Consider the following 450,673-nt stretch of genomic DNA (forward strand, 5'->3'; position numbering starts at 1 on the left):
CAGATGTCGAAGGACTCGGTGACGCCGTGCCTTCGGCGTCCGGATTCCCGTTCTGGTTCAGCACGAAGAACAGCACCACGCCTGCGACGACCAGGGCCGCGACGACGAGACCGATGATGAGCCACATGCGTCGGCTGTTGCGCGGCTTGGGCTCGATCGGCGCCCAGCGGAGCTCTGGCTGCTGCTCGTCCGTCATCGTCATGCCTCCAGCGGTGCCATGGGCTGCCAGGAGCGGTCGCGGCTGAGCTTGCCGGCCTCTCGAAGCCCTCGGAAGAGGTTGCTCGTGCCGCGCACCGTGCGCTCGACGAAGAACAGCCGGATGATCTCCTTCGCGAAGGTCATGGCGGTGCCGAGGCCGAACAGAACGGGGTTGTAGTTGCGGTGCACGCGGTAGTAGTTCTTGATGTATGCGCGGTTGCGCATGATGTAGAAGCGGTAGGCGTTGCTCGACGCGTTCATGTGGCGGATGCCCATGTCCCACTGCTTGATCTCACGCGTGCGGCGCAGCACGAACTCGTTCACGATCACCGCCGTGGTGAGGCGCGACGCCAGCCACCCGTACATCTGATCGTCCCAGTAGATGAAGAACCTCGGATCGGGCAGCCCGATCTGCTGCACGATCGAGCGGTGGATGAACATGCCCTCGAAGCATCCGCTGTTCATCTCCTTGAAACCGGACTCGTCGAATCCGGACGGGGCGAACGGGATCGGGATGCCCATGCGCTCAGCGATGCGGTACTGCCAGTAGAACTCGCTGCCGTCGTAGTCGTAGCGGCGGCCCTGGATGCTCTTGAATCGCGGAGCCCACTTGCCCATGCGGGCGAGACCGTCGGGCATGACCTCGACGTCGTCGTCCATCATCCAGATCCACTCCGAGCCCAGCTCGTATGCGGTGCGCATGCCTTCGCTGAAGCCGCCCGATCCGCCCGTGTTGGTCTCGAGGCGGCGGTAGACGAGTTCGGTGCCGAGGCGAGGGCGGAAAGAGTCGACGACCTCGGTGGTGTCATCGGAGGAGGCGTTGTCGATGATCACGACGTGGCCCGGCTTCGGGTCCATCACGGTGATGCTCTCGAGAAGGCCGGTGAGAAGGTGCGAGCGGTTGAACGTGACGATGACGATCGTCGCGGATGCCGGGTCGAAGGGGACGTTGGTCACGAGTGGGATCTCCGGAAGCGTTCGGCCCGCAGGACGCCGCGAGCAGCTACCAGCCTACCGGGCGCACCCATGGAATCCGCCGGGCGCGCTCAGCCCTCGGTGCGCAGGGTCGGGATCACTCCGGTCTGCGCGGCGTCGATGTTCTCGCGCCACGACCGCGACTGTCCGGCGCGCAGCGCACACAGCACGAGCAGGAACCAGCCGGCGCCCACGATCGTGAAGCTTTCGAACATCGACTCGACGGCAAGGGTGACGAGCATGAGCGGCGTCCACGCGTAGACGACCGAGCGCCGCACGCTCGCGACGAGCCATGAGCGCACGGTGGCGATGCCGCCCAGCAACAGGAACAGCACGAATCCTGCCGTTCCGAGCTGGAGCAGCACGTCGAAGTACGAGTTCAGAGCGCTCTGGTGGTGGTCGTCGAGGGAGAAGTTGATGTAGTTGAACGGGTATTCGCCGGCCGGCCAGCCGCCGAACCAGCCCCAGCCCTGGATCGGCTTCACCGCGACGAAATCCAGGATCGTGTTCCACAGGGTCGCCCGGATCGAGAAGTCGGATCCGGCATCCATCAGGGCGATGATCGGATGCCGCAGAGCGAACGCCGCCGCCAGGGCCATCGCCACGAGGGCGCCGAGCACCCACTGCACGGCGTCCCGGCGCTCGGCCGGAGCGTGCCTGACGATCGTGAGCGCCACCGTCACGACTCCGACCGCGAACGCGAGCACGAGAACCGTGGGAGAGGCCGAGAGGATGGCGAGCATCGTCGCGAGCGCGATCGACGGAACCGCGATCCTCGCCTCGAGAGACTGCGACCGCCATTCGATCGCGAAGGTGATCAGCGCGATCACCGCGACGAAGCCGAGCATGTTGCGGCTGCCGAAGATGCCCTGGATGGGACCACCGAGGGCGAGATTGCCCTGTACCCCGAGGAAAGTGAACGGCACGTCGAACAGCACGCCGGACAGGATCTCGATCCCGAGCGACACCAGCAGCAGCACACGCAGAGTGTCGCCCAGGGCTCGCACGGTCTGCAGGGTGTCGCGGATGTGCCCGACCGTGATCGCGAGGAACGCGTAGCCCAGCAGTGCCATCCATGCGAACAGCGTGTCGGACTTGTCGGTCGTCCAGACCAGGCTCACCAGCGCCCATGCGAGGAAGACCAGCAGCGACGTCGGGGCGACTCGCAGCAGCGAGAGCTCCTCCCGACGTACCCAGAGGATCGCTGCGCCGAGGACGCACAGCAGCGAGATCACGGTCGCAAGCGTGACCGGCGACGACATCCGCTCGATCGACAGCGAGGAGAACACCGCCGCCAGCACCGCGATCGTGAAGGCTCTGGCCATCTCCGCCGAGCCGAGCAGGCCGCTGATCGGGTGGCCAGCCGTCACGGCACCCGCCGACGGCGTTCGCCGCGTTCGATCACTCGCTCGCGCTCGCCGACCCCGAGAAGCGGGGTGGTCTTGAGCTTGAACGACAGCAGGATGAGCAGCATCCAGCCCCACAGCATGATCGGAGTCGACTCGGTGAGACCCTGCACGAGCAGGACGACGGTGAACAGGCTGGGCAGCAGCGTGAGCGGCGAGTAGGAACGATGGGAGGTGAGGTCCCACCGCGGCCGGTCGACCGCGAAGAACCACGATCTCCAGAGCAGGCTCAGGAACGCGATCGCGATCAGGATCGCGCCGAGCACGCCGAGCTGCATGAGGACGTCGAGCCACATGTTGTGCGCGTGGAAAACGGGGATCCCGTGATCTTTGATCCACTTCGCGAACGCCGGGTCGGATGGCAGCCAGGGACTCGAGAAGCCGTTGCCGAAGAGTGGATGGTGGTGCCACCGCTCGATGACGGATGCCCAGATCTTGTTCGACCGTCCGGTGAGATCTGCGCTGCGGCCGATCAGGCCCAGCAGCGGCTCGCGGAGGAACCAGGCCGCTGTGCCGACAACGAGGGCACCGCCGATCGCGACCGTGTAGATCCGGGTTCGGGCACCGGGAGTCGCCGCGCGGCGCATCAGGAGCGCGACGACAAGCACGACGACGGCGGCGGCAGCGCACACGTATGCCGTCGCCGAGGCGGCGCGGAAGAGGAAGAACACGGCGAGCAGCGTCCACAGCGCGAGCGTCGTGCGCCAGCGGACGCGAGCGGCGTACAGCACGCCGAAGGTGATGATCGCGAAGAGGCTGATGAAACCGAGGAGGTTGGCGTTGCCCACGATGCCCTGCAGGCGCCCGCCGTCGAAGAGGTTGTCACGCACCCAATACCACTGTGGGTCGATCTTTCCGGGCGGCAGCTCGAGGAAGTTCGGCAGCAGGGCGTGTTGGAGCACAAGAGACACCCACAGCTCGAGCGCCAGCGACAGCCCGAGGATCCACTTGAACGCGGAAGCCAGCGCTCGCACGATCTCGCGCCACGTGAGCACCTGGGCGATGAACAGCGCGTTCACGGTCACGGCGCCGAGCAGGAACCACGTGATGAGCGTCGCCTCGCGCCACTGCGACCAGGCGACCGACACGAGCGCCAGCGCGGTGTAACCCACGGCCGACCACGGTAGCCGACGCCATGCGAAGGGCTGAGGATGTTTTCTCGCGAGCATCGGGACGCCGATGCCGAGAGTCGCCAGCAGGAACGCGCCGAGGACGATTCCCGCTCCGTACGGGCCGACCAGGTTGTACACGGCGGCGTGCGCGAACGTCACGATCAGCACGAGGATGATGTAACCGCGCAACAGCAGGTGCCCCGTCGACTCGCGCTCTGGCGCGGTGGGCGGGGCGGCTACCGGGTGCTTGGTGTATTGCGCCATCGCGTTCAGGCTACCGCGCTGTGCTGTGCTCGTGCCGAGTCGTCCTGGTCGGTGCGACCGTTGGACCGTCGTGTAGTGCGACGGGGCCACGTGCCCGTGGGGTTCAGTCGTTGGCGGTGCGTTCGGCTTCTTTGGCGGCGACGATCTTGCGCAGGCCGGAGCTGGAGAAGCGGTGGTCGCGGCTGTTGAAGTACAGCTCGATGCCTGCTTCTTCGCAGTAGGTGCGGCCGGTGAAGTCGCGGTCTTCGTACTCGTCGCCGACGATGCGCACGTCGAGCTTGAAGGAGCGGAGGATGTCTTCCAGGTCCTGCTCGGTGGAGTAGGGGACGATCTCGTCGACGTACTCGCAGCCGCGCAGCTGGATGTACCGCTCCACGACGGTCTGGGTCGGAGCGTTCTTCTCGGGACGGTCGAGTGTGGGGTCCATCTGCAGACCGCAGATGAGGTAGTCGCACTGGCGTTTGGCCTCGGCGAGCATCATGATGTGCCCGGCGTGCAACAGGTCGAAGGTCGAGAAGGTGATCCCGACCCGCGGACCCGGGTTGTAGTCCTGGTGCTCCTTCTCCGACATGTATCTCCCCTGGATTCTCGTGGCGGGCGGACGACCTGAGAACTCTAACCCAGCGTGAGCCGCGTCTTCGGCCGGCCGGTGCAGCGAGGACCGGCCCGCCGAGCCCGAACCTGTGCCCCTACGCTGGGGGCATGCTGCTGAGCCTGTCGAACGTGCCCCGCGACTACGCGTGGGGATCGCACACTCTTCTCGCGGAACTCGAAGGGCGGGCGCCGTCGGCGGCACCCGAAGCCGAGGTCTGGTTCGGAGACCACCCGGGGGATCCCGCCGACGTCGCCGGCGACGGCACGCTCGATGCCGTGACGGGCGGAACCCTGCCTTATCTGCTCAAGCTGCTGGCGGCGGCATCCCCGTTGTCGATCCAGGTGCACCCGACAGTCGAACAGGCGCGGGCCGGGTGGGAGCGGGAGACCGGTCTGTCCCTGGATGACCCTGCACGCAACTACCGCGACGCGAACCACAAGCCCGAACTCATCGTCGCCCTCAGCGAGCGGTTCGAGTCGCTGAGCGGCCTGCGGCCCGTCGCTGAGACTCTGCGGCTGCTGGAGATCGTCGGCTCGTCCGCCGACCCGTTGCGGGCACGCCTCTCGGGAGACGGCGACGTGCTGCGGGACGCGATCGGGTGGCTGCTGTCGGGCGAGGCACAGGGCGACGTCGATGCGATCGCCGCCGCAGTGGGCCAGGCGTCCGAGACCGAATCGGGGGAGTGGGCGGATGCTCTCAGGGCCGTGGCCGGAATCGCCGACGCGTACCCGGGAGACCCCGGCGTCGTCGTCGCTCTGCTGATGAACCATGTCGTGCTGTCGCGCGGCGAAGGCGTCTTCCTGAAGGCTGGGCTCCTGCACGCGTACATCTCGGGGCTGGGTGTGGAGATCATGGCCGCCAGCGACAACGTGCTGCGCGGCGGGCTCACCCCCAAGCGCATCGACGTCCCCGAACTGCTGTCGATCCTCGACACGACGCCCGGCGCCGTGCCCGTGCTGAGGCCGTCGACGGGCGGGGCGATCACGGAGTACCCCGTCGAGGTGCCCGACTTCGCCCTGCGCCGCGTGACGCTGGCGGGAGAGCCGCTCACCATGCCTGTGCGCGGGCCCGCCATGGTTCTGGCGACCGCGGGCGATACCGCGGTGAGCGGAGCGGATGCCGTCTCGCGCGCTGTTCCGGTCGGTCACGCGGTCCTCGCGACCGAGGACGAGTCGTCCCTCACCCTCTCCGGCACGGGTGAGGTGTTCATCGCCACACCCGGATCGCTGCCGGAGGAGCGAGAGCGAGCGCGACACGCCGACGAGGCGTCATGAACCTTCAAGACAATATTGAGGGTTTACTATCCGCGACTTGACCGATGGGAATCACACGGGTGTAATTAGTTGAGCACGGCCCGCCGGGGGGCGGAGATAAGGGTTGGAGGATCGAGATGACGGGTTACCGTTCCGATGTACCTGAGAACTGGTTCGTCGATCCGATCAACCTCGGAGTTCCAGGGGTTCGCAAGGTCGAGGGAGACGACGACACCGCTCTCGCCTGGCAGAGCGAAGCGCTCTGCGCGCAGACCGATCCCGAGGCGTTCTTCCCTGAGAAGGGCGGCTCGACCCGCGATGCCAAGCGCATCTGCACCTCGTGCGATGTTCGAGGAGAATGCCTGGAGTACGCGCTTCAGAACGATGAGCGCTTCGGCATCTGGGGCGGCCTCTCCGAGCGCGAGCGTCGCAAGCTCAAGCGCCGCGCCAGCTGAGCCGACGCTCTCTCACAGCTTCGCGGGCGCGCCGCACGCGCTGCATTCGCCGTCGGGATCGCGAGCATAGGCTGACCACGTCATGCCAGCCCGAGTTCACGCCATCATCGTCGCGCGCCCCGGATCGTCGGCCCGTGCTCAACTGCTCCGCACCCTGGACGCGCTGCGCGCCCAGACGACTCCGCCCGCCGCGATCACGCTCGTGATGTGCGGCGATGCGGCAGGGATCCGTGAGAGCGAGACCGTCGCCGGGCTCGTGGAGGGCGTCATCGAAGCCCGCGGCGGCACGTCCTTCGCCGACGCGGTCGAACTCGCCCGCCCACGAATCCTCGAAGGCACGGCCGTCTGGCTGCTCGCGCAGGACACTGCGCCGCACCCGCGGGCGCTCGAGAGGCTCGTGGGAAGCCTCGAACGCTCGCCTTCCGCGGCGATCATCGCCCCGAAGCTCGTGCAGGTCGACGACGACCGCGAGGTCGTGTCGCTCGGCGTCAGCATGACGGCGCTCGGACGCTCGGTGGAGCTCGCGGCGGGCGAACTCGATCAGGGGCAGCACGACGGACGCGATGAGGCGCTCGGCGCCGACGTCCGCGGACTCCTGATCCGCGGCGAGGTCCGAGGCGAACTGCGCCCCGACCGTGCGCTCGCCGGCGCCGACGAGGGCCTCGACCTCGGCATCCGCGCCCGCCTGGGCGGCGGTCGTGTCGTGCTGACGCCGTCGGCGCGCATCTCGGTCTCACCCGACGGGCCGGCCGCGCTCCCCGCCGGTCGTTCCCGCCGCGCCTTCGTCACGCGCCTCGCGCAGCTGCACCGCCGACTTGCCTACGCTCCGGCGTTCGCGTTGCCCCTGCACTGGCTCGCTCTGCTTCCCCTCGCGCTCTGGCGATCCATCACGCATCTGATCGGCAAGCGACCGGAAGCCGTGCTGCCGGAGTGGGGTGCAGCGCTCACCGCCATGTGCAGGTTCGGAGCCGTGGCGCGATCGCGGCGCAGCATCCGATCCTTCCGCACATCGAGCTGGTCCAGCATCACTCCGCTGCGCGTCACCCGAGGAGAGCTGCACCGGCGACTCGACGACGGCCACGGCAGCGAGGGCGGCGCCGTCAGCGAACTGCATTTCTTCTCCGGCGGCGGCGCATGGGCCGTGCTCGCAGCCTTCGTCGTCAGTGTCGCGGCGTTCACCGAGATGCTGGCGTGGCCGGTTCTCGGCGGCGGGGCTCTGCTTCCGCTGCGCAAGACGGTCGCGGCACTCTGGAGCGATGCGGCCTGGGGCCTGCGGGGCGTCGGCGTCGATCTCGTCGGCCCCGCCGATCCGTTCGCCTCGGTGCTGGCGGTGCTCGGGTCGCTGTGGCCCGCGGGGCCGTCGTTCTCGCTCGTGCTGCTGTGGATCCTCGCCCTGCCGCTCGCGGTGCTCGGCGGCTGGTTCGCCGCCACGCGCGTCACCGACAGGGCCGGACTGCGGATCTTCGCCGGAGTCGCCTGGGCGTGCGCCCCGACGTTCCTCACCGCGCTCGTCGACGGACGACCGGCTGCGGTGCTGCTGCACCTCCTCCTGCCGTGGCTGTTCCACACCGCCGTCGTCGCGCACCGCTCGTGGGGCGCCGCCGGCGCCGCATCCATCGTCTTCGCCGCCGTCGCGGCCTGCTCTCCCTCGCTCGTTCCCGCGCTCCTGGTGCTCTGGGCGATCGCGCTGGCGATCACGCTGGGAGGCGCGCGCTTCCGCGGAGCCGTCAGGCTGCTGTGGCTGCCGTTCCCCGCCGCAGCCCTCTTCGCGCCGTTGATCGTCTGGCAGCAGTCGCATGGCAGCCTGATCGCTCTGCTCGGCGACCCCGGGATGATCTGGGCCGGCCCGCAGGCGACGGCGGATGCCGCCGGCCGGCTCGCGCTCGCGATGGGATTCCCGACGAACGAGCTCGGTGGCTGGGCGGGTGTGCTCCCCGCCCCGTTCGGAGTCTGGGCAGGCATCCTCCTCGCCCCCCTCGCTCTGCTGGCCCTGATGTCGGCGATCGCGCCCCGCTGGCGCGCGGGCATCACCTTGCTCGTGGTGGCGGTTCTCGGTTTCGGAACGGCCTTCGCCGCCGTGGGCGTGGCGGTCTCGTTCGCGCAGGGGACTCCCGTCGCGATCTGGCCGGGCGCAGGTCTGAGTCTGGCGTGGATCGGCGTCACCGGCGCAGCGCTCGTCACGCTCGACACGATGCTCACGGTGCCGCGCCTTCGACTCCTCAGTGTGACCGTCGCGGGCATCGCCATCGTCGTCAGCGCTGCACCCGCGCTGCTGTCGTTCCATCTCGCGAGCGAGGAGCGGGTGCTGACGAACGGTCCCGAATCCACTCTGCCGGCGTACGTCGCCGCGCAGGCCGCAGCGGAGCAGCCGGTCGGAACCCTCGTGCTGACGCCGCAGAACGATGGCGGCCTGGCTGCCGAGGTGGTGTGGGGCGCCAGCGAGACGCTGGGAGCACAGACGACGATGATGTCGACCGCGACGGGGATCCAGGGCAGCGACATCACCGCGCTCTCGGTCGATCTCCTCTCGGCGCGCGACTTCGATGCGGCTGGCCGGCTCGGCGAGAACGGGATCAGCTACGTCCTCCTCGCCACGACGCCGAAAGCCGACGATCGCGCGGTCGCTCTGAACTCGGCGGCCGTGGCGGCCCTCAACCAGCGCGACGGCTTCGTGCACGCAGGTGCGACGGCGAGGGGAGAGCTGTGGAGTCTCCAGGAGGATGCTGCTGACCGCACCGCCTTGACCGCCGGGCAGCACGCCACAGCGCGTGCCGTGATCACTGTGCAGCTCGTGCTGTTCATCGCCGCACTGCTCCTGTCCATCCCGACGCGGGCATCACGCCGCGCTGCACGTGCGCAGTCGCGCATCGTCGGACGGGCGCCGGAAGAGCCCCTGGTCCTTCCGCGGCACCCCGAGGATGCGCAGTCGGATGCGGTCGCCGAACCCCGAGAGCAGGACGAGGACGTTCCGTCTCGTGCTGCCCAGGAGACGGATGACGAAGACGGGGGAGCGCCCCTGCCGTCCGAACGACAGACGCCCGGCGATGCGCTTCGGGCAGGGGACGAAGACAGGCCGCCGCAGGACATTCGCGCGGCGGACGGGCAGGACGAGTCCGTCGATCAGGACACGACCGAAGAGCCCGAGCAGGAGGAGAAGCGATGAGCGGCAACCGCGCGATCCGGGTTGCGGCGACGAGTGCTCGCCTGCTCACGGGAGCCGTCGTCGCGGCGGCCTGCGCGGTGGGGATGGTGGTCGCGATCACCGCGCCCTGGCCCACGCTCGCGCGCGAACCCGCTCAGGCCGTGGTGACTCCGCAGCCCGGTGACACGGTCCTGGTGTGCAACGGCGACTTCCGCGCGCTCGGCCGCGACTCATCGAACCCTCTGCAGATGGAATCCGCGGCATCCGCCCGCTTCATCGCCGACGGCTCCGCCGGCTCGCCCGACGTGACGCCCCTCTCGCCGAGCGACCTGCCGGGCAGCGGCGAACTGCGCCGGCTGTCGTCCGAGGTCGAGGGCGACGCGGCTCCCCTGATCGGGGCCGCCGAGTCGACCACGCTCGACGCCGAGGACCTCGCCGGCTTCGCCGCCGCGCCCTGCCGAGCCGCGACCAGCGAATCCTGGCTCGTGGGCGGCACCGTCGCGATCGGCTCGGAGGACCTGATCGTCCTCACCAACCCGGGCTCCGTGCCTTCCACCGTCACCCTCTCGGTCTACGGAACCGTGCGGGGAACGAGCACGTCGATCGTCCCCGCGGGCGGACAGCTGGCGATTCCGCTGTCGTCGATCGCGAGCGGTTCGGAGGCCCCCGTAGTGAAGGTGTCGACCGATGGTGCTCCGGTCCGCGCGGTGCTGCAGTCCTCCCTCACCCAGACTCTCGACCCCATCGGCATCGACCTGCAGGACTCCGTCGCGGCGCCGCAGCAGCATCCCGTGATCCCCGGAGTGCAGCTCTTCCCCGATGAGAGCGACGACTCCGCCGCCGCGATCCTGCGGCTGCTCTCACCCGGCGCCGACACCACCGCCCATGTCACGGTTCGCGAAGTCGGCCAGTCGCGCGTCGCGAGCTCCTTCGACGTCGAGCTGGCGGCGGACGCCCCGACGCAGGTCGGACTGTCCGAACTCGAACCGGGGCTGTACACGGTCTCCGTGGATGCGGAGTCGGGTGTGCTGGCGGGGGTGCGCGTACAGGACGGCGTCGCGCCGGGGAACGATTTCGCCTGGGTGCTGCCCGCACCGGAGATCGCCGACGAGGTGCTCGTCGCGGTGCCGGCCGGGCCGGCCGCCACGCTGTATCTCGCGAATGACGGTGAATCCGACGTGACGGTCGCGCTCGAGCCGACCGCGGGAGGCGAGGCGCAGCAGATCACCGTTCCGGCAGGATCGTCGGCGTCGGCCCAGATCGATGCCAGAGCGGTCTATGCGCTCGACCCCTCCGGGCCGGTGCATGCGGCTGTCGCCATGACCGCGAAAGGCGCCCTGGCCGCGTGGCCGGTGTGGCCGGGGGCTGCCGCGCAGCAGAGCATCGTGGTCTATCCCTGACGCGCCCGTCGAGCCGCGTCGCGGGCGGGGCGGTCAGTGATCGTGGCCCAGATCCCAGGGTTCGCGGCCGACGTATTCCGCTGCGGCACGAAAGACCGCGCCCTCGATCGCCATCCGCCGATGTGCGGCGTCGTCGTGGCCAGGGGGCAGCAGTCGCTCGATGGGCAGGCGGAACAGCACGATGCGCCTGTTGTCACGGTCGAGGTGCCACCGCGGCACGTCTTCGCCTGCCTCGTGCATCGGCATGGCGCCGATCTCGAAGCGCACGTCCTGCAGTTCGGCCCAGCTGCCGCGCAGGAACTCGACGGCCGTGCCTACGATCAGGTCGAACCGGTCGATGCGACCGTCGAGCGGCGCGAGGGGAGGACGCACGACCTCGCTGCGACCCAGTCGGCCGTGACGGCCGTGACGGTCACCGCGACGCGGAGCTGCGGCAGCACGATCGGCACGACGACGAGGCATGTTCAGAAGTCTAAGGCGTGGTGCGGCGCGGCATCCGCTCTGCACCCTGCACTCGGTCGTAGCCTGGCGGAGATGGACGGAAGACTCTGCTCGAAGGTCGGCTGCGCGCGCGAAGCCGTGGCGACGCTCACCTATGACTACGGCGACCAGATGGCGGCGCTGGGTCCGCTCGGACTCGAGGCGCACCCGAACGCGCACGATCTCTGCTCTCCGCACGCCGAACGTCTCTCGGTCCCGGCCGGCTGGCTCGTGGTCCGCCACGAAGCGCTGCGCGCCTGAGGAATCTCTATACCCGAAAACTATTTTCTGGATATGCTGATTCCGGATGCACCACGGTGGCGCGTCCGGAAAGGCTGTCGTGATCGTCTGGCGTCGCTGGATCTTCCCCCTGCTTCTCGTGGTCGTCCTCGCCGCCAGCGCCGCTGCGCTGGTGAAGATCGCGTTCTTCCCCGACCGCACCGTCGCCCAGATCGCCCCGGAGGCGTCGATCACGGATCCGGTGGTGGCCGTCGAACGGGGATCGGTCGTCAACGCGCTTTCGCTCAGCGGGAACGTCGCACGCGATGAGGACTACACCGTCCGCAGCGAGGTCACGGGCGCGGTGACCGCCCTCCACGTGAGCGAGGGCGCGACCGTCGCGGCCGGACAGAAGCTGTTCACCGTCAAGCAGGACGACCCCAAGAAAGACGTCGACGTCCTCGCTCCCGAGGCGGGAGAGATCTCCGAGATCGCGCTCGTGAAGGGGCAGACGACGAGCGTCGGAACCGAGATCTACAAGATCACCCCCGCGCGCTACCACGTTCTCGCGACCGTCGAGCCGGTGCAGCTCTATCGGCTCGTGAACGCACCGACCGACGCCTCCGTCACGATCACCGGAGGGCCGGCGCCCTTCACCTGCACGGGCGTGCGGGTCGACGTGGGGGCAGAAGGCACGGCGAGCGTGCGGTGCGCGATTCCCGTCGATCAGGTGGTCTTCGCCGGTCTACCCGCCGCTCTCGACCTCGCGCTCGGACAGGTCGACGATGCACTGGTGATCCCGGTGACGGCTGTCCAGGGCGGTTCGGGAACGGGGAACGTCTGGGTCGACGCCGGTGACGGGTCCGACCCCGAAGAGCGCGCCGTCACGCTCGGCGTCAACGACGGCACGATCGTCGAGATCGTCTCGGGTCTGGAGGAAGGGGAGTCGATCAGGCAGTTCGTGCCCGGATTCGTCGCCCCCGTGCAGGAGAACTGCTACGAGGTCGCACCCGGAGTCGAGCAGTGCGACAGCGGGATGAGCTGGTGAGCCTCGTCAGACTCGACGGCGTCACCAAGAGCGTGACGCTCCCCGACGACTCGACGCTCGAGATCCTGCGCGGCATCAGCCTCGAGGTCAGCGCTGGCGATCACGTCTCGATCGTCGGCCGGTCGGGGTCGGGCAAGTCGACGCTGCTGAACATCCTGGGGATGCTCGACGCGCCGACGACGGGCACCGTCGCCTTCGAGGATGCTGAGGTCGGGCGCATGAGGTCCGGCAGACTCGATCGGCTGCGGGGGGAGAACGTCGGCTTCGTGTTCCAGCAGTTCAACCTGCTGCCGGGGCGGACGGCGCTCGACAACGTGATGATGCCGCTCGGGCACGCGAAGGGACGCCTGTTCTGGAACCGGCGTCGGATCGCAGCCGACATGCTGGAGCGCGTGGGCCTCGGCCATCGCATCGAGCAGATCGCCGACCGGCTGTCGGGCGGCGAACAGCAGCGGGTCGCGATCGCCAGGGCGCTGGTGCGCAGGCCGGTGCTGATCCTCGCCGACGAGCCGACCGGCGCGCTCGACATCGACACCGGGGCCTCCGTGATGGGACTCCTCGACGAAGTGGCCACCGAGACCGATGCCGCGCTGGTCACGATCACCCACGATCTCCATGTCGCCGCACGCGCTCGAAGGCACTACCGACTCGATGCGGGGCGTCTCGAGACCGCGGACCTCAGCCGGGCCTTCGAGGCGTCCACGCTCGCGGCTTCCGTGCCGTCGTCCGGTGCGGTCGTGCCCGCCGAGGCGGTCGCATCATGACCGGCATCCTGGGAGCTCTCGCCGACGCCTGGGCGGAGATCCGGGTCCACAAGCTGCGGGTGCTGCTCAGCCTGATCGGCATCGCGGTGTCGGTCGCGGCCCTCACCGCCGTCTTCGCCTTCTCGGAGTATCAGCGCCAGTATCAGACGGAGCAGTCGGACCGATCGGGAGGGCGGGCGGCGACCCTGGTGGTCAGCCAGATGAACGACGACGGCACGTCGGCCGACATGGACGCGTTCGAGGAGCGGGTGGCGGCTGCGGCGGCCCGGTTCGAGTTCAGCCACACGGCGAGGGTCGTGCAGGGGCTCACGGTGCCCGTGGCCCTGTCGGACGGCATCGTCGACGCCTATGCGCGGCTGTACGACCCGGTGTATCCGCAGATCCACCGGGAGGAGCTGCTCGACGGACGCTGGTTCACGGACTCGGACGTCGAGGCGCTCGCACCGCCCGCGATCATCACGGAGGCTCTGTGGGATCGCCTCGGTCGCGTGCCGCTGGCGCAGCACCCGACCCTCGCGCTCTCGGGGCCGGCCGGGGGAACGTACCAGGTGGTCGGCGTCGTGCCCCGCGAGAGTTACATGGACGAGTCGCTCCGGGTCGATCTGCTCTTCGATGCATATCGGTCGCGTGTCGACGCCTTGCCCGAGGGTGCACAGGTGCAGTTCGAGGTGTGGGTCCCGCAGGGCAGCGTCGACGAGATCGCACCGGTGCTCGCGATGGATCTTCGGGCAGGGTTGCCCGAAGGACAGACGATCATGGTGAACCGTTCCGACTGGGCCGCGCAGCCGGGGAATGTGAACGCGATGGCCACCTTCGAGATGGTGGTCGGCGGGATCGGCGGCATCATCCTCGCGCTCGGTGCGCTGAGCCTGATCAACATCCAGCTCGTGGCGATGCGGCAGCGCGTGCGCGAGATCGGCGTGCGGAGGGCGTTCGGGGCGAGCTCTGGGCGGGTGTTCGTGTCGGTGCTGCTCGAGAGCCTCGTCGCCACGACCGTCGCGGGTGTCATCGGGATCGCGATCGTCGTCGCGATCCTGCGATCGGAGTGGGTCGTCACCTCGATGTTCTACGGGATCCAGGACATACCGCCGTTCCCGATGCGAGCCGCGATGATCGGTCTGATCGCCTCGGTCGTGGTCGGAGCAGTGGCCGGTTTCATCCCCGCTCTCGTCGCTCTGAGGGTGAAGGTCATCGACGCGATCCGATTCTGAGGTGATGCGAGAATAGGTGGATGCCTGAGCTCGAGTACCGCGTCGCCGATCTGTCCCTCGCCGAAGCCGGCCGTCACCAGCTGCGCCTCGCAGAGAACGAGATGCCCGGTCTCATGTCTCTGCGTGCGGAGTTCGGCGCTGCGCAGCCTCTGAAGGGCGCCCGCATCGCAGGCTCCCTGCACATGACCGTGCAGACCGCGGTGCTCATCGAGACGCTGACCGCACTCGGGGCGCAGGTGCGCTGGGCGAGCTGCAACATCTTCTCCACGCAGGACGAAGCGGCCGCGGCCGTCGTCGTGGGGCCGGAGGGCAGCCTCGACGCGCCAGCAGGCGTGCCCGTCTTCGCCTGGAAGGGCGAGAGCCTCGAGGAGTACTGGGCGTGCACCGAGCGGATCTTCGACTGGTCGTCAGAAGGCTTCGACGGCCCGAACCTGATCCTCGACGACGGGGGAGACGCCACCCTGCTCGTGCACAAGGGCGTCGAGTTCGAGAAGTCCGGAGTCGTGCCGGCGGCGACGGATGCCGATTCGCACGAGTACACGATCATCCTCGACCTGCTGCGTCGCTCGCTGGCGTCCTCCGCCGATCGTTGGTCGAAGCTCGCTGCCGGCCTCATCGGCGTCACGGAGGAGACCACGACGGGCGTGCACCGGCTCTACGAGCTCGCAGCATCCGGCGAGCTGCTCTTCCCCGCGATCAACGTGAACGACTCAGTCACCAAGAGCAAGTTCGACAACAAGTACGGCATCCGTCACTCGCTGCCCGATGGGCTCAACCGTGCCACGGATGTGCTCATGGGCGGCAAAGTCGCGTTCGTGTGCGGCTACGGCGACGTCGGCAAGGGCGCCGCGGAGGCGCTGCGCGGTCAGGGCGCGAGAGTCATCGTCAGCGAGGTCGATCCGATCTGCGCGCTGCAGGCCGCGATGGACGGCTTCCAGGTCGCACGTCTGATCGATGTGGCCGGCGAGGTCGACATCGTGGTGACCGGAACCGGCAACCGCGATGTGGTCACCACCGAGCACCTGCTCGCGCTCAAGCACCTCGCGATCGTCGCGAACGTCGGCCACTTCGACAACGAGATCGACATGGCGGGACTCGAAACCCTCGAGGGCGCCGAGAAGATCGAGATCAAGCCGCAGGTGCACGAGTGGCGTCTGCCCACCGGTCGCAGCGTGCTCGTTCTCAGCGAGGGACGACTGATGAACCTCGGCAACGCCACAGGGCATCCCTCGTTCGTCATGAGCGCGTCGTTCACCAACCAGGTGCTCGCGCAGCTCGAGCTGTTCACGAACATCGAGGCGTATCCGACCGGCGTCTACGTCCTGCCGAAGGCGCTCGACGAGAAGGTCGCGCGTCTGCACCTCGACGCCCTCGGTGTGCAGCTCACCGAGCTGACGCCCGATCAGGCCTCGTACATCGGCGTGCCAGTCGAAGGCCCGTACAAGCTCGATCACTACCGGTACTGACTCGGGTCCTCTCCAGCGGAGGGGACCCGCTCAGAGGGTGACCCGGCGGCCGGTGAGTTTCTCTGTGCGGGCGTTCGCGAACTCCAGTGCGCGGCGCTCGCGTTCGCGACGAAGCACCGTGATGCCCACCAGCACCATCTCGGGCGGTGCGGCGGGGACCGGTGACACGAAAGGCGCTGCGTCCGCCAGCAGGTTCTGCGCGACCCGTGAACGCGCGGCCGGAAGCATGTTCGGCGCGGTCTGCAGGAACTGCGAGATGCGGCGGGCGAGCCTGTCCGGCATCCGCGCCACATCCGCGATCTGCGCCCAACCGGCCAGCGCAGGGGGAAGCACCGGTACGACCGGGACGAGACGCGGCGTCCGCACCCGCTGACTGTACGTGCCGGCGACAAGGTCGCCCAGTCGCTGCGAACGTGCGGTGAAGGCGCCCACGAGCACGGCCAGGCCGCCGAAGGTCATGTATATCTCGAGCACGCCGAGGATGCCGCGGATGAAGGCGTGCCGGAATCCGATGGCGCCGCCGTCGAGTCGCACGATCCGCCCGCCCACGGCGAGCTTGCCGACGCTGCGGCCCTTGGTGACGACCTCCACGGTCACGGGCAGGATCAGAAAGCAGAACACGGTCGCGACGACGTTCGCGATCCGGTCGGTGGCCTCGTCGAGCAGACCCGCATCGAGCAGCCACAGCCGAAGGAAGATCCAGAGGATCAGCGCGGCGAATCCGATCACCATGTCGATCAGAGCACCGGCCGCTCGGAGCAGGAACCCGATCGGCTGCACGTCGAGGACGACAGCCTCGCCGGAGAGCACCTCGTCGGACGTATCGATCGGCACGGACATGAGTACAGTAAATCAGGTGGATGCCGATGCGCTGACAGATGCACGCCGCGCCGAGTGGGAGCGGCTCGACCAGCTCAGTCGCGCCTCGCTGGACGGTTCGGGTGTCGACGAGCTGATCGTGCGGTATCGCGCCGCATCCGCGGATCTCGCCGATCTGAAGACGTCGGTCGGCGAGTCGCCGCAGGGCGCATACCTCTCGACGATCCTCGTGCGAGCACGATTGCGTCTCACCGGCGCGAGCGACAACGTCCTGACGCTGATGGGGCGGTTCTTCGCCCGTCAGCTGCCCGCCGCTCTCTATCGGCTGCGATGGACGACCCTCGCGATCGCGATCGCATTCGTCGCGATGGCCGTGGGCTTCGCGGCGTGGATCTCGAGCGACCCTGCGCTGCTCGCGCAACTGGGCACCCCTGACTTCCTCAAGCAGATGGCGGAGGAAGACATCACGGGGTACTACACCGAGAATCCGGCCGCCGTGTTCGCAGGGATGGTCTGGACGAACAACGCGTGGATCGCGATGCAGTGCGTGCTCTTCGGCATCACGGGTTTCTGGCCGATCTACCAGATCGTCATCAACGCCCAGAACGTCGGGTACATCGGCGCGATCATGGCCGCCCACGACCGTGCCGACATCCTCGTGCTCTACCTCCTGCCGCACGGCATGCTCGAACTCACCTGCATCTTCGTCGCGGCCGCGGGCGGTCTGCACCTGTTCTGGGCGTGGGTGGCTCCGGGGAACCGCTCACGCGGTGAGGCTCTCGGCTCGGAAGGGCGCTCGCTCGCGACGGTCTCGATCGGCCTGGTCTTCGCGCTGTTCCTCGCAGGCCTCATCGAAGGCTTCGTGACGGGCTGGTCGCTGCCGTGGCCGGTGAAGATCGGAATCGGAGCGGCGGCGCTCGCCGTGTTCCTGATCTACATGCTCGTGATCGGCGGGCGTGCCTATCGACAGGGCGAGACCGGCGACCTGGTCGAGTACGAGGCGGGCACGCCGAGGCTCGTCGCGGGCTGATGCCCGCTGGGTGGCCGGTGCCCGGGGCTCAGAGCCGACCGGCCGCTTTCAGCTCGAGGTATCTGTCGGCGATGCGCGGCGGCAGCGTCTCGGGATCGGCGGCCAGCGCCTCACCGCCTGCGCGTCGGATGGCGTCCGCGACGTTCTCCGCATCGCGCATGGTGCGCTCGGCGGCAGCCGCCAGATAGACCTCCTCGCGCGATCCGCGTTGCTGTGCGAGATCGGCGATGCCGTCGTCCGTCACGGACCCGACGAGGATCGTCGTCGACCGCGAGGCATCGGGGAAGGCGCCGAGGAAGCCTCGGGCGGACTCCGCGGCATCCTGCGCCGTGAGCACGACGATGAGCGAGGGGCGGGTGGTGAGCGTGCGCACCGCGGTGAATGCGCCCGACCAGTCGGTGTCGACCAGCCGCGCGTGCACGGGCGCCATGGCGTCGGTCAGAGCAGGGAGGAGGGCGGTGCCCTCCACGCCGGTGACGCGAGCGCGCACGGCCCGGTCGTACATGAGCAGATGCACGTGGTCGCCGGCGCGTGCGGCGAGGGCCGCGAGCAGCAGCGTCGCCTCGAGAGCGGCATCGACCCTCGTGCCGTCGCCGACGCGTGCAGCGGCGGTGCGGCCCGTGTCGATGATGATCACGACGTGACGGTCGCGCTCAGGCCGCCACGTGCGGAGCATGGTCGTACCGGCGCGCGCCGTGGCTCGCCAGTCGATCGAGCGCACGTCGTCGCCGCGGACGTACTCGCGCAGAGAATCGAACTCGGTACCCTGACCGCGCACCTGGATGCTGGTGTTGCCGTCGAGCTCGCGCAGTCGCGCGAGACGCGACGGGAGGTGCTTCCGCGAGGAGAACGCAGGCAGCACGCGGATCGCTTCCCGCACGCGGTGCCTCGCCTGGCGCCCCGCGAGGCCCAGGGGACCGCGCGAGCGGACCATCACGAACTCGCTCACGAGCTCGCCCCGGCGGCGGGGGAGCAGGGGGATGTCGATGCGACGTCGCTCGCCGGCGGGGATGCTGAGGCGCTGCCGCTCGGATGGCGCACCGGCCGTCGGCTGCCACGCATCGCGGATCACGGCATGGAGGGTGCGCGTGCCGATGTTGTGCAGGGCGACGCTCACCGGCACGGGCTCTCCGATGCGGCTGCGAGCGGGCACACGGCGCGTCACGACCACTCTGGCAGGGCTCGCGGCGAGCAGCACGTCGAGCAGCACGAGCACGGCGCACAGGAGCACCCAGATCCCGAGCGCGGCGTAGCCCGAGAAGCCTGCCAGTCCCGCGAGGACCAGCGGGACGACGCCGACGCCGAGTGCGATCGCGAGACGACCGGTGACGAACACCTTAGATCGGGACCCTGGTCTGCTGCACGACGGATGTCAGCACCGCATCGGCCGAGACGCCCTCCATCTGCGCGTCCGGGCGCAGCTGGAGACGATGCCGCCACACCGGGACCAGCATGGTCTGGATGTGGTCGGGGGTCACCGCCGTCGACGCGTTCAGCCACGCCCACGCCTTCGCAGCCGCGAGAAGGCCGGTCGATGCGCGCGGGCTCGCGCCGAGCTCGACCGAGGGGGACTGCCTGGTGGCTCTGGCGAGATCGACGACGTAGCCGAGCACGTCGTCCGTGACGTCGACGCGCGCCGCAGCATCCTGCGCGGCGCGGATCTCGTCGGCGGTGACCGCCGCCTCCACGCCCGTGAGTTCGCGAGGGGAGAACCCGGACGCGTGCTTGCGCAGCACCGCCACCTCGGAGTCGCGCTCGGGCATCCCGACGACCAGCTTCATCAGGAAGCGGTCGAGCTGCGCTTCGGGCAGGGAATAGGTGCCCTCGTGCTCGATCGGGTTCTGCGTGGCCGCGACGAGGAAGGGAGCCGGAAGCGCCCGGCTCACGCCGTCGGCCGAGACCTGGCGCTCCTCCATCGCCTCGAGCAGAGCCGCCTGCGTCTTCGGAGGGGTGCGATTGATCTCGTCGGCGAGCAGGATGTTGGTGAACACGGGGCCCGCGCGGAAGTCGAACTTTCCGGTGCGGGCGTCGTAGACGAGCGAACCCGTCACATCGCCCGGCATCAGGTCGGGGGTGAACTGCACGCGCTTGGTGTCGAGGCCGAGGGCGCGGGCGAAGGAGCGGACGACCAGCGTCTTCGCGACACCGGGCACGCCCTCCAGGAGCACGTGACCTCTCGCGAGCAGCGACACCAGAAGCCCGGTGACGGTGCCGGCCTGGCCGACCACGGCCTTGTCGACCTCGGCGCGCACGCGGTGCATCGCCTGCCGAAGCTCGGCGTCGTTGAAGTTCTCAGCGGTCACGTGGGTCCTCCGTGTGGGTGTCTGGCATGGTGCGCGAGGCGTCGATCGACGTCTCCAGCTCGGTCAGCTGACGAGCGAACAGGATGAGCGATGGATCATCGGCCGGCAGCGGGCCGGCCAACAGGGTCTGCAGGGTTCCCCGGGGGATGCGCAGCCGATCCGATGCGGCATCCGCGATCTCGTCCGGCGTCGCGGTCACGGCGAGGCCGAGCCGACGTGCGAGCCGGCGTCTGCTGCCGTCTCGCAGCGCCTCCGCGGCGTGTGCGGAGTCTGCGGCCTTCGCGGTGAGCCGGGCACGTCCGTGCATGGTCTCGGAGGCGCGCACGGTGACGGGCAGAGTCTCGGCGACGAGCGGTCCGAAGCGGCGGCCGCGCCATAGCGCGGCGGCGACCCCGGCGAGGAGCAGGAGGAGGATCGCCGGCGTCAACCAGTCGGGGGTCATCGATCCCAGAGTCTCGGGCGACTCCGCTTCGATATCCGTGTCGTCGTACGACGGCACGTACCAGGCGACCTTGTCGGTCTGACCAAGCAGTGCGAGTCCGAGGGCCGCGTTGCCGTTCTCGGCGAGGTAGGCGTTGCTGAAGAGGCGCGCTCCGTCGACGACGGAGCGGCGGACGCCGTCTTCGTCATCGACCAGCACCGCGGCGGCGTCCGAGTCGCCGAAGCAGCCCTCGACGCCGTCGGTAGGAGAGAACAGCCGATCGGGGCGGATCGAACCGGTCTTCGCGAACTCGGGAACGTCGCACCGCGCGGTCACGGCCTCGGAGGAGCCGGGGGCGCTGTCGCCCATGTCGAGCAGTGCGAGCAGGTGGGTCCCGGCCGAGAGGAACACGACGCGGTCGGCCGGTTCGATCAGCTCGTTCACGCCGTCGTCGCTCAGCGAGACAGGATTCGCCATCACCAGGGTGGTGTCGTCGTCGATCGCCGCGCGAGCCTCGGTCCGCGAACGGTACACGTTCACCTCGACGCCCTGATCACGCAGGATCTCGGCCAGTGCCATGGCGCCGGTGTCGCCCGCGCCCTCGGGATCGAGTGCGTCGCGCCAGGCGGGCGCCGACACCGCGACGCGGAGCATGAGGACGGCGCCGCCGATCACGAGCGCCGCGACGACCAGCCAGCCGACGAGCGTGCGGATGCGCTTCGCACGCGGCGGGCGCTCGGCTGTCGATGCCGAGGGCGGTGCGTCATGGGTGAGGGTCATGCCGGCACCGCCTCGGGGCGCAGTGCGCTCAGTCGATCATCCGCGGCGGCGAGCTGCGCATAGCTCTGCGGAGAGGCCGGATGCCGGAGATAGCGGACGTCGTCGAACGACACCGCGGCGGCACGGACGGAGGCGGTCTCCGCGGGGAAGACCATGCCGACCTCGCGCGCGATCCCCTGGGCGGTGGCGCCGGGGGTCGGATCGATCAGATCCCGCTCCAGCAGCCCCCGTGCGAGGGCGCGGAATCGCAGGATCGTCGCCTCGTCCCAGTCTTCCGCCTTCGCGGCGCGATCCGCATCTGCGCGCAACTGGGCGGCGGAGCGGTCGTCCTCGGCGCCGAGGAGGCCACCGTGCAGCCGGCGCACGGCGCTCGGCCGGCGAGGCCTTCCCCAGATGATCAGCACCGTCACCAGCGCGGCGAAGATCAGCACGCTCACGATGATCAGAGCGGACGGTCCGACGTTGGCGGTGTTGTCGGAGTTGAACAGGTCGGCGATGAAACGGGCGATGTCGCGGGCCAGCAGGTCGAACCAGGTCGGCTTCGCCTCGGCGTAGCGCTGATTCGAGAGCTCCTCCTCGGCCCAGCGGCGCGCGTCATCGCCGTCGGGGACGAACACGTCGTCGAAACGCAGGATCATGCCCGGGGATCGCCTGTGCTCGGCGGAGCCCAGCTCGAGTCAGGCTGCTGAGGGGGAACAGGTGGCGGCTCGAAGGGGGCGGGAGCGGGCGGCTGAGGGGCGTAGTGCTGGGACGCGTAGGGGGCCGGGGCCTGCGGCGGGTACGGCAGAGGCGCTGCGGGCGGAACCTGCTGGGGCGCGTAAGGCTGCGCGACCGGGAGCTGGCCCGGCTGAGCGCCGTACCCGTAGCCCTGCGACGCTTCGAAGGCCGACTGCGCCATCACCCAGTCGGGCACCTGCGCTGGCGGGGGAGCGCTGGTCACGGCGCGGCTCTCGTCGACGGCGAAGGGATCGCCGATCTGCTCCTCGGGCCAGCCCAGGTCACGGTGCTCGAGATAGGCGACGAGCGTCTGATCAAGCCCTTCGTAGCGCATCCGCGAATCGAGGTAGACGAGGGTGCCTGCGGTGCTCTGGACCACGAGCGTGATCGTCTGGATCACGAGAAGCAGGATCTGCGGGATCAGCAGAACGAGGAAGAACCCGAGGAGAGCCGACGGCTCCGGATCCCCGGTCGGTGTGAGGATGCCGCCGAGCATCCCGCTGAGCAGCGAGACGGGGAAGCCCACGACCTGCATCGCGGTGCCCATGATGGCGCCGATGATGAAGGTCACCCCGAACGCGACCCAGAAACGTCCGCGCGTGAGCCGCCACGACCGCACGAAGGCGTCCTTGAACCGGGCGCGCTCGAGCACGAGCGCAGAGGGCACGAGCAGCAGCTTGGTGCCGAGCCAGACGGTCAGAGGGATGCTGGCGACCGCTACGAGCACGATCACGATGACCACGCCCGCGATCATCCCGCCCTCATCGGCTCCGCTGGACGCCATGCCCATCACGATCGCGAACACGATCACGATGACCGCGAAGACCGCGAGAACCGACAGCGAAGAGAACGCGGCGAGCCGCCAGAAGGCGGGGGCCATGCGGCGCCACAGGCCGCCGAGCGAGGACTTCACGCCGATCGCGGCGAAACCCACCTCGGCGGCGACCAGTCCCTGCATGATCGAGGTGAATGCGACGGACGCGAGACCGACGGCGATGCCCGCGACGATGTTCATCGCCACGGTCCCCGCGAGGATCGCCCCGTAATCAGGCGAGGAGATCGGTACCGTCTGCAGACGCGAGAAGGTCGTGAACAGCACGAACCCCATGACCGCTGCGCTGAGCAGCACGGCCACGAGCTGCAGGACCACACCGAACCCGAACAGCACCTTCGGGTTGTGGCGCAGGGCGGCGAACGACTTGCCCAGCAGCATTCCGAAGGTCATCGGATGCAGCGGGATGATCCCCCTCTTCGGCGCCGGGGTCCAGGTCTGACCACTCACAGCACTCCCTCCGTCGTGCGCTCCCATCGTGTCATAACACGTCCAAGATGCGCAGACACGGGATGGCTGGTACTCGGTGCCATAAGGTAACTCTTATGACCTCACGCATTCTTGTGGTCGACGACGACACCGCGCTCGCTGAGATGATCGGCATCGTGCTGCGCACCGAGGGCTTCGAGCCGGTGTTCTGCGCCGACGGTGCGCGGGCCGTCGAGGAATGGCGCACGCAGCGACCAGACCTCGTGCTGCTCGACCTCATGCTGCCCGGTATGGACGGCATCGAGATCTGCACCCGCATCCGGGCCGAGTCCGGTGTGCCGGTGATCATGCTCACCGCGCGCAGCGACACCGCGGACATCGTCCGCGGTCTCGAAGTCGGCGCCGACGACTACATCGTCAAGCCCTTCAACCCGAAGGAGCTCGTCGCCCGCATCCGCACCCGTCTCCGTCCCACCCCGCAGACCGCGAGCGAGCAGCTCCGCGTCGGCGACCTCACCGTCGATGTCGACGCGCACGAGGTCCGTCGCGGCACCGCACCCATCGCTCTGACACCGCTGGAGTTCCAGCTGCTGGTCGCCCTGGCCTCGAAGCCTCAGCAGGTGTTCTCGCGCGAGATGCTGCTCGAGCAGGTCTGGGGCTATCACTACAAGGCCGACACGCGTCTCGTGAACGTGCACGTGCAGCGACTGCGCGCCAAGGTCGAGCTCGATCCGGACAATCCGAAGATCGTGATGACGGTGCGTGGCGTCGGCTACCGCGCCGGGAGCGTGGGCTAGGCGCAGGATGGTCGCGACGACGGCGACGACCACCGCGGCGGTCGCTGCCCTCAGCGACTGGCGTGGCTGGCCTACCGCGCTCGCCCAGCTGTGGCGGCGTTCGCTGCGATTCCGCACGCTCAGCGTCACACTGCTGCTGACGGCGTTCGCGATCTTCGTGACGTGCGTGACGATGGCTCTCGTCATTCAGAACGACCTGTTCGAGTCGCGCCGCAACGAAGCGCTCGAAGACGCCCTGCGCGCGGTCGATTCGGCTCAGGCGATCCTCGACTCCGCGGAGATCGGCGACGACCCTGCCGCACTGTCCGAGCTGTGGGACAGCATTCAGAGGGACCTCGCGCGAAACTCCACCGCGGTCGGGATCACGGGCAGCCGCATCGAGATCGAGCCCGATGCCGACGTGGCGACCGTGCGTCTGAACGGCTTCACGGCCGGTCTCAGCATGAACCTCGTCTCGCCGGCCCTGAGCAACCGCGTCGTCGAGTCCCCCGACTTCCAGTTCTACCAGTCGGTCGCCCTCGACGTCTCCGGTCAGACCGTCCCGGGCATCATCGTCGGACAGCAGCTGAACGTGCCCCAGGCCGGCCCCTTCGAGGTGTACTTCTCCTACGACCTCGCCGACGCCGACCAGACGCTGTCCTTCGTGCAGCGCACGCTGTGGATCGCCGGAATCGGACTGGTCGCCATCGTCGCGGCGATCTCCTACGTGGTCCTGAGAACGGTCTCGACCCCGATCATCGAAGCGGCCGAGACCAGTGCGCGACTCGCCTCGGGTGATCTCGAGGTGCGCATCGAAGTGCACGGCGAAGACGAGCTGGCGACCCTCGGCCGTTCCTTCAACGCGATGGCCGACAGCATCCAATCGCAGATCAAAGAGCTGGGCGAGCTGTCGCTCGTGCAGCAGCGCTTCGTGTCCGACGTCTCGCATGAGCTGCGCACGCCGCTCACGACGATCCGGCTGGCCGCCGACATGCTCAACGATCAGCGCGAAGACTTCGACCCCATCATGGCCCGGACCGCCGAGCTGCTGCACACGCAGGTGCAGCGTTTCGAGACGCTCCTGTCCGATCTGCTCGAGATCAGCCGCTACGACGCGGGCTCCGTGCAGCTCGAACTCGAGGCGACAAGCCTCGCGCACCTCGCGGAGGACATGATCGATCAGATGCGACCGCTTGCGGAAGGGCACGGCACCGAGCTGAGGCTCGTGGCCCCCGGCGGGTACTCGCCTGTCGACATGGACCCTCGGCGGGTCAGGCGCGTGCTGCGCAATCTCATCGGCAACGCGATCGAGCACGGCGAGGGTCGTCCGGTCGTGGTCACGGTCGACAGCAACCAGAACGCGGTGGCGGTCGGGGTGAGGGACACAGGTCTCGGAATGGAACCGGCGGATGCTGAGCGCGTATTCGACCGATTCTGGCGCGCTGATCCGTCGCGCCAGCGCACGATCGGCGGCACCGGTCTCGGCCTCTCGATAGCCCTCGGCGATGCGACCCTGCACGGCGGTACGCTCGCGGTGTGGTCGGAGCTCGCCGTGGGGACGAACTTCGTGCTCACCCTGCCTCGGCACGACGGACGTCTGGACGGGCCGTCTCCGATTCCGCTGGAGCCGCAGGACGAAGAGCGCGATTTCGACGACGCCACGCAGCCGATAGAGCTGGCCGACATCCCGTCGCACCTGTTCGACGAGGGGAGTCTCTGATGCGCGCCGGTGTCTCTCGGGCTGTGGGAGCACTCGTCGCCGTCGTCGTGCTCTTCGCACTGGCCGCGTGCAGCGGCCTGCCGACCAGCGGCGACGTGAAGTCGGGGCTCGCGCTCGGGGAGTCGCCCGACGAGCCCGACATCCTCTTCCTCGCCTCCGGTCCGCGTGACGGAGCGGGCCCGCGGGACATCGTCGACGGATTCATCGAAGCGGGGATCACGCCGGCCGACAACTGGCTCGTGGCGCAGAGCTTCCTCACCCCCGATTTCCGGACCGAGTGGAGCCCCAGCGCCGGAGTCCTGATCGATGCGAGCGCGGATGCGCGCCTGCTCACTTCGGACGCACCCGCCGACGACGACGGTGAGAACGGCGACACGGCCCACATTCAGGTCAAGATCGATCAGCTGGCGATCGTCGACCAGACGGGTGCGTACTCCGAGACGGCGGGGATGACGACACTCGAGTTCGTGGTCGTGAAGACGGCAGGGCAATGGCGCATCTCGAAGGCGCCCGACGGCGTCGTGATCGATCGCTCGCGGTTCCAGCGCGTCTACGACGACTATCCGCTGCAGTACTTCGATCAGTCATGGAGCCGCCTGGTGCCCGATGTGCGCTGGCTGCCACGGCGCGCCACGGTCGCGACCACGATCACGCAGTCGCTGATCGAGGGGGCTCCGAGTCCGTGGCTGCTGCCCGCCGTGCAGACGGCCTTCCCTGCGGATGTGACGCTCGCGCGCGACGCGGTGCCGATCGATCCCGACCAGGTCGCCGACGTCGCGCTGAGCAGGGCAGCCCAGAGCCTCGATCCGACGACGCTCGCCCGCATGCGCACGCAGCTGCAGGCCACTCTGGAGGCCGCGGGCGTGCACGTCAGCCAGGTGCGCTTCAGCGTCGACGGACGCAGTCTCGACGCCGGCGTCGTGAAGGTCGTGGACGATCCGGCGGATGCCGGAACCGTGGTGCTCAAGGACGGCGCATTCGGAGCGGTCGTCGGCACCGAGATCACGCCGATCGACGGCATCAGCGACGAGATCCTCGGCATCTCGCAGCCGATCGCTGCGGTCGACATCGCCGCCGACGAGACGCGGGCGGCCGTGCAGCTGGCCGACGGGCGCGTGTTCATCGCGGCCGACGGACAGGTAGACCTGCTCGATGACAGGGCGGGCCTCGTCAAGCCCTCGATCGATCCGTACGGCTACGTCTGGAGCGTCCCCTCGACCACGCCGTCGCAGGTGATGGCATGGCGCGGAAAGGACACGTCGAGCACGATCGCCGACGCGTGGCCGACCGCCGCGGGCGTGTCCGGCATCCGCGTGTCGGCAGACGGGGCGCGGATCGCTGCCATCGAGACCATCGGAGGGGAGCGCTGGATCTCGGTGTCGGCGGTCATCCGGGACGAGACAGGCATGCCCACCGCGCTCGGAGAGCCGAAGCCGCTGACCCAGCTCACGGGCAGCGCGTCCGTTGTGGTGTGGCTGGGACCCGACCGTCTGGGTGTGCTGGTGGAGCAGGACGGACCGAAGATGCTCACCCAGATCGTTGGAGGCACGGGGACGATCGAGACGGCGCCCGCCGCGGCCGTCTCCCTGGCCGGGGCGCGCAGCTCGTCTTCGGTGCGGGTGTTCACGGCGACAGGGTCGCTGTTCTCGCGGAGTGGATCGGCATGGCGCGAGTCCATGACGGGCGTGTCGCTCCTGGCGACGAGAGCGGGTCACTGAGCACTCCTCCTGCACATTCCGCGCGGAGGCGTCGGCTCTGCACAGGAGCCCTCGATCGCGCGCGGTGGGACGGGCGCCCTGCACGCGTCGAGGGGATGATCGGCGGATGCCGACATCCACGCGCTGGCAGGCTCTCCTCTCCGAGCTCGGCGCCTTCGTGCTCGCTGCGACATGTGCGGGCTGCGACGAGCCCGGCGCGCTCCTGTGCGACGCCTGCCGCAGCGAGGTGCGACCCGAGGCGATCGATCTGCGCACACCTCGTGGCCTGCCCGTGCGCGCCGCCCTGCGATTCGACGGCGTGGTCGCACGCTGCATCCGCCGTCTGAAGGGCGAGGGCGACACCATGCTCGCCCGGCCGCTCGGGGCGGCGCTCGGCGCCGTGCTGCTGCCGGAGCTGGGCGACGGCATCCATTCCGTGCCCGTTCCGACCTCCTCGGCAGCTTTCCGGCGGCGCGGATACCGTGTGCCGGATCTGCTGATCTCCCGTGCCGGTGCTGAACCGTGGAGTCTCCTGCGCCACCGGGGCCGTCATGCCGACCAGCGAGGGCTGACGGTGCGGGAGCGCGCCAGGAACGTGCAGGAGAGCATGTATACGCGGCGAGAGGGGCGGGGAGCGAAAGTGGTGCTGGTCGACGATGTCGTCACGACCGGAGCCACGTTCGACGAGGCTGCGCGGGCGCTCACCGCGGCGGGCTTCGACGTCGTCTGCGCGGTGGCGCTCGCCGCGACCGAGCGTCACAGGGAGCGCACTGCGAATCCACCGACGACACGGAGGAAATGAGTGGTGACAACCGCGTGCGAGCGGACTACGGTTGGGCAGAACAAGGCGACCACGGTCCGCCCTTGGCCGGGAGGACCGGGACAAGGAGGCAGCAATGGAAACAAGCATCGTTGGCGTCGGGGTGGGTATCACCGACCGCTTCCGAACCGTTGTCGAAGAGAAGATCGCCAGGATCCAGACGTTCGCGTCACGCGCGCTGCGGCTGGATGTGAAGGTCACCCACCGTGTGTATCGGAACGGGCACGTACCTGACGAGACGGTCGAGCTGACGCTCGTCGGCAAGGGCCCCGTGGTCCGCGCCGAAGCCACCGACGGCGACAAGTTCGTCGCCCTCGATCTCGCCGTCGACAAGATGTCCGAGCAGTTGCGTCGGGCGAAGGAGAAGCGAGTGGACGGCCGCCAGCATCCGCGCGGCGCGCACTTCGAGAAGGGCAGTGGAGCCCTGGAGGGAATCGACGTGCAGCCGGCGTCGGTCGAGGTCCTGCACGCCGTCGCGACCGGCAGCATCCCGGTGCAGAACGACGAGGAAGAGGCATACTCGCCGGTCGTGATCCGCACCAAGAGCTTCGACGCGGAATGGATGACCGTCGAGGAGGCCGTGGACCGCATGGAACTCGTCGGACACGACTTCTTCCTGTTCGTCGACGTGCGAACCGATCATCCGAGCGTCGTCTACCGCCGCAAGGGCTGGGACTACGGTGTGATCGCGCTGAGCACCCAGGCGCCACCGTCTGAGGCTCTCGCCTCCTGACCGCTCGACGGAAACGGCTCGGCATCCCGCGGGATGCCGAGCCGTTTCCGTCTACCCTGACTCGCGGCCGTTGCCGAGACGGGGCTGCGCAGGCGGGGTCAGTCGAACATGCCGTCCAGGAGGCTGCCGATCACGAGCCCCCCGAGGATGCCCGAGGCGATGTCGTTGCCGCCGCCGCCGCGCCGACCGCCGCCCCAGCCTCCTCCTCCGCCCCAGCCGTCATCCTGCGGGCGCGAGGAGTCGATGTCGCGCTGGGCCAGCTGCAGCGCCTCCGAGGCGAGGTGGGCGACACGGCGGGCGGCCGCGAGCGCCTCCTCGCGCGTCTCCTCCGCGGGGAGCAGGTCTGCGAGGTCGACTCGCAGTCGCTCGGCCTCAGCCAGACGGGTGCGCGCGTCGGCGCCGATCCATCCGCGGTGGCCCGCGATCAGGCCGCGGGCGACGCCGAGCTGGCGATCCGCGTCGTCTATCGCGTGCTGCACCTGGGGGATGCTGGGCAGCGGATTCTCCGCACGGTACCGTGCGGTGGCGATCGCCTCGTCGAGGGCGGTGTTCGCAGCACGCAGCTGGGAGAGCTCGGCGAACGGGTCTCCGGGGGAGCCGGCGGGGGAGAGGGCCTCAAGCGCCTCCTGAAGCGCTGTCACGGCGGCCGCGACCGCGGGCGTCTGCGGGGCGGTGCGCGCGGCGATCAGGTCTCCGCGCGAATCGGCGACCACCTCGGCGAGCGTCGACTCGGCGCGCAGCGCCTCGATCTCGAAGTCCTCGACCGCGTCGAGGAGGGCGGATGCGCGACGGGTGGCCTCGGTCGCTGTCTCGAGAGCGAGATTGGCCTCCTCGTTCTGCTTGGCGGCACGCCGTCGTTCGGACACGTCGGCGCCGTGCGTGGCGAAGGCGATGAGCTGCTCGGCCTCGGCTGCGGACGCCGCGATCTGGCTCATGGCAGACGGCGCGTAGCGCGCGGACAGCCGGGCGACGGCGTCGCCGGTCTGCGGGATGCGTGCGCTCAACGCCGCGGCATCCGCCCGGACCTGCGCGATCACCTCGGGAGCTCGACGGACCTTCGCGACGGATTCGGCGAGAACGGAGGTCTTCTCGTCGAGCAGGTCCTGGGCCCAGTCGCACAGCTGCGCGATGCGGGCGTTGCGGGTGCGCAGCTCTTCCGGAGTGTCGGGGATCTCGTCGTGGTTGAGCTGGTGCAGCTGGAAGGCCTCGCGCATGTGGGTGCGCACGGCCGCCAGCGCCAGACGCAGATCGGCGGTGAGCGATGCGCCGAGTTCGGCCTCGGCGAAGTCGAGTTCATCGGACGTCGACCGGATGCGCTCGTCGGTCTGAACCAGAGCCTGCTCGGCACGCCGAGCCAGATCGGCGTCGTGAGCTGCCAGCTCTTCCTGCTCGCGCTTACGTCTACCCCAAATTCCAGCCATGAATCGATCCTAGACAGCGGAGCGGATGAGCAGGCTGTGCATCCTTCGGGAGCGGGGCCGGTTCGCTCAGAGCGTCAGGTGATCACGGTGCGGCGAGTCAGCTCGGGCCGCCGCGGAGTCACCAGCCAGCTGACCACGGCGATCGCAAGCGGAAGGGCGACGGCGAGCGCCACGAGCACGGTCCACGGGATGTCGGAGGCGAGCAGCATCCCGCCCGACTGCATCGCGATCCCCAGCGGGGGAAGGATGCCGGCCACGGCACCCGTGAGCGTACCGAAGCCGGCGATGATCAGGCCCTGCCAGAAGCCGATGCGTCGTCGCAGTCCGTCCGAGCCCCCGACCGCCGACACCGTCGCGTCGTCGGGGCGGCGTTCGAACCTCGCGAGGCTGAGGGCGACCGCGCTCGCGCCGAGCACCAGGGTGGCGACGGCCGCGATGATGGGCGCCATCCACAGGGTGTCGTCCGGCGGCCCGTCCTCCCATCCGGCCGTGAGAGTCCACGACGACGTGCTCAACGTCTCGGCTTGCGCTCCGAGGCGATCGCGCATGTCCAGCGGCACGGCGGTGTCGAACCCGGCGATGACGAGCCGCGGAGCCGTCGTGATCCCGAGTCGGTCCGCCGTCTGGGGCGAGATCGCGACGAGCACGGGCTGAAGCGGGAGATCGAGCGAAATCGCCGGCAGTCGCTCCGTCCACAGCGGCGGCTCCCACGCCGGCATGGCAGGAGACTCGCGCCAGATGTTGCTGGGCAGCGCGCCGTCGACGGCCTGGGCCCACGTCCACGCAGAGATCTCGAGGGTCTGCCCGGTGACGAAGCGCGGATCCGCGGAGATCGCTGCGCCGTCGCGATACGCCGCGAGCTGCGCCGACGTCAATCGCACACCCAGCGCGGTCTCGATCTCGTCGGCGTCGATCACCGAGATGGGGTCGCTCGGGTCCTGGCTGCCGGTCATGAACGACCGATCGCTGTCGATCAGGTACTCATCGGGCAGCAGCGCAAGGGCCCTGACGGATGCCGACGGCATGTCGTCGGCATCCGCCGACCACGGTTCCGGCTGACGTTCGACGACGGCGATCCTGCGGGAGCCCGAGGCAGCGGCGAGATCGAGCGCCGCCGCGCCGGCCTCGTCGATCTCGTGCTCGGAAAGGGGGGTGTACTCGCCGCCGGTCCCGGTCGGCACGTACGTGATCGCCATGCTTCCGACGGGAGCCTGGTAATACCAGTTGCGCGCCGACTGGCCGTTCTGCATGGCCACGCCGCTCAGCGCGAAGACGCCGATGAACACCGTCGCCCCGATCGCACCGAAGGCGGGAACCGAACGCGAGGCGTTGGCCGCGGCGTCGCGGGATGCGAGGCGCGCGCTGAGACCGATGCGCGAGAACAGGCGCGCGGTGGTCCAGAGCAGCCAGCGGCCGGAGAGCACGACGCCGAGCTGCACGACGATGGGGCCGATGATCACGCCGTAGGGCGGTGCTGTGCGCAGCGGCGAATCCCACGCGATCGACGGGTCGATGACGGTCAGCGCCACTGCGGCGGCGATCGTGACCGCGAGGCCGACGACGACGAGCACCGAGCCCCAGATCGGATGCGACGGCCGCGCGCGCTGCGGGCGACGAGCGCCCCGCAACGCGCTGAGGACGTCGGAGCGGGCGACGGTGTGCGCGGGGACGGCGGCGGATGCGGTGCCGACGAGGACCGCCAGGGCGACGATGGCGAGGACCATCTCCCAGGGCAGGTGGAGTCCGGGGAACTGCGCTGTGGATCCGTTGTCGACGACGGCCAGGACGGCGGCGCCGGCGCCGATGCCGACGACGGCGCCCACCGCGCCGGCGGCGATTCCGAGGGTGGTCCCCTGAAGCAGCACGATCCGGCGCAGATCGCTCGCCGAGGCGCCGACACTGGCGGCGACGGCGAGAGCGCGCTGCTGGCGTCGCGCCGAAACGGCGAATGCGGCGCCGGCGAGCATCACGACGACGTAGGCGGAGAAGAGACTCGCGGCCCCCAGCATCATGAAGATCGACCAGCGCGACGACCAGTAGTCCACGCGCGCCCCCTCGGCGTCGGTGCCGGACATGTCGGGCGGATCCAATGCCACGGCACGGGAGAACGCGACGACTCCGTGCTCGTTGAGTTCCTCGACCTCCTCCCATGAGAGTTCATGCTCCGGCAGATACCACTTCGGCTCACCGCGCACCTCGACCGAGGCCGGGAGGAACAGCGCGGGGACATCGGAGGGGAGCACTGCGGCGGACATCGTGCCTGTCACGGTCAAGGAGCGTGCAGGATCGGCCAGCTCGACGGTGTCGCCGATGAGCAGACCGAGCCTGCTCAGCGCGGCAGGAGTCGCCATCATCTCGTCCGGGCCCGTCGGCGACCGTCCGTCGATGACATCGAAGCGTCCGGCGAAGCGTGGGTCCCATGTGTGCCCGGTCCACGCCTGGATGCTCGTGACCCCGTCAGGGGTCGCGACGCGCACGTTCGCCTCGACGACCTCGATGGACTCGACGTCGTCGGGCAGCAGGGTCGTCGGATCCTCGACGCGTTCGCCTTCCGGGCCCTCCCTCATCGTGGCGGGATAGCCGAAGAACTCCGGCTGCGTCGGCGCCTGCCACAAGCCGTTGCCGGGCAGCCCGCGCACTCCGATCCACGCCTGCGTCCGCCCAAGCTCCGTGGCCACCTGTTCGGCGGGCGTGGCGATCGTGCTCGCTGCGACGACCGTGTACGCCGTCATCGTCGCGATCGGCAGCATCATGAGCGCGCCGATCAAGAGGCTCGACGGCAGGGTGCGCCGCACCTGTCGTCTGGCCAGCCTTGCGGCGACCCGCCAACGCGCGGCCCACGCGCCTCTCGCCGGTGCTGCGTCTCGCGACGCCCCCGGCGTCTCGAGGCGCGACGTCATCCCGCGGGCTCCGTGAGCAGGATCTCCGCGTCATCACGGCGGGTCTGGTCGACGATGCGGCCGTCGCGGAGGAAGACGATGCGGTCGGCGAAGGCGGCATGGCGGGCCTCGTGCGTGACGAGGATGCCGGCTGCTCCCGCATCCACTCGTGCCCGCAGCATCCGCAGCACCGATTCGCCCGTCACGGAATCGAGCGCCCCGGTCGGCTCGTCCGCGAGGATCAGGCGGCGGCTGCCGACGACGGCTCGAGCGATGGCCACGCGCTGCTGCTGTCCGCCGGAGAGATCGTCGGGAAAGGCGTCGAGTCGGTCGCCCATGCCGACCGACTCCAGCGCATCACGGCCGGCACGGCGGGCCACACGACCACGGAAGCCGTCGAGTTCGAGGGGCAGCGTCACGTTCTCGATCGCCGTCAGCGTCGGGATGAGATTGAAATCCTGGAACACGAAGCCGAGCGACCGGCGGCGCAACTGCGCCAGCTGAGCAGGAGACTGCTCACTGAGGTACGCACCCTCTATGATCACCTCGCCGGTCGTCGGCTTCGCGAGTCCACCGGAGATCGACAGCAGTGTCGACTTGCCGGATCCTGAGGCCCCCATCACGGCGACGAGCTCGCCGCGGCAGACCTCGAGATCGACGCCGGACAACGCCGAGACCGCGGTCGCTCCCTGGCCGTACTGCTGCGTCACCCCCACCAGGCGCAGCACCGTGTCGGTCATCAGCCCCGCTCTGTCCCGGTGAGAGCGGCTTCAGCCTTGGCGGGCCGCCCCCGTTTGGGTCGGTCTGCCGTGAGCTCCAGCCCCATGGCGTGCCGCGGATGCAGGGAGAGCCGCTGTTCGGTGTGATCGAGCCAGCGCACCTCCGCCTCGGCCGCGAAGATCATCGAGTCGATCACGAGGGCCCATGCGAGCTCCTCAGGGCCCTCGGGATCGCTGCCCGCGTACTTCGCCCGCTGGAGGGTCTGCAACTGGGTCAGCGACGCCTTGCGCTGCGTCTGGATCACGGCCGCCACATCGACACCCGGGAGCGTCGCGGCCACGGCGAGCTTGATCGCCAGTTCATCGCGGGTCGCCTGTGTGCGTACGACCGGCGAGGAGAGCCAATCCGAGACCTCGGCGGTGCCGGCATCCGTGATCTCCCAATAGACGTGACCCTGCTCGTCCGCCTCACCGCGTGCGACGAGCCCGTCGCGCTCCAGGCGCTCCAGGGTGTTGTAGATCTGTCCGACGTTGAGGGGCCAGGTCGAGCCGGTGCGCCGGTCGAACTCGTGACGCAGCTGGTACCCGTAGCACGGGCCCTGATCGAGGATGGCGAGCAAGCTCTGACGGACGGACATGACGACCTCCTGAAGTCATTTCTCAGTATATAGATACGCGGAATCCTTCTCACCATCTGTATGCAGGCGATCTGCAGGTCACGGCCCGGTAACATGAGCAAGGTATGCCCGTAGTCGGCCCATGGCGGCCCGGGCGGTTCACCCATCCGACAGGGAGATGACATCTGTGGCCAATCCTCTTGAGAAGCTGCTGCGTGCCGGTGAAGGGCGCGTCATCCGGCGCCTGAACCAGGTCGTCAAGGCGGTGAACGCCCTGGAGGAGGACATCTCCAAGCTCACCGACGAGGAGCTGCGCAACGAGACCACCGAGCTGCGTGCGCGCTACGAGGCGGGCGAGACTCTCGACCAGCTCATGCCCGAGGCCTTCGCCGCGGTGCGCGAGGCGGCCAAGCGCACGCTGGGCATGCGCGCCTACGACGTGCAGATCATGGGCGGCGCGGCGCTCCACCTCGGCAACATCGCCGAGATGAAGACCGGTGAGGGCAAGACGCTCGTCGCGACCCTCCCGGCCTACCTCAACGCGATCGCGGGCGAGGGCGTGCACGTCATCACCGTCAACGACTTCCTGGCCTCCTACCAGGCCGAGCTCATGGGTCGCGTGTACCGCGCCCTCGGTATGACGACCGGCATCATCGTCTCGGGGCAGACCCCTGCGGTGCGGCGCGAGCAGTACGCCGCGGACATCACCTACGGCACGAACAACGAGTTCGGGTTCGACTACCTGCGTGACAACATGGCGTGGCGCAAGGAAGACCTCGTGCAGCGCGACCACTTCTTCGCGATCGTCGACGAGGTCGACTCGATCCTCATCGACGAGGCCCGCACGCCGCTGATCATCTCCGGTCCGTCGTCCGGGGAGGCGAACCGCTGGTTCGCCGAGTTCGCGAAGATCGCTCGCACCCTCGTCGAGGGCGAGGACTACGAGGTCGACGAGAAGAAGCGCACGGTCGGCGTTCTCGAGCCCGGAATCGAGAAGGTCGAGGACTATCTCGGCATCGACAACCTCTACGAGTCCGCGAACACTCCGCTGATCTCCTTCCTGAACAACTCGATCAAGGCGCTCGCCCTGTTCAAGAAGGACACCGACTACGTCGTGATGAACGACGAGGTCATGATCGTCGACGAGCACACGGGCCGCATCCTGGTGGGACGCCGCTACAACGAGGGCATCCACCAGGCGATCGAGGCGAAGGAGGGTGTGCCGGTCAAGGCCGAGAACCAGACCCTCGCGACGGTCACGCTGCAGAACTACTTCCGTCTCTATGACAAGCTCGCGGGAATGACCGGTACGGCCGAGACCGAAGCCGCCGAGTTCATGTCGACCTACAAGCTCGGCGTGATCCCGATCCCCACGAACCGGCCGATGATCCGCAAGGACCAGTCCGACCTCGTGTACAAGAACGAGACGGCGAAGTTCGCGCAGGTCGTCGAGGACATCGCCGAGCGTCACGCCTCCGGCCAGCCCGTGCTCGTGGGCACGGTGAGCGTCGAGAAGAGCGAGTACCTTTCGCGCCTGCTCGCCAAGAAGGGCGTCAAGCACGAGGTGCTCAACGCGAAGAACCACGCTCGCGAGGCTGAGATCGTCGCCCGTGCCGGTCGTCTGGGCGCCGTCACGGTCGCGACGAACATGGCAGGCCGTGGAACCGACATCATGCTCGGCGGCAACGCCGAGTTCCTCGCCGTGCAGGAGCTCAAGTCGAAGGGGCTCGACCCGGTCGAGACGCCGGAGGAGTACGAGGTCGCCTGGGACGAGACCTACGAGGCCACGAAGGCCGTGGTCGCCGAGGAGGCCGAGAAGGTCATCGAGGCTGGCGGTCTCTACGTGCTCGGCACCGAGCGCCACGAGTCGCGCCGCATCGACAATCAGCTGCGTGGACGCTCGGGTCGCCAGGGGGACCCGGGTGAGAGCCGCTTCTACCTCAGCCTCACGGACGACCTCATGCGGCTGTTCCAGTCGGGTGCGGCCGAGGCCATCCTGAATCGCACGAACTTCCCCGACGACGTGCCGATCGAGTCGGGGCTCGTCTCCCGCGCGATCCGCAGCGCGCAGTCGCAGGTCGAGGCGCGCAACGCCGAGATGCGCAAGAACGTGCTGAAGTACGACGACGTCCTCAACCGTCAGCGCGAGGCCATCTACGCCGACCGCCGTCACATCCTCCAGGGCGACGACATCGCCGACCGCGTGCAGCACTTCATCGAAGATGCGATCACGGGTGTCGTGAACGACCACACCGGTGAGGGCCACAACGAGAGCTGGGACTTCGATGCTCTCTGGACCGAGCTCAAGACCCTCTACCCGGTGAGCGTGACGATCGACGAGGTCGTGGCTGAGGCGCAGGGTCGTAAGGGCGGCATCACGGCTGAAGGGCTCACACGCGAGCTGCTCTCCGACGCGAAGATCGCGTACGAGAAGCGTGAGGAATCGCTCGGGGAGGCGGCGACGCGCGAGCTGGAGCGACGCGTCGTGCTGCAGGTCCTCGATCGCCGCTGGCGCGACCACCTCTACGAGATGGACTACCTCAAGGACGGCATCGGACTGCGTGCGATGGCTCAGCGCGACCCGCTGATCGAGTACCAGCGCGAGGGCTACTCGATGTTCCAGTCGATGATGGGGCAGATCAAGGAGGAGTCGGTCGGCTACCTCTACAACCTCGAGGTCGAGGTCCGCCGTGCCGGCGAGACCGAGGCGACAGAGGTCGAGGCCAAGGGCCTGGCCGATGGCGCCGGAGATCAGCGCCTGCAGTACTCGGCGCCGGGCGACAACGGCGAGGTCGAGGTGCGCAACGATCGAGGCCAGGTGCAGCAGGCGGCGACCGATCGGCTCCGCCAGGCAGCTGCGGCCCGCCAGGCCGACGCGCAGCCCGAGGCCGAGGCTCCGCGTGGAGCCTTCGGCCAGAAGACGGATGCCGCAGCTCCGGCCGCGGCAAACCGCGAGCAGCGACGCGCCCAGGGCAAGAAGAAGAAGTAGTCGCACAGACGCAGTCGAGGGCCGGTCCGTGAGGATCGGCCCTTCTGCATCCGCCCCGGCCAGGCGCCTGGGCCAGGTCGTGGACGGCAATGGAAGAATGACGGGATGAGCACTGCAGAAGAGCCCCTCCTCGAGTCGACCCGGGTGGCCGACTGGCTGCGTGACGCCATCCTCGACGGGGTCCGCGCGCCGGGCAGCAGGCTGATCGAAAGGGATCTGGCCGCGGAGTTCGGCGTCAGCCGCGTGCCTGTGCGGGACGCCCTCAAGATCCTCGAGGGAGAAGGGCTCATCGTCCTCCGCCCCCGGACATGGGCGATCGTCCGCGAGTTCACGGCATCCGACATGGCCGATCTCGATGAGGTGCGGTCCGTGCTGGAGCCTCTCGCCTTCCGCCTCGCGGCCGAGCGCCATGATCGTGACGGACTCGCTCGGCTGCGCCGCGTCCTCGAGAAGGAGAAGAGCAGCGCAAGAGCCGAGGATCCGATCACCTCACGGCGTGCCGCCGCGGACTTCCATGAGGCCGTCACAGAGCTGGCCGATAATCGTCTCCTGCAGGATCTGATGAGGAGCATGCGCAGCAAGCTGCGCTGGGGGCTTTCCCAGCACGACGATCTGATCCACGTGACCGACGAGCACGAGGCGCTGTACGAGGCCATCACGATGCGCGACGGCGACCGGGCGGAGACGCTGGCCATCGCTCACATCGACAGCGGCCGACGCGAGCGCGAGGCCCACGAACTCGCGCTGCGCGGGGCGTCCGACGCGGGCGTGAAGAGCGAGGGTGCATCTCGGCGCTAGGCTTGGGCGATGACCCCATCGCGCCACTTCGATCAGTCGTCGAAGCTCAAGAACGTCCTGTACGAGATCCGCGGAAACGCCCTCGTCGAGGCGGCGCGGTTGGAAGCGGAGGGGCACCGGATCCTCAAGCTCAACACCGGAAACCCGGCGATCTTCGGTTTCGAGGCTCCCCACCAGATAGTCCGCGACATGCTCGCGTCTCTGCCCACCGCACACGGCTACAGCGACAGCAAGGGGATCATCTCCGCGCGTCGCGCAGTGGTCAGCCGCTATGAGGAGATCGAGGACTTCCCGCGGTTCGACCCGGACGACGTCTACCTCGGCAACGGTGTGTCCGAGCTGATCACGATGACCATGCAGGCCCTGCTCGACGAGGGCGACGAGGTACTGATCCCCGCGCCCGACTACCCGCTGTGGACGGCCATGACCAGCCTGGCCGGCGGTACCCCGGTGCACTACGTGTGCGACGAGGATGACGAGTGGCAGCCCTCCCTCGACGACATCCGATCGAAGATCACGCCGCGTACCAAGGCGATGGTGATCATCAATCCGAACAACCCGACGGGAGCGGTGTACTCGAGGGAGGTCCTCGAAGGCATGGTGCAGATCGCGCGCGAGCACGAGCTGCTGCTGCTCTCGGATGAGATCTACGACCGCATCCTCTTCGACGATGCCGTGCACATCCCCACGGCGACGCTTGCGCCCGACCTCCTGTGCCTGACGTTCAACGGCCTCTCCAAGACCTACCGGGTCGCCGGCTACCGTTCGGGCTGGATGGTGCTGACCGGTCCGAAGTCCCACGCGAAGGGCTTCATCGAGGGCATCACCCTGCTCGCCTCGACCCGACTGTGCCCGAACGTCCCTGCGCAGCATGCGGTGCAAGCCGCCCTGTCCGGCGTGCAGTCCATCGATGCGCTGATCGCGCCCACCGGACGTCTGCACGAGCAGCGTGACGTGGCGTGGGAGGGGCTCGAGGCGATTCCCGGCGTGTCCTGCGTCAAGCCGCAGGGGGCCCTCTACGCGTTCCCGAGACTCGACCCGAACGTGCACGAGATCCGCGATGACGCCAAGTTCATCTACGACCTCCTGGTCTCCGAGCACATCCTGCTCGTGCAGGGCACCGGCTTCAACTGGCCGACGCCCGATCACTTCCGGGTCGTCACGCTCCCTGAACCGCGCGTGCTGGCCGAAGCCGTCGAGCGGCTCGGGAACTTCCTCTCGAGCTATCGGCAGTAGCGCTCGCCGTCGGTGAGAGCCGGGCGGCCAGACGACGGACGCCGGCCACCAAGGGCGACCGGGGGACGACGTCTGCGATCGGCCGCGCGTGCAGCAGCGCGGCATCAGCCGCACGCTGATCGAAGGGGACGAAGACGACGTCGGCGATGCCGCCGAAGCGCTCGAGCGTGCGGCGGATCTGGCCGCGGGCATCGAGTCCGAGCGGGCCGGCGCGCAGCTGGTTCACGACCACCACGACGGGAGTCGGCCCGGTGAGACGTCGAAGCTCGGCGTGATCTCGCAGGAACCGGCTGATCCCGAGAGGATCCGCCGAGGCGACGGCGACGATCGTGTCGGCCTCGGCGAGAGCGGCGGCGGTCGCAGCGTGGCGACGAGGGCCCGTGAGGTCGTACGTGGCCTCGTCGTCGGCGTCGAAGGCGGCGGAGACGTCGACGACCGTCTCCTCGGCCCATCCGCGGCACGCCTGCAACGCGGCCGAGAGACGGGATGCCGACAGTTCGGGCCAGCGGCTCGGACGGTTGATGCCGCCGAGCACGTCGATCGAACCGCCGCTGGTGTCGACGGCCGTCGCCAGCCGGGTGAGTTCGTCGGGATCGAGGGCGCCGAGCTCGGCCCGACGGCACGCCGCCGCGATGCCCGGGTCGTCGTCGCTGAGCCCCAGTAGAAGAGCGATCGACGGTGCGACGGTGTCGGCGTCTACGAGCGCGGTGCGTCGGCCGGTGCGCGCCAACTCGACGGCGAGCTGGATCGACAGCGTCGAGCGTCCAGGGGCGCCAGGCGGCCCCCATACCGCCGTGATGCGGTGCGGAGGAGGGGACCCAGGCTGGTTCGTGCGCGGAGCGTCCGCGAGGAGTGCAGCGGCGACCTCCCAACCACGGGCGGACTCGGGCAGGGGTTCGCTCAGACCGTAGCGGGCGATCAGTCGGGGGTCGCCGTCGCCGAGCGGGACGATGCGCACACCGGCTCGATCGCATGCGTCGACGAGAGCCGGGGTGAGGACCGCCCTGCTCGCCGTGACAACGACCACGTCGATCCCCGAGCGAAGCGGGAGGACGGCGCCTTCCGGCACCACCGCCACGACCTCGACGTCCTCGAGGTCGAGCTCGGCCGCGAGGGCCGCCGATCTCGGCTCGGGGAGGGCGAGCAGGACGCGCATCATGGCGTCGATCCCACGGGCACGACGGACAGAACGGAGCCGCCGGTGATCGCGGCGAGCACGTCGGCGACGTCTGCGCGGTCGATCACGACCTCGACCGTCGTCGCATCGCTGTCGAGCATCCCCTCCGCCTCGACGACGGAGCTGATGATCACATCTCCGACGAGGATGCGCGGGGCGTCGTAGCTGCGGCCGTCTTCCCGCGGCGGAGCCTGCCACAGTTCGACCATCGTCCCGGCGGCGACCCCGGCCGGTATGCCCGTGCTGCTCTCGACGACGATCGTCGTGGTTCGGCTGGACTCGGCTTCACCCAAAGCGGTCGTCGGCACGAGTTCTCCTTCTGTCAGCGTTCTGGAGGCGACCATTCCGGGTTCGAGATCCTGCGGGGCGAGGTAGCCGGTCGTGAGCTGGCCGAGCCCGACCTCGACCACTTGGAAGTCGGCCGACACCAGTGCCTCGCCCTGCACGATCGTGCGGCTGGCCTGCAGCACGGGCGTGGTGCGACCGGCTGACGACACGATCAGCCAGACGCCGGCGATGGAGAGGGCCACGAGGACGATCCCGATCACGAACCGGATGTCGGCCCAGAACGCCGGACGCCGGCGCGAGAGGAATGTCATGGCCTCATGGTCACAGAAATCGCGCGTCCGGCTCGAAAGTTATCCACAGGTGGTGGTGCGCGGCCGCGCGCCGGCCCGGGCGGGGGAGAATGGTGGCATGCCTGGTTCCTCGTCCGCCCCGCGCTTCCTTGCGCCCGCCCAGGTCGCTGAGCTCCTCAGCATCGAGGTCGACGAGGTGATCGCGCTGGTCTACGAGGGCCGTCTCAGAGGCTCCCAGCTGGGTTCGCCTGCACGGTGGCGGATCGAGGAATCCAGCCTCGCCGAGTATCTCGCCGAGCAGTCGGAGGAGGCGAGGCGGATGGCGCTGTGGCGGCAGGCCAACGAGGCGAGCTTCCCCGAGGTGTGGGGGCCATCCGCGCCTCAGGGCATGTGATCTCCGGCCGTCTGCACGGCGACGACCGCGTCGAATGGGATGATCAGGAAACCTGAGACGGCGCTTGCGAGCCGCGCACTTCCCGGTTCGTGCTGGGCCAGATCGAGATGGTCGGCGCCGGCGCGGTCGATCGTGCCGTGCAGCTCCTCGCCGTCCGCCGTGCTGACTCGCACAGTGGCTCTGCGACGCGCGAGATCGCGCAGCACGAATCCGAGTGTCATCCGCTCCCGAAGATCAGCCGACTGCTCGCCCTGCTCCTCGAGGCTCGTGAGCAGCATTCCGTGGTCGACGGCGATGCCGCGAACAGCGTGCAAGGGGATGATCCTGATCGACGTCGCCACTCGGGGCCCGTCGGACACGACATCGGACGCGGCGACCCAATCCGCGCCGAGCGCGACGAGACGCACGGGAAGCCGATGGACGCCCGCGAGCGTGAGCACGGCCGGAGCCCCTGCGGAGCACAGCATCCGCAGCCTGCTCCGGAGGTCCAGACGCGAGATCCGCAGGCGCTCGGACTCGGCGTCGAGCGCCGCCCGCTCGGCCTCCCACTCGGAGGCGAGCTGGCCCTCGAGATCCTCGAAAAGTCGGTCCCATCGCATTCGATAGAGCGTAGGCGACCTCGCAGATGCATGTACGAGTTATCCACAATGATCGCCGTTGCGGCTCACAGCGGCCTCGGTGCGTGCTGTACTGGCGGCAATCTTCCCCGACGGAGAGCACAGACGATGACGCTTCACGAGTATTTCGCACCGCAGCCGACGCCCCGCGCAGACCTGCCGGATCCCGTTCCGCTGCTGCGCAGTCTCACCCAGGGTGTTCTCGAAGTGCTCGCCGGGGTCAGAGAAGTCGATCAGCTCGCCCGCTGGTTCAACGAAGACGCCTTCCGGAGCCTGGTGACCAGGGCGAATCTGTCGGCGAGGGCGCGCAGTGCGAGGGGGGTTTCGCCTGCGCGCCCGACTTTCGAGATCCGGTCGATCCGCACCTCCGACCCCGCCGACGGCGTGGTCGAAGCCGTCGTGATCGTGGCAGGGCCCGGTCGGACACGCGCGGTGGCGATCCGCCTGGAGGGCCTCGATCGGCGCTGGCGCGCCGCATCTCTCGCGGTGCTCTGAACCGCCGGAGCCGAGACGCACCCCCAGTAGGCTTGGGGGGTGTCAACACTCAGTGATCTCGCCCAGGCCCAGGGCCGCCTGACCGACAGTGATGTCGAATGGCTTCATCGACTCGCCGGCGACGGTCAGCTCCTCGCAGACCTCGCGTCCGCGGACATCGTGGTCTGGATCCAGACCGACGACGGCTCGTTCATCGCGGTGGCGCACGCGCGTCCGAGCGGCGCGGCCACCCTGTTCTACCGCGACATCGTGGGGGAGCGGGTGCGGCCGCAGTGGCGCACGCAGGTGCAGGGCGCGTTCGAGTCGGGGGAGATCGTCGATTCGTCTTCTCCCGACTGGTTCGAGGAGACTCCGACCAGAGTGCGTGCCGTTCCGATCGTCAACGAGCGCAGGGGATCGGACGAGCCTGCGTCGGTCATCGGCGTGGTGACCAGGCACACGAACCTCGGCGAGGCGAGGACGCCCTCGCGTCAGCAGATCACCTTCGACGAGTGCGCGAACGACCTGTTCCGCATGATCGCTGAGGGGAGCTTCCCCGATCTCGCCGCACCCACGTCACCGCGCCGCGGAGCGCCGCGCGCGTCAGACGGTCTCATCCGCATCGATGTCGACGGCATCACGACCTTCGCGAGTCCGAACGCCCTGTCGGCCTTCAATCGCATGGGCTTCGACGATGAGCTCGAGGGGCAGTCCCTCGCCGAGGTGACGACACGTCTGGTGCCACCCTCCCGTCAGGTCGACGAGTCGCTTCCCGTGGTCGTCACCGGACGCGCTCCGTGGCGCACCGACATCGAGGCGCGGGGAGTCACGGTGTCGCTGCGCGCCATCCCGCTGAAGGACCACGGCACCCGCATCGGTGCGATTCTGCTCTGCCGCGATGTGTCGGAGCTGCGTCACCAGGAGCAGGAGCTCATCACCAAGGATGCGACTATCCGCGAGATCCACCACCGGGTGAAGAACAACCTGCAGACCGTCGCATCGCTGCTGCGCATCCAGGCGCGTCGCACGCATTCCGAGGAGGCGCGCGACGCCCTCACCCAGGCGATGCGTCGTGTGGACGCGATCGCGGTCGTGCACGACACGCTCGCCCAGGGGCTCGCGCAGAAAGTCGACTTCGACGAGGTCTTCCACCGGGTCCTCAAGCTCGTCGCCGAGGTCGCGTCGGCGCCGAACACGCGTGCGCGCACGCAGTCGACGGGCCGCTTCGGGGTCCTGCCGAGTGAGTACGCGACGCCGTTGGCTCTCGCGCTGACCGAGGTCGTCACGAACGCCGTCGAGCACGGACTGGCCGGAAAGGAAGGCGTCGTCACGATCGACGCCAGCCGAACGGAGGAGAATCTGCACGTCACGGTGATCGACACCGGCAGCGGCCTGCCCGAGGGGCGTATCGGCCAGGGACTCGGCACTCAGATCATCCGCACCCTCATCCAGGGCGAGCTCGGCGGCACGATCGAGTGGAAGGGCAGCGAGGGAGAGGGAACCGAAGTCGTCATCGACATCCCGCTGCGCTGGCTGAAGAAGTGAGCCGAGGCAGGTGCCGGTCGACGGACAGCCGACCGGCACCGTGACTCGAATCTGATCGACAAGAAAACGGCCCGGGATCCAGAGGATCTCGGGCCGTTTCGTCGTGCAGGTCAGGACGCGCGGCGGGCGCGTGCGGCGCGGCGCTTCAGGGCGCGGCGCTCGTCTTCGGAGAGGCCTCCCCAGACGCCCGAGTCCTGGCTGGTCTCGAGGGCGTACTGCAGGCAGATCTCGGTCACCGTGCAGGTGGCGCAGACGGACTTCGCCTTCTCGATCTGGTCGACGGCCGGGCCGGTGTTCCCCACGGGGAAGAAAAGCTCGGGGTCGACAGTCAGGCAGGCGGCTTTGTCGCGCCAGTCCATGGGGGCTCCTCGGTGTGGATTTCATGAGATGTCGCTGAGCGACGTCTCGGATTGGGGCGGCAGATCGGGGTTCAGCTACCCTGTTCAGATGCGGGCGGATGCCCGCTGTTTGTGATGCGAGCAGAAAGCCCGCCCCACGCCGCTGTGGGAGCACATGACTTTGTCTATTCTGTTACATGAATGTTTCGAAATCAAGACTTTTCCTCCTTCTCATTCGATTCCCAGGAGACATCGTGCGTGCACCAGGACTCGCTCTCGCGGCGGCAGCCGTGCTGGCCGTCGAAGGGGCGGCGCTGATCGTGTTCGCGCTGATCGAGCTGTTCGGAGTCGGAGCGGGCGACGCATCGTCGTTGCCCACCGCCCTCGCCCTCATCGTGCTGACCCTGATCGGCGCGGTCGCGCTGCTCGCATTCGCATTCGGCGCGCGAGCCGGACGATCGTGGGCGCGGTCGGGGGGGATCGTGTTCCAGGTGCTGGCCGTCGCGATCGCGTTCGCGGCGCTGACCGTGCAACCCGTCGTGTGGCCGTTCGTGCTCGGCGTGGGGCTGCCGGGCGTCGCGGGATTCCTGCTCCTGATCGCGAGCGCGAGAGCTGAAGGCGGACGCGCCCCCGAGGCCTGAGCCGCCGGCGGGCGTCAGGAGTCGATGCCGAGGAGCTTGCGCAGGCGTGCGACGTGCCCTGTTGCCTTGACGTTGTAGAGCGCGAGCTCGATGATTCCCTGCTCGTCGAGCACGAAGGTCGAGCGGATGACGCCTTCGATGATCTTGCCGTAGTTCATCTTCTCGCCCCATACGCCGTAGGCCGTGTGCACGGAATGGTCGGGGTCGCTCAGGAGCGTGAAGGTGAGACCGTCGCGGTCGCGGAACTCGGCGAGCTTCGCCGGCTCGTCGCGGGAGATCCCGATCACGCGGTAGCCCGCGCCCTGCAGCGACGAGATGCTGTCGCGGAAGTCGCACGCCTGCGTGGTGCAGCCGGGTGTCATCGCCGCCGGGTAGAAGTAGAGCACCGTCTTCTCGCCGCGGAGGTCCGCCAGGCGGACGGTGCCGCCGTCCTGGTCGAGCAGGGCGAAGTCAGGGGCAGCGGTTCCGGGTTCCAGTCGCACAGTCACCTGCACAGCCTACCGGCCGGGTGTCTGCTCGGCCTTGTCCGCGAAGGTCTGCAGCAGCCGCTGAAGGGAGTCGAGACGGGCGCGTCCCGTGTCGCCGAGCTCGCCGCGCTCCGCGGCCTCGATGAGTGCGCAATCGGGGGCGTCGGCGAGGTGGGTGCAGCCGCGCGGGCAGTCTTCGGCGATGAGGGCGAGCTCAGTGAAAGCCGCGAGGATGTTCTGCGGTTCGACGTGCCCGAGTCCGAAGGAGCGCACACCGGGCGTGTCGATGACCCAGCCGCTGCCCGCAGGGGTGCGATACCGGAGTGACACGGTCGACGAGGAGGTGTGCCGCCCGCGCCCCGTCACCTGGTTGACTTGGCCGGTCGCGCGCCCCGCGCTCGGCACGAGCGCGTTCACGAGGGTGGACTTGCCGACGCCGGAGTGTCCTACGAAGACGGTCGAGTGCCCGATCAGCGCGGCGCCGATCTCGTCGAGCGGCATGTCGCCCGTGGCGCTCGTGAACACGCGGAGGGCGTCGAGCCCGTCGAAGTGCTTCAGGAAGTCGGACGGGTCGGCGAGGTCGGTCTTGGTCACGACGAGGAGAGGGCGTATGCCTGCATCGAGCGCCGCGACCAGGTAGCGGTCGACCAGTCGGGCTCGAGGCTCCGGGTCGGCCGCGGCGACCACGACGAGCATCTGGTCGGCGTTGGCCACGATGACGCGCTCGACCTGATCGGTGTCGTCCGCGCTGCGCCGCAGCAGGGACGTGCGCTCCACGATGCCCACCATGCGGGCGAGCGTGCCTTCGTCGCCCGAGGTGTCTCCGACTACGCGGGCACGATCGCCGGTGACGATCGGCGTGCGACGCAGCTCACGCGCGCGGGTGGCGGTGATCGTGCGCTCCTCGGGGGTGTCCTCGCCCATCAGCACCGAATAGCGCCCGCGGTCGACGCCGAGCACGCGGCCGATCCGGGCGTCCTCGTGGGCCGGACGCCGTTTCGTGCGCGGCCGATTCGCCTTCGGATTGGGGCGGGAGCGGATGCTCGACTCGTCGTACTCGTCGTACTCGTCGAAGTCGTCGTCGAGTTCGTCGTCGTCGTTGAGCCAGCTCACGCGGAGTCGCCTCGCAGCATCCGCTCCCAGAGCAGGGTGAACTCCGGGAGGGTCTTCGCGGTGGTGCCGATGTCGTCGATCTCGACTCCCGCCACCCGGAGGCCGATCAGTGCACCCGTGGTGGCCATGCGGTGATCGTGATACGCAGCCCACGTGCCGCCGTGCAGCTCCCGCGGGATGATGCGCAGGCCGTCCGGCAGCTCTTCGGCTTCGCCGCCGAGGGCTCGCACGTTCTCGATCAGCGCCGCGATCCGGTCGGTCTCGTGCAGTCGGATGTGCCCGATGCCGCGGATGGTCGTCGGGGCGTCGGCGAACACCGCAAGGCCCACGAGCGTCGGTGTGAGTTCGCTGGCGGCCGACAGATCGAGGTCGACGCCGTGGATCCCGCTGCCGGCGCGTACGGTGAGCGTGCCGCTGTGACGGCCCACGTGGGCGCCCATGGCCTGCAGGATCTCCGGCAGCAGATGCCCAGGCTGCGTCGAATGCACGGGCCAGCCCGTCACCGACACGGCGCCGCCGGTGACGAGGGCGGCGGCGAGGAACGGTGCGGCGTTGGAGAGGTCGGGCTCGATCGCGATCTCCTTGGCGCGGGGAACCCCGGCCTCGACGAGCCATTCGCCGGTCGCAGGCCGTTCGATGCGGATGCCGCGGCGGCTCAAGGCCTCGATCGTCATGTCGATGTGCGGGAGGCTCGGCAGGTGCTCACCCGTGTGGACCAGGTGCAGACCGACGTCGAAACGGGGGGCGGCGAGAAGCAGCCCTGAGACGAACTGGCTGGAGGCGGAGGCGTCGATCTCGACGCGCCCGCCGCGGATGCGCCCGTGACCGCGGATCGTGAACGGCAGCGCCCAGGTGCCCTCGTCGTCGATGTCGACGCCGAGGTCGCGCAGAGCGCTGATCAGGCCGCCCATCGGGCGATGCAGCGCAGTCTCGTGCGCCGTGAGGTGAACATCGTTCTGTGCGAGCCCCGCGAGAGGTGCGATGAAGCGCATGACCGTACCCGCCTGTCCGCAGTCGATCGTCGTGCCGCCTCCGAGCTTCGCGGGGGTGACGACGAGGTCGGGGCCGAACTCGCTTCCGGCATCCACCTCTTCGATGCCGACGCCGAGAGCGCGCAGCGCGTCGACCATGCGACGCGAGTCGTCCGAGTGCAGCGGCGAGATCAGCCGGCCGGGGCCGTCGGCGATCGCGGCGATGATCAGCTCGCGATTCGTCAGCGACTTCGAGCCGGGGATCGTGACCGTGGCGCGCACGGCGCCCTCGGCGGCGGGCGCGGCGTAGACGCCCTGGACGAGGGGAGGGGAATACCTGTTGGCGCTCATCGGTTCCCACTTTAGTGAACGCGGATGCAGGCCCGACGGATCGGGACCGGCATTCGCCGAGAAGGAGAGAGCATGCTCGCAACGCTTGAGCGCGAGTCGGTCGACCTCAGCGTCCTAGACTGGCCGGTGATGGATGACACCGCAACCGCAGACACGGTCAGCGACCCTCGGCGCGAGTTCGAGGAACAGGCGATCCCGTACATGGATCAGCTGTACGCCGCTGCCATGCGCATGACGCGCAATCCGGCCGACGCCGCCGACCTCGTACAGGAGACCTTCGTGAAGGCATACGGCTCATGGGCCACCTTCACGCAGGGCACCAATCTCAAGGCGTGGCTGTACCGGATCCTCACCAACACGTACATCAACATCTACCGCAAGAAGCAGCGCGAGCCGTTCCAGGGCACGATCGACGAACTCGAGGACTGGCAGCTCGGCGGCGCCGAATCGACGACGGCTTCGCACAGCCGGTCAGCGGAGGCGGAGGCGATCGACCGGATGCCGGCATCCGTCGTGAAGGACGCTCTCCAGGCCGTGCCGGAGGATTTCCGGCTGGCTGTGTACCTCGCGGACGTCGAGGGATTCGCCTATCAGGAGATCGCCGACATCATGAAGACCCCCATCGGCACCGTGATGAGCCGTCTGCACCGTGGCAGGCGGATGCTGCGGGAGCTGCTGGCCGACTATGCCGTGGAGCGGGGCATCGCCGCGGCTGACACGAGGAGCAGGAAATGAGCGACTGCGGCTGCAACAAGGCGCGTCAGGATCTGGAGGAGTACCTCCGCAACGAAGTGTGCAAGACCGAGCACACCGAGATCCGCGAGCATCTCGAGAGCTGCCCGTCCTGCCGGGACGAGGCTCTCGTCGCGACCACCCTCACCGAGGTCGTCGCGCGCGCCTGCAAGGAGACGGCTCCTGAGGAGCTCCGCGACCAGGTCTTCGCGCGACTGCGCGAGGTGCAGGCCGCCCAGCACTGATTCGGCGTCGCACACCGTCAGTAGGGTGGAGGCATGACCTCCCTCGATGCGCGCGCTGTTCCCGTCGATGCCGTCTCCGCCGAGACTTTGGCCGCAGCCGGATTGGACTATCGACTCGCCGATCTGAGCGATGAAGCGACCGCGCAGAGCTACCAGCGCGCGGTCTCGCGGGGATTCCTCGGTGATGAGCCCGACGCGCAGGCCCTGGCGTTCGGGCAGGCGCCGTTCCAGGCCAGGCGCAACGCGGCCGTGTACGACCCGGCTTCGCCCGCGGCCGACTTCCCCGTCGCGACCGTGAACTCCTGGGTGACTCCGCTCACGGTGCCCGGCGGCGCCGCCGTCGACATGTGGGCGATCAGCGTGGTGACGGTCGCGGCGACCCACCGCCGCCGCGGGATCGCGCGCGCCCTGCTCGAAGGCGAACTGCGTGCGGCCGCCTCGGCGGGAGTGCCCGTGGCCGGCCTCACGGTCTCCGAGGCCACGATCTACGGGCGGTACGGATTCGGGGCCGCGGTTCCCACGGTGCGACTCGACATCGACGCACGTCGGGCCGGCTGGGCGGGGCCGACGCCTTCCGGGAGGATCGAGTACCGCGAACGAGAGCAGCTCGCCGATGATCTGGCTGCGGTTCATGAACGCGCACGGCTGCGCCGCCCGGGGCAGATCCCGGGGTGGCGGACGCGCTGGGAGGGGTTCGCGGGACTGTCTCCCTCCGACACCGAGCGCGACAGGGTGCGCGGCGTGCGGTACCTCGACGACGAGGGCGCGCTGCGTGGCGTGCTCGTGTACACGCTCGCCGAGAAGGGCGGTTCCTTCCGCTTCGGTCTGCATGTGCGGATGCTCGTCGCCGAGACGCCGGATGCCACCGCGGCGCTGTGGCGCTTCGCGCTCCAGCACGACCTGGTCGACGACGTGACCGCCGATCTGCGTCCGACGGACGACCCGCTTCCGTGGCTCGTCGCCGACCCGCGCGGTGTCGTGCAGACCGTGCACGACCACGGCTGGTTGCGCATCCTGGACCTGCCGACTGCTCTCGCCGCGCGACACTGGTCTGCTCCGCTCGACACGGTGCTGCGTGTGGAGGATCCGCTCGGCTTCACGGCGGGGGACTGGCGTCTGCGCATCGACCAGTCGGGCGCCGCCGTCGTCGAGTCCGCCGCGGATGATGCCGTCGACGCCCGGCTCGGCGTGGCCGCGCTGTCGGCTCTCTACGCGGGCGGAGTCTCGGCTTCCGCACTCCACGGTGCAGGCCTGATCGACGCCGACCCCGGAGTCGTAGAGCGCCTCGACCGGGCGTTGGCGTCTTTCCCCGCCCCGTCGCTAGACATCTGGTACTGAGCGGCTCCTGCGTCGCACCGGGCGGCGTCAGCCCCGCGCGGTGGTTAGAAATAATCTTTACAAAATAATCGGAAAGGTCTTTACCGGAAAGAACCTTTACTATAACCTCGCTTCGAGACGGACTTCATCCGCTCTGCTCGACAACAGTCAACGAAGCCCTTGAGACGAGGTTCCCATGCTCGACAACCGCTGGAGGAAGACCCTTCCTCTCGTCGCCGGCGCCGCCGCGCTCGCGCTCGCGCTCGGCGGATGCGCCCCCGCCGGCGACAGCCCGTCCGAAGATCGACCCCTGCGCATCTGGTCGGGGTCGATGACCCCCATCGCGAACAACTTCAACCCGTTCGCGGTCGACACGGCCACGCACATGACGTACGGCGCGATCTACGAGCCGCTGTTCTTCTTCAACCAACTGTCCGCAGACGACCCCGTCGGCCTCATCGGGGACTCCTACGAGTTCAACGCCGACGGCACAGTGCTCACCATCAAGATCAAGCCCGACCTGAAATGGAGCGACGACAAAGACCTCACCGCCGAGGACGTCGCGTTCAGCCTCGGGTACGCGTCCAACCTCGACCCCGACATGGTGTCGGCCGACGCGACAGACGCGACGACCGTCGTGGTCACGTACAAGACCCCGAAGTTCACGTCCACGTCGATGATCCTCGGCTCCACATGGATCATCCCCGAGCACATCTGGGCCGACATCACCGACGTCCTCGCAGAGACCAACCCGAACCCGATCGGCTCGGGCCCGTACAAGCTCAAGGCATTCACGGAGGCGGCGTACACGCTCGAGGCGAACCCGCTGTTCCGCGAGGGCGAACCCGATGTCAAAGAGGTGCAGGACGTTGGCATCGACTCGAATCAGTCGTCCGAGGATCTGTTGAAGACGGGCAAGCTCGACTGGGTGGGGCAGTTCGTCGCGAATCCTGACGGGATCACCTCGAACGGGCACATCAGCACGATGAATCAGCAGCAGGACCCGACGGTGATCACGACGTGCGCCGACGTCTCCCTCGGCTGCGAGGGCGCGCAGACCGACCTCGCAGTGCGGCAGGCGCTGAACGTCGCGATCGACCGCGGCGCCATCACCGACAAGGCGTTCGCGGGCCTCTCCGGAGTCGCCTCGCCGAGCTTCGCCCTGCTGCCTCGCGACGAGAAGTGGCTCGGCGATGCCGAGCTCGCCGAGAGTCCGCAGGAGGCGGATGCCGCTGCTGCGGCAGAGATCCTCGAGGCTGCGGGCTACACGAAGGACGATGATGGGTTCTACGGCAAGGGCGGGACGCCGATCGAACTCGATCTCTTCTCGCCGGACGGGTGGACGGACTACAACGACGCAGCCAAGCTGATCAGCGCTCAGGCGGCGAAAGCGGGCATCCGTGTCAACGCGCGCACGGTCTCCGAAGCCGAGTACTGGAGCCAGGTCGCGAACGGCCAGTTCCAGCTCGCGCTGTACGGTCTGACGCAGTCGCTCGTGGCCGATCCCTACTCGAACTACGACCAGTACTTCGCCACACCCGCCACCGCCGAGGTCGGACAGACCCCCGAGAAGGGCCAGAACTACGCCCGATACACGAACCCGGTCGTCGATGCCGCGGTCGTCCAGGCCGGCAGCACCCTCGACGAGGCCACGAAGAAGACCGCCTACACGACGATCCAGACGGAGATCGCGCGCGACCTTCCGTACATCCCGGTGGTGCTGAACGCCTCGCAGTCGTTCTTCAACACCTCGGACTTCACCGGGTGGCCGACCACCGACGACATGTACGCGGCGCCGCTGCCGTATCTGTCCACGGCATCCGCCGTCGTCCTGACGCACCTGCGTCCGGCGAAGAAGTAGGGAATTCCCGTGGATCGATCCCTGGAGAGGAGGATGGCATGAAGTTCTGGATCCGCCGCATCGTGTTCTATCTCGTGACGCTCTGGGCAGCCATCTCCCTCAACTTCCTCCTGCCCCGCATCCTGCCGGGTGACCCCGTCGCGATCATGTTGGGAAAGCTCCGCCGCGGCGGACGTCAGCTGTCGCAGGAGACGGTCGACGCCGTCACCGCACTGCTCGGAGGCGACAAGGGATCGAGTCTGTGGGAGCAGTACCTCGCCTACTGGGGTCGGATGCTGCACGGTGATCTCGGCGTCTCCTCGACCCGATACCCGACCCCGGTGGGCGAGCTCATCGGCCAGGCGCTGCCCTGGACGGTGACGCTCGTGGGAGCGGCCACCATCATCTCGTTCGTCCTCGGCATCATCGGCGGGGCGTGGGTGGGCTGGTTCCGCGGCACCTGGGTCGACCAGTTCGTGCCGGTCACCACCTTCCTGCAGTCCGTTCCGTACTTCTGGCTGGCGCTCGTTCTGGTGGCCGTGTTCTCGGTGCAGCTCGGGATGCTGCCGATCATCGGCGCCTACGACGTGTTCGAGTATCCGTCGGGGCCGGAATGGAGTCTGCCGTTCTTCGGAAGCGTGTTCGTGCACGCTCTGCTGCCCGCCGCAACGATCGTCATCTCTTCGGTCGGCGGCTGGCTCCTGGGGATGCGCAACATGATGGTGCAGACCATGGCCGAGGACTATGTGCTCACGGCCGAGGCGAAAGGGCTGAGGCCGTCCCGCATCCGCAGCGCCTATGCGGCACGCAACGCGTCGATTCCGAGCCTGGCAGGATTCGGAATCGCGCTGGGCTTCGTCGTGGCCGGTTCCATCGTCACCGAGCAGGTCTTCAGCTATCCGGGCATCGGCAAGCTGATGATCCAGGCGGTGCAGGGACTCGACTACGCCCTGATGCAGGGTGTGTTCCTGGTGATCACGCTCACGGTGCTGGCCGCCAACTTCCTCATCGACCTCCTGTACGGCTTCATCGACCCGAGAGTGCGACGCAATGGCTGATCTCCTCACGGCGCCTGCCGACACCACGCAAGCGTTGGCGGTGTCACGAGCCCGGCGGACCCTTCCCCCTCTGTCGGGCAAGCTGATCACCGGCATCGTCATGATCGCGGCGATCGTGGTGTTCGGTCTCGTGGGCCCGCTGCTCACGCTCGATCCGCGGGACGCGGGCTTCGACCCGCTGCTGCCGCCGAGCCTCGCGCACCCTTTGGGCACGACGAAGCTCGGCTACGACGTGCTCGCCCAGGTCGCTGTCGGCACGCAGGGGTCGTTGTTCGTCGGCGCGGTCGCCGGTGTCGTCGCGCTGCTGCTGGCCCTGATCTTCGGTGTGCTCGCCGGGTACTTCGGAGGAGCTCTCGACGAGATCCTGATGCTGCTGACGAACATCATGCTCGTGATCCCCGGTCTGCCGCTCGTCATGGTCATCGCGGCCTACGTGCAGCACACCGAAGGGCTCGGAGCGCTGGCTCGCAGTTCGCTGCTCGTCGCGCTCGTGCTCGGGATCACCGGATGGGCAGGGTCGGCGGTCGTGCTTCGGGGCACGGCCCGCTCGTTGCGGACACGCGACTACGTCGCCGCCTCCGTGGTCGCTGGGGAGCGGCCGATGCGGGTGATCTTCGTCGAGATCCTGCCCAATCTCGTGCCGCTGCTGGCGGCCCAGCTCATCTTCGGCGTCATCTTCGCGGTGCTGGGGGAGGCCGGTCTTTCCTATCTCGGTCTGGGGCCGACGGGATCGATCACGCTGGGGACCGTGCTCAACGATGCGCAGACGGGCCAGGCCGTCGGCAGCGGCGCGTGGTGGTGGTTCGTGCCGCCGGGCGCGATCATCGCTCTGATCGGCACGGGGTTGTCTCTCATCAACTTCGCGATCGACGAGATCGTGAATCCGAAGCTCCGGCTGGCGCCCGCCGCGGCCCGCCGCCAGCGCCGTGCCCGTCGCTCCGGGCGAGGCATCGGCGGAGAGGAGGCCATCGCATGAGCGTTCCCGAGGCCGTTCTGACGGCGCGGAATGTATCGATCGAATACGAGGTGGATCCGCCTGTGCAGGCCGTGCGAGACGTCTCGCTGACGTTGAATCGCGGTGAGATCCTCGGACTCGCAGGAGAGTCCGGGTGCGGGAAGACGACGCTCGCCTATGGCATGAACCGCCTTCTCAAGGCGCCGGCGCTCATGACGAGCGGGTCGATCACCTTCCACGACCGCTCAGGGACCGACATCGACGTCGTGGGTCTCGACGGAGAGGGTCTGCGGGCGTTCCGGTGGGACAAGATCTCGATGGTGTTCCAGGGGGCGATGAACTCGTTGAACCCCGTGATCGACGTGCGGGCGCAGATCTTCGACATCTTCGACACGCATCGTCGGGGGATGTCGCGGCGGGACAAGCAGGCGAGAGCGGAGGAGCTGCTCACGCTCGTCGGGGTCGACCCTGCTCGATTGTCGTCGTTTCCCCATGAACTCTCCGGTGGCATGCGGCAGCGCATGATGATCGCGATGGCGTTGGCGTTGGATCCGCAGGTGATGATCATGGACGAGCCGACGACCGCGCTGGATGTCGTGGTGCAGCGTGGAATCATCCGAGAGATCATGCGGCTGCGGGAGCGGCTGGGATTCGCGGTGATCTTCATCACGCACGATCTGCCGATGCTGATCGAGATCAGCGACCGGATCGCGGTGATGCTGCAGGGGCAGATCGTCGAGGAGGGCACGGCGGAGGAGATCTACCGGTCTCCGCAGCACGAGTACACGAAGCGGTTGCTCTCGAGCTTCCCGTCCCTGACAGGTGCGCGGGGCGACTTCGTGCGTACGGGTGCGAGCCAGGAGGGCGTTCGATGAGCATGAAGACGGCAGCAGGGACATCACCGGCCTTGGAGGCGCGGAACCTCGTCAAGGACTTCCATCTGCGCTCCGGCTTCCGCACCACAGCGCTGCACGCGGTCAAGGACGTGTCGTTCACTGTGGCGTCGGGGAAGACGGTCGCGCTGGTGGGGGAGTCGGGCTCGGGGAAGTCGACGATCGCGCGGATGCTGATGAAGCTGGAGACGCCGACATCGGGGCAGATCCTGCTGGACGGGAAGGCGACGGGCAGACGAGGGCGAGAGCTGGCCGCGTATCGATCCGAGGTGCAGATGGTGTTCCAGGATCCGTTCGCGTCCCTCAACCCGTTCCACACGATCGTTCACCATCTGGAGCGTCCGATCCGCATCCACCATCCGCGGCTGACGGGAGCTCAGGTCCGCGAGCGGGCTCTCGAACTCCTCGAGCGGGTGCGCCTCTCCCCGGCCGAGTCGTTCGCGGATCGACGACCGCACGAGCTGTCGGGCGGGCAGCGGCAGAGGGTGGCGATCGCGAGGGCGCTCGCCCCGGGGGCGCGATTCATCGTGGCCGACGAGCCCGTGTCGATGCTGGACGTGTCGATCCGGCTCGGAGTGCTGAATCTGCTCGCCGATCTTCAGCGGGAAGAGAACCTCGGCGTCCTGTACATCACCCATGATCTTGCGACCGCCCGCCACTTCAGCGACGAGATCATGGTGCTCTACAAAGGCGACGTCGTCGAGCGGGGCCCCGCGGACGAGGTCATCCTGAACCCTCAGCACGACTACACGAGGACCCTTCTCGCCGCTGCACCCGAACCCGAGAATCTCGGACGTCTGCGCGACGAGGTCCGCGCCGAACTCGGCGGCCTCTGACACCGCACTGATTCGAATCGTGCCGACGCCCCGCCTTCCTCCCGAGGGCGCGCCGCTCGAGCGACTCGCAGTACACCCACCAGCAGCGAAAGGAGCAACCATGTCGCAGATCGACCCCGGGACATCGTCGTGGCTGCGCCTGCGCAACGACCGCGAGGCGCTGCGGCTGTTCCTCGAGCACGGCGCTCTCACCCGCAGCCGCCTCGGCGAGCTGTCGGGGATGTCGAAGCCGACCGCGACCCAGATGATCGCACGGCTCGAGCGCGCCGAACTGCTCCACCCCGTCGGCGAGGTCGCCGGCAGCCGCGGTCCCAGCGCGGTGAGCTGGGGCGTTCGCGACGACCAGGTCACCGGAGTCGCCGTGAACATGCTCGACGACGGCATCCAAGCGGTCCTCGTCGATGCGCTCGGTGCCGAGCATCCGACCGTGGAAGTGCCCACGCACGGCGAGCATCGTTCGCCCGAACGAGACGTCGGACGCGCGATCCAGGCCGCCTGCACCGCGTCGCGCGTGGACCGTCGCACCGTCGAGACGGTCGTCGTCGGACTCCAGGCCGCCGTCAGCGGCGACGCCGACACGCTCTCGCTCACGGACTCGCTGCCCGGCTGGCCCTCTTCCGGTTCCCGAGCTCGGATCGAGACCGGACTCGGCGTCTCTGCGATGCTCGAGAACGACGTCAATCTCGCGACGATGGCTGAGCGTTCGTTCGGCGTCGCCCAGGAGGCCGGCAGCTTCGCACTCCTGTGGATCGGCGTGGGTCTCGGTATCGGCATCGATCTCGACGGCGTCATCCACCGCGGAGCCCATGGCGGAGCGGGCGAGATCGGCTATCTGACCGTCTCGGCAGGCCCTGGTGAACCGGGGGCGGTGACGACGTCCCTGCTCGGCTCCGCGTTCGTGTCGGAGCTGGCGGGTGCTCCCCGGTATCCGGCGGGGTTGGCCGCGCTCGCCGACGACGACGGCGCACTGCGAACGATCGCCGAGCGGATCTCCGTGACGATCGAGCCCGTGCTCGCGGTGCTCGACCCCCAGCTGGTCGTGCTGGGCGGTCCCACCTCGCTGGCAGGCGGCGGGCGTCTGGCGGAACTCGTCGCGGCGCGCACGCGCAGCGACGAGCGCCCGATGCCGGAGGTCCGCCTCAGCAGCACCGGCGACAGCGCCGTGCTCGCCGGCGCGCGCAGTCGCGTCGTCGAGCAGATCCGCACCCGCCTCGAAGACCGAATCCCCACGCAGTGACCACCGGTCACGAACACAGAGAGCACAAGGAGAGCAGATGAAACTCGCCATCGTCGGCGGTGGATCGACCTACACCCCGGAGCTGATCGACGGCTTCATCCGGCTTCAGAAGGAGCTTCCGATCGAAGAGCTCGTCCTCGTCGACACCGATCAGACGAGGCTCGATCTGGTCGGCGGCATGGCACGACGCATGTTCGCCCGTGGCGGCCACCCCGGTCGCCTGACGACGACGAGCGATCTCGTCGCCGGTGTCTCCGATGCGGATGCGGTGCTCGTCCAGCTGCGCGTCGGCGGTCAGGACGCCCGCGAGCAGGATGAGAGCTGGCCGCACGACGTCGACTGCATCGGCCAGGAGACGACGGGCCCCGGCGGGCTCGCGAAGGCGCTGCGCACGGTTCCGGTGGTGCTGCGCATCGCCGACGTCGTGCGAGCGCATGCCAAGCCGGACGCCTGGATCGTCGACTTCACGAATCCGGTCGGCATCGTCACCCGCGCGCTCCTCCAGGCAGGTCACCGTGCCGTCGGGCTGTGCAACGTCGCCATCGGGTTCCAGCGCCGGTTCGCGGCGGAGGCGGGTGTCGAGGCCGATCGCGTGACGCTCGCCCACGTGGGCCTGAACCACCTCACCTGGGAGCGTGGTGTCTTCGTCGACGGCGTCGACACGCTGCCCCGTGCTCTCGAGACGCGCCTCGGCGAACTCGCCGACGAGGTCGAGCTGGCTCCTGCGCTCCTGGCGCAGCTCGGCGTGATCCCCTCGTACTACCTGCGCTACTACTATGCGCACGACGAGGTGCTGCACGATCAGAAGCACGCGGCCACGCGGGCGCAGGAGGTGCGGGCGATCGAGCACGAGCTGCTTGCGATCTATGCGGATGCCGCCGTCGACACCAAGCCCGAGATCCTCGAGAGGCGCGGCGGTGCGTTCTACTCCGAAGCGGCGATCGAGCTTCTCATCGCGATCCGCGGAGGGACGGATCTGCCGCGCGTGGTGAACCTGCGCAACGACGGTGTGCTGCCCTTCCTGCCAGACGATCACGTGATCGAAGTACCCGCCCGACACGTCGGCGGCCGTTTCGTGGCCGAGCCGGTCGCGGCTCTGCCCGACGACATCACCGGGCTCATCAGCGCGGTCGCCGGGTACGAGCGCCTCGCCCTCGACGCCGCGCTCCACGGCGGGCGCGACCGGGTGCTGCGCGCCATGCGCGCCCATCCGCTCGTGCTGCAGCACGAGCGGGCCGAGAAGCTCACCGATCTGCTGCTCACGGCGAACTCCCGATTCCTGGAGTGGGCGTGACCTGCGAATCCGATCTGATCCTCGCAGTCGACGGCGGCGGCTCCAAGACCGACGTCGTACTGCTTGACACCGACGGCGCCGTGCTCGCGTGGGAGCGCGGGCACGGTTCGAGCCCGCAACTCGAGGGACTCGACGAGTCGGTGCGCATCATCGACGCGCTCGTCGACCTCGTGCTCGACGGTCGCGACACTCGGCGCCTGGCGCATGTCGGGCTCTACCTCTCCGGCCTCGACCTGCCCGATGAGATCGACGCGTTCCGTAGTGCGATCGAGCATCTGCCCTGGGCTCGAGGGCCGCACGTCGCCGAGAACGACCTGCACGCCTTGCTCAGGGCGGGCACCGACGCGGCGGACGCGGTCGCCGTCATCTGCGGCACCGGCATGAACGCGATCGGCGTCCGCAGCGACGGCGCCGTCGTGCGGTTCCCCGCCCTCGGCCCGCTCTCCGGCGACTGGGGCGGAGGGAGCGAACTGGGCGACGCCGTCGTCTGGCATTCCGCACGGGCGGAAGACGGCCGAGGCCCGTCGACGAGTCTGCACGCGATGCTTCTCGACGCGGTCGGTGCTCCCAGCGTCAGCGCGCTCATCGAAGATGTGCACCTGGGACGGCGCGACGACGGTTTCGCGCGGCTCGCCCCGCTCATCTTCGACGCGGCGCTGGCAGGCGATGCGGTGGCACGCGGTGTCGTGCAGCGACAGGGCGACGAGGTCGTCTCGTACGTCGCGGCCTGCATCGCACGTCTGGGATTGCAGGACCAGGACGTGCCCGTCGTGTTCGGCGGCGGGGTCGCACGGGGCAGGGATCCGCTGCTGCTCGAGAGCATCGCAATCGGACTCGCAGAGCGGGCGCCGCGTGCGAACCTGGAGATCGTCGACGCTCCGCCCGTGCTCGGTGCTGCTCTGCTCGCACTCGGCGACGGGGGAGCGGATGCGGCCGCGCTCGCGCGCGCGGCGGCTTCTCTGAGCACGGATGAGCGGTTCTCTCAGCGGCTGACGGCATCCGTGCGCTGACCTGGAGCGCAAGAAAGGGCGCCTCGACCTTCCCGGTCGAGGCGCCCTTTCGTGTACGTGCGGGTCAGCCGAGGGTGAGCGCTTCGCGCAGCAGTGCCGCCTGCTGTGCAGCGTGCACCTTCGAAGAGCCGGTGGCGGGCGAGGCCGACGCGGGCCGCGAGACGGGGCGGAAGGTGCGGTCGCCGGGAACATCGGCGAATGCGAGGGCGAGGAACGGCCAGGCCCCCTGATTCTCGGGCTCCTCCTGAACCCACACCAGCTCGGCGTTCGGGTACGAGTCGGTGATGGCCTTCAGCTCGTCGATCGGCGTCGGATACAGCTGCTCCAGGCGCACCAGCGCGATCTCGGGGTTCGGGTTCTTCTCGAGTTCCGCGCGCAGATCCCAGTGCACCTTGCCGGAGTGCACGAGCACGCGCTTGACGGCGGAGCGGTCGAGACCGCGGTCGTCGTCGAGCACCGGCTCGAATCGACCGCGGGTGAACGCCTCCACCGGGCTCGTCGCACCGCGCAGGCGCAGCATGGCCTTGGGCGTGAACACGATCAGCGGCTTGCGGGGCCGGGCGTAGGCCTGACGACGCAGCAGGTGGAAGTGCGATGCCGGAGTGGACGGACGTGCGACGATCATGTTCTCCTGCGCGCACAGCTGCAGGAAGCGCTCGATGCGGGCCGACGAGTGGTCGGGTCCCTGGCCCTCGTATCCGTGGGGAAGCAGCAGCGTCACGCTGGACTGCTGGCCCCACTTCTGCTCGGCCGCCGAGATGTACTCGTCGATGACCGACTGGGCGCCGTTGACGAAGTCGCCGAACTGCGCCTCCCACAGCACCAGCGCCTCAGGCGCCTCCACCGAGTACCCGTACTCGAAGCCGAGCGCGGCGTACTCGCTGAGCAGCGAGTCGTAGACGAAGAAGCGGCCCTGCGAATCCGACAGGTTCGACAGCGGCAGCCACTCCTGACCGTTCGCACGGTCGTGCAGCGTCGCGTGGCGCTGCACGAAGGTGCCGCGGCGCGAGTCCTGACCGGCGAGACGCACGGTGGTGCCTTCGACGAGCAGCGAGCCGAAGGCGAGGAGCTCGCCGAAACCCCAGTCGATCCCGCCGTTGCGGCTCATGTCGAGACGCTTGTCGAGCAGCTGCTGGATCTTCGGGTGCACAGTGAAGCCCCCGGGCTTGTTCACGAACGCGTCGCCGATGAGCTGGATCACCTCGTTCGGAACGCCGGTGATCTCGGGGGCGCCCACCTGCTCGTCGACCGGCAGCAGATCGGGAGCGATCGGAGTCGCACCCGTCTCGGCCGCGTGCGTCTCGGCGAATGCGATCTCGAGGCGGTTCTGGAAGTCGGCCTTGGCCTGGTCGTACTCCTCCTCGGTGATGTCGCCGCGGCCGACGAGCGACTCGGTGTAGAGCTTGCGCACCGAGCGCTTCGCCTGGATCAGGTCGGTCATCAGCGGCTGGGTCATCGAGGGGTCGTCGCCCTCGTTGTGACCGCGGCGGCGATAGCACACCAGGTCGATCACGACGTCTCGATGGAAGCGCTCGCGGTATTCGAACGCCAGCTGAGCGACATGGATGACGGCTTCGGGGTCGTCGCCGTTCACGTGGAAGACGGGGGCCTGGATCGTCTTGGCGACGTCGGTGGAGTACACCGAGGTGCGACCGTCGTTCGGCGTGGTGGTGAAGCCGACCTGGTTGTTCACGACCACGTGGATCGTGCCGCCCGTGCGGTAGCCGCGCAACTGCGACATCTGCAGAGTCTCGACGACGACGCCTTGGCCCGCGAAGGCCGCATCGCCGTGGACGAGGATGGGCAACCAGGTGAACGTGCCGATCGGCTTGCGGTCCTGCTTGGCACGCACGATGCCCTCGAGGACGCCGTCGACGGTCTCGAGGTGCGAGGGGTTCGCTGCGAGGTAGACGGGCAGTTCGGCGCCGTCCTCGGCGACGAAGGTGCCCTCGGTGCCGAGGTGGTACTTCACGTCACCGGAACCGCGCTGGTTGCCCGGAGTCTGGTGACCCTCGAACTCCTGGAACACCTGGCCGTAGGTCTTGCCGGCGATGTTGGTGAGGACGTTCAGGCGTCCGCGGTGGGCCATGCCGATCGCGGCGCCCTCGAGGCCCGCGTTCGCGGCGCCCTGGAGGATCTCGTCGAGCAGCGGGACGAGGGATTCTCCGCCCTCGAGCGAGAAGCGCTTCTGCCCGACGAACTTCGTCTGCAGGAAGGTCTCGAACGCCTCGGCCTCGTTGAGCTTGCGGAGGACCCTCAGCTGCTCGTCGTGGCCGGGCTTCTGGTACTTGACCTCGACCTTCTCCTGGAACCACCGGCGCTGCTCGGGGTCCTGGATGTGCATGTACTCGATGCCGAGGGTGCGGCAGTAGGAGTCGCGCAGCACGCCGAGGATGTCGCGGAGCTTCGCGATGCGCTTGCCGCCGAAGCCTCCGGTGACGAACTCGCGATCGAGATCCCAGAAAGTGAGGCCGTGATTCTCGATCTCGAGGTCGGGGTGCGAGCGCTGCACGTACTCGAGCGGGTCGATGTCGGCCATCAGGTGCCCGCGCACGCGGAACGAGTTGATGAGCTCCTGCACCCGGGACTGCTTGTCGACGCGCTCGGCGAGGTCGACCGCGATGTCCGGGTTCCAGTGGATCGGAGCGTAGGGGATGCGCAGAGCGGCGAAGATGTCCTCGTAGAAGCCGCGCTGTCCGATGAGCAGCTCGTGCACCTTCTTCAGGAACTCGCCCGATCCGGCACCCTGGATCACGCGGTGGTCGTAGGTGCTGGTGAGCGTGATCGTCTTGCCGATCGCGAGCTCGTTCAGCGTCTTCTCGCTCGCGCCCTGGAACTCGGCCGGGTACTCGAGCGCGCCGGCGCCGATGATGCAGCCCTGACCCTTCATCAGACGGGGAACGGAGTGCACCGTGCCGATGCCGCCTGGATTGGTGAGCGACACCGTCGTGCCCTGGAAGTCCGCCGCGGTCAGCTTGTTGCCGCGGGCACGGGTGACGAGGTCCTCGTAGGCGATGAGGTACTCGTTGAACGTCATGGTGTCGGCGCGCTTGATGCTGGGAACCATGAGGGCGCGGGTTCCGTCGGGCTTCGGCAGATCGATCGCGATGCCGAGGTTGACGTGCGCCGGGGCGACGACCGACGGCTTGCCGTCTACTTCGGCGTAGAACACATTCTGGCTGCGGAACTCGTCGAGAGTGCGGATCAGCGCCCAGCCGATGAGGTGCGTGAAGCTGATCTTGCCGCCACGGGTCCGGGCCATGTGGTTGTTGATGACGATGCGGTTGTCGATCATCAGCTTCGCGGGCACCGTGCGAACGCTGGTCGCGGTCGGAACGGTGAGCGACTCGTCCATGTTCGCCGCGAGGGTCTTGGGCAGGCCGCGCAGCGGGGTGACCTTGTCCTCGTCGACGGGGGCGGCGACGGAGCTGGCTTCCTTCACCGCCGGCTTGGGAGCCTGGGCGGGGATCGGAGCGGATGCGGCCGGCTTGGCGGTCGTGCGGGCGACGGGCTGGGCGCCGATGACCGGGATCGGGGCGGTCACGGGGTGAGCGGTCTCGGTGGGAGCGGCCTGACGAGCGGAGGATCCGGCCGTGTCGGCCTCGTACTTCTCCAGAACCGGCCACCACTCCTTGTCGACGGAGTCGCGGTTCGTCTTGAACTGCTCGTAGAGCTCTTCCACGAGCCAGGAATTGGCTCCGAACCCCCCGTCGCCCCCGCCGCCGGTCACCTGGTTCGACACGCTCGATCGCCCTCTTTCATCGCTGAATCTCACATGTGCTCGCGCAGGCGCAGGATGCGCTCGGGTCTGCACACTCTCGACCATCAAGCCTAACGTGTTTCCATCGCCGATTCGTCGCGACGGCGCGCCACGCGGCGGCATATCTCGCTACCGTGGAGACATGGAGTTCGCAGGCAAGCAGCCCACCGTCGATCTGACCTATTCGGACGTCTTCCTGGTGCCACGCCGATCGGGTGTCACGAGCCGCCTGCAGGTCGATCTGACCCCGCACGACGGCACGCCGGCGACGCTGCCGCTGGTGGCCTCCAACATGAACTCCGTCACCGGTCCTCGGATCGCCGCCGTGCTGGCCCGTCGCGGTGGGCTCGGCGTGCTGCCTCAGGACATGCCTCTGCAGGATCTCGACGCGGCGATCCGTGACGTGAAGTCGCAACCCGTGCTGTGGGACACGCCCATCGTTCTGCCTCCTTCGGCGTCCGTGGCGGATGCTCTCCGGCTGCTTCCGGCGACGGCAGGGCACGGCATCGTGGTGGCGACGGGCGACGCCCCGTACGACGTCGCGGCGATCCTCGGCATCCTTCCGGCCACCAGGCTCGCCACTGCGCTGCTCGATGCGCAGCTCGGCGACCTCGTGCACGCGGGCACCCCGGCGCTGGACGCGGACGACATCGGTTCGGAGCGCCACGCCTTCGACGTGATCACCGAGGCGGGCGTCGAGATGGTCTCGGTCGTTCACCACGGCCATCTCGTCGGAACGCTCAGCGCACGCAGCGCCCTGCGCTCCACGCTGTACGGTCCGGCTCTCGACGCCGACGGCCGCCTCGCCGTCGCGGCGGCGATCGGCATCAACGGCGACGTCGCGTCGAAGGCTAAGGCCCTCGCAGGTGCCGGCGTCGACGTGCTCGTCCTCGACACGGCCCACGGCCATCAGGAAGGGATGCTGCGTGCGCTGTCCGAGGTGTCCGCTCTGGGCCTGGGGCTTCCGATCGTCGCCGGCAACATCGTCACGGCCGAGGGCGTGCGCGACCTGGTCGAGGCGGGGGCATCGATCCTGAAGGTCGGCGTGGGCCCGGGGGCCATGTGCACGACCCGCATGATGACGGCGGTCGGCCGCCCGCAGTTCTCGGCGGTCCTCGAGACCGCAGAGGCTGCTCGCGAACTCGGCGCCCACGTCTGGGCCGACGGAGGAGTGCGCTATCCGCGGGACGTGGCCCTGGCGCTCGCCGCGGGAGCGGCATCCGTCATGATCGGGTCGTGGTTCGCCGGCACCATCGAGGCCCCGGGCGAACTGCAGCGCGACACCGACGGCCGCCTCTACAAGGAATCGTGGGGGATGGCCTCGACGAAGGCGGTGCAGGCGCGCTTCGGCCGCCTCGACGCGTACGAGCGCGCCCGCAAGGAGCTGTTCGCCGAAGGCATCTCCTCGTCGAAGATCTACCTCGACCCGTTGCGCCCCGGGGTGGAGGACCTGCTCGACATGATCACCTCAGGCGTCCGCTCGTCCTTCACCTACGCCGGCGCCTCGTCGGTGCCCGAGTTCCATGAGCGCGCGCACGTGGGTCTCCAGTCCGCGGCCGGATACGAAGAGGGCAAGGCCCTGCCGGTGAGCTGGTAGGAGCCCCGGCATCCGCCCCTCACACAGCCGGATTCGGTACAATCGTGACCACCATGGACGACCCTCCCAGTTGCAGTAGATCGCCCCATCGCCCGCCTCTCGATAGCGAGAGGAGACTCTGATGGATTACATCCTTCTGGGCGTGGGGCTTCTGCTCACGATCGGGACCGGCCTGTTCGTCGCGAGCGAGTTCGCTCTGGTCAATCTCGATCGTGCCGATCTCGAAGCTCGCCGAGCACGCGGCGAAACGAGGCTGTCGCTCACGATCGGCGCACTCCGGCACACATCCACGCACCTCTCGGCTGCACAGCTCGGCATCACGCTGACGACTCTCCTCACCGGTTACACGATGGAGCCGGCACTGTCGAATCTCCTGCGGCCGACTCTCACGGCCTGGAACATCCCCGAAGCGGCCATCGCTCCCATAGCGACCATCGTCGCGATGGTCGTCGCGACAGCGCTGTCGATGATCCTGGGCGAACTCGTCCCGAAGAACTTTGCGCTGGCGCTGCCGCTCGCGACGGCGAAGCTCGTCATCCCGTTCCAGGTCGCGTTCACGACCGTGTTCAAGCCGGCTGTGATCGTGCTGAACGGCAGCGCCAACGGCGTCTTGCGCGGGATGGGCATCGAGCCCAAGGAAGAGCTCTCGGGTGCGCGCACCGCTGAGGAGCTCTCCTCTCTCGTGCGTCGTTCGGCGAGCGCCGGTGTGCTCGAGGAGGACACCGCCACCCTGCTCGATCGCACTCTGACCTTCGCCCGTCTCACAGCCGCCGACGTGATGACTCCTCGCCCGAGCATGCATGCGATCGCTGCGGGGGATTCCGCGGACGACGTCATCCAGCTCGCCCGCCGCACGGGGCACAGCCGCTTCCCGGTGTACGACGACGACCTCGACGACATCACCGGCGTCGTGCACCTGAAGGCGGCGATCTCCGTGCCGCGTGACCGCCGGGCCGAGGTGCCGGTCGGCGCCCTGGCCACCGAGCCGCTGCGCGTGCCCGAGACGGTGCACGTCGACGGACTCATCTCCGAACTGCGCGCCCGCGGCTATCAGCTCGCCGTGGTGGTCGACGAGTACGGCGGCACGGCGGGACTGGTCACACTCGAAGACCTCGTCGAAGAGATCGTCGGCGAGGTCTCGGACGAGCACGATCGCACCAGGGCCGGAGTGATCGTGGGCCGAGACGGCGTCACGTTCCCCGGCGAGCTGCGCCCGGACGAGCTGCGCAGCCGCGCCGGCGTCGACGTGCCCGAGGGCGACGTGTACGACACCGTCGCCGGCTACGTCATGAGCGTGCTCGAGCGCGTTCCTGTCGTGGGCGACGAGGTCCCCCTCGATTCCGGGCTCCTGCAGGTCGTGCGGATGGACGGCCGTCGTATCGACCGCATCCGCTACGTCCCGAGCGCGGACACCGAGGGGGTGGAGCGATGAGCGACTGGGCAGGAATCGTCTGGCTCGTCGTGCTGCTGCTCGGCAACGCCTTCTTCGTCGGCGCAGAGTTCGCCGTCATCTCCGCGCGCCGCTCGCAGATCGAGCCCCGTGCCGAGATGGGCTCACGTCCGGCCAAGACCGCGCTCTTCGCGATGGAGCATGCGACGCTCATGCTCGCGACCTCGCAGCTGGGCATCACGATCTGCTCGCTGCTGATCCTGAATGTGTCGGAGCCTGCGATCCACCACCTGCTTGCGGCGCCCATGCACGCCTTCGGATGGGCGGATGCCGCGGTCGACGCGGTGTCCTTCGCGATCACGCTTCTCATCGTGTCGTTCCTGCACGTCGTGTTCGGCGAGATGGTGCCCAAGAACCTCGCCTTCTCGGTTCCCGATCGCGCCGTGCTGCTGCTCGCCCCGCCGCTGGTGTGGGTGTCGAAGGTCTTCATGCCCGTCATCTGGGTGCTGAACGCCTCGGCGAACGGCGTGCTGCGTCTCTTCCGCGTCGAACCGAAGAACGAGGCAGCGTCGACGTTCACGCTCGAGGAGGTGGCCACGATCGTCGATCAGTCCCGCCGCGAGGGCATTCTCGCCGACACGGCGGGTGCGGTGGCTGCGGCCGTGGAGTTCACGGACAAGAAGGCCCGCGACATCGCAGTGCCGCTGAGTCAGCTCGTGACGCTTCCGCCGTCGACGACGCCGGATGACATCGAGAAGGCCGTCGCGCGCTACGGGTTCTCGCGATACGTGATCGTCGACGAGACGAGCGCGCCGATCGGCTACGTGCACCTCAAGGACATCCTGCGCGCCTCGGACGGTCCGAACGCCGCCGCGAAGCTCGCCGAACCCGTGCCGGCCAAGCGCATCCACCACATGGTGCCGGTGCAGGAGGACACGGATCTCGAGGACGCGCTCGCCCTCATGCGCCGTGCAGGTCGCCACCTCGCGAAGGTGCGCGACGCTCACGGCGAGACCATCGCGGTGCTCTTCCTCGAGGACATCCTGGAAGAGCTGGTCGGCGAGGTCCGCGACGCGACCCGTCGGGTGCGCGGTCACTGACCGCGCACCCGAACCGGGTCAGCGCCAGCGTGCGCGCTCGTACTGGGGCGGCCAGGCCACCTCGGCGTCGAGCTCGTGCGCGGCACGGAGCGCGAAGTGCGGATCACGCAGCCATTCACGACCGGCGAAGATCGCATCGGCCCGGCCCTCGACGAGCACCTGCTCGGCCTGGGCCGCCGCCGTGATCAGCCCCACGGCCGTGGTCGGGATCCGGCCGCCCTGGCGGACGGTCTCGGAGAGCTCGACCTGGTAACCGGGGAACACGCTGATCTGCTGGTGGGCGACGAGCCCGCCGCTGGAGACGTCGATGAGATCGGCGCCGTGCTCCTCGGCCCAGGTGGCGACGGACGTCGCCTCCTGCGCGTCGAAGCCGCCGGGGGCGTGGTCGGTGGCCGAGATGCGCACGAACAGCGGCACGTCGGCGCCGACCTCGCCGCGCACGGCATCGACGACGCGCAGCAGCAGGCGCGCCCTGTTCTCCAGCGTTCCGCCGTACTCGTCGGTGCGGAGATTTGACAGGGGAGACAGGAACTGGTGCAGGAGATAGCCGTGCGCGCCATGGATCTCGATGACGTCGAACCCGGCATCCACCGCGCGACGGGCCGACGCGGTGAAGGCTGCCACGATCTCTTCGATGCCGGCGGCGTCGAGGGCGACCGGCTCGGCGAATCCTTCGAAGGCCACAGCCGAGGGCGCAGCGGTCGTCCAACCGCCGTCCGAGGCGGGGACCGAGCCGCGGTCGGCCGCCCAGGGCCACCAGGTCGACGCCTTGCGACCGGCGTGGGCGAGCTGGATCCCGGCCTGCGCCCCGCGGTCGTGGATCGCCTGCACCACGGGAGCCCAGGCATCCCGCTGCTCGTCGTTCCACAGTCCCGCATCGCGCGGCGAGATGCGCCCCTCGGGGACGACGGCGGTCGCCTCGGCGACGACGAGGCCCGCGCCTCCGGAGGCGAACTGGGCGAGGTGGGTGTGATGCCACTCCTGCACGACGCCGTCGACGGCGCTGTACATGCACATCGGCGACACCCACAGGCGGTTGCGGAACGTGACGGATCTGATGGTGGAGGGGGAGAAGAGGATGCTCACGCTTCGACGGTAGTGTCTTCGCGACCGGGTGAGGGCCGTCGCACTAACGTGGAGTCATGGTCGATGTCCGCACCTGGTCGCGCAGCGACACCGTGCAGTTCGTGCATGTGCCGACGCCGAGTGACGACAAGTACTCGCGTGGAGTCGTGGCGCTGCGCACGGGGTCGGCCGCGTACCCCGGAGCTGCGGTGCTCGGGGTCGAGGCGGCATGGCGCACCGGCGCCGGATTCGTCCGGTACGTCGGCCAGGAACGGCCGGCGGATGCCGTGCTGGCCCGCCGTCCGGAAACCGTCGTCGGCGCTGACGCCGGACGTTCGCGCGTCGGCGCCTGGGTGATCGGGTCGGGCACCGACCCGGCGGAGCGCACCGACGACGAGAGCCGGGCCCTCCGCGAGATCCTCGCCGGCGACGTTCCGGTCGTGATCGACGCCGGTGCACTGGATCTGGTGACCGGCGCAGCCGCTCCTTTCGTGATCACCCCGCACGCGGGAGAGTTCGCGCGTCTGCAGGAGACCCTGCGTCTGCCGGCCGCGACGGGGGAGAGCCGCGAAGACGCCGTCGTGCGGGTCGCTCGAGCGGTCGGCGGCGCAGTTCTGCTCAAAGGCTCTCGCACGCTGATCGCCGATGAAGCCGGCGTCGTCCTCGCCGTCGAGGAGACCACCTCGTGGCTGGCGACGGCCGGCACCGGCGACGTGCTGGCCGGAGTGATCGGCGCCGTCCTGGCAGCGAACCCCGCTCGTCCCATCGCGGAGGCCGCTGCGGCAGGCGCCTGGCTGCACGGCCGGGCCGCGCGGATCGCCGCCGGAGTCATCGGAGCCGGCGTCGTGGGCCGCGGTCATCCCGTGGTCGCTCTCGACGTGGCGAGGGCTCTGCCCCGAGCCGTCGGGGACGTACTCGCGTGACGCGCTCGGGCAGCGCGCGCACGGCTGTCCTGTGGACCGCCTTCCTGCTCGTGCATGCGGTGGTCGCCGTGGCCGGATGGATCTTGCCCAGCCAGCCGATGGGCGACGTCGTGCTCGTGTACGAGCCCTGGGCGACGTCGGCTCTGAGCGGCGGGCCGATCGTCGGCGTCACCGAGACCTGGGTGTACCCGCAGCTCGCGCTTGTGCCCATGCTCGCCGCGAAGATCCTGTCGCTGCCTCTGATCGGCGGCCTGGGCGCATCCGGGGCCTACCTGATCGCCTGGGCGCTCATGATCACCGTGCTCGACGCGCTTGCTTTCGGAGTTCTCACGAGGCGCAGCTCGGCCCAGCCACGCCGGATCGCGGCGTGGTTCTGGTGCGCCGCACTGCTGTTCCTCGGTCCCATCGCGCTCTACCGCATCGATGCGGTCACGGTGCCGTTGGCGGTGATCGCCGGGTTGTGGCTCACGCGCCGACCCGTCATCGCGGCCGCGCTGCTCACGGCCGGTGCGTGGATCAAGATCTGGCCGGGTGCGCTGCTCGTGGCGGCCATCGTCGCAGGCAGGGCGCGGGTCCGGATGCTCTTCGCCGCCGCCCTCGTGACCGCCGGAGTCGTCGCCGTCCTCTTCCTGCTCGGCGCCCGCGCCGAGATCTTCGGCTTCCTCACAGAGCAGACCGGGCGAGGGCTGCAGATCGAGGCCGTGGCGGCGACGCCGTTCCTCTGGCTCGCGATGACGGGAGGCGCACGCATCGAGTACAGCTTCGACATCCTCACGTTCCAGATCGTCGCCCCCGGTGCGGATGCCGTCGGCTCCGTGCTCACACCGCTCATGCTCCTGGTCGCGCTCGCCGTGGCCGCGATCGGGGCGGTCAAGGCGGTTCGGCGAGCCGCGTTCTCTCGGCTGTTCCCGCCGCTCGCCCTGTCGCTCGTCGTGGCGTTGATAGCCGTGAACAAAGTCGGCTCGCCGCAGTTCCAGACCTGGCTCTTCGCCCCGGTGATCCTCTGGCTGGTGCTCGATCGCACCAGGGCGAAGGTTCCCGCGGCCATCGTCCTCGCGCTGGCCGCTCTGACCTGCCTGGTCTACCCGCTGAACTACGACGCTCTGCTGCGGGCCGAGTTCCTGCCGATCCTCATGCTGAGCGTCCGAAACATCCTGCTCCTCGTCCTTCTCATCGTCGGCATCCGCGCTCTCGTGCGCGTGCCATCCACCCCACCCGCAGTCAAGGAGTGACCATGCTCATCGCCTTCTCCGTCGCACCCAGCGGCGCCCCGTCAGACGGCTCGGACCGCGACGACGCCTCCGTGCACGACGCGGTCGCCGCCGCGGTCAGAGTCGTCCGGGAATCCGGACTCCCGCACCGGACGACCAGCATGTTCACCGAGGTCGAAGGCCCCGATTGGGACACGGTGATGGATGTCGTCAAGCGGGCGACCGAAGCCGTCATGCCCTTCGGGTCACGCGTGTCGCTGGTGCTGAAGGCCGACATCCGTCCCGGATACTCGGGAGAGCTCGACGCGAAGATCGAACGCCTCGAGCAGGCGATCGACGAATCTCCCGACCGGTAGCATGGACAGGTGAATCCCTCGACTGAATCGAGGGGTGCGGCGAAGAGGGCGCTCCTCTCCCTCGCCATCGGCAGCTTCGGAATCGGCATGACCGAGTTCGTCGTCATGGGCCTTCTGCCCGACATCGCGACCGACCTTCTCCCGACGCTCTGGGCATCCAGCCCCGAAGACGCTCTCAGCCAAGCAGGCTGGCTGATCTCGCTCTACGCACTCGGCGTCGTCGTCGGAGCCCCGACCATCGCCGGGTTCGTCGCGCGTTTTCCGCGGCACCGCGTCATGATCGCCCTCGCGCTCGCACTGACCGTCTTCAACGCGCTCACGGTCGTGCTGCCCAGCTTCGAGCTGGTCGGCGCGTCGCGCTTTCTCGCCGGCCTGCCGCACGGCGCCTATTTCGGCATCGGCGCCCTGGTCGCCGCCGACGTCATGGGACCGGGGAACCGGGCCAAGGGGGTCGCCTTCATCCTCACCGGACTGACGATCGCGAACGTCGTCGGCGTGCCGTTCGGGACGTTCCTCGGTCAGCAGTGGGGCTGGAGGGTCGCGTTCGGCGTGGTCGCGGGCGTGTTCGCTCTAGCGACCCTCTGCATCGCCTTCTTCGTGCCCGAGCATCCGGGGGAACCTGGCCGGACGATGCGAGCCGAGCTGCGCGTCTTCCGGATCCGGCAGGTGTGGTTCGCGCTCGGCGTCGGCGCGATCGGGTTCGGCGGCTTCTTCGCCGTGTACAGCTACATCGCCCCCGTCGTCACCGACATCGCCGGCTCGCCCGAATGGGTCGTTCCGATCGTGCTCGTGCTCATGGGACTCGGCATGACCGCGGGCAACCTCGTCGGCGGTCATCTCGCCGACATCAGCGTCAAGCGCACCCTGCTGCTCGGCCTCGCGGTTCTCGCGGCGGTGCTCGTGCTGCTGGCCCTGTTGTCCTTCTGGATCGTGTCGCTCGCGATCATGGTGTTCATCGTCGGCTTCGTCTCGTCGGTGCTCAGCCCGACGATCCAGACGCGGCTCATGGACGTCGCCGAGGACAACCAGTCGATCGCGGCGGCGCTCAACCACTCCGCACTGAACATCGGCAACAGCCTCGGCGCGTTTCTCGGCGGCGCGGTCATCGCCTTCGGCTGGGGCTTCACCGCGCCCGCCTGGACGGGCGCGGCCCTCGCGCTCGCCGGTCTGCTGATCGCTGTGGTGTCGTATCGTGCGGAGCCCGTCCGGACGGCTCAGGTCCGGTCGTAGAGTGTGGGGATGGACGTCCCCGAAGAGCTGCCGGTCGCCGGAACCGTGGTCCTGTTGCGAACCGGAGAGCACGGCCTCGAGGTGCTGCTGATGCGCCGCCCGGAGCACGGATCGTTCGCCGGAGCGTGGGTGTTCCCCGGCGGCAGGATCGAAGAGATCGATCGGATGCCGGGAGCGGGGGAAGTCGACGATGCCAGGAGAGCGGCCATCCGCGAGACGTCCGAAGAAGTCGGTCTCGACGTCGGCGAACTCGTCGTGCTGTCGAGCTGGACGCCGCCTGAGGGCATCCCTCGGCGCATCCGCACCTGGTTCTTCCTTGCCAGGTCGTCAGCCGGCGAGGTGCGTGCCGCGGCCGCCGAGGTGGTCGAGCACGCGTGGATCACGCCGGACGAGGCGCTGCGGCGCCATGCGGCGGGGGAATGGATCCTGTTCCCGCCCACCTGGGTGACGCTGCACGATCTGCGCGCCTTCCGCGACGCGGACGCCGCACTCGCCGGGGCGGACCAGGCGAGGTTCTACGTCACGCGGATCGAAGGGACGACCTTCCGCTGGGAAGGTCTCCGGCTGGAGACGCAGACGCTGCCGTGGACTCTAGCTGTCGAGTAGCCGGCTGAGATGCCCGCCGACGGCATCCGTCTCGATGAGGAAGCCGTCGTGGCCGAAGTCGCTGGTCAGCACGACCGCCTCGTTGCCGTCGAGGGTGTTCGGGATGCTGCGTGCGATGCGATGCTGTCCGTCGACGGGGAATAGCCGGTCGCTGTCGATCCCGAGGACGAGCGTCTTCGCCGTCACCGTGCGCAGGGCCTCCTCGACTCCGCCGCGGTCGCGCCCGACGTCGTGCGAATTCATCGCCTCGACGAGAGTCACATAGCTGTTCGCGTCGAAACGGCGCGTGAACTTGTTGCCGTGGAAGTCGAGGTACGACTCCACGGCGAAGCGTCCGCCGTGGCCGAGGGGTGAGACGTCGGACTGCCAGGAGCGCTGGAAGCGCTGGTTCAACTCGATCGGGCTGCGGTAGTTCAACAGCGCCATGCGGCGCGCGAGCGCGAGACCCTTGTGGGGCCCGTCGCCGTCGGCGAGGTCGTAGTACTCGCCGCCTTGGAACCTCGGATCCATGCGGATCGTCTCAAGCTGCACAGTGTTCAGAGCGATCTGATCGGCCGTGGTGATCGGAGGCGACGAGAGAACGGCGAGACGCTCGACCCGTTCGGGATGCATCAGCGCCCACTCGAGGGCGTGCATGCCGCCCATCGATCCGCCGATGACCGCCGCCCAGGCGTCGATGCCGAGGGCATCGGCGAGGCGCACCTGCGCCGCCACCTGGTCGCGGATCGTCAGATACGGGAAACGGGAGGCCCACTCATAGCCGTTCGGCGCGATGCTCGCGGGGCCGGTCGACCCCTGGCATCCGCCCAGCATGTTCGGCGCGATCACGAACCACCGTTCCGTGTCGAGCGGTGCACCGGGTCCGACGATGTCCTCCCACCAGCCGGCGGTGGGGTGTCCCGCTCCCGCGTCCCCGCGGACGTGGCTGTCGCCGGTCAGAGCGTGCAGCACGAGTATCGCGTTGTCGCGCGCGGCGTTCAACTCGCCCCAGGTCTCGAATGCGACGCGGATGCCGGGCAGCTCGGCGCCGCTCTCGGTCCGGAACGCATCGGAAGACAGGAACTTGCGACCTCCTGCCGGGTCGCCGTCGCGCCAGGCGCCGGTCGCCGGCGGCCGCGCGCGGAGCAGGCGGACGTCGGCCTCCGTCACCGGCGCCGAGGGCACCGTATCTTCCGAAGTCGTCTGCCAGTCCATGGTTCCATTCTCGCCCGCCGAGGGCGCAGTCCGGCGAAGGTTACGCCTATCCGTCGACCACGGTCTTCGTCGCGAGGTGGTCGCTGTTGCCGGCGTGAACCGTCGTCGACGAGAGCACGGTCACTCCGCGCGCGAAGACCTGGTCGATCCTTGTGAGCGGGAAGGCGGCGGGCCAGGTGAGGCCGAGGGAGCCGTCGGTCGGCCTCACCCAGTCGAGCCCGGTGCGCAGGGCGTTCATGGCGGGGTCGGTGGATGCGGCGTTGAAGTCGCCCACGACGACGAGCGCGTCGGCCGGGTCGGCGGTCACGGTGCGGGCGAGGCCGGCCAGCATCGTGTCGCGCCCGTCCTGGTGACCCGGTCGGACCGAAGCGGCGTGCAGCACGTAGAGCGCGATCTCGGATTCCGGGCCCTCGACGGCGACTCGGAGAGCGCGCTTCCAGTCGAGTCCGAGCGTGAGAGGTTCGGCCGCCACGATCGGGTACCTGCTCCACACGCCGACCGTGCCGACGGCGTAGGAGTGCGGATAGCGCTCGGCGAGGGCCTCGGACGCGGCCCCGAGGCTGTCGCCGTCGAGCTCGACGAGGGCGATCACGTCGGCTCCCGATGCGGCGAGCTCCTCGGCGGACGCTCCGGCGCCACCGGAATGCGCGCGCACGTTCTGACTCACGATCGTGAGCGGGGCCGCGCTGGACGTCGTCGCCGGAGTCGGCAGGGAGGGGGCGATCGCGACGGCCCAGACGACGACCGGGATCAGGACGAGGAACAGCATGCGCCGGGCGAAGACGATGGCGAGCACGACGGCGCCGAGCAGAGCGACCCCCAGCCAGGGGAGAAGGGCTGCCCCGGCGGTGCCGATGGCTCCGGGCACCCAGGTGCAGACGACGGCGAGGAGCAGGCAGACGCTGGTGATCGCGAGAAGTCGCGCGGCTCGTCTGGGTGTTCGTCGAGCGGCGAGGGGCTGTGGTGCAGGTTCGATCAGTGGCTCCTCCGTGCGGGGATTCCATTCTCGCCGGGAGCGCCTGTGCTCCCGCCGAGCACGAGGCGCCGGCCGAACGCAGCGGTGCCCCGGAGCGAGATCCGGGGCACCGCTGCGTTCGAACGCGAAGATCAGGCGCGAGCGGCCTCCGACACGCGGCGAGCCGCGGCGAGAGCCTGATCGAGATCGGCCTTGAGGTCGTCGACGTTCTCGATGCCGACCGACAGACGCACCAGGCCAGGGGTGACGCCGGCGGTGAGCTGCTGCTCGGGGGTGAGCTGTGCGTGCGTGGTCGACGCGGGGTGGATGACGAGCGAGCGCACGTCGCCGATGTTGGCGAGGTGACTGAACAGCGAGAGGCTGTTCACGAACTCGCGACCGGCCTCGACACCGCCCTTGAGCTCGAAGGACAGCACGGCGCCGACGCCCTTCGGGGCGTACTTGTTCGCCGCGGCGTACCAGGGGGAGGAGGGCAGTCCCGAGTAGTTGACCGTCGCGACGTCGTCACGGTTGTCGAGCCACTCTGCGATCTCCTGTGCGTTCTGCACGTGGCGCTCGATGCGCAGCGACAGCGTCTCGATGCCCTGGATGAGGTTCCAGGCGCTCTGCGGCGCGATGGCCGAGCCGAGGTCGCGGAGCAGCTGCACGCGGGCCTTGATGATGTAGGCGAGCGGGTCGCCCACCGCGGCGGTGTAGCTCGCACCGTGGTACGAGGGGTCGGGGACCGTGAGGCCCGGGAACTTGTCGACGTTCTTGGACCACTCGAAGGTGCCGCCGTCGATGATCGCGCCGCCGATCGTGGTGCCGTGGCCGCCGAGGAACTTCGTGACCGAGTGGACGACGATGTCGGCGCCGAACTCGAACGGGCGGATCAGGTACGGGGTCGCGATCGTGTTGTCGACGATGAGCGGAACGCCGCTCTCGTGCGCGATGTCGGCGACGGTGCGGATGTCGAGCACGTTGATCTGCGGGTTGCCGATCGTCTCAGCGAAGAACAGCTTGGTGTTCGGACGGACGGCGCGACGCCACTCTTCGGGGTCGTCCTGGTTCTCGACGAAAGTGACCTCGATGCCGAGCTTGGCGAGCGTGTACTTGAACAGGTTGTACGTGCCGCCGTAGATCGAGCTCGATGCGACGAAGTGGTCGCCGGCTTCGGCGATGTTCAGGATCGCGAAGGTCGAGGCCGCCTGTCCGCTGGAGAGCACCAGCGCACCGGTTCCGCCTTCGAGGGCGGCGAGGCGCTGCTCGAGCACGTCCTGCGTGGGGTTCTGGATGCGGGTGTAGATGTTGCCGAACTCCGCGAGCGCGAAGAGGTTGGCCGCGTGGTCCGCGCTGTCGAACACGTACGAGGTGGTCTGGTAGATCGGCGTCGCGCGAGCCTTGGTCACCGGGTCGGGAGCGGCGCCGGAGTGGATCTGCTTGGTCTCGAAACGCCAGGTCTCGGGTGCGGACATGATGTTCCCCCTGGAACGTCGAAGCGGGTGGGTGGCGGGTGCCGTTGCTGAGAGAGTACGGAAGAACGTCCGGTGTCAACAACGGATGGGAAATGTGACGTAACAACCCGGCTTCCGTGTTCTGACGCGGAACGTCGTACGGTGGAGGCATGGTGAACAGGCGTGCAGTGGTGACAGGTGCGAGTTCGGGAATCGGCGAGGCGACGGTGCGCGCCCTGCGGACCCGCGGATGGGATGTCGTCGGGGTCGCGCGTCGCGCTGACCGTCTGGCGGCGCTCGCCGCGGAGACCGGAGCGCAGGTGATCTCCTGCGACCTGACAGATGCCGACGCCGTCTCCGAGCTCGTCTCCGAGATCGCCGCCACGGGGCCGGTGCACGCGCTCGTCCAGGTCGCCGGCGGCGCGCGGGGCACCGATCGGGTCGAGGACGCGTCCGTCGACGACTGGCAGTGGATGTACGACGCCAACGTGCTGGCGAGTCAGCGTCTGGTCGCAGGCCTCCTGCCGCTCCTGCGCAAGGCTGCGGCGGTCGACGGACACGCCGACACCGTGTTCGTGACCTCGACCGCCGCGCAGGTCGCATATGCGGGCGGCGGCGGCTACAACGCCGCCAAGGCGGCGCAGGCGATGCTCGTGCACGCGCTTCGCCTCGAGCTGAACGGCGAGCCGATCCGCGTCGCCGAGATCGCCCCCGGCATGGTGCACACCGAGGAGTTCACGCTGAATCGTCTCGGGGGAGATGCGATCGCGGCGGAGGCGGTGTACTCGGGTGTGGAGGCGCCCTTGCAGGCGAGCGATGTGGCCGATGTGATCGCCTACGCGCTCGAGGCGCCCGGACACGTGAATCTCGACCTGATCACGATGCGCCCGGTCGCCCAGTCGGCGAACCACCTGCTCGCGCGCGGACCGCTGCGCGTGCGCGCGGGCGAGTGATGCCAGGCCGCACCCTCGCCGAGCTGGCGGCGGACGGTCAGATCGATCCGGGCTGGGCGGAGGCTCTCGCGCCTGTGCAGCCCGTCATCACCGAGCTCGGCGAGCGTCTGCGCGCGGAACAGGCTGCGGGCAACGGCTACCTGCCGGCCGGCCCTCACGTCCTCCGCGCCTTCCAGCGCCCGCTCGCCGATGTGAAGGTCCTGATCACAGGGCAGGACCCGTATCCGACGCCGGGGCACCCCATCGGCCTCTCCTTCGCCGTCGACCGCGACGTGCGGCCGGTGCCGCGGAGCCTCGGCAACATCTACAAGGAGCGCCAGGATGATCTCGGCATCCCACCGGCGCCGCACGGGGACCTCACCGCATGGAGCGACCAGGGGGTTCTGCTGCTGAACCGGGTGCTCACCGTCCGCCCCGGCGAGGCGGCATCGCACCGCGGCTGGGGCTGGGAGAAGGTCACCGAACTCGCCATCCGCGCGCTCGTCGCACGCGAGCGGCCGCTCGTCGCGATCCTGTGGGGGAGGGATGCGGCGAACCTGCAGCCGCTTCTCGGGGGCACCCCGTCGATCGCCTCGGCGCACCCCTCGCCGCTCTCGGCCAGCCGTGGCTTCTTCGGATCGCGACCGTTCTCGCGCGCGAACGCGCTGCTCGAGCAGCAGGGAGTGGACGGCATCGACTGGCGCGTCGCCGGCGAGCACCCTCTAGGCTGAGCGCATGCAGTTCGAACCCGGCGATCGACGTCGCGTGCTGCCGCGTCATCTTCGCCCCGCTGCGGTCCCCGAGGTGTTCGCCTACGCGATCAGGCCCGCTCGAGCATCCGATCTCCCGCACATCCGGGAGATCTACAACCACTTCGTGAGCAACTCCGTCGTCACCCTCGATGAGGGGCGCAGCAGCATTCCGTACTGGCGCGAGAAGTTCGCTCTGCTCGCCAGGCTGCAGCTGCCGTTCCTCGTCGCCGTCTCACCGGGAGGCGTCGTGCTCGGATACGCGGTCGCGCAGCCCTGGGCGGGCAAGAACGCCTACCGGTACACGGTCGAGGATTCGATCTACCTGGGTCCGGGAGCCGGCGGCAAAGGGCTGGGAGCAGTCCTCCTGAAGGCGCTGATCGACGCGTGCGAGCAGCGCGGCATCCGCGAGATGGTCGCGGTGATCAGCGACAGCAAGGCGGAGGCGTCCATCCGGCTGCACGCGAAGTTGGGCTTCGTCGAGGCGGGGCGGATGGGACGCGTCGGCCACAAGTTCGGTCGCGAGCTCGGCACGATCTACATGAAGAAGGCTCTGAAGCCGGTGCGGCGGCGGAAGCTGTTCGGGTCAGGTCGCTGAGTCCGGAATCACCGGGATCGCCGCGAGCAGCGTCTGCGTGTACTCCTCCCGAGGATGCCGCAGAACTTCCTCGGTGGTTCCGCGCTCGACGATCCGACCGTCTTTCATGACGACCACCGCATCGCACAGATTCTGCACGACGCCGATGTCGTGCGACACCATCACGAGTGTGAGTCCGGTGGTGCGGCGCAACTCGATCAGGAGGTCGAGGATCTGCGCACGGACGGTGACGTCGAGCGCTGACAGCGGCTCGTCGCCGACGAGGATGCCGGGGCGATGCACGATGGCGCGAGCGAGGGCGATGCGCTGGCGTTGGCCACCCGAGAACTCGTGCGGATAGCGATCGGCCATGTCGGGTTCCAGCCCGACCTGTTCGAGGACCTCTCGGATCCTCGCCGCGTGATCCTCCTCGATGCGCAGCGCCCACAGCGGTTCGCCGATGATCTGCGCCGCGCTCATCCGGGGGTCCAGCGACGCGTAGGGGTCCTGGAAGACGAGTCCGGTCTGGCGGCGCAGCCAGTGCTGTGATCGGGCGGATGCCGTGGCATCCACTGCGCGACCGTCGACCGACACCGTTCCCTTCGTCGGACGGTCGAGTCCGAGGATCAGTTTGACCAGGGTGGACTTTCCGGAGCCCGACTCGCCGATGATCCCGACCGACGACCCCTCGACGATGTCGAGATCGGTCGGCGCGAGCGCAGTCTGAGTGCGGCCGCGCTCCCATGCCGAACGCTTCGGCACAGCGAACTCGCGGCTGAGGCCGCGGGTCTCGATCAGGCTCATTCCGGCCTCCCGTCTGGGCGCCACAGTGTCGCGGTCGCGTCGCGCAGCAGACCCTGGGTGATCGGCGACGACGGCGCCGTGAGTAGAGTCCGGACGGATGCCGCCTCGACGACGCGGCCGTGTTCGAGCACGACGCCGTCGGTCGCGACCTGGGCGAGCACCGCGAGGTCGTGGGTGATGAACATGAGCGACATGCCCTCGTTCTCGACCAGGTCCATCAGCAGCTTCAGGATCTCGGCCTGGATCGTGACGTCGAGTGCGGTGGTCGGCTCGTCGGCGATCAGGAGCTTGGGGCGGCACGCGAGGGCCATCGCGATCGCGACCCTCTGTCGCTGGCCCCCTGACAGCTGGTGCGGATAGCGATCGACGATCCGCTCCGGATCCGGCAGGCGCACGCGCGCGGCCTCGGCGATGGCTCGCTCACGCGCTTCCCGGCGTCCTATGCCGGTGTGGATGCGGATCGACTCGGCGATCTGCCGGCCGACCGTGCGGATCGGATTCAGTGCCGTGCGCGGCTCCTGGAACACGATGCCGATGTCGTCGCCGCGCAGCGCCGCGAGTTCGCGGTCGGGCATGCCGAGCAGTTCGGTGCCGTTCCAGCGGATGCTGCCGCTCGCGCGCGCCCCGTCGGGCAGCAGCCCGAGGATCGCGAGCGCGGTGAGCGACTTCCCCGATCCCGACTCGCCGATCAGACCGAGCTTCGCCCCGTCGGGCACGTCGAACGAGATCCCGTCGACGACACGGCGCCCGTCGATCTCGATCGCGAGTCCTTCGACCGTGAGGCTCATGCGACCACCCCCGGTGTGTGCACTTCGGCCGCGCGGTGGCGCAGCGTGGGGTCGGTGGCTTCGCGCAGACCGTCGCCGAGGAGGTTGAGGGCCAGCACGCTGAGCGTGATAGCGAGCCCGGGCCAGATGACCGAGAGCGGATGGACGCCGATGTAGCGCTGCAGGTCTGCGAGCAGCAGGCCCCAGCTGGGCTCTGTGACCGAGGCGCCGAAGCCGAGGTAGGAGAGCCCGGCTTCGGCGAGCACGGCGACCGCCATCGACCACGACAGCTGCACGATGAACACCGGGGCCACGTTGGGAAGCAGGTGCCGCAGAAGATTCTGGCTCGTCGTGAGTCCGGATGCGCGCGCGGCGAGAACGAAGTCGCTCTGCTGCACCCGACGCAGCTCGGGACGCGTGACACGGGCGATGTTCACGCCGAAGCCGATTCCGACCGACCAGATCACGACCCAGAGCGAGCCGCCCCACACGGAGGAGATCATCATGGCGATGAGCAGCACGGGGAAGGCGATGAGAATGTCCACGAGCACCGCGATCGTCTCGCGCAGCCATCGTGCGGTGAGTGCGCCGAGCGAGGCCAGGACGACGCCGACGAGCGTGGCCACGACCCCCGCTCCGATGCTCACGAAGACCGTGGTGCGGGCACCCGCCATGATCAGGCTGAGGATGTCCCGGCCGGTGTCGTCGGTGCCGAGCAGGTGCGGCCAGCTCGGCGGCAGCCAGCGGTCTCTGATCTCCGAGGCCTGGGGGTCGAACGGCGTCCACAGCAGCGAGACGAGGGCGAGCAGCGCGATGACCGACACGACGATCAGGCCGAAACGGCCCGTCGAGGTGGCCCACAGGCGGTGCAGCCAGCGGGGGATCATGCGGCCTCCCGCTGGCGGGGGTCGATGGCGCGGTGCAGCAGGTCGACGACGAACCCGACGACCAGCACGAATCCGGTGAGCACCAGCAGCTCGCTCTGCACCTTGATCAGGTCGCGCGTGCCGACGTCTGCGACCAGCATCCGCCCGATGCCGGGGAGCGTGAACAGCTGTTCGATCACGACCGAGCCGACGATGATGCCGGCGATCTGCAACCCGAGCACCGTGATGATCGACAACCCGACGGCGGGGATGCCGTGCTGGATCAGCGCCCGGGTGCGGGTGAGACCCTTGGCAGCGGCCGTGCGGACGAAGTCCTGGCCTGCGGCCTGCAGGGTCGCGCTTCGTACGAAGCGCATGAGCATGGCGCCCTCGACGATGCCGATCGTGAGGGCGGGGAGGATCAACGATTCGAGAGCCTTCCCCGGGGTGGACCAGCCGGTTCGGGGGAATCCCTGAGGCGGCAGCCAGCCCAGCCACACGGAGAACACGACGATCAGCATCATGCCCGCCCATACGACCGGAACAGCGGCCAGGGCCTGCGCTCCGACGCTGAGCGCGGTGCCCGCACGGCGCCCGCGCTGCAGTGCGGAGAGCACGCCGAAGGGAACGGCGATCAGCACCGCGATCAGCAGCGCGAGAAGCCCGAGCGGGATCGTGACCTGAGCCTTGAGGGCGAGTTCTTCGCTGACCGACGCCCCCGAGAGGAGCGAAGTGCCGAGATCCCCGTGCAGGATGCCGCCGATCCATTCGGCGTACTGCTGAGGCAGCGGCCGATTCAGCCCCAGGGACTCCCGAAGCGCCTCGACCTCGGCGGGGGATGCCTGCGTGCCCGCGATGAGCTGGGCCACGTCTCCGGGGAAGACGCGGAGAGTGAGGAAGATGAGCACGCTCGACACGAGGAGCCCTGCGATCAGCAGGGCTCCTCGGACGAGCGCGTAGCGGAGCAAATCGCGGCTATTTCTCGGAGCTGACGGTGACGCCCGCCAGGTCGATGCGCGAGTTGATCGAGTCCTTCGGGAAGCCGGAGACCAGCGGGCTGACCGCCGTGATCGTCTCACCGTTGTAGAGCCAGTCGGCGGCGTGATCCTTCGACACGATCTTCGCCGCCTGCGCCAGCAGTTTCGCCGATTCATCGGCATCGACCGTCTCCAGCGCCTTCGTGTACAGGCTCTGCACCTCGGGGTTGTCGTAGCCGAAGTAGTAGTCGGGGTTGGCGAAGTTGCCGAAGTCGCGCGGCTCGACGTGCAGCACGAAGCTCAGGTCGTAGTCATGGTTCGTGTACACGTCCTCGAGCCAGGCGGGGAACTCGACCGAGTCGACGTCAAGCGTGACGCCCACCTTCGCGAAATCCGAGATGAGCACCTTGGGGACGGTCGTGCCGTAGAACGACGGAATCGTCAGGGTGAGCTCAAGGTCTTCCTGGCCGGCCTCCTTGAGAAGCGCCTTGGCCTTCTCCGGGTCGTAGGAGATCACGTCGGACAGGTCCTGGTATCCGGGATCGAGCTCGGGGATCGGACCGTACAGAGTCGTGCCTGCGCCGACCGCCTCCACGAGTGCTTCGTGGTCGATCGCGAGCCGCAGCGCCTCGCGCACCCGGACGTCGTCGAGAGGCGCCTTGGCGTTGTTGAAGGCCAAGGTCGCCTTGTCGGTCGTGCGGCCGGTCGTGAGCGTGAAGTCGGTGCCCTCGAACTCCGTGACGAGGTTCGGGTCGACGGCGGTGAGCACCTGCACGCCGCCATCGAGCGCCGTGTTCACGCCCGCCGTGAAGTCGGGGATGTACTGGAACTCGACCTCTGCAACTCCGGCCTTTCTCGCCCCAGTACGAGTCGTTGCGCGCGAACGTGATCGCGCTGCCCTTGTTCCACCGGGTGAGCGTGAAGGGACCGGTGCCGTTCTCGGCCGTCTTGAGGTCGGTGGTGTCGCCGGTCTGGAACACCAGACCGGCGGGGCCGGTGAGTGCGAAGAGGAAGTTCTGGTTCGGCTTGTTCAGCACGATCTGCACGGTCGCGGCATCGGGAGCGGTGATGGATGCGACATCGGCGAACTCCGCGTTCCCCTGCACGGTGGCGTCGGTGCGGACCGCTTCGTACGACGCGACCACGTCGGCGGAGGTGAGCGCCGTTCCGCTGTGGAAGGCGATGCCGTCGTTCAGCGTGAACGTGTAGGTCAGGCCGTCGGAGGAGACCTCGTAGTCCGACGCGAGGCGTCCCTCGATCTCGTTGTCTTCCGTGCGGCTGACCAGCCCCTCGTAGATGTTGTCGATGAGGATCTGCTCGAGGGCGGCGCCACTGGTGTGACGGATGTCGAGGTTGGTGGGCTCGAGTACCAGGCCGACCTGCAGCGTGGCATCGGGATCGGGCTTTCCGGTGGATGTCGCCTCCGGTTCGGGAGCGGCGGAACCGGTGCAGGCGCTGAGGATCACGGCGGTGGCCGCGATCGCCGAGATCAGCGCGATTCGTCGGGTGCGACGGAACATGGGGTTTCCTCTCGGTCGGCAGGTGCTGTGTGCCGGTGGGTCGAGCCTAGGGATCGGGTGAGCGGGTACGGGTCGGGAACGGAACGGAACGTCACAAAACAGCGGAGACGACGGCGGCGAGCTCGGCGGGGGCGGTCTCCTGCACATTGTGGGTGGCGTTCACAGTGATCGCGCGCGCGGCGGGGACGCGGCGCAGGAATTCGTCGGCATCCGCTTCGCTGACGAAGCCGCCCGTCGCCCTGACCAGAGTGATCGGCGCAGACGCTTCCGCGAGATCCGCCCATCCGGTCTCGTGCAGGACCGAGGGCACTGCGGCGCTTCCCGCATCGTGTGCGGCGAGAGCCTGTGCGGCGAGATGCGCGAAATGATGCTTCCACTCGATGCGACCGTCCGGGCGGACACGCGTGTTGAGGAAGACGCCGCGCTCCGTCTCAGGGCGGGTGCCGCCGAACCCGAGAGAGATCGCCTTGTCGACGAGTTCCTCACGCGTGGCGAAGTCGGTCGGGCCCTCGTAGAAGGCGCGAAGCGCCGCAGGGCCGGCGGTGACGTCGATCCCGGGGGTGATGTCGACCACGATGATCTCGGACACGAGGTCAGGACGCGACGCGGCGAGGGCGGCGGCGGTGAGCCCGCCCAGCGACTGCCCGACGACGACCTGCGGATGCGTGGTCCACGCATCGAGCGCCAGGGCGACGTCGGCGGCGAGCGGGCGGGCGGTGTAGTCGGCATCGCCTCGCCAGGAGGAGTCGCCGTGGCCGGCCAGGTCTATCGCGAGTAGCGGTCGCTGCAGCGCGAGCGCCGTGGTGTCCCACGTGTGGGCGTTGAGTCCCGCGCCGTGCAAGAGGGTGACCTGCGGGGATTCCGTGCCGAAGCGCAGCGCGCTCAGGGTCCGGCCGTCGGGGAGTTCGAGAGAGAGCCGTTCGACGCGGGGGAGCGGAACCCCGAGTACCTCGGCCTGCGCGGGAAGATAGCTGAACTCGCTGATGTCGATCACCACCTGCATATTCTGCTCCCGACATGTTGCTCAGACGAAACTGCGGAGCAATCGGGCAAGAGAATTGTGCCACACAGTTCCATATACGCAACTCGATTAGCCGTTTGACTGTGCAATTCGCATTCTGGGGGGGTGTCCGTTCCACGGGCCGCCGCCTGCAGCGGTGCGAATATCATTGAGGCATGAGCGAGACGCGAGTGCACCTCTCCAAGACCGAACCGGCCGCGTATCACGCCCTCGACGAGTTCTCGAAGACCGTCGGCGACATCTGCGCGGCGAACGGCATCGACGACCGGCTCAAGGAGCTGGTCATGCTCCATTGCTCTCAGCTCAACGGATGCAGCTTCTGCACCCGTATCCACGTCGACCGTGCGCTCAAAGCGGGCCTCGACGCGGATGAGCTCATGCAGATCGCCGCCTGGCGCGAGAGCGGCGTCTTCACGGAACGCGAGCGCGCCGCTCTGGAACTGGCCGAGGCCTTCACCTTCATCGCCGAGGACGGGATCTCCGACGAGGTCTACGACCGGGTCGGCAGCGTCTTCACCGAGAAGGAGTATGCGGCACTGAGCTGGGCGTGCGTGTCGATCAACGCGTTCAACCGGATCGTCATCGCGGGGCGCTACCCGGTGCCTCCGCGCTCGCCGCAGGCGCAGGTATGACGGTCCTCGACGTCGAGGGAGTCGCGAACGTCCGGGACGTCGGCGGCATCCCCGCCGCGGGCGGCCGGATCCGGGCGGGCGTACTGCTGCGCTCGGGGCAGCTGTCGGGCGCGACGCCCGCAGGCGCGAGTGCCCTGAGCGAACGGGTCTCGCACATCGTCGACCTGCGCGACGGTGAGGAGATCGCGGCTGAGCCGACCGAGATCGTCGGCCCCGCGACCACGCATCTGCCGCTGTTCCTCGGTTCCGTGCGCTCGTTCTTCGAAGCCGACACGAGCCTCGACGACCTCTATCTTCATCTGCTCGAGGAGAGCGGGGAGCGTCTCGTGGAGGCGATCCGGATCATCGCCACCGGTGAGACGACGCTCGTGCACTGCACGGTGGGGAAGGACCGCACCGGCGTCACCGTGGCCCTCGCGCTCGCGGCGGTCGATGCCGACCGTGAGGCGATCATCGCCGACTACGCCCTCACCGAATCGCAGCTGCCGAGGGAGCGGACGCAGCGCATCGCCGCGTACCTGCGTGCGCAGCATCCCGAAGCGGTGCACGCTGTCGCTCTCGCGACCCAGTCACCGGCTCGCGTGATGCGCGCCCTCCTCGAGAAGGTCGACGAGCGATGGGGATCGGCCGCCGGTTATCTCCGCACGAACGGGATGACGCATGCCGAACTGGATTCCCTGAGGGCGGCGCTGGTCGAACCCGCAACGCAAGGTTAGGCAAGCCTTGGCTGGGTGATACGATAGAGACATCATGAGCACCTCTCTCGACACTCGCAGCACACGCGCGGAGCGCCGCGCGGCACGTCGCCGTGCGCATCATCTGGTGACGGCCGATGAGAGTTCGCTGCTCGAGCTCGAGGCGTTCCTCGCGACGCTGCCGCTGTGCGCGTCGGGACGGATCTTCATCGAGGTGCCGGAGTCCGCAGACATCTCACGTGTCGAGGCGCCCGATCGCATGACCGTGACCTGGCTCGCCCGCGGTGAGCGCTCCGGCGCCCCCGGCACCGGCCGAGCGTGCGCGCCGGGCGAGGCGCTGGCGCGGGCGACTTGCGCCTGGGCCGACGAGATGCTGTGCGATGACGAGGTCGAGACGCACGTCACGCTGCTCGGCGGATTCCTGGGCACGGCGGACATCGTCGACCACCTGACCTCTGAGCTGGGTGTCCAGCCGACGCAGATCCGGGTCCCCGAGCGCTTCGGCCTGCTTCAGCGCTGACGATCGGCGCCGGAGCGGCGGACGTAGTTGCCGTCCTCCAGCCCTGCTTCGATCTCGAAGCGGTTGCGCAGCGGGTCGCGGCCGGCGAACAGGTACAGGACCGGCATCAGGAACCCGTACCGCAGCCACTGCGCCTTGTGCACGGCCTCGTGTCGCAGGATGGCGTCGCTGGGCCTGGCGTCGCCCGTGAGGAAGCACCCGCCCACGCAGACACCGCCGCGGTTGTACGTCCAGCCCGGCATGCCGCGGAAGATCCAGAGCCCATTGCGCCGTTCCACAGGTCCTGTGCTCCACATCGATCCCCAGACCCACCCGACCGCAGTGCCCCACCAGTAGCCGATCCGGCTGAGGGGAGAGCGCAGGAGGAACGACGGGATGCGCCGGTCGACACGGCGTCCGCGTGCGAGAGCGGCCTCTGCCGCAGGGCGCCAGTCGTCGGTCACGCCACGGCACCGACGAGTCGGAGAAGAGCGCCGAGATCGTCGACGGCGTCGGCGGGCGTGCGCGGCGCGAAGCCCGAGATCGTGGCGCCGGCCAGAGGCACGCGGTCGCGCAGCCGGCGGATCGCGGTGCTCAACGCCGACGTGGTGAGGCCGAAAGGCGCGGCCTCCGACACCCCGGACAGCTCGGCCGGGTCGAGCACGTCGACGTCGATGTGCACCCACACCCTGCGAGCACCGGTCGCCGCGACGGCATCGGCGACAGCATCCGCCGAATCGAGATCTGAGACGGAGAGCGAGGTCAGCCCGTCGACCTGTGCGACTTCTTCATCGTCGAGGTTGCGCATGCCCACCGTGATGACCCGATCGCGCGGAACTCCCGGTGAGAGCGCCAGCTGAGGCTCTCCTTCGCCGAGTACGGCGCGCAGAGCCATCCCGGAGAACGCGCCCGAAGGTGAGGACTCGGGGGTGTTCATATCGGCGTGGGCGTCGCACCAGACGACCGCGAGGTCGTCTGTGCCGCCTGGGAGCGCCGCGAGAGCGGCGGCGGTGACGCTGCAGTCGCCGCCGATCACCACGGTGTCGGCGGTCATCGCCTCGGCGACGAGCTCACGAGTTCGCAGCAGTGAGCTCAGCCGGCGTACGCCGGTGCCCAGAGACTCACCCGCCTCGACCGGGACGTCGAGCACCGTCGTCGCCGCGCGCGGCAGATCTCCGGCGATCGCGGTGGCTCCGTCGACGAGGAGCATTGCCCGGGTGGCGGGGGAGCCCTGCCACTGCGGGACGACGAGGAAACGCACCACGGGTGCCTCCAGAGGGAAAGAGCGGATGCCCCGGACCACGGTCCGAGGCATCCGCAGGGTGTGTCAGGAGCCTTCGATGGCCTGCTGCGGAGCTGCGGTGCCGCCCGCCTTGAGCTCAGCGAGGCGTGCCTCCACCTCGGTGAGCTCACCGAGGTCCTCGAGGCTCTCGAACTGCGCGTCGAGGCTGGATGCCGCAAGCTCGGCCTTGCCCTGAGCAAGAGCCTCCTGGCGGCGGACCTTGTCTTCGAAACGGCCCAGTTCGCTGGTCGGGTCGAGCACGTTGATCGAGCCGACCGCGTCCTGCACCTTGGTCTGAGCCTCGGCGACCTTCGCGCGAGCCAGCAGCTCGCTGCGCTTGGTCTTCAGCTCGCCGAGCTTCTCCTTCATGCCGTTGAGGCCCGACTTGAGCTTGTCGACGATCTCGGTCTGCGACGCGATCTGCGGCTCCGCCGCCGACGCCTCGCGCTCCGAGCTGATCTGGCGCTGCAGCGCGATCTTGGCGAGACTGTCGAACTTGTCTGCGTCCGCCGCGTTGCCCGCGGTGCGCATCTCGTCGGCCTTGCGGCTCGCGGCGAGCGCCTTGTTGCCCCACTCGGTCGCCGACTGGACGTCTTCCTCGTGGTCGCGCTCGAGCAGGCGCAGGTTGCCGATGGTCTCCGCGATCGCCGACTCTGCATCGGCGATGTTGTTCGTGTAGTCGCGGACGAGCTGGTCGATCATCTTCTGCGGGTCCTCGGCGGAGTCGAGGAGCGCGTTGATGTTCGCGCGGACGAGGGTCGAGATTCGTCCGAAGATGGACTGCTTGGTCATGCGGTTTCCTTTCAGAGGGTCCTGATTGAGATCTTCACTTATGCGCCTATGGAAATCAGAAGCGTCCGCCGCCGGAGCGCCCGGATCTACCGCCGCCGCCTCCTCCGCCGCCGAAGCCGGAGCTGCGGAAACCGCTGCTCCCGCCGGAGCGCCACCCGCTGCGGCTAGATGACCCGCCTCCGCCACCACCACCGGACAGCAGGCCGCCGATGATGCCGCCGAGGATGTCGCCGCCGAGGCCGGAGCCGCTTGAACGGGAGCCCCCGAAGGGGTCGCCGCCCCAACCGCCACCCGAGGAGTACGAGGAGACGTCGGACTGGGCGTAGGAGCTGGCCTGCCGAGCGAGTTCCAGCGCGTTCTGGGCGACGGCGAGCGCCTGCTCGGGGTTCGCGGTTCGCAGTCCCAGCGCTTCGCTGAGCCCCGCTTCGGCCTGTGAGAGGCGTGTCCGGGCGGTGCTGCCGACGGTTCCACGTCGCGTCTCGATGAAGTCCCTGGTCGATCGGACCTGCGCGTCGGCCTGGGCGAGGGTCTGCTCGAGCATCTGCTGCGTGCGTCGAGCGCGCTCGATGCTCTCCCGTCCCTGGGCGATGGCCGCGTCGATCTGCGTGTTCGCCGCGGTGAGGGCCTCCAGCACACGCTGCGGGCTGCGGGAGTCCCCGGTCAGGTTCGCCTGCGCCTGCTGCAGCTGCTGCTGCACGTTCGCCGCGGCCTGGGCGGTGGCGCCGGCGGCATCTGGGAGCTGTTGCGCAGTCGCGATATCGCCCTGCAGATCGGACATGAGCGTCCGCGCCTGGGATTCGATCGAGGCGAGATCGGCGCCGAGGGTCGTGATCGCGGCGGCAAGCTGCCCCGCTTGGGCGACGGCCTGTTCGGCCGTGCGGATCGCGAAGGCGGCATCACCGGTCTTGCCTGTCGTGATGGCCTGGGCCGCGGCTTCGATCGACCTGTCGGCGAGAGCGATGCGCTCCTGCGCCTGGGCCGGATTGTCTGCGACGGTGCTCAGCGCGGCGGGGTCGTACTCGGCGGCGAGCGCTGCGAGAGCGGGAGCCGCGCCCGCGAGCACGGGCTGCAGCGCGGTGCGCTCGGCCCGTACGCGATCGAGCTCCTGGGGGGCGTTCTCCTGAAGCCTGCGCAGGGCGTCGAAGGCCTCGGTGTTGTCATCGAGCACGTCGTCGATCTCGTCGCAGAGCTGGATGATGCGGATGTGCCACGCGCGGCGGTCGTAGACGGTGTCTTCGATCTCGTCGTCGAGCTTCTGCTTGATGTCGAACGCCTCCGACATCTTCGTCTTCGCCGCTTCGATCGCCACGGAGAACTCGGATGTGGCGCTCTCGCCGAACTGCGCGACCGCGAACCCGAGCTCCTCTTTGCTGGAGGTCAGCGCGTCGTCGGCCCGCACGAGTGCGGCGCCGGCCTGCGTCTGGACCTGCTCATCGGTGAGGGTCGAGAACGGGTCGTTCGGGTCGGGCTTCTCCGGCATGGCGCCTCGCCGGCGCGCCTCGGCGTTGCGTCGGCCGCGCGCGATCAAGGCGACGATGAGCCAGACCAGCAGCGCGGCGACGACGATCCCGCCGATGATCAGGAACACTCGGACCGCACCGGCCCCGCCGTCTCCCTGGATCTCGTCTGCCGCGAGGATGATCGCGCCGTCCCAGTCGTCCTGGGCGAGAAGGGGCTGGATCTTCTCCTCGACGTCGTCGAGCTTGCCCTCGCTGAGCGGTCCGCCCTGCGCGGCGGAGATGTAGTAGCTGCGCCCTTCGACCGCGATCGCGAGGAGGTACTGCTCGGGGCCGAGGCTGTTGTTCTGTGCGACGGCATCAGCCCACGCGACGTAGTCGGACGGCGAGGTGAAGTCGTCGACGAGCACCACGAACAGATCCGCCGTGGAGTTCTCGGTCAGCGTCTGCAGACGAGCCTCGACGTCTTTCTTCTCAGTCGAGCTGAGGACGCCGGCGTCGTCGGTGACGTAGCCCTGGTCGAGCTGAACGGGGTCGGTCGCCGATGCCGCTGAGGCAGAGAGCAGCCCCGCGACGAGCGCCGTCATCACTGCGACCAGCGCGAGCCAGCGAGTCCTCATGTGCGTCCCTCCGACCGGCAGCCGTGCCCCCATGCGTCGAGTCTATGCACACACGACGACACGCGACAGCATCCGGGCGCTGATGGGCGTTCGCCCTCAGCGCAGACACATACGCTGGAGAGCATGGACGACAGGTATGGATCGGATGTGCTCGCCGCCGGGTGGCGGGAGCGCGCCGCGAAGCCGGTGCCCGAGGTGCCCGCCGAGCTCGATCTCGTGGTCGAGGTCGCCGGCGACGGCTACTGCGGCGCCGTGACCAAGGTGCAGGCCGGCAATGTCGAACTCGAGGACTGGAAGGGGCGCACGCGCCTGTTCCCGTTGGGAGGCGGGTTTCTCGTCGAGGGGAAGCCCGTGAAGCTCGTCCCGCCGAAGGCGGTGCAGCAGGGGCCGAGGCGGACGGCATCCGGATCGTTCGTCGTCGCGGATCAGCGCGCGCGCACCGCGCTTCCCAGCCGGATCCTCGTCGAGGGCAAGCACGACGCCGAGCTCGTGGAGAAGGTGTGGGGAGCCGATCTCCGCGTCGAAGGCGTCGTGGTCGAGTTCCTGCAGGGGGTCGATCTGCTCGACGCCCTCCTCGACGCCGAACCGCCGAGCGCGACCAGGCGCTACGGCGTGCTCGTGGACCATCTCGTGCCCGGGTCCAAGGAGTCCCGGATCGCGGATGCCGTCGCGCGCGGGCCGCATGGGCGCCACATCCGCATCGTCGGGCATCCCTTCGTCGACGTCTGGCAGTGCGTGACTCCGAAGGCCCTCGGCATCGCGAGATGGCCGGAGATCCCACGCGGCACCGACTGGAAGACGGGCATCTGCCGCGCATTCGGCTGGCCCTACGAGACCCAGGCCGACACGGGGCTCGCCTGGCAGCGCATCCTGTCGAAGGTGCACACCTATCGCGATCTCGAGCCTGCGCTGCTGGGTCGTGTCGAGGAGCTGATCGATTTCGTCACGGAGCCAGCAGGCCGCTGAGCAGGCCCGTCGACGGGTTCCCGGACCTCCTCGGTGTTGCTGAGCCCGTCGGAGCGCCCCGGTACCCTGGAACAATGCCCGAACCCCGCACTTTCCGCGACGAACCGGTGTCCTTCGTGCGCCGCAGCGGCCGGATGTCCGACGCGCAGGAGCGCGCCTTCGCAGAACCCGCTGCGCACTACCTGCTCGACGTGCCGAGAGACGTCGCCTGGACTTCCGTGCATCCCGAGGCCCGGCTGGATCCGGCATCCGAGTACGGCCGCGAGGCGGACCTCTTCGTCGAGATCGGCTCAGGGCAGGGGCACGCGATCGTGGCGGCCGCGTCATCCCGCCCCGACGACGACTTCCTCGCCGTCGAAGTGTTCCGCGCCGGCCTCGCCCGCACCATGCTCGACGCCGACAGGTCCGGAGCCCGCAACCTCCGTGTCGTCGAGGCGAACGCGCCCGAGGTGCTCTCCTCATATCTGCCGGAGGGCGCGGCGGCCGAGGTGTGGATCTTCTTCCCCGATCCATGGCACAAGAAGAAGCACACCAAGCGTCGCCTCGTGCGCGAGGGCTTCGGCGCGACCGCGGCTCGTGCGCTCCGCGACGGCGGTCTGCTGCGTCTCGCGACCGACTGGGAGGAGTACGCGGTGCAGATGCGCGAGGTTCTGGACGCCGATCCTCTGTTCGAGCGGGCTTACGAGGGGGAGTGGGCAGAACGCTTCGAGGGCCGTGTCATGACCGCTTTCGAGCGCAAGGGCATCGCCAAGGGCCGGGACATCCGCGATCTCGTCTACCGGAGGACACCGCGCGCATGAGCGGCGTGCGGCGTGATGCAGCCGTCTGGCCCGGCCTCGCGCCCGCTCTGATCGTGTGCGCCGCGGCGCCCGCGTTCTTCGTGCTGCGGATCGCCTGGCTCGGCTGGGTGCTGCTCGCCGTGGGCATCGGCGCCGCCTGGTTCATCGAGCGGGGCCGCAGCCGACAGGGTGAGGTCGTGAGCGTGGGGGCGCGCCGCTCGACGGCACGCGCGATCGGCATCCGTCAGGAGCCATCGCTCACCCGCGATCTCGCGCTGATCGCGCTGGGTCTTCTGATCGTGAGCGTCATCCCGCTGGCCGCCGAGCTCGACAACCCCGCCATGCTGCGGTTCACCCTGGCGCTCGGAGGAGCAGTGGCCGCGCCGTATCTCGTGTCGCGATACGTCTTCCGCGACCGCGCGATCAGCTTCCCGTGGCGCGCCCGGCGCCCGTGGGGCCGGTTGCAGTGGAGCTGGCTCATCGCCGTGCTGATCCTGGGCTGGCTGATCCTCCCGTTCTACTTCATCACCAGCGGCGTCTACCAGAACTGGCCCGTCGTCGACTCGCCCGAGCTGATCGCGCGTCTGTTCGTGGGCGTGGGCGCGGTCGGCATCTGGGACGAGCTGTTCTTCATCTGCACGGTGTTCGCTCTGCTGCGCCGGCATTTTCCGGATGCTCTCGCCAACGCACTGCAGGCGATCGTGTTCGTGTCGTTCCTCTGGGAACTGGGCTATCGCGCGTGGGGGCCCGTGCTGACGATCCCGTTCGCGCTGCTGCAGGGGTTCATCTTCCTGCGCACGCACTCGCTCGCCTACGTCGTCACGGTGCATCTGCTCTTCGATGCGGTGGTGTTCGCTGTGCTCGTGCATGCGCACAATCCGGGCCTGCTGCCGATCTTCCTGGTGTGAGGGCCCGGATGCGGGATGATGAATGCATGATCATCGCCGGACTCGTCCTCGCCGCGGCCGCAGCCGCCTTCCACGTCTTCATCTTCGCGCTCGAGTCCCTGAAGTGGACCGAGCCCGAGACCCGCAAGATCTTCGGCGTCGCCAGCGAAGCGGATGCCGTCACCACGAAGCAGCTGGCGTTCAACCAGGGCTTCTACAACCTCTTCCTCGCCCTCACCGCCCTTCTGGGAGTCGGTCTGGTCATCATGGGTGCGACGACGGTCGGACTCACGCTGGTCTTCGCGGGCACCGGCATGATGCTCGCGGCCGCGCTCGTGCTGATACTCTCCGACCGCTCCAAGGCGCGTGCGGCGCTCATGCAGGGCACTCTGCCGCTGCTGGCCGTCGTCGTGACGGCGATCGGCGTCTCGCTGAGCTGAGACATCCGCTCAGGGGGTGACAGCGTCCCGCTCAGCCGTCACACTCGTGTGCATGGCTGACTGGGTGCTGCACGTCGACATGGATCAGTTCATCGCGGCCGTCGAAGTCCTGCGCAGGCCGGAGCTGGCCGGGGTCCCGGTGATCGTGGGTGGACGAGGCGACCCGACCGAGCGTGCAGTGGTGTCGACGGCGTCCTATGAAGCGCGCGCGTTCGGCATCGGCTCGGGGATGCCGCTCAAGATCGCGGCACGCAAGGCGCCCGAGCACGCCGTCTTCCTCCCCGTCGACCACCAGGCGTACGAGGCGGCTTCCCATGAGGTGATGGCGACGCTGCGCGCTCTGCCCGGGGCGGTGCTCGAGGTGATCGGCTGGGACGAGTGCTTCCTGGGCGTCTCCTCCGACGCCCCGGAATCCGTCGCCGGTTCGGCCCAGACCGCGGTGCTCGACGCGACAGGACTGCATTGCTCTGTCGGCATCGGCGACAACAAGGTGCGAGCCAAGATCGCGACGGAGTTCGGCAAGCCTCGAGGAATGTTCCGGCTGACGGCTGCGAACTGGTTCGAGGTGATGGGGGAGAAGCCGACGAGAGATCTCTGGGGCGTCGGTCCGAAGGTGAGCAAGCGTCTCGCAGACCACGGCGTGAAGACCATTCGCGAACTCGCCGACGCCGATGAGCAGGAGCTCATCGGCGAGTTCGGCCCGCGTATGGGGGTCTGGTATCGGGAGCTCGGCTCGGGGATCGGGCCGAGAGTCGTCGATCCGACGCCCTGGGTGGCTCGCAGTCACAGCCGGGAGACGACGTATCAGCAGAACCTGACGACGGCCGAGGAGGTCGAGGCGGCGATCCGCACCCTCGCGGGCAGTTCGTTCGACGACTGCGCAGCGGAGGGTCGACCGGTCGTCCGCGTGCATCTCAAGGTGCGCTACGCGCCGTTCGAGACGAAGACGTTCGGCCGCAAACTGCCTGCGCCGACCGAGAGCCGCGACGAGTTCATCGAGGCGGCCCTCGCCCTCGGCCGCACGCTCGACGGGGAGCGGGAGGTCAGGCTGCTCGGCGTCCGCGCGGAGATGACGATGCCCGACGAGGGGGATGCCTCCGAGCGCACTCCGGTGCGCGGCCGGATCTGAGGCCTGTCGCAAAGCGCCGAACCGGTGACCTTGTCTTTACGAGTCACACGGTCGGTGCGCGTGCGTGTTCAGCCGCGGATGACCGCAGCGACGGCGCTCACCTCGATGATCGCGCCGGGAAGTCCGAGGCCGGCCACGATCGCCGCAGTCACGAGCGGAGGCGCCCCGTCTCGCGCGAGTTTCGAGGCGACAGCGCCGTAGGCGGCCCGCAGGTCGGCGTCCTGATGGATGAAGACGGTCCAGCTGACGACGTCTTCGAGCCCGGCACCTGCGGCTTCTAGCGCCACGCGGGCGTTCTCGACGGCGCGGAGCGATTGCTCGCCGGCATCCGCCGAGACGACCGCACCGGTCTCATCGACGCCGTTCTGACCGCCGACGTAGATCGTCGTGGCACCCGGCGGAACGACGGCGACGTGACTGAACGCAGGACTGACGACGAGTCCTGCGGGCTGCATGAGTGTGATGTCCATGTCGTCAGTATGCGCGCGACCTCGGACGCCGGGCATGACGAAGGGCGAGGACCGCCGCCCCCGCCCTTCGTCACGAATGGTTCAGAACTTCAGCAGCACCTTGCCGACGCGGCCCGGAGTGCGGCTCGCGCGCATGGCGTCTGCCGCATCCGCCGCGTCGAACACCCCGGCGACGGGGAGCGTGAGCGTCCCGTCGCTCACCCGCTGGATGAGCTCGCCGAACAGGGCGCCGCGCGTCGCGGCATCCGTCGTCTGGATGACCTTGCTTCCCCAGAAGCCCTTGACGGTCGCCTGCTTGAAGATGACGTCGCCCGATGCGATCTCCATGATCGGAGAGTTCATCGCGCCGAACGCGACGAGGGTGCCGTTCTCGGCGAGCAGTGACAGCACCTGGCCCGATGCGGCACCGCCGACGGAGTCGACACCGGCGACGATCGGCGCGCCGCCGGTGATCTTCGCCGCCTGCTCGGCCCAGTCCGACTGGTCGGTCGCGACGACGTTCTCGATGCCCTGAGCGCGCAGCTCCTCGACGCCGGCAGAACGGCGCACGAGACCGAGCACGTTCACGCCGCGCGCGGCGCCGAGCTGCGCCAGCATCCGGCCGACCGCGCCGTTGGCGGCGTTCTGGACGATCCAGTCGCCGGGCTTCACCTCGAGGAACTCCAGCAGACTGATCGTGCTGAAGGGCATCGACACCAGCTGGGAGGCGACCTCGTCAGACAGCGACGCCGGTACCGGGATGAGTCCGGCGGCATTCGCGACGATGTACTCGGCCCAGGCGCCGAAGGTTCCGCCGGTGGCGACGCGCTGACCGATGGCGAGACCGTCGACGCCCTCGCCGAGCGCATCAACGATGCCGAGAGCCTCGGTGCCCGACGCGGCGGGCAGCTCGGGCTTGAATCCGTAGGTGCCTCGGATGGTCCAGATGTCGTGATTGTGGATCGGCGAGAGCACGATGCGCAGCCGCACCTGGCCGGGGCCGGGCTCGGGCAATGGCCGCTCTTCGACGGTCAGAACGTCTTCGGGCTCGCCGAAGGTGTGATGGATGAGTGCGCGCATGGTTCTACTCCTCAGTCGTCCGAGACGGTGATGTCGACGTCGATGTTTCCGCGGGTGGCGTTCGAGTACGGGCACACCTGGTGCGCCGCGTTCGCGAGTTCGACGGCCTGCTCGTGGGGGAGGTCGGGGATGACGACCTCGAGCTGCACGGCGAGTCCGAACCCGCCTTCGCCGTTCGAGCCGATCTGCACGCGAGCGCCGACCGAGGAGTCGACGATCGAGACCTTCTGTGCTCGGGCGACGGTCTGCAGCGCCGAGTGGAAGCACGCGGCGTAGCCGGCGGCGAACAGCTGCTCGGGGTTCGCTCCGTCGCCGGAGCCGCCGAGCTCCTTCGGGACGGCGAGGGTGAAGTCGAGCCGGCCTTCGCTCGTCGCGACGCGGCCGTTGCGGCCGGCGCCTGTGGCGAGGGCCTCGGCGGTGTACAGGGCTTCCATCGTGTGGATTCCTTTCAGTGGGTGCTGTTCTGCAGCAGGGTGGTGAGTTCTTGGAGTTCGGCGATCAGGCGGCGGCGGTGGGCATCGTCGCGGATGCCCGCGAGCTCGGCGATCCGAGCGCGGATCGGGGCGACCTCGGCTCGCAGCGCCGTGCCCTCGGCTGTGAGCTGCACCGTGACGACGCGCTCGTCGTTCATGCTGCGGGCCTTGGTGACGTAGCCGGTCTGCTCGAGTCGGCGGACCAGGGGAGAGAGAGTGCCCGAGTCGAGCTGCATCATGTCGCCGAGGGAGCCGATCGTCTGCTCTCCCTCGTTCCACAGGATCGCGAGCACGAGGTACTGCGGGTAGGTGAGCTTCCAGGGCGCCAGCAGGGCGCGGTACGCCTGCGTCGTCGCGCGGGCGGCGGAGTACAGCGAGAAGCACACCATCTCATCGGTCACGGGCATGACTGAAGTATTGCACGCAATTAAATTGTGCACAACTTAATTGCGTTCCTGTGAGGGCGTACATGTTCGGCGCGTACGGTCAGGACATGACCACAGCTCAGCCGTCCCGCGAGGACGGCGAAGGAGACTCGGCGTTCCGACGATCGGGTCCAGCCGCTCCCCAGCGCGACGGCGACATCGAACGCGCGAGGTCCTTGAAGCCCATTCACATCGCGTCTCATCATCCCGAAGTCGAGTGATGAGCTGACCGACGACAGCCGATCGCCGGCGTACCAGAACGCACTACGAAAGGAACTCGTCATGTCTGTGGGAGATCACATCAAAGCCGCGTCGGAGAGCGCGACGAACCTCACCAAGCGGGTCGTCGACGCTGTGGAGAACAAAGTCGACGACGTCACCGACGCCGTGGAGAACGCCGCGCACGATGCGGGCGACAAGATCCGACGCGTCGCCGGCGGCGTGCGCGAGAGCGAATAACGCGACACGCGCAGTGCGCCCTTCAGCGCCGCGAAACGTGAAGAGGCCCGTCCGAATGGACGGGCCTCTTTCGCGAAAACGTGCCCCCGGAGGGATTCGAACCCCCGACCTACGGTACCGGAAACCGGCGCTCTATCCCCTGAGCTACGGAGGCGCACCGAACGACAATATCACTGGTTGGAGGTGCTCTCCGACCCACCGGCGACGGTGACCGGGGCAGCGCCGAGATCGACGAGATCGGCGGAGAGCCTCTCGGCCAGATAGCGGTGCCCTTCGGTGGAAGGATGCCTGCGCCCGAAATCCACGTCGATCACGTCGAGGTAGTTGGACGGTGTGATCCAGTTCTCCCCGATGGGCGAGATGTACCACCAGCCGCGCTCGGCGGCGAGGGCTGCGAGGTCCGTGTCGATGCGGGCGGTTCCGGCACCGACGGGCAGCAGATGCGGGGCCGGCCCCAGGATCACGATCTGCGCCTCGGGGTAGGTGGCCGCCATCGCGTCCCAGGCCGCCGTCACGGCCTCTCGATAGCCGGCCTCACCCTGTTCACGGTCATTGATCGAGCCCTGGATGATCACGAGGTCGGGCGACAGCGCGGGATCGAGCGCGGCGATGCGCTCGCCGAAGGCCGGACCGTCGAGGCCCGGCTTCAGGTAGCCGCTGCCACGGACGCCGTTCACGGTCGTCGCGCCGTCGAGGAGTTCGGCGAGAACGTAGGCGTATCCCAGGGTCGGGTCGGAAGCGGCGGATCCGTACGTCCAGGAGTCGCCGAAGACGAGGACGGACGGATGCTCCGGCAGCACCAGGGGAGCGGGAGCGATCGTGACGGCTTCCTCGGAACCCGCACCGGCGACCTGCGCCGTGGACGCGGCCTGCGACCAGGGGCGCCACACACCCAGGACGACGGCCACGAGCGCCAGAACGACGGCGATGGCGAGCACCGCGGGGAGCGTGCGGCGGCGACGGGACGCGGCATTCATGGCATGACTGTAGATCACCGCATCCGCCCTGCAAATTCCGTGGCCGCGACGCGCCGTAAACTTGTGAGTCTATGAACCCTGAAACGCTCGCCCAAGCCCTTCTCGCCGTCCTCGCACCGATTGCCGCCGAGCGACGTCCGGGCGAGCCGCTCGGGCTCTCGGCATCCGACATCGTCTTCGAACGTCCCCGCAACCGCGACCACGGCGACTGGGCGTCGAACGTCGCCATGCGTCTGGCCAAGCCCCTCGGAACCAACCCGCGCGAGCTCGCACAGCAGATCGCCGACGGCCTGGCCACGATCGACGGCGTCTCGAGCGCCGAGGTGGCCGGTCCCGGGTTCATCAACATCCGTCTCGACGCCGCGGCGGCGGGCGCGCTCGCCAAGACGATCGTCGACGCGGGCGAGAGCTACGGCCACAACGACTCGCAGCAGGGCGTCAGCGTGAACGTCGAGTTCGTGTCGGCGAACCCGACCGGTCCGCTGCACATCGGCCACACGCGCTGGGCCGCCCTCGGCGACTCGATCGTGCGGCTGCTGCTCGCGAGCGGAGCGAATGCCGTGCGCGAGTACTACATCAACGACGCGGGTGCGCAGATGGACCGCTTCGCGATCTCGATCGTCGCGGCCGCCAAGGGAGAGCCCACGCCCGAGGGCGGCTACCCGGGCGAGTACATCGCTGCTCTCGCCGGCCGTGTGCTCGAAGCCCGCCCCGATCTGCTCGGTCTTCCCGACGACGAGCAGCTCACCGTCGCGCGTGATCTCGCCTACGACTATCAGCTCGCCGAGATCAAGGGCTCGCTGGAGCGGTTCAACGTGCCCTTCGACGTCTGGTTCTCGGAGCGGACGCTGCATGCCAAGGGCGAGGACGGCACGAGCTTCATCGATCAGGCCGTCGACCGTCTGCGCGAGCAGGGCCACGTCTTCGACGAGGACGGCGCCGTCTGGGTGCGCACGACCGACTTCGGAGACGACAAGGACCGCGTGATCCGTCGTTCGAACGGCGAGTACACGTACTTCGCCGCCGATGCCGCGTACTACCTCAACAAGGGCGATCGCGGCTTCCAGAACAAGATCTACCTGCTCGGCGCCGACCACCACGGCTACGTGCACCGCCTCAAGGCGATCGCCGGCGCGGCCGGCGACGACCCCGAGAAGAACATCCAGGTGCTGATCGGCCAGCTCGTGTCGATCCGCGGCGCCCGTCTCAGCAAGCGTGCGGGCAACATCATCGAGATGGACGACCTGCAGGCCTGGATCGGCACGGATGCGCTGAGGTATGCGCTGGAGCGCTCGCCCGCGGACTCGCCGCTCGACCTCGACCCCGAACTGCTGCAGAAGCGCACGAACGACAACCCCGTCTTCTACGTGCAGTATGCGCACGCCCGCACGCACAATGTGGCTCGCAATGCGGCCGATTCCGGCGTCGACCGCAGCGTGTTCGCGCCCGAGACGCTCACGCACGAGACCGAGGCGGCGCTTCTCGGTGCGCTGCAGGAGTTCCCGCGCATCGTCGGCTTCGCCGCCGAGATCTGCGAGCCGCACCGCGTCGCCCGCTACCTGGAGGAGCTGGCTGGTCTCTACCACCGCTGGTACGACAACTGCCGGGTGATCCCGCAGGGCGACGACCCCGTCGAGAGCGTGCACCGTACGCGGCTCTGGCTGAACGACGCCGCGGGCCAGGTGCTCCGCAACGGCCTGGCGCTCCTCGGAGTGTCCGCCCCCGAGCGCATGTGACCCGACGGGTGCGGCAGGATTGGGGGATGAGCGACGACAATCCCACACTGCCGTACCCCGAGTCCGGCGGCGAGCATGAGACGCTCGTCATCCCGGGAGAGCGAGGAACTCAGGCCCCGCCCCGCACCCGCCGGCGGAAGCGCTGGCCGTGGGTCCTGCTCATCGTGGTCGTGGTGATCGCCGCGCTCGCCGTCGCCGCTGAACTTCTCGCCCGCGCGCTTCTCCCCGGCATCGTCCGCGGCATGGTGGTCGAGCAGCTCGATCTGCCCGCAGACCAGCAGCTCGACGTCGACGCGGCGGGCATCCTGCTGCCGCAGCTCATCGGCGGCCGCCTGGACAGTCTTCACCTGTCGACGGATGCTGTGACGCTCGAAGGGATCACGGGCGCCGTCGATGTCACCGCGACCGGTGTGCCGCTCAGCGGCGGTGACCTGGACGGAGCCGCGGGAACCATCCGCATCGACGAGACGCAGTTCACTGCGCTCCTCGCAGGCACCGACCTGCCCGTCGACTCCGTCGCGTTCGATGCGCCGGACGCGACGGTGGCCGGATCGGCCAACGTGCTCGGAATGTCGGTCCCGATCACGCTCACCCTCACGCCGGGGGTCGCGGAAGGCGACCTCGAGCTCACGCCGGTGCAGCTCACGGTCGGCGGTCTCGTCGTCGACGCCTCTCAGGTGGGCTCGTCGCTCGGGTCGATCGGGGAGCGGCTCACCGAGCCGCAGCGCGTCTGCATCGCCGATCAGCTGCCGGCCGGGATCACCCTCACGGCGCTCACGATCGACGGGAGCGAGGCGGTCATCGACGTCGACGTGAACGGCGCGATCGCGACCGACCCGACTCTCCTCGAGAAGGGCGTCTGCCCCGGACGCTGACGGTGCCGGTGCTCATCGTCAGCGACGGGTCGTCGCTCCGGTGTCTCGGAGATGATCGAGGATCGCCGGGATGACGGTCTGAGGACGATCACGCTGGACCCAGTGCCCGGCTTCGGGGACCACCAGGAGTTCGCCGTGAGGAAGCAGGCGCGCCGCTGCCTGCGCATGCCCGATGGGTACGCCGGAATCCCGGTCTCCGTGGACGAGGAGCGTCGGTGTGGCGATGGACGGGAGCTGACCCGTATACGCCGTGCGGAGCCGGTTCCACAGCACCTGATCACGTTGCCATTCGCCGAACACTGCGAGACCCGTGCCCGAGGCCTCGGCCAGCACCGCGTCGACGAGTTCAGGGGTGCGCGCGGCAGGATCCCGGACGATGTCGCGCAGACCGCGCTCCATCGCCCGCCGGCTGCGCGAGTAGGACCGCGTGAGGGAGGTGAGCAGGCCGGTGCGCACGAGAGAGTACGAGGCGAAGTGCGTGAATCGGCCGAGCAGACCGTCTGCGAGGCGAGGCATCAGACCGTAGGTTCCCAGAAGCACGGCGCTCCGGGCCTGGCCCGGTCGGTCGATGAGATGGCCCAGCGCCATGCCGCCGCCCAGCGAGAGTCCGCCGATCGTGTAGTCGGCGAGATCGAGCGCGTCGACGAGTTCCCCGACGTATGACACGAGCCGCTCCTGGCTGAGGGTCCAGTCCGCTCGCGGGCTCGATCCGAATCCGGGGTGGTCGGGCGCGATCACACGATGCCCGGCGGCTGCAAGCGCCGGACCCACCTCGCCCCACGAGAGCTCGGCGCTGTCCGCCCCGCCGCCGTGCAGCAGGAGCACAGTCCGGCCCGAGGGGAGGACCGGTCGCCATTCCACGAGGGAGATCGTCGCGCCGGTCACGCGGATGGATGCGCGTCGAACGTTCATCGGGTTCCCCCGGTTTCTGCCTGAGCGCTCAGGACCTTTTCTCCCGTGCCGGCGCGGCCGCGGCATCCTGCGCGGCGCGCAGAGCCTCCTTGGCGATCGCCACCTCGACCTCCGCCCGCTGCACTCGGCGTGCGTCGAAAGTCGTCGCGCCGAACCGTGCTCGCACGCGGTCGTGCTCCTCTTCGTGGGCGGTGACGATGTAGGCGCAGGCGATGAGCATGACCTGCGCCGACAGGTTCAGCCAGATCAGCAGCGCCAGCAGCGTGGCGAACGAGGCGAGCAGCGGGTTGCTCGACGCGCCGCCGACGAACAGCCCCGACAGCTCCTGCAGCACGAGAAGCCCGGCGCCGCCCAGCAGCGCGCCGCTCAGCAGCGAGCGACGGGATGCGCGCATGCCCGAGAGGAGACGGAAGACGACGGCGATCAGAGCCGTGTCGAGCGCGAAGACGACGAGCAGCGAGAGCAGGCGGACAGCCCACTCAGCGACGGGGGAGCGGTCGGGGAGACCGACCACGCTGAGGAGCCAGGTGATACCGACCCGGCCCGCGATAGTGATGAACGCGGACGCGACGAAGGAGGCGCCGATCGCGATCGCGAGCAGCAGGTTGCGCAGCACGACCCACACCCAGAGCACATCGTCGTGCGCGGTACCGGCGATGACGCGGACCGCCGTGCGCAGCGAGCCGATGGCGCCCAGAGCCGCTCCGATGAGGCCGACGAGCGAGACGATGCCGGCGATCGACAGCGACACCGGCTGCTGCAGCTCGTCTACATGCACCACGCCGCCCTTCCCGATGAGGCCGGGGATCGCCGCCTCCACGGCGCTCACGATCGCCTTCCACGCGACCGGGTTCCCGCTCAACCACAGGGCGGCGATCGAGAAGCCGAGCAGCACGCCGGCGAACACGCTGAAGAGCGCCCGGTAGGTGACGCTGTCGGCGAGCATCGGCCCGCGGCGCTCCGAGTACAGCAGTGCGGCGCGCACCGGGCGCAGCGTGAGCGCCCAGCGGATCGCCGACGCCGTCGCGCGCTGCACGATGCCAGGGCGACGGATGTCTGAGGTGCGCGAGTCGGTAGTCATCACGCTCCACACTACGAGCCGCGGCAGCACCGACCCAGGGGCTTGACGCGGCGCGTCACCGTGACGGATGGCCGCTCGCGGGTGCCCTAGAATCGGGTCAGCCTCGCTGTGCGCGATCCCGCCCGAGAATCATCCACGATTGGTGCTCCTTGCTTTCCCCTGTCGATTCGCTCGCCCCGGAATGGCTCGTCGTGCCCGACGACTCCAACGACCTCGCCCCTGCGGTGTGGCCGGCATCCGTCGCCCGCGACTCCGACGGAACGCTCGAGATCGCCGGCATCCGCGCGACGACTCTGGCCCAGACCTTCGGCACCCCGCTGCTGGTGATCGATGAGGACGAGGTGCGCTCGCGTGCCCGCGCCTTCCGTCTCGCCTTCGACGCCGCAGCCGCCGACAACGGGACCACCGCGCAGGTCTACTACGCCGGCAAGGCTTTCCTGTGCACGACGGTCGCACGCTGGGTCGTCGACGAGGGACTCCGCGTCGACGTGTGCACGGGCGGCGAGCTCGAGGTCGCGCTGGCCGCTGGCGTGGCTCCCGCGGCGATCGGCTTCCACGGCAACAACAAGTCGATGCGCGAGCTCGAACGAGCCGTCGAGGTCGGCGTCGGCTCGATCATCGTCGACAGCGCGATCGAGATCGAGCGGCTCGCGGCGATCACGGCGCGCGTGCATGCCACTCAGCGCGTCTTCGTGCGTGTGATCAGCGGCGTGCACGCCGAGACCCACAGCTTCCTGGCGACCGCGCACGAGGACCAGAAGTTCGGTTTCCCGCTGGCGGATGCCGAGACCGCGGTGGCCCGCATCCGCGAGATCCCCGGACTCGAGTTCGCGGGGCTCCACTGCCACATCGGCTCGCAGATCTTCGGCGTCGCGGGCTTCCGCGAATCCGCCTCGCGGGTGCTCGAGCTCCACGCCGCGCTCCTCGAGGGCGGGCCGGTGCCTCAGCTCAACCTCGGCGGTGGTTTCGGCATCGCGTACACGCGCGTCGATGATCCCACGCCCATCGAGACGCTCGCCGGGGAGATCGTCGCAGCCGTCGCGGAAGGGTGCGCCGCGCGGGGCATCGAGGTGCCCGCTCTCGCCTTCGAGCCGGGGCGCGCGATCATCGGAACCGCGGGGATCACCCTCTACGAGGTGGGCACCACGAAGGATGTGCAGCTCGGCTCGGGAGCCGTTCGCCGCTACATCAGCGTCGACGGCGGCATGAGCGACAACGCGCGGCCCGCCCTGTACGGCGCGCAGTTCTCGGCCCGGCTCGCCTCGCGTGCCGGCATCGGCGCGCCGCAGCTCAGCCGAGTAGTGGGCAAGCACTGCGAGTCCGGCGACATCGTCGTCGATCACGAGTACCTCCCCGCCGACCTCGCTCCGGGCGACCTGCTCGCCGTGCCCGCGACCGGGGCCTATTGCGCACCTCTCGCGAGCAACTACAACCACGTTCCCCGTCCACCGGTCGTCGCGGTGCGCGACGGCCGCACACAGGTCATCGTGCGCGGCGAGACCATCGCCGACGTGCTGGCGCGCGACGCGGGGATCGATCCCGCATCCGTGACCGACAGCGCACGCTGACCTTCTGCCCGGCGCCCCTGCGGCACCCGGCACAGACACACCTCTGAAGGAGTCCCCATGACTGCTGAGTATCGACGACTGCGGGTGGCGCTGCTGGGCGCAGGGGCCGTCGGCTCCCAGGTGGCGAGCCTGCTGCTGCGACACGGCGACGAACTCGCCGACCGTGCGGGAGCCGCTCTCGAGCTCGCCGGCATCGCCGTCCGCGATGTCGACGCGCCTCGAGACGTCGAGCTTCCCAAGGAGTTGTTCACGACCGACGCCGATTCGCTCATCCTCGGTTCCGACATCGTGATAGAGCTCATCGGCGGCATCGAGCCCGCACGAGCGAACATCCTGCTCGCCCTGGGCTCCGGTGCGGATGTGGTCACCGCCAACAAGGCGCTGCTCGCCACGCACGGACCGGAGCTGTTCGAAGCAGCCGATCGTGTCGGAGCGTCGGTGTACTACGAGGCAGCAGCCGCCGGTGCGATCCCGATCATCCGTCCGCTGCGCGATTCTCTTGCGGGCGACCGCGTCGTGCGCATCATGGGCATCGTGAACGGCACCACGAACTACATCCTCGACCGGATGGACACCGAGGGCGCCGACTTCGCCGAGGTGCTCGCCGATGCTCAGCGCCTCGGCTACGCCGAAGCCGATCCCACGGCGGATGTCGAGGGCTATGACGCCGCGCAGAAAGCCGCGATCCTCGCGAGCCTCGCGTTCCACACCGCAGTGCCGCTCGACGCCGTGCACCGCGAGGGCATCTCCTCGATCACCGCTTCCATGATCGAGGAGGCTCGCGCAGCCGGCTTCGTGATCAAGCTGCTCGCGGTCTGCGAGCGCATCGAGGCGAACGGCGCCGAGTCGATTTCGGTGCGCGTCTACCCGGCACTCGTGCCGCAGTCCCACCCGCTCGCGAACGTGCACGGAGCCAACAACGCTGTGTTCGTCGAGGCCGAGGCCGCCGGACCTCTGATGTTCTACGGAGCGGGCGCGGGCGGCGTGCAGACGGCGTCGGCCGTGCTCGGAGACGTGGTCTCCGCCGCTCGTCGCCACATCGCCGGCGGCGTCGGCGTGGGTGAGTCGACGAGGGCGAACCTGCCGATCGTGCCGATCGGCCACGTCACCACGCGCTACCAGATCACCCTCCAGGTGGCCGACGCCGCGGGCGTGCTCGCGACCGTCGCCGGCATCCTCAGCGACGGCGGCGTCTCGGTCGCGACCGTGGTGCAGACCGTCGAGGGCGAGTCCGAGCCGACCGCCCGTCTGATCATCGGCACGCACCGCGCGACCGAAGAGGCACTCAGTGCGACCGTCGACGCTCTCGCCGAGAGCTCCGTCGTCGAGCGCGTGGTGTCTGTGCTGCGCGTGGAAGGGGAGTGACGATGGTGCTCGGACGCACCGTCGAAGTCACGGTTCCGGCCACCAGCGCCAACCTCGGCCCCGGCTTCGACACTCTCGGGCTCGCGCTCAGCATCTACGACTCGCTTCTGGTCACGGAGCTGCCGGCCGGGGAGCTCGAGATCGAGGTCTCGGGAACGGGAGCCGATGAGATCCCTCGCGACGCGTCGAACCTCATCGTCCGCACGATCGCGCACGTATACGCCGACCTCGGCCTCGAGATGCCGGGGCTGCGCATCATCGCGGAGAACGGCGTTCCGCACGGCCGCGGGCTCGGCTCGTCGGGTGCGGCGGTGACTGCCGGCATCCTCGCCGCGAAGGGTCTGCTGGAGGGCGAGGTCGAGATCGGCGATGCCGATCTGCTGCGCCTCGCCACCGAGCTCGAGGGACACCCCGACAACGTGGCGCCCGCACTGTTCGGAGGTCTGACGATCGCGTGGGTGGGGGAGAGAGGCCCGCAGCACAAGAAGCTGCTGGTACATCGCGGCGTCTCGCCCCTCGTGCTGGTGCCCTCGTACACCATGTCCACGTCGAAGGCTCGTTCGCTGCAGCCTCCGCACGTGTCGACGGAGGACGCGGTCTTCAACGTCTCGCGCTCGGCCCTGCTGATCGCGGCGCTCATGCAGAGCCCCGAGCTGCTGCTCGACGCCACCGCCGACAGGCTTCACCAGGACTACCGGGCCGAAGCCATGCCCGAGACGCAGCGGCTCGTGCAGGCGCTGCGCGCGGCGGGCTTCGCGGCGGTCGTCTCGGGAGCAGGACCCAGTGTGCTGGTGCTCGCCGACGGACCCGGAAGCCGCCAGGACGCCGTGGAACTGGCTGCCAGCGTCACCGACACCCCGTGGGACGCGCTGCTGCTCGCGGTCGACGTGCGTGGTGGTACAGTGGGAGAACGAGCGGAGGGCTCCACGTAACTGCGTGAATCTGGCCCCATTGCAACTCTGCAGGACCCGCACGCAAACCCTTGATCCACAGCTCCTCTGTGAGTTCTGTGCCAAGGCCGGCTGGCGCCGAGCGTCAGCCCGTGCGATCGCGCGCAGCACCCGTTGTGCGCGGAACGCTCGTGTCTCCGAGACCAAAGAGGGAGTACTCGTGGAGAATTTCTCCGAGACCCAGAACGACTCGTCCGTTGTGAACGAGAACGCGGCCCCCGCCGCCGACACCGTGACCGCTGAGGCGCCGGCAGCACCGGCACGCAAGCGCGCGCCGCGCCGCGCCACCACCGCCACTGCCGCGGCGAAGGCAGAGAAGGCGGCCGCCGAGGCGGCGCCGGCATCCGAGGCTCCTGCGACCGACGCCCCCGCAGCCGAGGCCGCACCCAAGGCGAAGGCTCCTCGTCGCAGCCGCGCCAAGAAGGCGGACGCCGAGACCACCGAGGCACCCGCGGCCGAAACCGCACAGCCCGCTGAGGCTCCGGCAGCCGCCGAGGCGGCCCCGTCCGAGGCGCCGGTCGCCGAGACCGCCCCCAAGACCCCCCGTGGTCGCCGCGGTGCGAAGAAGCCCGTCGAGACCGCAGACGCCGCAGACGCTCAGTCCGCGCCGGTTGACAAGGCCGATGCACCCGAGAAGCAGGCGGAGACAGCCTCGGCAGACGACTCCGGATCGTCTGCTTCCGAGCAGGGCGATGGCGATGAGCAGGGCGGCCGAGGCCGCAGCCGCAGCCGCAGCCGGAACCGCGGTCGCGGTCAGAACGGCGCGGCCGGCCAGCCCCAGAACGAGGGCGGTCAGCCGCAGAACCAACAGCAGAACAACAACAGCCAGTCAGGCGACGACGAGCAGGGTTCGGCCAATGGCCGCAACCGTCAGCGCAACAAGCGCCGCACCGGCGGACCCGTCGACGAGTTCGACACCGAGATCGGCGAGGACGACGTCCTCATCCCCATCGCCGGCATCCTCGACGTCCTCGACAACTACGCATTCGTGCGCACAACCGGTTACCTCGCCGGTCCCAGCGACGTCTACGTCTCGCTCGGACAGGTCAAGAAGTACAACCTCCGCAAGGGCGACGCGATCGTCGGCTCCATCAAGCAGCCGCGCGAAGGCGAGCAGCAGGGGCGCCAGAAGTACAACGCTCTGGTGAAGGTCGACTCCGTGAACGGCCTGTCGGTCGACGACGCCGCGAACCGCGTCGAGTTCGGCAAGCTCACTCCGCTGTACCCGCAGGAGCGCCTGCGCCTGGAGACGGCCCCCGAGAAGCTGACCCAGCGCATCATCGACCTGGTCGCCCCGATCGGCAAGGGCCAGCGCGGCCTCATCGTGGCGCCGCCCAAGGCCGGCAAGACGATCGTGCTGCAGCAGATCGCCAACGCCATCGCGACCAACAACCCCGAGGTCCACCTCATGGTCGTGCTCGTCGACGAGCGTCCCGAAGAGGTCACCGACATGGAGCGCACAGTGAAGGGCGAGGTCATCGCTTCGACCTTCGACCGCCCCGCAGAGGACCACACCACGGTCGCCGAGCTCGCGATCGAGCGCGCCAAGCGCCTCGTCGAGCTGGGCCGCGACGTCGTCGTGCTCCTCGACTCGATCACCCGCCTGGGCCGCGCCTACAACCTCGCCGCCCCGGCATCCGGTCGCGTGCTCACCGGCGGCGTCGACGCCTCGGCGCTGTACCCGCCCAAGCGCTTCTTCGGCGCCGCGCGCAACATCGAGAACGGCGGATCGCTCACGATCCTCGCCACCGCGCTCGTCGAGACCGGCTCCAAGATGGACGAGGTCATCTTCGAGGAGTTCAAGGGCACCGGCAACAGCGAGCTCCGGCTCTCTCGCGCACTCGCCGACAAGCGGATCTTCCCCGCGGTCGACGTCAACGCGTCGAGCACCCGCCGCGAGGAGATGCTGCTCAGCTCCGACGAGGTCAAGATCACCTGGAAGCTGCGTCGCGCCCTTGCGGGTCTCGATCAGCAGCAGGCTCTCGAGGTCGTCCTCGGCAAGCTCAAGGAGACCCACTCCAACGTCGAGTTCCTGGTTCAGATGCAGAAGTCGATCCCGACCCTGCCGACCGGCGGTCACGACAGCAACATCCGCTGAGGCCGGGCGTGTTCGAGTCCGTCCAGTCGCTGATCGACGAGCATCGCCGGGTCCAGGAGGAGCTCTCCGACCCGGCGGTGCACGCCGACGCTGCACGGGCGAAGCGGGTCAACCGCCGATACGCCGAACTGTCGAGGATCGTCGCGGCCTACGACGCGTGGGCCGCGGCATCCGACGATCTGGACGCTGCTCGCGAGCTCGCCCGCGAGGACGACGCCTTCGCCGAGGAGGTGCCCGCCCTCGAGGGGGGCCTGCAGTCCGCACAGGAGCGGCTGCGGCGACTGCTGATCCCGCGCGATCCCGACGACGCGCGTGACGTGATCATGGAGATCAAGGCTGGCGAGGGCGGCGCCGAGAGCGCCCTGTTCGCCTCCGACCTGCTGCGCATGTACGTCCAGTACGCCGCGTCGAAGGGCTGGAAGACCGAGCTGCTCGAGCGCAACGAGTCGGATCTCGGCGGCTACAAGGACGTCCAGGTCGCGATCAAGGGTTCATCGACCGATCCGGCGCAGGGCGTATGGGCGCACCTCAAGTACGAGGGCGGTGTGCACCGCGTGCAGCGGGTGCCGGCGACCGAGTCGCAGGGGCGCATCCACACGTCGACGACCGGCGTGCTGGTGTTCCCCGAGGTGGATGAGCCCGAGGAGATCCAGATCGATCAGAACGATCTGAAGATCGACGTGTTCCGGTCGTCAGGCCCCGGGGGGCAGTCCGTCAATACCACCGACTCGGCCGTGCGCATCACGCACGTGCCGACCGGGATCGTGGTGTCGATGCAGAACGAGAAATCGCAGCTGCAGAACCGCGAGGCCGCCATGCGCGTCCTCCGCGCACGCCTGCTCGCCAGGCAGCAGGAGGAGCTGGATGCCGTGGCATCCGACGCCCGCAAGTCGCAGATCCGCACCATGGACCGCTCAGAGCGCATCCGCACGTACAACTTCCCGGAGAACCGCATAGCGGATCACCGTACGGGCTTCAAGGCGTACAACCTCGACCAGGTGATGGACGGCGCTCTCGAGCCGATCATCGAATCGGCCATCCAGGCCGATGAAGAGGCTCGACTCGCCGCAGTCGGCTCCGAGTCCTGACCGGTCGGGCTCAGGTCCGCACCGCGTAGCGGTGCTCGGGGCGCCCGGTCGCGCCGTAGCGCAGGCGCACTTCGACGACCGTCCGTGCAGCGAGAGCGGCGAGATGCCGCTGCGCGGTCGCCCTGGAGATGCCGACCCGCTCGCCGACCTCTGCAGCCGAGGCCTCGCCGTCGCCGAGCGCGGCGAGCACGAGCTGTTCGGTCGCGGAACGAGACAGCGAGACGGGTTCGCCGGCCCCGTGCAGGATCGCCAGCGCACGATCCACGTCCTCCTGGCGCAAAGCACGATCGCCGGCGACGAGGTTCCGGTATCGCGCATAGCGGTCGAGCAGCCCCGTGAGCGCGCGGCGCTCGAACGGCTTCACCAGATATCCCACCGCCCTTGACCGCAAGGCGCGGCGCACGGTCGGGGCGTCGTCGGCTGCCGAGATGAGGATCGCGTCGATGCCGGCGTCGCGCACGAGCGCTATGCCGTCGCCGTCTGGGAGGAAGACGTCGGCGAGGAGCAGATCCGGTCGCGCGTTGCGGATGCTGTCTCTCGCCTCTGCGATCGAGCGCACAGGATCCATTGCTGCGCAGGCGGGGTGATCGTCGACGATTCCCCGATGGAGCTGTCCGACACGGAAGTCGTCGTCGAGGATGAGCACTCGCAGGGGTTCGGTCACGGCTGATCCTTCGGTTGTGCGGAGGCGGGATCGACAGCGCCGCCCAGACGCGCGGCGAACACCGCGCCGTGGTCGGGACCGCCGGGGTCGATCACCCAGAGGTCTCCGCCGCTGCGGCGTGCGATCTCGCGGGATAAAGGGATGCCGAGTCCGTGCCCGTGTATCCGGTCGGAGGCGTCATCGCCTGCCGTTCGCGGCGTCAGCGGATCGGCGTCTCCGAGCCCGGCGCCCGAATCGGAGACGGTGACGACGAGCGCATCGTCATCACCGAGCACGGCCACCTCGACCCAGCGCGGAGTGCGCTCGCCCGCCACTGCCGCGGTGACGGCGTTGTCGACGAGGTTGCCGAGCACGGCCGCGACGTCTTCAGCTGCGATCACGGTTCCGATGAGCTGCGTCTCTTCGGCGATGCGCAGCGTGACACCTCGTTCGCCGGCCTCGACGCCCTTGGCGCCGAGGAAGGAGTGCAGGAAGGGGTCGGTGAGGAGGGAGAGCCCTGCGACGGGGAAGGCGACGGATCCGCGTTCGACGAGCTCGCCGAGGAAGGAGCGGGCGTCCGAGGTCCGATCGGCATCGATCAGTCCGGCCACGACGTGCATGCGATTCGCGAACTCGTGTCGCTGGACGCGCAGAGCTGCGGTCATCGTGCGCACGGTCTCGAGCCTTTCGGTCAGGGCGACCAGATCGGTGCGGTCGCGGAGGATCAGCACGTGGCCCAGCGGCTGCCCCTCGCGCACCACGGGACGAGAATCCAGATACAGCATCCGATCGTCCACGACCGCGCTCGAACCGATTCGCGCCCCCGTGACCGCGTCCAGCACGGCCCGGGGGAGGCCGAGATCGTCGAGGCGGCGTCCGATGGGGGAGTCGAGGTCGAGAAGCCGATCGGCGGCGTCATTGCTCACCCGCACGACGCCGTGCGTGTCGACCGCGAGCACCCCGTCGTCCACTCCATTCAGCACGGCGGCCTGGTTCTGCACCAGCGCCACGAGCTCCTCCGGCTGCACGCCGAGCGTCAGTCGTTCCCACCTGCGGCGGAGCAGCAGGAAAGCGAGAACGGCGAGGGCCAGCGCTCCGACGGCGGTGGCGGCCACCACCGTCAGCAGGGGCGGCAGGTCGTCGAACACGCCCGCTCGCTCGAACCCGACACTCACTTCGCCGACCGGCGTGCCCGCATCGTCGCGGACCGGGACCTTCGCTCGAGCAGAGTCTCCGAGCGTGCCGGTCTGCCAGTCGACGACCTCTTCGCCCGCGAGCACCTCCTGGTACGGGGTGCTGACCTCCTCTCCGATGCGTGAAGGAGTCGGGTGGGCGAGACGGATGCCGTGGTCGTCGGTGATCACCACGAACAGCGCACCGGTGCGAGCGGTGACCCCTGCCGAGATGCGCTGCAGGTCGCCGTCGCGGAGCGCTTCGGCATCAGGCGCCTGATCCGACGCCGAGATACGTGCGACCTCGGCCCGCACCTGCGGATCCTCGGCCAGCGTCCGCGCGATGCCGAGCGCGGTCGACTCCGCCTCTGCGCGCAGCTGCTGCACGGCGAGGAGCAGGTACACGCCCGTGCAGAGTACGACGACGAGGGTGACGGTGGCGAGGTGCAGCAGCAGGGCACGCGTCGCGAAGCGCGGTCTCATCGTCGTCGTCCCGGGCACCGGTGCTCCTCTCGCGCAATATGCGCAGAACTCACGCTACGCGCACAACCGTCCGGAATGCGGGATACCGCACCTGCGTCAGCCCGATTCCCTAGTCTCATCGGGATCCGTCGTCGACGACGGATCGAAGACGAAGGAGTCAACGTATGCCCGATGCGCTCACCGGCCTGCTCTCGGCCGCAGAAGAGGCGCCCACGTACGACGTGGCGTTCGTGCCCCCGGAGTGGGTGCTGGTCCTTCTGGGCTTCACGATGGTGCTGGCGTTCATGACGCTCATCATGACCAAGCGGCTCACGCCCATGGTCGCCCTGATCCTCGTGCCGACGGCGTTCGGCCTGTTCGCAGGAGCCGGCCTCGGTCTCGGCGACATGATCCTCGACTCGATCGGCAAGATGGCGCCCACCGCGGCGCTGCTGATGTTCGCGATCATGTTCTTCGGCATCATGATCGACGTGGGCCTGTTCGATCCGCTCATCCGAGTGATCACACGACTGCTCGGCGACGATCCGGCCAAGGTCGTGCTCGGCACCGCCATCCTCGCCGGCGCCGTCTCGCTCGACGGCGACGGATCGACGACCTTCATCATCACGACGTCGGCCATGCTGCCCATCTATCTGCGCCTCGGGATGAGCCCGGTCGTCCTGACCTGCGTCGCCGGTCTCATGAACGGCACACTGAACATCGTGCCCTGGGGTGGGCCCACGGTGCGCGCCGCGACTGCTCTGGGCCTGCAGCCGACCGACATCTTCGTCCCGATGCTGCCGGCCCTCGGCGCGGGCCTGGTCGTGACGCTCGGCTTCGCGTGGATCCTCGGTCTGCAGGAGCGCAGTCGTCTCGGACGCCTCGACTCGGACGGCCTGCTCACGGGAGCCGACGGCGGTGCACTGGCGAGCGTGCCCAAGATCTTCCGAGGCGCAGAGCCCAAGCCGGGCGCTCGTGCCTCCTTGCGCACCGGCAACATCGTCGTCGTCGCCGGTGGCCACGGCCCCATCGCCGCGGCGAGCGTCGATCCCACCGACACGGCCATGGCCGACACGATGCTGGATCCGGCTCGGCCGACCCTGCGTCCGAAGCTGATCTGGTTCAACTTGGCGCTCACGATCGCCGTGATGGTGCTGCTGGTGCTGGACATCCTGCCGCTGCCGTACGTGTTCATGGTCGGCGCGGGGATCGCCCTCCTCATCAACTTCCGCGGCATCAAGGATCAGGCCTCGGAGATCGTCGCACACGCGCCCAGCATCGTCGGCGTCGTCTCGATGGTCATCGCCGCCGGCGTCCTGGTCGGAGTGCTCACCGGCACCGGCATGGTCGACGCCATGGCGAACTGGATCACGAACGTGCTCCCGCCCGCCCTCGGGCCGTTCCTCGCGCCCATCACCGGCATCCTGTCGATCCCGTTCACGTTCTTCATGTCGAACGACGCGTTCTACTTCGGCATCCTTCCCGTGCTCTCGCAGAGCGCGGCGAACTTCGGGATCGACCCCGTCGAGATGGCGAGGGCGTCGATCACAGGCCAGCCCGTGCACCTGCAGAGCCCGCTCGTGCCCGCGATCCTGCTTCTGGTGTCGCTCGCGAGCGTGAACCTGGGAGACCACCACCGCAAGGTGCTGTGGCGTGCCGCCATCGTCTCGCTCGTGATGCTCGGAGTCGGCATGCTGACGGGAGCCATCCCGTTCTTCGTGGCCCAGTGATCCCTCGGCGGCGGGAGATCCGGACGCCCCGGCCTCCCGCCGCCTCCGGCGGTTGAGCGATATGCTCGCCCCGTGATCACGCTCCTGCTCCGCTCGCTCCTGTACCTCGTCTCCGCAGGCATCGGCCTCATCGTCGCCGATCTGCTGCTCGAGGGCTTCCAGATCAAGTGGTCGCACTGGTGGGGATTCGTGCTCTGCATCGTGATCTTCGCTGTGCTGCAGAGCGTTCTCTCCCCGTGGGTCGCCAAGCTGGCCGATCGCTACGCACCCGTGCTGATGGGCGGGATCGGCATCTTCTCGACCCTGATCGCGCTGATCATCGTGGTGCTGCTGCCGATCGACGGGTTCGGCATCGACGGCATCGCGGCCTGGTTGCTCGGTGCCGTGGTCGTGTGGCTGGTCACCGCGATCGGCAGCGTCCTGCTGCCGATGGTCTTCCTGAAGAAGAAGGTGCAGAAGGCGCGTGAGCGCTGATCAGATCGAGTAGTCGGGCGCTGACAGCAGGTGCGCGAGGTTCTCGCCGGCCACGCGCGAGCGAGCCTTTGCGGGAATGCCGGTGAGCACCGAGTCGGCGGGCGCGTCCTTCGTGACCACGGCGTTCGCACCGATCGCGGTCCCCGCGCCGATCACGATCGGACCGAGGATCTTCGCGCCGGCCCCGACGACGACGCCGTCTTCGAGGGTCGGATGCCGCTTGCCCGCGTCTCGCGTGCGGCCCCCGAGCGTCACGCCGTGATAGAGCATCACGTCGTCGCCGATCTCCGCGGTCTCGCCGATCACCACGCCCATGCCGTGGTCGATGAAGAAGCGGCGTCCGATGGTCGCGCCGGGATGGATTTCGACCCCGGTCAGCCAGCGGCTGATCTGAGAACCGAGACGTGCAGGGAAGCGGAGACCGCGCACCCACAGAGCGTGGTTCACCCGGTGCGCCCAGATGGCGTGCAAGCCGGGGTAGAGGATCGCGATCTCGAGGGCGCCGCGTGCCGCGGGGTCACGGAGTCGGGCGGATGCGACGTCTTCGCGCATCCGCCCGACCCATCCAGGCATTCGCATCAGTCTTCGCGCAGGTCCTCGAACAGCGCGGTGGAGAGGTAGCGCTCACCGGTGTCGGGGATGATCACGACGATCTTCTTGCCGGCGTTCTCGGGGCGAGCGGCGACCTGGAGAGCCGCCCATGCGGCGGCGCCGCTGGAGATGCCGACCAGCAGGCCCTCGCGGGCGGCGAGTGCGCGAGACGTCGAGAGCGCGTCTTCGAACTCGACCGTGACGACCTCGTCGTAGACGGTGGTGTCGAGGATGGGCGGAACGAAGTTCGGCCCGATGCCCTGGATCTTCGCCGGTCCCGGCGTGCCCTGCGAGAGCAGAGGCGACGCGGTCGGCTCGACGGCGATGACCTGCACTCCGGGCTTGCGCTCCTTGAGCACCTGGCCGACGCCGGTGATGGTTCCACCGGTGCCGATGCCGGCGACGAAGATGTCGACCTCGCCGTCGGTGTCGCGCCAGATCTCCTCGGCCGTGGTCTCGCGGTGGATCTGCGCGTTGGCCTCGTTCTCGAACTGGTGAGCGAGGATCGCGCCGGGCGTCTCGGCGGCGATCCGCTCGGCCTCGGCGACGGCGCCCTTCATACCCACGGTCGGGTCGGTGAGCACGAGCTCGGCGCCGAACGCCTTCAGCAGCACGCGGCGCTCCTTCGACATCGACGCAGGCATCGTCAGGATGACCTTGTAGCCGCGCGCAGCGCCCACCAGGGAGAGCGCGATGCCGGTGTTGCCGCTCGTGGCCTCGACGATCGTGCCGCCGGCCTTCAGCGACCCGTCCTTCTCTGCCGCGTTGATGATCGCGATGCCGAGACGGTCCTTGACGCTGGAGCCGGGGTTGAAGTACTCGAGCTTCGCGAGGACCTCGGAGCCGAGCCCCTCGGTCACGTGGTTCAGGCGGACCAGCGGCGTGTTGCCGAACGCGGTCGTGATGTCGGAATGGATGCCGGGCATGTGTGAGCCTTTCCAAGACGGGGTGACTGCCGCAAGCCTAGGGGAGCTTGCTTTCAGTGACGCATATGTGACGGAGCGTTGCGCTCTACGCTGGAGGACATGCCCGACACCACGATCTCCACCCTCGTGCGCGCCGCCGCACAGCGCCTGGCGGAGGCCGGCGTGCCCGACCCGCAGGTCGACGCCGAACTCCTGGCCGCTCACGTGCTCGGCATGCGAAGGGGAGAGGTGCAGTCCGCCATCATCCGCGGTGCCGTCGCGGACGATGCGGATGCGGAGGCCCTTGATTCCGCCGTCGTCCGACGAAGCGCGCGCGAGCCTCTTCAGCACATCACCGGGACTGCGCCGTTCCGTCACCTCGAGCTCGCCGTCGGGCCGGGGGTCTTCGTGCCGCGGCCCGAGACCGAGACGGTGGTGCAGTACGCGATCGACGCTCTCCTGAGCGCTGCGGACCCCGAGCCGATCGGCGTCGATCTGGGCACCGGCAGCGGAGCGATCGCGCTCGCGATGGCTACGGAGGTGCCGCACGCACGGGTGTACGCGGCGGAGCTGTCGCCTGATGCCTTCCCGTGGGCGCAGCGGAACACGGCGGGCATCGACAACCTCACGCTGGTGAACGACGATCTGGCGCACGCGTTCCGCGAGCTCGACGGCACGGCATCCGTCGTCATCTCCAACCCGCCTTATGTGCCCGATGCCGCCGTCCCTCGCGATCCCGAGGTGCGGCTGTTCGATCCTGCGATGGCGCTGTACGGGGGAGAGGACGGTCTCGACGTCGTCCGCGTCCTGAGCACTCGCGCGCTCGAGCTTCTGCGTGGTGGCGGACTGCTCGTGATCGAGCACGGCGAACTGCAGGGCGAGCAGATCCGCAGCATCCTCACCGCTGACGGCTGGCGGGCTGCCGCCACGCACCGCGATCTCACCCTCCGCGACCGGCTCACGACGGCGCTCCGACCGTGACCCGCGGTCGTCCAGAAGCTCACAGCTAGAATCGACAGGTCATGTCTTCCATCTTCGACTGCGGTGACGAAGCGCAGCTGCTCGCCGGTATGCGCCACGCGCGCCAGGCCGTCAGCCGCGGCGAGCTCATCGTCATCCCCACCGACACCGTCTACGGCGTCGCCGCCGATGCGTTCTCGCCCACGGCGGTCCAACGACTGCTCGATGCGAAGGGTCGCGGCCGCGACCAGCCGCCTCCCGTGCTGATCGGCTCGACCGACACCCTCGTCGCCCTCGCGGAGAGCGTGCCTGAGCCCGTGCAGCGTCTGATCGACGCGTTCTGGCCCGGCGGCCTCACGATCGTCCTGCCTGCTCAGCCGTCGCTGGTGTGGGACCTCGGCGAGACCAAGGGCACTGTCGCGGTGCGGATGCCGGAAGGGCGCGTCGCCCTCGAGCTGCTGGCCGAGACCGGTCCGCTCGCGGTCTCCAGCGCCAACCTCACAGGACAGCCCGCCGCGGTCTCCGCCGCTGAGGCCGAGGCGATGCTGGGCGACAGCATCGCCGTGTACCTCGACGGCGGCCCGAGCGGCGAGGGCGTCTCCTCGACCATCATCGACGCCACGTCGCTCGTCGCCCGCGGCGGAGCTGCGGACGCCGGGGAAGTGCGCATCCTGCGTCACGGCGCGGTGAGCCGCGCGCAGCTCGAGGAGATCCTCGGCGATCTGCTCGAGCCGGAGCCCGAAGCGGACGGGGATTCGTGAAGCAGTACCTCTTCACGGTCATCCTCACCGCCGCGATCACCTTCGCCCTGACCGCGGTGGTGTGGCGTCTGAGTCTGCGGTTCAAGTTGTATCCCGGCATCCGCGAGCGCGATGTGCACAAGACGCCGACCCCGCGACTGGGCGGCGTCGCGATCTTCCTCGGCATCGCGGCCGCCTTCGGCGTCTCCGCCGCGAACCCGTTCTTCTCGACCATCTGGATGCCGCCGCAGGCCATGTGGTCGATCCTCGGCGCGGCCCTGCTGATCGCCGTGATCGGCGTGGTCGACGATCTGTGGGATCTCGACTGGATGATCAAGCTCGGCGCCCAGTTCCTGGCGGCCGGCATCATCACGATCGGCGGAGGGCTGCAGATCCTGTCGCTGCCGTTCGGCGACATGCTCGTCTTCTCGAGCTGGCTCAGCATCACGATGACGATGTTCGCGATCGTGATCGTCATGAACGCCGTGAACTTCATCGACGGACTCGACGGTCTGGTCGCGGGCGTGTGCCTGATCGCGAACGGCGTGTTCTTCGCGTACTCGTACATCGTCACCCGCGACACGGGCGCGTCGAGCTTCTTCAACCTCTCGACGTTCCTGGCCGCGGTGCTGATCGGCGCCTGCCTCGGCTTCCTCCCGATGAACTGGAGCCCCGCGAAGATCTTCATGGGCGACTCGGGAGCGCTCGTGCTCGGTCTGCTGATGGCGACGTCGGCGATCTCGTTGACCGGGCAGCTCGACCCCTCGGTGATCGACCCCGAGCGCATCGGCCGCTCCGGGCTCCTCGGCGCGTTCATCCCGATCCTGCTGCCGCTGCTGGTCGTGCTCCTGCCTCTGCTCGACTTCGGCCTCGCCGTGCTCCGGCGCATGAGCGCGGGCAGATCGCCGTTCTCTCCCGACCGCAAGCATCTGCACCATCGGATGCTCGATCTCGGCCACCGGGATCGCGACGCCGTCCTCATCTTCTACGCGTGGACTGCCGTGATCTCGCTCGCGGTGCTGCTGATGTACGTCGGAGCGCGCGAGGACTGGCCTGGTCAGTATCTCCCCGGCGTGGGCTTCGGCGTCGTGGGCATCGCCGCCTGCCTCGTGATCACTCTCAACCCGACCCGCAGCCGCAAGAAGGCGGCGCGAGCGGCAGCTGCGAACGCCGCCGCAACCGACGAGAACACCGTGGAGCCCTGATGAGCCCGAGCCCCGTTTCCAGCACGCCGATCCTGCGGCGCACCCTGATCTGGTCGGCCGTGGCCACCGGTGTCCTCGCGGTCATCGCGGGCGGCGTCGGCTACCTCGTCGCTCAGAGCTCGGGCCTCGTCAGCGGTCTGCTCGGCGTGCTCATCGCGGCGCTGTTCCTCGCGATCACCGGCATCAGCATCCTCGTCGCGAACCGCTGGTACGGCGAGCCGCTCTACGTGCAGCTGTTCTTCGCGATCGTCCTCGGCGGGTGGCTCGTCAAGCTCGGCGTGTTCTTCCTCGTGATGGTGCTCGTGAGCGGACAGCCGTGGATCCACCCGACGGTGTTCTTGCTCTCCATCGTCGCCGGTGTTCTGATGTCGCTCGTGATCGACGTGGTCGTGCTGATGAGGATGAGACTGCCCGTCGTGAGCGACGTCTCACTGCCCACCGAGGTGCCGGAGGACCGTGCGCCCGGGGCTGCGAATCGTACTCCTGACAGCGGTCCGGCGTCTTAGGGGACCCTCAGATTCTGATAGGGTTGACATGTGCCCGCCGCTCGTCCGCGAGCGCTTGCGCTGTGAAGCACACCGACCATCGTCGCCCCGGTTCTGACCGGTGCCCCGAAGCTGGAGCCCGCGCTGTTCAATCTTGCTGCGACCCTGATGCCCCGACTCGCCTCTGACGGCGAGTTCCACGGACCGTCGATCGATGAGTTCTTCCCGGATGCCGTGTTCCAGATCGGCGACCTGGTCATCCACCGCATCCACCTCATCCAGTTCCTCGCGACGGCGATCGTCGTCCTGGTGCTCTGGCTCGGAACCCGGAAGATGCGCGTCGTCCCCGGTCGTTTCCAGAGCGTCGTCGAGATGGGTCTCGATTTCGTCCGCGTGAACATCGCGGAGGATCTGCTCGGTCGCAAGGACGGTCGTCGGTTCCTGCCGATCCTGACCACGCTCTTCTTCATGATCCTGTTCATGAACCTCACCGGAATCATCCCGTTCCTGAACATCGCCGGCACCAGCATCATCGCCGTGCCGCTGCTGCTCGCGATCATCAGCTACGTGACCTTCATCTACGCCGGCATCAAGAAGAGCCCGAAGAACTTCTTCAAGAACTCGCTGTTCCCCTCTGGCGTGCCGCCGTTCCTCTACATCATCGTCACGCCGCTCGAGATCATCTCGACCTTCATCATCCGGCCCGTGACGCTGACGCTCCGACTGCTGATGAACATGATCGTCGGGCACCTCATGCTGGTGCTGTTCTTCTCGGCGACGCAGTTCTTCGTGTTCACCCTCGGCAGCGGCTGGATCGCGCTCGGCGCAGGAACCCTCGCCTTCGGCTTCGCCTTCACCCTGTTCGAGGTCCTCGTGGCCTTCCTGCAGGCCTACGTCTTCACCATCCTCACCGCGGTCTACATCCAGCTCGCGGTCGCAGAAGAGCACTGAGCGGGTCGGCAACAACTGCCTTCCCACCCAACGAAAGGAAAAACCCGTGGACGCAACTACGGTTCTCGCTGAAATCAACGGCAACATCGCGACCGTCGGCTACGGCCTCGCAGCCATCGGCCCGGCCATCGGCGTCGGCATCGTCGTCGGCAAGACGATCGAGGGCGTCGCCCGTCAGCCCGAGCTGGCCGGTCGCCTGCAGGTCCTGATGTGGATCGGTATCGCCTTCACCGAGGCGCTCGCCTTCATCGGCATCGCGACCTACTTCATCTTCCAGTAATCCGACCCCTTCGATAAGGAGACAGGATGCTGAACGCTCTTGTCACGTCCGCAGCGGAAGAGGCGGCCCACAATCCGCTGATCCCCGCGTGGTACGACATCATCTGGTCGGGCCTCTGCTTCATCATCATCCTGATCGTGGTGTGGAAGGTCGCACTGCCCAAGATGTATGCACTGCTCGACGCGCGCTCGGCTGCAATCGAGGGCAACATCGCCAAGGCCGACGAGGCTCAGAAGCAGGCCGAGGCCGCGCTTGAGGAGTACACTCGCCAGCTTGCCGAGGCCCGCACCGAGGCCGGTGAGATCCGTGAGGCCGCCCGCGAGGACGGCAAGAAGATCGTCGCCGAGGCGAAGGATGCCGCGACCGGTGAGGCCGCACGCATCACCGCGACCGCTCACACGCAGATCGAGGCCGAGCGTCAGGCTGCTCTCGTCTCGCTGCGCACCGAGGTCGGCTCGCTCGCTCTCGACCTCGCCGGTGGCGTGGTCGGCGAGACGCTCTCCGACGACGCTCGTGCGACGGCTGTCGTCGACCGGTTCCTCGCGGACCTCGAGGCGGCCAAGTAATGGGCAGCGCGACCACTCAGGCACTCGCGGCATCCACTCAGGCGCTTGCCGCGGCGTCGGGCGTCAGCATCGACACTGCGCGGGAGTTCTTCGCCGCAGCACGCGCCGTTGGCGACTCGTCGCATCTGAGCGGCGCGCTCGCTGACCCCTCGGCACCCGTCGAGGCGCGACAGAACGTCGTCTCGACGGTGTTCGGCGGATACTCGCAGAACGCGCAGAGCGTTCTGCGGACGGTCGTCGCCGAACGCTGGTCGTCGGCCGCTGAGCTCGTCGACGGAATCGAGGAGCTCGCGATCCGCGCCACGGCGATCGCCGAGCCGCAGGCCGACATCGAGGCCGACCTGTTCGGCTTCTCCCGCGTGATCGCGGCGAACCCGGAGCTGGAGCTCGCCCTGGGCAGCAGCCTCGGGGGAGCAGACGCCAGGGGCGCTCTCGTCGAGCGTCTTCTCGCCGGGGGAGTCAGCGCCGGCACGACGCTGATCGTCTCCTCGCTGGTCCGCCAGCCTAGCGAGCGTCGCATCCGCCAGCTGCTGAACCGCGCGATCAACATCGTCTCGGCTCAGCGCGGTCGCAAGGTCGCCACGGTTCACAGCGCGACGCCGCTCAGCGACGCGCAGCGCTCTCGCCTCGGGGCGGCTCTGTCGAGCCGCTACGACGGGGAGATCTCGCTGAACGTGGTCATCGACCCCACCGTGCTCGGCGGCGTGCGCGTGCAGATCGCGGATGACGTCATCGACGGCAGCATCTCCGCCCGACTCGCCGATCTTCGCCAGAAGCTCGTCGGCTAACACGACTTCGCGCGGGGAACCGCGCACCCAGATACAAAGGGAAGACAATGGCAGAACTATCGATCAGCCCCGACGTCATCCGTGACGCGCTGAAGGACTTCGCCGCAGCATACGAGCCCACCGGGGCCGCGGCGACCGAGGTCGGCACCGTCATCGACGCCGCTGATGGCATTGCGCACGTCGAAGGACTGCCCGGTGTCATGGCGAATGAGCTCGTCACCTTCGCCGACGGCACCAAGGGTCTCGCGCTGAACCTCGACGAGCACCAGATCGGCGTGGTCGTCCTCGGCGACTTCACCGGCATCCAGGCCGGCATGGAGGTGACCCGCACCGGCGAGGTCCTCTCGGTCCCCGTCGGCGACGGCTACCTCGGTCGAGTCGTCGACCCGCTCGGCAACCCGATCGACGGCCTCGGCTCGATCGCGACCGAGGGCGTCCGCGAACTCGAGCTCCAGGCCCCCGGCGTCATGCAGCGCAAGTCGGTCCACGAGCCGATGCAGACCGGCATCAAGGCCATCGACGCGATGATTCCGGTCGGCCGCGGTCAGCGTCAGCTGATCATCGGCGACCGCCAGACCGGCAAGACGGCCATCGCGATCGACACGATCATCAACCAGAAGGCCAACTGGGAGTCGGGCGACGTCAACAAGCAGGTCCGCTGCATCTACGTCGCCATCGGCCAGAAGGGCTCGACCATCGCTTCGGTGAAGGGCGCGCTCGAAGAGGCCGGCGCTCTGGAGTACACCACGATCGTGGCCGCTCCGGCATCCGACCCCGCCGGCTTCAAGTACCTGGCTCCCTACACGGGTTCCGCCATCGGCCAGCACTGGATGTACGGCGGCAAGCACGTCCTCATCATCTTCGACGACCTGTCGAAGCAGGCCGAGGCCTACCGTGCCGTCTCCCTCCTGCTGCGCCGCCCGCCGGGCCGCGAGGCCTACCCGGGCGACGTCTTCTACCTGCACTCCCGTCTGCTCGAGCGCTGCGCGAAGCTCTCCGATGAGCTCGGCGCCGGTTCCATGACGGGTCTTCCCATCATCGAGACCAAGGCGAACGACGTCTCGGCCTACATTCCGACCAACGTGATCTCGATCACCGACGGCCAGATCTTCCTGCAGTCCGACCTCTTCAACGCCAACCAGCGTCCCGCGGTCGACGTGGGTATCTCGGTGTCGCGAGTCGGCGGTGACGCTCAGGTCAAGTCGATCAAGAAGGTCTCGGGAACGTTGAAGCTCGAGCTCGCGCAGTACCGCTCGCTCGAGGCGTTCGCGATGTTCGCATCCGACCTCGACCAGGCGTCGCGTCGTCAGCTGTCGCGCGGTGCGCGTCTGACCGAGCTGCTCAAGCAGCCGCAGTACTCGCCGTACCCCGTCGAGGAGCAGGTCGTCTCGATCTGGGCCGGAACGAACGGCAAGCTCGACACCATCGAGGTCGAGGACGTCCTGCGCTTCGAGCGCGAGCTCCTGGACTACCTGCGTCGCAACACCAAGGTGCTCGACACCCTGCGTGAGACGAACGTCCTCGACGACGACACGGTCGCCGAGCTCACCGCGCAGACGGACGCCTTCATCCTGGAGTTCCAGGGCGGCAAGGGCCACGCCATCGGCGCCCCTGGTCACGAGGAGCACGCCGCAGCCGAGGCTGAGGACGTCAACCAGGAGAAGATCGTCAAGGGTCGTCGCGCGTAATCGCGCGAAGGTACTGATTCATGGGCGCTCAACTCAGGGTCTACAAGCAGAAGATCTCTTCTGCTCAGACGACCAAGAAGATCACGAAGGCGATGGAACTCATCGCGGCTTCGCGCATCCAGAAGGCGATGGCACGCGTCAAAGCGTCCAGCCCCTTCGCGCGGGCCGTGACGAGGGCCGTGTCCGCCGTCGCGACGCACTCGAACGTCGACCACCCGCTCACCCGCGAACCCGAGAACATCCGCCGCTCCGCGGTCGTGATCTTCTCGTCCGACCGGGGACTCGCAGGAGCCTTCAACTCGCAGATCCTCCGTGAAGGTCTCGAGGTTGCCGAGCTCCTGCGCGAGCAGGGCAAGGAGCCGGTGTTCTATCTGATCGGCCGCAAGGCCGTCGGGTACTTCCAGTTCCGTCGTATCAGCGCGGCCGCCGAGTGGACCGGTGACACCGACACCCCCTCGTTCCACACTGCGGAGGAGATCTCGGCCACGCTGCTCGAGGCCTTCACCCGCGGGGGAGACGCCGGCGGCGTCGACGAGATCCACCTCGTGTTCAACCGCTTCGTCAGCATGATGACGCAGGAGCCGGAGTCCGTGCGCCTGCTTCCGCTGGAGATCGCGGAAGCCGACGACTCGGAGGCAGGCAGCACTGTCTACCCGCTGTACGAGTTCGAGCCGGACGCCGAGACCGTTCTCGACGCGATCCTGCCGGTGTACATCCAGAGCCGCGTCTTCAACGCTCTTCTGCAGTCGTCCGCCGCAAAGCAGGCTGCGACGCAGAAGGCGATGAAGTCGGCCAGCGACAACGCCGACAAGCTCATCACCGACTACACCCGTCTGCGCAACAACGCGCGCCAGGCGGAGATCACGCAGCAGATCGCAGAGATCGTCGGCGGCGCCGACGCCCTCTCGTCGAGCAAATAGACCATCAGGAGAGAGACGAAAATGACCCCCACCGCTACGGCTGACAAGCCGGCGACCGCGGTCGTCGGGCGCGTCGCACGCGTCAACGGTCCGGTTGTCGACATCGAGTTCCCGCACGACTCGATCCCCGACATCTACAACGCGCTGAAGACCACGATCGTCATCGGCGAGGAGTCGACCGAGATCACCCTCGAGGTCGCTCAGCACCTGGGCGACGACCTCGTCCGCGCGATCGCCCTCAAGCCGACGGACGGCATCGTCCGCGGCCAGGAGGTCCGCGACACCGGCGAGGCCATCTCGGTCCCCGTCGGCGACGTGACCAAGGGCAAGGTCTTCAACGTGATCGGCGAGGTCCTCAACGGCGAGCCCGGTGAGACCATCGAGATCACCGAGCGCTGGCCGATCCACCGCAAGGCCCCCAACTTCGACCAGCTCGAGTCGAAGACGACGATGTTCGAGACGGGCATCAAGTCGATCGACCTCCTCACCCCGTACGTGCAGGGTGGAAAGATCGGTCTGTTCGGTGGCGCCGGTGTCGGCAAGACCGTCCTCATCCAGGAGATGATCCAGCGCGTCGCGCAGGACCACGGTGGTGTGTCGGTGTTCGCCGGTGTCGGCGAGCGCACCCGTGAGGGCAACGACCTCATCCACGAGATGGAAGAGGCGGGCGTCTTCGACAAGACCGCCCTCGTCTTCGGCCAGATGGACGAGCCGCCGGGGACGCGTCTTCGCGTCGCACTCTCGGCTCTGACGATGGCGGAGTACTTCCGCGACGTGCAGAAGCAGGACGTGCTGCTCTTCATCGACAACATCTTCCGCTTCACGCAGGCCGGTTCCGAGGTCTCCACGCTGCTCGGCCGCATGCCGTCGGCCGTGGGCTACCAGCCGAACCTCGCCGACGAGATGGGCCTCCTCCAGGAGCGCATCACCTCGACCCGTGGTCACTCGATCACCTCGCTGCAGGCGATCTACGTGCCGGCCGACGACTACACCGACCCGGCTCCGGCGACCACCTTCGCCCACCTCGACGCCACCACGGAGCTCTCGCGTGAGATCGCGTCGAAGGGTCTGTACCCGGCCATCGACCCGCTGACCTCGACGTCGCGCATCATGGACCCCCGCTACTTGGGCGAGGACCACTACCGCGTCGCCACCACGGTCAAGCAGATCCTCCAGAAGAACAAGGAGCTGCAGGAGATCATCGCCATCCTCGGTGTCGACGAGCTCTCCGAGGAAGACAAGATCGTCGTGGCCCGCGCCCGTCGCATCCAGCAGTTCCTCTCGCAGAACACCTACATGGCCAAGAAGTTCACGGGCGTCGAGGGTTCGACCGTGCCGCTCAAGGAGACCATCGAGTCCTTCGATGCGATCACCCGCGGTGACTTCGACCACGTCGCCGAGCAGGCCTTCTTCAACGTCGGCGGCATCTCCGACGTCGAAGAGCAGTGGGCCAAGATCCAGAAGGAGAACGCCTGACCATGGCGCTGCATGTCAGCCTCGTCTCCGCCGAGGCGGAGGTCTGGACGGGAGAGGCGAGTCTCGTGGTCGCCAAGACCGTCGAGGGTGAGATCGGCTTCATGACCGGCCACGAGCCGGTGCTGGCGATCCTCGCCGAGGGCCAGGTCCGCATCACCCAGGAAGACGGCACCAAGGTGCTGGCCAACGCGCAGGACGGATTCCTCTCCATGGAGGGGAACAACCTGACGATCGTGGCCGGCAACGCGGCTCTCATCGCCTGATCGAATCTCAGTCCGAAGCGCAAGGCTCCTCACGGCGCCTTGCGCTTCGGCGTGTCCCCGGAAGCTCCATGAAGATCCTGCTCCCTCCCTCCGAGACGAAGCATCCCGGCGGTGCCGGCGCGCCGCTCGTCGTCGACGAGCTGGCGCTGTCCGGCCTCGCCGCCGAGCGACAGGCCGTCATCGACGCCCTTGTCGATCTCTCGGCGGACGAGGACACGGCACGCAGGGTGCTCGGTCTCAGCGCCCGGCAGACGGGGGAGGTGGAGCACAATCGGATGCTGCGCACCGCCGCCACGATGCCCGCGGCGGATCGCTACACCGGCGTGCTGTACGACGCGCTGGATGCCGCGTCCCTGTCTCCGGCCTCGCGCCGCTGGCTGGGCTCGCACGTGTGGATCCATTCTGCTCCGTTCGGCCCCGTCGGCGCGCTCGACACCATCCCCGCCTATCGGCTCTCGGCCGGGACATCCCTGCCCGGGCTGAAGGCGCTGCGCCGTCACTGGGCGGAGGCGACGACCGCCGCGATCGGGGTGGAGGCGCCGTCCTTCGTACTCGATCTCCGGAGCGAGGCGTATGTCGCGCTCGGGCCCGTTCCCGCATCGGTCCCCTCCGCCTATGTCCGTGTCGTCACCTCGCAGGGCCGGGCGCTGAACCACTTCAACAAGAAGTCCAAAGGTCTGCTCGTGCGTGCACTCGCAGAGCAGCGACCGCGGTTCGGGACGTTGAGAGGGTTGCGCACCTGGGCGGCGGCGAACGACTTCCAGTTCCGCGATGCCGATGAACGAGGCGTTCTTGAGCTCGTCGTCGACGAATGACCCTGTGTAACGCGAAGGTAAACGCTTCGCGCGGCGTCGTTGCCAGCACTTTGGCTGTGTGGGAGAGTAGTGGGTGCTCGGCCCGGGCACGGGCCGCACTAGGAGGGAATTCCCATGTCTAACGATGCAACCGGTCCCGCGGAGCCGAACAGCGGTGATCAGACCGGCGCGGCGAACGTGCCGCCGGCACCCCCCGCAGCACCGCAGTCTGCCCCGTCTGCTCCTGTTCCGCCCGCTTCCGCTCCGGCTCCGGGTCAGCCTGCTCCCGGCCAGCCCGCACCGGGCTACGGCCAGCCGGCGTACGGCCAGCCCGCTCCCGGGTACGGCCAGCCGCCGCAGGGCGCTCCGGCACCCGGCTACGGCGCACCGGCCGGCGCCCCCTACGGCGCCCAGCCCGCGTACGGCGCTCCTGTTCAGCCCAACATCACCATCAACCTCTGGCTGTCGGTGTTCTTCGGCTGGATCCCGGCGCTGATCTTCTTCCTGATCGAGAAGGACAAGGTCGCCCCGAACTACCAGCGTGCGAATGCGGCGAACCTGAACTTCCAGATCGTCCTCGCGATCGCCTATGCGGCGTGCGTCGTGCTGAGCTTCGTGATCATCGGCGCGTTCCTGCTGCCGCTCGTCAGCCTCGCGCAATTGATCATCGGCATCATCCACGCCATCAACGTGCCGCCGCAGCTCGCGGCCGGCCAGGAGGGCAAGTTCTACCTGGCTCCGAACTGGATCAAGTAGAGCAACTCCGAGAAGGGCCTTCGACCGAGTGTCGGAGGCCCTTCTCGTTCCCGGGCCACGCTTGTGGTCGGCGGAGCGACCGCCGCTAACATGGCCAGTGCGGAGCGCACGCTTCGCCGCGGAGGCGAGAGCCGCCTCCCGAGACCAGAGAAAAGCGAGTCTCATGGGATACGACGGATACGAGAGCGGTTTCTACGCGTTCCTCGGCATCTACATCACCATCCTCCTCGTCGGCAGCGTGATCGGCTACGTGGTCGGCTCGTTCCTGATGATGAAGATCTTCGACAAGGCCGGCGTCACCGACAGATGGCGCGCGTGGGTCCCCGTCTACAACACGATGATCTTCATGAAGCTCGGAGACATCAGCCCCTGGCTTCTGCTGTACTGCACGGGCGGAGCGATCCTGTTGAGCTGGATCGGCGTCGGTCTGCTCTTCGTGATCGGGATGCAGGTGCTCCTCATCCTGGCCGCGTGGCGCGTCGGCCTGAAGCTGCAGAAGGACTCGGTGTGGGTCGTCCTCTACATCTTCCTGCCCGTCGTCTGGATGGCGATCGTCGCCTTCGACGGGTCACGCTGGAACCCGAACATCGTGCCCGCGTCATGGGCGGGCAACGGCTTCTTCGCAGACCGCACGGTCTGGCAGGGCGTTCCCGTGCAGCCCGGGGCGGCTCCGCAGGGCTATGGGGCGCCTCAGGGTTACGGCGCTCCTCAGGGTTACGGCGCTCCTCAGGGTTACGGCGCTCCTCAGGGTTACGGCGCTCCTCAGGGTTATGGCGCTCCTCAGGGTTATGGCGCTCCTCAGGGTTACGCGCAGCCAGGCAATGGCGCTCCTCAGGGCTATGGTGCTCCTGTCCCGCCGGCGCCGCAGGGTTACGGCGCTCCGCAGGGGTATGGGCAGCCAGGCTACGGCGCCCCGGTCCCGCCGTCGCAGCCAGGATACGGTCAGCCTGCGGCGCCTCAGCCGCCGGTGTTCCCGTCTGCGGCACCGCAGCCACCGGTTGCTCCGCCTGCGGCACCTCAGCCGCCGGCTGCGCCACCCGCGGCACCGCAGCCACCGGCCGCTCCGCCCGCGGCACCGCAGCCACCGGTGCCGCCGGCCGACCCGATGCAGCCTCCGGTCTGAGAGCTGACTGCGCGGAGCCCTTGACGTCGGTCGAGGGCTCCGCGCAGTCACATGCATCCTCCCGTGCGCGATAACGTGGGAGACATGGTCATCACGCCAACGAGGGATCGGGAGTCCACTACGATGTGTCTGTATCCTGAGGCCCCCCGAATCGCCGCAGGCAGTTCGGAGGCGGCACGTGGCTGAGACGACGACGAAGACGCACGGCATCACTGCTGGGCCGAAGCGATTCCGGTTGTCTTGGGCCGGCGTCACCGATGTAGGCCTGCGTCGTGACACCAACCAGGATTCCTTCTTCGCGGAGTATCCGTTGTTCATCGTCGCGGATGGCATGGGCGGGCACGCGGGAGGCGAGATCGCCAGCCAGCGCACGATCGCTCGTCTCGAGGCGCTGCTGGATGGGGGTGAGGTGAGCCGGGAGCGGATCGAGAGTGCGCTCGAACTGGTCGTGGGCGACATCGCCGCTCACCCGGAGACGACCGATGAGGGCACCGGCACCACCCTGACGGGAGTGTTCCTCGAGTCAGAGGGTGACGACGCGCACTGGGTGGCGCTCAATATCGGGGATTCACGCGTCTACCTTCTCCGCGACGATCGCCTGGTCCAGGTGACCACCGATCATTCGGTCGTTCAGGAACTGATCGCCGCCGGAAAGATCAGCCCCGATGAGGCCGAGGGGCATCCCTACAGCAACGTGATCACGCGAGCCGTCGGAGCCAGCGAGCTCACGGCCCCTGACTACGTGACCATCGACGTGCGCGACGGCGACCGCTTCGTGATCTGCTCCGACGGGTTGACGAAAGAGCTGACCGATTACGGTATCCAGCATTTCCTGAAGGAGAACGCCGACCCCGGCGCCGCGGTGGACGCGATGCTGGCCGCCGCGTTGGAGAACGGCGGCAGAGACAACGTGACGCTTGTGATCGTGCAGGTCGACGACGACTCTTCCTCCACAGACGCGCCTTCTGAGCAATAGCGAGTGATCTCCGGCGAACGCTGGGGATAACGCCGACATCGTGGTGCACGATGGTGTGCACTGTGGGTATGGACTCCCTGACGATCGCGATTCCCGCCGCGCCCGCCGAAGCGAAGCGCCCGCCGATGCCCTTCATGGCTGCGCTCGTCCCCGTCGCCGGCGGCGTGGTGATGTGGCTGGTGACCGGCTCGCTGTTCGCCCTGTGCTTCGCCGCCCTCGGCCCGCTGATGATCGCGGCCTCGCTGATCGACGGCGCAAGGGCCCGTAGGAGGGCGCGGCGCATCGCCGAGATCGAGAACCAGGCGGCGTGGGAGCGAGCTGAGGACGAGCTCGTGCGCAGACACGATGAAGAACGGGCGCTGCAGGACCTGAGGTGTCCCGATGCGGCGTGCGCGATGCGGCGACCGCCGCTGCGCGGCCCCGAGGGAGCGGATGCCGCCACTCTCCTCGTCGTGGGCCGAGGCGGAGCACGCAGCGAGATCCGGTCGTCCGGCGGTGATGACGATCGCGCGAGGGCGTTTCAGAAGCGCTGCGGTCGTCTCGACGACTCGCCCATCGCCGTCCCCCTCGGAGGGGGAGTGTGTCTGCGTGGTCCCGAGCCCCTGGTTCTGGCGGTCATGCGAGGGCTCGTCGTGCAGCTCTGCCTGCGGTTCAGTGCGGCGCAGGTCGCGATCGTCGGAGAGCGCATGCACGAGTGGGGCATCGGCGGATTCGGAGCCTCGTCGCGAAGGGAGGCGCTGCGCGTCGGCGTCGCGCGGATCGGTGAGCCGAGGCCGCAGGCCGAGTCGGTGATCTGGATCGGCGCGGCGACCGACGAGGTGCCGGAGGGCGTGACGACCGTCCTGGATGTCGTCGAGCCGAGACGGGCGTCGCTGCGGACTCCGCACGGGATCGCCGAAGTCTCCGCAGAGGGAGTGTCGGTCGCGCAGACGGCGGCGATCTCGGCGACGAGGGCCGAGGGGCAGGATGACATCGATGTGCTGCCGACAGCTGTCGCGCTGAGCGATCTCGCACAGCACGCCGGGTCGAGCGGGCTGCCCGCGACCATCGGACGGAACGAGCGTGACGAGGTGGTCGTCGACATCGTCGAAGACGGCCCGCACGCGATCGTCACGGGGACCACCGGCACGGGCAAGAGCGAACTGCTGGTGTCTTGGGTGGCAGCGATGGCCTCGGCGCACGGTCCCGAGCGTGTTCTTTTCGTGCTCGCGGATTTCAAAGGGGGCACGGCGTTCGAGCCGCTGCGCGAGCTCCCGCAGGTCGTGGCCGTGATCACCGACCTCGACGAGGCGGGTGCGCGACGGGGGGTCTCGAGCCTCACGGCCGAACTGCGTCGGCGTGAGAGCGTGTTGGCCTCCGCGGGGGTTCGCGATGTGCGCGACTCTGACATGCCGAGGCTGGTGATCGTCGTGGACGAGTTCGCGGCGCTGCTCCAGGAGCATGCTGATCTCGGCGCGGTGTTCACCGATATCGCGGCCCGCGGGCGGGCGCTCGGCATGCACCTCGTGATCGGCACGCAGCGGGCCTCCGGAGTGATCCGCGACGCGCTTGCCGCGAACTGCCCCCTCCGCGTGAGTCTGCGTGTCGGCGATCCCTCAGACAGTCGGCTCGTGATCGGCACGGACGCGGCGGCCGAACTGCCCGGTGGTGCGGCGTCGCGAGGTCTGGCACTCATACGGCGTCCCCAGGACGCTGAGCCGATCGCCATGCGTGTGGCGCTGACCAGGGCCGCGGATCTGCGCGCTGCCGCGGTGACCTGGGCGGACGCAGAAGCAGCGCAGAGCCCGTGGCTGCCCGCATTGCGGCCTCTCGTCAGGCTCGCGGAGTTGCCTGCGCCGCCGCCCGGGAATCTGGTCCTCGGTCAAGCGGATGAACCTGAGCGGCAGCGACAGCCGGTGCAGACTCTGCGGGTGGGTGTCGAACGGGGGCTCGCGGTCCTCGGCGGCTCCGGTTCAGGGCGCACCTCGCTGCTTCGGTTGATTCGGCACCAGCATCCTTCGGCGCTCTGGCTCCCTGCGGACGTCGAGGCCGCGTGGGACGTCGTCGCGGATCTTTCCGACCGACGTACGACGGCGCCGGATCTCATCCTGTGCGACGATCTCGACGCTCTGCTTGCGGACCTGCCGCCGGAGCACGCGCAGGTGTTCGCGCAGCGGTGGGAGCAGGTTCTCCGCGCCGGCGCGGAGACCACGTTCGTGCTGACCGCGACCAGAGCATCGGGTGCAGTGGGACGGCTGATGGATGCTCTGCCGAGACGTGCCCTGCTGCGGATGCCGAGCCGTGTGGAGCACTTGGCCGCGGGCGGAGAATCGGCGACGTTCGATCGAGACAGAGCCCCGGGGCGTGCGACGCTGGGGGAGCGTGACGTCCAGATCGCCTGGGTCGACGAAGAGGGCTTTCCGAGCAGTCCGGTCTCGCATCCGATGCGTTGGACGCCGTCGGCGCAGTTCACCGCCGTCGTCACATCGGGACCCCACGCCGTGGCACGGGCGATGCAGGAGGCGCATCCGGGGTGCGAGGTCGTGCTCGCCCCGCTGGAGCCATCGGACTCGGCACGACCGGCGATCCTCGTCGCGGACTCCGACACCTGGCAGCGCAACTGGCAGATCTGGCAACGGATCAGAGCGCACGGCGAAGTACTGATCCGGGCAGAGAATCCGGCAGACCTGCGGCAACTCGCGGGCGTCCGCGAAACTCCGCCCTTCGCACATCTGCACGCGGGCCGGGCATGGTCGCTGCGTGACGCCGCACAGCCGCAGCGTGTCGTGCTTCCCGAGTTGATGTCGCGGTGAGCGATCCTCAGAGGAGCGGGCTCACCCGGATCGCGCCAACCTCTGCGGCTCCACCGCGTACGACCAGCGGAAGCTCAGCGGCGAGAGAGTCCACCTCGGCACTGGTCAGGGCGCCCGCGCGGGAGAGCAGGGTCGCGGCGACCAGAGTGCCGATACGCGTCGAGCCGTCGAGGGTCTTGAGCACGACGGTGGTCCCGTTGGGGGCGACCATCACCATGACGCCCTCCGCTCCGTACTTGGCGAACACGCCGAGCTTCTCGATCGCGACCGTGTCGGGCCGTCCGGGCCCTTCGATAGTCCACGGGCTCTCGCGAACAGCGCGGACGAGGGATCCGGCCACCCTGTGCAGCGCGAAGGGCGAGCGCTCCGACGCGCTGCCGATGCGATGGATCGCCCGAGCGAGACCGGTCAGGGTGATCGCGTGCACGGGGGCGCCGCACCCGTCGATGGCGGTGTGCGCGACCTTCTCTCCGCTGAGACGCTCGACGACTTCGCGGATGTGCAGCTGCAGAGGGTGCGAAGGGTCGAGATAGCCGTCGGTCGGCCAGCCCGTCGCGACACAGGCGCGCAGCATCGCTGCGTGCTTGCCGGAGCAGCCCATGCGGATGCGGGTCGGAACCCCATGCTCGCGAACGAGCTCGTCGCGTGTGGCCGAATCGGTCGGCCATGACACCGGGCACCCCAGGTCGTCCTCGTTCAGACCTCCCTGGGTGAGGATGTCGCGGACGACCGCGGCGTGCCGGTCGGTGCCGACGTGGCTCGCGGTCGCGATCGCGAGCTGCTCGCCCTCGAGCGGAGCCCCTGCGGTGATGCAGGCGACGGCCTGCAGCGGCTTGAGGCTGGAGCGGGGGAGGATCAGGGCGTCCGCATTCCCGTGGCGGGCGACCACCTCTCCATCGGGCGAGAGGACGACGGCGGCCCCCGCATGGCGGGATTCGACGAATCCGCTCCGTTCGACGACCGCGAGTTCAACAGCATCCTGAATGGTGAAAGTCTCCAGCACCTGCCAAGACTACCCGGCGTGATCGGACGCCGGTGGCAGACTGGGGGGATGGCAGACACCGCTCTCGGAGAGCACCGCTACGCACTCACCTCGACCTGGACCGGGAACACGGGCACCGGCACGAGCGGATATCGCGACTATCGCCGAGACGTCACGCTCGAAGTCCAGGGCAAACCAGACATCCTGGCGTCCAGCGACAAGCCGTTCCGCGGGGATCCGTCCAGATGGAACCCGGAGGACCTGCTGCTCGCGTCCCTCTCGGAGTGTCATCTGCTGTCCTACCTGCACGCCTGTGTGACCGCGGGAGTGGTCGTCGTCTCTTATCGCGACACGGCGTCCGGCCTGATGCGCGAGGACGGACGCGGGGGAGGAACCTTCGTCGAGGTGATGCTGCGACCGGAGGTCGTGGTCTCCGAGGAATCGATGATCGAGGCAGCCGAGAGAGCGCACGCCCAGGCCAACGAATGGTGCTTCATCGCGAACTCGATGAACTTCCCCGTGCGGCACGAGGCGACGGTCACCGCCGCCTCGTGAGTTCGGGTCTCGCTACCGCCGCTCGTGCGGAAGAGCCTGCCTGATCTTCTCGATCGTGCCCTGGGCCGGGGCCTCGTTGTAGGCGCCGGCGAGCTCCTGGCCGGAGAGCGCGTGGATGGCGGCCATGATCTCGTCGGTGGCGAGACGTCGTGCCTTGCCGCTCGTGGCGGGACCGTGAGGTGCGAGATCGAGCGGCGCACCGAACTTCACGGTGATGCGCTCCGAGAGCGTCGGCATCTTCGCGCCCACTGGCATCACCTTGTCTGTGCCGATCAGGCCGACCGGAACCACCGGGGCGCCGGTCTGCAGGGCCAGGAAGGCGACACCGGTGCGGCCCTTGTAGAGTCGCCCGTCCGTCGAGCGCGTGCCCTCGGGGTAGAGCGCGACCGCGAGACCCTCGTCGAGCAGCTGGCGCTGGAGGTCGAGCGCGTCGAGAGCCGCCTGGCCGGCTCCGCGCCGGACGGGGATCGCGCCGATGGCTTCGAAGAACGTCTTGCTCATCCAGCCTTTGGCGCCGGTGCCCTCGAAGTAGCTCGACTTCGCGAGGAAGTGCACAGGGCGAGGCGCGGCGACAGGGATGGCTATCGAGTCGATGAACGACAGATGGTTGCTCGCGAAGATCACAGGCCCGTCGAGCGGAACGAGTTCCCGACCCTCGATCCGGGGCCGGTAGACCAGGCGGGCGAGCGGGCTGATCAGACTGCGTCCGAGGGTGTAGGTGAACCCCGCGTGGCGCGGCTTCGCGGTCTCTGCAGGCGACGGCTCGGGCTCCACGGACTGCTCAGAGGTCATTCGGAAAGGGTACTCCGCAACGCATGCCTTTACGGGAATGCGAGCGGGCAGTCGTGCCGTTCAGCGCGAACCAAGGCGGATGCGAGAGGATGGAGTGTCTCCCACCAGCGATTCCGAGGTCATTCACCGTGCGCAAGCGTCCGCTTCTCGTCCTGTCAACCGTCGCTGCGGCGACCCTGCTCCTGGCCGGATGCTCCGGCAGTTCGGCGCCCGAATCCTCGGGCACGCCGGAGCCCACGGCGTCGAGCTCCTGCCTCGCCGACCTGCAGCCCGGCAGCGGGTCCGACGCGGTGACCGTCGACGGCACGGGTGCCGCCGCAAAGGTCACGGTTCCTGCGGGGACGGAGATCGCGAACGCTGAGCGCTCGGTCGTGGTGAAGGGCGAGGGCGACGACGTCATGCCCGGCGACCTGGTCTCGCTGCGTTACCAGCTCATCGACGCGACCACGAACGAGGTGCTGAGCACTTCGGCGCGCGGACAGGACGGCGTGCTGCCTGCTCTGCTCGCCGTGCAGCAGCCCCAGCAGATGGTGGATCCGACTCAGTCGACCGTCTTCACGGTGGCCGCGGAGTGCCTCCCGGTCGGATCGAGCGTCGTCCTGACGCTGCCGGCGTCGAGTGCTGAGACGCACCCGAGCGTCCTCTACATCGAGACCATCGCCGAGCTCCCGACCACAGCCTCGGGCAGCGATGTCGACGCGACCAAGGGCATGCCCGAGGTCAAGCTGGACGAATCCGGCTCACCGACCATCACGATTCCCGACGGAGACGCGCCCACCGAGACGCAGGTCGCGGTTCTCAAGGAGGGCGACGGACCGGTCGTGGCATCCGGCGATCTGGTCACGGTGCAGTATCGCGGTGTGAAGTGGTCGGACGGCACTGAGTTCGACTCCAGCTGGAGCCGCGACGCCGAGCCCGCACAGTTCCAGACCACGAGCGTGGTCACCGGCTTCAAGACCGCGCTCGAGGGTCAGAAGGTCGGCTCGCAGGTGGTCGTCGTCATGCCGCCGAAGGACGGCTACGGCGAGGGTGAAATCAACGACACCGATCTGAAGGGCGAGACCCTCGTGTTCGTCGTGGACATTCTCGGCACGACTCCGATCGAGGTCGCCGCCCAGTAGTCGCGGCGGGGCCGAGGGCGTGTCATAGGCTGGCGGCATGCGTCGCATCATCGTCCTCGGCTCCACCGGCTCTATCGGCACGCAGGCGCTCGACGTCATCCGCGCCAACCCGCGCCGCTTCGAACTCGTCGGCCTCGCCGCGGGCACGAACGCGGAGATGCTCGCCGAACAGGCACAGCAGTTCCGGGTCGAGGACACGGCTCTGGGCGCGGTCGACGCCGAGCAGCTGGTGCGCGATGTCGACGCCGACGTGGTGCTCAACGCCATCACGGGGTCCATCGGCCTCGGGTGCACCCTGGCCGCACTGAAAGCAGGGCGAACGCTCGCTCTCGCCAACAAGGAATCGCTCATCGTCGGAGGCGACCTCGTGCAGGCCGCCGCGGCGCCAGGGCAGATCGTGCCGGTCGATTCCGAGCATTCCGCGCTCGCCCAGGCACTGCGCAGCGGCACGCACGACGAGGTCCGGCGGCTGGTGGTGACGGCATCCGGCGGTCCCTTCCGAGGCCGCACTCGCGCCGAGATGCAGGACATCACCCCACAGGAAGCTCTCGCTCACCCGACCTGGGACATGGGCCGCGTCGTCACCACGAACTCCGCGACCCTCGTGAACAAGGGCCTCGAGGTCATCGAAGCCCACCTGTTGTTCGACATCGACTACGACGACATCGACGTGGTCGTGCACCCGCAGTCGATCGTGCACTCCATGGTCGAGTTCATCGACGGATCGACGATCGCGCAGGCGTCGCCGCCCGACATGCGGCTGCCGATCTCGCTCGGCCTCGATTGGCCGAATCGCGTCGGCGGCGTTGGGCGTCCGCTCGACTGGACGCGGGCCACTTCCTGGACCTTCGAACCGCTGGACGATGCGGCATTCCCCGCCGTCGCGCTGGCGAAGTCGGTCGGCCGAGCGGGCGCGACGTTCCCCGCGGTCTACAACGCGGCCAACGAGCAGGCGGTCGACGCCTTCCACGAGGGGCGGCTGTCATTCCTTGGCATCACCGACACCATCGCCCGTGTGGTGGACGCGCATGAGCCACCGGCCGCCCTGACCGTCGAATCTCTGGGCGAGGCCGAGCTCTGGGCGCGCCGCAAGGCGGATGCGTTGATCGCCGCGTCCTGACCGCGGTGCGGGGCGTTCGTCTCGCTGCGCTCGCTTCACGACCGGCGCGAGGCGTTCCTCTCACCGCCCTCGATCGACGACAGAGCCGGGCTCAGTCCTCGGGCGGGTACGGGACCGGCCAGTGCGACTCGGGCACCGGCCAGCCTGCGGCCTTCAGCGCTCGGCGGGCGAGCTCGCGCGCGGAGTATGGCGTGCGGACTCCGCGGATGTCGCGGTAGTCCTGATGTCCGGGGCCTGCCCACAGGATCGCGTCACCCTCGCCGACCAGGTCGACAGCGGCGATGATCGCCTTCTCCGGGGGAGAGTACTCGTGGATCTCGGCATCCGGTCGTGCTCTGCGCGCGCCCTCGACGAGCGTCGCCCTGATCGAATCGGGGTCCTCGAAGCGCGGGTGGTGATCGGTGACGACGAGGATGTCGCTTCCCTCGACGGCGGTGCGCGCCATGTCGAAGCGCTTGCTGGCATCGCGATCGCCGTCGGCGCCGAAGAGCATGAGCACCCGCCCGGGCGTCACCCGTCGGACCGCGGCGAGAGTCTTCTCGAAGGCATCGGGGGAGTGCCCGAAATCGACGAACACGGCGGGGCCCGCCTCGCCCGAGACGAGCTGTGTGCGGCCCGGCAGGTAGGCGCGGATGCCGCCATCGCGATCGAGCGCGTCGACGATGCGGTCCCAGGCGTAGCCGCCTTCGAGCAGCATGACGATCGCGAGCGCTGCGTTCGCGGCCATGTGCGGCCCGATCACGGGCACGGTCGTGGTGAGCACTCCTGCGGGCCCGGTCATCGTGAAAGTCGTGCCCGCGGCGCGCTCGTCGTCGATCGTGACGACCCAGTCGGCGCGCGCAGCAGCAGCGCGATCCGCGGCGATCGAGGGGGTTCCGACTGTGACGACGGGGATCTCGGCGCGCTCGACGACGGTGGCACCGGACGGCGAGTCGAGGCAGACGACGCCGCGACGGGCGCGGTCGGGCCGGAAGAGAGGCAGCTTCGCCTCGAAGTACTCCTCCATGTCGGCGTAGTCGTCGAGATGGTCGTGACTGAGGTTGGTGAAGCCGGCGACATCGAAGAGGATGCCGTCGACGCGATGGCGCGAGAGCGCCTGGGCGCTGACCTCGACCGCCACAGCTTCGACGTCGCGCTCGCGCATGAGGGCCAGCAGTGCATGCATCTCGGACGCTTCGGGCGTGGTGAGACGCGACACGATAACTTCGCCGGCGATGTGCCGTTCGGCAGTCGACGACAGGCCGGTGACGACGCCGATCTGGTCGAGGACACCTTCGAGCAGGTGCGAGACGCTGGTCTTGCCGTTCGTGCCGGTGGTGGCGAACAGCAGGGGAAGGCTGTCGTCGGCGCCGGTGCCGTAGACCCACGCGCTGAGTGCGCCGAGAACGCCACGAGGATCGTCGACCACGATGATCGGGAGTCCGGCCGGCGCGGCGATATCGGCGCCGGCGGCATCGGTGATGATCGCGACCGCGCCCTTCTCCGCAGCGGTCACGGAGAACTCGGCACCATGGCGGTTCACGCCCTGGATCGCGACGAACGCCTCGCCTGCGCGCAGGTCGGCGGTGGCGAGGGTGATCCCCGACAGCGCGATTCCGGTCAAGTCGCCGCGCACATCACGGGCGAATCGTGTGGCGAGTTCGGACAGCTCACGCCGGGGCGGGTTCGCGGGGCGGAGCACGGGAGGCAGGCTCGGTTGTTGTTCAATCGACATGTCCCCTCCATGTTCTCACGGCCACGCGGGATGAACGGATCGGCACGACGTCCGCTCCCGCCACGCGGCGGGAGCGGACGACTGTTCAGGCGCGGCGTCGGTAGGCGAGAACGGAGATCACCAGCGCGGCGAGCCCCGCGGCGAGACCGGTTCCGCCCAGGATCCCGCCCAGAGGGTCGGGAGCGGGGGCGGATTCGGCTGCCGCCGCGTCCGTGCCGCCGTGCCCGCTCTCGTGCCCGTCGCTCTCGGCCGCGGCGACCGTGACGACGGGCGCCGGGTTGTCGAGGTTGTGCGGGTCCTCGCCGTCTTCCGCGAGCTGGGTCCACTCGGTGCTTCCCTCGACGCACGTCTGCACGACGGGGAAGGCGAGCGTCTCGGGGGTGTCCTCATCGAGGCCGATCGACATGCTCACGGCTCCTCGGAGATCGATCGGCACCGGCGTGACCGCGGTATAGGTGACGGCGCTGACCAGGCCGTCGTCTCCTCGCTCGACATCGATGGACCAATCGCTGTCCATGGTGGGCGCGACCGAGGCGAGGCCCTCGGGCATCGTGATCTTCAGCGAGGTCGTTGGTGACGACTCGCAACCGTGCGAGAAGGCGAAGGTGAGCACGCCGTGCTCGCCCGCGGCGATCTCGTCCGGGGTCACGGTGACGTGGGCGCTCGCGGCGAGAGGCGCGGCGATCGCGATGAGAGCGCCGCCGATGAGACCGACGGTGAGCGTGGTGGTGGAACGCATGGTGAAACTCCTTGATTGCAGAGGAAGCGGGCGCGCGGAATGGCGCGAGAACCCGCGGGATGAGCGCCGGCGAGAGCGGGCGCAGTGCGATCAGGAGAGGAGCGGGGGGCCGCGGCGGGAGACGGCGGAGCTGTGCGCCGCGTGGATGAGCGGATGCCGGTGCGAGACGAGTGCGGCAGGACGGCGGTGATCGGCAGGAACTGTGAGGTCTGAATGCTGCACGAGTGCGAGCATCCACCCGGCGATCATGCGCACCAGGGACTCGCCGTGCCAGAGCAGGGCTGTTGTGGCGACGGCGGCGAGGACGTGCCCCGCGATCATCGCGAGGTCGGGGAGGGCCGCCATCGACACCGGACCGAGCGGGAGCATCCCGTGCTGATGTCCGAGCTCGACCGCCGAGCCGGTCGGTGCTCCGAGCAGTTGGAACACGACGTGGAATGCGGCTTGGCTGATGAGGACTGTGAGCGCCATTCTCGACTTCGACACCCGTGCGCCGATCAGCGCGGCGGCGAGAGGGAGGAGCAGCACGGCTGCAGAGACTACGAGCAGCGGATGCGGAGCTGCTCCGCCGGCGAAGGTGTGCGACACCGCGGCCAGCAATGTCGCCACAGCCGACGCCGAAGCCGCGCGCAGGAGTCGCAGCTGGCGGGTCGTCACGGAACCAGCCTAGGCGGTATGGGCGGATTCCTAGGCTGGGCCCACTAGCGTGGGCGTGTGGAAACACTGCTCTATGTGGGCGGCATCCTGTTCATGCTCATCGGCCTCGGCTTGTCGATCGGCCTGCACGAGGTCGGCCATCTCCTCCCTGCGAAGCTCTTCGGCGTGCGCGTCGGCCAGTACATGATCGGCTTCGGCCCGCGTCTGTGGTCGAAGCGCATCGGCGAGACCGAGTACGGATTCAAACTGCTGCCGCTGGGCGGATTCATCTCGATGTCGGGGATGTACCCGGCATCGAAGACGACGGGCCCCGCGAAGGGGATCTTCCGCACGCTCGTGCAGGATGCCCGCACCGCTAACGACGAGACGATCGCCGATGGCGAGGAGGACCGGGTCTTCTACCGGTTGCCGGTCTGGAAGCGCGTCGTCGTGATGCTCGGCGGCCCGGTCATGAACCTGATCCTGGCGACCGTGATCTTCACGGTGCTCGTCTCGGGCATCGGCGTGCAGCAGGGGACCACGACTATCGCCTCGGTGAGCGAATGCGTGCTCCCGGCAGGTTCCACGGCGACCGAGTGCACGGCCGACGACCCGAAGTCGCCGGCGGCGGAGGCGGGGATCCAGCCGGGTGATGTGCTGGTGTCGATCGACGGTGCCCCGGTGTCGACCTTCGCCGAGGCGACGGCGATTGTGCAGGCGTCGCCGGGGAAGGACCTCGCCGTCGTCGTTGATCGTGACGGCGAGGCGAAGAACCTCACGGTGACGCCGATCGCTGCCGAGCGCAGCATCACCGATGCGGGCGGGCGGCCCTTCGTCGACGACAAGGGCGTGCAGGTCGTGAAGACCGTCGGCTATGTCGGGATGGGCGCTCAGATGGGCTTCGTGCAGCAGCCGCTGACAGCGGGGCCGCAGATGACCGCCGACAGCACGGCGCGCGTCGCCTCGCTGATCGTGAACCTGCCGATGAAGCTGTGGGACGTCGGCGTCTCACTCGTCACGGGTAGCGAGCGCGATCCCGACGGACCGCTGAGCGTCATCGGCGTGGGACGCCTCGCCGGTGAGGTCGCGGCAACCGACGCTCCGGTCCTGAGCCGATTGTCAGGGCTGCTGGGTCTTCTGGGCTCGCTCAACATCGCGCTGTTCGTCTTCAACATGATCCCGCTGCTGCCGCTCGACGGCGGACACATCATCGTCGCGCTGTGGGACGGCATCAAGCGGGTGTGGGCGAAGATCTTCCGTCGTCCGCCGCCCGCACCCGTGGATGCCACCAAGCTCGTGCCGCTGACCGTCGTCGTGGCGACTGTGCTGATCGCGATGGGCGCCCTTCTGCTGGCCGCCGACCTGTTCAACCCGATCGACATCCTCGGGGGCTGACCGCGCTCCGGTCGTCCAGCACGCCGCAGACGAGTCGAGACATCCCGCCCGAGCTCAGGTGAGTGCGTGGGCGGTGAGCCGTTCGAGGGTGCGGATGCCGTCGCGCGACAGTATCGACTCGAGGTGGCCCTGTATCGAGGCGAAGCGGTCGCCGCGGAGCGAATACACGTCGCCGGTGGCCGCGTCCGCCGAGACCTCCGCGGCGCCGACGGCGGTCGTGCCAGGGGCCACTCGCGCGGTGAATGTGTTGTAGAACCCGATCGACGCGTCCTCGCCGAACACGGGAACCGCTTTCTGCAATCCCTGGTGCGGGGTGTCGAGTGGAGCGAGCTCGAGGCCGAGACGGTCAGCGAGGATCTGGTGGCTGAGGCACACGGCGAGGAGGGGAGCGCGGCCGTCGAGCCGGCGCGCGACGACGTCCCGCATCCGTGCGATCCTGGTGTTCTCCTCGTCGCGGGGATCGCCGGGGCCGGGGCCGGCGACCACGAGATCGGCGGCGTCGATCGCAGCATCCGTCACGTCGCTCCACGCCGAGATCGTGACTTCGAGACCGAGATGGCGCAGCTGATGCGCGAGCATCGTCGTGAACCGGTCTTCGGCATCGACGACGAGGGCGGAGCGGCCTGTGAACGGACCCGTGAAGTCCTCGCCCTGCGGGTTGAGCCAGAAATCGGCCAGCCGGGCGTTACGCGAGTCGAGAAGCGCCGCGACCGTCTCGTCAGCAGCGAGCGACTGCGGTGGTGCTGTCGGAGCGTCGGCATCGCTGCGTGCATCGGCGTCATGATCACGGTCGACGGCTCCGATGGCACCCAGCACGCCGGCCGCCTTACCGTGCGTCTCGCTGACCTCGCCGTAGGGATCGGAGTGCCGCACGAGGGTCGCGCCGACCGGGACGCTCAGTGCGCCGTCTCGCAGGTACACGGTGCGGATGAGGATCGGGGCGTCGAGGTCGTGCCCGCCCTCGTCGTTCGGGCTGAACAGAGCGGCGACGCCGGAGTAGTACCCGCGAGGCTTCCGCTCATGTCGACGGATCACGGCGCAGGCGTTCTGCATGGGCGAACCCGTGACGGTCGGGGCGAACATGGTCTCGCGCAGGATGTCGCGTGGATCGAGTCGGCTGCGACCGCGCAGCATGTACTCGGTGTGCGTGAGCCGCGACATCTCCTTGAGATGCGGACCCGTGATGCGACCGCCGTCCGAGCACACGGCGCTCATCATCTTCAGCTCCTCGTCGACGACCATGAAGAGCTCCTCGGTCTCCTTCGTCGAGGAGAGGAACTCGACCAGCGTCTCCTTGGTCGCACCCCCGGCGGGGTGACGGAATGTGCCCGAGATCGGGTTCATCGTGACGACGCCTTCGCGGGCCACGACGTGCGCCTCGGGGCTCGCGCCCACCGCGATGTGCCCGGGGGTGAAGACGGCGAAGGTCCAGTACGCGCCGCGCTCATGGGTGAGCAGAGCCCGGAACCAGGTGAGCGCGGCTGTCCGGTCGTCGACGTCGATGTTCGCCGTGAAATCGCGCCGGATGACGAAGTTGGCTCCCTCGCCACGACCGATCTCGTCGGCGATCACGCGTTCCACGATCGCGGCGTACTCATCGTCGGCGATGTCGAATCCGGCGTCGCGCAGGGGTACGGCATCCGCCGGCAGCACATCGAGAAGCGCCGTCGTCGGAAGATGCAGGTGCTCGTCGATGACGATGCAGCGCAAAGGGGCGCCGTCGTCCTGGGCGACGAAGCCGCGCTCGCGCACTTGGCGGTATGGCACGAGGGCGAAGACCTCGTGAGGCGTGCCGCCTGCAGAAAGCGGAATGTCGGCGAGCAGATCGACGTCGACGACGTCTCCGGAGAGCAGTTCGACGGTGTCGGCGCCGTCGCGCGCGATCAGTACGAAGGATGCCCCAGGGTCGGCGCTGAGCTCGGCGAGGCGTGAGAGGGTCATCGATGTCTCCTGTGCGGGGAAGAGGCGCGGCTCAAACGAAAAAACCGCCCCGGAAGGCGGTCTGGATTCGTGGGAACGCGAACACACCGCCTAAGAGGCGGGCCACCAGGTGCGGTTCGCGGACATGTGGTGAAAACTATCACACCGCAAGGGCCCGCCCCCTGCTCGTGACGTGCTGCTGTCATCCAGCCCGCGTGCATCCAGGCGGCGTAGGCTTGAGGCGTGCCAGCAGTGAACCTTGGGATGCCGAAGATCCCCGAAGTCCTCGCCCCTCGTCGCAAGTCCCGTCAGATCAAGGTGGGCAAGGTGCTCGTCGGGGGAGACGCTCCCGTGAGCGTGCAGTCGATGACAACGACGAAGACGACGGACATCAACGGCACCCTCCAGCAGATCGCCGAGCTCACGGCATCGGGGTGCGAGATCGTGCGCGTGGCGGTACCGCATCAGGACGATGCGGACGCGCTCAAGATCATCGCGATGAAGAGCCAGATCCCCGTGATCGCCGATATCCACTTCCAGCCGCGGTACATCTACACGGCGATTGATGCCGGATGCGGCGCGGTACGCGTGAACCCCGGCAACATCCGCGAGTTCGACGGCAACGTCGGCAAGATCGCAGAGGCAGCGAAGGCGGCGGGCGTCTCACTCCGCATCGGTGTGAACGCGGGTTCCCTGGACAAGAGGATCCTGCAGAAGTACGGCAAGGCCACGGCTGAGGCGCTCGTCGAGAGCGCCGTGTGGGAAGCCTCCCTGTTCGAGGAGCACGACTTCCACGACTTCAAGATCTCGGTCAAGCACAACGACCCGATCGTCATGGTCAAGGCGTATCGCCAGCTCGCCGAGCGGGGCGACTGGCCCCTGCACCTCGGCGTCACCGAGGCCGGCCCCGCGTTCCAGGGCACGATCAAGAGCGCCACGGCTTTCGGCATTCTGCTGGGCGAGGGAATCGGCGACACCATCCGCGTCTCGCTCTCGGCTCCGCCCGTTGAAGAGGTCAAGGTTGGCCACCAGATCCTGCAGTCTCTGAACCTTCGCGAGCGCAAGCTCGAAATCGTGTCGTGCCCGTCGTGCGGTCGCGCGCAGGTCGACGTGTACACGCTCGCGGAAGACGTCACCGAGGGTCTCAAGGACATGACCGTCCCGCTGCGGGTCGCGGTGATGGGTTGCGTCGTGAACGGACCCGGCGAGGCGCGCGAAGCCGACCTCGGCGTGGCATCGGGCAACGGCAAGGGCCAGATCTTCGTCAAGGGCGAGGTGATCAAGACGGTACCGGAGGCCGACATCGTCGCCACTTTGATCGAAGAGGCGAATCGCATCGCCGCAGAGCTCGGGCCGGATGCTCCACTCGGCACTGCACAGGTCATCACTGCATGACGACGATCACGGTCGACGGACTCGGCGAGCGTCACATCGTCGCAGAGCGGGCGACTCTGACCGCCAGGGTGGCGATCGCGCACGCGAAGCGCGACCGGTCGATGGAACTCGGAGCCGCCGTGCACGCGCAGATCGCACAGCGCGCGGCAGCCCTGCGAGGTACCGGCGCCGCCACGTGGCATTCGATCGATGTGCTGACGACGAACGTCCGCGTCTGGACCGACAAGGACGGCAACAAGCATCAGGATCACGTCACGAGCGGGACCGTCCGCATCAAGCTCGCGCGACTCGATCTCGTCGCCGAGGTCGTCGCGGACCTGAGCGCGATCGGCGCCACGATATCGACCGACTGGGCACTCACCGATGCGACGCGGTCGCGGACGACTCGCGAGCTGCGTATCGTCGCGGTTCAGGATGCTCGGGCGAAGGCAGACGATTTCGCCTCCGCTCTCAGCACATCCGTGAGCAGGATTGTCACACTGCGTGAGACGGGCGGTCACGGCATGCCGGCCGCCCGCGGTGCGGCCGGAGGCGCACGGGACGAGCTGACGATTCCCGAGATCACGGTGCGCGTCGCCGTGGTCGGTGAGTTCGAGACGGCCTGAGCGCCGCCAAGATGATGAGGAGACGATGATGTCCGCACCCGTACTTCCCACGCCCGTCCAGGCCATGGTCGATGCCATCAACACGGCCGACACCGAGGCGTTCGTCGCGGCGTTCACTCCCAACGGTTTCGTGACCGACTGGGGCACGGTCAAATCAGGTCCCGACGGAGTCCGCTCCTGGGCCGTCAGCGACGCCATCGGCGCCGGTGCGCGGATGACCGTGCTGTCCTCCGAGACGGACGGCGACACGACGCACGTGCGATTCGGCTGGTCGAGCCGCGTCTTCAACGGCGAGTCCGACGGCATCTTCGTCGTCGAAGGCGACAAGGTCGCAAGCTTCACCATCCCGCCTGCGCACTGAGCGCGGTCATCTGTTCGCCGACACCCGTTCGTGTTCTGTCTAGGAGCTGCATGCCTTCGTCCACTCTCGTGACCTTCGCTGCCGGTGCCCTCGAGGGCAGCGGCAGCGTCCTCCATGTCGTCCCTGGCGACGGGGCAAGCGTGATCGTCGTCGACGCGACACCGTTCCACCCCGTCGATCACACCTGGCCCGATCAGCCCGGTGACGCAGGAACGATCTCGAGCGACGACGCGAGCGTGGAGATCACGGAAGCCGTGATGGCCGCGATCAGCGACGAGGGAGAGTTCTCCGTCGGTGCCGACATCCCCGTAAAACGCGGAGCCGAGGGGTGGACATGGCTCGTCGGACATCGTCTGGCCGGTGATGCACCCGAATGGCTCGTTCCCGGCCTCTCAGTCGGCCTGTCGGTCGATGCCGCCCGCCGCGCGGCTCTCAGCCGTGGACACACTGCGTGTCACCTCGCGTCGCTGGCCCTTGACCTCGCACTCGCGGACCTGTGGCGCAAGGATCCTGGGGTGGACGCTCTCGGCAACCCCGATTTCGAGGGACGTGCCAACCAGACCAGCCGCATCCACGAAGACGGATCGGTCGACGAGTACCGGCTCGGCAAGAGTCTGCGCCGGGCGGGGTTCGACACGGAGACCTTCGCAGCCACGCTCTCCGAGCGAGAGGCATCCGTCAACGCGCAGCTCGCCGTCTGGGTTGCTTCGGGTGCGATCAGCAGCATCGTCACCGATGGGCCGACGATCGTGGACCGCCGCACCTGGGTGTGTGAACTGCCCGATGGCAAAGCCGAGATCCTGTGCGGCGGCACCCATGTGTCGTCTCTGACGGAGTTCGCATCCATCTCCATCATGCTCGACCTGAGCGACCCTCAGCTGCTGGTGATGACCACGACAGCGGTGCCTGCGGCCTGAGGCGCGTCAGCGCTCGGTTCGGTCTGCATCGTCCAGAATGCGGTCGATCCAGACCTCGCGCGGGAGAGTCGCGATCTCGTCTCTTGTGAACCAACGGGCTTCGGACAGCTCGTCATCCGTGAACGTGAACCGGGATCCGCGCGGAACCGCACAGAGAAATGCGATGGTGATGTAGCTCACCCGATCGCCGTTCGGATAGGCGAAGACGAAGTCCTCCCCGCCGTAGGCGCCGACGATCGAGCCGACCTGCGGTGCAAGCCCGATCTCCTCGAGGACTTCCCGGGCGACCGCGTCGGCCGGCTCCTCTCCGGGTTCGATCGCGCCACCGATCGTGCCCCAGACACTCGCCCCTCGGTGCTTGGCGAGAAGGTAGCGATGACCGTCACGGATCACCGCTGTCACTGCGGGGAGCAGCAGAAGGTCGTGCCCGACGTGAGCGCGAAGCCCTGTGACATACGGCGAGACGGTCATGCTGCCGAGCCTATGTCGCACGACCTCAGATGGATCGCAGCGCCTCGCGCAGCATCCGATGGCCCTGGGCTTCGAAGTCGAGGTCGCCGATCTGGAAGGCATAGGCGGCGGTCCCGACCGCTTCGCGAAGCTGTTCGATCGGCCAGAGCAGATCTTCGCGAGGGTCGGATCCATACCCTTCGGCGAATGCGTCTGCGAGATCTGCCCGGTCGCGCCACTGCTGAGCGGCCAGACGGCAGAGGTCGGTGGACGCAGGGCGATAGGCGAAGCGTCCGAAGTCGATGACGCGCAACCCGCCCCGATCGACGAGCCAGTTCCTCGGCTGCCAGTCCCCATGCGTCGGGACCACTCGCACTGCGCCTCCATGCCTCTCTGCGAGGAGCCTGCGCACGGCGTTCTCGACCGCCCGTTCGATGCGGTGCGGGCCGTCGAGCCAGGCGAGTGTGCGGTCGGTGACCCGGCGCTCGTAGTCGGGGTCGAGGCGCCCTGCTCCGGCGTGGAACAGCGCGAGAGCCGCGCCGGCCTGCCGGTGGATGTCGGGATCGAACTCGAATGCCGATCCCGCCGCGAGCACGCCGGGCAGGTGGTCGAGGACGATGACGCGCGCATCCCGGTCGGCGTGCCGCAGAGGGGCAGCGAGACCGCGGTCGATCAGGGGTGAAGTGGCTCCTTCGTGCGCGTCGATCTCACGACCCAGATGATGGTTGCCGGGGCCGCCGGCTTTGACGATGAGATCGGCGCCCCGGGCACGCACATGCAGCACGGTGGAGTCGACGATGCCCCACGACAGGTCGTCGATGAGCTCTGGCTCGAGAAGCCATCCACGGACGAGTTCTGCCTGCCCGGCGGTGAGCAGGTCGCGATCCCACCGGGTCACGGGACGAGCTCGATCTTCCCCTCGGCGATGTCCACGCTCCGGACCGAGAGACGGACGACGCTGCCTGCGGCCGTGCCGGCCGGGACGGGAGCGGATGCCGTCACCGCCGGCTCGGCGATCTGCACCGTGGCCCGGTCGTCGCGCACCGCGATCACGGTGGCGTCGATGGTCGTGCCGACGAAGGGGGTGAGGAGCGCCGCCTCGACGCAGTTGATCGTCGCCGAGTCCAGTTTCGATGCACGCTGTGCGGACTCCTGCATCAGCGCAGGCAGCTCGTTCAGCGATTCGCGGACCCAGTCGGGGATCTCTTCTCCGCGGGAGATCGCGAGGCAGATCGTCAGAGACCACCGGTCGACCAGCCGACGCAGGGGAGCGGTCGTGTGCGCGTAGGGTGCGCCGATCGCGGCCTGCATCGCGTCGGCCGGCGCTGTGCCGTCGAAGACGACATAGCCGGCTCCGCGGAACAGGGATGCCGCGGCTTCGAGGATCGGAAGTGTGAGCGGGTCCGCGCGGTCGAGCTCGCGCAGGTAATCGCCGTATCGACCGGTCGTCCACGGACGTCCGAGCGCGGCGGTCTGATGGCGGAAGGCGTCGAATGACTTCTCATCGGGCTGCGGCATCGTGCGCAGCACGCCGATCTTCGCGTCGAGCATGAGCGAGGCGGCGGCCATGCCGGTCATCAACGACAGCTGCGCGTTCCAGTCCTCGACCGGGAGCGGCTGGCGTCGCTCGATCGCGTATGCGCCGTCGGGCGCGCGAACGACCTCCTCGTCGGGCAGATTCAGGCTGGCCCCTCCTCGCGACTTCTCCTGTTCGATCCGCAGTGCTCCGATCACGGGGAGCAGCGTCACGGCACCGTCGTCGCCACGATCGAGGGACTCCTGAGCGCTCACGTAGTCCAGCTGCTCGCGCGAGCGGATCAGTGCGCGTTCCAGGCGAAAGGCGGTCACCGCGCCGGCGGAGTCGAGCGAGAACGTCCAGACGAACGCCGGCCGGTCGACGCCCGGCAGCAGCGACGCGCGGTCCTCGCTCAGGACGGTCGGGTGCAGCGGAATCGTCCCGTCAGCGGCGTACAGCGTCTGACCGCGTCGGCGCGCCTCGGCATCCACTGCTCCGCCGGGAGCGACGAATGATGGCACATCTGCGATCGCGTAGCGAACGGTGTAACCGTCACCGTCTCGTTCGAGGTGGAATGCCTGATCGAGGTCTCGCGAGCCTTCAGGATCGAGAGTGGCGAAGGCGATGTCGCGCAGGTCGAGTTCGGGCTGGCTCGCCGTGGCCTGCTCGGCTTCGGCCAGCACAGCGGTGGGGAACTCGACGGGGGCGTCCAGGTTCACGCGCAAGCCGGAGAGGGCTGCGGCCAGCTCGGTCTGCGCGGCGGACGGGGCGACATGGGATCGACGCTGGGGCATGCCCCCACCCTAAGCCGATCCGCATGACGGGCCGACGTCCCGGGCGGCGGACACCGCGATCCCGAAGCAGTACGCGGTCGCAGTAGGCTTCGGGTCATGTCCGCCGGAGAAGGCAGCGCAGCGAAGTCGTACACGCGCGCCCGCAGGCAGGCGATCGTCACAGGGCTCGTCGGTCTGATCGGGATGAGCATCGGCACGCTGATCGTGACTGGGCTGATGGGTGGCTTCTCGCTGGCCTCGCTGGTGCCGCAGCCGGAGGTGTTGATCTGGGCCGCGGTGGTGGTGCTTCTTCTGCCGTACGTGGGCAGAAGCGATGCACGGCTCGCTTTGGCGGCCGTCGCTGCGGCGCTTCTGATCGCCGCGGCGACGGCGGTCGTGCAGATCGGTGGACCGGCCGGCGGCGTAGTGCTCTTCGTCGCGGGCTGGAAGGCTTTGACGCTGGGCTGTGCAGCTGTGCTGGGCTCGATCGCCGGAGTGATTCATGTGCGTCGTCCCGCAAAGGAATTGCTGGTACCGGCGGCCGGGCGACAGGGAGTTGCAGATTCGACGGCGACGGGCGGTGGGACCGACCCAGCGGATGATGGCGGAAGACGGCGGCGAGAGCAGCGAGTCGCGCCTGCGATTCTGTTCTGCCTCGTGGTGGGGGTCGCTCTCTTCTTCGCATTGCCGGTGGGCTGGTTCGGTGTGTACTTCTCGATCTGGGATGTCGCGGAGCCGCCGACGACGGAAGAGGTCGCGCGCTACGAGTGGACGGCCGGGCTGGCTATCACCGCGCTGGCGCTGGCCATGGCACTGGCGATCGTGCGCCGACGGGGGGGGCTCATCATCACGTCCGCGGTCGTGCTCGTCTGCACGTTCATCGCGGCGTTCGTCTTCCAAGTGCCCGAAGGCCGCTTCATTCCAGACCCGGCACCGGTCGTCCATGACGATCATCCCGTCTGCTACGGAACGACGGGCGATTGCCCCGGGGGCTGAACGTCCCCAGGCTGCAGGCGTTCACCGGGGTCTTTTCGTCATAGCCGCCGGGCCGCTCGGATCGCGCACCCCACCTGCGACGGGCGCGTGGTCATCAGAAGGGCGGGGTGCTGTCGTCTGCGACGACCGTGTTCGGGGGTGGTGGGTGGTCGAGGTAGACCCGTCCTGTGGGGCTGGTCCAGGCGAAGGTCCCTTCGTGGAGTTGTTCGACGGTCCAGGGGGTCTGGTGTTTGGCGACGTGGTGGCGGCGGCAGAGGTTTCCGAGGTTGTCGGCCCGGGTCGGGCCGCCGGTCGCGGCATCCTTCGTGTGGTCGATGTCGCATTCTCGGGCGGGATGTCCGCAGCCGGGGAATCGGCAGCGTTGGTCTCTGGCGAGCAGCCATCGTTTCAGGTCGGCAGAGGGTCGGTACCGGTCTACCGCGGTCACGGCGCCGGTGGCCGGGTGGGTTAACACCCGATCCCATCCGGATGCGGCTGCGGCCAGGCGGCGGGCGGTGGCCGCGTCGATCGTCGTGCGGCCGTTCAGTTCCGCGGGAGTCGCGCCGGTACCGGAGAGGGTAGCGGCGGGGACGGTGATGGTGACCGTCCCGCGGATGTCGGCGAGCAGCCCATCGGGGTCGTGCCCGGCCGGAGTGCCGGAGAGGAGCAGGTCGAGGGCGAGGTCGCATCGGACTTCGTCCAGACAGCGGGTGTCGCCGGCTGGACGGTCCGGGTCGGTGAGGAGGGTGAGGCCGAGGGCGGTGAGCCGGTCGTGCGCCCCGTGGATGAGCGTGGCGGGGCCGAATATGCCCAGCATCGCCATCCCGTCGGGGCGGTCCGATGCCCAGACCCGCCGACGCTGTCGGGCGTCACGGTGGCGGGCGTCGAGAGGACGCGGCTGGAAGCGCTCGGCGACCCGCCGGCCCATCCGGGAGACCCTGTTCGGGGAGGTGGTCTCCGCGAATCGGATCATCTGTTCCGCGTAGGCAGCACGCGACCCCTGGTCATCTAGGTACGCGCCCGCGTCTATGATCGCCCGGGTGTGGGCGGCGCTGATCCGTCCCGCGCCCTGCGCCCGCCACACCTGAGGGAACTCCGACACGACCGCGGCCGCCTCGCCCATCCGGTGTTGCACGGTCCGGTCGCTGACCCGAAGCGCGGCTGCGAGCTCTGCCGCGACCGCTCGCCCCGCCAGCTCCACTGCCTCCGCTGCGGTTGACCCCGGCAGGGACGAGTCTTTCGCCGAAGCGCCCGTGGCGGAAGCGGCCGTGGTCGAGGCGTCCGTGGCCGAGGTATCCATGGCCGAGGCGGAACCTGCGACGGCGGAGGAAGCGGCGGACATGTTAGTCGACGATGCGCCGGTGCTGTGCACGCCGGTCGCGTCGCCCGCGCAGATGGCGGCGACTGCATCCTCTCCGATCTCCACCGCGAGCCGAGACCCCAACGCCAGTAGACCGTCCTTGACCGCGAGGAGCTGGCTGATCGTCCGGTCGACATCGACGAGCATCCCGGTGACCGCGCCCAACGCGCCCACCTGCTCCTCGCTCATCTCGACCAGAACCTTCATACCCTCATCATGCTCGGGGCCACCGACATTCATCGCCCAGATCAGAGTCCAAAACGCACCCGAAGATCACGGGGTCGCAACCAACCGAAACCCACCCGTTTCATCTCGCTGTGCTCGCTCAACGACCAACACGGGATCTACCCCGTTTCGATCACTGCGCCGCTCGACGACCAAGACAGAAACTCACGCCTGGTCCCCGCAGAAGTGACTAGCGTGGAGGGCATGACCACCGCAGCCAAAGCTCAGACCCTCATCGACCTCTACGACGCCCCCGAGATCCTTCGGGTCGTCAACGTGTGGGACGTCGTCGGCGCCCGCGCCGTCGCAGCGCTGCCCGAGACCAAGGCGATCGCGACCGCCGGGCACGGCATCGCGGCGTCCTTCGGCTACGACGACGGGAGCACACCTCGCGACGTCATGATCGATATGGTCGGGCGGATCGCAGCAGCGGTCCGGGTTCCCGTCACAGCCGATCTGGATGACGGCTACGGCGACGCGGGGGAGACCACCCGCCTCGCGATCGCAGCCGGAGTCGTCGGCGCGAACGTCGAAGACCGGCTGAAGCCGCTCGCCGAATCCGTCGCAGCGGTCGAGGCGATCATCAAGGCTGCAGAGGCTGAAGGCGTGCCCTTCGCGCTCAACGCGCGCACCGATGCCTTCGTCCGCGGGGGCGGCCGTCCCGTCGAGGAGAGCGTCGCCGACGCGATCCAGCGCGGACGGGCGTTCCTCGACGCGGGCGCCACCGCCGTCTTCGTTCCGGGAATCCTCGATGCGAACATCACCCGGCAGCTCGTGGAGGGCATCGGCGAGCGCAAGGTGAGCGTTATCGGTCTTCCTGGCGCCCTCACGGCCGCAGCGTACGAGGCCCTCGGTGTGGCTCGCATCTCGTACGGCCCTCTTCCTCAGCGCGTCGCGCTGACCGCCCTGCAGGAGCTCGCCTCCGACCTGTACGGCACAGGTGCGATTCCGGCCGGCCTCCCCGCCCTGAACTGACGACGAGAAATCGAGTGACCACGGGCAACTAGAATCGTCCCGTGGTCACTCGTCTTTCGAACTTCTTCCTCCGCACGCTCCGCGAAGACCCGGCAGGCGCCGAGGTCGCCAGCCACAGGCTGCTGATCCGCGCCGGTTACATCCGACCGCAGGCGGCAGGCATCTTCGCCTGGCTGCCGCTGGGGCTGCGCGTGAAGGCGAAGATCGAGACCGTCATCCGTGAAGAGATGGCGGCGGCAGGTGCGCAGGAGGTGCACTTCCCGGCCCTCATGCCGCGCGAGGCATACGAGGCGACGGGGCGCTGGGACGAGTACGGCGATCTGCTCTTCCGTCTGCAGGACCGCAAGGGCGGCGACTACCTTCTCGCGCCCACGCACGAAGAGGCCTTCACGATGCTCGTGAAGGACCTGTACTCCTCGTACAAGGACCTGCCCCTGACGATCTATCAGATCCAGGACAAGTACCGCGATGAGGCGCGTCCTCGTGCAGGTCTGCTCCGCGGACGCGAATTCACGATGAAGGACGCGTACTCGTTCGACGCGTCGGATGCAGGGCTCGACGCCAGCTATCAGGCGCAGCGCGATGCCTACGAGCGCATCTTCCAGCGGCTCGGCCTGGAGTACGCGATCGTGCAGGCGGATGCCGGCGCGATGGGCGGTTCGCGCAGCGAGGAGTTCCTGCACCCCACGCCGGTCGGCGAAGACACTTTCGTGCGCAGCGCGGGCGGATACGCCGCCAACGTCGAGGCTTTCACGACCGCGGTGCCTGCAGCGATCCCGTTCGACGCCGACGCGGCACCCGTGATCTTCGACTCGCCGAACACACCCACGATCGACACCCTGGTCGCGCACTGCAACGCGAACCTCGACGGCGACTACACCGCGGCGGACACGTTGAAGAACGTCGTTCTCGCCCTGACGCACCTCGACGGCACGCGCGAACTCGTGATCGTCGGCATCCCCGGTGACCGCGACGTCGACGAGAAGCGCGCAGAGGTGGCATTTGCGCCCGCAGAGGTGGAGACCGCGACTGCGGACGACTTCGAGAAGAATCCGTTGCTGGTCAAGGGCTACATCGGTCCCTGGTCGCCGACCGGAGCCGTGCTCGGCGAAGAGTCCGCCACCGGCATCCGGTACCTGGTCGACCCGCGTGTGAGCGAGGGCACGAGCTGGATCACCGGTGCGAACATGGATCAGAAGCACGCCCACTCGGTCGTCGCGGGTCGCGACTTCGTCGCCGACGGCATCATCGAGATCGCGAATGTCCGCGAGGGCGATCCTGCTCCGGACGGCTCCGGTCCGGTCGAGCTCGCCCGCGGCATGGAGATCGGCCACGTCTTCCAGCTCGGACGAAAGTACGCCGAGGCCCTGGGACTCAAAGTCCTCGACGAGAACGGCAAGCTCGTCACCGTCACGATGGGGTCGTACGGCATCGGCGTCACGCGCATCCTCGCGATCATCGCAGAGCTGAACAACGACGATAAAGGGCTCATCTGGCCGGCCTCGGTCGCCCCGTTCGATGTGCAGGTCGTCGCGGCCGGCCGCGATCAAGTCGCCTTCGACGTCGCCTCGGACATCTCCGCCCAGCTCGAAGCGGCCGGACTCGACGTGCTCTACGACGACCGCCCCAAGGTCTCGCCCGGGGTCAAGTTCGGCGACGCCGAGCTCGTGGGTGTGCCGAAGATCGTCATCGTCGGGCGTGGTGCCGCCGACGGCCAGGTCGAGCTGTGGGATCGAGCCACCGGCGAACGTGACGCGCTCTCGTCCGCCGAGGCGATCGCCCGCCTGACCGTCCGCTGAGTCGCGAGGAGCCGCACCGCCCGGAGAGGGCGGTGCGGCTCTCGTGCATCATGGCGAAGCCTGGAGGTCCAGCTCGCAGGCCAGTGCGGTCCGCGCATAGGACAGGATGTTGGCCCGATATGTGGCCGCGCCGTGCTCCAGACCGATCAGAGGGTAGAGGTCGTAGGCGTCTTCGAGGGCGACGATGTTGCGCGCGATCATCGTCAGGTCTGCCGTCGGGCGGAAGACGCCGATGGCCGCCCCGATCTCGATCGTCGAACGGAAGAGTGCGACCTGCCGCTCCACGATTGATCGGTGCAGCGGACGATATTCGGGCTGTTCGCGCAAGAGCGGGATGCTCTCGTAAGCCATCCGGAGGTGATCGCTGATCTCATCGGGAACGCCCGCGACGATGAGCGCGACCAGCCGCTTCGCGGGGTCGGGCTCGGATTCCGCGATCATCCGACGCTTCTCGTACATCTCCTCGAGCACGCCCTCGACCGTCGCGTACATCAGATCGTCGAACGTCGGGAAGTAGTACAGGACGCTCCCGGTGCTCACAGAGGCCTCGGCCGCGACCGCTCTGACGTTCGTGCGTGTGAGGCCGCTGCGCCCGGCCACCCTTCTGGTCGCCGAGATCAGTTCGGCACGTCGTGCTGCGCGCCCTCTCTGCTCGACCACGTAGCCCTCCCGGTGCCCGGCCTCACTCGTCGTCCAGAACGAGCGTGGTGAGTTCAGCATAGTGCGGGGGATTGCGCCGCTTGAGCACCAGCCCGGCCACGATGCCGGCGGCGAACAGCACTGGGGTGGGCGCCAGGAGCGCGAAGTTCACTGGCCCTGTGAGGCCCGTGACGAGGTCGAAGTTCATGGCGATCAGCACCCAGCCGATGATGAGTCCGACGCCGCCGAGCGCGGGCGCGAAGATCACTCGCCACCAGCTGTGTCCTCGCCGGTCGCGCAGGAAGAACCCGACGACCGCGACCGCTGTCACCGCCTGGGCGAAGACGAGGCCCGCTACGCCCACGGAGTACACGGGCAGTGCGAATCCGAGGAAGGGATCGGAACCCGTGATCAGGGTCGCAGCGATGGTGGCGAGTGAGATCAGTGACATGACGAGGCTCGCATGATGGGGTGCCTGCGAGTCCGGCTGCGTCTGAGCGAGCCACGACGGAAGCAGACGCTCACGGCCGACCGAGAACAGGTAGCGGGAGCTGGCGTTGTGGAAGGCGAGCAGGCAGGCGAAGAAACTCGTCACGATGAGTACGCGCATAGCGATCGAAGCCCAGATGCCCAGGTACTGGTCGCCTGCGTGGAAAACCATGTCCTGGAAATCGTCCTGCAGCGCCAGGGTGACCACTCCGTCGATGCCGAAAGCGACGGTGAGCACCCAGAAGGTGAATGCGTAGAACACTGCCAGGAATGCGATCGCGATGTATGTCGCGGCCGGCACGGTTCGACGCGGATCCTTCGCCTCCTCCGCGTAGATCGCCGTGCTCTCAAAACCCAGATAGGCGCCGAAGCCGAACACGAACAGCGCGCCGCTTCCCGCTGCGAGGAACACATTCTCAGGGGCGAACGACGCGAAGGAGGTCGGCTCCGGTCCGCCCTGTATCAGCACGGCGATCGCGAGGACGAGCAGGATGGCGACCTCGGCGGTGAGCAGCACGGCGAGCACCTTCGCACCGACGTCGATCTTGCGATAGCCCAGAACGCCGACGATCACCAGGGCCACGACGGCGTACACAGTCCAGGGCAGCTCGACACCGAACAAGGCGGCGAAGGTCATCTCGCCGAAGAATCCGACGAAGCCGTAGAAGCAGATGCAGAGCGCCGCGTACGAGAAGATCGTGACGAACACGATGCCGATGCCGACGGGCTTCCCCAGACCGCGCGCACCGTATACGTAGAAGGCTCCGGTGTTCCGCACGTAGCGGGACATCGCCGTGAATCCGAAGGCGAACAGGATCAGCACGACACCGCAGGCGAGCATCGCGCCGGGCCCGCCGATCCCCGCCAAGCGGAAGCCGGTGGACGCGGCACTCGCCACCACTGTCAGTGGCGCGGCCGCGGAGACCACGAAGAAGACGATCGCCCACACGCCGAGTCTGCGTTGAGCGAGCGTGGTGGAGGTCGTCACGGCGGACGAAGAGGGGTTCTGCTGAGACATCTGCGGGCTCCGCGATCTCGAGAGAGGTGAGAGGCTGCCCCTGCGGTCAACCTGAACAGTGAGTCAAAAGCACGCGACCTCCAAAGTCAAGCAATTTCTAGAAACAAGGGCTAGAGTCTGAACGTCTGTTCATGTTCAAAGGAGCCCCCATGTCCGTGATGTCCGGACCAAATGACTCGCTTCCGGTGCGAGCGCGCTCGCTCGGCATCCGCTTCGATGGTCGACCGGGTCCGTTCAACGCCATCACTGATGTACCCCGGCTGGCAGTCGGATTCCAGACGCTGGTGAGCGGGGAAGGGGCCGGTGCCGTTCGCACCGGGGTGACCGCGATACTTCCGCGAGGACGCGAGGGGATCGGCCGGCCCTGCGCGGCTGCCGTGCATTGCGTTCAATGGCAACGGGGAGCTCACGGGGCGCGCCTGGATCGACGAATCCGGATCGCTCTCGATGCCGATCGGAATCACCAGCTCGCACTCGGTCGGCGCCGTGCACACCGGGATCGATCGATGGATGGCGGACGCCGCCCCGCATGTCGCCGCACAGTGGATGCTGCCGGTGGTGGGGGAGACCTGGGACGGCTATCTGAACGACATCAATGGCCGGCACGTCGCCCCTGACGATGCGGTCGCAGCGCTCGATGCGGCTGCGAACGGTCCGGTCGCGGAGGGGAACGTCGGCGGCGGCACCGGTATGAACTGCTACGGGTTCAAGGGTGGCACCGGCACCGCTTCGCGCGTCATCGCGCACGGTGATGACGAGTACACGGTCGGGGTGCTCATCCAAGCGAACTTCGGATCCCGCGCCGAGCTCCGGCTCGGGGGTGCAGACATCGGGGCGCGCTCGACCACCCCGAATCCGATCGAGGAGGAGGGCTGGTTCCACCGTGAGCGTGAGCGTCTCTGCGCGCCCGGAGGGGCGGGCTCGGCCATCGTCGTGATCGCGACAGACGCGCCGATGCTACCCGGTCAGTGTGCCGCGCTCGCCAGACGAGGCACCGTCGGTCTCGGGCGCAGCGGCACGGTCGGCGGGCACTTCTCCGGTGACATCATGCTCGCCTTCTCGACCGCGAACGAGGGGGCGTTGACCTCGTCGTTCCCGGCATCCGCCGAAGCGGAATACGAGACTCTTCGCTTCATCCCGTGGGGTCGGATCGATCCGTTCCTCACGGCGGTGGTGGAGGCTGTCGACGAGGCAGTGTGGAATGCGCTCGTCGCCGCGCGTGACATGGTCGGTCGCGACGGGCACGTCAGCCACGCACTGCCTCATGCGCAGATCAGGGCGGTCGTAGAGGAGGTCGGCGCCCGCTGACGCGGACGGCGTTGCGTCGTCTGTCGCGCACGGAGCATGACACGCTGGAGGCATGACCGAGGAACCGCTGCCGGCAGCGCTCAGCGCCGAGATCAACCGAGTCCTGGACGACGCAGGGGTGCACGCCGATCGCCGGCTGGTGATGCGGATGCTGCGAACAGCCGTGCTGCTCGGGGAGGACGGGACGAGTCGTCTCGATCTGAAGATCGCTTCGGCCGCCCTCGCCGAGATGCGCGATGCTTTCCGGCTGTTCGCCCCCTATGAGGGGATCCCGAAGGTCACAGTGTTCGGATCCGCACGTACCAGGCACGACGATCCGCTGTACGTGCAGGCGAGAGACGTCGCGGCGGCGCTCGCGGCCGACGGCTGGATGGTCGTGACCGGTGCGGGCCCCGGGATCATGCAGGCGGCGGCCGAGGGCGCGGGTCCCGCGCTCTCGCTCGGCGTGTCGATCCGGTTGCCGTTCGAGGAGAAGGCGAATGCGGTCGTCGAAGCCTCCGACCACGTCGTCGCGATGAAGTACTTCTTCACCCGCAAGCTCATGCTCATGAAGGAGTCCCGAGGGTTCATCTGCCTGCCCGGCGGTTTCGGCACGCTCGACGAGATGTTCGAGCTGCTCACCCTGCAGCAGACGGGCAAGGCCGAGCCGATGCCGATCGTGCTGCTCGACGAGCAGGACGGCAGATTCTGGAAGGGCCTCAAGCGATTCATCGACGAGGATCTGGCACCCACCGGCGTGATCTCCGAAGGAGACTTCGACCGGGTCATGATCACCGATTCGATCGAGGAAGCCACCGCACGGATCACTGGATTCTGGCGAAACTACGACTCTCTCCGCTGGGTGGGCCAGACTCTGGTCCTCCGGTTGAAGGCGGAACCGACGGATGCTGAGATCGACGACCTGAACGCGAGGTTCGCGTCGATGCTGCTCTCCGGGCGCATCGAGCGGGCCGCACCGCTCGCTCCGGAGGTCGGCGACCAAGATCTGCTCGACCTGCCGCGGCTGGCGCTGCACTTCGACCAGTGGCAGGTGGGCAACCTGTTCCGCCTGATCGACGCGATCAACGCACTGCCTTCGGCGACCTGATCGGCAAGGGTTAAGAGAGCGTTCACCGCAGCGTCACCTCGAGCCAGGAAGCTGTTCCGGCAGCATCCCGACGAGGAGGACCCGATGACCCTGGCAGACCACACCCGCCGCCCGCTCCCGATGGCCGATCACGTGCGTGGGAAGCGCTCGGCCGTCACCTGCGAGTTGAAGTGCGCGAACGCGTGCCTCGGGCCGGAATGCAACACCTCCGCGAACGAGGACTTCCGATCCATCGCCTCCGCGGTCTTCTCGCGCCGCGCGCTCTTCGGCCTCGGCGCCGCGGCGGCAGTGGCGCTGGCTGTCGGGGTGGGTCGCGACACGCCTGTGTCCTCTCCCGGCGCGATCGGCGTCGGCGGAGCGGGCGTCGCATCCGGCAAGCCCGGCACCGCCGGGCTCTCGTTCGGCCCCATCGCATCGGTCCCCGCGGACGTCGATGCCCTCACTGTGCCGGACGGCTTCACCTGGAAGCCGATCATCCGCTGGGGCGATCCGCTGTTCTCCCGCACGCCGGCGTTCAATCTCGCCGCCCAGACTCCGCAGGCCCAGGCCGAGCAGTTCGGCTACAACAGCGACTACCTCGACATCGTCGCCGACCCGAGCGGCAAGACCGGCGTGCTGGTGAACAACCACGAGTACGTGAACCCGAACATCATGTTCCCCGCGACGACGGACGCCGCCGAACTGCGGCGCCGGGGCGACATCTACAAGGCCGCCCAGGGCATGTCGGTCGTCGACATCAGCCGTCGCAAGGTGGGCCAGCCGTGGTCGTACGTCGTCGACGGCCGCCGCAACCGCCGCATCACGGTCGAGACCGTGTTCGAGCTGACCGGGCCCGCAGCGGGCACCGAGCTGGTGAAGACCGCCGCCGATCCGGAAGGGCGCTGGGTCCACGGCACTCTGGGCAACTGCTCGGGTGGAACGACGCCGTGGGGCACGATCCTCTCCGGCGAGGAGAACTTCAACGGGTACTTCGCCTGGGCGGCCGACACGCGCTGAGCAGAAGCGGTACTCCGGCACCAGCACCACGTCCACCTCGACGGGGTGGGAGACCTACGATCCGCGCTTCAACGCGCACGATCCCGCCTACGTCAACGAGCCCAACCGCTTCGGGTACATCGTCGAGATCGATCCGCAGGATCCCACCTCGACACCTCGCAAACACACCGCGATGGGGCGCTTCAAGCACGAGGGCGCCAACATCCACGTGGCGGAGGACGGACGGGTCGTCGCGTACATGGGCGATGACGAGCGCAACGACTACCTCTACAAGTTCGTGTCGAAGAACCGCATCTCCGGCTCGCGGAAGAAGAACCTGTCTCTGCTGAGCGAGGGCGACCTGTACGTCGCGAAGTTCACCGGGAACTCGCCGGCTTCCGAGATCTCCGGCACCGGGGCGCTTCCCTCCGACGGGGCATTCGACGGCACGGGCTCGTGGATCCCGCTCACGCAGGGTGGGAAGAGCGTGGTACCCGGATTCAGCACCGAGCGAGTGCTGGTGTACACGCGCCTCGCGGCGGATGCCGTCGGCCCCACCAAGATGGACCGCCCCGAAGACGTCCAGCCGAGCCCTCTGACGGGCAAGATCTACGTCGCGCTCACGAACAACTCGAACCGCAAGGTGGTCGACGAGGCCAACCCGGTCACCGGGAACCGCTACGGCCATGTCGTCGAGATGACCGAGACATCAGGGCAAGCCGGTACGACGTTCGGCTGGAGCATCCTGCTGCTGTGCGGCGATCCGTCCACGTTCGGGAACGCGTACTTCGCCGGCTTCCCGAAGGAGCTCGTCTCGCCGATCTCCTGCCCCGACAACGTCGCGTTCGACTCCGAAGGAAACCTCTGGATCTCGACGGACGGCGCGCCGAGCACGATCGGCCGCGCTGACGGGCTGTTCAAGGTACCGCTCACCGGCGCGGAGCGCGGGCACGTGCAGCAGTTCCTGGCCGTCCCGCGCGATGCGGAGACCTGCGGCCCTGTCATCCACGACAAAGAGGGGCTGGTGTTCGTAGCTGTGCAGCACCCCGGCGAGGACGGCACGTTCGAGGCCCCGCACTCGCTCTTCCCCGACTACGGATCGAGCGCACCCGGCGACGTCCCCACTGCTCCGCGACCCGCCGTCGTGCAGGCCTACCGCGCCTGATCCGGGACTCACCGGTCTCCGACACCGCGAGCCTCCTGGCCGGACGGAAAGCGTCCGGCCAGGAGGCTCGTGATGCGCATCGGTCCCGCGCTGTCCGGTATCCTGGACGGATGCCCGCGGTTCATCGCGCGAGGCGAGAGCTGAATAGAGAGGCCGTCATGGACATCGAACTGAGTCTGCTGCGTGGGATCGAGAAAGAGAAGGCGATCCCCTTCGACGAATTGGTGTCGATCATCGAACAGGCCATCCTGACGGCCTACAACAAGCACGTGGCCGGCGACGGTCCTGCTCCCGAAGGCGTCCGCGTCGATCTCGATCGCAAGAGCGGCCACGTCGCCGTTCTGCAGGTCGTGAAGGACGACGAGGGCGCGATCATCGGCGAAGAGGATGCCACGCCCGACGACTTCGGACGCATCGCCGCGTTCGCCGCGAAGCAGGTCATCAGTCAGCGGCTCCGCGACATCGCCGACGACGCCGTGCTCGGAGAGTTCCGTGGCAAGGAGGGCGACATCGTCGCCGGCGTCGTCCAGCAGGGCCCCAACCCGCGGATGATCCACGTCGATCTCGGGTCTGTCGAGGCGATCCTGCCGCCTGAGGAGCAGGTGCCGGGTGAGGAGTACACACACGGTTCGCGCGTGCGCGTCTACGTCACGAGCGTCGCCAAGGGGCTGAAGGGGCCGCAGATCACCGTGTCGCGCACCCACCCCGGGCTGGTTCGCAAGCTGTTCGCCCTCGAGGTGCCCGAGATCGCCGCCGGCCTGGTCGAGATCGTGTCGCTCGCCCGTGAGGCCGGCCACCGCACAAAGATCGCGGTCAAGGCCAACGATCCCGCGATCAACGCCAAGGGTGCGTGCATCGGAGAGCTCGGTCGTCGTGTCCGTGCCGTCACGGAGGAACTCGCCGGCGAGAAGATCGACATCATCGACTACAACCCCGAGCTGGCGGCGTTCGTCGCCAACGCGTTGTCGCCTGCACGGGTGACCAGTTCGTTCATCCTGGATGCCGGCACGAAGGCCGTGCGTGCGCTGGTTCCGGACTACCAGCTCTCGCTGGCGATCGGCAAGGAGGGGCAGAACGCCCGCCTGGCCGCGAAGCTCACCGGAGCCAAGATCGACATCCAGCCGGACAGCATCCTCGACTGATCCGCTTCCCGGACTCGCCTCGAGGGCGTCGGTCCCGGGTGAAACGCAGGTGTAAGATGGAACCCGTACGAACGTGCGTCGGCTGTCGCACGCGTGCTCCCCGCGCCACTCTGCTCAGAGTGGTGTCTCAGGACGACATCCTCATCATCGATGAAGGCGCCGTGCTGCCAGGGCGAGGCGCGTGGCTGCATCCGACGCGGGAATGCATGGAAGCCGCACTGCGGCGACGTGCTTTCGGACGAGCACTGCGTGTGTCCGCCACTGTGGACACGCAGACCATCGAACAGTATCCATTCAGAAACAAAGGCTGAACAGCTATGGAAACAAAGTGAACGGCTCGAAATGAGACCCGTCCGCGACTGATGGTCTGCCCTGTCTGGGGCAGACCGACCCCAGACAGGAGAATTGTGGCTGGTAAACCACGCGTACATGAGATCGCCGCCGAACTCGGCGTCGACAGCAAGGTCGCACTTGCAAAGCTCAAGGAGCTCGGCGAATTCGTCAAGAGCCCGTCTTCCACCATCGAACCGCCCGTGGCGCGCAAGCTGCGCGCGGCGATCGAGTCCGACGCTTCGCTGAAGCCGGCAGCCGACGCTGCCCCCGCCGCGAAGCCCGCGGCTGCCAAGCCGGCAGCCGCGAAGTCCGGCGCGCCGACGCCTGGCCCGAAGCCCGGCCCCAAGCCGGCACCGGCGCCTGAGCCCGCCCCCGAGGCGGCTCCCGTCGAGGCGGCCCCCGAGGCTCCCGCCGCCGCTCCCGCAGCGGCAGCCAAGCCCGGTCCCGCAGCGCCCAAGCCCGCAGACAACGCGGCGCCGAAGCCCGGCGCTCCCCGCCCCGGCAACAACCCGTTCTCCTCCTCGCAGGGGATGGGTCAGCGCCCCGCAGGTCCGCGACCCGGCAACAACCCCTTCGCCTCGGCGCAGGGCATGGGTCAGCGTCCCACTCCCGGTAACATCCCGCGCCCGCAGGCGCCGCGTCCCGGCGCTCCGCGTCCGGGTGCTCCGCGTCCGGGTGCTCCCCGTCCTGGAGCTCCGCGCGGCGGTCAGGGCGGTCGCCCCGGCGCTCCGTTCCAGCAGCGTCCCGGCGGCCCCGGTCGTCCCGGTGGTGCAGGCGCTCCCGGCGGCGGTCCCGGTGCACGTCCCGGCGGCGGTTTCGCCGGTCGTCCCGGTGGTGGCGGCGGTCGTGGTCGTGGACCCGGCGGCGGCACCGCAGGCGCCTTCGGCAAGGGCGGCGGCAAGAGCAAGCAGCGCAAGTCGCGTCGGGCCAAGCGGCAAGAGTTCGAGATGCGGAGCGCTCCGGTCGTCGGCGGCGTCAACGTCACCCGTGGCAACGGGGAGATCATCCGCATGCGCCGCGGCGCGTCGATCTCGGACTTCGCAGACAAGATCGAGACGCTGACCGGTTACACGGTGCAGCCCGGAACCCTCGTCACCATCCTCTTCAACCTCGGCGAGATGGCCACGGCCACCGAGTCGCTGGATGAGGCGACCTTCGAGGTCCTCGGTGCCGAGCTCGGCTACAAGGTGCAGATGGTCTCGCCCGAGGACGAGGACAAAGAGCTCCTCGAGGGCTTCGGCCTGGACCTCGAGGCCGAGCTGGAGAACGAGAGCGACGACGACCTCGAGATCCGTCCTCCGGTCGTCACGGTCATGGGTCACGTCGACCACGGTAAGACGCGACTGCTCGACGCGATCCGCCAGACCAACGTCATCGAGGGCGAGGCCGGCGGCATCACCCAGCACATCGGTGCGTACCAGGTCTGGACCGAGCACGAAGGCATCGAGCGTGCCATCACCTTCATCGACACCCCGGGTCACGAGGCGTTCACCGCCATGCGTGCTCGTGGTGCGCAGGTCACGGACCTGGCGATCCTCGTGGTCGCGGCCGATGACGGCATCATGCCGCAGACGGTCGAGGCGCTGAACCACGCCCAGGCGGCGAACGTGCCGATCGTGGTCGCGGTGAACAAGGTCGACAAGCCCGAAGCCAACCCGGCCAAGGTGCGTCAGCAGCTCACCGAGTATGGTCTGGTCGCCGAGGAGTACGGCGGGGACGTCATGTTCGTCGATGTCTCGGCTCGTGCCGGCACCGGCATCCAGGACCTCCTGGACGCCGTGCTGCTCACCGCAGACGCGGGTCTCGACCTCACGGCCAACCCGAACAAGGCCGCTCGTGGTGTCGCCATCGAGGCGAAGCTCGACAAGGGCCGCGGTGCGGTCGCCACAGTGCTGATCCAGTCCGGAACGCTCCGTGTCGGTGACGCGATCGTCGCAGGCACCGCCTACGGCCGCGTGCGTGCCATGGCCGACGAAAACGGCGACGCCGTTCTCGAGGCCTACCCGTCGCGCCCCGTGCAGGTGCAGGGTCTGAACTCCGTGCCCCGCGCCGGCGACGTGTTCATCGTCACCGAAGAGGACCGGATGGCCCGCCAGATCGCCGAGAAGCGTGAAGCGGTCGAGCGTAATGCGCAGCTGGCCAAGGCCCGCAAGCGGATCTCGCTCGAGGACTTCACCCGCGCTCTCGAAGAGGGCAAGGTCGAATCGCTCAACCTCATCATCAAGGGCGACGTGTCCGGTGCCGTCGAGGCGCTGGAGGAGTCACTGCTCAAGATCGAGGTCGACGAATCGGTGCAGCTGCGCATCATCCACCGCGGTGTGGGTGCGATCACCGAGTCCGACGTCAACCTCGCGACGATCGACAACGCGATCATCGTGGGCTTCAACGTCCGCCCCGACACGAAGGCGCGCGAGCGCGCCCAGCGTGAAGGCGTGGACATCCGCTTCTACTCGGTCATCTACAACGCGATCGACGAGATCGAGAGCTCGCTCAAGGGCATGCTCAAGCCGGAGTACGAAGAGGTCCAGTCGGGTGTCGCCGAGATCCGCGAGGTGTTCCGCTCCTCGAAGTTCGGCAACATCGCCGGTGTCATCGTGCGGTCGGGAACGATCACGCGGAACGCCAAGGCCCGCGTCATCCGCGACGGTGTGGTGCTCGCCGACGGACTCGCCATCGAGTCGCTGCGCCGGTTCAAGGACGATGTCACCGAGGTCCGCACGGACTACGAAGCCGGTATCGGCCTCGGCAAGTACAACGACATCCAGATCGGCGACGAGATCGAGACCACCGAGCTGGTCGAGAAGCCTCGCGGCTGATCGGATACGACAGCCTCTGGGCGTCCTTCGCCTCTCCTGGCTCGCGAGTCAGGAGAGGCGAGGACGCCCGTAGGCTTTTCTCAGAGGGAGAAGACAATGGCTGGTGAAAGACAGGCACGCCTCGCGGACCGCATCCGCGTGATCCTGGCAGAGCGTCTCGAGAAGGGACTGCGCGATCCGCGCCTCGGCTTCGTCACGATCACGGATGTGCGCGTCTCGGGTGACCTCCAGCACGCCTCGGCGTTCTACACGGTCCTGGGCACGGAAGAGGAGCGCCTCGCGAGCGGCGCCGCGCTCACCTCGGCGACGGGGATGCTGCGCACCGAGGTGGGGCGTCAGCTGAGCACACGTCTGGTACCCACCCTGGAGTTCATCCCCGATGCGCTGCCGGAGAACGCGGACCACATCGGTGCCCTGCTGCGTCAGGCTCAGGAGCACGACGCGCAGGTCGCCAAGCTGGCATCGTCCGCCTCGCACGCGGGCGACGCTGATCCCTACGTGCGCGCAGACGACGAAGACTGATCCCGTTTGCTAACCTCAGCTGTGCGGCAAGGTGTCCGCGCAGCTGAGGGGGGATCAGCATAGACGCTTGGAGCGCGCCAGGATCGGCGCCCATCACGCCCGCATCCGTGGCGGCGCTTCTCGACGAGCTGCGCAGACAGGATCTGACCTGCGCGCCGCACGTTCTGGTGCGCATCGTCGTCCAGCTCGGGGGAGACACTCCGACGATTCGGGAGATGATCGCCCGGCTCGACCCGCCTGCGAGATTCGGACTGCGGCCGCTGCCCGCTCCGCTGCCGATGGTCCCCACGATCCAGGCGAAGTACGACAGCCTCGAGCTGGACGATCGTGACCGTGACCTGCTCCTCGCCGTCTCGCTGTGCCTCGGTGACGAGCTCGAGCCGCTCCTGGCCTTCGACGGTCGCATCGCGGACGAGCTCATGCTCAGCGCGATCGGACCGCATCTCGCGCTACGGGCGGGGCGCGTGCGCTTCGTCGACCCATTGCTCGACATCTGGGTGCGCTCGACGACGGACGCCGCGGTCCAGGCGTCGGTTAACGAGCGCCTGGTGACGATCTTCGTCGCACGTGACGATCGCGTGAGCGCTGACTGGCATCGTTCTCGCGCCTCGTTGCGAGGCGTGCCGGAGGCGGCGCCCGAACTCATCAGGATCGCCAGGGAGCTCTCCGAGGCCGGCCACTCTTCGCGGGCGCTGCAGCTCGCCGGCGAAGCAGCGGCTCACGCCGCCGGCATCGTGCTCGACGAGGCGCGGGTTGTGGCGGGAGCGTCGGCGATCGCCGCAGGGTACGCGACCGAGGCGGCGGCCTGGCTCGGCCCGTTGTTCCCCGAAGGAGCCGAACGGTACCGGCTTCAGGGGCTCAGCGCGCTCGTGATCGCGCAGGCGTACCTGCAAGGCGCCGTTCCCGCGATCGACCCTGACTCGTTCCGTCCGCGCACTGACGATCTCGACGACTGGTACTCGTGGACCCGTGCGACGGCGTTCGCGGCAGTGCTGTGCGCAGAGCGCGGCGATCGCCGCGGAATGCGCACATGGCTCAAGGCTCTGCGCGACGGATGCGCGATCGTCGGCGCCGAGCGCGAGTTGCGCGACCCGGTGGTGGCGCTGAGCTGGCTGATCGCGGGGGAGTCCGACGTCGAGGCGATGGTCGGGGCAGGTCCGCTGAGCGGAGGGATGCTGCGAGCACTGCGATCCGCGCTCGACGGCGACATCGACGCAGGACTCCGGCTCATCGCGGTGGGAGACTCGGGGCTCGGTGCCGAGATCGATCCGTTCGTGGCCGGCTTCGAGTACAGCCCCGTGGTGAACGCCTACCGCGCGGTCGTCGAAGTGCTGCTGCTGATGTGGCGCGGAGACATCCGCGTCGCGCGGGAGCGCCTGATGCAGGCCGCCATGATCTTCCCCGTGGCGATGCCGTTCGCCGGTCTCGGCGTGGTGCTCGCCCGTCGACTCGATCTGGCGGTGCTGGGGCGGGTCGGGCCGTTCGGAGAGGCGTTGACTGCGGCTCTTCCGCCCGCCGTCCGGCTGGACCATCTCGTCGACCGCGCGATCGAGGCGCACCTGTCCGGGTCCTTCGAAGAGGCCTCCTCGTTCATGAAACTGTGGAGCGATCGCGGGCGTCCGTCACCGATGCTGTCGGTCGCGGGCCTGGACGAACTCGCGCCGATCGACGGCGACCCGGGGGCGGCGATCGGGACGGTCGCTCCTGCGGAGCTTCTAGAGGCGCAGCGACTGCGGGCCAGGATCGCGACGACGACGGATGCGCGCTGGCGTGCGGACCGCGACGAGCTTCTCGAAGCGACCCGTGCTCTGGCGTCGCCCTTCTCTCGAGCACGGGTCGAATCGATGCTCGGCATCCGCGCGGTGATCCGCAACGAACTCGACGCGGCGAGCGAGCATCTGCGCACGGCGCAGCGGCTGTTCGACGTCGCCGGCGCCGACGCCTGGGCCAGAGCATCCGCTGCGCGTGTGGCCCTCGTCGAAGAGGAGACCACGCGAGGAGACGCGGCACACGACTCGCTGCCCGCGTGCCGACTCGCCTGGGCGCCGCTGCTCACGAGCCGAGAGCTCGAGGTCGCGATGAAGGTCGTGACCGGACTGTCGAATCGCCAGATCAGCGATGAGCTGCAGCTGTCCGTGCGCACCGTCGAAGTGCACCTCGGCAGGGTGTTCGGCAAGCTCGACGTCCGCAATCGCGTGGAGCTGATGGTGCTGGCGCGTCGCACGGTCCAGTACCTGTGAGGATCAGCGGGGAAGAGAGAGCATCTCACCATCGGCCTCGGCGAGACCGTCGGCGATGAGCGAATCGACCGCCCGGTCACGCTGGCGAGCGTCCGGCCAGTCGGGCAGGAGCGCGCTGAGCAGCACCGATCCCGTCGGCGCCTCGCGCAGCATCCGCAGCACCGCGCCCCTCGTCTGACGGTCCGAACCCTCGAAGGCGGCCTGGCGTCGTCTGGTGTCGCCCGTGTCGGGTCGCCCTGCGGCCACCCATGCGCATCGTTCGACGAGCGGGCAGATATCGCACCGTGGGGAGCGCGCCGTGCAGACGGTGGCGCCCAGCTCCATGGCCGCCGCGTTGAAGACGGCGGACTCGGCGTCGGATGCCGGAAGAAGCGACTCCATCAGCGCCAGGTCGCGGCGCGACGGTGGAGCAGGCTGCGCCAGCCCCTGGACGGCGCGCGCGAGGACCCGCCTGGTGTTGGTGTCGACCACGGGGTGCCGGTCGCCGTAGGCGAACACCGCGACCGCCCTCGCCGTGTAGTCGCCGATGCCGGACAGCGCGAGGAGCGCGTCGACGTCGCGTGGCACCACACCGCCGTGCCGTTGCGTGATCTCGATCGCGGCCCGGTGCAGCCACAGGGCGCGTCGTGGGTATCCCAGGTTCGCCCACTGCTGAACCACGTCGGCCGGTGTCGCCTCGGCCAGAGCCGGAGGCGTCGGCCAGCGCGCCAGCCACGCCTCCAGATGTGGGATCACTCGATTGACGGGCGTCTGCTGCAGCATGAACTCGCTGACGAGCGTTCCCCAGGCGCCGTAAACGTGATGGAACTGCGATGTGCGCCAGGGCAGGTCGCGGGCGGCGCCTCGATACCATTCCGACAGCGGCAGCTCACGCTCGGGGAAGGTTGACATCGAGTGCACCTCGACAGCCTAGGCGAAATGCCGCCGACGACCTGAGGAGATGATGATGAACACACGGCAGCGTAGCGCGATCGTGCTGATCACCGGACTCGTGCTGGCTACGGGTACAGCCTGCGCGCCCGGCGCAGGCGAGGCGGAACCCGGTTCGAGCGCGACTTCGACGGCGACGCAGACCTCATCGCCTGAGCCCACGTCGTCGCCCTCAGCCGATCCCGAAGACCCCACCACCTGGATCATCAGCGAGGAGGGCGTGGGACCGATCGAGATCGGCGGTCGGCTCGCGGAGACTCTGGCCGAGCTGCCGCCGACATGGACGAACGACGAGAACTGCTCCTGGACCGCATGGTGGAACGCCGACGATTCGAGCTACGGCGTGTTCTTCGTGCGGGGAACGGAGAGCGAGGATGCGCCGGTGCGGGAGATCTCGGTCTACACCGCTGCGGAGACGCCGGTGGCTGTGCCCTCTCCCGTGACGGACAAGGGGCTCGGAGTCGGCGCCACGACGGAGGAGGTGCTCGCGGCGTATCCCGACGCCGAGGAGGGCGTTGCGTCCGCAGGAGCCGGAACGTGGCTGAAGGTGCCGGGCGACGCGGAGGCGCACATCTTCTTCGAGTACCGCGAAGGCGCAGCCGGAGCATCCGATGTCGTCGTCACCATCGGAGAGCAGCCGTCCTACGAGGTGTGCGGCTGAGAATCCGCGCGCATCGTAGGCTTGAGGGATGGTCTCGCCCGGCATCCTCCTCGTCGACAAACCCGCAGGCCTCACCAGCCATGATGTCGTCGCCCGCGCCCGGCGCGCCTTCGGCACCCGCAAGATCGGGCACGCAGGCACGCTCGACCCGATGGCGACGGGTCTCCTGGTTCTCGGCATCGAGGGTGCGACGCGTCTGCTGACGTATATCGTCGGTGCGGACAAGACCTATGAGGCCACGATCCGGCTCGGGCAGACGACGGGAACCGACGACGCGGATGGCGACATCCTGACCCGGGCTTCCGCTGACACCTGGGCTGCCGTCACAAAGGAGCGAATCGCCGACGGCATCAGCTCGCTCACCGGCGTGATCTCGCAGGTTCCCAGCTCGGTCTCCGCGATCAAGGTCGACGGCAGGCGCGCCTACGACCGCGTTCGCGCGGGGGAGGAGGTCGTGCTCGCGGCTCGACAGGTGACCGTGTCGCGCTTCGAGATGCTCACCCGACGGGACGGCGACGGGGTCGTCGATCTCGATGTGGTCGTCGACTGCTCCTCGGGCACCTACATCCGCTCGCTCGCGCGCGATCTCGGCGCCGAATTGGGCGTCGGAGGTCATCTGACCGCGCTCCGGCGCACGAGGGTGGGTGATTTCGACGTGACGGATGCCGTCGGCATCGACGATCTCGACGGCGCACCGTTGCTGAGCCCCGCACAGGCGGCGGCTCGTGTGCTGCAGCCTCTGGACGTGACGGCCGACGACGCCCGCGATCTTCGGCATGGCAAGCGCCTCGCCGGGCAGGCGTCTCGACTGGACGGCGCTCTGGCGGCCGCTATCGACGACGAGGGCATGCTGGTCGGAGTCGTGGAGAAGCGCGGAGCCGACCTGAAGAGTGCCATGAACATGCCGGAGGTCGTCCGATGATCCTCTGGTTCACGGTCGCTCAGGTCGTCGTCGCCGTGGCTGCCGGATCGCTCTGCGTCGTGGCCGGGCTCACAGGGCGTCGCCCCAGCGACGTGACGGTCGGAGCCCTGGCGGTCGTCGAGGCGCTGCTGATCGCGCAGGTGGTCGTCGCGATCATCGCGCCGCTCGCAGGCAACCCTCCGACCGGTGATCTGCTCGAGTACTGGGTCTATCTCGTCTCGGCCGTGCTGCTGCCGATCGGAGCCGTGCTCTGGGCGCTGATGGAGCGCAGTCGTTGGAGCACGGTGATCCTCGGAGTGGCAGCTCTCGCCATCGCGATCATGTTGTGGCGCATGCAGGTCATCTGGACCGTTCAACTCGCTTGAGCGCGAAGCCACGGCATCCGTCGCGGATTAGGATGGACGAAGCTATGAGCACCCCCGCACCCCCTTCTCGGATGACCGGCATCGGTCGTGTCCTCGTGATCGTCTACGCCGTGATGGCGCTGGCTGCGACCGGCCGAAGCTTCGTGCAGATCTTCCGCCGGTTCGATGAGGCGCCGCTCGCGTACTCGCTGTCTGCGGTGGCGGCCGTCGTCTACATCCTCGCCACACTCGCTCTGGTTCTCGCCAAGCGCAGAGGCTGGTATGCCGTCGCCTGGATCGCCATCGTCTTCGAGCTCACCGGGGTGATCGTCGTCGGCGTGCTGAGCCTCGTCGTCCCCGAGCTCTTCCAGCACGAGACCGTGTGGTCGCTGTTCGGCAGAGGGTATGTGTTCATCCCGCTGGTGCTGCCGATCTTCGGTCTGTGGTGGCTTCGCACGCACAGGCCAGCGGTCGCGGAGACTCATCGGGTCGAGGTGACCGCGTGATCGTCTTCCGCGACCCGGGCGAGGTCCCCGTCGACTTCGGGCCGTCGGCCGTGGCGATCGGCAAGTTCGACGGTGTGCACGCCGGGCACAGGGCGGTGATCGAACGGCTCAAGATCCAAGCCGCGGCATCCGGATCGCGTGCCGTGGCCGTGACCTTCGACCGCAACCCCCTGGCAGTGCTGCGCCCTGATCGCTGTCCCGAGAACGTCGTCACGGTCGAGCGGAAGCTCGAGCTGCTGGGTGAGCTGGAACTCGACGCCACCCTCATCCTGACCTTCGACGCGGAGCTGGCTGCGCGCAGCGCAGAAGACTTCGTCGACGACATCCTGGTGGCGGCGCTCAAGGTGTCGACGGTGCTCGTCGGCGAGGACTTCCGCTTCGGCCGTGGGGGAGCGGGAACGCCCGCACTTCTCGCCGAGATGGGGCCGAGTCGCGGGTTCAGCGTCGAGATCGTCGACGACGTCTACCTGCCCGGTTCCGATCGCCGGGTCTCATCGACCTGGATCCGCGAACTGCTCATGTCCGGAGACGTCGGCGCCGCCGCCGATGTGCTCGGTCGCCATCCCGACGTCCGCGGTGAAGTGGTGCACGGACTCAAACGCGGACGCGAACTCGGCTTCCCGACCGCGAATCTGTCGACGATCACCGACGCATTCGTTCCCGCCGACGGGGTGTACGCGGGGTGGCTGGTCGATCACGACACCGGCATCCGCCACCAGGCTGCGATCTCGGTCGGCACCAACCCCACGTTCGACGACGTGCTCGTCCGTCAGGTCGAGGCGCACGTGATCGACGAGACCGGACTCGACCTGTACGGGCACGACGTCACGGTCGAGTTCGTCGAGCGACTGAGGGGCATGGTCGCCTTCGAAGGCATCGAGAAGCTCAAGCTGCAGATGGCCGACGACGTGACCGACGCTCGACGAGTGCTCGGCACCGAGGCGTAGAAGGTGAACTCTGCGTGTCCCGCGGCACCAGCGCCCGCCCTCATGGCGTAGACTGACGCTCGGTTCCCGGTGATCCTCGCAGGTCTTTCGTGCGTCGACGGGAACCCGTACTACGGTCCGCACGGTCCTGGCTCGCGCCACACGCGGACATCGAAGACGGCTCCGGCATCCCGCGGATGCTGTGGCCTCCACGCTCAGGAGGAGCATGCCGACCACGGCACCAGCCGCCACGCGGCGCAGGAAGACGTCTCGTCGCGATGACGAGGCACCGCTGATCCCGATCCTGGCGCGCAAAGTGCGCGAGATCGAGGCGAAGTCTCAGCGAGGAAAACTCGGTCCGACGAATCGCGTCAAGTTCCAGGTGATCGCATTCCTCGTGCGCGAAGAACGCGCCAGAGTGAAGGCGGATGCCGAGATCGGCGACGCCGCTCGCTCGGAGCTGCTCAAGCGGCTCGACGGCGTCGCGACGATCCTCGCCAAGACGGCGGCGCGCGACACCTCTCTGATCCAGCTGCTCGAGGCCGATCAGGCCACGTCTCCCGTGGCCAAGCGCATGCGCAGGGATTGGCTGCTCGAGTCGGGTGCCGAGCTGGCGCCCGAGGAGCTCATCATCGCGGATGTCGCACCCGTGCAGGTGTCTGTCGTACCCGCGGCCATCGCCGAGCGTCAGGTCACTCCGCCCTCCGTCGAGGCGCGCCAGCTCTCGAATCCCTTCCTCGCCCCCGACCTCACGCCCCGCTCGACCGCGACTCCGCGACGTCGGCTCGACGGCTGGGAGCTCATGGGCCCCCTCTACAAGGCGTTCGAGACCGGCGCCGGTGGATCCGCGGCCAGCATGGAGCTGCCTCCCGCCCCCGAGTTCGATCACGTCTCGCCCAAGGGGCTCGAGGTCATGGTGCACCAGTCGCGCTTCCTCGAAGCCGTCCGCGGCGGCCACCGCAGCTTCCTGCTGGCTGACGAGCCGGGCCTCGGCAAGACGGCGCAGTCGGTGCTCGCAGCGTCCGTCGCCGGCGCCTACCCGCTGCTCGCCGTCGTCCCGAACGTCGTCAAGATGAACTGGGCGCGCGAGGTCGAGCGCTGGACGCCGCAGCGTCGGGCCACGGTGATCCAGGGCGACGGCGGCGACATCGACGCCTTCGCAGACATCTTCATCGTCAACTACGAGATCCTCGACCGGCACCTGTCGTGGCTCGCCTCGATCGGCCTGCGCGGAATGGTCGTCGACGAAGCGCACTTCATCAAGAACCTGTCATCGCAGCGTTCGCAGAACGTGTTGTCGCTCGCCTCGCGAGTGCGCGAGCAGACGCCAGGCGGCAACCCGCTCATGCTCGCCCTGACCGGAACCCCGCTGATCAACGACGTCGAGGACTTCGACGCGATCTGGCGGTTCCTGGGGTGGACCACTGGGGAGAAGCCGGGTCCCGAACTCATGGAGAAGCTCGACTCGACAGGTTTCACGCCGGCGGACAAGGCGTTCTACCCCGAGGCTCGCGACGCGGTGATCTCGATGGGCATCGTTCGTCGCAAGAAGAAGGACGTCGCGGCAGATCTGCCCGACAAGCTCATCGCCGATCTGCCGGTGCAGCTCGACGACGAGTTCGGGCGGGGCATCCGCCAGGCGGAACGAGAGCTGGGCGAGCGCCTGGCTGCGCGCTACCGGCGCATCATCGAGGCTCGCGGCGACCGGGGGCTCGCGCCCGGGGAGATCGACGAGGACATCGTCAGGCTCGTGGCTCTGAACGAGCTCGAGGAGTCGAAAGCGGCGGGCACGGGCGGAGACAACGTCTTCACCATGGTGCGCCGAATCGGCCAGGCGAAGGCTCAGCTCGCGGCGGACTATGCCGCACAGCTGCAGCGCTCCGTCGGCAAGGTCGTGTTCTTCGCGAAGCACATCGACGTGATGGACCGGGCTGAAGCGCACTTCGCAGCATCCGGCATCCGCTCGGTGTCGATCCGAGGCGATCAGACCTCGACGGCTCGGCAGCAGGCGATCGACGATTTCAACAGCGATCCGGGTGTCGGGATCGCGGTGTGCTCGCTCACGGCCGCCGGCGTCGGTCTCAACCTTCAGGCGGCGTCGAACGTCGTGCTCGCCGAGCTGTCGTGGACGGCCGCCGAGCAGACGCAGGCGATCGACCGGGTGCACCGCATCGGCCAGGATGAGCCCGTCACCGCCTGGCGCATCATCGCCGCGCACACGATCGACACGAAGATCGCGGAGCTGATCGATCAGAAGCACGGCCTCGCTGCGCGCGCGCTCGACGGCGAGACCGTCGATGAGGTCGCCGCCGAGCCGATTCAGTTGGCGGCGCTCATGCATCTGCTGCGAGGAGCCCTCGCCGCAGCGTGAGAAATGGGTGTTAAGAATTTCGGTTCTTAACACCCATTTCCGTCGAATCCGGTGTTGTTCTCGAACTTCTGGCACAAGGTCCGGATTTGGCGGCAAGATTTGCCGTTTTCGCCGCCGAGAATGGCGCTCGATCGTTGTGGGGCGCTAGTGTCGTTCGCAGGCAACGTCGCCTTTCCCCCTCACTTACCCGAACAACCGAAGGCGGCAGCATGAAGATCGGCATCCTCACGAGCGGCGGCGACTGCCCCGGACTCAACGCGGTGATCCGCGCGATCGTGCTCAAGGGCACCCGTGCGTACGACCTCGAGTTCGTCGGCATCCGCGACGGCTGGCGCGGGGTCGTCGACGGCGACTTCTTCCCGCTCACACGCCACGACGTGAAGGGCCTCTCCAAGGTCGGCGGCACGATCCTCGGCACCAGCAGGACCAACCCCTACGAGGGAGAGCGCGGCGGCGCCGAGAACATCGCCAAGACGCTGTACGGGCACAAGATCGACGGCATCATCGCCATCGGCGGCGAGGGCACGCTCGCCGCGGCCGATCGCCTGGCCAAGGACGGCATCAACGTGCTCGGCGTCCCGAAGACGATCGACAACGACCTGCGCGCCACCGACTACTCCTTCGGCTTCGACACGGCCGTGAACATCGCCACCGACGCGATGGACCGCCTGCGCACCACGGGCGACTCGCACCGACGCTGCATGGTCGCCGAGGTCATGGGACGCCACGTCGGCTGGATCGCCCTGCACGCAGGCATGGCCGCGGGTGCTCACGTGATCTGCATCCCCGAGGTCCCGATGTCGATCGACGAGATCGCCGACCTCGTCACGAGCGCTCACGACCGGGGTCGAGCGCCTCTCGTCGTGGTGTCCGAGGGCTTCAAGCTCCGCGACATGGACGAGGCGTACAGCGACAAGGGGCTCGATGCCTTCAACCGCCCGCGTCTCGGCGGCATCGGCGATCTGCTCGCACCCGAGATCGAGCGGATCACGGGCATCGAGACGCGAGCCACGATCCTCGGTCACATCCAGCGAGGCGGAGCGCCCTCGGCGTTCGACCGGGTGCTTGCGACTCGCCTCGGCATGCACGCCGCGGATGCGGTCATGGACGCCGCGTGGGGCCAGATGGTCGCCATGCAGGGCACCGAGATCGTGCGAGTGCCTTTCGCCGATGCGCTGGGCGAGCTGAACACGGTTCCTCAGGTTCGTTACGACGCCGCAGCGACGCTCTTCGGTTGAGCTCCGGTCTTCGGGGGATGCGCGGTTGCGCCGCGATCTCGCCGATTGCGTGACTGAACCCGTGCGACGGTCACAGTTGTGGCGGGTTGAGTGGCGTCATCTCGCCGGATGCGTGACTGAACCCGCGGGACGGTCACAGTTTGGGCGGGTTGCGTGGCGTCATTCCGCCGGATGCGTGACCGAATCGCTGGAAGTGCCGGTTTCAGCGGCCTCAGTCGCGTCCGGGGCGCCACCCGGCGTCGAACAGGGCGCGGCTGACTCTGTCGACCGCGACCTGAGGGGACGGGCGGACATGGTGACTGAGTACACGAACGAGGTTCCAATCCACGTCGCGGATCTCGTCCCAACGGTCGGCGTCGCGGGCGAATTGCTCGTCTGACGCGTGCACTCGCCCGTCGTACTCGCTCGCTACGCGGTAGCGGGGCCAAGCGAGGTCGAGGCGGGCGATGAAGCGCCCGTCATCGCGCGACAGATTCCAGTTCAGTTCGGGGAGTGGAAGTCCCGCTCTCGTCAGAAGCAGGCGAAGCCTGGTCTCGCCGGGACTCTCCGCGCCGATGCGAATCTCGGCCAGCGCCTGGACTAGCAGCGCGCTTCTGAGAGTCGACGCGGCGGCTTCGTCCTCGAGGTCGGCGAGGCTGACAAGCCTCCGTCGCGGTAGGACGAGATGATCGCCCGCGGCGATCAGATCATCGAGCCGCCAGTCTTCAGCGGCCTGACGCCAGAGACGTGCCGGATGCTCGATCGGGAGTCCACGCACGAGCCAGCGGTCGGGCGGCCTGGCGCCCAGGCGGTGCCCGGAGACTCCTGCTCGGCGAGGCTTGCCGGCAGGGTGGCGTGCCGCGACGTGCAGTTCGAGCTGATCTGCCGTCGTGTAGGGGATCGGCGCCCCAAGCAGTGCCAGAGTCCGGTTACGCCGCTGTAGAACTGATCGGGAGTCAGCGCGGGAGCGAACTCCTCGGCGCGACGCCGCAGATCGCCTTGGACTCGCTCCATGCGCTGCGACGGCGTCTCTGAGGCAACATCGACCGCATCGCTCGGCCGCCGCAGCACCCGCACGCCGCGAGTAGGGGCGACGAGGTCGCTGGCGCGCATACGGGAACGGCTCACGCCGAGCTCACGCGCCTCGGCGATGCGGAAGGCTCCGTCGCCCAGAGGAGGCGGAAGGGGCTGCGCACGCGACATGCTCCTCATCACACCTCATCCAGCGCGCCGCTCACACCTTCGGTGGATAACTCTGCTTCGGCGTGCTTGTGCAGGAAAGGTCGCGTTCACCCTGATGAGGTGATCGGTCGATCCGGCGGCTGCGCTGGCATCCGTGACCGTCCAGATCCCCCACTGTTCGCGAGTGCGGTCACCTCACTGGTGGCCAGAGATCGACGCCGGTCACCATTGTCGTGACCGGCGTCGACCTTGGTCGCAGTTGGGGTGGCCTGCGCGGTAAGAGACCACCACTGGCGTGACTGGGCTCGATTCTGATCGCAGCCGACGGCGGCAGCCCGCTACTCGGCGAGACCGAGCACGTCGAGGAGCCAGGCGAGTTCGAACGCGCGCTCGCGCCAGGAGTTGTACCGACCGCTCACGCCGCCGTGACCGGCGACCATCTCGCACTTGAGCAGGACGTCGGATGCTCCGGCCTCGCGCAGCGCGGCTATCCACTTCGCAGGCTCCACGTAGGCGACGCGCGAGTCGTTCAGCGAAGTGACGGCGAGGATGCGCGGGTACTCGACGCCGGCGCGCACATTCTCGTATGGCGTGTACGACTTCATGTACGCGTACACCTCCGCGTCATGCAGCGGGTCGCCCCACTCGTCCCATTCGATGACGGTGAGCGGCAAAGAGGGATCGAGGATCGTCGTGAGCGCGTCGACGAACGGCACGGCCGCGAGGATCCCGGCGAACGACGACGGCGCCAGGTTCGCCACAGCCCCCATCAGAAGGCCTCCGGCGCTGCCGCCCTCGGCGACGAGCCGCTCGGCAGACGTCACGCCACTCGCGATCAGGTGCTCGGCGCACGCCACGAAGTCCGTGAACGTATTGCGCTTGCTCAGCAGCTTGCCGTCCTCGTACCACTGCCTGCCCATCTCGCCGCCGCCGCGCACATGCGCGACGGCGAAGATGACGCCACGATCGAGTTCCGACAGGCGGGCGACTGAGAAACCCGGGTCGATCGAGTGCTCGTACGAGCCGTAGCCGTACAGGTGCACGGGGCGAACGGACGCCCCCGGCTCCCCGAAGGAACGCTTCCAGACGAGCGAGATGGGCACGCGGGTGCCGTCGGATGCCGTCGCCCACGCCCGCTCCTGGCCGTAATCGGCGGGGGAGTAGCCACCCAGCACGACCGCCTGCTTGCGCAGAACGAGCTCCCGGGTGGCGAGGTCCAGCTCGTACACGGTGCCCGGCGTCACGAAGGAACCGTAACCGAGCCGCAGGAACGGCGCGTGCCACTCCGGGTTTCCGCTGACCCCGGCCGAGTACAAAGGCTCATCGAAGGAGACGTCCTCCAGCACGTTCGAGGCGTAGTCCAGCAGTGCGACTCGTTCGAGTCCCTCGCTGCGGTACTCGACCGTGCCGAAGTCGCGGAAGGCGTCCATGCCGAGCAGGCGCCGTCCCGGAGTGTGCGGCAGCACCACGCGGCGCTCGCTCTGAGGAGCGGATGCCGGCACGGAGACCAGCTCGAAGTCCAGCGCGTCCTGGTTGTGCAGGATGTACAGGCGGTCCTCGCCGCCGACCACGGCGTGCTCGAGCGAATACTCGACGCCTTCGGCTCGAGGCCACACGACACGGGGCTCGGCAGTGAGGTCGCCGTGGAGATCGACCAGATACTCCTCGCTCGTGATGCTGGACCCCACCGCGATCACGAGGTACCGCCGGCTCCGGGTGATCCCGGCGCCGAGCCAGAACTTCTCGTCGGGCTCATGGAACAGCTGCACGTCGTCGGAGACGTCGGTGCCGAGGCGATGGAGCCAGAGCGTGTCGGGCCGCCAGGCCTCGTCGCGCGTCGTGTAGATGACACCAGTGCCGTCGGGGGTGAGGAACGCGCTGCCAGTGTTCGGGATCTCATCTTCGAGCGTCTCTCCCGTGACGAGATCGCGCACATGCACCGTGTAGAGCTCATCGCCGTCGAAGTCGGTGGACCAGAGGAGCTTCGTCGCGTCATCCGATGTGTCGAAGGCGCCGAGCGAGAAGAACGCATGGCCCTCTGCCTCGAGGTTGCCGTCCAGCAGCACGACCTCGCCAGGAACGGCGACTCCGGGTTCGAGGACGGGAGGAGTCCAGTCGTCCGGGGCTGCGGCGGTTCGGCAGTGGATGCCGTACTGCGCTCCCTCCTCGGTGCGGCTGTAGTACCACCAGTCGCCGCGCCGGGTCGGCACCGAGAGATCGGTCTCCTGCACGCGGCTCTTGATCTCCTGGAACAACTGCTCGCGCAGCGGGCCGAGATGCGCGGTGGCGGCATCCGTGAAGGCGTTCTCCGATTCGAGGTGTGCGATCACCTCGGCGGACTCCTTGTCGCGCATCCATTCGTACGGGTCCTCGAAGGTGTCGCCGTGATGGGTGCGGGAGGTCGGGCGTCGGGCGGCGATCGGTGCGTCAGTCACCGTTCCACGCTAGCCCAGGTCGAGTTGACCGGCCCCGGCCCGGATGGGAGGATTTAGCGGGGCCGGTAAACGGAAGTCAAACCCACGATGAACTCTTCGTTCGTCACGTCGATCCCGTCGACATCACCTTCTTCCTCAAACGACCGAAAGCGAACGGTGGAAACCGCAGCCCTCATCGTCGTGCTGGTGATCGCACTGGCACTGTTCTTCGATTTCACCAACGGGTTTCACGACACCGCGAACGCGATGGCTACGCCCATCGCGACCGGAGCCCTCAAGCCCAAGACCGCCGTCCTACTGGCTGCAGGGCTGAATCTCGTCGGGGCCTTCCTGTCGACCGAGGTTTCGCAGACCGTGTCTCACGGGATCATCCGCGACGACGGCGTGTCCGACGCGTTCCTCCCGATGATCTTCGCGGGGTTGATCGGCGCGATCACCTGGAACATGCTGACGTGGCTCCTCGGACTCCCCTCGAGCTCCTCGCATGCCCTGTTCGGCGGCCTGATCGGCGCGACCCTGGTCGGCGTCGGCGTCGGCGGCATCGACTTCGGCGCGGTCCTGTCGAAGATCGTCCTCCCCGCGCTCATCGCTCCCGTCACTGCCGGCATCATCGCGTTCGCGGCCACGAAGATCGCCTATTCGATCACGCGGCGGTACGACAACAAGCCGGACGGGCGCGACGGGTTCCGCTGGGGACAGATCTTCACCTCGTCGATGGTCGCGCTCGCGCACGGCACCAACGACGCGCAGAAGACCATGGGCGTCATCACACTCGCCCTCATCACCGTCGGCTGGCAGAGCCAGGACCAGGCCGACCCGCACCTCTGGGTCATCATCGCGTGTGCCGTGACGATCGCGCTCGGAACCTACCTGGGCGGCTGGCGGATCATCCGCACATTGGGCAAGGGGCTCACGGATGTGAAGCCCGCGCAGGGGTTCGCGGCGGAGAGCTCGACGGCCGCAACCATCCTCGCCTCGAGCTACTTCGGCTTCGCATTGTCGACGACCCAGGTCGCATCCGGGTCGGTGATCGGCTCGGGTCTCGGCCGTCGCGGATCATCCGTGCGCTGGGGGACCGCCGGGCGCATCGCCATCGGCTGGCTTCTCACGCTTCCCGCAGCGGGCGCCGTCGGCGCGCTCGCCGCGCTTCTGATCCAGTGGCTCGGCGGCTGGGGGATCGCGGTCGACGCGGTGCTCGCGGTGGCGATCATCGTCGGCCTCTTCCTCCGCTCGCGCAAGGATGCCGTCACCCACGCCAACGCGATGAGCGATGTCGCGGAGTCGGGCCTGGCCGTGGAGCTGCCCGACACACCGCCGCCCACGCGCCGACAGCAGCGCATCGAGCGTGCGAAAGCCGAGGCGAAGGCGCGCGCCGCGGCGCGCGAGAAGGCGAAGGCCGACGCCAAGAAGGCCAGGGACGACGCCGACAAGGCGGCGAAGGCCAAGGCTCAGGCCGAGAAGGCCGCCAAGGACCAGAAGAAGGCCAAGGGCAAATCCGGGGCGACGGGCAAGAAGGCGAAGGCCGGGGCCGATGCCGAGAAGAACGCCGGCAAGGGGGAGTCGCTGTGAGCGTCGCGATCGACTGGAATGCATTCCTGCTGGTGTTCGTCGCCGCGTTGGTCGGCGCGTGTGCGATCGTCGGCTTCTACGCGATCGGGCTGCGCCTGCTTGTCCGCAGCGGTCGCGCGCCTGTCGTGAGTCCGGCCGAGTTCACCGACGCGATCACCGTGATCACCGAGAAGGACCTCAAGCGCGCTGAGAAGAAGGCGGCGAAGGCCGCCAAGAAGAGTCCGCTCACGGCGGGCGAGAAGCGGCTGGCCCTGATCGGCGCCTACGGATGCTTCGTCCTTTGCGCTCTCGCGGTCGCATCGGGGATCGCGCTCATCGTGATCGGGCACTGATCGCTGCGTCTTAGGCGGCCCGATCGCGCTCAGCCGAGCAACCCGGCCACGAGATCGTCGATCACATCGTCGGTCGACGTGCCGGGGTCGATCGGAGTGGTCAGCCGGTCGAGCAGCAGGCCGTCGATCGCGTAGTGGAAGAGGGCGATCTCCCTCCGTCCGCCCGGGAGCCCGGCGGCTGTGTTGAACTCGACGTCCCCCTCGAATCCCGCGCGCTGCCAGGCGCCGAGTACGGCGGAGACTTCGGGTCTTCTGCTGCTCTCGAGCCTGAGTTCGAACAGCGCGATGGTCACTTCACGGTCGGCGCTGAGGCGGCGGACGATGTCACGCAGGTAGTCGGCGAACAGTGCGACGCTCGGCGTCTCGGATGCTCGTCGCGCGAGGTCCTGCTCCGAGGGGGCCAGGCGTTCGCCGATTCGCTCGACGAGACCGGCGATGAGCGAATCACGGCTGCGGAAGTAGTTGGACGTCGTGCCCGTGGGGACGCCGGCGGCGAGATCGACTGCGCGATGCGTGAGCCCTCGCGAGCCTTCCCGGGCGAGCACGGCGAGGCCAGCATCCGCCAGTGAACGCCGCCGGGTCTCATTCTTCGCCATGCCGTCATGATAGCGGAACCACTACGTCTGGTGTACTCTCTACTACGACAAGTGTTGTGATTGGAGCGAAGATGCGAGAACTGGTCTACTACGTGGCGGTGAGCCTCGACGGCTACATCGCCGGTCCTGACGGGGAGTTCGATGCGCTCCTCAGCGAGGGCGATCACATGGCGGCGATCAACGAGCGCTTCGGGGACACCGTGCCGACCGACGTCGCCGACGCGCTCGGGGTTTCGCGCGATGGGGGCATGTTCGACACCGTTCTCATGGGGTGGAACACCTACGCCGTAGGACTGCCGTTCGGTGTCACGAGTCCCTATCGCCATCTCCGCCAGATCGTGTTCTCCCGGACCCGTACCGCGAGCGGGGAGAGCCTCGAGGTCACGGCGCACGACCCGAGGCGCGTTGTGCGCCAGCTGAAAGAGCAGGAGGGCGGGGCGATCTGGCTGTGCGGCGGCGGCGCCCTGGCTGCGACTCTCTCCGACCAGATCGACCGTCTGGTGCTCAAGCGCAATCCCTTGCTCTTCGGCGCCGGCATCCCGCTCTTCGGCCCGCGGCCGTACGCGCCCGAGCGGTTCGACGAGGTCGGCACGACAGTGTTCGACTCGGGGGTCGTGCTGTCCGAGTACGTCCGCTCTGCGGCCGGCTGAAGAGGCGGCGGCGCCGCGTCGGCACCGCCGCCTAGGCTGGTGCCATGAGCGAGTCCCAGAGGACCGGATACGCATTCGGCCGCCATCAGCCCGCTTCTCATGTGATCGTCCACGTCAGCGACACGCACTTCCTCGCCGGCGGCGCCAAGCTCGGCGGGCGCTACGACGTCGATCGCACGTTCGCCCGCACCCTCGAAGCCATCGCTGCGGTGCACCCGCATCCGTCGGCGATCGTCATCACGGGCGACCTGACCGATCTGGGTGAGCCGGACGCGTATCGGCGACTGCGGGCCGCGGTCGAGCCGGTCGCTGCGGCGCTCGACACGACCGTCGTCTGGGTCGCCGGCAACCACGATGAGCGGCCCGCGTTGCGCTCGGGTCTGCTCGATAAGGCTGCCAGCGAAGATCCGGTCACCGGCGTGTGGGATCTGAACGGACTGCGACTGATCGCCCTCGACACGAGCGTGCCTGGGTGGCACCACGGAGACATCGATGGCGCGCAGCTCGACTGGCTCGCCGACGTGCTCGCCGAGCCCGCGCCGCACGGCACTCTCCTCGCCATGCATCACCCGCCGCTGCCGAGCCATCTTCCGCTGTTCGACATCCTCGAACTCCGGCATCAAGACGAATTCGCCGAGGTCATCCGCGGCACCGATGTGCGCGGCATCCTCGCCGGCCATCTGCACTACTCGTCGCACGGAACCTTCGCCGGAGTGCCCGTGAGCGTCGCTTCGGCCACCTGCTACACCATGAACGTCGCCCGTCCTGCGGCCGATGTCAACGGGATGGATGCCGCGCAGTCATTCCAGATCGTGCATGTCCGTCCCGACACCATCACTCACACCGTCGTGCCGGTGACGGACGCTCCGACCGGAGACTTCTTCTCGGAGGCCTGGCTGGAGCGGATGGCGCGGCTCACCCCGGAGCAGCGGCTGGAGGAGTTCTCGCGCAAGCCGGGCCGTTGATCCGGGCGCCGCATTGAACGGGCGTACACTAGAAGCACCCCCGAATCTCTCACTCGCCACGACCCACAAGGATGTGACATGGCTTCTGCCGCGCCCGCCCTCACCCGTACAGAGACCGATTCCCTCGGGAGCATGGAGATCCCCGCAGACGCGTACTGGGGCATCCACACCGCCCGTGCTGACGCGAACTTCCCGATCACCAAGCGCCCGATCTCGGTCTATCCCGACCTCGTCATCGCCCTCGCGATGGTCAAGCAGGCCAGTGCACGCGCGAACAAGGAGATCGGCGTCCTCGACGCGGAGCGAGCCGACCTGATCGACCGCGCCGCGCAGCGGGTGATCGACGGGGAGTTCCACGATCAGTTCACCGTGGGCGTGATCCAGGGCGGTGCGGGCACCTCGACGAACATGAACGCGAACGAGGTCATCACCAACATCGCGCTCGAGATGGCAGGCCGCGAGAAGGGCGACTACGCTTTCCTCTCGCCGATCGACCACACCAACCGCAGCCAGTCCACGAACGACGTCTACCCGACCGCGGTGAAGATCGGCCTCTCGCTGACGCTCCACTCCATGCTCGAGGAACTCGATCTGCTGCGCCGGTCGTTCCTGCGCAAGGCCGGGGAGTTCCACGACGTCCTCAAAGTCGGACGCACCCAGCTGCAGGATGCCGTGCCGATGACGCTCGGCCAGGAGTTCCACGGCTTCGCGACGACGCTCGGCTACGACCATCAGCGGCTCAGCGAGAACGCGGCCCTGATGTTCGAGGTGAACATGGGGGCCACGGCGATCGGCACGGGCATCACCACCCACGGCGATTACGCTCCGGCGGTGCTGAAGCACCTTCGCCAGATCACGGACCTCGACCTCGCCACCGCCTCCGACCTCGTCGAGGCCACGAGCGACACCGGCTCTTTCATGTCGTTCTCCTCATCGATCAAGCGCAACGCGATCAAGCTGTCGAAGATCTGCAACGACCTGCGTCTGCTCTCCTCAGGGCCTCAGGCCGGTCTCGGTGAGATCAACCTGCCTGCCATGCAGGCGGGCTCCAGCATCATGCCTGGAAAGGTCAACCCGGTGATCCCCGAGGTCGTCAACCAGGTCGCCTTCGCGGTGGTCGGCGCCGACATGACCGTCACGATGGCTGTCGAGGCTGGTCAGCTGCAGCTCAACGCCTTCGAGCCCGTCATCGCGCATTCGATCTTCCAGTCGATCACATGGATGCGGCAGGCGATGTGGACCCTGCGCGTGAACTGCGTGGACGGCATCACTGCGAACCGCGACCGGCTGGGCGCCATGGTCGGTGCATCGGTCGGGGTGATCACCGCGCTCACCCCGTTCATCGGATACGCCGCGGCCGCGGCTCTCGCCAAGACGGCTCTGCTGACCAACCGCAACGTCGCCGATCTCGTCGTCGAGGCCGGCCTCATGTCGCGCGAAGAAGTCATCAAGCAGCTCTCACCCGCTCGCCTGTCGGGACTCGAAGCCGTGACGGCCGCCATCCCGATCATCGCTCCTGAGGATCTCGAGATCTGAGATCCCGCCGAGAACGGCCCCGACGATCCGCTCGTCGGGGCCGTTCTGCGTCTCGCACGCTGATCCGGGGCTCTCGGTGCATGTCGCAGGAGGGTTGCCATCCCGTGATCTATGCGCTTAGATAGCGAGTAGTGCGAGTTTAAGCGCATAGATCGAACAGGCGATTCAAGGAGGAAGACGTGAAGTTCACGAGGATTCTCGGGGGAGTGGCGGCGCTGGCGACCGCTTCGCTCCTTCTGAGCGGCTGCGGCCGGGCCGAGGACACGGGCAGCGCCCCTGACGACGCGACCACGATCGATGACGGACCGGCCACCGGCACGATCTCGATCTGGGCGATGGGCGCCGAGGGCGAAGCCCTGCCCGACTTCGTGAAGGCGTTCCAGGAGAAGAACCCCGATGTGAAGATCGATGTGACTCCGATCCCGTGGGATGCGGCGCACAACAAGATCCAGACCGCGATCGCCGGAGGCAACACTCCGGACATCGCGATGATGGGCACCACCTGGATGGCCGACTTCTCCGATGCCTTCGCCACTGTGCCCGAGCAGATCTCCACGGACGGCTTCTTCGACGGCGCTCTGAGCACCACCAAGGTCGGCGACCGGGCAGCTGGAGTGCCGTGGTACGTCGACACCCGCGTCCTCTACTACCGCACCGACATCGCCGAGAAGGCGGGCTGGACCGAGGCTCCGAAGACGTGGGACGAACTCTCGCAGATGGCTGCGGACATGCAGAGCAAGGGCGGCGCCACGTGGGGCATGCGCCTGCCAGCCGGCAACGACTCCTTCCAGGGCGCGATGTGGATGCCCTGGTCGGCAGGCGCGGAGCTGACCGACGGCAAGAGCTGGACCCTCGACACACCTGAGATGGCCAAGGGGCTGGAGTACTACCAGAGCTTCTTCACCGACGGCATCGCCGATCCGAACGTCGACACCTCGCCGGGCTCGACCGAGGCCGAGTTCGTCGACGGCACGGCGCCGATGGTGGTCGAAGGGCCGTTCCTGCGCGGGCAGCTCGAGGCGGTCGGCGGAGCAGGCTTCGCCGACAAGTACACGACCGCGGTCCTCCCGGCGCTCGAGGGTTCGGTCTCCTTCAGCGGCGGTGCGAACCTCGTTGTCTTCCAGGGCAGCGACAACGCATCATCCGCGTGGAAGCTCGTCGACTGGCTCAGCCAGCCCGAGACTCAGGCCGCATTCTTCGAGGCGACGGGAGACCTGCCTGCGTCCACGGCTGCCTGGGAAGAGCCGGCGGTGGCCGGTGACAAGAGCCTCGCCACTTTCGGCACACAGCTGGAGACCGCCAAGGCGCCGCCCGTCACGACCAGCTGGGTCAAGGTCGCTGCCAAGGGAGACCAGGCGCTGGAGTCGCTGCGCCGTGGCACGGGCGACGTCGCCGCGGTGCTGAAGACGCTGCAGGCCGACGCCGACGCCATCGGACTCGACTGAGCCGATGTCCGCATCCACCACCACCGCTGCGGGGACCCTGACCGGTCCCCGCAGCGCCGCAAAACGCGGCCTGGGCGCGACCCGGCGCCGCCGTCAGGCGCTCGTCGCGTGGGGCTTCGCGCTGCCGTTCGTCATCGTATTCGCGATCTTCATGCTGTTCCCGATCGTGGGGTCCTTCGCGATGTCGTTCACGGACTTCACAGCACGCGACATCGCCTCGCCGTTCGCGGTCAACTTCGTGGGGCTGCAGCAGTTCTTCACGCTGTTCACCGACACGCGCTTCCTCACCTCGCTCGGTGTGACCGGCGTTTTCGTGCTGGTCGGCATCCCGGTCACGATGATCGTGGCCTTGGCGCTCGCTCTTGCGCTCAACAGCGGAAGAGGACGGATCGTCGCATTCTTCCGCGTGGGCTTCTATGCACCTGTCGTGACCAGCATCGTCGCGATCTCCGTGGTCTGGCGCTACATCCTCCAGCCGGAGGGCCTGCTGAACTCGGCCCTCGCGGTCGTAGGCATCGACGGCCCCAACTGGCTCAACGACCCGGCGTTCGCCCTGCCGTCGCTCATCATGATGGCCGTGTGGCGCAACGTGGGCACGCTCATGGTGATCTTCCTCGCGGGGCTCCAGGCGGTCCCCGAGGACGTCAACGAGGCGGCCACGATGGATGGCGCGTCGCCTTGGCGCCGTCTGATCTCCGTGACGCTTCCGCTGCTGCGTCCGACATTGCTTCTCGGCGCCGTTCTGATCTCCGTCGGCTATCTGCAGTTCTTCGAGGAGGCGTTCGTCATGACGAAGGGCGGCCCTCTCGACTCGACGCTCTCGGTCGCCTTCTACACGTACCAGCAGTTCGGTTTCGGCGAGTACGGCCTCGCGTCGGCGGCCAGCTACGTGCTGTTCCTCGCCATCGCCCTGATCAGCCTGCTGCAGTTCCGCCTGCTCCGATCGAAGGACTGAGGCCATGACGACATCCACTGCGGCTCCTGCAGCCGCCACCGCTCAGCCTCCTGTCCCTCGTCGGCGCAGACGCACCCGCGGCGGCGGACGGGCGCTGACCTACACCGTTCTCGCCGTCGGCCTCGTGCTGTGGCTCATCCCGTTCGTCTGGATGCTGCTCGGCTCGGTGAAGACTCAGGGCGAGATCCTCCGCAGACCGCCGACCTGGTGGCCGGAGAGCCCCACAGGAGAGAACTTCGCCGCGTGGTTCGGACCGCTCGACTTCGGTCACTTCTTCGTGAACAGCGTCGTGGTGGCCGTCGTCACGGTCCTCGGCAACATGGTCTTCTGCTCGATGGTGGGCTACGCGCTCGCGAAGATGGAGTTCCCCGGCAAGAAGATGCTGTTCGGCCTCGTCATGGTCACCCTCATGGTGCCCGGTGTGGTCACCTTCGTGCCGCTGTTCGTGATGGTCTCCAAGCTCGGGCTCGTGAACACCTTCCCCGGTCTGATCCTGCCGTTCCTGACGGCACCCATCGGCGTGTTCCTGATGCGGCAGTTCATGCTGGGCATCCCTGATCCGCTGCTGGAAGCCGCCCGTCTCGACGGCGCAGGGGAGTGGCGCATCTTCACACGCATCGTCATGCCGTTGTGCGGACCGCCGCTGGCGACGCTCGGCATCCTCACGTTCCTGTCGTCGTGGAACAACTTCCTCTGGCCCCTCGTCGCCGCCCAGACCGAGGAGATGTACACGCTCCCGGTGGCGCTGTCGCTGTACTCGACGGGACAGAACGCCACGGACTACGGTCTCCTGCTCGCGGGATCCGTCCTGGTCATCACGCCCATCCTTCTCCTGTTCGTCTTCCTTCAGCGCTGGTTCATCCGGGGCGTCGCGACGACGGGCTTGAAGTAGGCGACGACTCGCATTCGACACAGCTCCGGCCCAGTGAAAGCAGGACACATGAAACCCCATCTCCGCACATCCGCCGAGGGTGTCGACTACCGCGACCTCAACGGCAACGGCGTCATGGATCCGTACGAAGATCCGCGCCTGTCGCCGGCCGAGCGCACCGAGGATCTGCTCGGCCGTCTCTCCACAGAGGAGAAGGTCGGCCTGATGTTCCAGACGGTCATCGAGATAGGACCCGACGGCGAACTGCTCGAGACGCCCGGCGCGATCTCGAAGTCGCCGACCTCGGAGGTCGTGCTGAGCAAGCACCTCAACCACTTCAACGTCCACGCCATGCGCACCGCACGCGACGGGGCCCGGTGGAACAACAACCTGCAGCGGCTGGCCGAACAGACTCCTCACGGCATCCCGGTCACGATCAGCACAGACCCGCGGCACGCTTTCGTGGAGAACACCGGAGTCGCGTTCTCGGCTGGTCCGTTCTCGCAGTGGCCCGAGCCGATGGGACTCGCCGCGATCGACGACATCGACCTGATCCGACGGTTCGCCGACACCGCACGTCAGGAGTATCTCGCGGTGGGCATCCGGGCGGCGCTGCACCCGCAGATCGACCTGCCCACCGAAGCCAGGTGGGGGCGGCAGGCTCAGACCTTCGGCTACGACGCCGATCGTGTCTCGGAGATCACGGCCGCTTATCTGCAGGGGTTCCAGGGAGATGAACTCGGACCGCAGAGCGTCTCCTGCACGACCAAGCACTTCCCGGGAGGGGGCCCGCAGCTCGACGGCGAAGATGCGCACTTCCCCTACGGGCGCGAGCAGGTCTATCCGGGCGGTCGATTCGAGGAGCATCTGAAGCCGTTCGTCGAGGCCATCAGTCGCGGCACGGCGGGGATCATGCCCTATTACGGCATGCCGGTCGGTCTGGTCCGCAACGGCGAGCCGATCGCCGAGGTCGGATTCGGCTACAGCCGCCAGATCATCACCGACCTCCTGCGCGAGGAACTGGGCTACGACGGCGTCGTGGTCACCGACTGGGAGCTCGTCAACGACAATCACGTCGGCGACCAGGTCCTCCCGGCTCGTGCATGGGGCGTGGAGCACCTGTCGCCGATCGAACGGATGCGGATGCTGCTCGATGCGGGCGTCGATCAGTTCGGCGGCGAGGAGTGCGTGGAGCTGCTGCAGGAGCTCGTGGCGAGCGGCGAGGTGTCTGCGGAACGTCTCGACGCGTCTGTGCGGCGCATCCTGCTCGTGAAGTTCCGACTCGGCCTCTTCGACGACCCGTTCGTCGACGAGGACGAGGCGGAGCGCATCGTGGGTGCGGCGGCCTTCCGAGAGCAGGGGTTCCGCGCGCAGGCCGAATCGGTCACGGTGCTCGAGAATCGCGAAGGGACGCTGCCGCTGTTCGCCGGACCGCGTCCGCGGGTGTACGCGGAGGGGCTGCACGAAGGAGCGCTGCAGGATCGGGCGGATGCCGTGTCGCGACCGGAGGATGCGGACCTCGCCATCGTCCGCATCGGCGCTCCGTTCGATGCGCGCGACGATCTGTTCCTCGAAAGGTGGTTCCATCAGGGATCTCTCGAGTTCCCGCCGGGGCTCGTCGTGCGTCTGAAGCGCATCGCGGAGCAGTGCCCTCTCGTTCTGGTCGTGAACCTGGATCGCCCCGGCATCCTCACTCCTTTCGTCCCCTTCGCCGCCGCGCTCGCGGTCGATTTCGGGAGCTCCGACGAAGCCGTCCTCGCCGCGCTGTCCGGGCGCATCCGGCCGCGTGGAACCCTCCCCGTGGAGATTCCCCGCTCGATGGACGCTGTGCGGAGATCGCGCACGGATGTCCCTGGAGACACGCCCGATCCGCTGTATCCGCTGAGAACGGGACTCACCCTGCCGTGACCGCCGCCCAGCGACCCTGCCGTCAGTAGAATCGCCCAGAAAGCGAGGTGCACATGGCGTCCAGTCGCCCCACCGTCTACGACGTCGCCGAGCGTGCAGGTGTCTCGATCGCCACCGTGTCGTTCGCGTTCCGTCGCCCGGAGAAGGTGCGGCCGGAGACCAGAGCGTCTGTTCTCGAGGCTGCACGTGCGATCGGCTATGTGCCCAGCGGATCGGCGCGCAACCTCGCGAGGGGCCGGACGGGCGTTCTGGGTCTGCATCTGTTCGACATGCTGCTGGACGGCCCGCCGGACGGGGCTCTCCCGCAGCGGCCCGACGCCCACGAGAGACGCGTCGATCTCGACACGCTCGACCTCGATGCCGACCTCGTCCCCTGGGACGCCGTCGAGGACGCGCGGCTGAGCGAGCCGCAGACGTTCCCGCTGTACGTCGACGAGGTTCAGCGCGGATTCGTGCTCGAGTGCAAGCGAAACGGCCGGGCGGTGCTGCTCAGCACAGGCGGCACCGACGTCCGCGACGTCGCAGACACCGCGGGACGCGTGGACGGTCTCGCGGTGCTTCCCGGGCAGTCGGCGATGGCGTCGCTGGCCTCCGTCGCCGTCAATCTCCCCGTGGTCGTGCTCAGCAGCGAGACGGGGGACGGTCACCGTGTGCTGGTCGACAACATCGGCGGCGAGCGGATGCTGGTCGGACACCTGATCGAGGAGCACGGGGTGCGCACGCTCGGCTGGATCGGCGCCGATCTGTCGTACGACTACGCGGAGCGCATGGACGCGTTCTTCCGGATCCTCGACGAGCACGGAGGCGGCGTCGTCGGAGAGGCCCTCGACGGAGTGGACCTCGATTCGTCGCCGGAGTTCCTCCATGTCGTCGCCCGGGCACGTGCCGGCACGCTTCCCGACGCCCTCGTGTGCGCGAGCGACCAGGTCGCGATCGCCCTCATCGACGTCCTCCGAGCCGAGGGCATCGAGGCGCCACGAGACGTGCTCATCGTCGGATTCGACGGCATCCTCGCCGCCCGCATGTCCTCCCCGACCCTCACCACGGTACGTCAGCCGATGGAGCTGATGGGACGCGTCGCCGCGCACCTGCTGCTCACGGATCCGGGCGACGGCTCGGTGCCTCTGAAGACGGTGCGTCTGGGCGTCGGTCTGCAGATCGGGGAGAGCTGCGGCTGCTCGCGGTGAGCGTCACGCACCCTGCGGCACGCAGGTGGGGCCTTCTCCCCATGGGCATTCAGCTGGCTCACAGGATAGAGTCGACGCACACAACCCGTTCGACTGGAGGACAAATGACCAATCAGGTTCCCGGCGCGCAGACGCCGCCGTATTCGCCCGCTCCCGAAACCATCCCCGGCAAGACCCTCGGCATCGTCGCGGTCATCCTGACCTTCGTGGTCTCGTCCGTGGTCGGCCTGATCCTCGGGTACGTCGCGAGGAACCAGAGCCGGGCTGTCGGATACGAGAACACGCCGGCCAAGGTCGCGATCATCGCGGGGTGGATCCTTACGGCGCTCGGCCTGATCGCGGGCATCATCGCCGTGATCTCGATCTTCGCGCTCGCCGCCTCCTCGGGCTCCTACGGCAGCTGACGCTGCCGGCGAAACGACGATGAGGGCGGGGATCCGATCGGATCCCCGCCCTCATCGCGTCTGCGCATCTCTCAGCCGGTGATCCGGCAGTGCGTGGTGAGCTCGCCGATCCCGTCGATGGCGACTGTGACGGTGGAGCGGTCACGCAGGAAGATCTGCGGATCACGGGAGTAGCCCGCTCCGCCCGGACTGCCCGTGGAGATCAATGTTCCCGGAAGCAGAGTCAGCGACTGCGAGAGGTGAGCGATGAGGGTGGCCACTGAACGCACCATCTGACCCGTCGTCGCGTCCTGCACGGTGTGGCCGTCGACGACGGTCCAGATGTGCAGATCCTGAGGATCGGCGATCTCGTCTGCGGTGACGGCGAACGGACCCGTCGGCGTGAACCCGTCGAACGACTTGCAGCGCGACCACTGCGCTTCGGCGAACTGCACGTTGCGGGCGGTGATGTCGTTCACGACGGTGTAACCCCAGACGTGCGACAGCGCGTCCTCCTCCGCAACGTCCTTCGCCGGCGTGCCGATCAGCACGCCGAGCTCCGCCTCGTAGTCGACCGCCTCGCTGAGCGCGCGCGGCCAGGACGTGGTCTGTCCGTGCCCGGTGAGGGAGTTCGGCCACAAGGTGAAGACCGTCGGCGCCGTGTCGGTCTTCAGACCGAGTTCACTGGAATGGGCGGCATAGTTCAGGCCGACGGCGAGCACGGCAGGCGGTGCGAGCACGGCGGAGGCGAAGGCCTGCTCTCCGAGCGGATGCCGGGGGGCCGGGCTTGCGACGACAGCAGCCCGCACGGCGGCGAGAAGCTCGTCGCCGCCTTCGATCAGCTGCTGAAGCGTCGCGGGAGGGTCGGGTAGGAGATCTGAGACGAGGATGGCGTCGGCACCCTCCACCACGGCAAGCTCTGCCGTGGAGGAGTCGGCACGGCGCAGATGAGCGAACCGCATATCACTACGGTAGTCGCGATCGGCGATCTTTCGCAGGAGGAACGGACTAAGAGCCGGTGAAAGCGGGCCTTCGCAATATGCTCATGTCTATGAGTTCCGGAGGACCGTCCCAGCCCACCCCGTACACCCCGCCACCAGCGGGGCAGCCGCAGGCCGCGCAACCGCCGGCGCCGCAGCCGCCGACCGGGCCAGGCGGCTACCCTCAGCAGGCTTATCAGCCGCCCGCGCCGCAGGCGTCTCATCCGCAGCAGCCGGCAGCACAGCAGGCGCCGAATCCGTACGGCGCTCCGCAACAGCAGGCCTATCCGCAGCAGCAGGCCTACCCGCAGCAGCCCGGATATCCGCAGCAGAAAGAGTACCCGCAGAAGCCCGGATATCCGCAGCAGCAGGCGTACCCGCAGCAGCCGGGACAACCGCAGGCCGCTCCGCAGCCGGGCGCCCAGCCCCCGCACGCCTACCCTCAGCAGCCCGCCGCCCCGCAGACGCCGCCCCAGCCGCCGTACGGCGCACCGCAGCAGCAGTACTCTGCGCAGCAGTATGCGTCGTCGAACTACGCGCCCGCGCATTTCACGCAGCAGCCCGGATACGCCTCGGTGCTTGCGCAGCCCACGCCGTACTCGCCGCCTGCGCCGATCGCCCCTTCGCCCGCCCAAGGCCTGCCGGCCCTGCCGGTGCCGAGGGGCAAGGGCAAACTCGTGCTGTACATCCTGTTCGGGTTCCTCGGTTTCCTGCTGCTCGCGCTGATCGGCTACTTCACCGTGTTCTTGGGCCCGCTCGCGTCGGTGATCGGTCTCGTCCTCGCCCTGGTGCCGCTCGCGATCGTGTTCTTCGTGGTCTGGATGATCGACCGCTGGGAGCCCGAACCCAAGCTGATGGTGTTCTTCGCCGTCGCCTGGGGAGCCATCGCCGCGATCGGACTCACCCTGCTCCTCGATCTCGGACTCACGCTTCTGGTGGGCACTCGCAGCGACACCGCAGGAGCGGTCGTCCAGGCGCCGATCGTCGAGGAGCTGTTCAAGGGGCTCGGCGTGTATCTCATCTTCCTGATCGCCCGGCGGTCGTTCGACGGCCCCGTCGACGGTGTCGTCTACGGCGCACTGGTCGGCGCCGGATTCGCCTTCACCGAGAACATCCAGTACTTCGCGATCAGCCTGATCGAAGGCGGGGGAGCACAGCTCACCATGACGTTCGTCGTGCGAGCGATCCTGTCGCCGTTCGCGCACGCGATGTTCACCTCGCTCACGGGACTCGCCATCGGACTGGCCGCCCGCCGGCATGCATCGGCGGGCGCCGCACTGGGCTTCGCCGCGCTCGGCTGGCTCGGCGCGGTCTTCCTGCACGCGCTGTGGAACGGATCAGCCACCTTCGGCGACTTCTTCCTGCTGTACTTCCTTCTCCAGGTGCCGCTGTTCGTCGGCTTCATCTTCGGCGTCATCGCGCTGCGGCGTGAGGAGGCCCGTCTGACGAAGGCGCGCCTCAGCGACTACGCCGCCGCCGGCTGGTTCACGCCCGAGGAGGTCAACATGCTCGCCACGGCTGCGGGACGGAAGGTGGGCCTCAACTGGGCGGCCCAGCTGCGCGGGGATCGTCGACCGCTCATGCGTGAGTTCATCAAGGACGCCACGACCCTCGCGATGGTTCGTCAGCGTTCCATCACCGGCCGTGATCCGATGGCGGCGCAGGACGAGCAGGCTCTGCTGGTGCGAACCAGGGCGACGAAGGCCGCACTGCTCGCCTACTGAGCTGATCATGAGCACGTTCATCCTGATCCACGGCGCGGGCGATGTCGGCTGGTCCTGGCATCTCGTGGCTCGGGAGCTGGTCGGGCGCGGTCACAGAGTGATCGCGCCCGACCTCCCGGGCGACGACGAGGCGCAGACTTTCGAGGACTATGCGGATGCCGTCGTCGCCGAGGCAGGGGTGCGTGGCGACGAGGTCGTCGTGGTCGGGCACTCGATGGGTGCGTTCACGGCTCCGATCGTCGCGGAGCGCCTGGGCGCACGACTGCTGGTGCTGCTGGCAGGGATGATCCCGTCGCCCGGCGAGGCGCCGGATGAGTGGTGGAAGAACACCGGATACGAGGAGGCGGTCGCCGAGGCGTCGGCCCGCGACGGGGGTCGCACGGGGCATGAGGACCCCTTCGTGAGCTTCTACCATGACGTGCCGCGTGAACTCGCCGAGCGGGCGATGAGCTACGAGCGTGCACATCCTTCATCGACGGCCATGGCTGCGCCTTGGCCGATGGCAGCCTGGCCGTCTGCGCCGACCAGGTTCATCGTGTGCACTCAGGACAGGTTCTTTCCGCCGGAGTTCCTCAGAGCTCTGGCCCTGACCCGGCTCGACGTGGTGGCGGACGACATCGACGCCAGCCACTGCGCTCCTCTGAGCAGACCTGTCGACCTGGCTGCGCTCCTCGCGGAATACGCCGCAGCGAGCGGAGAGTGAATCAGCGGCGGCTGGTTCGTGACAAGACTCAGCGCCCGGTGCTGCGGCGATGCCTGCAAGTCCTCCGGGCGCTGAGTTGATCTATGAACAGGGTGCACCCGGCATCCGCGAGTGTCAAGGTCTATTCGCCGTGACGACCAGATCCTCTCTCCGTGATGCATCTGGGATCACGCGGCCGCAGAGCATCCGGGGGAGCGGAGCGTGTCTGCCGGAGTGTCGCACGGGCGCGCCGACGTGTTCGCTGTGAGCAGGTGCGCTCGCGTTGACCACGGCGCGGGCCTCGGGTTGTATGGAGGCATGACTGATCGTACGAAGCCTGAGTTCGACGCCCCCACCGGCCCCGCTCCCGCTGAGCTCGTCATCCGCGACATCATCGTGGGCGACGGCGCTGAGGCCAAGCCCGGCGACACCGTGACCGTGCACTACGCCGGTGTCGAGTTCGACTCCGGTGAGGAGTTCGACTCCTCGTGGGGTCGCGGAGAGACCATCCAGTTCCCGCTGCGCGGACTGATCCAGGGATGGCAGGACGGAATCCCCGGCATGAAGGTCGGCGGACGCCGCGAACTCGTGATCCCGCCGCACCTGGCATACGGCCCCGTCGGCGGCGGCCACTTCCTGTCCGGCAAGACTCTGATCTTCATCATCGACCTGGTTGCCGTCGGCTGATCAGACTCGCCTGGAAAGCGCCTCTCTCCCCGCGGAGAGGGGCGCTTTCCGCATCCGACGGAGAAACCTCACATTCACAGGAATACATTCACATGCATGTAAGTTGGAACATGTGATGCCGCAGACGCGGACCGACGATCCTCTAGGAGACAGCATGACCATCGACATCCCCGGCTACCGCGCCGGCACCTGGACGCTCGACCCCGCTCACAGCGAGGTCACCTTCAGCGTGCGCCACATGATGATCTCGAAGGTGCGCGGCACCTTCGGAGTCAAGAGCGCGACTCTCGTGGCCCCGGAGAACCCGCTCGAGGCGACCGTCACGGCGAGCGTCGACGTCACCTCGATCGACACGAAGGACGAGAACCGCGACACGCACCTGCGTTCCGCCGACTTCTTCGACACCGAGGAGTACCCGACCATGGAGTTCGTCTCCACCGGCACCCGCGTCGAGGGTGGCGACTTCCTCGTCGACGGTGACCTGAGCATCCGCGGCATCACCAAGCCCGTCACTTTCGAGTTCGAGTTCGGCGGCTTCGGACAGGACCCGTACGGCAACTACAAGGCGGGCGCATCTGCGACCACCGTCATCAACCGCGAGGACTTCGGCCTCACCTGGAACGCGGCGCTTGAGACCGGCGGTGTGCTCGTCGGCAAGGACGTCACGATCACGCTCGATCTGCAGGGATCGCTGCAGGCCTGATGGTTCGCGCCTGATCGTTCACGAAGGAGGGGCGGATGCCGAGGCATCCGCCCCTCCTTCGTCAACGGGATAGTCGCGAACCGACCGCTCGAAGCGACACGGCCGCCCACGTGCGGAAGGGGCGCCATCGCTCGGAGATCGCGGCCACCTCTACCTCGTCGGGATCGTGATCGAGCGCGTACAGCTCGCGAACGGCAACTCTCGTGTGAACTTCGTGGACGGGGAGCGCGTCGGCCGATCCGCACCCGCGGATCACGATCAACGCGCTGTAGAACGGGCCGATGCCCGGGAGCTGTTGCAGCTCGATCATCGCGGCAGCGGGGTCCATCGAGGTCAGACGCCTCACGTCGAGCGTGCCGTCCAGAGCCGCGCGAGCGATCGCGTGCAGCCGGGGGATGCGGTCGGCGGGCAGCCCGGTGATCGCGTCGAGCGCCAGCAGCTGCTGCGGCAGTGGAACCGCAGGCTCGGCGCGTCCTGCCAGCTGGAACACCGCTCCGTGCTCACGGGACAGGCGCTCACGGAGCGCGATGCCCTGTCGACGGGCGCGTCGAGCCGACAGGATCGCCCAGACGGCCGCCTCGTACGGGCTGTAGAAATTCGAGGGCCGGAACCCCGGAGCTTCTGCGTGGACTCTGGCGAGCACCGGATCCGACGCGCAGACCGAGGCCCACGCGTCTCCGTCATGATCGGCCGAGACCACCCGAGCCACCTGCGCGGCGATCGCCGTGAGATCGCCCTCGCCGTGGACCGTGAGCGTGAGCGTGTCGCCGTCCTGGCGCACTTCGACGCCGACCTGCGCGTCGAGGGCGTCGGTGCAGAACGCGAGCCGCATGATTCCGTCGAACGTCGACTCATCGCGGTGGCCGAAGCCCATGAGGGCGACCTCGCCGAGATCGTACGGCCCGACCAGGGGGATCGTCGTGGTGCGGGTCGGTGTGCTCATGCCGACACTCTGCACCCCGCCTCCGACATCGCGACGCTCAGCCGCGACGTCGGAACCGGATCCTGTTCTGCGTCAGCAGGATGCCTGCGAAGACGATCAGCGCGCCGACCGGCTCGTTCCAGCTGACCTCCTCATGAAGGATCAGAATGCCGAGCGTCACGCCGACGACGGGCGTGATGTAGGTCACGGTCGATGCGCGGGTCGGCCCCCATGCTCGCAGCACGTTCTGGTTCCAGACATAGGCGAGCCCGGTTCCGAGGAACCCGAGCAGGATCACCGAGCCGACGATCCAGATGTCCAGATGCACCGGGGTGAGGACGAGCACGGGAGAGAGCAGCACCATGATCGCCGCCGCCAGCCCGATGTTCAGGAACGAGAACACCAGTGCGCTCACGCCGGAGTCGCCCAGGAACCGGCGCATGTAGGCCAGGCTGAATCCGTAGCACGCTGTCGCTCCGAGGATCGCCAGCTGCGCTCCGATGCTCTGCCCGGCGTCGAGCCCCTGCCACGGTGCGATGATCACCATGACGCCGGAGATCCCGACAAGGATGCCGATGATCTGCACGAGCTTGAGCTTCTCGACGCGGAACACGGCCCACGCCATGACCGCCGTCATGATCGGCGTCGTCGCGTTGAAGATGCTCGCGAGGCCCGAGCTCACATGCTGCTGGGCCCACGAGAAGATCAGGAACGGGACGACGCAGAAGGTCACGGCGACGACGGTCAGATGCATCCAGGTGCGCAGGGCGCGCGGCAGCCGTTCGCGGCGGAGCGCGACGAAGAGGCCCAGGGCGAGGGCGCCCAGAACGAGACGCGACCAGACGACCTGTGCGGGGGAGATGCCGCCGAGGGCGACCTTCATGAACAGGAAGCTCGATCCCCAGACGATGCCGGTCAGGATGAACTGGATCGTGATCGGTGCGCGGCGAGAGGATGTGGCTCCGGTGTGCGCTGTCGCCAAGGTCGAGGTCATGATCGAACTCTAACGACGGCGTACGACGCCGAAAGGCCTGGAGCACTGCGACGTCCGAATTCCGCCGACGATCGGCAGGATCGTGTCGTCAGGCTGCAGGCCGCTCAGCATCGTAGGCGCGGAAGCGCGGGTTCGCTCGAGCGAGCACGGCGACCAGGCCGATCACCAGGAAACCGCCCAGCAGCGGAGGGAACCACACTGCGGTGAGCGTCGCGAGCGCGCCGGCGTAGAGGGCGCCCACGCGCGGTCCGCCGGCGACCACGATGATGAAGACGCCCTGCAGGCGACCGCGCATGCTGTCGGGCACCGCCGCCTGCATCATCGTGTTGCGGTAGATGGAGCTGATGTTGTCGGCGGCGCCGGAGAGCGCGAGAGCGAAGCAGGCCGTCAAGATGAGTGCGAGGTTCGGCGTCTGCTCGGAGGCCCGGGGGAGGAAGACTCCCACCAGCAGGACGGCGCCGAACAGTGCGATGGCCGCGCCGTACGCCTGCACGGCGCGTTCGATGCCGCGCCCGTGCCAGCGGTACTGCACCACGCGCCCCGAGAACAGGCTGGACGCGAACGTGCCGACGGCGACGGCGGCGGTGAGGACGCCGGTGGTCACGGCGCCGCCGCCGAGCAGCACGGTGCCGAGGGCGGGGAACAGGGCGAGAGGCTGACCGAAGGTCATCGCGACGATGTCGAGGATGTACTGCATCCGGATGTTGCTCGAGCGGCGCAGGAACCGCCAGCCGTCCTTGAGCGACTCCAGCCCAGGGCGGACGATCTCGCCCTCGGGCTTCAGCGGCGGCAGGGTCCAGAGCCCGAGGAACATCGAGAGCATCAGCACGACGTCGATCGTGTATGTCCAGCCGTAGCCGGTGAGCGCGACCAGCACCCCCGCGAGGGCGGGTCCCGCCATGACGGTCAGCCCGAACGCGACGCCGTTCAGAGCGGATGCCGAGGCCAGCATCTCTCGGGGGATGAGGCGCGGCACGATGGCGGTACGGGTGGCCATGCCCACCGAGTTCGCCGCGGAGTTGATCATGCTGAGGACGTAGAGCCACCAGATGGTCTCGAGGCCCGTCCATGTGAGCGCGGCGAGCAGTGCCGTCGATGCGAAGGTCACCGAGGCGGCGACAAGGGCGACGGAGCGTCTGTCGAAGGCGTCGGCGAGCATGCCTCCGTAGAGGCCGGCGAGGATCATGGGCACGAGTCCGGCGACGGCGATCATCGAGACCGCGAACGTGTTGTGAGTGAGGGCGAACACGTGCAGCATCACGGTGACGATCGTGAGCTGCCCGCCGATGCCGGTGAGCGTCGATCCGATCCACATCCGTGCGAACGCCGGACTCTCCTTCAACGGGGTGAGATCGATGAGGTGCCCGTTCGTGGCTCTCACTCCTCTGGCCGGTCCTGCATGCTTCGAGCGTATCCGAGAAGCGGCAGGCGACTGGTCGTCTGCCGGTCGTGATCGCTGGTAGACTCTTCAGGTTGCCGTTTGATCGGCCGCGGATAAAGAGAGCTCGCACATCAGGTGCCGGGCACCGCGCAACAAGCAGAGAGGGGATCGAATCTATGGCACTGGAAGCAGACGTCAAGAAGGCGATCATCGAAGAGTACGCGACGCACCCCGGTGACACCGGATCCCCCGAGGTGCAGGTCGCAATGCTGACGCAGCGCATCAAGGACCTCACCGAGCACCTGAAGGAGCACAAGCACGACCACCACTCGCGTCGTGGCCTGTTCCTGCTCGTCGGTCAGCGCCGTCGCCTGCTGGGTTACCTGCAGGACATCGACATCAACCGCTACCGTTCGCTCATCGAGCGTCTCGGCCTGCGTCGATAAGGCATAACGACCAGCGTTCAATCGCGCAAAACGTTCTTGGAAGGCCGCCCCACGGTGTGGGGCGGCCTTCGTCGTGTCCGGGCTTGACCTGTGAGCTGCTTTCCTTTAGGAAAGTAGAAGACTTTCCGAAGGGAAAGCGAACAGGAGCGCCGATCGTGGATCACAAGCCCATGCGAGGGATCGAACCGCTGGAGCCGCCCACGCCCGATCTGGCGCAGTCGTATCTCGACGAGATCGACGTCGTCGAGCGACGACGGGACGAGCGGATCGATCGTCGGGCGGCAGGGTGGCAGCTCGCCTTCAACGGGCTGGGAGTCGCAGTCGTGCTGACGGCCTACCTGCTGGTCGTGCGCGGGAGCGATGGTGCGATGGCGCTTCAGCCCATGCTGTTCCTGCTCATCCTCTGGGGGCAGATCGGCGTAGGGGTGGCTGAGCGCTCCGGGGTGCGCTGGCGGACATCGGGCAAGAGGCCCTGGCAGGTGATCGTCGTGATCCTGCTCGCGATCGTGGCCGTCTGCTCTTTCATGGTGCTCTTGATCGACTCCGCCGAGCGTCCGCTGTGGGCGTTCTTCGTGCCGGGTGCGATCGTCGCGATCGGTTTCGGCGGGCCCGCTGCCGTCCAGTTCTTGCGCAGCCGGGGACGCGTCGCTGTCATCGAGCTGCCGTACGAGCCGATGCCACGTGCCTCACGCCTCGCCACAGCAGGTCTCGGGCTTCTTCTGGGCCTCGCGGTGCTGGCCGTCGGGTACGGATCCACCCTGTTCGCCTCCGTCGGCTCCACGATCCTCATGTTCGCAATGGTGGCGTGGATCCTGGCCTCGAGGACGGATGCCGGGCCGCAGGCTCTCGGGCGGTTCTGGAGATGGCCGCAGATCCTGGCCTACCTGCTCGGCGTGGCCGTCGTGATCGGGCTCAGTCTGCTGGAGGTCTACACGGACGTCGTGCAGTCGTGGATGATCGGGGCGTGCGCGGTGCTGGTCGTGCTGCTGCTCGCCGGCGCGGCGTTCCTGCCGGACGCGGGAGCACGACGGGCGGCGGATGGTCGCGATGGCTGATCGACAGGAATCCGCGAGCCGTGCGCACCCGCGCACGCGCCTCGACGACAACTTCTCGACGGGGCTGCGGTTCTCGCTGATGGCCTCTCTGGGCGAGCAGGTCGAACTCGACTTCGCGACTCTGGCCGACATCCTGCAGGCCAACGACTCGGCTCTCAGCAAGGCGATCTCGCACTTGAACGACGCCGGATACGTGGCGGTGACGAAAGGGCGCATCGGCAGTCGCCCCCGCACCTGGGTGCGCTCGACCGCGGCGGGGATCGACGCCTTCGCCGGTCATCTGAGCGCGCTGCGCGAGATCGTGGAGATCGGCGAGCAGCGCTCATCCTGACGGCCCCTCCCGATCAGCCCGCCGCGACCAGGTCCGGGTGGTGGATCGCCGCGACGTCCGGGTGGGCGCGCAGCCTCGATTTCAGGGCGTTCTCGCCGTAAAGGGCGTGGATCGGATTCCGCGGATCGGCCGTGACGCCGGTCGCCGCGGCCGCGAGATCCTCGGGCAGCTCGATGAGCGGCAGTCGTTTGTCGAGTGCGGGGTTGAAGAAGAACGGGATCGAGATGCGCTCGTTCGGTGCCTGAGGTGAGACGACGCGGTGGTTCGTCGCCTTCAGATAGCCGCCGGTCGCGTACTCGAGCAGTTCGCCGATGTTGACGACGAATGCTCCGGGCACCGGGGGAGCGTCAACCCATGCGCCGTCGCGTTCGACCTGCAGACCGCCCTTGCCCGGCTCCACCCAGAGCAGCGTGAGAACGCCGGAATCCTTGTGCGCTCCGACACCCTGCTGCGGCTCGGGTTCGTGCGTACCCGGGTAACGGACGATCTTGATCAGCGTCGACGGCTCGCCGAAGTGCTCATCGAAGTAGTCGGACTCCGCTCCCAGAGTCTCGGCCCACGCGCGCAGGAGTTTGCGGGAGACCTCGGACAGCGTCGCATGCCACTCCTCGACGACGTCCTTGAGCTCGGGCTGGGCGGCCGGCCACAGGTTGGGCCCGATCAGGCGGTTGTAGGCGGCGCCTCCGTCGACGGCGTCGCGCTCAGGTCCGATGTCGATCTGCTCGCGCCAGTCGACCTGTCCCTGGGTGCGCTCGCCGCCGATGCGGGTGTAGCCGCGGAAGTGAGGACTGTTGACGTTCTCGATCGCGAGCTTCTCCTCTTCAGGCAGCGCGAAGAAGTCGAGCGCGGCGCGATGCAGGCGGGCCTCCAGCTCGGAGGAGACGCCCGTGCCGGTCAGATAGAAGAACCCCACGTCGTGCGTCGCCGCGCGCAGGTCGTCGCGGAATCGCGCAGCGGCCTCCGGACCGGCGTCGAGCTGAGAGAGGTCGAGGATTGGGAGCGAGAGTTCAGCCATGACCCGAGAGTAGATCGGGTTATCCCGGGGAGAGGCGAGTGTTGCAGAGGATTACCCGCGGTGACGGCGTTCGGACGACGCAGGAGCGGATGCTAGAGTCTTCTCGGTAAGGGATGCCTTACCTCATTCACCCGGAGAAGTTCATCCCGTGCTCGCCACCTTTCTGATCGGCCTTCGCGAGGGCCTCGAAGCCGCGCTCGTCGTCGGCATCCTCGTCGCCTACCTCCGCCGGCTCGGCAGACAGGACGCGCTGCCCCGGATGTGGGCGGGCGTGGGCCTTGCCATCGCCCTCGCGCTCGGGATCGGCGCGGTTCTGACATTCGGCGCGTATTCGCTGACGTTCGAGGCCCAGGAGCTGATCGGCGGACTGCTGTCGTTGCTCGCGGTCGGCATGGTCACCTGGATGATCTTCTGGATGCAGAAGGCCGGACGCACCATGAAGGCCACGCTCGAGAGCGGGCTCGACCGCGCGCTCTCGGTCGGGGGTCTGTGGGCGCTCATCGCGATCGGCTTCGTCTCGGTGGCCAGAGAGGGCATCGAGACGACGCTGCTGCTGTGGTCGATGGTGCAGTCGTTCGGCGATGCCCCGGCCGCCCTGCTCGGGGCGCTTCTCGGCCTCGCCGGCGCCGTCGTGATCGGCTGGCTCCTGGCCCGCGGCGCCGTCAAGCTCGACCTCCGCCGGTTCTTCGCCTGGACCAGCGGCTTCCTTGTCATCGTGGCCGCCGGCGTGCTCGCCTACGCCGTGATGGACCTGCAGGAGGCCGGCGCCCTCCCCGGGCCCTTCACCGAAGCCGCGCCGATCGACCCGACATCGGGTGCCGTTGGCACCGGCTGGTCGGCCTTCCCCTTCGGATGGGCGTTCGACGTCACCGCCGTGATCCCGCCCGACAGCGTCTGGGCCACGGTCCTGCAGGCGACCGTCGGATTCATGCCGCGGATGACCTGGATGCAGGTCTCGGCATGGACTCTCTACTTCGTGATCGTCGGAATCTTCTTCATCCGCGGCATCCGCTCCCGCAAGCCGACGCGTGACGCGGCGACTGTGCCGGCTGATCCCGCGACGTCTTCTCTCACACAGCAAGGAGCAGCATGACCACCTCCCGCCGAATCCTCGGTGCCCTGGCGGCCGCCGGTGCAGCCGCGCTCGTCCTGAGCGGCTGCGTCGCCAAGGCCGATGTCGCCGCCGGCGCCTCGTTCGACGTCTCCTCGACAGACAGCGCATGCGCAGTGTCGGGCGCGACGGCGAAGAGCGGCACGCTTGTGTTCGACGTCACGAACGACAGCAGCCAGACCAGCGAGTTCTACCTGCTCGCCGACGACGGCCTGCGCATCGTCGGCGAGGTCGAGAACATCGCCCCCTCGGCATCCCGCACGCTGACCGTGGTCGCGCAGCCGGGTACCTACTACACGCTGTGCAAGCCCGGCATGGTGGGCGACGGCGTGGGCAAGGCCGAGTTCACCGTGACCGGCGACCGCGTCACCGTGACCGGGAAGGACGCCGAGCAGAAGCAGCAGGCCGTCGATCTGTACGCCGCCTTCGTGAAAGACCAGGTCGGACAGCTCGTGCCCGCGGTCGACGACTTCGTCGCCGCCTACGAGTCCGGCGACGACGAGGCCGCGCGTGCGCAGTTCCCGCAGGTCCGCGCATTCTACGAGCGCATCGAACCGGTCGCCGAAGCGCTGGGCGACCTCGATCCGCGCATCGACTTCCGCGAGGTCGACGCCGTCGCCGACGGTCTCGACTGGACCGGATTCCACCGGATCGAGAAGGACCTCTGGGTGCCCGCGCAGGACGCCCTCAACGCCGATGGAGAGACTCCCGCGTGGCAGGACTGGGCACAGTCGACGCCTGAGGACCGCGCGGGCTTCGGCGACCAGCTGATCGCCGACGTGCAGGAGCTGTACGACTACGTGCACTCCGACGACTTCACCGACGCGCTGGACGATCAGGGCATCGGCGGCATCTCCAACGGCGCGATCGCGCTGCTCGACGAGGTCGCGACCGGCAAGATCTCGGGCGAGGAGGACTGGTGGTCCGGCACGGACCTCTACGACTTCGCCGCCAACGTCGAGGGGTCGAAGATGGCGTTCTCCCTCGTGCAGGACTTCGCCGAGTCTCAGGGCGAGGAGGGCGAGACGCTCGTGTCCGAGATCGAAGACGGCTACGCTGCGCTCGAGGCGGCGCTCGCGAAGCACGGCTCCCTCACCGACGGCTTCGTGAACTACTCGGAGCTCACGGAGGATGACAAGCGCGAGTTCACCGATCTGATCAACGCGCTGGCGGAGCCGCTGTCGCAGCTCACCGGCACGGTCCTCGACTGATCGCCGCACCAGGTACGATCCCGAAGTGAGCGAAAGCACGACGGATGCCGCGACCACCGCATCGGATGACGATGCGGTGGCCGCGGCATCCTCTTCTCCTGGCCTCAGCAGGCGCGGTCTCCTCGGACTCGCACTCGGCGGAGGCGTCGCCGGTCTCGCCGTCGGTGTGGGCGCAGGTGTGGCTGGGGGAGTGGCCCTCGGACGGGCCAGGGCGGCCGAAGAGGCGCAGACCGCGTACGACTTCTTCGGCGCCCATCAGGCGGGCATCACGACGCCCGTGCAAGAGCATCTGCACTTCGCCTCGTTCGACATGATGCCCCGTACCGACCGCGACGACCTCATCTCGCTGCTGCAGGACTGGTCGTATGCGGCATCGCGGATCACGCAGGGTCTCGAGGTCAGCGCGACCGGTGCTGTGGGAGGCGACGCCGAGGAGCCGCCGGATGACACCGGTGAGGCGCAGGGGCTTCCTGCCGCCGGCCTCACGATCACGATCGGATTCGGCCCGAGCCTGTTCGAGAACGAAGACGGCGACCGCTACGGCATCGCCGATCGGCGTCCCCAGGCACTGGAGCGGCTGCCCCCGTTCGTGGGCGACGATCTCGATCCCGCGCACTCGCAGGGCGACCTGTGCATCCAGGCCTGCGCAGACGATCCGCAGGTCGCCGTGCACGCGATCCGCAACCTCAGCCGCATCGCGTTCGGCCGGGCGCGACTGCGCTGGTCGCAGCTCGGGTTCGGCAAGACCTCGCGCACCACCTCTGCACAGGCGACCCCGCGCAACCTGTTCGGGTTCAAAGACGGCACCGCGAACATTCTGGCCGACGATGCGAAGGCGCTCGAACAGAACGTGTGGGTCGCCGTATCCGACGAGCCGGGCTGGATGGCCGGCGGCTCCTACCTCGTCGCGCGCAAGATCGCGATGCTGATCGAGACCTGGGATCGCGTTCGTCTGAGCGAGCAGGACGCGATCATCGGGCGCGAGAAGGGCAGCGGCGCCCCGCTCTCGGGCGGCGACGAGTTCACAGAGCCGAAGTTCTCCGGAACCGCGATCGACGCGAACTCGCACGTGCGCCTCGCCCACCCCGATCAGAACGACGGGATCCGCATCCTTCGTCGCGGCTTCAACTACGTCGACGGCAACAACGAGCTCGGCCGGCTGGCTGCAGGGCTCTTCTTCCTCTCGTATCAACGGGATCCGCAGCAGTTCATCGCTCTGCAGAAGCGGCTGTCGACCGACCTGATGAGCGAGTACATCCGGCACGTCGGCTCCGGCATCTGGGCGGTGCCGCCCGGCGCTGCGAGCGGATCGTACGTCGGGGCAGGGCTGTTCGCCTAGACGCGGTCGGGCTCGGCGCGCGCTGCATCCACGGCGAAGGCCGCCATGGCATCGGCGCCGAAGTGGTCGTCGGCGGTGATCGTGATCACCGCCGGGCCGGCGAGGAGGAGCATCTGGCCTCCGGCGCCGTGCAGCCTCCAGGCGTGTCCTGGCCCTCCCCAGCCGGCGAGGGCGTAGCGGTCGTATCCCGGGCTCGTGCCGGCGTCGACCCACTCGGAGTGCATCGCGTCGATCCAACCCGTCGAGACGAGCTGCCGCCCCTGCCAGCGGCCACCGTCTCTGATCAGCCGGCCGAGACGCGACATCTCCTCTGTGCGCAGCGCGAGCCCTCCGCCTGCGACGATCCTCCCGTTCGGACACCTCTGCCACTCGAGGTCCCTGATGCCCAGAGGGTCGAACAATCGAGGTCGGAGGTACTCGAGCACGTCGCCCGTGCGGGCGGCGAGCACGGTCATCGCCGTATACGTGCTCGCATTGCTGTACTGGAAGGCGCGCCCTCGTGAGGGACGAGCGAGGAACTCGCGCGCGAGGTCCGGCCAGTCCGTCATCAGAGTCTCCGACCAGGGCAGATCGATGCCGCTGGACATGCTCAGCAGATGCCGGAGGGTGACTCCGTCGACGCCGGGGCCGATGTCGAAGTCCGGAAGATACTCGGCGACCGGGACGTCGAATCCGACGAGCCCCTCGTCGGCGGCCATGCCCGCGGCGAGAACGCAGATTCCCTTCGCGACCGACTGGATATCTTCGCGGACGTCATCCGCCCACCGGTGCTCGACGGCGTCATCGCCCAGAAGAACATGCATCCCGTGCGCACCGAAGCCCGTGGCATCCGCCTCGTGCACGAGCGAGTCGAGAAGGAGCTGCGCGCGGGTCATCGCGGCCTGCGCGAGCCGGTCGGGTCGCTGCGGTGCCCCTCGCGAGAGGCGAGCTGCGGGTCGGCGAACAGCCAGGTCGGTCGCGGCTCGACGAGGGGCCGGAACAGCCTGCGGACGGGCTTGGTCGCGAGCAGCAGCGCGATCAGCACCGAGGAGATCGTCACGAGAGGCAGCCAGAGCCACGTGGGCTCGGCGTTGCGCAGAATGCCGGTCTCGCGGAATGGATACAGGATGAAGGAGTGCAGCAGGAACACGTACATCGTGTATTGTCCGAACGCCGTCCACCAGTACTGCCCGCGAGGGATGAGCGTGAAGAAGGCGGCGCTGAGCACAACGGCGACGACCATGAGAGCGATGCGGATCCCGCCGGCCCACCACTGCTCGCCGCCGAGCTCGGCGTAGGCGTCTTCGTAGAAGAGCCAGTGCCTCAGGTCGATCTTCTGCCAGACATCCAGCCAGAACCAGGCGGCGAAGCCGGCGCCGATCAGGAGAGCTGCAGCGACGACCCGGCTCCACCACGGGCGACGCACCAGCAGACCGAAGCGGTTCACGATGTCGTGCTCGCGCAGCCACCAGCCGAGCGTGAAGAACGGCAGCAGCCCCAACGTGCGCGACAGCGAGAAGGTGCTGTCGATGTTGGGGAGGTAGCCCACCCCGATCGAGATGACGACCGTCCACAGCAGCGGCCAGCGCAACAGGGCGAGATAGGGGAGCACGAGCCGGAAGATGCCGAGCGCGAGCAGGAACCAGAGGGTCCACGACGGCTTGGTGGGATTCGGATTCGCCTGTCCTTCGACGAGCCACTTCGTGAAGGTCCAGACGAGTTCGAAGATGAGATAGGGCACGAGGATGTCGGTGATGATCCGCGCCATCTGCACCCGCGTGGGCGAGCCGGATTTCGAGAAGTGGCCGGAGATGATCGCGAAGGCCGGCATGTGGAACGCGTAGAGGGCGAGATAGAAGGCCAGCGCGATGTCGGAGTCGTAGATGAGTCGCTGGATCGCGTGCCCGAGCACGACGAGCACGATGCACACGTACCGGGCGTTGTCCCAGAACGGCACCCGGCGACGTGGCCGCGAGATCCCTCCCGTGACGGGCGTCGTCATGTCGGATCCGGCGCTGTTCATCCTCCGAGGCTACCCCCGGGAATAAAGTTGGTGCGGTCGCGTTGACTCATATACATTCAAATGAATAGAAACGGATGCAGGGTCATCCGATTCGGAGAGCATGGAGAATCATGAGCGAGCAGTCAGGCGCACAGGCGATGCAGTTCGGCATCATGTCGGTCAGCGACATCACCCGCGACCCCACCACCGGCGTCACGCCCAGCGAACAGGAGCGCATCAAGGCGACTCTGACCATCGCGAAGCACGCGGAGGAAGTCGGTCTCGACGTCTTCGCGATCGGCGAGCACCACAACCCTCCGTTCTGGTCTTCCAGCCCCACGACCTTCCTCGCCGCGCTCGCCGCGCAGACGGAGCGTCTGATCGTCTCCACCTCGACGACGCTGATCACGACGAACGACCCGGTGCGCATCGCCGAGGAGTACGCGATGCTGCAGCACGTGTCCGACGGCCGCATGGATCTCATGCTCGGCCGCGGCAACACCGGCCCCGTCTATCCGTGGTTCGGCCAGGACATCCGCCAGGGACTTCCGCTCGCCATCGAGAACTACGCGCTGCTGCGCAAGCTGTGGGATGAGGACGTCGTCGACTGGGAGGGCAAGTTCCGCACGCCGCTGCAGGGCTTCACCTCGACTCCGCGCCCGCTCGACGGCATCTCGCCGTTCGTATGGCACGGTTCGATCCGCACTCCCGAGATCGCCGAGCAGGCCGCGTACTACGGTGACGGGTTCTTCGCGAACAACATCTTCTGGCCGAAGGAGCACTACCAGCGTCTGATCGAGCTGTACCGTCAGCGCTTCGCGCACTACGGGCACGGCACAGCGGAGCAGGCGATCGTGGGGCTCGGCGGCCAGGTCTTCATGGCGGCGAAGTCGCAGGATGCCGTCACTCGGTTCCGTCCCTACTTCGACAACGCGCCGGTGTACGGACACGGTCCGAGCCTCGAGGACTTCAGCGAGATGACGCCGCTGACCGTCGGCTCGCCGCAGCAGGTGATCGACCGCTACGCGGCCATGCGCGAGCACTACGGCGACTACCAGCGCCAGCTGTTCCTGATCGACCACGCCGGACTTCCGCTGAAGGCCGTCCTCGAGCAGCTCGACATCCTCGGCTCCGAGGTCGTGCCTGTACTGCGCGCAGAACTCGCGAAGGATCGCCCTGCAGCGGTTCCGGATGCTCCCACCCACGCCGCACGCGTCGCCGCCGTGTACGGCGACGGGCCGACCCGGCAGGCTCGCCCCGGTGCGAATCGCGGAGACAACCTCACCGGCGACTCGCCCTATCAGGACACGCCGGCACCCGCCGGCGCCGCATTCGGGCTCGGCCGGAAGGAGGCCTGAGATGACCACTCGTCGCATCGCCGTCATCTCGGCAGGTCTGTCCAACCCGTCATCGACCCGGATGCTGGCCGATCGGCTGGCCGCCGAGACCGTCAAGGCTCTCGCCGCGGACGGCATCGAGGCGAGCATCGACGTGATCGAGCTGCGCGACTACGCGCACGACATCACGAACAACATGCTCACCGGCTTCGCGCCGCCCGCGCTGGAGACCGCCATCAACACGGTGGTGTCGGCTGACGCTCTGATCGCGGTCACCCCGATCTTCTCGACGAGCTACTCGGGACTGTTCAAATCGTTCATCGACGTGCTCGACCCCGACGCGCTCACCGGAAAGCCTGTGCTGATCGGCGCCAACGCGGGAACAGCCAGGCACTCGCTCGCGATCGACTACGCGATCCGACCGCTGTTCGCCTATCTGCACGCGGATGCCGTCTCGACCGGAGTGTTCGCGGCATCCAGCGACTGGGGCGGAACCGGCGACGATGTCGCCCCGCTCGCGAAGCGCGTCGAGAAGGGCGCGAAGGAGCTGGCTGTCGCCATCGCCGCACGCGACACCGTCGCGGTCGCCGACCCCTACGATCCGGCCACCTACCTCGGCGAAGGAAGATCGTTCGGTCACATGCTGGGCGGCCTCGCCGGCGAGTGATCGAACGCGGGGCGTGACGCCGTCGACAATGTCCTCGGGGCGTCGTACGGTGGCGTCATGCCCCTTCTCTCTGCGCTCGAGGCCGTCCGCCCCCGGCTGGTCGGCTCGCTCGTGCTTCCCTCCGACGACGACTTCGACGACGCGCGACGCCCGTGGAATCTCGCGGTCGAGCAGACCCCCGCCGGGGTCGCCATGCCCGCGGGGGTCGACGATCTCCGCGCGCTGCTGAACGCTGTACGCGATGCCGGGGCCGCTCTCGCGGTGCAGCCCAGCGGTCACGGGGCGTCCGGAGATCTCCGCGACGCCGTGATCGTGCGCACGTCGGCCTTCGACGACCTCGAGGTGGACGTCGCAGCAGGGCGGGTGCGCGTCGGCAGCGGAGTCCGCTGGGGCGCCGTGGTCGATGCGCTCGAGGGCACGGGATGGTCGGCTCCCGCGGGCACGAGTCCGGTGGTCAGCGTCGCCGGCTACACGCTCGGCGGGGGGCACTCGTGGTTCAGCCGCACAGCGGGCCTTGGCTCTGACAACCTTCGAGCGGCCTGGGTGCTGCGCGCAGACGGAACCCATGAGCGCGTCGACGACGAAAGCGATCCGGACCTCATGTGGGCGCTGCGCGGAGCAGGCGGCATCGTCGGTATCGTCACCGCCCTCGAGATCGATCTCGTCCGCACACCGGCGCTCTGGGGGAGCGCGTTCACCTTCGACGCGGCGGACGCCGCCGCCGTGATGCGCGCAGTCCGTGATCTGGCGGCGGTCGCGCCGCATAGCCTCAACGTGTTCATGAACTCCCTGCGGATGCCCGATGCGCCGCAGCTGCCCGACGAGATCCGCGGACGCAGCTTCCTCTCCGTGCAGGCGCTCTCGTCAGACGGTTCGGTCGACGATCTGCTCTCCGGCGTACGACGTGCAGGCTCGGTCCAGCGGGAGATCAGCGGCCCGACATCTCCGGCGACGCTCGCGGCCGCGTCGAACGAGCCGACCGAACCGACCCCTGGACGGGGCGCGTCCGTGGCACTGTCGGTGTTCGACGACGACACGATCGAACAGCTCGCCGAGTTCCGTCAGCGAGACGAGCAGTGGCCGGTCGTCGGCATCGACATCCGCATGCTCGGCGGAGCCCTCGACGAACCCCGGCGTGCGGGATTCGCGTCGTTGCAGGGCGCACAGTGGCTTCTGCACGCGCTCGCGCCGCAGTTCCCCGGTGCTCCCGCAGAACCCGGCGAGGCGAGCCTGTCCGGGTTCCGCGAGCTGCTCAGCGCGGTGCAGGCGCCACGCACGGTGACGACGTTCCTCGCCCCTGAGCAGACGCTGGAGCGCTGCGGCTCCGCCACCGACATCGCACGCCTGCACACGCTGCGCGAGACGCTCGACCCCGACGGCGTCCTGCACGAAGGCAGATTGCCGCGCTGAGACCGCGCGGCTCACGGTAGCGTCGTCGTGGCGCACACCGTACGGAGGAGAGCCCATGGAGATCGCAGTCGCAGGCGGAACCGGCACCGCCGGGAGCGAAGTCGTGCGGGTCGCACAGCAGCGCGGTCATCGCGTCCGCGTTCTCACGCGCGGCAACGGCGTCGACGTCCGCTCCGGCACGGGGCTCGACGAGGCCCTCGCCGCGACGGATGTCGTGATCGACGCACTCAGCACCTCGACCCGCAGTGCCGGCGCCGCCGTCGACTTCTTCACCGAGACGTCTTCGCACCTGCTCGCGTCGGGTCATCGTGCAGGCGTCGGCCACCACATCGCCCTGTCGATCGTCGGCGTCGACCGCGCCCCGTACGGGTACTACGCCGGAAAGCTCGCTCAGGAGCAGACCGTGCTGTCGGGCAGAGTGCCCTGGACGATTCAGCGCGCGACGCAGTTCCACGACTTCGTCGCCCAGACGTACCGAGGTGCGTCCTTCGGTCCCTTGCACCTGGCCCTGCGCATGCGCACGCAGCCGATCTCGGTGGTCGAGGTCGCCACGCGCCTCGTCGATCTCGCCGAAGCCGGCCCGGCGCAGCGGGCGTCCGACATCGCCGGGCCGCAGGAGGAGCAGCTCGTCGACATGATGCGGTCCTGGGCCGCTCACACCGGACGGGCCGGGTGGATGCCGGCGTTCTCGCTGCCGGGCGCCTTCGGCCGCGCGATCCGCGACGGCAGCATCCTGCCGGACGGCGACGCCGACCTCGGCACCGTGACGTTCGCGGACTGGCTCGCGGCGCAGCCGCGGGGCTGAGCGTCAGCCGGCCTCGCTCCCGCGGATCCAGGAGTACTCGGTCTCGGGGCGCCCAGGCGCACCGTACCGGGCGGCGCGCGCGATCACGCCATCGGCGGCGAGGTGCTCCAGGTAGCGTCGCACGGCGACGCGAGACATCCCGAGTGCGGCGGCCGTCTCGCTGGCCGAAAGCGGACCGGTCGCCCGCACGACGGAGCCCACGCGCCCGAGGGTCTCGGGCGAGAGGCCCTTGGGCAACGGCATCCGTCCTCCCGCGCGGCCGAGCAGCGCGTCGATCTCGGCCTGCGTCGCCTCTCCGTCGGTGGATCGTGCCTGCTTCCGGTGCTCGCGGAACGCGAGCATGCGCTCCCTGAACGTCGCGAAGGAGAACGGTTTGACGAGGTACTGGTAGACGCCGAGCGCAGCCATCTGACGGACCGTCTCGGCATCTCGCACCCCGGTGATGGCGATCACATCCACGGATGCGCCCCGGGCGCGCAGCGTCCGCAGCACATCGATGCCGGTTCCGTCCGGCATGGTGATGTCGAGGAGCACGAGGTCGAATGCGCGCCCGTCCGGCGGGCCGAGCACGGCTGCGAGCGCCGCGCGGGCTCCGCTGCATTCGCCGCCGACGACGAAGCCGTCGAGTCGCTCGAGATAGGTGCGATGCAGTTCCACGGTCAAGGCGTCGTCGTCGACGATCAGGGTGCGGATCACGATCTGCGCCTCCGCGTCGAGGGGAGCGTCACGCGGAAGGTCGTGGGAGAGCTGGATACCTCCACCGTCCCGCCGGCCTCCTCGACGATCGAACGCACGAGAGCGAGTCCCACGCCGCGTCCCTGCGCATCAGCGGGTTTCGTGGAGAAGCCGTGCTCGAAGATGCGCTCACTCAGCTCGCGCGGGATGCCGGGGCCGCTGTCGGAGACCTCGAGCACCACCCCGCCGCTGTCGGAGGGGTGCAGCGCCACCTCGACCCGGCTGTCGGGAGAACCGGCGGCCGCATCCATGGCGTTGTCGATGAGGTTCCCGAGCACCGACACGCTGTCGACCGGAGTGAGCGCCGAGCGCGGGGTGTCCGGTTCGATGCGCACTCGCCAGTCGATGCCCCGCTCCTTCGCCTGAGACGCCTTGCCGAGCAGCAGGGCGCCCACTGTCGGGTCGCCGTGCCGACGCGCGGTCACCTGATCGACGAGGGATTGGCTCTCGCGGGAGGTTTCGGTGAGGATGTCGATCGCCTCCTGGGTGCGCCCGAGCTCGAGCAGCGCCACCGCGGTGTGCATCCGATTGCCGTGCTCGTGCGTCTGCGCGCGCAGCGCCTCGCCAAGGGTGCGGATCGACTCGTACGACGACACCGCATCTCGGACGGTTCCCGGGGGGAGGTCCCCGGCGATCCGCCTCGTCACCCTGCGCGCCGTCCACGCGCCGAGAGCGCCGATTCCGACGAGCACGCTCGTGATGGCGAGAGACAGTGGCAGCCGTCGCAGAAGGGTCTCTGAGATGGACTCCGTGGTGACGCCGGCGGAGACCCAGCCCACAAGCGCGCCGTCGGACGCCGTCACGGGGACGATCGTGCGCACGGACGGACCCAGCGTTCCCGTGAAGGTCTCGGTGAGGGCTACCGGCGAGGGCGGGATCGTGCCGAGGTAGCGCCCGCCGATCTGTCCCTGGTCGGGGTGGGTGATCCGCACGCCTTCCACCGTCATGATGGTGACGAAGTCCAGCCCGGCCTCATCGATCACCCTCAACGCGTACGGTTCGAGCGCTGCGGTGGCGCTCTCGTGGTCGTCGCTGCGCAGAGCCGAGACCACCTCTCCGGAGGACGCGATGGCCGCGGCGGCCACTGCCGTGGCCCTTTCCGCCTCGGCCTGCACGGCCCGCTGCGTCTCGACCACGAGGAACCCGGCGACGAGCACGCCGATCACGAGGGCGGCCGACAGCAGCATCAGGAACACGCGCGAGGCGATGCTGCGGGAACGTGCCATCTCGCTCCTCCGCTCGCCGTCGATGTGGTCGTCAGTGACCAATACGACCACAAATGGCGTGGTCGCGCGACGTCGATCACCGTGGGATGCACCGGACGCGACGTCGCAGCCGGCACATGACACGACGACGTTCATGATCGAGGAGGACCACATGGCCATCACAACCGGATTCACCCTGCCGGGTTTCCATTGGCGGCGAGGCAAGCAATCCTGGGACCGCCACACCTGGCTGTACGTCTCGGTGCTGCTCGCAGTCGTGCTCGGTGCTCTCGTCGGCCTCATCTGGCCCGAGGTCGGTCAGAGCTTCGAGGCGCTGGGGAAGGGCTTCGTCGCCCTGATCAAGATGATGATCGCGCCCATCATCTTCTGCACGATCGTGATCGGCGTCGGCTCGATCGCCAAGGCGGCGACCGTGGGCAAGATCGGCGGTCTCGCGCTGCTGTACTTCATGGTCATGTCGACCTTCGCGCTCGCGATCGGCCTGGTCGTCGGCAACATCATCCACCCGGGTGAGGGGCTGAACATGGCCGGTGCGTCGTACGACACGACCGGCACCGAGGCGAAGACCACGCAGGAGTTCATACTCGGCATCATCCCGCCCACGTTCTTCGGCGCCTTCACGGGCGAGAGCGTTCTTCAGGTGCTGTTCATCGCACTCCTGGTCGGCTTCGCCCTGCAGGGCCTGGGTGAGCGCGGCGCCGGCATCATGGACGCCGTGAAGCAGCTGCAGAAGCTCGTGTTCCGCATCCTGGGCATGATCCTGTGGCTCGCACCCCTCGGAGCGTTCGGCGCGATCGCTGCGGTCGTCGGGAAGACGGGCGTCGCGGCGATCTGGAGCCTCGGCATCCTGATGGTCGCGTTCTACATCACCTGCATCCTGTTCATCGTCGCCGTGCTCGGCACGCTGCTCTGGGTGGTGACGAGGGTGAACATCTTCAGCCTGATGAGGTACCTCGGCCGCGAGTACCTGCTGATCGTGGGCACATCGTCGTCGGAGTCGGCTCTTCCCCGCCTGATCGCCAAGATGGAGCACGTGGGCGTCTCCAAGCCCGTGGTCGGCATCACCGTTCCCACCGGCTATTCGTTCAACCTCGACGGCACCGCGATCTACCTGACGATGGCGTCGCTGTTCATCGCCACCGGACTCGGGCAGCCGATGACGATCGGCGAGCAGATCGGACTGCTCGTGTTCATGATCATCGCGAGCAAGGGCGCCGCGGGCGTGACCGGCGCGGGACTCGCCACTCTCGCGGGCGGTCTGCAGGCGTACCGCCCCGATCTCGTCGACGGCGTCGGAGTGATCGTCGGCATCGACCGGTTCATGTCCGAAGGTCGTGCCCTCACCAACTTCACCGGCAATGCCGTCGCCACACTGCTGATCGGCACCTGGACGCGGCAGATCGATCGCACCAGGGTGCGTCAGGTGCTGGGTGGCGAACTGCCCTTCGACGAGTCGGTCCTTGACGGCGTCGACGGTCACGAGCCGGTCGCGTCAGCGCAGGCCGCCGACCTGCACGAGCTGAACGAGGCCGCGGTCGCCGAGATGTCGGCGAAGGAGCAGAGGGCCCGGGAGCGCGCCGCTCAGCGCTGAGCAGGAGGTGAGGGATGCGGGAACCGAAGACATCGGTTCCCGCATCCACGCGGTCAACCGCTCTTGCGTCGGAACTCGCGCCGCGTCTGCGGTGCGTGCGCGCCGTGGACGGCGGAGTCGCCGTCGAGGTGGGCTTCGCCCTGCCGGTGGTGCGCGTTCTTCTTCTCGAGCGCTTCCTTGAACTTGCGCTTCATGTCCTCGGGAGAGGATGCGCCTTCTTCGGTGCTCATGTCCGCCAGCCTAGGGCACGGCGCCCGGTGCATGGCAGGGTCACCGCCGCAGTCTGCGTGTCAGCACGTCGATCAGCGCACCCAGTCCGATCGCGACGGCGATCGAGACGATCACCGCGACCACCGGACCCCCGGGAAGAAAGGTCGCCACCAGCGCTCCCACCGAGGCCTGGTAGACCGCCCATCCTGCCGCCGCCAGGAGGACGAGTGCGAAATAGCGTGGTGCGTGGATGCGAGATGCTCCGGCCACGAGGTTGATCGCCAGCCGGGCGAAGGGCACGAATCGCGCGGTGAACAGCACCGTCGCCGTGCCGGCATCCAGTCGCAGTCTCGCCCACTGCAGCGCGCGCTGCACGCGCACTGTGCGCATCCAGCCCCAGCGGTCGATGCCGACCGTCCGTCCGATCAGATAGCAGGCGATATCCCCGGATGCCGCGGCGAGAGCGGCGCAGAGGATCACCGCCCACAGAGGCGGGGCGCCCGCGCTCGCCGAGATCGCGCCGAGGGCGGTCACGGCGACCTCACCGGGGATCACCACGATGAACGCGTCTCCCAGCACGAGGACGCTCATCACGGCGAGAGCCCATGGCGTGGTCAGCAGATCGATCGGCATGCACCCAGGGTGTGCGTTCGAGGTGAACGGCAACCAACGGTCGGATAGCCGGTGACCGGCGTTCCAGCATCGGGTGAACATCTGGTGCCCTGACCCGTTTCCGCACGCCGGGTGCTCGTGGCGGCGGCATTCTGAGGGTGTGAGAGTCGCGATCGTGACAGAGTCCTTCCTTCCGCACATGAACGGTGTCACCGGATCCGTGCTGCAGATCCTGAAGCACCTCGAACGCTCCGGGCACGACGCCCATGTCATAGCGCCCGCTGCTGCGGGCATTCCAGCCGCTATGCACGGCGCGGACGTGGAGGCGATCCCGAGCCTCGCCCTTCCGGGATACCGGAACGTGCGGGTCGGCACGTCTCCTGCGCACCGAGTGGCGGCCTCGCTCCGCCGATTCCGGCCCGACGTGGTGCACTTGGCGTCGCCGTTCGCGCTGGGGTGGCGCGGCGTGCTCGCTGCCGACCGGCTGGGCGTGGCATCCGTCGCCGCCTATCAGACCGATGTCGCCGCCTACACCGAGCGCTATCGAATCGCCGCGACCACGGGCATCGCCCAGACCCATATCGCTCGGCTGCACCGCCGGGCCACGCTCAGCCTCGCCCCCTCGAACGAATCGGCGCAGCAGCTCGCGGGGCTGGGCGTGGATCGAGTGCGACGCTGGGGCAGAGGAGTGGATGCGGAGCGATTCCATCCGTTGCGACGCGATGACGACCTGCGCGCCGAGTGGGGCACCGAGGTGGTGATCGGCTACGTCGGGCGGCTCGCTCCGGAGAAGCAGGTGGAGGACCTCGTGTCCCTGCGCGGCATCCCCGGTGCTCGTCTCGTGATCGTGGGCGACGGGCCGAGCCGGCAGCGCCTCGAGACCCTGCTGCCCGATGCCGTGTTCCTCGGTCATCTCGATGGCGAGGCGCTCGCCGCAGCGATCGCCTCGTTCGACCTGTTCGTGCACCCCGGGGAGAGCGAGACGTTCGGGCAGACGCTGCAGGAGGCGCACGCCAGCGGGGTGCCGGTCATCGCCACCGGACGAGGCGGTCCTCTCGACCTCGTGCGCATGGGGATCGACGGCTGGCTCTATCGGCCAGGCGACCTCGATGACCTCCGAATGCGGGTGAACGACCTCGCAGGCGACGCGCGCAAGCGCAGGGCGTTCGGCGAAGCGGGAAGAGAGGCCGTGCAGGGACGCAGCTGGGCGAAGGTCTGCGATCAGCTGCTCGGACACTTCGATGAGGCGAGGATGCTGAGCACCGTGGACCGCAGCCTGCGCGCTCGCCGCGTCGTGCGGCCGGAGACGTCGGCGCCGGTCACCGAGGCGCGCTGGCAGCGGTACGTCGCATTGGGCGATTCGCTCACAGAGGGGCTGTGCGATCCCGCGCCTGACGGTGCGCTGCGGGGGTGGGCCGACCGGCTCGCTCTGCTGCTGGCCGCGCGTGGCGGTCTGCACTATGCGAACCTCGCGATCAGATCCAAGCGGGTCGCCGACGTGTGCGGATCCCAGCTCGAGCGCGCGCTGCAGCTTCAGCCCGATCTCGTCTCGATCCTCGTCGGGGCGAACGATCTGGTGAAGCACCGTGCAGACGTCCCTGCGCTCGCTCGTCAGGTGGAGGATGCGATCGGGCAGCTCCGCGCCAGCGGAGCTGACGTGCTGCTGGTCACGCCGTTTCTGCCCGGCAGGCGGGCGGCGTCGATCTACACCCGGCGCTTCTCCGCCTTCGCGACCGCGCTCGCCGGGGTCGCCGCGCGCACGGGTGCGATCCTGATCGACACCGATCTGCACCCGACGCTGCGGGAGCGGCCGAACTGGGGTGAGGACCTCGTGCATCTGAGCAGCCGGGGGCACCGCTTCCTCGCCTACCGGGCGGGCGAGATCCTCGCCGTGCCGCACGCCGACGCCCTCGGCGCTCTCGACGCCGCTCTGCACGAGCACGAGCCGATCGGAGCAGGGCTCTGGTGGCGTCGGCACGCGCTGCCCTGGGTGTGGCGGCGTCTGCACGGCCGGGCCGCCGGCGACGGGCGCGCCGCCAAGCACAACGGGTACGTCTACCTCGGCCGCTCCAACGTCAGACGCGACGTGGAGGTGTAGCGCTCGCCACGAGGGTCCTCGGTGGAGCGGCGCACGAGCGCTCAGGGCGTCAGCGCCTTCCCATGCCGTGGTACGCCCAGCCCGCTGCCCGCCACGCGGCGGCGTCGAGGCAGTTGCGCCCGTCGACGACCACGCGCGCGGAGACCAGAGCGCCCGCGTGCTCCGGCGACAGATGACGGCGGTACTCGTCCCATTCGGTGACGACGACGACGGCATGCGCTCCCCGCAGCGCCTCATCGCGATCTCGTTCATATCCGAGCTGCGGGTGCACCGCCCTGGCGTTGTCGATCGCGGCGGGATCCGTCACCACGACGTCGGCGCCCAGCCCTCGCAGACGTACGGCCACGTCGAGAGCGGGGGAGTCGCGGATGTCGTCGCTGAAGGGCTTGAACGCGGCGCCGAGCACGGCGACGCGCTTGCCGAACACCAGACCGCCCAGTGCGTCGACGACGATCTGCACGGCTCGATCACGCCGACGGAGGTTGATGGCATCCACCTCGTGCAGGAAGCCGACCGACTCGCCGCGTCCGAGCTCCTCGGCGCGGGCGGCGAAGGCCCTGATGTCCTTCGGCAGGCACCCGCCGCCGAATCCGATGCCCGAGCCGAGATAGCGTCGCCCGATCCGGGTGTCGTGCCCGATCGCGTCCGCGAGAAGCGTCACATCAGCGCCGGCGGCCTCAGCGATCTCGGCCATCGCGTTGATGAACGAGATCTTCGTCGCGAGGAAGGCGTTGGCGGCTCCCTTGACGAGCTCTGCCGTCGCAGGATCCGTCACGAGGAACGGAGCGCCGGCCTCGACTGCTGGTCGGTAGACCTCGCGCAGGATCTCGGCGGCGCGCTCGCCGGACTCGCCCGACGAGACGCCGACCACGATGCGGTCGGGAGCCAGCGTGTCGTGCACCGCCCACCCCTCGCGCAGGAACTCCGGGTTCCACGCGAGCACGGCGCCGGTGGGCGCGATGCGGGCGGAGATGCCCGACGCGGTACCGACAGGAACGGTCGATTTGCCGGCCAGCACGTCGCCAGGGCGGAGGTGGGGCACGAGGTCGTCGACCGCGGCGTGGACGAATCGCAGATCTGCCGCGTGCCCGCCTGCAAGCTGGGGCGTGCCGACCGCCAGGAAGTGCACGCCCGCCCCTGCCGCGTCCGCCATGTGCGTGCTGAACCGGAGTCGTCCCGAGGCGAGGCCGGCCTGAAGGAGCTCGGCCAGCTGTGGCTCGAAGAAAGGAGCGGTGCCGGCCGACAGGGCCGCCACCTTCTGCTCGTCGACGTCGATGCCGACGACGTCGTGTCCGATCGAGGCCATCGCAGCGGCATGCACGGCACCGAGGTAGCCGCAGCCGATCACTGACAAGCGCATGGACCCAGCAGAGCGGATGCCGCCCACGCCGGGGCATCCGCGGGATGAACGGTGCGTGGCCGGGGCATGACCGATCCGCGATGTGAGCGGCGGCGGGGCTTTCCGTGCTCTCGCTGATAGGCTGGATGAGGTCGATCTGTGTCGACTCACAACTTCATATCGACTCATGGAGCGATCGGCGGAGAAGCTGGTCCCCTGTGGTGGGTTCCTCGGCGATCGTCGGGTGGCTTTCTACTGGTGGCCAGCGCAGGTGACATTCGCGGGAATGCCCGCGCGCCCGAACCCCGTCTTTCCGCTCCTTCATGAACACGCTCGCGCGTCATACGGATTCGCGAGTCTAAACAAAGAAGGAGAGACCTCTTGGAAGGTCCTGAAATCACCGCCACCGAGGCCGTTCTCGACAACGGCCGCTTCGGCACCCGCACCATCCGCTTCGAGACCGGCCGCCTCGCGCAGCAGGCTCAGGGCGCAGTCGCCGCGTACCTCGACGGCGAGACCATGCTCCTCTCGGCCACCAGCGCAGGCAAGCACCCGCGCGAGGGCTTCGACTTCTTCCCGCTGACGGTCGACGTCGAAGAGCGCTCCTACGCCGCGGGCAAGATCCCCGGCTCGTTCTTCCGCCGCGAGGGACGCCCGTCCACCGAGGCGATCCTGGTCTGCCGTCTGATCGACCGCCCACTTCGTCCGTCGTTCGTCGACGGACTGCGCAACGAGGTCCAGATCGTCATCACCGTGCTGTCGATCGCACCCGGCGAGTTCTACGACGCGCTGGCGATCAACGCGGCCTCCGCGTCGACCCAGATCTCGGGCCTGCCGTTCTCCGGCCCCGTCGCCGGTGTGCGCCTCGCGTTCATCCCCGGCCACGGCGAGCACGCCGATCAGTGGGTCGCGTTCCCGACTGCCGAGCAGGTCTCGGAGGCCGTGTTCGACCTGATCGTCGCCGGTCGCGTCGTCACGAAGGCCGATGGCTCTGAAGACGTCGCGATCATGATGGTCGAGGCCGAGGCGACCGAGGGCAGCTGGAACCTCATCAAGGCCGGCGCCACCAAGCCGAACGAGGAGATCGTCGCGCAGGGACTCGAGGCATCCAAGCCCTTCATCGCGCAGCTCGTCAAGGCTCAGGCCGAGCTCGCAGCGACCGCGTCGAAGGAGCCGGGTGTGTACCCGGTCTTCCCGGCGTACAGCCAGGAGGTCTACGACTTCGTGGCCGGCCGGTCCTACGACGAGCTGGTCGGGGTCTACCAGATCGCCGACAAGACCGAGCGCCAGACGGCCGACGACGCGATCAAGGACCGCGTCAGGGCTGAGCTGATCGAGGCCACCGAGGCGGGTTCGCTTCCGGCGGGGGCTCCGCTCGAGTTCTCCGCGGCGTACAAGTCGGTCACGAAGAAGATCGTGCGCGGACGCATCCTCACCGAGGGCGCTCGCATCGACGGTCGCGGCCTGGCGGACATCCGTCCGCTCGACGCCGAGGTGCAGGTCATCCCGCGCGTGCACGGCTCCGCGATCTTCCAGCGCGGCGAGACCCAGATCCTGGGCGTCACCACGCTGAACATGCTCAAGATGGAGCAGCAGATCGACTCGCTGTCTCCGACGACGAGCAAGCGCTACATGCACCACTACAACTTCCCGCCGTACTCGACCGGTGAGACCGGCCGCGTCGGTTCGCCGAAGCGTCGCGAGATCGGGCACGGCTTCCTCGCCGAGCGCGCACTCGTTCCGGTTCTGCCGAGCCGCGAGGAGTTCCCGTACGCGATCCGTCAGGTCTCCGAGGCGCTCAGCTCGAACGGCTCGACCTCGATGGGCTCCGTCTGCGCCTCGACCCTGTCGCTGCTGAACGCGGGTGTGCCCCTGCGCGCTCCCGTCGCCGGCATCGCGATGGGTCTCGTCTCCGACGAGGTCGACGGCGAGACGCGCTACGCGGCGCTGACCGACATCCTGGGTGCCGAGGACGCTCTCGGCGACATGGACTTCAAGGTCGCCGGCACGAGCGAGTTCGTCACGGCGATCCAGCTCGACACGAAGCTCGACGGCATCCCGTCGTCGGTGCTCGCCGGCGCGCTGACCCAGGCCCGCGAGGCTCGTCTGACGATCCTCAACGTCCTGAACTCCGCGATCGACGCTCCTGACGAGATGGCGCCCACCGCGCCGCGCGTCATCAGCGTGCAGATCCCGGTCGACAAGATCGGCGAGCTGATCGGCCCGAAGGGCAAGACGATCAACGCGATCCAGGACGAGACCGGTGCGCAGATCTCCATCGAGGAGGACGGCACCGTCTACATCGGCGCGACCGACGGCCCCTCGGCCGAGGCTGCCCGTGCCCAGGTCAACGCGATCGCCAACCCGACCAACCCCGAGGTCGGCGAGCAGTTCCTCGGAACCGTCGTGAAGATCGCCACCTTCGGCGCCTTCATCTCGCTGCTTCCTGGCAAGGACGGCCTGCTGCACGTCACCGAGGTGCGCAAGCTCGCCGGTGGCAAGCGCGTCGAGAACGTCGAGGACGTCCTGTCCGTGGGCCAGAAGATCCTCGTGAAGATCACGAAGATCGACGATCGCGGCAAGCTGTCGCTCGAGCCCGTGCTCGACGAAGCTCCGGCTGCCGAGGCTGATGCCGCTCCGGCTGAGGATGCTGCAGCCGAGTAAGCACCGCTGACACGACAGAACCCGGGCCTCGCCGAGCGAGGTCCGGGTTCTGTCGTATCCGATGTGACCAAACCGTTATGCGGTGTTTCCGCGCCGTTCCCTGGATTGGTCAGCGTGATCGCCGTTGTCGCATACCCTCGAAGTACGCACCGGGGGGTGCATAGGCAGCAGTGACGCAAGACCGGAACGCACGGTCGATGCGGGGGTGAGAATGATGCGGTTGTTCAGCGTAGGCGCAGGAGCGTCCGTCGAACGTGCACAGCACGGGGCGGCTGAGCATCCGTCTGCGCCCATCCCGATCGTGGGGGCCGGTGTCGGCGAGACCGTGAGGGTTGCGCTGGGAGAGACCGGATTCGAGACCTTCCCGCTCATGCTGGGCGCCGCCGAGTTCGGTTGGAACGTCGACCTCGAGACCAGCCACGGCATTCTCGACCGCTACATCGAGTTCGGTGGCAACGCGATCCACACGGCCGACGGATTCTCCGGCGGTCGCAGCGAGCACATCATCGGACAGTGGCTGCGCTCACGCGGACACCGGGAGCGCACGCTGCTGAGCGTGCGCATCGGCGCACATGCCGACAACCCGGGTCTCGGCTCGGTGAACCTGGTACGCGCCGTCGAGGGCTCGCTGACCCGTCTGGGCGTCGAGCGCATCGACGTCCTGTACCTCGACGCGACACTCGACGCGACGACGAACCTCGAAGACACCCTCGCGACGGTCGAGTGGCTCGTCGAGGCGGGCAAGATCACGACGGTCGGGGCTTTCGGATTCAGTCCCGAGAGGCTCGTCGAGGCGCGCATCCTGGCGTCCGCCGGCTACCCGCGCATCGAAGTGATCGACGCTCCCTACAACCTCATCCGACGACAGCCGTTCGAAGGCGATCTGCGCCTCGTCGCGGGGGCGCAGAACCTCGCGGTCACGCCTTCGCACGCGCTCGAGCACGGCTTCCTCTCCGGGCGCCATCGCAGCAAGGCGCTGGCCGCTCAGGGCGTGCGCGGCGAGCAACTGCGCAGCCACTTGAACCGCCGAGGAATCAAGATCCTCCGGGCTCTCGACCAGGTCGCGACCGAGCTCTCCGTGCCGGTGGCTGCGGTGTCGATCGCCTGGCTGCTCGCTCAACGGACCATCGCGGCTCCGATCGTGAACGCCTTCGCGAGCGACCACGTCGACGAACTGATGCAGGGTGCAGGGGTGACGCTGTCGCGCGCGCATCTGGCTGATCTGACCCGAGCCGGCATCTGAGCGTCGTCACGCGTCTGTCACACACCTGGCTTATGGTGGAGTGGAGTCCGGCGGATGCTGGCGATGAAGCGAGCGAGTAGTGACGCATTACATTTATCTGGTCAGACATGGTGAACATCAAGACGCCGAGCACGGTCTCGCCGACGGACCCCTTTCACCTCGGGGGCAGCGACAGGCCGAACTGATCGCCGATCGTCTGTCGGGTCTTCCTCTCGATGCGGTCTGGCATTCTCCGCTGCTGCGGGCCAACGAGACGGCCCGCGCGATCGCGGCCCGGTTGCCGTCGGTCGACCCCGAACCCACTGCGCTGCTGTTCGATTGCGTGCCCACGGGCATGACGGAAGAGACTCCGGCGGTGTTCGAGCCGTTCTTCGGAGCGGTGACGGATGCCGAGATCGAAGCAGGTCGGGCGCAGATGGCCGATGCTGTGAACGAGTTCCTCGTCCGCAAGACCGGCGACGTGCACGAAGTGCTCATCACTCACAACTTCGTGATCTCCTGGTTCGTGCGCGAGGTGCTCGGGGCTCCCGAGTGGCGCTGGATGACCCTCAACCAGGCCCACTGCGGGCTCACGGTCATCGCGCAGAAGCAGGGTCGCCCGTGGACGCTGCTGACGCACAACGACACCGGCCACCTGCCCGTCGAGCTGCGCACCGGCATCCCGGACGGCATGCCGGTCTGACCTGTCGCGCCGCCGGGTCTGCGCCCGTCCAAATAGACTGGTCGCATGACAACGCGCGTGGCCCTCGTCGGCGGTACCGGCAAGCTCGGGCAGATCATCCACGCGGTGATCGACGACCTCGAGGGGTTCGAGGTGAGTCGCGTGCTGACGTCGTCGAGCGATCTCTCCGAGATCGACGGCGCAGACCTCGTCGTCGACGCGTCCACACCGCAGATCAGCATCGACGTCGTGCGCGCAGCGGTCGAGCGCGGCATGAACGTGCTCGTCGCGACCTCCGGCTGGTCGGCCGAGCGCATCGCGCTGGTCCGCCCGCTCGTCGAGGCCGCCGGCACGGGCGCCGTCTTCATCCCGAACTTCTCGCTCGGCTCCGTCCTGGGCACGGCCCTGGCGGCGGCCGCTGCGCCGTTCTTCGGTTCGGCTGAGATCGTCGAGGCGCACCACGAGTCGAAGATCGACTCGCCCAGCGGCACCGCAGTGCGCACTGCGGAGCTGATCGCCGCGGCGCGCGCCGAGCAGGGTCCGGTGAGCGCCCCGCACGCCGACCAGCGCGCGCGAGGACAGCAGGTCGGCAGCGTGCCGATACATTCCCTGCGCCGCCCCGGCGTCGTCGCCAAGCAGGAGGTCATCCTGTCGGGGCCCGGCGAATCGCTCACATTCACGCACGACACGGTCGAGCCCGCCAAGGCGTACGCCCCCGGCATCCGCCTCGCCCTGCCGTTCGCTCTGCACGCGGAGGGCGTCGTCGTAGGGCTGGAGAACATGATCGACATCGGCATCCGCTCGTGATGTCGCGAATCGGCGTCGCCCTGATGGGCGCTGCGCTCGTGGTCTATCTCGCGGTCGCGGTGTGGCTCGCCGTGATGTTCCTCGTGGTCGGAACCCCCGTGTCGATCGGCATGGGGGTGGCGTTGGTCGTGCTGGCGCCGCTCGGCGCCTGGGCGCTGATCAGAGAGATGCAGTTCGGCTTCGGAGCGGATCGCCTCGGCCGGGTGCTCGATTCCGAGGGCGGGATGCCCCCGGTCGAGACCGACCTCACTCCCAGCGGCCGGATCGCCCGTGCAGACGCCGATCCTCTCGTCGAGCGATACACCGCCGCTGCAGATGCCGCGCCCGAAGACTGGCGCGCCCGCTACCGGCTGGGGGTCGTGCAGGATGCGGCCGGGCGTCGCAAGGACGCCCGAGCCAGCATCCGCGAGGCGATCCGCCTCGAACGCGCCTGATCAGGCGAGCGTGGCCTCGAGGGTGATCTCGATGCCCGCGAGTGCCTGAGAGACCGGGCATCCGGTCTTGGCGCCTTCGGCGATCTCCTGGAACTTCTCGGGCGAGAGACCCGGGACAACCGCGTTGACGTTGAGGTGGCTGCCGGTGATGCCGGTGCCGGGCTTGAAGGTGACGGATGCGCTCGTGTTCACGCGCTCGGGCGGGGTGCCGTTCTCGGCGAGAGCGTTCGAGAGCGCCATGCTGAAGCACGACGAGTGCGCCGCGGCGATGAGCTCTTCAGGAGTGGTCGTGGTGCTGCTGCCCTCGCTGCGGGCTTTCCAGTCGATGGGGAAGGTGCCGAGGTTCGACGACGAGAAGGCGACCGTGCCGGATCCTTCGATGAGCGATCCGGTCCAGGTGCTGTTGGCTTCACTGGTGACGGGCATGATGACCTCCGGTTCTCGCGCTGCCTGGGTGGCGGCGTCGCATCGTCGCCAGCCTACCGAGCGCGCACGTCGCGGGGAACTGCGCTCAGGCGGATGCTGTGCGCCCGAGGACGCCCGCGCGCTGCAGCAGCAGATAGAGCTGGCACCCGAGGCAGAACGCGAAGGCCGCGTTGAGGAACGCCGCGATGAACGCGGCCGCCGTCGCGATCGGCAGCGCCCACGGGACGCCGACCAGATGCAGCACGAGCCCGATCGTCACGACGAACAGGCCGACGCCCTGCGCGAAGCGCGGCGGGCGGGGGTCCTCGAGCTCGGAGGGCGGTGCGAGACGAGGGCGGATGGCCGCGCGGAACAGAGCGCCCCACGGGGCGGTCCGCGGCGACGCGACGCTCCACAGGAACAGCAGCGCGATCACGAGGGTCAGCAGGAAGGCGGGGTCGAGGACGCGCGCGGCGAGGGAAGCGGATTGGATCGCCCAGCCCGTCGGGGTGAACGTGGCGTCGGCGAGCGGCTGGTACGCGAACCAGCCGAACGTCGTCGCGCCCTGCGCGGTCGAGATCCCGATCAATCCGAGGAACGTCGCGATGAGGAGAAGCACGGCGGTGATGGTCGCGGCGAAGCGCGGGCCGCGCGGGTCGATGCCTGCGGGTGTGGTCATGGTGGGCTCCGGTGTTCGTGACTCAGACGGCGGCGAGGGCTTCGGCGAGGGCGTGCCGGTGCGGCACGCCGTTGAATCGTGCGCGGACGACACCGGCTCTGTCCACGAGGAACGTGGTCGGCGTCTGCAGAACGCGATACCGCGACGACAGGTCGGGGCGATGGGTCAGATCGACTTCGATGTGGGCGAGGCCATCGTCAGCCGAGGCGATGGCGCCCAGCATCCGCCGCACCTGCGGGCACCGTGCGCACATCTCGGTGCTGAACTGCACGAGCGTGGCCTTCTCGCCCAGTTCTCCCGAGGCATCCGTCGCGTCGAATCGCAGATGTCCGCCGCCGCGACGCCGGCCGTCGACGAGCCGTATGACGATGCCCGCGATCACCGCGGCGACGAGGAGCGCGGCGGCGATGAGGAGGGCGAGCACAGGCGACATGGGTAGAGAGTACGACTGCCGGGTGCGCCTGCGGGCCGATGTTTCCGAGCATGACGAACCGCCCCGCAACCGGGCCGGGAAGGTAGTCTGGCTCTCATGAGCGAAGCCGTGCCGACTCCGTATGAAGACCTGCTGAGAGACGTGCTGGAGACCGGCACGCACAAGTCGGATCGGACCGGAACCGGCACGACCAGCGTGTTCGGCCGGCAGATCCGCTTCGACCTGGCACAGGGCTTCCCTCTGATCACGACCAAGCGCGTGCATTTCAAGTCCATCGCCTACGAGCTGCTCTGGTTCCTGCGCGGCGACTCCAACGTGCGATGGCTGCAGGAGAACGGCGTCACCATCTGGGACGAATGGGCGGATGCCGACGGCGACCTCGGCCCGGTCTACGGCGTGCAGTGGCGCTCGTGGCCCACCCCGGACGGCGAGAGCATCGATCAGCTCTCCGATGTGATCGAGCAGATCCGCAAGACCCCCGACTCCCGACGGCTGATCGTGTCGGCATGGAATCCTGCAGACATCCCCGACATGGCTCTGGCTCCCTGCCACGCCCTCTTCCAGTTCTACGTCGCCGACGGGAAGCTCTCCTGCCAGCTCTACCAGCGCAGCGCCGACCTCTTCCTCGGTGTCCCGTTCAACATCGCCTCCTATGCGCTGCTGACTCTCATGGTCGCGCAGCAGGTGGGGCTCGAGCCGGGCGACTTCGTCTGGACCGGCGGGGACTGCCACATCTACGACAATCACCTCGAGCAGGTGCGCGAGCAGCTCTCACGCGAGGCCTACCCGTATCCGACGCTGCGTTTCGCACGCACGCCCGAGTCGATCCTCGACTACCGCTACGAGGACTTCATCGTCGAGGACTATCAGCATCACGCGCCGATCCGAGCGGCGGTGGCCGTATGACCTGGGTGGGGCTGATCTGGGCCGAGGCGCACGGCGGCGTCATCGGGGCCGAGGGCGGGATGCCGTGGCATGTGCCCGAGGATCTGGCTCACTTCAAGGAGGTCACCCTCGGTGCTCCTGTCGTGATGGGCCGCAAGACCTGGGATTCCCTTCCCGAGCGGTTCCGCCCATTGGTCGGCCGCGAGAACATCGTGATCACCCGCCAGCAGGACTGGTCGGCGCAGGGCGCTCGACGTGCGGCGACGATCGCGGAGGCCGTCCGCGGCCAAGAACGCGTGTGGATCATCGGCGGCGCCGAGATCTTCCGTCAGGTCGTGGCTGAGGCCGATCGCCTCGAAGTCACCGAACTCGACGTCGATGTCGATGGCGATGCCTACGCTCCGTCGAAGGCGGGCTGGAGGCTCGTCGACGAGGGGGAGTGGCAGACCTCTCGCAGCGGCATCCGCTACCGCTTCCTCGGATACGAGCGCTGACATGCCCACCGCACTGATCACGGGTGCCAGTGCCGGCCTGGGCGCCGAGTTCGCGCGTCAGCTGGCCCGTCGCCGCGCCGATCTGATCCTCGTCGCCCGCTCGATCGGGCCGCTCGAGGAGCTGGCTGCCGAGGTGCGGAGCGCGCACGGCGTCGCGGTCGAGATCATCACGGCCGATCTCGCGGTGCCGGAGGACGTCGAACGCGTCGCCGCGCGCCTGCGCGACGCGAGCGACCCGGTGGACCTTCTCGTCAACAACGCGGGTTTCGGCCTTCCCCTGCAGTTCGCCGACAACGACATCGACGACGAGGTGCGCCATCTGCGTGTGCACGTCGAGGCATCGATGCGGCTCATGCACGCCGCGCTGCAGACCATGCGCGGGCGCGGCGGGCGGATCATCAACGTGGCCTCGGTCGCGGGCTTCATCTCACGCTCGACATACTCGGCGTGCAAGAGCTGGCTGATCGGCTTCAGCCGCTGGGCGAACGCCGAGTACGCCAGAGACGGCGTGACCGTGACCGCGCTCTGCCCCGGTTTCGTGCACACGACCTTCCACGAGCGCATGGGCCTCGAGAAGGGGCAGGAAGGCGTGCCGAGCATCCTGTGGCTGCAGGCCCCCGACGTCGTGCGAACGGGGCTGCGCGACGCAGCACTCGGCAAGGCCGTCTCGATCCCGTCGCTGCGGTACAAGGCCGTCGTGGCTCTGACCGGCATCCTGCCGCGGTCGCTCACCGCGGGCGTGGCGCGTCGCGGCCGGGTCTGAGCGGGCGTCGACTCAGCGGAACCGCCCGATCCGGATGCCGGCATAGGCGATCGCGGCGACCGTCTCGCCGTCGGTGATGCGGCCGTCGGCGATCATCTCCAGCGCATCGCCGAACGGTACCCAGGCGACCGCATCTATGCCCTCCTCAGCCTGAGAATGCGCGGCATCCGCTGCATCATGCTGGAGACCGCGAGCGAGGAAGACGTGCTCGGGCGCGTGCGCGATGCCGTTGAGGGCGTTCATCGTGCCGATCCGCGTCCATTCCGCGGCCCTGAACCCCGTCTCCTCGAGGAGCTCCCGCTGGGCCGCGACCAATGGGTCCTCGCCGTCGCTCCCGCCGGCGGGCACTTCGATCGACGTCCCCGTGGTGTAGCGGTCGAGAGTCACGAGGCAGACCCGGTCGTCCGCGTCGATCGCGACGACGAAGACGGCGGGATGCCGCATCGTGACCACGCCGTAGATGCCCTTGCCCGCGGGACCGGTGACACGGTCCTCGCGCACGGAGATCCACGCGTTCTCATAGACCGACGTGGAGTCGTGCGTCTGCCAGCTCATGGCTCCGAGCCTAGGCGCAGCTGCTGCGTAGGATCGACGTCATGGGCTGGTTCGGGAGGAAGCGCGATCCGCAGGACGCGAACGAGATGCTGCGGCAGTACAACGAGGCCGAGGCCGAACGCCTGGCCGGTCTGGCGCACGGTGCAGTCGGTGCGCCAGTGACCGTCTCCACCGCCGTCACCACGGGCGAGCTCGTCGTCGAAGACGTCTTCACGATCACGGGACGCGGCCAGGTGGTGACCGGCACCGTCGCGGCAGGGATCGTGCGAGTGGGTGATCGCATCGTGGTGCACCGCGACGGCGCCGAGGTGGGAACATCGGAGATCACCGGCATCGAGATGTTCCGCACGAAGGCGACGGAAGCCGCGGCAGGGACCATGGCGGGACTGCTGCTGCGCGGCCACCTCGACCTGGCGCGAGGCGACGTCATCCGCACGTCCGCGTCAGCGTGAGCGAGCGACGAACCGATACGCTGGGAACATGACGCACTCGGGCAATCCATTCGGACAGGTTCTCGTCGCGCTGGTCACTCCGATGACCGCCGACGGCGAAGTCGACTGGCCCGCCGTCGAGAAGCACATGGATGACGTCATCACCGCGGGTGCGGACGGCATCGTCGTGACGGGTACGACCGGCGAGACCTCGACCCTCACGGACCCCGAGAAGCTCAAGCTGGTCGAGGTGGGCAAGTCGGTCTCGGCGGGCCGCGCCAAGATCATCACGGGCGGCGGATCCAACGAGACCGCGCACGCGATCGAGCTCTACAAGGCCAGCGAGAAGCTCGGGGCCGACGGCATCATGATCGTCACGCCGTACTACAACAAGCCGACTCAGGCCGGCATCCTCACGCACTTCCGCCTCGTCGCCGACGCGACCGATCTGCCGGTCATCCTCTACGACATCCCGGGTCGCACCGGTGTGCCGATCAAGTACGAGACGATCCTCCGGCTCGCCAAGCATCCGAACATCCTCGCCGTGAAGGACGCCAAGGGCGACTTCTCCGAGGTGAGCCGCGTGCTCAACCAGACCGATCTGATGTACTTCTCCGGCGACGACGCGAACGTGCTTCCTCACCTCGCCATCGGCGCCACGGGATTGATCGGCGTCACCGCCAACATCACCGCGACCCCGTATCGCACGATCGTCGACGCCGTGAACCGCGGGGATCTCGCGACCGCGACCGCCGAGCACAAGCGCCTCGAGCCGCTCGTGCGCGCTGCGATGACCCACGTTCCCGGCACGGTGGCAGCCAAGTACATCCTGCACGGACTCGGGCGCATCTCGAGCCCGCGCGTGCGTCTGCCCCTGGTGGGTCCGGAAGAGTGGGAGGCCGCCCTCATCGAGGACGAGCTCGCTCTCGTCACGGATGTGCCCGGCGCGGACTTCTCGAACTTCCGGCCCGACCGCAACGCGGCCGCCGGTGGTGCCCTGCCGAAGGTGCACGGCACCACGCGCTGAGACATCGGGCGCGGAGACGCGTCCCTGAGAACGAACGGACGCGCGGAGCGTCCGACTGAGGAGACAGCATGTCCATCCCCATCGCAGATCCGGCAGAGCTCGACGAGGGGACCCTGCGCGTCACACCGCTCGGCGGCCTCGGCGAGATCGGTCGCAACATGACCATGTTCGAGTACGAGGGCAAGATCCTGATCGTCGACTGCGGCGTGCTCTTCCCCGAAGAGCACCAGCCCGGCGTCGACCTCATCCTGCCCGACTTCGAGCCGATCCGGGATCGTCTCGACGACATCGTCGGCGTCGTTCTCACGCACGGGCACGAGGACCACATCGGAGCGGTGCCGTACCTGCTCCGTCTGAAGAGCGACATCCCGCTGATCGGATCCGGTCTGACGCTCGCCCTCGTCGAGGCGAAGCTCAAGGAGCACCGCATCAAGGCCTTCACCCTCACGGTGAAGGAGGGTCAGCAGGAGAAGGTGGGCCCGTTCGATCTCGAGTTCGTCGCGGTCAACCACTCGATCCCCGATGCGCTGGCCGTCGCCATCCGCACACCCGCCGGCATGGTGCTCGCCACCGGCGATTTCAAGATGGACCAGTTGCCGCTGGACGGACGCATCACTGACCTGCGGGCGTTCTCGCGCCTCGGCGAAGAGGGGGTCGACCTGTTCCTGGTCGACTCGACCAACGCCGACGTCCCCGGGTTCACCCCGACGGAGCGCTCGATCGGACCGGTGCTCGATCAGGTGATCGGCAAGGCCCCTCGACGCGTCATCGTCGCAAGCTTCTCGAGCCACGTGCATCGCGTGCAGCAGGTCATCGACGCCGCCGCCGCCCACGGGCGCCGCGTCGCCTTCCTCGGTCGCAGCATGGTGCGCAACATGACGATCGCCGAGCAGCTGGGCTACCTGAAGGTGCCGGACGGCGTCCTCATCGACTTCAAGAAGGCGCGTGACCTTCCCGACGAGCAGATCGTCTACATGTCCACGGGCTCGCAGGGCGAGCCCATGGCCGTGCTCAGCCGCATGGCCAACATGGATCATGCGATCGAGGTGAGCGAGGGCGACACCGTCATCCTCGCCTCCAGCCTCATCCCCGGCAACGAGAACGCCGTGTATCGGGTGATCGACGGCCTCACCAAGCTCGGCGCGAACGTCGTGCACAAGGCGAACGCGCGCGTGCACGTCTCGGGCCACGCCGCCGCCGGCGAGCTGCTGTACTGCTACAACATCCTCAAGCCGAAGAACGTGCTGCCCGTGCACGGCGAGTACCGGCACCTGATGGCGAACGCCAAGCTCGCGCAAGACACCGGCATCGCCGAGGAGCGCACGATCATCGCGTCCAACGGCACAGTGATCGACCTCAAGGACGGCGTGGCGCGCGTGGTCGGACAGCTCGACCTCGGATTCGTCTACGTCGACGGTTCGACCGTCGGAGAGATCACGGATGCGGATCTCAAGGACCGTCGGATCCTCGGCGAAGAGGGCTTCGTCTCTGTGATCGTCGTGGTGGATGCCGGTACCGGCCGCATCATCTCGGGACCGGAGATCCACGCCCGTGGCATCGCGGAGGACGACTCGGTGTTCGACGACGTCGTGCCGAAGATCATCGCAGCGCTGAAGGACGCCTCCGGCAACGGAGTGCGCGACACGCACGCTCTGTCGCAGGTCGTCCGCCGCACGATCGGACGCTGGGTGAATCAGAAGCTGCGTCGTCGTCCCATGATCGTGCCTCTGGTCATCGAGGCGTGACGACGGCCGAGGACTCACAGGCGCGCGTCACTCGGGCGTAACCGGCGCGTCCTAGGCTCTGGACATGACCGAGCAGTTCTCGATCCGCCCCCGCCGTGCAGAGCGACGGCAGCTTCCTCGGCGACATGGTCGTCGAGGCGGCGAACTGGCGGGGTCGCGCGCCTCAGGCACGCCACGAGATCCTCACATCCGCTGTGCATCGCCGGTACATCTCCGGGTGGATGCGCCCGGCGGATGCGGGGTTCGTCGCCGTCGACGCGGGTGGCAACGAGATGGGCGCCGCCTGGTATCGGATGCTGCCCCGCAGCGACCCCGGCTTCGGATTCGTCGAGACCGCCGTGCCCGAGCTCATCATCGGGGTGCAGCCGATCTGGCGAGCCCACGGGGTCGGCCGCACGCTCTTGCGACGACTCGTGCTCCACGCGCACGAGCAGGGACATCGGCGGCTCAGCCTGAGCGTCGAGCACGACAACTTCGCCCGCAATCTCTACCGTTCGGAGGGCTTCGTCACCACGGTGCAGAGCGAAGGTCGCGACACCATGGTGCACCGGCTGTCCTGAAGAGCTCGCGCGATCCGAGGCTGGTACCGAAGGATGCCGGAAAGCCGCGTCATTACGGGCTTTGTCGGCTGCTGGTCGTAACGTGAGAGCATGCCCAGGAGCACTACGAAGACCGCGCGCGCGTCGGCGAGCGCACCGTCGCGCCCGAAGCGGCAGACCGCGCCGAAGGCTCAGGCGGCTCCGAAGAAGTACATCGACGAGGCCGACAAGCCACCTCTCGCCGTCCGTGCCTGGAACGGCATCGCGCACGGCGTGGGCGGGATGTTCCGCGCGTTCGGCCCCGAGACGCTCGAGAAGGACGACCGTCGCGACGGGTTCCCGTTCCTGCTGGTGCTGCTGGCCATCGCCGGAGCCGTGAACGAGTGGTTCTTCATCGGCAACGAGATCGCCGGCAACATCAGCGCCTACTCCGTGGGACTCCTCGTCGGACGCGTCGCCTTCGTGATGCCCGTTCTGCTCCTGCTGCTCGCGGGATGGCTCTTCCGGCATCCCTCGTCGGTGAACGACAACGGGCGGATCGGCATCGGGTTCGGCCTCTTCGCCATCGCGATGGCCGGGTTCTGCCATGTCGCGGGTGGCACGCCGCAGCCGAAGCAGGGCATGGTCGCCCTCAGTGCCGCGGGCGGGCTGTCGGGCTGGATGGTCGGACAGCCCCTGACGTATCTGACGACGATCCCCGCGTACATCGTTCTCGCCCTGTTCGCCGGCCTGAGCATCCTGATCCTCACCAAGACGCCGCCGAACCGCATCGGTCAGCGCTTGGGAGACCTGTACGCCTGGATGTTCGACGCCGAGCGCGTCGAGAAGCCCGCGAAGGACGCGGTCGTCGACGAGGCCGACAAGGTCGACGATCCCGATGTGCTGCCGTGGTGGCGGCGCAACAAGACCGGTCGAGAAGAAGACCCCGACGAGGGCACGCTCGGATCGGATGACATCACCGCTCTCCTCACGACCGCTGACCCCACGCCCGCATACGACCAGGCCGTGGTCGTCGAAGACCCCTACGACGCGGCGACCGAGGTGCTGTCCGACGTGCGGTCGGTCACCGACGCGCTCGCGGGGCAGCAGAGCACGGCGCTGCTCGATGACTCCGACACCGGTGAGATGCCGGAGCTCCCTGGCCTCGACGGCTTCGGCACAGAGGGTCCGGGGGAGCGGGGACCGCAGGCGCCGGTGGCGCCGTACATCCTTCCGCCGCCCAACCTGCTCGTGGAGGGTCCGCCTCCCGTCGTGCGTTCGGAGGCGACCGACAAGGTGATCGAGCAGATCACGAACGTGCTCACGCAGTTCAAGGTCGATGCGAAGGTCACCGGGTTCTCCCGCGGGCCGACGGTCACGCAGTACGAGGTCGAAGTCGGGCACGGCGTCAAGGTCGAGAAGATCCTGCAGCTGAGCAACAACTTCGCGTATGCCGTGGCCTCGAACGACGTGCGCATCCTCTCGCCGATTCCGGGCAAGAGCGCGATCGGCATCGAGATCCCGAACGCCGACAAGGAGATGGTCGCGCTGGGCGACGTCCTGCGTTCCCAGGCCGCGCAGAAGAGCACGCATCCCATGACGATCGGCGTCGGCAAGGACGTCGGTGGCAACATCGTGATCGCCAACCTCGCGAAGATGCCGCACCTGCTCGTCGCCGGTTCGACCGGCTCGGGAAAATCGAGCTTCGTGAACTCGATGATCACGAGCCTGCTGATGCGGGCACGTCCCTCCGACGTGCGGATGGTGCTGATCGACCCGAAGCGCGTGGAGCTCACGAGCTACGCCGGCGTTCCTCACCTGATCACGCCCATCATCACGAACCCGAAGAAGGCCGCAGAGGCTCTGCAGTGGGTCGTGAAAGAGATGGACATGCGATACGACGACCTCGCGTCGTTCGGATTCCGCCACATCGACGACTTCAACCGGGCAGTGCGTGCCGGTGAGGTCGAGGTTCCCGTCGGCAGCGAACGGGTTCTCAAGCCGTACCCGTATCTGCTGGTCGTGGTCGACGAGCTCGCCGACCTCATGATGGTCGCCCCCCGTGACGTCGAGGACTCGATCGTCCGAATCACCCAGCTCGCGCGCGCATCCGGCATCCACCTCGTGCTCGCCACACAGCGACCCAGCGTCGACGTCGTGACCGGTCTGATCAAGGCCAACGTGCCCTCGCGTCTCGCCTTCGCCGTGACCAGCGTGACCGACAGTCGTGTCATCCTCGACAGCCCCGGCGCCGACAAGCTGATCGGTCAGGGTGACGCCCTGTTCTCTCCGATGGGCTCGTCCAAGCCGTTCCGTCTGCAGGGCGCATGGGTCGACGAGAAGGAGATCGACGCGGTCGTCAAGCACGTGACGCGTCAGGCCCGCCCCGAGTACCGGTCCGATGTGCAGGAGGCGATGGACCCGGCCAAGAAGAAGGAAGTCGACGAGGACATCGGAGACGACCTCGAGCTGCTGCTCGCAGCCGCCGAGCTCATCGTGTCGTCCCAGTTCGGTTCCACATCGATGCTGCAGCGCAAGCTCCGCGTCGGCTTCGCCAAGGCGGGCCGTCTGATGGATCTGCTCGAATCGCGAGAGATCGTGGGCCCGTCCGAGGGATCGAAGGCGCGCGACGTGCTGGCGACCGCCGAGCAGCTGCCGCAGGTGCTCGCGAAGCTCCGCGGTGATGACGCGCCGGCTGCGCCTTCGGCGGCCGCGCCGGCACCGGCCGGCCGCGCGCAGGATCCGGTCGAGGCGCAGTTCGACGGGCTTCCGGTCGTCGAGGCGGAAGGCGACGAAGACGCCTGGGGACTCACGGGGCGCGACTGATGGCCATTCCACGGCAGCTCCCCAACGCGATCACGGTCGCACGCATCCCCCTCGCGGTGGTCTTCTTCGTGTTGCTGCTGCTCGGAGGCACCTACGGCGAGCCCGATCCGGTGCTGCGCTGGGTGGCCGGCGCCCTTTTCATCCTCGCGATCTCCACCGATTGGGTCGACGGGTACCTGGCCCGCAAGTACGACATCGTCAGCGACTTCGGAAAGCTGTGGGATCCGATCGCCGACAAGCTCCTCACCGGAGCCGGATTCATCGGCCTCGCGATCCTCGGCGAGGTGAACTGGTGGATCGTCGCGATCATCCTGGTGCGCGAGTGGGGGATCACCGTCCATCGGCTGATGATCGTGAACGAGCATGTGGTCGCGGCGGCCTGGATGGGCAAGCTCAAGACGGCCGTGCAGGCGGTCGCGCTCGGCTGGGCGCTGCTGCCGCTGCACCTGCTCATCGGACTCCAGCCCTGGACCCTCGTCACGGCCGTGCTGATGGTCGTCGTGCTCGTGCTCACCGTCGCGAGCGGCATCGACTACATCGTCGCCCAGGTGCGCGGCGCCCGGGCGAAGGCGTGAGCGAGGCATCCGAGGTCCTCGAGGAACTGCGTTCCCGAGGATGGACGCTGGGCATCGCCGAGTCGCTGACCGGGGGAGCCGTCGCGGCGGAATGCGTCTCGGTGCCGGGCGCCTCCGCCGTTCTCCTGGGTGCGGTGGTGGCGTACGCGACGCCCGTCAAACACACTCTGTTGGGAGTCGACGCGGATCTGCTCGATGAGCACGGGCCCGTCCACCCGCTGGTGGCCGCGCAGATGGCCGACGGAGTTCGCTCGGCCGTGGCCGTAGACGGATGCCGGGCGGATGTCGGAGTCTCCACGACGGGCATCGCCGGTCCCGACTCGCCGGATGGTCAGCCGGTCGGTACTGTGCACATCGGCGCGGTGACGCCCGAAGGTGCGCGAACGGCGGCCTTCCTGTTCTCCGGAGATCGTGCGCAGATCCGTGCGCAGACGGTGCAGGAGGCGTTCGCCGTGCTGCTCGAACTGCTACGGGAATAGATGGCTCTGCATCAAAGTTGACATGAGTGTGCTCACATTCAAACCACAGGGTGTCAAGGTAGATTCTGTGCAAGCAAGAGGTATTAGACTGGCGATCTCTTCGAGGGCGACCTCGGGAACTGGGAGGAGGTTCCGATGATTCTCGTACGACAGGAAATCGGCGATGTGCTGAGGGACTTCCGTCAGCAGAAGGGGCGTACGCTCCGGCAGGTCGCAAGCAAGGCATCCGTGGCTCTGGGCTATCTCAGTGAGGTCGAGCGCGGGCAGAAGGAAGCATCGAGCGAGATCCTCGCTTCGGTCGCAGAGGCGCTCGACGTTCCGATCTCCACCATCATGCGCGAGGTCGGCGATCGGATCTCGGTGCTCGAGGGCATCCAGGTCTTCCCCGATGTCGTGCCCGACGATCTCGTCGCGTCGATCGAGCCTCAGCTCACGCTGCGCTGATCAGCTCTTCTTTCGTCGATGCGTCGCAGTGAGTTCCTCCGCGCCGTGGACGTCGAGTTCGGGGGGCGCGCGTCCTCATTGGTCAGCGACCTGGTCCTGACACAGCTCGGAGACCGCACGGCTGCCGCGGCGTTGACAGACGGTCTGCCACCCCGAGAGATCTGGCTGGCGTTGTGTGCCGAGATGGACGTGCCGATCGAACGACGCCATGGCGCGGGACGATTGGAACCTCGCAAGCGCTGAAGCGGTTGTTCGAGAGATCCGTGTTTCGACACGCCGAATGCGACATGTCCTCGAAGATGTGTTCGAGAAGGCGTAGTCTTCTGCACAAGTGGTTCTGATGCCGTGTTATCCCCAGTTCGTGGGCGTCCTGACGCAATGTCCGAGGCTCCTCGTACGGTGAAGACAAGGCCTCGAAGCCATACGCCTTGTCGGAGAGTTCTCCCCATCCGGGGGTGGGCCGCGACAGCCTACAGGCGGCAACACGCGAGCAGAAGGAACACATCATGCCATCACCCGCAGACCGCGAGAAGTCCCTCGAGACCGCACTCGCACAGATCGACCGCCAGTTCGGAAAGGGCTCGGTCATGCGGCTGGGCAGCGATGAGCGCGCTCCCGTCGCCGTGATCCCCACGGGTTCCATCGCTCTCGATGTCGCTCTCGGCGTCGGCGGCCTGCCACGCGGACGCATCGTCGAGATCTACGGTCCGGAGTCGTCGGGTAAGACGACCCTGACTCTGCACGCGATTGCCAATGCGCAGCGCGCAGGAGGCATCGCCGCCTTCATCGACGCCGAGCACGCGCTCGATCCCGACTACGCGGCGAAGCTCGGTGTCGACATCGACGCGCTGCTCGTCTCCCAGCCCGACACCGGTGAGCAGGCGCTCGAGATCGCCGACATGCTCGTGCGCTCCGGAGCCATCGATCTGATCGTCATCGACTCCGTCGCAGCGCTCGTGCCCCGGGCCGAGATCGAGGGCGAGATGGGCGATTCGCATGTGGGTCTGCAGGCCAGGCTCATGTCGCAGGCCCTCCGCAAGCTCACCGGCGGACTGAACCAGACCAACACCACGATGATCTTCATCAACCAGCTGCGCGAGAAGATCGGCGTGTTCTTCGGCTCGCCTGAGACCACAGCCGGTGGTAAGGCGCTGAAGTTCTACGCGTCCGTGCGACTCGACATCCGTCGGATCGAGACGCTGAAGGACGGCACCGACGCGGTGGGAAACCGTACGCGTGTCAAGGTCGTGAAGAACAAGATGGCGCCGCCCTTCAAGCAGGCCGAATTCGACATCCTTTACGGCATCGGCATCTCGCGAGAGGGCAGCCTGATCGACTTCGGTGTCGAGCACGGCATCGTCAAGAAGTCCGGATCGTGGTACACGTACGACGGTGACCAGCTGGGGCAGGGCAAGGAGAACGCGCGATCGTTCCTCCTCAAGAACCCCGACATCGCGCTGGCCATCGAGTCCCAGATCAAGCAGAAGCTCGGCATCGGTGCGCCGGCTGCTGCTCCCGCCGATGAACTTGCCGAGCGCCGCCCGGCCTGATGCTTCGGCGTCGCTCAGCAACCGTGCTTCGACGTCGCTCAGCAACCGTGCTTCGACGTCGCTCAGCAACCGGGGTGAGTCATGACTGCCGACGATGAGTCGCTTGCTCCTGTCATCCCGCTCTTCGGCGGGGCACGGAAGAACCATGGGTCTGAGGGTGAGGGGGATGGCGCCGCGGGCGTCGTCCCCCGTCCCGCCGAAGAGGAACAGCTCTGGCGCTCCACATGGTCGTCGCCGACGCTCGGAGACGACCGGCCCGCAGATGCCGGGACGCCGAGCGAACGGCATCCGGCGCGAGGTGCGGCCGGTCGAGCCGCACCGCGGCTGCGCGCTCTGACATCTCACGAGACGCGCGAGCGCGATGCCGCCCCCGACGGAGGTGCCGACCCTGAGCAGGTCAGAAAGGCCGCGGAAGAGGTCCTCGTCCGACGGCTGCGAACTCGTTCGCTGTCCGTCTCTGAGGCGCGCCTGGTGCTGAGGGGATACGAAGCCGGTGAGCAGAGGCTCGACTCGGCGCAGATCGACGACGTCATCGACGACTTCTGCCGCCGCGGCTACCTCGACGACGCCGTCCTCGCTGGCCACCTCATCACCTCGGGCGTCGAGCGGAAGGGCCAGGGGAGAGTCGCCCTGTCCCGTCTCCTGACGCAGCGCGGCATCGCGCGCGATGTGATCGATGCGGCTCTCGACGATCTTCCGGATGACGACGTCGAACGTGCCCTCGAGTTCGCCAGGTCCAAGATGCGCTCGCTCGCCCGGCTCGACCAGGAGACGGCCAAGCGACGGCTCTCGGGTCAGCTTGCTCGTCGCGGGTACTCCGGGGGCGTCGTCAGCTCCGTGGTCCGGACGGTGATGGGCGAGCAGTTCTCCGGCCCACGGCCCTCGGGCGTGAGATTCGAATGAAGTGCGCGATCGGCCCGGCTGCCGACCGGTGAGGTCATGGCAGCCGGGCCCGTCTCGCGCAGCCGCAGCACATCAGAGTGCTGACGTGCATCGCGAGCGGTACCAGGGCTGTCGATCGTAGAATCGAAGGATCATGACTATCCCTCGCAGTGAACCGACGATCATCGACGCGTCGTCGGCAGCAGTCGACAGCGACGGGCGGCAGCGCTCGTACGAAGTGCGCACGTTCGGGTGCCAGATGAACGTTCACGACTCGGAGCGTCTCTCCGGTTCGCTGGAGAGCGCGGGCTACGTGCGGGCGGCAGCCGGTGACGAGCCTGACGTCGTCATCATCAACACCTGCGCGGTGCGCGACAACGCGGCTGGGAAACTCTACGGAACGCTGGGTCAGCTCGCCTCGGTCAAGCGTCGCAAAGACGGCATGCAGATCGCCGTCGGCGGGTGCCTCGCACAGATGGACAAGCAAGCTGTGCTCGACAAAGCCCCCTGGGTCGACGTCGTCTTCGGAACGCACAACATGGGTTCTCTCCCTGGACTTCTCGAGCGTGCGCGTCACAACGGCGAGGCCGAGCTCGAGATACTCGAGTCCCTGGAGATCTTCCCGTCGACGTTGCCCACCAAGCGCGACTCCGCGCACAGCGGCTGGGTGTCGATCTCGGTCGGCTGCAACAACACGTGCACCTTCTGCATCGTGCCGCATCTGCGGGGCAAGGAGAAAGACCGCCGACCCGGAGACATCCTCAACGAGATCCGCCTGCTCGTCGAAGACGGCGCGATCGAGGTCACGCTGCTCGGGGCAGAATGTGAACTCCTACGGCGTCGAGTTCGGTGACCGTCAGGCATTCGGCAAGCTCTTGCGTGCCGCCGGCGAGATCGAGGGCCTCGAGCGCATCCGCTTCACGAGTCCGCATCCGGCCGCCTTCACCGATGACGTGATCGACGCGATGGCCGAGACGCCGAGCGTCATGCCTCAGTTGCACATGCCGCTGCAATCGGGCAGCGACCGCATCCTCAAGGCGATGCGGCGCTCGTACCGGAGCGAGCGCTTCCTCGGCATCATCGAGCGCGTGCGCGAGCGCATCCCGCACGCGGCGATCACGACCGACATCATCGTCGGGTTCCCCGGCGAGACCGACGAGGACTTCGAAGACACCATGCGGGTCGTCGAGCAGTCGCGGTTCTCCGGAGCCTTCACATTCCAGTACTCGATCCGCGAGGGCACCCTCGCCGCGACGATGGAGAACCAGGTGCCCAAAGAGGTGGTCCAGGAGCGTTACAACCGCCTGATCGCCCTGCAGGAGCGAATCTCGCTCGAGGAGAACCAGAAGCAGGTCGGCCGTGAGGTCGAGCTGTTGGTGTCTGTCGGTGAGGGGAAGAAGGATGCGGAGACCCATCGCCTGACCGGACGCGCACAGGACAACCGTCTCGTGCATTTCGAGGTGACGCCCGGATCCGAGATCCCTCGCCCAGGCGATGCCGTGACCGTGACGATCACCCATGCGGCGCCGTTCCACCTGCTCGCCGACGACCCGACTGCCCAGCCGTTGCGCATCCGTCGCACCCGCGGCGGAGACGCCTGGGACCGGGCGCAGTCCGAGTCGTGCGCGGTGCCCTCTGCGGCATCCGACGGCGCTCCTCGCGCGGTCTCGCTCGGTCTGCCGACTCTGCGCGTGGGCGTGTGAACCCGCAGCGTCAGCGAGAGCGCGCCCTGTCGGCGGCACCCCGTGATGCAGGCATCGCCGTGGCAATGTCGCGACCTGAGACCGGAGCCCCAGAGCGAGACGTTCGATGACCCAGAGGCTCTGGGCGGTCGTCGGGGCGACAGGCACCGGCAAGAGCGACCTCGCGCTCGATCTCGCTGAGAGGCTCCACGAGCGAGGAAACCCTGCGGAGATCGTCAACGCCGACGCCATGCAGCTGTACCGCGGCATGGACATCGGCACGGCGAAGCTCTCCCTCGAGGAGCGCCGAGGCATCTCGCACCATCTGCTCGACGTCCGTGACGTCACCGACGAGGCAGCGGTCGCCTGGTATCAACCGCTCGCGCGGGCCGCGATCGCGGACATCCACGCGCGCGGGGGAGACGCCATCCTGGTGGGGGGCTCCGGCCTCTACGTCTCGAGCGTCGTGTTCGACTTCCGCTTCCCTCCGCGCGACCCCGCTGTTCGGGCGCGACTCGAACGCGAGCTCGATGAACGCGGCGCCGGCGTCCTCCTCGAGCGTCTGCGATCCGCAGACCCGGCGACGGCTGAGCGCATCGATCCGCACAACGGACGCAGGATCGTGCGTGCGCTCGAAGTCCTCGAGCAGGGGAGTGTGACGCACCAGGCTTCGCTGCCATCGGCGCCGGTGCTCTGGCATCCGTCCACGCATCTGATCGGCCTGCACGTCGAGCGGGCTGACCTCGTGCAGCGACTCGATGCACGAGTGGAGCGCATGTGGGCCGACGGTCTCGCCGACGAGGTCGCACGTCTTCGGGAAGTCGGCTTGGAACGCGGCGCGACCGCGAGCCGCGCGATCGGCTACGCGCAGGCGCTCGCCCGGCTCGACGGCCGTCTCTCACAGGCGGAGGCCATCGCCGAGACGCAGGCCCTCACACGGCGCTACGCGCGTCGACAGGTGTCCTGGTTCAAGCGCTACCCCGGGTTGGAATGGCGCTCACCCATGTCGGATGCCGGTGCCATCATCGACCTATGACGACCCACTACTACACGGCCACCAGCCTCGACGGCTTCATCGCGACGAGCGACCACTCACTCGACTGGCTGCTGAAGCAGGACATCGATATGGACGGTCCGATGGCGTATCCGGGGTTCGTCGAATCCATCGGCGCCCTCGCCATGGGCTCATCGACCTACGAGTGGGTCATGCGGGCCGAGCAGGGGAACTGGGGCTACGAGCAGCCGACCTGGGTGTTCACTCACCGAGACCTCGAGCATCCCGCCGTCGGTGAGGTCCGTTTCACTCAGGCCGACGTGCGTGAGGTGCACGCGCGAATGATGGAGGCGGCCGGCAGCAAGGATCTGTGGATCGTCGGCGGCGGCGATCTGGCTGGACAGTTCGCGGATGCCGGTCTGCTCGATGAGGTGTGGCTGCAGTACGCTCCCGTGACACTCGGGTCCGGAGCTCCGGTGCTGCCGCGGCCACTCGATCTCGAGCTGATCGAGGTGGCGCGCAATCGGGCCTTCCTCTGCGGGCGCTATCGGGTGCGGAAAGACTGACGGCCGCCCGTAGGCTCGTACTCATGAGCTGGCATGTGAGGAGCTTTCGACGCGATGACATCGAGGCGGTTGTCGCCCTCTGGACTGAGGCCGGTCTCACCCGCCCGTGGAACGATCCACGACTCGATATCGAGAGGAAGCTCGGTGTGCAGCCGGAGCTGTTTCTCGTCGCCACAGAGACAGAGACAGACGCCATCGTCGGCAGCGTCATGGCAGGATACGACGGCCACCGCGGTTGGCTGTACTACCTCGCTGCCGCCGAATCGCACCGCGGCCGCGGTGTCGCTCGTGCTCTCGTTCGCGAGGCCGAGAAGCGGCTCCTCGCTATGGGCTGCCCGAAGGTGCAGCTGATGGTGCGCGAAGGGAACGAGGGCGTTCTCGGGTTCTATGACGGTCTCGGGTACGAGCGTTTCTCCGTTCGGAACACGGGGAAGAGACTCATCGCCGACGCATAGTCGCGCCTGAATAGACTGGCCTCATGGTCGCATTCACCAAGGGGCACGGCACAGGCAACGACTTCGTCATCATCGCCGACCCCGACGGCTCTCTCGATCTGAACGCCGAGCAGGTCGCTGCGCTCTGCGATCGCCACTTCGGCGTCGGCGGCGACGGCGTCCTGAGGGTCGTCCGCTCCGCGGCGATCGCCGACGGTGCGGCGGCACTCGCGGAGGAGCCCGCGGCGGAGTGGTTCATGGACTACCGAAACGCCGACGGGTCGATTGCGGAGATGTGCGGCAACGGCATTCGAGTCTTCGCGCACTATCTCGTGAGGTCCGGGCTCGCCACGATCGAACCGGGTTCGACGCTGCCGATCGGAACCCGTGCGGGCGTGCGAGACGTCACCCGCAGCGAGACGGGCTATCAGGTCGACCTGGGACTGTGGAAGCTGTCGGGCGACGATCCGCTCGTCACCGCGGGCGGGCTGGCGGTGACCCGACCCGGTCTCGGCATCGACTTGGGCAACCCTCATGTCGTCGTGGCACTGGCGTCCGACGCCGAGCTGGCGTCCCTTGAACTGCACCGGACTCCGGACCTCGAGCCCGCGCTGCCCGCCGGCGCGAACATCGAGTTCGTGTGGTTCCCGGAGAGCCCCTGGTGCGAGACGGCATAGGTCACGTGAAGATGCGCGTGTCGGAGCGCGGCGTGGGCGAGACACTCAGCTGCGGCACGGGAGTCGCCGCCACCGCCCTGGCGGTTCGCTACTGGGCGGGGGAGAAGGCGCCGAACAACTGGCGCGTCGAAGTCCCTGGCGGCACGCTCGGCGTGCGCATGTTCCCCGCGGAAGACGGCGAGCACGTCGCGCTGTCTGGCCCGGCGACCCTGGTCTTCCACGGCGAGGTCGAACTGGCCTGATCCGGTGTCCGCCCCGTTCGAACTGGTGATCTTCGACTGCGACGGTGTTCTCGTCGACAGCGAGAGGCTCTCTGTCGAGATCGATCGTGAGGTCCTCGCGACCCTGGGCTGGAAGCTCACGCCTGAAGAGATCGTCCACCGGTTCGTCGGGCGTTCGACCGACCACTTCCGGGCGGAGATCGAGGAGCACCTGGGGTGCGCGCTGCCGGACGACTGGGAATCGCCCTTTCAGCCTCTCTATGTGGAGGCCTTCGAACGCGAACTCGACGCGGTGGACGGTGTCGAGAGCGCTCTCGATGCGATCTCCGTGCCTACGTGCGTCGCCTCGAGTGGACCTCACGAGAAGATCCGGCGCTCACTCGGGTTGACCGGACTGCTCTCACGATTCGATGGCCGCATCTTCAGCGCCGACGACGTCTTCGAGGGCAAACCCGCACCCGACCTGTTCCTGCACGCCGCTGCTCGAATGGGCGTCGCACCGTCTCGATGCGCCGTGGTCGAGGACAGCCGGTTCGGTGTGCAAGCCGCCCGGGCCGCGGGAATGCGGTCCTACGGATACGCAGGCGGATTGACTCCGGCGGAATGGCTGGCGGGGGAGGACACCGAGGTGTTCAGCGACATGGCGGAGTTGCCCGCTCTGCTCGGTATGGCAGCCGCGGGATGAGCCGCGCGCTCGCATTGCTCAACCGATGATGATCGGTTCGGTCGGAGGTGTGCCGTGACGACGGACCTTCAGCACTCGGTAGCCCTTGCCGGTCGTCGTGCGGAACACGCTGTAGCCGGGGTGGAAGGTCGCCGCGATCCAGCGCTGCAGCGAATCCGCGCCGAGATTGCGCTGCACGACGAGCCACGCGTCGCTGCGCTCGTCGAGACGAGGGATCCAGCGCTCCAGGAGTCCGTGGAGCTCGTTCTTGCCCACACGGATCGGTGGATTGGAGCGGATGGTCCGGAACGTGACGTCAGCGGGAACATCTTCGGGGAGTGAAGCGTTGACATTGGTGAGCCCGAGAGATGCCGCGTTGCGGCGCACCAGATCGAGGGCGCGCTCATTGACATCGACAGCCCATACGGTCGCGTGCGGCGCCGCCAAGGCCATCGACAGCGTGATCGGACCCCATCCGCTTCCGAGGTCGAGGAGATTGCCGCCGGGAGGAACAGGTGGCATGTTGGCGAGAAGCACTGCAGTGCCGGCATCCAACCGATCCGGGCTGAAGACGCCGCCAGCGGTGGTGACGTCGAGCTCACGGCCTGCGAGCGACACACGGATCGTACGCAGGTTCTCGGGGCTTGCCGGGGCCGCAGTGAAGTAGTGGTCGGACCCCATACCGTGAGCGTACCGGACAGCGCGGGTAAGGTTAAGACTCCGCGCAAAAGCCAGAGACAAGGACCGGATGACGGACACCACCAACCACTCGACCGACGACGAAGCAGTCGAACGCGTTCTCGCGAACGCGGACAAGCGCACGGAAGCGCGCGTCTTCGGGGCAGCACAGGCGCTGCAGGATGCCGCCACCGCAGGATACGGCTCGGGAGACGGCGACCAGTGGGACCTCGCCGACCGGCACGCGCTACGTCGCGTGCAGGGACTGTCGACCGAGCTCGAAGACGTCACCGAAGTCGAGTACCGGCAGCTGCGGCTGGAGAACGTCGTCCTCGTGGGCGTGTATCCGCAGGGCGCTCAGGAGGATGCTGAGAACTCCTTGCGTGAGCTCGCCGCCCTCGCCGAGACGGCGGGCGCCGTCGTGCTCGACGGCGTGCTTCAGCGACGCCCGCATCCGGACGCGGCGACCTACATCGGGCGAGGCAAGGCGCAGGAGCTCAAGGACATCGTCGCTGCCACCGGCGCCGACACCGTGATCGCCGATACCGAGCTCGCACCCAGCCAGCGCCGCGCGCTGGAAGACGTCGTCAAGGTGAAGGTGATCGATCGCACCACCGTCATCCTCGACATCTTCAGCCAGCATGCGAAGAGCCGTGAGGGCAAGGCCCAGGTCGAGCTCGCGCAGCTCGAGTACCTGCTGCCGCGCCTGCGCGGCTGGGGAGAGTCGATGAGCCGCCAGGCCGGTGGCCAGGTCGGAGCCGGCGGTGCCGGCATGGGCTCACGTGGTCCCGGTGAGACCAAGATCGAGCTCGATCGTCGACGCATCCGCACGAAGATGGCGCTCCTGCGCAAGCAGATCCGAGACTTCGCGCCCGGCCGTGAGGCGAAGCGCGCTGAGCGCAAGCGCAACACGATCCCTTCGGTGGCGATCGCCGGGTACACGAACGCGGGTAAGTCGAGCCTGCTCAACGCGCTCACGAGCGCAGGCGTGCTCGTCGAGAACGCCCTCTTCGCGACTCTCGATGCCACAGTGCGCCGCTCAGAGACCAGTGACGGTCGTGTGTACACGCTGACCGACACGGTCGGTTTCGTGCGCAACCTTCCGCATCAGCTCGTCGAGGCCTTCCGCTCGACCCTCGAAGAGGTCGGCGACGCCGACGTCGTGCTGCATGTCGTCGACGGATCGCACCCCGATCCGGCCGGCCAGCTGCAGACCGTGCGTGACGTGATGGGTGACGTGGGCGTACGCGACATGCCGGAGATCGTCGTCTTCAACAAGGCCGACCTCATCGCCGACGACGAGCGCCTGGTCCTGAGGGGACTCGAACCCAAGGCGCACTTCGTGTCGTCCCGCTCCGGCGAGGGCATCGACGAGTTGCGGGAAGCCATCGAAGCCGCGCTGCCGACGCCCGCGATCGAGGTGAACGCGGTGATCCCCTACGAGCGCGGTGATCTCGTCGCAGCCATCCACGAAACCGGGATGCTGCTGTCAGTCGAGCACCGTGAGGCGGGCACCGCCGTGCACGCGCGCGTCTCGGAACGGCTCGCCGCAGAGCTCGCGGAGTTCTCGGCGACGGACTGACCGGGGCTGAACCGCCGGGCAGGGCGCTCTACGCGAACAGCAGCGTGCTGCAGGGTCCGAGTACGACGAGCCAGCCCGCCGCTGCCACGATCAGGATGCCGACGCCGAATCCGCGGGTTCTGGGAGAGAAGAGCAGCCCGACGCCGACGAGCACGGGCAGCCCGAAGATCACGAAGTATGCTGCGGGGCCGGCCTGACTCAGCACCGACATCGTGCCCAGGAAGAGGAAGAACGCGACGACGTAGGACAGGCATCCGATCCCGCTCCCGATGCCGATCTTGGCGCCGTTGCCGAGGCCTCTCTTCTGCCCGTACGGCGGGCCGGGTGGCATGCCGTACGGCACCTGAGGGACTTGTCCGTAGAACTGCGGTTGACCGGAGTGCAGCGGCTGACCGGAGTAGGGAGGCTGACCGGAGTACGGCAGTTGGGCCGGGTACGGCGGCTGGGCCGGGTACGGCGGAGCGGCTGCCGGAGCCGGCTGCACGGGTGGAACACCGGTCGACGGTGGCACGGCGGGCTGCGGCGGCACGACCGGTTCGGGCGGCACCACGGCATCCTGTTCTTCGGGACTGCCGTCAGGCGGGTTGATGCTCATTCTGTGTCCTCCGGTCGGCGGGGATGAACGCGCCCTTCCGCCACAACCATACGAGGCGGATGGCGAGCAGCGGGAGAGTCGCGAGCAGGAACAGCTGCGGGCGCGTGAAGACGAGCCAGGCGACGTCGTTGCCGCGCACGAACTCGACGAGGAAGCGGAAGACCGCATACGCAGCGATGTAGAGGGTGAGCGTCTCTCCGCTGCGGAGTCCGAGATGCCGCAGCCAGAACCACAGCACGATGAACGCCGCGGCGTGGAAGACGATCTCGTACACGAAGCTCGGATGCAGGCCGACACCCGCCGGTGCACCCAGCCGGGTCGCCTGAGCGGGCGTCAGGACGATGCCCCAGTCGCCACCCGTGGGCGTGCCCGGGTCCTCGGTGAACAGGCATCCGAATCGGCCGATGGCCATGGCGAGAGCCACAGCGGGCGCGAAGAGATCGCCGCTGCGATCCCGGTATCCGACGATCCGCTTGGTGACGTGCACGCCCGCCCACGCGCCGACCAGAGCCGACAGGATCGAGGCGTTGCCCGACACCAGCTGCTCGCCCAGACTGAGGTTCTGCGACGGATCCAGATGCTGCGCCCAGGTGCCCAGTCGCGAGAAGATCGCCGCTCCGATGAGAGCGCCCAGCACGAGGTACGGGATCCGCGGATCGTTCGCGCCGCGTCGACGCGCTTCGACCCAGAACACGAGACCGCCCGCGAGCAGCCCGATTCCGACGAAGAACCCGTGGGTCTCGATCGGCGGGCCGAATCCGAACAGGTCGGTCAGGGTGGGGAACATCGGCTATCCCAGCATCCGCATCCAGAGCATCACCCAGAACGGGATCGCCGCCGCCGAGAGCACAGCGAGCACGATGAGGTAGGCGAGCACGTTGCGCGTGTCGCCGAGTTTGCAGCGCGAGCGCAGGAGGCCAGCTCGCCGGGCCTGTGCGTACGCGACGATCGCGATACCGGAGAAGCCCAGCAGCGCGACCGGACCGAGGACGCATGTGATCAGTGCGACGGTGGCGTTGACGCACAGCCGCAGCGGGTCGCGCGCGTTCGGGGGATCACCGACGCTCGGATCGCGCTGGTTCAACGGCCACGTGGTCATGATGTCGCCGCTGAACCGACGAGGGGCAGTGAGGTGCGGCCCGTGGCGGTCGATAGCTTCTGATCGGACAGGGGCTTCCACGCCTGCACGGCGCAGAACGGAGCGCACTGATGCTCGTCGGTCTCGCCGTTGACGGTGGCGACGTGCACACAGCACTGCAGCAGACGTTCCTCGATCATGGTGTTGATGTCCATGAACGGCTTGACGGTGATGCGCTTCACCCGTTCGCCGAGGAAACGACGCAGCCGCTTGTGCTGTCCGGGGAGGGCCGCCGTGGCGAGCTTTGTGAGTGTGCCGATGCCGAGATCGCACCCGGTGCAGATGTCCTTCCACAGCGACCCGATCGACGGGTGCGACAGCGACGACTGCTCGCTCAGCAGGTCGAGCAGCGACTGCTTCACGCTGTCCTTGAGGGCTTGGTTGACGTTGCTGTCCGCGATCCGGTTCGCGATGAGGTCGGGGTTCAGGTCGAGGAACTGCTTGAGCTGCTCGTGGCCGACCAGCGCCGTGAGGGACCGCCAGCTGTCGGAGTCGTCGCGGAGCAGATAGCCGACCGAGCAGCAGTGCGGGTGGCTGCAGGGGAGCGCCGTGAGGTCCTGCCAGGTGACTTCGCCGTCGGTCTGCGGCCCCAGGCGCGCGAGGACGCCGGTGTGGGTCAGCCGATCCGTCACGTCGATTCCGCTCGAGCGCCCTGACCCGAAGACGGGCTGGATGGTGACGCCTCCGACATAGGGTGTCACCATCGCGCGACGGACGACGGTGCCGATCTCATGGTCGTTGACGCCGAGGGCGGCGGTCATCGTCAGGGTCGTGAAGATGCCGGCACCTGACAGCCTCTCGAGGGCGCGCTCCTTGAACCGCCGGATGTCGGCACCGCGGTGGAACTTCGAGGTCTCGGCTTCTTCTCCGTCGTACTGCAGATAGATCTCGACGCGTTCGCGGTGCCGCGTGAGTACGGCGAGGAACTCATCGTCGTTGGCGATCCGCAACCCGTTCGAGTTGATCAGGATCCTCACGATCGGCCGGGCGACCAGGTGCTCGAGCAACTGTTCGAGCCAGGGGTAGAGCGTCGGCTCGCCGCCCGACAGCATCAACACGTCGATGCGGTCGTTCTCCCGCGCGAGCTTGGCATCCACCGACGCGAGCACCTGTTCGAGCGGCGCCACGGCGCTCGCGGCCGGACTGGACTCGGCGAAGCACGTGGGACAGCGCAGGTTGCAGTGGTCGGTGATGTCGGCGAGCAGGATGCAGGTGTGCTGGGTCTGCATCTCCGGAAGGCCGTCGAGGTACGCCTCCGGAACGGGCGCGAAGTTGCCGACGACGTCGGGAGTGTGCGCCTTGGTCGGCGCCGTCCACTGCTCCAGATAGCGGAGTATCTCGGCGGACTCGTCGTAGAGCGTCCGCTGCAGACCGTGCTCCCGACATCCGCGCTCGAGCCAGATCGTCCCGTCGCGGTCGGCCAGCCATCCGGACAGACGCTTCACTTCCGACAGCGGGCGATCGGGATCCTCGGCGTGGCATTCGGGGCAGAACGCGTTGACGTACCGGTGGATGCGGTAGTCGCGGAGGGGCATTCCGGTCGTCGTCGGCTGAGGCATGGTCTGAAGCTAGCAGTCGTCGGCGCGCATCATCCGACGACGCTCAGTGAGCGGCGAAGCGGGCTTCGACGGTTGCGGAGATCACGATGTCTTCGGGCTCGTACTCCATCGCGGGCGCGGAATCGGCGGCGAAGGCCATGCCACGGGCCTTCGTCATCGGCGACGGCCCCGGCTGGCCTGAGGAGATGAGGCCGGTGTCGGCGATCTCGAGCGGCGTCACATCGTTCATGCCGAGGGCTCCCGCGTAGGCGTGCGCCCTCGTGACGGCCACGCCGACCGCTGCCGCGGCCACTTCGCGTTCGATCCGGGCAGTCGTCTCGGGTGTGAGATGCCAGTTGACCCAGCCCACTTCGATGCCCTCCCAGGATGAGATCTCCGAGATCCAGATCGACAACTCGGATGCCTCGACGAACGTGGCCGTGAAGTCCACGTTCGCGTAGTAGACCGGAGCGAGTCGTTTGCCCTCGGCATTCCACGGGCGCTCTGCCCGCACCGAGAAGTTCCTGCTGCTCCACTCGAGGACGGCACCCGCATCCTTGCGGGCGGCGATGCTCGTGCGCAGCGGCTCTGCGAGGCGCAGGGCGCTGTCGACGACTGCAGTGCGTTCGGGACCTTCGGTGCGCACGCTGATGCGGACGCTGGCTCGCTCCGGAGCCACTCGTGCCTCGTGTTCGCCGCGGACGGTGATGATCACATCGCTCATGCCCGCGACTCTACGCCTGCCTGGGGGAATGGCGGAGCCACTCGAATCGTTGTAAGCTGTGAGGCTCGGGTGCACAGCATCCGATCTGGTAATTACACAGTGCGACAGCGGCTCCTTCGAGAGAAGGACCACGGGGCTGATCGGTTTCGACAGCGCCTGTGAATCCACGAGAAGCGGGCCGAGGATGCAGGGTTATCTCGTGAACGCTCCCTGCAAAACAATAAGTGCCGAAACCAAGCGCACTGACTTCGCCCTCGCTGCCTAAGCGAGCCCGATAGTCCGTCAGGCCGTATGTGATTCCGATACGGATCCTGGCGTCATTTAGGAATCTTGCTGTGTGACGGCGTCTGGACGTCACGCGGGACTCTTCCCAGGCTGGGCTTGTCGACTTAGGTGTCTGTGACAAAGGTCGGAGCCGAGCAGAACGTCTGCACAGACTGCGCCCGGAGAAGGCGTGGAGACTCAGCGTTGGACGGGGGTTCGATTCCCCCCAGCTCCACAAACGATTGAGCCGAGGTTCGAGAGCTTGCTCTCGAACCCAGGCGATTGAGTTTTGTAGAAGTGGCGAGCGAAGCACGCCACGATACAGGTCGCTGTCGCGAGTGAAGAGCCCCTGCAGGTCGATGACCGGCAGGGGCTCTTCGCGTGTCACTCGCCGAACGTGTAGTCGATCTTGAGGAGGACGTCGAGCTTCGCATTCGACGGGAGGTCCTCGACGTCGACCTCGGTATTGTCGTATGCCGGGTCGAGGCCGCACGAGACCGTGAGGGTGCCGCCGTTGGCTGGGAAGTCGGTCAGATCCGAGCAGATCCCGATCAGCTCGTCGTCGACGAAGACCGCCAGGTAGACCTCCGTGTACTCGGCGGCTGCCGACAGCGTCGAGGCGAGATCGGCTTCGGCGTGGCCATCTCCGGTGCGGGCTTCGACGATCGTCGCACCCCCGCTGAGGGGCGGGTCGATCCACTCTATGTCCAGCTGCTCGACCACGAAGTGGTCGAGCTCGTCGAGGACGGTGAGGAAGCTGGCGTCCAAGACCGTGGTCTGATCAGGCAGCAGGTAGAACAGATCCAGCGTCCGGTAGATGATGCGACCGTCAGCGTCGTACGCGGTGATGTCGAAAGAGGAGCGCGCGACCTGGTTGCTGCTCGTGTTCGTCACGAGCGCGTACAGCGTGGAGATGCTCGAATCGGATGCGAGTGCGAAATGATCCACTCGAAGGTCGGAGGCGACCGTCACGGGGTAGTCCTGGACCTCTGTGGTCGTGGATCCCGCGGAAGTTCCCTGCGAGGTCGACGTGGGATCGGGGGTCGGATGAGGCGTCGACGCCGAACCACCCTGCATCAGCAATGCTGTCGAGACGCCCAAGCCGATCGTCGACAGCAGCAGCGCGGAGCATGCGATCGCGAGCACGATGACCGCGATGTTCCGCTTCCCCGGCGACGCGGGGCGGGAAGGCAGTGCCGGGGGTGCGGTCTGGGTGGGCAGCGGCACTGCCGGCTGGGCGGGCGCGAGGGGAGGAGCGAAGACAGGCGGAGCCAGGGGCACTCGCTGCTGCAGAGGGTCCTGTCGTGGCTCGTCCGTCGTCATGCTCGCGTTCTCCCCACGGTTGCCGTCACGCGTCCATGCGCTGGCAGGAAGCCTATCGTCAGTCCTCTGCTGCGCGCCGCTGGCCGATATCGAGGAGTCAACCGGCCCAATCGATGAGGATGAGGCCCTGCTTGGTGTCGGACAGCTTCACCCAGCCGTCGCCGAACAGGTACGTCATTCCGTAGCCCTCGTCATCCGTACCCAGGGAGAACTGCGGGTCCTCCGTGAAGTAGCTGCCCTCGGGGCCGTTCTCGCGGAGCCACCCGCTCTCGAGCAGCGATGCCTGGGCTGCGGCCGCGTCGTCGGACGATATCTCCGCCCAGCCGTAGAGCTGTCCGTGATCGGTCGCGATCGTGTAGTCGGCCCAGAAGCACAGCATGCCGTCGGGCAGCGCGATGTCGCCGATCACGAAGTCCTGGCGCTTCGGCGTCCAGCCGATGGCAGTCAGCGCCTCCACAGTGCCCTCGGTGATGATCGTGTCGCAGGCGGGCTTGCCGTCAGTCGCATCAGGGGCCTCGGTCTCGACCGGCTGAACCGTGGGCTCCGGCGTCGTCTCGGCAGCGGGTCTCGTCGGCTTCGGCTCGGACGGGGGCGCGCCGGAGCACGCCGTGAGGACGACGGCGAGGAGCAGCGCCGAGAGGGCTGCGGCGGGGATGCGGGGGTTCATCTCGTGCCTTGAGGTCTGGTCAGTCGTGCAGGAGGGCGAGGAAGGCGTCGTGGAGGATGCCGTTGCTTGCGAGTGTCGAGCGGTCCGAGATCGTCTCAGCGCCCTCGAAAGACGTCATCCGGCCGCCTGCTTCTCGGACGATCGGCACGGCCGCGGCGATGTCGTACTCTTTGACGTCGAACTCGGCGACCATGTCCACACGTCCCTCGGCGAGCATCATGTACGAGTACACGTCGCCGTAGGCACGGTCGCGCCAGACCCGGTCAGCAAGCGTGAGCAGCTGGTCGAGATGGCCGGAGCGCGACCACTGCGCAATGCTCTGGAAGCTCACGCTCGCATCGTCGAGGGAGCTGACGGAGGACGTGCTGAGGCGACGCGCCCCGGCATCCGTCGTCGTCCATGCGCCGCCGCCCGTCGACGCCCACCAGCGGCGTCCGAGCGCAGGCATGCTGACGACGCCGACCTGGGGGACCCCGTCGATGGCGAGGGCGATCATCGTGCCCCACAGCGGGATGCCCCGCAGATAGTTGGCGGTGCCGTCGATCGGATCGATGATCCACTGGCGCTGGGTGCCGCCCTGGGCCCCGAACTCCTCGCCGAAGATGCCGTCCTCGGGGCGCTCGGCTTCGATGAGTCCTCTGATTGCACGCTCGGTCGCAAGGTCGGCGTCGGTGACGTGCGAGTTGTCGGCCTTCGTCGAGATCTGCAGATCGGCGCTGTCGAAGCGGGCCAGGGACTGCTCGTCGGCCGCATCGGCGAGCCGAAGGGCGAGAGCGAGGTCGGAGGAGAGATCGTCGGCGCGGAGGGAGGCGGTCACGGCACCAAGGATAGTCGTCCGATCTGACTGCGGTCTGCGCCGCCGACATGCTGCGACACGCGCGGGAGGAGCAGCGCCCGGCCTCGATTTCACATGCGGCCCAACCGCTGGTAATGTAATTCCTCGGCCGGGGATGCTTCCCAGGCCACGCACCTCTAGCTCAATCGGCAGAGCAACTGACTCTTAATCAGTGGGTTCAGGGTTCAAGTCCCTGGGGGTGCACGGATCAGCCCCGATGACTCTCGCCAGTCATCGGGGCTTTTCTGCGTCTACGAAGACCTGTGGGACTCAGGCGGAAGGCGCATCCGAGTCCAGGCTCTCCGTCACGGCACCGTTCGGGCTCAGCGGCAATTGCAGGAGTCGAATTGCCGCGAGCGATATCGCGATGACGACGCCTGTCGCGAGACCCGTCGGGCCGAGGTGGTCGAGTGTCAACCCGACGGCTGCCGGCCCGATTCCCGTTCCGAGTGCAAGGGCCCCGGCCGAAGCTGCAACCCACCTTCCGCTTCGATCGAACTGGGCCGCCGCGGCGAGCACGAGTACGAGTGTTGCAAGATAGCCGACCTGCCAGACGACGCACGCGACGGCGAAGACGCCGGGGGAGCCGGTGGTTACGACGGCGACTTTTGCGGCAACGCCGAGCGCAAGGACGCATGCGAGCGCGGCACGTGTCCCGACAACGCGACGAAGAAGGACGCCCAACGGCACGCCGGCGAGGGCAGCGATGGCCGCGACGCCGAGGACCGCGGCTGCTGACGAGGCGTCGAGCCCTGCGCCGGTGCGGCCAAGCACGTCCGCATACGACCAGATCCCTTGCTCGCTCATTCCGAACAGTGCGACGGCCGCGACGAACACCCAACTCAGCGGAGGGCCATCGCCCGCACGATGGGCCATGGTCGTTCGGGGCAGTCCGCGCACGAGCACCAAGCCGAGTGCGCAGCAACCGGCCAGAAGTGCAAAGCCACCAGCGTCACCGAGGAGTCTGTTCGCGAGCGGAATCGCCAGTATCAGGGCAGCGATGGCGATGGTGCTGGAGAGCAACGTGAGGGTCGTTGCGCGATCGCTGTTCGGAGTGGAGCTGAGCGCGGCTGACGCTGCGGCGAAAGTCGCGCCCAGACCAGCGCCGATGACGGCGTTGGCCCCGAAGAGGATCTCGGTCGACGGTGCGATCCAGGCGCAGGTGAACCCGATGGCAGCGACGGCGAGTCCGATCTGGCTGAGGCGTACCCGTCCGAGGCCTGCAGCGCGCGCGGAGAATGTCAACGCCACTGCTGCAGTCATCAGCAATTGCACGGCGGCGATCATGCCTGCTGTCGTCGCTGAGAGGTCGAAGCGCTTCATGAAACCGTCCAACAGCAAAGGCATCAGATTTCCGCCGACGTTGCCGAGCGTCATGCCTGTGGCGAGCGCAAGCAGCGATGACGCTGTGAGCCCCTGGCGGTCCCGAGTCGCGCGGATCACTCGTCGCAACCTGGTGGCGAGATGGCCTGTTCCGCGCCCATCAACGATCTGATCATGTGTCTTCCCTTCGGGTGCTCTGGCGTCCAGAGGTGACAGTCTCAGCGATACACCAACGGTGTCACCAGTGGTGACTATAGTGGAAGCGGAGAAGAAGATGGAGGTGTGCCGATGAAGCGGATGCTGATTCTGGGCGGAGCGCTCGGTGCGGTGCTGACCGGAGGGACATGGCTGTGGCGACACCATGGCGAGCTTGCCTCGAATCGCCCCGTCAACGAGTGGACGTTCACCCACATGGACAAGCTGATGCCGAGCGAACGCGTGCTCCGGCCGGAGTCCTCACGCGCTCTTCTGCGTCGCGGAAAGTTGCCGGACGTGCGGTACTGCTTCGACGGGCGGCGCTACTCACTGGCTGAGCTGCATCGCCGCACGAACACCACGTCGTTCGTCGTCGTGCATCGCGGTCGTGTGGTGGCGGAGGAGTATCCGGGATGGTTCGCGGCCCCCGGTGTTCGATTCCAGGCGTTCTCCCTCACGAAATCCGTCACCTCGCTACTCATCGGCATCGCCCTTGAACAAGGGGAGATCGGCTCGATCGATGACCCGATCGTGGATTACTGTCCGCAGCTGCGGGGCTCCGGGTACGACGGCCCGAGCATCGGCGATCTGCTGAACATGACCAGCGGCGTGGGAGGTCTCGAGGACTGGAGCGTCGCGGATGCTCCGATCCACCGTTTCGAGAGGGCGGTCACGACGGGTGGTTCCGTGCTGGATGTCATCCGCTCGCTGCCGATCATGTCTGCGCCGGGTCAGCGGTTCAACTACTCGACCATCGACAGTCATGTCCTCGGCTGGGTCCTCGAGGCGGCGACAGGACGAACTTTGGCGCAGAATGCCTCAGCTCGACTGTGGTCGCCGATGGGCGCGGAGCACGAGGGGTACTACTTTCTCACCCGCGGTCGACCGAGGACCGCTCTGGGGGGAGGGTCGTTGAACTCCACCGCGAGAGATCTCGCCAGAATAGGCATGGTCATGGCCGATGGCGGGCGGGTCGGTGCGGATCAGGTGGTGCCCGAAGCCTGGGTGCTCCGCAGCCGCGGCGCCGGCGCACCGAGCCTTCAGGTCGGGGCTCTCGGACCGAGCGGATACCCGCACTACGGGTATTCGAATCAATGGTGGACCTTGGGCGGACCGCACAGGGCGTTCACAGGGCTCGGCGTGCACGGACAGTACCTCTGGGTCGATCCGGATCGAGAGACCGTCATCGTGAAGACCAGCGCATGGAACCATCCCGACGACCCGGACCGAGATCGCGAGACCGTCGCCGCCCTCAGCGCAGTCGTCGACGCTCTCCAGGAGAGCGGTTCGACAACAGCCCCAGGATAGGGTCTGATCATGCAGGAACAGCGCCCGCGAGGTCCGCGCAGCGGGCACCCGCTCACCAAAGCGGTCATCATCGACGCCGCGATGCTGATCGTCGAACAGGGAGGGGCCAACGCCCTGACTCTCCGCCGCCTCGGCGCGGAACTCGGCACCGATCACACGGCTGTCCTACGTCATTTCCGAGGCAAGGATCAGATCATCCTCGGCCTCGCAGAGAGGCTGATGTCGGAGGCGCTGTCGGAGTTCGAGCCGGGGAGCGGGTGGCGTGCGACGCTGTCTCAACTGGCTCGTCAGGTGCGGCAGACCTGTATCCGGCATCCTTCTGTCGCCGTCCTCGCCGCCATGCGGGTGTCGCGGAGTCCGGACGAGTTCCGCGGGGCGGACATCGTCATAGCGGCCCTGTCGCAGGTGGGGCTCCGTGGCAGGAAGGCGGCGTTGATCTATCGCACGATCACCGACCTGGCGTTGGCCGCCGGCTCCTACGAGGCCGCGATGCTGACGCTCGACGAGTCGGCGCGCGATGGCGACCGCGAAGCGCTTCGGCGCGAGTATCTGCTGGCGTCACCGCGTGACTATCCGCATCTGGCCGCCGTCGCCCAGTTCCTGGCCGATGTCGACGACGAAGAGCAGTTCGAGACCGCGCTCGAGCTCATCCTGGATGGTATCGAGGTGCACGCAGCGCGCGTCGCAGGTTCCTCGGAGACGTCCCCTGGGTAGGTGCATCCGGCCAGATGAACCAAGACGTGAGATGAGGACCATTTGAGAACCGCACATGTCCCGCAGGGGGTACGGCCCGCAACTCTCGTCGACCTCGACGAGATGACACGAATTCTCGCGGCGGCCTTCTTGGAAGATCCGGTCTGGGGCCCCGCGTTTCCGGATCTCGCGACGCGTCCGCAGGTGGCTGGTGCGTATTGGCGGTTCATGGTTAGGGAAGCCCTGCGTTTCACCGAGTCGCGAGTACTCGAGGGTGCTCACGGTGGTGAGAGCGACTCGCTGACGTCGGGCGGCCGCGGCGCACTTCGTGCCGTCTCCGTGTGGTATCCGCCGGGCGCAGACGAGGTTTCCGACGAGGCCCATCCTGCATACGAGGCCCTGGTCGGCGAACTGCTGGATGCGGAGGCGGCTGCCGCTTTGGAGCAGGCCGGTGTCCGGTTCGCTGATGCCCGGCCCAGCGAACCGCACGCCTACCTGACATTGCTCGGCGTAGCTCCCGAGGCCCGTGGCGGCGGGCACGGCATGGCGTTGCTCAGGACGGCACTCGCCCAGTACGACGAGGCGGGGATCCCTACCTATCTGGAGTCGTCGAACCCGGCGAACGATGCACGATACGAAAGACTCGGGTACCGCCCCCGCGATGTCGTGGAACTCGCAGGCGGTGCGCGGGTGCAGACCTTCTGGCGTGATCCGCACGTCGCTCGACCGACGTTCTGACGCCTGACCCGCGGGGCCCCGGAGCACTCCGCGTGCGCGATCTGCGGGTCTGGCAAGCCGATGTCGAACGGCGTGCCCGCCGAGAGACGGGTCGCCCCTTTCGTGATGCGCAGCGGTGGTGTCGAGTTCTCAGCCGGTGCTGGGACGTGCTGGATTCTTGCGTGGATCACGAAGGCTCCGGTGCCAGGGAGCGGCCACTGCCCTTCGGGAGCAGGAGCGCGAGTACCGCGCCGACGATCGCGACGCCCATCGCTATGAGGAGTCCGATGCGAAAAGCCGAAAGATCCGGAACCCCACCTGCGGCCGTGGCACTCGTCGAGATGATGGACGCCACGACCTGTGTCGCAAACGCCCCGCCGATCGCGCGTGCGATCGTCACAAGGGCGGTGGAGACGCCCACCTCATGCTCGACCGCGCCCGACGTGGCCGAAGAGAAGGCTACGGTTGATGCCGAGCCGGCGCCGATTCCGGCGAACGCGAGTGCGGCGATGATCGCCGCAGGCTCTGTCGAGAGTGTCGCGACGAAGGTGCCTGTTGCAAGAACGAGCATCGCCCCCGCACCGACCACGCGCGTGCCGAGACGGACTGCGATTCTGCCTGCGATGGGTGAAGCGACGAATCCGGCCGCGAACGCGACGGTGAGGAAGAATCCGGTCTGTGTCGCGCTCGCACCGAGGCCATAGCCGTCAGCGGGCTGAGAGATCTGCTGCGGCAGGAGATAGACGAGCGAGGCGTAGGCTGCGCCGATCCCGACGCCCATGGCCGCTGCACCGCCGACCGCCCGCGATCTCAGCGTAGCGACGGCGATCATGGGCTGTGCGACACGGCGTTCGATGAGCACCCATGCGATGGTGAGGGCGACGGCTACGGCGAGCAGGAGGAGTGAGCCCGGTGCGAGCCAGCCAGAGGAGGACGTGCTCGCGAGCCACACCACTGTGACGATGAGCGTGAGCGAGAGTGCACAGGCACCGGCCCAGTCGATGCGGGTGGGGCCGTCCTGCGCGCGGAGGGCGAGGCGCGCCCGGGAGACGAAGAAGATCATCCCGCCGATGATGACCACTGCGGTAGGAATTCCGAAGAGCACGGCGCGGGAGGTGTTCTCGATGAGGGGGCCGGCGATCAGGACGCCGAGACCGGCGCCGCCGACGGTGAGGGCCACGAGGCCGCCGGATGCCGTCGCGATCGCACCTGCGGTGAAGAGTCCGCGTACGACCACGAAGGCAACGGGGAGGACGCCGAGCGCGAATCCCTGCAGCACCTGCCCGAGCACGAGTATCGAAAAGATCGGGGCGAAGGCGCTGGTGAGCCCACCCGCAGTGACGATCACGAGCAACGCAGCGAGGGTGCGCTTTGCGCCGTAGACGTCGGCGAATCTTCCGGCGAGGGGCGTGACGATGACCGTCGTCAGGGTCGGTGCCACCTGCGCGAGCGCCCCCGTCGCAGCATCCACCCCGAACTCGTGCTGGATATGTGGGAGCGCCGGGAGAAGGAAGCTCTCGAGTGCGGCACCTGCGATGACGACGAGGGCGACACCGGCCGCGGCTGCGGTGCGTCGGCCGCTGGCGTTCGCGGGCGCGGGGGAGATCTGTACTGCCATTCGGTGCTCCTTGTCGTGGCGCGAGTCAGATCGCGCAGGGTTCGCGGGTACTCCACGGCAGTGCGCGCTCGAGGAGGGCGGACACGGCGAGAAGCAGGTCGTCTCGGCCCCAACGCGCGGTGAGCATGACCCCGAGCGGGATGCCGTCTTCCGTCCAGCCCAGGGGGAGGCTCACCGCAGGGAACCCGGTGGCGTTCGCGATGATCGTGTTCCCCGTGAAGCGCGTCATCGCCTCGAGCTCCGCGGCGGGGTCGGCGTCGTTGCGGAGCTCTCCGATCATCGCCGGCAGGCGTGTGATCGTAGGGGCGATCACGATGTCGGCGTCGCGGAACTGCTCGGCCCAGGCTCCGGCGCGGGACTGCACCGTGAGGATGGCGGCTGCGAGCTCGCCGGATTCTGTCGAGCGAGCGCGCTCCCTGAGGTGGCGCACGATCGGCCGCAGCCGTGGCTCGGCGCCGTCGGGTACAGGCTTGGCTGCGGCGAGGGCGCTGAAGATCTGTGTGAAGCCCCTGACGAGGTCCGGGTCGACGCTCTGATGTCGTCGTTCGACGCGGTGTCCGAGCCGTTCGAGGGCGGCACCGGCGGCGGAGCAGGCATCTTCGATTCGGGAGTCGACAGGACCACCGGAGATCGAGCCGTCCGTGATGACCACGCGAAGCACCGGCACCTCTTCGTCGCACGCCGTCAGGAAGCCGCCGCGGCGTGCGGGATGCACGGTACCGACCGGAGCAGCCGTCGCCATGGCATCGAGCAGGGCTGCGGTGTCGCGCACAGTGCGCGCGAGCGGGCCCTTGCTGGACAGGCCGATGCCGTCGGCGCCGGTCAACCCGCCGGTGAGCAGCCCCCTGCTGGGTTTGAATCCGACGACGCCGCAGGCGCTCGCCGGGGAGCGCAGCGAGCCTGCTGTGTCGCTTCCCTGGCTCACGGGTACAAGCCGAGCGCTCACGGCGACGGCTGCTCCGCCGCTCGAACCCGCGGCCGAACGTTCGGGGGCGTAGGGGCTGCGACTCGGTGCGGCGACTGCGGGCTCGGTGTAGCACGCGGCGCCAAGCTCGGGCACGGTGGTCTTTCCGAGCGAGACGAGGCCCGCCTCGCGCATGGTCGTCACGATGATGTCGTCGAAGTCCGGGATCCAGTCTGCGAACACGGCGGATCCCAACGTTGTGCGGATGCCGCGGGTCGGTTCGAGGTCTTTGATTGATGTCGGCACCCCCGTGAGCGGGCCGGCGGTGTTCGTGTCGATACGCAGTTGAGCCGCGGATGCCTGGTCGAGGGCCTGTTCGGGATTGAGGGTCGTGAATGCGCCGAGATCGTCGAGCCGTGCCCTGTCGAGGGCGGCGCTGATGACTTCGACGACGCCGAGTTCCCGCCTCTCGTATGCGGAGCGAAGCTCGAGTGCGGTGAGGTCGTGCGGAGCGGGCATTCCCAAGGATCCAATCCGTGGTGGTAATTCGTTACGCGTAACGGTATTCTCGGGGAATGGTATCGCAACTCCCGATTCGCGCAAGAGCCGGCCGGAAACCCTCGGTGGATATCGACCGGCTACTTGCCGAGGCGGCGGATCTCGCGGATGACAGCGGGCTCGACGCCGTGACGTTCCGTGCGCTCAGCGAGCGTCTCGGCGTCTCGCCCATGGCGGTTCATCGAGCCAGCGGCGGGATCGACGCCCTGCGCCATGCACTCATCGCGACTCTCGTCGAGGAGGCTGTCGCGCGCGTCTCGTGGCCTGAGGGATGGCGTGGTGTCGTAACGATGTTCGCCTACAGCCTGCGTGATCTGCTGCTGCGGCATCCGCTCGTACTCGAGGCGCACCGGATGGCGGCGCTCGACGCCCCCGGCGCCGACGATGTTGCTCACAGAGTCGTCGACGCCCTCGCTTCGGCGGGTCTGACATCTGAACAAGCGGCCTACGGTTACGCCGCTGTGCACGACTTCGTCACGGGACACGTGGCGATCAGGCTCGGGCGGGGTGAGATCGAACTGCTGCAGATCTCAGCATCCCGCCGCGACGCCTCAGTCTTCGCTGAGCACCACGACTACGACCGCCGTTTTGAGACCGGTCTGCAGATTCTGCTTGCAGGGCTCGAGCGCGCGGTCGAGGCATGATTCCCGACGAGGCCGTGGAGACGGTGGATCTTCCTGAAACCCGCACTCTCGCTGTGGCCGACGGTCGTGAGATCACCTGGTGCGAGTTCGGCGATCCGCGCGGTGTCCCTGTGCTCGCCGCGCATGGTTCTCCGGGTTCGCGTTACCAGCTGCTGCCTCTGGATGAAGCGGCCCGCGCTGCGGGTGTCCGCCTGATCGCGCCTGATCGCCCCGGATTCGGCGGTACGTCGCCGAATCCGCCGAACGGATTCCACACCTGGGATGCTGATGCTGTGGCGCTCCTCGACGCGCTCGGCCTGAAGGCAGTCACGGTGCTCGGGTTCTCGGGCGGTGCCGGATACGCACTCGCTCTCGCCTCGTCGGCGCAGACCAGGGTGTCTCGACTGGTTATCGTATGTGGAATGATCCCCGGCGCCCCGCGGTCTGTACTTATCGGACGCATCCCCATCATCTCGGTCCTCTACCGTGTGAGCCGGTGGCTTCCGGCGCTCGCCACCGCAATGCTGGAGGGCCGCGGCCCGTTCCGGAACACCCGCGAGGCGAACCTCGCGGCGTGGCCGGCGGCTGATCGCGTCGTCATGGCGGATCCCCGGACGAAGATGCTCATGGCCGCCGATGCCGCCGCCAGCACCGCGCAAGGTGCGCGGGCCGGTATCGACGATCTCAGACGCTACCATCGCCCATTGCCGGAGGGTCTCGAATCGATCCGGCAACCGGTGCGACTTCTGCACGGCGCCGCAGATGGCAACGTACCCATCGGAGTCGCGCGATGGGCGGTCTCCCGTCTTCCCTCTGCGAGTCTGCAGGAGATCCCCGCGGGAGGTCACTACTTCGCGGTGATTTCCGCCGACCTTGTCGTAGAAGCACTGCTCGCCGCACCCTGAAGAGCGTTCAACTCCGGCCCCGGACGCTCTCGTCCCTTTCCAACGTCACTTCTGCATCTACAGCCATGCGCTGTGCGCCGGCGACGGGGGCACGAGGCTGCGGTAGACGGCATCCTCCCGGAACGGGAACTCGCGTTCGAGCGCCGGGGTGATCTCCACGCCCAATCCGGGCTTCTCGCCCAGGGTGATATGGCCTGCCGTGATCACGGCACAACCGCGGAGCAGTTCGGATCGCAGTGCGAACTGCGGTAGCGGCCATTCGACCACCTGGCCCCCTCTTGCGGACGCCGCGTGGTAGTTGGCGAGCACTCCTACTCCGGCGCCCCAGCAGTGCACATACACGTCGGTGTTCGACTCCCGTGCGGTGTCGAAGACGTCGAGTACGGGGCGGATGCCCCCGATCACGGTGGCATCGGGCTGGACGATGTCGTAACTTCCCTTCCGCAGCCGGTCGCAGAGTTCTGCTTCCGTGGTGACGATCTCGCCTCCGGCGATCGGGATGTCGGTGCGTGATCTGAGATCCGGCAGGTGGTGGATCTGATCTGGGCCCAGCACCTCCTCGAGGAAAGCGGGGCGCGTCCCGCCATCGGTGATGAGCTGCTGAGCGAATTGGAGCACGTCCTCAACGGTCTGTGAAGGGACCATGAGGTTCTGGGTCATGTCGATGGCGATGTCGATCCCTCTGCGGGCGGCGGCAGCCTGAGTCCACCGCGCCTTCTCTGTCTGGTCGGCGCGGGCGCGGATCTTGAACACGTCGATCCCGAGGTCCGAGACCTGTTCGATCTCGGCGAGCATGGCGTGCGGGTTTCGTGAGTCTCCGCCGCTCGCATACGCGCGGAGAGGGTGATCGTCCGAGCCTCCTAGGTATCGCCAGAGCGGCAGGCCCGCTGAACGGGCCGCGCAATCCTGCAGTGCGATCTCGATCGCGCTGACGACATGTCTCGCCGCCCCTTGAAGGCTCCAATAACCCGTGGTGGTCACGAGGTCGCGGAAGCGGGTCCCGATGTCGTCTGCCTCTGCGCCGATGAGGACGGGACCGAGGAGATCCACGATGCTGCGGAACACCTCTGGCGCGAACACGGCGAGATACCCCTCGCCGATGCCGATGGTCCCGTCGCTCAGCGTGATCTCGACGAACCCCGCGGTGCGCAGCCCGCTGGGGAGATGCAGGATGTTCTCCATGCTCGTCTCCGGGTCGCCGTAGGGTGCGCTCAGCAGGATCGGTCGGACTCTTCGGATGGTGGCCATCTGTGCCTCGTCGTTGTTCGGTGGTCCGGTGCGTGTGGATGTTAGCGAGGGGTCAGATCCCCTGGCTCCAGTCGACCTGGCCGATGAGAGCGGAACCGGTCCTCCATCGCTCGAGGTTCGCCAGGAAGTACTTGGCTTTGTCGACGAGCTCATCGCGGTGTCCTCCACCCGTGTGCTGGGTCAGAACGACGCCGGGCGCGGTCCAGAGCCGACTCGTCGAGGGGAGAGGCTCTTGTTTCGTCACATCGAGTACGCACCCGCCGATGTCGCCGGCCTCGAGTGCAGCGGCGAGGGCCTCCTCGTCGATCAGATCGCCACGACCGATGTTCACCAGAATGGCCGTGCGCGACAGCCGCGAGAGTCGCTCCTGATCGAAAAGCAGCCGAGTGCTCGACGTGCTCGGCAGGCAGCTGATGATCAGGTCGGCGTCAGGGAGAGCGGCGTCGAGGGCCGTCAGGTCGTGCAGCTCGGCCAGCGGTGAGCTGCGTGCGAAGCTCTGCACTCGGGTGCCGAACGCCTCGAGCACCTGGCGCACGTGCCCGCCGATCGCCCCTGCTCCGAGGACGAGCGCGCGACTGCGCGCGAGCAGCGTCGTGCCGGGTCGCACCTCGAGGCTCTGCCACCGTCGCTCACGTTGGGCGGGGGAGAGGATGTCGAGCCCACGCATCAGGCCCAGCGCGCCGGCCAGGGCGGTCTCTGTGGCTGGCTCTGCGAACTGCCCGCGGAGGTTGGTGACGACGATTCCACGTCGGTCGAGATCGAGCGCACTGTCCTGGTAGTACTCATAGCCGGTCGATTCCAGCTGCAGCCATCGCAGTGCGGTGAGGCGCGGGAGCCATGAGGCGGGAACGGTTCCGAAGACGATCTCGCAATCGCGGTAGGAATCGTGCCACTCCGGTGAGCCCGTGCCATCGCTCCGCCAACGGACGATGTCGTCAGTGAGCCCGTCGCGGCAGCATGAGAGGCCTCGTTCATCGAGATGGGCGACGACGGCGATGTTCACAGGGCAGCCTTTCATGCATAGATCAGATATCTGATGACTACCGTATTCGAGGGTTCTGCGTGGGGTCAAGGGCGTGATTCAGGGGCTATGGGTGCCCGCTTGACGAGATATCAGATATCTGATCTACTGATGCGGTCCCGAGTTCCGATGAAGCAACCCACCTGGAGGACCGCAATGACCCGTGTACGTATTTTCCGTCGAGTGGCCGTGACTGTGATGGCCCTGACGGCGACAGCATCGCTCGCCGCCTGCGGCAGTCTCGGTGGCGGTGGCGCCGACAGCACCGCATCCGCTGGCGATGGTGTCATCACCTTCTGGCACTACTACGGTGACCCGCATGGCGAGGCACTGAACGCCGTGCTCAGTGCCTACACCGAAGAGACAGGGATCGAGGTCGAAGCTCGATTCATCCCTTACGACGACTTCAATCGCACGCTGCAGCAGGCCGCTGCTGCCGGGGAGCTGCCCGACATCGCTCTCATCAACGCCTTCGACACGGCGCAGATGGCGGATGCAGGGATCATCGAGGACCTCAGCTCCTACGTCGACGCGTGGGGTCAACAGGACGCGTACTACGCGACCGGATGGGAGTCCGGCCAGGTCGACGGCGCCACCTTCGCCATCCCGCACCTGGCAGATGTCTACGCGCTCTACTACAACGAGGAGATCCTCGCGGAGGCCGGCGTGGAGGTTCCCGAAACCTGGGAGGAGATGGAGGCTGCAGCGGCGCAGATCACGGCCTCGGGGGCGGCCTCTTACGGCTTGGCGATGTCGGGTATCGAAGGCGCGGAGGGCGCGACCGGCATCCTTCTCCGCACACTCGCCGCCGGAGGCGACCTCTCGGACTTCGGTGGTGACGCCGGTGTCACGGCGCTCGAATCGGTCCAGCGGATGACGGAGTCCGGTGCCCTCTCGAAGGGATTCCTCACCTGGAACGAAGACGATGCCATGGCGGCGTTCACCAATGGAGAGGCGGGTATGGCGATCAACTCCGCGAGCGCGATCAACGTCGTTCGCGACAACGCGCCCGACCTCTCCTGGAGCGTCGCGCCGCTGCCGGCGGACAAGACGGAAGCCACGTACCTCTCGGCAGAGAACCTCACGATCGGCGCGGGCAGCGGCGATGCGGATGCTGCGTGGGACCTCATCGAGTGGATGCAGCGACCGGAAGTGCTCGAGAGCTACCTGCCGGCACGTAACAAGCTGCCCGCACGAGACGACGTTCCCGGTGCCGTGACCGATCCGGTGCGGGCGACGTTCGCCGACCAGCTGGTTCACGCGTGGGCGCCGAACGGCGACCTCGCGGCGCGCTCCAATGAGGCGCTGTCTCTCGTCCAGCAGGCGCTGCAGTCCGTCATCAGTGGAACCTCATCGCCGACCGATGCGGCCGCCGATGCCCAGGCAGCGATCGACGAGGCTCTGGGGAACTGATCGATGACCGTCGCCGCACCTCTGCGTGCTGAAGCCCGTCCGCGATCGGTCCGATCCGATCGCGGACGCGGTCGGCTCCGTCGCTTCCTCGTTCCCTCGCTGTTCGTGCTGCCCGCGGTCATCTTCGTAGTGGCGACCGTCGTGTACCCGCTGCTGTACAGCGTGCTGCAGAGCTTCTTCGACGTCGGTCTGCGCGAGGTCGTCCAGGGTTGGGGCCCAATGGGTCGGCCTCGAGAATTACATCGATCAGTTCGGTCGAGCGAAATTCTGGTACTCGTTCGTCATCTCGATCGTCTACGCCGCCGGGAGTGTGGCTCTCACCTTCCTCCTCGGGCTCGGGCTCGCACTGCTGCTGCGTCGAGCGTTCCGCGGACGCAATGTGCTGCGGGCGCTCATCCTGATCGCTTGGGTGCTGCCGACCGTCGTGAGCGCGAACGTGTGGCGCTGGCTGCTCGATGGCAGTTACGGCCTCCTGAACGCCGTGCTGAGGTCGCTCGGCCTCATCGAGGGTGACGTCTTCTGGCTGGGGCAGCCCGTGACGGCGATCGCTGCGGTCATCCTTGCGACTGCGTGGAGTTTCGCGCCGTTCGCCATGATCCTGCTGTCGGCGGGACTCGAGGCGATCTCCGGGACACTGTACGAAGCGGCCCGCATCGACGGTGCATCGCCCTGGCAGCAGTTCCGCTACGTCACCTTGCCGCAGCTGCGCCCCGTGGCGCTCGCCGCTCTGCTGCTGATCTTCATCTACACGTTCAAGACGTTCGACACGATCTTCCTGATGACAGCCGGCGGCCCGGGAGGAGCGACCGCGACGCTGCCCGTGTACGCCTACAACGAAGCGTTCGAGTTCTCACGCTTCGATACTGCAGCGGTCGCCACGACTGTGCTGATGCTGGTGCCCCTCATCCTGTCCATCGCCTACTTCCGGGCCCTGCGCAAGGAGAACGACTCATGACCGCCACGCAGGCGTTGATCGTGACCGCTTCGAACCCCACCAGCTCGAAGCGTGACCAGGTGGCCAGGCGCTGGCTCGCGACTGTCGGCATCCTCGCCACGATCGTGTACCTCATCCCGGTGTACTGGATGGTCGTCACCTCGCTGAAGACCAGCGAAGCCGTCTTCCGAGTGCCGCCAGATCTGATTCCCCTTCCGGCGACCGTCGAGTCGTATGCCACGGCGGTCTTCAGCGATCCCGACATCGCCCGCGGGCTTCTGAACAGCGCGATCATCGCGATCGGCACCACGCTGTTCACGCTGGTTCTCGCCCTTCCCGCGGCCTATGGTCTGGCGAAGCTCAAGGTGCGCGGCATCGGCGTGGTGATGATGCTGATGCTCATCGTGCAGATGGTTCCGTCCATAAACCTCGCCCTTCCCATGTTCGTGCTCTTCAGCAGCGCTGGCCTCGTCAACTCCTATCTGGGGCTGATCATCGCCAACTGTGCATTGGCGGTCCCTCTCGCCATCACCATCCTGAGGCCGTACTTCCTCAGCGTGCCCACCGAGGTCGTCGAGGCGGCGAAGATGGACGGCTGCAGCGAGATCACCTCCTTCATCCGCATCGCCCTTCCCATCTCGATGCCCGGGGTGATCACGGTGGCCGTGATCAGCTTCCTGGGCGCCTGGGGCGAGTTCGTCTTCGGGTTGTCGCTTGCGACAAGCGAGCACATCCAGCCGATCACGATCGTGCTCGCCGAGATCACGAACGAGTTCGGGGGTCCGGTGGAACGACCTCATGGCGGTCTCCGCCGTCGTCGCGTTGCCGGTCATCGCGGCTTTCATCTTCCTGCAGCGGTACATCGTCGCCGGTCTCACCGACGGCGCCACGAAAGCGTGATTTCACGCGAAAGAAAGGATGGCTCATGAGCCGGTTCGAATTCTGGGCGGCCTCGCTCGCACCCTACGACGGCGCGGGGCGGGTGGACGTCTCGCGGATCCCTGAGCAGGCTGAGCACCTGCGGTCGATCGGCGTGGCCGGGGCCTTCGTGAACGGTACGAGCGGCGAGTTCCCATTTCTCACGATCGAGGAACGCGTCGAGATTCTGGAAGCCTGGGTAGACGCTCGACCTGAAGGCTTCGCCCTCGGAGTGCAGGTGGGCGGGCTTCCGCTCGAGCCCACACGCGAGCTGGCCGCGCACGCTGCCGGTCTCGGCGTCGATCTCGTTTCGAGCGTCGCGCCGTACTACGGGCAGGCGTCGTCGGTCTCCCACACCGTGCAGTGGCTGGCCTCCGTCGCGCAGGCAGCGGACGGAGTTCCTTTCTGCTATTACCAGATTCCCTCCATGACGGGTTCGACTCAGCGTCCGAGCGAGATTCTGACCGTGGCGAAAGAAGAGATCCCGACGCTGACCGCGGTCAAGTTCACGGATGAGGATCTCATGGAGCTTGACGCGATTCAGCAGGCCCGACCGGATGTGCGCGTCTACTTCGGGAGGGATGAGTTGCTTCCCGCTGCGCTCGCGCTCGGGGCCGGCTCGGCGATCGGGAGCCTGTACAACGGGATGGCTCCTCTCGCACATGCAGCGGTCGATGCGTTCGACAGCGGCGAAGTGCAGCGGGCTTATGCGTTGCACAAGCCGTTCCGCGACGTCGCACGCGTGGCGACGGGGCCCGGCTTCGTGAAAGAGCTCATGAACGAGCTCGGCCCCGATGTCGGCCCCGCGCGCGGGGTCTGGGGATCGGTGACTGCAGCTGACCGCGCAATGATCGACCGCATCGTCCCCTCGCTCCGCGAAGCGATCGCCGAGGCGCAAGAGGCCCAGGCCTCCGCGAACATCGTTTGAGCGGTAGCGTCGGAGCATGAGACCAGGCGGACCGATCTATCTCGTCGCGCAGCGCAAGCTCCGGGACTACATCCGTGAGCATGATCTCGCCCCGGGAGACCGGCTTCCCTCCGAGGCCGATCTCGCATCGGAGTTGGGGGTGAGCCGGCTCTCGTTGCGCGAAGCGACTCGCAGCCTGCAGACCTTGGGGGTGATCGAGGCGCAGCACGGGAACGGTCTGTTTGTCTCCGAATTCTCCTTCCGCCCCATCATCGATCAGCTCCCGTACGGTCTGGCCGGATCCGGGCCGGCCATTCTCGAGGTGCTCGTCGCGCGGGAATCGATGGAGGTCGGCCTGATGTCGGCTGTCGTACGTGCCGACCTGCACGAAGAGCTCGATCGCTGCGCGGTCATCGCGAAGGAGATGATCGAGCGCGATGAGCGGGGCGAGGACTTCCGCGACCTTGACGAGGAGTTCCACCGCACGTTGTATTCGGGGTTGAAGAATCCTCTCGTCGATAACCTCATCGACCTGTTCTGGCATCTCTTCGGAGAACTGAGCCGCGAGGTGGGGGAGCGGATGCCGGCGCCGTCGGCAGATCGTGGTGCCGTGCACGCGCGCATCATCGAGGCGCTGATCGCTCGGGACGAGGATCTCGCAGTCCGGCGCATGCGCGAGCACTTCGGTGACCTGCGTCGACGGGTGGCAGAGCTCGACGGCTCCTGAGCGCACGGCGCTGAATGAGAGGCCACCCGCATCGGAAACTTACGCGGGTGGCCTCCTTCGGGGTGCCCGCCGGGCGCGTGCACGGTTGACGGGAAGTCAGGCTTGCGCCCGAGATAGATTAGATATCTAATATCTTAACGCCGCTATCGAGCGGCGTCTTCCGCTTCGTATCCATCGTCGGATGCGTACGGAATCCGCTGATCCAGGAAGTCGAAGATGACTGTCTCTCGCATTGATCTGTCTCGCCGTCATGTTCTCGGGCTCGCGTCCGCCGCCGCTGGGGGTGTCGTGGCAAGCGTGTCCGGCGCCATTCCCCTGCTGTGGGGAGGCGCGCCCACAGCCGACTCCGCTGCGGCATCTTCTGCCGATGCGGTCACACCTCTCGTGATGCAAGTGAATCGCGTATCGCCGACGACATCGTTCGCGACCAACGCCTGGCCGCAGGGCAAGACCTGCGTGTCGGGCACCGGCCGCATCTATCAGGGCTACAACCGGTCCAGCGGTCACGGCGCGACGGACACCAAACCGCTGATCACGCGATCAGACGACCTCGGGGTCAGCTGGTCGACACCCGTGGTCCTGGTGCCGGGCGAGTCCAATGCGCGAGGGACGGATTGTTTCGCTCTCGGAATCGATGCGATCGACACCCTGTGGGCGATCGTCAGAAGTCGCGGCTCCAACAACGCGGTCGGAACGACCACGCACAGGTTGTACTCCTCGACCGACGGTGGCACGACTTGGGTGGTGCGCCTCGTGCTCGATGCGGTGCAGCAGAGTGGATTCGTGCCCGAGCTCTTCCACGACCTGGAGCTCGTGAACGGTCGCATGATGAGCGGCTTCCATTTCGCCGGCTCATCGAGGTTGGGATTCTTCTCCTTCGACCCCGCTGACCCTGTCGCGACGGCGTCGACGTTCGACGTCGTGAGCGACGGGAACGCCGCCTACCCTCCGGTGACGTACTGCGAGCCCACCATCACGTGGGACGGTGGGGCAGGCAAGGTCATCGGCGGCTTACGGACCCAGAAGACCTCGGGGGCGCCGACGCAGTTCTACAGCATGAACGCGGACGGCACCGGATTCGCCCGATGGAACGCTCCCGAGAGCTTCGTGTACAGCCCGCTGCCGCTGAAGATCATCGGAGACACGGTCTACGCGCTGATCATCGAACGATACGGCGCCTGCACCATGGCGCTGTGGATGGGGAGCAGGACCCAGTTCCATGCGAAGAACACCGGGTCGCCCATGTTCCGCAGCGTGAAACTCGGCGCCATGGGAGGAACGCCGATCTCCGGCTCCACCGAGATGGGCGTGCAGGATCTCGCCGTCGTCGGCTCCACCCTCGTACTCGCATGGAGCTTCGAGGCGGACAACGGGTCGTCGAAAGTGCTCATGGGGTCGATTGACTTCGGCGCAACCGGCAGGGCCTTGACCTACGCGACGCTCGCAGCGCTGTGACGATCATCGCGAAACTGCCTGCGTCGACACCGGAGGGAGCGGCCCCTACGCGCGATGCCCACGGCCGGGCCAGTGCGATAACGTGACCTCCGGAGGGTGTGATGACATCGATGAGAAGAGGGGTCGCGGTTCTCGCTGCGCTGGTCGCCGCCGGCGCGATTCTGACGGCGTGCACCGGACCGGCGGAGAAGACGGTCGACTACACCGCCAGCGCGGTCACGGTGTCCGCCGGGGAGATTCTCGTCGTCGACTTCGGCGAGGTCAATCCCTCGGTGGGGGACGACTGGGTGATCACCACGGAGCCGGACCCGGCGGTGCTCGGCGAAGGAGACTCTGAGTTCACCACCGACGCGCCCGACGGCATGACCGGTGCACCGGGCGAACTCGTCTATCGGTTCCCGACCACCGGCGCCGGAACGACCGTGATCGCGTTCGAGTACCGTTTCCGAGGCGAGGTGCCGGAGGACATCGAGGATCAGAAGACCGCGGAGATCACCGTCACCGTGAAATAGCTCTCAGACGACCGCGATGACCTCGCCACCGGTGAGAGCCTGCAGCGATGCGAACGTGAGCGGCATGACGGTGTGCGGGTGGCCCGCTGCCGCCCAGATCTCCTCGTGCTCGGCGAGCGCCTCGTCGATATAGGTGCGCAGGGGCGCAGGATGACCGGCCGGCGCGACTCCGCCGATCGCTTGACCGGTTGCTTCGCGGACGACGGATGCCGGTGCCATCGACACCTCATCGGCGCCGATGCTGCGAGCGACGACGTCGAGATCGGCGCGGTGCCCGCCGCTCGTCATCACGAGCACGGGCGCGCCGTCGACGAGGAACACCAGGCTGTTCGCGATCGCGGCGACGTCGCAGCCGATCGCCGCAGCCGCCTCAGGTGCGGTGCGGGCCGAATCCGGCAGAACGCGGATGCGAGTATCGATGCCGGCATCCTCCAGATGCTGGAAGACGAGCCTGCTGCGTTCGGGGAGGTCGGAGGCGGTCATCACCCCACGCTACCGAACGCGGCAGGCCCGTCGAGAGCCGGACCCCGTCAGGCGGCGTCGCCGAGCAGGATCGCCTCCACCTCTTCGCCCGCGTCGTCCGACTCGTCGTCGATGTGCGCCAGCGCCTTGCGTCCGATCAGAATGGTGAGAGCGGCGATCAGCACGGCGGCGGCCGCGAAGAGATACGGCACAGTGGCGTTGAACCCGTGCCACAGCGCCGCGGCGATCGGGGGAGCCATCGCGCCGCCGAGGAAGCGCACTGCGGAGTACGCCGACGACGCCACCGAGCGAGGCAGGTCTGTCGCTTCCATGACCGCCTCGGTGAGGACGGTGTTCATGACACCGAGCAGCAGCCCGCCGATGATGATGCAGACGACGAGCGCCGTCGCGGACTCGACGAGGAGACCCGCGGCGATGAGGTCGATCGCGAGCAGCGGCAGCACCACGAAGATGATGTGCGTGCGCTTCATGCGGCGCATCAGGATCGGTGCGACCCACACGCTCGTGACGGCGAGCGCCACGCCCCAGCCGAAGAACGTGAATCCGATGCCCATCGCGCCGAATCCGAGCGGGAACGGCGAGAACGCCAGCAGCACGAAGAAGCCGATGTTGTAGAAGAGCGCCGCGATCGCCAGGGTCGCGAGCGCGGGCCGACCCAGCGCCTTGAAAGGCGCGGAGAACGGCACTGGCGTGCGCTTCTCGTCCGCTCCCTTGAGAAGAAGCAGGATCGCCACGAACGCGATCGCCATGAGCACGACGACGCCGAAGAACGGGGCGCGCCAGCTCTGCTCGCCGAGGAGCCCGCCGAGGAGCGGGCCGATCGCGATGCCGAGGCCGAGTGCCGCCTCGTACAGCACGATGGCCGCGCCGCTCCCGCCCGAAGCGGCGCCGACGATCGTCGCGAGCGCGGTGGAGATGAACAGGGCGTTGCCCAGGCCCCAGCCCGCGCGGAAGCCGATCACGGCGTCGACGCTGCCGCTGAGTGCGCAGAAGAGTGCGAAAACCACGATGAGGGCGAGGCCGATGAGCAGTGTCTTCTTGGCGCCGATGCGGCTCGAGATCCAGCTCGTGACGAGCATCGCGAGTCCGGTGACGGCGAGGTAGCTCGTGAAGAGCAGCTCGGTCTGCACCGGCGTGGCCTCGAGCGATTCGGCGATCGCGGGGAGGATCGGGTCGACCAGGCCGATGCCCATGAAGGCGACGACGCAGGCGAATGCGACGGCCCATACCTGTGCCGGCTGCTTCCACACGGACGGTGCGGGGGTGTTCAACGTGATGCTCCTGTCGGTTCTGTTGCGGTGTGCGCGGCGAGGATCTCGGCCGCGCGGGTCAGCGTCTCCCAGTCGCCGTCGTCGAGATCGGCGAAACGAGGGGCGAGGGTGTCGCGGAACTCGGTGCGCCAGGCATCCAGCGCCACGACCCCTGCGGATGTGATCTCGACGACGATCGCACGCGAGTCTTCGGGGTCGGGGGAACGGAGCACGAGACCGTCGCGCTCGAGACCGCCGATCAATCGGGTCATGCCGGGCTGAGTCGTGCGGGAAGCCGTGGCGAGTTCGCCCACTCGCTTCCCGCCCTGCTGGCTGAGCAGGCTCAGCACGCGCCACTGCGCAGCCGGTGCGTCATTGCCCGCGTCGTGCGCGGCGATCCGGCCGAGCGCGTAGCCCGACAACACGATCGAAGGGATGATCTCACCACGTTCCATACCATGAAGTATATACCTATTGGTATGTATGCGAGTCAGCGACGGGTGGCGATCCTGTTCGAGAGCTGGTGCGCGTGCGCCAGCAGCGTCCGGCCGAGGTCGGCGATGCGGTCGGGGCCGAAGCGGAACTCGACGCCCGTGAGGCTGAGCGCCCACTCGGGGCGGCCGGCGCGATCGAAGACAGCCGCTCCCATGCCCCAGCTGCCCTCCACGATGAGGCCGGGGTTGATCGCGAAGCCGCGCTCCTTGGTCTCGGTGAGCCGAGTGCGCAAGGGCGCGACGTCGTGCTGGCGCCCCCAATCGGAGACGAGCTCCGGATGACGGGCGATATACGCATCCACATCGTGGTCCGGCAGGAACGACAGGATCGCGAGCCCGGCGCTGGCGACGCCGAGGGGAAAGCGCACGCCCTCGCTGAGCACGAAGGAGCGGATAGGGAACGAACCCTCCTCCCGCAGGAGGCACACGGTCTCGTCGGCTCTGCGCACCGAGAAGAACGCGCTCTCCTCGGTCTTCACGGCCAACGAGCGCACGATGTCCCGCGCGAGCTCTGTCACGTCGTATCGAGCGGCCGCGACGGTGCCCATCAGGAACAGCTCCGGCCCTGGCATCCATCGGCTGCGTCCGTCGTCCCGATCGACGAGCCCCTCTGCCCTGAGAGCGCTCAGCAGGCGGTGGACGGTCGAACGCGACAACTCCGAAGAGCGCGCGAGCTCCTGGAGGGATGCTCCCTCGGCGCCACTCGCTGTGACCAGGCGCAGCAGGACTGCCGCCCGGGCGATGGCCTGTGCTCCGGGGACGCTGCGCGACGACGATTCCATAATGTGGACGCTAGTGGGCGGATCGACCACATCGCAAGAAGCGGCTTCCGCTTGCGGCCCGCCGGGCGGATGCTGGAGGGAGGACACGTCTTCGAAGGAGCACGCGTGATCGACAAGCAGTGGCACTCGGCAGCGGACGCCGTCGCCGACATAACCGACGGGTCCTCTCTCGCCGTCGGCGGGTTCGGCCTCTCGGGCAACCCGATCGCGTTGATCGAAGCTCTTCTCGCACAGGGCACAAAGGATCTCAGCGTCGTCAGCAACAACTGCGGCGTCGACGACTGGGGCCTCGGCGTACTGCTCGGCGCCCAACGGATCCGGAAGATGACCTCGTCGTACGTCGGCGAGAACAAGGAGTTCGAGCGGCAGTTCCTCTCGGGTGAGCTCGAGCTCGAGCTCACCCCGCAGGGCACCCTTGCCGAGAAGCTGCGTGCCGGAGGGTCGGGGATCGCCGCCTTCTACACGCAGACGGGCGTCGGCACGCAGGTGGCCGAAGGTGGGCTTCCCCGCCGCTACAACGCCGACGGGACCGTCGCGGTCGCGTCGCCCGCGAAGGACGTCCGCACCTTCACCGTCGACGGCGAGCCGCGCGAGTTCGTGCTCGAAGAGGCGATCACCACCGACTTCTCCCTCGTGCATGCGGCCTACGGCGACCGCCACGGCAACCTCGTCTTCAACAAGTCGGCGCGCAACTTCAACCCCCTGGCCGCGATGGCCGGGCGCGTGTGCATCGCGCAGGTCGAACGACTCGTCGAACCCGGTGAACTCGACCCCGACAGCATCCACCTCCCCGGCGTCTACGTGCACCGCATCGTCGAGGTGGGCGCCGACATCCCCAAACGCATCGAGCGGCGCACCGTGTCCGCAGTCGCAACCGCGGCGGAAGGAGCCTGACATGGCGCTCACCCGTGACCAGATGGCTGCCCGTGCCGCCGCCGAGCTGCAGGACGGAGCGTACGTCAACCTCGGCATCGGTCTTCCGACCCTTGTCCCCAACTTCGTACCTGACGGGGTGACGGTCGTACTGCAGTCCGAGAACGGCATCCTCGGCGTCGGCCCTTATCCGACCGAGGACGCGGTCGACCCGGATCTCATCAATGCGGGCAAGGAGACGGTGACGGTCCTGCCGGGTTCCGCCTTCTTCGACTCTGCGGCGAGCTTCGGAATGATCCGCGGGGGAAAGATCGACGCCGCCATCCTCGGCGCGATGCAGGTGTCGGTCTCCGGCGACCTCGCGAACTGGATGATCCCCGGCAAGATGGTGAAGGGGCCGGGCGGCGCGATGGACCTCGTGCACGGTGCCGCTCGGGTGATCGTCTTGATGGAGCACGTCGCGAAAGACGGCTCGGCCAAGATCGTGAACGACTGCTCGCTGCCTCTGACGGGGAGGGGAGTGGTCGACCGCATCATCACAGACCTCGCCGTGATCGATGTGACGGATGCCGGTCTCGTCCTCGTCGAGACGGCGCCCGGCGTCTCCGTCGACGACGTGATCGCCGCCACGGAACCCGCTCTGATCGTCAGTGAAGGAATAAGCAGATGAACCCCACCGATATCGTCGTCGTCGCCGCTGCGCGCACACCGCAAGGACGCCTGAAGGGCCAGCTGGCCTCGTTCACCGCCCCGCAACTCGGGTCGTTCGCGATCCGTGGGGCGCTCGAGCAGGCGTCGATCGACCCGACCGACGTGGATGCCGTGATCATGGGACAGGTGCTCGCGGCCGGTTCCGGCCAGAACGCGGCGCGTCAGGCCGCGATCGGCGCCGGCGTCGGCTGGGACGTGCCCGCGCACTCCGTGAACAAGGTCTGCCTCTCCGGCCTCACCGCGGTCATCGATGCGGCCCGCATGATCCGCACGGGTGATGCCGAGGTCGTCGTCGCGGGAGGCATGGAGTCGATGACCCGCGCCCCGCACCTCCTGATGGGCTCGCGCGACGGCTGGACCTACGGCAGCGTCGAGGTGCTCGATCACATGGCCTTCGACGGCCTCACCGACGCCTACGACCAGGAGAGCATGGGCGCATCGACGGAGCGGCACAACGCCCGGTACGACCTCACCCGCGAGGCGCAGGACACCGTCGCGGCGCTGTCTCATCAGCGCGCAGCCGCCGCGCAGAAGGCGGGCGTGTTCGACGTCGAAATCGTGGCGATCGAGGTGCCACAGCGGCGCGGGCCGGTCGTCTCGGTGACCGCTGACGAAGGCGTGCGGCCGGACACGACCGTCGAGTCGCTCGGAGGGCTGCGTGCGGCCTTCGCCGAGGGCGGCTCGATCACGGCAGGCAACTCCTCGCAGATCTCCGACGGAGCGTCGGCCGTCGTCGTGACGACTCGCGCGACGGCGGAAGCCAAGGGATGGCCCGTGCTGGTGACGGTGGGGGCGAGCGGCCAGACTGCCGGGCCCGACAACTCGCTGCAGGCGCAGCCCGCGCGGGCTATCGAGAAGGCGTGTGCAAAGCAGGGGATCACGCCTGCCGATCTCGACCTGGTCGAGATCAACGAAGCGTTCGGTGCTGTGGTCGCCCGCTCTCAGACGGAACTCGGGCTCGACAGCGGCGTCGTGAACATCCACGGCGGCGGTATCGCGATCGGTCACCCGATCGGCGCCTCAGGCACGCGGCTCGTGGTGCATGTCGCGCACGAACTCGCGCGCCGCGGATCGGGGACCGCAGCGGTCGGACTGTGCGGCGGTGGCGGACAGGGCGAGGCGCTCATCCTCACGCGCTGAACGTTGTCTTGACGAGAGGCATCGCCGGTTACTTGCGGTTGCGCTTGAGCTCTTTCGCCTGCTGCTTCTCAGCCTTCTCCCGTTCCTTCGCCTGCTTCGCGGCGAGCGGCGAGTCCGATGCCACAGGCAGGCCGCGATTCGCCCGGTAGACGTCGACCATCGCGCCGATCGCGAGCGCGACCGTGATGCCCCAACTCGCCCAGGCGAGCACGGCGCGCCACGTGATCGGCGCATTGCGCGATCCGCTGAGAAGGGTCTTTCCCGCGGTGATCGCGCCGATGAGTCCCGTGCCGAAGAGGTAGTTCATGCCTTCACGCTACCCGTTGCGCTCCACGCCGCGCCGAGCCTTGACAAGCCGGTCCGGATTCTGTCAGGGGCGTAGGTCGTGAAGGACAGGCGCAGAGTCCGCTCATCGGGAGGGCCCGCGAAGAACGGCGCTCCTGGCACGTACGCGACGTCGTGAGAGAGGACCGCCGAGAGCGCCGCCGTCGCGTCCATCCCTTCTGGCAGCCGTGCCCAGACGAACATGCCCCCGTCGGGCCGATTCCATGTGCTGCCCGACGGGAGGGCTGTCGGCAGCGCGTCGAGCATCGCGTTCCGGCGCTCGGAGTAGGCCGCCCTGATCCGGTCGAGGGCGGCCCCTGCGCGACCGGAGGTGAGGTAGTGCGCGGCCGCCGCCTGATCGATCGTGGACGTGTGCAGGTCGGCGGCCTGCTTCGCGATCGTGACTGTCGGCTGGATATCGGCGGTCGTGCGGACCCAGCCGATGCGCAGGCCCGGTGCGATCACCTTCGAGAAGCTGCCGAGACTCAGGACGTGTTCTGGCGCGAACGCCGCGATCGACGGCAGCTCGTCGCCCGAGTAGCGCAGCTGACGGTAGGGCTCGTCCTCGATGATCCGGAAACCGTGCCTCCGGGCAGCATCCGCGATCCGCTCCCGCGCCTCGAGATCGTGCGTGCGACCCGTCGGGTTCTGGAAGGTGGGCACGGTGTAGAAGAACTTCGGCGCGTGCTGCCGAGCGAGCGACTCCAGAGCATCGAGATCCAGTACGTCGTCCAGGTAGGGCACGCCGATCACACGAGCGCCGGCCAGGGCGAAGGTCTGGAGAGCTGCGAGATAGCAGGGCTCTTCCACGAAGATCGTGTCGCCGGGGTCGAGCAGCGCGGTCGCGAGCAGGCCGAGGCCCTGCTGCGACCCGGTCGTGATGATCAGGTCGGATGCTTCGGTCGGCAGGCCCGCCGCCGTGTACTGACGGGCGACCTCCTCGCGAAGCACGGCGTTGCCTTCGGACGTCGAATACTGGAGGACCGCCGGGGAACCCAGCACCGCATCGTAGGACGTACGGATGCCTTCGAGATCGAACAGCTCGGGAGCAGGCAGGCCGCCCGCGAAGGAGATCACCTCGGGTCGCTCCGTGAGAGCGAGCAGGTCGCGCACGGGCGAGGTCTTCGCAGATCCTGCTCGCAGTGAGCGGCCCGGCAGTGCGGCGTGAATCTGGGTCGTCGGCATGGATCCTCCTCGAGCAGGGGTGACGACCAGGCTACTGCGCGGGCTCCCAGACCCTGAGCGGTGTGACACGGTAGCCTGGATGGGTCGCGGTGCGCCGCGGCTGCAGACGTGCATCTACCGGACATCGGCTTTCCCGATGGGCAACGGCGGCACCAGGACCCGCGTCACGTCGACGCGCGAGAGCCAACTTCCATGCATGATTCCGCCCCGCCGAGCCTGTTCCGCATCGCCGGTCTTCCTTATTTCATCATCGCGTTCGTCGCGCGTCTTCCGTTCGCCATGATGGTGGTCGGCGTGCTGACCGTCGTCGTGTCCGCACGCGGCTCTCTGTCGCTCGGCGGGCTCACGTCGGCGGCCGTCGGGCTCGGCACGGCATGCTTCGGCCCGTTGCTGGGGGCCGCCGCCGACCGGTTCGGACAACGCGCCGTTCTCGTGGTGCTGGCGGTCGCGAACGCGACCGCTCTCGTGGGGTTCACCCTGGTCGTCTACGGCACGGCGGCCGACGCCTTCGTGCTGCTCGCGGCGTTCGGCATCGGGGCCACGGCCCCGCAGGTCGCCCCGATGTCGCGTTCGCGGCTGGTCACGATCATCGTGGATCGGATGCCGGAGCCGACCCGGCAACGCACGATCTCGGGCACCATGGCCTACGAATCAGCGGCCGACGAGACCGTGTTCGTCTTCGGGCCGTTCCTGGTGGGCGTCCTCGCGTCGGTCATCGCCCCCTGGGCGCCGTTGGCCATCGCCGCCGTCCTCATCGTCATCTTCGTCGGGGCGTTCGGATTGCACCCCAGCGCGCGCGCCGTATCGAAGCACCGCAACGCCGACGGCTCGGCGCCGTCCGCCGTGTCGGAGCTCTTCCGTCCGCAGCTGCTGATCGTGCTCATCGGGACTCTCGGCGTCGGCATGTTCTTCGGCACGATGCTCACCGCCCTGACGTCTTTCATGGCCGATCGCGGCGCGGCCGAACAAGCCGGCGTGCTGTACGGAGTGATGGGCGTCGGGTCGGCGATTCTCGCCCTCGGGGTGGCCTGGCTGCCGCCTCGCTTCTCGATGAGGGCGCGCTGGCTCGTCTTCGCCGGCATACTGCTGTCGGGCACGCTGCTGCTCCCGTTCGTGGACTCGCCCGTGTCGATGATGGTCGCTCTGGGCATCATGGGCGCGGGCATCGGCCCGACCCTCGTGACGCAGTACAGCTTCGGCGCCGCGCGCAGCCCCCTCGGCCGTTCGGCCACCGTCATGACGATGCTCGGCTCGGCGATCGTCGTCGGGCAGTCGCTCGGCGCCGCGCTGACGGGGCAGATCGCCGAAAGCGTCGGAACCTCGAGCGCTCTGGTGCTGCCGATCATCGCCGCTGCCGTCGCGTTCGCGGCCGGCATCGTGAACTGGCGGCTCAGCGCCATCCGCGTACGTCGCCTGGACTGAGCGCCGGTCTGGGTAGCCTGGAGTCACCGCAGGCGTGAGGAGACCACAATGGCTGTCGCAGATTTCGTCGTCGTAGCGAACCGACTTCCCGTCGACCGCATCGAGGGCCCGAACGGCGAAGAGGAATGGCGCACGTCGCCCGGCGGGCTGGTCGCCGCGCTCGAGCCGATGATGCGCAGCGCTCACGGTGCCTGGGTGGGATGGCCCGGCCAGGCCGATCTCGAGCTCGAGCCGTTCGAGATCGGCGGTATCGATCTGGTCCCCGTCACGCTCAGCGCACAGGAGGTCGCCGAGTACTACGAGGGCTTCGCGAACGACACGATCTGGCCGCTCTACCACGACGTCATCGCGCCGCCGCAGTACCACCGCGAGTGGTGGGAGGCCTACGTCGTCGTGAACCGGCGTTTCGCCGAGGCCGCGGCATCCGCTGTCGCGAAGAACGGCACGGTGTGGGTGCACGACTACCAGCTGCAGCTGGTGCCGCAGCTCGTGCGGGAGTTGCGGCCGGACGTGACCATCGGATACTTCCATCACATCCCCTTCCCGGCGCACGGGCTCTACGCCCAGCTGCCGTGGCGCGACCAGGTCCTTCGGGGGGCTGCTCGGCGCCGACGTGATCGGGTTCCAGCGGGCACAGGACGCGACCTACTTCCTCACCGCGGTGCGTCGACGACTGCGGTATGAGGTGAAGGGATCGGCCGTGTCGGTGCCCAGCGGGCCGGGGGAGACCCGCACCGCCATCGCCCGGGCGTTCCCCATCTCGATCGACACCGCTCCCTACCTCGAGCTGGCGGCTCGGCCCGATGTGCAGGCGCGAGCCGCCGAGATCCGTGAGAGCCTGGGCAACCCCTCGCGCATCCTGCTCGGCGTTGACCGCCTCGACTACACCAAGGGGATCGGGCACCGCATCAAGGCCTACGGGGAACTCCTCGCCGAAGGACGGCTGCACGTCGAGGACGTGACGCTGGTGCAGGTCGCGAGTCCGAGCCGCGAGCGCGTCGACGCGTACGCGCATCTGCGGGACGAGATCGAGCTCGCGGTCAGCCGCATCAACGGCGACACCGACACTGTAGGGCACTCGGCGATCCGCTATCTGCATCAGGGGTACCCGCGCGAGGAGATGGTGGCGCTGTACCTCGCGGCGGACGTCATGCTCGTGACCGCCCTGAGAGACGGGATGAATCTCGTCGCCAAGGAGTACATCGCCACGCGCGCCGACAATCGAGGCGTCCTCGTGCTCAGCGAGTTCACCGGCGCCGCGGATGAGCTCCGACAGGCCGTGCGGGTGAATCCGCATGACATCGAGGGGCTCAAGGACGCCATCATGGAGGCCGTGCACATGGAGCCGCGCGAGCAGGGCCGCCGCATGCGCGCGCTGCGCAAACGCGTCCTCGAGAACGACGTCGACGCCTGGTCGTCGTCGTTCCTGCGCGCGCTGGGCGAGGTCCATCCGCGCTGAGCGGTTGGCAGCACGGAACCGAACACCTGACGATCGGAGACATCGTGACCCGCACCTGGACCCCTGGAACCCCGGATGCCGCACTCACCGCGATCGCGCGAACCCCGCGGCTCGTGATCGCCCTCGACTTCGACGGGACGGCATCGCCCTTCGTGGTCGAGCCGTTGTCCGCCCGAGCGCTGCCCGAGATCGTCGAGCAGATCGAGCGGTTGAGCGCACTGCCCGAGACGATCGTCGCCTACGTCTCAGGACGCAGCATGCAGGATCTCCGGGTGATCACCGAGCACGACGACGACTCGCGCGTGGCTCTGGCCGGGTCGCACGGCGCGCAGTACTGGTACCCGGGCGTCGGTCTCGCCGAGCCCGTTCCGGACGCTCGGGACGGCGAGCGGGAGGAGCTCTGGGCGGCCGTGCGTCCGATCGTCGAGAAGTACGACGGCGCCGAGTTCGAGCCGAAGACGTTCGGGGTGGGGGTGCACACCCGGGGCGCGGCGCCCGATGTGGAGGAGCCGCTGTTCGCCGAGGTCGATGCGCTCATCGCCGACCGGTTCCCGCTCTGGCGGCGTCGTCAGGGGCATCACGTCTTGGAGTTCTCCTCGCGCGTCGAGGGCAAGGACGCGGCGATGGCCGCCCTGCGCGCGCAGTTCGATGCCACCGGCATCCTGTTCGCCGGCGACGACGTCACCGATGAGGATGCGATGCGCGTGCTCGGCGAAGACGATCTCGGGGTCCGCGTCGGCGAAGGGGAGACCGCCGCGATCCTGCGTGTGGGAAGTCCACAGGAGATCGCCGCTCTTCTCAGCGTGGTCGCTGACGTCCGCGGTGCCGCACGGGAATAGACTTCCTGCATGTCCTCGAATGATCCCGAATCGCCCGAGCCCGTCGACATCAAGCCCCGAAGCCGTGTCGTCACCGACGGCATCGAGGCCACGACCTCCCGAGGAATGCTCCGTGCCGTCGGCATGGGCGACGCCGACTGGGACAAGCCGCAGATCGGCATCGCCTCGAGCTGGAACGAGATCACTCCCTGCAACCTGAGCCTCGACCGGCTCGCGCAGGGGGCGAAGGAGGGCGTCCACTCGGGCGGCGGTTATCCGCTGCAGTTCGGCACCATCTCAGTCTCCGACGGCATCTCCATGGGGCACGAGGGGATGCACTTCTCGCTCGTGTCGCGTGAGGTGATCGCCGACTCCGTCGAGACGGTCATGATGGCCGAGCGACTCGACGGCTCGGTGCTGCTCGCCGGCTGCGACAAGTCGATCCCCGGCATGCTCATGGCCAGCGCCCGTCTCGACCTCTCCAGCGTGTTCCTGTACGCGGGCTCGATCGCGCCCGGATGGGTGAAGCTCTCGGACGGCACCGAGAAGGACGTCACGATCATCGACTCGTTCGAAGCCGTGGGCGCCTGCCGGGCGGGCCTCATGAGCGAGGAGGACCTCAAGCGCATCGAGTGCGCGATCGCCCCTGGCGAGGGCGCGTGCGGCGGCATGTACACGGCCAACACGATGGCCTCGGTCGCCGAGGCGCTCGGTCTCAGCCTTCCGGGCTCGGCGGCTCCGCCCGCCGCCGACCGTCGCCGCGACTACTTCGCGCACCGCTCGGGCGAAGCCGTGGTGAACCTGCTCCGTCAGGGCATCACCACCCGCGACATCCTCACCAAGGAGGCGTTCGAGAACGCGATCGCCCTCGCGATGGCGCTCGGCGGTTCGACGAACGTGGTGCTGCACCTGCTCGCGATCGCGCGCGAGGCGGAGGTCGACCTGAGCCTGCACGACTTCAACCGCATCGGCGACCGGGTTCCGCACGTCGCCGACATGAAGCCCTTCGGCAAGTACGTCATGAACGACGTCGACCGGCACGGCGGCATCCCGGTGATCATGAAGGCCATGCTCGACGAAGGGCTGCTGCATGGTGACGCGCTCACGGTGACGGGCAAGACGCTCGCCGAGAACCTCGCCGACCTCGACCCGCAGCCCATCGACGGCGAGGTGATCCACACCTTCGACAACCCGATCCACGCGACCGGCGGGCTCACGATCCTGCACGGCTCGCTCGCGCCAGAGGGCGCGGTCGTCAAGACCGCGGGCTTCGACGCCGCGGTGTTCGAGGGGACCGCCCGTGTCTTCGAGCGCGAGCGCGCGGCGATGGATGCCGTCGCCAACGGCGAGATCGGGAAGAACACCGTGATCGTGATCCGCTACGAAGGACCCAAGGGGGGTCCCGGAATGCGGGAGATGCTCGCGATCACCGCCGCCATCAAGGGCGCGGGGCTCGGAAAAGATGTACTACTCTTGACAGACGGACGATTCTCAGGCGGCACAACCGGCCTGTGCATCGGCCACATAGCACCCGAAGCGGTGGACGCAGGTCCCATCGCCTTCGTGCGCGATGGTGATCTGATACGGGTCGATATCGCAGCTCGCTCTCTCGACCTACTCGTCGACGAGTCGGAGCTCGCCTCCCGCCGCTCTGGCTGGGAGCCGCTTCCCCCGCGCTATACCCGTGGCGTTCTTGCCAAGTACTCGCGTCTCGTGCGGTCCGCCGCCGAAGGCGCGACGACCGGCTGATTCGCAGGCTCGCTCAGAATCCGGGCCTCAGATGCTCCGGCATCCGACGTCGCCCTCAGACCATCACTAAGGAAGTCTCATGACTGCTGACTCCGTCTCGGCTGTGCCGAGGCCACCCGCCGCCAAATCCTCCGCCCCCGAGATCTCCGGAGCGGAGGCCGTGGTCCGCACGCTCGAGCTGCTCGGCGTGACGGATGTGTTCGGTCTTCCCGGCGGCGCCATCCTCCCCGTCTACGACCCGCTCATGTCGGCCACGAAGCTGCGCCACATCCTCGTGCGCCACGAGCAGGGCGCAGGACACGCGGCTGAGGGCTATGCGTCCTCGTCCGGCAAGGTCGGCGTGTGCATCGCGACCTCCGGTCCCGGTGCCACGAACCTCGTCACCGCGATCGCAGACGCCTACATGGACTCGGTACCCATGCTCGCGATCACCGGCCAGGTGTTCTCGACGCTGATGGGCACCGACGCGTTCCAGGAGGCCGACATCGTCGGCATCACGATGCCGATCACCAAGCACTCGTTCCTCGTGAAGGACGCCTCGGAGATCCCGGGTGCGATCGCCGCGGCATACGAGATCGCCTCCACGGGCCGTCCAGGACCCGTTCTGGTGGACATCACCAAGGACGCGCAGCAGGCCATGGCGCCCTTCGTCTGGCCGCCCAAGTATGAACTGCCCGGCTACCGGCCCGTGACCAAGGCGCACGGCAAGCAGATTCAGGCCGCCGCGGCTCTTCTCGCCGAGGCGAAGAAGCCCGTGCTGTACGTCGGCGGTGGTGTGGTGCGCGGTCGCGCGGCGGCAGAGCTGCTCGATCTCGCCGAGACCACCGGCGCGCCCGTCGTCACCACGCTGATGGCGCGCGGTGCGTTCCCCGACTCGCACCAGCAGCACCTCGGCATGCCCGGCATGCACGGCACCGTCCCCGCCGTTCTCGCGCTGCAGGAGGCCGATCTCCTCGTGTCGCTGGGCGCGCGCTTCGACGACCGCGTCACCGGCAAGGCCGCGCTGTTCGCGCCGAACGCGAAGGTCGTGCACGTCGACATCGACCCGGCGGAGATCTCGAAGATCCGCACGGCCGACGTGCCCATCGTTGGCGACGTGCGCGACGTGCTGATCGACCTCGAGACCGCATACCGCAGCGCCATCGGCGAGGGCAAGCCCGACATCGAGGAATGGTGGTCGTACCTCGACGGGCTGCGCAAGGAGTTCCCGCTCGGCTTCGCGCCGACGACCGACGGCCTGCTCGCGCCGCAGTACGTGATCCAGCGGATCGGCGAGCTGACCGGACCCGAGGGCATCTACGCAGCAGGCGTCGGGCAGCACCAGATGTGGGCTGCGCAGTTCATCAAGTACGAACGCCCGAACGCCTGGCTGAACTCGGGCGGTGCGGGCACCATGGGGTACTCCGTGCCCGCCGCGATGGGCGCCAAGGTCGCCGAGCCCGACCGCCCCGTGTGGGCGATCGACGGCGACGGATGCTTCCAGATGACGAATCAGGAGCTCGCGACCTGCACGATCAACAACATCCCGATCAAGGTGGCGATCATCAACAACTCGTCCCTCGGCATGGTGCGCCAGTGGCAGACGCTGTTCTACGACGGCCGCCACTCGAACACCGATCTGAACACCGGTCACGGCACGATCCGCATCCCCGACTTCGTGAAGCTCGCAGAAGCCTACGGCTGTCTCGCGATCCGCGTCGAGAAGGAAGACGAGGTGGACGCCGCCATCAAGCTGGCACTCGAGACGAACGACCGACCGGTGGTCATCGACTTCGTGGTCAGCGCCGACTCCATGGTGTGGCCGATGGTGCCGCAGGGCGTCAGCAACAGCTACGTCCAGTACGCCCGCGACCACGCGCCCGCTTTCGACGAGGAGGACTGACCATGTCGACTCACGTGCTGAGCCTGCTGGTGGAGAACACCCCCGGCCTCTTGACCCGTGTCGCTGGGCTCTTCGCCCGTCGTGGCTTCAACATCGACTCGCTCGCGGTGGGTGTGACCGAGGTGCCCGGCATCTCGCGCATCACCGTGGTCGTCGACGTGGAGGATCTCCCGCTCGAGCAGGTGACGAAGCAGCTGAACAAGCTGATCAACGTCATCAAGATCGTCGAGCTGGACTTCTCCACGTCTGTGCAGCGCGAGCACATGCTCGTCAAGGTGCGCACCGACAACTCCACGCGCTCGAACGTGATCGAGGTCGTGAACCTGTTCCGCGCCTCGGTCGTCGACTACGCCTCCGACGCGCTGGTGATCGAGGTCACCGGCGACAAGGGCAAGGTCGACGCGATGCTGCGCGCTCTCGAGCCTTTCGGCATCAAGGAGATCGCTCAGTCCGGCCTGCTGGCGATCGGACGCGGCGGCAAGAGCATCACCGAACGCGTCCTGCGCGGCTGACACCCCAAAACCTTCGCCGTTCGTTGAGCGAGCGAAGCGAGACGAAACGCAACAACCAAGGAGAAACACACAGTGAGCACCGAGATCTTCTACGACGCAGACGCCGATCTGTCCATCATCCAGGGCAAGAAGGTCGCGATCGTCGGCTACGGCTCTCAGGGTCACGCCCACGCGCAGAACCTGCGCGACTCGGGCGTCGAGGTCGCGATCGCCCTCAAGGAGGGCTCGAAGTCGGCTGCCAAGGCGGAGGAGGCCGGGTTCCCGGTCAAGACCGTCGCCGACGCCACCGCGTGGGCCGACCTCATCATGATCCTCGCGCCGGACCAGCACCAGCGCACGATCTACAGCGAGTCGATCGCCCCGAACCTGACGGCAGGCAAGACGCTCGCGTTCGCGCACGGGTTCAACATCCGCTTCGGCTACATCGATGCGCCTGAAGGCGTCGACGTCATCCTGATCGCACCGAAGGCTCCCGGACACACGGTCCGCCGCGAGTTCGTGGCCGGTCGCGGCATCCCGGACATCATCGCCGTCGAGCGCGACGCCTCGGGTTCCGCCTGGGCGACTGCTCTCTCGTACGCGAAGGCCATCGGCGGTACGCGTGCCGGCGTCATCAAGACGACCTTCACCGAAGAGACCGAGACCGACCTGTTCGGCGAGCAGGCCGTGCTGTGCGGTGGCATGAGCCACCTCGTGCAGGCCGGCTTCGAGACGCTGACCGAAGCGGGCTACCAGCCGCAGATCGCGTACTTCGAGGTTCTGCACGAGCTCAAGCTCATCGTCGACCTCATGTGGGAGGGCGGCATCGCCAAGCAGCGCTGGTCGATCTCCGACACCGCGGAGTTCGGCGACTACGTCTCCGGTCCGCGCGTCATCGACGCCCGCGTCAAGGAGAACATGCAGGCCGTTCTCGCCGACATCCAGTCGGGTGCCTTCGCGAAGCGCTTCATCGAGGACCAGGACAACGGCGGTCAGGAGTTCCTGGCGCTGCGGGCCAAGGAGGAGCAGCACCCGATCGAGGCGACCGGCAAGGAGCTTCGCGCTCTCTTCGCCTGGAAGCAGCAGGACGAGGACTACGTCGACGGCAGCGCTGCGCGCTGACGGCGACGTAATCCTCGGAGGGGCTGTGCTGGTCGGGTCGCTGGCGCGACCGCCGGCCCTTCGGGCCTGGGTCGATGGCAGTGCTGCGCGCTGACCTCGCCGAGATGAAGCGCCTCACGATCCGCGGATCGTGAGGCGCTTCATCGTTCTCAGGGGCGAGTGAGCTCTTCGAGCACTTCGACGACGTGACGGTAGGGGCGACCGGTCGCTCGTGTCATGCCGATCTCGCATGTGCGATTCGCCGAGACGAACGCGTCGAACGCTCCCTGGTCCTCGGCGTCGCGCAGCTCAGCGGCCTCGGTCTCCGTCGCACTCGCCGTGAGCTCGGGGTGCAGCATTCCTCGATCGCCGGCGAACGCACAGCACCCCCAGCCATCAGGCACGTAGACGTCTTCGGCGACGGCCGAGGCGATGGCGGTCAGCGCGCCGGTCGCACCGAGCGCTGTGGTGGAGCATGAAGGATGCACGGCGATCCGATCGAGCTTTTCGGACACGTTGAGCCGGGGGAGCGCCTCGCGGGCGAGGTAGGTCGTGGCGTCCTCGATCACGAGCCCGGCGTACTCGGGGTGATCTTCGAGCGCTTGCGCCAGCATCACGTGAAGCCCCTCCGTGCAGGACGCGGCGTCGCATACGACCGGCAACGTTCCCTGTCTGCTCGCCGACCACAGCGCGGCGAGGGTGCGCTTCGTCATCCGGTCGTAGCCGCTGAGATGTCCCTTCGACTTCCACGGTGTGCCGCAGCACAGTCCACCGGTGTCTTCGGGCACGACGAATGGGATGCCGGCGCGTGAGAGCACCGTCATGACGGCATCCCTCGATCCCTCGCCATGCCCTTCGGTGCCGAACATCGTTCCGATGCACGCTCCGAAGAACACCGCTGCGGCATCTGCGGGAGTCGAAGCCGACGGGGCCTTCGACCCGCCGCGCGGCAGGCCGCCGTCGTACAACGGCACAGTGTCGGCGCCGAGCACCGCACGCCCGATCTTCGTGACGCCCGTCACCAGAGGAGCCGGCAGAGCACCGGCTACGGTCAGGGCGAGGCCCCCGACTCGCGTAATCGCCCCCCAGCCCTGTGCCGCGGCGTCCCACACACCGTCCTCGATCTTCGACGCCTGCTCGGAGCGCAGCCGGCGCACGAGATCGCCGGTGTTGATGTCGACGGGGCACGCGACCGCGCACATGCCGTCGACTGCGCACGTCTGCACGCCGTCGTAGTCGTAGTCGGCGCGCAGCTCGGCGAGCAACGCAGTCTCGCCCTGGTCCTCTGCCCAGGCCATGTCGCGACGCAGCACGATGCGCTGCCGCGGCGTCAGCGTAAGGCTCTTGCTCGGGCACGTCGGCTCGCAGTAGCCGCACTCGACGCAGCGATCCACCTCCTTCTCGACCGTGGGCACGCGCTTGAGATCGTGCAGATAGGAGTCCGCGTCGTCGGACAGCACGACGCCCGGGTTCAGGATGCCGGCGGGATCGATCAGGCGCTTGATCTCCCACATCATGTCGGTGAGTTCGTCCCCGTACTGGCGGCGCACGAACGGCGCCATGATGCGTCCGGTGCCGTGCTCGGCTTTGAGAGAGCCGCCGTGCCCCAGCACGAGTTCGACGAGATCGTCGGTGAAACGCCGGTAGCGTTCGACGCTCGCCGGGTCGTCGAACCGCTCGTTCAGCAGGAAATGGATGTTGCCGTCCTTGGCGTGGCCGAAGATCACCGAACCCTCATACGCGTGCTCGGCGAACAGCTCGATCAGCCGCTCGCACGTCGCCAGAAGCCGGCCGACGGGCACGACGATGTCCTCGAGCAGAGCCGTGGTTCCCGACGGCCTGGCTCCTGCTATCGCCGTGTAGAGCCCCTTTCGCACGTGCCAGAGCGCCGCGCGCTCCGCCGCATCCGTCGTGAGGCTGGGGGCGACTGCGAGGGGGAGCGTCGTGAAATGCGCGAGTGCATTCGCCGCGTCCTCGGCGAGGGCGCCGGAGTTTGGAGCATGCACCTCGACGAGAAGTGCGGCATGCTGACGCACGTCGATCGCGGCGATCGCTGCCGGCACGTCAGAGAGGCCCTGTGCGACGCGGAGCGACGACGCGTCGAGCAGCTCGATGGTCGCGAGGCCGAGCTCGGTCAGGGCAGGCAGCGCCGCCATCGCGTCGGACAGCGTCTCGAACACGAGGAGTCCGGTCGCGATCGCCGGACGGACTTCGATCGTGCGGAAGCGCGCCTCTGCGACGAAGGCGAGCGTGCCCTCGGAGCCGATCACGAGGTGCTCGAGGATGCCCACCGGATCGTCGAAGTCGAGCAGCGCGTTCAGGCCGTAGCCCATGGTGTTCTTCATCGAGAACTGCTGCCGCACGAATGCGACGTTCTCGGGTGAGGCGAGCAGGCGCTCGCGAAGTGCGAGCAGCCCTTCGGCGATCGCCGGTTCCTCGGACAGGAGCAGCTCGTTCGCATCGGGAGCGGCAGTGTCGAGGATCGTTCCGCTCGGCAGGACGAGCAGCATCGACTGGATCGTCCGATAGGAGTTCTCGACGATGCCGCAGGCCATGCCGCTGGAGTTGTTCGCGACGACGCCGCCGATCGTGCAGGCGATCTCGCTCGCGGGATCCGGGCCGAGCTTGCGCCCGAAGCGCGTGAGGCGGGTGTTCACCTGTCGCACGGTCGCTCCGGGACCGACTCGGACCGATGCGCCGTCATCCGAGACCGCGACATCGCGGAAGTGGCTGCGCGTGTCGACGAGGATGTCGCCGCTCACGCCCTGGCCGGAAAGGCTCGTGCCGCCCGAGCGGAAGGTGAGGGTGCGACCTGCGGCTTTCACTGCACCGAAGACACGGGCGACACCTGTCGCATCGGCAGGGGAGAGCACGGCATCAGGGATCAGGAGATAGTGCGAGGCGTCGTGTGCGCGAGCGAAACGGTCGATCGAGCGCGCGTGCACTTCGGTCGAGGGCCCCAGAAGCGCGGGGTCCAGCGGTTCGGCGAGGGTTGTCGACACGGTGCTCCTCAGTGAGAACGAGATTGTCTGACAAGTGTACCGGTGAGGGAGCGGCTCACTAGGCTGGACGGATGACGACGGATGCAGTCCTGGGAGTGGTGGGTGTCGTGGATGCGGTCACCGTTCAGTTGCGCACGAGGATCCTGAGCGGGGACATCCGTTCAGGGGCTCCGCTGACAGAGGCTGCCGTCTCGCAGTCCTTCGGGGTCGCGCGACCGAGCGCGAAGGCGGCGATCGAGCAGCTCGTCGCCAGCGGTCTGCTCGTGCGCACGGCGCATCGCAGTGCTCGCGTAGTGGGTATCGACGCCGACACGGTGCGCGACGTCTACCGCACCAGGGCGCGACTCGAGAGCGCGGCGCTGCGCGAGCTCGCGCAGTCGCGCGTGGTGCCGGAAGCAGCGCGCGTCGCCAACGCCGAGCTGCTCGCCATGCCCCCTGGCCCGGACCCCGCGACGGTCGATCCCGACCTGCGTTTCCACAGCGCCCTCATCGATGCTCTGGGCAGCGACCGGACCGGACGCATGTACCGCAGCGTCCTCGATGAGGTGCGGCTGTGCATGGCGCAGGTGCAGGGGCGAAGGCTGCTCGACGCCGAAGACATCGCCGCTCAGCATGCGGCGATCCTCGAGGCGGTCGCGGTCGGCGACGCCGACCTTGCGGCCGATCTGCTGAGCGTGCACCTCTCCTCGGCAGAGGAAAGGCTGGTCGACGCGCTCAGCCGGGACTGATCACTCGGCGGGCGTCTCCGCGGGCTCGGGCGACTCGGTGGCATCCGGGATCTGGATCGGTGCGTCCGTGGAGTCGGCCCACACCGGCGCGGGGAGCGTCGTCTCCGTCGCGCCGTCGCGGATCGCGCGCAGAGCCTCGACGATCTCGGCGGAGTTCTCGGGGACGGCGAGGTCGCACTTCTTCAACTCGGATGCGAACTCGAGCGTCAGGCGGGTCTTGCCCGACTCGATCGCCTCGGCCGTGGTGCCCGTACGGATCTCGCTGCCGGTCTGCACGTCCGAGACGGAGTCGCACACGTGGTAGACCTGGCCGCCGTCGACCCAGACGACTTCGTCCTTGCCGAGCAGCTGGATGACGGTGGACTGGTCGGCGGTGTACTGCTCGATGGACGGCGGGTTGAAGTCGACGCCGAGGACGACGGCGAGAGCCGCCAGCACGATGCCGACGATGCCGGCCGTGGTCTTCTGGCCCTTGTCCATGTCCTTGTTCAGGAAGATGAGGATGATCAGCGGCAGGAACGCGACAACCGCGATGATCGCGCCCAGCTGGTTCTGGACGAAGAAGCGGAACTTGTCGGCCTTGCGGGCGGGGTCCAGGCGGTTCGCCTTCTTCCACAGCATCGACCCGATGATCGACAGCGCGGCGATCACGACGAGCAGCACGAGAAGCGTGATGAAGGCCCATTGCGGGAAGTGCGCGGTGACGCCCGGCTCTGACAGCAGGCCCGTGTCGGGGTCGCGGACGAGCTTGCCGTCTTCGCCGACGTACTCGCGCTGGCGCAGCAGCCAGAAGATTCCGACCGCCTCGGCGGCGATGGCGACAGCCCACAGCACAGCGGCGATCCAGCGGAACATCGTCGCCTTCGACTTGGCCTCGGCCGTGGGCTTCCAGTTCGCCGCAGGCTCGGCGATCTCGTTGCTCTTGTTCTCTGCCACGTCCGGCATCCCTTCCCCCTGCGCGAGTGCGCAGCCTGATGATTCCCTGAGCCTAGTGGACGCGGTGTTCTACGCTGGGGGCATGAGCTCGGATTCCGACGACCCCCTCACCTGGGACGGCGATGACGATGCGTCGACGACGCCACCGTCATCGACCGCGTTGCCGCAAGGCTGGAAGGCTGTGGGCAAGGGCAGCGAGGAGGGCGAGCGAGAAGCCGAGGCTGCGGCGCAGGGCGAGCTCGTCGATGACGAACCGGCCGGCCTCAGCACGACGATGCTGCTCCTGCTCGGCGTCATCGGCGGCGTCTATCTGCTGTATTCGGTGGGCTGGGCGATCGGCGGCCTTCGGCTGAAGCCGCTGGCGAACCTCATCGTCGACGACTCCATGTTCCTGCCCTGGTTCGTGCTCGCGATCGCCGCTCCGGCGATCTGGTTCCTGACGACGTGGGTACTCACCCGGGGCAGGGCTGCCTGGATCAGGATCAGCGTGCTGCTGCTCGGAGTCGTGCTGCTCGTGCCGTGGCCCTTCGTGACCGTGGGGGTGATCGGATCATGAGCGTGCCGACTTCCGCTTCTCGCGCTCCTCGCTGGGTCGTCTCGGCCGTCACCGGACTTGCGGGCCTCTTCTACGCCTATGCGATCTGGAACGCCATCGCGCACCTGGTCTCCATGGCGCAGAGCGGACTGACTGCGGCCGGCTGGGTGACGCTCGGGTTCGGTGTGCTGTTCCCCGCGCTGGTATTCGTCTTCGCGCTCGTGATCGGACGCCGACGGAGGTTGGGGGAGTACTCGCTCGTGCTCCTCGCGGGGCTCGCGCTGGTGGCGGTGTTCTGGCTGGACCTCATCGGGTACAGCATCCTGAACATGAGCGACCTCGTCGTGCAGACCGCCTGACCCGAGCCGACACACGGCGCAGGGCACCGGAGCGGCTCCGGTACAGTTGACGTGATCGCGCCCCCCATGGTGTGCGGCGCATCGGCCCTCTCCCGCATGTCGCGCTGCCCCGAAGGATCCACTGTGCCGAAGCCTGTTGTGCTCATCGCCGAAGAACTCTCTCCCGCCACCATCGAGGCTCTGGGCCCCGACTTCGACGTCCGCAGCGTCGACGGCACCGATCGCGAGGCGCTGTTCGCCTCGCTCGCGGAGGCGGATGCGGTTCTGATCCGCTCGGCGACCCGCATCGACGAAGAGGCGCTCGGCCACGCGCCGAACCTGAAGGTCGTGGCGCGCGCAGGAGTCGGCCTGGACAACGTCGACATCAAGGCCGCGACGACGGCCGGGGTCATGGTCGTCAACGCCCCGACCTCGAACATCGTCTCGGCTGCCGAGCTCACGGTCGGGCACATCCTGAGCCTCGCCCGTCGCATCCCCGCCGCGCATGCGTCGCTGTCCGCCGGACAGTGGAAGCGCAGTTCTTACACGGGCGCAGAGCTCTTCGAGAAGACCGTCGGCATCATCGGCCTCGGCCGCATCGGCGCCCTGGTCGCGGCACGCCTCGCCGCCTTCGACATGCGCGTGGTCGCATACGATCCGTACGTCACCTCTGCCCGCGCCCAGCAGCTCGGCGTCCAACTGCTGACGCTCGACGAGCTCGTCGCCGAGAGCGACTTCATCACGATCCACATGCCGAAGACGCCTGAGACCACGGGCATGCTCAGCACTGAGCAGTTCGCGGCGATGAAGAAGTCGGCCTACGTCGTCAACGTGGCTCGCGGCGGCCTGATCGATGAGGAAGCGCTGATCGAGGCGCTCAACGCCGGTGAGATCGCCGGCGCCGGCCTCGACGTCTTCACCTCCGAGCCGCCGGTCGAGGGCAGCGCTGCGCGCGCGCTGACCGAGCTGCCGAACGTCGTGGTCACGCCGCACCTCGGAGCGAGCACCGAAGAGGCGCAGGAGAAGGCGGGTGTCTCGGTCGCCCGTTCCGTGCGCCCTCGCCCTGGGCGGCGACCTGGTTCCCGACGCGGTGAACGTCGCCGGCGGCGTCATCGACCCGTATGTGCGCCCGGGCATCTCGCTCGTCGAGAAGCTCGGTCAGATCTTCTCGGCGCTGGCGACCTCGCCGCTCACGAGCCTCGACGTCGAGGTGCACGGCGAGCTGAACGACTACGACGTGAGCGTCCTCAAGCTCGCGGCGCTCAAGGGCGTCTTCACGAACATCGTCAGCGAGACGGTGTCGTACGTGAACGCGCCTCTGCTCGCCGAGCAGCGCGGCATCGCCGTGCGTCTGCTCAAGGACGACGTGAGCGAGGAGTACCGCAACGTCATCACGCTGAAGGGCGCGCTCTCTGACGGAAGCCAGCTGTCGGTGTCGGGCACGCTGACCGGTCCCAAGCAGACGGAGAAGCTCGTCGGGATCAACGACCACGCCCTCGAGCTCCCGATCGAGAAGCACCACGTCGTGATGCTCTACACCGACCGACCGGGCATCGTGGCGGTCTACGGCCAGAAGTTCGGCGAGGCCGGCATCAACATCGCCGGAATGCAGATCGGCCGTCTCGCCGCAGGCGACCAGGCGCTGAGCGTCCTGACCCTCGACTCGCCCGTCTCGGACGAACTGCTCGACGACGTGCGCACCGCGATCGACGCCGACCTGTTCCGTCAGATCGAGCTCGCCGAGGTCTGATCGACTCCACAGAGAAGCGGGAGGGGCGATGAGCCCCTCCCGCTTCTCTGTGTCCGGAGGAGGCGCGTTTCCCCATGACGGCCGCGCGACGCGGCCGCCGTCGGCAGCAGGGATGCGGGCGTGTGAACGTGAGAGGACCGCTCAGGGCGCCGTCGCCGTGAGCACCAGGGCGATGAGGTCGGTCAGCTCCTGGCGCCGGGGGACCAGGAGCTCCGGACCGTGCACGTCGAGCGAGTTGTTGAAGTACAGACCGTCGCTGAGCAGCATGACGAGATCCAGGCTCGCCGCGTCGCGGACATGAGGGCGGATCGCGTCCTCCCAGCGCCGCCGCGTATGCCTCAACGCGTCGGCAGCAGCCGCAGAACCTCCCTGCGCCAGGCGAGACGCGGCGATGAGGGCGCGGTCGAGGGCTTCGTCCTCCATGACCGATGTGCGGATGTAGTACGCGACGGGGCCTTCTTCGGCTGACGCCATCTTCGCGAGATCGGCATCGTTGAGTTGTTCGAGCCGGCCGAGGAGGCCCGCGATGAGCTCTTCCTTCGACCCGAAGTGATAGAGCAGTCCGCCCTTCGAGACGCCGGCCGCCTTGGCGGTCGCATCGAGGGTCGCGGTGCGTTCGCCGTCGGCGATGACGATGGCCTCGAAGGCATCGAGCACGCGTTCACGTGCGAGGGGCGGTCTGGGCATGCGGTCCTCGGAGTCGGTCAGCGGATGGAGACATCTGTTACTATACCAGCTGGACGGTTTAGTAACAGAGCCCGTGAGATGTGAGAGGTGCTTCATGACGCGCACAGCGTCGATTCCCACTGTGAGTGACGACGTCGAGACTGACGCGCCCCGCGTCGGGGCGAGAGGATGGGCCGCGCTCGTCGTGCTCATGCTGCCGGTTCTGCTGGTGTCGGTGGACAACACCGTGTTGAGCTTCGCGCTGCCGGAGATCTCGATGGCGCTGTCGCCCTCGGGCGCCGAGCAGCTCTGGATCATCGACGTGTACCCGCTCGTGCTCGCAGGACTTCTCGTGACGATGGGCACGATGGGCGACCGCTTCGGGCGTCGCCGGATGCTGCTGATCGGAGCCACCGGATTCGCCGCGGTGTCGGCGCTGGCCGCCTTCGCCCCGACCGCCGGTCTGCTGATCGCCGCACGCGCGCTGCTCGGCTTCTTCGGCGCCATGCTCATGCCCTCGACGCTCTCCCTGCTGCGCTCGATCTTCCGCAACCGCGACCAGCGGCGCCTCGCGATCGCCGTGTGGGCCTCGGCGTTCTCGGCGGGTTCCGCCCTCGGACCCATCGTCGGAGGCTTCCTTCTCGAGCACTTCGCGTGGGGGTCCGTCTTCCTCGTGGCGGTCCCCGTGCTGATCCCGCTGCTCATCGCGGCGCCGCTTCTGGTGCCGGAGAGTCGTGATCCTCACCCGGGTCGCATCGACCCGATCAGCATCCTGCTCTCGATGGGCGCGATGATCCCTGTCGTGTACGCGATCAAGTCCTTTGCGACCGATGGTCCGTCGCTCGTCGCGGGCGCCTGGGCGGTGCTGGGCGTTCTGCTCGGTGCGCTGTTCGTGCGCCGCCAGTTGCGCGCCGACATCCCGATGCTCGACATGGCGCTGTTCCGTCGCGGCACGTTCTCGGGAGCGATTCTCGTGAACCTCCTGAGCGTGGTGGCCCTCGTGGGCTTCCTCTACTTCGTGTCGCAGCACCTGCAGCTCGTGCTCGGCCTCTCGCCGATGGTCGCCGGATTCGCTCTGGTGCCAGGCATGGCGGCGATGATCGTGGCGGGCCTCACGGTCGTGCCGATCTCGCGTCGCGTTCACCCGCGTGTGCTGATTCCTGCGGCGCTCGTCTTCTCGGTGGCGGGCTATCTGGTCGTCGCGTTCACGACCTCCGAGCACGGCGTCGCGCCGCTGATCGTCGCGTTCGTCGTGCTCGGCCTCGGGATCGGCGCGGCGGAGACGATCTCCAACGAGCTCATCCTCTCGAGCGCACCAGCGGAGAAGGCCGGAGCGGCGAGCGCCGTGTCCGAGACCGCGTACGAACTCGGAGCCGTGCTCGGGACGGCCGTGCTCGGTGGAATCATCACAGCCTTCTACCGGGGCGCGCTCGTCCTGCCGGAGGGGTTGCCCGCAGAGGCGGCGCGCGCCGCCGAGGAGACGCTCGCCGGCGCGTACACGGCAGCGGCGGAGCTGCCCGAGACACTCGGGACGGCGTTGTGGGATGCCGCCGCCACGGCGTTCGGGTCGGGGATCATGGTCACATCGCTGATCGGAGCGGGGCTCGTGGTCCTCGCAGGCGTGATCGCCGCCGTCACGCTGCGCTCGTCGCACCCCGCCGCCTGATCCTCGTCCACCCGGGCGCTCGCTGTCACGCGGACAACGGGCGCCCCGGGGCGGCGCTACGCTGGATGGATCCTGAACCGACGATCCCATCGGTGTGAGCGCGTCGGTTCCCCCCCAGTGCTAGGAGTGTCATGTCGCGCGTCGTCAAGCTTGCCGTCATCCCCGGTGACGGCATCGGGCCCGAGGTCGTCGCAGAAGCCGAGAAGGTGCTCGATGCGGCGACGGCCGGCAGTGGCGTCTCGTTCGAGAAGACCCGCTTCTCGCTGGGCGCCGCGCGTTTCCTCGAGACCGGCGACACCCTGACCGACGAAGACCTCGCGGCGATCGGCGCGAATGACGCGATCCTGCTGGGCGCCGTCGGCGGCCAGCCCGGCGACCCTCGTCTGAAAGATGCGAACATCGAGCGCGGGCTGCTGCTGAAACTGCGCTTCACACTCGATCACTACGTCAACCTGCGTCCGTCCAAGCTGTTCGCCGGAGCGGCCGGACCCCTGGCGAACCCTGGCGAGGTCGACTTCGTCGTGGTGCGCGAGGGCACGGAGGGGCCGTACGTCGGCAACGGGGGAGCGATCCGCAGGGGCACCCCGCACGAGGTCGCCAACGAGACCAGCGTCAACACCGCCTTCGGGGTCGAGCGCGTCGTCCGCTACGCGTTCGAGCTTGCCGAGCGTCGGCGCCGCAAGCTCACCCTCGTGCACAAGACGAACGTGCTCGTGCACGCGGGTGCCATCTGGCAGCGCATCGTGGACGAGGTCGCCGCCGAGCATCCCGATGTGGTCGTCGACTATCTCCACGTCGACGCCGCGACGATCTTCCTCGTGACAGACCCCTCGCGATTCGACGTGATCGTCACCGACAACCTGTTCGGAGACATCCTCACCGATCTGGCAGGCGCGGTCACCGGGGGGATCGGCCTCGCCGCATCGGGCAACATCAATCCCGAGGGCGCCTTCCCGTCGATGTTCGAGCCGGTGCACGGATCCGCGCCCGACATCGCGGGGCAGCAGAAGGCCGACCCGACCGCGGCGATCCTCTCGGTCGCGCTGCTGCTCGACCATCTGGGGCTGACCGCGGAATCGGCACGTGTGAGCGCGGCCGTGGAGGCGGACATCGCAGCCCGCACGGGGGCGCGCACGACGGCCGAGATCGGCTCGGCCATCGCTGCACGTCTCTGAACGACAGGCGTAGGCTGAAAAGGCGCGAGGACGCGCCCACGCACGAGGAATGGAAGACGAGATGACGACGATCGACGCCGAGGCGACTGTGGCTCCGCTGGAGTTCGCGGTGACGAAGAACCTGAACGCGGCAACCCCCGCCCGGGTCGCCGAGGTCCTGGAGAACCCGGGCTTCGGTGTCGTCTTCACCGACCACATGGTCGACATCTGCTGGTCGGTAAAGGGCGGATGGCATCGGCCCCGTGTTCAGCCCTACGGTCCGATCCCGCTCGACCCGGCGGCGTCCGTGCTGCACTACGGCGCAGGAGATCTTCGAAGGCATCAAGGCGTACCGGCATGCAGACGGCTCGGTGCACACCTTCCGTCCCGACCGCAATGCGGCGCGACTGCAGGCCAGCGCACGACGTCTCGCGCTCCCCGAGCTGCCGAGCGAGTACTTCATCGAGTCGCTGCGCCAGCTGGTCTCGGTCGACGAGCGGTGGGTGCCCTCCGGCGCGGATCAGAGCCTGTACCTGCGTCCGTTCATGTTCGCGAAGGAAGCGTTCCTCGGCGTGCGCGCCGCGCAGAAGGTCGCGTATTACGTGATCGCGAGCCCCGCCGGCGCCTACTTCACCGGGGGCGTGAAGCCGGTTCGCATCTGGCTCTCCGAGGACTACGCCCGCGCAGGCCGCGGTGGCACGGGCAAGGCGAAGACCGGCGGCAATTACGCATCCAGTCTGCTCCCGCAGGCCGAGGCGTATGAGAAGGGCTGCGATCAGGTCGTGTTCCTCAACGAGAACCACGACGTCGAGGAGCTCGGCGGCATGAACGTCGTGTTCGTCTTCAAGGACGGCCGTATCGTGACGCCCGAGTCCGACAGCATCCTCGAAGGGATCACGCGCGACTCGCTGCTGCAGCTCGCGAAAGACCGTGGCTACACCGTCGAGAAGCGTCCCATCTCGATCGACGAATGGCGCGAAGGCGTCTCGTCCGGCGACATCGTCGAGGTTTTCGCCTGCGGCACGGCCGCGGTCGTGACGCCGATCGGCGCGCTGGTCGGCACCGATTTCGAAGAGGAGCAGCCGCTCGGCGAACTCGCACTGTCGCTGCGCGAGGAGCTCACCGACATCCAGTACGGTCGCCGCGAAGACAAGCACGGCTGGTTGCTCCGCCTCGTCTGACCCCTTGTCGCCCGCACCTCGAGTGCGAGGGCTGGATAGGGTGGACTGGTGAAGATCGCACGATTCAGCCATGACGACGCCATCATGTACGGCATCGTCGACGAGTCCGACCTTGTCGTGCTCGCCGGCGACCCGATGTTCGCGGGTTACGAACCCACGGGGCAGCGGGTGCCGCTCGCGGATGCCGCGCTGCTCGCGCCGGTCATCCCGCGGTCGAAGGTTGTCTGCGTCGGCAAGAACTACCACGACCACGCGGCGGAGATGGGCGGAACGGCTCCGGAGGAGCCTCTGCTCTTCCTGAAGCCGAACACCGCGGTGATCGGCCCCGGCGACACGATCGTCCGCCCATCGCTCTCGCAGCAGACCGAGTACGAGGGCGAGCTCGCCGTCGTGATCGGCAAGATCGCGAAGAACGTCACGGCGGCGGACGCTCTGAGCTACGTGCTCGGGTACACGATCGGCAACGACGTCACGGCGCGTGACCTGCAGCGCAAGGACGGACAATGGTCGCGAGCCAAGGGCTTCGACACGTTCTGCCCCCTCGGGCCGGTGATCGAGACCGACTTCGATCCCGCGTCCGCCACGATCGAGACCCGCGTGAACGGAGAGGTGCGCCAGCACGCTCCGCTGACCGACATGATCCACTCCGTCGCGTCGATCATCGAGTACGCCTCGGCTGTGTTCACTCTGCTGCCCGGTGACGTGATCCTCACCGGCACACCCGCCGGTGTCGGTGCCTTTGACGCTGGTGACATCGTCGAGGTCGAGATCTCAGGACTCGGCATCCTGCGCAACGCCGTTCGCGACGCGCGGTGATCACACTCGCCGCCGAGCAGCAGGCGGCCGTGCAGCGGCGCACCGTCATGGTGCTTTCTGCGGGGCAGGTGCTCGGCGGGATCGCTTTCGGCGCCACAGTGTCCCTCGGGGCGCTGCTCGCGGCGGATCTCTCGGGCGACGACGGTCTCTCGGGCCTCGCCACGGCATCCGTGACCCTCGGGCCGGCGCTCTGCTCGATCCCGCTCGCGAGGATGGCAGCCCGCGTCGGACGGCGGCGCGCACTGACGCTCGGCAACATCTTCGCTCTGGTCGGCATCATGATCGTGGTGCTCGCGGTGGCGCTGCGCATCTTCCCTCTGCTGCTGCTCGGCACGCTCACCATCGGGGCGGGCAACGCGGGAAACCTGCAGTCACGGTTCGCCGCCACCGATCTCGCCGCCCCGGAGCATCGCGGTCGCGACCTGTCGATCGTCGTGTGGTCGACGACGATCGGGGGAGTGGCGGGGCCGTTGCTGCTCGCTCCGGGTGAGGTCGTCGGGCATGCACTGGGGATGCCGCCGCAGACGGGGTCCTACGCGTTCTCGTTCGTCGCGCAGTGTCTCGCCCTCGTGCTGTATCTGGTCGCGCTCAGGCCCGATCCGCTCCTGACGGCACAACGGCTCGCCAGGGCAGCCGCAACCGTCGCCAGCACCGTACGAGAGGATCGGCCGGTCGTGGCGCGGTATGCGATCTTCGCAGTCGCGGGGTCGCATGTGGTGATGGCGTCGGTCATGGCGATGACCCCGGTGCATCTGTCGCACATGGCGCACGAGATGCACGGGACGGCCACGACGCCTGCCGACGTCTCGGCACTGGTCGGCATCACGATCGCGCTGCACGTCGGCGGCATGTACGCGCTGTCACCGGTGTTCGGCATCCTCGCGGATCGCCTGGGCCGCCTGCGGGTGGTGTTGATCGGTCAGGTGCTGCTCGGCGGCGCTCTGGCGTTCGCCGTGTTCGCCAATGATCAGGCGTGGGGAGTCATCGTGGCGCTCATCCTGCTCGGGCTCGGCTGGAGCGCAGCGACGGTCGCCGGCGCAGCGCTGCTCACCGAATCGAGTGCGCCCGAGCTGCGCACCCGGCGTCAAGGACGCAGCGACTCCCTCATGAGCCTGTGCGCGGCCGCAGGCGCCGTGCTCGCTGGTGTGATCCTGTCGAACTTCCAGTACGCGGGGCTCGGGATCGCCGCATCCGTCATCGTCGTCGCGATCGTGGTGCTCTCGCCGCTCGCGCGAGGGCGCGCCGCGTAGAATCGAAGGGCTATGGCTACTCCTCACCCCCTCACCACGACCGCTAGTGGTGCCGACGTCCGCGTCCGCTTCTGCCCGTCTCCGACCGGTCTGCCGCACGTCGGCATGATCCGCACCGCCCTCTACAACTGGGCGTACGCCCGCCACACCGGCGGCAAGATGGTGTTCCGCATCGAAGACACCGACGCCGCGCGCGACAGCGAGGAGAGCTTCCGTCAGCTCGTCGACGCGCTCACGTGGCTGAAGATCGACTGGGATGAGGGCGTCGAGGTCGGCGGCCCGCACGAGCCGTACCGCCAGTCGCAGCGCCACGACATCTACCGCGGCGTGATCGACAAGCTCGTCGCCACCGGCGCTCTGTACGAGAGCTACTCGAACGCCGAGGAGATCGACGCCCGCAACGAGGCGAACGGCCGCGCGAAGCAGCTCGGCTACGACAACTTCGACCGTGACCTCACGGAGGAGCAGAAGACCGCGTTCCGCGCCGAGGGCCGCCAGCCCGCTCTGCGCCTGCGCGTGCCGGACGAGGACCTCACCTACGTCGACCTCATCCGCGGCGAGGTCACCTTCCCCGCCGGATCCTTCCCGGACTTCGTGGTCGTGCGCCCGAACGGCGTGCCGCTGTACACGTTCGTGAACCCGGTCGACGACGCGCTCATGGGCATCACCCACGTGCTGCGCGGTGAGGACCTCATGCCGTCCACGGCTCGTCAGTTGGCCCTCTACGCCGCGTTGATCGACGCCGGAGTCACGACCTTCGTGCCGCGTTTCGCGCACATGCCGCTCGTCCTGGGCGAGACCGGCAACAAGAAGCTGTCCAAGCGCGATCCGCAGGCCGACCTCTTCCTGCACCGCGAGCGCGGCTTCATCCACGAGGGTCTGCTGAACTACCTCGCTCTTCTGGGCTGGTCGATCGGCCACGACCGCGACGTGTTCTCCCTCGACGAGTTCACCGCGGCGTTCGACATCGTGAACGTGAACCCGAACCCGGCGCGCTTCGACCAGAAGAAGGCCGAGTCGATCAACGGCGACCACATCCGGATGCTCGATGAGAAGGACTTCGCCGAGCGGATCGTGCCCTATCTGGCCGCGGCCGGCCTGTTCGATGAGCCGACTCGCGAGCAACTGGTGCTGGCGTTTCGCGCGGCCCCGCTGATCCAGGAGCGCGTGCAACTGCTGGGCGAGGCGCCCGGCATGCTCGGCTTCCTCTTCACCGACGACATCTCCTACGAGGCTGATGCGCTCAAGGGGCTGCCGGCGAACGCCGCCGAGGTGCTCGACGCGTGCGTGGCCGCTCTCGAGCCGGTGACCGACTTCACGCCGCAGCCGATCCAGGATGCTCTCGCAAAGGCCCTGGTCGAGGACCTCGAGCTCAAGCCGCGCGTGGCCTATGGACCTCCGCGCGTCGCCATCACCGGTCGGCGCGTGTCGCCTCCGCTGTTCGAATCGATGGAACTGCTCGGCAAGGACGAATCGCTGCGTCGCCTGCGCGCGCTGTCCGCTCAGCTCGCGGGCTGAGGCGAAGACACGACGGGAGGGAGGGGCGCTGACGGCCGGCGCCTCTCCCTTTCGCGTATGCCCACCCCGGCGGCGCCGTGGCACATGTTCGCAACCGGTTCAAGGCCATAGCGGGATCGCGAGGCGCCCTCTAAGTTCGGACAGGAAGAGCCGGAGGAGGCAGCAATGGACGAGAAGATGGCGCGCTCAGTATCCGCGCTCGAGCTCGCACGGTACCTGGGCCTGTGGTACGAGCAGGGGCGTCTGCCGTTGCGGTTCGAGGATGACGAGGCGCGGGACGTCACTGCCGAGTACTCGCTCGCCGATGATGGCACGGTGACAGTCGACAACCGCTGCCTCGACAAGAACGGCGAGCCCGAGCGAGCCCTCGGACAGGCGACACCGGATCCGGATCACCCGGGGCGGCTCCGTGTGTCGTTCCTGCCTGAGAAGCTCCGCTGGCTGCCGTTCACGCGCGCCGACTACTGGGTGCTGCGCGTGGACGAGGACTACGAGCACGCGCTCGTGGGCACGCCGGATCACCGGTACCTGTGGCTGTTGTCGAGGCAGGCGCAGGCCGACGACGCGGTGGTGGAGGACTTCCTGCAGACCGCCCGTGACCAGGGATTCGACCTGACCGGATGGATCACCACGCCGCAGTCGGGCGCGGTCGTCGCGTTCTGAGCCGGTCTCCTTCTCGTTTCCGCGCCACGCGCGGGCGGCGTGTGCTGATTTGGCACCGGGGTGCGGGTCGGGTAAGGTTGAATCTCGGTGCGAGGCTCCGGTTTCGCCCTTGGGGTATGGTGTAATTGGCAACACGGCGGTTTCTGGTTCCGTTGTTCTTGGTTCGAGTCCAGGTACCCCAGCACGATGAAAACCCCCGGTCATCCGGGGGTTTTGTCGTATCGGGAAGTGCCCGTCCCGCGGCTGGTGCGACAGCGTCGAAGGGGAGTGCGAATGAGGTACGCGACGTTCCTGTTGCATGCGATCCGGTGCAGGATCGAACCGAGCGCGAACGAGGCGCCGGAGTGAGCGGAGACCGTGCCGTTCCCAATCTCCCCTCACGAGATCTCCTCGCGACGAGCGCCTTCTACGCGCGATTCGGTTTCATCGAGAGCTTCCGCGATGAAGGCTGGATGATCTTGAGGCGCGGATCCGTCGAGCTCGAGTTCTTCCCGGTCTCAGGTCTCGACCCGTGGACGAGCTCGTTCCGCTGCAGCATCCGGGTCGCCGACCTCGATGAGCTGTGGCGCGACACGATCGCTGCCGGCATCCCCATCGGAAAGACGGGATTCCCGCGGCTGCACGAGCCGCGTGTGGAGCGTTCGGGACTGCGCATCGCCTACCTCGTCGACCCCGACGGCAATCAGCTCGCTCTCATCGCCGAACCCCATACTCGGGCGCCGTGCGCCCGGTGATCGTGAGGGCGCTGAGACGAGGTGAGACCTTATCGCCGGCTCCGTTCAGCTGCCGCCCGGCCACTCGGCGATGCGCGCTCGAACGGTCGCGACGGCGTCATCGATCGTGCTGCCGCGTCCGACCGCGAGGCCGATGAGGAACGTGGTCACCGGCCCAGCCGGGCGTACCACCTCGTGTGCGGTCTCGCGCGTGACGTCGAGGAGAAGTCCGGTCGGGACCTGGTCGGGATCCAGGCCGAGATCGGTGGCCGTCGCGCGCACCCACGTCTCGAGGTCGGAGGGGGAGTCGGTCATGATGTGGTCCTTCCCACTGTTCGCCGGGTGCGCTCTTCGATACTCGTCGATCGCCTCCCAGGTGTCGAGATCCGTCGCCGCTCCGCCGACAGGGACTGCTCGGAGCACGAGGCCCGAAAGCAGATCGCGCATCGACGCTCCGTCGGCCTCTGCCAGCGCGTGCACGGCGCGACGCAGCGAGGCGAGGTGATAGCGCCCCGCGAGCCACTGCTCGCGCCCTGCTGCATCGCTTCCGACGACGCCGTCGACATCGGCGGGAAATGCGGCCGCGTCGAGCAGCTGCACGAGACGGACCGCCTCGGGGAGGTCGGCGGCCAGCACGAGCACCTCTGCGTCGCTTTCGTGAGAATCGACGGTGTCGACATGGCCGAGAGCGTCGAGTCCCGCGGCCAGCGCCGCGGCCGGTCCGCCGAAGCGCGGCTCCTCCCGCGCCCAGACGACGCGATCGTCGTCGATCTCGAAGGGGCCGCCGACCACCACGATCCGCTGTCGAGTCGCAGCCGCCTCGATGGCGTGCTCGATCAGCGGGCGCCCGGCCACCGGCACCATCGGCTTGTCCGCGCCGCCGAGTCGGCGGGCACGCCCTCCGGCGAGGACGATCGCAGGACCCGCGATGCCGTGGTCGGCGGTCACAGGAGCATCACCGACACGAGATCGCCTTCGAGCACGGCATCGACATCGGCGGGGATGATCGCGAGGGCGTCGGCGACCGCCAGGGAGGAGATCGGATGGAAGCCGTTGCCCTTGGTCGCAGGCTCGACCCGGTCTCCGTCGAAGACGACGGGGAGAAGCTGCGTCTTGCCTGCGCGCACCCGCCACGACCGGCTCGCGGGCAGCGTCAACCGTCGTCGCTCGACGTCGCGGTGACCCGCCAGTGCACGCAGCGCCGGGCGCACGAACACCTCGAACGACACGGCCATCCCGAGCGGAGAGCCCGGCAGGCAGAAGACCAGCGCGCCGTGGTGCATTCCGAATCCCTGCGGCTTGCCCGGCTGCATCGACACGCTGTCGAAGCGGATGCCGTACTCGGGTCCCATCACGGCCTTGACGACGTCGAACGCACCGACGCTGGCGCCGCCGGTCAGGATGACGACATCGGCGACGTCGAGCACGCCCTGCACGGTGCGGCGGAGAAGCGCGGGATCATCCGGAACCGAGCGCACAGCGGTGACGTTACCGCCCGCGTCGGCCACCGCCGCCGCGAGAAGCACCGAGTTCGACTCGGGGATCTGCCCGCGGTCGGGCGTCGATGCCGGCGGTACGAGCTCGGTTCCTGTGGAGATCACGGCGACTCGAGGGGCAGACCCCACGAGCACCCGGTCGTATCCGCACGAGGCGATCGCGGCGAGCTGCCATGCTTTCAACTCGGCGCCGGCATCGACGACGACCTCTCCCGCCCCGCGATCCTCGCCTGCGCGCCGGATGTGAGCCCCATGCGCCGCCGCCGTCAGCACGGTCACGCGCTCCGGCGCGTCGTGCCGCACCGCCGTCCCCAGATCCGTGTGCTCGAGCGGCACGATGGCGTCGGCGTCGCTCGGCACGGGGGCGCCAGTCATGATGCGCGCCGCCTCGCCCGGGCCCAGAGCGGGGTCGTCGGGGGCGCCTGCCGGCACATCCGCGATCACCCTGAGCACGGCCCCGGAGACGGCATCCGCCTGTCGCACCGCGTAGCCGTCCATCGCCGAGGCGTCGAAGAGGGGGAGCGGCCACCGGCTGCGCACCTCCGCCGCAAGTACACGCCCGCGTGCCGCCGAGAGCGGAAGCAGCTCGGCGGGGAGCGGGGTCACCGCCTCGAGGATCCGCTGACGGTGCTCGTCGATCGTGATCATGCGCGGGGAGGCCGAGTGACCGGCGTCGGAGACGACATGGGTCAACGGTATCCGTTCGGGCGCACAGAGCGCCTCGTGCCCCTGAAGTATGAAGCGACGGCGCGCGGAGTCGTGTCGAATGCCGTGAGCGCGAGTAGGGTCGGCATCGTGGGCAGGATCACGACGCGACGACCCGTACTCCGCATCACCGCGGGAGAAGGCGCTGATCGACGCGCCGACACGCTCGCGGTGGAGGAACCTCTCGAGATCCGCATCGCGGGTACCGCATTGGCTGTGACGATGCGGACGCCGGGGCACGACGTGGAGCTCGCCGCCGGCTTCCTCGTCTCCGAGGGCATCATCGGCCAGACAGACGAGTTCCGGTCGGCGATCCATTGCGGCGGACCGGGCACGGGAGGCGATGAGAACACCTACAACGTGCTGGATGTGGCGTTGGGCACCGGGGTGCGCCTGCCGACGGCCGACGACGCCAGACGTTTCTACACGACCAGTTCGTGCGGCGTGTGCGGGAAGGCGAGCATCGACGCCGTCTCGACCGTCTCGCGCTACGACGTCGGCGGGGACCGACTCGAGATCGACGATCAGTGGATCACCGGCCTGCCCGATCGGCTGCGGGCCGGTCAGGACGCGTTTCAGAAGACCGGCGGACTGCACGCGGCGGCGCTCTTCGACGGCGCCACGGGAGAGATGCTCGTGCTGCGAGAGGATGTGGGGCGGCACAACGCCGTCGACAAGGTCGTCGGCTGGGCGCTGCTGAACGAGCGACTGCCTCTGCGCGCCATGGTGCTGCAGGTGTCGGGGCGGGCGAGCTTCGAACTCGTGCAGAAGGCGGTGATGGCCGGCATTCCGGTGCTGTCAGCGGTCTCAGCGCCGTCGTCATTGGCGGTCGAGCTCGCGGAGAGCTCCGGGCTGACCCTGGCGGGCTTCGTCCGCGGGCGGAGCATGAACGTCTACGCGCACGCGCAGCGGATCAGGATCACGCGCGCCACGGCACGCGACACGGTGAACGAAGGGGCGATGACCGGTGAGCACTGAGGATCGAGGACGTCGGGGGATGGCATTCGGATTGCTTCCTGCCGAGCCGCGACAGGGCGGGTACGGACCGCGCACCGATCGACCGTGGTCGCGCAAGCCGTATCGCCACCCCGCAGCCGGCTGGGGTGCGGCTGCGTCGGTGGGCCGCGTGGTGCTGCGTGAACGCGAGCCCATCGCAGGTCCTTTCGCGATGCTGAAGATGAACCACCCGATCGCAGGCTACGACTGCCCCGGGTGCGCCTGGCCCGACGATCTCGGCAACCTGAAGCTCGACATCTGCGAGAACGGCATCAAGCACGTCACCTGGGAGATGACGCGCAAGCGCGTCGAGCGGGCGTTCTTCTGGGAGCACACGGTGTCGGAGCTGGCCGACTGGACGGACTTCGAGCTGGAGGATCAGGGGCGTCTGACCGAGCCGATGGCCTACGACCCGGAGACGGATCGCTACCTTCCGATCTCCTGGGAGGAGGCTTTCGCCGTCATCGGCGACGAGCTTCGGGGACTGGACAGCCCCGACGAGGCCGCGTTCTACACGTCAGGCCGACTCAGCAACGAGGCGACCTTCCTGTATCAGCTGATGGTGCGCGAGTACGGGACGAACAACCTGCCGGATTGCTCCAACATGTGCCACGAGGCGTCGGGGCGGGCGCTGAACGCCTCCATCGCGACCGGCAAGGGCACGGTCGATCTGCACGACTGGGAGCAGTGCGACGCTCTCTTCGTTCTCGGCGTCAACGCGGCCTCGAATGCCCCACGCATGCTCACGGCATTGTCGGACGCGGTTCGCAGGGGCGCGCAGGTCGTCCACGTGAACCCCCTGATCGAGGCCGGGGCCACCCGGACCATCGTCCCGCACGAGTTCGTCGACATGGCCCTGTTCAAGAGCACCGACACCGGCACGATGAACCTGCAGGTGCGTCCCGGCGGCGACCTGGCGCTCATCCGCGGCATGGCCAAGGTCCTGTTCGAGAGGTCGCAGAGCGACCCGGGCGCTCTGGACAGTGCGTTCCTCGCGCAGTACACGCAAGGCTTCGATGAGTACCGGATGCTGGTCGACGCCACCGAATGGCCTGACCTCATCCGTCAGTCGGGTCTGTCGGAGGCCCAGATCAGATCGGCGGCCGAGGTCTACCTCGCCTCTGAGCGCACGGTGATCAGCTGGTGCTTGGGCGTGAGCCAGCACGAGCACGGGGTCGACACCGTCCGCGAGATCGTGAATCTTCTGCTGCTCCGCGGGAACATCGGCCGGCCGGGCGCGGGACCCTCGCCGATCCGCGGCCACAGCAACGTGCAGGGCAACCGCACGTGCGGCATCGACCATCGCCCGCCGGCCTGGACCGACCGTCTCGCCGAGGTGTGCGAGATCGACCCGCCGCGGCATCCGGGACTCGACACCGTCAAGACGATCCGCGGCATGAACGACGGTTCCGTGAAGGTGTTCGTCGGAATGGGCGGGAATTTCGTGCTGGCGGCGCCGGACACCGCCTTCACCGCGGAGGGCCTGCGCCGTTGCCGGCTCACGGTGCAGGTGAGCACCAAGCTGAACCGCAGCCATCTGGTTCACGGTGAGAAGGCGCTGATCCTGCCCTGCCTCGGGCGCACCGAGCGCGATGAGCAGTCCGGCGGCCTGCAAGGGGTGACGGTCGAGGACGCCATGAGCATGGTGCATCTGTCGATGGGACGCAAGCAGCCGGCATCCGCCTATCTCCTGTCGGAGCCCGCGATCATCGCCGGGATGGCGAAAGCGACCCTGCCGGACACGCGCACGCCCTGGGACGAGTACGTCGCAGACTACGATCGCATCCGCGACGTGATGGCCCAGGTGCTCCCCGGGTTCGAGGGCTTCAACCGTCTCATCCGCGATCGGCACGGGTTCCGGATCCCGCAGGGGGCGAGGGAGAGGGAATTCGGAACCGACTCGGGCCGGGCCGAGTTCTCCCACGCACCGCTGCCCGATGTGATCCCTGCCGCGGCCGACACCCTCGTGCTGCAGACCATGCGCTCGCACGATCAGTGGAACACGACGATCTACTCGAACGACGATCGCTATCGCGGGGTCAAGAACATCCGCGAGCTCATCTTCATGCACACCGACGACATGAGCGAGCGCGGAATCGCGGAGGGCGATCCGGTCGACATCGTCTCGACGTCGAAAGACGGTTCCACGCGTGCGGTACGCGGGTTCCGGGCGGTCGCGTACGACCTGCCTCGAGGCAGCGCCGCCGGCTACATGCCGGAGATGAACGTGCTCATCGGTCACCGCGATTTCAGCGCTCAGAGCGATCAGCCGCTCATGAAGAGCCTTCAGGTGACCGTGTCGCCTTCGCGCTGACGACGTCGCAGTCCGTCAGCCCGTGGTCGTGCGGGTGCTGGTTCCGCATTCGCCGATGAAGCCGAGGTAGCACACCGCTTCGTGGGTCTCTGCGGGCGTGTAGTCGTTGTTCGACACCTCGCGGGTGGCGCGCTCGGCCGTCTGATGCAGTCCTCCGTACCCGCCGAGCGTCTCCACGTAGTAACCCTCGCCGTCCTGCGCCTTCATCTGCTCGATCATGTCGGCGTAGTCCGTGCAGACGGCGGACCCGCTGTCGGTCAGGCTGACACCGCTGCACGCGGCGTTGTACGAGGCCACGTACAGGTTGGTGCAGTCCGTCCAGTCCTGGTTCACCCAGCACGGGTTGATCTCGTCCATCGTGACGTCGTACAGCCCGGTGTCGTACTCCTCGGTGTGGAACGTCTCCGGATGCTCGGGCACGTCGATCGCCGTCCAGTGGCGGGCGGTGGCGAATGCGAAGACCACCGTGCCGATGGCGGCGAGGATCAGCACGAGCAGAATCGACAGGATCACCCATAGGGCGGTGTGCTTCTTCTTCGGGGGAGCGGATGCCATCGACGAGGCGAAATCGGGATAGGGCGTGGTCGCGGTCGGGAATCCCGTGGGCTGAGCGGCATAGGGGTCGGAGATCGGCACGGTGGGCTGGTCGACGGCGGCCCCTGGGTAGGGCGCGGGCGCGATGACGTACTCCGCGGGCGGGGCGGATGCCGGTTGCGTCGACAGCCAATACGAGTACCAGGCCTGGGCGGTCGCCGCCTCCGCGTAGACGGCGTGCGCTTCAGCGTCGGTCAGATGGATGCCCATCGCAGCCCGCTGATCTGCGTTCAGCAGCGAACCCTGGAACTCCTCGAAAGACATGGCCATAGACAGGATGATTCCAGACCCGCGGGCCTGGGGAAAGCGAGCATGTCGGCGGCATCCGCAAGAATGCACTGGTGGTCGGTATGAGAAGCTTCTGGAACGCCCTGCCTGCAGAAGGGCGGTGGCTGCTGTCGACAGTGGCGGTGCAGACGCTCGGACGAGGCATGACTCTGCCCTTCACGATCATCTACCTGCATGAAGTGCGCGGGTTCGATCTGGGATTCTCCGGTGCGCTCATGAGCCTCATCGCGATCACCGGGCTGATCATCACAGGGCCGGGAGGCACCCTGATCGACCGCATCGGCGCCAGACGCGTGCTCATCGCGGGGTTGATCGCGATGATCGCGGGTTGCGTCCTGCTCGCCTTCGCCACGCATCCGCTCGTCGCGACGGTCGCCGTCATGCTGATCGGCGTGAACTTCGGCGTCTCCTGGCCGGGCTTCAACGCGCTCATCGCGACCGTGGTCGACGGCGAGGTCCGCCAGCAGTACTTCGGCGTGAACTTCGCCCTGGTGAACCTCGGCATCGGCATCGGAGGGGTGATCGGCGGCTTCTTCGTGAACGTCGACGATCCGAGTACCTTCACGACCATCTTCCTGATCGACGCCGTCACGTGCCTGGTGCCGCTCGGCCTGCTGCTCGGACCTCTCCGGCACGTCCGCACGCAGCCAGACGAAGCGGACATACCAGCCGAGCATGGCGGGTACCGCGAGATCCTCCGCCGTCCGGTCGTGCTCTGGATCACGGCTCTCACGTTCCTCTCAGTCTTCATCGGCTACGGCCAGATGGAGGCGGGTTTCCCGGCCTTCGCGCGACAGGTCGCCGAGGTGTCCACGCAGGTCGTCGGCATCTCGTTCGCCGTCAACACCGCGGTGATCGTCCTGCTGCAGTTCGCCGTCTTGAAGCTCATCACCGGGCGGCGGCGCACCCGTGTCATGCAGCTCATGGCTGTGATCTGGGCCGCGTCGTGGCTCCTGCTGGGCGGCGCGGGACTGCTTCCCGGCACGCTCGCCGCGGCTGTCGGCGTCATCGCGTACATGGGCGTGTTCGCGTTCGGTGAGACGATGCTGCAGCCGACGGTTCCGGCGATCTACAACGACCTCGCCACCGATGCCACGCGAGGGCGCTACAACGCGATCAACTCCGCCGCGTTCCAGGGAGGAGCGATCACGGGACCGCTCGTGGCGGGCGTGATGCTGGGCGAGGGGCTCGGCGGGTGGTTCATCGCGGCGATGGTCGCCGGTGCGGTCCTCGTCTGCGTGCTCGCTCTCGTGCTCGAGCGCGTCCTCGATCCCGCCGCGAACGGCGTCGCCGTTCAGGTCTGATACGCGGGGCGGCGCTCCCGGGCTTCGCGGCACGACGGCATGCATCTCCATCGTTCGGACGATGGATAGGGATGCGCCGCCGCATAGGCTTCGGGCATGCCGTTCGAATCGCTGTTCCTCCGTCTAGATCGCATCGCGGGCGGACGCCAGGCCGGGTATGCGATCGACGAGGAATCCCGACGGCATCCGAAGACCCGCCGTTCCTTCCGGTGGATCCTCTGGCTGCTGGTGGCCGAGCTGGTGCTCGGAATCGGCGCCGTCGTGGTCGCACTGATTCTCGCCGCCGGAGGCGACACTGTGCCGTTCAGCGTCTGGATGCGTACGGTCGTCGTGCTCGGCATGACCGCCACGCTGTTCTACTTCGCCTGGCGCGCCTCGCTCGGGTGGCGCTGGGCCTACGTGCGGCTGCGCCTGTTCGCGCAGATCTTCCCGGTCATCACGCTCGTGCTCGCCGCGATCCCCGGACTGTACCCCGTGTGGATGGTGACCGAGCAGATCGTCTTCAGCCTCATCATGATCGGCATCGCCGACTTCCTCACCAGCGATCACATGCGAGCGGTGTTCGCCGCGCCCGCGAGCCCTCAGCCTTAGCAGGTGGCGCTCGCACGCGCCACTCCCTCCACATCCGAAGACCGACGAGGAAGAGTCGTCGATGATGTGAGGAGGGGCGATGATGAGCCTGGTGCGGGTGATCCCCGGAGAGGACCTCGGCTTCCGCCGTGTGCGCTCCGGATCCGGCTTTCGCTACGTCGACGCAGACGGGCAGTCCGTCTCGGCGGCTGACCGCGAGCGGATCCAGGACCTGGTGATCCCGCCTCGGTGGACGGACGTGTGGATAGCCGCGGATCCGCTGGCTCACATCCAGGCGGTGGGCACGGACGATGCGGGCCGTCGGCAATACCTCTACCACCCGCTCTGGCGGGTGCGCAGAGACCGCCGGAAGTTCTCGCGAGCCCTGCGCCTGGCCGAGGCGTTGCCGACGGCGAGGCGGCGAGCGACCAGGAGCCTGCGGGCAGACGGACTCACCAGGGAGCGCGCCCTGGCACTCGCGTTCAGGCTGCTCGACGATGCCGCGTTGCGGGTCGGATCCGAGCGATACCTCGTCCGCCATGGAAGCCGGGGATTGACCACCCTGCAGCGGCGAGACGTCCGCGTCGATGGGCCGTCGGTCTCGTTGTGCTTCCCCGCGAAAAGCGGACGGACGGCGTCGGTCGAGGTGACCGACGCCGTCCTCGCCGACGCGATCGCCGACTTCGCAGCGGGATCGCCGCGGGCGCCGTTGCTCGCCTACCGAAAGGGCCGTCGGCGAGTGCGGATCACCCCGACAGAGGTGAATTCGTATCTGCGCGAGCTCACGGGGGCGTCGTATTCGGCGAAGGATTTCCGCACGCTGCACGGCACCATCCTCGCCGCCGATGTGCTCGCCCGCATCGGACCTATGCAGGCGCGGCAGGATCGCCGGCGGGCCGAGCGGCTGGCCGTGCAGGCGACGGCATCGGGTCTCGGCAACACGACGGCGGTCGCGCGGGGGAGCTACGTCGATCCCCGCGTGTTCCGCGAGTACGCGCGTGGTCGGACGCTCGATCTCTCGGTGTCGCCGGAGACGGCGATCCGCAGACTCCTGGGATGACAGGAGCCGGCCGTCGCACAGGGCGACGACCGGCTCGAAGGCTGGAGGATGCGCCTCAGCCCTCGTGCGGGTAGGTGTAGAAGCCTTCGCCGGTGGCGAGGCCCAGCTTGCCCTTGTCGATGTACTGCTCCTTGAGCAGATCGGCGAACTTCTGCTGCTTCTCGTCGCCCATGCGCGAGATGTTGTACGCGGTCGTGAGGCCGACGATGTCGTAGATCTCGAACGGGCCCTTCGGCGCCCCGGTGCCGATGCGCCAGGTCGCGTCGATGGCCGCAGGCTCCGCGATGCCGTCGACGAGCAGCTCGGCGCCGGCCTGGAGGAACGGCACGAGAAGCGAGTTCAGCAGGTAGCCGGCCTTCTCCTTCTTGATCTCGATCGGAACCATGCCGATCTGCGCGGCGAACTCGACGACCTTGGAGTAGACGGCGGGGTCTGTGGCGGGTGTGCCCATGACCTCGGCCGTGTTGTGCGACCAGATCTCGTTGGCGAAGTGAAGGGCGAGGAATCGGTCGGGGCGACCCGTCGCGTCGACGATGTCGCTCGGCAGGAGCGTCGACGAGTTGGTGGCGAAGATCGTCTTCGCCGGTGCGACCTCGGCGAGGGTGCGATAGATCCCCTGCTTGAGCGCGAGGTTCTCCGGGACGGCCTCGATGATCAGGTTCGCGTCAGAGGCGGCGTCGGCGAGGTCATGCGTGAGCCGGATGCGGCTGATCGCCGATTCCGCTCCACCGTCGGCAGCGCCTGCGACGCCGTCGGCGGTGTATCGCGCGGCGAGTCCCCGGAACCGTTCGGACGCGCGCTCGAGCGCCGCCTGGTCGATGTCGTATGCGACGACGTCGAAGCCGTGGAAGGCGGTCTGGTACGCGATCTGCGATCCGAGGACGCCGGTGCCGAGAACGGTGATGTTCTTCATTTCTCTTCCTTCTGTGTTGACCTTGTGGGTCGGGTTCCTTCTTCGCCAGCACGGTCGAAGCGGTCGAGATCGTGCGCGAACCGAGCGACCTCGGCATCCGACCATGCGGTGAGGTGCGTCTCGATGACGTCCTGCAGTGCATCGAGCGTGCCGCGGTAGGCGGCGGCCCCCGCGGGCGTCAGCTCAAGCGGGCGCCCGCGTCCGGTTCCGGCATCCGCTTCGCAGACGATGCCGAGAGCGGTGAGGCCCGCGAGCTGACGCGACACCGTGGAGCGGTTGAGGCGGAACATCCTCGCGATGTCGGTGGAGCGGATGCCGGGCTGCTCGGCGATCGCCATCACGATCGACTGGTCGGTCACTGAGAGCGGCGCGTCGCCGAAGCGGGCGTCGACGAGGCCGCGTCGTGAGATGGCGACCAGCGAGCGGAGTACGGTTTCGCTGTCCGTGCGTCGTGTGCCCATTCTTGCCTCCTGTTGCTTTATGCAACACTACGCGCGACTGTTGCATTCCGCAACAGACGGTCGTACGAGGTGAGCGTCACGGTCGTGCGAGGGGAGTGAGGGGCGCGGATGACAGGATGGAGGCATGGACACAGCCAACCTCACCCGTGAGGAGACCGCGGCGCGATCCGCTACGGTCTCCGTGCGCAGCATCCGCGTCGAACTCGACCTGACCGGAGCTCCCGAACGTGCCCGCACGGGTTTCCCGACGACGACCACGCTCGAGTTCGATGCGATCGAGGCGGAGACGTGGCTCGACTTCATGGGCGAATCCGTCGAGAGCGTCACGGTCAACGGTGAAGAGGCTCCCGTCGTCTACGACGGCGCACGGATCATGCTGACAGGACTGAGGGGGTCGAACGTCGTCGTCGTGTCGGCGACCGGTGCATACAGCCGATCGGGCGAGGGCATGCATCGCTTCCACGATCCGGCCGATGACCAGACGTACCTCTACACGCAGTACGAGCCTGCCGACTCGCGACGAGTCATGGCCTGCTTCGAGCAGCCGGATATGAAGGCGGCGTACACCTTCGTCGTGGATGCGCCGGCCGGGTGGGAGGTGCTGTCCAACCAGACGCCCGTCAAGATCGATGCGGGTGTCGGTGTACAGCGGGTCGAGTTCGCACCGACGCTGCCGATCTCCAGCTACATCACGAGCGTCGCAGCCGGCCCCTACTCCCGTGTCGACGGTCTCTGGGAGCGCGAAGAGCAGCGCGTGGAACTGAAGGTCTTCGCAAGGCGCTCGCTGGCGCAGCACCTCGAAGCCGACGAGATCCTCGAGATCACACGGCAGGGGCTCGACTTCTTCACGGATGCCTTCGCCTACCCGTACCCCTGGGGAAAGTACGACCAGATCTTCGTCCCCGAGTACAACCTCGGCGCCATGGAGAATCCAGGACTGGTCACCTTCACCGAGGCCTATCTGTCACGGGGAGCAGCGACGGAGGCGCAACGCGCCGCCCGTGCGAACACGATCCTGCACGAGATGGCGCATATGTGGTTCGGCGACCTCGTGACGATGAAGTGGTGGGACGACCTGTGGCTGAAGGAATCGTTCGCGGACTACATGGGCGCACACGCCTCGGCGGCCGCGACGCGATTCCGCGACGCCTGGGTGAAGTTCGCCGCGAGCCGCAAGGCGTGGGCCTACAAGCAGGATCAGCTGCCGACCACGCATCCGATCGTCGCGGACATCACCGACCTGGAGGCGGCGAAGCTCAACTTCGACGGGATCACCTACGCCAAGGGCGCGGCCGTGCTCAAGCAGTTGGTCGCGTTCGTCGGCGACGAGGCGTTCTTCGAAGGGGCGCGCAGGTACTTCGCGGCGAACGCCTTCGGCAACACGACCCTCGAGGACTTCCTCGTGCAGCTCAGCGAGGTGTCGGGGCGGGACATGAGCGGCTGGTCGCAAGCCTGGCTCCAGACGTCGGGCGTGTCGACTCTGTGGCTCGAAGAGGGCCGCGTGATCGTGCAGAGCGATCCCCGTCCACACCGTCTGCGCGTCGGTCTCTATGGATGGACCGAGGGGCGGCTCGTGCGCCAGTCGCAGGTCGCGGTGGACATCACCGACGAACGCACCGAGGTGGAGCTGCCTGACGCGGCCCTCGTGCTGCTCAACGATGACGACCTGACCTATGCCAAGGTCCGGTTGGACGCGCGATCCCTCGAGACCGCGGCGTCGTCGCTGTCGTCGATCGACGACCCGCTCGCACGAGCGCTCGTCTGGTCGTCGCTGTGGAACTCGACCCGCGACGGCGAACTCGACGCCGTGCGCTTCCTCGAGATCGCTCAGGCGCATGTGCCCGCGGAATCGAACATCGGCCTGCTCGTCGACGTCCTCGGCAACGCGGCGTTCGCCCTGCGGCACTTCGTGGTGTCCGAAGCTCAGAGCACAGCCCAGCGCGCGTGGCTCGACTGCGCATGGAACGCCCTGCAATCGGCTGACGCCGGAAGCGACGCGCAGCTGTCGTGGGCGCGCGCGGTGGCGACGGCATCCGCCTTCGACGATGCACGCCACCTCGAGATCAGGGCCATGCTCGACGGTGAGGCGCCCGCGGGGCTGACCGTCGACCCCGACCTGCGGTGGCAGCTGCTCACTGCTCTCGTGACGACGGGGCACGCCTCGACGGACGACATCGCGGCCGAGGCCCAGCGCGACGACACCGGCAGTGGACGCACCGCCGCCAGGCGCGCCGCAGCATCACGGCCGCTCGCGACGGTGCGCGCCGAGGCGTGGGATGCCGCCTGGAACGATCTCACGCTCAGCAACGACCATCTGGACGCGTCAATCGCCGGGTTCCGTGCGGGCGGGCGTCGCGACCTGATCGCGGGCTTCGACGCGGAGTACTTCGAGCGGATCGCCGATGCCTGGCGCACGCGCAGTATCGAGCTCGCTCAGCGTCTCGTCGTCGGGCTCTTTCCTGCAGCCGATTCGCTCGCGCCAGTCGACGCCTGGCTCGCGGCCCATGACGACGCCCCTGCGGCGCTGCGGCGCATCGTCATCGAGCAGCGCGATCAGCTCGCGAGGGATCTGCGGGTGCGAGGTGTTGCCAGGCATCCCGCCGCCGCTGGTCGTTGACGCTGCGTTTCGTCTCGTTCCGCTCGCTCAACGACCCGCGACTTGGACGTGCATCACGTCGATGCGGGGAGGGCGAGCTCGGCTGCGGTGCTCGTCCCGATCTCGCGGTACTCGGGCAGATCGTCGCTCTGCGTCAGGAAGACGAGGGTGAGGTATGCGGCCCAGGCGCGGGCACGCGTCCATGTCGTGCCGTCGTAGCGATCGCGCGTCGCGTCGCGGAACGCCGTTCGACCCGCGCGGTCGAACAGCAGCCAATGCGCGGCGAGGTCGTAAGCGGGGTCGCCGGCTGTGACGTCGCCGAAGTCGATCAGGGCCGCGATGCGCGTGTCGCGCACGAGGACGTTTCCGGGATGCACGTCGCCGTGAATCCAGACCCGCTCGGTCGAGAGGGGTGCGGCCAGGCCCGCTGCCCATGCGTCGTGCAGGGCCGGCTGGTCGCGGAACTGCGCGAGCCGCTCCTGCATCCCTCCGTCGCGCGTCGCCAAGGGGTTGCCGCGGAAGGGATTCGACGGTGCATCATCCGGCGCCGGACGGTGGATGGCGCCGAGCGCGCGGGCGAGATCTGCAGCCCAGGCACCGTTGTCTTCTCTCGGAAGGCCGAGCGCGCGTTCGCCTGAGAACCACGGGGTCACAGACCACGCCCACGGGAAACTCGACGTCGGCTGGCCGTTCACGACGGGCACAGGAGAGAGCACGCCGAGCTCGGCCAGCCAAGGCCCGAGGACCGGCAGCGCGCGCTGTTCGTGCCGGATCAGCGGTGCGGCCACGTCGCGGCGGGGGATCCGTACGGCCAGGTCGTCGCCCAGCCTCCAGATCGCGTTGTCCCAGCCTTCGGCGACGAGACGCAGGGGCAGTTCGACGAGATCCGGTGCGGCGGCGTGCAGAAGCGCGCGGACATCGGACTCGGAAGCCGAGTGTTCGGCGGCGGGGGAGTCCGCCATTCTCAGACGTCGAGCGATTCGCCCGGCTCGAGCACGAAGAACTCGCCGCCGTTCTGCTCCGTCGCCCACTGGAGACGCTGTCGATGCATGGTCTTGCCTGCGATCGACAACGTCATGTCGTGAGTCCCGAACGAACGACGTGGCTTGACGGCGAGCACGTAGTCCATGGCGTCGCCGATCTTGAGCCAGGGTGCGCCCAGCGGAGCGGCGAGCGTGCCGACCTCGACCTCGTCGGGCAAAGCGTAGGAGTCGCCCGGATAATAGAACTCGTCGTTCACGAGCACGCCGACGTTCTCGATGACAGGGATCGACGAGTGGATCACCGCATGCAGGCCGCCGAAGAACCGCAGCGTGAACGCGCCGGCCTGCACCGTGTCACCGGGGGAGACGACGGTGATCTCGTGGCCTTCGGCCGCGCCGGCCACCCCGGACGGCGCGTAGATCGGCGTGCCGGGTGCTGCTCGCAGGATGCGGTCGAGATGCTCAGGGGTCCAGTGGTCGGGATGCTCGTGCGTGATCACTACGGCGACGAGACCGCTGAGGTCGTCGATCGGCGATGTGAACGAACCCGGATCGATCAGCAGAGTGTCGCCTCCTTCGTCGATGCGGAGGGCGGCATGTTCGAACTTCGTGACGCGCATGCGATGAGTCAACTCCTGATTCGCCGCAGGAGCAAACCCCGTCTGCTGCGCCACGCCCGGGATCCTGCGTCCGCCCGCGCCGATTTGGCGAGGTGTGAAATCGCATGTCATACTTTATGAGTTGTCGCGGAACGGAAACGCTCTGCAAGACTTGGCCCCATCGTATAGCGGCCTAGTACGCCGCCCTCTCACGGCGGTAACGCGGGTTCGAATCCCGCTGGGGTCACACAACACACGAAAGCCCTCGGTTCGCCGAGGGCTTTCGTCGTCTCCGATGCGGTCTCAGGGCTCCCACTCGACGGCGACGGGTTCGAAGCGGAACGGCCCCGGGCACTGCCCGAACACGCCCTCCGGTTCCATCTCGATCGGAATCTCGTAGGTGCCGTCGACCAGGACCTCGCTCGACGTCGCGGCGACGACGCGAAGAGAGCGGATCTCTCCGGCGGCGATGCTGCCTGCCGGGATGTAGGGCGCTTCCTGAGGCACCTTCCAGTCGCCCGATGCGGCGACTGCGGCGGCGGGAGTGCATTCCTCGCCGAAGCAGGAGGCCACGGTCGCTGCCGGAGGAAGAACGGGCGCGAACCTGATGACGGCGGGACCGTCGTAGCTGTAGCCCACGGCAGGGCAGGCGTTCACCGCGCACCCCGAGGCGGGCAGCAGCGCGGCAAGCACCAGAACGGGAGTCGTCCACCGTGCCTGCCGCCGTCGGTTCATGCCGACACGCTATCGCGCCCCGCCACAGGAGCGCACGGCGCCCACCTCATCCGACGTGGAACGTTCTCATCCGACGTGGAACGTTCCGATCCGCGTCGTGCCGTCGCTCTCGAACACGGGGATGTCCCACCCGCTCGGATAGTCCCGTTCGCGCTCCTCCTGCCAGGCGAGCGCTTCCTCCGGATCCGACGGCTGAGATGCGTGCTCGGGGCTGAACGCGTTGAGCTCTCCGGATCGCGCGTAGCCGAGCACGGCTTCCCCCTCGGGTGAGACTCCGCTGACGAGAACCAGATCGGGCACGCCATCGGGCCCCCCGTCGAGACCGTAGGTCTGGCCGGCGGCGTTCCTCTTCAGATGCGTCGGCGTCATGTTGAGGTACTGGAACGACACGGTCGCGGTCAGGCCGTCCGCCGGTGTGACGAAGAACGTTCCGGTGGTGTCGTCCAGCGGAAAGTCGTACCAGGTCGTGTCGCCGGGCCCGCCGATGTCGCCGCTGTTGAACGTGGCGCGAGGGTTGTTGCCGTCGGCATCCGTTCCCCAGCTGATGGAGCCGGGCGTCAACGCGGTGACGGTGACGCGGACATGCGTCACGCCGTCGGGCCGTGCTGCGAGCGGATACTCGGTCGGGGCCGCGACCGAGAGCGCGGAGGGTGCGCCGATGAGCGAGATCAGCGGCGCTCCGGGCGTCGTTCCCGGTGGTGCCTCGAGGGCCTCAGGGAGATCCGGCTGAGGGTGACTGCTCGGCTGGGCGATGGTGGGCGTGACGAAGCCGCCCGTCGCCGCGAAAGCTGCTGTCGAGGCGCCCGCACCCGTGAGGATGCCGACCAGCAGCAACCCGGCGACCAGCCCCGGGCGGGTTCGCCTCGGCGCCGACGCGGCCACGTCCTCGATCAGCAGCAGCCTGATCGCGGCCGATCGGTCGGCGTCGAACTGTGCGCTCATGTGATCTCTCCTTCCAGGATCGGCGCGGATTCCGCGGTCTTCACGGGTTCCGCCACGTCGGAGATACGTCTTCGGAGACGGGACAGGCGCATCTTCGCGGCGGACTCGCCGATGCCCAGAGCCAGTGCGGCTTCTCGGACGGTGAGCCCGTCGAGCACGGTCAATGCGAGCAGGACGCGGTCGTCGGGGCGTGCGGCGTCGAGCACCTCGCGCACAGCTCGCGTCAGCGGCGTCCCGTCGGCCACGAGGTCGGCCGGGTCGGGAGCGTGCTCCGCCGCCGGGACCCGGGAGAGCAGCGCTCGGTGCCGTCGCCTCGCCCGCGCGGCGTTGCGATGCACGTTGTGCGCGGTCACGAGCAACCAGGGCAGGAGCGAGGCGTCGACGAATCGCACCTGGCGACGCCTGCGCCACAGCTCGAGGAAGGTCATTGCGGACAGATCCTCGGCGTCCGTCGGCTCACTCCGAAGGGAGATCAGTGCGCGGAACACACGATCGCGGTGCCGATCCCAGATCAGGGCGAAGGCGCGGGCGTCGCCGTCCAGCACACGCCGCCAGATCTCCTCGTCGCTCGACTGCTCCATATCAGGGAATGTCCGGACCGCCCGAGAAGGTCACATCTTCTTCGATCCGGTCAGCCACAGCGAGGCGAGGGTGCAGACGAGCGCGATGAGGGCGAGCGGGAAATCGAGCCCGTATGCCGTGATCGCGATCGTCGGGGCGATGAACAGGACGACGGCCGCTGACGTCGCGGTGGTCGACGAGAAGCGTTGGATGCCCCGCTTTGGCGCCGTCTCGAAGCGCACCAGCCACAGAGACAGCACCCAGACCGTCGCGAGCACGAGCAGGAGGAACAGCGGTCTCGTCCACCACCACGTGGCGCTCCCCGGGGCGGGCAAAGGCCATGGCAGCATCAACTCGATGCCGATGAGCACCATGATCACTGGCAGGTGCCACAGGTAGATCGTCATCAGCCGGGAGCCGATCACGAACACCGCGCCCTGCGCGCTCCGGGTGCGCATAAGTGCTGCGAGGGGACGGTGCAGCAGGGTGAGAGCGGATGCCTGCACCACCGCCAGCACGGCCATCGTCGCGGTCGGCGGCCACTGATTGCCCAGCATGCTCCACGAATAGCCGCCGAGGGAGACCTGCCCCCACAGCACCAGATAGCCCGCAGCGACGAGTCCGACGAGTTGCGACCACGTCCGTTTCGCGAACCAGCCGTCGAAGAGGAAGAATCCGACCTGCTGAGCGAACAGCCAGACGAAGGCGATGTTGGGGATGCCGAACAGCTCCTGCCCGAGGCCGTAGCCGGTGGACGGCACGGCGTCGATCCCGAGCACGCTCCCGACGAACAAGAACCGGAAAGCGTCGACGGCGACCGCGGCAGCGAACAGCCAGAGCAGCACCCAGCCGCGGTATCGCGCGTGCAGGCGCATCATCAGCGGCGCAGCCGCCTGCACGATCATGTAGGCGGCGAGGAACCAGAGCGGCGACCCCACGCCGATCGAGACAGTGTCGACGAACGCGGGGTCGAGACGGAGGAGACGGCAGACGCCGAGCGCCAGCGTGAAGAACGCGAACAGTGGCAACGCGGGGCGTGCGAGCCGAGCGAGGCGCACCCGCACGAAGGCGTCTGCAGAGTCTCCGCGAGCGACGGTGGAACGCCAGCCTGCTCGGGCGGCGTAGCCGCCCACGACGAAGAACAACGGCATGATGTTGGCGAACCACGTCGCAGCGGTGAACCACGGCTGCGATTCCACCGTCCGTTCGATGAGCAGTGATCCGTCAGCGGCGCGGCCGACTCCCGTGAACAGAATGTGCACGAACACGACCAGGACGACGCATGCGACGCGAGCGAGATCGAGGGTGAGGTCGCGGTCCGCGGGTGCAGATCGGGGCTTCGAGGAGAGGGCGGCGCTGCTCATGCCGATCACTCTAGTGACGCCATCCGCCCGCTCCGGCTCCATCGCACGCAGAAGAGGGAGACTACGTACGGAGAGCCATCGCGCGGAACATCGGGTTGCGCAGGGGGAGCACCATCAGCGCCATCATCGCGCCGCCGAAGATCGCGAACGGAACCCACAGAGCGGTGGCGGTCGCCAGCGCTCCGAACGCCGCCATCGCGAGCGGCATCAGACAGTCGTCGCCGAGACGGGTGAGGGATCCCATGCGCCCCAGATAGGCGGTGTCGACCGTGGCCGAGAACGTGGCGCTCAGCAGCACGGACGCGAATCCGGCCGTGCAGCCGATCACGAACGCTGACGCGGCCACCGTCCAGATCGGGCCGACGCCGAGGGCGACGATCGCCGCCCCCTGCACGACGAGTGCCCGGAAGCCGCCCATCGCCTCGTGCCGTGGTCGCCAGCGGGCCACGCACACCGCGCCGAGTGCGGCGCCGAGACCCAGCAGCGCTTCGAACAGCCCGACCGCCTGCGCTCCCCAGCCCTCGTCGTGCGCACGCAGCGCGAGTCCGATGCCGACGGCGGGGCCGACGGCGAGGTTGAGCCCGGACAGAGCGATCACGAGTGTCCGCGTCGTCGGCTCCTCTCGCAGGTGCGCGAACCCTCGTCCGATGCCGCGCAGCGTCGACTCCTTCGGGGCCCTCGCGAGGACGAACCGCGGGCGCAGCCAGATGGCGATGAACGCGACGACCACGACGAAGGTCAGTGCGTTCGCAGAGGCGCTTCCGCTCAGGCCCAGATACGCCACGAGCACGCCGCCTGCGGCCGATCCCGCCATGGTTCCCAGCCGGGACGCGGTCTGTGCGACGGCGCCGTAGGAGGGAAGGTCGGACGCCCTCACGAGCTGCCGGGCGATCGTGCCCGCCGAGGGCTCGTAGAAGGCGTCGCACACGCCGAACGCGACCGCGGCCACGAGCAGCACGATCACGCTGGGCGGAGCGGCCAGCACCCATAGGGCCACGCCGATCAGCACGCAGATGCGCAGCACGTTGAACAGCAGCATGATCCGCCGCGGATCGGCTCGATCCGCGATCACGCCGCCCCACAGCAGCACGATCGCTCGTGGCACGGTGCCGGCGGCGACGATGAGCCCCGCGACGGCGGGGGAGGCGATCTGCACGGCCGTCCAGGCGAGAGCGATCGTCCAGAGGGCGTCGCCGGCATCGGAGAGGGCCTTCACGGCGATCCAGGCGTGCACGCGCACGTCCCGTCGGAAGACGGGAGGCTCGGTGATCAGGGTGGGTTCGGTGACGGCCATCACGGCTCCGAAGGGAACGCGTGGGCGAAGAAGAAGACGGGCGCGCGTTCGGTCCCGTCTTCGGCGTCGATGGACGCGTTCCACTCGTTCAGCGTCGTGAGCAGACGTGCCGAGAGGTCGCGCAGTTCATCTGGCGACGCCCAGGCCGCGGTCTCGGTGTTGAACGCGTCGTAGTCGGAGTACGGGGAGTCGCTGCTGCGTCGATGCCAGCGCTGGAGCCGCTCGATCTGCATGCGGATGCCCTGGCGCTGCGCCTCTCGGGCGAGCAGGGCATCTGCGGGGGAGTCGGCGAAGTCGTCGGTCGACCAGGTCATGCCGCGGCGAGCGAGGCGCCACCAACTGGTGCGCCGGTCGCCGTTCGGATCCTCGACGCGCTCGACGACACCGGGACGTTCGAGCATCCGCAGGTGGTGGCTGACGCTGCCGACCTGGCTGTCGAGGGCGCGTGCGAGGGCACCCACCTGCGTCGTGCCGTACAGGTGCAGGTAGTCGACGATCCGCCGTCTCAGCGGGTGGTGGATCGCGGTGATCAAAGAGATGTCTTCCACGGGAGTACACGCTAGAAGCGATTCCCTTATTGGACAAGAGTTCTTGTATACCCCGGAAAATCAACGAAAGAGCCCGCCCCGAGTGCATCGGGACGGGCTCTTTCGGTGCGATCAGATCTCTTGCGACGCCTTCGCTGCGTGTCGGATGCGACGGGAGCGCCGGATCAGCCAGATCACGAGGACGATGACGGCGACCACGGCTGCCCACGGGATGATGAAGCCGAGGGCGATCACGAGGGCGTTCAACGAGACGATCAGGCCCTGCCATCCGGCAGCGAGCCCGTCGCCGAACCCCGCGGGATCGGCACTCGGCGCGTCCGCGCTCGACAGCTGCACCTGCAAAGTCGACATGGAGACCTGATCTTCGAGCGCGCTGAGCTGCTGCTGGTACGACTGCAGCTCGGCCTGGCGATCGGTCAGAGCGACTTCCGCCTCGATCAGCTCCGACACCGAGCCCGATTGTGCCATCAGCTCGGTCAGTCGCTGGACCGAGGCGGTGAGGGCGTCGACGCGCGCCTTCAGGTCGATCGACGTCGAAGTCACGTCCTGCCGGGCGATGGAGGAGGAGAGGACGTCGCCGGTCTCGGTGAGCCCGTCGATCACCGCGGGAAGATCGGATGCCGGAACGCGGACGCTGATCCAGCCGTAGCCGCTGTCTGTGGCGACGCGATCGCCGGTGTCATACACCGACGCGCTCTTTCCGATATCGGTGCTCTCCGCGAAGCCGCCATGGGCCTCGGCGAGTGCGGTGATCTCGGCCACCGCATCCGCGACGTCGTCGACCTCGACGGTCGCGTTCGCCGTCGAGATGATCTCGCGATCCGTTCCAGCATCCGCGCTCTGGAGAGCACTGTCGGACGCCGCCCCCGGTGCGATCTCCGTGCTCTCAGCGGCACCTCGGTCGCTCATCTCCGGCGCGGAGCCGTCCACTGCCGACGGGGCGCCGCCCACGGCCGTGTACGAGCCCGATCCACCAATAGAGGACAGGATCGGCGGAGTCACCAGCACGCCGACGACGAACGCCGCAGCGATGCCGGCGCCCGTCAGCCAGCCGCGTCGCCGCGCGCGGGCGCGTTCGGCGACTCTGGCCGGGGGCCGTTCGCTGTCGATCTCGTCGAACACGGCCGATTCGATGCGGGCGATCGCGGCGTCCGACAGGTCGGGGAGTTCTGGGGTGGGGGTCTTGTCGGTCATGCCTCGCTCGCTTCCTTGACGGCACCGCGCAAGCGGGTGCGCACTCGAGAGAGACGGTTCCGAACGACGGCGTGGCTGATGCCGAGTTCCTCTGCGGCCGCCTGATACGCGTAGCCCTCCGCGGCGCACAGCCGGAAGATCTCGCGATCGAGTGCGGTCATGGTGCCCACTTCGGCGGCGATACGCTCGGCGAGGTCTGTCGTGATGACCTGCTCCTCGACGCTGATCGTCGACGGGATAGTCTCGTCGGCGGCATCCGCTGTGTTCGCCTGATCGCGCCTGCGCTGGCGAAGCCGATTGGCCGCCTGGAAGCGGCAGATCGTCGCCAGCCACGGCAGGATCGACTCACCCTGCAGCTCGAAACCGCGCAGCTTGCGCCATGCGGCGACGAAGGTCTCCTGCGTCACATCCTCGGCGTCGGGGGCGGACCCCAGGATGCCGTGGGCGATCCAGTAGACCGGCCGGACGTATGCGCGGTACAGCTCGCGGAAGGCACTCTCGTCGCCTGCCGCGGCCTTGGCCGCCCATTTCTGATCACTCGTCTGTGCGGGCATCGTTCTTCCGTTCGGTGTCTCTCACCCGGAAAGTGTCGACGGACGACTGATCGTCTCAGAATCAGTGCGCCGCGGCGTGAGCGGCCTTCGCCGTGCTCTGCGACATCTTGTCGATCCACGCGAGCGCGAGAGCCGAGACGATGAAGACCATGTGGATCATGACCTGCCAGAACACGCCGGTGGGGGTGTAGCTGCCGATCTCGGTCTTCGTACCATCTGAGTCCATGTTGCCGACCGCGATGAACGTCTTGAGGAGATGGATCGAGGAGATGCCGATGATCGCCATCGCGAGCTTGACCTTGAGGACGTTGGCGTTCACGTGCGACAGCCACTCGGGCTGGTCGGGATGACCGTCGGTGTTGATGCGCGAGACGAAGGTCTCGTAGCCGCCGATGATCACCATGATCAGGAGGTTCGCGATCATGACCACGTCGATCAGGCCGAGCACCGACAGCATGATCGTCGCTTCTTCGATATGGGTGATATTGCCGATGACGTCCTCGGCGATCAGGTGCCACAACTCCACCATGAAGACCACGACGTAGACGAGCTGCGCGACGATCAGTCCGATGTACAGCGGGGCCTGCAGCCAGCGGCTGACGAAGATCAGCGAGGCGATCGAGCGCGCCCAGGAATTCTGGGGCGGGGCTTCGAGCGGGGCGATGCCGTGTGCGGCGTTGTCAGGATGCGAAGTCGGTGTCACGCGACCATTTCACCATGCCGGTCCCGCTCCGGTAGCATTGGTGACGCGAGAGGGAGTATCCCGGATCCGCGCGTAACGTCATCACGAGCATCGACTGAGCTGCTCCGGGCGCGCGACGCACACTTGTGCGGGGGAGAGACTTTCGGTTCATTCCCGTCCCTCCCGAAAGGTGCCACGCACCCGTGAACATCCCTGTCTGGTTCGAGATCGGCGCTCTCGTCGTCCTCGTGCTCATCCTCATCGGCGACCTTCTGCTCGCCAAGTTCCGCCCGCACATCCCGTCGACCAGGGAATCCACACTCTGGGTCGTCTTCTACGTCGCCCTCGCGCTGATCTTCGCGGGTCTGCTGTACATGTTCGCGGGCGGCCAGTACGCCGGCGAGTTCCTCACCGGTTGGGCTCTGGAGTACAGCCTCTCGATCGACAATCTGTTCGTGTTCGTGCTGATCATGGCTCAGTTCGCGGTGCCGAGGCGCCTGCAGCAGATGGTGCTGATGGTGGGCATCATCATCGCGCTCGTGCTCCGCGGCATCTTCATCCTGCTCGGCGTCGCCATCATCGAGAACTTCTCGCCGGTGTTCTACATCTTCGGCGCATTCCTGATCTGGACCGCGATCAGGCAGGCGATGCCCGACGGCGACCACGACGAAGAGGTCAAGCGCGAGAACTTCATCGTGCGCCTGCTCCGTCGTCGCGTCGACATCAGCGACGAGTACGACGGCAACAAGCTGCGCACCGTGATCGACGGCAAGCGGGTCTGGACGCCCATGCTCATCGTCTTCGTGGCCATCGGCGTCACCGACCTGATGTTCGCGATCGACTCGATCCCGGCGATCTTCAGCATCACCCACAACAGCTTCCTGGTCTTCACGGCGAACATCTTCGCTCTGATGGGACTGCGCCAGCTGTACTTCCTGCTAGGCGACCTGCTCGACCGTCTGCGCTACCTGCACTACGGCATCGCCGTCATCCTCGGTTTCATCGGCATCAAGCTGGTTCTTCACGCGATGCACGTCAACGAGCTTCCGTTCATCAACGGCGGCGAGCACATCGAATGGGCACCCGACATCCCCATCTGGCTGTCGCTGACCGTGATCCTCGTATCGATGGTCGGCGCGACCGTCGCCAGCCTGATCGCCTCGTCTCGCGAGAAGCGTGCGGAGAAAGCCGCGATCAGCGAGTAGGCACCGGGCGGACCTGCGCGTCAGAAGGCGCGCAGGTTCGCCTGCAGGCCGCCGTCGACGTATTCGCGGCGCAGAATGCCGCGGCGCCGCAAGACGGGTACGAGTTCGTCGAGCGTGCGATGCAGTGTCACGGGGTGGAAATCGCCCCACAGCAGCACGCCGTCGTTGCCCCAGTCGCCGAGCTCCTCGATCAGATCAGCGAATTCCTCGGCAGTGCCGACGAAGCCCGAGCGGTCGGCGATGCGCCCGGCTTGCGCCAGCGCGGTGAGATGCGCGCGCAACGGAGCATCTTCTCCGCGGTCGCCGATCAGACGCTGGATGCTGCCGCGAGACACGTGTGCGCCGAAGATCGACAGGTCGAGCGGCTTGTCTAGATCGAGCGCAGTGAGATCGGTCTCGAGATCGCTGGACTGCTTGCGGGCGATCTGTACGAGAGCGGCGGCGTCCGGATGTGCGGACGCCGCGACGATCCGGTCGGCCTCCTCGGGAGAAGACGTGATCACGGGCTGGATGGCGAACAGGATCTTGATGTCGTCGGCAGAGCGGCCGGCCGCGATCGCGGCGTCGTGGATCCTGGCGCGGTATGCGCGCACCGAGGCTTCGTGCAGGGGCGCCAGGGCGAGCTGCACGTCGGAGTTCGCGCCGGCGAAGCCGAGGCCGCGTCCCGAACCGCCGGGGGAGACGATCGCCGGTTCGCCGTTCGGGAACGGAATCGCGTTGAGGGGACCGTCGAAGGCGAAGTATTCGCCGCGGTGACGGACCGGATGCAGCTTCGAGCCGTCGGCGTAGACATCGGTCGCGCGGTCCGCCAGGAGGGTGCCGTCGCCCCAGCTGCGCCACAGCGAGCGGACGCCGTCGAGCCATTCTTCGGCCCGGTCGTACGCTTCGTCATGGCCGAGCTGAGGATCGGACGAGAAATGCCGCGCGCTGCCGGTGTCGGTGACGACGTTGAGGCCGAGCCGGTGCGAACTGAGATGCTGCAGCGTCGCGAACTGTCGCGCCGCCGTGTACGGGAGGTACGCGGCCGGGTTCACCGTCGGCACGACGCCGAGATGCCGTGTCACCTGGAACAGATACGGCGCGAGCAGCAGGGGGTCGTGCTTGGGGCCACCGAACGCGTGCCGCACGCGCAGATCGATCGTCTCCGCCGAGCCCAGGGAAGGAGCATCCTCGATGATGACCAGATCGAAGCCTGCCTGCTCGAGTGTGCGAGCGGCCTCCTGATAGATCTCGGGCCTCGTCCAGTCGTAGTCCCAGTCGAGCGAGGGGTAGCCCCAGCCCTGCGGGCCGAAGCCGCGGGCCAGGAACCACCCGAAGTGCTGCTGCCTGGTCACGCGATCACCGGTTCCTCGATCGCCGCGAGCACGCGCGAGAGATCGCCGATGAGATCGGCGACGTCCTCGATGCCGATCGAGACCCGGAGAGTGCCAGGGCGGATGCCGAGTACCGCACGCTCTTCTTCGGTGCGATACGCGTGGCTCGTGGTGGCCGGATGCAGCACGAGGGAGCGGACGTCGCCGATGTGCGTCATGTGCGTGAAGACGTCGACGCTCTCGATGACGTCGCGTGCCGCCTCCAGCCCGCCGCGCAGCGTGAAGGTGAAGATGGAGCCGTAGCCTCCACGGAGGTAGCGTTGGGCGAGCTCATGATCGGGATGGCTGTCGAGGCCGACGTAGTCGACGCTCTCCACTGCATCCTGGGCCTCGAGCCACCGCGCGATCTCCAGCGCGTTCCTCGACTGCCGTTCGACCCGCAGGCCGAGGGTCTCGGCGCCTTGACCGATCAGAAAGGCGTTCAGCGGAGACGGGGTCGTGCCGAAGCGCGGAGCCACGGCCTCGCGGGCGTAGCCGATGCGGGCGTTTCCGCCGTGGCGCGCGGCGACGCTGGCGAGGCCTCCGCGGCCGGGCAGGACGAGATGGGGTGCGTTGTGGCCTGCGTGCTCGGCATCGAAGCGACCGTTGTCGACCACGACGCCCCCGAGCACAGAGCCGTGACCTGCGAGGAACTTCGACGCGGAGTGCACGACGATCGACGCTCCGTGCTCGAGAGGGCGCAGGAGATAGGGCGTGGCCAGGGTGTTGTCGACGATGAGCGGGATCGCGAACTCATCGCCGATGGCGCCCACGGCGGTGATGTCGAGGATGTCGTTGCGGGCGTTCGCGATCGACTCGGCGAACAGTGCTCGCGTGTTCGGTCGGATCGCCGCCCGCCAGGCGTTCGGATCGCCGATCTCGTCGACGAACGTCGATTCGATGCCGAGGCGTGCGAGGTTGTCGACGAGCAGCCCGCGTGTGCCCTCGTAGATGTGCGTCGAGGCGACGATGTGATCGCCGGCCCCTGCAACGGTCAGGAGGGCGACCGCGACAGCGGCCTGTCCGCTCGCGACGAGCACGGCATCCGCTCCGGATTCGAGGGCCGCGAGCTGCCGCTCCACGGCCTGCACCGTGGGGTTCCCCGTGCGCGTGTACCCGAAGCCCTCGCCGGTTCCGAAGTGCGTGGCGGCGTGGTCGAAGTCGTCGAACTCGAAGCCGGCCGTGAGGTAGATCGGGGTCGCCCGCGACGACGCCGCCTGACGGCTGCGACCCGCATGCAGGGCGCGGGTGGCGAAGCTGGGGACGTCGACGGTCATGGCTGATACCTCTCGATGGTGCGGGTTTCCACAGCGTGTCACGACGTGCGGGGGCACGCTGAACGGGTGGTAACCTGACGTCATGCGGATCGTGCTCCTTCTTAGCGGCCGCGACGAGACCTCGTTCTGAGCCCCTCCTCGTCGCGGAGTCCACTGTGGGCCGAACCGCCAGCTTCAGGAGACATTCGATGAACACCCCCGCTGCAGCATCCGCTCCCGCACGTCCGCGGACCCTCGCCGAGAAGGTCTGGGACGATCACCTCGTCGTCAAGGGCGAGAACGGCGAGCCGGACCTCATCTACATCGATTTGCACCTCGTGCACGAGGTGACCAGTCCGCAGGCCTTCGACGGTCTGCGCGCCGAGGGGCGTCCGCTCCGTCGGCTCGACCTGACGATCGCCACCGAGGACCACAACACGCCGACGTGGGAGATCGATAAGCCGATCGCCGACCTCACCAGCCGCACTCAGATCGAGACGCTGCGCCGCAACGCGCAGGAGTTCGGCGTGCGCCTGCACTCGCTCGGCGACGCCGAGCAGGGCATCGTGCACGTCGTGGGTCCGCAGCTGGGGCTGACGATGCCGGGCATCACGGTCGTCTGCGGTGACTCGCACACCTCGACGCACGGCGCCTTCGGCGCTATGGCCTTCGGCATCGGCACCAGCGAGGTCGAGCACGTGATGGCCACGCAGACCCTGCCCCTCAAGCCGTTCAAGACCATGGCGATCAACGTCGAGGGCACGCTGCGGCCCGGGGTCACGGCGAAGGACGTCATCCTTGCCGTGATCGCGAAGATCGGCACGGGCGGCGGCCAGGGCTACGTCCTGGAGTACCGCGGCAGCGCGATCCGCGCGCTGTCGATGGAAGGCCGGATGACGATCTGCAACATGTCGATCGAGGCCGGTGCGCGCGCCGGCATGGTCGCGCCGGACGAGACGACCTTCGCGTACGTCAAGGACAAGCCGCACGCGCCGCAGGGCCAGGACTGGGACGATGCGGTCGCGTACTGGCGCACGCTTCCCACTGACGAGGGCGCGACGTTCGACGCAGAAGTGTTCATCGACGCCGACACGCTCGAACCGTTCGTCACCTGGGGCACCAATCCCGGTCAGGGCAGCTCCCTGTCGTCATCCGTCCCGAACCCGGCGGAGATCACCGACCCGAACGAGCGCGCGGCTGCTGAGCGGGCCCTCGAGTACATGGACCTGACCCCGGGCACCCCTCTCAAGGAGGTCCCGGTCGACGCCGTGTTCATGGGGTCGTGCACGAACAGTCGCATCGAGGACCTCCGTGCCTTCGCATCGATCATCGAGGGCAAGAAGAAGGCCGACGGCGTCCGCGTCATGGTAGTTCCCGGCTCCGCGCGAGTGCGACTGGAGGCTGAGGCTGAAGGCCTCGACAAGATCATCACCGAGTTCGGCGCGGAATGGCGCTTCGCCGGATGCTCGATGTGCCTCGGCATGAACCCCGATCAGCTCGCGCCGGGGGAGCGCTGCGCGTCCACCTCGAATCGGAACTTCGAGGGTCGCCAGGGCAAGGGCGGCCGCACGCACCTGGTCTCGCCTCTGGTCGCCGCGGCGACCGCCATCCGCGGAACCCTGTCCAGCCCGAGCGATCTGAACGAGACGGTGGAGGCCTGATCATGGAGAAGTTCATCACCCACACCGGCATCGCCGCCCCGCTGAAGCGCTCGAACGTCGACACCGACCAGATCATCCCCGCGGTCTTCCTGAAGCGCGTCACCAAGACCGGCTTCGACGACGCGCTGTTCCACGCCTGGCGGCAGGATCCGGAGTTCGTGCTCAACCAGGCGCCGTTCCAGGGGGCTTCCGTGCTCGTCGCCGGCTCCGATTTCGGCACCGGATCCAGCCGCGAGCACGCGGTCTGGGCGCTTCGCGACTTCGGCTTCAAAGTCGTGCTGAGCCCGCGCTTCGCGGACATCTTCCGGGGGAACTCGGGCAAGCAGGGCCTGCTTGCCGCGACGATCTCTGAGAATGACCTGGAACGGATCTGGGCCGAGATCGACCGGAATCCCGGGGTTCAGATCACCGTGAACCTCGAAGAGCGCACCGCCTCCATCGGCGGGGTCCAGGCCGACATCGGGATCGACGATTACACTAGATGGCGGCTCCTCGAAGGGCTCGATGACATCGGGCTCACGCTGCGCAACGAAGACAAGATCGCGCAGTTCGAGGCTCGACGCGAGTCGTGGCGGCCTCGAACCCTCCCCGTTCAGTGACACGGAAGGGGGAGGGCGAGCCAGGGGCAAACCCGCCCCCGTATCCCGTGGAATGAAGTGAGGCTCCGAATGACGACACCCGTGCGCGATGCTGTACCGGACGGAGTCCCCGCTCTCACCGGAGACGTCCTCGCCATCCGCGGAGGACGCCCGCTGCGCGGTCGCGTCGACGTGAAGGGCGCGAAGAACCTGGCCACCAAGGCCATGGTCGCGACGCTCCTCGGCGAAGGCCCCAGCACCCTGCGGGATGTGCCGTCCCTCAGCGACGTGGCCGTGGTGCGCTCGCTGCTCGAAGTGCACGGCGTCCAGGTCACATCCGGTGACGAACCGGGCTCTTTGGTCTTCGACCCCAGCGGTGTCGAGTCGGCGCACTTCGAGGAGATCGACGCCCACGCCGGTGCGTCCCGCATCCCGATCCTGTTCTGCGGCCCGCTCCTGCACCGTCTCGGTCAGGCGTTCATCCCCGACCTCGGCGGATGCCGCATCGGCGACCGTCCGATCGACTTCCACCTCGACGCCCTGCGCAAGTTCGGCGCGGTCGTCGAGAAGCTGCCGAGCGGCATCCGTCTGTCCGCCCCGCAGCGACTGCACGGCGCCAACATCCACCTGCCCTACCCGAGCGTGGGAGCCACCGAGCAGGTGCTGCTCACCGCCGTACGCGCCGAAGGCACGACGGAGCTGCGCAACGCGGCCATCGAGCCCGAGATCATGGACCTCATCGCCGTGCTGCAGAAGATGGGCGCGATCATCTCGTACGAGCCGAACCGCGTCATCCTCATCGAGGGCGTCGAGAAGCTCCGCGGCTACGACCACCGGTCGATCTTCGACCGCAACGAGGCCGCCTCGTGGGCCTCTGCCGCTCTCGCGACCGACGGCGAGATCTTCGTCGGCGGCGCCAAGCAGCAGGAGATGCTGACCTTCCTCAACGTCTTCCGCAAGGCGGGCGGCTGGTTCGACATCCAGGAGGACGGCATCCTGTTCCGTCGCGACGGCGAGATCAAGCCCGTCGTCGTCGAGACCGACGTGCACCCCGGCTTCATGACCGACTGGCAGCAGCCGCTGGTCGTGGCGCTCACGCAGGCCCACGGCCGCTCGGTCGTGCACGAGACGGTGTACGAGAACCGGATGGGCTTCACCGACGCTCTCGTGAAGATGGGCGCCGACATCGTCGTGCACCCGCACGGTCTTCAGGACGGCCCGCGTCGCGTCCCGCGGCGTGAGCTCGAGCAGGCGGCGGTCATCACCGGCCCCACTCCTCTGCACGCGGCCGACATCGTCGTGCCCGACCTGCGCGGCGGCTACAGCCACGTGATCGCCGCGCTCACCGCGACCGGCGAGTCGAAGGTGTCGGGCGTCGACATCCTCAGCCGCGGCTACGAGAAGTTCCTCGCCAAGCTCGACGCCCTGGGCGCTGACTTCGACGTCATCCGGTGACGCGGATGGCTGCATCGAGGTCTCCGGAGAAGCGGCGGCCGAGCCTGTTCTGGCCGCTCGCCGCCCTCGTCGTGCCGCTGATGGGTCTTTTCGCGAAGATCCGCATCACGGGAGCCGAGAAGCTCCCGCGCGACGGCGCCTTCGTTCTGGCCCCGAACCACTACTCCGAACTCGACCCGCTGATCGTGGCCGTGGCCGTCTGGCGCATCGGTCGCGCCCCGCGGTTCATGGCCAAGGAGAGCCTGTTCAAGATCCCGGTCGTCGGGTGGCTGCTGCGCAAGACGGGCATGATCCCGGTCGCGCGATCCTCGTCGGCGACCGCGGCGAAGCAGACGATGAAGCAGTCTGCGGATCTCGTCGAGCACGGGCGCGGCGTGATCGTCTATCCCGAGGGCACACTGACCCGTGATCCCGATCTGTGGCCGATGCGCGGCAAGTCCGGCGCTGTTCGTCTGGCGCTGTCCGACGGCATCCCGCTGATTCCGATGGCGCAGTGGGGCACGCAGGCGATCATGGGCAGGTATCAGAAGGGCCTCAGCCTCTGGCCCCTGCGCAAGCCGATCACCGTCGTCATCGGCGACCCGGTCGACGTCTCCGACCTACGGGGCCGGGCCGGCGAGCAGGCCGCACTGAACGAGGCGACGAAGCGACTGATGAACGCGATCACCGCTCTGCTCGAGGACATCCGCGACGAGAAGGCGCCTGTGGAGCGGTGGAACCCCGCCTCGCACGGTCAGAAGGAGACGGGACGTCTTGACTCCTAAGAAGCCGGTCGCGGGCCCTCGAGTCGCCGTCATAGGTGCGGGCAGCTGGGGCACGACCTTCGGCAAGATCCTCGCCGACGGCGGCGCCCAGGTGACGATGTGGGCCCGCCGCGCCGAACTGGCGCACGAGATCGACGAGGCGAAGCGGAATTCGCGCTACCTGCCCGGCATCAACCTGCCGCGCACGATGGCGGCGACGCACGAGCTGTCGACGGCCCTGCGCGGCGTCGACCAGGTCTACCTGTCGGTTCCCAGCCAGTCCCTGCGCGAGAACCTCAAGGCCCTGCGCCCGCTCCTCGCCGATAACGACGCCAAGATCGTGAGCCTGATGAAGGGCGTCGAGCGCGGCACGGGTCTGCGCATGAGCCAGGTCATCGAGCAGGAGCTGCAGTGCGATCCCGATCGCATAGCCGTGGCATCGGGGCCGAACCTCGCGCTCGAGATCGCACGGGAGCAGCCGACCGCTGCGGTGATCTCCTCGCGCAGCCTCGAGACTGCGGAGATCATCGCGCGCGCCGCGCGCAACAACTACTTCCGCACCTTCGTGAACACAGACGTGATCGGCACCGAGTTCGGCGGTGTGCTGAAGAACCTGATCGCGGTCGCGATCGGCATCGTCGACGGCGTCGGCTACGGCGAGAACACGAAGGCCTCGATCATCACCCGCGGACTCGTGGAGATGACCGACTTCGCGGTGGCGAACGGGGCGCATCCCGAGACGCTGCAGGGGCTCGCAGGGCTCGGCGACCTGATCGCCACCTGCCAGTCGCCGCTGAGCCGCAACAACACGGCCGGGCGCCTGCTCGGCCAGGGGTACAGCTTCCAGGACGTCGTGAAGCAGATGCAGCAGACGGCCGAGGGACTCGCGTCCGTCGCGCCGATTCTGCAGCTCGCTCGCGAGTCCGAGGTCGACATGCCCATCGTCGAACAGGTGAAGATGGTGCTCGACGGGAAGATGAACCCGCGCGACATCGCACCCCACCTGACGACGGACGACGACACCCCTCAGGGGGAGAGGACCAACTATGGACAAGCAGACGGTGGTGGTCCTCTTCGGCGGGCGTTCCAGCGAGCATTCGATCAGTTCCGCCACGGCGGGCGGGGTTCTCGGCGCGATTGATCGCGACCGCTATGCGGTGATCCCCGTGGGGATCACGCGCGAGGGCGCATTCGTCCTCGAGGACGACGACCCGGCCAAGTTCCCGCTGGACGCGGCGCACCTTCCCGAGGTGGTCGACAACGGCAGCCGAATCCTCTGGCCGGAGCCCGGCGGCGATCGGACTCTGCGGGTCGTTCGCGCCGACGGCACGGTCGAGGGACTCGGCGAGATCGACATCGTTCTCCCGATCCTGCACGGGACTCACGGCGAAGACGGCACGATCCAGGGGTATTTCGACACTCTCGAGGTTCCATACGCGGGCGGCGGCGTGCTCGACTCCGCGCTCTGCATGGACAAGCACTTCATGAAGGTCGCTCTGCAGGCGGCAGGCATCACCGTCGCCCCGTGGGTCACGGTTTGGGCCCGGCAGTGGGACGCGGATGCTGCAAGCGTCCGCGCTGCCGCCGATGCGCTCGGTCCGCTGCCCCTGTTCGTGAAGCCGGCTCGCGCCGGCTCCAGCGTCGGCGTCTCGAAGGTGTCGGAGCTGTCCGAGCTCGATGCCGCTCTGGCCCTCGCCTTCGCCGAGGACGACAAAGTGCTCATCGAGATCGGCGTGGCAGGACGTGAGATCGAGGTCGCGATCCTCGAAGGAGCCGACGGCGTGCGTGCCTCTCTCCCCGGCGAGATCGTGCTCACCTCCCGCGGCTTCTACGACTTCGAGGGCAAGTACCTGGGCGGTGACGGCGTCGACGTGGTGTGCCCGGCGGAACTCACCGACGCCGAGATCGACGCGATCCAGAATGTCGGCATCCGTTCCTTCGAGGCGGTCGACGGTCGCGGGCTCGCGCGGGTCGACATGTTCCTGACCGCATCCGGCGAGCTCGTCGTCAACGAGCTCAACACGATGCCCGGGTTCACGCCGATCTCGATGTTCCCGAAGTGCTGGGTCGCGTCGGGCCTCTCTTACGGCGACCTGATCTCCGAGCTCATCGAGGCGGGCCTGCGCCGTTGATCACCGCCTACGGGCGCGTGGCTTCGGCTCTGCGCCCGTAGGCGAACCATGCAGCGGCCCCCAGCACCGGCGCCGCGAGGACGAGCAGGAACCAGACGAGGAACCTCAGACCGCCCACGTGGCGCGTCCGCATCATGGAGATGATCGCCGCGATCGTGAATGCGAGCACTGCTGCGGTCACGACGCTCCAGACGACGTCGTACGCCGTAGGGATCAGCGGGTTCATCATTCGACCCGTTCGGTGCACTTTGCGGTCGACGGCTGGAGACCTGACTGGATGCTGGTCGACAGCTTCTCGACGATCGAGCGGAAGTCGATGTCGGACCCGCGCTTGATGATCACCTCGACCGCGGGGTCGCGCCCGTAGGTGACGAGGCGCTGACGCTCGTCCTCCTGCGCGAGGACGAGCCAATCGACGCCGCCGATCGTCTGGCAGACGAGGTCCGACGGCGCCGGCACGTCGACGCCGCATCTGAGCACGACCGTCGGGTCGCCCCAGGCGCCGGTGGCCTGCGCGTCCGTCCACACCCGGTCGAGGTCGCCGATCGCGTCGGGCAGCAGCACAGAGACGTCCGCGCAGGCGGCGTTATTCGCGTCATCCGCGGGGTCGACGTGAACCGTCGTCGAGCATCCGGCCAGTGCGCCGAGGAGGATCAGGGCTCCCGCCACGACGGCGAGACGACGAGAACGGGGCATGCTTCCAGGCTACCTTTGACAGCATGCCCTCCCGACCCGACACCGACGATCCGCGCCTGGGCGATCTCTCCGAGGGAGAGATCCTGAAGGCGATCCTGAGTCGTACGGCTCAGGCGACCCACACGATCATCGGCCCAGGCGACGACGCGGCGGTGATCGCCACGCCCTCCGGAACCGTCGTCGCGACCACGGACACGCTCGTGCACGGTCCCGACTTCCGTCTCGCATGGTCGAGCGGCTTCGACTTGGGGTGGAAGGCCGCAGCGGTGAATCTCGCCGACGTCGCCGCGATGGGGGCTCGCCCGACCGCACTGCTCGTCGCGCTCGCGGTGCCGCGGGATCTGCGGCTGTCTTTCGTCGAGAGCCTCGCCGACGGCTTCCGCGAAGCGTGTGCGGCGCTGGCTCCCGGCTGTGCGGTCGTGGGCGGCGACCTGACGGTGTCCGATGTTCTGACGGTCGCCGTGACGGCCCTCGGCGATCTGGAAGGGCGCGAGGCGGTCACCCGGTCAGGAGCGCGCCCCGGCGACACGATCGCAGTCGCGGGCGAACTCGGTCTCGCCGCTCACGGCCTCGCCGTGCTGTTCGGTCGTTTCCGCGACGGCGAGACGCCGATACCGGTGGACCCGGCGCTTCTCGCCGAGGGCGAGCGTCAAGCCGTGGCCGCTCAGCTGCGTCCCTCTCCGCCGATCGGGCTCGGACTGTTCGCGGCGGTCGCCGGCGCGACCGCCATGATGGACATCTCTGACGGGCTCGCTCTCGACGCGCGGCGGATGGCGGCGGCATCCGGCGTCACGATCGCGCTCGACGGCTCCGCCCTGGGCGGTGACCCGGTCCGCGCGCTGGCCGGCGGAGAGGACCACGCTCTGCTGGCGGCGTTCCCGCCGGGCGTCGTGCCCGCCGGGTTCCTGGTGATCGGCGAGGTACGTCCGCCGGGCGAGCAACCGCTGCTCTGCGATGATGCGCCCGTCGACGTCTCAGGGTGGGACCCCTATCGCGACTGGGATTCCGCCGCGGGCTGAGGCTCTGCCCACCACAGCGTGGTGTCGCCGTAGGCCTTGTCGCGCAGCAGCCGCAGGCCGGCTGCGGCGAAGTCCGGGGGAGTGGAGCGCTTCGCGCGCTCGACCACGACGAGCGCGTCGGGAGACAGCAGCGGAGCCAGGGCGACGAGATCCGCGTTCATGGCCTCGTCGGCGATGTCATAGGGAGGATCCGAGAACACCAGATCGAAGGTGCCCGAAGCGCGGACGAGGAACGGATGCACGGCGCTCTCGTGCACGCGGCCGGTCGCGATCCCGCCGGCCTTCGCCACCGTCGCCGCGTTGCGGCGCACGATTGCGGCGGCCTGCCGTCCCTTCTCGACCAGGTCCACGCTCGCCGCTCCCCGACTGAGGGATTCGAGTCCGAGGGCACCCGACCCCGCGTACAGGTCGAGCACGCGGGCTCCCTCGATGCCGTCCGCCGATTCGAGAGCCCCGAAGAGCGACTCGCGCACGCGATCGCTGGTGGGGCGGGTACCGGCGCTCGGCACTTCGAGACGCGCTCCCCGTGCTCTGCCTGCGATGATCCTGGTCACCCGTTCACGATATCGGCAGGCGACGTCGGCGCCTGTCTCTAGACTCGGATCATGCCGCTCTCGCTCGACTCGACCCTCGCCGAGGCGCTCGGTGCGAACGTCGCGAAGTCGCTGACTCGGGCCTTCGGCATGGAGACCGTGGGAGACCTGCTCTCGCACTATCCGCGTCGTTATGCCGATCCAGCCGAGCTCACGCCCATCCGCGAGCTCCCCGTCGGTGAGAACGTGACCATCGTCGCCGAGGTGCTGTCGTCGAGCGCTCGGGCGATGCGCAACCGCCGCGGCGCGATGGTCGAGGTGATCATCGGCGACGGCATCGGGAAGATGTCGCTGACCTTCTTCGCCAAGAGCCTCGATCAGGCCAAATGGCGGGCAGGTCAGCTCGCCGTCGGCCGTCGAGGCATCTTCTCGGGCAAGGTCGGCGAGTTCAACGGCGTCACCCAGTTCTCGCACCCCGAGTACGAGCTGTTCGACGACGAGGATGAGGCCCGTCGACGCGCCGATACCCGTGCAGCCGTGCTGATCCCGATCTACCCCGCGACGGCCAGCCTGGCGTCGATGCAGATCGCGAAGCTCATCGCCCGCGTGCTCGACGACCTCGGGCCGATCGCCGAGCCTCTTCCCGACGCGGTCAGGCTCAGGGAGGAGCTGCTCACCGCGCGTGAAGCTCTCGAGCAGATCCATCGTCCGAAGACCCGGACAGACATCGATCCGGCCGTGCGCACACTGCGCATGCACGAGGCGCTCACGCTGCAGACCGCACTGTTGCAGCAGCGTGACGCGGTGCGGGCGCTGTCGGCCACGGCACGACCGGCAGCCCCCGGGGGGCTGCTCGAACGCTTCGACTCCACCCTGCCGTACACGCTCACCGACGACCAGCAGACCGTGGGAGAGCAGATCACGAAAGACCTCGTCGGTGCCTGGCCCATGAACCGGCTCGTGCAGGGCGAGGTCGGATCGGGCAAGACTCTCGTGGCGCTCCGTGCGATGCTGCAGGTCGCGGAGTCCGGCGGCCAGGCCGCCTTGATCGCCCCGACAGAGGTGCTCGCCGGCCAGCATCTGCGCTCGATCGCCAAGCTGCTCGGTCCCGAACTCGCCCCGCTCGTGATGCCCACGCTCCTCACCGGTCAGATGCCGGCAGCGGATCGGCGCAAGGCCGCGCTCAGGGTGGCGTCCGGCCAGGCGCTCATCGTCGTCGGGACCCATGCCCTGCTGGGCGAGAAGACCACGTTCGCCGACCTCGGTCTCGTCGTGGTCGACGAGCAGCATCGCTTCGGGGTCGAGCAGCGTGAAGCTCTGCGCGCCAAGGGATCCAGCCCGCACGCCCTCGTGCTCACCGCCACGCCGATTCCGCGCACCGTCGCCATGACGGTGTTCGGCGATCTCGACACCTCCGTCATCCGCACCATGCCCGCGGGGCGCGCCGGCATCCAGTCGTTCGTCGCGCCTCTCGCCGAGCACCCGGGCTGGTGGCAGCGGGTGTGGGAGCGGGCATCCGAGGAGATCGCTCAGGGGCGCCAGGTGTTCGCGGTGTGCGCGGCGATCGACACCACGAAGAAGACTGGCGAGGCCGGCGCGCTTCCTGCTCAGGAGGGGGCGAACGGCCCTCGGTGGGGTGTCGTGCAGCTCGACGAGGCGCTGTCCACTCATCCGACGCTCGGCGGTCTTCGCCGTGCTGTGCTGCACGGCAAGATGCCTTCCGACGAGAAGGACGCGGTCATGCAGGCCTTTGCGCGCGGAGAGATCGATCTGCTGCTGGCGACGACCGTGATCGAAGTCGGTGTCGACGTGCCGAACGCGTCGACGATGATCGTGCTGGATGCCGATCGCTTCGGCGTCTCGCAATTGCATCAGCTCAGAGGACGCGTCGGTCGAGGGGGAGTGCCCGGCTTGTGCCTGCTCGTCACCGAGGCGGAAGAGGGCTCGGTCGCCAGGGAACGGGTGGATGCCGTCGCCGCGACGCTCGACGGCTTCCAGCTCGCCGAAGTCGATCTCGAGCTGCGAGGCGAAGGCGACGTGCTCGGATCCGTGCAGGCCGGTGCGCGCTCGTCCCTGCGGCTGCTCCGCGTCGTGAAGGACTCCCGGCTGATCGTGCGGGCGCGGGAGTTGGCCGAGGTCATCCTCGCAGCCGACCCGAGTCTCGCCGAGCATCCCGGGCTGCGCGCGGCGATCGAGCGGCGGGTGAGCGATGAGGACCGCGCCGCCCTGGCGAAGAACTGACGTGCCCTAGGCTGGATCCATGCGCCGTACTGAGCGATCGAAGGAGACCACGTGAGCAGCCGGATCGCCGTCGTCCCGGGTTCCTTCGACCCGCCGACTCTTGGTCATCTCGACGTCATCCGCCGGGCCGCCAAACTGTACGACGAACTGCACGTGCTGGTCGTCCACAACCCCGGCAAAGAGGCGATGCTGCCCATCTCGCAGCGTCTGGCTCTGCTGGAGAAGTCGATCGCCGAAGACGGGATGAGCGGCAACATCGTCATCGGATCGTGGAGCATGGGGCTGTTGGTCGACTACGCACGCGACGTGAACGCGGGCGTGCTCGTGAAGGGCATCCGCTCGCAGATCGACGTCGCCTACGAGTCGCCGATGGCGATCGTCAACCGGCACCTCGCCGACATCGAGACCGTCTTCCTGCTGCCCGATCCTTCGCACGCCATGGTGTCCAGTTCGCTGGTCCGCCAGGTGGCCGGTCTCGGGGGAGATGTGTCGCCGTTCGTGCCCCCCGCGGTGGCCGCATTCCTCGACACCGGCGCCCGCGGCATCTGACTCGGGTCCCGTTCAGCCGGGAGCCGGTAGCATTGCGGGGTGCGTTCCCGTATGAGTGGTCCTTTCGTCCTGCCCGTCCGTGACATCGTCCGACGTCCGGGCGAGATGCGTGAACACGAGTTCACCGTCGCCCTCGCCGAGCAGTGGGGTGAGGGAATCGTTTCTCTGCCCAAGGGGTCGGCGCTCGATCTCGACGTGCGTCTCGAGTCGGTTCACGAGGGCATTCTGGTCTCCGGAACGGCCGATGGCGAGTACTCGGGAGAGTGCGGTCGGTGCCTGACTCCCATCACGCGGCCTGTCGAAGTCGAGTTCCAGGAGCTTTTCGCGTATCCTAGTGAGGAAGAAACTGACTTCGAGGTTCAAGACGACCACGTGGATCTTGAAACTCTGGTCAGGGATGCGGCCGTATTGTCGCTTCCTTTTCAGCCGGTGTGTCAGCCGGATTGCCTGGGGCTCGACCCGAGAACCGGCGAGAAGCTGACCGCGAGCACCGGAACGGAGCAGGCGGCTCCCATCGATCCTCGATGGAGCGCGCTCCAGCAGATCACAGACCAAGACGGTACGGCAGAGAGCCGTGCCGCCGAGAAAGAAGAGAGCTAGTCATGGCTGGTAACCCCCCGAAGCGCAAGGTTTCCCGTTCCAACACCCGTTCGCGTCGCGCGCAGTGGAAGGCGGCTCCCGTCGCTCTGGTGAAGACCGTCGAGAACGGCCAGGTCGTCTACAGCCGTCCTCACCAGGCGAAGGTCGTCACCGACTCGCAGGGCACCGAGCTCTTCCTCGAGTACAAGGGCCGCAAGGTCGCCGACGTCTGAATCGCTCGTGACTGACGTCACAACCGGCGAAGAGGATCTCTCGCAGAAGCTCCGTGTCGATATCGACGCGGAGCTTCTGGAGTTGGCACTCACCCATCGTTCGTACGCGTACGAGCACGGTGGCATCCCGCACAACGAGCGCCTCGAGTTCCTCGGCGATTCGGTGCTGGGGCAGGCGGTGACGGTCATGCTGTTCACGACGCACCCCGAACTCGACGAGGGGTCGCTGGCGAAGAGACGCGCGAGCGTCGTGTCGACGGTGGCGCTGGCGGAGGTCGCGAGGGGCATCGGCCTCGGCAGCCATCTCCTGCTGGGGCGTGGTGAGGAGCAGACGGGCGGTCGAGACAAGGACTCGATCCTCGCCGACACGATGGAAGCCGTCATCGGCGCGACCTACATGTCGGCCGGCCCCGAGGCGGCGACCGACCTGGTGCTGCGGCTGACCAAGCCTCTGCTCGCCGACCCTGAGCGATACGGCGCGGCGATGGACCCGAAGACCAGCCTGCAGGAGCTCGCAGCCCGCGCCGGTGCGACGCCTCCGCAGTATGCGGTCGAGGCGAGCGGTCCCGATCACGATCGCCGGTTCATCGCGACCGTGACCGTGGGCGACGTCACGATGACGGGCAACGGCACCAGCAAGAAGACCGCCGAGATGGCGGCTGCGCTGAACGCCTGGCGCGTGCTCAACGCGCGTGCCTGAGCTTCCTGAGGTCGAAGTCGTCCGAGCCGGGCTCGCCCCCGCCGCCGTCGGGTCGCTGATCACCGCAGTGAGCGTGTTCGACGAACGCGCTCTGACCCGGCATCCGCTCGGGGCCGCAGACTTCGTCTCGCGCCTCGAGAATCGCACCATCGTCGGCGCCGCGCGCCGGGGGAAGTTCCTCTGGCTTCCTCTCGAAGGCGAGTCGGATGCGCTCATCGCTCACCTCGGGATGAGCGGACAGATGCTGCTGCGTGCGCCGGATGCCGCGGCAGAACGTCACGAGCGGATCCGCATCCATCTCGAGCATCCCGCTCACGGCGAACTCGCTGTGGTGTTCTCCGACCAGCGCACCTTCGGATCCCTCGCCGTCGACCACCTCGTGGCCGACGGACCGTCGCAGGTCCCGTCCCAGGTGGTCCACATCGCCCGCGACCCGATCGATCCCGCCTTCGACGACGCCGCTTTCCGCGCTGACCTGGCGAAGCGGGGGAGCGCCATCAAGCGTGTGATGCTCGATCAGGGCGTGATCAGCGGCGTCGGCAACATCTATGCCGACGAGTCGCTGTGGGCGGCGCGCATCCACCCGGAGACTCCCGCGTCGGCCCTGTCGACGCAGGCCGTGCGCCGGCTGCTCGCCGAGATCCGCGCCGTCCTCGCCAAGGCGCTCGCTGAGGGCGGCACCAGCTTCGACGCCCAGTACGTCAACGTCAACGGGCAGGCCGGCTATTTCGCGCACTCGCTGAATGCCTACGGGCGTGAGGGCGAGCCGTGCAGCCGATGCGGACGACCCATCGTCCGCGCCGCGTTCATGAACCGCTCATCGCATTACTGCCCGCGCTGTCAGAGACGAGGCTGAGCCTGACGCGCGGTCGGATCGAGCGCATCACGCTGTGACAGCGATGGCGCGGATCGAGATCAGGATGCCGGGCAGGTCGACACCGAGCTTCGCGACGTATCGTGCCGGAGGATCCGATGCGAACCATCGGGCGTACTCCTCGTTGAACCCCACGAAGTCCTCCGCCCGGGCAAGCAGAACCCCGATCTCAACGAGGTCGTCCATCCCCGACCCGCCGGCGTTCAGAATCGCCTCGCAGTTCGCGAGCGCCTGGCGCGTCTGCACCTGAATGGTGTCACCGGCCAGGGCCCCGTCTTCACGTCGATGCCGACGGTTCCGGAGATGTACACGTGGTTTCCCGCTCGCACAGCCTGGCTGTAGAGAGGTGAGCTCGGAGCATCCGGTGTGGCGATGATCTCTCTGGGCATGCTGAACTCCTCGTCGAGTCGTCCCCCTGATGGCGACCATCGTGACAGAAGACGACCGGCTGCGGAAGAGCGTGTGCTCCGAGCCGTCAGCCCTCCTGCTCGACGATGCTTTTCAGCACGCTCGTCGCTCCCATGCCGTTGGGCCACCCCGCATAGAAGGCGAGATGGAGCAGTGCCTCCTTGAGCTGCTCATCGGTGACTCCGTTGCGGCGCGCATGCGCGAGATGGAACTGCAGCTGCTCCATCTTGCCCATAGCGGTGAGGGCCGCCACCGTGATCAGGCTGCGGTCGCGCTTGGTGAGCCCATCCCGCTCCCACACCTCGTCGAAGAGCACCCGGTCGGTGTAGTGGACCATCCCTGGCGCGAAGTCGCCGAAGGCGTGCTTCCCGCCAGACCAACCGGTGCTCTGCTCTTCCGTGCTCATGTCTGCTCCTGTCCGGCGCATGTGCGGCATGCGCCCGTCTTCCATCCAACTCCGCTCGTGCCCATCGTGGGAGGCTCTCTCCAGGGGTGTACTGCCAGGGACTGGTACGAACCCGGGGGTGGAGGCGTAGCGTCGACGCATGACCATGCGCAGCAACGAATTCGCCCAGATGTTTCCGCTCGGCGAGCCGAACGACGCCCTCGCGCAGTACTTCATGGGCCAGAGCTACCTGGCGCCGCTCGCAGCAGGGAGCGTGCCGGTGAGCAACGTCACCTTCGAACCCGGCTGCCGGAACAGTTGGCACATCCACCACGGTGCGCACGGAGGAGGCGACCAGATCCTGATGTGCACGGCGGGATCGGGGTGGTTTCAGGCCGAGGGCGAGGACCCGGTCAGCATGGAACCCGGAACGGTGATCCGTGTGCCGGCCGGCACGAAGCACTGGCACGGCGCGAAGGCGGATTCCTGGTTCTCGCACATCGCGTTCATCACCCCGGGTGAAGAGGTGCACAACGAGTGGCTGGAGCCCGTGACAGATGAGGCATACGGCTCGTTGCCGCCGAAGCGCGTCGACGACTGAGAGGAGCCGGTGCGGTCAGTGCTCGCCCTTGATGACGAAGTACGATCCGCGGATCGTACCCGCGAGCTTCGACCTCTGCCGTGCGAACGTGAATGCGGACAGCTCCTCGCGGACATCCTCTCAGGCGAGCGACGAGAGGAACGTCGCCGACGGCGCGAAGAACGTGGTGCCCGTGTGTGCGACGGAGAAGTCCAGTATCCGGTCGTGCAGCCCGGGCGGATCACCGATGAACATGCGCTGCAGCATCTGTTCGATCACCCACAGTCTGCGTGAGTATCCGATGAAGTAGGTGCCGAATTCTCCGGCTCCCGGGCGCCCGAAGGGCATGTTGTCGCGCAGGATGTCGTGTTCGCCCGACTCGTCGGTGATGGTGGCGAGCGTCTTGTGCGCCTGTTGCGTGCCGACAGCGGCATCATCGAGCTCGATGTTGTCGGCCTTGCGCCGGCCGATCACCGCCTCCTGTTGCTCAGTGGTGAGCGACTGCCATGCGTCCAGATCGTGCAGGTACTTCTGGACGACGACGTAGCTGCCGCCGGCGGACGCCGAGTCCTCGGCCCCGACCAGAGTCGCCTCGGGGAGGTCGGGCCCCACCGGATTCGCGGATCCGTCGACGAATCCGAGAAGGTCCCGGGCATCGAAGTACCGGAAGCCGGAGACCTCGTCCTCCACCGTCACCGCTGTGCCGAGCTGCTCGAGGATCAGCCTCTCGAGCTCGAAACAGAGGTCGGGGCGTTCCGCACGGATGTGGAAAAGCAGATCGCCCGGCGTGGAGACCGCAGTATGCGCGCCACCGCTGACTTCGGGGAACGGATGCAGCTCCGCCGGCAGCGGGTGACCGGTCAGACCCCTCCAGATGCGGCTGCCGACGCCCACGGTGCACGACAGTCGCGCATCCAGATCGCGGAAACCGACGGACTTGACGATGTCCTCGATACCGGCGACGGTGGCGCGGACGTCGTCGAATCGCGTCTCGTCCACGGTGAGGACCAAGAAGATCGCACTGCGTGTCAATGGTGCGTCCACCTGCTGCGGCGCTATCGGCACCCGGCGTTCTGACATCTGGCCTCCTCGTCGTCGCGAGCAGACTAACAGGGTCGGTTCACGCCACGCGGAACGAGCGGGACAGCACAGGTCTGGTCGCGCGCGTGCTCACCCAGACGACCGCGATCCCGACGGCGACGACGAGCACGATCGTGAGCAGCGACAGGGGTGCGACGATCAGGGCGATGCCCAGAAGCGGGAAGACCAGGATGCCGGCGCACAGCGCCGAGCCGATCGATGTGAGCAGCAGCGGCGCCATGATGGCACGGGTGCGGGCTTTGTCGACCGTCTGCTGCGGAACTCCGAGGTGGTGCAGACTCCGGTGCAGTTCGCGGGCGTCGAGGATCGCCGAGGCCTGGTTGACGCCGACGGAAGCGGCGACCATCAGGAACGAGGCCACGAGCGTGATGATCAGCCCTGTGCGCATGTCGCGAGCGAGGGCGAGATCTGTCGCTTCCGCACCTTCCGAGGTCATCACGCCGATGAGCGAGACACCGGTTCCTGCGAAGACCGCCATGAAGCTCGCCATCGAGATGCCGCCCACCTGCCGCCATGCAGCCTTGGGGTCGTCGAGGACCATGCGCGCAGCGAGCAGCCGCTCAGGAACCCGAGCACGTCTCAGCCATCCGCGGGCGCTCACCTTCAGCGCCCAGGGACCCACGAGGTTGAGCACCGCGAGCCCCGCGGCGAAGAGAAGGGCGATCACGACGATCGTCGTCACCATTCCCGCGATCTGCGGCACGATCTTGGCGAGGACGACTGCGAAGGCGACGAGGCCTGCTCCGACGACGAAGCGGATCCAATGAGCACCGGTGGCGGTGGTGCGCATGCGCACCCCGAGAGGGGAGATGACGACCCGGCGCAGGCCGACGGCGGCGCTGAGCGCAGCGAGGACGACGACACCGCCGACGACGGCGACGATGTGGACGGGAGACAGGAGCACAGCCTGCCAACCGAGAGCCGCACCGCGGAACGGGATGAGCCCGATGAGCGGGCTCACCAGCAGGTACCCGGCGACGCCGGCTGTCGCGCCGGCCGCAGCGAGCAGCACCGACTCGGCGACGGTGGCGACGGCGACGCCGAGTGGCGTCACCCCGAGCAGCCGCAGCGTCGAGAGTCGCTCGTCGCGACGGCGCGCGGCGAGCCGTGCGGCTGCGCCCCCCAGGCTCATGAGCGGGACGAGGAGCAGGGCGAGCGCGATCGCGGCCAGAGCCTGGTAGATCGGAGCGTAGTCGTCGTGCCAGCCCCAGAAGCTCTGTGCGCCACCGATCACAGTGAGCACGAGCGTCGTCACGACGCCGAAGGCGATGAGGGGCAGCGCTATGAGGCCGCCTTGCCCGGGCGAGGGGCGCAGCAGCATCGCGAGGACGCGGGCGTTCATGCGTCCACCGCCGTGGAGACGACGAGTCCGTCGCGCACCGCGATGGTCCGCGTGCAGCGCGCAGCCACGTCCGGGTCATGCGTGACGACCACGAGCGTCCGGCGTTGACCGGTGGTCGACCACAGCAGTGCGTCCATCACCTCCCGCGAGGTCTGCGAGTCGAGGGCGCCGGTCGGTTCGTCGGCGAACACGAGCTCGGCTCCCGTGGCCTGGGCGCGAGCGATCGCGACCCGCTGCGCCTGGCCGCCCGAGAGCTCGCCGATGCGGCGATCCTCCATGCCGGCGAGACCGAGGGCGCCGAGCCAGGAAGCGGCATGCTGAACGGCATCCGCCCTCTTCACGCCGTTGATCATCGAAGCCAGCGCGACGTTCTCGACCGCTGTCAGTTCAGGGATGAGAAGCCCCTGCTGGAAGACGAAGCCGAGTCGCTCGCGTCGCAGACGGGATCTTGCCGACTCGCTCATGCCGGTCAGCTCGATCGCCCCGCCGGCCGCGGGATGGAAGGTCACCGACCCGGTGTCCGGTGTGATGATGCCTGCCAGAACGTGCAGCAGTGTGGTCTTGCCGGATCCGGAGGCGCCCATGATCGCGACGGATTCGCCTCGCGAGATCGAGAGGTCGACACCGGCGAGCGCGCGAGTGGCGCCGTAGGACTTCGTCAGAGCGTGTGCGACGAGGACGGGACTGTTCATGCTTCCAGCCTCGCCGCACACGCTCCTCGGATCGTCGGCCCGTGGAGTGATCCGTCTACATCGGAGGGATGATGTGTCAGAGTCGCTTCTGCCACGCCCCGGCGTAGGACACCGGTACGAACCCGATCGCCTCGTTGATGTCAAGCATCGGCCGGTTCTCCTCGGCGTTGAACGTCGACACGATGGGAGACGTCGGCACCAGTTCGCGCCACCGCAGCAGGTTCGCGCACTTGACGATCGTGCCCAGCCGATGCCCTCGGTGATGCGCGGCGACCAGCGTTCCGAACTGATGCGTGACTCCCGTGCGGTCCGCGGCGACCAGCAGCTCGTTGTAGGCCACGAGTTCGCCCGTCGGCACGTGCTCGACGGCGGTCACTGAGACGAGTTGACCTGCCGCGGTGAGCGTCGCCTCCCGGCGAACCACGCGGTCGGCGTCGTACTGCTCGGCGACGAAGTCCATGTCACCGCTGGGGGCATCGGTCGACAGGCGTGCGAGGACGGCCGCGTATCCGTCGCGCAGTTCGGGCGGAGTGGGCATGGTCCACTCCCGCACGCGGTAGTCCGGACCGGCGAACGCCGATGCCTCCGCCAGCATCCGCCGCACCTCCGTGCCGTCCGACCGCAGGTCGTACTCGCTGTTGCGCTCGACCTGTTCCAGCGTGTATCCGGCATCCGCGATGACGTCGGCGAGCGGCGTGGCCGGGATCCGCCCCCAACCTGTGGCCGGAGCCAGCATCCGGTCGCGCTCGTCCGGTCGATGCAACGTCCAGGTCTGCAGGATGCTGCGGCCCCTCGCCACCGCGTCCTCCTCTGCGCGAGCGAGAAGCGCCTGCTCGACGCCGCGGCCCGAGTTCGCCTCCGGCACGAGGATGTCGAACTCCGCGGTCTGCGCGCCCTCCTCCTGGGCGAAGGCCAGCGTCACCATGCCGACGACGGCGTCGTCGATGCGAGCGACGTAGCCGAGATGCAGGCTGTCGGTGGGGTCCTGCCACTCCGAGAGCATCTCAGCAGCCGACGGCGACAGGTCGGGGAGGCCGACCTGCTCGTCGCAGACCTGCCTGCCCAGATCTCCCAGAAGCCGGAAGTCTGCGGCGTCGTCGGCGTCGAGAGACGACGGCACACGCAGCGCAGTGATCGAGATGCTCACGGCAGATCCTTCCTCCACGCTCCTTCGTAGGCGACGGGGACGAAGCCGATGGCTTCGTTGATGTTCAGCATCGGCCGGTTCTCCTCGGCGTTGAACGTGATGACCTGAGGGCTCAGCGGATGCTGAGTCCGCCACGAGAGCAAACCGGCTGTCTTGACGAGCAGACCGAGACGGTGGCCCCGATGCGAGGACAGCACGAGGGTGTCCTCCTGATGCGTCGTCTCATCCGCGCGACGGCCGATCGCCAGCTCGTTGAAGGCGCACAGTTCGCCGGTTGCGACATGCTGCGCGGCGGTCACGAGCACGGTGTTGCCGCGGTCGAGGTGACGCGCATCGTGACGCGCGACGCGCTCGGCGTCCCAGTTCTCCTCCGGCATGTCGAGCTCGGCGTCGGGGACGTCGGTCGACATGCGCTGCTTCATGCGTGCGTAGCCGTCGACGTGGGCAGGCGGCGTCGGCAGCGTCCACTGCACGACGCGGTAGCCGTCGGCCATCCTCGCGGCGGCGTCGTGCAGCGCCGTGACGCGGCGCGTGCTCTCCTCCGACAGCTCGAGGACGCTCACGCGCTCCACCTGCTCGAGCGCGAACCCGTGCCGAAGCAGGAACCGGGCATGGTGGTGGTCGCGCGGAACCGACCCGAAGCCCGTGGGGGAGTCGAGGCGGACCTCGCCGCGATCGGTGTGCTCGGTCCACAGCAGCAGCTTGCGGACCCCGGCCTCCTTCGCGGTCTTCTCGATCTGTGCGAGAACGACTGTGCCGAGTCCGCGGCCCCACGTGCGCTGCAGAAGGTTGATGGTGACGTACGCGGTCCGTCCGCCGCCGTCGGCGACGACATTGAGCACCGCGACGCCGATCGTCTCGCCGTCCTCCACGACGGACCACTGCCGACGCTCCAAGTCGGCGTCCGATCGCAGCAGCGCAAGCAGGGCGTCAGGCTCGAGGTGCTCGTCGTCCCGTCCGGTCGTCTCAAGCAGCGAGGCGTTGCGGACCCGGGCGTAGTCGAGCAGGTCGCCGGCGTCCGCCGCATCCGCCCGTGCGGGGAGCACGAGCGGATGCAGCGTCGCGGCTTCGGTGAGGGCGATCATCGTGCTGGTCTCCGGTCAGCGCAGCTGGCGCTGCATGTGGTATTCGAGCAGGATCCGGCTCTCACCGGTCGTGAGGTGCCGATCGCTGAGGAACAGCGGTTCGGCGGGGGTGATGACGCGTTCCTTCACGGACTTCGGCCGCTGAGCCCTCTCGAGCAGCCAGAGGCCGATCTTGAGCGACAGGCGGTCTGCGAGAGCGAGCTCGCGCAGATCATCGGGGGCGGGGATGTGCAGGACGGTCTGGTCCTGGGTATCCGGCGGGTGGGTGGTGCTGTGGTGCAGCGTGGTGTTCACGGTGTGTCCTTCGAGGTGAATGGTGGTGATGAGTGGCGGAAGGCGCCGACGATACGGACCGATCTGCGATCGGGTGCGGCGCGGGAAGGTGTGATCTCCCTCGTGGGGGATCAGCGGATGCCGGAACGGCGGGAGACCGTGATCTGCGGAGAGATCAGGTGCGGAGCGCGGGTTCGCGTCGACGAGAAGACCCACCTGTGGCGGGCGAATTCTCCGACTGCGGTGCTACGAGAGCGTGCAGCGCCGAAGACCCGAGGCGGTCACCGAGAACGCATAGCGGGGCGCGGAGTGAACACGCGCGGCGAGGCCTGTGGCCTGTGCGTTGAACTGAATCATCATCGGTAACCTCCTTTCACGGGTCGATCCGTTGGTACCGTAGCGAAGGCTCTCAGGCAGAGTCAAGCACCGGGCGTGTCGCCCGGCGTGTCGCGTTCGCGGGATCCCCGCGCGGGATGCTCGTCGACGAGCATGATTCCGGTAGCGTGATGGCGTGAATTCCCGAGGACGAGTGGCCCCCGCATGCATCTGAAGAGCCTGACGCTCAAGGGGTTCAAGTCGTTCGCGCAGCCGACCAGCTTCGTGTTCGAACCCGGGGTCACCTGCATCGTCGGTCCGAACGGATCAGGCAAGTCGAATGTCGTCGACGCTCTCGCCTGGGTCATGGGCGAGCAGGGTGCGAAGACGCTCCGCGGCGGCAAGATGGAAGACGTCATCTTCGCGGGGACGTCGACCCGAGGTCCTCTCGGCCGCGCCGAGGTGCAACTGACGATCGACAACGCCGACGGCGCGCTTCCGATCGACTACGCGGAGGTCACGATCAGCCGCACGCTGTTCCGCAACGGATCCAGCGAGTACGCGATCAACGGGGAGAGCTGCCGCCTGCTCGACGTGCAGGAGCTGCTGAGCGACTCCGGTCTCGGCCGCGAGATGCACGTCATCGTCGGTCAAGGGCGACTGGACACCGTGCTGCAGGCCTCGCCCGAGGACCGCCGAGGGTTCATCGAGGAGGCCGCCGGAATCCTCAAACACCGTCGGCGCAAGGAGAAGACGCTCCGCAAGCTCGACGCGATGGAGACCAACCTCACACGTCTCAGCGACCTGGCAGGAGAGATCCGCAGGCAGCTCAAGCCACTCGGGCGCCAGGCGGAGATCGCGCGCGAGGCGCAGACCATCGCTGCGGTCGTACGCGACGCGAAGGCCCGGATCTTCGCGGACGACGTCGTGGCGCTGCGCGCGGCCCTCGCCGACCACACCCGCACCGAACAGGAGCGGCACACCGAGCGCCTGGTGCTCACAGATCAGGCCGAGGCGGTGCGTGCCGGCATCGCCCGCCTCGAGCAAGAGCAGAACTCGGCGGCGGTCGATCAGGCCCGTAGCGTGACCTTCGGTCTCGAGCAGGTGCAGGAGCGGATGCGTGGGCTCTACACGCTCGCCAATCAGCGCCTCGCTCTGCTCGGCTCGGACGATGACGACGCCGCGGTCACCGCGGTCACCGTGACCCAGGCGGTCATCGACGACGCCAAGGACGAGATCGACGAGATATCCGCGGGCCTCGGCGATGCGCAGGACGCCGCGACGGCCGCGAGTCGTGAAGTCATGCACGCGCGCGCCGAGCTCGACACTCTCGACGTGGACATCGCCGAGCAGAGCGCTCTGGTCTCGGAGTACGACATGCGCCTGACGACCCTGCGCGGAACGGCCGAGGCCGCAGCATCCGCTCTCGCCGCCGTGCGCGGTGCCGTGCTGCGTCAGGAGAATGCGCTGGAGGCGGCGGACATCCGTCGCCGCGAAGCCGCTGAGGCGCTCGAATCGATCGCCGACGCGGAGGCGCCGGAGGGAACGGCTGCAGAGCACGCTGCCGCTTACGAGGCAGCCCAGCGGGCGGCGACGGCGGCCGAGACCGAGCGCGAGGCCCTGCGGGAGCGGCTGCACGCAGCAGAGCGTGAGGTCGACGCCCTCACCGCCAAGGCCGCAGCGCTCGACAGCGCGCTGGCGGTGTCGGGAGGAGCGGCCGAGATCGTCAAAGCAGGAGGACCCGGCATCCGCGGGCTCGTCGGCGACGCGGTGCAGGTGCGTGCAGGGTTCGAAGCGGCGGTCGCCGCGGTGCTGGGCCCGCTCGCCGAGGGTGTTCTGGTCGACGCGCCCTCGGATGCCTTCGCCGTCGCCGTCGAAGCTGCAGACAACCGCAGGGGAGTGGTGGACGTGGTCATCGCCTCCGCGACGCGCGCGGCCGTCGATCCGCCTGCGGTCGATGGAGTGACTCCGGCGATCGACACGGTGACAGCCCCGGACGGCGTGCTCGCGATCCTGTCTCACGTGTTGATCGCCGAGTCTCTCGACAGCGCCCGCTCGGCGCGGGCGGCCCTCGATCTGGTGGGAGACACCAGCACGACGATCGTGACGGTGGGAGGCGACGTGGTCACGGCGCAGACGCTGCGCACGGGCGCGGGCGGCGAGCGATCACGCCTCGAGCTCGCCGCGGAGCGCGACGCTGCGAAGGAGCGGCTCGCCGAGGTGCAGATCGTCGTCGATTCGCTCCGCGAGGCACGCGAGGACGCGAGTGAGCAGGTGGAGACGACCCGTCGGCTCGCGAAGGACGCCCTGCGTGCGCTGCGCGAGCACGATGCGGCCCTCGCGACCCATGCCGAACAGATCAACCGCATCACCGTCCGGCATGAGTCGGCTGTCGCGGAGTGCGAGCGGCTCGAATCGGGCCTCGCACAGGCGCAGGCCGCGGTCGCGGATGCCGAGGCGACGGCCCAGGCCGCTCGCGCCGACCTCGACCGGGCCGTCGAGGCGCCGCGACCTGTCCTCGACGCCTCAGCCCGCGATGGGCTTCTCGAGTCCCTCGAGCTCGCTCGTGAGGGCGAGGTGCGCGCCCGGCTCGAGGTGGAGACGCTGCGCGAGCGGGTGCGAGCCGCTCAGGCGCGGGTCGCGTCACTCGAGCGTCAGCGCGAGCAGGAGCGGGATGCGGCGGCCGAGGCTGCACGTCGGGCCGTGATCCGCAGGGCGCAGCGGGAAGCGGCATCCGGCGTCGCCGAGGAGCTGCCCCGCATCCTCGATTCGCTGGACCGTTCGGTCACCGAAGCGCGAGTGGCGCTGGCGGAGGCGGAGTCCGCGCGGTCAGCGCAGAACGAAGAACTCACCGCTCTCCGCGCACAGGAATCCACCCTGCGGGATCGCCTCGCCGGCCTCACCGAGAGCGTGCACGGGCTCGAGCTGCAGATCCACGAGAAGAAGCTCCATCTCACGAGTCTGCTCGAACGTGTGGCGTCCGAGCTGGCGCTCGACGAAGATATTCTCGTTGCGGAATATGGACCGGACCAGCTCGTTCCCCATGACCCGCTCACGCCCGTCGCCGAAGGAGAGCACATCGAGGGCGGCACGGTGCCGTTCGACCGTCGGGTGCAGCAGCGTCGTCTCGCCGAGGCGGAGCGCAAGCTCGCGCAGCTCGGACGAGTCAACCCGCTTGCTCTGGAGGAGTTCGCCGCGCTCGAGCAGCGGCACGCGTTCCTCACCGAACAGCTCGCCGACCTGACGCAGACCAGGCAGGATCTGCTGACGATCATCGCCGACCTCGACGAGCGCATGCAGACCATCTTTGCGAGCGCCTTCGCCGACACGAAGGAGGCATTCGGCGAGGTCTTCCCGCTGCTGTTCCCCGGGGGGTCGGGAAGCATCACCCTCACCGATCCGGACAACATGCTGACGACGGGCATCGAAGTGTCCGTGCGCCCCGTCGGCAAGAAGATCGAGCGGCTGTCGCTGTTGTCGGGTGGCGAACGGTCTCTCGCGGCCGTCGCTCTCCTCGTGGCCATCTTCAAAGCACGTCCGAGCCCGTTCTACATCCTCGACGAGGTCGAGGCCGCGCTCGACGATGCGAACCTCGGCCGCCTTCTAACGGTGTTCGAACAGCTTCGCGAGAGCTCGCAGCTGCTGGTGATCACGCATCAGAAGCGTACGATGGAGATCGCCGACGCGTTGTACGGCGTGTCGATGCGTCAAGACGGCGTCTCCGCCGTGGTCGGTCAGCGCGTCGGGGACCGCGCGGCCGCTGCGAGCTGAGTCACGCGCCGGCGAGAGACGTCTCGAACTCGGCAACGACATCGGCGAAGCCGGGGAGATCCTGCGGCCGGTGCTGGGCACCGGGGAGGATGCGGTGCACCGCGCCACGTGTCGCGATGATCTCGCCGATCACCTCGTACTCCTCGTTCCAGCCTCCGGTGACGACCAGAGTGGGGATGCCGTCGAGCATCCGCTCCCGTACTCCGTGCCCCCACGGCAGGTTCGTCGCCGCCCAGCGGGCGGCGAGCGACTGCTCGTCCTCCCAGCGCGCGGCCTCGAACGGCCCGCCGAACATGAGCGGGCGCATGATGGCCCAGAATCCGCGGAGGTCGCCGACGGCGACGCGTGCCCTGGCCTCTGTCACGATGCCAATGTGGCGCTCGACGGCAGCATGGCCGCGCGCGATGTCGTAGAGGGCGGGCTCGAGGAGCACGAGGCCCGCGACCTCGAGTCGATGAGCGGCGAGCACAGCGGGCACGGCGCCGATCGAGTGGGCGAACACCAGCAACCGCTCACCTCGGTGCTCGCTGGCCAGTTCTTCCGCCTGATCCGCGATCGAGGCGTCGGCGGGGAATGAGACGAAGATCGCGTCGGGGTCTGCGACGTGGGGCCAGGCCTCCGCACCACGTCGCCCGCCGCCGTGGATGTGGAGACGACGGAGCGCCTTTTCGCGGATCATCCCAGGATGCTACCCGTAGGCTGGAGTCATGGCGGAGAAGTCCTGGTCCCTCGGTCGCGCATTGCGCGGCATGTTCGTCAAGCCCACCATCGACGAGACCACGTGGGAAGACCTCGAGACCGCACTGATCACAGCTGACTTCGGCCCCGACATCAGCGAGCGCGTCGTCGAGGAGCTGCGCGAGAAGGTGGAGCGCTACCGGACCACTGATCCCAAGGATCTCCAGCGGATGCTCCGCGAGACCCTCGAAGAGCACTTCGCCAAGTTCGACACGACTCTCAAACTCACCGAGCGCCCTGCTGTCGTGCTGGTCGTCGGCGTGAACGGCGTCGGCAAGACGACCACGATCGGGAAGTTCACGAAGTTCCTCCGGGGCTATCAGCGCAGCGTCGTCGTCGGCGCGGCCGACACCTTCCGCGCGGCCGCCGTCGATCAGCTCGCCACCTGGGCGCAGCGCGGCGGAGCCGCGATCGTGCGCCCGCAGCAGGAAGGGCAGGATCCGGCATCCGTCGCCTTCCAGACCGTCGAGTTCGCGAAGAACCAGGGGATCGAGATCGCGATCATCGACACCGCTGGTCGCCTTCACACCAAGGGCGGACTGATGGATGAGCTTTCGAAGATCCGTCGTGTGATCGAGAAGCAGGCTCCCATCAGCGAAGTCCTGCTCGTTCTCGACGCGACCACCGGCCAGAACGGCGTCATGCAGGCCGAGTCCTTCCTCGAGCACGCCGGGGTCACCGGGCTCGTGCTCACGAAGCTCGACGGCTCCGCCAAGGGCGGCTTCGTGCTTGCCGTACAGGAGCGCACCGGCATCCCCGTCAAGCTCCTCGGTCAGGGTGAGGGGATCGATGATCTGACCGGTTTCACCCCCCATGTCTTCGTCCAGTCGCTGGTTGGCTGAGGACAGGACTACCGTCGCGGACGAGAGGCTGGTTTCATAGCGTTATGGCGATCGAACACGACTACTTCGGACTTCTGTCCTCGGGTCCCGACGGCTCGATCTTCTGGTCGGAGACGATCGAACTCGGCGACCAGAGCGTGACCGTCGACCTCACGGCTCCCGACCAGGACGACGTGTCCGCCGACGCGCTCGACATCGCCGCCTCGCTGATCGCCGGGCTCGAGAGCGTCGACGCGACAGCCCGCCGAAGCATGCTCGCCGAGGTCGACGATCGCACCAGCGAGGTGACCGAGTACATCCTCCAGCAGCAGGAGACGTTCGGTGAAGACCTCGAGGAGGTTCTGGTCGACGTGAGCGGCGACGCGGCCGTCGACATCATCCGCTCGCTGCGTCTGATGAGCATGACGATCCTCGCGGACGAGCACGGAGGATCCGAGCCGTTCGCCGTGCTCGAGTACGCGCTCGACGACAGCTCCACCGACGACGTCCTGCTCGTGAACCTCGGCTCCGACGGCGGCGTGCAGTCGGTCATGAGCGGCGACTGAGTTCGCAGGCTTCCCGTCTCTCCGAGAGACGAGAAGCCCTCGTCACACGGCCTGTGCGAAGCCCAGATCCGCGCTCTCAGCGATGTGGGCGAGGTGCGGAGGGATCTCCCGGCCCTTCGACGCCATCGACTGAGCCCACAGCCGCCCCGCGCGGTAGGACGAGCGCACCAGCGGTCCTGCGAGCACGCCGAGGAAGCCGATCCGCTCGGCCTCTTCCTTGAACTCGACGAACTCGTCTGGCTTGACCCAGCGGGCCACGGGCAGGTGTCGGGGCGAGGGCCGCAGATACTGCGTGATCGTGATGATGTCGCACCCGGCGTCGTGCAGGTCGTGCAGAGCCTGCACGACCTCTTCCGGCTCCTCGCCCATGCCGAGGATCAGGTTGGACTTCGTGATGAGACCGGCATCCCTGGCCTGCGTGATCACGTCGAGGGAGCGCTCGTAGCGGAAGGCCGGACGGATGCGCTTGAAGATGCGCGGAACCGTCTCGACGTTGTGCGCGAACACTTCGGGGCGAGCATCGAAGACCTCGCTCAGCAGTGCCGGGTCGCCGTTGAAGTCTGTCGCGAGCAATTCGACGCCGGTGTTCGGATTCATCGCGTGGATCTGCCGGATCGTCTCGGCATTCAGCCAGGCTCCGCCGTCGGGTAGGTCGTCACGGGCGACACAGGTCACCGTGGCGTATCGCAGGTTCATGCGCACCACGCTCTCCGCGACGCGACGGGGCTCATCCGTGTCGTAGTCTGCAGGCTTGCCGGTGTCGATCTGGCAGAAGTCGCAGCGCCGTGTGCACTGTGAGCCGCCGATGAGGAACGTGGCTTCGCGATCCTCCCAGCACTCGAAGATGTTGGGGCAACCCGCTTCCTGGCACACGGTGTGCAGATCCTCGCTCTTCACGAGCGAGTGCAGTGCAGTGTATTCGGGCCCCATCTTGGCCTTGGTCTTGATCCACTCGGGCTTGCGCTCGATGGGCGTCTCGGCGTTGCGGATCTCCAGACGGAGAAGCTTGCGGCCCTCGGGGACGGCGGTCATGCGGGGACTCCTGTGTACTCGGCGGATGCGTATTCGTCTGTGAAGGCGTTGATCACCCCGGCGACGATGTCGCCGGGGGAGACGGCGGCGCCGATCACCTCGCTCACCGTGGTGACGCCGGCGTCCGTGATCCCGCAGGGGATGATGCCGCGGAAGCCCGCCAGCGTGTTGTCGCAGTTGATGGCGAAGCCGTGCATCGTGACGCCCTGCTGCACCCGGACGCCGATCGCGGCCACCTTGTCCTCGGACAGAGGACGGCGCACCCACACGCCGCTGCGTCCCTCGACCTGATAGCCGTCGACCCCCAGCGGGCAGAGCACGTCGATCAGCAGACGCTCGAGGCGGCGGACATGCGCGACCACGTCCATCGGCTCGGGGAGGCGCACGATCGGATAGCCGACCAGCTGTCCGGGTCCGTGCCAGGTGATCTTGCCGCCGCGGTCGACGTCGACCACGGGAGTCCCGTCCTGCGGGCGCTCATGGTCCTCCGTGCGCTTTCCGGCGGTGTACACGGCCTCGTGCTCGAGGAGGATCAGCGTATCGGGTCGTGTGCCCGTGACCACGTCAGCATGGACACGGCGCTGGAGCTCCCAGCCGTCGAGGTACGGAACGTATTCCGGTGCGAGTCCCGGGGTGAGGATGTCGAGCATGCGTGTCCGCCCTCTCGAAGCTAGTTGGATTGCGTCCAACAATACTCCTCCCGCGAACGGTGGTGCCCGACGCGCGGTAGCGTGAGGAGATGAGCAGCGGGAGCAGGGCCGGACGCCCCAGAGCGTCATCGCGCGAGACGCTCGCCGAGGCGGCGTGCGAGCTGTTCCTCGAGCGGGGCTACGACGCCACCTCGGTGGCTGACATCACCCAGCGGGCGGGCGTCAGCCGATCGAGCTTCTTCAACTACTTCTCCTCGAAGAGCGATGTGCTCTGGTCGGGACTCGACGCGCGGATCGCCCGCGCCGCCGATGCCTTGTCCGCCATGGAGGGCAGCGGCGACGGGGGATCGGTGCGCGCGACACTGCGCGAGATCGTCCACGACTTCGCGCCCGACCCGCTCGCCCTCGCCTTGCGGAATCGTTCGGCGATGGGGCTGGACGAGGAACTGGTGAGAGACACCGGGGTGCGTCAGGCGCGGCTCGCCTCAGCCATCTCGGACGCGGCGAGAGCCGCAGGCATGGGCGTGATCCACTCCGACATCATCGGTGCGGCGTACGCCGCCGCGCTGTTCTCGTCGCTGCGCGTCTGGGCCGAGCACGGTGCGGGGTTCGGCGCACCCGAGACCACGCTCGACGGCGCGTTGCGCGGAATCGACGATCTGCGCTGGGCATAGCGGCGGACATCCGGCGCTATGCCGGACAGGTCATGAGTGAACCCACCCAGAAGGGAACTGCTCATGGACACTGAACAGCTCGACGGCCTGCTGAACGCATCGGCGCCTGTCGCTCGCGTGATCGATCAGGTCGACGTACGGGCGATGGTGGCGGATGCCGCGGCTGAGGTTCGGGTGCCGAGGCGGCGCCGGCGCAACGTCGCGCTCGGCAGCCTGCTAGGCCTCCTGCTCGTCGGGGGCGCAGGATTCGCCGGTGCATCGTCGGACTGGCTGTGGGGTGACGGGTTGGAGAACCCCGACCGCAGCTATACCTACACGTCGCCGACATGGGGCCAGTGCGAGCTGCGGTACAGCGGCTACGACACCCACAACCTGTTCATCCAGGCCGACGTGAACCGGATCATCGATGAGTGGTTCGCGAACAACGATGTCGAGGCGGCCGCCGCTCCCTTCGTCGACGGATACCTTGCGCAGATCGAGGCAGGCCAGGCCGTAACGGGCGACGAGGGGAGCAGCGACCCGCGCCTTCCCGATCTGAACGCGTGGCTCGCCCATGACCAGGCACTTGGTGAAGCCCTGGGGAACGCGCTGAAGGCACATGGCTACGACAGCGAGAACGGACTTTCCGGAGCAGAGGCGCACAGCCAGCTTCACTGCGAGGGCGAGGATTGGGGCGGAGAGGGTGGCGAGCAATGACCACCGATTCCGCCCGTCTCACGGCGGTGGTCGAGGCGAACGCATCCGACCTCCTCGCGTATCTCGCGCGTCGGGTCGGACCGGACGACGCCCCCGACCTGCTCGGAGAGACGATGGTCGTCGCCTGGCGCAGGGTGAGCGATCTTCCGTCGGAGGCGGAGCACGCGCGCATGTGGCTGTTCGGCATCGCGAGAGGAACCTTGCTCAACCACGCTCGCGGTCAGCGTCGGCGCTGGGCTCTGGCCGACCGCATCCGCCTCGAACCGACGGCTGACCGATCAGGACCGTCCGCGGATGCTGGCGCCGAGGTCCGTGACGCGATCGCCCGTCTGGATTCCGAGCAGGCGGAGCTGGTGCGACTCGTGCACTGGGACGGCTTCACCCTCGCAGAAGCGGCCGAGCTGCTCGGCATCCCCGCATCCACCGCTCGGGGCCGTCACCAGCGGGCGAAAGACGAGCTCCGCGCCGCGCTGAGCATCGAGGTTCCGCTCGCGTAGAATCGAAGCACCATGGCTACGTTTGGCACGCTCTCCGATCGGCTCACTGAGACCTTCCGCAACCTGCGCACGAAGGGAAAGCTCACCGCCGCCGACGTCGACGGCACCGTGCGCGAGATCCGTCGCGCACTGCTCGACGCCGACGTCGCGCTGGTCGTCGTCAAGGACTTCACGGCGAAGGTGCGCGAGCGCGCGCTCGGCGATGAGGTCAACAAGGCGTTGAACCCGGCGCAGCAGGTCGTGCAGATCGTCAACGAGGAACTGGTCGCGATCCTCGGCGGCGAGCAGCGCCGTCTGCAGTTCGCGAAGACTGCGCCGACCGTGATCATGCTCGCGGGTCTCCAGGGCTCCGGCAAGACGACCTTCGCCGGCAAGCTGGCCAAGCAGCTCGAGGGAGAAGGGCACACGCCGCTGCTCGTCGCCGCCGACCTGCAGCGCCCCAACGCCGTGAACCAGCTGCAGGTCGTCGCCGAGCAGGCCGGCGCCACCGTGTACGCGCCCGAGCCGGGCAACGGCATCGGCGACCCGGTGAAGGTCTCGCGCGACGGCGTCGAGCACGCGCGCCGTCACCAGCACGACGTGGTCATCATCGACACCGCGGGTCGCCTCGGTGTCGACGCCGAGCTCATGAAGCAGGCCGCCGACATCCGCAAGGCCGTCGAGCCAGACGAGGTCTTGTTCGTCATCGACGCCATGATCGGTCAAGATGCCGTGAACACGGCGAAGGCCTTCCAGGAGGGCGTCGACTTCACCGGTGTCGTCCTGTCGAAGCTCGATGGCGATGCGCGCGGTGGCGCCGCGCTGTCGGTCGCGTCGATCACCGGACGCCCGATCATCTTCGCTTCAACGGGCGAGCGTCTCGAGGACCTCGAGCCGTTCCACCCGGATCGCATGGCGAGCCGCATCCTCGACCTCGGCGACATCCTCACCCTCATCGAGCAGGCCCAACAGGCCTTCGACGAGGAGGAGGCCATGAAGATGGCCGAGAAGCTCGCAACCGAGGCCTTCACCCTCGAAGACTTCCTCGACCAGCTTCAGCAGATGAAGAAGATGGGCTCGATGAAGAAGATGCTCGGGATGCTCCCGGGCATGGGGCAGATGAAGCAGCAGCTCGAGGACTTCGACGAGAAGGAGATCGATCGCACCGAGGCGATCATCCGCTCCATGACCCCAGGCGAGCGGCGCAACCCGAAGGTTCTCAACGGCTCTCGTCGGCTGCGGATCGCCCGTGGTTCGGGCATGACCGTCACCGACGTGAACCAGCTCGTGCAGCGCTTCGAGCAGGCCGCGAAGATGATGAAGACGGTGGCGCGCGGCGGCACGCCGAATCTTCCTGGAATGGGCCCCGTGCCCGGGATGGGACGCCCCGGCGCCTCGTCGAAGCGAGGTAAGAAGGGCAAGTCGAAGAGCGTCTCGCGGTCGGGCAACCCGGCGAAGCGGGCAGCCGAGAACGCCGGCCTCGCTGCTCCGTCGACACCCACGGGCTCCGGCTTCGGCCTCGGCGGCCGGAAGGCGCCGTCCGAAGCCGATCTCGCCGAGATCCAGAAGCTCTTCGGAAAGAGCTGAGACCGCTCAGCGACGGATCGTCGCGGCGGCCTCGGCGAGGTCCGTCACGGGCGGGACGACCCCCTTCGGGCGAGTGACGAGCTGACCCGCGACGAGGGCGCCGAGTACCAGCAGCAAGCCGACCACCTGGACGGGAGCGAACGTCTCGCCGGCAACAGCCGCGCCGAGAATCGTCGCGACGACAGGGGAGAGCAGCGCGAGCAGCCCGGGGGCGATCACGGGGAGTTGCTGGATGCCGCGGAACCACAGCGTGTAGGCGAGGAGTCCGCCCACCGTGCCCAGCCACAGGTAGCCCGCGGCCGCCGCGCCGTCGATCTCGGGCGGTGCTCCTTCCAACAGGAGGGTGAGCGGGAGCAGGAACAATCCCCCGGCCGTGAGCTGCCAACCTGCGTAGGCCACAGGGCCGACGCCGACGGGGCGGCCCCATCGCTTCGTGAGGATCATGCCGAATGCCGTAGCCGTCACGCCGCCCAGCGCGGCGAGGATGCCGAGGACGTCGAGCTGCGCGGCCGGCCCCAGCACGACGAGGGCCACGCCCCCGGCGCCGACCACGGCGGCCGTCGCGGTCAGGGGGCGAATCCGTTCGTGCAGCACGAGCGTGCCCAGCATCAGGATGATGAGCGGCTGCACGCCGGCGACGGCAGCGGCGACGCCACCGGGAAGGCGCTCAGCGGCGAGGAAGAGCAGGGGGAAGAACGCGCCGATGTTCAGGATGCCGAGCACGAGTGCTTTGATCCACCAGGAGCCGCGGGGGAGCGACCGGCCGATGGCGATCGCGATGAGCCCTGCAGGCAGCGCGCGGAGCAGTCCGGCAAGCAGCGGGTGCCCCGCGGGAAGCAGCTCGGTGGTGACGAGATAGGTGGTGCCCCATGCCATCGGGGCGATGGCGGTGAGGAACACAGTGGCCAGTCGATTCATGGTTCCAGCGTGCTCGTTTCCGGACCATGAGTCCAAGGCATAGTTGTCACAGTATCCATGAAGCGGAATCATGGACAGATGGATCTTCAGCAGATGCGATATGTGGTCGAGGTCGCCGAGACATCGAGCTTCACCCGCGCGGCCGAGCGCTGCTTCGTGACCCAGTCGGCGCTGAGCCACCAGATCGCTGCTCTCGAGCGGGAGATCGGCGAGCGGCTGTTCGCACGTACCAGCAGAAGCGTGCGCCTGACCGAAGCAGGCGAGGCGTTCGCCGCGCAGGCGCGCATCGCCCTGGCGGCGGCGGAGGCGGCGAGAGAAGATGCTGCGGCAGCCGGTGGTCAGGTGATCGGCACGCTGCGGCTCGGGGTGATCCCGACCGTCGCGGCCGTCGACGTTCCATCGCTCATCGCGCGCTTCAGGGCGCAGCATCCGTCCGTGCGCGTGGAACTCGCCGTCGGCAACAGCGACGCGTTGACCGCCTCGGTGCGCAACGGTGAACTCGACGTCGCTCTTCTGGGGCTGCGAGAGGACAGCAGCGCGACCGGGGTCTCGCAGCGGATGCTGGCGCGGGAGCAACTGGTCGCCGCGGTACCTCGTGCGCACCGTCTGGCGGAGCGTCGCCGTCTCGAGCTGTCCGATCTCGCGGGTGAGGTGTTCGCAGACTTCCCGGCGGGGACGTCTGGCCGTGCTCAGAGCGACATCGCGTTCGGCCATGCGGGTGTCGGGCGCGACGTCGCCTTCGAGGCCGCGTCGGCGGAGCTGATCCTGGGGCTCGTCGGCGCAGGGCTCGCCGTGACTCTGCTGGCGCCGGGGGTCGTGGCCCGGTCACAGGCGGATGTGGTGTCGATCGCGGTCGTCGACGGACCGTACCGCGTGGAGTACGCGGCATGGCACGAGCGGTCGCCGCGCAACGTGGCCAAGGCATTCCTGAACGAACTGGACGGAGTGCTGGCTGGAACGTGAGAGGGCGGGTCCGGAGAACTCTCCGGACCCGCCCTCTCAGCGATCTGCGATCACTTCACGTCGTCGTCGACCCAGTCCATCGACTTGGAGACGGCCTTGCGCCACAGACGCAGCTGACGATCGCGCTCGGCGGCTTCCATCGACGGCTCCCAGCGCTTGTCCTCCTGCCAGTTCGCGGACAGGTCGTCGAGGCCGTTCCAGAAACCGACCGCGAGGCCCGCGGCGTAGGCGGCTCCGAGAGCAGTCGTCTCGGCGACCACCGGTCGGACCACAGGAACGCCGAGGACGTCGGCCTGGAACTGCATCAGGGCGTCGTTCGCGACCATGCCGCCGTCGACCTTGAGCTCGGTGAGGTCCACACCGGCATCCGCATTCACCGCGTCGAGGACGTCGCGGGTCTGGAAGGCGACGGCCTCGAGCGCGGCGCGCGCGATGTGGTTCTTGTTCGCGTACCGGGTGAGTCCGACGATCGCACCACGTGCGTCGGGGCGCCAGTAAGGAGCGAACAGACCCGAGAACGCCGGGACGATGTAGACGCCGCCGTTGTCCTCGACCTGCTTCGCCAGCTCCTCCACCTCGGGGGCGGAGCTGATGATGCCGAGCTGGTCGCGCAGCCACTGGATGAGCGAACCGGTCACCGCGATCGAACCTTCGAGCGCGTAGTGGGTCGGTCCGTCGCCGAGCTTGTAGCCGACGGTGGTAAGCAGCCCGTTCTTCGAGTGGACGATCTCCTCGCCTGTGTTGAAGATGAGGAAGCAGCCCGTGCCGTAGGTGTTCTTGCTCTCGCCGGTGTTGAACGCCGCCTGGCCGAACGTCGCCGCCTGCTGGTCGCCGAGGATGCCGGCGATCGGCGTCTCGCGCAGCAGCGAGGAGTCCTCCGCTGCGCCGTAGACCTCGGACGAGGAGCGGATCTCAGGCATCATCGAGCGCGGGACCCCGAACGCCTCGAGGATGTCGTCGCGCCACTCGAGCGTCTCGAGGTCCATGAACATGGTCCGCGAGGCGTTGGTCACATCGGTCGCGTGCACGCCTCCGTCGACACCGCCGGTGAGGTTCCAGAGGACCCAGCAGTCGGTGGTGCCGAACAGCAGGTTCCCGGCCTCGGCCTTCTCGCGTGCGCCGTCGACGTTCTCGAGGATCCACGCGATCTTCGTGCCGGAGAAGTAGGTGGCGAGGGGAAGCCCGACGACCTGCTTGAACCGCTCGACACCGCCGTCGGCGGCAAGGCGGTCGACGATGCCCTGCGTGCGGGTGTCCTGCCACACGATCGCGTTGTAGACGGGTTCACCAGTGGTCTTGTCCCACACGACGGCGGTCTCGCGCTGGTTCGTGATTCCGACCGCGGCGATGTCGTGACGGGTGAGGTCGGCGCGGCTCAGCGCGAGTCCGATGACCTCCTGGACGTTGCGCCAGATCTCGGCCGCGTCGTGCTCGACCCAGCCGGCCTGCGGCAGGATCTGCTCGTGCTCCTTCTGGCCCGTTGCGACGATGCTGCCCTTCTTGTCGAAGATGATCGCGCGGCTGGAGGTGGTTCCCTGGTCGATGGCGATGATGTAGTCAGCCATGGTTGTTCTCCTTTGAATTCAGGGGTCAGGCGAGGTGGAGCAGGACGGGGGCCGCGAGAGCGGCGATCGCTCCACCGATGAGGGGACCGACGACCGGAACCCACGCGTACGACCAGTCGCTGGATCCCTTGCCCTTGATCGGGAGGATGGCGTGGGCGATGCGCGGACCGAGGTCGCGGGCGGGGTTGATCGCGTAGCCGGTGGGGCCACCGAGCGAAGCGCCGATGCCGACCACGAGGAGGGCGACCGGGAGTGCCGTGAGCGGGCCGAGGCCTCCAGGCGTTCCCACCTCGATGTCACCGTAGTCGGCGAAGGCGAAGATGCCGAAGACCAGCACGAAGGTGCCGATGACCTCGGTCACGAGGTTCCAGCCGTAGGACCGGATGGCAGGACCGGTCGAGAACACGCCGAGCTTGTTCGCCGCCTCGGGCTCCTCATCGAAGTGCTGCTTGTAGCCGAGCCACACGATGATCGCACCGAGGATCGCACCGAGCAGTTCGGCGCCTGCGGCGGTGGCGAACATGGCGAAGTCGATCTTGCCGGCGATCAGGAGGCCGATGCCGACGGCGGGGTTCAGGATGGCGCCCGAGTAGGCCGAGACGAGAACACCCGCGAACACCGCGAGGCCCCATCCCCAGTTCACCATCAGGAAGCCTCCGCCGAAGCCCTTGTTCTTCGTGAGCGCGACGTTGGCGACGACTCCACATCCCAGGATGATGAGCATCGCCGTTCCGACGAGCTCAGACAGGAAGTAGAGACCGAGATTCACATCAGTCATGTCTTCATTGACCTTTCTTGAGCGGCAGGGCCCCTCAGCCCTGCCGCGTTTCGATGGAGTTCACGTCGCAGAGGAGGGCGACGTTCGGAGTCGTCAGCCGCGAGCGCGGGACGAGATGTTCAGGCCGTGTCGTTCGTTCAACAGGTTCCGTGTCTGCTCGATCTCGGCGTCGTGGCGATCACGGTCCCAGCCGAGCAGCGGAGCGAGAGCGTCGCCGATCTCGTCGAGCACCTCGGCGCTCGCGTTGCCTGTGAAGGCGATGCTCGTGCGACGCAGGATCACATCCTCCAGTCGGGCCACGAGTTCGTTCTGCACCATCCACTCGAGCTCGCGCGTCGAGAGGTCACCGCCGGCCAGCGGCGTATCAGCACCCTGTTCGATGTACTCCCAGACCTGCGCGGCACGCGTGCCGTAACGGGAGAGCAGGGAGTCTGCGCGATCGCCCGCGCCGGCCAGGTTCTCCTGGATCCAGATGCGGCGGGCCTTCTCGGTGCGGGGGAAGTCACGGCCGCCGCCGATCGCGCGACCGGCCGTGGAGACCGTGCGGGTGCGCCGGATGAGGCCGAGGACCACATCGGAGAGCGACTCGCCCAGTGCGCGGAACGTCGTCCATTTGCCGCCGACGAGGCTGACGAGCGGCACGGCGCCCTTGTCGTCGACCTCGATGCGGTAGTCACGGGAGACGAAGCCGGGAGCTGTGTCCTCGTGGCGCGGAAGCGGACGGATGCCCGAGAAGTTGTAGACGATCTGATCGCGCGACACAGCGATCTGCGGGAACACGTGGTGGATGAGTTCGAAGAAGTAGTCGACCTCCTCGTCCGTGCACACGGGGACCTCGCGCGGGTCGGCGTCGATGTCGGTCGTGCCGACGAGCACCCGGCCCTTGAGGGGGTAGATCAGCACGATGCGGCCGTCGGAGTGCTCGAAGAAGATCTCGCGGCCGCGGGTGGCTTCGAGGAGTTCCGGGTGGTCGAGCACGATGTGCGAGCCCTTGGTGCCTCCCATGAAGCGTGTGATCTCGCCGAGTGCGTCGTTGGTGAGGTCCGTCCACGGGCCGGAGGCGTTCACGACCACGTCGGAGGCGACGGCGAACTCGGTGCCGCTCTCGCGGTCGCGCAGCAGAACCTTGTCACCGTCGCGGCCGATGGCCTCGACGTAGTTGAGTGCGATGGCACCCGGGTGCGCAGCGCGACCGTCTTGCAGCACGTCCAGCGCGAGGCGCTCGGGGTCGTGCATCGAGGCGTCGTAGTAGGTCGCCGTGTACTTGATGTTCGGGTCGAGCGCCGGCAGCTCGGCGAGGGACTTCTTTCGTCCGAGGAACCGATGACGCGGAACCATACCGCCGTCGCGCGAGAACGTGTCGTAGATCGTCAGGCCGACCTTGATGAGGAATGCGCCGCGCTCCTGGGGCTTGCCGCTCTTGTGCGTCAGGAAGCGCAGGGGAGCGGACAGGATGCCCGAGAACGTCGAGTAGATCGGGATCGTGGTCTGCAGCGGCTTGACGTAGTGCGGAGCGATCTTCAGAAGGCCGTTGCGTTCCTCGACCGATTCGCGAACGAGCCGGAACTCGCCGTTCTCGAGGTAGCGGATGCCGCCGTGGATCATGTGGCTCGACGCCGACGACGCGCCGGAGGCGAAGTCGCCGCGTTCCACGAGCACGACGTCGACGCCCTGGAGCGCCAGGTCGCGGAACGTCGAGATGCCGTTGATCCCGGCCCCGATGACAAGGACGCTCGTGCGTCCGGCTTCGCGGACTGCGCGAACCTCGTCGCGCTCCGCTGATGAGTGTGTCGACTCGATCATCCTCGACCCTTCTTCTCTTCTTGCCCCCAGCATTTACCCAGCCGGGCACAGCGCGCAAGCCCACTGCACATATGTGCAAGGATCGAACTCCAGGAGGTCATGATGGCGAAGACGGAGGCGCAATCCCGCGACTCGAAGCTGGTCGCGGCGCTCACCGCGGCGCAGCTCTACTACATGCAGGACAAGACGATGGAGGTGATCGCGCAGGAGCTCGGGACGTCGCGATCGTCCGTGTCGCGGCTGCTCAGCTTCGCCAGGGAGAGCGGACTGGTCGACATCCGGATCAACTCACCGCTGGAGCGGCTCGGAATGCTGGAGCAGCGCATCCGCGATCGTCATCACGTCGCGGCGCACGTCGTCCCGATGCCCGAGATCGTCAGCGAGGTGGAGCGTCTGGAGCGCGTCGCCCTCACCGCAGGTCGCCTGCTCTCGCAGTTCGTGGACTCCAACATGATCGTCGGCGTCGCGTGGGGATCGACGATCAGTGCGGTGAGCCGCGGGCTCACGCAGAAGGAGACCCACAACACCACATTCGTGCAGCTCAACGGCGCCGGCAACACGCAGACCAGCGGCGTCGAGTATTCGAGCGACATCCTGCAGCGCTTCGGCAGCGCCTTCGGCGCGCAGGTGCAGCAGTTCCCCGTACCTGCGTTCTTCGACGATCCGCATACGCGGGAGGCGATGTGGCGTGAACGCAGCACTCGGCGCGTGCTCGATCTTCAGGCGAAGATGGACATCGCCGTGTTCAGTCTCGGATCTCCGGCCGCGGAAGTTCCCAGCCGGGTGTACGTCGGCGGCTATCTCAGCCGCGATGACTACCGGAGCCTTCGCGAGGACAACGCGATCGGCGATGTCGCGACCGTGTTCTTCCGGGCGGACGGGTCGTGGAGGGACATCCGCGTGAACGCCCGGGCCACGGGCCCGGGACTCGACCGGCTGCGGCGCGTTCCGCGGCGCGTGTGCGTGGTGTCGGGGATCCCGAAGCTGATCAGCCTGCGGTCGGCCATCGCCGCGGACCTGGTCACCGATGTCGTGCTCGACGAAGGCCTCGCGAGGCGTCTCGTCGACGACTGACGCGTCACGTCTCGTGCGTCGAGGCCTCAGGGCCCGACCGGAACTCCCGGATCAGATGCTGAACCACCGCGGACAGATCTCCGGCTGCGGCATCCGCCACCGACAGCTGGCGCGCGTAGCTCGCACCGTCGTCGAGGATCCGCGACACGCTGGCGAACTCCCGGTCGCAGCCGAGATCGAGCGCAATCGGCGCGAGCTCCTCCAGAGTGTCGGAGAGGTGCTCGCGCACGCTGCGCTGACCGCCGAGCGAGTCGACGATCACACGCGCGTCGAGACCGTATCTGGCCGCGCGCCACTTGTTCTCGCGGTGGTACCACGCCTGAAGCTCAGGTAGTGGGCGCCCCTCGTCGAGCTGTCGGGAGAAGTGCTCCACGAGCACCTGGATCAACGACGCCACGGCGGCCAGCTCCGGCAGAGTCGACATGCCGTCGCAGGCTCGCACCTCGATCGTGCCCCAACGCGGTGCGGGACGGATGTCCCATCGAACCTCGGAGGCGTCAGCCATCACACCGGTGCGGACCATGTCATCGAGAAAGGACTCGAACTGCGACCAGTCGTGCAGAGGCCAGGGGAGTCCCGCCGTGGGCAGCTGCTGGAAGACCAGAGCGCGGTTCGACGCGTAGCCTGTCCGCTCGCCGGCCCAGAACGGGCTCGACGCAGCGAGGGACTGCAGATGCGGCAGGAAGCCCGCGAGCGCGTTGATGATGGGGAAGACCTTGCGGTGGTCCTCCACGCCGACGTGCACGTGGATGCCCCAGATCATCATGTTGCGTCCCCACCACTGGGTGCGCTCGATGAGCTTGTGGTACCGCGTCTTGTCGGTGACCTGCTGCTCGTACCACTGAGCGAAAGGATGACTTCCTGCGGAGAGCAGCTCGATGCCTGCAGGGTCCGTCGCAGCGCGCACGGCGGAGATGGCCTTGGCGATGTCGTCGATCGCGTGCGCGACGGAGGAGCCGATTCCGCTGGTCACCTCGATCGTGTTCGTGAGAAGCTCGCCGGTCACGGTGTGACGTTCGTCTGCGCTTTCGGCCTCGAGCGCGGTGAGCAGCTCAGGAGCGCGTCCCACCAGGTCTCCGCTCGCAGGGTCGGCGAGCATGATCTCCCATTCCAGCCCGACGGTGGAGCGGGCGGACGGAGCGAATTCGAGCTTCACGAGCACAGTCTGGCACGCAGCCAGTGCGACACGACCCCACCGTGTCGCCACGTTTCGCGCGCAGGCCCCGCATCTGGCAGAATAGAGGTTTGGACGACGTGCTCGACCCTCTATCCAGCACTCATCCTCCCTTTCAGAGCTTCCGCCGGGTGTGCACCCCACTCTCCAGGCGATCGGTTCGTTTCCTTCCACACAATTCAGGAGAATCGTGGCTGTCAAGATTCGTCTCAAGCGCCTGGGCAAGATCCGCGCGCCTTACTACCGCATCGTCGTCGCCGACTCGCGCACCAAGCGCGATGGTCGTGTGATCGAGGAGATCGGCAAGTACCACCCCACCGAGGAGCCCTCGTTCATCGAGGTCGACTCCGAGCGGGCACAGTACTGGCTGTCGGTCGGCGCTCAGCCGACCGAGCAGGTCGCCGCTCTGCTCAAGATCACGGGCGACTGGGGCAAGTTCAAGGGCGACAAGGACGCGAAGTCCACCCTCAAGGTCGCCGAGCCCAAGGCCCCCTTCGAGATCGACGCGGCCAAGAAGTCCGTCGTGAAGCCGAAGGCGGAGAAGAAGGAGGCTCCCGCTGCGGAGGCTCCCGCCGCTGTCGAGGCCGACGCGGAGGCCGCTGAGGCTCCCGCCGCAGACGCGGAGTAATCCGTCGTGCTCGCCGCCGCGCTCGAACACATCGTCAAGGGGATCGTCGATCACCCGGAGGATGTGCGCATCAATGCGTCCACGTCGCCGCGAGGCGACCTGCTCGAGGTGCGCGTGCACCCCGACGACCGTGGACGCGTGATCGGGCGCGGCGGCCGCACCGCCAAGGCATTGCGCACGCTCATCGCCGCCCTGGCAGATGGTCGTCGCGTGCGCGTCGACGTCGCGGACGACTGACGTGGTGCAGAAGGACAGGAACCAGGGCAAGAACCAGCTGCGCGTCGGGCGCCTCGTCAAGGCCCATGGCCTCAAAGGCGCGCTGAAGCTCGAGCTGTACACCGACAATCCCGAGCGGCGCTTCACGCCGGGTGCCGAGTTCACGTTGCAGGTGCCGGAGGCATCTCCGTGGCACGGCAAGACCGTCACCGTGCGCGAGTACCGCGTCATGAACGGGAATCCGGTCGTCTTCTTCGATGACGTCGATGACCGCAGCGACGCCGAGGGTCTGGTACGGGCGATCCTCTGGATCGACCAGGACACGTCCGAGGTCGAGGAGAACGCGTGGTTCGACCAGCAGCTGGTCGGACTCGACGTCGTACGCGATGATGTCGTCGTCGGACGTGTCTCGCGTGTCGAGCACTTCCCCGCCCAGGACCTTCTGATCGTCAAGGCCGGAGAGCGCGAGATCATGGTTCCGTTCGTCGAGGCGATCGTGCCGACGGTGGACGTGGCCGGAGGCCGAGTGATCGTCACTCCGCCCGCCGGTCTCTTCGAAGAGCTTCCGGATGCTGTCGAAGAGGATGCCGTCGCCGAAACGGATGAGTGAGGTCGCGCCGTGCGCATCGACGTCCTCTCGATCTTCCCGTCGTACTTCGACGGTCTGACACTCTCCCTTCTCGGGAAGGCCCGCGACTCAGGCATCCTCGATCTGACCGTTCGTGATCTCCGCGACTGGACGCACGATAGGCACCGCACGGTCGACGACACGCCGTACGGCGGTGGCGCCGGCATGGTGATGAAGCCCGAGCCCTGGGGGCTGGCCCTCGATGAGCTGGGCGCAGGGTCCGAGCGCCCGACCATCATCTTCCCGTCGCCCGCCGGCGAGGTGTTCACACAGGCGAAGGCCCGCGACCTCGCTACCCGCGAGCACCTCATCTTCGGCTGCGGACGGTACGAGGGCATCGACGAGCGCGTGTTCGAGTACGCCTCGACGATCGGCGAAGTGCGCCTGATGAGCCTCGGCGACTACGTGCTGAACGGGGGAGAGGTCGCCACGATGGCGATGATCGAGGCGATCGGCCGACTGATCCCCGGCGTCGTCGGAAACCCGGAGAGCCTCGTCGAGGAGTCTCACGAAGACGGCCTCCTCGAGTACCCCTCGTACACGAAGCCCTCCGTCTGGCGTGAGCGTGCTGTACCCGATGTGCTGCTCAGCGGCAACCACGGAGCCATTGCGACCTGGCGCCGAGAGCAGCAGATCCATCGCACGAGGACGCGGCGCCCCGACCTGCTTCCGGACGACAGCGAGCCGAACCCCGTCTGAGCTCCGAATTCAACGGATCCGCTCGATCCCGTTCTCGATCTCGAAGACGACGTCGTGCGGATGCCGGAGCGCGAGCGCGCTGCTGGCGTCGAGTCCGCGCAGCTCCGCGCGCAGCATCCGTCCGATCATCTCGTGGCTGACGAGAAGCGGCACCCCGCTCGCGGCCCAGCCGCAGACGGACAGGGCTCGGCGCGCGCGTGCACGAGCCTGGGCGTAGCTCTCGCCGCCGGGGAACCCCCATCCGTAGCGGTTCGCCGCTCGGTCGGCCCGTGCTTCCGGGTATCTGACGTCGATCTCCTCCCAGGTCAGGCCGGCCATCTCGCCGTGGTGCACCTCGGCGAGGTCCTCGACCTCGATCAGTTCGACATCGAGACGCTCGGAGATGATCGCCGCTGTGCGCAGCGCCCGCCCGAGCGGGCTCGTGCAGACCACCGTGATGTCGGAGCCCGCGAGGTGCTCGGCGATGACCTTCGCCTGACGGAGGCCCTCGGGCGTGAGAGGTGAGTCCAGCTGCCCCTGCAGCCGATGCTCGAGATTCCAGCTGGTCTGTCCGTGCCGCGCCAGGAAGAGGCGCTCCGGCACGTGACGGTCCTGCGGGATCATGCACTCAATATGGCACACGGATGCGCGCTGGTAGCGTCGAGGCATGGTCGATGAGACGCTGGCGAAGTCGTTCGAGCGCACGGGAGCGGACTACGACCGTTTCCGACCGGGGTTCCCCGCAGCCGCGGCTCGGATGCTGATCCCGGAACCGGTCGGCGTCGCACTCGACCTCGGCGCGGGGACCGGCAAGTTCACCGAACAGCTGCTCGGGCGCGCGGATCGGGTCATCGCCGTCGAACCCGCAGCTCCGATGCTCGACGTTCTTCGTTCGAAGTTCCCCGACGTCGAGGCGTTCGAGGGGACTGCCGAGAGCATCCCAGTTCCTGATTCCTCGGTCGATGCGGTGTCGGTCGCACAGGCGTTCCACTGGTTCGATCGTGAACCGGCGTGCGCCGAGATCGCCAGGATCCTCATCCCGGGCGGAATGCTCGGCCTCCTCTGGAATCATGCGGACCCCGCATGCGCGTGGGATCGTGCCGCGCATCAGATCGCGCATCCAGCCGTTGCCGACGTCGACGGCACGTCCGCCAGCGCCGCCGAGGACCTTCCCGGGTTCGCGTTCGTGGAGCGCGCCGAGCTGCGCTGGAGCGAGCGCATCACTCGCGCCGACTATCTCGGCCGGTGGTCGACGGTGAGCACGTTCCTCGTCGCGGACGACGTCACGCGAACGGAGATGACTCAGGCGATCGAGCGCATCCTCGACCGTGACCCGCAGACGGCCGAGCGTGCAGAGTTCGATCTGCCGCTCGTCACCGATCTGTTCCTGTACCGACGAAGTTGAGAGCTGCCGCAGCCACGGCGTGCGTGGCGTCAGTCGACTCCGAGGAACGAGCGGTCGGTCAGGACGATCGGACCCTCGTCGGTGACTGCGACGGTGTGCTCGGAGTGTGCTCCGCGTGAGCCGTCGACGCTGCGCAGCGTCCAGCCATCCGGGTCGGTGACGAGCTCATCGGTCGTAGCGAGGAGCCAAGGCTCGAGTGCGAACACGAGACCGGCGCGCAGCGGGAAGCCGCGACCGGCGCGCCCGTCGTTGGGCACGTGCGGGTCGCCGTGCATGATGCGTCCGACGCCGTGGCCGCCGAAATCGGTGTTGATCGAGTAGCCCTCGCCACGAGAGACCGCCGCGATCGCAGCGGAGATGTCGCCGATGCGATTGCCGACGACGGCCGCGGTGATCGCGGCGTCGAGCGCTCGCTCGGTGGTCTCGATCAGCCGGAGGTCCTCGTCGCGCGGGGTGCCGACGACGAAGGACACCGCGGAGTCTGCGACCCAGCCATCGACCGAGACGGCGAAGTCGAGTGAGACGAGATCGCCGTCTCGCAGCGCGTAGTCGTGGGGGAGACCGTGCAGGACGGCGTCATTCACGGAGGTGCAGATGACCTTGCCGAACGGGCTCGCGCCGAACGACGGGTGATAGTCGATGTAGCAGGACTCCGCGCCCGCCTTGCGGATCATGTCATGCGCCCGGCGGTCGATGGCGAGCAGGTTCGTGCCGACCTTCGTCTCGTCTCGCAGCGTCGCCAGGGTCTCGGCGACGAAGCGGCCGGCGGCGCGCATCTCGTCGATCTCAGCAGGGGTGCGCAGTTCGATCATCGTCAGTCCTCTCGTCCCGTCCATTCTCCCTGATGCGGCGATGCCCGGCGTTCGCGCGCTCACAGCGAACACGCCGGCTCGCGACGTCAGGGCGACGTACGATTCTTGGCATGAGGTTGCGTGAGGCGTTCTTCCGGTGGCTGCTGCCGGCGGCCTTCGTGCTGCCGCTGTGGCTGGTGCTCGGCGGGATCGTGTTCCACGCCGGCTGGGGGATGTTGTGGGTGCTGTTCATCGCCGTGCCCTCGGTGTTCCTGGGCCAGTTGCTGCTCACGCTGCTGACGCGGTCACGTGCGTCGGTACGTGCCGAACGCGCGGTGTCGTGGTGGGACGTCGCGGGATTCACGCTGTGGCACGGTCTGACCATCGCAGTCGGATGCTTCATCGACGGGGCCTTCGGATGGCTGCTCGCCGGCGCGATCGTCGTCGGCATCGGCCTGATCTGGCTGCAGCTGTGGCAGTTGTGGAACGAGGCCAAGGGCGCCGGCATCCGCATCCGCGAGACGATCTCCTGGTCGACCGTCCCCGGCCAGCCGTCGTCCGCCACGACCGAGCGCGAACCAGAGGTCATCGTCGTGCGTGAGAGCGATCCGCGCGACTGAGCCCCGTTTTGGTCACCGCGGCGTTCCGTGGCAGAATGGATGTTTGTGCCGTGACCGGTTCTGCCTCAGGGGAACCCGCGGAAGCATCTGCTCCGTACGACGCACACCTGTTCTTGTTCCTATGAAAACATGCAACCGACCTGAGGCGAGTGCAGAGAGAGACGATCATGCAGATCCTCGACGCCGTTGATGCGGCTTCCCTCCGTTCGGACATCCCCGACTTCAACGCCGGTGACACCGTCAACGTCCACGTGAACATCACCGAGGGCACCCGCTCTCGTATCCAGGTCTTCAAGGGCGTCGTCATCGGCCGCCAGGGCGACGGCGTTCGCGAGACGTTCACCGTTCGCAAGATCAGCTTCCAGGTCGGCGTCGAGCGCACCTTCCCGGTGCACTCCCCGGTGATCGACCACATCGAGGTCGTCACCCGCGGTGACGTGCGTCGCGCGAAGCTCTACTACCTCCGCAACCTCCGCGGCAAGAAGGCGAAGATCAAGGAGAAGCGCGACCGCTGAGTCGCAGCATCTCCACAGCACCCCGGGACACGATGTCCCGGGGTGCTGTGTTTTCCCCCACCTGTGCGAACCTTGGTAGGGCCGTGCTCGAACGGCCGAGTCTGTGAAGGAAACCGATGACGACTGAATCCGCGTCCGCACCCACGCCACCGGTGAAGAAGAGGCGCGGACTCGTCGTCTTCCTCCGCGACGTGCTGGTGATCGTCGTGATCGCAGCTCTCGTGTCGTTCGTCGTGAAGACCTTCGTCGTCCGCTCGTTCTACATCCCGTCCGCATCCATGGAGCAGACGCTCATGGTCAACGACAGGATCCTCGTCGACGAGCTCACCCCGCGCTGGGCGGGCTACGAACGCGGCGACGTCGTCGTGTTCAAGGACCCGGGCGGCTGGCTCGACGCGCAGCCCGCGACGCCGCCGCAGCCGCCTCTCGTGCAGGCGATCGACTGGGTGCTGACGCTCGTGGGAATCTCCGCGACCGACTCCCAGGACCATCTGGTGAAGCGGATCATCGGTCTCCCCGGCGACCACGTCGTGTGCTGCAACGCTCTGGGGCAGATCACGATCAACGGCACGCCGGTCGACGAACTCTCGTATCTCAACCTTCCTCAGGGCGACACGGCGGCATCGAACGAGCCGTTCGACGTGACGGTTCCCAGCGGCTCCCTCTGGCTGCTCGGCGACAACCGCGACCGTTCTCGGGACTCGCGAGAGCACCAGGAGCTCCCGAGCGGAGGCTTCGTGCCGATGGCGAACGTCGTCGGCAAGGCCTTCCTGACGACCTGGCCGTTGAGCCGGTTCGGCACGATCGACGCGCACCACGACTCGTTCAACGGCGTTCCGGATCCCGAATGACGGTGATCGCCCCGAAGCTCACACTCGAGCGCAAGCTGCTCTCCGAGTGCGAGCTGATCATCGCTCTCGACGAGGTCGGCAGGGGAGCTCTGGCAGGACCGGTCGCGGTCGGTGCAGCGGTGATGGACGCCGCGGGAGCCCGCAGACGGGTGCCGGAGGGTCTTCGTGATTCGAAGCTCGTCACGGAGAAGCGCCGTCCCGACGTCGCGACCCGCGCGGCCGCGTGGGTGTCGGCATCCGGTGTCGGCTGGGCGAGTGCCGCCGAGATCGATGAGGTCGGCATCATGCGCGCGCTCGGTCTTGCTGCCTCCCGCGCGGTGCAGAGCGTGGTCGAACAGGGCTTCGCGGTCGAGAGTGCGCTCGTGCTGCTCGACGGCAACCACGACTACGTGTCGCGCGTGCATCCGGTCCCGCTGCGAGTGCGCTCCCAGGTGAAGGCGGATCGCGACTGCGCGTCGGTATCAGCGGCATCCGTCATCGCCAAGGTCGCGCGCGACACGTACATGACGGAACTGCACGACACCTACCCCGACTATCAGTGGAGCCGCAACAAGGGCTATGCCAGCACGGAGCATCGCGACGCGATCCGCACGCTCGGTCTCTCGCCGTACCACCGTGCTTCATGGGCGATCACCGACGCTCCCACCCTGTTCTGAGCGGGCGAGGTGCGGCCCGCCGCCGCGTGCGACTCTAGGATGGACTCATCATGGATGAGGAAGCATTCGACGACTACGACCGCGAACTCGAGCTGGCGCTGTTCCGCGAGTACCGGGACGTGGTCGGCCAGTTCGCCTACGTCGTCGAGACCGAGCGTCGGTTCTATCTGGCGAACGAGGTCAACGTCGTGCGGCGTGACACCGAGCACGACTTCTATTTCGAGATCTCGATGACCGACGTCTGGGTGTGGGACATCTATCGCGCCGACCGCTTCGTGAAGGCTGTGCGGGTCCTGACCTTCAAAGACGTGAACGTCGAGGAGCTGCAGCGCCGCGAGTTCGAGCTTCCTCAGGAGCTGTCGCTCGACGGCGAATAACTCTGCACAACCGTTCTCGTTCGACGGGATATCCACATTCCCGCGTCGTTCCGCGAGCAGACCGCGTCGAGCGTAACGAGATCTTCGCGACCATGTCGTCATGGCAGCGAAAGACATCCTCGGCAGAGCCGGTGAAGACCGGGCGGTCCGCTATCTGATCGAGAGCGGATACGAGATCCTCGACCGCAATTGGCGGTGCGCGCAAGGCGAGCTCGACATCATCGCCGCGGTCGATGGCGCCTTGTGCGTGGTCGAGGTCAAGACGCGACGATCGGCCGCTTTCGGCCACCCCTTCGAGGCGGTCGACGTCCGCAAGCGCAGACGCCTGTGGCAGCTCGCTCACGCCTGGATCGAGGCTCACCCTGAACGGGCGTACGGACGCAGAGTCAGGCTCGACGCGATCGGCATCATCGGAGCGGACCCGGATGCCGGCACGCTCGAGCATCTGCAGGACCTTTCGTGAAGACCGCGCGGACCTGGGCGGTCGCTCTCACAGGGGTCGACGGCCATCTCGTCGAGGTCGAGGCCGATCTGTCGAATCAGACGCCCGAGTTCAAGATCATCGGCTTGCCCGATAAGGCGCTGGGAGAGGCCGTTCAGCGGGTGCACAACGCCTGTAAGAACGCGGGCCTGGATCTGCCCCGACGCCGGCTGACGGTGAACCTGTCGCCGGCCAGTCTGCCGAAGCAGGGTTCCGGTTTCGATCTGAGCATCGCGGTGTCGACGCTCGCGGCGGGTGGTTCTCTGCGCCGCGAGTCGATCTCTCGCACCGTGCACATCGGAGAGCTCGGTCTGGACGGCCGTGTGCGTCCGGTGACAGGTGTGCTGCCCGCCGTGTTCGCGGCCGCGCGCGCCGGCTTCGAGCGGGTGGTCGTGCCGTTCGCGAACGCGGCTGAAGCGCGGCTCGTGCCTGGCATCGAAGTGCGAGCGGCCGTGTCGCTCGCCGAAGTCGCGGCGTGGCACGGTGCCGAGGTCGCGGTCCCGCAGGTGGAACCGGTCGCGGGCGCCGCCCACGTCGCGGAGCCGCCGTCGGTTCTCGATCTCGCGGACGTCGTCGGCCAGGAGGACGCCATCGACGCGCTCGTCGTGGCTGCAGCTGGCGGGCATCATCTGCTGCTCAGCGGACCACCGGGGGCCGGCAAGACGATGCTCGCCCGTCGCCTTCCGGGGATACTCCCTCCGCTCACAGACGACGAGGCGCTCGAAGTCGCCTCGATCCGCTCTCTCGTCGGCGATCCGGTCGACAGCCTCGACCGGATCTCTCCGCTCGAGGCTCCTCATCACAGCGCTTCGGTCGCAGCGCTGGTGGGCGGCGGATCGCGGGTCGTGCGTCCCGGCGCCATCGTGCGCGCGCACAGGGGAGTGCTTTTCCTCGACGAGGCGGCGGAGTTCTCGCGCGTCGCTCTGGACGCGCTCCGGCAGCCGCTCGAGTCGGGGGCGATCGAGGTGCACAGGTCAGGCTTCATCGCGCGGTTCCCCGCGCGCTTCCAGCTCATCCTGGCGATGAACCCCTGTCCGTGCGGCAACTACGGAGTACGCGGCGCGGAGTGCGTCTGCCCCTCCCTGGCGATTCGCCGATATGCCGACAGGCTCTCCGGGCCGTTGCGAGACCGCATAGACATCGAGTTGCAGGTCGCGCGCGTCGCGGCGGCGCGCGCGACATCGGCCGAGCGATCCGAGACATCCACTGCTCAGGCGCGGGAACGGGTGCTCGCAGCGAGAGAGCGAGCGGCTCATCGGCTGCGCGGCACTCCGTGGCGGTTGAACGGAGACGTGCCGGGGACCTGGCTGAGGCAGGGCGCGCGCCGCGTGAGCGCAGAGGCGAGGAGCCCCCTCGACCGGGCACTGGAGCGCGGGGCTCTCACGCTGCGCGGGTACGACAGGGTCCTTCGACTGGCCTGGACCATGGCCGATCTCGCCGGCGTCGACCATCCGGGGCGGGACCAGGTGGGGCGAGCCCTGTATCTGAAGAAGGGACGCAGCGCATGATCGCGCGACTGCTGCAGGATTCCGAAGCGAAGGATGCGGCGCGGGCGGCGTGCTCGGAACGCGACGTCGACGAGGTGCTGGCCAGAGTCGCGTGGAACGTGCTCGCCGAGCCCGGAGATGGTGTCGCCGGTGCGCTGATCGCTGAACTCGGACCGGTCGAAGCGCTGCGCGTGGCGACAGATGCCGATGCCGTGCTCGTGCCGCCGGTGACACCCCCACGAGCGCTGCAGGAGGCGATCGAGCGCTGGCGGCCCCGCGCATCGCCGCAGGCCGTTCTCGACGCGCTCCACGGTGCGGAGGCCGTACGGGCGCGGCTCGTGCTGCCTGGCGGTGCCCTGTGGCCGGCGGCGATGGACGACCTCGACGTTCATGCCCCGACCATGCTGTGGGTCAGGGGAGATGCCGGGCTGCTCAGCGCTGAACCCAGGGTCGCGATCGTCGGCGCGCGGGCGTCGAGCGGCTATGGCGATCTGATCGCCGCAGAGTTCGCCGGCGATCTCGCCGGGAGCGGCGCAGTCGTGATCTCGGGTGGTGCTTACGGCATCGACGGCGCCGCGCATCGCGCCGCGCTCGGCGTCGGCGGAGCCACCGTCGCGCTCCTCGCCGGAGGTGTGGACCGCGCATATCCGCAGGGGCATCAGAGCCTGCTCCCGCGAGATCGCAGTCAAGGGTGCCGTCGTGAGCGAGGTGCCGTGCGGTACTGCCCCGACGAAGTGGCGGTTCCTCAGCCGCAACCGGCTGATCGCCGCTCTCGGGCAGGCCACTGTCGTCGTCGAAGCGGGGTGGCGCAGCGGTTCGATCAACACCGCCGGACACGCCGCCTCGTTGGGTCGCCCGCTCGGCGCTGTCCCTGGTCCGGTGACGTCCGCCACATCGTCCGGCTGCCATCGCCTGCTGCGCGATTACGACGCCCGGTGCGTCACGACGACGGCCGAGATCCGGGAGCTCTGGGAGACGACCGTCGGGATGACGCAGGGCGATGCCGCCGCCGATCCCGAGCAGGTCCGGCTGCGCGACGCCTTGAGCACGCGTACGGCGGTTCCGGCTCAGGAACTCGCGCGCCGCAGCGGTCTGTCGGTGACGAGAGTCGAGGCTCTGCTCGGACTTCTCGAGCTCGAGGGAGCCGTCGCGCGCTCCGGCGCCGGGTGGCGTCGGAGCGCGGGCGCTGCGTGAGCCCGACGGCGCACCGCTCGGCGATGCCGCGGCGAGGCTGCCGATCCGGGGGCACGCGGCGAGGCAAGCTGTGGAGATGGAGTTCTTCGTCGCGGCTCAGGCGTTCGCCGAGCACCTGCAGCATGTGCGGCGCCTGTCGCCGGCCACCGTGCGGGCATACCGTGCCGATCTCCGCGACCTGGGCGACAGCATCGGTGACCGTGACGTGCAGGATGTCGATCTCGAGGCGCTGCGCGACTGGCTGTGGCGGGCGACGCAACGGGGCGACGCCCGGTCGACGCTCGCGCGCCGCGCCGCGGCGGCCCGGTCCTTCTTCAGCTGGGCACAGGATGAAGGCTTGATCCCACACGATCCGAGTCTGCGGCTGATCGCCCCCAAGCGCGGACGCACTCTGCCCACCGTCGCGTCCCACGACGCCATGACCGCGCTGCTCGACGCCCGGCGCGATGCGGCGGCCGGAGGCGATCCTGTCGCTCTGCGCGACCACGCCATCCTCGAGCTTCTCTACGGCGCAGGCATTCGGGTGTCGGAGCTGTGCGGGCTCGACCTCGACGACCTCGACCTCGACCGTGGCACCGCACGAGTGCTCGGTAAGGGATCGAAAGAGCGTGTCGTCCCGTTCGGGATTCCGGCACGCACCGCGGTCGGCGCCTTTCTGACCCGGGGCAGGCCAGTGTTCGCGGCCAGAGCAGATATCGTTCCGGCGGCGGTGTTCCTCGGGGCGCGGGGCGGACGCATCGGGCCGCGCACGGTCTACACGGTGGTCGCCGACGCGCTGGGCCCGTTCGTCGGAGCGGACACGGTCGGCCCGCATGCCCTCAGACACACCGCCGCCACGCACCTGCTCGACGGCGGAGCCGATCTGCGCGCCGTGCAGGAGATCCTCGGCCACGCGAGCCTCGGCACCACGCAGATCTACACGCATGTGTCGGCCGAGCGTCTCACTGCGACCTATCGCCTCGCCCATCCACGAGCCTGAGCACGCCCCGCAGCCTGTCGGGCCCAGGGGCAAGCAGCACGCAGCCGCTTGGGCGCGAGGGTGAGCCGGCCGCAGCGTTGCGCCCTGCTGCTCAGATGGGCCCGCAGCAGGGGAGCAGCACCGCCCGCGGAACGTCCCCGAACAGCAGCAGCGGATTGATGTAGACACCATGGAGACGCACGCCCACGTGGAGAGTGCCGGGCGCGGAGTGCCCGCCGACGTCGACCGTGCCGATCACGTCGCCGGCTGTCACCGCGTCGCCCGGCGACAGCTCCGAGAGCAGCGGCTCGAAGGTCGTCACGTATCCGCCTTCGTGGTCGATCGTGATCAGCGGACGATCGACCACAGTGCCTCGAAAGGCGACCACGCCATCTGCGGGTGCACGTACGGGATCACCGACACCGGCCGCTATGTCGATGCCTCTGTGACCGGCGCCGTACTCGTGCGCCGGTGCGCGATACGCGGCGACAACCGTGTGCGGCCCGTCGACGGGCCATAGCCAGTCGCCCGTGTCGTCTTCGCGCGACGCGGTGTCGGCATGCGGTGCGGCTGACGCCGTCGAGGCCGCAGCAGAGGGCGACCCCGCAAGCGGAAGCAAGAGAGCGAGGGCGATGAGGGCACCGAGGCACGGGGGCGGTCGCATGCTCGTCATCCTTCTCGTCCAGCCGAGTCGGCGCGCGCGTTCCCGCTCCTGAACGACCGAGACAGGGGAGAACTCGGCAGAGTCCGCACTCTGTGCAGAGAGCGTCGGAGGCGGCGGCATCCTGTATGCTGGGGGAGCACCTCGAAATCGGGGTGACTACGCGTGCCCAGAGCGACTCCGGTCGCGGCATCCACTCCCACAGGTCCACCTCTTCAGAGGTGGCGGGCGTGTGCCGGGCACCAGGCAGTCCGATCGACCGATCGGCGATAACCTCAACGGCGCCACGCGCCAGAACAAGGAGACGACCATGGCTGTGGTCACCATCCGCCAGCTGCTCGACAGCGGCGTGCACTTCGGACACCAGACCCGTCGGTGGAACCCGAAGGTGAAGCGCTTCATCCTCACCGAGCGCAGCGGCATCCACATCATCGACCTGCAGCAGTCGCTCGGCTACATCGACAAGGCCTACGACTTCGTCAAGGAGACCGTCGCCCACGGTGGCACGATCCTCTTCGTCGGCACGAAGAAGCAGGCGCAGGAGATCCTCGCGGAGCAGGCGACCCGTGTCGGCCAGCCTTACGTCAACCAGCGCTGGCTCGGCGGACTCCTCACCAACTTCCAGACCATCGCGAAGCGTCTCGCCCGCATGAAGGAGCTCGAGGAGCTCGACTACGAGAACCCCGCGGCTTCCGGCTTCACCAAGAAGGAGCTCCTTCTCAAGAAGCGCGAGCTCGACAAGCTGCACAAGTCGCTCGGCGGCATCCGCAACCTCACCAAGACGCCGTCGGCCCTGTGGGTCGTCGACGCCAAGCGCGAGCACCTCGCGATCGATGAGGCCAAGAAGCTCGGCATCCCGGTGATCGGCATCCTCGACACGAACGCCGACCCCGACGACTTCCAGTACCCGATCCCCGGCAACGACGACGCGATCCGCTCGGTCTCGCTGCTCACCCGCATCATCGCGGATGCCGCGGCCGAAGGCCTGCAGCAGAAGCACAACCCCGAGACGGGCGACGCTGAGCCGCTCGCCGACTGGGAGCGCGAGCTGCTCGAGGCTCCGGCCGAGGAGGGCGCTGTCGAGGCTCCCGCCGCTGAGGTCGTCGAGGCTCCCGCCGCTGAGGCTGAGGTCGTCGAGGCTGTCGAGGCCGAGGTCGCTGAGGCTCCCGCCGCCGAGGCTGAGGTCGTCGAGGTCGAGGCTGCCGCCGTCGACGCCGACGCCAAGTAATCCACGCGTACACCACGCACACACACCTACGAAGCAAGGAGCCACCACACATGGCCAACTTCACCATCGCCGACCTCAAGGCGCTGCGTGAGCAGCTCGGAACGGGAATGGTCGACACCAAGAAGGCGCTCGAGGAGGCCGACGGCGACGTCGAGAAGGCCACCGAGATCCTGCGTCTCAAGGGTGCCAAGGGCAACGCCAAGCGCGCTGACCGTTCGACCAGCGAGGGCCTCATCGTCGCTCGCGAGCAGGACGGCGCTGTGACGCTCGTCGAGCTCGCCTGCGAGACCGACTTCGTCGCGAAGAACGAGCGCTTCATCGCGCTGGCCGACAAGGTCGCCGACGCTGTCGCCGCCGTCAAGGCGGACTCGGTCGAGGCTGCTCTGGCAGCTCCGGCCGGAGACAAGAACGTCGAGACGGTCATCTCGGAAGAGGCCGCGATCATCGGCGAGAAGGTCGAGCTGCGCCAGGTCCGCACCGTGACCGGCGACAAGGTCGAGGTCTACCTCCACCGCACGAGCAAGGATCTGCCTCCGCAGATCGGAGTCGTCGTCGCCTACACGGGCGACGACGCCGAGACCGCTCGCAGCATCGCGCAGCACATCTCGTTCGCGAACCCGTCGTACCTGTCTCGTGAGGACGTCCCCGCGGACGCCGTCGAGAAGGAGCGCGAGATCGTCACCGAGATCTCCCGCAACGAGGGCAAGCCCGAGGCCGCCCTGCCGAAGATCGTCGAAGGCCGTGTCTCCGCGTTCATCAAGCAGGTCGCCCTGCTCGAGCAGGACTACGCGAAGGACAACAAGCTGTCCGTCGCCCAGGTGGCGAAGGACGCCGGTATCACCGTGACGGACTTCGCTCGCTTCAAGGTCGGCGCGTAACACCGTCGAAGGGGTTCGGATCATCTCGATCCGGACCCCTTCTTCATGCCCAAGAGGCACTATCTTGAATCGGGATGAGAGGACACCACCCATGACCGAACGCACCGGACGCCGCCGCGTCCTGCTCAAGCTCTCCGGCGAGGCATTCGGTGCCGGCCAGCTCGGCGTCAACCCCGACGTCGTGAGCCAGATCGCCCGCGACATCGCCGCGGCCGTCGACCGGGTCGAGATCGCGATCGTCGTCGGCGGAGGCAACTTCTTCCGCGGCGCCGAACTCAGCCAGCGCGGCATGGACCGCGGACGCGCGGATTACATGGGCATGCTCGGCACAGTGATGAACGCTCTCGCCCTCCAGGACTTCCTCGAGCAGGCGGGCGCCCCGACTCGCGTGCAGTCGGCGATCTCGATGACCCAGGTCGCCGAGCCGTACATTCCGCGGCGCGCGGAGCGCCACATGGAGAAGGGGCGCGTCGTCATCTTCGGCGCCGGCGCGGGGCTGCCCTACTTCTCCACCGACACGGTCGCCGCGCAGCGCGCGCTCGAGATCGGCGCACAGGAGGTGCTCGTCGCCAAGAACGGCGTCGACGCGATCTACACCGCCGACCCGAACAAGCACGCGGATGCCGAGCGCATCGAACGCGTCACCTACCGCGACGCGCTGCAGCGCGGGCTCAAGGTCGTCGACTCCACCGCCTTCAGCCTCTGCATGGACAACAACATGGACATGCGCGTGTTCGGCATGGAGCCGGCCGGCAACGTGACCCGCGCTCTGCTCGGCGAGCCGATCGGCACGCTCGTCACGGCCTGACCTCACCAGTCGCAGAGCCTTCGCCCGATAGAATTTTCAGAACACCCCGACGATAGGAGTCACCGTGATCGCGGATGTCCTCGCTGAAACCACCTCTCGCATGACGCGTGCGGTCGACGCTGCCAAGGAGGACTTCGCAACGGTCCGCACCGGCCGCGCGAACCCCCAGATGTTCCAGAAGGTTCTGGTGGACTACTACGGCACGCCGACCCCGCTGGCGCAGCTCGCGTCGCTCGCGAACCCCGAGGCGCGCTCGCTCATCATCACGCCCTACGACAAGTCGGCGCTCAAGGCCATCGAGCAGGCGATCCGGGACATGCCGAATCTCGGGGCGAACCCGTCGAACGACGGCAGCATCGTCCGCGTCACGATGCCCGAGCTGACCGCCGATCGTCGCAAGGAGTACGTCAAGATCGTCAAGGCGAAGGGCGAGGACGCGAAGGTCCACGTCCGCGGCATCCGCCGCAAGGCGAAGGACGAGCTCGACGCTCTCAAGAGCGAACTCGGCGAAGACGAGATCGCCCGCGGCGAGAAGGAGCTCGACGCGCTCACGCGCCAGCACGTCGATCTGATCGACGACGCTCTCAAGCGCAAAGAAGCAGAGCTCCTCGAGGTCTGATCGGACATGTCCGACGACGATTCGCGCGGAGCCGACGACGGCACTCCGCAGACGCGCCGGGAGGCGCGAGAGTCGGCGACTCCGGACGGCGGCATGCCGCTGGCCGATGAGGCGTTCCCAGGCTTCGATGCCGAGAGCATCCCGCCGCGTCCGCCCCTGCCCGCTGATGCGCCCGACCCGCTGGACACGGGGGAGCACAACGCGATCCGCGAGCAGTGGCGCGCGGCGCGCGGCGAGTTCGAGAACCACGTGTCGCATGCGCGTGATCAGTTCGATCAGGCGAATGAGCGCATAAAGCAGCGGAACGAGCGGATCAAGCAGCGCACGGGTCGCGATCTCATCCTCGCGATCGCGATCGGTCTCGCCTTCGGCGCCGCCCTGCTCGCGTCGCTGCTGTTCTTCAAGGTGTTCTTCGTTCCGCTGGCCCTGGCCGCCGCTCTTCTGGGCGTGTACGAGCTCGCCCTCGCCCTGCGCGGCGCGGGTCGTCGCATCGATCTCCTGCCGCAGCTGCTGTCGGCCGCTCTGATCGTGATCCCGGCGTACTTCGTGCAGATCTGGCTGGTCTGGGCGCTGCTGTTCCTCGGCGTCGCCTTCGTGATCGTGTGGCGCCTGGTGGGTCAGATGGTCGCACAGGACGGCCGCACCTACGGCGACGTCCTGGCGGATGCCGTGATCGGCGGCTTCGTGCAGATCTACGTGCCGTTCTTCGCCGCCATCGCACTGATCCTGCTGCGGCAGGAAGGCGGGCAGTGGTGGGTGCTCGGCTTCATCGCGATCGCGGTGGCCGCCGACACCGGTGCGTATGCCAGCGGTCTCGCCTTCGGCAAGCATCCGATGGCTCCGCGGATCAGCCCGAAGAAGACCTGGGAGGGCTTCGCCGGAGCCGTGGTCGCCTCGATCACGGCGGGCGTCCTGCTCGCGCTGTTCCTGCTGGAGCTGCCGTGGTGGGCCGGAGCGATCTTCGGCGTCGCGGTCCTCCTCACGGCGACGCTGGGGGATCTCGGCGAGTCCATGCTCAAACGCGATATCGGGATCAAGGACATGAGCTCCTGGCTCCCCGGTCACGGGGGTCTGCTCGACCGGCTCGACAGCATCCTGCCGTCGACCATCCCCGCGCTGTGTCTCTACTTTCTTCTCTCACCTTGGGTGGTGCTGTGATGTCCACTGACGACGTTCTCGATCTGGATGAGGCCGACGAGACGCCGCCCGCGTTCTCGCTGACTCATGGCCGCACCCGGGGGTATCACCGCGCTGCGGTCGACACGTTCCTTGCCGCGGCGCGCAAGGCGTTCGAGGGCGACGGCGACCTTTCGGCCTCCGACGTCCGCATCGCATCGTTCCCGCTTGTGAAGAACGGTTATGTGGTGGCCGAGGTCGATGCGGCCCTGAGCCGTGTCGAGGATGCGCTCGCGGGCCGCGAACGCGATCGTGTGGTCCGCAGCCAGGGCGCCGGCGCCTGGGTGGAGCAGGCCAGGGGAGAGGCGCAGGTGATCCTCGATCACCTTGCGCGTCGGAGGAAGCATCGCTTCGCCCGTACCGGGATGCTCACGTTCGGGTACCGGATCGACGAAGTCGATCACGTCGCGACGCGCATCGTGCGCTACCTGCGCGATGGCGAGCCGCTCACGGCCGAGCAGCTGAGGTCCGCCGCGTTCCGCATGCAGCGCGGCGGCTATCGCGAGGAACAGGTCGACGCGCTTCTGGACGCGACTATCGACGTCATCCTGGCCGTTCGCTGAGAGTTCCCACGGTCATCCCAGGCTCGACCGGTAGACTGCCAGCCATCGTGAACTCCCGAAACGACATGATCTCCGAACGAAAGAGCGTGACGACGCTGCCTGCGTCGCGCGCGCTGTCGCCGCGCGCGGGCACGGTCCGTCGCCGCGTGGCCGGCGTCGTCGCCGGTGTCGCCGTGGTCGGATTCGCCGCAGCGATCGTCGCCCCGACGGGTATCGCCCTGGCAGATCCGCCTGAAGCCGCGGTCGCCGAGTCGATGTACTCGGTCGCTCTCGTCGATACGCAAGACCTCACGGTCACGGTCGATGGTGCGGCGATCGCACCGGCGGATCGCGGCGCGTTCTCGGTGTACGTCACGCCCAAACCCACTCCCACCCCGACCGCGAAGCCCGCGTCGACGGGCGGCGGTGGAGGGGGAGGGGGACCCCTCTTCTACACAGGTGGCGGAGCACCAGCCGAGTGGATGGCTGCGGCCGGCATCGCCGAGTCCGACTGGGGCTACGTGGACTACATCGTGTCGCACGAGAGCGGCTGGAACCCCAACGCCACGAACAAGTCGTCGGGCGCTTGCGGTCTCGTCCAGGCGCTGCCGTGCAGCAAGGTCCCCGGCAACGGGTACGACCCGGTCGACAATCTCCGCTGGGGTACGGGATACGCCACCAGCCGCTACGGCGGCTGGGCGGGCGCCTACGCGTTCTGGACCAAGAACCACTGGTGGTGATGGCGGGTCATGGCCCGCTCGCGCAAGCGCCGTCCGTCGCGCCCTGACCCCGACGACTCTCTCGATCGGCTGCTGTCCTCCTGGAAGCGCAGCGAAGTCCGTCGTGGCGTCGAATGGACTGTGCAGCCGGTATCGGCCGTTCAGGCGCAGAAAGACTACATCTGCCCCGGTTGCGGGCGCACGGTCGAGTCCGGAACCGCCCACCTCGTCGTCTGGCGGGCCGACGGCGTGCTCGGCGACGCCGCTGATCTCGCCGCCCGCCGACATTGGCACACGCACTGCTGGAGGATTGCATGAGCATCGAGATCCGCGGGCCGCTGGAGCTGCCCGCCCGTCGTGAGGACATCGAGCTGTCGACGTCAGACGGGCTGACCCTCGTCGGAGAGCTGGCGCTGCCGGAGGCAGGAGAGCCCGTCGCGACGCTCGTGACGCTGCATCCGCTTCCGACTGCCGGCGGGTTCATGGACTCGCACATCCTCCGAAAGGCCGCCGCCCGTCTTCCGGCGCTGGCGGACCTCGCAGTCCTGAGATTCAACACCCGCGGCACGTCCTCTCCGCGGGGCACGAGCGACGGAGAGTTCGACGGGGGTGGGGCCGAGCAGTTCGACGTCGCGGCGGCGATGGAGTTCGTGCGCGAGCGCGCGCTTCCTCGCCCGTGGCTGCTCGGCTGGTCCTTCGGCACCGAGCTCGCACTGAAGTACGGTCGCGAACACGACATAGAAGGCATCATCCTCCTGTCGCCTCCGCTGCACCGCGCAACCGAGGCCGAGGTGGCCGCGTGGGCACAGTCGGACCGTGAGGTCGTCGTCCTCGTACCGGAGCTCGACGACTATCTGCGTCCGCCCGAGGCCGAGACCCGGTTCGCATCGATCCCGCATGCCAGGCTGATCGCGGTCGAGGGCGGAAAGCACCTGTGGGTGGGTGAGAGCCAGACGAGGCGGGTCCTCACCGAGGTCGTCGCTGCAGTGAACCCGTCGGCGCTTCCGCTGCCCACGCACTGGCCGGCAGCCTGAGGCTCATCGTTCGTTCATGCGTGGGATCAGAACCTGGCGATAGATGATCAGGATGCTGGCCGCGACGGGTATCGCGATCAGCGCTCCCAGAAGACCCAGCAGGCTGCCGCCGGCGAGGGCAGCGACGACGACGACCGCGCCCGGGACTGCCACGGCACGGCTCATGATGCGGGGGGAGATGACGTATGCCTCGATCTGCATGTAGATCAGGTAGTAGATGCCCGCGGCGATCGCCGTCGCGGGGGAGCCGAGCCCGGGGATCAAGCACGCCAGCACGATGATCGTCGAGCCGGTGAGGGTTCCCACCAGCGGGATCAGCGAGAAGAAGAAGGCCACGACCGCGAGCACGGCCGGGAACGGCGCGCGGATGATCGAGAGGAAGATCATGCTGAGCACGCCGTTGATCACGCCCTGTGTGACCTGGCCCATCACGTAGTAGCCGACCGAGTCGGTGATCTGCTCGGCCAGATCGATGAAGCGCTCGCGCTTCGATGCAGGCGCCAGCTGGTACACGGCTCGCTTGAGCGACGGCGTCGAAGCCGTGAGGTAGATCGTGAGGATGAGCACGATGAAGGTGCCGAAGAGGCCGCTGAGCACCGCGCCGCTGACCGTGAGCACGCCCTGGCCGATGTCGTTGAGGTTGGTCTCGAGCCAATCCACGACGTAGGCGAAGACCTTGTCTACATCAAGATTCGGGAAGGTGACCGTCAGCCACTCGCGCAGATCGTCGAGCACTCTGCCGCGCTCCACGATCGCGGTGATCTGAGCGATCAGGTCGGAGATCTGATCGATCAGTACCGGCAGGATGATCAGCACGATGCCCGCGAAGACGCCGAGCACGGCGAGGATCGTGACGAGGACGGCCGCCCATCGCGGCAGACGCCGTCGTTCGAGGAACGAGACGAGCGGATCGAGGCCCAGGCTGAGGAAGAGCGCGGTGCCGATGTAGAGCATGATCGTGGACAGCGTCTGCACGCTGCCGATGAGCAGCACGCCCAGGCCCACGCCGAGCGTCGCCACCAGCGCGGTGCGGAACGGATTGTGGATCTTCATCGGGGCTCCTCGGAAGACGGATGCTGTCAGGCTATCCATCGACGACGCGACGACCGGTCCGACGTGCCGCGTGAGGACGCGCCCGGCGCATCTCGTGGGCAACACACAGGTGCTTTCGCTAGTCTGAAATGTCGAGTGTTTGCGCCTCGGGCAGAGTGTCGGGGTGCGTGAGGAGACTTTTCGTGCGTTTCGTTTGGGCCGTCGCGGCCTTCGTGCTGGCCACGGTGCTGATCGGTGCGGGCATCGCTCAGCGGACCATCTTCCTAGGGCCGTCGTCCGATCAGGTGTCGGTGAAGGTCGACGAACCTGCCCCGTTCGTCCTGCTCGACGGCGATGTGCTGCGCGAGCGCCCCGGCGCGCAGACCCTGCTCGTCCGCGGTGACGGCGAGATCTTCGCCGCATACGGGCGCACCGCTGACATGGAGGCCTGGCTGGCCGATTCCGACTACAACCACGTCAGCGTCGCGAAGAACGGCAAGCTCGATGTCGAGCTCGTGTCGGCGTCGACGGCCGACGCGGACTCCGGTGACGGCGACGCGACGCCGGCGCCGACCGAGACGCCCGCCGACGGCGCCGAGCAGGCGACAGCGGCCCGCAACCCCGCAGGGTCCGACCTGTGGCTCGACTCGTTCTCGGAGAAGGACTCGCTCATCGCCGACAACATGCAGCTGCCGGACGGGATGAGCATGCTGATCGCCTATGACGGCACGAAGGACGCGCCCACCGACATCAGCGTCTCGTGGCCGCTCGACAACTCGACGCCGCTGACCGGTCCACTGGTCACGAGCGGTGTGGTCGTTCTCTTCATCGGTCTGATCCTGTACGCCCTCGGCATCCGCCACCAGCGTCGTGGCCGCGGACCTCGCCGCAAAGGCCCTGGTCCTCTTCCCGTCACGGAGCCGATCGACCTCGCCGAACTACCCGCGGCGGATCGCGCGGCGATCGAAGAGAAGCCGGACGCCGCTGCCGAGCGGGACGAAGCTCCCGAGTCCGAGGCCGGCGAGAGCACGAAGCCGTCCAAGGCCGAGATGCGCGGTGCTCGCCCATCTCGCCGACGCTGGGTGATCGCTCTGCCCGCACTCGCCGTGACCGCGGTTCTCGCCACCGGCTGCACGGCGGACTCGTGGCCGCAGCTGGGATCATCTTCGCCCACGCCGACTCCGACGCCGACCGTGATCGCACCTGACAACCAGAAGCCGCCGGCGGTGACGGAGTCCCAGGCCAAGCGCATCATCGAGCAGATCTCGTCGACGCTCGAGAAGGCGGACGGGGCGATGGACATCGAGCTCGCGAAGACGCGCCTGGACGGCGCGGCGCTCGCGGCCCGCACGACCGACTACGCCCTGCGCACGGCGATCCCCGAGTCGCCGGTCCCCGCCGCGATTCCGACCGACGACGTCGAGGTGGTGCTTCCGGAGGCGACCGATCGCTGGCCGCGCACGGTGCTGCTGCTGACCAAGAGCACGGGTGACGAGACCGCACCGCCCGTCATCCTCACCATGACTCAGCAGGATCCCTGGTCCAACTACAAGATCACGGACATCGCCGAGATGCTGGCGGACACGAAGGTGCCGGAAGTCGTCGCTCCGTGGCTCGGAACGTCACTGGTGCCCGCCGACTCGGCATTCCTCAGCATCGCCCCCGGCAAGCTGGCCGAGACGTTCGCCGACGTGGTGGATGCAAACGAGCAGAGCCCGTCCTACGGCTCCTACGACGATGTGGCGCTCGCCTATGCGAAGTCGATACGCGACAGTCGTCAGGCTATCGTCGACAACCTCGCTGCGAACAACGCTGCGACGACGTCGCAGACCTCGTTCGATATCGTGCCCTCCGATTCGGCCCCCGTCTCGATGACGACGCTCGACAGCGGCGCGATCGTGGCGGTCACGCTGATCGAGGCGGAGACGGTGACGCCGACCTCGTCGGAGGCCGTGATCCGGTTCGAGAACAATCCCGAGGCCAAGGCGCTCACAGGGGTCACGGAATCGGCCAAGGGAATCACGACGAAATACGAGTTCCAACTGTTCTTCGCCGTACCCGCGCAGGGATCCACTGAGCAGATCCATCTGCTCGCAGCCCGTCAGAACCTACTCTCCGTCGAGGTGATCAAATGAGCCAGATCTCGCCCGCCGCCCTCCGTGGAGCCGTCGACCTCTCGACGCTCCGCAACCGTCCCGCAGCACCCGCCGAGGGCGCTGCCGCTGCTCCCGGCGTCGTCGACGTCGTGGTCGACGCGACCGACGAGTCGTTCGGCGAGATCCTCGAGATCTCTCGCACCGTGCCCGTGGTCGTGGACCTCTGGGCGGAGTGGTGCGGCCCCTGCAAGCAGCTCAGCCCGATCATCGAGAAGGTGACGCGCGAACTCGAGGGTCGTGTCCTGCTCGCCAAGGTCGACGTCGATGCGAATCCGCAGCTGGCACAGGGCTTCCGCGCGCAGTCGATCCCGATGGTGGTCGCGCTGATCGCCGGGCAGCCGGTTCCGATGTTCACCGGCGCCGTGCCCGAAGCGCAAGTGCGCGAGGTGTTCGCGAAGCTGCTGCAGCTCGCCGCCGAGAACGGCGTGACGGGTACGCTGGCGGTCGACGGCGGCGCCGTGCGCGACGTCGAGGGGCCCGCCGAACCCGAGCTGCCTCCGCTGCACGCCGAAGCGTACGCGGCGATCGAGGCGGGCGATTACCCGGCCGCGATCGTGGCCTATGAGAAGGCGCTCGCAGAGGACCCGCGCGATGAAGAGGCCGCAGCCGGTCTCGGGCAGGTGCGTCTGCTCGCTCGCGTGCAGACGCTCGACCTGCAGAGCGCCCGCGCCGCCGCAGCTGCGGCACCCCTTGACGTACAGGCGCAGTTCGACGTCGCCGATCTCGATCTCGCCGGCGGGCATGTCGACGACGCATTCGGACGTCTGCTCGATCTGTTCGCTCAGCTGCCTGCCGACGAGCGCGCCCCGGTGCGCGAGCGCCTTGTCGAACTCTTCGGTCTGATCGGCGCGTCCGACCCGCGCGTCGCGGCCGCTCGCAACCGACTCACCTCGCTGCTGTTCTGACATCTCACCGGCTCATCCACCCGGGAACAGGTCGATGAGCCGGTGACGCGTCAACCGTGATTGATCGTGGGAACGTGCGGCTCGCCCTGGAAGCGCAGCCAGATCGTGGAGAGGGCGGGGAGTGTGATCGTCGCCGTCGGCGCGGCGTCTCCATCGCTCGTCGCCACGACCATCCCCAGGTTGCCTGATCCACGGCCGCCGAAGTCGGCGGCATCCGTGTTGAGGATCTCGTTCCAGACCCCCTCACGGGGAAGCTCGAGACGGTAGCCACCGCGCTCCACGCCCGCGAAGTTGCTCACCACGACGAGGCGTCCGCCGTGGCTGTCGCGTCGTTCGAATGCGACCACCGTCGGGTCCCACGTGGGCGCGCCGATGCGTGAGAACGACGAGCCGTCGTTGTCACGCTCCCACAGCGGAGACTGTGCGCGATACGTGCGGTTGAGAGCGCCGACAAAGCCCTGCAACTGCGCGTGCGACGGCTGGTCGAGCAGCCACCAGTCCAGTTCGCGGGACTCGGACCATTCCGCGAGCTGTCCGAACTCCTGCCCCATGAACAGCAGCTTCTTGCCGGGGTGCCCCCACATGTAGCCGAGGTAGGCTCGCATGTTCGCGAGCTTGTGCCAGTGGTCTCCCGGCATCTTCGCGAGCAGGCTGCCCTTGCCGTGCACGACCTCGTCGTGGCTGATCGGCAGCATGTAGTTCTCGCCGAAGGCGTAGACGAACGAGAACGTCATCTCGCCTTCGTGGTGTGCGCGGTACATGGGATCGCGCTCGATGTACTGGAGCGAGTCGTTCATCCACCCCATGTTCCACTTGAATCCGAAGCCGAGACCGGCGTGGTCAGTCGGAGCCGTGACACCGGGGAAGGCCGTGGACTCCTCGGCGATCATCAGCACGCCCGGGTGCAGGCGATACGCCGTTGCGTTGACCTCTTGCAGGAATCGGATCGCTTCGAGGTTCTCACGGCCGCCGTGAACGTTCGGCGCCCACTGACCTTCCTTCCGGGAGTAGTCGAGGTAGAGCATCGAGGCGACGGCATCCACTCGCAGCCCGTCGACGTGGAACTCGCTCATCCAGAACAGGGCGTTCGCGACGAGGAAGCCGCGCACCTCGTTGCGGCCGTAGTCGAAGATCAGCGTGCCCCAGTCCTGGTGCTCGCCGCGCCGGGGATCCGGATGCTCGTACAGCGGCTGACCGTCGAAGCGCGCAAGCGCGAAGGCGTCCTTGGGGAAGTGCCCGGGCACCCAGTCCATGATCACGCCGATACCCGCCTGGTGCAGCCGGTCGATCAGGTAGCGCAGGTCATCGGGGGAGCCGAAGCGACTCGTCGCGGCGTAGTAACCGGACACCTGATAGCCCCATGAGCCGCCGAACGGATGCTCGGCCAGCGGCATGAACTCCACATGGGTGAAACCGGCGTTCGTGACGTGCTCGATGAGCGGGTCGGCGGCCTCTCGGTAGCCCAGCCCGCCACGCCACGATCCGAGATGCACCTCGTAGACCGAGAGGGGCTGAGCGACGGCATGGGTTGCGGCGCGACGCGTCATCCACGCCCCATCCGACCACCGGTACCGGGATTCGGTGACGACCGAGGCTGTGGCCGGCGGCACCTGCGCCTCCTGCGCCATCGGATCGGCCTTGAAGATCCAGTCGCCGGCCCTCGTGCGGATCTCGTACTTGTACTGGGCGCCGACTGCGACGCCGGGCACGAAGAGCTCCCAGATGCCGCTCACGCCCATCGAGCGCATGGCGTGGGACTCACCGTTCCAGCCGTTGAACTCGCCCACCACGCGGACGGCCGTGGCGTTAGGAGCCCACACGGCGAACGCCGCGCCGCTGTCGCCGTCGATGGTCCGCGGGTGGGATCCCAGGACCTCCCACAGCCGCTCGTGCCGCCCCTCGGCGATCAGATGGAGATCCAGGTCGCCGAGCGTCGGCAGGTGGCGATACGGATCGCCGACGATGGTCTCCGGGTCCTCGCCGTAGGCGGTGGCCACACGATAGGCCACGGGGGAGCCGTCGTGCTGGCCTTCCCAGATGCCGTGGGCGATGTGCGCGAGCTCTAGCCGGGTGCCGTCGGCGAAGACCGCCGCGACCGAAGACGCGAGGGGGCGGCGGGCGCGGATCAGAGTGACCGTGCGATCGGTGGCGTCGAGGTACGGGTGCGAACCCAGCACGGAGTGGGGATCATGGTGCGACGCTCCTGCGACGGCTGCCCAGTCTGCGGATGCCGTGACGTCTTCGACGTAGCTCATGCTCGGTCCCTCACCTTCAAGATGTGCACCGGCTCGGAGAACGAGTCCAGGCGCACGTAGTTGTGGTCTGCCCAAGTCCAGACAGCACCAGTGACGAGGTCTTCGACCTCGAAGCTCTCCCCGAGCGGCACGCCCCACACGGTCGTGTCGAGGTGCACGGTGGTCTCGCGCACCGAGTGCGGGTCGACGTTGGCGACGACGATGATGGTGTCGGGGCGGCCCGTGCCCGTGAACGCGGCGTCGAGGTGCTTGCTGTACACCAGCACGGCATCGTCGTCGCTCCAGTGCGTCGAGAGATTGCGCAGCTGGTGGAGCGCCGGGTGGTCACGGCGGATGCCGTTGAGGCGCCGCAGAAGGGGAGCGAGCGAGTCTCCTGCGGCCTCGGCTGCGTCCCAGTCACGCACCTTGTACTCGTACTTCTCGTTGTCGATGTTCTCCTCGGACCCGGGCCGCGCCACGTTCTCGAAGAGCTCGTACCCCGCGTACACGCCGTACACGGGCGCAGCGGTGGCCGCGATGCACGCGCGGATCTTGTACGCCGCTCTGCCGCCGAACTGCAGATACTCCGTGAGGATGTCGTGCGTGTTGACAAACAGGTTCGGACGCATGAAGTCGCTGGTGTCGTGAGACACCGCAGTGAGGAACTCCTCGAGCTCGCTCTTGGTGTTGCGCCACGTGAAGTAGCTGTAGCTCTGCTGGAAGCCGACCGCGGCGAGCGCCTGCATGACGGCGGGCCGAGTGAAAGCCTCGGCGAGGAAGATCACATCCGGGTCGCTCGCGTTCACCGTGGCGATCAGCCACTCCCAGAACTGCAGCGGCTTGGTGTGCGGATTGTCGACACGGAAGATCTTGACGCCCTGCCCCACCCAGTGCATCACGACGCGGAGCATCTCCTGGTAGATGCCCTCGGGGTCGTTGTCGAAGTTCAGGGGGTAGATGTCCTGGTACTTCTTGGGCGGATTCTCGGCGTACGCGATCGTCCCGTCGGGAAGCGTCGTGAACCACTCGGGATGCTCGGCGACCCAGGGGTGATCGGGCGAGGCCTGCAGGGCGAGGTCGAGCGCCACCTCGAGACCCTCGGTGCGTGCGGCGCGGACGAAGGCGCGGAAGTCGGCGGGGGTGCCGAGATCCGGATGGATCGCGTCGTGCCCTCCTTCGGCCGAGCCGATCGCATACGGCGAACCGGGATCGTCGGGCCCCGCGGTGAGGGTGTTGTTGCGGCCCTTGCGGTTGGTGGTGCCGATCGGGTGGATCGGGACGAGGTAGATGACGTCGAATCCCATGCCGGCCACTCCGGGGAGGCGCTTGGCCGCTGTGCGGAACGTTCCCGACTTGATCGACCCGTCTTTCAGCCGCTTGGCACCTTCGGAACGCGGGAAGAACTCGTACCAGGCGCCGACGCCCGCGGCGGCCCGCTCGACCAGAAGAGACTGAGGGTTCCCGGCGGAGCGCAGCGTCGTGAGGGGACGATCGTGGAAGATCTGCGCCAGCCCGGCATCCGTCGACACCGCCAGAGTCACGTCGCCGACGCCGTCGGCGAGGGAGTCGGCCGTGGCCTTGAGCAGCTTGCGCTGCGCCGCGGGACGATCCTTCTCCGCCGCGGCGCGCAGGAGCAGCTCGCGTCCGAGAGCGGCCATGACGGGGACGTCGACGCCGGCGGCGACTTTGAGCTCGGCCGCGTGCGCCCAGGTGGCGAAGTCGTCGGAGAACGCCTCGAACGCGAACGTCCACGCGCCCTGCGCATCGACGGCCAGCTCGACCGCCCATCGATCGGTGCCGTCGGCGAGCGGCCGCAGCCGATGCAGGGACTCCTCGCCGTCGGGCGACGTCAGACGCAGCTGCACCCCGATGATGTCGTGCCCCTCGCGGAACGCGACGACGCTGAAGGGCACCACCTCGCCCACGAACGCCTTCGGTGGGAAGCCGCCCGGCACACGGGGTGTCCCGTTCACGAGCGGGATGCGCGTCGTGCGGAGATCCTCGCCGTCAGAACGGGCGCCGAGCGGGCGCAGAGGGATCTGGGCGGGGCTCCGAAGAACCGGGGTCCGGGTGTTCGCACGTGCTGCCACACTGCGAATGTACCGTTACCCGACCACCCACGGTAGCCGAGTGACCGGGCGCGTCGCGTGCCTTCTCACTCCACGCGGAAGAGGCGCATGGACGTGCCGGGAATCGGCAGCACATCCCCGGGAGCGAACTCCTCGCCGGTGTCGGACGGCCGCTCGTCAGCGCTCGACCAGAGGGTCACGAAGCGGGTCGCTCCCTCGATCTCCTCGGGCAGCCGCACGTCGATCGGCGCCTCCGTGCCGTGCACGATCAGCAGGATGCGGTTGGCGGGTTCCTTGTCAGGAGTCGACGCGGCGACGTACTGGATCGTGCGGTTGCCGGGATCGGTCCACTGCTCGCTCTCCATCGTCTCGCCGTTCTGGTCGAACCAGTCCATGACCGAGGCGTTGGGGATGTGCTCGCCCAGGCGGGCGTACTTGCTGGGGCGCAGCGCGGGGTTGTCCGTGCGCAGACGGATCAGCTTCGAGACATGCGCACGCAGATCCTCCTGCCAGGGCTCGTCGTCCCAGCCGAGCCAGGTCATCGCGGTGTCCTGCGCATAGGCGTTGTTGTTGCCACGCTGCGAGCGGCCCACCTCGTCGCCCGCGGTGAGCATCGGGATGCCGGCCGAGAGCAGCAGAGTGCCCAGGAGGTTGCGCATGGCCTTCCGGCGAGCCGCCAGGATCGCCGGGTCGTCGGTCGGCCCCTCGATGCCGTGGTTGAACGAGCGGTTCATGTCGGCGCCGTCGCGGTTGTGCTCGCCGTTCGCCTCGTTGTGCTTGACGTCGTACGAGACGAGGTCGTGCATCGTGAAGCCGTCATGCGCGGTGACGAAATTCACGCTCGCGAGGGGTCCGCGCTCATCGGAGAACGTGTTCGACGAGCCCGCGAGTCGTGTCGCGAATCCGCCGATGCCGACGGGCGCGGAAGCCCGACGCGCGTAGTCGATGTCGCTGAGCCAGAAGTTGCGGACACGATCGCGGTAGCGGTCGTTCCACTCGTGCCAGCCGCTCGGGAAGTTGCCCGTCTGCCAGCCGCCGAGCCCGACATCCCACGGCTCGGCGATGAGCTTGGTGTCCTTCAGGATCGGATCGTTCGAGATCGCGGTGAGCAGCGGATGCTCGGGCGTGTAGGTGTGTGCAGCATCTCGCGCGATCGCCGTCGCGAGGTCGAAGCGGAACCCGTCGATCTGCATCTCCTGCGCCCAGTAGCGCAGAGAGTCGAGCACGAGGCGGGCACCGGCGTCCGTCGACGTGTTCAGGGTGTTGCCGCACCCCGTCGTGTCGATGTAGGCGCCGCTCGCGTCCTGCCGGTAGTAGCTCGCGTTGTCGATCCCGCGCATGCTCCAGCGGGGACCGCCGAGCCCCTCTTCCGCCGTGTGGTTGTAGACCACGTCGAGGATGACCTCGAGTCCTGCCTCGTGCAGCAGGCGCACCATGCCCTTGAACTCGGCGAGCACCGCCTCAGGGCCGCCCTTGCGGGATTCCTCCGTGGCGTAGGCGTTGTGCGGGGTGAAGAAGTTCAGCGTGTTGTAGCCCCAGTAGTTCGTCAGACCGCGTTCGAGCAGGCGAGGCTCGGGGACGAACGCGTGCACGGGAAGCAGCTCGATCGAGGTGATGCCGAGCGAGTGGAAGTAGCCGATCATCGCCGGATGGGCGAGACCCGCGTACGTGCCGTGCAGGGCCGGCGGCACGTCGGGCTGCCGTTTGGTGAGGCCCTTCAGATGTCCTTCGTAGATCACCGTCTTGTCGAGCGGCACCTGGGGCTTGCGCGAATCGCCCCAGTCGAAGCCGTCGACGATGACCACAGAGCGCCATTCTTCGTATCCGTCGCCCTGCGCGAGTCCTCGCGCGTAGGGGTCGAGCAGGAGCGTCTCCGGGTTGAAGGTGTTGCCGGGGCCGTGCGGGCCGCCGACCCGCAGCGCGTACCTCACGCCGGGCTGGAGCAGGGGCGTGGTGACCTCCCAGACACCGCCGGGCAGCCGTTCGAGATCGGCCTGGTCGGTGACCCAGTCGAGGTCGGTCGCGTCGAACACCACGAGTTCGACGGAAGAGGCGTTCTGCGACCAGACGCGCAGGGTTCCGACGCCGTCGTGCAGACGGACGCCGAGGTTGTCGAGTGCAGTACCGCCGGGCACGGTGATGTCTCGGTTCGCGGGCATGAGTACACATTAGGGGGTGCGCCCGGGTGTCACGGCTCGGTGCACTCAGTTCCGTGTGCCGGGGGCGCGAAAATAGGGGAGAGTTGTAGGGATGCGCCACTACCTCGACCATGCCGCCACGTCTCCGCTGCGCCCGGAGGCGCGTGAGGCGTGGCTGCACGCGTCCGAGATCGTCGGAAACGCCTCGTCGACGCATGGAGCAGGGCAGGACGCGAGGAGACTCCTGGAGGAATCGCGTGAGCGCGTCGCTGCGGCGCTGGGGTGCGAGCCGATCGAGGTGGTGTTCACGTCTGGGGGCACCGAGGCGATCAACTTCTCGCTCCAGGGCATGTGGGCCGCGAGGCCCGCAGGCGCAGACGCGATCGTGATGCCGGATGCCGAGCACCACGCGACGATGGACACGGTTGCCGTTCTCGTGGCCCGAGGGGCGGTGCTGCGCCCGGTCAGGGTGTCGCAGGAGGCGCGGGTGCCCGTGGTCGATTTCGCCGCCGCGCTGCCCGGTGCCGCTCTCGCCACGGCGCTCATGGCCAACAACGAGTCGGGCACCGTGAACGACGGCGTCGCGCTGTCTCTCGCGGCTGCGGAGGCGCACGTACCGCTGCACCTCGATGCGGTGGCCGCCCTCGGCCATCTGCCTGTGTCGTTCTCCGCACTGCGCGGGCACGCTCCGGACGGAGCCGGTCTCGTGGCGCTCAGCGTCGCCGGTCACAAGATCAGCGCTCCTGTCGGTGTAGGAGCGGCGGTCGTGGCGCGCAGCGCGCGGATCGCTCCGCTGCTGCACGGCGGAGCACAGCAGCGGTCCCTTCGCGCCGGCACGCAGGACGTCGCAGGTGCAGCCGCTTTCGCGGTCGCGCTCGAACTCGCCGAGCAGGAGCGCGTATCCGAGGGGAGGCGACTGCGTGCTCTGCGCGATCGGCTCGTCGGCGGCATCCGCTCCCGCGTTCCCTCTGCGCAGCTCCTGGGCGACCCCGTCGACCGCCTGCCGGGCAACGCCCACATGCTCTTCCCCGGGGCGGTAGGGGAGAGTCTGCTCTTCCTCCTCGACATGGCGGAGATCGCGGCCTCCACCGGTTCGGCATGCCAGGCGGGCGTCGCAGAACCCTCGCACGTGGTGATGGCGATGGGGCGCAGTGAGCAGGATGCGCGCAGCGTGCTGCGCTTCTCCCTCGGGCGCACGACGGTGGACGCCGATGTCGACGCAGTGCTCGCGAGCATCGAAGACGCGTATCGGCGGGCATCCGGCCCGCGTTCATCCAGCCCCTCGTAGACTGGCTTCATGCGTATTCTTGCGGCCATGAGCGGGGGAGTGGACTCCGCCGTCGCCGCCGCGCGTGCGGTCGAGGCCGGACACGACGTGGTCGGAGTGCATCTGGCGCTGTCCAGAGCGGGCGGCACGCTGCGCACTGGCAGTCGCGGGTGCTGCACGATCGAGGATGCCCTCGACGCACGCCGCGCCGCCGACCTGCTGGGGATCCCCTTCTACGTATGGGACTTCTCCGAGCGCTTCCGCGACGACGTGATCGCCGACTTCGTGTCGGAGTACCAGGCCGGTCGCACACCCAACCCGTGCATGCGCTGCAACGAGAAGATCAAGTTCGCGGCACTCCTCGAGCGTGCCATCGAGCTCGGCTTCGACGCCGTCTGCACCGGCCACTACGCGAATCTCGTCTCGACCGAGACCGGTCTCGAGCTGCACCGCGCCGCAGATGACGCCAAGGACCAGTCGTACGTCCTGGGTGTGCTCACGGCCGAGCAGCTCGCGCACACCTACTTCCCGCTGGGATCCACGCCCTCGAAGGCCCTGGTTCGGGCGGAAGCGGCCGAGCGTGGATTGAGCGTGGCGCAGAAGCCGGACAGCCACGACATCTGCTTCATCCCCGACGGCGACACGCGCGGCTGGCTGGCCGAGAAGGTCGGCACCGCGACCGGAGACATCGTCGACCGCTCCGGTTCTGTCGTGGGCACCCACGAAGGCGCTCACGCGTTCACGGTGGGACAGCGTCGAGGACTCAAACTGGGAATCCCCGCATCCGACGGCAAGCCGCGGTTCGTGCTCGAGGTGCGCCCGGTGTCGAACACTGTCGTGGTGGGGCCCAAGGAGGCGCTTGCGATCGGCGAGATCTCGGGTGCGCGCTTCAGCTGGGCTGGCGCCGCTCCCGCCGCGACCGAGTTCGCCTGCGAGGTGCAGATCCGCGCCCATGCCGAGCCGGTTCCGGCGTCCGCCACCGTGACCGCCGACGGCGTCGTCGTCGTGCCGGACGTCCCCCTGGAAGGCGTCGCCACCGGACAGACCGCCGTGCTCTACGTCGGCACCCGCGTGCTCGGCCAGTTCACGATCGACCGCACGGTCTCGGCTGTTCCCGTCGACGCCTGAGTCTGCCTTCACATCCGCGGCACGGTGCGATGTCGGCGTGCGATCGTAGACTGAACGCGTGCCGGAGAACATCTCGCTGGAAGCCGCCCGAACCGAAGCCGAAGAGCTGACCACCCTCATCCTCGAGGCCAAGGACGCGTACTACGGTCGTGACACCTCGGTCGTCGACGACGCCACGTACGACGGGTGGATGCGCCGACTCGAAGAGCTCGAACGGCTGCACCCCGAGCTGCAGGGGCAGGATTCCCCGACGCAGATGGTCGGAGCGGCGCAGGCGACGGGGCTGGCGACCATCCAGCACGCCGAGCGGATGCTGAGCCTCGACAACGTGTTCTCGATCGACGAGCTGCGCGACTGGGCCGCGAAGACGCGCGCAGCCGCCGGCCGCCACGTGGACTGGCTGACCGAGCTGAAGATCGACGGCCTCGCGATCAACCTGCGCTACGAGAACGGTGTTCTCACGTCGGCGGCGACCCGTGGCGACGGACGCGTGGGCGAGATAGTCACCGAGAACGCGCTGCGCCTTCCGGAGATCCCCGCGCGGCTCTCCGGCGAAGGACATCCTGAGATCGTCGAGGTCCGTGGCGAGGTGTTCATCCCTGTGGCCGCTTTCGAGAAGCTGAACGCAGCGCAGGCGTCGTTCCGCGAACGAGCCTACGCAGACGCGCTCGCGCGCTGGGAGGCGCGCCCCGGCGTCAAGAAGCAGCCGTTCGACGAGGAGAAGGCCCGGACCGCCGCGGCCCGGCGCTTCCCGGCCTTCGCCAACCCTCGCAATGCCGCCAGCGGCGGGCTGCGTCAGCAGATCGACAAGAAGGAGGGGCTCGAGCTCGAGGCGGGCCTGCTGCGCATCGAGTCGCTCGCGTTGTACGTCCACGGCATCGGCGCGTGGCAGAATCCGCCGGTCGCCGCGCAGAGCGAGGTGTACGCACTGCTCGCCGAGTGGGGCCTCCCGACGAGCCCTCATTACAGGGTCTGCGCCGACATCGATGACGTCGTCGCGTTCGTCGAGTACTTCGGCGAGCACCGCCACTCCATCGAGCACGAGCTCGACGGGATTGTGGTGAAGGTCGACGAGCTCGAACTGCACGATGAGCTGGGCATGACGAGTCGTGCTCCGCGATGGGCGATCGCGTACAAGTACCCTCCTGAGGAGGTGCAGACGACACTCCTCGACATCGTGGTGTCGGTGGGACGCACCGGCAGGGCGACGCCGTTCGCGGTGATGGCGCCGGCGCATGTCGCGGGCTCGGTCGTGCGGCAGGCGACGCTGCACAACAAAGATGTCGTGAAAGCCAAGGGCGTGCTGATCGGCGACACCGTCGTACTGCGAAAGGCAGGCGATGTGATCCCCGAGGTCCTGGGGCCGGTCGTGGAGAAGCGCGATGGCACCGAGCGCGAGTTCGTGATGCCCGCCGACTGCCCCGAGTGCGGGACTCCGCTGCGCGCCATGAAGGAGGGGGACATCGACCTCCGGTGCCCGAACGCCCGCTCCTGCCCGGCGCAGGTGCGCGGACGCGTGGAGCACATCGGGTCGCGGGGTGCTCTCGACGTCGAAGCGCTCGGCGAGGTCACCGCAGCCGCCCTCACGCAGCCCACCTCGCCGGAGATCCCGCCGCTGGAGACCGAGGCAGGGCTGTTCTCGCTGACGATCGATCAGCTGGTGCCGATCGAGCTCGTCGTCAAGGACGCCGAGACCGGCCTTCCGAAGGAAGACGACGACGGCGTCGTGAAGACCCGCGCGCCGTTCCGTCGCAATCCGACCGCGGCCGAGCGCAAGCAGGGGCTCGAGGGTGCGCAGCCCTCGTCGCAGGCGATCACACTTCTCGCCGAACTCGAGAAGGCGAAGACGAAAGAGCTCTGGCGGCTTCTCGTCTCCCTCAACATCCGGCACGTGGGGCCCGTCGCCGCTCGGGCGCTCGCGCAGTGGTTCGGCTCGCTCGACGCCATCCGCTCGGCATCCCGCGATGAGCTCGCGGCCGTCGAAGGCGTCGGAGGGATCATCGCCGACTCGCTGCTGGCCTGGTTCGAGGTCGACTGGCATCAGGAGATCGTTCGGCAGTGGGCGGACGCCGGTGTGCAGTGGGCTACACCGGGCCACCCCGGCCCTGGCGCCGCGGTCGTCGAGGGCGGGGTGCTCGACGGGCTGACCGTCGTCGCGACCGGGTCTCTCGACGGTTACACGCGCGACGGCGCTCAGGAGGCCATCATCAAGGCAGGCGGCAAGGCCGCGTCGAGCGTGTCGAAGAAGACGGACTTCGTCGCCGCCGGCCCGGGCGCGGGTTCTAAGCTCGCGAAGGCCGAGGAGCTGGGCATCCGCGTGCTGGATGCTGCACAGTTCCACGTCCTGGTGACAGAGGGGCCCGACGCTCTCCCGGAGTGAATCGTCAGCTCGTCTGGCGGAATTCGAATCCAGAGGCGTCGCCGGGACTCGGCGCATCGATGCTCATGACCTCTACCGCGTCGACTCGCGCGGAGACGGGTCCGCGGCGCATCTCCACGAGAGTCGCCTCCACGTCGTCCGCGTCGCCGTGCAGTTCGGCCTCGACCGTACCGTCGCGGCGGTTGCGCACCCATCCGGACACGTGGTGGGCCTCCGCGGCGTCCCGCGTGAACCAGCGGTAGCCGACGCCCTGCACGTGCCCGCGCACGCGTACTCGTACTCGTGTCGACGTCATGCGGAACCGTCCGAGAGCCGTCGCGTGTGCCGAAGCTCGCGCAGATCCTTCGCGCCCCCGGCATCCGCGGTCTTCTCCGTGCCGTCGGCGATCCAGCCGTGGCGCTCGTAGAAGCGTGAGGCGCGCTGGTTGCCGTGCAGGACCCAGAGGAAGGCTTCATCGAAGCCGTCCTCCACGAGGCTCTCGGCCGCACGGGTTACGAGAGCGTGTCCGACACCGGTGGACCATGCCGCGGGATGCGCGTACAGGCCCGCGAGTTCGCCGAGCCCGGACGTTCCCTCGTCCCGTCCGGGGCCGAACGTGGCCCATCCGGTGATGACACCGTCGTCGTCGGCGACGAGCATCCGATGCACGGGCACGTCGTACCCGATCGGGGGAAGACCGGCCTCGGAACGGACGATCCAGCTCGCCCACATCTCCTGGCGCCCATCAACGCTCTGTGCGTCGAGCACCGCCTGATCGATCAGCCCTGCATAGGCGGCGCGCCAGGAGGCGACATGCACCTCGGCGACGCCTCGAGCGTCGTGGGGGACGGCGGGTCTGATGATCACCCTTCCACGCTAGCGGCGCTGCACGAGCGGTACGAGGGCGCGACACGCCGGACGCACATCGGGTGCCGCGGCTGGTCAGCCACGGCACCCGAGAAGAACCTCGTGCGCGGGGTCAGTCCTTGCGGCGGGGCTTGCGGAACGGCTTGTCCTCGCGGTCTTCGCGTGCCGGACGGTCGTCGCGATCGCCGTACGACGGACGGTCGCGGCGCTCGAAGCGGTCGCCGTCACGACGCGCGCCGCCGCGCGGGCCGCGATCGGGCTTGATCTCGATCAGACGCCCCGAGATGCGGGTGTCGCGGAGCTTCTCGAGAACCGAAGCGTCCATGTTCGACGGCAGCTCGACCGTCGAGAAGTCCGGGCGGATGTTGATCACGCCGAAGTCGTCACGTCCGAGGCCGCCCTCGTTCGCGAGGGCGCCGACGATCTGACGCGGCTCCACGCGGTGGCGGCGACCGACCTCGATGCGGTAGGCGGTGTAGTCCCCGCGTCCCCGTCGCTCAGTGCGCGGCTCACGGTCGGAACGCGGTGCGCGTTCGCGCTGCGGCCGGTTGTCGGCCTCGACCGCCCGCGAGAGCGCGTCGTTCGACGGGTCGAGCAGCAGCGGGGTGTCGCCCTGGGCGACCACGGCGAGGGCTGCGGCCACATCGGACTCGGGCACGTCGTTGTTGCGCACGTAGTGGGCGATGATGTCGCGGAAGGCCTCGATGCGGCCGGTCTCCGACAGTGCCGTCGTGATCGCGTCGTCGAAGCGCGCGAGGCGCGTGCTGTTCACGTCCTCCATGCTCGGCAACTGCATCTGCGTCGGCTCCTGGCGGGTCGCGCGCTCGATCGACTTCAGCAGGTAGCGCTCGCGCGGGGTGATGAAGCTGATCGCATCGCCCTTGCGTCCGGCCCGGCCCGTGCGGCCGATGCGGTGCACGTACGACTCGGTGTCGGTGGGGATGTCGAAGTTGATGACGTGGCTGATCCGCTCCACGTCGAGGCCGCGGGCGGCGACGTCGGTGGCGACGAGGATGTCGAGCTTGCCGTCCTTGAGCTGGTTGACGCTGCGCTCGCGCTGAACCTGCGGCACGTCGCCGTTGATGGCGGCGGCGGAGTAGCCACGGGCGCGCAGCTTCTCGGCGAGCGTCTCGGTCTCGTTCTTCGTGCGGACGAAGACGATCATGCCGTCGAAGTTCTCCACCTCGAGGATGCGCGTCAAGGCGTCGACCTTCTGCGCGTACGACACGACCAGGTAGCGCTGCGTGATGTTCGTTCCGGTCGCGGTCTTGGACTTGATGCTGATCTCTTCCGGATCGCGCAGGTACTTCTGCGCGAGACGGCGGATCTGCGGAGGCATGGTGGCGGAGAACAGGGCGACCTGCTTCTCCGCGGGCGTCTGGGCCAGGATCTGCTCGACGTCCTCGGCGAAGCCCATCTTCAGCATCTCGTCGGCTTCGTCGAGCACGAGGTACTGCAGCTCGGAGAGGTCGAGCGTGCCCTTCGCGAGGTGGTCCATGATGCGACCGGGGGTGCCGACGACCACGTGCACGCCGCGGCGCAGCGCGGAGAGCTGGACACCGTAGCCCTGGCCGCCGTAGACGGGCAGCACGTGCACGCCCTTCATCTTCGAGGCGTACGATTCGAACGCCTCGCAGACCTGCAGCGCGAGCTCGCGGGTCGGGGCGAGCACGAGCGCCTGCGGGGTCTTCTGCGCGATGTCCAGTCGCTCGAGCACGGGCAGCGCGAACGCGGCCGTCTTCCCGGTTCCGGTCTGCGCCATGCCGACGACGTCGCGCCCGGCCAGCAGGGTGGGGATCGTGGCGGCCTGGATGGGCGAGGGGGTCTCGTAGCCGAGGTCTTTGATGGCTTTGAGGACGGGCCCGGTGATGCCGAGCTCCTCGAATCCGGGGGTCTCGGGGGCGTCAGTGGGCACAGCGTCTTCTTCAGTCACTGACCAAGGCTAGCGTGATCGCGCCCGTCGCACCTGGGCGCGGGGTCAGGATCCGCTCGTGAGGGCCAGCAGCTTGTCCTTGACCTGACGGCGGAGGACTTTGCCGATCAGTGATTTCGGGAGATCGTCGACCACGAAGATGCGCCGCGGCACTTTGTAAGGAGTGAGGATGCTGCGGGCGAACTCGCGGATCGCCTCGACGTCGACGTCCTGTCCGCCGTCCACGACGATGGCCGCCACGACCTCTTCGCCGGAGTGATCGCTCGGAAGGCCGATCACGGCAGCGTCGGACACCTGCGGATGCTGGCGCAGCGCGTTCTCGACCTCGGTCGGTGCCACGTTGAAGCCGCCGGTGATGATGAGCTCCTTGATGCGGTCGACGATGCGCACGAAGCCGCCGTCGTCGACCGTGACGATGTCGCCGGTGCGGAACCAGCCGTCCACGAACACCGCCTCGGTCTCCTCGGGCTTCCCGTAGTAGCCGCCGAACACCTGAGGTCCGCGGACGAGGAGTTCCCCTGCCGAGCCTGCAGGCACGTCGACGGCCGGATTCTCCGGATCCACCACTCGGCACTCCGTCCCCGGAAGGGGGAGGCCGACGGTGCCGGGAACGCGGTTGTCCGCCACCGGGTTCGCCATGAGCACCGGCGAGCATTCGCTGAGACCGTATCCCTCGACCAGATACCCGTGCGTGGCCTTCTCGAACGGCACCACGAGATCGTGGGGCAGGGCCATCGCTCCCGATATGGCGACCTCGACGCCCTCCAGCGAGACTCCCTGCGCGTTCGCGGCGGCGAGGAGGCGGTCGGCGATCGGCGGAACCAGGGGGAGGAAGGTGGCGGGATGCTTCTTCATGACGTCGAGCACGAGATCGGGGTCGAACTTCGGGAACAGCACCAGGCGGGCGCCCATCGACATCGCGAAGGTCAGGCACAGCGTCAGTCCGTAGGCGTGGAACATCGGCAGCACCGCGTAGACGACGCAGCCTTTGCCGCGCTGGATCGACGGCACCCAGGCTCGGGCCTGCGCCGCGTTCGCGAGCAGGTTGCGGTGGGTGAGCGACGCGCCCTTGGGAGTCCCGGTGGTGCCGGACGTGTATTGGATGATCGCGAGGTCGTCGGTCTTCGGCTTCGGGTGCGAGGCGGGCAGGGGAGCGCTCCGCACCAGGTTCTCCCACGTCACCGTGCCGCGGACGTTCGTGGTGAGCGCCGCGCGGGACTCGCGCGCCTTCGCCACGGGCAGGCGCAGCGCGACGCGAGTGAGGAAGGGGCATCGCACGCGTGACGTCGACCGAGATCAGATTCGAGACCGCCAGATCGGCGGGGAACTCCTGAATGGTCGGAACGACCTTGTTCCACACGATCGCGTGCTTCGCGCCGTGGTCCTCGAACTGCTTGCGCAGCTCCCTCGGGGTGTACAGCGGGTTGTGCTCCACCACCACGGCGCCCAGGCGCAGTACCGCGTAGAAGGCGACGATGTGCTGCGGGCAGTTCGGAAGCACGATCGCGACGGGATCTCCGGTCTTGACACCGAGATCCCGAAGACCCGCGGCGGCCCGGTCGATCGCGTCCTGGAGCGCCGCATAACCGGTCTCGCGACCGAAGAACTGCAGGGCCGGGGCATCCGGGTATTCCCGTGCCGACGCCGCGACGATGTCGATCAGCGACCCGTCGACAGGAGCGAGATCTTCCGGGACCCCGGCGGCGTAGCTGGAGACCCAAGGGCGAGGAGGCTGGAACGTGCTCACGAGTTACACCCTACGGCGGTCGATGCCGTGCGATGGTGAAGGACGGCCGCCAAGTAGACTGGCCGGGTGTCTGAAATCACCCCTGATCTTGTGCGCCATCTCGGCGTGCTCGCGCGCATCCAGCTGAACGACGACGAGGTGACGCGGCTCACGGGCCAGCTCGACGCCATCGTCGACAACATCGCCAAGGTGTCCGAGGTCGCCACTGCCGACATCGTCGCCACGAGCCACCCGATCCCGCTGAGCAACGTGTTCCGGCCCGACGAGGTCGGGCACACCCTCACTCACGAGCAGGTGCTCCAGAACGCGCCCGATCAGGCCGACGGCCGGTTCCGCGTGACCGCGATCCTGGGAGAAGAGCAGTGAGCGACATCATCCGTCTGACCGCGGCCGAGCTCGCCGACAAGCTGGCCTCCCGCGAGGTCTCCAGCGTCGAGGCCACGCAGGCGCATCTCGACCGCATCGCCGCCGTGGACGGCGACATCCACGCCTTCCTGCACGTCAACGAGGGCGCTCTCGCGGCGGCCGCCGATGTCGACGCCCGCCGCGCCGCGGGTGAGCAGCTCGGTCCGATCGCCGGCGTTCCGCTCGCGATCAAGGACGTCCTGGTCACAACCGACCAGCCGACCACGAGCGGCTCACGGATCCTCGAGGGATACCGATCGCCCTACGATGCGACCGTCGTCGCCCGCTCTCGCGCCGCGGGTCTCATCCCGCTCGGGAAGACGAACATGGACGAGTTCGCGATGGGCTCTTCCACTGAGCACTCCGCTTACGGTCCGACCCGCAACCCGTGGGATCTCGACCGCATCCCGGGCGGCTCGGGCGGCGGCTCGGCCGCTGCTGTCGCCGCGTTCGAGGCGCCTCTCGCCCTCGGCTCGGACACGGGCGGATCGATCCGTCAGCCGGCGCACGTCACCGGCACCGTCGGCGTGAAGCCGACATACGGCGGCGTGAGCCGCTACGGCGCGATCGCTCTGGCGTCGAGTCTCGATCAGGTCGGTCCCGTCACACGTACGGTGCTCGACTCGGGTCTGCTGCACGATGTGATCGGCGGGCACGATCCGCAGGACTCCACGTCGCTGACCGACGCCTGGCCGTCGTTCGCCGATGCCGCCCGTGAGGGCGCGCGCGGAGATGTGCTGAAGGGGCTGAAGGTCGGCGTGATCCGCGAGCTCCCCGACAGCGGGTTCCAGCCCGGTGTCGCGGCGTCCTTCCGCGCGTCACTGGCTCTGCTCGAAGCACACGGCGCTGAGCTCGTCGAGATCGGAGCCCCGCACTTCGAGTACGGCGTCGCGGCCTACTACCTGATCCTTCCCGCCGAGGCGTCCAGCAATCTGGCGAAGTTCGACTCTGTGCGCTTCGGACTGCGCATCACGCCCGACGGCAGCCCCACCGTCGAGGACGTCATGTCCGCCACGCGCGACGCGGGCTTCGGCGACGAGGTCAAGCGCCGCATCATCCTCGGCACCTACGCCCTGTCGGCCGGCTACTACGACGCCTACTACGGCAGTGCGCAGAAGGTCCGCACGCTGATCCAGCAGGACTTCGCCGCCGCCTTCGCCGACGTCGACGTGATCGCGACGCCGACCGCTCCCACCACCGCGTTCAAGCTGGGGGAACAGCTGGACGACCCGCTGCAGATGTACCTGAACGATTTCACCACGATCCCGGCGAACCTCGCGGGTGTGCCCGGCATCTCGATCCCGAGCGGACTCTCCGAAGACGACGGGCTGCCCGTCGGCATCCAGTTCCTCGCCCCCGCCCGTGAGGACGCACGTCTGTACCGCGTCGGCGCGGCCCTCGAGGCTCTGCTCCTCGACTCGTGGGGAGCCCCGCTCCTCACCCGAGCACCCCAGCTGAACGGAGGGAACCGCTGATGGCCACGGCGAAGCTGATGGACTTCGACAAGGCGCTCGAGATGTTCGAGCCGGTGCTCGGTTTCGAGGTGCACGTCGAGCTCAACACGAACACGAAGATGTTCTCGGGTGCTCCGAACCCGGCGAACGAGGCGTATCACGCGGCCGAGCCGAACACGCTCATCGCCCCGGTCGATCTGGGCCTGCCGGGTTCTCTGCCCGTCGTGAACGCGACCGCGATCCGCTCGTCGATCAGCCTGGGCCTCGCTCTGGGCTGCTCGATCGCAGAATCGAGCCGGTTCGCGCGCAAGAACTACTTCTACCCGGATCTCGGCAAGAACTATCAGATCTCGCAGTACGACGAGCCCATCGCGTACGAGGGATCCGTCGAAGTCGAGCTCGAAGACGGCACCATCGTGCAGATCCCGATCGAGCGCGCGCACATGGAAGAGGACGCCGGCAAGCTGACTCACATGGGCGGTGCGACCGGTCGCATCCAGGGCGCCGAGTACTCGCTCGTCGACTACAACCGCGCAGGCGTTCCGCTGGTCGAGATCGTCACGAAGACGATCTTCGGCACCGAGCACCGCGCCCCCGAGGTCGCGAAGGCGTACGTGCAGACGATCCGCGACATCGTGCGCAGCCTCGGCATCTCCGAGGCGCGTCTCGAGCGCGGCAACCTGCGCTGCGACGCGAACGTGTCGCTGCGCCCGCGCGGCCAGGAGAAGCTGGGCACGCGCACGGAGACGAAGAACGTCAACTCGATGCGCTCGGTCGAGCGCGCCGTCCGGTACGAGATCCAGCGTCAGGCGCAGATCCTCGCCGACGGCGGAACCATCACGCAGGAGACCCGCCACTGGCACGAGGACACCGGCACGACCTCGCCGGGTCGCCCGAAGTCGGACGCCGACGACTACCGCTATTTCCCCGAGCCCGACCTGCTTCCGGTGCGTCCGGCGCCCGAGCTGATCGAGGAGCTGCGCGCCGCGCTCCCTGAGCAGCCGGTGGCTCGTCGCCGTCGGCTGATGGCCGAGTGGGGCTTCACCGACCTCGAGTTCCAGGATGTCCGCAACGGGGGTCTGCTCGAGGTGGTCGAGTCGACGATCGCCGCCGGAGCCGCACCCGCCGCTGCGCGCAAGTGGTGGACCGGTGAGATCACCCGTCTCGCGAACTCTCAGGAGAAAGACGCGGCCGAGCTGGTCAGCCCCGAGAACGTCGCCGCTCTGCAGAAGCTCGTCGATGCGGGCACTCTGACCGACAAGCTCGCACGTCAGGTCCTCGAGGGCGTCATCGCGGGCGAAGGCACTCCGCAGGAGGTCGTCGACGGTCGCGGTCTCGCCGTGGTCTCGGATGACGGCGCCCTGATCGCGGCGATCGATGACGCGTTCGCTGCCCAGCCCGACGTCCTCGCCAAGATCAAGGACGGCAAGGTCCAGGCAGCCGGCGCAGTGATCGGCGCAGTCATGAAGGCGATGAAGGGTCAGGCGGATGCCGCGCGCGTGCGCGAGCTGATCCTGGAGCGCGCCGCGCAGTAGCGCTCGCATCTCAAGAGGTCCCGCACCGCCGCAGGCCGTGCGGGACCTCTTCGTATCAGGCGCAGTGTCGGTGGCGCGGGGGAGAATGAGTGCATGGGACACGGTGACGGATCGGGGCGGCTCGTCTCTCTCGCCGACGCCGACGACTCGGGCACCCGTATCCTGCACGTCGATATGGATGCGTTCTACGCGGGGGTCGAGGTGCTCGACGACCCGAGTCTGCGCGGCCTTCCGTTGATCATCGGTGCGCCGGACGGCCGATCGGTCGTCTCCAGTGCTTCGTACGAGGCTCGGCGCTACGGCGTGCACGCGGCGATGCCCGTCGCGCAGGCGATCCGCCTGTGCCCCTCGGCGCGCATCGTGATGCCGCATTTCCATCGCTACCAAGAGGTCTCGCGCCAGGTGATGGCGATCTTCGAGTCCATCACACCGCTGGTCGAACCGCTGTCGGTGGACGAGGCGTTCCTCGATGTGCAGGGCGTGCGCCGGCTCTGGGGGAGTCCCGCGCGGATCGCGCGGATCATCAGAGAGCGCGTCAGAGACGAGGTCGGCATCACGTGCAGCGTCGGTGTGGCCGCGACCAAGCACGTCGCCAAGATGGCGTCGACGATCGCGAAACCCGACGGGATGCTCGTGGTGGCGGCATCCGACACCCTCGACTTCCTCGCTCCCCGGCCCGTCAGGGCCATGTGGGGGGTGGGCCCGAAGGCTGCGGAGTCGCTGGAGTCGCGCGGCATCCGCACGATTCTCGACATCAGGGAGTCGTCTCAAGACATGCTCGATCGTGCCGTCGGGCCCGCCCTCGGCGCGCGCATCGCGCAGCTGGCCCGCGGGCAGGACGCCCGCGCGGTCGACACGGAGCGCGTCGAGAAGAGCGTCGGTCATGAGGAGACGTTCGACGTCGACATCACCGACCGGGTGTTCCTGCGCTCCGAGCTGCTGAGACTCGCCGACCGCGTGGCTGCCAGGCTCCGTCGTGCGGGGTGGGAAGCCGGGACGGTCGCGATCAAAGTGCGATTCGACGACTTCCGCACAGTGAACCGGTCGCAGACCCTCGCCGAGCCCACAGCCGTAGGGCAGCGCATCGGCGAAGCCGCGCAGACGCTTTTCGAGCAGATCGCGAGCAGGGATCCTGTGCGCCTGGTCGGCGTGCGCGCCGAGAAGCTGAGACCAGCCGGAGGCGGCGGCATCGCGCTCTGGGATGACGACGAGGACTGGCGCAAGGTCGAGGGCGCTGTCGACACGGCTGTGGCGCGCTTCGGCACGTCGACGATCACCAGGGCGCGGCACCTCGGCCGGGATGAGGGACGCGGCGCCGCCAGACATCCGAAGGCTCGCGGCCTGGATTGACCTCTCGCGCGGGCGCCTCCTGGGTTAGCGTGGACTCATGCCCAATATTGCACTTGAACTAGGGAAGAACGCCGGCTCGTTCGGCGTCAACAGCGCCTACGGGGCGACCCAGACGGTCGACGGGGCGGAGTTCACGCCCGTCGCCCTGACGTGGACCGGCTTCGGTGGCGGGTCCGGCGGAGCCGACGGCACCGAAGGCGAGGGCGGAGGCGGCGGAGGCGTCGCGATCCCGCTGGGCGTGTACATCCGCCGCGAGGAGGGGCTCCGCTTCGAGCCGAACCTCGTCTCGCTGCTCGCTGTCGCCATCCCGTTCGTGTGGGTCGCCGGTCGCGGGATCAGCCGCATCATCCGTGCACTCAAGAAGTGACGATCCTGTCGCCGTCGCGCTGGAGCGCGCGGCGACGCTGATCGATGCCGACGTGCGCGCGCTGGCGGCGGCTAATCCTGTCGTCCTGATCGACGGACGAAGCGGTGCAGGGAAGAGCTCTCTCGCCCGTCGGCTGGCCGATCGATGGCCGCTCGCCGGCCGCGTGCAGCTGATCGCCCTCGACTCGATCTATCCCGGCTGGGACGGATTGGATGCGGGCGTCGAACACGCGCTGGAACGGATCCTCAAACCTCACGGGCGCGGCTATCACAGCACCTGGCATCGTTGGGACTGGGAGCGCGGCGTTCAGGCGGAGAGCTTCGCCGTCAACCCCGCACTCGGAGTGATCGTCGAAGGCAGCGGCATCCTGACCCCGACGACGGCCGCGATCGCAGACATCGGCATCTGGGTGGAATCCGGGGAGGCAGGGCGCAAGGCCCGCGCGCTCGCCCGTGATGGCGACACCTATCGACCCCACTGGGACCGATGGGCGCAACAGGAGCTCCGGCACATCGAACGCGATGATCCGCGTTCGCTCGCGACCCGCGTCGTGACCGTGCCGTGAATCCGCTTCACACGCCCAGCTCTTCTGCGGCCTCGATCAGCAGCTCGAGGCGATAGCCCAGCCAGTCGTACACGCCGAACCGCGCGTCGACCGGATCGTGGTCCTCTTCGCTGTCGATTCCGAGGCGTGTCGCGATCACGAGCCGGATGGCGGTGAGCGTGCGCAGCCACGCGTCGATGTCTTCCACCGGAATGGCGACTTCGCGCTCCGCGAAGGCATCGTCATCGGACATCCCGGCGAGATCATCCTCGATCGAGGCGAGAGCGGCACTCACGGTCGCGGCATCCGCGTCGCGCCGGCCGAGCAGGTCCGCCTCCGTGGCTGTGCGGAACTCACGTGCGGCCTCGACGTCGTTCGGATACGGGCTGGGCGTCAGCCGTGCGAGTGCAGGATCGGCGAGATCCCGATCAGCGCCGATGAGATCGCGGAAGTCCTGGACCAGTCGATGCAGCTGCAGTTCCTCTGCGGGAGCGATCTGCACCCGCACGAGGTCGGCGGTCACTGCGGCACCTTCCGCACCGTCGCCCAGAGTCCGAAGTCATGCATGGCTTGGGCGTGCACCTCCATGGTCTCGCGCGGTCCGGTCGCCACTATCGCGTGTCCGTCGTGGTGCACCGCGAGCATGAGCTGCGTCGCGCGGTCGTGCGAATAGCCGAAGTAGGTGCGGAACACGCGCACGACGTAGCTCATGAGATTCACGGGGTCGTTCCACACCACCACCTGCCAGGGTTCTCCGGGCGCGGCGCTCAGGCCGAGCTCCTCGTCGACATCCGGCGTGCTCAGCGGCGTGCTCATGCCCACCCCATCTCGTGCAGCTGCTCGTCGTCGATTCCGTAGAAGTGCGCGATCTCGTGGACCAGTGTGGTGTGCACCTCCTCGCGGAGCTCCTCCTCGGAGTCGCACTCGGACAGGTGGGGTTCGCGGTAGATCACGATGCGATCCGGAAGCTCGCCCATGCCGTACCCGCCGCGCTCTGTGAGCGCGAGACCGTCATAGAGGCCGAGAAGATCCAGGCTTCCGTCCTCCGGCCGATCCTCGACCACGAACACGACGTTGTCGAGACCGTCCACCATGTCGTCCGGCAGCCGGTCGAGCTCGGCGATCACGAGTTCCTCGAAGCTCTCCGCATCCATCTCCATCATCGTCCAGCCTATTGCCGTCGGCGATCATGTGAGTTCTCTCATGATTCGATGCCGCTTCTCCGGGCTGACGGCGAAGTACGCGGAGAAGGCTGTCTGCATGGTCACTCTGGATCGTCCGGTCGTCGTCAGACGCGGTGCCGGGCCGGCGCCGCGTCCGACGAGGCGAGCATCCCTGTGGATCGGGTTGGCAGCAGGGCTCGTGGCCTACGTGGGAGCGGGCGTCCCCTCTTACTGGGGCGATGAGGCGGCCAGCGTGCTGTCGGCGCAGCGGTCGTGGGAAAGCCTCACGGCAGAGCTCAGCACAGTCGACGCGGTGCACGGTCTGTACTACGCCCTGCTTCATGTGTGGATAGACCTCTTCGGCAGCAGCGAATGGTCGACACGGGCGCCCAGCGCAATCGGGATCGGATTCCTGGCCGCGGGGGTCGTCGTCCTCGGCCGACGCTGGTACGACGCCCGCACGGCGATCCTCGCAGGCGTGCTCATCCCGCTGATCCCGCGCGCCGGCGTGCTCGCGGTGGAGGCGCGCGGCTACGCCCTCGCCGCTGCCGCCGCCGTGTGGGTCACCGTCCTGTTCGTGCACACCGTCGATCGCGGATCCGGTCGTGTGATCTGGGTGCTGTACGGCGCGGCAGTGGCGGCGGGCGGCACCCTGTTCCTCTATCTGCTGCTGATGCCGATGGTGCACGCCGCGTGGCTGTTCACGTGGCGCGCGTTCCATGGCCGCGTCGCTCGGCGCTGGATCGGATCGATGCTGATCGCTGTGGTTCTCGCAGCCCCGATCATCCTGGCGGCGTCGACCCAGCGGGGGCAGGTGGCCTTTCTCGCGCATCGCGGCTACATGTCGCCCCGCGGCTGGTTCGTGACGCCGTGGTTCGCGCATCCAGCCCCTGCGGCCCTTCTCCTTCCTCTTCTCCTGATCGGCGTGCTCGTCGTGGTGCGGCGCCGCCGCTCCATCCCGGGTGCGCTGCCGACGCTGGTCTGGCTGCTGGCCCCGGCCGCCGTGCTCGTGGTCCTCGACGTCTTCGTGTCGCCCACGTACAACCCGCGATATCTCTCGATCAGTCTGGGTGCTGTCGCGCTCCTCATCTCCTCCGGGGCGTGGGCGCTCGTCGATGTCGCGCAGCGGCTCGGCGTCCGGGGAGGTGCGCTGGCAGGGGCATCTCTCATCGCGATCAGCGCCGTGGTCCTGGTACCCGAGTTCGTGCACCAGCGCACTCAGTTCGCGAAGGACGGCGGGGCGGACGGACGTGCTGTGGCGGCGGAGGTCGCCGCACGGAGCGATCCCGGCGACACGATCCTCTTCGGCACCGGCACCCGTCCATCCCGAGCGCCGAGGTTGATCTACCGCCTCTATCCGGAAGCCTTCGCCGGACTCGAGGATCCGCAGCTGATCACTCCCGCCGAGCAGACCGATGGCCTGTGGGATCGCATGGATGTCGTCTCCGACACCGCGCCCACGTTGGACGACGGCACCGTCTGGCTGCTCGAGACCGGTTCCTCCGGTTCGGCCGAGGACGACATCGCCGCTCTGCTGCGGGCCGGATTCACCCAGGTCTCCCGCACAGACGTCCATCGCACCATCGTCTACGAGTTCCAGAAGGGAACATCATGATCGCGCGCACCGTCGTGGTTCTGCCTACCTACAACGAGATCGAGACCCTGCCGGAAGTGGTCGGGCGACTGCGGAGCAGCGTTCCCACGGCCGACATCCTCGTCGTCGACGACGCGTCTCCCGACGGCACGGGTGAACTCGCCGACCTGCTGAGTTCCCGCATCCCGCAGGTGCACGTCCTACACCGTGCGGAGAAACAGGGGCTCGGGCCCGCATACATCGCCGGTTTCGCAGAGGCGGCGGCATCGGGTTACGAGGTGATCGTGCAGTCTGATGCCGACGGCTCGCACCGTCCGGAGGACCTTCCTCGCATGCTCGACGCCTTGACCGGCGCCGATGTGGTGATCGGCTCGCGGTGGATGCCTGGCGGAACGGTGGAGAGGTGGTCGCCCGGTCGTCTCCTCCTCTCGCGAGCGGGGAGTGCGTATGCGGGCGTGATGCTGCGGCTGCCGCAGAAGGACATCACGGGAGGCTACCGGGTCTTTCGGACCGAGGCTCTGGAACGGATCGTGCCGGTGCAGGTGGAGAGCAGGGGCTACTGCTTCCAGATCGAGATGCTCGATCGAGCGGTGCGGAGCGGATGCCGAGTGACGGAGGTGCCGATCACCTTCGACGACAGACTGCACGGGCAGTCGAAGATGTCGGGACGGATCGTGCTCGAGGCGCTCGGACAGGTCACCCGCTGGGGCATCGGCCGACGTTTCGGTTCTCGTCGGCAGGCGCAGACACTCCGGATCGAGGCCGCTCGTGTCTGAACGCATGAGAACACGACAGCCGTCCGTCCTCGCACAGCTCGCCAAGTTCGCCGCGGTGGGCGGTGTGGGCCTGATCGTCGACGTCGGTCTGTTCAATCTGCTGCTCCTGCACCCGTCCCAGTCCGCGGCGTGGCCGATGATCGCGAAGAGCGCGTCGACGGTGTGCGCGATCGCCGTGAACTGGATGGGAAGCAGATGGTGGACGTTCCGCGAGCAGCGGAGATCCGATGCCACGCGTGAAGGACTCGAGTTCCTGGTCGCCAGTCTCCTCGGCAGCGGGGTGGCTCTCGCCTGCCTGGGTGTGTCGCATTATCTGCTCGCCTTCACGACGCCTGTCGCCGACAACGTGTCGGCGAACGTGGTCGGACTGATCGCCGGTTCCGCCGTCCGGTTCGCCGCATATCGCTCGTGGGTCTTCGCGGATCGCTCTGCGCGGGGCCCGTCTCAGTCGTCGGCGACGCCGAAGGTCACGACGACGGTGGCGCCGACGCCCTGACGGTTCTCGATGAGGGCCTCGCCGCCGCTCTTCTCAGCCAGCCCTGCGACGATCGCGAGACCGAGCCCGCTGCCGGAGTAGGACGGTGCTCGGCCGCGGACGAATCGTTCGAAGGCGCGATCGGCGACCTCCGGGTCGAAACCTCCTGCGTCGTCGCTGACGGCGAGGCGTGCACCGTCGGAGGTCACCGCGAGCGAGACGAGGATCCGCACGTCCTCCGATTCTGCGGCGGAGAGCGCGTTGTCCACGAGGTTGTCGATGATCCGGGTGAAGTCGTCGGCACGGACGCGGAGCCGGACTCGGTCGTCTGCCACGTCGATGACGAAGTCGAGGTCGACGTTTCGCCCCGGTGTCCGCTCGGAGCTCTGCAGACGCAACCGGTCGATACGATCCGTGACGGCGTCGACGAGATGCTCTGCCGTGGCCGATCCGGCATCGCCGACGGCGTCGATGCGAGAGAGCTGCAGGAGCGAGTCGGCGATCCTCGTGAGACGGGCGAGCGTCGCGCGCGCTTCGCGGATGGCGGTGGCGTCGGCGGCGGCATCCGATCCATCGATCAGCTCGAACTGCGCCTGCAGGACGGCCAGGGGATTGCGCAGCTCGTGGCTCGCGTCCGAGACCATCTGCCGCTCCCTGTCGGTCGCAGCCCGCATGCGTTCGAGCAGGTCGTTGAGCGTGCGGGCGAGGTCGGCGAGGTCGTCGTGCGCGTCTCCGACGGGGAGCAGCTCGCCGCGGCGCGAGACGACGAGCGTCTGCGCACTGCGTCGCATGTGATCCACCGGGCGCAGGGCGGCTCCTGCGACGAACCACGAACCCGCGGCGAATACGAGCGCCCCTGCGGCCAGCACGAGCACCATCAGACGGACCACGTCGGAGAGCACGTCCTCGGCGATGTCCGTGTCTCGTGTGGCCAGGACGTACCACGTGCCGTCCGCGGTCTCGACGGGATCGACGTACACGAAGAAGGTCTTGCTGCCGGCGCGGACGTGTTGCAGGCGAGGACCTTCCGCGATGATCTCCGTGGCGCGGTCGAGGAGGCCAGCCGGGAAGGTGTTCATGCGCTCGGTTCCGTCGGGCGCGACGATCGCCACGTGCTGCTTGACCCCCGGGGGCGGGAAGCGCTCATTCGGATCTTCCTGGATCGCCCCGCGATACACCTCGGTGATGCCGTGCAGGATCGCCCGCTCCTTGTCGGCCACGATCCCGGTGAGATGCGCGTACACGATGGCGGACGCGCCGGCGAGCAGCAGCACGGCGACGAGGGTGGAACCGATCGTGATGCGGGCCCGCAGTGAGATCCGTCGCCTCATCAGTCAGTTCCTCCCGAAAGCAGTCGGAAGCCGACTCCGCGTTCGGTGACGATCTGGGCTGCCGATCCCATCGAGTCGAGCTTGCGGCGAAGGTAGCCGACGTATTGATCGACGACGTTCGATTCGAAGTGCTCCGAACCCCAGACCTCGGCGAGCAGCGCTGGTCTCGAGACCGTCTCCCCAGCATGCTGCACCAGCGTCTTCAGCAGGTCGAATTCGCGCCTGCTGAGTTGCAGGTTCGCCTCTCCCACTGTGATGGCCCCGCGATCGACCGACAGCGCGAGGTCACCCGCACGCCAGTGCAGCTGCGCGCTGCCGTTTCGCCGCGTGAGCACGCGGAGTCGAGCGAACAGCTCGGCGAACTCGAACGGTTTGGTGAGGTAGTCGTCAGCGCCGGAGTCGAGTCCGTGGACGCGGTCATCGACCGCATCGCGGGCCGACAGCATCAGCACTCTGATAGATCCGTCGATCTGCTTCAGACGGCGGCACACCTCGAACCCGGTCATCCCCGGCATGTTCACATCGACGACGGCGAGGTCGAAGTCGCCGCCAGAGGCGAGGGTGAGCGCCGCTACGCCGTCATCGGCAGTCGCCGCGCGATAGCCCTCTCGCTCGAGATGCCTGGCGACGAGCTCGGCGAGCTGCGGCTCATCATCGACGACGAGGATCCGGATCGACACAGCGTGAGTCTAAGCCCGCGGATCAGTGCACAAGCGCGAGGAGCGCGGCGACCACGATGAACAGACATCCGAAGACGATGTTGAGCGTCCGCTGTCCTCGCTCCGAGCGAGCGAGCCGGCGGAACGGTCGCGCTGCTGCCGCGAAGAAGCCCCACATGACCACGATGTCGACAGCGATCGTCGTGACGATGATGGTCAAGTACTGGGGCAGCTGCGGCTGGTCGAGACGCACGAACTGGGGGATGAACGCGAGGAAGAACACGATCGCCTTCGGGTTGAGCAGGTTCACCCACAGGCCCCGACGCACCATCGACCAGCGGCCCTCGCTCGGTGCGTCGGCCACGGGGTCGTCGTCGGTCGAAGAGAGCGTGGGCTTCGCAAGGATCAGACGGATGCCGAGATAGACGAGATAGGCGGCGCCGGCGTATCGGATGATGTTGAACAGCAACTCGGACTGAGAGACGATCAGGCCGACTCCCGCCGCCACGATGATGACGTGGACGATCAGAGCGAGCTGCTGGCCGATGATGCCCCAGATCGAGCGTCGCCAGCCCTGGCTGAGCGCGTTCGACATGGTGTTGATCGCGCCGGCTCCTGGCGTGAAGCTGATGACGATGCACGCGGCGAGGAGCGTGCCCCAGAGGGCGGAAGACACTCGTCGATTCTAAGGGCTGACGCTCTCAGCGCTCTGGTGCCGGCCGCAGGTCCAGCCGGCGCAGCAGCTGCGCGTTGAGCGCGACGACGATCGTGGAGAGCGACATCAGGATCGCTCCGACCGACATCGGCAACACGAATCCGAACGGCGCCAGCACGCCGGCCGCCAGCGGAACCGACAGGAGGTTGTAGCCGGCCGCCCACCAGAGATTCTGCGTCATCTTCCGATAGCTCGCCGTGGACAGGTCGATCACCGAGAGGACGCTGCGCGGATCGCTTCCCGCGAGGATCACGCCCGCTGAGGCGATGGCGACGTCCGTGCCCGCGCCGATCGCCAGGCCGACGTCGGCCTGGCTGAGGGCCGGGGCGTCGTTCACGCCATCCCCGATCATCGCGACCGTGCGCCCCTCCGCCTGGAGCTCGCGAACCTTCGACGACTTGTCTTCAGGACGCACGCCCGCGTAGATGCGGTCGATGCCGAGTTCCGTGCCGACGTGCTCGGCGACCGCGGCCGCATCGCCTGTGATCATGACCACGTGGATTCCTCGGGAATGCAGTGACCGCACGGCCTCCCGGGATTCGGGCCTGATCTCATCGGCAAGACGCAGCGCCCCGGCGACGACGTGGTCGACGAGCACGTGGAGGATGATCGCTCCTTCGCGGCGCCAGTCGTCGGCCACGGGCAGCTCCGCGGCGCGGATCTCGCGGAGGAGGTTCGGACCGCCCACCTGAACGACGCGCCCGCCGACGCGGGCGCTCACACCGATGGCGGGGGAGGAGGAGAAGTCGGCGGAGGCGGGGACGTCCAGGCCGCGCTCCTGGGCGGCGGCGACGATGGCCTTGGCCAGCGGATGTTCGGAGTCGTGCTCGGCGGAAGCGGCCAGCGCCAGCAGCTCGTCCTCCCCGAACGGCTCGACGGGCGCCACGCCGGTCACAGCAGGCGCGCCCTTCGTGAGGGTGCCCGTCTTGTCGAAGAGGACGGTGTCGACCGTGCGCATCGTCTCGAGCGCCAGACGATCCTTCACGAGCACCCCGGCCTTGGCCGCTCGCTCGGTGGCGATCGACACGACGAGAGGGATCGCGAGACCGAGGGCGTGAGGGCAGGCGATCACGAGCACGGTGATCGCCCGAATGACGGCATCGTCCGGCATCCCGAGCACCGTCCAGATGAGAGCGGTGACCGCTGCTGCGGCCAGCGCGAACCAGAACAGCCACGCAGCGGCCCGGTCGGCGATGCGCTGGGCGCGTGAGGACGACGCCTGAGCGTCGGCGACGAGCTTCTGGATGCCGGCCAGGGCCGTGTCGGCACCGATGGCAGTGACCCGCACCCGAAGGCCGGAGTCGGTCGCCACGGTTCCGGCCACCACTCGATCGCCGACGGCCCTGCGCACTGTGCGGGATTCGCCGGTGATCATCGATTCGTCGAGCTGTGCGGAACCCTGCACGATGATTCCGTCGACCGGCATCCGGCCCCCCGGGCGGACGATGACGACGTCGTCGATCTGCAGATCCGCGGGGCTCACCCGCACGATGTTCGCGCCGTCGACGCGCTCGGCCTCGTCGGGGAGCAGTGCGGCGAGCGAGTCGAGAGCGGACGTGGTCTGTGCGAGCGAACGCATCTCGATCCAGTGACCGAGGAGCATGATCACGATCAGCAGTGCGAGTTCCCACCAGAACTCGAGTTCGTGATGCAGGATTCCGAGGCTCGCGCCCAAGGAAGCGAGGAAGGCGACCGTGATCGCGAGTCCGATCAGAAGCATCATGCCGGGTCGGCGGGACCTGATCTCATCCACAGCGCCGGTGAGGAAAGGGGCGCCGCCCCACACGTACATGACGGTGCCGAGTGCCGGTGCGATCCATCGCGCCCAACCGGTCACTTCGTAGCCCAGGATCATCCCGAACATCGGAGAGGTCGTGACGACGGGAACGGCGATCAGCAGCATGATCCAGAAGAGCCGCCGGAACCGATCGGCGTGGCCCGCATGCCCGGCGTGACCTTCGTGCCCCGCGTGGTGCGCATGCTCCTGCATCTCAGGTGTCGCGTGCTGGTGGTGCTCGCTGTGCATCTGCTCGTGGCTCTCCATGCTGACGAGAACCCCATACCCAGTGGGGGTATTCCCGAAGTGTCGGAAATGCAAGAAGCCCCGGCTCGATGAGCCGGGGCTTCGCTTGGGGTGGCTAACGGGACTCGAACCCGCGACCCCCGCGACCACAACGCGGTGCTCTACCAACTGAGCTATAGCCACCATGTGCCCGACGCATCGGGCAACCAGACGAGTCTATTACATGTTCGGAGCGAACTTTGACACGACGGAGGAGGCGATCTCGCGGACTTCCTCGCTCGTCGGGCCGGGCTCTGTCACGAAGACGGCCTGACGGTAGTACTGGAGCTCGCGGATCGACTCGAGGATGTCGGCGAGGGCGCGATGCCCTCCGTCTTTCGCGGGGGCGTGGAAGAACGCTCGCGGATACCAGCGGCGAGACAGCTCCTTGATGCTCGACACATCGACGTTGCGGTAATGCAGCCAGCCGTCGACGTCGGGCATGTACTTCGCGAGGAACATCCGATCCGTGCCGATCGTGTTGCCGGCGAGCGGAGCTTTGCGCTCCAGCGGCACGAAGCGCTTGATGTACGCGAGTGTCTGCGCCTGCGCCTCCTCCAAGGAGACGCCCAGCGGGATCTCCTCGATGAGGCCGGACGAGGTGTGCATGTTCGTCACGAAGTCGTTCATGTTCTCGAGCGCAGCCTCGCTCGCGCGGATCACCACCTGGAAGCCCGGATCGACGGGACGGAGCTCGAAATCAGTGATGACGACCGCGATCTCGACGAGCTCGTCGACCGCGAGGTCGAGGCCGGTCATCTCACAGTCGATCCAGACCAGTCGGTCGTTCTCGGACGCAGATACCATTCGATCATCCTATCGACGGTGCCGACATCGGGCGCGTGGAGCACGGTACGGTTGAACGGCACGCCCTCTTAGCTCAGTGGATAGAGCAACAGCCTTCTAATCTGTCGGTCGCTGGTTCGAATCCAGCAGGGGGCACGACGACTGCTTCGACGGGGCTCAGCCGTTGCGCAGCGCAGCGACGGCGTCGTCGGCCCGCCAGAAGTCGCCGACCAGGCGGAACTGCCCGGTGGCGAGATGCAGTCGCTCGGCGCGATAACGGATGCCCAGAGGGTCGGCGATCATCCGAAGATGTCCGAGAAGCCGGCCGGACGCGTCTTGGACGCGCCACAGGTGAGCGGACGCCCGCACGAGATGCTCTCGTGAGGAACGCAATCGCGGAGCGGCGTAGGGAACTTCGGGCGCGGACTGGATCAGCTTGTCGGACATCGGTGACTCCTTCCTGATCCGACGCTACGGGGGGCCTCCGACATCGGGTTATGCCCTCCCACCTGGACTGTTCCTGCACAGCCGGTGAAGATCGACGGCTTCTCCACAGAAGGTGCGTCAGCGCCCACCCGGGGTCCGCCATGCGGCGCATCCTGGAGCGATCCGGGCATGCCCCGGCTTGCAGAGGAGAAGAACATGACGGAGATCCTGACCATCGTCGGCAAGGTGGCCACAGACCCGACGACCGGGCGCACGGCCGGCGGCACACCGGTCACCAACTTCCGCCTGGCGAGTACGCACCGCCGGTTCGACCAGGCGACCAACACCTGGATCGACGCGGAGACCAACTGGTTCAGCGTCGCCGCGTTCCGTCAGCTGGCGGAGCATGTGCGCGCCTCGCTGCACACGGGCGACAGTGTCATCGTCACCGGGAGGTTGAAGATCCGGAACTGGGAGGCGAACGGAAAGCACGGCACCAGCGTCGACATCGATGCGGAGGCGATCGGCCACGATCTTCGCTGGGGGACGAGCAGCTACATGCCCCGCTCGAGGGTCATCACGGCGAGTCGCGAGTTCGGAGATGCCGACGGCTCGCCCACGCGCGGCGATGTCGCGGCAGCCCCGGCTCAGTCCGGACAGCTGTACCCCGATCCCATGACCGGCGAGGTGAGCGACGACGAGGAGAACCTGCTCGACGACATCGACGTGTCATGGGCGACCGGTGACGAGGAGGTGAAGGACGAGACCACGGTGCTCAACTGAACGTCGCGCGGACGCGGCGCATGTGCAGGTTCGGGGGAGGGCGGCCCGTAGACTCGGTTCGTGCTACGACGACCGGCCTCCTCCGCATCGCGCATCGTGCTGTCGGGTGCCGCCGCTGCCATGATTCTCGTTCTGTCCGCTTGCGCACCGACGTCCACGCCGACGCCGACGACGACAGACGGCGCACAGGAGAGTCCGACCGCACCCCCGAGCTCGGAGGGCCCGGTGCTCGTCGCCGACGGCTCCGCCGCCGACAACCTTCCGCTGTTCACGGCTGTCACCGCGCAGGTGTGGTCCACGGACCAACGCGTATCCGGGCGTGCCTACATCGATGCGCTGATCGCAGCGGGCTTCGACCGTGCAGCCATGCAGGTGACGCAGGATCAGTCCACCGTCGGCAACGCCGCTGAGACTCTGCAGTTCTCCGTGCGATGGGGCGAGACGGAATGCCTGGTCGGCCAGGTGGGCCCGTCGACGGGTGAACCCGTCACCGTGGTTCTGCCGCAGCTCGCTGAAGGACGCTGTCTCGTCGGGAGCACGCGCGCAATCGACTGGTGACCGCTCGGCGCTCACGACAACGGCACAGCACAGGGCCGGTAGGCTGGAGTGTCGATCTTCGACGCCGACAGAAGGAGCATTTTCGGTGGCTGAGTACATCTACTCGATGGTTCGAGCGCGTAAGGCGGTGGGCGACAAGCTCATCCTCGACGACGTCACCATGGCGTTCCTTCCTGGAGCCAAGATCGGCATGGTCGGCCCGAACGGCGCCGGAAAGTCGACGATCCTCAAGATCATGGCCAGCCTCGACACGCCTTCCAACGGGGAGGCGAAGCTGTCTCCTGGATTCTCCGTCGGCATCCTGATGCAGGAGCCCGAACTCGACGAGTCGAAGACCGTCATCGAGAACATCCAGGACGGCATCGCGATCAAGGCGAAGCTCGACCGCTTCAACGAGATCTCGGCTCTGATGGCCGATCCGGATGCCGACTTCGACGCGCTGCTCGCCGAGATGGGCTCCCTCCAGGAGGAGATCGACGCCGCCGACGGCTGGGACCTCGACTCCCAGCTGGATCAGGCTATGGACGCACTGCGCACTCCGCCCGCGGACGCCGCGATCGCACCGCTCTCCGGTGGAGAGAAGCGTCGCGTCGCACTCGCCAAGCTTCTGCTGCAGAAGCCGGACCTGCTTCTGCTCGACGAGCCCACCAACCACCTCGACGCCGAGAGCGTGCTCTGGCTCGAGCAGCACCTGCAGGCGTACAAGGGCGCGGTGATCGCGATCACCCACGACCGGTACTTCCTCGACCACGTCGCTGAATGGATCGCCGAGGTCGACCGCGGACGTCTGATCGGCTACGAGGGCAACTACTCGACCTATCTCGAGAAGAAGGGCGAGCGCCTGGAGATCCAGGGCAAGAAAGACGCCAAGCTTGCGAAGCGACTCAAGGAGGAGCTCGAGTGGGTGCGTGCCAGCGCCAAGGGTCGCCAGACGAAGTCGAAGGCACGTCTCGCCCGGTACGAGGAGATGGCATCTGAGGCGGAGCGCACCCGGAAGCTCGACTTCGAAGAGATCACGATCCCCGCGGGTCCGCGACTGGGCAGCGTCGTGATCGAGGCGAAGAAGCTCCAGAAGGGCTTCGACGGTCGCTCGCTCATCGACGGTCTCAGCTTCAGCCTGCCGCCGAACGGCATCGTGGGCGTGATCGGTCCGAACGGTGTGGGAAAGACGACGCTGTTCAAGACGATCGTCGGACTCGAGCCGCTCGACGGCGGCGACCTGAAGATCGGCGAGACCGTCAAGATCAGCTACGTCGACCAGTCGCGCTCGAACATCGACCCCAACAAGACCCTGTGGGAGGTCGTGTCGGACGGACTCGACTACATCACCGTCGGCAAGACCGAGATCCCCTCCCGTGCCTACGTGTCGAAGTTCGGCTTCAAGGGACCGGATCAGCAGAAGAAGGCCGGCGTTCTCTCCGGCGGCGAACGCAACCGCTTGAACCTCGCGCTCACGCTGAAAGAGGGCGGCAACCTGCTTCTCCTCGACGAGCCGACCAACGACCTCGACGTCGAGACCCTCAGCTCGCTCGAGAACGCCCTGCTCGAGTTCCCCGGTTGCGCCGTGGTCATCACCCACGACCGGTGGTTCCTCGACCGCATCGCCACGCACATCCTCGCTTACGAGGGCACCGACGAGCAGCCCGACAAGTGGTACTGGTTCGAGGGCAACTTCGAGGCGTACGAGCAGAACAAGATCGAGCGACTCGGCCCTGACGCGGCCAAGCCGCACCGGTCGACGCACCGCAAGCTGACGCGTGACTGACGTGCAGGCCTCGGACGCGGCAGCCGAGCCGTCCGCAAAGACGTCTCGGCTGCACATCCCGATCCAGCTGCGCTGGGGCGATCTCGACGCGTTCAACCACGTGAACAACACGTCGATGCTCAAGCTGCTCGAAGAGGCGCGCGTGCGCGCGTTCTGGCGGGCCGGCCCGGGGGAGGAGGCGCCGTCGACAGCAGTGCTCGACTCCGGGATCGAGGAGGGCATCCTGACGCTCATCGCGCGTCAGGAGATCGAGTACCTCGCGCCGGTGCCGTACCAGCGGCGTCCGCTCGAGGTGCAGATGTGGTTCGGAAAGCTCGGCGGATCGAGCGTCGAGGTCTGCTACGAGGTGCACAACGACCCGGCATCCGAGTCCCGGCAGCTGTACGCGCGCTCCACCGCCATCATCGTCCTCGTCGACGCAGGCACGGGACGCCCGACGCGGCTCACTCAGGAGATGCGCGACGTGTGGGAGCCCTTCACCGGCCCGTCGATCGAGTACGCGCACCGTTGACGGCGAGGCGGTCGAGGCGCTGGCGCGCCCGGTCGCTCGGTCAGGACGGCACGCGGATCATGATCTCCTGCGCGACCGTGGCGACCAGATCGCCGTCTCGCGTGTAGATCCGCCCCTGCGCGAGCCCTCGTCCGCCACGGGCGTTCGGCGACTCCTGCAGGTACAGCAGCCACTCGTCGACGCGTGCCGGCCGATGCCACCACATCGCGTGGTCGAGGCTCGCGACCTTGAGACCGGGAAGCGCCCAGTACGCGCCGTGGGCGCGCAGGATCGACTCCTGAATGGTCATGTCGCTGAGATAGGCGAGCGCCGCCCGGTGCAGGCGCTGGTCGTCGGGCAGCGGCGCACGCATGCGCATCCACACGCCCTGCTGCGGCACCTGAGCGTCGTCGCTCGGCCGGAACAGCGGAGACTCGATGTGTCGGACGTCGGCCGCCCTGTCGCTCAGCATTCGGGCTGTGCCCTCGGGGAGACCATCGACTCGTTCCTCGTCCGGGAGCAGCGTCTCCGGGGCGGGGATGCCCGCAGGCATCGGCACCGCGTGTTCGAGACCCGGGTCCTGATCCTGGAATGAGGCGATCATCGAGAAGATCGGCACGCCGTTCTGGTAGGCCTGCGAACGCCGCGTCGAGAAGGAGCGTCCGTCGTGGATGCGATCGACGGCGATGGTGATGCCCTGCGACGCATCACCGGGACGCAGGAAGTACCCGTGCATGGAGTGCACGGCCCGATCTTCAGGAAGGGTGCGCTCCGCGGCGAGCAGGCTCTGTGCGAGCACCTGCCCGCCGTAGATGCGCCCGCTCGGCATGGGATGCGACGAACCGGTGAAGATGTCCTCGGTCGTGCGCGCCTGAGTCGTGTCGAGATCCAGCACCGCGAGCAGTTGCTCGACGGTGCGGATCGCGTGCTGATCGGCGGTCATTCATGCCCTTCCGGTCGGTCGTGACGTCGCATGTGCGCTTCCTCGCGACTGCTGCGGCCGCTGGCGTTGCTAGTTTAGAGTGCGTGCCGCACCCTCTCGTCCTCGCCGATGCCGAAACGTCCAAGGACGTCCTCACGTTCGTGGGGAGGGCTCGGCGCATCTCCGATGAAGGAGTGCGTCTGCAAGGGGCGAACGGCGTCCTCGCGCTCACGGCCGCGGCTCTCGCCCCGCACGGGCTCTTCGATCAGACCCCGACCGTCCTGGCGATGCGCGTCGTGCATGCCGATCCTGAGCTGCAGTGCGACATCGTCGTCGCCGAGTTGACCCCAGGAGCGGACGAGCGGATGCTGCAGCTGCCCGAATCGGGCCTGTCGCCCTCATGGGCGGGAATCGCGCCTCCTCGACAGGGCTGGGAGGCCACGGGCACGCTCGCCGCCTCTCTGATCGCCCAGCGCGCCCAGTGGGGGATCAGCGCCGTGGCACGAGGTGCTACTCCCGGGGCCGGTGAAGAGGCGGTGCGTGCGCTGCGTGCCGCCATCTGGGGAGAGCTCGACGAAGACCTCGGTCACCTTCCCCGTGGCGTGGCCTTCGCCGCCGACGCGTTCGGCTTCATCTCAGGCGAGGAGGACGTCCCCGTCATGCGCTCTGGGCGCTGGATCCGTCTGGCCTTCCGCCGCGGTCACGTCTTGTCGCGCGGCCCGGTGGCGACCGGCCTCACCGCGGTGCGTGGCACCGGCAGCGCGGACTGAGCTCAGCCCGCCGCCGCGCGACCCGCCTGGCGGCCCGAGAACAGGCATCCACCGAGGAAGGTCCCCTCGAGCGCCCGATATCCGTGCACGCCGCCGCCGCCGAAGCCGCTCGCCTCGCCGGCCGCGAACAGTCCCGGGATGACGGTGCCGTCGGCGTCGAGTGCACGCCCGTCGAGATCGGTGTGGATGCCGCCGAGCGACTTCCTCGTCAGCACGTGCAGCTTGACGGCGATCAGAGGACCGGCTGCGGGGTCTTGCAGGCGGTGCGGTGAAGCGGTGCGGATCAGCTTGTCGCCGCGATAGCCGCGCATCGAGCGGAGCATCCCGATCTGCGCGTCCTTGGTGAAATCGTTGTCCATCTCGAGATCGCGTGCGAGAACCTCGTTGCGCACGCGGTCGATGTCGAGAGCGTCTCCGCCCGGATGACGGCGCATCTGCTCGAGCAGCGACTCGAGATCGTTCTCAACGATGAAGTCCTCGCCCTCGTCGAGGAAGGACTGCACAGGAGCGGTGGGCCCCTTCGCGAGTCGTGACTTCAGCAGCAGCCCCACATCCTTGCCGGTGAGGTCGGGGTTCTGCTCGCTCCCGGAGAGCGCGAACTCCTTCTCGACGATCTGCCGGGAGGTGACGAACCAGGAGTGGTCGTGGCCGGTCGTGCGCAGGTGAGCCAGCGTGCCGAGCGTGTCGAATCCGGGGAACAGCGGCACGGGGAGCCGCTTGCCGGTGGCGTCGAGCCACAGCGACGACGGCCCGGGGAGGATGCGGATGCCGTGGGAGGGCCACACCGGATCCCAGTTGGTGATGCCCTCGACGTAGTGCCACATGCGGTCGCCGTTGATCAGCCGCGCCCCCGCCGCCTCAGCCACGGGCTGCATCGAGCCGTCCACGTATGCGGGCACTCCGCTCAGCATGTGCGCGGGCGGCGTACCGAGCCGCTCGGGCCAGGCCGCGCGCACGAGGTCGTGGTTGCCGCCGATCCCACCGGAGGCGATCACGGTCGCTCCTGCGGCGATCTCAAAACCGCCGATCACGTCGCGCGAGGACTCCTCGCCCCGCTCGGCGGCGCTGGTGGCGAGCACGTCACCACGGGCACCGGCGACCGCTCCATCTGCGGAGACGAGTCCCGTAACGCGATGCCGGGGGAGGATCGTGATCCGACCCTGTCGCTCACCCTGCTCGACGCGTGCGGCGAACGGCACCACGATTCCGGGGCCGGTGCCCCACGTGATGTGGAACCGCGGTACGGAGTTGCCGGGGCCGAGGGCGCCGTAACCGCCGCGTTCAGCCCAGCCGACGACAGGGAAGAACCCGACACCGCGCTCGCGCAGCCAGGCGCGCTTCTCGCCTGCGGCGAAGTTCAGGTACGCCTCCGCCCAGCGGCGCGGCCATTCGTCTTCCGGCCGGTCGAAACCCGCGTTCCCGAACCAGTCCTGCGTGGCGAGCTCCAGGGAATCCTTGATCCCCATGCGGCGCTGCTCGGGAGAGTCGATGAAGAACAGTCCGCCGAACGACCACCACGCCTGTCCGCCCAGGTTCGTGCGGGGCTCCTGGTCGATCAGGATCACGCGCTTTCCGGCATCCAGCGCCTCGCAGGCGGCGACCAGCCCGGCCAACCCCCATCCGATCACCAGGACGTCTGTGGACAGGGTTGACTTCGTCATGCGTTCTCCGTTGATTCCTGACGTGCTCGGGTCTCGAGAGTGGGGCGGCCGGACGCTGCCGGCCCGATGCCCGACGGCTCGAATGTGTTCACCATGGCATAGGCGGCGCGTTCGAGGTAGTCCCAGAGGGTCGCTTCGTGCAGAGGCGACAACTTCGTCTCCGTGACGGCGGTGCGCATGTGCGTGAGCCAACGATCGCGAGCGTCGGGGTCGATGTGGAAGGGCATGTGCCGCATCCGCAGACGGGGGTGCCCCCGTGTCTCGCCATACGTGGTGGGTCCGCCCCAGTACTGTGCGAGGAACATCGTCAGCCGTTCGGCGGCCGGGCCCAGGTCCTCTTCGGGGTACATGGGCTTCAGCACGGGGTCGAGGGCGACCTCGCGGTAGAACACTCCGACCAGCTTCTCGAACGTGGCGTGACCGCCGACCTCGTCGTAGAACGTCATCGCTGCGGGGTCCCTTCGTCACCGGGTCTTGCGCCGTCGCCGGACTTCTTTCGGCGCCAGATGCCGCGATCGGGGATCACCGGAACGCCGGTGATCGCGTTGGGCCTGGTCTTCGGCGGATTCGCGCCGCGGACGCGCTGTGCGCCCTCGAGGCCGGTCGGGATCACGCCGACCATGCTCGGGATCGCGACGTCCTGCTCGTGGAGCGCCGTACGCAGGCGCTTGCGAAGCTCCTGCGAGACGTCGTCCTTGGCGTTCGCCCGCGCCTTGATCACGATGCGCACGACGAGCGCATCGCCGCCGATGGATTCGAGACCCCACAGTTCGGGCTTCTCTACGATGCGCGTGCGCCACTTCGGATCCTTGGCGAGTCCCTGTGCGGTCTCGAGCATCGTGTGCTCGACGGCATCGAGGTCGACATCGGCGGGAACCCCGAGGTCGATGATCACGCGCGCCCACCCCTGCGACATGTTGCCGATGCGGGTGACCTCGCCGTTGCGGACGTACCAGAGAGTGCCGTTCACGTCACGGACCTGCGTGATGCGCACGCTCACGTACTCGACCGCCCCGCTCGCGAGGCCGAGATCGACGACGTCGCCGATGCCGATCTGGTCCTCGGCGACGATGAACATGCCGTTCAGGACGTCTTTGACGATGTTCTGGGCCCCGAAGCCGAGTCCCGCGCCCACGGCCGCCGTCAGCAGGGTCAGCGAGCCGAGAAGTCCGCTGTCGATCGCGTTGACGATCAGCACGAGGGCGATCACGACGAGCATCACGTTGACGATGTTCTGCAGGATGCTGCCGAGCGTGCGGGTGCGCTGCACGAGCCGCATGTCGGCGAGCGGCGACCGTTCCAGGGCCTGGGTGTCGTCGACTGCGGCCTTGCTCTTCGCGCTGTCGACGATGCGATGCACGACGCGGCGGATGAGGACGCGCAGCACCAGTGCGATGATCACGCAGCTCGCGATGATGATCGCGATCGTGAGTGCAGTCCAACCGACCGGGATGAGTACCGTGAGCACGGTCTGAAGCCAGTCGGGAAGCGCTTGGAACCACTCGGGAAGCGGTGCGTCGACAGGCGGGTCGGTAGTTGCGAAGGGGAACATCATCACCACAGATCCTAGCGATCAGGCCTCTGCGCGGGCTGGATGCTTCGACAGGCTCAGCGACTCAGAGCCTGAGTCGCTGAGCCTGTCGGAGGGTCAGTCCTCGGCGTCGCGCGCCTGCGCCGCGAGCGCACGCTCGACGTCGGCGAGGTTCTCCATCACGAGACGACGCAGAGCCGGGGGAGCGTCGTGGTTTGCCGCGAGCCAACCACGGGTCGCATCGCGCAGATCGATGTCGGCGAGAGCGGTCGGGAAGAGTCCGACGACCAGGTACTGGGCGATCTGGTACGAGCGCGACTCCCAGATCGGAAGAAGCATGTCGAAGTACGCGGGGACGAACTCGGCGAGGACGTCGGCCCCGGCGGGGTGGACGAAGCCGAGCGCCGCCGAACGCACGATCGTGTTGGGTGCGTCGTCGCGCTCGATGAGCGATGACCACGCGGTCTTCTTCGATGCGGAGTCGGGGAGCGCGGCCCGAGCCTGAGCCGCGAACTCTCCGCCCTTGGCCGTGTTGTCGGCAGTGAGCGCGGCGTCGATGGTGGCGGCATCCGTCGAGCCGATCGTCGCGAGGCCGACCAGCAGCTGCCAGTTCAGGTCCGCATCGATCTCGAGACCGGGAAGGGTCTCCTCGCCGGAGCGCAGGCGACCCACGATGCCCGCATGCTCGGGTGTGACCAGGGAGTTCGCGAAAGCTGTGACGAACTGCAGCTGGCTGTCGCTTCCGGCCTCGGCGCCCTCCGCCAGCGACCACAGGCCGTCGGCGATCTTCTGCCGCGCCGCGAGACGCTGCGCCGGGTCGACATAGAGCGTCGCGGCCGTGCGCAGTTGAGCGAGCGTGGTGCGCACGGTGGTCGATTCGGTCTCGCGTCCGATGTTGCCGAGCACGAGATCGATGTAGTCGGACGCTGCGCTCTCGGCGTCGCGGGTCTGGTCCCAGGCCGCACCCCAGACGAGCGAGCGCGCCAGCGGATCACGGATGTCGGCAAGGTGCGCGATGGCGGTGGCGAGGGAACGCTCGTCGAGCCGGATCTTGGCGTACGCCAGGTCTTCGTCGTTGAGCAGCACGAGATCCGGGCGGCGGATCCCGTTGAGCTCAGGCACTTCGGTGCGGTCGCCGTCGACATCGACCTCGATGAAGTGCGTGCGCACGAGCGAGCCGCCCTGCAGCGTGTAGAAGCCGATGCCGAGCCGGTGCGGGCGAATGGTCGGGTAGTCGGCAGGAGCGGTCTGCGTGACCGCGAAGCGCGAGATCGTGCCGTCTGCGGCCTCGGCGATGAGCGGCTCGAGGGTGTTGACGCCGGCCGTCTCCAGCCACTTCTTCGACCACGTGCTCAGGTCGCGACCGCTTGTGGCTTCGAGCTCGGTGAGCAGGTCGCTGAGCTCGGTGTTGCCCCAGGCATGCTTCTGGAAGTACTGCGAGACACCGGCGAAGAACGCCTCGATCCCGACCCAGGCGGCGAGCTGCTTCAGCACCGATCCGCCCTTGGCGTACGTGATGCCGTCGAAGTTGACCTGCACGTCTTCGAGGTCGTTGATCACGGCCGTGATCGGATGCGTCGACGGAAGCTGGTCCTGACGGTAGGCCCAGGTCTTCTCCATGGCGTTGAACGTGGTCCACGCCTCGGTCCACTCGGTGGCCTCGGCGGTCGCGATGGTCGAGGCCCACTCGGCGAACGACTCGTTCAGCCAGAGATCGTTCCACCACTTCATGGTGACCAGGTCTCCGAACCACATGTGCGCGAGCTCATGCAGGATCGTGACGACGCGGCGCTCCTTGACGGCATCCGTCACCTTGCTGCGGAAGACATAGGTCTCGGTGAAGGTCACCGCGCCCGCGTTCTCCATTGCACCCGCATTGAACTCGGGCACGAAGAGCTGGTCGTACTTCGCGAAGGGATACGGCACGCCGAACTTCGACTCGAAGTAGGCGAAGCCCTCGCGGGTCTTGTTGAAGATGTAGTCGGCGTCGAGATGCTGCCACAGGCTCTTGCGCCCGTAGACGCCCAGCGGGATGACCCGGCCGGATGCGCTGGTCAGCTCGGAGAAGGTCGCCTCGTAGGGGCCGGCGACGAGCGCCGTGATGTACGAGGAGATGCGCGGAGTGGGCTCGAATCCCCACGTCGCGACCTCTCCGGTCCCCGAGCCCGACGAAGGGTCGTGCACGATGGGCTCGGGCGTGGGCGAGTTGGACACGACCTTCCACGCGGCCGGGGCCGTCACGGTGAACTGGAACGTCGCCTTCAGGTCGGGCTGCTCGAACACCGCGAACACGCGGCGGGAGTCGGGCACCTCGAACTGGGAGTACAGGTAGACCTCATCGTCGACGGGGTCTACGAAGCGGTGCAGGCCCTCGCCCGTGTTCGTGTACAGGCAGTCCGCATCGACGACGAGGACGTTCTCGGCCTGCAGACCGGTGAGAGCGATCCGCGAATCGGCGTAGACCTCGTTCGGGTCGAGCTGCTCTCCGTTCAGAGAGATCTCGCGCACCTCGCGGGCGATCAGATCGATGAAGGTGAAGCTCTCGGGGGTGGCGGTGAATCGCACAACGCTGCGAGAGCCGAAGACCTCGGCACCCTTCGTCAGATCGAGGGCGACTTCGTACGACTGGGTGTCGATGACGTCGCGGCGCTCCTGCGCTTCGATGCGGGTGAGGTTCTCTCCAGGCACTGCTGTACTCCCAGGGGTGAGGGGACGTGGCCGCGGTTCGGGCGCAGTTGGCGCCGACGGCAACCATGACAGCCTACGCCAGGACCCGACGGGCGTCCGCGCACGCGCGAGGATGAAAGGATGGAGAAGTGACTGCGAACGATCAGACCCTCGTGCCCTTCGCCTCTCCCGCTGCCGCAGGTGGTGCGCCTCACGTGGAGACTCCGGTGGCATATGACGCGCTGATCCTCGCGTCGTTCGGTGGTCCGGAGGGGCAGGATGACGTCATCCCGTTCCTGCGCAACGTGACACGAGGACGCGGCATCCCCGACGAGCGGTTGGAAGAGGTCGCGCACCACTACCGTCACTTCGGCGGCATCAGCCCGATCAACGAGCAGAACCGGCAGCTGAAAGCCGCACTCGAGGCCGAGATCGCCGCACGCGGACTCGACCTGCCCGTCTACTGGGGAAACCGCAACTGGGATCCCTATCTCGCCGACGCGTTCACACAGGCCGCGGATGACGGGCACTCCACGTTGCTGGTGCTCGCGACGAGCGCATACAGCTCCTACTCGAGCGACCGCCAGTACCGAGAGGACATCGCGAAGGCGATCATCGACGCGAACCTCGAACAGCGGGTCACCGCCGACAAGGTGCGTCTCTTCTTCGACCACCCCGGATTCGTGGCTCCTTTCCAAGAAGGAGTCGACGACGCCGTGCGCGCTCTGCTCGCCGACGGCATCGCCGCGGAGGACATCCGGGTGCTGTTCTCGACCCACTCGATTCCGACGGGCGATGCCGAGCGCTCCGGACCCCGCGATGTCGACTGGGGTGTGGGCGGTGCGTACGCCGCCCAGCACCGGGCCGTCGCCGAGCACATCATGGGCGAACTGGCCGCCGTCACGGGCGGATCGACTGTGCCATGGCAGCTCGTGTTCCAGTCGCGCTCCGGCCCGGCCAGCCAGCCGTGGCTCGAGCCCGACATCAACGACGTGATCTCGACACTTCCCGAGACCGGTGCGAAGGCGGTCGTGATAGTTCCGCTCGGGTTCGTCAGCGACCACATGGAGGTGCTCTGGGATCTCGACACCGAGGCGATGGAGACCGCGGAGGAAGCCGGCATCCGTGCCGTCCGCACCCCGACGCCCGGCACGCACCCCGCATTCGTCGCGGGGCTCATCGACCTCGTCGTCGAGCGCATCGAGGGCACGCCGGCTGCAGAGCGGCCGCATCTCACCGAACTCGGCCCCTGGTACGACGTCTCTCGCCCCGGTGACTGCGAGAACGCGCGGTTGGGCTTCAAACCCGCCGCCGCCGGTCTCGTCCCGTAACGCCGGATTCGGCATCCGACACCCTCAATAGGATGGGAACCATGCGCATCCACATCGCCACCGATCACGCCGGTCTCGACTTCTCGACGCAGCTGCAGGACCACCTTCGGTCGGCAGGACACGAGGTCGTCGATCATGGCCCGATCGAGTACGACGCCGTCGACGACTATCCGGCGTTCTGCATCCGTGCGGCCCAGGCCGTCGTCGCCGACCAGTCGGCCGGCGTCGAGGCGCTCGGAGTGGTCTTCGGCGGCTCCGGCAACGGCGAGCAGATCGCCGCGAACAAGGTCCAGGGCATCCGCGCTGCGCTGGTGTGGAACATCTCGACCGCCGAGCTGGCACGGGAGCACAACGACGCCAACGTGATCTCGATCGGTGCGCGGCAGCACACCTTCGATGAGGTGACCAGCTTCATCGACACGTTCATCGCGACCCCGTTCTCCAACGAGGAGCGCCACGTGCGGCGGATCGGCCAGATCGCCGACTTCGAGCACGACGGATCGCTGCTGCCGGACCCCAGGGCCTGACATGCCCGAGGGGCATTCCGTCCACCGGATCGCGCGGCAATTCGACCGGAACTTCGTAGGCAAGGCCCTCCGCGCGTCGAGCCCGCAGGGGCGGTTCGCCGAGGGAGCCGCCGTGCTCGACGGCCGCGAAGCGGTGAGCGTGCAGGCCGTCGGCAAGCAGATGTTCCTCGAGACCGAGGGCGATGTGTGGCTGCGCGTGCACCTCGGGCTCTACGGAGCGTGGGACTTCGCCGGAGAGATCCTCATCGACCCGACGATCGCCTCGGCGAACGGACGCATGGGGCAGACCAACCAGCGGGGGACCGACCTCGACGACGTGATACTCGACGATGCGGGGGAGAACTCGCTCGCATCGATCGGGGCTCCTCGCCGCGCGCGCGTGCACGTCCGGATGTCGGAGCAGACGAAGGGGCTCGCGGATGAGGGGCTCGAGTGGCCTCCACCCATCGTCGGTCAGGTTCGGCTGCGTCTGATGACCGACATCACGGTCGCGGATCTGCGCGGTCCGACGGCCTGCGTGCTGCAGACGCCGGAGGAGATGCTCGCGACCGTCGCCAAGCTGGGCCCCGACCCGCTCGTGGGCGATCCGATCGAGAACGAGGAACGCTTCGTGCGCGCCGTTCGCAAGAAGCAGACGGTGATCGCGCTCCTGCTGATGGACCAGAGCGTCGTCAGCGGCATCGGCAACGTGTATCGCGCCGAGATGCTGTTCCGTCGGCGACTCAACCCGCACACACCGGGGAGGGACGTCCCGGAGGAGATCGTGCGCGAGCTCTGGCGCGACTGGGTCCGCCTGCTCGCGATCGGCGTCGAAACCGGGCAGATGATGACCATGGACGACCTCTCCGCGGAGCAGTACCGTGCGGCGATGGCGAGTCGCGACGACCGGCACTGGGTGTACCACCGTGCGGGTCTGCCGTGCCGCGTCTGCGGCACCGAGATCGTCCTCGAGGAGATCGGCGCCCGCAAGCTGTACTGGTGCCCGCGCTGCCAGGCCTAGGCTCGGATCATGCGCCAGAATCCCAGCTTCACCCTCGCCGACATCGCCGAGATCCGGCGCGTGATCGAAGCGAATCCCTGGGCCACGATCATGAGCTCAGGGCCCGACGGACTCGTCGCGTCGCACTACGCGGTTCTGCTCGACGACGACCGTGATGACCTCACCATCGTGGGTCATGTGGGTCGCCCCGATGATCAGATCCACGGGATGGGCGAGCGAGAGATGCTCGTCGTCTTCCAGGGTCCGCACGGCTACATCTCTCCCGGCTGGTACGGCGATGTGCAAGCCGTTCCGACGTGGAACTACACCGCGGTGCATCTCTCCGGCACCCCCGAGATCCTCGGCGATCAGGAGAACCTCGAGATCCTCGATCGTCTGGTCGAGCGATTCGAGGGGCGGATGCCGGGCCCCCGACTCATGTGGGAGCGTCCCAACGACGAAGGGTTCGTCAAGCGTCTGGCCGCCGGGACCGTGGGGTTCCGCCTCTCGCCGACTCGCGTGGTCGCCAAACGCAAGCTGAGCCAGAACAAGCCGGCCGACACCGTCGAGACGATCATCGCCGAACTCGAAGCCGATGGACCCTACGGGCAGCCCGAGCTCGCGTCGGAGATGCGTCGCGCCCACGACGCCCTCGCCGAGGCACGCCGGTGATCGGCGCGGAGATCGGCACGATCCGCGGGGTGCGCGTCGCCGGCCCCGGCCGCGAGTTCCTGATCGACGACGAACCCGTCGACATCGTGATCGGCGAGGGCCGCATCATCGACATCGCTCCGACCGGGGCCCTGCGCCCGGTCGGGGAGGTTCTCGATGCGGACGGCACCTGGGCCGTACCCGGATTGTGGGACAACCACGTGCACACCGTGCAATGGGCGCTGGCCGTCGAGCGTGTTCCTCTGGGCGCTGCTGGCTCTGCCGCGGAGGCCGCAGAGCTCATGCGGGGCTCTTCGCCCCTGCCGGACGGACGACTGGTGGGGGCCGGATTCCGGGATGCCCTGTGGCCCGACGTCCCGACGCTCGAGCTCATCGATCGCGCGACGGGCGCGACCCCGGCCTACCTGATCAACGCCGACGTGCACAGCGCATGGTTGAACACCGCGGCCCTCCGTCGCGAGGGTTTCATCGCGCCGGACGGAGTGCTGCGGGAGGAGGACGCCTTCGAGATCTCGCGGCGTCTCAACGCCGCCGACCCGCGCCGCGGAGACGACGCGGTGCGCGATGCGGGGGAGCGAGCAGCAGCGCGCGGCATCACGGGTCTGGTCGATTTCGACATGGCGTGGAACGCGGATGCCTGGCCTCGACGCGTCGCCGCGGGGTTCGCGGCCCATCGTGTCGAGTTCGCGATCTATCCCTTCGACCTCGACCGGGCCATCGCCGCGGGGCTCCGCACGGGAGACGAACATGCGAGCCCTCTGATCCATGTCGGCCCCCTCAAGATCATCTCCGACGGCTCGCTCGGCACTCGCACGGCGTCCTGTTCGCACCACTATCCCGGTGAGGACGACAACTTCGGCGTGATCAACGTGCCGCCCGCACAGCTCACAGACCTGCTCGTCACGGCGACCGGGGCGGGTCTCGCGGTGGCCGTCCACGCGATCGGCGACCGAGCGGTCACGGCCGCTCTCGACGCCTTCACCACGACAGGGGCGGTCGGGACGATCGAGCACGCGCAACTCGTGCGCCATGCCGATCTCGCGCGCTTCGCGCGCCTCGGAGTCGCCGCCAGTGTGCAGCCGCAGCATGCTCTGGACGACCGCGACCTCGTGGGTGTGCACTGGGCGGGACAGACGTCGATCGGCTACCCGCTCGGGTCGCTGCGCGATGCCGGTGCACGCCTCCTGTTCGGGTCGGATGCGCCGGTGGCGCCGCTTGATCCGTGGCAGGCGATCGGCGCCGCCGTCGAGCGCACAGATGACGACCGCGAGCCGTGGCATGCGGAAGAGCGCCTGACGGTCGATCAGGCGCTCATCGCGAGCACACGCACCTCGATCCGTCCGGGAGAGCCGGCCGACATCGTGCTGTGCGGTGCCGACCCGCTCCGCGCGCACGGCCCGGAGCTGCGACAGATGCCTGTGACCGCGACGCTCCTCACGGGGCGGATGACCCACGGCGCCTGATCGCGGCGTCGGGACGCACGAAGGGCGCAGGATCCGAAGATCCTGCGCCCTTCGACGACGACCGGGTCAGGCGGCGATGTGCGAGACGAGGAACCAGCGGTCCTTGTCGAGGCCGCGCTTGATCTCGATCGCGACGTCCTGGCTGGTGAGGTCGATCTCGTCGAGTCCGTCGATCGCTGCCTGCGTGTCGGCGAGGATGGCGTCGATGTCGGAGATGACGGCGCGGATCACGTCGTCGGACTGGGCGAAGCCCGCGGGAACCGCAGTCGCGCCGGCCTTCTCCGCGACGGTGCTGAGGCGAGCGTCGATCGGCAGGCCGAGAGCAACGATGCGCTCTGCGGCGGTGTCGGCGAAGTCGCCCGCATGAGCGACGATCGTGTCGAGGAGTTCATGGACTCCGACGAAGTTCGCTCCGCGGACGTGCCAGTGGGCCTGCTTGCCGTTGACGGTCAGGGCTTCGAGGCCGAGGACGAGGGGGGAGAGGAACTGCGCGGCGGCTGCGGCGACGGTGGGGTCGCTGGCGGTGGTCGAAACGGTCTGTGCCTTGCTCATCTTGGGCTCCTCCGGAGTGGTCTGATCGGTCGTGTTGAAGACAACGCTACTCAGCCTGGAACATTCCGCAAGCAAGCACAGGCTGGGCTTACCGGCCGTGAAACCCGCGGAAACACAGGGGACTGAGGGTAGTCTCGCCTTATGAGCATCGCCGCCGGAGCATCCGTCCTGACCTTGCCGAATCGTGTGCCGTCGATAGCCGCCGACGCCTTCGTCGCCGAGGGCGCGCGCATCGTCGGCGACGTCTCGGTCGCTGACGGCGCGAGCGTCTGGTACAACGCCGTGCTCCGCGGAGATTCGGCCGGAATCACGATTGGTGCGGGCAGCAACGTGCAGGACAACGCGTCGGTGCACGTGGATGCCGAGCACCCCGTGGTGGTCGGGGAGAAGGTGTCGATCGGCCACAACGCCGTCGTGCACGGGTGCACGATCGGCGACGGCTCGCTGATCGGCATGGGCTCCGTCGTCCTCAGCGGAGCGGTGGTCGGTGCAGGCTGTCTTGTCGCGGGCGGAGCGGTCGTGCTCGGAGGCACAGAGATTCCTGACGGTTCGCTGGTCGCAGGAGTGCCCGCGAAGGTGCGTCGAACGCTCAGCGACGAGGAGCGCGCGGGTCTCATCGCGAATGCTGACATCTACCTCGGGCACACGCAGACCCACACTCAGGCGACTCCCGTCTGAGCGGGAGCGCCCGCTAGGCTGGAGGGGTACGGGGCGGTGGCCAAGCTGGTTAAGGCAGTGGGCTCATAACCCAACGATTCGCGGGTTCAAGTCCCGCCCGCCCTACTTGAGAACGCTCTGGATCAGGCATAGGACCGCGCCTGGATACTACGACCAGCCATAGTCGAGCGTGGTGCGAGCATTCCTCGACGAGCACCCCTATTTGCCCGCAGTCCGTAACCGGATAGGTGAATGGGCGACGCCTCTGACCTGCGCCCGCGGCGGCAACGGCATCGCCGCGTCCAGTCGCGGCCGGTACATGCTTCCGGTCGCTTCTCCCGGTTGAGCATTCCCACCCGATCGGGTGGGAATGCTCCCGCACGCCGTACCGTTCTCTCCCGCGCCTGGCGGCCGGAGCGCCCAGATGCAGCAGAATCGCGCTACCCGAAAGGTGGGGGAGGCCTACAGGACCGGTTTGAACTGTGATTACCTGATGTCATTCCTGGCCCGCCGGGTCGTGTCGGCGACGAGTGCGAACGCGGTCCCGTCGCCTCGGCGACCGCCATTGCGACTGAGATGAAGGTCGGAGACACCGAGGCGGATCACATGAACCGGAACCCGAATTATCCTGAACCGTCGGCGGCGGGCGCGCGTCTCGTGCTGTTCGACTCCGCCGATCCTTCTCTCACCGCAGGACGCCGTGAACGGCGCTCACGAATCCTCGCGATGCGGCCGACCGACACCGCATTGCATCCGCTCGTCGAGCGCGCGCGATCGTTCCCGCCGCTCGGCGCCCACTGGGAGTACCTGCGACGCGACGGCGTGTCGCTTCTGGTGCGCGCAAGAGACTCCGCGGATGCGGAGGATGCGCGATGGGATGCGACGCGGATATTCAGCGCGATCTCCGAACTGCAGGTAGTGTACGTGCGCGATCAGCGGTCGGGACACCTCGGATGGTGGCTGGCGAACGATCGGGAGCCGGTTATCGTCTCGCCCCGGATCTGGCTCGGTTCTCAGCGGACAGGACTGCAGGCTCATGTGAAGCTCGCCCTCGGCTCCCTCGCCGAGCCGAAGGCGTGGGGAGAGTACTCGGCCGTGCCGCGCGACTGATCTCGCCGGTCAACCCGCCGGGTTCAACCCGCGAGACGACACCCAGATCGCGAGCTGCGTCCTGTTGCCCGCTCCCGTCTTGTCGAGCATGTTCCCGACGTGCCACTTCACCGTGTTCACATTCATGTGCAACTGACCTGCGATCTCGCTGTTCGTGCGTCCGGTGATGATCAACGCGACGATCTCGAGCTCGCGATCCGTGAGGGTCGTCGACACGCTCCGATCGTTCTCATGACGGTCCTTCTCCGCCGTCACCGATGTGCGGCTTCTCCTCGCCCGTGCACCCCCACGGGCGTAGTCCGCCAGGAAGCGCTCCCGGATGCGCGGTGACTGGAGGGCGTTCGCGTTGACGGCCGCGCGGAGCGCTGCCGGGATGTCGCCGGGGTTCTTCTTCAGCAGGAAGCCGACGGCGCCTCGTTCATACGCACCGTAGAGATACTCGTCGAGATGGAAGGTGGTGAGCGCGACGACGGGGATCGGATGCGCGACGCCGATTCCGCTGATGGCCTCGATCGCGTCGAGTCCGTCGCCTCCCGGCATCCGCAGATCCATCAGCACCACATCAGGTCTGAGTTCGCGGGCGAGGCTGACGGCGTCGATGCCGTTGGACGCTTCTCCCACGACGCGGATGTCGGTGGTCGTGTCCAGCAGCGTCCGCACGCTCTTGCGGACGGCGCGTGCATCGTCGACGAGGAGGGTCCGGATCATGCGCTGATCCCTTCGTCTGCTCGGGATGCCGCGGTATGCGGCGATGACGTGCGGGAGTCCCCGCGGCCGGGGTGCGGCAGGAGCGCCTGCACGGCCCACCCCCCGGCGTTCCGAGGGCCCGTGCGCAGGCTCCCGCCCGCTGCGACCAGGCGATCGCGGAGCCCCACGATACCCAGCCGGAGTCCTTGGCGCACGCTCTCCTGTCCCGTCACCTCGACGGACGGCGGAGGTGCGTCGTTCTCGATCCGCAGCAGGAGGCTCTCCCCGTCATCGTTGAGGAGAACCGATACACGTGCTCCGGCCGCGTGCTTGCGCGCGTTGTTCAGGGCTTCCTGGACGACGCGGTACGCCGTGTGGCTGCGCACGGGGCCGAGTCGCTGGTCGATCTCTGCCACGTCGGGATTCACCTCCAGGAGCACGTCCATCCCCGTGGTCCGCGCATACTCGTTCACGAGCAGCGGCAGCTCGCCGAGATCATGCTGCCCCGGTCGGAAACCCGGCTGATGGGCGCCGGGCGTCGTCCGATCCTCCTGCTGCAGACTTCCCAACATCCGCTCATAGCCCTGGTACAGGGCGCGTCCGTCGGCCGAGATCTGCGCGATCAGGGGTGCGAGATCCGCGGGCAGTGGTACCTCCCTCGCCGCGGTGCTGAGTGTGATGATCGCGGTGAGATGGGCGGACGAAGTGTCGTGGAGCTCATGCGCGAGCGTCCGACGCTCGGCCGAGACCGCCTCGGCGGTGCGGCCGGCCTCGCCGCTGACGACCTGGTGGCTGAGGTCGGCGATCCGCTCAGCCCGGTCCCGCAGCTGCGCGTACCACGCGCCGGTGAGCGCGGGAAGGGCGACCGTGCCCACGGCGACCAGAGCGCCCGAGATGAGGTTCGAGGCAGTCGGTGCGCGGAGCGCGGCTCCCTCCAGCGGGGACAGGGCGACGCCGAAGAGCACCAGGAGACTCCCTATCCCGACGAGACCCGCCCGTACAGCGCCGGTCCTCTCCGCGGCGAGCCCGAAGACGGCCAGCATCGTGCCGGGCTGCGCGGAGAGCGCATCCGGACCGCTCACCACGACCGCCAGCTGCCAGAGGAACAGCGAGGCCACCACGGTGCCCACAGGCTGCCGACGCCACCACACGAGCCAGAGCGCCTGAACCGTGATGAGAGTCGCCGCGGTGACGAGCCTCCACGCGGCGACCGGGTCGGCCGATGGGTGCCTCTCCGAGTGGAGCCATAGCGCGACGAGGTAGCTCCCGAGATTGCCCGCGACCGCGACAGGGACGACCACGGCGACGAGCGTCCTCGCCGTTCTCGCGCTGCCTTCACCCGCTTCGCCTCGTCCTGCCATCTCGACCAGAGCACCGTCCGTTCGGGTAATCTTCCTCGCATCAATCGTGGCCTCCGCGAGCGCCTCCGTGGGCGTCGGGATGACGCCGCATGACAGTGATCGCGGTGGATCCCCTGCAATTCCGCGGATTCCGACGCGGGGGACACCAACTGTTCATTTCGATGTCTCCTCACGTCCGCCTTCGGCGGGCTTGGGAGTGCGCAGTCGCACGCCTCAGGATGCAGACATGACGTCGAAAGAGGAGCAGCGCGGACTCCCGGGAGGAGCGACAGAGCACAGCTCTACGTCGACTTCTCTCCGCGACGGCTCGATCGCCGAGCTCGACGACGCGCGCCGGATCATCAGCGATCTCGGGCTGGAGGGCTCCGCCGCCCCCCGCGGGGCCCGAG

At 68.0% G+C, this 450,673-nt stretch carries 435 protein-coding genes, 7 tRNA genes, 1 other RNA gene and 11 pseudogenes (2 of these 454 running past the window's edge); 281 read left to right on the forward strand and 173 right to left on the reverse strand.

Annotated elements, in window-relative coordinates; all coding sequences use genetic code 11:
• The 5 genes from QFZ53_RS09895 to QFZ53_RS09915 all read right to left on the reverse strand — a co-directional run.
• Window positions 1-202, reverse strand: the 5' portion of a protein-coding gene (locus tag QFZ53_RS09895; protein WP_307295868.1) for a hypothetical protein. The gene continues 410 nt to the left of window position 1, outside the view; 202 of the gene's 612 nt are visible here — the first part of the coding sequence; the start codon lies at window positions 200-202; the stop codon falls past the left edge of the window.
• Window positions 199-1,155: a glycosyltransferase family 2 protein gene (locus QFZ53_RS09900; RefSeq protein ID WP_307295871.1), complete on the reverse strand. Its 957-nt coding sequence runs from the start codon at window positions 1,153-1,155 to the stop codon at window positions 199-201. Before QFZ53_RS09900 ends, QFZ53_RS09895 begins: the two co-directional genes overlap by 4 nt.
• A gap of 89 nt (window positions 1,156-1,244) precedes the next feature.
• Entirely contained in the window at window positions 1,245-2,543 is a 1,299-nt protein-coding gene (locus QFZ53_RS09905; protein WP_307295873.1) for an O-antigen ligase family protein, read from the reverse strand.
• Window positions 2,540-3,955 carry an O-antigen ligase family protein gene (locus QFZ53_RS09910; RefSeq protein WP_307295875.1) on the reverse strand — a complete coding sequence of 472 codons (1,416 nt, stop codon included), beginning with the start codon at window positions 3,953-3,955 and terminating at the stop codon, window positions 2,540-2,542. The genes QFZ53_RS09905 and QFZ53_RS09910 overlap by 4 nt, the downstream gene beginning before the upstream one ends.
• A 103-nt stretch (window positions 3,956-4,058) precedes the next feature.
• A complete protein-coding gene (locus tag QFZ53_RS09915; protein ID WP_307295878.1) occupies window positions 4,059-4,526 on the reverse strand; it encodes an adenylyltransferase/cytidyltransferase family protein in 468 nt (155 codons plus the stop codon).
• Window positions 4,527-4,657: 131 nt separating this feature from the next.
• Here QFZ53_RS09915 and manA point away from each other — a divergent pair, with 131 nt between their 5' ends.
• From manA to QFZ53_RS09935, 4 genes are all read left to right on the forward strand, one after another.
• Entirely contained in the window at window positions 4,658-5,824 is a 1,167-nt protein-coding gene (gene manA / locus QFZ53_RS09920; protein WP_307295881.1) for a mannose-6-phosphate isomerase, class I, read from the forward strand.
• A gap of 116 nt (window positions 5,825-5,940) precedes the next feature.
• On the forward strand, window positions 5,941-6,258 hold the full coding sequence (locus tag QFZ53_RS09925; protein ID WP_292905405.1) for a WhiB family transcriptional regulator: 318 nt from the start codon (window positions 5,941-5,943) through the stop codon (window positions 6,256-6,258).
• An 82-nt stretch (window positions 6,259-6,340) separates the two neighbouring features.
• Window positions 6,341-9,421, forward strand: coding sequence for a glycosyltransferase (locus QFZ53_RS09930; RefSeq protein WP_307295886.1), 3,081 nt, complete (start codon window positions 6,341-6,343; stop codon window positions 9,419-9,421).
• Window positions 9,418-10,800: a DUF5719 family protein gene (locus tag QFZ53_RS09935; RefSeq protein WP_307295889.1), complete on the forward strand. Its 1,383-nt coding sequence runs from the start codon at window positions 9,418-9,420 to the stop codon at window positions 10,798-10,800. The genes QFZ53_RS09930 and QFZ53_RS09935 overlap by 4 nt, the downstream gene beginning before the upstream one ends.
• Before the next feature lie 33 nt (window positions 10,801-10,833).
• Here the strand turns inward: QFZ53_RS09935 and QFZ53_RS09940 are convergent, their stop codons facing one another.
• The gene (locus QFZ53_RS09940) at window positions 10,834-11,262 is read right to left on the reverse strand and encodes a hypothetical protein (protein WP_292905399.1); all 429 of its coding nucleotides are present in this window, start codon (window positions 11,260-11,262) and stop codon (window positions 10,834-10,836) included.
• Between the two features lie 72 nt (window positions 11,263-11,334).
• On the opposite strand from QFZ53_RS09940, the gene QFZ53_RS09945 reads away from it, so the two are divergent.
• The 5 genes from QFZ53_RS09945 to ahcY all read left to right on the forward strand — a co-directional run bounded on the left by QFZ53_RS09945 (window position 11,335) and on the right by ahcY (window position 15,988).
• Window positions 11,335-11,541 (forward strand): DUF3499 family protein, encoded by a 207-nt coding sequence (locus QFZ53_RS09945; RefSeq protein ID WP_292905397.1) that lies wholly within the window; start codon window positions 11,335-11,337, stop codon window positions 11,539-11,541.
• A gap of 79 nt (window positions 11,542-11,620) precedes the next feature.
• Complete coding sequence (locus QFZ53_RS09950; RefSeq protein WP_307295890.1) at window positions 11,621-12,547, forward strand: efflux RND transporter periplasmic adaptor subunit; 927 nt, start codon at window positions 11,621-11,623, stop codon at window positions 12,545-12,547.
• Complete coding sequence (locus QFZ53_RS09955; RefSeq protein WP_307295892.1) at window positions 12,544-13,311, forward strand: ABC transporter ATP-binding protein; 768 nt, start codon at window positions 12,544-12,546, stop codon at window positions 13,309-13,311. Before QFZ53_RS09950 ends, QFZ53_RS09955 begins: the two co-directional genes overlap by 4 nt.
• Window positions 13,308-14,522 carry an ABC transporter permease gene (locus tag QFZ53_RS09960; protein ID WP_292905391.1) on the forward strand — a complete coding sequence of 405 codons (1,215 nt, stop codon included), beginning with the start codon at window positions 13,308-13,310 and terminating at the stop codon, window positions 14,520-14,522. The genes QFZ53_RS09955 and QFZ53_RS09960 overlap by 4 nt, the downstream gene beginning before the upstream one ends.
• A 20-nt stretch (window positions 14,523-14,542) precedes the next feature.
• Window positions 14,543-15,988 (forward strand): adenosylhomocysteinase, encoded by a 1,446-nt coding sequence (ahcY, locus tag QFZ53_RS09965; protein ID WP_307295896.1) that lies wholly within the window; start codon window positions 14,543-14,545, stop codon window positions 15,986-15,988.
• A gap of 30 nt (window positions 15,989-16,018) precedes the next feature.
• On the opposite strand, the gene QFZ53_RS09970 is transcribed toward ahcY, so the two are convergent.
• Window positions 16,019-16,828, reverse strand: coding sequence for an RDD family protein (locus QFZ53_RS09970; protein ID WP_292905387.1), 810 nt, complete (start codon window positions 16,826-16,828; stop codon window positions 16,019-16,021).
• A 16-nt stretch (window positions 16,829-16,844) separates the two neighbouring features.
• Between QFZ53_RS09970 and QFZ53_RS09975 the strand changes: the two genes are divergently transcribed.
• On the forward strand, window positions 16,845-17,837 hold the full coding sequence (locus QFZ53_RS09975; protein ID WP_292905462.1) for a stage II sporulation protein M: 993 nt from the start codon (window positions 16,845-16,847) through the stop codon (window positions 17,835-17,837).
• 28 nt (window positions 17,838-17,865) lie between these two features.
• Here QFZ53_RS09975 and QFZ53_RS09980 read toward each other — a convergent pair whose 3' ends face one another.
• The 5 genes from QFZ53_RS09980 to QFZ53_RS10000 are packed head-to-tail and all read right to left on the reverse strand — an operon-like array spanning window position 17,866 to window position 23,340.
• Window positions 17,866-19,173, reverse strand: coding sequence for a DUF58 domain-containing protein (locus QFZ53_RS09980; RefSeq protein ID WP_307295898.1), 1,308 nt, complete (start codon window positions 19,171-19,173; stop codon window positions 17,866-17,868).
• Window position 19,174: 1 nt separating this feature from the next.
• On the reverse strand, window positions 19,175-20,098 hold the full coding sequence (locus QFZ53_RS09985) for an AAA family ATPase (RefSeq protein WP_307299386.1): 924 nt from the start codon (window positions 20,096-20,098) through the stop codon (window positions 19,175-19,177).
• 31 nt (window positions 20,099-20,129) lie between these two features.
• Window positions 20,130-21,341 (reverse strand): DUF4350 domain-containing protein, encoded by a 1,212-nt coding sequence (locus tag QFZ53_RS09990; protein ID WP_307295899.1) that lies wholly within the window; start codon window positions 21,339-21,341, stop codon window positions 20,130-20,132.
• Window positions 21,338-21,979 (reverse strand): DUF4129 domain-containing protein, encoded by a 642-nt coding sequence (locus tag QFZ53_RS09995; RefSeq protein ID WP_292905381.1) that lies wholly within the window; start codon window positions 21,977-21,979, stop codon window positions 21,338-21,340. The genes QFZ53_RS09990 and QFZ53_RS09995 overlap by 4 nt, the downstream gene beginning before the upstream one ends.
• Window positions 21,976-23,340 carry a hypothetical protein gene (locus QFZ53_RS10000; protein WP_307295904.1) on the reverse strand — a complete coding sequence of 455 codons (1,365 nt, stop codon included), beginning with the start codon at window positions 23,338-23,340 and terminating at the stop codon, window positions 21,976-21,978. Before QFZ53_RS10000 ends, QFZ53_RS09995 begins: the two co-directional genes overlap by 4 nt.
• 95 nt (window positions 23,341-23,435) lie before the next feature.
• Here QFZ53_RS10000 and mtrA point away from each other — a divergent pair, with 95 nt between their 5' ends.
• The 5 genes from mtrA to hpf all read left to right on the forward strand — a co-directional run bounded on the left by mtrA (window position 23,436) and on the right by hpf (window position 29,065).
• Complete coding sequence (gene mtrA, locus QFZ53_RS10005) at window positions 23,436-24,116, forward strand: MtrAB system response regulator MtrA (RefSeq protein WP_292905377.1); 681 nt, start codon at window positions 23,436-23,438, stop codon at window positions 24,114-24,116.
• A gap of 7 nt (window positions 24,117-24,123) precedes the next feature.
• On the forward strand, window positions 24,124-25,815 hold the full coding sequence (gene mtrB / locus QFZ53_RS10010; RefSeq protein WP_292905375.1) for an MtrAB system histidine kinase MtrB: 1,692 nt from the start codon (window positions 24,124-24,126) through the stop codon (window positions 25,813-25,815).
• Window positions 25,815-27,533 carry a GerMN domain-containing protein gene (locus QFZ53_RS10015; RefSeq protein WP_307295907.1) on the forward strand — a complete coding sequence of 573 codons (1,719 nt, stop codon included), beginning with the start codon at window positions 25,815-25,817 and terminating at the stop codon, window positions 27,531-27,533. The genes mtrB and QFZ53_RS10015 overlap by 1 nt, the downstream gene beginning before the upstream one ends.
• A gap of 106 nt (window positions 27,534-27,639) precedes the next feature.
• Entirely contained in the window at window positions 27,640-28,314 is a 675-nt protein-coding gene (locus tag QFZ53_RS10020) for a ComF family protein (protein WP_307295909.1), read from the forward strand.
• Window positions 28,315-28,408: 94 nt separating this feature from the next.
• Window positions 28,409-29,065, forward strand: a complete 657-nt coding sequence (hpf, locus tag QFZ53_RS10025; RefSeq protein WP_292905369.1) for a ribosome hibernation-promoting factor, HPF/YfiA family — start codon at window positions 28,409-28,411, stop codon at window positions 29,063-29,065.
• Window positions 29,066-29,163: 98 nt separating this feature from the next.
• On the opposite strand, the gene QFZ53_RS10030 is transcribed toward hpf, so the two are convergent.
• From QFZ53_RS10030 to QFZ53_RS10045, 4 genes are all read right to left on the reverse strand, one after another.
• Window positions 29,164-30,486, reverse strand: coding sequence for a hypothetical protein (locus QFZ53_RS10030; protein WP_292905367.1), 1,323 nt, complete (start codon window positions 30,484-30,486; stop codon window positions 29,164-29,166).
• Between the two features lie 74 nt (window positions 30,487-30,560).
• Window positions 30,561-33,386, reverse strand: coding sequence for an FtsX-like permease family protein (locus QFZ53_RS10035; RefSeq protein WP_307295912.1), 2,826 nt, complete (start codon window positions 33,384-33,386; stop codon window positions 30,561-30,563).
• Window positions 33,383-34,105 carry an ABC transporter ATP-binding protein gene (locus tag QFZ53_RS10040; protein ID WP_292905363.1) on the reverse strand — a complete coding sequence of 241 codons (723 nt, stop codon included), beginning with the start codon at window positions 34,103-34,105 and terminating at the stop codon, window positions 33,383-33,385. Before QFZ53_RS10040 ends, QFZ53_RS10035 begins: the two co-directional genes overlap by 4 nt.
• Window positions 34,105-34,722: a PadR family transcriptional regulator gene (locus tag QFZ53_RS10045; RefSeq protein WP_307295916.1), complete on the reverse strand. Its 618-nt coding sequence runs from the start codon at window positions 34,720-34,722 to the stop codon at window positions 34,105-34,107. Before QFZ53_RS10045 ends, QFZ53_RS10040 begins: the two co-directional genes overlap by 1 nt.
• A 166-nt stretch (window positions 34,723-34,888) precedes the next feature.
• On the opposite strand from QFZ53_RS10045, the gene secA reads away from it, so the two are divergent.
• The 3 genes from secA (at window position 34,889) to QFZ53_RS10060 (ending at window position 39,724) form a co-directional block, all read left to right on the forward strand.
• Window positions 34,889-37,690, forward strand: a complete 2,802-nt coding sequence (gene secA, locus QFZ53_RS10050) for a preprotein translocase subunit SecA (RefSeq protein ID WP_307295917.1) — start codon at window positions 34,889-34,891, stop codon at window positions 37,688-37,690.
• 105 nt (window positions 37,691-37,795) lie between these two features.
• Entirely contained in the window at window positions 37,796-38,488 is a 693-nt protein-coding gene (locus QFZ53_RS10055; RefSeq protein ID WP_307295919.1) for a GntR family transcriptional regulator, read from the forward strand.
• Window positions 38,489-38,497: 9 nt separating this feature from the next.
• Window positions 38,498-39,724, forward strand: a complete 1,227-nt coding sequence (locus tag QFZ53_RS10060; protein ID WP_307295921.1) for a pyridoxal phosphate-dependent aminotransferase — start codon at window positions 38,498-38,500, stop codon at window positions 39,722-39,724.
• Here the strand turns inward: QFZ53_RS10060 and QFZ53_RS10065 are convergent.
• Window positions 39,648-40,883 (reverse strand): AAA family ATPase, encoded by a 1,236-nt coding sequence (locus QFZ53_RS10065; RefSeq protein WP_307295924.1) that lies wholly within the window; start codon window positions 40,881-40,883, stop codon window positions 39,648-39,650. The two genes, QFZ53_RS10060 and QFZ53_RS10065, sit on opposite strands and share 77 nt — an antisense overlap.
• The gene (locus QFZ53_RS10070) at window positions 40,880-41,500 is read right to left on the reverse strand and encodes an SAF domain-containing protein (protein WP_307295926.1); all 621 of its coding nucleotides are present in this window, start codon (window positions 41,498-41,500) and stop codon (window positions 40,880-40,882) included. Before QFZ53_RS10070 ends, QFZ53_RS10065 begins: the two co-directional genes overlap by 4 nt.
• Window positions 41,501-41,597: 97 nt before the next feature.
• Between QFZ53_RS10070 and QFZ53_RS10075 the strand changes: the two genes are divergently transcribed.
• The gene (locus QFZ53_RS10075; protein ID WP_292905349.1) at window positions 41,598-41,873 is read left to right on the forward strand and encodes a helix-turn-helix domain-containing protein; all 276 of its coding nucleotides are present in this window, start codon (window positions 41,598-41,600) and stop codon (window positions 41,871-41,873) included.
• Here QFZ53_RS10075 and QFZ53_RS10080 read toward each other — a convergent pair.
• Entirely contained in the window at window positions 41,861-42,472 is a 612-nt protein-coding gene (locus tag QFZ53_RS10080) for a hypothetical protein (RefSeq protein WP_307295929.1), read from the reverse strand. The genes QFZ53_RS10075 and QFZ53_RS10080 overlap by 13 nt on opposite strands.
• Window positions 42,473-42,598: 126 nt before the next feature.
• Here QFZ53_RS10080 and QFZ53_RS10085 point away from each other — a divergent pair, with 126 nt between their 5' ends.
• Both QFZ53_RS10085 and QFZ53_RS10090 read left to right on the forward strand, forming a co-directional pair.
• Window positions 42,599-42,985, forward strand: coding sequence for an Rv3235 family protein (locus tag QFZ53_RS10085; protein WP_045259292.1), 387 nt, complete (start codon window positions 42,599-42,601; stop codon window positions 42,983-42,985).
• A gap of 39 nt (window positions 42,986-43,024) precedes the next feature.
• A complete protein-coding gene (locus QFZ53_RS10090) occupies window positions 43,025-44,509 on the forward strand; it encodes a sensor histidine kinase (RefSeq protein ID WP_292905343.1) in 1,485 nt (494 codons plus the stop codon).
• Between the two features lie 110 nt (window positions 44,510-44,619).
• On the opposite strand, the gene QFZ53_RS10095 is transcribed toward QFZ53_RS10090, so the two are convergent.
• Entirely contained in the window at window positions 44,620-44,868 is a 249-nt protein-coding gene (locus QFZ53_RS10095; RefSeq protein ID WP_067198513.1) for a WhiB family transcriptional regulator, read from the reverse strand.
• A gap of 233 nt (window positions 44,869-45,101) precedes the next feature.
• Between QFZ53_RS10095 and QFZ53_RS10100 the strand changes: the two genes are divergently transcribed.
• Window positions 45,102-45,488, forward strand: a complete 387-nt coding sequence (locus QFZ53_RS10100; protein ID WP_307295941.1) for a hypothetical protein — start codon at window positions 45,102-45,104, stop codon at window positions 45,486-45,488.
• A gap of 14 nt (window positions 45,489-45,502) precedes the next feature.
• On the opposite strand, the gene bcp is transcribed toward QFZ53_RS10100, so the two are convergent.
• The 3 genes from bcp to aroA are packed head-to-tail and all read right to left on the reverse strand — an operon-like array spanning window position 45,503 to window position 48,390.
• The gene (gene bcp, locus QFZ53_RS10105) at window positions 45,503-45,976 is read right to left on the reverse strand and encodes a thioredoxin-dependent thiol peroxidase (RefSeq protein WP_292905335.1); all 474 of its coding nucleotides are present in this window, start codon (window positions 45,974-45,976) and stop codon (window positions 45,503-45,505) included.
• A gap of 9 nt (window positions 45,977-45,985) precedes the next feature.
• The gene (rsgA, locus tag QFZ53_RS10110; RefSeq protein WP_307295944.1) at window positions 45,986-47,068 is read right to left on the reverse strand and encodes a ribosome small subunit-dependent GTPase A; all 1,083 of its coding nucleotides are present in this window, start codon (window positions 47,066-47,068) and stop codon (window positions 45,986-45,988) included.
• The gene (aroA, locus tag QFZ53_RS10115; RefSeq protein ID WP_307295947.1) at window positions 47,065-48,390 is read right to left on the reverse strand and encodes a 3-phosphoshikimate 1-carboxyvinyltransferase; all 1,326 of its coding nucleotides are present in this window, start codon (window positions 48,388-48,390) and stop codon (window positions 47,065-47,067) included. Before aroA ends, rsgA begins: the two co-directional genes overlap by 4 nt.
• Before the next feature lie 72 nt (window positions 48,391-48,462).
• Here aroA and QFZ53_RS10120 point away from each other — a divergent pair, with 72 nt between their 5' ends.
• The 11 genes from QFZ53_RS10120 (at window position 48,463) to QFZ53_RS10170 (ending at window position 59,807) form a co-directional block, all read left to right on the forward strand.
• Window positions 48,463-49,125, forward strand: a complete 663-nt coding sequence (locus QFZ53_RS10120; protein WP_373426284.1) for a sigma-70 family RNA polymerase sigma factor — start codon at window positions 48,463-48,465, stop codon at window positions 49,123-49,125.
• Window positions 49,122-49,367: a zf-HC2 domain-containing protein gene (locus QFZ53_RS10125; RefSeq protein WP_292905329.1), complete on the forward strand. Its 246-nt coding sequence runs from the start codon at window positions 49,122-49,124 to the stop codon at window positions 49,365-49,367. The genes QFZ53_RS10120 and QFZ53_RS10125 overlap by 4 nt, the downstream gene beginning before the upstream one ends.
• Before the next feature lie 33 nt (window positions 49,368-49,400).
• Window positions 49,401-50,705 (forward strand): GNAT family N-acetyltransferase, encoded by a 1,305-nt coding sequence (locus QFZ53_RS10130; RefSeq protein ID WP_307295949.1) that lies wholly within the window; start codon window positions 49,401-49,403, stop codon window positions 50,703-50,705.
• A 175-nt stretch (window positions 50,706-50,880) separates the two neighbouring features.
• The gene (locus QFZ53_RS10135; RefSeq protein WP_307295950.1) at window positions 50,881-52,545 is read left to right on the forward strand and encodes an ABC transporter substrate-binding protein; all 1,665 of its coding nucleotides are present in this window, start codon (window positions 50,881-50,883) and stop codon (window positions 52,543-52,545) included.
• Window positions 52,546-52,583: 38 nt separating this feature from the next.
• A complete protein-coding gene (locus tag QFZ53_RS10140; protein WP_292905323.1) occupies window positions 52,584-53,582 on the forward strand; it encodes an ABC transporter permease in 999 nt (332 codons plus the stop codon).
• Entirely contained in the window at window positions 53,575-54,558 is a 984-nt protein-coding gene (locus QFZ53_RS10145) for an ABC transporter permease (protein ID WP_307295952.1), read from the forward strand. Before QFZ53_RS10140 ends, QFZ53_RS10145 begins: the two co-directional genes overlap by 8 nt.
• Window positions 54,555-55,412: an ABC transporter ATP-binding protein gene (locus tag QFZ53_RS10150; protein ID WP_307295954.1), complete on the forward strand. Its 858-nt coding sequence runs from the start codon at window positions 54,555-54,557 to the stop codon at window positions 55,410-55,412. Before QFZ53_RS10145 ends, QFZ53_RS10150 begins: the two co-directional genes overlap by 4 nt.
• Window positions 55,409-56,266 (forward strand): ABC transporter ATP-binding protein, encoded by an 858-nt coding sequence (locus QFZ53_RS10155; RefSeq protein ID WP_307295956.1) that lies wholly within the window; start codon window positions 55,409-55,411, stop codon window positions 56,264-56,266. The genes QFZ53_RS10150 and QFZ53_RS10155 overlap by 4 nt, the downstream gene beginning before the upstream one ends.
• Before the next feature lie 100 nt (window positions 56,267-56,366).
• Window positions 56,367-57,503 carry an ROK family transcriptional regulator gene (locus QFZ53_RS10160; protein WP_307295959.1) on the forward strand — a complete coding sequence of 379 codons (1,137 nt, stop codon included), beginning with the start codon at window positions 56,367-56,369 and terminating at the stop codon, window positions 57,501-57,503.
• 37 nt (window positions 57,504-57,540) lie between these two features.
• Window positions 57,541-58,797: a family 4 glycosyl hydrolase gene (locus QFZ53_RS10165; protein WP_307295961.1), complete on the forward strand. Its 1,257-nt coding sequence runs from the start codon at window positions 57,541-57,543 to the stop codon at window positions 58,795-58,797.
• Window positions 58,794-59,807 (forward strand): N-acetylglucosamine kinase, encoded by a 1,014-nt coding sequence (locus QFZ53_RS10170; RefSeq protein WP_307295963.1) that lies wholly within the window; start codon window positions 58,794-58,796, stop codon window positions 59,805-59,807. The genes QFZ53_RS10165 and QFZ53_RS10170 overlap by 4 nt, the downstream gene beginning before the upstream one ends.
• A 64-nt stretch (window positions 59,808-59,871) precedes the next feature.
• Here QFZ53_RS10170 and QFZ53_RS10175 read toward each other — a convergent pair whose 3' ends face one another.
• Window positions 59,872-63,549: a multifunctional oxoglutarate decarboxylase/oxoglutarate dehydrogenase thiamine pyrophosphate-binding subunit/dihydrolipoyllysine-residue succinyltransferase subunit gene (locus QFZ53_RS10175; RefSeq protein ID WP_292905310.1), complete on the reverse strand. Its 3,678-nt coding sequence runs from the start codon at window positions 63,547-63,549 to the stop codon at window positions 59,872-59,874.
• 160 nt (window positions 63,550-63,709) lie between these two features.
• On the opposite strand from QFZ53_RS10175, the gene QFZ53_RS10180 reads away from it, so the two are divergent.
• From QFZ53_RS10180 to QFZ53_RS10190, 3 genes are all read left to right on the forward strand, one after another.
• Window positions 63,710-65,164 (forward strand): GuaB1 family IMP dehydrogenase-related protein, encoded by a 1,455-nt coding sequence (locus tag QFZ53_RS10180; RefSeq protein WP_307295967.1) that lies wholly within the window; start codon window positions 63,710-63,712, stop codon window positions 65,162-65,164.
• 121 nt (window positions 65,165-65,285) lie between these two features.
• The gene (locus QFZ53_RS10185) at window positions 65,286-66,596 is read left to right on the forward strand and encodes a hemolysin family protein (RefSeq protein ID WP_307295969.1); all 1,311 of its coding nucleotides are present in this window, start codon (window positions 65,286-65,288) and stop codon (window positions 66,594-66,596) included.
• The gene (locus QFZ53_RS10190; RefSeq protein WP_307295972.1) at window positions 66,593-67,654 is read left to right on the forward strand and encodes a hemolysin family protein; all 1,062 of its coding nucleotides are present in this window, start codon (window positions 66,593-66,595) and stop codon (window positions 67,652-67,654) included. Before QFZ53_RS10185 ends, QFZ53_RS10190 begins: the two co-directional genes overlap by 4 nt.
• 18 nt (window positions 67,655-67,672) lie before the next feature.
• On the opposite strand, the gene QFZ53_RS10195 is transcribed toward QFZ53_RS10190, so the two are convergent.
• Window positions 67,673-68,740, reverse strand: coding sequence for an NADH:flavin oxidoreductase/NADH oxidase (locus QFZ53_RS10195; protein WP_307295975.1), 1,068 nt, complete (start codon window positions 68,738-68,740; stop codon window positions 67,673-67,675).
• A gap of 56 nt (window positions 68,741-68,796) precedes the next feature.
• Between QFZ53_RS10195 and QFZ53_RS10200 the strand changes: the two genes are divergently transcribed.
• Genes QFZ53_RS10200 through QFZ53_RS10220 form a run of 5 tightly spaced genes read left to right on the forward strand, consistent with a single transcriptional unit; the run spans window position 68,797 to window position 73,045 of the window.
• Window positions 68,797-69,642, forward strand: a complete 846-nt coding sequence (locus QFZ53_RS10200; RefSeq protein ID WP_307295976.1) for an ADP-dependent NAD(P)H-hydrate dehydratase — start codon at window positions 68,797-68,799, stop codon at window positions 69,640-69,642.
• Window positions 69,639-70,874 carry a hypothetical protein gene (locus QFZ53_RS10205; protein WP_307295977.1) on the forward strand — a complete coding sequence of 412 codons (1,236 nt, stop codon included), beginning with the start codon at window positions 69,639-69,641 and terminating at the stop codon, window positions 70,872-70,874. The genes QFZ53_RS10200 and QFZ53_RS10205 overlap by 4 nt, the downstream gene beginning before the upstream one ends.
• 2 nt (window positions 70,875-70,876) lie before the next feature.
• The gene (locus QFZ53_RS10210) at window positions 70,877-71,209 is read left to right on the forward strand and encodes a thiamine-binding protein (RefSeq protein ID WP_307295980.1); all 333 of its coding nucleotides are present in this window, start codon (window positions 70,877-70,879) and stop codon (window positions 71,207-71,209) included.
• 9 nt (window positions 71,210-71,218) lie between these two features.
• Window positions 71,219-72,439 carry an MFS transporter gene (locus QFZ53_RS10215; RefSeq protein WP_307295982.1) on the forward strand — a complete coding sequence of 407 codons (1,221 nt, stop codon included), beginning with the start codon at window positions 71,219-71,221 and terminating at the stop codon, window positions 72,437-72,439.
• A gap of 9 nt (window positions 72,440-72,448) precedes the next feature.
• The gene (locus QFZ53_RS10220) at window positions 72,449-73,045 is read left to right on the forward strand and encodes an NUDIX hydrolase (RefSeq protein WP_307295985.1); all 597 of its coding nucleotides are present in this window, start codon (window positions 72,449-72,451) and stop codon (window positions 73,043-73,045) included.
• On the opposite strand, the gene metX is transcribed toward QFZ53_RS10220, so the two are convergent.
• The 3 genes from metX to QFZ53_RS10235 all read right to left on the reverse strand — a co-directional run bounded on the left by metX (window position 73,031) and on the right by QFZ53_RS10235 (window position 76,669).
• Window positions 73,031-74,239 (reverse strand): homoserine O-acetyltransferase MetX, encoded by a 1,209-nt coding sequence (gene metX, locus QFZ53_RS10225; protein WP_307295987.1) that lies wholly within the window; start codon window positions 74,237-74,239, stop codon window positions 73,031-73,033. The genes QFZ53_RS10220 and metX overlap by 15 nt on opposite strands.
• Before the next feature lie 46 nt (window positions 74,240-74,285).
• On the reverse strand, window positions 74,286-75,107 hold the full coding sequence (locus tag QFZ53_RS10230) for an endonuclease/exonuclease/phosphatase family protein (protein ID WP_307295992.1): 822 nt from the start codon (window positions 75,105-75,107) through the stop codon (window positions 74,286-74,288).
• Window positions 75,108-75,346: 239 nt separating this feature from the next.
• A complete protein-coding gene (locus tag QFZ53_RS10235) occupies window positions 75,347-76,669 on the reverse strand; it encodes a bifunctional o-acetylhomoserine/o-acetylserine sulfhydrylase (RefSeq protein WP_307295996.1) in 1,323 nt (440 codons plus the stop codon).
• Between the two features lie 149 nt (window positions 76,670-76,818).
• On the opposite strand from QFZ53_RS10235, the gene QFZ53_RS10240 reads away from it, so the two are divergent.
• From QFZ53_RS10240 to QFZ53_RS10250, 3 genes are read left to right on the forward strand one after another with little or no spacing between them, the layout of a single operon-like run.
• Window positions 76,819-77,601, forward strand: a complete 783-nt coding sequence (locus QFZ53_RS10240; RefSeq protein WP_307295998.1) for an SDR family oxidoreductase — start codon at window positions 76,819-76,821, stop codon at window positions 77,599-77,601.
• Window positions 77,601-78,311: a uracil-DNA glycosylase gene (locus QFZ53_RS10245; RefSeq protein ID WP_292905282.1), complete on the forward strand. Its 711-nt coding sequence runs from the start codon at window positions 77,601-77,603 to the stop codon at window positions 78,309-78,311. Before QFZ53_RS10240 ends, QFZ53_RS10245 begins: the two co-directional genes overlap by 1 nt.
• 4 nt (window positions 78,312-78,315) lie before the next feature.
• The gene (locus QFZ53_RS10250) at window positions 78,316-78,927 is read left to right on the forward strand and encodes a GNAT family N-acetyltransferase (RefSeq protein ID WP_292905280.1); all 612 of its coding nucleotides are present in this window, start codon (window positions 78,316-78,318) and stop codon (window positions 78,925-78,927) included.
• Here QFZ53_RS10250 and QFZ53_RS10255 read toward each other — a convergent pair.
• The 7 genes and pseudogenes from QFZ53_RS10255 to QFZ53_RS10285 all read right to left on the reverse strand — a co-directional run bounded on the left by QFZ53_RS10255 (window position 78,916) and on the right by QFZ53_RS10285 (window position 84,843).
• Entirely contained in the window at window positions 78,916-79,710 is a 795-nt protein-coding gene (locus tag QFZ53_RS10255; protein WP_307296003.1) for an ABC transporter ATP-binding protein, read from the reverse strand. The genes QFZ53_RS10250 and QFZ53_RS10255 overlap by 12 nt on opposite strands.
• The gene (locus QFZ53_RS10260) at window positions 79,707-80,498 is read right to left on the reverse strand and encodes an ATP-binding cassette domain-containing protein (protein WP_292905276.1); all 792 of its coding nucleotides are present in this window, start codon (window positions 80,496-80,498) and stop codon (window positions 79,707-79,709) included. Before QFZ53_RS10260 ends, QFZ53_RS10255 begins: the two co-directional genes overlap by 4 nt.
• Complete coding sequence (locus tag QFZ53_RS10265; RefSeq protein WP_292905274.1) at window positions 80,495-81,364, reverse strand: ABC transporter permease; 870 nt, start codon at window positions 81,362-81,364, stop codon at window positions 80,495-80,497. Before QFZ53_RS10265 ends, QFZ53_RS10260 begins: the two co-directional genes overlap by 4 nt.
• A complete protein-coding gene (locus tag QFZ53_RS10270) occupies window positions 81,361-82,311 on the reverse strand; it encodes an ABC transporter permease (RefSeq protein WP_307296008.1) in 951 nt (316 codons plus the stop codon). The genes QFZ53_RS10265 and QFZ53_RS10270 overlap by 4 nt, the downstream gene beginning before the upstream one ends.
• A gap of 7 nt (window positions 82,312-82,318) precedes the next feature.
• Window positions 82,319-83,119: an ABC transporter substrate-binding protein gene (locus tag QFZ53_RS10275; RefSeq protein WP_307296009.1), complete on the reverse strand. Its 801-nt coding sequence runs from the start codon at window positions 83,117-83,119 to the stop codon at window positions 82,319-82,321.
• 112 nt (window positions 83,120-83,231) lie between these two features.
• A pseudogene (locus tag QFZ53_RS10280) lies at window positions 83,232-83,987 on the reverse strand (ABC transporter substrate-binding protein); the annotation flags it as partial.
• Window positions 83,932-84,843 carry an alpha/beta fold hydrolase gene (locus QFZ53_RS10285; RefSeq protein WP_307296011.1) on the reverse strand — a complete coding sequence of 304 codons (912 nt, stop codon included), beginning with the start codon at window positions 84,841-84,843 and terminating at the stop codon, window positions 83,932-83,934. The pseudogene QFZ53_RS10280 and the gene QFZ53_RS10285, both read right to left, overlap by 56 nt.
• A 173-nt stretch (window positions 84,844-85,016) precedes the next feature.
• On the opposite strand from QFZ53_RS10285, the gene QFZ53_RS10290 reads away from it, so the two are divergent.
• Genes QFZ53_RS10290 through QFZ53_RS10300 form a run of 3 tightly spaced genes read left to right on the forward strand, consistent with a single transcriptional unit; the run spans window position 85,017 to window position 86,708 of the window.
• Window positions 85,017-85,493, forward strand: coding sequence for a carboxymuconolactone decarboxylase family protein (locus tag QFZ53_RS10290; protein ID WP_292905266.1), 477 nt, complete (start codon window positions 85,017-85,019; stop codon window positions 85,491-85,493).
• A complete protein-coding gene (locus QFZ53_RS10295; RefSeq protein WP_307296016.1) occupies window positions 85,490-86,209 on the forward strand; it encodes a tyrosine-protein phosphatase in 720 nt (239 codons plus the stop codon). The genes QFZ53_RS10290 and QFZ53_RS10295 overlap by 4 nt, the downstream gene beginning before the upstream one ends.
• 34 nt (window positions 86,210-86,243) lie before the next feature.
• Window positions 86,244-86,708: an SIP domain-containing protein gene (locus QFZ53_RS10300; RefSeq protein ID WP_307296019.1), complete on the forward strand. Its 465-nt coding sequence runs from the start codon at window positions 86,244-86,246 to the stop codon at window positions 86,706-86,708.
• Here QFZ53_RS10300 and QFZ53_RS10305 read toward each other — a convergent pair.
• From QFZ53_RS10305 to QFZ53_RS10320, 4 genes are read right to left on the reverse strand one after another with little or no spacing between them, the layout of a single operon-like run.
• Window positions 86,699-87,151, reverse strand: coding sequence for a Fe-S oxidoreductase (locus tag QFZ53_RS10305; protein ID WP_292905260.1), 453 nt, complete (start codon window positions 87,149-87,151; stop codon window positions 86,699-86,701). The genes QFZ53_RS10300 and QFZ53_RS10305 overlap by 10 nt on opposite strands.
• A complete protein-coding gene (locus QFZ53_RS10310; RefSeq protein ID WP_307296023.1) occupies window positions 87,148-88,002 on the reverse strand; it encodes an arginase family protein in 855 nt (284 codons plus the stop codon). Before QFZ53_RS10310 ends, QFZ53_RS10305 begins: the two co-directional genes overlap by 4 nt.
• A 12-nt stretch (window positions 88,003-88,014) precedes the next feature.
• Complete coding sequence (locus QFZ53_RS10315; protein WP_292905256.1) at window positions 88,015-88,761, reverse strand: PspA/IM30 family protein; 747 nt, start codon at window positions 88,759-88,761, stop codon at window positions 88,015-88,017.
• A gap of 55 nt (window positions 88,762-88,816) precedes the next feature.
• The gene (locus QFZ53_RS10320) at window positions 88,817-90,871 is read right to left on the reverse strand and encodes a TPM domain-containing protein (RefSeq protein WP_307296026.1); all 2,055 of its coding nucleotides are present in this window, start codon (window positions 90,869-90,871) and stop codon (window positions 88,817-88,819) included.
• 90 nt (window positions 90,872-90,961) lie between these two features.
• Between QFZ53_RS10320 and QFZ53_RS10325 the strand changes: the two genes are divergently transcribed.
• The 5 genes from QFZ53_RS10325 (at window position 90,962) to QFZ53_RS10345 (ending at window position 95,039) form a co-directional block, all read left to right on the forward strand.
• Complete coding sequence (locus QFZ53_RS10325) at window positions 90,962-91,804, forward strand: DUF3097 domain-containing protein (RefSeq protein WP_307296029.1); 843 nt, start codon at window positions 90,962-90,964, stop codon at window positions 91,802-91,804.
• Between the two features lie 74 nt (window positions 91,805-91,878).
• A complete protein-coding gene (gene trmB / locus QFZ53_RS10330) occupies window positions 91,879-92,604 on the forward strand; it encodes a tRNA (guanosine(46)-N7)-methyltransferase TrmB (protein ID WP_307296031.1) in 726 nt (241 codons plus the stop codon).
• A complete protein-coding gene (locus QFZ53_RS10335) occupies window positions 92,601-93,491 on the forward strand; it encodes a CPBP family intramembrane glutamic endopeptidase (protein ID WP_307296032.1) in 891 nt (296 codons plus the stop codon). Before trmB ends, QFZ53_RS10335 begins: the two co-directional genes overlap by 4 nt.
• Before the next feature lie 26 nt (window positions 93,492-93,517).
• The gene (locus QFZ53_RS10340) at window positions 93,518-93,910 is read left to right on the forward strand and encodes a DUF1304 domain-containing protein (protein ID WP_307296034.1); all 393 of its coding nucleotides are present in this window, start codon (window positions 93,518-93,520) and stop codon (window positions 93,908-93,910) included.
• Between the two features lie 52 nt (window positions 93,911-93,962).
• Window positions 93,963-95,039 carry a DNA polymerase IV gene (locus tag QFZ53_RS10345; RefSeq protein ID WP_307296036.1) on the forward strand — a complete coding sequence of 359 codons (1,077 nt, stop codon included), beginning with the start codon at window positions 93,963-93,965 and terminating at the stop codon, window positions 95,037-95,039.
• 68 nt (window positions 95,040-95,107) lie between these two features.
• Here the strand turns inward: QFZ53_RS10345 and QFZ53_RS10350 are convergent, their stop codons facing one another.
• The 4 genes from QFZ53_RS10350 to QFZ53_RS10365 form a co-directional block, all read right to left on the reverse strand.
• Window positions 95,108-95,509, reverse strand: coding sequence for a RidA family protein (locus QFZ53_RS10350; protein WP_307296039.1), 402 nt, complete (start codon window positions 95,507-95,509; stop codon window positions 95,108-95,110).
• Window positions 95,510-95,590: 81 nt separating this feature from the next.
• Window positions 95,591-96,568, reverse strand: coding sequence for a zinc-binding dehydrogenase (locus QFZ53_RS10355; RefSeq protein ID WP_307296042.1), 978 nt, complete (start codon window positions 96,566-96,568; stop codon window positions 95,591-95,593).
• An 11-nt stretch (window positions 96,569-96,579) separates the two neighbouring features.
• Complete coding sequence (locus QFZ53_RS10360; protein WP_292905240.1) at window positions 96,580-97,002, reverse strand: organic hydroperoxide resistance protein; 423 nt, start codon at window positions 97,000-97,002, stop codon at window positions 96,580-96,582.
• A gap of 14 nt (window positions 97,003-97,016) precedes the next feature.
• A complete protein-coding gene (locus tag QFZ53_RS10365) occupies window positions 97,017-97,448 on the reverse strand; it encodes a MarR family winged helix-turn-helix transcriptional regulator (protein ID WP_307296045.1) in 432 nt (143 codons plus the stop codon).
• A 300-nt stretch (window positions 97,449-97,748) separates the two neighbouring features.
• Here QFZ53_RS10365 and QFZ53_RS10370 point away from each other — a divergent pair, with 300 nt between their 5' ends.
• Complete coding sequence (locus tag QFZ53_RS10370) at window positions 97,749-97,925, forward strand: hypothetical protein (protein WP_307296047.1); 177 nt, start codon at window positions 97,749-97,751, stop codon at window positions 97,923-97,925.
• 81 nt (window positions 97,926-98,006) lie between these two features.
• Here the strand turns inward: QFZ53_RS10370 and QFZ53_RS10375 are convergent.
• Together QFZ53_RS10375 and QFZ53_RS10380 are read right to left on the reverse strand one after the other, a co-directional pair.
• A tRNA-Arg gene (locus QFZ53_RS10375) sits at window positions 98,007-98,079 on the reverse strand.
• 16 nt (window positions 98,080-98,095) lie between these two features.
• Complete coding sequence (locus tag QFZ53_RS10380) at window positions 98,096-98,902, reverse strand: SGNH/GDSL hydrolase family protein (RefSeq protein ID WP_307296049.1); 807 nt, start codon at window positions 98,900-98,902, stop codon at window positions 98,096-98,098.
• A 71-nt stretch (window positions 98,903-98,973) separates the two neighbouring features.
• Here QFZ53_RS10380 and argS point away from each other — a divergent pair, with 71 nt between their 5' ends.
• Window positions 98,974-100,638 (forward strand): arginine--tRNA ligase, encoded by a 1,665-nt coding sequence (gene argS / locus QFZ53_RS10385; protein WP_307296053.1) that lies wholly within the window; start codon window positions 98,974-98,976, stop codon window positions 100,636-100,638.
• Between the two features lie 26 nt (window positions 100,639-100,664).
• Window positions 100,665-101,513: an LmeA family phospholipid-binding protein gene (locus tag QFZ53_RS10390; RefSeq protein ID WP_307296056.1), complete on the forward strand. Its 849-nt coding sequence runs from the start codon at window positions 100,665-100,667 to the stop codon at window positions 101,511-101,513.
• Between the two features lie 18 nt (window positions 101,514-101,531).
• On the opposite strand, the gene QFZ53_RS10395 is transcribed toward QFZ53_RS10390, so the two are convergent.
• The gene (locus QFZ53_RS10395) at window positions 101,532-102,425 is read right to left on the reverse strand and encodes an alpha/beta fold hydrolase (protein WP_307296058.1); all 894 of its coding nucleotides are present in this window, start codon (window positions 102,423-102,425) and stop codon (window positions 101,532-101,534) included.
• A gap of 28 nt (window positions 102,426-102,453) precedes the next feature.
• Window positions 102,454-103,506: a YihY/virulence factor BrkB family protein gene (locus QFZ53_RS10400; protein WP_307296061.1), complete on the reverse strand. Its 1,053-nt coding sequence runs from the start codon at window positions 103,504-103,506 to the stop codon at window positions 102,454-102,456.
• Window positions 103,507-103,655: 149 nt separating this feature from the next.
• On the opposite strand from QFZ53_RS10400, the gene lysA reads away from it, so the two are divergent.
• The 5 genes from lysA to prfA all read left to right on the forward strand — a co-directional run bounded on the left by lysA (window position 103,656) and on the right by prfA (window position 110,575).
• Complete coding sequence (gene lysA, locus QFZ53_RS10405) at window positions 103,656-105,074, forward strand: diaminopimelate decarboxylase (protein ID WP_307296064.1); 1,419 nt, start codon at window positions 103,656-103,658, stop codon at window positions 105,072-105,074.
• Between the two features lie 57 nt (window positions 105,075-105,131).
• Window positions 105,132-106,439 carry a homoserine dehydrogenase gene (locus QFZ53_RS10410; protein WP_307296066.1) on the forward strand — a complete coding sequence of 436 codons (1,308 nt, stop codon included), beginning with the start codon at window positions 105,132-105,134 and terminating at the stop codon, window positions 106,437-106,439.
• 2 nt (window positions 106,440-106,441) lie between these two features.
• Window positions 106,442-107,371, forward strand: a complete 930-nt coding sequence (gene thrB / locus QFZ53_RS10415) for a homoserine kinase (protein WP_307296067.1) — start codon at window positions 106,442-106,444, stop codon at window positions 107,369-107,371.
• Between the two features lie 178 nt (window positions 107,372-107,549).
• Complete coding sequence (rho, locus tag QFZ53_RS10420) at window positions 107,550-109,487, forward strand: transcription termination factor Rho (protein WP_307296069.1); 1,938 nt, start codon at window positions 107,550-107,552, stop codon at window positions 109,485-109,487.
• A gap of 8 nt (window positions 109,488-109,495) precedes the next feature.
• Complete coding sequence (gene prfA / locus QFZ53_RS10425; protein ID WP_307296071.1) at window positions 109,496-110,575, forward strand: peptide chain release factor 1; 1,080 nt, start codon at window positions 109,496-109,498, stop codon at window positions 110,573-110,575.
• A 10-nt stretch (window positions 110,576-110,585) separates the two neighbouring features.
• Here prfA and QFZ53_RS10430 read toward each other — a convergent pair whose 3' ends face one another.
• Complete coding sequence (locus QFZ53_RS10430) at window positions 110,586-111,239, reverse strand: response regulator (RefSeq protein WP_307296074.1); 654 nt, start codon at window positions 111,237-111,239, stop codon at window positions 110,586-110,588.
• The gene (locus tag QFZ53_RS10435) at window positions 111,236-112,873 is read right to left on the reverse strand and encodes a sensor histidine kinase (RefSeq protein ID WP_373426325.1); all 1,638 of its coding nucleotides are present in this window, start codon (window positions 112,871-112,873) and stop codon (window positions 111,236-111,238) included. Before QFZ53_RS10435 ends, QFZ53_RS10430 begins: the two co-directional genes overlap by 4 nt.
• 164 nt (window positions 112,874-113,037) lie before the next feature.
• On the opposite strand from QFZ53_RS10435, the gene QFZ53_RS10440 reads away from it, so the two are divergent.
• Together QFZ53_RS10440 and QFZ53_RS10445 are read left to right on the forward strand one after the other, a co-directional pair.
• Window positions 113,038-114,582 carry a CitMHS family transporter gene (locus tag QFZ53_RS10440; RefSeq protein ID WP_307296078.1) on the forward strand — a complete coding sequence of 515 codons (1,545 nt, stop codon included), beginning with the start codon at window positions 113,038-113,040 and terminating at the stop codon, window positions 114,580-114,582.
• A 72-nt stretch (window positions 114,583-114,654) separates the two neighbouring features.
• On the forward strand, window positions 114,655-115,056 hold the full coding sequence (locus tag QFZ53_RS10445; protein ID WP_307296080.1) for a phage holin family protein: 402 nt from the start codon (window positions 114,655-114,657) through the stop codon (window positions 115,054-115,056).
• Here QFZ53_RS10445 and epsC read toward each other — a convergent pair whose 3' ends face one another.
• Window positions 115,057-115,629, reverse strand: coding sequence for a serine O-acetyltransferase EpsC (gene epsC / locus QFZ53_RS10450; RefSeq protein ID WP_307296081.1), 573 nt, complete (start codon window positions 115,627-115,629; stop codon window positions 115,057-115,059).
• A gap of 5 nt (window positions 115,630-115,634) precedes the next feature.
• Window positions 115,635-116,573, reverse strand: coding sequence for a cysteine synthase A (cysK, locus tag QFZ53_RS10455; RefSeq protein WP_292904377.1), 939 nt, complete (start codon window positions 116,571-116,573; stop codon window positions 115,635-115,637).
• Between the two features lie 99 nt (window positions 116,574-116,672).
• On the opposite strand from cysK, the gene prmC reads away from it, so the two are divergent.
• The 17 genes from prmC to QFZ53_RS10540 all read left to right on the forward strand — a co-directional run bounded on the left by prmC (window position 116,673) and on the right by QFZ53_RS10540 (window position 133,315).
• Window positions 116,673-117,533: a peptide chain release factor N(5)-glutamine methyltransferase gene (prmC, locus tag QFZ53_RS10460; RefSeq protein ID WP_307296083.1), complete on the forward strand. Its 861-nt coding sequence runs from the start codon at window positions 116,673-116,675 to the stop codon at window positions 117,531-117,533.
• 41 nt (window positions 117,534-117,574) lie between these two features.
• Complete coding sequence (locus QFZ53_RS10465; protein ID WP_292904373.1) at window positions 117,575-118,273, forward strand: L-threonylcarbamoyladenylate synthase; 699 nt, start codon at window positions 117,575-117,577, stop codon at window positions 118,271-118,273.
• Window positions 118,270-119,457, forward strand: a complete 1,188-nt coding sequence (locus QFZ53_RS10470; RefSeq protein ID WP_307296086.1) for a glycosyltransferase family 4 protein — start codon at window positions 118,270-118,272, stop codon at window positions 119,455-119,457. The genes QFZ53_RS10465 and QFZ53_RS10470 overlap by 4 nt, the downstream gene beginning before the upstream one ends.
• Window positions 119,457-119,963, forward strand: a complete 507-nt coding sequence (locus QFZ53_RS10475) for a hypothetical protein (RefSeq protein WP_292904369.1) — start codon at window positions 119,457-119,459, stop codon at window positions 119,961-119,963. The genes QFZ53_RS10470 and QFZ53_RS10475 overlap by 1 nt, the downstream gene beginning before the upstream one ends.
• A 147-nt stretch (window positions 119,964-120,110) precedes the next feature.
• Entirely contained in the window at window positions 120,111-120,893 is a 783-nt protein-coding gene (gene atpB, locus QFZ53_RS10480) for a F0F1 ATP synthase subunit A (protein WP_292904367.1), read from the forward strand.
• 46 nt (window positions 120,894-120,939) lie between these two features.
• Window positions 120,940-121,173, forward strand: coding sequence for an ATP synthase F0 subunit C (gene atpE / locus QFZ53_RS10485; protein ID WP_292904365.1), 234 nt, complete (start codon window positions 120,940-120,942; stop codon window positions 121,171-121,173).
• A 26-nt stretch (window positions 121,174-121,199) separates the two neighbouring features.
• On the forward strand, window positions 121,200-121,739 hold the full coding sequence (locus QFZ53_RS10490) for a F0F1 ATP synthase subunit B (protein WP_292904363.1): 540 nt from the start codon (window positions 121,200-121,202) through the stop codon (window positions 121,737-121,739).
• Window positions 121,739-122,527, forward strand: coding sequence for a F0F1 ATP synthase subunit delta (locus QFZ53_RS10495; protein WP_307296093.1), 789 nt, complete (start codon window positions 121,739-121,741; stop codon window positions 122,525-122,527). The genes QFZ53_RS10490 and QFZ53_RS10495 overlap by 1 nt, the downstream gene beginning before the upstream one ends.
• Before the next feature lie 47 nt (window positions 122,528-122,574).
• Complete coding sequence (atpA, locus tag QFZ53_RS10500; RefSeq protein ID WP_292904359.1) at window positions 122,575-124,215, forward strand: F0F1 ATP synthase subunit alpha; 1,641 nt, start codon at window positions 122,575-122,577, stop codon at window positions 124,213-124,215.
• 20 nt (window positions 124,216-124,235) lie between these two features.
• Window positions 124,236-125,135: a F0F1 ATP synthase subunit gamma gene (locus QFZ53_RS10505; RefSeq protein WP_292904357.1), complete on the forward strand. Its 900-nt coding sequence runs from the start codon at window positions 124,236-124,238 to the stop codon at window positions 125,133-125,135.
• A 21-nt stretch (window positions 125,136-125,156) separates the two neighbouring features.
• Entirely contained in the window at window positions 125,157-126,611 is a 1,455-nt protein-coding gene (atpD, locus tag QFZ53_RS10510) for a F0F1 ATP synthase subunit beta (RefSeq protein ID WP_307296097.1), read from the forward strand.
• Between the two features lie 2 nt (window positions 126,612-126,613).
• Window positions 126,614-126,874, forward strand: a complete 261-nt coding sequence (locus QFZ53_RS10515) for a F0F1 ATP synthase subunit epsilon (RefSeq protein WP_045258871.1) — start codon at window positions 126,614-126,616, stop codon at window positions 126,872-126,874.
• A 68-nt stretch (window positions 126,875-126,942) separates the two neighbouring features.
• Complete coding sequence (locus QFZ53_RS10520) at window positions 126,943-127,689, forward strand: YaaA family protein (protein WP_307296103.1); 747 nt, start codon at window positions 126,943-126,945, stop codon at window positions 127,687-127,689.
• 114 nt (window positions 127,690-127,803) lie between these two features.
• On the forward strand, window positions 127,804-128,424 hold the full coding sequence (locus QFZ53_RS10525) for a DUF4870 domain-containing protein (RefSeq protein WP_292905704.1): 621 nt from the start codon (window positions 127,804-127,806) through the stop codon (window positions 128,422-128,424).
• A gap of 163 nt (window positions 128,425-128,587) precedes the next feature.
• Window positions 128,588-129,547, forward strand: coding sequence for a DUF5684 domain-containing protein (locus QFZ53_RS10530; RefSeq protein ID WP_307296109.1), 960 nt, complete (start codon window positions 128,588-128,590; stop codon window positions 129,545-129,547).
• A gap of 178 nt (window positions 129,548-129,725) precedes the next feature.
• Window positions 129,726-130,523, forward strand: coding sequence for a PP2C family protein-serine/threonine phosphatase (locus QFZ53_RS10535; protein WP_307296112.1), 798 nt, complete (start codon window positions 129,726-129,728; stop codon window positions 130,521-130,523).
• 68 nt (window positions 130,524-130,591) lie between these two features.
• Window positions 130,592-133,315: an FtsK/SpoIIIE domain-containing protein gene (locus QFZ53_RS10540; RefSeq protein ID WP_307296113.1), complete on the forward strand. Its 2,724-nt coding sequence runs from the start codon at window positions 130,592-130,594 to the stop codon at window positions 133,313-133,315.
• A 7-nt stretch (window positions 133,316-133,322) separates the two neighbouring features.
• On the opposite strand, the gene QFZ53_RS10545 is transcribed toward QFZ53_RS10540, so the two are convergent.
• Window positions 133,323-134,318 carry an asparaginase gene (locus tag QFZ53_RS10545; protein ID WP_292905711.1) on the reverse strand — a complete coding sequence of 332 codons (996 nt, stop codon included), beginning with the start codon at window positions 134,316-134,318 and terminating at the stop codon, window positions 133,323-133,325.
• 48 nt (window positions 134,319-134,366) lie between these two features.
• Here QFZ53_RS10545 and QFZ53_RS10550 point away from each other — a divergent pair, with 48 nt between their 5' ends.
• Entirely contained in the window at window positions 134,367-134,852 is a 486-nt protein-coding gene (locus tag QFZ53_RS10550) for an OsmC family protein (protein WP_307296117.1), read from the forward strand.
• A 12-nt stretch (window positions 134,853-134,864) separates the two neighbouring features.
• Here QFZ53_RS10550 and QFZ53_RS10555 read toward each other — a convergent pair whose 3' ends face one another.
• Window positions 134,865-135,644 (reverse strand): lysophospholipid acyltransferase family protein, encoded by a 780-nt coding sequence (locus tag QFZ53_RS10555; RefSeq protein ID WP_307296120.1) that lies wholly within the window; start codon window positions 135,642-135,644, stop codon window positions 134,865-134,867.
• Between the two features lie 128 nt (window positions 135,645-135,772).
• On the opposite strand from QFZ53_RS10555, the gene QFZ53_RS10560 reads away from it, so the two are divergent.
• Both QFZ53_RS10560 and dxr read left to right on the forward strand, forming a co-directional pair.
• Complete coding sequence (locus QFZ53_RS10560) at window positions 135,773-136,765, forward strand: FKBP-type peptidyl-prolyl cis-trans isomerase (RefSeq protein ID WP_307296123.1); 993 nt, start codon at window positions 135,773-135,775, stop codon at window positions 136,763-136,765.
• Between the two features lie 37 nt (window positions 136,766-136,802).
• Window positions 136,803-137,885 carry a 1-deoxy-D-xylulose-5-phosphate reductoisomerase gene (dxr, locus tag QFZ53_RS10565; protein WP_292905719.1) on the forward strand — a complete coding sequence of 361 codons (1,083 nt, stop codon included), beginning with the start codon at window positions 136,803-136,805 and terminating at the stop codon, window positions 137,883-137,885.
• A 91-nt stretch (window positions 137,886-137,976) separates the two neighbouring features.
• On the opposite strand, the gene QFZ53_RS10570 is transcribed toward dxr, so the two are convergent.
• From QFZ53_RS10570 to QFZ53_RS10580, 3 genes are all read right to left on the reverse strand, one after another.
• Window positions 137,977-139,599, reverse strand: a complete 1,623-nt coding sequence (locus QFZ53_RS10570) for a Mur ligase family protein (protein WP_307296126.1) — start codon at window positions 139,597-139,599, stop codon at window positions 137,977-137,979.
• An 85-nt stretch (window positions 139,600-139,684) separates the two neighbouring features.
• Window positions 139,685-140,338 (reverse strand): YcnI family protein, encoded by a 654-nt coding sequence (locus tag QFZ53_RS10575; protein WP_307296129.1) that lies wholly within the window; start codon window positions 140,336-140,338, stop codon window positions 139,685-139,687.
• A gap of 90 nt (window positions 140,339-140,428) precedes the next feature.
• Window positions 140,429-140,995, reverse strand: a complete 567-nt coding sequence (locus QFZ53_RS10580) for a hypothetical protein (RefSeq protein WP_307296130.1) — start codon at window positions 140,993-140,995, stop codon at window positions 140,429-140,431.
• Window positions 140,996-141,052: 57 nt separating this feature from the next.
• Here QFZ53_RS10580 and QFZ53_RS10585 point away from each other — a divergent pair, with 57 nt between their 5' ends.
• Window positions 141,053-142,369, forward strand: coding sequence for a M50 family metallopeptidase (locus QFZ53_RS10585; RefSeq protein WP_307296134.1), 1,317 nt, complete (start codon window positions 141,053-141,055; stop codon window positions 142,367-142,369).
• A 54-nt stretch (window positions 142,370-142,423) separates the two neighbouring features.
• On the opposite strand, the gene QFZ53_RS10590 is transcribed toward QFZ53_RS10585, so the two are convergent.
• Complete coding sequence (locus tag QFZ53_RS10590) at window positions 142,424-144,310, reverse strand: chorismate-binding protein (RefSeq protein ID WP_307296137.1); 1,887 nt, start codon at window positions 144,308-144,310, stop codon at window positions 142,424-142,426.
• A 222-nt stretch (window positions 144,311-144,532) separates the two neighbouring features.
• Between QFZ53_RS10590 and ispG the strand changes: the two genes are divergently transcribed.
• The 4 genes from ispG to QFZ53_RS10610 are packed head-to-tail and all read left to right on the forward strand — an operon-like array spanning window position 144,533 to window position 147,567.
• The gene (gene ispG / locus QFZ53_RS10595; RefSeq protein WP_307296140.1) at window positions 144,533-145,684 is read left to right on the forward strand and encodes a flavodoxin-dependent (E)-4-hydroxy-3-methylbut-2-enyl-diphosphate synthase; all 1,152 of its coding nucleotides are present in this window, start codon (window positions 144,533-144,535) and stop codon (window positions 145,682-145,684) included.
• Window positions 145,681-146,289 carry an SIMPL domain-containing protein gene (locus QFZ53_RS10600; protein WP_292905733.1) on the forward strand — a complete coding sequence of 203 codons (609 nt, stop codon included), beginning with the start codon at window positions 145,681-145,683 and terminating at the stop codon, window positions 146,287-146,289. The genes ispG and QFZ53_RS10600 overlap by 4 nt, the downstream gene beginning before the upstream one ends.
• 28 nt (window positions 146,290-146,317) lie before the next feature.
• Window positions 146,318-146,650, forward strand: coding sequence for a nuclear transport factor 2 family protein (locus tag QFZ53_RS10605; protein ID WP_307296145.1), 333 nt, complete (start codon window positions 146,318-146,320; stop codon window positions 146,648-146,650).
• A 50-nt stretch (window positions 146,651-146,700) separates the two neighbouring features.
• Window positions 146,701-147,567 carry a hypothetical protein gene (locus tag QFZ53_RS10610; RefSeq protein ID WP_307296147.1) on the forward strand — a complete coding sequence of 289 codons (867 nt, stop codon included), beginning with the start codon at window positions 146,701-146,703 and terminating at the stop codon, window positions 147,565-147,567.
• Window positions 147,568-147,573: 6 nt separating this feature from the next.
• Here QFZ53_RS10610 and QFZ53_RS10615 read toward each other — a convergent pair whose 3' ends face one another.
• The 3 genes from QFZ53_RS10615 to QFZ53_RS10625 are packed head-to-tail and all read right to left on the reverse strand — an operon-like array spanning window position 147,574 to window position 150,327.
• On the reverse strand, window positions 147,574-148,038 hold the full coding sequence (locus QFZ53_RS10615; protein WP_307296149.1) for an NUDIX domain-containing protein: 465 nt from the start codon (window positions 148,036-148,038) through the stop codon (window positions 147,574-147,576).
• Between the two features lie 25 nt (window positions 148,039-148,063).
• Window positions 148,064-148,915: a phosphotransferase gene (locus QFZ53_RS10620; protein WP_307296151.1), complete on the reverse strand. Its 852-nt coding sequence runs from the start codon at window positions 148,913-148,915 to the stop codon at window positions 148,064-148,066.
• Window positions 148,912-150,327: an RNB domain-containing ribonuclease gene (locus QFZ53_RS10625; protein WP_307296154.1), complete on the reverse strand. Its 1,416-nt coding sequence runs from the start codon at window positions 150,325-150,327 to the stop codon at window positions 148,912-148,914. The genes QFZ53_RS10620 and QFZ53_RS10625 overlap by 4 nt, the downstream gene beginning before the upstream one ends.
• A gap of 96 nt (window positions 150,328-150,423) precedes the next feature.
• Between QFZ53_RS10625 and QFZ53_RS10630 the strand changes: the two genes are divergently transcribed.
• The gene (locus tag QFZ53_RS10630) at window positions 150,424-151,302 is read left to right on the forward strand and encodes a hypothetical protein (protein ID WP_307296156.1); all 879 of its coding nucleotides are present in this window, start codon (window positions 150,424-150,426) and stop codon (window positions 151,300-151,302) included.
• Window positions 151,303-151,396: 94 nt separating this feature from the next.
• Here the strand turns inward: QFZ53_RS10630 and QFZ53_RS10635 are convergent, their stop codons facing one another.
• Window positions 151,397-152,848 (reverse strand): HNH endonuclease signature motif containing protein, encoded by a 1,452-nt coding sequence (locus tag QFZ53_RS10635; protein ID WP_307296159.1) that lies wholly within the window; start codon window positions 152,846-152,848, stop codon window positions 151,397-151,399.
• Between the two features lie 222 nt (window positions 152,849-153,070).
• On the opposite strand from QFZ53_RS10635, the gene QFZ53_RS10640 reads away from it, so the two are divergent.
• Window positions 153,071-153,841, forward strand: coding sequence for an isocitrate lyase/PEP mutase family protein (locus tag QFZ53_RS10640; protein WP_307296163.1), 771 nt, complete (start codon window positions 153,071-153,073; stop codon window positions 153,839-153,841).
• A 41-nt stretch (window positions 153,842-153,882) separates the two neighbouring features.
• Window positions 153,883-155,640 (forward strand): proline--tRNA ligase, encoded by a 1,758-nt coding sequence (locus tag QFZ53_RS10645; RefSeq protein ID WP_307296165.1) that lies wholly within the window; start codon window positions 153,883-153,885, stop codon window positions 155,638-155,640.
• A gap of 48 nt (window positions 155,641-155,688) precedes the next feature.
• On the opposite strand, the gene QFZ53_RS10650 is transcribed toward QFZ53_RS10645, so the two are convergent.
• Window positions 155,689-156,360 carry a TetR/AcrR family transcriptional regulator gene (locus QFZ53_RS10650; RefSeq protein WP_307296168.1) on the reverse strand — a complete coding sequence of 224 codons (672 nt, stop codon included), beginning with the start codon at window positions 156,358-156,360 and terminating at the stop codon, window positions 155,689-155,691.
• Window positions 156,323-157,786, reverse strand: a complete 1,464-nt coding sequence (locus QFZ53_RS10655; RefSeq protein WP_307296170.1) for an APC family permease — start codon at window positions 157,784-157,786, stop codon at window positions 156,323-156,325. Before QFZ53_RS10655 ends, QFZ53_RS10650 begins: the two co-directional genes overlap by 38 nt.
• Before the next feature lie 158 nt (window positions 157,787-157,944).
• Here QFZ53_RS10655 and QFZ53_RS10660 point away from each other — a divergent pair.
• The 9 genes and pseudogenes from QFZ53_RS10660 to QFZ53_RS10700 form a co-directional block, all read left to right on the forward strand.
• A pseudogene (locus QFZ53_RS10660) lies at window positions 157,945-158,106 on the forward strand (hypothetical protein); the annotation flags it as partial.
• A gap of 103 nt (window positions 158,107-158,209) precedes the next feature.
• Window positions 158,210-159,094, forward strand: coding sequence for a P1 family peptidase (locus QFZ53_RS10665; RefSeq protein ID WP_307299388.1), 885 nt, complete (start codon window positions 158,210-158,212; stop codon window positions 159,092-159,094).
• A 52-nt stretch (window positions 159,095-159,146) separates the two neighbouring features.
• The gene (locus QFZ53_RS10670) at window positions 159,147-160,181 is read left to right on the forward strand and encodes an LOG family protein (RefSeq protein WP_292905750.1); all 1,035 of its coding nucleotides are present in this window, start codon (window positions 159,147-159,149) and stop codon (window positions 160,179-160,181) included.
• An 84-nt stretch (window positions 160,182-160,265) separates the two neighbouring features.
• Window positions 160,266-162,321: pseudogene (locus QFZ53_RS10675) on the forward strand (PhoX family protein).
• Window positions 162,322-162,479: 158 nt separating this feature from the next.
• Entirely contained in the window at window positions 162,480-163,463 is a 984-nt protein-coding gene (nusA, locus tag QFZ53_RS10680; protein WP_307296172.1) for a transcription termination factor NusA, read from the forward strand.
• A 56-nt stretch (window positions 163,464-163,519) separates the two neighbouring features.
• Window positions 163,520-163,774: a YlxR family protein gene (locus tag QFZ53_RS10685; protein ID WP_307296175.1), complete on the forward strand. Its 255-nt coding sequence runs from the start codon at window positions 163,520-163,522 to the stop codon at window positions 163,772-163,774.
• Between the two features lie 51 nt (window positions 163,775-163,825).
• Window positions 163,826-166,612, forward strand: a complete 2,787-nt coding sequence (gene infB, locus QFZ53_RS10690) for a translation initiation factor IF-2 (protein ID WP_307296178.1) — start codon at window positions 163,826-163,828, stop codon at window positions 166,610-166,612.
• 96 nt (window positions 166,613-166,708) lie between these two features.
• Entirely contained in the window at window positions 166,709-167,134 is a 426-nt protein-coding gene (gene rbfA / locus QFZ53_RS10695; RefSeq protein ID WP_292905760.1) for a 30S ribosome-binding factor RbfA, read from the forward strand.
• A gap of 107 nt (window positions 167,135-167,241) precedes the next feature.
• The gene (locus tag QFZ53_RS10700) at window positions 167,242-169,374 is read left to right on the forward strand and encodes a helix-turn-helix transcriptional regulator (RefSeq protein ID WP_307296181.1); all 2,133 of its coding nucleotides are present in this window, start codon (window positions 167,242-167,244) and stop codon (window positions 169,372-169,374) included.
• 3 nt (window positions 169,375-169,377) lie between these two features.
• Here QFZ53_RS10700 and QFZ53_RS10705 read toward each other — a convergent pair whose 3' ends face one another.
• Window positions 169,378-170,265: an A/G-specific adenine glycosylase gene (locus tag QFZ53_RS10705; RefSeq protein WP_307296184.1), complete on the reverse strand. Its 888-nt coding sequence runs from the start codon at window positions 170,263-170,265 to the stop codon at window positions 169,378-169,380.
• A gap of 55 nt (window positions 170,266-170,320) precedes the next feature.
• Between QFZ53_RS10705 and QFZ53_RS10710 the strand changes: the two genes are divergently transcribed.
• The 7 genes from QFZ53_RS10710 (at window position 170,321) to QFZ53_RS10740 (ending at window position 177,272) form a co-directional block, all read left to right on the forward strand.
• Window positions 170,321-170,965 (forward strand): hypothetical protein, encoded by a 645-nt coding sequence (locus tag QFZ53_RS10710; RefSeq protein ID WP_307296186.1) that lies wholly within the window; start codon window positions 170,321-170,323, stop codon window positions 170,963-170,965.
• Window positions 170,966-170,993: 28 nt separating this feature from the next.
• On the forward strand, window positions 170,994-171,887 hold the full coding sequence (gene truB, locus QFZ53_RS10715) for a tRNA pseudouridine(55) synthase TruB (protein WP_307296188.1): 894 nt from the start codon (window positions 170,994-170,996) through the stop codon (window positions 171,885-171,887).
• A complete protein-coding gene (locus QFZ53_RS10720) occupies window positions 171,884-172,252 on the forward strand; it encodes a hypothetical protein (RefSeq protein ID WP_307296191.1) in 369 nt (122 codons plus the stop codon). Before truB ends, QFZ53_RS10720 begins: the two co-directional genes overlap by 4 nt.
• Before the next feature lie 71 nt (window positions 172,253-172,323).
• A complete protein-coding gene (locus tag QFZ53_RS10725) occupies window positions 172,324-172,737 on the forward strand; it encodes a hypothetical protein (RefSeq protein ID WP_373426326.1) in 414 nt (137 codons plus the stop codon).
• Window positions 172,734-173,684: a bifunctional riboflavin kinase/FAD synthetase gene (locus QFZ53_RS10730; protein ID WP_307296193.1), complete on the forward strand. Its 951-nt coding sequence runs from the start codon at window positions 172,734-172,736 to the stop codon at window positions 173,682-173,684. The genes QFZ53_RS10725 and QFZ53_RS10730 overlap by 4 nt, the downstream gene beginning before the upstream one ends.
• A 205-nt stretch (window positions 173,685-173,889) precedes the next feature.
• Window positions 173,890-176,034 (forward strand): DEAD/DEAH box helicase, encoded by a 2,145-nt coding sequence (locus QFZ53_RS10735; protein WP_307296195.1) that lies wholly within the window; start codon window positions 173,890-173,892, stop codon window positions 176,032-176,034.
• Window positions 176,035-176,243: 209 nt separating this feature from the next.
• Window positions 176,244-177,272, forward strand: coding sequence for an ATP-dependent 6-phosphofructokinase (locus tag QFZ53_RS10740; protein WP_292905778.1), 1,029 nt, complete (start codon window positions 176,244-176,246; stop codon window positions 177,270-177,272).
• A gap of 211 nt (window positions 177,273-177,483) precedes the next feature.
• On the opposite strand, the gene QFZ53_RS10745 is transcribed toward QFZ53_RS10740, so the two are convergent.
• Entirely contained in the window at window positions 177,484-178,029 is a 546-nt protein-coding gene (locus QFZ53_RS10745; protein ID WP_307296199.1) for a hypothetical protein, read from the reverse strand.
• A 742-nt stretch (window positions 178,030-178,771) separates the two neighbouring features.
• Window positions 178,772-180,868, reverse strand: a complete 2,097-nt coding sequence (locus tag QFZ53_RS10750) for a S9 family peptidase (protein WP_307296202.1) — start codon at window positions 180,866-180,868, stop codon at window positions 178,772-178,774.
• A gap of 156 nt (window positions 180,869-181,024) precedes the next feature.
• Between QFZ53_RS10750 and QFZ53_RS10755 the strand changes: the two genes are divergently transcribed.
• Together QFZ53_RS10755 and QFZ53_RS10760 are read left to right on the forward strand one after the other, a co-directional pair.
• Window positions 181,025-182,437: an inorganic phosphate transporter gene (locus QFZ53_RS10755; RefSeq protein WP_307296204.1), complete on the forward strand. Its 1,413-nt coding sequence runs from the start codon at window positions 181,025-181,027 to the stop codon at window positions 182,435-182,437.
• The gene (locus tag QFZ53_RS10760) at window positions 182,434-182,769 is read left to right on the forward strand and encodes a peptidase (protein ID WP_292905786.1); all 336 of its coding nucleotides are present in this window, start codon (window positions 182,434-182,436) and stop codon (window positions 182,767-182,769) included. The genes QFZ53_RS10755 and QFZ53_RS10760 overlap by 4 nt, the downstream gene beginning before the upstream one ends.
• A gap of 29 nt (window positions 182,770-182,798) precedes the next feature.
• On the opposite strand, the gene QFZ53_RS10765 is transcribed toward QFZ53_RS10760, so the two are convergent.
• The gene (locus QFZ53_RS10765) at window positions 182,799-183,365 is read right to left on the reverse strand and encodes a TetR/AcrR family transcriptional regulator (RefSeq protein ID WP_307296207.1); all 567 of its coding nucleotides are present in this window, start codon (window positions 183,363-183,365) and stop codon (window positions 182,799-182,801) included.
• Window positions 183,366-183,436: 71 nt separating this feature from the next.
• Between QFZ53_RS10765 and QFZ53_RS10770 the strand changes: the two genes are divergently transcribed.
• The 9 genes from QFZ53_RS10770 to QFZ53_RS10810 all read left to right on the forward strand — a co-directional run bounded on the left by QFZ53_RS10770 (window position 183,437) and on the right by QFZ53_RS10810 (window position 193,286).
• Window positions 183,437-184,015, forward strand: a complete 579-nt coding sequence (locus QFZ53_RS10770) for a dihydrofolate reductase family protein (RefSeq protein WP_307296210.1) — start codon at window positions 183,437-183,439, stop codon at window positions 184,013-184,015.
• Between the two features lie 44 nt (window positions 184,016-184,059).
• A complete protein-coding gene (locus QFZ53_RS10775) occupies window positions 184,060-184,980 on the forward strand; it encodes a phosphodiesterase (RefSeq protein WP_307296213.1) in 921 nt (306 codons plus the stop codon).
• 78 nt (window positions 184,981-185,058) lie between these two features.
• A complete protein-coding gene (locus QFZ53_RS10780) occupies window positions 185,059-186,516 on the forward strand; it encodes an aspartate ammonia-lyase (protein ID WP_292905796.1) in 1,458 nt (485 codons plus the stop codon).
• Window positions 186,517-186,695: 179 nt separating this feature from the next.
• Window positions 186,696-187,961, forward strand: a complete 1,266-nt coding sequence (locus QFZ53_RS10785; RefSeq protein ID WP_307296219.1) for an extracellular solute-binding protein — start codon at window positions 186,696-186,698, stop codon at window positions 187,959-187,961.
• Window positions 187,962-187,965: 4 nt separating this feature from the next.
• Window positions 187,966-188,916, forward strand: coding sequence for a carbohydrate ABC transporter permease (locus tag QFZ53_RS10790; RefSeq protein ID WP_292905800.1), 951 nt, complete (start codon window positions 187,966-187,968; stop codon window positions 188,914-188,916).
• A gap of 4 nt (window positions 188,917-188,920) precedes the next feature.
• Window positions 188,921-189,808, forward strand: a complete 888-nt coding sequence (locus tag QFZ53_RS10795) for a carbohydrate ABC transporter permease (protein ID WP_292905802.1) — start codon at window positions 188,921-188,923, stop codon at window positions 189,806-189,808.
• A 48-nt stretch (window positions 189,809-189,856) separates the two neighbouring features.
• A complete protein-coding gene (locus tag QFZ53_RS10800) occupies window positions 189,857-191,695 on the forward strand; it encodes a glycoside hydrolase family 3 protein (RefSeq protein WP_292905804.1) in 1,839 nt (612 codons plus the stop codon).
• A gap of 53 nt (window positions 191,696-191,748) precedes the next feature.
• Complete coding sequence (locus QFZ53_RS10805) at window positions 191,749-192,882, forward strand: LacI family DNA-binding transcriptional regulator (protein ID WP_307296225.1); 1,134 nt, start codon at window positions 191,749-191,751, stop codon at window positions 192,880-192,882.
• 104 nt (window positions 192,883-192,986) lie between these two features.
• Entirely contained in the window at window positions 192,987-193,286 is a 300-nt protein-coding gene (locus QFZ53_RS10810) for a DUF4190 domain-containing protein (protein WP_292905808.1), read from the forward strand.
• A gap of 71 nt (window positions 193,287-193,357) precedes the next feature.
• On the opposite strand, the gene QFZ53_RS10815 is transcribed toward QFZ53_RS10810, so the two are convergent.
• Entirely contained in the window at window positions 193,358-194,227 is an 870-nt protein-coding gene (locus tag QFZ53_RS10815) for a fumarylacetoacetate hydrolase family protein (RefSeq protein ID WP_307296230.1), read from the reverse strand.
• A gap of 89 nt (window positions 194,228-194,316) precedes the next feature.
• Here QFZ53_RS10815 and QFZ53_RS10820 point away from each other — a divergent pair, with 89 nt between their 5' ends.
• The 4 genes from QFZ53_RS10820 (at window position 194,317) to QFZ53_RS10835 (ending at window position 198,041) form a co-directional block, all read left to right on the forward strand.
• Entirely contained in the window at window positions 194,317-195,969 is a 1,653-nt protein-coding gene (locus tag QFZ53_RS10820; RefSeq protein WP_307296232.1) for a PrsW family intramembrane metalloprotease, read from the forward strand.
• A gap of 7 nt (window positions 195,970-195,976) precedes the next feature.
• Entirely contained in the window at window positions 195,977-196,672 is a 696-nt protein-coding gene (locus QFZ53_RS10825) for an alpha/beta fold hydrolase (RefSeq protein ID WP_307296234.1), read from the forward strand.
• 297 nt (window positions 196,673-196,969) lie between these two features.
• Window positions 196,970-197,338, forward strand: coding sequence for an FKBP-type peptidyl-prolyl cis-trans isomerase (locus QFZ53_RS10830; RefSeq protein ID WP_130496616.1), 369 nt, complete (start codon window positions 196,970-196,972; stop codon window positions 197,336-197,338).
• A gap of 154 nt (window positions 197,339-197,492) precedes the next feature.
• Window positions 197,493-198,041 carry a YceI family protein gene (locus QFZ53_RS10835; RefSeq protein WP_307296241.1) on the forward strand — a complete coding sequence of 183 codons (549 nt, stop codon included), beginning with the start codon at window positions 197,493-197,495 and terminating at the stop codon, window positions 198,039-198,041.
• Window positions 198,042-198,102: 61 nt separating this feature from the next.
• Here the strand turns inward: QFZ53_RS10835 and QFZ53_RS10840 are convergent, their stop codons facing one another.
• The 3 genes from QFZ53_RS10840 to QFZ53_RS10850 all read right to left on the reverse strand — a co-directional run bounded on the left by QFZ53_RS10840 (window position 198,103) and on the right by QFZ53_RS10850 (window position 201,338).
• Window positions 198,103-198,984, reverse strand: a complete 882-nt coding sequence (locus QFZ53_RS10840; protein ID WP_307296245.1) for a DNA-3-methyladenine glycosylase family protein — start codon at window positions 198,982-198,984, stop codon at window positions 198,103-198,105.
• 37 nt (window positions 198,985-199,021) lie between these two features.
• Entirely contained in the window at window positions 199,022-199,957 is a 936-nt protein-coding gene (locus QFZ53_RS10845; protein WP_307296247.1) for a DMT family transporter, read from the reverse strand.
• An 88-nt stretch (window positions 199,958-200,045) separates the two neighbouring features.
• A complete protein-coding gene (locus QFZ53_RS10850; RefSeq protein ID WP_307296250.1) occupies window positions 200,046-201,338 on the reverse strand; it encodes an MFS transporter in 1,293 nt (430 codons plus the stop codon).
• 176 nt (window positions 201,339-201,514) lie between these two features.
• Here QFZ53_RS10850 and rpsO point away from each other — a divergent pair, with 176 nt between their 5' ends.
• From rpsO to QFZ53_RS10865, 3 genes are all read left to right on the forward strand, one after another.
• A complete protein-coding gene (rpsO, locus tag QFZ53_RS10855; protein ID WP_005048780.1) occupies window positions 201,515-201,784 on the forward strand; it encodes a 30S ribosomal protein S15 in 270 nt (89 codons plus the stop codon).
• Window positions 201,785-201,939: 155 nt separating this feature from the next.
• Window positions 201,940-202,839: a hypothetical protein gene (locus tag QFZ53_RS10860; RefSeq protein ID WP_307296252.1), complete on the forward strand. Its 900-nt coding sequence runs from the start codon at window positions 201,940-201,942 to the stop codon at window positions 202,837-202,839.
• Entirely contained in the window at window positions 202,832-203,170 is a 339-nt protein-coding gene (locus QFZ53_RS10865) for a transcriptional regulator (RefSeq protein WP_292905827.1), read from the forward strand. The genes QFZ53_RS10860 and QFZ53_RS10865 overlap by 8 nt, the downstream gene beginning before the upstream one ends.
• 13 nt (window positions 203,171-203,183) lie before the next feature.
• Here the strand turns inward: QFZ53_RS10865 and QFZ53_RS10870 are convergent, their stop codons facing one another.
• Entirely contained in the window at window positions 203,184-204,185 is a 1,002-nt protein-coding gene (locus QFZ53_RS10870; protein ID WP_307296257.1) for an isopenicillin N synthase family dioxygenase, read from the reverse strand.
• 148 nt (window positions 204,186-204,333) lie between these two features.
• On the opposite strand from QFZ53_RS10870, the gene efeU reads away from it, so the two are divergent.
• Genes efeU through efeB form a run of 3 tightly spaced genes read left to right on the forward strand, consistent with a single transcriptional unit; the run spans window position 204,334 to window position 207,846 of the window.
• Complete coding sequence (gene efeU, locus QFZ53_RS10875) at window positions 204,334-205,278, forward strand: iron uptake transporter permease EfeU (RefSeq protein ID WP_307296260.1); 945 nt, start codon at window positions 204,334-204,336, stop codon at window positions 205,276-205,278.
• Window positions 205,275-206,507, forward strand: coding sequence for an iron uptake system protein EfeO (gene efeO, locus QFZ53_RS10880; protein ID WP_307296264.1), 1,233 nt, complete (start codon window positions 205,275-205,277; stop codon window positions 206,505-206,507). Before efeU ends, efeO begins: the two co-directional genes overlap by 4 nt.
• Before the next feature lie 25 nt (window positions 206,508-206,532).
• Window positions 206,533-207,846, forward strand: coding sequence for an iron uptake transporter deferrochelatase/peroxidase subunit (efeB, locus tag QFZ53_RS10885; protein WP_373426285.1), 1,314 nt, complete (start codon window positions 206,533-206,535; stop codon window positions 207,844-207,846).
• On the opposite strand, the gene QFZ53_RS10890 is transcribed toward efeB, so the two are convergent.
• Both QFZ53_RS10890 and QFZ53_RS10895 read right to left on the reverse strand, forming a co-directional pair.
• Window positions 207,843-208,721, reverse strand: coding sequence for a serine hydrolase domain-containing protein (locus QFZ53_RS10890; protein ID WP_307296265.1), 879 nt, complete (start codon window positions 208,719-208,721; stop codon window positions 207,843-207,845). The two genes, efeB and QFZ53_RS10890, sit on opposite strands and share 4 nt — an antisense overlap.
• Window positions 208,718-209,848, reverse strand: a complete 1,131-nt coding sequence (locus QFZ53_RS10895; protein ID WP_307296268.1) for an acyltransferase family protein — start codon at window positions 209,846-209,848, stop codon at window positions 208,718-208,720. Before QFZ53_RS10895 ends, QFZ53_RS10890 begins: the two co-directional genes overlap by 4 nt.
• A 110-nt stretch (window positions 209,849-209,958) precedes the next feature.
• Here QFZ53_RS10895 and QFZ53_RS10900 point away from each other — a divergent pair, with 110 nt between their 5' ends.
• Genes QFZ53_RS10900 through QFZ53_RS10915 form a run of 4 tightly spaced genes read left to right on the forward strand, consistent with a single transcriptional unit; the run spans window position 209,959 to window position 214,046 of the window.
• Window positions 209,959-211,185, forward strand: coding sequence for an LLM class flavin-dependent oxidoreductase (locus QFZ53_RS10900; RefSeq protein ID WP_292905836.1), 1,227 nt, complete (start codon window positions 209,959-209,961; stop codon window positions 211,183-211,185).
• A gap of 1 nt (window position 211,186) precedes the next feature.
• A complete protein-coding gene (locus tag QFZ53_RS10905) occupies window positions 211,187-211,831 on the forward strand; it encodes an FMN reductase (RefSeq protein WP_307296272.1) in 645 nt (214 codons plus the stop codon).
• A 57-nt stretch (window positions 211,832-211,888) separates the two neighbouring features.
• Window positions 211,889-213,241 carry an FAD-binding oxidoreductase gene (locus QFZ53_RS10910; RefSeq protein ID WP_307296275.1) on the forward strand — a complete coding sequence of 451 codons (1,353 nt, stop codon included), beginning with the start codon at window positions 211,889-211,891 and terminating at the stop codon, window positions 213,239-213,241.
• A gap of 55 nt (window positions 213,242-213,296) precedes the next feature.
• A complete protein-coding gene (locus QFZ53_RS10915; RefSeq protein ID WP_307296278.1) occupies window positions 213,297-214,046 on the forward strand; it encodes an SDR family oxidoreductase in 750 nt (249 codons plus the stop codon).
• A 3-nt stretch (window positions 214,047-214,049) separates the two neighbouring features.
• Here the strand turns inward: QFZ53_RS10915 and QFZ53_RS10920 are convergent, their stop codons facing one another.
• Together QFZ53_RS10920 and QFZ53_RS10925 are read right to left on the reverse strand one after the other, a co-directional pair.
• On the reverse strand, window positions 214,050-214,742 hold the full coding sequence (locus QFZ53_RS10920) for a response regulator (RefSeq protein ID WP_307296282.1): 693 nt from the start codon (window positions 214,740-214,742) through the stop codon (window positions 214,050-214,052).
• Complete coding sequence (locus QFZ53_RS10925; protein ID WP_307296285.1) at window positions 214,739-216,007, reverse strand: ATP-binding protein; 1,269 nt, start codon at window positions 216,005-216,007, stop codon at window positions 214,739-214,741. The genes QFZ53_RS10920 and QFZ53_RS10925 overlap by 4 nt, the downstream gene beginning before the upstream one ends.
• 151 nt (window positions 216,008-216,158) lie before the next feature.
• Between QFZ53_RS10925 and QFZ53_RS10930 the strand changes: the two genes are divergently transcribed.
• Window positions 216,159-217,598 (forward strand): cation:dicarboxylate symporter family transporter, encoded by a 1,440-nt coding sequence (locus tag QFZ53_RS10930; protein ID WP_307296288.1) that lies wholly within the window; start codon window positions 216,159-216,161, stop codon window positions 217,596-217,598.
• Window positions 217,599-217,651: 53 nt separating this feature from the next.
• Here the strand turns inward: QFZ53_RS10930 and QFZ53_RS10935 are convergent, their stop codons facing one another.
• Window positions 217,652-217,828, reverse strand: coding sequence for a DUF5302 domain-containing protein (locus QFZ53_RS10935; protein ID WP_160298187.1), 177 nt, complete (start codon window positions 217,826-217,828; stop codon window positions 217,652-217,654).
• Window positions 217,829-217,868: 40 nt separating this feature from the next.
• Window positions 217,869-218,441: a DedA family protein gene (locus QFZ53_RS10940; RefSeq protein ID WP_307296291.1), complete on the reverse strand. Its 573-nt coding sequence runs from the start codon at window positions 218,439-218,441 to the stop codon at window positions 217,869-217,871.
• Window positions 218,442-218,595: 154 nt separating this feature from the next.
• Here QFZ53_RS10940 and QFZ53_RS10945 point away from each other — a divergent pair, with 154 nt between their 5' ends.
• Window positions 218,596-220,518, forward strand: a complete 1,923-nt coding sequence (locus QFZ53_RS10945) for a GDSL-type esterase/lipase family protein (protein WP_307296294.1) — start codon at window positions 218,596-218,598, stop codon at window positions 220,516-220,518.
• Between the two features lie 49 nt (window positions 220,519-220,567).
• On the opposite strand, the gene QFZ53_RS10950 is transcribed toward QFZ53_RS10945, so the two are convergent.
• Window positions 220,568-221,878: a UDP-glucose dehydrogenase family protein gene (locus QFZ53_RS10950; RefSeq protein WP_307296297.1), complete on the reverse strand. Its 1,311-nt coding sequence runs from the start codon at window positions 221,876-221,878 to the stop codon at window positions 220,568-220,570.
• Window positions 221,879-222,238: 360 nt separating this feature from the next.
• On the opposite strand from QFZ53_RS10950, the gene QFZ53_RS10955 reads away from it, so the two are divergent.
• The 5 genes from QFZ53_RS10955 (at window position 222,239) to QFZ53_RS10975 (ending at window position 227,666) form a co-directional block, all read left to right on the forward strand.
• A complete protein-coding gene (locus QFZ53_RS10955; protein ID WP_292905856.1) occupies window positions 222,239-224,521 on the forward strand; it encodes a polyribonucleotide nucleotidyltransferase in 2,283 nt (760 codons plus the stop codon).
• A gap of 214 nt (window positions 224,522-224,735) precedes the next feature.
• Entirely contained in the window at window positions 224,736-225,764 is a 1,029-nt protein-coding gene (locus tag QFZ53_RS10960; protein WP_292905857.1) for an aldo/keto reductase, read from the forward strand.
• Between the two features lie 79 nt (window positions 225,765-225,843).
• Window positions 225,844-226,446: a histidine phosphatase family protein gene (locus QFZ53_RS10965; protein ID WP_045258802.1), complete on the forward strand. Its 603-nt coding sequence runs from the start codon at window positions 225,844-225,846 to the stop codon at window positions 226,444-226,446.
• Between the two features lie 45 nt (window positions 226,447-226,491).
• Window positions 226,492-227,232, forward strand: coding sequence for a 4-hydroxy-tetrahydrodipicolinate reductase (dapB, locus tag QFZ53_RS10970; RefSeq protein WP_292905861.1), 741 nt, complete (start codon window positions 226,492-226,494; stop codon window positions 227,230-227,232).
• Window positions 227,232-227,666, forward strand: coding sequence for a hypothetical protein (locus QFZ53_RS10975; RefSeq protein WP_292905898.1), 435 nt, complete (start codon window positions 227,232-227,234; stop codon window positions 227,664-227,666). The genes dapB and QFZ53_RS10975 overlap by 1 nt, the downstream gene beginning before the upstream one ends.
• On the opposite strand, the gene QFZ53_RS10980 is transcribed toward QFZ53_RS10975, so the two are convergent.
• The 3 genes from QFZ53_RS10980 to QFZ53_RS10990 all read right to left on the reverse strand — a co-directional run bounded on the left by QFZ53_RS10980 (window position 227,667) and on the right by QFZ53_RS10990 (window position 229,183).
• Window positions 227,667-228,092, reverse strand: a complete 426-nt coding sequence (locus tag QFZ53_RS10980) for an OsmC family peroxiredoxin (RefSeq protein ID WP_292905863.1) — start codon at window positions 228,090-228,092, stop codon at window positions 227,667-227,669.
• Between the two features lie 85 nt (window positions 228,093-228,177).
• A complete protein-coding gene (locus tag QFZ53_RS10985; RefSeq protein ID WP_292905865.1) occupies window positions 228,178-228,750 on the reverse strand; it encodes a DUF4395 domain-containing protein in 573 nt (190 codons plus the stop codon).
• Window positions 228,751-228,772: 22 nt separating this feature from the next.
• Window positions 228,773-229,183, reverse strand: a complete 411-nt coding sequence (locus QFZ53_RS10990; protein WP_292905867.1) for a TlpA family protein disulfide reductase — start codon at window positions 229,181-229,183, stop codon at window positions 228,773-228,775.
• Between the two features lie 96 nt (window positions 229,184-229,279).
• Here QFZ53_RS10990 and QFZ53_RS10995 point away from each other — a divergent pair, with 96 nt between their 5' ends.
• The 3 genes from QFZ53_RS10995 to QFZ53_RS11005 are packed head-to-tail and all read left to right on the forward strand — an operon-like array spanning window position 229,280 to window position 231,325.
• Window positions 229,280-230,089 (forward strand): thymidylate synthase, encoded by an 810-nt coding sequence (locus tag QFZ53_RS10995; protein WP_292905869.1) that lies wholly within the window; start codon window positions 229,280-229,282, stop codon window positions 230,087-230,089.
• The gene (locus QFZ53_RS11000) at window positions 230,086-230,562 is read left to right on the forward strand and encodes a dihydrofolate reductase (protein WP_292905871.1); all 477 of its coding nucleotides are present in this window, start codon (window positions 230,086-230,088) and stop codon (window positions 230,560-230,562) included. The genes QFZ53_RS10995 and QFZ53_RS11000 overlap by 4 nt, the downstream gene beginning before the upstream one ends.
• Before the next feature lies 1 nt (window position 230,563).
• A complete protein-coding gene (locus tag QFZ53_RS11005) occupies window positions 230,564-231,325 on the forward strand; it encodes an SDR family NAD(P)-dependent oxidoreductase (RefSeq protein WP_307296307.1) in 762 nt (253 codons plus the stop codon).
• Between the two features lie 12 nt (window positions 231,326-231,337).
• Here the strand turns inward: QFZ53_RS11005 and QFZ53_RS11010 are convergent, their stop codons facing one another.
• Window positions 231,338-231,880: an NUDIX domain-containing protein gene (locus QFZ53_RS11010; protein WP_307296311.1), complete on the reverse strand. Its 543-nt coding sequence runs from the start codon at window positions 231,878-231,880 to the stop codon at window positions 231,338-231,340.
• A gap of 41 nt (window positions 231,881-231,921) precedes the next feature.
• Here QFZ53_RS11010 and QFZ53_RS11015 point away from each other — a divergent pair, with 41 nt between their 5' ends.
• The 18 genes and pseudogenes from QFZ53_RS11015 (at window position 231,922) to QFZ53_RS11095 (ending at window position 247,616) form a co-directional block, all read left to right on the forward strand.
• Window positions 231,922-232,332, forward strand: coding sequence for an EF-Tu/IF-2/RF-3 family GTPase (locus tag QFZ53_RS11015; RefSeq protein WP_292905877.1), 411 nt, complete (start codon window positions 231,922-231,924; stop codon window positions 232,330-232,332).
• Window positions 232,333-232,360: 28 nt separating this feature from the next.
• Complete coding sequence (gene dapA, locus QFZ53_RS11020) at window positions 232,361-233,338, forward strand: 4-hydroxy-tetrahydrodipicolinate synthase (RefSeq protein WP_292905879.1); 978 nt, start codon at window positions 232,361-232,363, stop codon at window positions 233,336-233,338.
• A gap of 68 nt (window positions 233,339-233,406) precedes the next feature.
• Window positions 233,407-235,083 (forward strand): ribonuclease J, encoded by a 1,677-nt coding sequence (locus QFZ53_RS11025; RefSeq protein WP_292905881.1) that lies wholly within the window; start codon window positions 233,407-233,409, stop codon window positions 235,081-235,083.
• A 125-nt stretch (window positions 235,084-235,208) separates the two neighbouring features.
• Window positions 235,209-235,643: a GNAT family N-acetyltransferase gene (locus tag QFZ53_RS11030; RefSeq protein WP_307299393.1), complete on the forward strand. Its 435-nt coding sequence runs from the start codon at window positions 235,209-235,211 to the stop codon at window positions 235,641-235,643.
• 90 nt (window positions 235,644-235,733) lie between these two features.
• A complete protein-coding gene (locus tag QFZ53_RS11035) occupies window positions 235,734-238,427 on the forward strand; it encodes a DNA translocase FtsK (protein ID WP_307296319.1) in 2,694 nt (897 codons plus the stop codon).
• Window positions 238,427-239,002 (forward strand): CDP-diacylglycerol--glycerol-3-phosphate 3-phosphatidyltransferase, encoded by a 576-nt coding sequence (gene pgsA, locus QFZ53_RS11040; protein WP_307296321.1) that lies wholly within the window; start codon window positions 238,427-238,429, stop codon window positions 239,000-239,002. Before QFZ53_RS11035 ends, pgsA begins: the two co-directional genes overlap by 1 nt.
• The gene (locus QFZ53_RS11045; protein WP_307296323.1) at window positions 238,999-239,481 is read left to right on the forward strand and encodes a CinA family protein; all 483 of its coding nucleotides are present in this window, start codon (window positions 238,999-239,001) and stop codon (window positions 239,479-239,481) included. The genes pgsA and QFZ53_RS11045 overlap by 4 nt, the downstream gene beginning before the upstream one ends.
• A 135-nt stretch (window positions 239,482-239,616) precedes the next feature.
• Complete coding sequence (locus QFZ53_RS11050) at window positions 239,617-239,925, forward strand: helix-turn-helix domain-containing protein (protein WP_045258786.1); 309 nt, start codon at window positions 239,617-239,619, stop codon at window positions 239,923-239,925.
• Window positions 239,926-239,943: 18 nt separating this feature from the next.
• A complete protein-coding gene (locus QFZ53_RS11055; RefSeq protein ID WP_292905892.1) occupies window positions 239,944-240,168 on the forward strand; it encodes a DUF3046 domain-containing protein in 225 nt (74 codons plus the stop codon).
• Between the two features lie 263 nt (window positions 240,169-240,431).
• A complete protein-coding gene (gene recA / locus QFZ53_RS11060; protein ID WP_307296327.1) occupies window positions 240,432-241,475 on the forward strand; it encodes a recombinase RecA in 1,044 nt (347 codons plus the stop codon).
• 81 nt (window positions 241,476-241,556) lie between these two features.
• Complete coding sequence (locus QFZ53_RS11065; protein WP_307296329.1) at window positions 241,557-242,378, forward strand: regulatory protein RecX; 822 nt, start codon at window positions 241,557-241,559, stop codon at window positions 242,376-242,378.
• 238 nt (window positions 242,379-242,616) lie between these two features.
• Window positions 242,617-243,135: pseudogene (locus QFZ53_RS19860) on the forward strand (tRNA (N6-isopentenyl adenosine(37)-C2)-methylthiotransferase MiaB); the annotation flags it as partial.
• Window positions 243,077-244,060, forward strand: a complete 984-nt coding sequence (locus QFZ53_RS19865) for a MiaB/RimO family radical SAM methylthiotransferase (protein ID WP_373426327.1) — start codon at window positions 243,077-243,079, stop codon at window positions 244,058-244,060. The pseudogene QFZ53_RS19860 and the gene QFZ53_RS19865, both read left to right, overlap by 59 nt.
• Window positions 244,061-244,166: 106 nt before the next feature.
• Window positions 244,167-245,075 (forward strand): tRNA (adenosine(37)-N6)-dimethylallyltransferase MiaA, encoded by a 909-nt coding sequence (miaA, locus tag QFZ53_RS11075; protein WP_307296332.1) that lies wholly within the window; start codon window positions 244,167-244,169, stop codon window positions 245,073-245,075.
• Window positions 245,072-245,599: a dihydrofolate reductase family protein gene (locus QFZ53_RS11080; RefSeq protein WP_307296334.1), complete on the forward strand. Its 528-nt coding sequence runs from the start codon at window positions 245,072-245,074 to the stop codon at window positions 245,597-245,599. Before miaA ends, QFZ53_RS11080 begins: the two co-directional genes overlap by 4 nt.
• Before the next feature lie 23 nt (window positions 245,600-245,622).
• Window positions 245,623-246,054, forward strand: a complete 432-nt coding sequence (locus QFZ53_RS11085) for a GNAT family acetyltransferase (protein ID WP_307296335.1) — start codon at window positions 245,623-245,625, stop codon at window positions 246,052-246,054.
• 23 nt (window positions 246,055-246,077) lie between these two features.
• A pseudogene (gene dapF / locus QFZ53_RS11090) lies at window positions 246,078-246,952 on the forward strand (diaminopimelate epimerase).
• Window positions 246,953-246,956: 4 nt separating this feature from the next.
• On the forward strand, window positions 246,957-247,616 hold the full coding sequence (locus QFZ53_RS11095; protein WP_307296337.1) for an HAD family hydrolase: 660 nt from the start codon (window positions 246,957-246,959) through the stop codon (window positions 247,614-247,616).
• An 18-nt stretch (window positions 247,617-247,634) separates the two neighbouring features.
• Here QFZ53_RS11095 and QFZ53_RS11100 read toward each other — a convergent pair whose 3' ends face one another.
• The gene (locus tag QFZ53_RS11100) at window positions 247,635-248,276 is read right to left on the reverse strand and encodes a class I SAM-dependent methyltransferase (protein WP_292909963.1); all 642 of its coding nucleotides are present in this window, start codon (window positions 248,274-248,276) and stop codon (window positions 247,635-247,637) included.
• 67 nt (window positions 248,277-248,343) lie between these two features.
• Here QFZ53_RS11100 and hflX point away from each other — a divergent pair, with 67 nt between their 5' ends.
• Window positions 248,344-249,855 (forward strand): GTPase HflX, encoded by a 1,512-nt coding sequence (gene hflX / locus QFZ53_RS11105; protein ID WP_307296341.1) that lies wholly within the window; start codon window positions 248,344-248,346, stop codon window positions 249,853-249,855.
• Window positions 249,856-249,883: 28 nt separating this feature from the next.
• Here hflX and QFZ53_RS11110 read toward each other — a convergent pair whose 3' ends face one another.
• The 5 genes from QFZ53_RS11110 to QFZ53_RS11130 are packed head-to-tail and all read right to left on the reverse strand — an operon-like array spanning window position 249,884 to window position 253,850.
• Entirely contained in the window at window positions 249,884-250,450 is a 567-nt protein-coding gene (locus QFZ53_RS11110) for a hypothetical protein (RefSeq protein ID WP_307296344.1), read from the reverse strand.
• Window positions 250,431-251,237 (reverse strand): prolipoprotein diacylglyceryl transferase, encoded by an 807-nt coding sequence (locus QFZ53_RS11115; protein WP_292909969.1) that lies wholly within the window; start codon window positions 251,235-251,237, stop codon window positions 250,431-250,433. Before QFZ53_RS11115 ends, QFZ53_RS11110 begins: the two co-directional genes overlap by 20 nt.
• Window positions 251,238-251,240: 3 nt before the next feature.
• Complete coding sequence (locus tag QFZ53_RS11120; protein WP_292909971.1) at window positions 251,241-251,549, reverse strand: hypothetical protein; 309 nt, start codon at window positions 251,547-251,549, stop codon at window positions 251,241-251,243.
• Window positions 251,546-253,147 carry a radical SAM protein gene (locus QFZ53_RS11125; protein WP_307296349.1) on the reverse strand — a complete coding sequence of 534 codons (1,602 nt, stop codon included), beginning with the start codon at window positions 253,145-253,147 and terminating at the stop codon, window positions 251,546-251,548. Before QFZ53_RS11125 ends, QFZ53_RS11120 begins: the two co-directional genes overlap by 4 nt.
• Window positions 253,148-253,190: 43 nt before the next feature.
• A complete protein-coding gene (locus QFZ53_RS11130) occupies window positions 253,191-253,850 on the reverse strand; it encodes an SIMPL domain-containing protein (RefSeq protein ID WP_307296351.1) in 660 nt (219 codons plus the stop codon).
• Between the two features lie 132 nt (window positions 253,851-253,982).
• Here QFZ53_RS11130 and ssrA point away from each other — a divergent pair.
• Window positions 253,983-254,352: a transfer-messenger RNA gene (gene ssrA, locus QFZ53_RS11135) on the forward strand.
• Window positions 254,353-254,498: 146 nt separating this feature from the next.
• On the opposite strand, the gene QFZ53_RS11140 is transcribed toward ssrA, so the two are convergent.
• The 3 genes from QFZ53_RS11140 to hisN all read right to left on the reverse strand — a co-directional run bounded on the left by QFZ53_RS11140 (window position 254,499) and on the right by hisN (window position 256,921).
• On the reverse strand, window positions 254,499-255,437 hold the full coding sequence (locus QFZ53_RS11140) for a hypothetical protein (protein ID WP_307296353.1): 939 nt from the start codon (window positions 255,435-255,437) through the stop codon (window positions 254,499-254,501).
• Window positions 255,438-255,534: 97 nt separating this feature from the next.
• A complete protein-coding gene (locus QFZ53_RS11145) occupies window positions 255,535-256,104 on the reverse strand; it encodes a hypothetical protein (protein ID WP_292909979.1) in 570 nt (189 codons plus the stop codon).
• Window positions 256,105-256,123: 19 nt separating this feature from the next.
• Entirely contained in the window at window positions 256,124-256,921 is a 798-nt protein-coding gene (hisN, locus tag QFZ53_RS11150) for a histidinol-phosphatase (protein ID WP_307296355.1), read from the reverse strand.
• Between the two features lie 149 nt (window positions 256,922-257,070).
• On the opposite strand from hisN, the gene QFZ53_RS11155 reads away from it, so the two are divergent.
• Window positions 257,071-257,143: transfer RNA gene (locus tag QFZ53_RS11155), tRNA-Lys, on the forward strand.
• A 66-nt stretch (window positions 257,144-257,209) separates the two neighbouring features.
• Here the strand turns inward: QFZ53_RS11155 and QFZ53_RS11160 are convergent.
• Window positions 257,210-258,382 carry an MFS transporter gene (locus QFZ53_RS11160; RefSeq protein ID WP_307296358.1) on the reverse strand — a complete coding sequence of 391 codons (1,173 nt, stop codon included), beginning with the start codon at window positions 258,380-258,382 and terminating at the stop codon, window positions 257,210-257,212.
• Window positions 258,383-258,550: 168 nt separating this feature from the next.
• Between QFZ53_RS11160 and QFZ53_RS11165 the strand changes: the two genes are divergently transcribed.
• The 3 genes from QFZ53_RS11165 (at window position 258,551) to QFZ53_RS11175 (ending at window position 261,196) form a co-directional block, all read left to right on the forward strand.
• A complete protein-coding gene (locus QFZ53_RS11165; protein ID WP_307296360.1) occupies window positions 258,551-259,765 on the forward strand; it encodes a serine hydrolase domain-containing protein in 1,215 nt (404 codons plus the stop codon).
• 9 nt (window positions 259,766-259,774) lie between these two features.
• Window positions 259,775-260,479, forward strand: a complete 705-nt coding sequence (locus QFZ53_RS11170; RefSeq protein ID WP_307296362.1) for a TetR/AcrR family transcriptional regulator — start codon at window positions 259,775-259,777, stop codon at window positions 260,477-260,479.
• Window positions 260,480-260,686: 207 nt separating this feature from the next.
• A complete protein-coding gene (locus tag QFZ53_RS11175; RefSeq protein WP_307296365.1) occupies window positions 260,687-261,196 on the forward strand; it encodes a GNAT family N-acetyltransferase in 510 nt (169 codons plus the stop codon).
• A gap of 166 nt (window positions 261,197-261,362) precedes the next feature.
• Here QFZ53_RS11175 and QFZ53_RS11180 read toward each other — a convergent pair whose 3' ends face one another.
• Window positions 261,363-262,793 carry an MFS transporter gene (locus QFZ53_RS11180; RefSeq protein ID WP_307296367.1) on the reverse strand — a complete coding sequence of 477 codons (1,431 nt, stop codon included), beginning with the start codon at window positions 262,791-262,793 and terminating at the stop codon, window positions 261,363-261,365.
• Between the two features lie 25 nt (window positions 262,794-262,818).
• Window positions 262,819-264,216, reverse strand: coding sequence for an amidase (locus tag QFZ53_RS11185; protein WP_307296369.1), 1,398 nt, complete (start codon window positions 264,214-264,216; stop codon window positions 262,819-262,821).
• A gap of 56 nt (window positions 264,217-264,272) precedes the next feature.
• On the opposite strand from QFZ53_RS11185, the gene QFZ53_RS11190 reads away from it, so the two are divergent.
• Together QFZ53_RS11190 and QFZ53_RS11195 are read left to right on the forward strand one after the other, a co-directional pair.
• Complete coding sequence (locus QFZ53_RS11190) at window positions 264,273-264,899, forward strand: TetR/AcrR family transcriptional regulator (protein WP_307296371.1); 627 nt, start codon at window positions 264,273-264,275, stop codon at window positions 264,897-264,899.
• On the forward strand, window positions 264,896-265,783 hold the full coding sequence (locus tag QFZ53_RS11195) for an alpha/beta fold hydrolase (protein ID WP_307296372.1): 888 nt from the start codon (window positions 264,896-264,898) through the stop codon (window positions 265,781-265,783). The genes QFZ53_RS11190 and QFZ53_RS11195 overlap by 4 nt, the downstream gene beginning before the upstream one ends.
• A 57-nt stretch (window positions 265,784-265,840) precedes the next feature.
• Here the strand turns inward: QFZ53_RS11195 and QFZ53_RS11200 are convergent, their stop codons facing one another.
• Together QFZ53_RS11200 and QFZ53_RS11205 are read right to left on the reverse strand one after the other, a co-directional pair.
• Entirely contained in the window at window positions 265,841-267,031 is a 1,191-nt protein-coding gene (locus QFZ53_RS11200) for a mandelate racemase/muconate lactonizing enzyme family protein (protein ID WP_307296374.1), read from the reverse strand.
• A gap of 52 nt (window positions 267,032-267,083) precedes the next feature.
• Complete coding sequence (locus tag QFZ53_RS11205; protein WP_307296376.1) at window positions 267,084-268,034, reverse strand: NAD(P)-dependent oxidoreductase; 951 nt, start codon at window positions 268,032-268,034, stop codon at window positions 267,084-267,086.
• A gap of 174 nt (window positions 268,035-268,208) precedes the next feature.
• Between QFZ53_RS11205 and QFZ53_RS11210 the strand changes: the two genes are divergently transcribed.
• From QFZ53_RS11210 to QFZ53_RS11240, 7 genes are all read left to right on the forward strand, one after another.
• Complete coding sequence (locus QFZ53_RS11210) at window positions 268,209-269,465, forward strand: ABC transporter substrate-binding protein (RefSeq protein WP_307296379.1); 1,257 nt, start codon at window positions 268,209-268,211, stop codon at window positions 269,463-269,465.
• A 310-nt stretch (window positions 269,466-269,775) separates the two neighbouring features.
• The gene (locus QFZ53_RS11215; protein WP_307296381.1) at window positions 269,776-270,420 is read left to right on the forward strand and encodes a carbohydrate ABC transporter permease; all 645 of its coding nucleotides are present in this window, start codon (window positions 269,776-269,778) and stop codon (window positions 270,418-270,420) included.
• Window positions 270,417-271,328 carry a carbohydrate ABC transporter permease gene (locus tag QFZ53_RS11220; protein WP_307296384.1) on the forward strand — a complete coding sequence of 304 codons (912 nt, stop codon included), beginning with the start codon at window positions 270,417-270,419 and terminating at the stop codon, window positions 271,326-271,328. The genes QFZ53_RS11215 and QFZ53_RS11220 overlap by 4 nt, the downstream gene beginning before the upstream one ends.
• Window positions 271,325-272,245: a dihydrodipicolinate synthase family protein gene (locus tag QFZ53_RS11225; protein ID WP_307296387.1), complete on the forward strand. Its 921-nt coding sequence runs from the start codon at window positions 271,325-271,327 to the stop codon at window positions 272,243-272,245. The genes QFZ53_RS11220 and QFZ53_RS11225 overlap by 4 nt, the downstream gene beginning before the upstream one ends.
• A 16-nt stretch (window positions 272,246-272,261) precedes the next feature.
• Complete coding sequence (locus QFZ53_RS11230) at window positions 272,262-272,951, forward strand: FadR/GntR family transcriptional regulator (protein WP_307296389.1); 690 nt, start codon at window positions 272,262-272,264, stop codon at window positions 272,949-272,951.
• A gap of 216 nt (window positions 272,952-273,167) precedes the next feature.
• The gene (locus tag QFZ53_RS11235) at window positions 273,168-274,406 is read left to right on the forward strand and encodes a sialidase family protein (RefSeq protein WP_307296391.1); all 1,239 of its coding nucleotides are present in this window, start codon (window positions 273,168-273,170) and stop codon (window positions 274,404-274,406) included.
• Window positions 274,407-274,507: 101 nt separating this feature from the next.
• Window positions 274,508-274,918, forward strand: a complete 411-nt coding sequence (locus QFZ53_RS11240; RefSeq protein WP_307296393.1) for a protease inhibitor I42 family protein — start codon at window positions 274,508-274,510, stop codon at window positions 274,916-274,918.
• A gap of 3 nt (window positions 274,919-274,921) precedes the next feature.
• On the opposite strand, the gene QFZ53_RS11245 is transcribed toward QFZ53_RS11240, so the two are convergent.
• The 4 genes from QFZ53_RS11245 to QFZ53_RS11260 are packed head-to-tail and all read right to left on the reverse strand — an operon-like array spanning window position 274,922 to window position 277,927.
• Window positions 274,922-275,401 (reverse strand): YbaK/EbsC family protein, encoded by a 480-nt coding sequence (locus QFZ53_RS11245; protein WP_307296394.1) that lies wholly within the window; start codon window positions 275,399-275,401, stop codon window positions 274,922-274,924.
• Between the two features lie 47 nt (window positions 275,402-275,448).
• On the reverse strand, window positions 275,449-276,672 hold the full coding sequence (locus QFZ53_RS11250; RefSeq protein ID WP_307296397.1) for an MFS transporter: 1,224 nt from the start codon (window positions 276,670-276,672) through the stop codon (window positions 275,449-275,451).
• Complete coding sequence (locus QFZ53_RS11255; protein WP_307296398.1) at window positions 276,669-277,106, reverse strand: MarR family winged helix-turn-helix transcriptional regulator; 438 nt, start codon at window positions 277,104-277,106, stop codon at window positions 276,669-276,671. Before QFZ53_RS11255 ends, QFZ53_RS11250 begins: the two co-directional genes overlap by 4 nt.
• A 35-nt stretch (window positions 277,107-277,141) precedes the next feature.
• On the reverse strand, window positions 277,142-277,927 hold the full coding sequence (locus tag QFZ53_RS11260) for an IclR family transcriptional regulator (protein ID WP_307296400.1): 786 nt from the start codon (window positions 277,925-277,927) through the stop codon (window positions 277,142-277,144).
• Window positions 277,928-278,032: 105 nt separating this feature from the next.
• On the opposite strand from QFZ53_RS11260, the gene QFZ53_RS11265 reads away from it, so the two are divergent.
• The 3 genes from QFZ53_RS11265 to QFZ53_RS11275 are packed head-to-tail and all read left to right on the forward strand — an operon-like array spanning window position 278,033 to window position 280,651.
• Complete coding sequence (locus QFZ53_RS11265) at window positions 278,033-278,821, forward strand: CoA transferase subunit A (protein WP_307296402.1); 789 nt, start codon at window positions 278,033-278,035, stop codon at window positions 278,819-278,821.
• A 1-nt stretch (window position 278,822) separates the two neighbouring features.
• The gene (locus tag QFZ53_RS11270; protein ID WP_292909995.1) at window positions 278,823-279,470 is read left to right on the forward strand and encodes a CoA transferase subunit B; all 648 of its coding nucleotides are present in this window, start codon (window positions 278,823-278,825) and stop codon (window positions 279,468-279,470) included.
• A complete protein-coding gene (locus tag QFZ53_RS11275) occupies window positions 279,467-280,651 on the forward strand; it encodes an acetyl-CoA C-acetyltransferase (protein WP_307296406.1) in 1,185 nt (394 codons plus the stop codon). The genes QFZ53_RS11270 and QFZ53_RS11275 overlap by 4 nt, the downstream gene beginning before the upstream one ends.
• Window positions 280,652-280,679: 28 nt before the next feature.
• Here the strand turns inward: QFZ53_RS11275 and QFZ53_RS11280 are convergent, their stop codons facing one another.
• Together QFZ53_RS11280 and QFZ53_RS11285 are read right to left on the reverse strand one after the other, a co-directional pair.
• Complete coding sequence (locus QFZ53_RS11280; RefSeq protein ID WP_307296408.1) at window positions 280,680-280,958, reverse strand: hypothetical protein; 279 nt, start codon at window positions 280,956-280,958, stop codon at window positions 280,680-280,682.
• Window positions 280,955-282,160, reverse strand: coding sequence for an aminotransferase-like domain-containing protein (locus QFZ53_RS11285; RefSeq protein ID WP_307296410.1), 1,206 nt, complete (start codon window positions 282,158-282,160; stop codon window positions 280,955-280,957). Before QFZ53_RS11285 ends, QFZ53_RS11280 begins: the two co-directional genes overlap by 4 nt.
• 192 nt (window positions 282,161-282,352) lie before the next feature.
• Here QFZ53_RS11285 and QFZ53_RS11290 point away from each other — a divergent pair, with 192 nt between their 5' ends.
• The 7 genes and pseudogenes from QFZ53_RS11290 to ilvC all read left to right on the forward strand — a co-directional run bounded on the left by QFZ53_RS11290 (window position 282,353) and on the right by ilvC (window position 291,103).
• Window positions 282,353-283,582, forward strand: coding sequence for an MFS transporter (locus QFZ53_RS11290; RefSeq protein ID WP_292910003.1), 1,230 nt, complete (start codon window positions 282,353-282,355; stop codon window positions 283,580-283,582).
• Between the two features lie 48 nt (window positions 283,583-283,630).
• Window positions 283,631-285,041: pseudogene (locus QFZ53_RS11295) on the forward strand (alpha,alpha-trehalose-phosphate synthase (UDP-forming)).
• Between the two features lie 44 nt (window positions 285,042-285,085).
• Complete coding sequence (gene otsB, locus QFZ53_RS11300; RefSeq protein ID WP_307296414.1) at window positions 285,086-285,880, forward strand: trehalose-phosphatase; 795 nt, start codon at window positions 285,086-285,088, stop codon at window positions 285,878-285,880.
• A gap of 9 nt (window positions 285,881-285,889) precedes the next feature.
• Window positions 285,890-287,608: a dihydroxy-acid dehydratase gene (gene ilvD / locus QFZ53_RS11305; protein ID WP_307296416.1), complete on the forward strand. Its 1,719-nt coding sequence runs from the start codon at window positions 285,890-285,892 to the stop codon at window positions 287,606-287,608.
• A gap of 79 nt (window positions 287,609-287,687) precedes the next feature.
• Window positions 287,688-289,490 carry an acetolactate synthase large subunit gene (locus QFZ53_RS11310; RefSeq protein WP_292910011.1) on the forward strand — a complete coding sequence of 601 codons (1,803 nt, stop codon included), beginning with the start codon at window positions 287,688-287,690 and terminating at the stop codon, window positions 289,488-289,490.
• 2 nt (window positions 289,491-289,492) lie between these two features.
• Window positions 289,493-290,002 carry an acetolactate synthase small subunit gene (ilvN, locus tag QFZ53_RS11315; protein ID WP_045258755.1) on the forward strand — a complete coding sequence of 170 codons (510 nt, stop codon included), beginning with the start codon at window positions 289,493-289,495 and terminating at the stop codon, window positions 290,000-290,002.
• Window positions 290,003-290,074: 72 nt separating this feature from the next.
• Window positions 290,075-291,103 (forward strand): ketol-acid reductoisomerase, encoded by a 1,029-nt coding sequence (gene ilvC, locus QFZ53_RS11320; protein WP_307296421.1) that lies wholly within the window; start codon window positions 290,075-290,077, stop codon window positions 291,101-291,103.
• Window positions 291,104-291,252: 149 nt separating this feature from the next.
• On the opposite strand, the gene QFZ53_RS11325 is transcribed toward ilvC, so the two are convergent.
• Window positions 291,253-294,084, reverse strand: coding sequence for an FAD-binding and (Fe-S)-binding domain-containing protein (locus tag QFZ53_RS11325; RefSeq protein WP_307296422.1), 2,832 nt, complete (start codon window positions 294,082-294,084; stop codon window positions 291,253-291,255).
• A gap of 71 nt (window positions 294,085-294,155) precedes the next feature.
• Between QFZ53_RS11325 and QFZ53_RS11330 the strand changes: the two genes are divergently transcribed.
• Window positions 294,156-294,812: a GntR family transcriptional regulator gene (locus QFZ53_RS11330; RefSeq protein WP_307296425.1), complete on the forward strand. Its 657-nt coding sequence runs from the start codon at window positions 294,156-294,158 to the stop codon at window positions 294,810-294,812.
• On the opposite strand, the gene QFZ53_RS11335 is transcribed toward QFZ53_RS11330, so the two are convergent.
• Window positions 294,813-295,748, reverse strand: a complete 936-nt coding sequence (locus tag QFZ53_RS11335) for a hypothetical protein (RefSeq protein WP_307296428.1) — start codon at window positions 295,746-295,748, stop codon at window positions 294,813-294,815. It lies immediately after the preceding gene.
• Window positions 295,749-295,830: 82 nt separating this feature from the next.
• Between QFZ53_RS11335 and QFZ53_RS11340 the strand changes: the two genes are divergently transcribed.
• From QFZ53_RS11340 to serA, 3 genes and pseudogenes are all read left to right on the forward strand, one after another.
• On the forward strand, window positions 295,831-296,304 hold the full coding sequence (locus QFZ53_RS11340; RefSeq protein WP_307296430.1) for a hypothetical protein: 474 nt from the start codon (window positions 295,831-295,833) through the stop codon (window positions 296,302-296,304).
• Window positions 296,301-296,642 carry a hypothetical protein gene (locus tag QFZ53_RS11345; protein ID WP_292910025.1) on the forward strand — a complete coding sequence of 114 codons (342 nt, stop codon included), beginning with the start codon at window positions 296,301-296,303 and terminating at the stop codon, window positions 296,640-296,642. The genes QFZ53_RS11340 and QFZ53_RS11345 overlap by 4 nt, the downstream gene beginning before the upstream one ends.
• Before the next feature lie 123 nt (window positions 296,643-296,765).
• A pseudogene (gene serA, locus QFZ53_RS11350) lies at window positions 296,766-298,371 on the forward strand (phosphoglycerate dehydrogenase).
• A 141-nt stretch (window positions 298,372-298,512) separates the two neighbouring features.
• On the opposite strand, the gene QFZ53_RS11355 reads toward serA, so the two are convergent.
• Window positions 298,513-299,058 (reverse strand): TetR/AcrR family transcriptional regulator, encoded by a 546-nt coding sequence (locus tag QFZ53_RS11355; protein ID WP_307296434.1) that lies wholly within the window; start codon window positions 299,056-299,058, stop codon window positions 298,513-298,515.
• A 94-nt stretch (window positions 299,059-299,152) separates the two neighbouring features.
• Between QFZ53_RS11355 and QFZ53_RS11360 the strand changes: the two genes are divergently transcribed.
• The 9 genes and pseudogenes from QFZ53_RS11360 (at window position 299,153) to QFZ53_RS11400 (ending at window position 308,019) form a co-directional block, all read left to right on the forward strand.
• Window positions 299,153-300,703 carry an MFS transporter gene (locus QFZ53_RS11360; protein ID WP_292910031.1) on the forward strand — a complete coding sequence of 517 codons (1,551 nt, stop codon included), beginning with the start codon at window positions 299,153-299,155 and terminating at the stop codon, window positions 300,701-300,703.
• 131 nt (window positions 300,704-300,834) lie between these two features.
• A complete protein-coding gene (locus tag QFZ53_RS11365) occupies window positions 300,835-301,878 on the forward strand; it encodes a 3-isopropylmalate dehydrogenase (RefSeq protein WP_307296437.1) in 1,044 nt (347 codons plus the stop codon).
• 61 nt (window positions 301,879-301,939) lie between these two features.
• Window positions 301,940-303,038: pseudogene (locus QFZ53_RS11370) on the forward strand (branched-chain amino acid aminotransferase).
• A gap of 48 nt (window positions 303,039-303,086) precedes the next feature.
• Window positions 303,087-303,854 (forward strand): fumarylacetoacetate hydrolase family protein, encoded by a 768-nt coding sequence (locus QFZ53_RS11375; RefSeq protein ID WP_307296440.1) that lies wholly within the window; start codon window positions 303,087-303,089, stop codon window positions 303,852-303,854.
• Between the two features lie 47 nt (window positions 303,855-303,901).
• Window positions 303,902-305,104, forward strand: coding sequence for an MFS transporter (locus tag QFZ53_RS11380; RefSeq protein WP_307299395.1), 1,203 nt, complete (start codon window positions 303,902-303,904; stop codon window positions 305,102-305,104).
• Window positions 305,105-305,116: 12 nt separating this feature from the next.
• Window positions 305,117-306,622 (forward strand): glutamate--tRNA ligase, encoded by a 1,506-nt coding sequence (gene gltX, locus QFZ53_RS11385; protein WP_307296443.1) that lies wholly within the window; start codon window positions 305,117-305,119, stop codon window positions 306,620-306,622.
• A gap of 165 nt (window positions 306,623-306,787) precedes the next feature.
• Window positions 306,788-307,285, forward strand: a complete 498-nt coding sequence (locus tag QFZ53_RS11390) for a lipocalin family protein (RefSeq protein WP_307296445.1) — start codon at window positions 306,788-306,790, stop codon at window positions 307,283-307,285.
• 110 nt (window positions 307,286-307,395) lie between these two features.
• Window positions 307,396-307,467: transfer RNA gene (locus QFZ53_RS11395), tRNA-Gln, on the forward strand.
• Window positions 307,468-307,629: 162 nt separating this feature from the next.
• A complete protein-coding gene (locus QFZ53_RS11400) occupies window positions 307,630-308,019 on the forward strand; it encodes a bleomycin resistance protein (RefSeq protein WP_307296449.1) in 390 nt (129 codons plus the stop codon).
• 45 nt (window positions 308,020-308,064) lie between these two features.
• Here the strand turns inward: QFZ53_RS11400 and QFZ53_RS11405 are convergent, their stop codons facing one another.
• Together QFZ53_RS11405 and QFZ53_RS11410 are read right to left on the reverse strand one after the other, a co-directional pair.
• Window positions 308,065-308,946, reverse strand: coding sequence for an NTP transferase domain-containing protein (locus QFZ53_RS11405; protein WP_307296451.1), 882 nt, complete (start codon window positions 308,944-308,946; stop codon window positions 308,065-308,067).
• Window positions 308,943-310,187 carry a molybdopterin molybdotransferase MoeA gene (locus QFZ53_RS11410; RefSeq protein ID WP_307296453.1) on the reverse strand — a complete coding sequence of 415 codons (1,245 nt, stop codon included), beginning with the start codon at window positions 310,185-310,187 and terminating at the stop codon, window positions 308,943-308,945. The genes QFZ53_RS11405 and QFZ53_RS11410 overlap by 4 nt, the downstream gene beginning before the upstream one ends.
• Window positions 310,188-310,289: 102 nt before the next feature.
• On the opposite strand from QFZ53_RS11410, the gene fdhD reads away from it, so the two are divergent.
• Both fdhD and QFZ53_RS11420 read left to right on the forward strand, forming a co-directional pair.
• The gene (fdhD, locus tag QFZ53_RS11415) at window positions 310,290-311,177 is read left to right on the forward strand and encodes a formate dehydrogenase accessory sulfurtransferase FdhD (protein ID WP_307299397.1); all 888 of its coding nucleotides are present in this window, start codon (window positions 310,290-310,292) and stop codon (window positions 311,175-311,177) included.
• A 19-nt stretch (window positions 311,178-311,196) separates the two neighbouring features.
• Window positions 311,197-313,509: an FdhF/YdeP family oxidoreductase gene (locus tag QFZ53_RS11420; protein WP_307296455.1), complete on the forward strand. Its 2,313-nt coding sequence runs from the start codon at window positions 311,197-311,199 to the stop codon at window positions 313,507-313,509.
• A gap of 15 nt (window positions 313,510-313,524) precedes the next feature.
• Here QFZ53_RS11420 and QFZ53_RS11425 read toward each other — a convergent pair whose 3' ends face one another.
• Window positions 313,525-314,373 (reverse strand): hypothetical protein, encoded by an 849-nt coding sequence (locus tag QFZ53_RS11425; RefSeq protein ID WP_307296457.1) that lies wholly within the window; start codon window positions 314,371-314,373, stop codon window positions 313,525-313,527.
• Window positions 314,374-314,453: 80 nt separating this feature from the next.
• Here QFZ53_RS11425 and QFZ53_RS11430 point away from each other — a divergent pair, with 80 nt between their 5' ends.
• From QFZ53_RS11430 to QFZ53_RS11440, 3 genes are all read left to right on the forward strand, one after another.
• The gene (locus tag QFZ53_RS11430) at window positions 314,454-315,695 is read left to right on the forward strand and encodes an MFS transporter (protein WP_307299399.1); all 1,242 of its coding nucleotides are present in this window, start codon (window positions 314,454-314,456) and stop codon (window positions 315,693-315,695) included.
• Between the two features lie 96 nt (window positions 315,696-315,791).
• Window positions 315,792-316,286, forward strand: a complete 495-nt coding sequence (locus QFZ53_RS11435; RefSeq protein WP_307296458.1) for a hypothetical protein — start codon at window positions 315,792-315,794, stop codon at window positions 316,284-316,286.
• A 79-nt stretch (window positions 316,287-316,365) separates the two neighbouring features.
• Window positions 316,366-317,325, forward strand: coding sequence for a DNA topoisomerase IB (locus tag QFZ53_RS11440; protein ID WP_307296460.1), 960 nt, complete (start codon window positions 316,366-316,368; stop codon window positions 317,323-317,325).
• Window positions 317,326-317,380: 55 nt separating this feature from the next.
• Here the strand turns inward: QFZ53_RS11440 and QFZ53_RS11445 are convergent, their stop codons facing one another.
• Window positions 317,381-318,238, reverse strand: a complete 858-nt coding sequence (locus tag QFZ53_RS11445; RefSeq protein WP_307296462.1) for a 3-hydroxyacyl-CoA dehydrogenase — start codon at window positions 318,236-318,238, stop codon at window positions 317,381-317,383.
• A complete protein-coding gene (locus QFZ53_RS11450; protein ID WP_307296463.1) occupies window positions 318,235-318,699 on the reverse strand; it encodes a MarR family winged helix-turn-helix transcriptional regulator in 465 nt (154 codons plus the stop codon). The genes QFZ53_RS11445 and QFZ53_RS11450 overlap by 4 nt, the downstream gene beginning before the upstream one ends.
• A 124-nt stretch (window positions 318,700-318,823) precedes the next feature.
• On the opposite strand from QFZ53_RS11450, the gene pepN (QFZ53_RS11455) reads away from it, so the two are divergent.
• On the forward strand, window positions 318,824-321,316 hold the full coding sequence (gene pepN, locus QFZ53_RS11455) for an aminopeptidase N (protein ID WP_307296465.1): 2,493 nt from the start codon (window positions 318,824-318,826) through the stop codon (window positions 321,314-321,316).
• A 53-nt stretch (window positions 321,317-321,369) separates the two neighbouring features.
• On the opposite strand, the gene QFZ53_RS11460 is transcribed toward pepN (QFZ53_RS11455), so the two are convergent.
• On the reverse strand, window positions 321,370-322,257 hold the full coding sequence (locus QFZ53_RS11460) for an aminoglycoside phosphotransferase family protein (protein WP_307296467.1): 888 nt from the start codon (window positions 322,255-322,257) through the stop codon (window positions 321,370-321,372).
• A gap of 2 nt (window positions 322,258-322,259) precedes the next feature.
• Entirely contained in the window at window positions 322,260-322,898 is a 639-nt protein-coding gene (locus QFZ53_RS11465) for an MBL fold metallo-hydrolase (RefSeq protein ID WP_307296468.1), read from the reverse strand.
• Window positions 322,899-323,051: 153 nt separating this feature from the next.
• Here QFZ53_RS11465 and QFZ53_RS11470 point away from each other — a divergent pair.
• Window positions 323,052-323,124 (forward strand) — tRNA-Glu (locus QFZ53_RS11470).
• 56 nt (window positions 323,125-323,180) lie between these two features.
• Here QFZ53_RS11470 and QFZ53_RS11475 read toward each other — a convergent pair.
• The 9 genes from QFZ53_RS11475 to QFZ53_RS11515 form a co-directional block, all read right to left on the reverse strand.
• Window positions 323,181-323,612 carry a hypothetical protein gene (locus tag QFZ53_RS11475; protein ID WP_307296469.1) on the reverse strand — a complete coding sequence of 144 codons (432 nt, stop codon included), beginning with the start codon at window positions 323,610-323,612 and terminating at the stop codon, window positions 323,181-323,183.
• Window positions 323,613-323,678: 66 nt separating this feature from the next.
• Entirely contained in the window at window positions 323,679-324,554 is an 876-nt protein-coding gene (locus QFZ53_RS11480; RefSeq protein ID WP_307296472.1) for a hypothetical protein, read from the reverse strand.
• Window positions 324,551-325,135: an RNA polymerase sigma factor gene (locus tag QFZ53_RS11485; protein ID WP_307296475.1), complete on the reverse strand. Its 585-nt coding sequence runs from the start codon at window positions 325,133-325,135 to the stop codon at window positions 324,551-324,553. Before QFZ53_RS11485 ends, QFZ53_RS11480 begins: the two co-directional genes overlap by 4 nt.
• Before the next feature lie 30 nt (window positions 325,136-325,165).
• Window positions 325,166-326,479 (reverse strand): acyltransferase family protein, encoded by a 1,314-nt coding sequence (locus QFZ53_RS11490; protein WP_307296477.1) that lies wholly within the window; start codon window positions 326,477-326,479, stop codon window positions 325,166-325,168.
• Between the two features lie 61 nt (window positions 326,480-326,540).
• On the reverse strand, window positions 326,541-327,773 hold the full coding sequence (locus tag QFZ53_RS11495) for an MFS transporter (RefSeq protein WP_307296480.1): 1,233 nt from the start codon (window positions 327,771-327,773) through the stop codon (window positions 326,541-326,543).
• On the reverse strand, window positions 327,773-328,321 hold the full coding sequence (locus QFZ53_RS11500; RefSeq protein ID WP_307296482.1) for an ArsR/SmtB family transcription factor: 549 nt from the start codon (window positions 328,319-328,321) through the stop codon (window positions 327,773-327,775). Before QFZ53_RS11500 ends, QFZ53_RS11495 begins: the two co-directional genes overlap by 1 nt.
• Window positions 328,322-328,432: 111 nt before the next feature.
• On the reverse strand, window positions 328,433-329,515 hold the full coding sequence (locus QFZ53_RS11505; RefSeq protein ID WP_307296483.1) for a DUF4349 domain-containing protein: 1,083 nt from the start codon (window positions 329,513-329,515) through the stop codon (window positions 328,433-328,435).
• Window positions 329,512-330,069: an RNA polymerase sigma factor gene (locus QFZ53_RS11510; protein ID WP_307296486.1), complete on the reverse strand. Its 558-nt coding sequence runs from the start codon at window positions 330,067-330,069 to the stop codon at window positions 329,512-329,514. Before QFZ53_RS11510 ends, QFZ53_RS11505 begins: the two co-directional genes overlap by 4 nt.
• Window positions 330,070-330,130: 61 nt before the next feature.
• A complete protein-coding gene (locus QFZ53_RS11515) occupies window positions 330,131-330,772 on the reverse strand; it encodes a TIGR00645 family protein (protein WP_307296489.1) in 642 nt (213 codons plus the stop codon).
• A gap of 182 nt (window positions 330,773-330,954) precedes the next feature.
• Between QFZ53_RS11515 and QFZ53_RS11520 the strand changes: the two genes are divergently transcribed.
• Window positions 330,955-331,956 carry a TerC family protein gene (locus QFZ53_RS11520; RefSeq protein WP_292910115.1) on the forward strand — a complete coding sequence of 334 codons (1,002 nt, stop codon included), beginning with the start codon at window positions 330,955-330,957 and terminating at the stop codon, window positions 331,954-331,956.
• 20 nt (window positions 331,957-331,976) lie between these two features.
• On the opposite strand, the gene QFZ53_RS11525 is transcribed toward QFZ53_RS11520, so the two are convergent.
• Window positions 331,977-333,290: an LLM class flavin-dependent oxidoreductase gene (locus QFZ53_RS11525; protein WP_307296493.1), complete on the reverse strand. Its 1,314-nt coding sequence runs from the start codon at window positions 333,288-333,290 to the stop codon at window positions 331,977-331,979.
• Entirely contained in the window at window positions 333,287-334,585 is a 1,299-nt protein-coding gene (locus QFZ53_RS11530) for an O-acetylhomoserine aminocarboxypropyltransferase/cysteine synthase family protein (RefSeq protein WP_307296496.1), read from the reverse strand. The genes QFZ53_RS11525 and QFZ53_RS11530 overlap by 4 nt, the downstream gene beginning before the upstream one ends.
• Window positions 334,586-334,773: 188 nt before the next feature.
• On the opposite strand from QFZ53_RS11530, the gene leuC reads away from it, so the two are divergent.
• From leuC to QFZ53_RS11560, 6 genes are all read left to right on the forward strand, one after another.
• Window positions 334,774-336,225 (forward strand): 3-isopropylmalate dehydratase large subunit, encoded by a 1,452-nt coding sequence (gene leuC / locus QFZ53_RS11535; RefSeq protein ID WP_307296499.1) that lies wholly within the window; start codon window positions 334,774-334,776, stop codon window positions 336,223-336,225.
• 2 nt (window positions 336,226-336,227) lie between these two features.
• Complete coding sequence (leuD, locus tag QFZ53_RS11540; protein ID WP_307296501.1) at window positions 336,228-336,824, forward strand: 3-isopropylmalate dehydratase small subunit; 597 nt, start codon at window positions 336,228-336,230, stop codon at window positions 336,822-336,824.
• Window positions 336,825-336,893: 69 nt separating this feature from the next.
• Complete coding sequence (gene murA, locus QFZ53_RS11545) at window positions 336,894-338,258, forward strand: UDP-N-acetylglucosamine 1-carboxyvinyltransferase (RefSeq protein ID WP_292910105.1); 1,365 nt, start codon at window positions 336,894-336,896, stop codon at window positions 338,256-338,258.
• A gap of 5 nt (window positions 338,259-338,263) precedes the next feature.
• The gene (locus QFZ53_RS11550; protein WP_307296503.1) at window positions 338,264-339,022 is read left to right on the forward strand and encodes a lysophospholipid acyltransferase family protein; all 759 of its coding nucleotides are present in this window, start codon (window positions 338,264-338,266) and stop codon (window positions 339,020-339,022) included.
• Window positions 339,012-340,142 carry an NAD(P)H-dependent glycerol-3-phosphate dehydrogenase gene (locus QFZ53_RS11555; protein ID WP_307296505.1) on the forward strand — a complete coding sequence of 377 codons (1,131 nt, stop codon included), beginning with the start codon at window positions 339,012-339,014 and terminating at the stop codon, window positions 340,140-340,142. The genes QFZ53_RS11550 and QFZ53_RS11555 overlap by 11 nt, the downstream gene beginning before the upstream one ends.
• On the forward strand, window positions 340,048-341,133 hold the full coding sequence (locus tag QFZ53_RS11560; RefSeq protein WP_307296508.1) for a D-alanine--D-alanine ligase family protein: 1,086 nt from the start codon (window positions 340,048-340,050) through the stop codon (window positions 341,131-341,133). Before QFZ53_RS11555 ends, QFZ53_RS11560 begins: the two co-directional genes overlap by 95 nt.
• 7 nt (window positions 341,134-341,140) lie before the next feature.
• Here QFZ53_RS11560 and QFZ53_RS11565 read toward each other — a convergent pair whose 3' ends face one another.
• Window positions 341,141-341,359 carry a PLDc N-terminal domain-containing protein gene (locus QFZ53_RS11565; RefSeq protein ID WP_307296510.1) on the reverse strand — a complete coding sequence of 73 codons (219 nt, stop codon included), beginning with the start codon at window positions 341,357-341,359 and terminating at the stop codon, window positions 341,141-341,143.
• Window positions 341,359-341,829 (reverse strand): DUF3515 family protein, encoded by a 471-nt coding sequence (locus tag QFZ53_RS11570; RefSeq protein WP_292910099.1) that lies wholly within the window; start codon window positions 341,827-341,829, stop codon window positions 341,359-341,361. Before QFZ53_RS11570 ends, QFZ53_RS11565 begins: the two co-directional genes overlap by 1 nt.
• 23 nt (window positions 341,830-341,852) lie before the next feature.
• Between QFZ53_RS11570 and thiL the strand changes: the two genes are divergently transcribed.
• Window positions 341,853-342,848: a thiamine-phosphate kinase gene (thiL, locus tag QFZ53_RS11575; RefSeq protein WP_307296512.1), complete on the forward strand. Its 996-nt coding sequence runs from the start codon at window positions 341,853-341,855 to the stop codon at window positions 342,846-342,848.
• On the opposite strand, the gene rsmD is transcribed toward thiL, so the two are convergent.
• The gene (gene rsmD / locus QFZ53_RS11580) at window positions 342,818-343,402 is read right to left on the reverse strand and encodes a 16S rRNA (guanine(966)-N(2))-methyltransferase RsmD (RefSeq protein WP_307296514.1); all 585 of its coding nucleotides are present in this window, start codon (window positions 343,400-343,402) and stop codon (window positions 342,818-342,820) included. The two genes, thiL and rsmD, sit on opposite strands and share 31 nt — an antisense overlap.
• A gap of 51 nt (window positions 343,403-343,453) precedes the next feature.
• On the opposite strand from rsmD, the gene QFZ53_RS11585 reads away from it, so the two are divergent.
• Genes QFZ53_RS11585 through mutM form a run of 6 tightly spaced genes read left to right on the forward strand, consistent with a single transcriptional unit; the run spans window position 343,454 to window position 348,539 of the window.
• Window positions 343,454-345,622 (forward strand): ATP-dependent DNA helicase RecG, encoded by a 2,169-nt coding sequence (locus tag QFZ53_RS11585; RefSeq protein WP_307296517.1) that lies wholly within the window; start codon window positions 343,454-343,456, stop codon window positions 345,620-345,622.
• A 51-nt stretch (window positions 345,623-345,673) separates the two neighbouring features.
• Complete coding sequence (gene coaD, locus QFZ53_RS11590) at window positions 345,674-346,171, forward strand: pantetheine-phosphate adenylyltransferase (RefSeq protein WP_292910091.1); 498 nt, start codon at window positions 345,674-345,676, stop codon at window positions 346,169-346,171.
• A gap of 51 nt (window positions 346,172-346,222) precedes the next feature.
• A complete protein-coding gene (locus QFZ53_RS11595) occupies window positions 346,223-346,771 on the forward strand; it encodes a YceD family protein (protein ID WP_292910089.1) in 549 nt (182 codons plus the stop codon).
• 2 nt (window positions 346,772-346,773) lie between these two features.
• Window positions 346,774-346,983: a 50S ribosomal protein L32 gene (gene rpmF, locus QFZ53_RS11600; RefSeq protein WP_029263535.1), complete on the forward strand. Its 210-nt coding sequence runs from the start codon at window positions 346,774-346,776 to the stop codon at window positions 346,981-346,983.
• A gap of 7 nt (window positions 346,984-346,990) precedes the next feature.
• Complete coding sequence (rnc, locus tag QFZ53_RS11605) at window positions 346,991-347,683, forward strand: ribonuclease III (protein ID WP_292910087.1); 693 nt, start codon at window positions 346,991-346,993, stop codon at window positions 347,681-347,683.
• Window positions 347,676-348,539, forward strand: coding sequence for a bifunctional DNA-formamidopyrimidine glycosylase/DNA-(apurinic or apyrimidinic site) lyase (mutM, locus tag QFZ53_RS11610; RefSeq protein WP_307296531.1), 864 nt, complete (start codon window positions 347,676-347,678; stop codon window positions 348,537-348,539). The genes rnc and mutM overlap by 8 nt, the downstream gene beginning before the upstream one ends.
• A 27-nt stretch (window positions 348,540-348,566) precedes the next feature.
• On the opposite strand, the gene QFZ53_RS11615 is transcribed toward mutM, so the two are convergent.
• Both QFZ53_RS11615 and QFZ53_RS11620 read right to left on the reverse strand, forming a co-directional pair.
• The gene (locus QFZ53_RS11615) at window positions 348,567-348,803 is read right to left on the reverse strand and encodes a RidA family protein (RefSeq protein ID WP_307296534.1); all 237 of its coding nucleotides are present in this window, start codon (window positions 348,801-348,803) and stop codon (window positions 348,567-348,569) included.
• 229 nt (window positions 348,804-349,032) lie between these two features.
• On the reverse strand, window positions 349,033-349,371 hold the full coding sequence (locus QFZ53_RS11620; protein ID WP_292910081.1) for a carboxymuconolactone decarboxylase family protein: 339 nt from the start codon (window positions 349,369-349,371) through the stop codon (window positions 349,033-349,035).
• A 139-nt stretch (window positions 349,372-349,510) separates the two neighbouring features.
• On the opposite strand from QFZ53_RS11620, the gene QFZ53_RS11625 reads away from it, so the two are divergent.
• Window positions 349,511-349,951 (forward strand): cupin domain-containing protein, encoded by a 441-nt coding sequence (locus tag QFZ53_RS11625; protein ID WP_292910079.1) that lies wholly within the window; start codon window positions 349,511-349,513, stop codon window positions 349,949-349,951.
• A 15-nt stretch (window positions 349,952-349,966) separates the two neighbouring features.
• Here the strand turns inward: QFZ53_RS11625 and QFZ53_RS11630 are convergent.
• The 7 genes and pseudogenes from QFZ53_RS11630 to QFZ53_RS11660 all read right to left on the reverse strand — a co-directional run.
• Window positions 349,967-350,068 (reverse strand): annotated as a pseudogene (locus tag QFZ53_RS11630) (phage tail protein); the annotation flags it as partial.
• Between the two features lie 3 nt (window positions 350,069-350,071).
• The gene (locus QFZ53_RS11635; RefSeq protein ID WP_307296539.1) at window positions 350,072-351,010 is read right to left on the reverse strand and encodes a Dyp-type peroxidase; all 939 of its coding nucleotides are present in this window, start codon (window positions 351,008-351,010) and stop codon (window positions 350,072-350,074) included.
• 40 nt (window positions 351,011-351,050) lie between these two features.
• Window positions 351,051-352,373 (reverse strand): permease, encoded by a 1,323-nt coding sequence (locus QFZ53_RS11640; RefSeq protein WP_307296541.1) that lies wholly within the window; start codon window positions 352,371-352,373, stop codon window positions 351,051-351,053.
• Entirely contained in the window at window positions 352,370-353,065 is a 696-nt protein-coding gene (locus tag QFZ53_RS11645) for an ABC transporter ATP-binding protein (protein WP_307296544.1), read from the reverse strand. The genes QFZ53_RS11640 and QFZ53_RS11645 overlap by 4 nt, the downstream gene beginning before the upstream one ends.
• 76 nt (window positions 353,066-353,141) lie before the next feature.
• Complete coding sequence (locus QFZ53_RS11650) at window positions 353,142-354,212, reverse strand: GNAT family N-acetyltransferase (protein ID WP_307296547.1); 1,071 nt, start codon at window positions 354,210-354,212, stop codon at window positions 353,142-353,144.
• On the reverse strand, window positions 354,209-355,297 hold the full coding sequence (locus tag QFZ53_RS11655) for a GNAT family N-acetyltransferase (RefSeq protein WP_307296550.1): 1,089 nt from the start codon (window positions 355,295-355,297) through the stop codon (window positions 354,209-354,211). Before QFZ53_RS11655 ends, QFZ53_RS11650 begins: the two co-directional genes overlap by 4 nt.
• Window positions 355,298-355,312: 15 nt before the next feature.
• A complete protein-coding gene (locus QFZ53_RS11660) occupies window positions 355,313-355,786 on the reverse strand; it encodes a hypothetical protein (protein ID WP_292910067.1) in 474 nt (157 codons plus the stop codon).
• 324 nt (window positions 355,787-356,110) lie between these two features.
• On the opposite strand from QFZ53_RS11660, the gene smc reads away from it, so the two are divergent.
• A complete protein-coding gene (gene smc, locus QFZ53_RS11665; protein WP_307296554.1) occupies window positions 356,111-359,656 on the forward strand; it encodes a chromosome segregation protein SMC in 3,546 nt (1,181 codons plus the stop codon).
• Between the two features lies 1 nt (window position 359,657).
• Here smc and QFZ53_RS11670 read toward each other — a convergent pair whose 3' ends face one another.
• On the reverse strand, window positions 359,658-360,335 hold the full coding sequence (locus QFZ53_RS11670) for an alpha/beta fold hydrolase (protein ID WP_307296556.1): 678 nt from the start codon (window positions 360,333-360,335) through the stop codon (window positions 359,658-359,660).
• A 28-nt stretch (window positions 360,336-360,363) separates the two neighbouring features.
• Between QFZ53_RS11670 and ftsY the strand changes: the two genes are divergently transcribed.
• Window positions 360,364-361,236, forward strand: coding sequence for a signal recognition particle-docking protein FtsY (ftsY, locus tag QFZ53_RS11675; RefSeq protein ID WP_307296558.1), 873 nt, complete (start codon window positions 360,364-360,366; stop codon window positions 361,234-361,236).
• Between the two features lie 44 nt (window positions 361,237-361,280).
• Window positions 361,281-361,781: a DUF2004 domain-containing protein gene (locus QFZ53_RS11680; RefSeq protein ID WP_292910059.1), complete on the forward strand. Its 501-nt coding sequence runs from the start codon at window positions 361,281-361,283 to the stop codon at window positions 361,779-361,781.
• A gap of 42 nt (window positions 361,782-361,823) precedes the next feature.
• Here QFZ53_RS11680 and lipA read toward each other — a convergent pair whose 3' ends face one another.
• Both lipA and lipB read right to left on the reverse strand, forming a co-directional pair.
• On the reverse strand, window positions 361,824-362,813 hold the full coding sequence (gene lipA / locus QFZ53_RS11685; RefSeq protein WP_292910057.1) for a lipoyl synthase: 990 nt from the start codon (window positions 362,811-362,813) through the stop codon (window positions 361,824-361,826).
• Entirely contained in the window at window positions 362,810-363,463 is a 654-nt protein-coding gene (gene lipB / locus QFZ53_RS11690; RefSeq protein WP_307296565.1) for a lipoyl(octanoyl) transferase LipB, read from the reverse strand. Before lipB ends, lipA begins: the two co-directional genes overlap by 4 nt.
• A gap of 89 nt (window positions 363,464-363,552) precedes the next feature.
• On the opposite strand from lipB, the gene QFZ53_RS11695 reads away from it, so the two are divergent.
• The 4 genes from QFZ53_RS11695 (at window position 363,553) to ffh (ending at window position 366,896) form a co-directional block, all read left to right on the forward strand.
• On the forward strand, window positions 363,553-364,137 hold the full coding sequence (locus QFZ53_RS11695) for a TetR/AcrR family transcriptional regulator (protein WP_292910053.1): 585 nt from the start codon (window positions 363,553-363,555) through the stop codon (window positions 364,135-364,137).
• A gap of 63 nt (window positions 364,138-364,200) precedes the next feature.
• Window positions 364,201-364,833, forward strand: coding sequence for a hypothetical protein (locus QFZ53_RS11700; RefSeq protein ID WP_307296568.1), 633 nt, complete (start codon window positions 364,201-364,203; stop codon window positions 364,831-364,833).
• The gene (locus QFZ53_RS11705) at window positions 364,830-365,330 is read left to right on the forward strand and encodes an RNA polymerase sigma factor (protein WP_307296569.1); all 501 of its coding nucleotides are present in this window, start codon (window positions 364,830-364,832) and stop codon (window positions 365,328-365,330) included. The genes QFZ53_RS11700 and QFZ53_RS11705 overlap by 4 nt, the downstream gene beginning before the upstream one ends.
• 12 nt (window positions 365,331-365,342) lie before the next feature.
• Entirely contained in the window at window positions 365,343-366,896 is a 1,554-nt protein-coding gene (gene ffh, locus QFZ53_RS11710) for a signal recognition particle protein (protein WP_307296571.1), read from the forward strand.
• Between the two features lie 6 nt (window positions 366,897-366,902).
• On the opposite strand, the gene QFZ53_RS11715 is transcribed toward ffh, so the two are convergent.
• Window positions 366,903-367,814: an EamA family transporter gene (locus QFZ53_RS11715; protein ID WP_307296574.1), complete on the reverse strand. Its 912-nt coding sequence runs from the start codon at window positions 367,812-367,814 to the stop codon at window positions 366,903-366,905.
• Window positions 367,815-367,892: 78 nt separating this feature from the next.
• Between QFZ53_RS11715 and QFZ53_RS11720 the strand changes: the two genes are divergently transcribed.
• Window positions 367,893-368,777: a LysR family transcriptional regulator gene (locus QFZ53_RS11720; protein ID WP_307296577.1), complete on the forward strand. Its 885-nt coding sequence runs from the start codon at window positions 367,893-367,895 to the stop codon at window positions 368,775-368,777.
• A 50-nt stretch (window positions 368,778-368,827) separates the two neighbouring features.
• On the opposite strand, the gene glpK is transcribed toward QFZ53_RS11720, so the two are convergent.
• The 3 genes from glpK to QFZ53_RS11735 all read right to left on the reverse strand — a co-directional run bounded on the left by glpK (window position 368,828) and on the right by QFZ53_RS11735 (window position 372,923).
• Window positions 368,828-370,342 carry a glycerol kinase GlpK gene (glpK, locus tag QFZ53_RS11725; RefSeq protein WP_307296580.1) on the reverse strand — a complete coding sequence of 505 codons (1,515 nt, stop codon included), beginning with the start codon at window positions 370,340-370,342 and terminating at the stop codon, window positions 368,828-368,830.
• A gap of 25 nt (window positions 370,343-370,367) precedes the next feature.
• Window positions 370,368-371,120, reverse strand: a complete 753-nt coding sequence (locus QFZ53_RS11730) for an MIP/aquaporin family protein (protein WP_307296583.1) — start codon at window positions 371,118-371,120, stop codon at window positions 370,368-370,370.
• Window positions 371,121-371,213: 93 nt separating this feature from the next.
• A complete protein-coding gene (locus QFZ53_RS11735; protein WP_307296585.1) occupies window positions 371,214-372,923 on the reverse strand; it encodes a glycerol-3-phosphate dehydrogenase/oxidase in 1,710 nt (569 codons plus the stop codon).
• Window positions 372,924-373,025: 102 nt separating this feature from the next.
• Between QFZ53_RS11735 and QFZ53_RS11740 the strand changes: the two genes are divergently transcribed.
• Complete coding sequence (locus tag QFZ53_RS11740) at window positions 373,026-373,997, forward strand: sugar-binding transcriptional regulator (RefSeq protein WP_292908977.1); 972 nt, start codon at window positions 373,026-373,028, stop codon at window positions 373,995-373,997.
• A 4-nt stretch (window positions 373,998-374,001) separates the two neighbouring features.
• Here the strand turns inward: QFZ53_RS11740 and QFZ53_RS11745 are convergent, their stop codons facing one another.
• Window positions 374,002-375,153 (reverse strand): glutamate--cysteine ligase, encoded by a 1,152-nt coding sequence (locus QFZ53_RS11745; protein ID WP_307296588.1) that lies wholly within the window; start codon window positions 375,151-375,153, stop codon window positions 374,002-374,004.
• Between the two features lie 208 nt (window positions 375,154-375,361).
• On the opposite strand from QFZ53_RS11745, the gene rpsP reads away from it, so the two are divergent.
• Genes rpsP through trmD form a run of 4 tightly spaced genes read left to right on the forward strand, consistent with a single transcriptional unit; the run spans window position 375,362 to window position 377,342 of the window.
• Window positions 375,362-375,799, forward strand: a complete 438-nt coding sequence (rpsP, locus tag QFZ53_RS11750) for a 30S ribosomal protein S16 (RefSeq protein WP_292908973.1) — start codon at window positions 375,362-375,364, stop codon at window positions 375,797-375,799.
• A 6-nt stretch (window positions 375,800-375,805) separates the two neighbouring features.
• Window positions 375,806-376,036 carry an RNA-binding protein gene (locus tag QFZ53_RS11755; protein ID WP_217183775.1) on the forward strand — a complete coding sequence of 77 codons (231 nt, stop codon included), beginning with the start codon at window positions 375,806-375,808 and terminating at the stop codon, window positions 376,034-376,036.
• Between the two features lies 1 nt (window position 376,037).
• A complete protein-coding gene (gene rimM, locus QFZ53_RS11760; RefSeq protein WP_292908965.1) occupies window positions 376,038-376,625 on the forward strand; it encodes a ribosome maturation factor RimM in 588 nt (195 codons plus the stop codon).
• 9 nt (window positions 376,626-376,634) lie between these two features.
• Window positions 376,635-377,342: a tRNA (guanosine(37)-N1)-methyltransferase TrmD gene (gene trmD, locus QFZ53_RS11765; protein WP_292908963.1), complete on the forward strand. Its 708-nt coding sequence runs from the start codon at window positions 376,635-376,637 to the stop codon at window positions 377,340-377,342.
• A gap of 9 nt (window positions 377,343-377,351) precedes the next feature.
• Here the strand turns inward: trmD and QFZ53_RS11770 are convergent, their stop codons facing one another.
• Entirely contained in the window at window positions 377,352-377,945 is a 594-nt protein-coding gene (locus tag QFZ53_RS11770) for a histidine phosphatase family protein (RefSeq protein ID WP_292908961.1), read from the reverse strand.
• A gap of 43 nt (window positions 377,946-377,988) precedes the next feature.
• On the opposite strand from QFZ53_RS11770, the gene QFZ53_RS11775 reads away from it, so the two are divergent.
• Window positions 377,989-378,726: a class I SAM-dependent methyltransferase gene (locus tag QFZ53_RS11775; protein ID WP_307296595.1), complete on the forward strand. Its 738-nt coding sequence runs from the start codon at window positions 377,989-377,991 to the stop codon at window positions 378,724-378,726.
• A gap of 29 nt (window positions 378,727-378,755) precedes the next feature.
• On the opposite strand, the gene map is transcribed toward QFZ53_RS11775, so the two are convergent.
• Window positions 378,756-379,538, reverse strand: coding sequence for a type I methionyl aminopeptidase (gene map, locus QFZ53_RS11780; protein WP_307296597.1), 783 nt, complete (start codon window positions 379,536-379,538; stop codon window positions 378,756-378,758).
• Window positions 379,539-379,648: 110 nt separating this feature from the next.
• On the opposite strand from map, the gene QFZ53_RS11785 reads away from it, so the two are divergent.
• The 10 genes and pseudogenes from QFZ53_RS11785 to QFZ53_RS11830 all read left to right on the forward strand — a co-directional run bounded on the left by QFZ53_RS11785 (window position 379,649) and on the right by QFZ53_RS11830 (window position 386,677).
• On the forward strand, window positions 379,649-380,137 hold the full coding sequence (locus QFZ53_RS11785) for an MFS transporter permease (protein WP_307296600.1): 489 nt from the start codon (window positions 379,649-379,651) through the stop codon (window positions 380,135-380,137).
• A gap of 167 nt (window positions 380,138-380,304) precedes the next feature.
• Entirely contained in the window at window positions 380,305-380,652 is a 348-nt protein-coding gene (gene rplS / locus QFZ53_RS11790) for a 50S ribosomal protein L19 (protein ID WP_045259246.1), read from the forward strand.
• Window positions 380,653-380,768: 116 nt separating this feature from the next.
• Complete coding sequence (gene lepB, locus QFZ53_RS11795) at window positions 380,769-381,503, forward strand: signal peptidase I (protein ID WP_292908951.1); 735 nt, start codon at window positions 380,769-380,771, stop codon at window positions 381,501-381,503.
• Entirely contained in the window at window positions 381,500-382,159 is a 660-nt protein-coding gene (locus QFZ53_RS11800) for a ribonuclease HII (RefSeq protein ID WP_292908949.1), read from the forward strand. The genes lepB and QFZ53_RS11800 overlap by 4 nt, the downstream gene beginning before the upstream one ends.
• A gap of 50 nt (window positions 382,160-382,209) precedes the next feature.
• Window positions 382,210-382,536, forward strand: coding sequence for a DUF2469 family protein (locus tag QFZ53_RS11805; protein ID WP_130496829.1), 327 nt, complete (start codon window positions 382,210-382,212; stop codon window positions 382,534-382,536).
• 100 nt (window positions 382,537-382,636) lie between these two features.
• Window positions 382,637-382,999, forward strand: a complete 363-nt coding sequence (locus QFZ53_RS11810; protein ID WP_292908945.1) for a YraN family protein — start codon at window positions 382,637-382,639, stop codon at window positions 382,997-382,999.
• The gene (locus QFZ53_RS11815) at window positions 382,996-384,525 is read left to right on the forward strand and encodes a YifB family Mg chelatase-like AAA ATPase (protein WP_307296606.1); all 1,530 of its coding nucleotides are present in this window, start codon (window positions 382,996-382,998) and stop codon (window positions 384,523-384,525) included. Before QFZ53_RS11810 ends, QFZ53_RS11815 begins: the two co-directional genes overlap by 4 nt.
• A 350-nt stretch (window positions 384,526-384,875) precedes the next feature.
• Window positions 384,876-385,112: pseudogene (locus tag QFZ53_RS11820) on the forward strand (DNA-processing protein DprA); the annotation flags it as partial.
• Window positions 385,113-385,203: 91 nt separating this feature from the next.
• Window positions 385,204-385,698: a DNA-processing protein DprA gene (locus QFZ53_RS11825; RefSeq protein ID WP_307296609.1), complete on the forward strand. Its 495-nt coding sequence runs from the start codon at window positions 385,204-385,206 to the stop codon at window positions 385,696-385,698.
• Between the two features lie 76 nt (window positions 385,699-385,774).
• Window positions 385,775-386,677: a tyrosine recombinase XerC gene (locus QFZ53_RS11830; RefSeq protein WP_307296611.1), complete on the forward strand. Its 903-nt coding sequence runs from the start codon at window positions 385,775-385,777 to the stop codon at window positions 386,675-386,677.
• Window positions 386,678-386,768: 91 nt separating this feature from the next.
• On the opposite strand, the gene QFZ53_RS11835 is transcribed toward QFZ53_RS11830, so the two are convergent.
• On the reverse strand, window positions 386,769-387,320 hold the full coding sequence (locus tag QFZ53_RS11835; RefSeq protein WP_307296614.1) for a murein hydrolase activator EnvC family protein: 552 nt from the start codon (window positions 387,318-387,320) through the stop codon (window positions 386,769-386,771).
• A gap of 307 nt (window positions 387,321-387,627) precedes the next feature.
• Between QFZ53_RS11835 and rpsB the strand changes: the two genes are divergently transcribed.
• The 9 genes from rpsB (at window position 387,628) to QFZ53_RS11880 (ending at window position 394,321) form a co-directional block, all read left to right on the forward strand.
• Entirely contained in the window at window positions 387,628-388,545 is a 918-nt protein-coding gene (gene rpsB, locus QFZ53_RS11840; RefSeq protein ID WP_307296616.1) for a 30S ribosomal protein S2, read from the forward strand.
• 50 nt (window positions 388,546-388,595) lie between these two features.
• Complete coding sequence (tsf, locus tag QFZ53_RS11845) at window positions 388,596-389,423, forward strand: translation elongation factor Ts (RefSeq protein ID WP_292908934.1); 828 nt, start codon at window positions 388,596-388,598, stop codon at window positions 389,421-389,423.
• A gap of 91 nt (window positions 389,424-389,514) precedes the next feature.
• Complete coding sequence (gene pyrH, locus QFZ53_RS11850; protein WP_045258661.1) at window positions 389,515-390,231, forward strand: UMP kinase; 717 nt, start codon at window positions 389,515-389,517, stop codon at window positions 390,229-390,231.
• A 64-nt stretch (window positions 390,232-390,295) separates the two neighbouring features.
• Window positions 390,296-390,850 carry a ribosome recycling factor gene (gene frr / locus QFZ53_RS11855; protein ID WP_307296620.1) on the forward strand — a complete coding sequence of 185 codons (555 nt, stop codon included), beginning with the start codon at window positions 390,296-390,298 and terminating at the stop codon, window positions 390,848-390,850.
• A gap of 6 nt (window positions 390,851-390,856) precedes the next feature.
• The gene (locus QFZ53_RS11860; RefSeq protein WP_307296622.1) at window positions 390,857-392,008 is read left to right on the forward strand and encodes a phosphatidate cytidylyltransferase; all 1,152 of its coding nucleotides are present in this window, start codon (window positions 390,857-390,859) and stop codon (window positions 392,006-392,008) included.
• The gene (locus tag QFZ53_RS11865; RefSeq protein ID WP_292908924.1) at window positions 392,008-392,589 is read left to right on the forward strand and encodes a DivIVA domain-containing protein; all 582 of its coding nucleotides are present in this window, start codon (window positions 392,008-392,010) and stop codon (window positions 392,587-392,589) included. The genes QFZ53_RS11860 and QFZ53_RS11865 overlap by 1 nt, the downstream gene beginning before the upstream one ends.
• Before the next feature lie 47 nt (window positions 392,590-392,636).
• Window positions 392,637-393,308 (forward strand): transglycosylase SLT domain-containing protein, encoded by a 672-nt coding sequence (locus QFZ53_RS11870; RefSeq protein ID WP_292908922.1) that lies wholly within the window; start codon window positions 392,637-392,639, stop codon window positions 393,306-393,308.
• A 9-nt stretch (window positions 393,309-393,317) separates the two neighbouring features.
• Window positions 393,318-393,605 (forward strand): hypothetical protein, encoded by a 288-nt coding sequence (locus tag QFZ53_RS11875; RefSeq protein ID WP_292908920.1) that lies wholly within the window; start codon window positions 393,318-393,320, stop codon window positions 393,603-393,605.
• On the forward strand, window positions 393,602-394,321 hold the full coding sequence (locus QFZ53_RS11880) for an alpha/beta hydrolase (RefSeq protein ID WP_307296627.1): 720 nt from the start codon (window positions 393,602-393,604) through the stop codon (window positions 394,319-394,321). The genes QFZ53_RS11875 and QFZ53_RS11880 overlap by 4 nt, the downstream gene beginning before the upstream one ends.
• A 3-nt stretch (window positions 394,322-394,324) precedes the next feature.
• On the opposite strand, the gene QFZ53_RS11885 is transcribed toward QFZ53_RS11880, so the two are convergent.
• Window positions 394,325-395,374, reverse strand: a complete 1,050-nt coding sequence (locus QFZ53_RS11885) for an AI-2E family transporter (protein WP_292908916.1) — start codon at window positions 395,372-395,374, stop codon at window positions 394,325-394,327.
• A gap of 182 nt (window positions 395,375-395,556) precedes the next feature.
• Here QFZ53_RS11885 and QFZ53_RS11890 point away from each other — a divergent pair, with 182 nt between their 5' ends.
• Window positions 395,557-397,488 (forward strand): glycosyl transferase, encoded by a 1,932-nt coding sequence (locus QFZ53_RS11890; RefSeq protein ID WP_307296630.1) that lies wholly within the window; start codon window positions 395,557-395,559, stop codon window positions 397,486-397,488.
• Window positions 397,485-398,414, forward strand: coding sequence for a tetratricopeptide repeat protein (locus tag QFZ53_RS11895; RefSeq protein WP_307296633.1), 930 nt, complete (start codon window positions 397,485-397,487; stop codon window positions 398,412-398,414). The genes QFZ53_RS11890 and QFZ53_RS11895 overlap by 4 nt, the downstream gene beginning before the upstream one ends.
• A 50-nt stretch (window positions 398,415-398,464) precedes the next feature.
• Here the strand turns inward: QFZ53_RS11895 and glgB are convergent, their stop codons facing one another.
• The 3 genes from glgB to glgX form a co-directional block, all read right to left on the reverse strand.
• Window positions 398,465-400,669, reverse strand: coding sequence for a 1,4-alpha-glucan branching protein GlgB (gene glgB / locus QFZ53_RS11900; RefSeq protein ID WP_307296636.1), 2,205 nt, complete (start codon window positions 400,667-400,669; stop codon window positions 398,465-398,467).
• Window positions 400,666-402,738 (reverse strand): alpha-1,4-glucan--maltose-1-phosphate maltosyltransferase, encoded by a 2,073-nt coding sequence (locus QFZ53_RS11905; protein WP_307296640.1) that lies wholly within the window; start codon window positions 402,736-402,738, stop codon window positions 400,666-400,668. Before QFZ53_RS11905 ends, glgB begins: the two co-directional genes overlap by 4 nt.
• A gap of 65 nt (window positions 402,739-402,803) precedes the next feature.
• Complete coding sequence (glgX, locus tag QFZ53_RS11910; RefSeq protein WP_292908910.1) at window positions 402,804-404,876, reverse strand: glycogen debranching protein GlgX; 2,073 nt, start codon at window positions 404,874-404,876, stop codon at window positions 402,804-402,806.
• 91 nt (window positions 404,877-404,967) lie between these two features.
• Between glgX and QFZ53_RS11915 the strand changes: the two genes are divergently transcribed.
• From QFZ53_RS11915 to ligA, 3 genes are read left to right on the forward strand one after another with little or no spacing between them, the layout of a single operon-like run.
• Entirely contained in the window at window positions 404,968-406,143 is a 1,176-nt protein-coding gene (locus QFZ53_RS11915) for a cysteine desulfurase family protein (protein WP_307296643.1), read from the forward strand.
• Between the two features lie 9 nt (window positions 406,144-406,152).
• Entirely contained in the window at window positions 406,153-407,250 is a 1,098-nt protein-coding gene (gene mnmA / locus QFZ53_RS11920; RefSeq protein WP_307296644.1) for a tRNA 2-thiouridine(34) synthase MnmA, read from the forward strand.
• Between the two features lie 58 nt (window positions 407,251-407,308).
• On the forward strand, window positions 407,309-409,630 hold the full coding sequence (gene ligA, locus QFZ53_RS11925; protein ID WP_307296646.1) for an NAD-dependent DNA ligase LigA: 2,322 nt from the start codon (window positions 407,309-407,311) through the stop codon (window positions 409,628-409,630).
• Between the two features lie 4 nt (window positions 409,631-409,634).
• On the opposite strand, the gene QFZ53_RS11930 is transcribed toward ligA, so the two are convergent.
• From QFZ53_RS11930 to QFZ53_RS11945, 4 genes and pseudogenes are all read right to left on the reverse strand, one after another.
• Window positions 409,635-409,925 (reverse strand): acylphosphatase, encoded by a 291-nt coding sequence (locus QFZ53_RS11930; protein WP_307296647.1) that lies wholly within the window; start codon window positions 409,923-409,925, stop codon window positions 409,635-409,637.
• Window positions 409,922-410,476 carry a GNAT family N-acetyltransferase gene (locus QFZ53_RS11935; RefSeq protein ID WP_307296648.1) on the reverse strand — a complete coding sequence of 185 codons (555 nt, stop codon included), beginning with the start codon at window positions 410,474-410,476 and terminating at the stop codon, window positions 409,922-409,924. Before QFZ53_RS11935 ends, QFZ53_RS11930 begins: the two co-directional genes overlap by 4 nt.
• A 112-nt stretch (window positions 410,477-410,588) precedes the next feature.
• Window positions 410,589-412,409, reverse strand: a complete 1,821-nt coding sequence (locus QFZ53_RS11940) for a DEAD/DEAH box helicase (RefSeq protein WP_307296650.1) — start codon at window positions 412,407-412,409, stop codon at window positions 410,589-410,591.
• A 45-nt stretch (window positions 412,410-412,454) separates the two neighbouring features.
• A pseudogene (locus QFZ53_RS11945) lies at window positions 412,455-414,156 on the reverse strand (long-chain-fatty-acid--CoA ligase).
• 66 nt (window positions 414,157-414,222) lie between these two features.
• Between QFZ53_RS11945 and gatC the strand changes: the two are divergent.
• From gatC to QFZ53_RS11975, 6 genes are all read left to right on the forward strand, one after another.
• The gene (gene gatC, locus QFZ53_RS11950) at window positions 414,223-414,522 is read left to right on the forward strand and encodes an Asp-tRNA(Asn)/Glu-tRNA(Gln) amidotransferase subunit GatC (protein WP_292908894.1); all 300 of its coding nucleotides are present in this window, start codon (window positions 414,223-414,225) and stop codon (window positions 414,520-414,522) included.
• Window positions 414,519-416,036, forward strand: a complete 1,518-nt coding sequence (gene gatA, locus QFZ53_RS11955; RefSeq protein WP_307296654.1) for an Asp-tRNA(Asn)/Glu-tRNA(Gln) amidotransferase subunit GatA — start codon at window positions 414,519-414,521, stop codon at window positions 416,034-416,036. Before gatC ends, gatA begins: the two co-directional genes overlap by 4 nt.
• Window positions 416,036-417,550 (forward strand): Asp-tRNA(Asn)/Glu-tRNA(Gln) amidotransferase subunit GatB, encoded by a 1,515-nt coding sequence (gene gatB, locus QFZ53_RS11960; protein WP_292908890.1) that lies wholly within the window; start codon window positions 416,036-416,038, stop codon window positions 417,548-417,550. The genes gatA and gatB overlap by 1 nt, the downstream gene beginning before the upstream one ends.
• Window positions 417,551-417,643: 93 nt before the next feature.
• Window positions 417,644-418,900 carry a DNA polymerase IV gene (gene dinB, locus QFZ53_RS11965; RefSeq protein WP_307296656.1) on the forward strand — a complete coding sequence of 419 codons (1,257 nt, stop codon included), beginning with the start codon at window positions 417,644-417,646 and terminating at the stop codon, window positions 418,898-418,900.
• Between the two features lie 37 nt (window positions 418,901-418,937).
• A complete protein-coding gene (locus QFZ53_RS11970) occupies window positions 418,938-419,267 on the forward strand; it encodes a hypothetical protein (protein ID WP_292908886.1) in 330 nt (109 codons plus the stop codon).
• Complete coding sequence (locus QFZ53_RS11975; RefSeq protein WP_307296660.1) at window positions 419,251-419,832, forward strand: hypothetical protein; 582 nt, start codon at window positions 419,251-419,253, stop codon at window positions 419,830-419,832. The genes QFZ53_RS11970 and QFZ53_RS11975 overlap by 17 nt, the downstream gene beginning before the upstream one ends.
• A 7-nt stretch (window positions 419,833-419,839) precedes the next feature.
• Here the strand turns inward: QFZ53_RS11975 and QFZ53_RS11980 are convergent, their stop codons facing one another.
• From QFZ53_RS11980 to QFZ53_RS11990, 3 genes are read right to left on the reverse strand one after another with little or no spacing between them, the layout of a single operon-like run.
• The gene (locus QFZ53_RS11980; RefSeq protein ID WP_307296661.1) at window positions 419,840-420,334 is read right to left on the reverse strand and encodes a DUF2017 family protein; all 495 of its coding nucleotides are present in this window, start codon (window positions 420,332-420,334) and stop codon (window positions 419,840-419,842) included.
• A complete protein-coding gene (clpS, locus tag QFZ53_RS11985; RefSeq protein ID WP_307296663.1) occupies window positions 420,331-420,627 on the reverse strand; it encodes an ATP-dependent Clp protease adapter ClpS in 297 nt (98 codons plus the stop codon). Before clpS ends, QFZ53_RS11980 begins: the two co-directional genes overlap by 4 nt.
• Window positions 420,624-420,971: a metallopeptidase family protein gene (locus QFZ53_RS11990; protein ID WP_373426328.1), complete on the reverse strand. Its 348-nt coding sequence runs from the start codon at window positions 420,969-420,971 to the stop codon at window positions 420,624-420,626. The genes clpS and QFZ53_RS11990 overlap by 4 nt, the downstream gene beginning before the upstream one ends.
• Before the next feature lie 100 nt (window positions 420,972-421,071).
• On the opposite strand from QFZ53_RS11990, the gene QFZ53_RS11995 reads away from it, so the two are divergent.
• The 3 genes from QFZ53_RS11995 to QFZ53_RS12005 are packed head-to-tail and all read left to right on the forward strand — an operon-like array spanning window position 421,072 to window position 423,840.
• On the forward strand, window positions 421,072-422,589 hold the full coding sequence (locus QFZ53_RS11995; RefSeq protein WP_307296667.1) for a glycosyltransferase family 39 protein: 1,518 nt from the start codon (window positions 421,072-421,074) through the stop codon (window positions 422,587-422,589).
• Window positions 422,586-423,344 carry a polyprenol monophosphomannose synthase gene (locus QFZ53_RS12000; protein WP_307296669.1) on the forward strand — a complete coding sequence of 253 codons (759 nt, stop codon included), beginning with the start codon at window positions 422,586-422,588 and terminating at the stop codon, window positions 423,342-423,344. The genes QFZ53_RS11995 and QFZ53_RS12000 overlap by 4 nt, the downstream gene beginning before the upstream one ends.
• Before the next feature lie 4 nt (window positions 423,345-423,348).
• Window positions 423,349-423,840 (forward strand): GtrA family protein, encoded by a 492-nt coding sequence (locus QFZ53_RS12005; RefSeq protein ID WP_307296672.1) that lies wholly within the window; start codon window positions 423,349-423,351, stop codon window positions 423,838-423,840.
• Here the strand turns inward: QFZ53_RS12005 and QFZ53_RS12010 are convergent.
• The 6 genes from QFZ53_RS12010 to orn form a co-directional block, all read right to left on the reverse strand.
• Window positions 423,789-425,150: a sensor histidine kinase gene (locus QFZ53_RS12010; protein ID WP_307296676.1), complete on the reverse strand. Its 1,362-nt coding sequence runs from the start codon at window positions 425,148-425,150 to the stop codon at window positions 423,789-423,791. The genes QFZ53_RS12005 and QFZ53_RS12010 overlap by 52 nt on opposite strands.
• Window positions 425,150-425,830, reverse strand: coding sequence for a response regulator transcription factor (locus tag QFZ53_RS12015; RefSeq protein ID WP_307296679.1), 681 nt, complete (start codon window positions 425,828-425,830; stop codon window positions 425,150-425,152). The genes QFZ53_RS12010 and QFZ53_RS12015 overlap by 1 nt, the downstream gene beginning before the upstream one ends.
• Before the next feature lie 22 nt (window positions 425,831-425,852).
• Window positions 425,853-426,485: a LysE family transporter gene (locus QFZ53_RS12020; protein ID WP_307296680.1), complete on the reverse strand. Its 633-nt coding sequence runs from the start codon at window positions 426,483-426,485 to the stop codon at window positions 425,853-425,855.
• 25 nt (window positions 426,486-426,510) lie between these two features.
• The gene (locus QFZ53_RS12025) at window positions 426,511-428,550 is read right to left on the reverse strand and encodes a heavy metal translocating P-type ATPase (protein ID WP_307296682.1); all 2,040 of its coding nucleotides are present in this window, start codon (window positions 428,548-428,550) and stop codon (window positions 426,511-426,513) included.
• Window positions 428,551-428,654: 104 nt separating this feature from the next.
• A tRNA-His gene (locus tag QFZ53_RS12030) sits at window positions 428,655-428,730 on the reverse strand.
• Between the two features lie 36 nt (window positions 428,731-428,766).
• Window positions 428,767-429,393 carry an oligoribonuclease gene (orn, locus tag QFZ53_RS12035; protein ID WP_307296684.1) on the reverse strand — a complete coding sequence of 209 codons (627 nt, stop codon included), beginning with the start codon at window positions 429,391-429,393 and terminating at the stop codon, window positions 428,767-428,769.
• Window positions 429,394-429,455: 62 nt separating this feature from the next.
• On the opposite strand from orn, the gene QFZ53_RS12040 reads away from it, so the two are divergent.
• A tRNA-Arg gene (locus tag QFZ53_RS12040) sits at window positions 429,456-429,528 on the forward strand.
• Window positions 429,529-429,549: 21 nt separating this feature from the next.
• Here the strand turns inward: QFZ53_RS12040 and QFZ53_RS12045 are convergent.
• A complete protein-coding gene (locus QFZ53_RS12045; RefSeq protein ID WP_292908863.1) occupies window positions 429,550-429,819 on the reverse strand; it encodes a hypothetical protein in 270 nt (89 codons plus the stop codon).
• Between the two features lie 195 nt (window positions 429,820-430,014).
• On the opposite strand from QFZ53_RS12045, the gene QFZ53_RS12050 reads away from it, so the two are divergent.
• The 4 genes from QFZ53_RS12050 (at window position 430,015) to QFZ53_RS12065 (ending at window position 433,415) form a co-directional block, all read left to right on the forward strand.
• Entirely contained in the window at window positions 430,015-430,581 is a 567-nt protein-coding gene (locus QFZ53_RS12050) for a single-stranded DNA-binding protein (RefSeq protein WP_307296686.1), read from the forward strand.
• 60 nt (window positions 430,582-430,641) lie between these two features.
• Window positions 430,642-431,139, forward strand: coding sequence for a DUF6993 domain-containing protein (locus tag QFZ53_RS12055; protein ID WP_292908859.1), 498 nt, complete (start codon window positions 430,642-430,644; stop codon window positions 431,137-431,139).
• Window positions 431,140-431,224: 85 nt separating this feature from the next.
• The gene (ettA, locus tag QFZ53_RS12060) at window positions 431,225-432,904 is read left to right on the forward strand and encodes an energy-dependent translational throttle protein EttA (protein ID WP_307296690.1); all 1,680 of its coding nucleotides are present in this window, start codon (window positions 431,225-431,227) and stop codon (window positions 432,902-432,904) included.
• On the forward strand, window positions 432,897-433,415 hold the full coding sequence (locus QFZ53_RS12065; protein WP_307296692.1) for an acyl-CoA thioesterase: 519 nt from the start codon (window positions 432,897-432,899) through the stop codon (window positions 433,413-433,415). The genes ettA and QFZ53_RS12065 overlap by 8 nt, the downstream gene beginning before the upstream one ends.
• 40 nt (window positions 433,416-433,455) lie before the next feature.
• On the opposite strand, the gene QFZ53_RS12070 is transcribed toward QFZ53_RS12065, so the two are convergent.
• Complete coding sequence (locus QFZ53_RS12070; RefSeq protein ID WP_307296696.1) at window positions 433,456-434,337, reverse strand: acyl-CoA thioesterase; 882 nt, start codon at window positions 434,335-434,337, stop codon at window positions 433,456-433,458.
• Window positions 434,338-434,420: 83 nt separating this feature from the next.
• Between QFZ53_RS12070 and QFZ53_RS12075 the strand changes: the two genes are divergently transcribed.
• Window positions 434,421-435,086 (forward strand): hypothetical protein, encoded by a 666-nt coding sequence (locus QFZ53_RS12075; protein WP_307296698.1) that lies wholly within the window; start codon window positions 434,421-434,423, stop codon window positions 435,084-435,086.
• Between the two features lie 2 nt (window positions 435,087-435,088).
• Here QFZ53_RS12075 and QFZ53_RS12080 read toward each other — a convergent pair whose 3' ends face one another.
• The 4 genes from QFZ53_RS12080 to pepN (QFZ53_RS12095) all read right to left on the reverse strand — a co-directional run bounded on the left by QFZ53_RS12080 (window position 435,089) and on the right by pepN (QFZ53_RS12095) (window position 440,966).
• Window positions 435,089-436,747 carry an FAD-binding dehydrogenase gene (locus tag QFZ53_RS12080; RefSeq protein ID WP_307296701.1) on the reverse strand — a complete coding sequence of 553 codons (1,659 nt, stop codon included), beginning with the start codon at window positions 436,745-436,747 and terminating at the stop codon, window positions 435,089-435,091.
• Window positions 436,744-437,193: a globin gene (locus QFZ53_RS12085; protein WP_292908847.1), complete on the reverse strand. Its 450-nt coding sequence runs from the start codon at window positions 437,191-437,193 to the stop codon at window positions 436,744-436,746. Before QFZ53_RS12085 ends, QFZ53_RS12080 begins: the two co-directional genes overlap by 4 nt.
• Window positions 437,190-438,302 (reverse strand): mechanosensitive ion channel family protein, encoded by a 1,113-nt coding sequence (locus tag QFZ53_RS12090; RefSeq protein ID WP_307296705.1) that lies wholly within the window; start codon window positions 438,300-438,302, stop codon window positions 437,190-437,192. The genes QFZ53_RS12085 and QFZ53_RS12090 overlap by 4 nt, the downstream gene beginning before the upstream one ends.
• 93 nt (window positions 438,303-438,395) lie before the next feature.
• Window positions 438,396-440,966 (reverse strand): aminopeptidase N, encoded by a 2,571-nt coding sequence (gene pepN, locus QFZ53_RS12095; RefSeq protein ID WP_307296707.1) that lies wholly within the window; start codon window positions 440,964-440,966, stop codon window positions 438,396-438,398.
• A 128-nt stretch (window positions 440,967-441,094) separates the two neighbouring features.
• On the opposite strand from pepN (QFZ53_RS12095), the gene QFZ53_RS12100 reads away from it, so the two are divergent.
• Genes QFZ53_RS12100 through QFZ53_RS12120 form a run of 5 tightly spaced genes read left to right on the forward strand, consistent with a single transcriptional unit; the run spans window position 441,095 to window position 445,917 of the window.
• Window positions 441,095-442,276 carry a ferrochelatase gene (locus QFZ53_RS12100; RefSeq protein ID WP_307296709.1) on the forward strand — a complete coding sequence of 394 codons (1,182 nt, stop codon included), beginning with the start codon at window positions 441,095-441,097 and terminating at the stop codon, window positions 442,274-442,276.
• Window positions 442,277-442,317: 41 nt separating this feature from the next.
• Window positions 442,318-442,803, forward strand: a complete 486-nt coding sequence (locus tag QFZ53_RS12105) for a ribose-5-phosphate isomerase (RefSeq protein ID WP_307296711.1) — start codon at window positions 442,318-442,320, stop codon at window positions 442,801-442,803.
• 1 nt (window position 442,804) lies between these two features.
• Window positions 442,805-443,803 carry an Fpg/Nei family DNA glycosylase gene (locus QFZ53_RS12110; RefSeq protein ID WP_307296714.1) on the forward strand — a complete coding sequence of 333 codons (999 nt, stop codon included), beginning with the start codon at window positions 442,805-442,807 and terminating at the stop codon, window positions 443,801-443,803.
• Between the two features lie 9 nt (window positions 443,804-443,812).
• Window positions 443,813-444,454: an FMN-binding negative transcriptional regulator gene (locus QFZ53_RS12115; protein ID WP_307296716.1), complete on the forward strand. Its 642-nt coding sequence runs from the start codon at window positions 443,813-443,815 to the stop codon at window positions 444,452-444,454.
• On the forward strand, window positions 444,451-445,917 hold the full coding sequence (locus QFZ53_RS12120) for an amidohydrolase (RefSeq protein ID WP_307296718.1): 1,467 nt from the start codon (window positions 444,451-444,453) through the stop codon (window positions 445,915-445,917). The genes QFZ53_RS12115 and QFZ53_RS12120 overlap by 4 nt, the downstream gene beginning before the upstream one ends.
• 66 nt (window positions 445,918-445,983) lie before the next feature.
• Here the strand turns inward: QFZ53_RS12120 and QFZ53_RS12125 are convergent, their stop codons facing one another.
• Window positions 445,984-446,469 (reverse strand): Dps family protein, encoded by a 486-nt coding sequence (locus QFZ53_RS12125; RefSeq protein WP_292908820.1) that lies wholly within the window; start codon window positions 446,467-446,469, stop codon window positions 445,984-445,986.
• A 141-nt stretch (window positions 446,470-446,610) separates the two neighbouring features.
• Between QFZ53_RS12125 and QFZ53_RS12130 the strand changes: the two genes are divergently transcribed.
• The 3 genes from QFZ53_RS12130 to QFZ53_RS12140 all read left to right on the forward strand — a co-directional run bounded on the left by QFZ53_RS12130 (window position 446,611) and on the right by QFZ53_RS12140 (window position 448,236).
• On the forward strand, window positions 446,611-447,147 hold the full coding sequence (locus QFZ53_RS12130; RefSeq protein WP_292908818.1) for a gamma carbonic anhydrase family protein: 537 nt from the start codon (window positions 446,611-446,613) through the stop codon (window positions 447,145-447,147).
• 30 nt (window positions 447,148-447,177) lie between these two features.
• Window positions 447,178-447,252, forward strand: a tRNA-Ile gene (locus tag QFZ53_RS12135).
• Window positions 447,253-447,732: 480 nt separating this feature from the next.
• Entirely contained in the window at window positions 447,733-448,236 is a 504-nt protein-coding gene (locus QFZ53_RS12140; protein WP_307296720.1) for a hypothetical protein, read from the forward strand.
• 9 nt (window positions 448,237-448,245) lie between these two features.
• Here the strand turns inward: QFZ53_RS12140 and QFZ53_RS12145 are convergent, their stop codons facing one another.
• Together QFZ53_RS12145 and QFZ53_RS12150 are read right to left on the reverse strand one after the other, a co-directional pair.
• A complete protein-coding gene (locus QFZ53_RS12145) occupies window positions 448,246-448,944 on the reverse strand; it encodes a response regulator (RefSeq protein ID WP_307296722.1) in 699 nt (232 codons plus the stop codon).
• Complete coding sequence (locus QFZ53_RS12150; RefSeq protein WP_307296724.1) at window positions 448,941-450,224, reverse strand: sensor histidine kinase; 1,284 nt, start codon at window positions 450,222-450,224, stop codon at window positions 448,941-448,943. The genes QFZ53_RS12145 and QFZ53_RS12150 overlap by 4 nt, the downstream gene beginning before the upstream one ends.
• Window positions 450,225-450,510: 286 nt before the next feature.
• Between QFZ53_RS12150 and pstC the strand changes: the two genes are divergently transcribed.
• Window positions 450,511-450,673, forward strand: partial view of a phosphate ABC transporter permease subunit PstC gene (gene pstC / locus QFZ53_RS12155; RefSeq protein WP_307296727.1) — the 5' end (the start) only. Its footprint extends 971 nt past the window's final position; 163 of the gene's 1,134 nt are visible here — the first part of the coding sequence; the start codon lies at window positions 450,511-450,513; the stop codon falls past the right edge of the window.

The organism is Microbacterium natoriense (assembly GCF_030816295.1).
Taxonomy (GTDB): Bacteria; Actinomycetota; Actinomycetes; order Actinomycetales; family Microbacteriaceae; genus Microbacterium; species Microbacterium natoriense_A.

Coding starts and splice junctions, on each gene's coding strand:
- QFZ53_RS09910 (WP_307295875.1), bottom strand. CDS start 3,955: ATGGCGCAATACACCAAGCACCCGGTAGCCGCCCCGCCCACCGCGCCA.
- QFZ53_RS09915 (WP_307295878.1), bottom strand. CDS start 4,526: ATGTCGGAGAAGGAGCACCAGGACTACAACCCGGGTCCGCGGGTCGGG.
- manA (WP_307295881.1), top strand. CDS start 4,658: ATGCTGCTGAGCCTGTCGAACGTGCCCCGCGACTACGCGTGGGGATCG.
- QFZ53_RS09925 (WP_292905405.1), top strand. CDS start 5,941: ATGACGGGTTACCGTTCCGATGTACCTGAGAACTGGTTCGTCGATCCG.
- QFZ53_RS09930 (WP_307295886.1), top strand. CDS start 6,341: ATGCCAGCCCGAGTTCACGCCATCATCGTCGCGCGCCCCGGATCGTCG.
- QFZ53_RS09935 (WP_307295889.1), top strand. CDS start 9,418: ATGAGCGGCAACCGCGCGATCCGGGTTGCGGCGACGAGTGCTCGCCTG.
- QFZ53_RS09940 (WP_292905399.1), bottom strand. CDS start 11,262: ATGCCTCGTCGTCGTGCCGATCGTGCTGCCGCAGCTCCGCGTCGCGGT.
- QFZ53_RS09945 (WP_292905397.1), top strand. CDS start 11,335: ATGGACGGAAGACTCTGCTCGAAGGTCGGCTGCGCGCGCGAAGCCGTG.
- QFZ53_RS09960 (WP_292905391.1), top strand. CDS start 13,308: ATGACCGGCATCCTGGGAGCTCTCGCCGACGCCTGGGCGGAGATCCGG.
- ahcY (WP_307295896.1), top strand. CDS start 14,543: ATGCCTGAGCTCGAGTACCGCGTCGCCGATCTGTCCCTCGCCGAAGCC.
- QFZ53_RS09970 (WP_292905387.1), bottom strand. CDS start 16,828: ATGTCCGTGCCGATCGATACGTCCGACGAGGTGCTCTCCGGCGAGGCT.
- QFZ53_RS09985 (WP_307299386.1), bottom strand. CDS start 20,098: ATGCACCGCGTGCGCGCCGAGGTCGACAAGGCCGTGGTCGGCCAGGCC.
- QFZ53_RS09990 (WP_307295899.1), bottom strand. CDS start 21,341: ATGACCCTCACCCATGACGCACCGCCCTCGGCATCGACAGCCGAGCGC.
- QFZ53_RS09995 (WP_292905381.1), bottom strand. CDS start 21,979: ATGATCCTGCGTTTCGACGACGTGTTCGTCCCCGACGGCGATGACGCG.
- mtrA (WP_292905377.1), top strand. CDS start 23,436: ATGACCTCACGCATTCTTGTGGTCGACGACGACACCGCGCTCGCTGAG.
- mtrB (WP_292905375.1), top strand. CDS start 24,124: ATGGTCGCGACGACGGCGACGACCACCGCGGCGGTCGCTGCCCTCAGC.
- QFZ53_RS10015 (WP_307295907.1), top strand. CDS start 25,815: ATGCGCGCCGGTGTCTCTCGGGCTGTGGGAGCACTCGTCGCCGTCGTC.
- QFZ53_RS10020 (WP_307295909.1), top strand. CDS start 27,640: ATGCCGACATCCACGCGCTGGCAGGCTCTCCTCTCCGAGCTCGGCGCC.
- hpf (WP_292905369.1), top strand. CDS start 28,409: ATGGAAACAAGCATCGTTGGCGTCGGGGTGGGTATCACCGACCGCTTC.
- QFZ53_RS10030 (WP_292905367.1), bottom strand. CDS start 30,486: ATGGCTGGAATTTGGGGTAGACGTAAGCGCGAGCAGGAAGAGCTGGCA.
- QFZ53_RS10035 (WP_307295912.1), bottom strand. CDS start 33,386: ATGACGTCGCGCCTCGAGACGCCGGGGGCGTCGCGAGACGCAGCACCG.
- QFZ53_RS10040 (WP_292905363.1), bottom strand. CDS start 34,105: ATGACCGACACGGTGCTGCGCCTGGTGGGGGTGACGCAGCAGTACGGC.
- QFZ53_RS10045 (WP_307295916.1), bottom strand. CDS start 34,722: ATGTCCGTCCGTCAGAGCTTGCTCGCCATCCTCGATCAGGGCCCGTGC.
- QFZ53_RS10055 (WP_307295919.1), top strand. CDS start 37,796: ATGAGCACTGCAGAAGAGCCCCTCCTCGAGTCGACCCGGGTGGCCGAC.
- QFZ53_RS10060 (WP_307295921.1), top strand. CDS start 38,498: ATGACCCCATCGCGCCACTTCGATCAGTCGTCGAAGCTCAAGAACGTC.
- QFZ53_RS10065 (WP_307295924.1), bottom strand. CDS start 40,883: ATGATGCGCGTCCTGCTCGCCCTCCCCGAGCCGAGATCGGCGGCCCTC.
- QFZ53_RS10070 (WP_307295926.1), bottom strand. CDS start 41,500: ATGACATTCCTCTCGCGCCGGCGTCCGGCGTTCTGGGCCGACATCCGG.
- QFZ53_RS10075 (WP_292905349.1), top strand. CDS start 41,598: ATGCCTGGTTCCTCGTCCGCCCCGCGCTTCCTTGCGCCCGCCCAGGTC.
- QFZ53_RS10080 (WP_307295929.1), bottom strand. CDS start 42,472: ATGCGATGGGACCGACTTTTCGAGGATCTCGAGGGCCAGCTCGCCTCC.
- QFZ53_RS10085 (WP_045259292.1), top strand. CDS start 42,599: ATGACGCTTCACGAGTATTTCGCACCGCAGCCGACGCCCCGCGCAGAC.
- QFZ53_RS10095 (WP_067198513.1), bottom strand. CDS start 44,868: ATGGACTGGCGCGACAAAGCCGCCTGCCTGACTGTCGACCCCGAGCTT.
- aroA (WP_307295947.1), bottom strand. CDS start 48,390: ATGAGCGCCAACAGGTATTCCCCTCCCCTCGTCCAGGGCGTCTACGCC.
- QFZ53_RS10120 (WP_373426284.1), top strand. CDS start 48,463: ATGCTCGCAACGCTTGAGCGCGAGTCGGTCGACCTCAGCGTCCTAGAC.
- QFZ53_RS10125 (WP_292905329.1), top strand. CDS start 49,122: ATGAGCGACTGCGGCTGCAACAAGGCGCGTCAGGATCTGGAGGAGTAC.
- QFZ53_RS10130 (WP_307295949.1), top strand. CDS start 49,401: ATGACCTCCCTCGATGCGCGCGCTGTTCCCGTCGATGCCGTCTCCGCC.
- QFZ53_RS10135 (WP_307295950.1), top strand. CDS start 50,881: ATGCTCGACAACCGCTGGAGGAAGACCCTTCCTCTCGTCGCCGGCGCC.
- QFZ53_RS10140 (WP_292905323.1), top strand. CDS start 52,584: ATGAAGTTCTGGATCCGCCGCATCGTGTTCTATCTCGTGACGCTCTGG.
- QFZ53_RS10145 (WP_307295952.1), top strand. CDS start 53,575: ATGGCTGATCTCCTCACGGCGCCTGCCGACACCACGCAAGCGTTGGCG.
- QFZ53_RS10150 (WP_307295954.1), top strand. CDS start 54,555: ATGAGCGTTCCCGAGGCCGTTCTGACGGCGCGGAATGTATCGATCGAA.
- QFZ53_RS10155 (WP_307295956.1), top strand. CDS start 55,409: ATGAGCATGAAGACGGCAGCAGGGACATCACCGGCCTTGGAGGCGCGG.
- QFZ53_RS10160 (WP_307295959.1), top strand. CDS start 56,367: ATGTCGCAGATCGACCCCGGGACATCGTCGTGGCTGCGCCTGCGCAAC.
- QFZ53_RS10165 (WP_307295961.1), top strand. CDS start 57,541: ATGAAACTCGCCATCGTCGGCGGTGGATCGACCTACACCCCGGAGCTG.
- QFZ53_RS10180 (WP_307295967.1), top strand. CDS start 63,710: ATGGAGTTCGCAGGCAAGCAGCCCACCGTCGATCTGACCTATTCGGAC.
- QFZ53_RS10185 (WP_307295969.1), top strand. CDS start 65,286: ATGGATTACATCCTTCTGGGCGTGGGGCTTCTGCTCACGATCGGGACC.
- QFZ53_RS10190 (WP_307295972.1), top strand. CDS start 66,593: ATGAGCGACTGGGCAGGAATCGTCTGGCTCGTCGTGCTGCTGCTCGGC.
- QFZ53_RS10200 (WP_307295976.1), top strand. CDS start 68,797: ATGGTCGATGTCCGCACCTGGTCGCGCAGCGACACCGTGCAGTTCGTG.
- QFZ53_RS10210 (WP_307295980.1), top strand. CDS start 70,877: ATGCTCATCGCCTTCTCCGTCGCACCCAGCGGCGCCCCGTCAGACGGC.
- QFZ53_RS10220 (WP_307295985.1), top strand. CDS start 72,449: ATGGACGTCCCCGAAGAGCTGCCGGTCGCCGGAACCGTGGTCCTGTTG.
- metX (WP_307295987.1), bottom strand. CDS start 74,239: ATGGACTGGCAGACGACTTCGGAAGATACGGTGCCCTCGGCGCCGGTG.
- QFZ53_RS10235 (WP_307295996.1), bottom strand. CDS start 76,669: ATGTCCGCACCCGAGACCTGGCGTTTCGAGACCAAGCAGATCCACTCC.
- QFZ53_RS10240 (WP_307295998.1), top strand. CDS start 76,819: ATGGTGAACAGGCGTGCAGTGGTGACAGGTGCGAGTTCGGGAATCGGC.
- QFZ53_RS10245 (WP_292905282.1), top strand. CDS start 77,601: ATGCCAGGCCGCACCCTCGCCGAGCTGGCGGCGGACGGTCAGATCGAT.
- QFZ53_RS10250 (WP_292905280.1), top strand. CDS start 78,316: ATGCAGTTCGAACCCGGCGATCGACGTCGCGTGCTGCCGCGTCATCTT.
- QFZ53_RS10255 (WP_307296003.1), bottom strand. CDS start 79,710: ATGAGCCTGATCGAGACCCGCGGCCTCAGCCGCGAGTTCGCTGTGCCG.
- QFZ53_RS10260 (WP_292905276.1), bottom strand. CDS start 80,498: ATGAGCCTCACGGTCGAAGGACTCGCGATCGAGATCGACGGGCGCCGT.
- QFZ53_RS10265 (WP_292905274.1), bottom strand. CDS start 81,364: ATGATCCCCCGCTGGCTGCACCGCCTGTGGGCCACCTCGACGGGCCGT.
- QFZ53_RS10285 (WP_307296011.1), bottom strand. CDS start 84,843: ATGCAGGTGGTGATCGACATCAGCGAGTTCAGCTATCTTCCCGCGCAG.
- QFZ53_RS10290 (WP_292905266.1), top strand. CDS start 85,017: ATGAGCGAGACGCGAGTGCACCTCTCCAAGACCGAACCGGCCGCGTAT.
- QFZ53_RS10295 (WP_307296016.1), top strand. CDS start 85,490: ATGACGGTCCTCGACGTCGAGGGAGTCGCGAACGTCCGGGACGTCGGC.
- QFZ53_RS10300 (WP_307296019.1), top strand. CDS start 86,244: ATGAGCACCTCTCTCGACACTCGCAGCACACGCGCGGAGCGCCGCGCG.
- QFZ53_RS10310 (WP_307296023.1), bottom strand. CDS start 88,002: ATGCCTCGGACCGTGGTCCGGGGCATCCGCTCTTTCCCTCTGGAGGCA.
- QFZ53_RS10315 (WP_292905256.1), bottom strand. CDS start 88,761: ATGACCAAGCAGTCCATCTTCGGACGAATCTCGACCCTCGTCCGCGCG.
- QFZ53_RS10320 (WP_307296026.1), bottom strand. CDS start 90,871: ATGGGGGCACGGCTGCCGGTCGGAGGGACGCACATGAGGACTCGCTGG.
- QFZ53_RS10325 (WP_307296029.1), top strand. CDS start 90,962: ATGGACGACAGGTATGGATCGGATGTGCTCGCCGCCGGGTGGCGGGAG.
- trmB (WP_307296031.1), top strand. CDS start 91,879: ATGCCCGAACCCCGCACTTTCCGCGACGAACCGGTGTCCTTCGTGCGC.
- QFZ53_RS10335 (WP_307296032.1), top strand. CDS start 92,601: ATGAGCGGCGTGCGGCGTGATGCAGCCGTCTGGCCCGGCCTCGCGCCC.
- QFZ53_RS10340 (WP_307296034.1), top strand. CDS start 93,518: ATGATCATCGCCGGACTCGTCCTCGCCGCGGCCGCAGCCGCCTTCCAC.
- QFZ53_RS10345 (WP_307296036.1), top strand. CDS start 93,963: ATGGCTGACTGGGTGCTGCACGTCGACATGGATCAGTTCATCGCGGCC.
- QFZ53_RS10350 (WP_307296039.1), bottom strand. CDS start 95,509: ATGGACATCACACTCATGCAGCCCGCAGGACTCGTCGTCAGTCCTGCG.
- QFZ53_RS10355 (WP_307296042.1), bottom strand. CDS start 96,568: ATGCGCGCACTCATCCATCACACCTTCGGCGAGCCCGAAGACGTTCTG.
- QFZ53_RS10360 (WP_292905240.1), bottom strand. CDS start 97,002: ATGGAAGCCCTGTACACCGCCGAGGCCCTCGCCACAGGCGCCGGCCGC.
- QFZ53_RS10365 (WP_307296045.1), bottom strand. CDS start 97,448: ATGCCCGTGACCGATGAGATGGTGTGCTTCTCGCTGTACTCCGCCGCC.
- QFZ53_RS10370 (WP_307296047.1), top strand. CDS start 97,749: ATGTCTGTGGGAGATCACATCAAAGCCGCGTCGGAGAGCGCGACGAAC.
- QFZ53_RS10380 (WP_307296049.1), bottom strand. CDS start 98,902: ATGAATGCCGCGTCCCGTCGCCGCCGCACGCTCCCCGCGGTGCTCGCC.
- argS (WP_307296053.1), top strand. CDS start 98,974: ATGAACCCTGAAACGCTCGCCCAAGCCCTTCTCGCCGTCCTCGCACCG.
- QFZ53_RS10390 (WP_307296056.1), top strand. CDS start 100,665: ATGAGCGACGACAATCCCACACTGCCGTACCCCGAGTCCGGCGGCGAG.
- QFZ53_RS10395 (WP_307296058.1), bottom strand. CDS start 102,425: ATGAACGTTCGACGCGCATCCATCCGCGTGACCGGCGCGACGATCTCC.
- QFZ53_RS10400 (WP_307296061.1), bottom strand. CDS start 103,506: ATGACTACCGACTCGCGCACCTCAGACATCCGTCGCCCTGGCATCGTG.
- QFZ53_RS10410 (WP_307296066.1), top strand. CDS start 105,132: ATGACTGCTGAGTATCGACGACTGCGGGTGGCGCTGCTGGGCGCAGGG.
- thrB (WP_307296067.1), top strand. CDS start 106,442: ATGGTGCTCGGACGCACCGTCGAAGTCACGGTTCCGGCCACCAGCGCC.
- QFZ53_RS10435 (WP_373426325.1), bottom strand. CDS start 112,873: ATGAGACCGCGCTTCGCGACGCGTGCCCTGCTGCTGCACCTCGCCACC.
- QFZ53_RS10440 (WP_307296078.1), top strand. CDS start 113,038: ATGCCCGATGCGCTCACCGGCCTGCTCTCGGCCGCAGAAGAGGCGCCC.
- epsC (WP_307296081.1), bottom strand. CDS start 115,629: ATGCCTGGATGGGTCGGGCGGATGCGCGAAGACGTCGCATCCGCCCGA.
- cysK (WP_292904377.1), bottom strand. CDS start 116,573: ATGCCCGGCATCCATTCCGACATCACGACCGCGTTCGGCAACACGCCG.
- prmC (WP_307296083.1), top strand. CDS start 116,673: ATGCCCGACACCACGATCTCCACCCTCGTGCGCGCCGCCGCACAGCGC.
- QFZ53_RS10465 (WP_292904373.1), top strand. CDS start 117,575: ATGTCTTCCATCTTCGACTGCGGTGACGAAGCGCAGCTGCTCGCCGGT.
- QFZ53_RS10475 (WP_292904369.1), top strand. CDS start 119,457: ATGAGCCCGAGCCCCGTTTCCAGCACGCCGATCCTGCGGCGCACCCTG.
- atpB (WP_292904367.1), top strand. CDS start 120,111: ATGCCCCGACTCGCCTCTGACGGCGAGTTCCACGGACCGTCGATCGAT.
- QFZ53_RS10490 (WP_292904363.1), top strand. CDS start 121,200: ATGCTGAACGCTCTTGTCACGTCCGCAGCGGAAGAGGCGGCCCACAAT.
- QFZ53_RS10495 (WP_307296093.1), top strand. CDS start 121,739: ATGGGCAGCGCGACCACTCAGGCACTCGCGGCATCCACTCAGGCGCTT.
- atpA (WP_292904359.1), top strand. CDS start 122,575: ATGGCAGAACTATCGATCAGCCCCGACGTCATCCGTGACGCGCTGAAG.
- QFZ53_RS10505 (WP_292904357.1), top strand. CDS start 124,236: ATGGGCGCTCAACTCAGGGTCTACAAGCAGAAGATCTCTTCTGCTCAG.
- atpD (WP_307296097.1), top strand. CDS start 125,157: ATGACCCCCACCGCTACGGCTGACAAGCCGGCGACCGCGGTCGTCGGG.
- QFZ53_RS10515 (WP_045258871.1), top strand. CDS start 126,614: ATGGCGCTGCATGTCAGCCTCGTCTCCGCCGAGGCGGAGGTCTGGACG.
- QFZ53_RS10520 (WP_307296103.1), top strand. CDS start 126,943: ATGAAGATCCTGCTCCCTCCCTCCGAGACGAAGCATCCCGGCGGTGCC.
- QFZ53_RS10525 (WP_292905704.1), top strand. CDS start 127,804: ATGTCTAACGATGCAACCGGTCCCGCGGAGCCGAACAGCGGTGATCAG.
- QFZ53_RS10530 (WP_307296109.1), top strand. CDS start 128,588: ATGGGATACGACGGATACGAGAGCGGTTTCTACGCGTTCCTCGGCATC.
- QFZ53_RS10540 (WP_307296113.1), top strand. CDS start 130,592: ATGGACTCCCTGACGATCGCGATTCCCGCCGCGCCCGCCGAAGCGAAG.
- QFZ53_RS10550 (WP_307296117.1), top strand. CDS start 134,367: ATGGCAGACACCGCTCTCGGAGAGCACCGCTACGCACTCACCTCGACC.
- QFZ53_RS10555 (WP_307296120.1), bottom strand. CDS start 135,644: ATGACCTCTGAGCAGTCCGTGGAGCCCGAGCCGTCGCCTGCAGAGACC.
- dxr (WP_292905719.1), top strand. CDS start 136,803: ATGCGTCGCATCATCGTCCTCGGCTCCACCGGCTCTATCGGCACGCAG.
- QFZ53_RS10570 (WP_307296126.1), bottom strand. CDS start 139,599: ATGTCGATTGAACAACAACCGAGCCTGCCTCCCGTGCTCCGCCCCGCG.
- QFZ53_RS10575 (WP_307296129.1), bottom strand. CDS start 140,338: ATGCGTTCCACCACCACGCTCACCGTCGGTCTCATCGGCGGCGCTCTC.
- QFZ53_RS10590 (WP_307296137.1), bottom strand. CDS start 144,310: ATGACCCTCTCACGCCTCGCCGAGCTCAGCGCCGACCCTGGGGCATCC.
- QFZ53_RS10600 (WP_292905733.1), top strand. CDS start 145,681: ATGACGACGATCACGGTCGACGGACTCGGCGAGCGTCACATCGTCGCA.
- QFZ53_RS10605 (WP_307296145.1), top strand. CDS start 146,318: ATGTCCGCACCCGTACTTCCCACGCCCGTCCAGGCCATGGTCGATGCC.
- QFZ53_RS10610 (WP_307296147.1), top strand. CDS start 146,701: ATGCCTTCGTCCACTCTCGTGACCTTCGCTGCCGGTGCCCTCGAGGGC.
- QFZ53_RS10615 (WP_307296149.1), bottom strand. CDS start 148,038: ATGACCGTCTCGCCGTATGTCACAGGGCTTCGCGCTCACGTCGGGCAC.
- QFZ53_RS10625 (WP_307296154.1), bottom strand. CDS start 150,327: ATGCCCCAGCGTCGATCCCATGTCGCCCCGTCCGCCGCGCAGACCGAG.
- QFZ53_RS10630 (WP_307296156.1), top strand. CDS start 150,424: ATGTCCGCCGGAGAAGGCAGCGCAGCGAAGTCGTACACGCGCGCCCGC.
- QFZ53_RS10635 (WP_307296159.1), bottom strand. CDS start 152,848: ATGAAGGTTCTGGTCGAGATGAGCGAGGAGCAGGTGGGCGCGTTGGGC.
- QFZ53_RS10640 (WP_307296163.1), top strand. CDS start 153,071: ATGACCACCGCAGCCAAAGCTCAGACCCTCATCGACCTCTACGACGCC.
- QFZ53_RS10650 (WP_307296168.1), bottom strand. CDS start 156,360: ATGCTGAACTCACCACGCTCGTTCTGGACGACGAGTGAGGCCGGGCAC.
- QFZ53_RS10655 (WP_307296170.1), bottom strand. CDS start 157,786: ATGTCTCAGCAGAACCCCTCTTCGTCCGCCGTGACGACCTCCACCACG.
- QFZ53_RS10670 (WP_292905750.1), top strand. CDS start 159,147: ATGACCGAGGAACCGCTGCCGGCAGCGCTCAGCGCCGAGATCAACCGA.
- nusA (WP_307296172.1), top strand. CDS start 162,480: ATGGACATCGAACTGAGTCTGCTGCGTGGGATCGAGAAAGAGAAGGCG.
- QFZ53_RS10685 (WP_307296175.1), top strand. CDS start 163,520: ATGGAACCCGTACGAACGTGCGTCGGCTGTCGCACGCGTGCTCCCCGC.
- infB (WP_307296178.1), top strand. CDS start 163,826: ATGGTCTGCCCTGTCTGGGGCAGACCGACCCCAGACAGGAGAATTGTG.
- rbfA (WP_292905760.1), top strand. CDS start 166,709: ATGGCTGGTGAAAGACAGGCACGCCTCGCGGACCGCATCCGCGTGATC.
- QFZ53_RS10705 (WP_307296184.1), bottom strand. CDS start 170,265: ATGTCAACCTTCCCCGAGCGTGAGCTGCCGCTGTCGGAATGGTATCGA.
- QFZ53_RS10710 (WP_307296186.1), top strand. CDS start 170,321: ATGAACACACGGCAGCGTAGCGCGATCGTGCTGATCACCGGACTCGTG.
- truB (WP_307296188.1), top strand. CDS start 170,994: ATGGTCTCGCCCGGCATCCTCCTCGTCGACAAACCCGCAGGCCTCACC.
- QFZ53_RS10720 (WP_307296191.1), top strand. CDS start 171,884: ATGATCCTCTGGTTCACGGTCGCTCAGGTCGTCGTCGCCGTGGCTGCC.
- QFZ53_RS10725 (WP_373426326.1), top strand. CDS start 172,324: ATGACCGGCATCGGTCGTGTCCTCGTGATCGTCTACGCCGTGATGGCG.
- QFZ53_RS10735 (WP_307296195.1), top strand. CDS start 173,890: ATGCCGACCACGGCACCAGCCGCCACGCGGCGCAGGAAGACGTCTCGT.
- QFZ53_RS10740 (WP_292905778.1), top strand. CDS start 176,244: ATGAAGATCGGCATCCTCACGAGCGGCGGCGACTGCCCCGGACTCAAC.
- QFZ53_RS10765 (WP_307296207.1), bottom strand. CDS start 183,365: ATGGCGAAGAATGAGACCCGGCGGCGTTCACTGGCGGATGCTGGCCTC.
- QFZ53_RS10770 (WP_307296210.1), top strand. CDS start 183,437: ATGCGAGAACTGGTCTACTACGTGGCGGTGAGCCTCGACGGCTACATC.
- QFZ53_RS10775 (WP_307296213.1), top strand. CDS start 184,060: ATGAGCGAGTCCCAGAGGACCGGATACGCATTCGGCCGCCATCAGCCC.
- QFZ53_RS10780 (WP_292905796.1), top strand. CDS start 185,059: ATGGCTTCTGCCGCGCCCGCCCTCACCCGTACAGAGACCGATTCCCTC.
- QFZ53_RS10790 (WP_292905800.1), top strand. CDS start 187,966: ATGTCCGCATCCACCACCACCGCTGCGGGGACCCTGACCGGTCCCCGC.
- QFZ53_RS10795 (WP_292905802.1), top strand. CDS start 188,921: ATGACGACATCCACTGCGGCTCCTGCAGCCGCCACCGCTCAGCCTCCT.
- QFZ53_RS10800 (WP_292905804.1), top strand. CDS start 189,857: ATGAAACCCCATCTCCGCACATCCGCCGAGGGTGTCGACTACCGCGAC.
- QFZ53_RS10805 (WP_307296225.1), top strand. CDS start 191,749: ATGGCGTCCAGTCGCCCCACCGTCTACGACGTCGCCGAGCGTGCAGGT.
- QFZ53_RS10810 (WP_292905808.1), top strand. CDS start 192,987: ATGACCAATCAGGTTCCCGGCGCGCAGACGCCGCCGTATTCGCCCGCT.
- QFZ53_RS10815 (WP_307296230.1), bottom strand. CDS start 194,227: ATGCGGTTCGCTCATCTGCGCCGTGCCGACTCCTCCACGGCAGAGCTT.
- QFZ53_RS10820 (WP_307296232.1), top strand. CDS start 194,317: ATGAGTTCCGGAGGACCGTCCCAGCCCACCCCGTACACCCCGCCACCA.
- QFZ53_RS10825 (WP_307296234.1), top strand. CDS start 195,977: ATGAGCACGTTCATCCTGATCCACGGCGCGGGCGATGTCGGCTGGTCC.
- QFZ53_RS10830 (WP_130496616.1), top strand. CDS start 196,970: ATGACTGATCGTACGAAGCCTGAGTTCGACGCCCCCACCGGCCCCGCT.
- QFZ53_RS10835 (WP_307296241.1), top strand. CDS start 197,493: ATGACCATCGACATCCCCGGCTACCGCGCCGGCACCTGGACGCTCGAC.
- QFZ53_RS10840 (WP_307296245.1), bottom strand. CDS start 198,984: ATGAGCACACCGACCCGCACCACGACGATCCCCCTGGTCGGGCCGTAC.
- QFZ53_RS10845 (WP_307296247.1), bottom strand. CDS start 199,957: ATGACCTCGACCTTGGCGACAGCGCACACCGGAGCCACATCCTCTCGC.
- rpsO (WP_005048780.1), top strand. CDS start 201,515: ATGGCACTGGAAGCAGACGTCAAGAAGGCGATCATCGAAGAGTACGCG.
- QFZ53_RS10865 (WP_292905827.1), top strand. CDS start 202,832: ATGGCTGATCGACAGGAATCCGCGAGCCGTGCGCACCCGCGCACGCGC.
- QFZ53_RS10870 (WP_307296257.1), bottom strand. CDS start 204,185: ATGGCTGAACTCTCGCTCCCAATCCTCGACCTCTCTCAGCTCGACGCC.
- efeO (WP_307296264.1), top strand. CDS start 205,275: ATGACCACCTCCCGCCGAATCCTCGGTGCCCTGGCGGCCGCCGGTGCA.
- QFZ53_RS10890 (WP_307296265.1), bottom strand. CDS start 208,721: ATGACCCGCGCGCAGCTCCTTCTCGACTCGCTCGTGCACGAGGCGGAT.
- QFZ53_RS10895 (WP_307296268.1), bottom strand. CDS start 209,848: ATGAACAGCGCCGGATCCGACATGACGACGCCCGTCACGGGAGGGATC.
- QFZ53_RS10900 (WP_292905836.1), top strand. CDS start 209,959: ATGAGCGAGCAGTCAGGCGCACAGGCGATGCAGTTCGGCATCATGTCG.
- QFZ53_RS10905 (WP_307296272.1), top strand. CDS start 211,187: ATGACCACTCGTCGCATCGCCGTCATCTCGGCAGGTCTGTCCAACCCG.
- QFZ53_RS10910 (WP_307296275.1), top strand. CDS start 211,889: ATGCCCCTTCTCTCTGCGCTCGAGGCCGTCCGCCCCCGGCTGGTCGGC.
- QFZ53_RS10915 (WP_307296278.1), top strand. CDS start 213,297: ATGGAGATCGCAGTCGCAGGCGGAACCGGCACCGCCGGGAGCGAAGTC.
- QFZ53_RS10925 (WP_307296285.1), bottom strand. CDS start 216,007: ATGGCACGTTCCCGCAGCATCGCCTCGCGCGTGTTCCTGATGCTGCTG.
- QFZ53_RS10930 (WP_307296288.1), top strand. CDS start 216,159: ATGGCCATCACAACCGGATTCACCCTGCCGGGTTTCCATTGGCGGCGA.
- QFZ53_RS10935 (WP_160298187.1), bottom strand. CDS start 217,828: ATGAGCACCGAAGAAGGCGCATCCTCTCCCGAGGACATGAAGCGCAAG.
- QFZ53_RS10940 (WP_307296291.1), bottom strand. CDS start 218,441: ATGCCGATCGATCTGCTGACCACGCCATGGGCTCTCGCCGTGATGAGC.
- QFZ53_RS10950 (WP_307296297.1), bottom strand. CDS start 221,878: ATGCGCTTGTCAGTGATCGGCTGCGGCTACCTCGGTGCCGTGCATGCC.
- QFZ53_RS10960 (WP_292905857.1), top strand. CDS start 224,736: ATGCGGTTGTTCAGCGTAGGCGCAGGAGCGTCCGTCGAACGTGCACAG.
- dapB (WP_292905861.1), top strand. CDS start 226,492: ATGACAACGCGCGTGGCCCTCGTCGGCGGTACCGGCAAGCTCGGGCAG.
- QFZ53_RS10975 (WP_292905898.1), top strand. CDS start 227,232: ATGTCGCGAATCGGCGTCGCCCTGATGGGCGCTGCGCTCGTGGTCTAT.
- QFZ53_RS10980 (WP_292905863.1), bottom strand. CDS start 228,092: ATGCCCGTCACCAGTGAAGCCAACAGCACCTGGACCGGATCGCTCATC.
- QFZ53_RS10985 (WP_292905865.1), bottom strand. CDS start 228,750: ATGACCACACCCGCAGGCATCGACCCGCGCGGCCCGCGCTTCGCCGCG.
- QFZ53_RS10990 (WP_292905867.1), bottom strand. CDS start 229,183: ATGTCGCCTGTGCTCGCCCTCCTCATCGCCGCCGCGCTCCTCGTCGCC.
- QFZ53_RS10995 (WP_292905869.1), top strand. CDS start 229,280: ATGAGCGAAGCCGTGCCGACTCCGTATGAAGACCTGCTGAGAGACGTG.
- QFZ53_RS11000 (WP_292905871.1), top strand. CDS start 230,086: ATGACCTGGGTGGGGCTGATCTGGGCCGAGGCGCACGGCGGCGTCATC.
- QFZ53_RS11005 (WP_307296307.1), top strand. CDS start 230,564: ATGCCCACCGCACTGATCACGGGTGCCAGTGCCGGCCTGGGCGCCGAG.
- QFZ53_RS11010 (WP_307296311.1), bottom strand. CDS start 231,880: ATGAGCTGGCAGACGCACGACTCCACGTCGGTCTATGAGAACGCGTGG.
- QFZ53_RS11015 (WP_292905877.1), top strand. CDS start 231,922: ATGGGCTGGTTCGGGAGGAAGCGCGATCCGCAGGACGCGAACGAGATG.
- dapA (WP_292905879.1), top strand. CDS start 232,361: ATGACGCACTCGGGCAATCCATTCGGACAGGTTCTCGTCGCGCTGGTC.
- QFZ53_RS11025 (WP_292905881.1), top strand. CDS start 233,407: ATGTCCATCCCCATCGCAGATCCGGCAGAGCTCGACGAGGGGACCCTG.
- QFZ53_RS11030 (WP_307299393.1), top strand. CDS start 235,209: ATGGTCGTCGAGGCGGCGAACTGGCGGGGTCGCGCGCCTCAGGCACGC.
- QFZ53_RS11035 (WP_307296319.1), top strand. CDS start 235,734: ATGCCCAGGAGCACTACGAAGACCGCGCGCGCGTCGGCGAGCGCACCG.
- pgsA (WP_307296321.1), top strand. CDS start 238,427: ATGGCCATTCCACGGCAGCTCCCCAACGCGATCACGGTCGCACGCATC.
- QFZ53_RS11050 (WP_045258786.1), top strand. CDS start 239,617: ATGATTCTCGTACGACAGGAAATCGGCGATGTGCTGAGGGACTTCCGT.
- QFZ53_RS11055 (WP_292905892.1), top strand. CDS start 239,944: ATGCGTCGCAGTGAGTTCCTCCGCGCCGTGGACGTCGAGTTCGGGGGG.
- recA (WP_307296327.1), top strand. CDS start 240,432: ATGCCATCACCCGCAGACCGCGAGAAGTCCCTCGAGACCGCACTCGCA.
- QFZ53_RS11065 (WP_307296329.1), top strand. CDS start 241,557: ATGACTGCCGACGATGAGTCGCTTGCTCCTGTCATCCCGCTCTTCGGC.
- miaA (WP_307296332.1), top strand. CDS start 244,167: ATGACCCAGAGGCTCTGGGCGGTCGTCGGGGCGACAGGCACCGGCAAG.
- QFZ53_RS11080 (WP_307296334.1), top strand. CDS start 245,072: ATGACGACCCACTACTACACGGCCACCAGCCTCGACGGCTTCATCGCG.
- QFZ53_RS11085 (WP_307296335.1), top strand. CDS start 245,623: ATGAGCTGGCATGTGAGGAGCTTTCGACGCGATGACATCGAGGCGGTT.
- QFZ53_RS11100 (WP_292909963.1), bottom strand. CDS start 248,276: ATGGGGTCCGACCACTACTTCACTGCGGCCCCGGCAAGCCCCGAGAAC.
- hflX (WP_307296341.1), top strand. CDS start 248,344: ATGACGGACACCACCAACCACTCGACCGACGACGAAGCAGTCGAACGC.
- QFZ53_RS11110 (WP_307296344.1), bottom strand. CDS start 250,450: ATGAGCATCAACCCGCCTGACGGCAGTCCCGAAGAACAGGATGCCGTG.
- QFZ53_RS11115 (WP_292909969.1), bottom strand. CDS start 251,237: ATGTTCCCCACCCTGACCGACCTGTTCGGATTCGGCCCGCCGATCGAG.
- QFZ53_RS11120 (WP_292909971.1), bottom strand. CDS start 251,549: ATGACCACGTGGCCGTTGAACCAGCGCGATCCGAGCGTCGGTGATCCC.
- QFZ53_RS11125 (WP_307296349.1), bottom strand. CDS start 253,147: ATGCCTCAGCCGACGACGACCGGAATGCCCCTCCGCGACTACCGCATC.
- QFZ53_RS11130 (WP_307296351.1), bottom strand. CDS start 253,850: ATGAGCGATGTGATCATCACCGTCCGCGGCGAACACGAGGCACGAGTG.
- QFZ53_RS11140 (WP_307296353.1), bottom strand. CDS start 255,437: ATGACGACGGACGAGCCACGACAGGACCCTCTGCAGCAGCGAGTGCCC.
- QFZ53_RS11145 (WP_292909979.1), bottom strand. CDS start 256,104: ATGAACCCCCGCATCCCCGCCGCAGCCCTCTCGGCGCTGCTCCTCGCC.
- QFZ53_RS11165 (WP_307296360.1), top strand. CDS start 258,551: ATGAAGCGGATGCTGATTCTGGGCGGAGCGCTCGGTGCGGTGCTGACC.
- QFZ53_RS11170 (WP_307296362.1), top strand. CDS start 259,775: ATGCAGGAACAGCGCCCGCGAGGTCCGCGCAGCGGGCACCCGCTCACC.
- QFZ53_RS11175 (WP_307296365.1), top strand. CDS start 260,687: ATGGTTAGGGAAGCCCTGCGTTTCACCGAGTCGCGAGTACTCGAGGGT.
- QFZ53_RS11180 (WP_307296367.1), bottom strand. CDS start 262,793: ATGGCAGTACAGATCTCCCCCGCGCCCGCGAACGCCAGCGGCCGACGC.
- QFZ53_RS11185 (WP_307296369.1), bottom strand. CDS start 264,216: ATGCCCGCTCCGCACGACCTCACCGCACTCGAGCTTCGCTCCGCATAC.
- QFZ53_RS11190 (WP_307296371.1), top strand. CDS start 264,273: ATGGTATCGCAACTCCCGATTCGCGCAAGAGCCGGCCGGAAACCCTCG.
- QFZ53_RS11195 (WP_307296372.1), top strand. CDS start 264,896: ATGATTCCCGACGAGGCCGTGGAGACGGTGGATCTTCCTGAAACCCGC.
- QFZ53_RS11200 (WP_307296374.1), bottom strand. CDS start 267,031: ATGGCCACCATCCGAAGAGTCCGACCGATCCTGCTGAGCGCACCCTAC.
- QFZ53_RS11210 (WP_307296379.1), top strand. CDS start 268,209: ATGACCCGTGTACGTATTTTCCGTCGAGTGGCCGTGACTGTGATGGCC.
- QFZ53_RS11220 (WP_307296384.1), top strand. CDS start 270,417: ATGACCGCCACGCAGGCGTTGATCGTGACCGCTTCGAACCCCACCAGC.
- QFZ53_RS11225 (WP_307296387.1), top strand. CDS start 271,325: ATGAGCCGGTTCGAATTCTGGGCGGCCTCGCTCGCACCCTACGACGGC.
- QFZ53_RS11230 (WP_307296389.1), top strand. CDS start 272,262: ATGAGACCAGGCGGACCGATCTATCTCGTCGCGCAGCGCAAGCTCCGG.
- QFZ53_RS11235 (WP_307296391.1), top strand. CDS start 273,168: ATGACTGTCTCTCGCATTGATCTGTCTCGCCGTCATGTTCTCGGGCTC.
- QFZ53_RS11240 (WP_307296393.1), top strand. CDS start 274,508: ATGACATCGATGAGAAGAGGGGTCGCGGTTCTCGCTGCGCTGGTCGCC.
- QFZ53_RS11245 (WP_307296394.1), bottom strand. CDS start 275,401: ATGACCGCCTCCGACCTCCCCGAACGCAGCAGGCTCGTCTTCCAGCAT.
- QFZ53_RS11255 (WP_307296398.1), bottom strand. CDS start 277,106: ATGGAACGTGGTGAGATCATCCCTTCGATCGTGTTGTCGGGCTACGCG.
- QFZ53_RS11260 (WP_307296400.1), bottom strand. CDS start 277,927: ATGGAATCGTCGTCGCGCAGCGTCCCCGGAGCACAGGCCATCGCCCGG.
- QFZ53_RS11270 (WP_292909995.1), top strand. CDS start 278,823: ATGGCGCTCACCCGTGACCAGATGGCTGCCCGTGCCGCCGCCGAGCTG.
- QFZ53_RS11275 (WP_307296406.1), top strand. CDS start 279,467: ATGAACCCCACCGATATCGTCGTCGTCGCCGCTGCGCGCACACCGCAA.
- QFZ53_RS11280 (WP_307296408.1), bottom strand. CDS start 280,958: ATGAACTACCTCTTCGGCACGGGACTCATCGGCGCGATCACCGCGGGA.
- QFZ53_RS11285 (WP_307296410.1), bottom strand. CDS start 282,160: ATGCCGACGACCCAGATTCACGCCGCACTGCCGGGCCGCTCACTGCGA.
- QFZ53_RS11290 (WP_292910003.1), top strand. CDS start 282,353: ATGCATGATTCCGCCCCGCCGAGCCTGTTCCGCATCGCCGGTCTTCCT.
- ilvD (WP_307296416.1), top strand. CDS start 285,890: ATGTCCTCGAATGATCCCGAATCGCCCGAGCCCGTCGACATCAAGCCC.
- QFZ53_RS11310 (WP_292910011.1), top strand. CDS start 287,688: ATGACTGCTGACTCCGTCTCGGCTGTGCCGAGGCCACCCGCCGCCAAA.
- ilvN (WP_045258755.1), top strand. CDS start 289,493: ATGTCGACTCACGTGCTGAGCCTGCTGGTGGAGAACACCCCCGGCCTC.
- QFZ53_RS11330 (WP_307296425.1), top strand. CDS start 294,156: ATGACGACGGATGCAGTCCTGGGAGTGGTGGGTGTCGTGGATGCGGTC.
- QFZ53_RS11340 (WP_307296430.1), top strand. CDS start 295,831: ATGAGCTCGGATTCCGACGACCCCCTCACCTGGGACGGCGATGACGAT.
- QFZ53_RS11345 (WP_292910025.1), top strand. CDS start 296,301: ATGAGCGTGCCGACTTCCGCTTCTCGCGCTCCTCGCTGGGTCGTCTCG.
- QFZ53_RS11355 (WP_307296434.1), bottom strand. CDS start 299,058: ATGCCCAGACCGCCCCTCGCACGTGAACGCGTGCTCGATGCCTTCGAG.
- QFZ53_RS11360 (WP_292910031.1), top strand. CDS start 299,153: ATGACGCGCACAGCGTCGATTCCCACTGTGAGTGACGACGTCGAGACT.
- QFZ53_RS11365 (WP_307296437.1), top strand. CDS start 300,835: ATGTCGCGCGTCGTCAAGCTTGCCGTCATCCCCGGTGACGGCATCGGG.
- QFZ53_RS11380 (WP_307299395.1), top strand. CDS start 303,902: ATGGTGCTTTCTGCGGGGCAGGTGCTCGGCGGGATCGCTTTCGGCGCC.
- gltX (WP_307296443.1), top strand. CDS start 305,117: ATGGCTACTCCTCACCCCCTCACCACGACCGCTAGTGGTGCCGACGTC.
- QFZ53_RS11390 (WP_307296445.1), top strand. CDS start 306,788: ATGGACGAGAAGATGGCGCGCTCAGTATCCGCGCTCGAGCTCGCACGG.
- QFZ53_RS11420 (WP_307296455.1), top strand. CDS start 311,197: ATGGCATTCGGATTGCTTCCTGCCGAGCCGCGACAGGGCGGGTACGGA.
- QFZ53_RS11425 (WP_307296457.1), bottom strand. CDS start 314,373: ATGGCCATGTCTTTCGAGGAGTTCCAGGGTTCGCTGCTGAACGCAGAT.
- QFZ53_RS11430 (WP_307299399.1), top strand. CDS start 314,454: ATGAGAAGCTTCTGGAACGCCCTGCCTGCAGAAGGGCGGTGGCTGCTG.
- QFZ53_RS11435 (WP_307296458.1), top strand. CDS start 315,792: ATGCCGTTCGAATCGCTGTTCCTCCGTCTAGATCGCATCGCGGGCGGA.
- QFZ53_RS11440 (WP_307296460.1), top strand. CDS start 316,366: ATGATGAGCCTGGTGCGGGTGATCCCCGGAGAGGACCTCGGCTTCCGC.
- QFZ53_RS11445 (WP_307296462.1), bottom strand. CDS start 318,238: ATGAAGAACATCACCGTTCTCGGCACCGGCGTCCTCGGATCGCAGATC.
- QFZ53_RS11450 (WP_307296463.1), bottom strand. CDS start 318,699: ATGGGCACACGACGCACGGACAGCGAAACCGTACTCCGCTCGCTGGTC.
- pepN (WP_307296465.1), top strand. CDS start 318,824: ATGGACACAGCCAACCTCACCCGTGAGGAGACCGCGGCGCGATCCGCT.
- QFZ53_RS11460 (WP_307296467.1), bottom strand. CDS start 322,257: ATGGCGGACTCCCCCGCCGCCGAACACTCGGCTTCCGAGTCCGATGTC.
- QFZ53_RS11465 (WP_307296468.1), bottom strand. CDS start 322,898: ATGCGCGTCACGAAGTTCGAACATGCCGCCCTCCGCATCGACGAAGGA.
- QFZ53_RS11475 (WP_307296469.1), bottom strand. CDS start 323,612: ATGAACCGACGGCGGCAGGCACGGTGGACGACTCCCGTTCTGGTGCTT.
- QFZ53_RS11480 (WP_307296472.1), bottom strand. CDS start 324,554: ATGAGCGCACAGTTCGACGCCGACCGATCGGCCGCGATCAGGCTGCTG.
- QFZ53_RS11485 (WP_307296475.1), bottom strand. CDS start 325,135: ATGGAGCAGTCGAGCGACGAGGAGATCTGGCGGCGTGTGCTGGACGGC.
- QFZ53_RS11490 (WP_307296477.1), bottom strand. CDS start 326,479: ATGAGCAGCGCCGCCCTCTCCTCGAAGCCCCGATCTGCACCCGCGGAC.
- QFZ53_RS11495 (WP_307296480.1), bottom strand. CDS start 327,773: ATGGCCGTCACCGAACCCACCCTGATCACCGAGCCTCCCGTCTTCCGA.
- QFZ53_RS11505 (WP_307296483.1), bottom strand. CDS start 329,515: ATGACCGACAAGACCCCCACCCCAGAACTCCCCGACCTGTCGGACGCC.
- QFZ53_RS11510 (WP_307296486.1), bottom strand. CDS start 330,069: ATGCCCGCACAGACGAGTGATCAGAAATGGGCGGCCAAGGCCGCGGCA.
- QFZ53_RS11530 (WP_307296496.1), bottom strand. CDS start 334,585: ATGACCGTCGACGTCCCCAGCTTCGCCACCCGCGCCCTGCATGCGGGT.
- leuC (WP_307296499.1), top strand. CDS start 334,774: ATGAACACCCCCGCTGCAGCATCCGCTCCCGCACGTCCGCGGACCCTC.
- leuD (WP_307296501.1), top strand. CDS start 336,228: ATGGAGAAGTTCATCACCCACACCGGCATCGCCGCCCCGCTGAAGCGC.
- murA (WP_292910105.1), top strand. CDS start 336,894: ATGACGACACCCGTGCGCGATGCTGTACCGGACGGAGTCCCCGCTCTC.
- QFZ53_RS11550 (WP_307296503.1), top strand. CDS start 338,264: ATGGCTGCATCGAGGTCTCCGGAGAAGCGGCGGCCGAGCCTGTTCTGG.
- QFZ53_RS11560 (WP_307296508.1), top strand. CDS start 340,048: ATGGACAAGCAGACGGTGGTGGTCCTCTTCGGCGGGCGTTCCAGCGAG.
- QFZ53_RS11565 (WP_307296510.1), bottom strand. CDS start 341,359: ATGAACCCGCTGATCCCTACGGCGTACGACGTCGTCTGGAGCGTCGTG.
- QFZ53_RS11570 (WP_292910099.1), bottom strand. CDS start 341,829: ATGCCCCGTTCTCGTCGTCTCGCCGTCGTGGCGGGAGCCCTGATCCTC.
- thiL (WP_307296512.1), top strand. CDS start 341,853: ATGCCCTCCCGACCCGACACCGACGATCCGCGCCTGGGCGATCTCTCC.
- QFZ53_RS11585 (WP_307296517.1), top strand. CDS start 343,454: ATGCCGCTCTCGCTCGACTCGACCCTCGCCGAGGCGCTCGGTGCGAAC.
- QFZ53_RS11595 (WP_292910089.1), top strand. CDS start 346,223: ATGAGTGGTCCTTTCGTCCTGCCCGTCCGTGACATCGTCCGACGTCCG.
- rpmF (WP_029263535.1), top strand. CDS start 346,774: ATGGCTGGTAACCCCCCGAAGCGCAAGGTTTCCCGTTCCAACACCCGT.
- QFZ53_RS11620 (WP_292910081.1), bottom strand. CDS start 349,371: ATGAGCACGGAAGAGCAGAGCACCGGTTGGTCTGGCGGGAAGCACGCC.
- QFZ53_RS11625 (WP_292910079.1), top strand. CDS start 349,511: ATGACCATGCGCAGCAACGAATTCGCCCAGATGTTTCCGCTCGGCGAG.
- QFZ53_RS11635 (WP_307296539.1), bottom strand. CDS start 351,010: ATGTCAGAACGCCGGGTGCCGATAGCGCCGCAGCAGGTGGACGCACCA.
- QFZ53_RS11640 (WP_307296541.1), bottom strand. CDS start 352,373: ATGAACGCCCGCGTCCTCGCGATGCTGCTGCGCCCCTCGCCCGGGCAA.
- QFZ53_RS11645 (WP_307296544.1), bottom strand. CDS start 353,065: ATGAACAGTCCCGTCCTCGTCGCACACGCTCTGACGAAGTCCTACGGC.
- QFZ53_RS11655 (WP_307296550.1), bottom strand. CDS start 355,297: ATGATCGCCCTCACCGAAGCCGCGACGCTGCATCCGCTCGTGCTCCCC.
- smc (WP_307296554.1), top strand. CDS start 356,111: ATGCATCTGAAGAGCCTGACGCTCAAGGGGTTCAAGTCGTTCGCGCAG.
- QFZ53_RS11670 (WP_307296556.1), bottom strand. CDS start 360,335: ATGATCCGCGAAAAGGCGCTCCGTCGTCTCCACATCCACGGCGGCGGG.
- ftsY (WP_307296558.1), top strand. CDS start 360,364: ATGGCGGAGAAGTCCTGGTCCCTCGGTCGCGCATTGCGCGGCATGTTC.
- QFZ53_RS11680 (WP_292910059.1), top strand. CDS start 361,281: ATGGCGATCGAACACGACTACTTCGGACTTCTGTCCTCGGGTCCCGAC.
- lipA (WP_292910057.1), bottom strand. CDS start 362,813: ATGACCGCCGTCCCCGAGGGCCGCAAGCTTCTCCGTCTGGAGATCCGC.
- lipB (WP_307296565.1), bottom strand. CDS start 363,463: ATGCTCGACATCCTCACCCCGGGACTCGCACCGGAATACGTTCCGTAC.
- QFZ53_RS11695 (WP_292910053.1), top strand. CDS start 363,553: ATGAGCAGCGGGAGCAGGGCCGGACGCCCCAGAGCGTCATCGCGCGAG.
- QFZ53_RS11700 (WP_307296568.1), top strand. CDS start 364,201: ATGGACACTGAACAGCTCGACGGCCTGCTGAACGCATCGGCGCCTGTC.
- QFZ53_RS11705 (WP_307296569.1), top strand. CDS start 364,830: ATGACCACCGATTCCGCCCGTCTCACGGCGGTGGTCGAGGCGAACGCA.
- ffh (WP_307296571.1), top strand. CDS start 365,343: ATGGCTACGTTTGGCACGCTCTCCGATCGGCTCACTGAGACCTTCCGC.
- QFZ53_RS11715 (WP_307296574.1), bottom strand. CDS start 367,814: ATGAATCGACTGGCCACTGTGTTCCTCACCGCCATCGCCCCGATGGCA.
- QFZ53_RS11720 (WP_307296577.1), top strand. CDS start 367,893: ATGGATCTTCAGCAGATGCGATATGTGGTCGAGGTCGCCGAGACATCG.
- glpK (WP_307296580.1), bottom strand. CDS start 370,342: ATGGCTGACTACATCATCGCCATCGACCAGGGAACCACCTCCAGCCGC.
- QFZ53_RS11730 (WP_307296583.1), bottom strand. CDS start 371,120: ATGACTGATGTGAATCTCGGTCTCTACTTCCTGTCTGAGCTCGTCGGA.
- QFZ53_RS11735 (WP_307296585.1), bottom strand. CDS start 372,923: ATGATCGAGTCGACACACTCATCAGCGGAGCGCGACGAGGTTCGCGCA.
- QFZ53_RS11740 (WP_292908977.1), top strand. CDS start 373,026: ATGGCGAAGACGGAGGCGCAATCCCGCGACTCGAAGCTGGTCGCGGCG.
- QFZ53_RS11770 (WP_292908961.1), bottom strand. CDS start 377,945: ATGATCCCGCAGGACCGTCACGTGCCGGAGCGCCTCTTCCTGGCGCGG.
- QFZ53_RS11775 (WP_307296595.1), top strand. CDS start 377,989: ATGGTCGATGAGACGCTGGCGAAGTCGTTCGAGCGCACGGGAGCGGAC.
- map (WP_307296597.1), bottom strand. CDS start 379,538: ATGATCGAACTGCGCACCCCTGCTGAGATCGACGAGATGCGCGCCGCC.
- QFZ53_RS11785 (WP_307296600.1), top strand. CDS start 379,649: ATGAGGTTGCGTGAGGCGTTCTTCCGGTGGCTGCTGCCGGCGGCCTTC.
- rplS (WP_045259246.1), top strand. CDS start 380,305: ATGCAGATCCTCGACGCCGTTGATGCGGCTTCCCTCCGTTCGGACATC.
- lepB (WP_292908951.1), top strand. CDS start 380,769: ATGACGACTGAATCCGCGTCCGCACCCACGCCACCGGTGAAGAAGAGG.
- QFZ53_RS11800 (WP_292908949.1), top strand. CDS start 381,500: ATGACGGTGATCGCCCCGAAGCTCACACTCGAGCGCAAGCTGCTCTCC.
- QFZ53_RS11805 (WP_130496829.1), top strand. CDS start 382,210: ATGGATGAGGAAGCATTCGACGACTACGACCGCGAACTCGAGCTGGCG.
- QFZ53_RS11810 (WP_292908945.1), top strand. CDS start 382,637: ATGGCAGCGAAAGACATCCTCGGCAGAGCCGGTGAAGACCGGGCGGTC.
- QFZ53_RS11830 (WP_307296611.1), top strand. CDS start 385,775: ATGGAGTTCTTCGTCGCGGCTCAGGCGTTCGCCGAGCACCTGCAGCAT.
- QFZ53_RS11835 (WP_307296614.1), bottom strand. CDS start 387,320: ATGCGACCGCCCCCGTGCCTCGGTGCCCTCATCGCCCTCGCTCTCTTG.
- rpsB (WP_307296616.1), top strand. CDS start 387,628: ATGGCTGTGGTCACCATCCGCCAGCTGCTCGACAGCGGCGTGCACTTC.
- tsf (WP_292908934.1), top strand. CDS start 388,596: ATGGCCAACTTCACCATCGCCGACCTCAAGGCGCTGCGTGAGCAGCTC.
- pyrH (WP_045258661.1), top strand. CDS start 389,515: ATGACCGAACGCACCGGACGCCGCCGCGTCCTGCTCAAGCTCTCCGGC.
- QFZ53_RS11860 (WP_307296622.1), top strand. CDS start 390,857: ATGTCCGACGACGATTCGCGCGGAGCCGACGACGGCACTCCGCAGACG.
- QFZ53_RS11865 (WP_292908924.1), top strand. CDS start 392,008: ATGTCCACTGACGACGTTCTCGATCTGGATGAGGCCGACGAGACGCCG.
- QFZ53_RS11875 (WP_292908920.1), top strand. CDS start 393,318: ATGGCCCGCTCGCGCAAGCGCCGTCCGTCGCGCCCTGACCCCGACGAC.
- QFZ53_RS11880 (WP_307296627.1), top strand. CDS start 393,602: ATGAGCATCGAGATCCGCGGGCCGCTGGAGCTGCCCGCCCGTCGTGAG.
- QFZ53_RS11885 (WP_292908916.1), bottom strand. CDS start 395,374: ATGAAGATCCACAATCCGTTCCGCACCGCGCTGGTGGCGACGCTCGGC.
- QFZ53_RS11895 (WP_307296633.1), top strand. CDS start 397,485: ATGAGCCAGATCTCGCCCGCCGCCCTCCGTGGAGCCGTCGACCTCTCG.
- glgB (WP_307296636.1), bottom strand. CDS start 400,669: ATGAGCTACGTCGAAGACGTCACGGCATCCGCAGACTGGGCAGCCGTC.
- glgX (WP_292908910.1), bottom strand. CDS start 404,876: ATGCCCGCGAACCGAGACATCACCGTGCCCGGCGGTACTGCACTCGAC.
- QFZ53_RS11915 (WP_307296643.1), top strand. CDS start 404,968: ATGCGCCACTACCTCGACCATGCCGCCACGTCTCCGCTGCGCCCGGAG.
- mnmA (WP_307296644.1), top strand. CDS start 406,153: ATGCGTATTCTTGCGGCCATGAGCGGGGGAGTGGACTCCGCCGTCGCC.
- QFZ53_RS11930 (WP_307296647.1), bottom strand. CDS start 409,925: ATGACGTCGACACGAGTACGAGTACGCGTGCGCGGGCACGTGCAGGGC.
- gatB (WP_292908890.1), top strand. CDS start 416,036: ATGGCCACGGCGAAGCTGATGGACTTCGACAAGGCGCTCGAGATGTTC.
- dinB (WP_307296656.1), top strand. CDS start 417,644: ATGGGACACGGTGACGGATCGGGGCGGCTCGTCTCTCTCGCCGACGCC.
- QFZ53_RS11970 (WP_292908886.1), top strand. CDS start 418,938: ATGCCCAATATTGCACTTGAACTAGGGAAGAACGCCGGCTCGTTCGGC.
- clpS (WP_307296663.1), bottom strand. CDS start 420,627: ATGAGCACGCCGCTGAGCACGCCGGATGTCGACGAGGAGCTCGGCCTG.
- QFZ53_RS11990 (WP_373426328.1), bottom strand. CDS start 420,971: ATGGAGATGGATGCGGAGAGCTTCGAGGAACTCGTGATCGCCGAGCTC.
- QFZ53_RS11995 (WP_307296667.1), top strand. CDS start 421,072: ATGGTCACTCTGGATCGTCCGGTCGTCGTCAGACGCGGTGCCGGGCCG.
- QFZ53_RS12000 (WP_307296669.1), top strand. CDS start 422,586: ATGATCGCGCGCACCGTCGTGGTTCTGCCTACCTACAACGAGATCGAG.
- QFZ53_RS12005 (WP_307296672.1), top strand. CDS start 423,349: ATGAGAACACGACAGCCGTCCGTCCTCGCACAGCTCGCCAAGTTCGCC.
- QFZ53_RS12010 (WP_307296676.1), bottom strand. CDS start 425,150: ATGAGGCGACGGATCTCACTGCGGGCCCGCATCACGATCGGTTCCACC.
- QFZ53_RS12025 (WP_307296682.1), bottom strand. CDS start 428,550: ATGCACAGCGAGCACCACCAGCACGCGACACCTGAGATGCAGGAGCAT.
- orn (WP_307296684.1), bottom strand. CDS start 429,393: ATGGTATCTGCGTCCGAGAACGACCGACTGGTCTGGATCGACTGTGAG.
- QFZ53_RS12045 (WP_292908863.1), bottom strand. CDS start 429,819: ATGTCCGACAAGCTGATCCAGTCCGCGCCCGAAGTTCCCTACGCCGCT.
- QFZ53_RS12050 (WP_307296686.1), top strand. CDS start 430,015: ATGACGGAGATCCTGACCATCGTCGGCAAGGTGGCCACAGACCCGACG.
- QFZ53_RS12070 (WP_307296696.1), bottom strand. CDS start 434,337: ATGACCGCCGATCAGCACGCGATCCGCACCGTCGAGCAACTGCTCGCG.
- QFZ53_RS12080 (WP_307296701.1), bottom strand. CDS start 436,747: ATGACGAAGTCAACCCTGTCCACAGACGTCCTGGTGATCGGATGGGGG.
- QFZ53_RS12085 (WP_292908847.1), bottom strand. CDS start 437,193: ATGACGTTCTACGACGAGGTCGGCGGTCACGCCACGTTCGAGAAGCTG.
- QFZ53_RS12090 (WP_307296705.1), bottom strand. CDS start 438,302: ATGATGTTCCCCTTCGCAACTACCGACCCGCCTGTCGACGCACCGCTT.
- QFZ53_RS12105 (WP_307296711.1), top strand. CDS start 442,318: ATGCGCATCCACATCGCCACCGATCACGCCGGTCTCGACTTCTCGACG.
- QFZ53_RS12110 (WP_307296714.1), top strand. CDS start 442,805: ATGCCCGAGGGGCATTCCGTCCACCGGATCGCGCGGCAATTCGACCGG.
- QFZ53_RS12115 (WP_307296716.1), top strand. CDS start 443,813: ATGCGCCAGAATCCCAGCTTCACCCTCGCCGACATCGCCGAGATCCGG.
- QFZ53_RS12125 (WP_292908820.1), bottom strand. CDS start 446,469: ATGAGCAAGGCACAGACCGTTTCGACCACCGCCAGCGACCCCACCGTC.
- QFZ53_RS12130 (WP_292908818.1), top strand. CDS start 446,611: ATGAGCATCGCCGCCGGAGCATCCGTCCTGACCTTGCCGAATCGTGTG.
- QFZ53_RS12140 (WP_307296720.1), top strand. CDS start 447,733: ATGAACCGGAACCCGAATTATCCTGAACCGTCGGCGGCGGGCGCGCGT.
- QFZ53_RS12145 (WP_307296722.1), bottom strand. CDS start 448,944: ATGATCCGGACCCTCCTCGTCGACGATGCACGCGCCGTCCGCAAGAGC.